Origin of the sequence: Flavivirga aquatica (assembly GCF_001747085.1) — a bacterium.
Classification (GTDB): domain Bacteria; phylum Bacteroidota; class Bacteroidia; order Flavobacteriales; family Flavobacteriaceae; genus Algibacter_C; species Algibacter_C aquatica.
The window spans coordinates 634,387-1,095,759 of sequence record NZ_MDJD01000054.1; the positions used below are offsets into that span (position 1 = coordinate 634,387).

Below are 461,373 nucleotides of genomic sequence, written 5' to 3' on the forward strand. Positions count from 1 at the left end.
GCCTCTCCCCTAATATTATTACGATTTGTTGCAAATGAATTGGTTTCAAAAGTATCAAATGTTGTACCTCCTTCTCTTATTGGAAAATTATTATGACTACTTAAGCCTTGTAGATTAGCTACCGTAAAGTTAATCCCCGATCGATATATCCAGGAAGCAGAATATGTCACTTTATTAGAAGGCTTATAAAAGCCCACTAATGAAATATTGTGACGTTGGTCATATCTAGAAAAGTATTTTCTTCCTTCATTAATCTCATCAAATTGCCGTTGAGACCAGGATAACGTATAACCAAACCATCCTTGTAAAGCCCCTCTTTGTTTTTTTAAAAGGCACTCTGCTCCGTATGCCCAACCTATGCCATAGGTAATATTATCTTCCCAATTTATATTTTGTCCAGTTTGTAAGTCTTGAATATTTATAAATGAAGCGCCTTCTTTATAAGTAATTATATTATTCATTCTTTTATAATACCCTTCAATTTCTAGGGAATATCCAGTATTATCAAAATCTTTTGCAAGCCCCAATGCATATTGCTGAGAGCGCTGCGGCAATACATTTTTAGTGCTACTTACCCACAAATCTGTAGATAAACCTGTTCCTGTATTTGACAATAAATGTACATACTGATTCATTTTTGAATAAGATGCCTTCAACGCATATTGATTTAAAAACTGATAAGCTATAGATAATCTAGGCTCAAGAGATAATTCTTTAAATCCTTTTATTTTATAATAATTAGCTCGAAAACCAATAGTTGTTTTTATTTTTTCTGTAAATGAAATAACATCTTCTAAAAAAGCAGAAGATTCTATAGAGTTTAGCTCTTCCTTATTTTTTCCATTAATTTCATTTTCTTGCGAAAGATGCTTTTGTTCTGGAACAAAATAATGCAAAGTTGCTGCTCCTCCAAATGCAAGATTATGTTTTAGATTCAGGTGATAATCAAAATCTGTTTTCAAACTAAAGTCATCAATTCCAGAATGGGCATTAAAAATAGTACGTTGGTTATTTGAAAGCCTTTCATAACCTGCATCTAGATTATAACGACTATAAATTAAGGATATATTAGAAAATAGTGCATTATTATATTCATGATTCCATCTGGCAGTTGCAGTTATATTTCCCCAATTAAGCTTTTCTTTAATATTATTAGTATCATTCAATTCTGCTTTAAATGAATCTTGCCCAAAATAACTACTCAAATACAAATTATTTTTTTCATTAAGTATATGATGCAATTTTACATTCATATCATAGAAATATAAATTAGTTTTATTTGTATTATTTTGCTGAAAAGAACTCGCAATTAAATCTGCAAAACTGCGCCTTCCACTTATTAAAAAAGAGGTGTGTTTTTGTTTTAAAGGTCCTTGTAACGTAAAAGATGATGATAATATTCCTAAATTTATATTTCCAGAAAACTTTTCTTTATTACCATCTTTCATAGTTATATTAGTAATTCCTGATAACCGCCCTCCATAACTTGCAGGAAAAGCTCCTTTATATGTTTTTATAGACTGTATAGCATCTACATTATAAACAGATAAAAACCCAAATAAATGATTCGAATTATAAACAGTAGCTTCATCCAAAACAATTAAATTTTGATCTGGCGAGCCTCCACGAATATAAACCTGAGCACTACCTTCTGTACCAGATTGAATCCCTGGCAGAAGTTGCATCGTTTTTAAAACATCATTTTCACCCAATAAAGCAGGAGTATCTTTTATTTGCGAACTAGTAACCTGAATTGTTGACATTTGTGAATATTTACTTACTTTAAGTAAAGTGTTATTTGCGGTTATAGTTACATCATCCAAACTTTCATAAGCTGGAGGTAACTCGAAAACTAAAGTTTTATTTTTTGAAATTACAACCTCCTTATTTACAGACTGATATCCTAAATAAGAAATAGTCATTTTATAAGTCCCTTTTTTTACCTTTATAGAAAAAAAACCGTAATCATTAGTAATGGTTCCTCTTTTTAATTCATCAATATAAATAGTAGCATATGGCAATACCTCAAGAGTTCCTTTTTCTCTAACATAACCACTTAAAATACAATCTTTAAATTCTATGTTTTGATAAATAACAATTTGATTACCTAGGTTTTTAAAATGGTACTGTGTATTTGTAAAAAGTGTTCTTAAAATTTCGGAAAGTGGTTTTAAAGTTAAATTCAAAGAAACTTTTCTCTCTAAATTAATAGAGGTTTCTGAATAAGCAAATGTTACTCCAGAAAGTTTTTCTAATTTAATTAATATATTTTTTACGCTCTCTTCTTGGGTTTTTAAAGATAGTCTTAAAGAAAGTATATCTTCGTTAATACCCTGTGCTATAATGGCATGAGACAAACCAAATACTAATAAAATATAAACAAGTATGTTTTTTAAATACCTCAATAAGTTATTGCAAACAATTCCCTCCTTTTAACAAAACAAAATCACGTTCTCTCTTAACAGATATTTTAAATAAAAGCTCTAAAGTTTCTAAAACTTCTTTTACGCTTGCTTGGTCAAATTTTGTAGTAAGCGTACAATTTTTTAATTTACTATTTTCTAATTCTATAGTTAAATTATAAGTACTACTTAAATCCGTTATAACCTTAGACAAAGGGGTTTGGTTAAAAATTAATTTTTTAGTTTTCCAAGAATCAAAATTCTCATTTTTAGTTTTAGTTTTACTCATAGTTCCAGTATCCGTAGCTATTACAGATTCTCCTGGCAGCACAACAAGCTTATTGTTTTTATTAGCAAATGTTACACGACCTTCTACTAAAACTAAAGATGTTACTTTACCATGATGTCTACTCTGTAAATTAAACTGAGTCCCTAAAACTGTAGTTTTAGTATTATTTAACGCAACAATAAATGGTTTGTTTTTATTTTTTTTAACATTAAAAAAACCTTCACCAATTAATTCAATTTCGCGATTATTATCATTAAAATTGTTATCATAAATAAGCTTACTTCCTTTTTTTAACCATACAGAAGTGCCGTCTGGTAAAGTAAATTCAGTTGTATCATGAGCTATAATAACTTTGCTATCATTCCATAATGCTGGTACTGCTATAGCTAGTAAAAGCAATAGAATTGCAGCGACTTTCCATAATACAGCAATTTTTTCTCGAAATTTAACACTTTCTTTAGGGCTAATTTTATTTTTAACCTCTTCCCAACTAATATCCACATTAATATTTTCAAAATCTTTAGCTATTATAGCCGTTTCCCATATTTGCTTTGTTTCATTAAAATAAGTTAGATTATCACTTTTTAAAGTAATCCATTTCTCAACTAGAACAGTTTCTTGGACAGATGCTTTGTTTTCTAAATATTTTAGAATTAGTGTATCGTCTACTATGTTTTTATTTTCATCCATAAGGTACTTATCTATAAGACAACATTAAAATTAAAAACACGTAAAACGTACAAAAAAAATTAAAAAAAATTAAAAATACATTTACCAATTCTGTTCTTAACCTTTTAAGTGCATTACTTATATGTGTTTCTACAGTACGCTTGGTTAAACCCAACTCTTCTGCTATTTCTTCATTTGTATAACCTCTATAACGACTCATTGTAAATATCTCTTGATTTTGTTTTGGCAACTTTTTTATTGCCAAATGAAGTTTCTCTGCCATCTCTACAGTACTTACCTTAGTAGCATCCTCTATATCTGTAATTCTTTCAACCTCTGTATCTGGTACATCTACCATTTTTTGTTCTCGTTTTATATAATTAAGACATGCATTACGAACCGATGTATATAATAATGCTTTAAAAGAAGTATGTATTTCCAGAATAGTACGTTTTTCAAAAAGCTTAATAAATGTATCTTGAGTAAGGTCTTCGGCTGTTTGTAAATCTTTTACGAATAACTTAGCATAAACCACTAATGCTTTATAATACTTTTTATATAGAATTCCATAGGCTTTAACATTACCTGTTTTAAACTGATTTATAAGTAAAGATTCTTCCATATTTTTTTATACTCTACAAAGGTAATTTTATTTCCTTCTAAAAAACACCTCATTAAGCACTAAAAAGCAACAACTTAAAAAATAATTTATTTTTTTCATTTTAAATTACGTGTTTTAAAAATATTCTTGTCTTAAGTAAAACGAAAAAATTATTTACTTATGAAAAAACTTTTAAATACTTTAAAACCATTAATACTATTAATAGTTTTTACAGCATGTTCTTCTGATGATGATTTAATAGAAAAAAAAATTAACTATGTATCTTTTGTTGGTCAACTAGAATCTGGAAATAAGTTATTATCTACATATGAAGTATCGGGTTTTACTTATGAAGATTATAAAACTGCCAATGTTAAAACTAAATGGTGGAAGGCCGATGATATAAATGGAACAAATGCAGTAATGATAGATGGTGCAACAGAGTTAAACTACATGCTTACAGACAACGATATTTCTAAGTTTATAGCCGTAGAATTAGCCATAGAAAACACTATTAACACGACCCTACGATCACCTTTTAAAGGCCCTGTTGATGGCACTATAGTAAATACTGAAATAGTTGCTAATGCTATAGATACTCAGCTTTTTAATCAAATTAATACTGTTAATAAAACATTAGTCAACGAGAATATCTGGAAAGGTTTTTCTTTAACAGATACTCCTATGTATTTAATTCATAAAAATGCTAATGGTGATGCAGACAGAGGTTTTATAATAAATCCACAATCTACAATAACAAATGCTATTAATGTCCCAAACACAGAAAATGGAGGTTTAAATGTAGTACGCTATGATACTCAAGTTCAAGAAGCATTAAGTGTTATTAATAGCGAAAACGGTTTATATGATTTTGATTTTAATATAAATGGCAATAGTGTTTATTACATTCAAGTGTATACAGATATAGAAGTAGAAGCTGGATCACAACTAGCAACATATCCAGGTGGCTTTTTCGATATCAATACAATTACCGTTGCTAGTATAGACTTTATTATACACGAACCTTTCCATTCTTATCAAGACACCTGGACTTTTTCTAGTGGTGCCAACCCTACTTTAAACCAAGAAATTTTAGAATTAAGAGCGCTTGCTCACCAAATTTTTAAAAATTTTCCAAATGGCAATTTAGATACTAACACATTAGAAACTAAGCTAAAACAATATGTAGCTATTATAGCTGCAGAAACAGTAATAACTGGTGACGATAGTTTTATATCAGGGGAAAAACTAGAAGGCACACCTCGCTATGTTGAAAAAATGGCTCTACGTAAATCTTTTGCTAAACGTGCAGATGAACCTTTTATAACAGGAAGTATTACAGATAATGATTATGGTATTGTAGACCAAGCAACTTTATACGGTGTAATTGACGCGTTACAATACGAAATTGGTGCTTCTGCTTACTTTGCACTTAAATCCATTAATAATAATGCTTTAGAAGAAATTGAAGCAGGAAAATCACAATATCAATCTGCCAAAGATTTCTTTAAAATGTCACAATCTGAGCTTGACCAACAGCTTCAAAATGCAAAAAATTCTGTAGACTTTTCAAAAATACAAATGAAAGTTACAGAATGGTTACCACTATTATAGAACTTTTTAATAAAAAAGAAGTTTTTACAAATACATGTATATTAGAAAAATTTAAAAAACATCTATCAAAAAAGGGTGCTTTTCAACTTATTTTAAGTTAAAAGCGCCCTTTTTCTTAAATTAAGAAATATTATTTAATCCTTACTATGCATAATAAATCTTGAAAATACACTAGTATTGCTTTCAATACTATTTTGATCAAGAATTTGAGTGATTTCTTTACAAAAATCATCAACAATACAGAAAATCTCAGTAATTTTATCTTTAGAAATCATAAGCAGAAATTTGTTTATTCAGACAACTAAACATACAAACCTTCTACTTTATTCGCTAATAAAAAAGCTTATTTTTAAATCGAACTCACGTTAAAATTATAACTTTAAACAGAAAAAATAACTTCCAAAGTTTATGCAAATAAAAAAGAGTTACAGTGATTTATTTCTGTAACTCTTTAATTATCAAGTGACCTCGACAGGATTCAAACCTGTAACCTCTTGAGCCGTAATCAAGTGCGCTATTCAGTTGCGCCACGAGGCCGTTTTTGTGGGTGCAAATATAGTATTTTTATTAAAACATCACCAAGTTTTTATAAAAAAATTTAAATGATTATTTTTGAACATGGCTAACGTACTTTTATTAGAAAAATTTAATCATATTTTAGACGAAAACATTATCAACGAAATTAATCACGTTGGTATAGTAAAACAATTTCAAAAAAACGATATTATTATAGATATAAATCAACCCATGAATTATATCCCTCTTCTCTTAAGTGGAAATATAAAAATACTACGAGAAGATAATCTAGGTGACGATTTATTAATCTATTTTCTAGAAGCAGGAGAAACCTGTACCATGTCCTTAACATGTGTCATGGGAAGTTCTAAAAGTAAAATTAGAGCCGTTGCCGAAAAAGACTCAAGCATTATACTCATACCCGTTAACCATATTCAAAAATGGTTTCACGAAAATCACAGCTGGCGCAATTTCATTCTAGAAAGCTACCAATCCCGTTTTAACGAAATGCTTGAAACTATAGACACTATAGCCTTTCTTAAAATGGACGAACGACTATTTAAGTACTTAATAAATAAAACAAAGCTTCACGACTCAAATATACTAACCATCAAGCACCAAGATATTGCAGAAGATCTACACACCTCAAGAGTCGTTATATCTAGAATATTAAAACAACTAGAAAACGAAAATAAAATCAAACTTAGTAGAAATAAAATTGAAGTTCTATAAACATTAATCATTATCTATAATTATAGCTTTTTAGGCGTTACCACAAGGGTCGGGCTTTACGCTACAATCTTCTTGCTCGTACCTCACAAAAGGATTTTCACTACAATCCCTAACGCAGCTACAGTACTAAGTAACATTTATTACAAAAGTAAAAACAACTTCACAGTACATTTGGCTTAAAACATTTTAAAATGGAATCTATTTTAAACCCATGGTCTTGGTATGTATCAGGCCCTCTTATAACCTTAGTCATGGTACTACTCCTTTATTTTGGAAAAACCTTTGGTATGTCTTCCAATTTAAGAACTATGTGTAGCATTGCTGGAGCTGGAAAATTTGCAGATTTCTTCAAATTTAAATGGAAAGATCAATTATGGAATTTAACAGTAGTTGCAGGCGCTATTATTGGCGGATTTATAGCAACACAATACCTATCAAACGATAACGGAACAAATTTAAATCCACAAACAGTAGTAGAACTACAAAATATGGGATTTAAAAATTCTGGCGAAACATTAGTTCCAGACGAAATATTTAGCATAGAAGCCCTAAAAACACCAAAAGCATTAATACTATTAATTATAGGAGGCTTGCTTGTTGGTTTTGGCACACGCTACGCTGGAGGTTGTACTTCAGGACATGCTATAACAGGATTAAGTAGCCTACAAAAACCCTCTTTAATAGCAGTAATAGGATTTTTTATTGGCGGATTAATTATGGCCAATTTCATTTTACCCTTAATATTTTAGATATGAAATTTTTAAAATTCTTATTAGTTGGTATATTCTTCGGTATTGTATTAGTAAAATCCGAAGCCGTTTCATGGTATCGTATCTATGAAATGTTTAGATTTCAATCCTTTCACATGTATGGCATTATAGGTACAGCAATAGCTTCAGGAATTCTCTTTTTACAAATTTCAAAAAAAGGCTATATAAAAAACATTAAAAGCGCAAATATTTTTGTTCCAAAAAAAGAAAACGGACTTATTAGATATATCATAGGAGGCATCATTTTTGGCTTAGGCTGGGCACTCATTGGTGCATGCCCAGGCCCAATGTATATTCTCTTAGGAACAGGCACATACAGTATGATTATTGTAATTCTAGCAGCCATTTTAGGTACATTTATCTATGGTATTTTAAAAAACAAACTGCCACACTAAATGGATGGAACCCAAATCTTAGGATATATTGGAGCGCTAATTGTAGGCTTAGTTTTAGGACTTATTGGAGGAGGAGGTTCTATATTAACTGTTCCCCTATTAGTATACCTTTTAGGCTATAATCCTATTGTAGCTACAGCCTATTCCTTATTCGTTGTAGGCACAACATCAATGGTTGGTACCTATCAAAAATTCAGGAAGGGCTTAGTCGATTTTAAAACAGGACTAGCTTTTTGTTTTCCTTCTTTTATTGCTGTGTACCTATCACGCAGATATTTAGTGCCAAATATTCCAAATACGCTTTTTACTTTTGGAGATTACCCCCTCACAAAAGAAATGGGTATCATGATATTTTTTGCAATTATCATGCTTCTTGCATCAATATCTATGATAAAAAAAGGAAAAGATAAAAATGCCATTTCAAAAAAGCAACCCTATTATAAAACATTTATTCAGGGACTAATTATAGGCACAATTACAGGAATAATTGGAGCCGGTGGCGGGTTTTTATATGTTCCAGCCTTAGTTATTTGGGCAAGTATCCCAATGAAAAAAGCTGTTGGTACTTCATTAATCATCGTTACTATTAATTCCCTAATTGGATTTACTGGAGACATGCAAACCTTAAACATTGACTGGTTTTTTCTGCTTTCATTCACAGGCATCTCTATTATAGGTATCCTTATAGGCGTATTTTTATCAAAATTTATAAGTAGTGAAAAACTAAAAAAAAGCTTTGGCTACTTTGTATTAATCATGGCAGTATACATTATGTATAAAGAGTTAAATAGTTAAGTGACATAAGTCACAAAGAGAACTTTAGAGTTTTGTACTTTTGAATAGTTTTCTTAAACAAATTTCCGTTTTCATGGAAATGAAAAAGAAGTAGATTATGAAAATAGAACAAATATACACAGGTTGTTTAGCACAAGGTGCTTACTATATAGAATCTAATGGTGAAGTTGCCATAATAGATCCTTTAAGAGAAACACAACAATATGTTGACAAAGCAAATAATGAAAATGCAAAAATTAAATATATTTTTGAAACCCATTTTCATGCAGATTTTGTTTCTGGCCATGTTGATTTAGCTAAAAAAACAGGTGCAACCATTGTTTATGGACCTGGTGCTGAAACTAACTATGATATCCATGCAGCAAAAGATAATGAAGAATTTAAATTAGGCAATCTTACCATAAAAGTATTACATACCCCAGGGCACACATTAGAATCTTCAACCTTTTTATTAATTGACGAAAATAATAACAACCATGCCATTTTTTCTGGAGACACCTTATTTTTAGGAGATGTTGGTAGACCTGATTTAGCAATAAAATCAGACCTAACAAAAGAAGATTTAGCTGGTATGCTTTTTGACTCTCTACGCAATAAAATAATGCCACTAGCAGATAACATTATTGTATATCCAGCCCATGGTGCTGGCTCTGCATGTGGTAAAAATTTAAGCAAAGAAACCGTTGGTGTTTTAGGCGATCAAAAAAAAACAAATTATGCATTAAGAGCAGACATGACGAAAGAAGAATTTGTTAAAGAAGTTCTTGATGGTATAGCACCACCACCACAGTATTTCGCAAAAAATGCTATGATGAATAAATTTGGTTACGACACTTTTGAAACCGTTCTAAAAAAAGGCAATACACCATTAACCCCAGAAGCATTTGAAGCTATTGCTAATCAAGAAGATGCTTTAGTTTTAGATGTTAGAACAGAAAAAGACTTTGTAAAAAGTCACATCCCAAATTCAATTTTTATTGGTCTAAATGGAGGTTTTGCTCCATGGGTTGGCGCTTTAGTTACCGACTTAAAACAACCTATTTTATTAATAACTCCAGAAGGTAAAGAACAAGAAACAGTAACAAGATTATCTCGTGTTGGATATGATAACACTCTAGGATACTTAAAAGGAGGTATAAATACTTGGAAGGATTCTGGAAGAGACATTGAAACCCTAAAATCCATTTCTGTCGACGAATTCTCTAACCAATTCAAAAAAGAAACGATCAACGTTCTAGATGTTAGAAAAGACGGAGAATACAAATCTATGCACTTAGAAGGAAATAATGTGCAACACTTTGCTCTAGATTATATTAATGATAATATGAATGCTATCGATAAAAATAAAATGTATTACATACATTGTGCAGGTGGGTATCGCTCGGTTATTGCCGCTTCTATTTTAAAAGCACGTGGGTTTAATAATTTAATTGATATCGCTGGTGGGTTTGGAGCTATTAAAAATACAGATTTACCAATCACAGATTTTATTTGTCCAACAACATTGTAAACTTTTAATAATACTATTTTAATAAGGTTTTCCCTTTTCATAAAAAGTTAAGTTAAATAACATAAACTTATGTAATCTAACTAGACTTTATACGTCTAAAAAATTAATAATCAATATATTAGTGTTAATTATAGTTGATTAATAGCTAGAAAACCCCGAAATACATATATTTCGGGGTTTTCGTTTATTTTTAGGTTATAAAAAAACTAACACCATTTAATAATAGCACTGGCCCAAGTAAAACCACTACCAAAAGCCGCTAATACAACATTATCCCCTACTTTAATCTTTCCTTCTTCCCAAGCTTCAGTAAGCGCTATAATTACAGATGCAGCTGTAGTATTACCATACTTTGTTATATTATTAAATACCTGATCATCACTTAACCCAAACTTTTTTTGTATAAATTGAGCAATACGTAAATTAGCTTGATGAGGAATAAGCATATCTATATCCTCCTTCTGCAAACCATTTTTCATCAAACCTTCTATAATCACTTCACTAAAACGCACAACAGCATTTTTAAATACAAATTGACCATCCATATGCGGGTAATAAGATAAGTCTTCTTCTTCAGATCCTATAATTTCTGGTACCCAATGAGATATACTTGGTGAAGCAACAATCAATTTATCCGCGTGCTTCCCTTCACTATGCAAATGCGTAGATAAAACACCTTTAATATTATCTTTTTCTCTTGAAAGGACACATGCTCCAGCCCCATCACCAAAAATAACAGACACACCTCTACCCCTAGTAGTTTTATCTAAGCCATTACTATGATATTCTGCCCCTATAATAAGAATATTTTTATACATTCCAGTTTTAATAAATTGGTCTGCGACAGATATCGCATAAACAAAACCAGAACATTGATTCCTTACATCTAAAGCCCCTATGGTTGGCATATCAAGCATGTCTTGAATTTGCACACCACATCCTGGGAAATAATAATCTGGACTTAAAGTAGCAAACACTATAAAATCAATATCATCTTTAGTCAAACCTGAACGCCCTATAGCAATTCTTGCTGCTTTAGCGCCCATAACTGCAGAAGTATCATCTGTCCCTTCCTTAATCCACCTTCTTTCTTTTATACCTGTACGCTCTTGAATCCATGCATCATTAGTATCCATAATCTTAGATAAATCGTCATTAGTTACTACATTTTCAGGAACATATTTACCTAAACCTATTATTTTTGAATTGTACATATTATGGTTGCATATTAGAGCAAGCAAATTACAAAATTAAATGCTGGAAATTACAATTAGATAAAATACAAAAAATACTATTAAGAAATTTTAGAATTTAGAATTTGAAAATTTCAACATTGGTAATCATTTTTTCAAAGAAAAAACCGTGTCAGTTTGTCATATTTTATGAATTGGCATTTTTGTTGAATACCAGTTTAAAGCAAATTAAAACTAAAGTATAAACAATTTTTCCACCTTCGTGGAAAAGATAAATAATCAGATTTCCTTCTAGGAAATGAATAATTAAAATAATTATATTATGGCAAAAGGAAGTATTAATGTTTCGGTAGAAAATATTTTTCCACTCATTAAAAAATTCTTGTATAGTGACCACGAAATATTTTTACGTGAGTTAATAAGTAATGGTACAGATGCTACTTTAAAATTAAAGCACCTTACAAGTATTGGAGAGTCTAAATCTGAATATGGTAACCCACAAATTGAGGTTAAAATTGATAAAGAAGGTAAAAAACTTCATATTATTGACCAAGGTTTAGGTATGACAGCAGAAGAGGTTGAAAAATACATCAACCAAGTTGCCTTTTCTGGTGCAGAAGAGTTTTTAGATAAATATAAAGATTCTGCTAAAGACTCAGGAATTATTGGACATTTTGGTCTTGGTTTCTATTCTGCATTTATGGTTGCAGAAAAAGTAGAACTTATTACTAAATCTCATAAAGATGAACCTGCTGCACATTGGACTTGCGATGGTTCTCCAGAATTCACATTAGAAGCTTCAGATAAAACAGATAGAGGTACAGAAATTATACTTCACATAGCAGAAGATTCTACAGAATTTCTTGAAGAGTCAAGGATTAGCACACTATTATCAAAGTATAATAAGTTTATGCCTATTCCAATTAAATTTGGAACAAAAGAAGTGAACGATCCAGATTTCACTCCAAAAACAACTACAGATAAAGATGGTAAAGAAACTACAGAGCCACACAAAAAAATTACTGTAGATAACATTATTAATAACCCTAACCCTGCCTGGACTAAACAACCTGCAGATTTAGAAGATCAAAACTATAAAGATTTTTACAGAGAATTGTATCCAATGCAATTTGAAGAACCTTTATTCAATATTCATTTAAATGTAGATTATCCATTTAACTTAACAGGGATTTTATACTTTCCAAAAATGTCTAACGACATGCAAATTCAGAAAGATAAAATTCAATTATACCAAAACCAAGTATTTGTAACAGATAATGTTGAAGGTATTGTTCCTGAATTCTTAACCATGCTTCGTGGTGTTATTGATTCTCCAGACATTCCATTAAACGTATCACGTTCTTACTTACAAGCAGATGGAGCTGTTAAAAAGATTTCATCTTACATTACGCGTAAAGTAGCAGATAAATTAAAATCATTATTTAATAATAATCGTGAAGATTTTGAAGCTAAATGGAACGATATTAAAATTGTTATTGAATACGGTATGCTTTCAGAAGAAAAATTCTTCGAAAAAGCAGATGCTTTTGCTTTATATCCAACTGTAGATGGTACACATTATACATACGAGGAGCTATTCAATAAAATTAAAGCTAATCAAACAGATAAAGATGGTAAACTAGTTATTCTTTATGCTTCTAACAAAGATGAACAACACAGTTATATTGAAGCTGCCAAAGAAAAAGGTTATGAAGTTTTATTATTAGATTCTCCAATAATTTCACACTTAATACAAAAATTAGAAAGCTCTAAAGAGAATATTACTTTCGCCCGTGTAGATGGAGATCATGTTAATAATTTAATTAAGAAAGATGAAACAACTATTTCTAAATTAAACGAAGATCAAACTAAGGCTTTAGATGAATTATTAAAAGACGTTATTCCTTCTGATAAATTTACAGTTCAGTTAGAATCTATGGAAAGTGATGCTTCTCCATTTATTATTACACAACCAGAATTTATGCGCCGTATGAAAGAAATGCAAGCTACTGGTGGTGGCGGTATGAATATGTTTGGAAACATGCCTGAAATGTATAACCTTGTTGTTAATACAAACTCTGAATTAGTTGGTAAAATTTTAGACACTGAAACTAAAGATGCGCAAGCAAGTTTAATAACGCAAAGCTTAGATTTAGCACGTTTATCTCAAGGCCTATTAAAAGGTGAAGAACTAACAAACTTTATTAAACGTAGTTACGAACTTATTAAGTAACAAAGACTTGTATTAGTCGAAATCTTTTTTCGCTTTCGCGGAAAATTATAAAATTCGAAACCACTTTGTAAAAACAAGGTGGTTTTTTTATTTTCACTACTATATCTTCTTAAAAAATGTAAAATTTATAAACTTAAACTAGGAAATTCACGTTATAAGATGTTATATAGTAAATTGACTAAACATTTATGAGAATTACTTTTACTGAAACACTACTCCTAAAACTTTTTTTATTATGTTTTATCTGTAATAGTATAGCACAAACACCAAATTCCACAGATAAACAAGACTATTTATTAGATAAAGTAAAACCTAATGTAATAGGAATAAACATAAAACACGCTTGGAATAATAACATCTATGGACAAGGTATCAAAGTAGCTGTCGTTTCACATAATTGGAACTTAAACCATAAAGATTTATCATCTCCTCGTTTAGTTAGGTTAAGCCCCATAGTATCCAAAACCATTAACTCTACTAAAAAAATTAATCATGATACAACTACATTAAAAATGTTATTTGGACAAAATGACTTTGATTTTACTGGAGCTGTACATAAAGTAGATAGCGTATATTGTTCAACTACAGAAAGAGAAATTACTTTTTCTGGGCTTAGTTCTTTAATTACTAGGTTAGATTTAGCTATTTCAAAAGCAATTAATAAATTAGATAAAGGAGATGTTTTAATTTTAGAAGAACAAACACTTGATCCAAGCGGAAAACTTGCCCCTATTGATTATAATATTATAGTATGGGATTTAATAAAAAAAGCTACAGACTCAGGAATTATAGTCGTTGCAACAGCAGGTAATGGTAGTGAAAATTTAGACGCACCAGAATTCGAAGAATATAGAAATAGAGGAGATAACGGCATTATATTAGTTGGTAGCGGTACACGCAAAGGCAGATACCGTACCTCTACTTCTAATTACGGAAGTCCAATTCATTTACAAGCTTGGGGAGACAATTCTGCTTTTTCATTGGGCTATGGAGAGACATATGCCAATGGAGATAATGCCACTCAATTTTCAAAAACCTCATTTGCAACTCCTATCGTAGCATCTGCTGTAATTGCATTACAATCTTATGCTAAAGAAGTACATGGAATTATATTACCTCCAAAACAGATTAGAAACATACTAATAGAAACAGGAACAAAATCGAATGCTACAGAGCATATTGGCCCACTACCCAATGTAAAACGAGCTTTCGAAAAACTAGATGAGCTTAAAACGTCTTCTCCTTTTACAATAGAATTTTTAGATCATGATGGTACAATGTTAAAATCACTTACCGCTACTTATGGAGAAAGCATACTTCCACCTAATCCACCAATACGCTCGGGTTATCAATTTTTTAAATGGAGCAAAACTACAGATTGGATTTCTAAAAACACCTCTGTTATAGCTCAATATGTACCAGCAGGAACAAATTATAAAGTAACTTTTGTTGATAGAGACAATAACATACTAAAAGAAGAAATAATTAATCATGGAACTTCTGCAACAGCTCCTATACCCCCTAAACAACAAGGTGCCTCTGTTTTTTCAGGATGGAATAAACTTTTCTTTAATATAACTAGTGATTTACAAGTAACAGCTCTTTACGATATAGCCGAAACAACTTATACAATTACCTTTAAAGATTTTAATGGAACACTTTTAAAAGAAGATTTAGTTGGAAAAGGAAATATAGTTACTGCACCTGTGGCACCATTAAGAACCGGTTATAAATTTACAGGATGGGACATTAATTTATCTAATATTGTTTCAAACTTAACTGTTACAGCTCAATACGAATCTTTGTTATCTATACCAAATTCAGAAAAAGACATTTTAAAAATATATCCTAATCCTGTAAAAAATAAAATTAATATTGAGGTAAACGAAGTAACACAAATATTAAATTATCAAATATTAAATTTATCTGGAAAAATAATTAAATCTGGGACGACAGAAAAAATCATTGAAGTTTCATCTTTAACCGAAGGTATATATATTTTAAAAATATTATTTGATAATAAAGTAATAAGTAAAAAATTTATAAGACTTAATTAACGTAAAAAACATTTAAGCACACAATTTTAAAGAATTGAAATATCTAAAAAACACTTTGTGAAAACGAGGTGTTTTTTTTGTAACTAAAATAGATTACAATCGTCATATTAAAATAATCAACCAAAAGCTAAAACAAAAAAAATCATATTCACCTAGTTATCAACTACTTTTACAAAAAAAAAAAAAAAAAACGAACACCACTTATAAAAATGTATTAAATCACACATCAATCAATATAGACTTAATCATTAAACTATGAAACATCTAAAAAAACATTTTCTATTACTCATTTTATTCTCATTTTTTCACTTTACCTCTTCGGCACAACAAAAAGGCACACTACTTTTAGAACAACCTAACATGAGTAAAACACATATTACATTTGTTCATGGAGGCGATATATGGATCACACCTATAGGCGAAAAACAAGCCTTACGAATTACCAGTACAGTTGCAGTAGAAAGCGACCCTCATATTTCTCCAGACGGAAAATTAATAGCTTTTACATCTAATAGAACAGGAGATGCAAGTGTATATGTTGTAAGTATAGAAGGTGGCAACCCTACGCGTTTAACATATCACCCATCTGCCGCTTTTGTTAGGGGCTGGTCTAATGACGGTTCATATATATATTATGCTTCATCCCGAGATACTGCCCCAGCTCGTTATCATCGATTATGGAAAGTAACTAAAGATGGCGGACCAGAATTACAGTTAACTTCTCAATGGGCTACAGATGCCAACTACTCGCCAGATGGAAAATCAATGGTGATAGATAGAGTGAGGCGCTGGGATAAAGAATGGCGCGCATACAGAGGAGGACAAAACACCCCACTGTCTATTCTCAACATGAAAAATATGAACGAGGTATTATTACCTAATAATAAAAGTACCGATATCTACCCTATTTGGTTAAAAGATAAAATCTATTTTCTTTCAGACAGAGATTTAACCATGAATATTTGGTGTTATTCAACAACATCTTCGACACTAAAACAAATTACTACTTTTAAAGGAGCCGACATAAAATCACTTACAGGTAAGGAAAACCAGTTAATATATGAGCGAAACGGAGCATTACATCTGTTTGACCTCAACACTAAAAAATCACAGCAATTACATATTAAAGTAAATGGTGATTTTCCTTGGGCTCAAAAAAAATGGAAAGATGTGAGTAAATCTGCTAGAAGTGTGTCTTTATCACCTTCAGGAAAAAGAGTAATTATGCAATCTAGAGGAGAAATTTTCACTGTACCAGCAGAATATGGTGATTCAAGAAACATTACCAATACTTCTGATGCCGCAGACCGTAAACCAATTTGGTCTCCTCTTGGAGATAAAATCGCATGGTTTACAGATAATAATAAAAAAGAATATGTCCTTAGAGTTACCTCCCAAGATGGCATGTCTAAAATAAAAGATTATTCAATTGGCGAGTCAAAATTAGGATGGGAACCAATATGGTCTCCAGATGGAAAATATATTGCATTTAATGATGACGATGTTAGAATAAGATTACTTAATCTTGAAACAGAAAAAATAGCTACAATTGATATTGGTGGCATAAACTTAGAACGTGGAAACTTAGGTTTAACTTGGTCTCCAGATTCCAAATGGTTGGCTTATTCCAAAACCTCTCCAAATAATTTTAAACGCATCTATGTCTGGTCTCTTGAATCTAATAAAACCCAAGCCATAACCAATGAGCTAGCACATAGTATCTCACCTACTTGGGATCTTGATGGTAAACATATGTACTTTATTTCAAGTACCGATCTTGCTTTAAGATCTGGTTGGGCTAATACAAGTTCCATGATGGCAAACCCTAAATTTACATGCTATGTTGTAAACCTTCGTAATAATGATCCTTCCCCTTTTGAATTAAGAAGTGATGAAGAAAAGGAGAAAAAAGACAAAAAAGATAAGGACAACAAGAAAAGTGAAGGGAAAGACAAAAAAACAGACAAAGATTCAGCAAAAAAAACTATTGTTAAAATAGATTTTGATAATATAGAACAACGTACTATAGCTCTTCCTATGCCTACTAGGAATTATAGATATGTTACCTCTGGAGCTAAAGGTTCTGTTTTTATATCAGAAAGATTGCCAAATACACTAGCAAACACTATTCATAAGTTTACTTTAAAAGATAGAAAATCAAAAGTATTCCTTGAAAAAGCTAATCAATTTTCTGTTTCGGCAAACGGAAAAAAAGCTATTGCTAAAACAGGACCTAGTTGGAAAATATTTAACACATCAGCAGCTAAAGGAAAAGGAAAAGCGGTACAGGTAAAACTAAAAATGCATTTAGATGTTCAAGCAGAATGGAAACAGATATTTGAAGAAGCATGGAGGTACCAACGCGACTATTTTTACGATCCCAATATGCATGGCAGAAATTGGCAAAAAGTATATAAACGCTATGCCCCTTTATTACCTCATGTAAAACACAGGTCTTCATTAAACTATATTCTCGATCAAATGAATGGTGAACTTTCTGTGGGACATAGTTTTGTTAGTGGTGGCGATTACCCAGAAACAGAAAAATATCCTACGGGGTTATTAGGTGCCGATTTTGTTTCTGAAAAAGGCCATTGGAAAATTGATAGAATTTATACTACCGAAACTTGGAACCCTAATTTATCTAGTCCTTTAAGTAAACCTGGAATGAAAGCACAAACAGGCAATTATATTGTTGGTATTAATGGAAAAGAAATTAAAGCCAAAGACAATATTTTTAAAGCCTTACAAGGTACACGTGGTGTACAAACTGTAATCCATATTAACACTTCTCCTGAATTTAAAGGTGCTTGGACAGAAACTGTAAAACCATTACGAAATGAAAATGCACTTAGGCAAAGAGCATGGATTGAAGACAATAAAAGAAAAGTAGATAAACTCTCCAATGGGAAATTGGCCTATGTTTGGGTTCCAAATACTGGTGGTTCCGGTGTAAATTACTTTAACCGTTATTTATTTGCTCAACAAGATAAATTAGGCGCTGTAATTGATGAGCGATTTAATGGCGGTGGGCTTTTAGATGATTATATGGTCGATCTTTTAACAAGAAAATTAAGAGCAGCCATAACCAATGAAGTCCCTAATGGAAAAGCTTTTAAACTACCAGCTGGAATTCATGGTCCAAAAGTACTCCTTATTAATGAACTCGCTGGATCTGGAGGAGACTATTTCCCTTGGATATTCAGGCATCAAAATGCTGGAAAACTTATAGGGCAAACAACTTGGGGAGGACTTGTAAAATCGTCAACACATTATTCATTTATTGATGGCGGACGAATGACTGCTCCAGATAATGCTGTATTCGACCCCATAAAAAAAGAATGGATTGGAGAAAACAAAGGTATTGCTCCAGACATAAGTATTAGACAAGATGCAAAATCTATAAGCGAAGGAAAAGACCCTCAATTAGAACGTGCCGTTGAAGAATTATTAAAACAATTAAAAAGCACAAAAGAGATAGACATGATACCTCCTACTTTTTCTAAACCTGCCAAACAAAAATAAGCTTATTATTACGCTATAGGTTCTAAAAAATCTAAACCACTTTGCAAAAGCAAGGTGGTTTTTTTGTAACTAAAATTAATATCAAGCGTCATACAACAAATAGAATAATTTAAACCAATTATACAATTTAATCATGACACCAATCACTTCTTTTAAAGCGCTACTATTTATAACTATAAGTCTTCTTTCTATAAATCAAATAGATGCTCAGAATCTAGAAGAAAACATAGATGCTTTAATACGTTCTACATACAAGACTAACGAACCTGGTGCATCTATTTTAATTGCAAAAAATGGCAAAACCATCTATAAAAAAGCCTTTGGTCTAGCTAATTTAGAATTGAATGTTCCTATGACATCCGATCATGTTTTCGAAATTGGATCCATTACCAAACAGTTTACAGCAGTTTCTATTTTAATGTTGGAAGAACAAGGCAAACTAAACTTAACCGACAATATCACTAAGTTTATTCCAGATTACCCAACTCAAGGAAAAACCATTACAATTCATCATTTATTAAATCATACATCTGGTATTAAAAGTTATACAAGCATGCTTCAATTTAAAGCACTAGCCCGAAAAGATATGATGCCAACTCAAATTATTGATGTCTTTAAAAATGAGCCTATGGATTTTGATCCTGGTGAAAAATTTCTATATAATAATTCGGGTTATATCCTATTAGGGTATATCATAGAAGTTGTTTCTAAACAAACCTACGAAGAATTTATTGAAACCCATATATTTAAAAAACTAGGTATGGCATCATCATTTTACGGAAATAAAACAGAGCTAATTAACAACCGTGCTTCTGGTTATAGTAAACCTGGAAAAACTTATGTAAATGCAGATTATTTAAGTTTAACGCTTCCTTATGCTGCTGGAGCTATTATGTCTACTGTAGATGATTTACTAATTTGGCAAAATGCTATCGTTAAAAATAAATTAATCAAAAAAGCAAGTTTAGAAAAAGCGATTAATGGTTCTCAATTAAATAATGGAAAACAAATCCCTTATGGATATGGTTGGGTAAAAAATACGATAAATGGTTCTCTTTCTTATCAACATGGAGGTGGTATTTTTGGATTTACAACTATGGGTGTTTATTTACCAGAAGAAGACGTATTCGTCTCTGGGTTAACAAATTGCAACTGCAAAAACATTAATACTCTTGTTACAAAAATAGCTGCAATAGCTATTAATAAACCCTACCCTACTAAAAAGGACGTTATAAAACTTTCAAACGAAGAAAAGAAAAAATGGGTAGGTTCTTACGAGTTAGACAATGGCCTTTTTGTTTATATAACGTTAAAAAACGGACAACTTTACAGACATAAAGACGGTGATAAAGAAAAAAAGATCTTCCCTATTTCATCTGAAAAATTCATTCTTAATGGAGGGTTAGTTTCATATAGTTTTTTTAAAAAAGATGGTAAAAAACATGTTAAATTTAAAGGTCGCTCCAATGAACTTTTAGGTGTAGAGGTAGACAAACCTGCCCCTAAAGCAAAAAAAGAAATAACTTTACCTAGTAATATCTTAAAACAATATGTTGGTAAATACGAATTACATCCAAGTTTTATTATTGAAATAACCTTAAATAATAACAAACTCTTTGGTCAAGCTACAGGACAACCTAAATTTGAAATGTTTGCTGAAAATGAAAGCACCTTTTTTCTAAAAGTAGTACCTGCAATTATTAATTTCAACAAAAAAGATGATGGAAGTATAAAAAGCTTAATACTTCATCAAAACGGAAAAGACATTGAAGGCAAAAAATTTGAATAAAACAATTAAGTAAAACTAATACCAAATTTTAAAAATAAGAAAAATGAAACCAAACAATCTTGACACATTCAAAACTCTATTTTTAGTAAAAGGTATACTCACTTTAGCCTTTTCATTATTCTTTATTTTTTATGCGGGTATGGGTTTATTTTTTAGCACTATTATTGAAGCTTCAGATAAATTAAATGATGCTCCATTTAACCTAGGAATTATTTTTGTTATTATTGGTGTTATTGGAATTATTATATGTGTTACCCTAGGTGTACTAACTTTAATAGCTTCTAAATACATTAAGCATCGTAAAAATTACACCTTTATTTTTGTAATATCTATTATAAACTGCCTAACAGGTATTTTAGGAATTCTTTTAGGTGTTTTTTCCTTGATTGAATTGACTAAACCTGAAATTAAAGAGTTATTTAATAAAGCGTAATTTTTGTTTTACACTTAACAAGTTTAAATTATTAGTTTACTTTTTGATTAATAAGAAGTTACAACCCTCTAAATTATAGTCAACTTTTTAAACTATATTAAGGCGTTACAAAAACTTAAATGTATTAATTTAAGAAAACTAATATTATTCTTATTCTAAAACAGTACTCATTACTAACCATTTAGATAAACAACAAAACTGTTTCAAAATCTGCCCCCTTTAAATTAGGGTTAAAACACCTTTTACTATTAAGCTTTTTTCCTACACAAAAACATAAAATATATCATAAAATTTGTCCTGTTTAAGATTAGTATCAATCCTAAATAAAACTTATAAGTAAATACCTTTTGATAGATATTAAATCTGCATTAAAGTTTGCGAGAATTATCAATAATTCTTAGCGAGAAGAGCATTTTATAATTAAACTTAAAATTTTATGAAAAATTTATATAGACTTATTTACTTTATCATATTCAATGGAATATACGGAATTGGTTTTAGTCAAACACAAAACGACATAGAAATAATTAAATCACAATCTAACCTTGAAATACTAAATACATTAAGTAAAAAATACGAGAAAGACAGTAAAGCGAATAAACAAAGAGCATTATCTCTTGCAAAGGAAAATGGTTGGGAACCCTTTTTTCTCAATAAAAATGGCTCAATGAGTCAATTAATAGGTGTTTCGGTCGATGGAAAAAGCCCTGTCTATTACACCACAGACAATACCAATGCAGCCACTTCAACCCGAACTAATTTTTTAAATTCTGGAGGAGGTCTCGGGCTAAACCTAAATGGACAAAATATGACTGCTTATGTATGGGATGGAGGTCCTACGTTACCCACACACAATGAGTTTGGATCAAGAGTATCTATTTCTGATGGAAATACGGTAATAAATCCAAGCAGTAACAATAGCCAACATGCCAATCATGTCACTGGCACTATAGTAGCAGCAGGTATAGTTTCATCTTCAAAAGGCATGGCACCTCAAGCTAATGCAAGAACCAACGATTGGAACAGTGATCTATCTGAAGCAAGTTCAGCAGCAGCTTCACAAGGCATGCTACTTTCTAACCATTCTTATGGTTGGAGGTTAAGAAATAATTTTGGCAATGTAATTATGGCTTCATGGCGTTTTGGTGCTTATGAAACAACAGCTCGTAACTGGGATAATATCATGTATAACGCACCTTATTATCTTCAAGTTAAAGCTGCTGGAAACGATGGATTAGATAATACTGCAAACTCCAATCCTTTAGGTGGTTTTAACAGTTATGATAAATTAACTGGAATTGCAACTTGTAAAAACAATTTAGTTGTGGCTAATGCTCAAGATGCAAACATAAGTGCTACAGGTCAGATTAACAGTGTTTTTATTAATAACTCTAGTAGTCAAGGTCCCACAGACGATTTAAGGATAAAACCAGATATTACAGGAAATGGAACGAGTTTATATTCTACAGCTACCCTTACCAATCCTATAACACCGTTAACAAACTCTAGTTACGGTAATGCTACAGGAACATCAATGGCTTCTCCTAATGTAACTGGAACTTTACTGTTACTACAGGAACACTTTAAAAATACAACTGGTAACTTTATGAGAGCAGCAACTTTAAAAGGACTAGCTCTACATACAGCTGATGATACTGGAGCTACAGGTCCAGATGCCATCTTTGGATGGGGATTATTAAATGCCAAATTTGCTGCAGAAACAATTACAAAAAATGGCACACAATCAATCATTCAAGAGCATACGCTTACCAATGGAGATAGTTATAGTTTTAATGTTACATCAGATGGTGTTAACCCTTTAATGGCATCTATATCGTGGACAGATCCCGCAGGAACAGCCTACACTGGAAGCACTCCCAATATAGGTAATGCAACTTTGGTAAACGACTTAGATATTAGAGTTACAAATGGAGCTGGAACTAACTTTCCATATAAATTAACATCTGCTACAACTAACGGTTTAGGAGATAATACTAAAGATCCTTACGAAAAAATAAATATTTCTGGTGCTGCTGGAACATATACTATTACGATTACTCACAAAGGAAACTTAGTAAATGCTATTCAAAAATATGCCGTAATTGTAACAGGCATTAGTGTGCCTACTACAGATTTGTATACCAAAGATAGACCTTATGATACAGGTATAGAACCTAACCCTGATAATGGTCCTATGTGGATAAGTGACGATATTTGGGTAAGACAGAACATAGATGGAGGCCTTACACATGAAAACCCTGAATACAAAACACTATCTCCAAATGGTGTATATATAAGAGTTCATAACAAAAGTGGAAACACAAGTAGCTCTGCTAAAGTGAAATTATACTATGCTAAAGCGTCTTCTGGTTTAATATGGCCTACAAATTTTGTAAATTATAATATAGGAACAATTAACCATGGTGATGAAATTGGAGAAGTAAGCATTCCTCCTATAGCACCAGGAGGTAGCACAATAGTTGTTATTCCTTGGTTTCCACCAAATCCAGCAGATTATACTTACGACGTACACCATTTTTGTTTGGCTGCTCGAATAGAAGCTCCTAACGACCCTATGTTTAATGAAGTCAATGGAGTGAATATAGGTACAAACGCAAGAAACAATAACAACATTGCTTGGAAAAATGTTAGCGTTTACAACTTAAATACAACAGATTTTATTGAACCTACAGCTATTTTCGTTCGAGGCATGAGATCTAAATATATTAATATTAGATTTTTAGATAGAGGGTTTAATGAAGAACTTAAAAATAACTTCTTTGAAATGGGAGGCGAAATAGAAATTACACTAGATGAAGAATTATTTGAAAGAGCTATAAAATATGGCAGCTTAGAGGGTATTAAAATTATCGATAAAAATAAAATCTTAATTCGTTCCAGAGATTCGAAAATAGCTAATTTATTTATTGAAAAAGGAGAAGTTTTTGGAATGACATTTAATTTTAAATTAGATAAAGACCTCAACTCTAGAGAGCAAATCATTTTAGACGTTGTACAAGAAGATGCGGAAAAAAAACAACTTGAAGGCGGCGAACGTTTTGTTTTAATGAAAAGCAAAGACATTAAAGAAGAAAGTCCTATTTACATATCTCACGAACCAAAAATTATGACTATTTCTCCAAATCCAAACGAAGGATTCTTTAAAGTATACCTAAAAAATAAGGATGAGGGTAGAATAATTATCACAAATTTAATGGGGCGTATTATTTTTGAAGAAAAAACAGATAGCAGAAAAGAAATAGAGGTAAATATTTCCAATGTAAAAACAGGATTCTATGTTGTTAAATTTATTTCAGATCAAAACAAAATAATACATGAAAAAATAATTAAAAAATAGCTCTTTTAATTATAAAACAAAGTAACACTTTAAAAGTTGGGAAAGTTAATTTTTAATTTTCTCAGCTTTATTTTTTTAATCTTACCCCTACTCTTCTCTTGCTAATTAATTGATTAAAAAAGAAGTAAAAACACTCCTTTTTACAAACTCCAAAAATAAGCTTCGTAAAAAAATAAATAAAAAAAACACCCCTGACATATTACGACACAAAGCAGTCTAAATTTGTACTAAGTTTAATCATTAAAATCAATCAAAAAATGAAAAATGCAGTTAGCTGGTTTGAAATTCCAGTAAAAAATTATGAAAGAGCAAAAAAATTTTACACTACCGTTATGGATGCTGAAATTATAGACCACCACATGCCAGAACAGAATGTAAAATATGGTATGTTTCCTCATGATAAAGATAATAATGGTGTTGGAGGTGGTCTTATAGAAGGTGAAGGACAAACTCCTACTGTTAATGGTCCTACTATTTACTTAAACGCTGGTGATGATTTAAGTTTAGCTTTAAGTAAAGTTGAGCCTTCCGGAGGCAAAATAATAATGCCAAAAACCAATATTGGAGAAAATGGTTTTATGGCTCAGTTCACCGATACTGAAGGCAATAGAATTGCATTACATTCCTGGATGTAATAAAACACAAAAATCATCAATCAAAAAACGACATGATAGCGAATTGTAATAAGGTTCGCTATCTTTGTTATTATGTCTCAACTATCAAGACTTATAGCCATTCTAACTCTGTTAAAATCCAAACGTCTTTTAACAGCCAATGAACTTGCACAAAAGTTTGATGTAAGTATTAGAACCATTTATCGAGACATAAGAAAACTAGAAGAAGCAGGTGTACCAGTTACTACTATTGAAGGCAGAGGTTATTCATTAATGGAGGGTTATCAAGTAGCTCCAGTTCAATTTACAGAAAAACAGGCTAATGCTTTAATTACCGCACAACATTTAGTAAATCAAACCAAAGACATTTCTTTTGTTGAAGATTTCAAGGAAGCATTAACAAAAATTAAATCCGTTTTTAGATCTTCCATTCAAGAAAAAAGTGAGTTACTTGATAGTAAAATTCATATTTTCAATAATAATTATGAAAATATTTCTAGTAATGCACTTTCAGAAATACAACTGGCTATCACCAATTTTAACTATGTTGAAATTAACTATTGTAAAGCTAATGATACTAATATTTCCTTCAGAAAAATAGAACCCTACGCCTTCTATTCTACTAATCATAAATGGATATTGATTGCATGGTGCCATTTGCGCGATGAATATCGTGCTTTTAGAATTGATCGAATACAACACTTCAAAATATTGAACAATACATTTGAAGATCGAAAATTTAATTTACAAACCTATTTTCAATCTTGTCCTTACAACGGTAAATAATTTAATTAAAAGCAATTATATTTGTTACTAAAAATTTTTCTATGAAAAACATATTAATTGTTCTTGCCTTAACGCTTTTTATATCTTGTTCTAAAGATGATGAGCCCATAGATTTTATTACTCAAAACGACCAAGAAATCATGGACTATATAACTACGAATAATTTAAACGCTCTTAAAAGTGCTTCTGGATTATATTATGTTATAGACAATCCTGGATCTGGAAAACACCCAACAACGACAGATAACGTAAAAGTAACTTATAAAGGATATTATACTAACGGATCTGTTTTTGATGAAAACACTAATGGTATTGAGTTTAACTTGCAACAAGTAATTAAAGGATGGACAGAAGGTATCACTTATTTTAAAGAAGGTGGTAGTGGTATACTACTAATTCCTGCTCACCTAGGCTACGGAAATAGTGGTAGAGGAAATATCCCTGGTGGTTCTGTCCTTATTTTTGATATTAACCTTATTTCTATCAATTAAAATCTAAATTATAACGATATCAAATGAAGAATCTTTTAATAGTTCCTTTACTCTTTTCTGTATTCACTATTGGTTGTAACTCTAAATCAAAAAAGAATGAAGAAAAAGAACTAAAAAAAGAGAAAGAAGTTAGTAATCAAGTTGAAGCAGAAAAAAACAGCCAAAATTATTTACTATTGAATAATGCTGCAGGAAAATTTAAAATTGGAAGTCCAATTCCTTTTCCTAAAACTTCTAATCATTATAAAGTAAGAAAAGAAACACAAACAATAATAGAAGAAGGTGTTTCCGTAGAAGAAACAGTCTATATAGTTAGTAAAGGTGAAAAGAATATATTACACTTAAAACAAGGATATAATTCTCAAAATATAAACGAGATTACGGTACTATCCTCTCTCTTCGCAACATCTAAAGGGATTGGAATCAATTCAACAATTGAAGATTTTATAACGCAATATCCAAACTATAAAATATGGTATACATATGTTAGCGGAGTATACGTTATTGAAACTAAAGAAATAAATGCTCAGTTTCTTCTGAATGCTAAGAACTTTATTGGTAATCCAAAAATCACAAGCGATATAACCGTACTAAAAAAAGAAGATTTTAAACCTGGAACGAAAATCATAAAAATTAGAATGATATAAATTCAAAGCGAATAAAAAACGATAATAAGCTATTACACTTATCGCAAACCACTCACCTTAAGACCTTAAATCAAACATGAAAATAATCTCAACCAATATTGCGAAACCTACCACAATCGTTTGGAATAATAAAGAAGTAACAACTGGTATCTATAAAAAGCCTACAGACAAGCCTATTTATCTAACAAAAAATGATGTTGTAAACGATGAGGTTTCAGACCGTTTACATCATGGAGGTTTTTATAAAGCTTGTTATTTATTTTCTGCAGAACAATATCCATACTGGAAAAACCTATATCCTAACTTAGATTGGTCTTGGGGTATGTTTGGAGAAAATTTAACTATTTCTAATTTTGATGAAACAAAAGTGTATTTAGGAGATATTTATAAAGTTGGAGAGGCTTTAGTTCAAATCTCTCAACATAGAGAACCTTGCTATAAATTTGGATATAAATTTGGAACACAAAAAGTACTTAAACAATTTATAGAACATGGTTTCGGTGGTACTTATATAAGTATTATTGAAGAAGGCTATGTAAATATAGGTGACACTTTCACTCTAATTAAACGTCCAGAAAATAGTTTAACTGTGAATCAATTGTTTCATTTGTTTTATGCTAAAAATAAAGATCAAAACTTACTAAAAACGGCTTCGAATAGTCAAGCAATTCCACAAAAAAAGCGATTGTTTTTTAAAAAGTATATCACTGAAGATTGAAATGGTTTAAGTTATCTTTGCATTAAACAAATATTATATGTCATTCAAAGACTTAAAATTAAACAGACCTATATTAAGAGCTATTGCTGAAGCTGGGTATGACAACCCTACATTAGTTCAAGAAAAAGCTATTCCTTTAGTTTTAAATAAAAAGGATATTATCGTTTCTGCGCAAACTGGCACAGGGAAAACGGCTGCTTTTGCACTTCCAATTTTACAGCTCCTATTTGATAAACAAGATGCCCCAAAAAAAGGTAAAAAAATAAAAGCTTTAATAATAAGTCCTACCAGAGAATTGGCAATTCAAATTGAAGAAAACTTTAAGACATATAGTATACATACCAATCTTAGAACAACAGTTGTTTACGGTGGTGCCTCAATAGAACCTCAAAAAGACATACTAAAAAAAGGAGTAGATATTTTAATTGCAACACCTGGACGCTTACTTGATTTACATAAACAAGACATTATTAATTTAGATTATATTGAAACTTTTGTATTAGACGAAGCAGATTTAATGTTAGATATGGGATTTATTGACGATGTAAAAAAAATTGAACGCTTATGCTCCAAAGAAAAACAGGTACTATTATTTTCGGCAACCATCCCTTATAAAGTCGAACAGTTAGCTAATACTATTTTAAATAACCCTGAACGTGTAGAAGTAACTACCAATTCATCAACATCCAAAAACATTAACCAGCTACTTTATTACGTACCTAAACCTAATAAAATAGAATTGTGTTTACACTTATTAAGAAATACTATTAAAGGAAGTATCCTTATTTTTAGACGTACCAAGTTTGGTGTTGAAAAACTAGAGCAAACGCTACTCAAGAACGGTTATAAAGCTGATAGCATACATGGAGACAAAAGCCAAAATTTAAGACAAGAAGCTTTAAACAATTTCAAGACTAATCAAATAAATATTTTAATTGCTACAGATGTTGCCGCTCGTGGTATTGACATTGACAAATTAGATGCTGTTATTAATTTTGATTTACCTAATATACCAGAAACTTATGTTCATAGAATAGGTAGAACTGCTAGAGCTGGACATTCAGGAATAGCTCATTCTTTTTGTTCTGCAGACGAAAAAAACTATGTTCAATCCATTCAACAACTTATTCAAATTCAAATAGACGTAATTGACGACCATCCTTATCCCTTAGATCCTAAAACAAAACCTATTGTTCATAAATCTAAAAAAATAGGAAGCAAACATAAAAAAGGACGTAAAAGTGAAGCTTCTAAAAAGAAAAAGAAACGATGGTATTAATGGAGTACTGAAAATATATAATATAACTTCTACCTTTTAAACTTGAAATCTTTTATTAAAATACTGCTTTAATAGAAGCACTTGAAATACAGTCATAATTCCAAGAAATACAATTGCATACACAAATTTTTTCGACACTTTAAACCCTGTCAACATATTAGATATCTTGTTATTTAATAATATACTAAAATTAATTTTATTTAACCAACCAGTACTTTCGGTTTGAGTACCAAATACAATATATAGTATTAAAATAAAAAAGCTAGCTAAAATTAAACTCCAAATAGTTTTTGATATTAAAGGCTTATAAATGATTATATGCTTCTTATCTAATAGTTCTATTTGAGACATGATATCATCTGTAAAATTAAAAGACGGACACTCAAGAGAACCTTCTTGAATAACTTTTTTTGTTAAGTTATTTAAATATTTATTTTCTTTCTCTTTCATAATACTCAATTATTTCTGGTTCTAACCTCTTCCTTAAAATAGTCGCTAACTTTTTTCTACTTCTAAACAATTTAACTTTCACATTATTGGAAGTCGATTTAACTATTTCTGCAATCTCTTCTAACGATTGCTCTTCGAAATAATATAATGTTAGTAAAAAACTATCATTACTTGGCAACAAATCTATACAATCTTGAATAGCTTGTGTTCGCTCATCTTTTTCTAAATTATCAAAAGCATCATCAATTGTTTTTAACTGAGACTCTGTAAACTCATCTATAGCCACATCATTAAGATGTTTTTTAGTTTTCTTTAATCTATCTAAACAAGTGTTATACGCTATTCTATAAATCCAAGTTGAAAATTTAGAGTCTCCTTTAAATTTATTTAGTGATTTATATACTTTTATAAAAGTGTCTTGAGACACTTCTTCTGCCTCTTCCCTATTTTTAAGCATTCTAATAGTTAAAGTAAAAACCAAACCTTTATAGCGTTCCAATAAAACAGCAAAGGCATTAGTATTTCCTTTTATAATTAAATTGATATAATATTGATCGGTTCTAGTCATTTTAAAAGATAAGACGACCATATTCACTTTTGGGTTACATTAAAATAAAAAAATATAGAAAAGATGTAACCAAAACAAAAAACGTATCGTCATAAACTATGAACACATTAAATTTAATCAATTAAAACGAATAATTATGGAAGCAATATTAATTCCTATCAGCCTTTTTACAGCTATTTTTGGTATGGTTTATCTTTATCTATCTACAAGAAACAAAGAACGTTTAGCCCTTATAGAAAAAGGTATAGATGCTAGTATATTTCTAAAAGGTAAAAAACATACAGCTCCTATCTGGAAAGTTTTCATTTTAAACCTATCCTTATTATTAATAGGTATTGGTTTAGGTGTATTTATCGCTATGATAATTCAAGCATACACAACATTTGATGAAGAAGCTCTATATCCAGCTATCATATTTCTTATGTCGGGTATAAGTTTATTCATTGGATTTAAAATGACTAAAAATTTAGATCAAGAATAATATTTAACAATCAATCAAATTATTAAAACTGTTTTCTTAAGAGAGCAGTTTTTTTATTTTACTAAAAAATCGAAATAAGTATTAGGAAATGGTTCTCCTCTAAGTGTAAAATGCCACCATTCTTTTGGGTAATTCCTAAAACCGTGTTTAAGCATAATAGACTGAAGTAATTGTCTATTCGCTTTTTGCTTACCTGTAATATTCTCGTAATTAACCCAAGATGATTGTCCAAAAAAATCGTATGGACTACCCATATTTAAAGGCTTTCCTGTATTTCCATCAATAATTGTTAAATCTACAGTACTACCTCTACTATGTCCAGATCTAGAGGCTATATAACCTTCTTTAAATAAATTTTTCTTCTTAACATTAGGATAGAATACTTGTTTATTAATAGTATCGTTTAAATTTCTAGCCCATTTTATAAAATGATTTACAGCTTGCTGTGGTCTATAACCATCATATACTTTTAAACATAAATTTTGCTGTTGTAGCTCTTCATGTACTTGTTTTAAAGCTTTTACGGTTTTAACAGTTAATATAAGTTTATTTGATTGATAACCATCAGCAGGTTTACCTATAAAATTATTTGATGTATAATAACGTAACTCTACATTCAAATCTGGAATAAAATCTTTTACATATACAAAACCTGTTGGCGGTTGCGCAAAAGAAAATGTGCAAAAAAATAACACAATATATTTAAATAATTGTTTCATTTAAGTAAGTTATAGGCTAATGTAAATAAAATAATCTAAAAAATTGGTCATAAAAAAACCGAGTTCCCTCAAACTCGGTTTTTCTTCAATTTGCTTTTTTATTATGAAACTAAACTTAGGATTACTATATCTAGTACATAATGCAAATATTAATTAATTAATCCATTGAACTAAAAAGTGTGTTATTTAGTACACTTCAAATATATAATTAAGGAATGAAAACGAACGACTAAATACATTTAAATTCGATGAAATACATTTAATTTTAACATTTAACGACAAAACAACAATAATTGTCGGTGAAAAACAATTTTTCATATCCTCGTATTTTTTATTCAAAAACAAAAGAAATAAAAAAAGCATCTTAAAAATAAGATGCTTTTTTACTAACTAACCAACCAAAAATATGAATTACTATTTCTTAATTTAAAGTAACCACTCTTTAAACTTTTATTTGAAAGTAATTACTATTATAATAACAATATTCATGCCAAAGTCTGTTAATGTTTTTTTTATGAATTTTATTTAGAATTACAGAATATTAACTTCTAGCTCATCTTGACTTTTTATTTTTAACCGAAAATGAGTCAAAATTTGTTTAGATAAAGTTATTTTTAAAAGGTATAGCATCGCTACACATGAGAATATAACTGAAATATGAGCGAATTTTGTACATTTTTTAGGAAATATAAAAAGTCAAGATGAGTTCTTTATAAAATATTATAGCCTGTTAGCTTTTAATATTTAATTATAGGATATTTGCTTATTCAAAATAACAAACCATCTCATGAAAAAAATTTCATTTTTGTTTTTCGCCTTTTTAATAATTGCATGTAGTGAAAAACAACACGACCTAGTTGTAAAAACAAGCATAAAAGGATTAAAAAAAGGAACTGTTTATCTAAAAAAAATAGAAGATACAACTCTTATAACAGTAGATTCATTAGTTATAAATGGTAATTCTAAATTTGAACTGTATAGTGATTTAGAATCTCCTCAAATTTTCTTTTTATATTTAGATAAACATAGCGCAGAAAAAGATAGAATTACATTTTTTGCAGATAAAGGTATTACAGAAATTACTACAACCCTTAAAAACTTTGTTTTTGATGCAAAAATTAATGGTTCTACACAACAAAAAAAATTAGAAGAGTATTTACATGTTATTTCAAGAATAAATAACAGAAGTTTAGATTTAATTAAAGAAAATTTTGAGGCTCTAAAAAATAAAGATACAGTTAAAATGAATGCTATTAAAAAAGAAGCTGATAATACTACTAAACGGAAGTATTTATACACTGCAAATTTCGCCTTAAATAATAAAGATAGTGAAGTTGCTCCATACTTAGCCTTATCAGAAATATATAACGCTAGAATTCATTTACTAGATACCATAAACAATTCATTAACACCAAAAGTTAAAGCTTCTAAATATGGTAAAGAATTAGAGCTATACATTGCTAAAAGAAAAGAAAGCAGTAATGAGTAATTAATTTTTACTCTTCTCTAAAATAAAAAAAGCCCTTTATAAAACAACTTTTAGCTCGAAGTAGATACTATACTCTATAAAAAGACTAACAAATGGACGGATAATCAATCTGAAAGAGCAAAAAATACTCTTTTGAGCACTATCTTGCATATTCAAAAAATATACAAAATTTGCCAAAACCTCTCTTGGATTTTTAACCAACAAAAGACAAAACTGCCGCTCTGATAAGAATTCAAAAGCTTTAATATTATAGCCAGAATGTCAATTCATTATAAAAACATCTTAAACTATTTTGATAACAGAAGTACAAATGATTTAGCGGAAGCTTTCAATGCTAAAATTAAAGCCTATATAGCACAATTTATAGACGTAACAAACGTAGAATTCTTTCCTATTTAGACTAAACCAATATTTTTGCCTAACCACCTAATCCCACAAATTGTTTGACTTGGTCCCCTTTTTTATTTTTCCTATTAAATCACTTCAATATAGAAACTATAAATGAGATTAATTTCCATAAAAAAACCTCACTAAAAAGTGAGGTTTAAAAGAGCCGATGGAGGGACTCGAACCCACGACCTGCTGATTACAAATCAGCTGCTCTAGCCAGCTGAGCTACATCGGCGTTTTAACGGGTGCAAATATAGTATCTAATTTGATAAAAACAAGCACTCAGTCAAAAAATTTTATCCAAGTTTATTAATTTTTTCAATTAACACTCTTCCTTTGGCTTCCAATTCACTGTTAATTGACTTAAAATGAGCTTTTACGTTCTCAACATTCTTTGCATTAACTTTTGCGATTAATTCATCGAAAATTAAAATAGCTTCATCTATAATTGCTTCACTGTTTTCTGTGTCTTTATCTGTATTCGAATATTCCCAAATATAAACTGCTTCTATAATATCTCCTAAAACGTAATTAATATCTTTTTTTAAATCTCTAACATTTGCCATTTTTGTATCTTTTATTAAATTTTCAACAAAAATAAGTAATTAATTAATATAAAGATTCCCGATTTACTCATATAATTTCTATAGTCGGATACAAAATTTATTCTTCTATATATAATTTAGTGAGAAGATTTTTTATACTTGAATAATCTCACATATTTACTTACTATTTTTAGCTAAACATAGACTTCTAATAAAGTCGCTTTTTCAGAATTAATTTCATATTGCTTAATTCCAGCAGGCAGTAATATTGTTTCTCCAGTTTTTAAATATTCTGATATTCCATTTGCTATAATTTCAGCTTCTCCATCAACACATATGTAAATTAAAAAAGAATCTTGACTATTTTCCTTTTTGATATTTTCTGTTATCTCTAAATAACTTGTTGTAAAATAAGGACAGCTTATCATATCATTAGATTGATTTTTAACCTTAGAATAATTTACTTTAAAATCATCTGGCATATTAAAATCTATGGCGTCTATAGCTAAATCATTATGCAATTCTCTTTCATTGCCAGCATCGTCTACTCTATCCCAATCATAAACTCTGTAAGTTACATCACTAGTTTGCTGTATTTCGGCAAGCATAACACCTGCTCCAATAGCATGTACGCGTCCTACTCCAATAAAATATGTGTCACCAGCATTGACCTTATCAAAATTTAAAATTTCTGTAAGCGTCTTTTCTTCTAAATGTTTTAAATATAAGTCAGTAGTTACTTCTTGATTAAACCCTACTATTAAATTAGAATTCTGATCTGCTTGCATAACATACCACATTTCTGTTTTCCCAAAAGAATTATGCCTTTTAGCAGCCAATTTATCATTAGGGTGCAACTGTATAGACAAATCTTTCTTAGCATCAATAAATTTGATTAAAAGAGGGAATTTATCACCAAATATTTTATAATTTTTATATCCTATTAAATCATCCTTTAAATTTTCTAAAAGATATTTTAATGATTGCCCTTTTAAACTTCCATTAGAAACTATTGAAGTATCTCCTTCTACATCACTAATTTCCCAACTTTCTCCAATATTGGGTAAATCACTTTCTTTATTTAAAAGATTATTTAATTTTCGTCCGCCCCAAATTTTATCTTTTAAAATAGGTTTGAATTTTATTGGATATAGAGTATTATTCATTATTTGTTATTTTCCTGAATAGCTTACAAAATTACGTGGTGTCTCATAAAGCGTTATCTCTAACTCTAATGATGGTTTTAATTTGGGTTTAATTTTGTTATAAATTACAACAGCAATATTTTCTGCAGTTGGATTTAAATTTTTAAATTCTAAAACTTCTACATTTAAATTTTTATGATCAAATGCATCTTCAACTTCATTTTTAATAAGATTCCTTAAAATCTTTATATCAATAACATAACCTGTTTCTTCATCGATATCTCCAGTAACACTTACTATAAGTTCATAATTATGTCCATGGAAATTAGGATTATTACACTTCCCAAAAATTTCTTCATTTTTTTCAAAACTCCAATCAGGTCTATGTAACCTATGAGCTGCATTAAAATGCGCTTTTCTACTAACCGTGACCTTCATTAGAATGTAATATTAATATGTTCATAAAATTTATCAAAAATAACTTTAAACCATTCTGTATATAACTCCGGACGTAACGAAATATCATTTTTAATATCTTCTATACGCATCCATTTCCAATTTGCAACTTCTTCTACATTAATAATAGGCTCTTTATTATATTTTCCTAGCAAAACATGATCATATTCATGTTCTGTTAAACCATTATCAAAAGGAGCTTTATAAATAAAAGAAATAGACTCTTCTAAATCTACAGTAAACCCCATTTCTTCCTGTAAACGTCTCTTTCCAGCTTCAACATTAGTTTCTCCATTTCTTTGATGACTACAACATGTATTAGTCCAAAGTCCTGGTGAATGATATTTATCAAGAGCTCTTTGTTGGAGCATTAAATCATTTTTATCATTAAAAATAAAAACTGAAAATGCGCGATGTAATAATGCCTTTTCATGAGCTTCCATTTTAGGCATTAAACCTATTTGTTCGTCCTTTTCATTAACAAGGATTACTTTTTCTTCTTCCATAGTATAACAAAAATACAAACAAAATATAACTTGTTAATCTTCTAATTCAATCGTCTTTAAAATAAACTCTATATTTATTATACATGAAATTAACATTTTAAAGCAACTTATATAGTCTCACCTACATATAAAGTAGCTTTTTCTCTTGCAATATAAAGTCTTATTAAATAAAACAGAAAAATATATCTAACTAAACCAGCATAAGATATAGTTCTTAATAAGAAAAACTCTTAATTTTTCTCATTTTTAATAAATTAAAAAGACTAAAAACCAATTAAAAGAGACAGATGATATAATTTAGATTGTTATACTTTCTTCACCTAATAAATACTATAAAAAGGTTTATTTTAGCCAAAAATTTGGAGATGACCTTTAAAGACGAAATAGAAAGAAGAAGAACATTTGGTATTATATCGCATCCAGATGCTGGAAAAACCACTTTAACCGAAAAATTATTATTATTTGGTGGTGCTATTCAAGAAGCAGGAGCTGTAAAAAGTAATAAAATAAAAAAAGGAGCTACAAGTGATTTTATGGAAATTGAACGCCAACGTGGTATTTCAGTAGCTACTTCTGTTTTAGCTTTCGAATATAATGGTATTAAAATTAATATTCTTGATACTCCTGGTCATAAAGATTTTGCAGAAGATACTTTTAGGACACTTACTGCTGTAGATAGTGTTATTGTTGTTATTGATGTCGCAAAAGGTGTTGAAGAGCAAACAGAAAAGTTAGTTAAAGTTTGCCGTATGCGAAATATTCCTATGATTGTATTCATTAATAAAATGGATAGAGAAGGAAAAGATGCATTTGATTTACTTGACGAAGTTGAGCAAAAACTTGGACTTAAAGTAACCCCTTTAAGTTTCCCAATTGGTATGGGTTATGATTTTAAAGGCATTTATAATATTTGGGAGAAAAACATTAATCTCTTTAGTAGTGATAACAGAAAAGATATAGAAGAAACTATCGAGGTTTCAGACTTAGCATCACCGGAATTAGATAATTTAATTGGTGATGCTGCTGCTAATACTTTAAGAGAAGAAATAGAACTAGTTGATGGTATTTATCCTGAGTTTAATAAAGAAGCTTATCTAAATGGTGATTTGCAACCTGTATTTTTTGGTTCTGCTTTAAATAATTTTGGTGTTAGAGAATTATTAGATTGTTTTGTTGATATTGCTCCTAAGCCTAGACCAAAACAAAGTGAAGAACGAATGGTAAACCCAGATGAAGATAAATTTAGTGGGTTTGTATTTAAAATACACGCAAATATGGATCCTAATCATAGAAACCGTTTAGCGTTTATTAAAATTGTTTCTGGAGAGTTTAAACGTAATGCTCCTTATTTACATGTAAGACATAATAAAAAAGTGAAGTTTTCTAGTCCTAATGCTTTCTTTGCTGAAAAAAAAGAAATTGTAGACATTTCATATCCTGGCGATATTGTTGGTTTACAAGATACGGGAACCTTTAAGATTGGTGATACATTAACTGAAGGTGAAGTATTGAATTATAAAGGGGTTCCTAGCTTTTCTCCAGAGCATTTTAGATATATTAATAATGCAGATCCCTTAAAATCTAAACAATTATTTAAAGGAATAGATCAACTTATGGATGAAGGTGTTGCCCAATTATTTACTTTGGAACTTAATGGCAGAAAAGTAATTGGTACAGTAGGCGCACTGCAATATGAGGTTATACAATACAGATTAGAACATGAGTATGGCGCTAAGTGTACTTATGAAAACCTTAATGTTCATAAAGCTTGTTGGGTAGACCCTGATGATGAAAAAAATGAAGAGTATAAAGAATTTTTAAGAGTAAAACAGCGTTTTCTTGCTAAAGACAAACGAAACCAATTAGTGTTTTTAGCTGATTCTGCATTTTCTTTACAAATGACTCAGCAAAAATACCCTAGTGTTAAGTTTCATTATGTTTCAGAATTTGAATAATAAAAAAGTACTTTAATAATAGTAATCAAATTTTGAAAAATAGTTTGATGTGAGTTTATAAAACTACAGATAAAATAAAAACCTTTGATTCAAAAAATAAGAATCAAAGGTTTTTTTTATGCTTGTCCAGTTGGACCAAAATTTAAAGGCATAGGAGGTTGTTCATAATCTTTTATTTCTCCATGAGCTTGTTCAAATCTATATACATTATCACCTAAGGCTTTAAGTAAGCGCTTTGCATGTTGAGGTGTTAATATAATCCTAGATTTCACTTTACTTTTTGGAACTCCAGGCATGATCTTAACAAAATCGACCACAAACTCTGAAACAGAATGATTAATAATAGCCAAGTTAGAATATATCCCTTCGGCCACATTTTCATCTAATTCAATATTAATTTGTCCTTGTTTTTGATTTTCTTTTTCGTTTGCCATAATAATTAATATATTTTTATTAATAAAAAAATCCTGCTAGTATTGAGCAGGATTTTTCTCTTTATGAGATTCCCACCTACGTGGGAATAATTTGAGATTATCCAACTCCCTTATATAAAGAAGTTGGAATCTCTTTAATTGTAATTTAATTCTTGCTTCACTTGCATCATTTCATCAAACTCTTCTTTTGAGCCAACAATAATATCTGTATAGCTACGCATACCTGTACCTGCTGGAATTCTATGTCCAACAATTACATTTTCTTTTAAGCCCTCTAAAGAATCAACTTTACCAGCTACAGCTGCCTCATTAAGTACTTTAGTTGTCTCTTGGAACGATGCTGCAGAAATAAATGATTTTGTTTGAAGTGACGCTCTTGTAATACCTTGCAGTATTGGTGTAGCCGTTGCTGGCTGTGCATCTCTAGCTACTACAAGTTGCTTATCTTCTCGTCGTAAAATAGAATTTTCATCTCTTAACTCACGAGGCGTTATAATTTGACCTGCTTTAAGGTTTATAGAATCTCCAGCATCCTCAATCACTTTCATTCCAAAGATATCATCATTTTCCTTAATGAAATCTGCTTTATGAGCTAATTGATCTTCTAAGAAAATCGTATCACCAGAATCAATAATACGTACTTTACGCATCATTTGTCTAACAACAACCTCAAAGTGCTTATCATTAATTTTCACACCTTGTAAACGATATACTTCTTGTACTTCATTCACTAAGTATTGTTGTACTGCCGAAGGACCTTTAATATTCAAAATATCGTTTGGTGTTATTGAACCATCAGATAAAGGCATACCAGCTTTTACATAATCATTTTCTTGTACAAGGATTTGATTAGATAATTTAACTAAGTATTTCTTAATATCACCTAATTTAGATTCTACAATAATCTCACGGTTACCTCTCTTAATCTTACCAAAAGAAACAACACCATCAATAGCACTTACAACTGCTGGATTTGAAGGATTACGAGCTTCAAATAACTCTGTTACACGTGGTAAACCTCCTGTAATATCACCTGCTTTTGCAGATTTACGAGGTATTTTAACTAAAATCTTACCAACATTAATTTTCTCTCCATCGTTAATCATAAGGTGAGCTCCTACTGGTAAATTATATGAACGTATCGTTTCACCATCAGCTCCTTCAATATGAAGTGTAGGAATAAGTTTTTTGTTTCTAGATTCAGAAATTACTTTTTCTTGGAAACCTGTTTGCTCATCTATCTCAACTTGGTATGTAATACCTTGTTCAATGTTTTCATATTTTACTTTACCAGCAAATTCTGAAATAATTACACCATTATATGGATCCCATGTACAAACTACATCTCCCTTAGTTAATTGATCCCCATTTTTAACAAAAATAGTTGAACCATAAGGAATGTTATTAGTACTTAATACTATACCTGTTTTCTTATCTATTAATTTAAGTTCAGATGTACGAGATATTACAATATCAATATTGTTTCCTTCATTATCTTTACCTTTAACAGTTTTTAAATCTTCTATCTCAGCAATACCATCAAACTTAACAGCTAATTTGTTATCTTCCGAAATATTACCTGCAATACCTCCTACGTGGAATGTACGTAATGTTAACTGTGTACCTGGTTCTCCAATTGATTGAGCTGCTACAACTCCAACCGCTTCACCTCGTTGTACCATTTTACCTGTTGCCAAGTTACGCCCGTAACATTTAGCACAAATACCTTGTAATGCTTCACAAGTTAAAGCAGAACGTACTTCTAAGCTTTCAATTGGTGATGCTTGAATTACTTTTGCTATATCATCTCCAATTAATTGACCTGATGATACTAATAACTCATCAGTTAATGGATTGTGAACATCATTTAATGATACACGACCTACTATTCTTTCTTCTAAAGTCTCAACGACTTCATCATTTTTCTTTAATGGCTCAACTTCAACACCTCTTAATGTACCACAATCTTCTGTATTGATAATAACATCTTGAGATACATCTACTAAACGACGTGTTAAGTAACCTGCATCGGCCGTTTTAAGAGCCGTATCTGCTAAACCTTTACGAGCACCGTGAGTAGAAATAAAGTATTCTAAAATTGAAAGTCCTTCTTTAAAGTTAGAAAGAATTGGGTTTTCTATAATTTCACCTCCACCTGCATTCGATTTTTTAGGTTTAGCCATTAATCCACGCATACCTGTTAACTGACGAATCTGTTCTTTAGATCCACGAGCTCCAGAATCAAGCATCATAAACACTGAGTTAAATCCTTGTTGGTCTTCACGAATACGTTTCATCGATAATTCAGTCAGTTCAGCATTGGTAGATGTCCAAATATCAATAACTTGGTTATAACGTTCATTGTTTGTTATAAGTCCCATGTTATAGTTCCCCATAATACCATCGACTAAACCATTAGCTTTATCAATCATTCCTTGCTTTTCTGGTGGAATTATAATATCACCTAAACTAAATGATAAACCACCTTGGAATGCAAATTGGAATCCTAAAGTTCTAATTGAATCTAAGAAATCTGCTGTTTCTGGTACTGATGTAGATTTTAATATATCACCAATAATATCTCTTAAAGATTTCTTTGTAAGTACTTGGTTGATATATCCAGCTGCTTGAGGTACGTGTTGATTAAATAATACACGACCTACAGTTGTTTCTATAATTGTTGGTGCAAGTTTTCCATCTTCATTAATATCGATCGTTCTTACTTTTATACCTGCATTTAAATCTACACGTTCTTCGTTAAAGGCAATTTGTACTTCCTCTGGCGAATAGAATGTTAATCCTTCTCCTTTAATTGGCACTTCAAGTGTAGAGGTACGTAGCTTAGTCATATAATAAAGACCAAGTACCATATCCTGAGAAGGTACCGTTACAGGAGACCCATTTGCTGGATTTAAGATATTATGAGATGCCAACATTAATAACTGACATTCTAAAATAGCTTCTGGTCCAAGTGGCAAGTGTACTGCCATTTGATCTCCATCAAAATCGGCATTAAATGCTGTACATACCAATGGATGTAATTGGATTGCTTTCCCTTCTATCAATTTTGGTTGGAATGCTTGTATACCCAATCTGTGCAATGTAGGCGCACGGTTTAATAATACTGGATGTCCTTTAAGAACATTTTCCAAGATATCCCAAACCACTGGTTCTCTCTTATCTATAATTTTCTTTGCAGATTTTACAGTTTTCACTATACCTCTTTCAATTAATTTTCTAATTACAAAAGGTTTGTAAAGTTCTGCTGCCATATTTTTTGGCAATCCACATTCGAACAATTTTAATTCTGGTCCAACAACAATAACAGAACGTGCAGAATAATCAACACGCTTACCAAGTAAGTTTTGACGAAAACGCCCTTGCTTACCTTTTAATGAATCCGATAATGATTTTAACGGTCTGTTAGAATCTGTTTTTACTGCTGAAGATTTACGTGTATTATCAAATAATGAATCTACAGACTCTTGAAGCATACGTTTTTCATTACGTAAAATTACTTCTGGAGCTTTAATTTCAACCAATCTTTTAAGACGATTGTTACGTATAATTACACGACGATATAAATCATTTAAATCTGATGTCGCGAAACGACCACCATCTAACGGTACTAAAGGACGTAATTCTGGCGGAATAATTGGAATTACTTTCATAATCATCCATTCTGGACGATTCTCTCTATTATTATTAGATTCACGCAAAGATCCAACAACTTGTAAACGTTTTAAAGCTTCAGTTTTACGTTGTTTAGACGTTTCTGTATTTGCTTTATGACGTAACTCGTATGATAATGTCTCTAAATCAATTCTAGCTAATAACTCAATTAGACATTCTGCTCCCATTTTAGCAAGAAACTTATTTGGGTCTGAATCGTCTAAATATTGATTATCTTGAGGAAGCTCTTCTAGTATATTTAAATACTCCTCTTCTGTTAAGAAGTCCATTTTTTGTAATGGTTCTCCTTCCTCATTTTTAGCATTACCTGGTTGAATTACTACATAACGTTCGTAGTAAATAATCATATCTAATTTCTTAGATGGTAAACCTAATAAATAACCTATTTTATTTGGTAGAGAACGGAAATACCAGATATGTGCTACAGGAACTACTAAATTAATATGTCCTACTCTATCACGACGTACTTTCTTTTCTGTTACTTCTACACCACAACGGTCACAAACAATACCTTTGTAACGAATTCTTTTATATTTACCACAAGCACATTCATAATCCTTAACAGGACCAAAAATACGCTCACAGAACAAACCATCACGTTCTGGTTTGTGAGTTCTATAATTGATAGTTTCTGGTTTTAAAACCTCACCTTTAGACTCTGCTAATATAGACTCTGGTGACGCTAAACCAATTGAGATTTTATTAAATCTCTTTACTGTATTCTTATCTTGTTTTCTTGCCATAATGCTGAATACTTTTATTGTTTTATAATTGAAGTTTTCACTTCAATTTAAAAGATTCCCGCTTACGCGGGAATGCATATTATTCCTCTAATCTAATGTCTAATCCTAATCCTTTCAATTCGTGCATAAGTACGTTGAAAGATTCTGGTAATCCTGGATCTGGCATTGGCTCACCTTTTACAATACTTTCGTATGTTTTTGCTCTACCAATTACATCATCAGATTTTACTGTTAAGATTTCACGTAAAGTACTTGATGCTCCATATGCCTCAAGTGCCCAAACTTCCATCTCACCAAAACGTTGACCACCAAATTGCGCTTTACCACCTAATGGTTGTTGGGTAATTAACGAGTATGGTCCTATAGAACGTGCGTGCATCTTATCGTCTACCATGTGTCCTAGTTTTAGCATGTAAATCACACCAACTGTTGCTGGTTGATCGAAACGCTTCCCTGTTCCACCATCATATAAATAAGTATGCCCATATCTTGGAATTCCAGCTTCGTCTGTAAATCCGTTGATTTGCTCTATAGTAGCTCCATCAAAAATAGGTGTCGCATATTTACGATCTAATTTTTGACCTGCCCAACCTAATACAGTTTCATAAATCTGCCCAATGTTCATACGAGATGGTACACCAAGTGGATTTAACACAATATCAACAGGCGTTCCATCTTCTAAGAATGGCATATCTTCTTGACGAACAATACGTGCAACAATACCTTTGTTACCGTGACGTCCTGCCATTTTATCTCCTACTTTTAATTTACGTTTCTTAGCAATATATACTTTTGCTAGTTTGATGATACCTGATGGTAACTCATCTCCCACAGAAATTGTAAATTTTTCACGTCTTAAAGAACCCTGTAAATCGTTTTCTTTAATTTTATAGTTGTGAATTAAATCTGCTACTAATTGGTTTGTATGATCATCTGTTGTCCATTTACCAGACACTAAATGCGCATAATCATCTACAGCATTTAACATTTTTAGTGTGAATTTTTTACCTTTTGGCAATACTTCTTCCCCTAAATCGTTAAATATACCTTGAGCTGTTTTTCCATTTACAATAGTGAATAATTTTTCGATTAAAATTTCTTTTAAATCATCGAATTTTCTATCGTATTGTGCTTCTAAAGCTAAGATATCATCTTTATCTTGAGCTCTTTTCCGTTTATCTTTTACTGCTCTAGCAAATAATTTCTTTTCGATTACTACACCATGTAATGATGGGGATGCTTTTAATGATGCATCTTTTACATCACCTGCTTTATCACCAAAAATAGCACGTAATAATTTTTCTTCCGGAGTTGGATCACTTTCTCCTTTAGGTGTAATTTTACCTATAAGTATATCACCAGGTTTCACCTCGGCACCTACACGAATCATTCCGTTTTCATCTAAATCTTTAGTCGCCTCTTCTGAAACGTTAGGAATGTCGTTAGTAAGCTCTTCATTACCTAATTTAGTATCTCTTACTTCTAAAGAATACTCATCGATATGTATAGATGTGAATATATCTTCACGCACTACTTTTTCTGAAATTACAATCGCATCCTCAAAGTTATATCCTTTCCATGGCATAAAGGCTACTTTCATATTTCTACCAAGTGCTAATTCTCCTTTTTGAGTTGCATAACCTTCGCATAAAACCTGACCTTTAGAAACTTTATCTCCCGTAACAACAATTGGTTTTAAGTTAATTGAAGTTCCTTGGTTTGTTTTTCTGAATTTCACTAATTTGTATATTTTAATATCACTATCAAAACTTACTTTAGCTTCATCTTCTGTACGATCGTATCTAATTTTAATTTCATTGGCATCTACGTAAAGTACTTCTCCGCTTCCTTCTGCATTAATTAATACACGAGAATCTGATGCTACTTGACGTTCTAAACCTGTTCCTACAATTGGCGATTGTGGTAATAATAATGGTACTGCTTGACGCATCATGTTAGACCCCATCAAGGCTCTATTCGCATCATCATGCTCTAAAAATGGAATTAAAGATGCTGATATAGATGATATTTGATTTGGTGCTACATCTGTATAATGAAGATCATTTGGATCTATTACAGGGAAGTCACCTTCCATTCTAGCAATTACCTTTTCATGTAATATTTTTCCACTTTCGTCAACTTTAACAGTAGCTTGAGCTATTAATTTTTCTTCTTCTTCTTCTGCACTTAAATATGTAGGCACATTTTGAATATCTACAACACCTTCTGTCACTTTCCTATATGGTGTTTCAATGAATCCCATTGAATTCACTTTCGCGTATACAGACAAAGAAGATATTAAACCAATATTCGGTCCCTCTGGTGTTTCAATAGGACATAAACGTCCGTAGTGCGTATAGTGTACATCACGAACCTCGAAACCTGCTCTTTCACGAGATAAACCTCCTGGTCCAAGAGCTGATAAACGACGTTTATGCGTGATTTCAGCTAATGGATTGGTTTGATCCATAAATTGAGATAACTGATTTGTTCCAAAAAATGAATTAATTACAGATGATAATGTCTTTGCATTAATTAAATCTATTGGTGTAAACACTTCATTATCACGAACGTTCATACGCTCACGAATAGTACGTGCCATACGTGCTAAACCAACACCAAACTGTTGAGATAATTGCTCTCCTACTGTACGTACACGACGGTTAGATAAGTGGTCAATATCATCAATTTCTGCTTTAGAGTTGATAAGCTCAATTAAATACTTTATAATAGTAATGATATCCTCTTTGGTAAGCACTTGCTTATCCATTCCGATATCCAATTGTAATTTTTTGTTCATTCTATAACGTCCAACTTCTCCTAAAGAGTAACGTTGGTCACTAAAGAATAATTTATCTATAATACCACGCGCTGTTTCCTCATCTGGCGGCTCAGCATTACGTAATTGTCTATATATATGTTCAACAGCCTCTTTTTCTGAGTTTGTTGGATCTTTTTGAAGCGTGTTATGGATGATAGCATAATCACCTTGTTCTGCTGTTTCTTTATGTAAAAGAATTGTTTTTACATCGGCTTCAATAATTTCTTCAATATTTTCTTTATCTAAAATAGTATCACGATCAAGCACAATCTCATTACGCTCAATAGACACTACTTCTCCTGTATCTTCATCTACAAAATCCTCATGCCATGTATTTAATACACGCGCTGCTAATTTTCTTCCTAAATATTTTTTTAATCCAGATTTTGATACTTTAACTTCTTCTGCAAGATCAAAAATCTCTAATATATCTTTATCACGCTCGAATCCAATGGCACGGAAAAGCGTAGTAACTGGTAACTTTTTCTTTCTATCAATATAGGCATACATTACCTGATTGATATCTGTAGCAAACTCAATCCAAGATCCTTTAAATGGAATAACTCTTGCTGAATATAATTTTGTTCCATTAGCATGGAAAGACTGACCAAAGAAAACTCCTGGTGAACGGTGTAATTGAGATACTACTACACGCTCTGCTCCATTGATACAGAATGTACCGCTTGGCGTCATATAAGGTATAGTTCCTAAGTACACATCTTGAACAATGGTCTCGAAATCCTCATGTTCAGGGTCTGTACAATATAACTTTAACCTTGCTTTAAGTGGAACGCTATAAGTTAGTCCTCTTTCAATACACTCTTCAATGGCATATCTTGGTGGATCCACAAAGTAATCTAAAAATTCTAAAACAAATTGATTACGTGAATCTGTAATTGGGAAGTTTTCCATGAAGGTGTTATATAAACCTTCATCTCCTCTTTCTTCAGATTTAGTTTCTAGTTGGAAAAAATCCTGAAAGGATTTTATCTGAATATCCAAAAAATCTGGATATTCTGTTCTATTTACAATAGACGAGAAATTTAATCTTTCAGCTTGTGTTGATAACATCAATGGACGGAATTTTGATTAAAAAAAATAGTTATAACGTATGTAAATATTATATACGCAAAATGGTTTAGGTCTTGGAGATTATTCTCCAGACCTAAACCTTTATGTTTTTGAGTTGTTAAGCTTATTTAAGCTCAACCTCTGCTCCAGCTTCTTCTAAAGATGCTTTTAAAGCTTCAGCTTCATCTTTAGTTATAGCTTCTTTGATAGCGCTAGGTGCATCATCAACTAAACCTTTAGCTTCTTTTAATCCTAAACCAGTTAATTCTTTAACTAATTTTACAACAGCTAATTTAGAACCACCAGCCGCTTTTAAGATAACATCAAATTCAGTTTGAGCTTCTTCTTCACCACCTCCAGCAGCAGGACCAGCAACAGCAACTGCAGCAGCAGCAGCAGGCTCGATACCGTACTCATCTTTTAATATAGTTGCTAACTCATTTACTTCTTTTACAGTAAGGTTAACTAATTGTTCTGCGAAATCTTTTAAATCTGCCATTTTCTATCGTTTTAATAATTTTGTAATAATATAATTGTAATAAAGTGCGTACTATTTATGACTATCCTTCTTTTTCAGATAGTGTTTTAATAATTCCAGCTATTTTCCCTCCACTTGATTTAAGTGCAGAAACAACATTCTTAGCAGGCGATTGTAATAATCCAACAATCTCTCCTATCAATTCTTCTTTAGATTTGATATCTACTAACATATCTAATTGGCTATCACCAATGTAAACTGACTCCTCAATAAAAGCGCCTTTTAATAAAGGTTTCTCTGATTTCTTACGGAAAGTTTTTATTAATTTAGCTGGTACATTACCAGTTTCTGAATACATTACAGATGTATTCCCTTTTAAAACTGATGGAAGGTCTCCGAAATCTCTATCTGAAGCTTCCATTGCTTTTTCAAGTAATGTATTTTTAACAACTGCTAATTTTACGTTTGCTTTAAAACAAGCGCGACGTAAGTTCGAAGTAGTTACTGCATTCATTCCTGAAATATCTGTTAAATAGATATTTGCATTGTTAGCTAATTCTGCAGTTAACTCTTCAATTACTTGTGATTTATCTTCTCTTGTCATAATAAAAGTTTTAACTTATTAACCAATTTTAGGATCAACAGCAATACTAGGACTCATAGTAGAAGACATAAATATGCTTTTTACATATGTACCTTTTGAAGCAGTTGGCTTTAATTTCATTAATGTTTGTAATAATTCGTTTGCATTACCTGCAATTTTATCAGCACTAAAAGATGCTTTCCCTATAGCTGCATGAACGATACCAGTTTTATCAACTTTAAAGTCAATTTTACCAGCTTTTACTTCTGTTACAGCTTTAGCAACATCCATAGTTACTGTTCCTGTTTTTGGGTTAGGCATTAAACCACGAGGACCTAATACACGACCTAAAGGTCCTAATTTACCCATTACACTAGGCATAGTAATAATCACGTCTACGTCTGTCCATCCGCTCTTGATTTTATCAAGATATTCATCTAAACCTACGTAATCTGCTCCAGCTGCTTTAGCTTCGGCTTCCTTATCTGGTGTTACTAATGCTAATACTTTAACATCTTTACCTGTACCATGCGGAAGTGATACCACTCCTCTAACCATTTGATTAGCTTTACGTGGATCTACTCCTAAACGTACAGCTAAATCAATAGATGCATCAAATTTTGTATTGGTAATTTCTTTTACTAATTCAGATGCTTCATCAACAGAATAAATTCTTCCTTTTTCTATTTTCGCTGCAGCTTCTTTTTGCTTTTTTGTTAATCTTGCCATTTTAAATGTCTATTATAGATTAATTAGGGAATTGCCCTGTTACGGTTATACCCATTGATCTTGCAGTACCAGCGACCATTTTCATTGCAGATTGGATAGTAAACGCATTTAAATCTACCATTTTATCTTCTGCGATAGTCTTAACCTGATCCCACGAAACTTTAGCTACTTTTTTTCGGTTTGGCTCTCCAGAACCTTTCTTCACCTTAGCTGCCTCTAATAATTGAACTGCTGCTGGTGGAGTCTTGATTACAAAGTCAAATGATTTGTCTTTGTAAACAGAAATAACAACTGGTAATACTTTACCAGCTTTATCTTGGGTTCTAGCATTGAATTGCTTACAGAACTCCATGATGTTAACACCTGCAGCTCCTAAAGCGGGTCCAACCGGTGGCGACGGATTCGCAGCACCTCCCCGAACTTGTAACTTAACTACTTTACCTAATTCTTTTGCCATTTTTAATAATTTAATTAGATACGATTCTTAAATTGGAAGCAAAAGAACGTATCATTTATATAGTGTAACAATTGTTATTATACTTTTTCTACTTGCATATAACTTAACTCTAATGGTGTTTTTCTTCCAAAAATCTTAACCATTACTTCAAGCTTACGCTTTTCTTCATTTATTTTCTCTATAGTGCCATCGAATCCATTAAATGGTCCATCAATAACCTTAACAGTTTCTCCTTTTGTATAAGGTATTGCTACATTAGCAGTCTCTTCTACAGATAGTTCATCAACTTTACCTAACATTCTATTGACTTCAGACTGTCTTAATGGTACAGGATCTCCTCCTTTTGTTTCACCTAAAAAACCGATGACATTAGTAACCGATCTTATAATATGTGGAACTTCACCTGTTAAATTGGCTTGAACCATAATATATCCAGGAAAAAAAACTTTTTCTTTATGTATTTTTTTTCCGTTTCTTATTTGTATAACACGTTCTGTTGGCACTAATACTTGGTCAACATAATCTTGTAAACCTAAACGAGCTATTTCATTCTCAATATAAGTTTTGATTTTGTTTTCTTGCCCACTTACAGCACGAACAACATACCATTTTTTTTCACTTACTTCAGACATAAAATCTTATTTAACCGTTAATCATTTTAAAGTAAGCCGTTATTATTTTACTAAAACCAGTATCAATACCCCAAATTGCTAGAGAAAATATAATTGAAAATACAGCAACTAAAATAGTTAAACTTTGAGCTTCAGCCCAAGTAGGCCAAGTCACATTATTTTTTAGTTCTCCAAATGATTCTTTTATATAATTTACAATTCCAGCCATTTTTTATGTTCTTTTTTAATATGAATTGAAAAACTTTAATTCAAATCTATTTATAAAATAACAGGCTCTTAACCTGTTATCATTTATTAGCACGGGTTGAGAGACTCGAACTCCCGACACCTGGTTTTGGAGACCAGTGCTCTACCAACTGAGCTAAACCCGTAAAGATAAAGGTATTTCGATAAAACGAAACACCTTTATTATATTCATTCGACTAGGATTAGTCTAAAATTTCAGTTACTTGACCTGCTCCTACTGTTCTACCACCTTCACGAATTGCAAAACGTAAACCTACATTCATTGCAATTGGTTGAATTAAATCAACAGTAATAGTTAAGTTATCTCCAGGCATTACCATTTCAACTCCATCAGGAAGCGCAATGTTTCCAGTTACATCAGTTGTACGTACATAAAACTGAGGACGGTAGTTATTATGGAATGGAGTGTGACGTCCACCTTCTTCTTTTTTAAGGATATAAACCTCTGCTTTAAACTTAGAGTGAGGTGTTACAGAACCTGGCTTAGTAATAACCATACCTCTTGAAATTTGAGATTTCTCAATACCTCTTAATAAGATACCTGCGTTATCTCCAGCTTCTCCTCTATCTAATATTTGACGGAACATTTCAATACCTGTTATTGTAGATGTTAACTTCTCAGCTCCCATACCAATAATTTCTACAGGATCTCCTGTATTAGCAATACCAGTTTCAATACGACCAGTTGCAACAGTACCACGACCTGTAATAGAGAATACATCCTCTATTGGCATTAAGAAATCTTTATCAACCTCTCTTAATGGCTCTTCGATCCAATCATCACAAGCTTGCATTAATTCTAATACTGTATCTACCCATTTTTGCTCACCATTAAGCGCACCTAAAGCAGAACCAGAAATAACAGGACCATTATCTCCATCATACTCATAGAAAGATAATAAATCTCTAACTTCCATATCAACTAACTCTAAAAGCTCTTCATCATCAACCATATCAACTTTGTTTAAGAAAACAACGATACGAGGAATACCTACCTGACGACCTAATAAGATATGCTCACGAGTTTGTGGCATAGGACCATCTGTTGCAGCAACTACTAATATAGCTCCATCCATTTGAGCAGCACCAGTTACCATGTTCTTTACGTAATCGGCGTGACCTGGACAATCTACGTGTGCATAGTGACGGTTAGCTGTTTGGTATTCTACGTGAGATGTATTAATTGTAATACCTCTTTCTTTTTCTTCTGGAGCATTATCAATAGTATCGAAATCTCTCGCTTCTGATAAACCTGCATCAGCTAATACTTTAGTAATAGCAGCAGTTAAAGTTGTTTTACCGTGATCTACGTGTCCAATTGTACCAATATTTAAGTGTGGTTTTGAACGATCGAAAGTTGCCTTTGCCATGTTTTTAAAATAATTTAATCTTTGTTATATAATATATTAGTGTATTCTAATTCTCTTTATTAATCTTTAATTATAGAGCCAATGACGGGAATTGAACCCGTGACCTCTTCCTTACCAAGGAAACGCTCTACCCCTGAGCTACACCGGCTTAAATATTAGAGCGAGAGACCGGGTTCGAACCGGCGACATTCAGCTTGGAAGGCTGACGCTCTACCAACTGAGCTACTCTCGCAATTATTTAATAATTCTAAGTTTAAAATATCTTTTCCAGTATGGTTATAAAAAAAGTGGGGAGAGCAGGATTCGAACCTGCGAAGACGTAGTCAGCAGATTTACAGTCTGCCCTCGTTGGCCGCTTGAGTATCTCCCCAATTAAACTTAATTCACTCTTTTAAAGAACTTTTATATTTTGGTTTTCAACATATTTAAAAACCAAAATATTTTATTTTTATTTGAGCCGATGGAGGGACTCGAACCCACGACCTGCTGATTACAAATCAGCTGCTCTAGCCAGCTGAGCTACATCGGCGTTTCTTACACTTTTTAAGCATAAAAAAGTCCGCTATTTCTAACGGACTGCAAATGTATAGATTTATTTGTTTAATCAAAACATTTTTTAAAAAAATTTACTATAAATGTGCTCTTAATTTTTCTTTTCGCTTTTTTAACTGTCTTTCTAGCGATGCAATAGCCATATCTGCGCCTTCTTCAAAGCTCTTACATTGTTTTTTTACAATTAAACTATCTCCAGGAACACTTACTCTTGCTTCAAATATTTTATTTTCTTTATCGCTTGTGTTTTCTAATTTTAAAAAAACATCTGATTTAATCACTTTATCATAAAACAAATCTAATTTATCCATACGTTTCTGAATGAAACTTATCAACTTCTGGTCTGCATTAAAATTAACTGATTGTGTGTTTACTTTCATACTACTATTTTTTTTGGGTTAGACAATACCTATACCTCTAATTATAATTAATTTAAATCAATAATAATTATTCATTGTTCCTTCTTTATATTTAAAATAGAAAAGAAGACACTTATATCTTTATCTGTACTTATACTTTTATTTAAAAAGCCATATGCTTTCTTTTACAATAAATTTAAACAATTGAGATATTCATAAATACTATTTTTTACTTCTTGGATGTGCATTTATATGTACTTTTTTTAATTCTGCTATACTATTATGTGTATAAACTTGTGTTGCTGCCAAGCTTGAATGTCCAAGAAGTTCTTTAACAGCATTTAAATCGGCACCTTCGTTTAACAAATGTGTTGCAAAAGAATGCCTTAATATATGCGGACTCTTTTTTACTTTTGAAGATGCTATACTAAAATAATCATTTATTACTCTGTAAACAAGTGTTTCGTATATTTTAATCCCTTTTTTAGTTAAAAATAAACTATCTCTATCAGAAATACTTTGCAACTCACTCCTTAAACCTAAATACTTAACGGTAGTTTTCACTACTGATTCTAACAACGGAACCATGCGCTCTTTATTTCTTTTACCTAATACTTTTAACACTTTATTATGTATATCGATATTTACCAGATTTAATTCAACAAGTTCTATCCTCCTAATACCTGTTGAATAGAACAACTCAATAATGAGCTTATTTCGAATACTTTCAAAATCATCATCAAAATTTAAATCATCAAGAACTGTTTTAATTTCTGCTTCTGAAAAAGGAATTTGTATTTTTTTACTTGTTTTTAGAGCCTTATGTTTTAATAAAGGATTTAAATTAATATCTCCTACTTTTAAAAGAAACTTATAATAAGTATTTAAACCCGATATTTTCCTATTAATACTCCTATTTGACAAACCTTGCTCGACGAGAAAAACTATCCATGTTCTTATTTGAGCATAATTAACAGTATTAATAGAACTTTCTTGATATTCTTTATCTATAAACTCTAAAAAATCTCTTAAACCACTTTCATATGCATTTACAGTTAATTCTGAGTAGTTTTTTTCTAACAATAAATAATCTGTAAATGATTTGAAAGGCATATGTAAATTAATAAGTTTTTAAAAAATCTTGCTAAACAATATATAATTGAATATACAACGATTTTATTTAATGTTAAAACAAAAAAATTCCCGCATTAGCGGGAATTTAAATATATTTCTGATTTAGAAGCTATTAAACTTCTTCTGCATCTCTTAATCTTTGAATATATTGAGCTTTTTGTATTTGAACTCTACGTAAAACTGAAGGTTTATTAAACTGCTTGCGTGTTTGTAATTGACGCTTGGCTCCAGTTTTATCAAACTTTCTTTTAAAACGCTTTAGCGCTCTATCTATATTTTCTCCTTCTTTAATCGGTATTATTAACATAGTGTCTTAACCTCCTCTCTTTTAGATTTTCGGCTGCAAATATATAAATAATTCTGAATTCAAAAATTAGTAATTAAAATTATTTTACGTTGCTGGTTTATATTCTTTTTTATCTATTATAATCTTAGACAAAATTTCTCTAAGTATTTCTGAGGTACCACCTCCTATAGTTCCTAGTCTACTATCTCTTAATAGTCTGGCCATTGGATAATCTTCCATATAACCGTAACCTCCTAAAAATTGTAAACATTGATAAATAACCTCATCTGCCATTTTTGTCGCTTTAAGTTTAGACATAGTGGCCTCCTTTACAACATATTCCCCTTTATTTAACCTATAAGTCACAGAGTAATTAAACTCTTTGCAGATTTCCATATCTGTATATAAATCTGCTACATTATGCCTTAAAGCTTGAAATTTATCGATTGTTTTATTAAATGCTTGACGTTCTGACATATATTTCAATGCATATTCTAAAGCAAATTCTGCTCTTGCATGTGCATTAACTCCCATTATTAAGCGTTCTAATGAAAAGTGTTGCACAATATAAGAGAAGCCTTTACCTTCTTTCCCCATTAAATTACTTGCCGGTACTTTAACATTATCAAAAGCTATTTCACCTGTATCCGAAGCACGCCACCCCAACTTATCTAATTTAGTTGCCGATATACCATCCACATCTCTATCTACAACAAATATACTTATGCCTTTATTTCCTAATTCTGGATTCGTTTTTGCAGCAATCACTAAATAATCACTATACACTCCATTAGTTATAAAGGTTTTTGATCCATTAAGAACATAATGATCTCCTTCTTTAACTGCTGTTGTACGCATGCCTGCTACATCACTTCCTCCAAAAGGTTCTGTAATACACAGACATCCTATTTTATCTCCTGTTATACTAGGCGCTAGGTATTTTTGTTTAATAGTATGATCTCCTTCTGCATTTAAATGGGTCATTGCTAAATAGGCATGTGCCCATATTGCTGCGGCAAAACCTCCTGAATTTATCTTTTGAAGTTCTTCTAGAAGAATAACTGTATAAAATAAATCTAAATTTAATCCGCCATAAGCCTCTGGGTAATTAATACCAAAAAAACCCATATCTCCAAATTTCTTCCAAATAGATCTATCTATGCTACCTGTTTTTTCCCAAGTTTCAATATTTGGAACAACTTCTTTTTGTAAAAAATCTTGAAGGCTTTTCCTAAAAAGATTATGCTCTTCTGTGAAGTACATATTATTCATTTATTATCTTTTTCAATCTAACGACAAATATAATTTAATTATGTCGATTTTATTTAGTGGAAAGCCCTTTACTTTTGCTAATTCATCTAATGATTTATAGCCTTCTCTTAGCTGACGTTGCTCTACGATATAATGTGCCAAATCATAGTCTATATGCTGAATAGTCACCAATTCATCTACTCCTGATGTATTTATGTTAATTTTCTTAATCTTTCTTGGTGTTTGTACGGTAAATTGACTAATAATTTTCTTAATTAATTCTGGTGTTAGCCCATAAACATCTTGAAGCTGAATATCTGCTATAAAACCTTCCTTAAATTTATTTCTGAATTTTATTATTCGGCTAGAAAGCACCTTGCCTATTCCACTTATTTTTTGAAGCTCTTGAGCTGTAACTTTATTTAAGTCTTGCTTTTCTGAAAAGGCCTTGGAGGCTTTATAATTTTGAATTATTTTAGTTTTGGAATTGTTAATCCATTTTGGAAATTTAAAATACGGAGAGATAGCTTTCAATAAAGAATCTGACACTTTAGTTACTTCTTGAAATTGTTTTGTAGAATTAATCCATTTGTCTTGCTTTCTGTAAGCTAGTAACCTATCAATCTCATGATTGGTCATTCCTAATGTTGATCCTTTAAAATCTGTAATATAGTTTGGGTTAAAAGGGTAGATTTTTGGTTTACGTGATTCTAACTCTACTAATTTAAGTGAATCTATTTCTTTTATAAACACAACTAGTTCTTCTTTATTTACTGAAATGTCTTCTCTAAAAAAATCTACAAAAAAGTATATACACTGAAATATAACAATAAGTATTATCAATAAAAAAATCCCATTTCTTTGTTGCTTAGTGAACTCAAAATGGGGTTTAATATTTTGCATTATTATTTATTTATGATTTCGCTGCTTTTATAGCGTCAAGATATCTTTTCAATTGCTTTTTAACTACTGGGAATAAGAAAAACAACCCAACCATATTAGGAAACACCATTGCAAAAATCATAGCGTCAGAGAAATCCCAAATAGATTTCATACTTGCTGCAGCTCCAATTATTATAAATAATAAGAATAATAACTTATATATTAAATCAGCTGTTTTTCCTCTACCGAATAAAAACTTCCAAGATTGTAATCCATAATAAGACCAAGAGATCATAGTTGACACTGCAAATAACACTACTGCTATTGTTAAGAACACATTAGAGTAAGGAATATATTGAGCAAAAGCCATTGACGTAATTCCTGCACCTTCATATGATATGCCATCTATCATTACCGATCCTTCTCCTCCATATTCAAAGTATCCACCAAAATTAAAAATAATGATCACAAGAGCTGTCATTGTACAAATAACAACTGTGTCAATAAATGGCTCTAATAAAGCTACCAAACCTTCTGAAGCAGAATATTTAGTTTTTACCGCAGAATGCGCTATAGATGCAGAACCTGCCCCTGCTTCATTTGAAAAAGCTGCACGCTTAAACCCTACTAACAAAACACCTATTACGCTACCTACTCCAATTGCTGTAGGATTGAAGGCTTCTTTCATTATTAAAGCTACAGCATCATCTATTAAAGAAAAGTTACTTAGTATAATATATAAACAAGCAACTAAGTACATAACCGCCATAAAAGGTACTACTTTCTCCGTTACCTGAGCTATTCTTTTTATTCCGCCTATAATAATAATGCCTACTAAAAGAGCTAGTATCACACCTATTATTGCTCCTGCGCTTGTACTTTCTAATCCCATTAGTTCTTTTAAAACTATTGTTGCTTGATTAGATTGAGCTGCATTACCACCTCCAAAGGAACCTCCAATACAAAAGATAGCAAAAAATACTGCTGCTATTTTCCCAAGCATAGTAAATCCTTTTTCCTTTAAACCTTTACTAATGTAATACATTGGACCTCCATATACTGTTCCATCTTCTCCAACATCTCTATACTGAACTCCTAGCGTACATTCTACAAATTTTGAAGACATTCCTAACAACCCACAAATAATCATCCAAAATGTTGCTCCTGGTCCTCCAAGCGCTATAGCTAATGCTACACCTGCTATATTTCCATTTCCAACTGTTCCAGAAACAGCTGTTGCTAATGCTTGGAAATGCGTTACTTCTCCTTCTTGACTTTCATCTCTAATAGTTTCTATTGCATCTCCACCTGGAGTTGAATCTCCATACATTTCTTCTAAAACAGGTCTATCTATATCATCGTATTTACCTCTAACGACATTAATAGCCGTTGGAAATCTTCTAATATTTACAAAACCAAAATATATTGTAAAAAATAAAGCACTTCCTACTAATAAAATTAAAACAAAAGGAATTCCTCCTATTTGAAAAAAAATAACGCTACTAAAAAAATCTGAAACAGGCTTAAACGCTTGATCAATTTGTTGGTCTATTCCTACTTCTGTAGTCTCTTGTGCAGTTGTTAAAAATGGTAGTATTAAGGTAAAAATTGAAAGAAGATATTTCTTCATAGGAGTGAATATTAATTTATTTTATTGAAAAATTCTTATTAAAAGCCAGCAAGATGCTAAAAAAAAATGGGTTTTTAAAACATAGACAGTTAAAAAAGCAAAAACATTATGTAATATTATACTCAGAATTTAAAGCATTTATTTGTTCTGGTCTTCCTAAAACAATTATTTTAGAGTCTGGCTCTAATTCTAATTCGGCTTCTGGATTTACTACATATTCTCCCTTTTCATCTTTATAACCAATTACAGTACAGCCCGTTTTTTTACGAAGGTCTAGATCTTTAATAGTCCTAACTTCATTTGTATTGTATAATTTTTTAACAGCTACTTCTTCTATATTTATATTAGATTTACCAACAATAGATAAATTATCAATAAATTCCATTAAGCCTGGAACGACAACTAAAGAAGCCATATGATCACCTCCAATTTTATCTGGCAAAATAACATTATTAGCGCCTGCAAATTTTAGTTTATCGTATGATGATTCTAACGATGCCCTACTAATAATGTTTATAGTTTTATTTATTTGTCTTGTCGATAACACCACAAATAAATTATCGGCATCATTGGGTAATGCAGAAATTAAACAAGAAGCACGATCTACACCTGCTTGAATCAAAGTTTCATCTTCATTGGCATTACCTATAACGTATTGTACACCATCAAATCGAAGGTTTTCCTCTAATTCTTTATTTTTTTCAACAACTACAAAAGGGCGATTATGTGTTAATAATTTACGAGCTGCTTGCTTACCATTTCTTCCATAACCACAAATAATAACATGCTTTTTAAAATTATCTATTTTCTTTTGCATCTTTTTATGTATTAATTCTTCAACATCATTTTTACTTAAAATATATTCTGTAATTATTGAGAGTGCATAACCTACTATTACGACACTTGCTAAAATTAAAAATATGGTAAAAATTTTGGATTGATTATCTAACGGAACAACTTCACCAAAACCAACAGTAGTCATGGTTATAACTGTCATATATAAAGCATCAACCCAAGAGTAATCTGAAATTATTTTATAACCAGAAACCCCAATTAGCAAAATAACAACTAACAAAAATAAAGCTGTATATATTTTAGTTCTAAAAAATTTTATTAGTGGATTCATCTACTAATGAAATTTTTTAATAGTACAGATATAATTCATATAATTATACTTAAATTAATATGATGGTTAATTTTACTTATTTCATCTATTATAAATCAAAAACAGACGAACGTTTTGTATAGATCAAATCTTTAATTCGCATCCAAAATGCTAAAAATAAGTACAACGTAAAACCAAAACCCACTGTAACAAAAGTTATATACATAAAAGAAGTTCTAACAACTTTTGCCCTAATACCTAGTCTATCTGCTATACGCTGACAAACATAATATCCGTGTTTTTGAAAAAACAATAACGGTTTGTAAATATTGTTCATGCTGCAATTTAACACTAAGTTTATTTGTTTAAAAGTTTATTTGTTTAAAAATGAATTTCCTATTGCACATTTCAAACATTTATTTTTGTCACAATACGCTGTCTTAAGCTGAATGAGCGCTTGCGAATCTAATGCTGAACTCGAGCACTTTTTTAAATTATTAAAGGCTTTTATTATGTTATTTTTTTCTGAATCTATTATTGACGCTATCTTAATAATATTATCATCTATAATTTCGCCTTTTTGTTTAGCATAACAAAATTTAATTGGTAAAATAGTATTTATTAAAATTAATTCTACAAAGGGTTTAGTAAGTGTTTTATTTAATGCTTTTGATTCTTTTTGAAATGTATAATGTGTTTCCCAAAACTTAGAGGTTGATACTTTAAAGAGATCGTAAAAACCTTTTAATTCGTTTATCTCTATAACTTTTGAAAATAAATTTTGATATTTATGGTATAAACTTGCCAGTTGAGACAATCGAATTGTTGGAAAATTAGGTGGCCGAAGTCTAAAAAACTGTACTGGTGCTACCTGATTATTTTCTAAATTGAATTTTTGCTTTAAAAACTTATAGTCTTTAACAAGATTTAAATAATATGGTGTTTGCAAATCATCTTCTAATTGACCTGCTTGTCCTAATAACAATGCTTCTAAAGTTTGTTGATTGGGTTGTGTTTTTCTTATAATTGAAAAATCTAAAGATTGTGCTATACTAAAAAACGATTCTCCATTTACTTTTAGTCCAAAATTTTTAGCTAGCATTTTAAACAATACAGCCTCCCAATCATTTTTTGATTCTTTTAATAAAGCCTCGATGGTTTTCGATTTTCTCTCTAAGCGTTCAAAGTATAAACGTTCTTTCCAATTATTTAGAACAAAATTATCTATTGACGCAAAATTATTTTCACAATTAATCCACTTACTTTGTTTAGAAAATAGTTTTTCATAATTATTTATAACAGATATATCTATAAAATCTTTTAACTGTAAGGTAGGTATAGACGTATTATCTTTTCTAAAAACATCTGTATCATGTTCCCAAACAACATGTAGAATAACATTGTCATATGCCCTATCCTGTTCATGGTTATGCAAAAACCAATCTGATGATTTTATATGAATCTCTACATTACCTGCCCATAACTGTTCTCCCAATCTAAGTTTAGCATTGAAAAAATCTGGCCCCGAATTTAGGTTATGTTGACCTCCATTGGTAATTATAATAGATTTTCCTAAAACCGTTTTTAAATTATTTATTTGAAACTTTTTATGTTTCCATATATAGTGTAGAAAATCTTCTTGCATACTTTTAAATATGTACTACATTTTATATTAATAGTTGTAATCATAAATAACGCTTAGCTAATTTTTAAATTGCAGGGTTAATTATTTTAGTTTAGCTTACACTATAAATACTCGTATATTCTATGATAAGATCACTTTTGTTAAAACTTATTTATTGAAATCTAATAGCTTTTACTGGAGAGATTTTTGTAATAATATATGATGGCACTAAAAGCATAAGCAAACATAATATTAGTGTTCCTACGTTTAGGGCTACTATATAACCCAAACTAATAAAAACAGGTGCTTCCGACACATAATATACAGTAGGGTCTAAAGGGAATAGTTTAAAATATTTTTGAGCTAATAAAATCCCTAAACCTAAAATATTCCCCCAAAACAGCCCTAAAAGAATAAGATAAGATGCATTATATAAAAAGAGTTTACGTATACTCCAATTATTACTTCCTAAAGCCTTCAAAATACCTATCATTTGAGTACGTTCAAGAATTAAAACCAATAATGCTGTAATCATATTAATACCTGCTACCAATATCATGATAGCTATAATTCCATAAATATTTTTATCAAATATTTTTATCCAATCAAAAATGGTTGGATATTTAGTTGTTATCGTATTAGAATCTATTAATGTTGGCATTTCTGCATGAATCTCAGCTCCTTTTTGCTCTAGTTCATCATAATCATCTATAAAGACTTCAAAACTCCCTATTTCATCCGACTTCCATTTATTAATGCGTTGAATATGACGTATATCTCCTATAAGATATTGTGCATCAAAATCTTGAAATCCTGAATTATACACACCAACAATATTATAAGTAATTATATTAGGCAACTTTTCTGGATCGTCTTTAGAAAAGACCATTTGAAACTTATCCCCTACCTTAAAATATAATCGTTTAGCTAAATATTCTGAGATTAAAACTTCCTCATTTCTTTTTTTTGTATAGTCTGGAAGACGTCCTTCAACTAAAAATTCTTGATAATACTCCCAATTATAATCTCCTCCAACACCTTTTAAGTAAGCGCCTTCAAAATCCGTTTCGGTACGTATAACACCAAATTTTGCAGCTATTGCCTGAATGTGCTTAACACCTGTAACTGACTTAAATTCAGGATAAAAATCTTGTTTTTTAGATATTGGATAAACGCTTTCATGAGAATTATTGCTATCATAATTACTAATAGTAACATGCCCATTAAACGCCACTACTTTGTCCCGTATTTTTTGCTGCAAGCCTATTCCCGTTGCAATAGCAATCATCATAACAACAATACCTATAGCAATAGCTGCAATACCAATTTTTATTATTGGCGCCGATATGCTACTTTTATACGCTTTACTACCAATAATGCGTTTAGCTAAAAAAAACTCGTAACTCAAAATTTACTATGCGGTTTAATATTTTCAAAAATACTGTTTTATTATTTGTTCTGGTAATGATTTCTTGTGCAAACTTGTCTAAACCTAAAGACCAAAATAAAAAAACGAAAGAAATCCAAAATAAAAAAACATTAACAAAAAAGCTTACTCCTATTGTTGGAGCGAATCAATTTAAACATTATTTACCATTATTAAAAGAGAAACGTGTTGGAATAGTTGCAAATCAAACTTCTGTAGTCTTTAAAGGTGAAAATAATTTTACTCACCTAGTAGATTCTTTATTGGCTTTAAATATTAATGTGAAAAAAGTATTTGCGCCTGAACATGGTTTTAGAGGTTCTGCAGATGCAGGAGAAGTTGTTAAAGATGGTATTGATACTAAAACTAATCTACCTATCGTATCTCTTTACGGAAAAAACAAAAAACCTTCAAAAGAACAGCTTCAAGGTTTAGACATTGTTATTTTTGATATCCAAGATGTAGGTGCTCGTTTTTATACTTATATATCTTCTCTACATTACGTTATGGAAGCTTGTGCAGAACAAGGCATTCCTGTTATAATTTTAGACAGACCTAATCCTAATGGTCATTATATTGATGGTCCTATTTTAGAAAAAGAACATAAAAGCTTTGTAGGCATGCATCCTATTCCCATAGCTCATGGTATGACTATTGGGGAATATGCAAAAATGATAAATGGTGAAAAATGGTTAGCAAATAATGTACAATGTAAACTAACGATTATTCCTATTAAAAACTATAATCATAAATTAAATTATAGTTTACCTATAAAACCAAGTCCTAATTTGCCTAATGATAAATCTATTAATCTTTACCCTAGTTTATGCTTTTTTGAAGGCACAAACGTGAGTATTGGAAGAGGTACAAACAAGCAATTTCAAGTGATTGGATCTCCTTTTTTCTTTTTAAAAGGACATCATTATGAATTCATTCCAAAGCCTAATTATGGAGCAAAATACCCTAAACATGAAAATAAAATATGTCATGGGTATGATTTATCAAATTATAACGACTTAGAGGGTATTAATTTAAAATGGTTGATTGAATTTTATAATGCCAATAAACAATATGCTCCAAAAGAAACATTCTTTAGTAATTTCTTTACAAAATTAGCTGGTACCAAAAAATTACAGCAGCAAATTGAAGTTGGTATGACAGAAAAAGCTATTAAAAAAACTTGGATATCTGGATTAGAGAAATTTAAAAAAACCCGTGAAAACTATTTAATTTACCCCTAAAAACTGAATAAATTGAAACGTATTATAGCATCTTTAATCCTATTATTGACTTCAATAGGCTTTAGTCAAAATATTGATAACTCTATTGATTCAAAAATTAAAACTGCTAGAAAACAAGCTAAAAAGTTTTTACGTAAACAAAGGGTTCCAGGTATGTCCATCTCTATTTCTCAAAAAGATGAACTCATTTGGTCTGAAGGTTTTGGTCATGCTAAACGAAAACCTAAAGTAAAAATCAATCCTAATAAAACTCTTTTTAGAATAGCTAGCATATCAAAATCTATCACAGCGGTTACTCTAGCCAAATTATTAGATGACAATATTATTAATTTAGATGAAAGCATTTACACATATCTTCCCGATTTTCCTAAAAAGACATATGATTTCACTGTTAGAGAATTAGGTGGCCATTTAGCAGGAGTTAGACACTATAAAGGCAGTGAATATTCTCTTAATAAAAAAATGCAAATTACTGAAGGTTTAGATTTATTTAAAAATGATCCTCTTTTATTTGAACCTTCAACTCAGTTTTTTTATAATTCATTTGGATATGTTTTATTAAGTGCTATTATGCAAAAAGCTTCAAAAATAGGTTTTAACACATTGGTTAACAATTCTATTCTAAAGCCTTTACAAATGACTAATACTTTATTGGACGCATCAGACATTAATATTCCAAATAAAACTCATTTTTACAGAGGAAAACATATTCTATCTAATTCAGTAGCTAATGAATATAAGGTTGCTGCTGGTGGTTTTTTATCAACTTCAGAAGATTTAATAAAAATAGGACAAGAAATTATTTCACCTCAATTTATTTCAAAAGCATCATTGTCTCAACTTATAACATCTCAAAAATTAAAATCAGGTAACAACACAGGTTACGGTATTGGTTTTTCAGTTGAATACACTAAAAACAATACTCCTAAATACTATCATACTGGCGGAGGTGTAGGTGCCTCAACTATTCTTTTAATTTATCCAAAAGAAGCTATTGTTATTTGTATATTAACTAATAAATCTGGTGTTGAAACACATAAAATTGGAAAAACATTAGAGTCAATTTTTGTAGAATAAAATGTTTTAAAAAAAAACTAAACTATCTTTCTTATTTATATGTTTTATTATACAGTTTTATAAACGACTATTGCTGCTAAAAACTAAACCTTAATTCGTTTTTTCATCTCTTCAACAATATTAAATGCAGCAGGACAAATGGCTACATTTTTTAATGTTAGGTTTGATATTTGTTGAAATTTTTTTCGATCCGTATGTGGGAACTCTCGGCATGCTTTTGGTCTTACATCATAAATTGAACAATAATTATCTGTTCCTAAAAATGTACATGGTACACTTTGCAATACATAATCATTATCTTCATCAACTCGTAAATATTGATTAATAAATTGCTGCGCTTTCATTCTAAAATGTTTTGCTATACGGTTTACGTCCTTATCGGTAAATAAAGGCCCCGTAGTTTTACAGCAGTTCGCACATTTTAAACAATCAGTTTTTTTAAATTCTTCATCATGTAAATCCTCCATCAAATAATCTAATTTTTTAGGTGGTTTATTTTTTAGCTTCGTGAAGAATTTTTTGTTTTCGTTATGTTTATCTTTGGCGAGCTTTGGAAGATTGTTTATAATGTCTTGCATGGTACAAAAATAATATTTTACGTCATTACGAAAGAATAATGGTTAAAGTAATCTTTAAAAAGATTACAATACCTCAACTCTGTTCTATACAGACTTTTTAGGACATCTTAATGACAAACAAGTTTCCGACTTTACGGAAGTAAAAAACTATTAAATGAAAGATCTTTTTGGAAAAGCTTTATTAGATTATCAAAATGGGAATTACACTGAAGATATTATTACTTCTACAAGTATTTCTGATGATGACGTTTTACCTCTTCCTTATTTGTTTAGAGATTTTAAAGACATGCCTAAGCTTGAACAAAAAGCTTTAAAATTAACAAAAGGTTCTGTGCTAGACGTTGGTTGTGGTTCTGGAGTCCATAGTTTTTACTTACAACAAAAAGGTTTTTCTGTTAAAGCTATTGACATTTCAAATGGAGCTATTAACGTTGCTAAACAACGTGGTGTTATAAACGCAGAAATAAAAGATATTTTAGATGAAACTCAAACATTTGATACAATTTTATTATTAATGAATGGGACTGGTGTTTTTCAAGAACTATCACAAGTATCTAAATACTTATCTCATTTAAAAAGCTTATTAAACCCAAATGGACAAATTTTGATTGATTCTTCTGATATTAAATACATGTATGAGGATGAAGATGGTGGTTTTTGGATAGATACTAATACCTCTTTTTATGGTGAACTCGACTATTTTTTATCTTATAAAGGAGAAGAGGAATTACCTATGAAATGGTTATATCTAGGATTTGACACTTTAAAACTCGCTTGTGAAGCTGTTGGGCTAAATTGTGAATTAGTTATAGAAGGTAATCATTTTGATTATTTAGCGAGGTTAACTCCTGCACAGGTCTAATATATTTTAATTTATTCTCGCGTAAATATTCGCAAAGTTTCACTAAAAAAATGAGCAAAGAATATTTAACTACCATAACTTCTATGCTTAAAATTTAATTCAAACATAGAAGTCTCATATTTTTTATATTTCGAAACAAAACTTCAATAAAGTTTTCTTTCTTTTTCTTAGAAAATAGAATATATAAACGTTAGAAATCGAACTTATAAGTAGCTCCTGCTATAAGTTGAAAACTTTGTACTTGAAAATTTTGCCAACGCTGATAACCTTGACTAGCAATGTTATTTGCTTTTGCAAATACCGAAAACTCATCATTTATATGATAACCCAAATGTGCATTAGCATCAAAATAACTATCTAAATCTACAACCATAGAAGTAGCTCCAAAAATATTATCATCGACACTTAATAAATCTTTACGTCCTCCTACAAGAAATAAATTCGCTCCTGCAAACCAATGGTCATTAATTTGATAATCTAAAAACACAGATCCTTTAATATCTGGTAAATTCCACGCTTCCGCTTCGTCATCTGTAGAATAACCAAAGTATTCTGCTTTCATACCTAATTTAAAGTTTCTATTTAAATCTACCGTAATTTCTCCTGAAAAACTAAATGTATCTACATTATCGTATACTATTCCAAAAGAATTTCCATATTTATAATCTTCGACATCGACCACAGCTAAAGACGTAAAATTATTTCTAAAAAGAGCCTTATTTCTATCTGATATATAATGTCCACTAACATTATAGCTTGTATTACTAGACAACTTTCCTTTTAAACCAACATAGGCATTGTATAATTGATCTGTTGGAGATATAAATAAAGTTGGAGATACAAACGGGTTTTCTCCAGCAAAACCATAATATGAATTCTGAATTAAATCTCCTTCAATCCCTCCATAAGCAATCAAAACATCTTCAACCATTCTATATGTAGCGGTAACATTTGGATAGATATATAGTTTACTCTCACTAGCTTCTGTATCACTTAAATAATAAGTAGAAACTCCAATATTTACAGTTAAATCGTCTTGTTTCATTTGGTAAGTTGGAGAAATTCCAATTTGAAAATTACCATATTTTAACTCTTCATCTGTAAAATAATCTTTATCAAAATCTCCTGCTATATAATCAATTTTAACACCTGTAGAAATTTCTATATCTCTAATTGGAACATCTACTTTTCCTTTAATTATTAATCTATTTTCTCCAGAACCTTGGTTATCTCCAAAACGTCTAAAAAAGAAACTTCCTGAATTAATATAGGTATCTTCAAAAGCAACATCTGCTCCAAAATGCGCATCTAAAAATGAATGTCCTACATCTAATCCATAAGTAAATATCTTATCGTTAGCATAGTTTTCTGGTAGTCCGTACCAATTATAGATTTGATATTGGAAACCTGCCTCTACATTCCATGATAAATCTCTTAATCTTGTTCCGTAATTCAATTCTATTTTTGTATCTGAAAACCGACTATCAACTAATACATCTTCAATATCTCCTAATGATGAATGGTTACTTATATACCCTCCAATATTTTCATTTCTACTTATAGGGTGATTAAAATACACTTCTCCTAAAAGTGTCTTATAAGATCCTACACCTAAAGTTGCATAGTTATTATACAAATTAGGTAATGGTTTTTTTTCAATTACTTCAGCTTTCCCTTTTGCTGGAGTAAAGGTGGATGCTACTGGAAATGAAAAAATATTATATTTAACTTCCTTTTTCACCTGAGTAGTTTCATCGTTTAAATGTGGAACTTCTTTTACCTTAAAGGCATCAGAGACTGTTGGAGCATAAGGTTTCACTACATCAATAACTCCTGTATTTAAGGTGTCATTTTCTTTTCTTTGAGAAAACCCTATAGTTACACTGAGTAAAAGGATAACTATAAATATATTTTTTATGTGCTTTCGCATACTAATTATTTTTTATTTACGATTGACGATTTTCTTTTTTATAAACTAGGCCTTTATTACTTTAGACCTGACAAAACTATTACAATTAATCCTCTGGTCTAACAGATGAATTTGTTTTAGCTTCTTCTATTTTAATTTTCCTTAATTCATCTTGCGCTTGAGCAGCTACATCATTAAACTCAGGGAAGTTTTGAATAACACTTTCTAAAATATAAGTAGCTTGAAATGCATCATTTAATGCATAAAAATTCTTAGCCATAATTACTAAGCCTTTTGCACTATAATATTTATACCCTGAATAGTTTTTTGCTAGTTTTTGAACCGTTTTATTAGATTCTTCATGCTCACCTTCCTTATTTTTAAAATAAGCGTTATAATACAATGCCTCTGCTGCAGTTTCTCCTGTTGCTATTTTTTCAACTTGAGCATATGCTATTTTAGCCTTAGCATGATCTCTTGTTTTCATTGCAGATCGTGCAATTATAATACGTGCATCACTTTTTATTTTATTATCTAATTTTGAACTAACTAGTACCTTTTCTGCATAAGACACTGCTCCTTCATAATTCCCTAATTGATAATTAGCCTTCATTAAATTTGATTGAGCAAATATTACATTCTGCGGAAAACTAGCTTCTGTTTCTAGTCTTGATAGTAAAGGAATAGCATTATTCCAGCTTTTATTAACTAAATAAAATTGTGACAAACGTTGCAACGCTTCTTCTGTATATTCATTTTGTGATTTCTCAACTATATACTTGTAATGTGGTACTGCATTCTCTAATAAATCTTTTTTAATATATAATTGTGAGACATAAAAATGTGCTTGTAATGCATATAATCCTTTAGGAAATTCATTTAAATATCCATTGAATTGCTTAATAGCTTTACCTGTATTACCATCTAAATATTGCTTTTCGGCAGCTTCATAAGTTGCATTATCCAGATCTGCATTAGTAACCTCTACATAATCTAACGTTTTTACCCATGATGCATAATCATCTACTCGTCCTAAATCAATATAAATTAAACGAACTGTAGATACAGCTTGAACTGCTTCTGGAGATCCTGGGTAATCTCCTGCTACTTTTTTAAATTTAGTTAAAGCTTTCTCATTTTTACTATCATTGTAATAAACCAGCCCTTGTCGTAATAATGCTTTTGGTACAAATGTACTCACATTATATTCTGCACTCAAACGATCGTAAACAGTCATGGCTTTATCTACTTTATTTGCTTTTACATATGAATTACCTAATTCGTACATAGCATCATCACGTAATTTTGACTTAGGATATTTAGATATAAATTTTTCTAATTCTGCTATTTTTTCTGAAGATTCACCACTATAGCCTACACTTAAAGCTTTTTGGAAAAATGGGTAATCTGAATCTATTTCATTTAATTTAATAGCTTTTTCGTAAGCTGTTATGGCTTTAGAATACTGACTAGAAACAAAATACCCGTCTCCTAATCGTAAATAAGCATCATTTAATCTCACCTTATCTTCTTTTTTATTTGAAATAAATTGATTGAAATATTGGATAGATTGCTCGTAATTTTTCAACTTTAAATAAGCATAAGCTATGTTATAATCTATGGTTTCATTTTCTGGTGTCTCTGAAGAAGATACTTCTTGTTGAAACTGTTTAAACCCAACTAAAGCATCGTCATAACTATTTAAATTATAATCTACTTCTGCTTTCCAAAAGGTTGCTCTTGCTGTATAGTTAGGGTCTCTTGGTTCTTTTAATGAAGCATCAAAAAGCGATTCTGCCTCTAAATAATTCCCTTCATTATAAAGTTCTAATCCTCTATAAAAAGCTACTTTTTGATAAGCTACTTTATCATCAAAACTCTTTTTACCTCCTAATAATTTAAGTGCTTCTTTATAATTCTTTGAAGTAATATAAGAATCTATTAAAAGCGTTTCTATTTCTTCTTTATAACTTGTATTTGGATATTTATCTAAATAACTTGTTAAAACTTGAGGTGCTGATTGATATGGATTACCTATTTCATAACTAATTTTCGCATAATTTAACCATGCATCTTCTTGAATTTTTAAATCAAAACTCATCTCTGAAGCATTTCTAAACGCATTTAAAGCTTCTTGTTTTTTGTCTAGACTTACATAACTTTCTCCTAAATGATAATAGGCATTTTGTGATATACCATCTTTTCCCCCTATTATTTTACTAAACTCTGAAACAGCGTTTTCATAATCGCTCTGTTTGTAATAAGCATATCCTAATTGATAAAAATCTATGTTATTCCATTTTCCATTTTTTCCTTCATACTCTGTTAAAAAAGGAATCGCTTCCTCGTATTTTTTTAAATTAAAATAACTTTCTCCTATAATTTTTGAAAGTTCTGAAACTTCTGATTGATCACTTGTTGCTAACCTAGCTTCAGCAAGTTTAATAGCTTTTTCAAATTTTCCTAGTTTAAAATTTAAATCGGCTTGGTAATAAGAGAGCTTTTCTTTGTAACGTTCTTGATCACTTACTTGATCGAAATAAGTGTTTGCTTTATCATAATCATCTCCTTGATACGCCATAAAACCAATATAATATTTAGCTTGAGAGCCATATTCTTGAGAGTTTTCAACTTTACTTAAATATTTCTTAGCGTTTTTAAATTGCTTTGATATAAATGCTGTATAACCATTATTGAAATAAAACCTTTCCCTGTCTTTTCCTCCCAAAGCATCTTCGTTAACTTTTTCATACCATTTTCTTGCATGTGCATATTTTCCGTTAACAAAATAATAATCTGCAACATCTGCAAAGGCCGTATTTCTTTTTGTGCTCGTGGGGTATTCTTCTACAAAATTTTCAACTAATTGATCTGCTTTATGCTGATTTAATCTTATCGCACAATTTGCAATATAATACGTACAATCTGATTGTAGAATATTTTCTTTAGTTGTTTTTTTAACATCTCTAAATATAGATTGTGCTGCTTGGTATTGTTGATTATTATAAAGTGATAAAGCTTTTTGATAATCGGCTAAGTTACTTGTATAAACGGCAGATTTCTGTGCTATAACTTGAAAACTAAAACTTATAGCCACTAAAAGTGAAACAATATTTTTTTTAGTCATTAAATGATTTGGTTTTTAATTTAAAATCAAAGATAAATAAAGAATTCTATTTTTTGATTTCAATAATTGTAAAACAAAATTCTTTTTCATTATTAATAATATACAACGTAACTATTATATTATAATTATGAATTGATTTATGAAATATTAAAATGGTTAGAGATAAATAAAAAGGATGATTATATACTTTTAGAATTTCAAGGTTTGGAATTTGACATTTTTACAATACTTTTACGGGGCTTTAAAACGTTACTAGTTTATGTCTAAACCTATTTTACAATTAAAAGATGCTTCTATTTTTCAAGGTGACAGCCTTGTCCTTTCCAATGTAAACGTTAAAATTAACAAAGGAGATTTTGTATACTTAATTGGAAAAACGGGTACAGGAAAAAGTAGTTTTATGAAAACACTTTATGGTGACTTACCATTAATTAAAGGAGAAGGGCATATTGTTGACTTCGATTTAAAAAACCTTAAAGAAAAGGATATTCCGTTTTTAAGACGAAAACTAGGAGTTGTTTTTCAAGATTTTAAGTTGCTTACAGACAGAACAATTAACGATAATTTACTATTTGTTTTAAAGGCAACAGGCTGGAAAGATAAAAAAGAAATGAGTACGCGAGTTGAAGAAGTACTTACTAAAGTAGATATGAAAACTAAGGGGTTTAAATACCCCCATGAGCTTTCTGGTGGTGAACAACAACGTATTGCTATTGCCAGAGCTTTACTTAACAACCCTGAGCTTATTCTTGCTGATGAACCTACTGGTAATCTTGACCCCCAAACGAGCGTTGAAGTTATGGAGGTTTTACAGGATATTAATAAAAATGGAAATACCATACTTATGGCTACCCACGATTATGCTTTATTACTTAAATACCCTAGTAAAACATTAAAGTGTGATGAGAATGAGGTTTATGAGGTGGTGCAACGGAAAGGGTAAAAACTGCCTGATTGCTCAGACAGTTTTTAAAGTTATTTTTTGATCATTTTTTGGGTGTGAATCGCTCCAGTCTTCATTTTAATTTCAACAAAATACATTCCTGAATTAAATTTAGACATATTTATTTTCAATTCTTTAGCATTTACTTCTTTAACTGAGTAAACTGTTTTACCAGTAATATCTGAAATAGAAATCGCATTTAAATCTTCTTTATTGGTTATATTTAAAATCCCAGTTGTTGGATTTGGAAATATTGATAAACCATAATTACCTACTAGGTTTTTTCCTTGAGATTCATTAATCTTCGTTTTTACTTTTCTAGAAGTATTAGCAGAATTAATTGGCGGAGGTGGACAATCTAATGCTAAAGTCTCATCAATACTTAAATCGATATAACCTCCAGATTCTGGGTAATAATCTCCACTTAAAATTTCAATATTATTTCTTGCTTTAAATTTTAGTTTTGAACCACCAGTCACATCATTATTTGTCATTTTAATCTTATAGGGAGCTGTTACTAGTTTATAAAACCATGGACGGTATAAGACTCTATCTTTAACCTCTACTGTTCCAAAATCGTCCGCCATATCTTTTGCCATTTTTACGGCTTCGTAGGCGTCTAGCACTCCCGAACCAATTTTGCCATAAAATGCTTGATTAACTGTTAAATTATCGACCTTTCTAGATGAAAGTTTAATAATTGTCTCTACTTCTTTTTGAGTTAAACAATAATTAACATCGAACATCAGCCCTATAGTTCCTGTTACAATTGGAGCAGCATAGGAAGTACCTCCACTGTAACCATAATTACCTGTAGACTGTCCAACTACCTGAGTTAACACATGTCTACCCGGTGCTGCAACATCAACACTATCATTATATGTTGTAAATGGATAAACATTCCCTACAGCTTCAAATCTATCCTTTTGATTATTATGCAAAGGATTAGAATCATTTAATTCATACAAATGTCCAACAACAGTTACAGCAATTACTTTATCATTTGCTGCAGGGTAATGGTATGCTTCGGCTCCTAAATTACAACTAAAAGCTCCATTACCAGCTGCAGCTACTAAAACGGCTCCATTACTATAAGCTTCATTCATTGCCGCTTCATAAATTTGCGTCGCATTTTGAGACAAAGTGCAAAATCCCCAACTCATATTAATAACTTTTACTCCATTTTGAGCAAGTTGAATAACAGCACTAGCCCCACCTGACTTTCCTCTAATAAAATTATTAAAACCAATAGATGATATTCCTACATTATTATCTGTCTTTCCTCCAGCAAATAAAGATACACTTGTTCCATGCCCATTTGAAGAAGAACTATTTCCGTTGAGTATATCTGATTGTCCTATTAAATCTTCATGATTAGTATTTACACTTTCTGAAATACCCAAAACGACATTAGAATTACCAGTACTTATATCCCAAGCTTCTGGAGCTCTAATATAATTTAGTTCTTCTTGCTCTTGTAATTCCCCCCACTTGTACCAAAATCATTAGGCAAATAAAGTAATTGAATTTCTGGTACTTTTTCAATATTTAGAAATAGATTAGAAGCATTATTCTTTAACTCTTCAATCATGTTTTTATCTTCTACTTCAATTTCAAAAATTGTTTGAAGTAAAGGTGTTTTCGATGTTGGAAATGACTTTTTAATTTTTTTCGTATTATACTTTTTAAAAATACTATTAAGTATCTTGTCATTAAAAGAAAAATCACTTCCCCCTCTATTAGCTATAGGTCTCTTCGAAGTATTCGGAATACTAAACCAATATATATTAGCCTTTTGAGAATATCCAAAAGTGGTCGTTATGCAGAATAAAATAATTAATATATTATTTTTCATAACTATTCAATCTTTGTTTTCAATAAATCTAATTCTTTTTTAAGCTCAATTGTATAAAGTGTAAGTTCTTCTATTTTCTGTAAAAGTAATTTATTCATTTCACCAAGTTCAATACCATTTGCTTCAACTTCTTTAGCACTCGGTATACCTTTTAAATGTCCATTTTTATTAATATAATTTTCTACTTCATTTAATGTTTGCAATTTATAATCTGCTTCAAAAACATAATCTGCCCAATCTGTATAGACTTTTACTGCATGCGCTCTTACTTTTCCTTCTACAGATAGTCTATAAGTATCTGAACCATCAATAAAAGAATTAGTTCCAATACCTAAATTAGAATTGGTTAATATATTCCCCTCTACCATAGCGCTGCCACTTTTAACTACAAACTTGTGCTCAGGTAAATAATTTCCATAACCAGCGATTACCATTCTACTATTTGTTTTTGGCATATGAATAAAGACATTATCACTACCGTCTTCATTTAATTTAAATATTTCTGATTGATTTTTATTTAGGATGACTAATTCACCTTTACCTCCTGCTTCTGCAAAAAACCTATATCTCCCCATATTATTCCTATCCTCAAGTCCCATCCAAATCATTGATTTAGAAGATAAATTTGATTGAGGAAAGTCATAAATCTGAAATGCAGCTCCACTAAATCCAACAGAATTTGGAGTAAATTGTGTCCCTGCAGCTAATACTCTACTGGCCTTACTTACGTCTTGAAAATTATTAAAAATAGTACCATCAGGAACAGAATTAGTAAACTCTCCTATTGTTGCTTTTAAAGTTCCGTTTACTTCAAGCTTATAAAGAGATGATGAAGAAGGCGTAATACCTATTCCTATATTTCCTGTTAAATTTGTACTTCCAGAACCATTTGCAGAAGTTCCGTTTTCATCAGTTACTTGTGCGTAAGAAAGTGTTGTTGTTAAAACGCTAAATAAAAATAGTTTTTTCATAATAAATATTTAAAAAAGTTAATAATATAAAAAATTAAGTATTATTTTTTTGTTATAAAACAAGACTTAACTTACTTCAAATGTACTGTTTTCTTAAAAGATACTAGGATAGGAAAGCCTTAATTCTTTTAAGGGAAAACCTTTTTTAAACTAATCTATTTTATCTAAATTTTAAACTATAATACTCCCGTTTTTAGGACAGCAAATTAAATTAACAAAGTATTAAAGTGTAATGGATAGAAATGAAACCTATTAAGTGATTCAGAGAAAACCTAGATTACATACTTTTAATTTTTCTTACTTACTATTTCATCTTTTCTTAAAATGTTTTACATTAATATTCTTTCCTTATATAAGACCTGAAAGTGTATTCTTAACACGAAAGTATATACCAAGTCTTTTATATCTATCGTTACAAAAGTAAATGAAACTATTATTTTTATTATATTGATTTTTTCATTATTTAGTACCTTATCCCGTGATATTATAAAGCTTTTGAATATCCGTAATTACTAATAATTGATTAAAAATGCTTATTTTGTTAAAAAAACAAGTCATGAATATTTTTAGTTTTACCGCCCATTTTGATAGTGAAGAAGCTTGTCGTACTCATTTTAAGCAAGAAAGAGATAAGATAGGAGTTAAATGCCAGCGTTGTGGTCATACTCATCACTATTGGATAAAGGCTGTTTGGAGCTATGAGTGCAAATCTTGTAGAGCCCGTACATCTTTGAGAAGTGGTACTATTATGCAAAATTCTAATCTATCTTTTATGATATGGTATAAGACAATGTTTTTGATGACTACTACCAAGAAAGGATTTTCTTCTAAAGAAATCCAGAAACAGCTTGGTTTAAAAAGGTATGAACCTGTCTGGGCGATGGTTCATAAACTTCGTAAAGCAATGGGTAACAGAGATGCCCGCTATACTTTAGAAGGTATGATTGAAATGGATGAAGGTTATTTTACGGTCGAATCTTCTGAAATAGAGCAACAAAAAGGAAAAAGAGGTCGTGGTGCAGTAGGAAAGCAAAACGTAATGATAATGGCAGAATCCACTCCCTTAGAAGACCCGAAAACCAACAAGAAGGATCGCCAATGTCGCTACTTTAAAGCCAAAGTGCTGACAGATCATAAGGCTGATGGTGTAAATGATACTGTTAAAGAGTCTTTAGACGAACAAAGCATTGTTTTTACTGATAAAAGTACTTCATATGTTGATATTGCTGATTTTGTAGAACTACATATTAGTGAAAAATCAGATAAACAAACTACTAAAGAGACCTTGAAATGGGTACATATTACCATAAGCAATGCCAAACGAAACTTACTTGGAAATTATCACAAAATTAAAGGCAAATACCTACAACTCTACCTAAACGAATTTGTTTACAAACTCAATCGAAGATATTTTGAGGAAAAACTATTCGATAGACTAGTAATAGCTGGAATTACTGGATTATGAGTAAAAACGGATATTCAATTAAAGCTTTTTATTTAACCCCTTATTTTAAAAATTTATAATGTATTTTTAAACACATTTTAAGCTTTCTTATTACGTAAACACAAACTATGAAAATTATATGCATTGGTACTTTAGATAAGTTTTCACGCTTTTATTTAAAAATAAAAGAAAACTTAAAAACTGATAATAAAAACCACTTATTTCATATTTACAGTATTCATTTTAGTGGTTTTATGTATACTCTACTCAGGTTTAAGTTTAGTTCATGGCTACCTGCTAAAGGTTGGTTTAATGCATTAATAAATAAGAAAAAGTATTTACGAATAATAGAGAATAAGAATCAATATAAAAACATAAATTATAAAAATTTTATCACATTTCATTTAAAATTAAATCCATCTCTTTCAAAAATTAGTTTATTAATACAAGCTTTATCTTATATTGATATTTTAGATGATATTTTAAAGAAGAAACGACCAGATGCTATTATTTTATTAGGTGATTCAAGACTTAGTATTGAGATATGTATAGCTCTAGCAAAAGTTTATAATATCAAAGTATACTTTATAGAACAAGGCCCTTTTAATACCACTTTTTTTGACCCCCAAGGTGTTAACGCTAATGCCTCTATTAACAATATTAATTTAAAAAACGCTTCTCTTCCTACTAAAGAGCAAATTGAACTAGTAGATTATTTAATTAATAAGCCTAAGCAAAAAAAGTACAAAAGATCTCCAATATACAGAGGCATAGACTACAGTTTAGCTTATTTTTTTGAAAAAAGCTATCTATTCCCTCCTGATTTAAAATATACAGATACATTTCCAAAATTTTATAAATTCAAACAACAAGTTGTTTCTCCATTATCAATTAAACCTAAAGGAGAAATAAAACTTTACTTATTAATATTACAAGTCCCTTTGGATGTTAACATGATCTATCATAGTCCAAATTTCAAAAATCATTTTGAAATTGTTAAGGCCATTCATAAAAACTTACCAAAAAACTCAAAACTTATTCTAAGGGAACACCCTATTTATAAAGACAAATACGATAAAGAATTATATGATTATGTAATAAAACATAATCTTTCTTTTGATAATCATATCTCGTTAAAAGATTCTCTTAAACAAGCTGATGTTATTGTTGTTAATAATTCTACTGTAGGCATTGAAGCCATTTCGTTAAAAAAAACTGTGGTAGTGCTAGCAAATGCATATTACCGCCATCCCGAAATATGTATTAAGTATACTAAAAACGATAATTTAAATAGCATACTTACTAAAGCTCTTAATTTTAAACCTAAAGAACAATTTATTTATCATTTCTTATACAATTTCCTAACACAACACCTAATTGAAGGGTTTATAACCGATGAAAATTTAAATGCTCCTAAAAGTATCGCAAAAAAAATAAATAAAAGCTATACCTAAGTTTGAGTAAAACAATCTATTTTTACTAAAAATTCAATATCAACTATGCCTTTTTTCTCTGTTATCATACCTTTATACAATAAAGAATCACATATTAAGGACACTCTAAATAGCATCATAAAACAGAATTTTAAAGATTTTGAAATTATTATAATAAATGATGGAAGTACAGATGGAAGTCTTGAAGCAGCCAAATTAGTTTCTGACAATAGAATTAAAATATATAGTCAAAATAATTCTGGTGCTTCTAGCGCTAGAAACTTAGGAATAAAAAAAGCTATTGGTAATTATATTGCATTAATGGATGGAGATGATATTTGGTACCCTAATCATCTTCAAGAATTTCATAATAGTATCTCTAAATTCCCTGATGCAGGTTTATTCTGTAATGCATATGATATAAAATTATCAAAATCTCAAATAGTAAAAGCTAGTTACAGTATTCGAAAAAGAGAAATCCCTCATATTATCGATGATTATTTTTTAGCAAGTACAATTCGTTCTTTAGGCTGGACATCTGCTATTGCTTTTAGTAAAAATGATTTTTATAATATTGGAGAATTTAAACCTAAAATTACTTCTGGACAAGATCTTGATTTCTTAATTCGATTTGCTCTAAAAAAAACTGTCATTTTTAATCCAAAAACAACATGTTATTATGATAAAACAGTAGCAAATAGCTTATCTAAAGAAAATCATCAAGAGAGTAAACGTATTTTATTCAACAGTTTTCAACAAGAAGAAAAATTAAACAAATCTTTAAATATTTACTTAAATCTTAATCGTTATTCTTTAGCCATTCAATGCAAGCTTGCTAAAAACAAAACTACTTTTGCTAAATTGTATCCAGAAATTGACAAGAAACTACTCAATTTCAAACAAAAAATATTACTTGAAATGCCAAGTAATATACTAATGCTCACAAAGAAGTTTCACTTATTTTTAATAACTAAGGGTATATATATATCTTCTTTTAAATAAAGACAATTCATTTGTTTTAATTAAGGCTTTATATACTAATTGAATATTTATAAATTTCACTTTTAATGATTTTCGGAAACAGAAAATTATAAATAAAAGAAATTTAATTACTATCATCTTTCAAACCTAAAATACTAAAAAAGAAGCTAAATAAAATTAATTGAATTCCAAGTACCATAACTATTGTTACCGGTACAATAGTTTTTAATGTTTGATTTATATCTATACCTTCTTTAAACCCTAAGTAATACAAAACAAATCCTATAATAGTAAAAAACAGCCCAACTAATAAACCTCTTTCTAAAGTAAAATATAGAAATAGCTTATTATAACCTTTCTTTCTTGGTATTAACCCATGATTTGTTGCGTAAATCTTAGTTAGCGCGTAAAAAACAACAAATTGAAAACTAATTAAAAACAAACCAGCGAACAATGGTATCCATCTTGCTGCCTCATTGTTATTGTTTAACATGGTAACAAATGTTCCTATTATACCTATTAACATAAATAATATACCAGGTATTAAGAATAACCATTTTGGGCTATATAAAAGTAAAAATCTTAAATGTCTCCAACCGTCTGGAAATGTTCTTAAATGAGCCTCTCTACTTCTTCCCGCAGGAAATACTGTTGTTGGCACTTCTGTTATATTAAGATCCAACATAGATGCTTTTACAACAATTTCTGAAGCAAACTCCATACCAGTGGTAGATAACTCCATTTTATTATATGCCTCTCTTGTAAAACCTCTTAACCCACAGTGAAAGTCTCCAATATTAGTTTTAAAAAACAAATTACCAACGAAAGTTAATACGGGATTACCAACATAACGATGTAAAAAAGGCATGGAGTCTTTATTCGTTACACCTTTAAAACGATTTCCCATAACGAGATCAAATCCTTCTCTTAATTTTTCTATAAAGAGGTTAAGATTAAGAATATCATGGCTATCATCAGTATCAGCAGTAATAATATACTTTCCTTTGGAACCTTCAATAGCTCCTCTAGAAGCATTTCCATAACCCTTTTTTTCAACATTTATAACAATAGCCCCTAATTTTTCTGCTATTTCTTGTGAACCATCGGTACTCCCATTATCTCCAATGACAACTTCTCCTTTAATATTGTTTTTTTGCATAAAAGCCTTAGCCTTTTCTACACATATAGCAATAGTTTCTGCTTCATTTAAGCATGGCATTACAATAGATAATTCAAGACTCATTTAACTCTTTGTTTTTCAAAAATTCATTTAACAATATTATTATTATCGCAAAAATAAGCCAATCAAAATAGAAAACATAGCGTTTAATAGGATGAACAACCAATGCTATAAGCGTATTATTTGCAAACATAAATAGAGTTCCTAATAGGATGAATTTATATATAGCACTTCTATTAAATTTTGAAAAATAAAACATACTATACGCTAACAACATAAGGAATAAAAGCATTTGTTTAAATGATCCAAACGAATTTTTTAGATTTTTAAAAAAAAGTGTGATCCAACTTTTAAAATTTTTATTAACCAAGGGGAAGATTATTTTAGAACACAATCTATTTAAAGCTATATTTTGACTATTAAAGTCAAGTCCTTTATCCTTATAAAAATTCAGTCCCAATTTATAAATTCTTTTATTACATATCTTAGTAAAATTATCTCGATAAAAATAAGCATCATCATTACCATTATTTAAGCTTTGATTGCGTGTTAACTGGGCTTCTTTTAAGCTTTTATGGACCATTTTAAAATACACCCTTTCTTCTTTTTCTGTAAACAAATCTATATCACTTTCATTAGAAATATAAAATGGTGAGCTTATCAAATGCACATAATTCATTGCATTATTTACAAAATGACCAAATACAATTTTATTATAAATTCTTTCTGATAAACTAGTTATAAAAGGAAGTGTTATTAAAATGATTAAAAATTTAAAATTTTTAATCAAGGATTTACTTTTAAATATTAAATATGCTACAATTATTAATAATACTGGTATTAAAACTATAAACTGCCCTCTCGTTAAAATAATAACAATTAGTAATAAACTAATTTTATAAATATACTTTAGATCCTCTTCAATAAACATTTTTAATGCATAACTAAAAATGATTAAAAAAAATGGATAAGTTAAAGCTTCAGATAAAATGGTATTTCCTAAAAAATGTAAATAAACACAAGGTGCTAAGCATATTAATTGCAAAAAAATAAAGCCCAAAAAAGCTATATTAAAAATATTTTTTAATGTTTTTATCAAAAAACTAACACCATAAGCAATAATTGAATACTGGACTAATTTTAATGGGAATGCAAAATTGCTATCAAAAATACTTGTAAAAATCTTAAGAAAGATACAATAAACAGGACTATGATTAAAAGCCATATACAAAAAAGTATAGCTATCTGGATAATAAACAATTTCTTTATTAATTACTAGAACACCTATAATAACATATATTGAAATATAAATTAAGTCATAGATATTAATACTTTTATTAAAAACTTTCAATTTTATTTATTCTTTTTATGTTTTTTAAATGCCTACAACTTAGTACAAGCTATTGTTTTCTTTCGTCAAATCTATAAAATGCATACTATAATCCATAATAATATATCAAATCATTTGTCTATCAATTAACTTAAAATTATAACTCTTTCTATCTTAACAAATATTATTAATTAAAAAAAGTATCGTAATTTACTGTATCTTTTACCACCCGCTTTCGTTCTTTAAAATGTTCATTAAAAATACTTCGAGTGTATTCCACTTCATTTGCCTTAATATCTAATAAATCTGCTATAGAATGAAATAAATCATCAATCATATATTTTCTATCTTCAACAAATGGTATTTTTTTTTCTTTTTTATATTTTTTAGATTGCCAAACAAAAAATGGAATTTCAAACATTTTTTGAGAATAAATATCTTCATTATGTCCTGCCATATTTATATCATCAAACATTTCTTCTCCATGATCTGAAAAATAAAGTGCAAAACTCTTTGTATTTAAGCTATCTAATTTCTTAATAACACTAGATACTAAGAAATCGTTATATAAAATCGCATTATCGTAATGATTTATCTTAGTAAAGTTTTCTTCCGATCTAAAATCCGTAACTGGTTCTTCATGAAACTGATTAAACTCTTCTGGATATCTATTTTTATAATGATGATGCGTTCCCATTAAATGAATAAAAATCACTTTTTTCTTTACATCATTATTTATAACTTCATTAAATTCATTTAAGAGTTCTCCGTCTAAAACCTTACTATTACCTGCTATAGTAGTTGTTAAAAACTTATAATTCTTCGCGGACAAGCTAATTTTTGTTATCATACTCTCGTAAGGTCCTATAGGTCTTTGGTTTGACAACCAATATGTTTCATACCCTACACTATTAATCAACTGAATAATGGAACCCTCTGATATTTTCTCTGGGTTTTCATAATTTCCCAAAGTTAATATTTTAGTAAGTGCCCCAACAGTAAAAGCATGTGGACTAATAACATCTTTGTAAATTAATAGCTCTTCTTTTCGTTTTATAAGTTCTGGCGTTGTTTCTCTATAATAATTATAAAGTCCCAGATGAGTTCGAGATGTAGATTCTCCAACTATTATAACAAAAACTTCTTGTTCTTCTTTAGATGGCCTTTTATAAATATTATGAAAATCTCCATTTTTATTTTCTTTATAATCTCCTAATTTTTTAGACTCTATATAATATTCTATATTTGATTTTACCATCAAATATGGTACATTAAATACAATTAATTTAGAAAACTTTAAAAAGATAAGGATACCAATCAATAAACCCATTACTTTAAAACGATTAATGTTCTTAACAACTGTATTTATTAGGCTTATTTTATTTATTCGAAAAATAACAATGCTAGTAATAACGAATATTAAAAAAGTAAAAAGACTTATAGGTATATCTACATAAAAATCGATAAATTCTTTCGTTTCTTCCAAATTAGAATCTAAGGCTACAAAAATAGCTGAAGCACTAAAAGGAGTCTTAAAAAGGTAATAATAAACAGTTTCAAAATAAATACTTATTGAAAAAATTAAAAAGGAAAAGGCAAAATAATATATACTGAATCTTTTATTATTATTATTAGTAAAAAGATACAATGGACAAATAAGTGTTATAGCAAAAAAAATATTTTCAATTAAATTATAAATAATATTTAAAGCTATTTGATTAAATATGCATTCGAATATGAATGCAACTATTATAAGTATAAGATACCTTAAAAACACTTTATCTATTCGCATATCGCCCTTTTAATTCCTTATATTCATCAATTCCCTTAACTCCAACAGTATACTTATATAGTATATCCTTAAAAAAAATTCTTCTTTTTCTTAAAAGAAAAAAAATAAGTTTTAACAAAAATAAATAACTAAAGATTTTATAATCGATAAAATATAAAGCAGCCTGTGTTTTTATAAAATCGTCACTTCTAACATTACTTGTAGAGCGTTCTATAGAGTGCCTAACTATAACTCGATTTTCAAAATAAATTCTTAAATTTTTATTTAAAACTTCTTTTAAAAACAAATATTCTTCTCCAGAAGGGAAGAAACTACCTAAACCAAAAAAAGAATTAAATGCAATATTATTTTTTATAATATCTTCTCTTTTAAAAGCTATTTCAATTGATGACACCCCTCTTATATATCTCTTCTTAGAAAGTTTTCTTGATTTTTTTGAATAGTTTTTATAATTTTCCCCTGTAAATGTATCAATTTTAAACTCAACTATTGAAACATCTTTTAAACGACAAAAAGTATCAATAATTATTTCTTGAAAATTTTCAACATATTCAACATCATCATCTGCTATTAAACATATACTTCCTGTTGCATTCTTAATGGCTAAATTTCTACTTTTCGAGAGTCCTTTATCATAAGAATTTATGACTCTTATATTTTTAAACTCTGAAATTAACTCGCGCCCTTTTTCTGTTTGATTTATAATAAGAATATTTAAATCTTCTATTTTATTATAAAGAAACATGTCCTCTAAGAAAGACAATGAAACCCGGTTCATTGTGGAGATTAATATTTCTAGCGTTAAATTATTAGCTTGAGATTCTGTCATCGATACACATATTAATACTCTTTATAAACTTCTATTCTCTCCTATAAAACTATGTCTTAAAATATAACCTACAACCATAAAATATAAAACATAGCGAACAAAGTGAGCAATAACAATGCCCTCAGTACCGTAAATATCTATAAAATAAACTGAAAAACAATAAAAGAGTAAAACTGATAATATTTCAGTAAAAACAAAATAAGTCATTTGTTTTTTTGCTAAAAACTGATAAGATAAAACTATAGAAATAAACTTTATTAAATCACCTATTAATTGCCATTTAAATAAACTAGTCATATCTAAAAATTGGTCTGTAAAAAGGCCTTTAATTATTAAATCCCTAAAAAGGTAGATAAATACCATTCCCATAATAATTAAAGGTAATAACAATTTATAGATTTTTTTAACCTCTTTTCTAAAGTCAAAGGTTGTATTAATCTTAGCGTATTGAGGCAATATGTATAAAGGAAATATTGCTGCTAAAAATTGCATGTAAGTTTTAGAAATAGATGTCATTGCCGTCCAATAACCAGCTTCTCGCATACTAATTCTATTTTCTATTAAGTTTCTTATAGCTATATCTGTTATATTAATAAATAATATAACAACAACTGACATAACACTATAAGACAATAATTGTTTTTTAAAACTCAAATTGAATGAGAACAGCTCTTTTAAATTAATATACGCTTTATGCCTTTTTGAGAAGAAACTAAGGTAGCTTATAAACTGTATTAAAGGAATTACACTAATAGCTAACAAACTACCCTTCAATCCTTTATTGAAGGTTAAAAGCACAATTAAAAATGTACTTACTATAATTGTACTTAATACCGTTTTTGAGTATAACTTATAAGCAGAAATACCGTTTAATAAAGAACTTAAAATAGCATTGACTGCCATAAAAGGGATTATGAACGATAAGATTTTAAATATATAAGCATAGTTTTTATCTGTGCCAAAAATGATATCATTAAAAGTATCCGATAAAAAGAATAAAATTACAAACGAAACTAAAGCCGCAAAAATACTAAAAACAAACACAGTTGAAAATAAATTATTAAGCTGTTTTTTATCATCTCTATTTTCAGAAATATATTTCACTAGCCCATTAGAAGTTCCTAAAATAGAAAACTGTCCAAAAAAAGCAATTACATTTTTTAAATTACCTACTAGTGCAATTCCTTCTGCTCCAATTAAAATAGCTAAAGCTTTTTGAGAAATCAAAGCAAATCCCATTCTGACTAAAACCAATAATGTATTAGCTGAAGTCACTTTTAATAACAAATTATTCTTTATGAAACTTGGTATATTCAATAATTCAGCTGGGTAAGTAAATTAATTAAAAGTAATTTAGTCCTTTTCGCTTTCTAAACAAAAAAGAGAACTCCCAAAAATAAGTAAAATTATACCATAATACATTATATAACTCACAAAATGAGCAATAACAGCACCTTTAACATTATCAAACAGATTGATAAAATAAATGCTTGTTGTGTATAAAATTATAACTAAAAAAGCCTCAGTTAAAATATAATGCCAAAACATTTTTTTAGCTAAAAATTGGTATGCAATAACAATTGATAAAATCTTAACAAAATCGCCTAATAATTGCCATACGAACAAGTCTTCCACTGGTAAAAATTCATTAGTAAATATGACTAATATGATATACTTTCTTAATAAATATATTATAAATAAAGCTACCACTAAAATGGGAATTATAGTTTTATAAAAGCTAAATACTTCTTTTTTAAATTCCTTAGTATCAGTAATCTCAGAAAAACGCGGTAAAATATACAACGCTATTAAAGAACTAATTAACATTAAATAGTATTTAGATATTCTAGTCATAGCTACCCAAAAACCTGCATCTTTATAACCTATATTTTCCATAATATAAGATCTAATCGCAATAACAACAAATGGTAATAAGACAGCTGTAAAGAGCGCCATTAATGAATAGGCGCTTATTTTTTTTAAAAAACCCAAGCTAACACTATTAACCTTTATAAGGGGCACTAAACTACGTCTATTAATAATGCCAACCAATGTAATCAGAAATATTAATGATTCTGCTATAACAGCAGATATTAATGCTCCATCTAACTTATCTTGGTAAATTAAAAGCAAAGCTATTGAGACACTTAATATTTGCCCAATAATATTAATAATGATAAGTATTTTATACTTTGAAAAACCATTCATTATTGAAAATGAAAACATATTTAAAGAATAAAAAGGAAGTACTATGGCAAAAATTTGGATGACATAAGCATAATCATTATAAGTAGGAAATATTATATTATTTATGAGTTCTGCATTGAAATAACAAAGAAATGATATACTTATAGTAGAGATGAATCCAGTATAAAAAACCGTAGATAGTGTTTTACTTAATTGTACAGTGTCTTCTTTAAATATTGAAACATATTTTACAACACCTTTATAAAAACCATGTGTAGCTATAGTTTGGAAAGAATTCACGAAATTACGCAAATTCGCTATTAAAGCTAATCCTTCCGCTCCAATAAATACTGCAATAGCTTTTGAAGTCAATAATCCTGCAATTATTCTAGTTAATACAGAAGCTGTTTGTAACGAAGCTATTTTAGCTAAAACCTTACTATTTATATAATCTATTAATTTTTTCAATTAATATGAATTTTCTTTACCAACTCGGCCTATTTTTTAAAATTGTAATGTGCATACCATAAACGCTGAAAAGAATATATTATTCTTTCATTTTTCATCTAAAAGAAACCAAATATACAAAATCATTTAGTGCTAGTTTATTATCTTAAAAAACGTAAGACTAGACATACAGATACAGAGGAGATCAAGATTTCTTTTTAAGGAGGTAATATAAATTAATACTAAATATAGTTATGTTAGTAATAATTATGGGTTTTGAAATTGGTTGAAAAAGAAAGCCATAAAACACGAATAGTAAACAACCTAAATTGTTTACTATTCGTAATTTAATAACCGATTTCATTAAAAATGATAATAGTACAGTAGCCATCGCTAAATACCCTACCCATTCTATCCATGAAATCCCAAAGAATTCCATCTTTGTTATATTGACTTGTTTCGTTTACGTTCTACTTCAGTTAAATAAATTTTACGTAATCTTAAATGATTTGGAGTAACCTCTACATATTCATCTTTTTGAATATATTCTAAAGCTTCCTCTAAAGAAAATTTAATAGCAGGTACTATTTTAGCTTTATCATCTGCTCCTGATGAACGTACGTTACTTAATTTTTTAGTTTTAGTTACATTAACAGACATATCATCTCCACGAGAATTTTCTCCAATAACCTGTCCTTCATAAATATCTTCTCCTGGATCAACGAAAAACTTACCTCTATCTTGTAATTTATCAATAGAATAAGGAATAGCTTGTCCTTTTTCCATAGACACTAAACTACCATTTTGACGTTCTGGAATACCTCCTTTTAACGGTTGGTATTCTTTAAAACGGTGTGCCATAATAGCCTCGCCAGCTGTAGCTGTAAGTAACTGATTTCTTAAACCTATAATTCCTCTAGACGGAATTATAAACTCACAAACCATACGCTCACCTTTTGCTTCCATACTAAGCATTTCTCCTTTTCGCATCGTTACCATTTCTATAGCTTTACCTGATACTGTTTCTGGTAAATCTATAGTCATTTCTTCAACAGGTTCACATTTTATACCGTCAACTTCTTTTATAATTACCTGAGGTTGTCCTATTTGAAGCTCATAACCTTCACGACGCATCGTTTCTATTAAAACCGATAAGTGTAATACACCACGTCCAAAAACCATAAACTTATCTGCACTATCAGTTTCGTTTACTCTAAGCGCTAAATTTTTCTCTAGCTCCTTGGTTAAACGCTCTTTAATATGTCGAGATGTTACAAATTTTCCATCTTTACCAAAGAAAGGTGAATCGTTAATAGTAAACAGCATACTCATAGTAGGCTCATCAATAGCAATAGTTTTTAATCCTTCAGGATTTTCCCAATCGGCAACAGTATCACCAATTTCAAAACCTTCTAAACCAACAATTGCACAAATATCTCCAGTTTGAACTTCTTCTACTTTCTTACGTCCTAAACCTTCAAAAACATGAAGCTCTTTTATTTTAGATTTTACGATACTACCATCTCTTTTAACTAAAGAAATATTCTGACCAACTTTAAGTTCACCTCTAGTTAAACGCCCAATAGCTATTCTTCCTGTAAAAGAAGAAAAATCTAATGATGTTATTAACATTTGTGTTGTTCCTTCTTCAATTTTTGGTTCAGGAATATGATCTATAACCATATTTAACAATGGTTCTATGTTTTCTGTTTCATTTTTCCAATCATCGCTCATCCAATTATTTTTGGCTGAACCATAAACTGTTGGAAAATCTAGCTGCCACTCTTCTGCACCTAATTCAAACATTAAATCGAAAACTTTTTCATGTACTTCGTCTGGAGTACAGTTTTCTTTATCTACTTTATTTACAACCACACATGGTTTTAAACCTAAATCGATTGCTTTTTGAAGTACAAAACGCGTTTGCGGCATAGGTCCTTCAAAAGCATCTACTAATAATAAAACACCATCAGCCATGTTAAGTACACGCTCTACTTCTCCACCAAAATCGGCGTGACCAGGTGTATCTATAATATTAATTTTTGTATCTTTATATATTACAGAAACATTTTTTGAGGTAATAGTAATTCCTCTTTCTCTTTCTAAATCGTTGTTATCTAGTATTAAATCACCAGTATTCTCGTTTTCACGAAATAACTGACAATGATACATAATCTTATCAACCAAAGTAGTTTTACCATGATCTACGTGTGCAATAATTGCAATGTTTTTAATATTAGCCATAATAGTGCCTTATTTTAAGCGTGCAAAGGTAAGTGTTATTTTATAATTTAGTTAAAAATTTACTATAATAAAAATCAATTATAGTTTTTATACATAAATATTGTTAGTTTTAGTATAAAAAAACAACTAATACTTTAATCTATCAACTATCAAAAAAGGTATTAACTATGACTTTATTTCAAAGATACGCAAAGTTTACTCCGTACTTATATTTTATAGCTATTACTGGATATTGGTTTATCGTAGTAAACAAAAACGAAGGAATTACTGCTTACCCTATTTTATTATTTGCAGTTCCCTTTTTATGGCAACTTTTTAAACCTAATAAAAAATTAAATTTTGTTTTAGGTATTACCTTTGTGTGTTTATCATCATATATTATATTAGCTTATCTATCAGATATTTTTAATATTATATCATTATCAATCCAGATTAAACAGTTTATGTTTTGTGGAGGAATTTTTGTTATTGTAAACTTTGTAATGGCATTATGGATGATAAGAAATAGTTTGAAAGAAAATATTTAACATCTTTTCATGTTCTGCTTTTCCTTTACCTAAAAATATTTTTTTCATCTTCTTTTTAAAAACCTACCTGTTCACATAATACCTGCTTGTTTTAAGTTTCTAAAAAACGACTACAACCTTAAACTGTCTAGTAATCTTAATGTTTTTTGTTATGTAGATTTATTGAAATATTCTAAATAAAAAACGTAGGCTATGTATTTATCATCATGCTGCAAAAGCAAAACATCCTGAGAGAATTCTACTTGATTAAAACCTAATAGTCTTTTTTCGTACTTAAACCGTAAATATATTCATAACTATTAATTACCCCCTAAAACCTACAATTTTGAAAACCTCAACTATCTTTATCTTAATGTCTTTTATGCTGTTTGCTTTAAAAAATAATGCTCAAACTAAAGCACAAGCACAAGAAATGCTTCAATTAGTTAATAATTTAAGAGCCAAAAATAATCGTACACCTGTTTACTTAAATAATAAGCTTAATCTATCTGCAAAAAATCATTCTAAAGATATGGCAGACAATAATTATTTTGATCATGATGGCTTAAATGGCTCATCTTTTTCTGATCGTATTTTTAAAACAGGTTATTCTGGAAGTCCTAGAGGTGAAAACATTGCAGCAGGTAATAGTTCTGTTAAAAATACCTTTGACCAATGGGTAAATAGCGCTGGACATCTCGACAACATACTTAATCCAAATATAAACGAAATGGGTATTGGATACGGTTTTAATAGTAATGCTAATTATCGTCATTATTGGACTCAAGTATTTGCCTTAAACAACTCATTATCAAATGAAAAAATTGTTGCATCTAATTTCACAACCTACCCTAACCCTGTGAATGATGTTCTTTTTATAAAAACCTCACTCGATTCTAGTAACTTAAATTATACATTAATCTCTTCTACAGGACAATTAATTATAACTGGAACAACTTCAGGAAACAATGGTACATTTAAAATAGCTGTTAATAATCTGTCAAAAGGTGTTTATTTTTTAACTCTAAATAAAAATACAGTACGAAAACTAATTAAGCTCTAAATAATAAGGGATCTTTGTATTACGTCTATTTTTAAGAAATACTATAATTACTTTTGCTATTAGAAACATTTAAGGCATATAATTTTTTAAAATGATTACATTTGCAGCTTAAATTTTAAAGCATATGAACCTTAACGAAGTTCCCAAAATAAAACACACCAATTCAAACAACTTTTTTCTACTATGTGGTCCCTGTGCTATTGAAAGCGAAGACATGGCATTACGTATTGCTGAACAAGTAGTTACGATTACAAACAAATTAGAAATTCCTTATGTTTTTAAAGGAAGTTTTAAAAAAGCAAATAGAAGTAGAATCGATAGTTTTACTGGAATTGGTAATGAAAAAGCTTTAAAAATTCTAAAAAAAGTATCTGAAACTTTTGATATCCCTACTGTAACTGATATTCATGAAGTTAGTGATGCTGTACTAGCAGCTCAGTATGTTGATGTTCTGCAAATTCCTGCTTTTCTAGTAAGACAAACAGATTTAGTTGTTGCTGCTGCAGAAACAGGTAAAGTGGTAAATTTAAAAAAAGGACAATTTATGAGCCCAGAAGCCATGAAACATGCTGTACAAAAGGTTAAAGATTCTGGTAATAATAAAGCTTGGATAACAGATAGAGGTACTATGTTTGGTTACCAAGATATGATTGTTGATTTTCGAGGAATTCCTACTATGCGTGAATATGCTCCTACTGTTTTAGATGTTACTCATTCACTACAACAACCTAACCAAACTATTGGTGTTACTGGAGGTAGGCCCGATATGATAGAAACTGTTGCCAGAGCAGGAGTTGTTAATAATGTAGATGGACTATTTATAGAAACTCATTTCGACCCTGCAAATGCAAAAAGTGATGGAGCTAATATGCTTCATTTAGATAATTTAGAATCTCTCTTATCTAATTTAGTTACAATTAGAAAAGCAATAAATACTCTTTAAGCACCCTTAATTTTTTCACCTTAAATGAAATACTTTACTATTAAACCTATACTATTAGGTATAACTCTCTCTTTACTTTCTTTTAACTCAATAGCCCAAGATATAAATTCTAAAAAATACACTTCATCTAACAAAGGTAAATTCTTTATAAGTTGGGGTGGAAATAGAGAAGCATATTCAAAATCTAATATAAGGTTTAAAGGAAAAGATTATGATTTTACAATAAAAGATGCTTCTGCTAGAGACAAACCTAAGGGATGGCATGTAGATTATATAAATCCAACAAGAATAACGATACCTCAAACTAATGTTAAAGTAGGTTATTTTATTTCGGATAATTACACCATATCACTAGGCATAGATCATATGAAATATGTTATGAATAGAAACAGGTTTAAAACTGTTGATGGTTTTATTAATTTACCAAACACTGAAGAAGGCTCAATATACAATGGTACTTATAATAATGAAAACTTTTTTGTGTCAGAAGATTTTTTAAAATTTGAACATACTAATGGTTTAAACTATGTCTATACCGAATTTTCTAGATATGATGATATTTCTAAACTATTCAGTATTCAAAATACAGATAAATTTCAAGTAAATATGACTGAAGGTTTAGCTGGTGGATTTTTGTTACCAAAATCGAATACAACGCTATTACAAAAAGACAGATATGATGAGTTTCACTTATCTGGTTATGGTATTTCTGCTCATGCAGGCCTTAACCTAACATTTTTTAAACACTTTTTTATGCAACTAGATTTAAAAGGAGGTTATATAAATATGCCAGATATAAGAACTACTAGCAATACAGCCGAAAGTGCTTCACAACATTTCTTTTATTTACAACGTGTTGTATCTTTTGGAGGTATTTTTAAAATTTAAGTATACCTACTTACCAAATAACACACCCTAACTTTATTTCCTATTATTTTTTCTTATGATAGGAAAACATCTATTCTACTAACCAAGATAAAGATGATAACCAAAAACACCAGAACTATACATAAAAGAAATTAATGATAAATTAGACGACGACACTTATATAGTAGTCGCAGTAATATCTTACAATAATACAGATACAGTTTACATAGAACAAAGTAACTTACCAAAAATTTAACACTTCTTCAAGAATGATATAAGTTTACTATTTTGTGCTCAATTTTTATAATACACTTTCTCTTCTTTTCTTATGTTCTAAAAGAACATTTTCACACGTTTATAATTATTCTCTCCTACAATACTTCAAAATCTACTATTTCTCTAGAAAGAAAACTTATTATTCTTAAAAATCCTCCTCAAAACTCAAACTTTTTAAAAAGTATAAAACAATCAATATAAGGTTCTTACATACTATTATTCGTATACCTATTTATAAAAAATATTACAAAATGTTAGATGTAAAACATTTTCAAAAAAAAAACGAGATTAATTTCGCACAAATAATAAATATTTTAAATCTTATTATTAATTAATAACTTACAAAATTATGTCAAAAAAGTATAAAAAAATTATAGCCAAAGTTTTTTTTCTAGTATCAGCTATTGTTTATTCTCAATCACCAGTTAGTGGATTTTATGCAAAAAAAAATGAGTTATCAATAGCATCTGGCTATTCATTTAAAAGTTACAACAAATTTTACAGAGGTACTACATTAAGTGATAACACTCCCGCTAATTTAGGAAAAATAACCTCATCAATTGTTAATTTATATGGTGAATATGGTATTTCGGATTGGCTCTCTACAGTAGCAAGTGTTCCTTATATTTCTATTAAAAGCGAAACTGGAGTAGATCCCATACAAAATAAAAATTTAGTAGAAGGTGTTCAAGATTTAGGAGTAACACTTAAGGCTAAAGCCTATGAAAAAACTTTAAAAGGCGCTTCTAAATTAACATTAGGTGCTTCTGCTGGTATCAACATCCCTATTAGTGATTATGAAGCTAGTGGAGTATTATCTATAGGTAATAGAGCAACAACTATAGATTTTATTGCTATAGCTCATTACACAAGTCCTTTTAATGTATTTGCAGAACTACAAACAGGTTATAGTGATAGAAATAGTAGTGATTTTGAAATACCAAATGCGGCATTACATATCGTAAAAATTGGGTATTTTAATGATTGGATATATGTACATACTAAATTGGGAATTCAGAATTCATTATCTGGCTTAGACATAGGTACTCCAGAATTTGCCAAAGCAGGTGGTCCTAATGCTTTACCAGAAACAGAAGTAGATTATACTTCATTATCCTTTGATCTATACACCCCTGTTTACAAAAAAACTATTGGTCTTTCTCTAGGGTTTGCTACAACATTAAATGGACGTAATTTTAATGCTGAATCTGGTTTTTCTCTATCCTTAGTTTACAAATCATAAATAAAACTACTATAAAGAAGCAAATATTTTGAGGGTATTATAATTAATTACAATCAAAATAGATTACCCCATTTTATGCATTCTAATTTTCAATATACTACTACTTTTTTATTATCAAACATCTCAATATTATTTATAGCGACAAAATTGTATTGATATCAGTCAAAAGTATATGGGTTAAATGCATAAAATGGGTTAAATAAGCCAAGCTTTTTTACTTTTACTCAATAACTCTGAAGCAGCATGTAAAAGCTTGACAAAATTTTCATGATCTAAATCTTCTAAAGTTTTTAATTGAATAGAACGTACTTGTTTTCGTTTATTATCATTTTTTAAGACAGGAAAATCTTTTTCTAAAAGAATGCCTTGTACAAAAGCGACATCAACATAATCCTTTCCTTTTAAAACATTTAAGTAAATCATTGGTTTTTTTTCAATGTTATAAAACGGGATTCTATAACTATACTTCTCCTCTACTTCTGGTAACGTATCTAGAATAATACTTCGTATATAAAGCATTATAGATTGATAAGGTTCTTTTTGATTTATAAAATATTCGTCTACTGGCTTCACTGTTTTCAATAGATTTAATAAACTCGTTTAAATAAGTTCAATTATAAAATTCAAACTTAACAAAAATTTATGATGTCGATTTAAAAAATATTCATTTACTTTGTATTTCAAAGTACTTTTACATGGAGCCAAAAGATTATTTAAAAGATATTAATGAAATTAAAGACATGATGAATAAATCATCCCGATTTATATCATTAAGTGGTTTATCTGGAATACTTGCTGGGGTTTATGCCTTAATTGGAAGTGCAGTTGCATACTGGTTAGTTAGAACATCTGCAAGAGGATATCTAATTCTAGATGGTACAATTTTCAAACTGTGTTTATTAATTCTCTTTTTAGTTGCCTTATTTAGTATTACTACTGGTATTATTTTAACCACTATAAAAGCAAAAAAACACGGAGCCAAAATTTGGGACAGTACATCAAAACGTTTAGTTTTCAATTTTCTAATTCCTTTAATAGCAGGAGGACTTTATATTTTAATCATTTTAATTCAAGGTAAATACGGTCAAACAGGAGCTTTAATGCTAATTTTTTACGGCTTAGCTCTGGTAAATGCATCAAAATATAGTATTGGATATATTCGCTATTTAGGGTTTATTCAAATTATACTTGGTTTAATTGCTACCTTGTTTCCTGGATATGGTTTTTGGCTATGGGTTATAGGCTTTGGAGTCATGCATATTATATATGGGGGATGGATGCATTTTAAATATGATAGAAAATAATTAACTGTATTAAGTATACTTTGAATTTAAAATTTTAAAACTTAGAATTATCTATAGTGAGTATTATAACCAATATAAATAAAGTATTCGATCACCGAATTAGATTAGGTATCATGTCTATTCTAATGGTGAATGAATATGCAGATTTTAATATGCTTAAAGAACTTCTAGGTGCTACAGACGGTAATCTTGCTAGTCACACTAAAGCCTTAGAAAAAGCAGAATATATTAAAGTTGAGAAGCAATTTATAGGAAGAAAACCCAATACCCGCTACTCTGCTACCAATATAGGAAAAGCGGAATTTAAAAAACACATTAATGCACTCGAAAAATTAATTAACAAACAATAGATATTTTTTTATTTATCTACTTTGAAAAACAAAGTACTTTAAAATGGATTATAGGAAACAAATTATTAAATGGTTTTTTGATAAATCTCAAAAGATTTATGGAATCATGCTTAGAAAGTATATACCATGGGAAATTAAAAAAACAGAATTACTTACTTACCCAAAGGATTCGTTTGGAAAACACTTAGGGATATTCTTAAACAACAATAATTTTGAACTAATCCCTAAAGGAGAAAGACACGATGCATATCATATAATAACAGGATATGGAACTAAAGTTGAAGATGAAATTGCCTTACAATTCCTTTGCTTTGGCAATGGAAAAAGAAGCCTATACATATTCGGTCCTATTATTCTAGGAAGCATTATACTCCCTGAATACTTTAAATATTACTACAAATCATATCGTATTGGAAAAAACGCAAACATATTTCATCACTACGATTATAAAAAACTTTTAAAAATATCAATAGAAGATTTTAGACAAGCCATATTTTCAAAAGCTCAAATTGAAATAATCAAACTACAATACAAATAGATATAAAAAACAAGCATTATGAAAAACATCCCCCTTATTATTTCTGCTATTTTATTTAGCACCCTTTTTTACAAACAAGACACAGGCTTAAACTTAAGTATATTCAGTTTTATTACAATTATCATCCTAATTATATATAATAAATTAGCGTTTAAACAAAAGAGTACCATAGTTTTTAGTCTTATATATTTAATAACTGCAATAACGGTATTCGTCTATAATTCCAACTTATCAATAATATCAAATACCGTTGCGTTTTTCACATTAATAGGTAATGTTTGTGAGCAAAATTCATCCATTTACATAAATTGGATAAATGGACTCTACTCATTTATAGCTGGTTTTTTTCATCGAAAACTTAATGTTACTAACAAAGATGAAAAAATATCTAAACAAGAACTTGATTATCTGCATTTAGCAAAAATAATTGGCATTCCATTAATAGTCATTATCGTTTTCATCAGCTTATATAAAAATGGAAATCCTATATTTAGTAATCTTATTTCTAAAATTGACTTTAGCTTTATAAACTTACAATGGATCTTATTATCTGTTTTGGGTTATTATTTATTCAGTAACATTTCGAAACCAGTAGAAGTAGATCCAGCTACATCTTACGATTTAAGTACAGGAAACATATTAACTAAAAAAAGAGAGTTGATTATAGAAAATCTAAAAAAAGAAAATCAATTTGGTCTTATTCTTATAGTTTTACTAAATGTATTAATCGCCTTTTTTCTTATTACCGATATTACGTATTTAATATCTACTACAGATTTTAGAGCGCCCACTTTTTCAAATCAAGTACATAGTGGTATTAATGCATTGATTGCTTCTATAGTAATAGCCATAATAATTATACTATACTTTTTTAGAGGAAATTTAAACTTTTATAAAGCTAATAAAAACCTAAAAACAGTAACGTATACTTGGATCGCACTCAATATTATGTTAGTCATTAATATTGTAATTAAAGATTGTCAATATATCTATTATTTTGGTTTTACCTATAAACGTATTGGCGTTTTAATTTACTTACTACTTACAATAATAGGTTTATTTACAACGGCTATTAAAGTAAAACATATAAAAAACTTTTGGTATTTATTTAGAATAAACACTTTAACTGCTTTTACCATATTAATGATTTCTAGTACGATTAATTGGGATAGTTATATAACACATTACAATCTTAACTATGCCAAGTCTATGGATTTTAAATATTTGATAGACCTATCAAATAACAATACGTTCTTTCTTAAAAACTATGCCGAAAAAAATGATTTAAGTAATGAAAGAAAAGCGGATGTTGAAAAAAAGTACCAAAACTATTTAAGCAAATTGAAAGATAACAAATGGCAAGAAGTACAATACGATAACTTTAAAATTCAATAAAACTTATGAACCTTTCTCTTACTATTTTAAAATCAATAGTACTTGCAACATCCATTTTTTGGTTGGTTATTATTTCTGAAGACTTTGAAGCCTCCATGTTTTATCTTATACTTTTATCAATAATTCCAATTTCATTATGCTGTACCATAGTAATACTATCTACTATTGCTCCCTTTTTTTGGTTCAAAAAAAATAGTAGAACTAATAAAGACATCTTTAAAAAGTACTTCCCTTTCTATGCTATAGTAAGTTTTGGTTTGTGTAGTTATGGTATTTACGAATCTAAATTTGGGGCTTACCTTATAAGCTTTTTTGCTTCAGCATTTTTTACAACGTTGCAAACATGGGTTTTATTAGTAAATCATAATAAACAGAAAAGACATATTACAACCAGTACAAAGTACATTCAAACTACAAAACCTGAAGATAACATATGAAATATTTAAAAAAGACCGTTTTATTTGGTGTTATAGCATTAATAATTGTCCTATTTATAGATTATTCAGTATCTCATAAAGCAAAAGACTTTATTTATGATGACATCTCAACAATAAGTAAAAACAAGGTTGGTCTCATTCTAGGAGCCAGTAAATTAACAACTAGCGGCAATATTAACTTGTACTACAAGTATAGATTAGAAGCAGCTATATCATTATACAAAGCTGGAAAAATAGAACTCATATTAATTAGCGGAGATAACGGAAGAAAAGGTTATGATGAACCTACCGATTTTAAAAACGATTTAATTAAAAACGGGATTCCAGAAAATAAAATATTTCTCGACTATGCTGGTTTTAGAACTCTGGATTCTATAGTAAGAGCCAAAGAAGTATTTGGACTTACTGAGTATACTATTATTTCTCAAAAATTCCATAATGAACGTGCTATTTATCTAGCAAGACATTTTAATATTAACGCTATTGCTTTTAATGCTAAAGACACTCCTACTCGCTATATCTTTAAAACTAAATTACGAGAATATCTAGCAAGAACTAAGGCTTCAATAGATATGTTATTTAATGTAAGCCCTAAATTTTTAGGAGATAAAATAGAGATAAAATAAACCAGAAACACACAACACCTATAAATTTCATAATCAAAACAATAGTATGAATAAATCAATAACTACAAGTAAAACTATAGCTATTTTAAGCTTTGCTATTGGACCATTCTTTTCATACTTGAATTAAGCTTTAGTATAAGTATAGGGTTTATATATCTAGGATTGATATTCGTAATACTAGCTGCCTGTATAAATATGATTTCATTAATCATTTTAATTTTTTTTCTACTAGACCCAAATAATCAAAAATCTGAGCTTATAAAGACTTGTTTCATTGTTTTATCAAACATCCCTATAGTCATTTTATATTTCACTATTCTTAATTCACAACTAATTTATTAAAACATAAAACCATGACTTTTAAATTCAATAAAACATATTTAATACTAACAATAACACTCTTTATAACAGAAGTTTTAATAGCATTATATTTAACAAGTGGCTTTATTCGTTACACTGTTGGAGATTTTCTAGTTGTCATACTTTTGTATTGTTTCTTTAAAAGTTTTATCCTCGAAAATTATTTAAAAATTGCTCTTTCAGTCTTACTATTTTCTTTTTTCGTTGAGTTTATGCAATTAATCAACATCCTTAACATATTGAATATACAAGACAATCAATTGCTTAGAACATAATTAAGAAGTACCTTTCAAGTTTAAGATTTAATTACTTATACATTAGGCACAATAATTGTTATGATTTTTGAATACAAACTAAAAAACCATGGATAACATCAAACAATTTCTATGCAACAGATACAAAATTGTATTTGCTCTATTAATTACTGCAGTTTTTAGCATGATATTATTAATGGTTAGAATGAAAATTACAAATTCTTATTTTTATTTATTCTTAGTTTGGAATTTATTTTTAGCTGTTATTCCCTTTAGTATTACAAGCTATTTACTAAGTTTTTCTATACCTAACAAAGTAGTCCTTATATTTTGTTCTGTATATGGTTACTCTTTCTTCCTAATGCACCATATATTATTATCGATTTTCTGCATTTAAAAGTAAGCCCTAATCAGTTACTCTGGTTAGATGTTTTAGTCCTATCTTCTTTTGCTATAACAGGATTAATTCTTTTCTTCTTTTCGTTATTAGATATGAGAATAGTTTTAAAACAATTTATAAAAAGCAAATTTGAATATCCGTAATTACTAATAATTGATTAAAAATGCTTATTTTGTTAAAAAAACAAGTCATGAATATTTTTAGTTTTACCGCCCATTTTGATAGTGAAGAAGCTTGTCGTACTCATTTTAAGCAAGAAAGAGATAAGATAGGAGTTAAATGCCAGCGTTGTGGTCATACTCATCACTATTGGATAAAGGCTGTTTGGAGCTATGAGTGCAAATCTTGTAGAGCCCGTACATCTTTGAGAAGTGGTACTATTATGCAAAATTCTAATCTATCTTTTATGATATGGTATAAGACAATGTTTTTGATGACTACTACCAAGAAAGGATTTTCTTCTAAAGAAATCCAGAAACAGCTTGGTTTAAAAAGGTATGAACCTGTCTGGGCGATGGTTCATAAACTTCGTAAAGCAATGGGTAACAGAGATGCCCGCTATACTTTAGAAGGTATGATTGAAATGGATGAAGGTTATTTTACGGTCGAATCTTCTGAAATAGAGCAACAAAAAGGAAAAAGAGGTCGTGGTGCAGTAGGAAAGCAAAACGTAATGATAATGGCAGAATCCACTCCCTTAGAAGACCCGAAAACCAACAAGAAGGATCGCCAATGTCGCTACTTTAAAGCCAAAGTGCTGACAGATCATAAGGCTGATGGTGTAAATGATACTGTTAAAGAGTCTTTAGACGAACAAAGCATTGTTTTTACTGATAAAAGTACTTCATATGTTGATATTGCTGATTTTGTAGAACTACATATTAGTGAAAAATCAGATAAACAAACTACTAAAGAGACCTTGAAATGGGTACATATTACCATAAGCAATGCCAAACGAAACTTACTTGGAAATTATCACAAAATTAAAGGCAAATACCTACAACTCTACCTAAACGAATTTGTTTACAAACTCAATCGAAGATATTTTGAGGAAAAACTATTCGATAGACTAGTAATAGCTGGAATTACTGGATTATGAGTAAAAACGGATATTCAATAAAGCAAAATTGAAAAATACTTAATAACATTTATAATCTTACTTACTGCATTTGGTATTTATTTAGGGAGATTTTTACGCTATAATTCATGGGAGGTTATTCAAAATCCATCGAATTTATTTAACGATATTTTAAGTATTATAATCCACCCAAATAAACACTACGAGGCTTGGTTATTTACCATATTATTTGGTATATCTTTAAATATTGGTTTTTGGGTATTTAATGTTTTTGTTAATTCTAAAACAGTTTACAATGACTAAAAACAGTTAAAGTAAAATAGATACTTAATTTTAATTATGCTTTAACAGGTTGGTTAACATTTGGAATTTCTCTATTTTTTTCCTGAATTTTTCGCACTACCGAAGTTGCTCTTTTTCTAGTTAAAAGACGTGGTAAGCCTGATAAAAACTTATTAAAAATTCCTGGTACTGCAACCTCTTTTCCTTTAATCATTGCTTTATAACCATAAGCTGCCACTTTATCTGCACAAGCCATATTAAAGGTTATTTTATTTTTAGAACATTCTCCAGAAACAACCTCTTGAAAAGATGTTTTAGTAGGTCCTGGACATAATACTGTTGCTGTAACACCTGTTCCTTTTAACTCATTAGATATAGCTTGAGAAAACGATAACATATAAGCTTTTGAAGCATAATAAATAGACATTAAAGGCCCTGGCTGAAAACCTGCTAAAGATGATACATTTAAAATTTTCCCAGAATTACGTTCTAGCATACCTGTTAATACTAACTTAGTTAAGTGTGTACTAGTTATAACATGTAGCTGTAACATGTCCATTTCTCTCCTCCACTCCGTATCTGCAAACTTACCAAACAAACCAAAACCTGCATTATTAACTAAAACATCAATAGGCATACCTTTAATTTCATTAAAAATAACTTCTGAAACACCAGGATCGCAAAGGTTTTTTACTATTGAAATTATTTCTATATCATTTATTTTTAGAATCTCTGACTTTGCATTTTCTAAATTAGTAGCATCTATATCAATTAAAACAAGGTTATAATTATCCTTAGCTAATAAAAGGGATAGTTCTAACCCTAATCCAGATGCCGCTCCAGTTACTAAAGCTGTTTTAGACATTATGTATTATTTATTATTCTTAAAATTTATTTTAAATTATTTATTTGCTTATCCGTCAATATAATCTTGTAAATAAGCAAAGTGTTCTGTCAATTTTCCGTTCTCAGTAATTTTTGAACGTTTTAGAATTCCATCTTTATCTCCATTAAAAAATGCAGGAATAACATGTTGCAAAAACATATCACCAAAACCTTCACTAGCATCTTTTGGAAGCTCACAAGGTAAATTATCTACTGCCATAACAACAATAGCTTTATCATCTTTATAATCTACTTCTCTTTCAGTTTCTGGATCATAACCATAAATAGGTTCTGCTATAGTAGACGCACGAAGTGTTGTGGCTACAGGTCCATCAACATCACAACTAATATCTGCTACTACTTTAATATTAAAATCTGAAGACTTCACATCATCTCTCGTATATAAATATGGAGCTCTGTCTCCATAAAAATGTCCTGCAATATAATAATCTGTTACTTTAGCAAAACGCATAAAATCCGATTCATATGCTTCGGGATTATTAAAGAAATCTATATTATCTAGTATAGTACCGTCCTTACGCTTGTTATAAGCTAAAACATCTATTTTGCAATATACTGGCTCATTAAAAGTATTATTTAGATACTCATTAACTGAAATACTTTTTATCCTCATAGCATCTAACATCTCTTGAACTCCATTAGATACCTTTCCACTCCCCGTTAATAATATTTTAATATTAGGTAATCTTATACTATTTAATTCTTTTATTAAAGCGTCTTGATTTGGTAAAGTACCTGCTTTTGGTAAATTAAATGAATTATACTTTAAGCCCCAAGCTCTAAACCCATTATAGCTGCCTACTATACCTGCATAACGTCCAAAACCTATTAAACGAAAACCTTTATCATTAACTATGGTTTCATGATCGAAAAGTTCTATGTTTTTTTCTAAAATAGTTTTTAAAAGTTTTCTATTATAAGGCTGTTTTTTAATAGTATGCGAAAAGAAAAAGTATTTTTTATTAGGTATAAGCGTATCTATTGGCACTTCTTTTACCCCTATCATAACATCGCAATCATTAATATTTTCTACAACTTCTAATCCCTTTCTTTTATATTGCTCATCTGAAAATGCACGAATATCTGAAGATTCCACTTTAAAAGTAGCTTCTGGAAATAGTTTCTGCGCTTCTTCTAATTTTGAAGGTGAAAATACAACACGACGGTCTGGTGGACTTTTACGTTCTTTTATAATGACAAACTTAAGACTCATATTAATTTAATTAGTAGTTAATTCTTTCATGAGAGTAAAAAAGTGATACAAATTTTGAACGAAAGTAACAGGATTTGAAAGCTTATACAAACTTTTTCGATAACTTTGCATTCTGCGTTAAGGATTGAGGCGGCATCCTTTTGCTTTTTCTGCAAAAGATATAGCCGAAAGCCTGCCCCCTTTTGGGAGCGCTAAAATGATTATCATTTTTCAATTAGTAAAATTACTGCTTAGGCAGAAAAACGGGGTCGACTGGTTTTGACAGCGAGATTAATTGAACGGTAAGCACGTCGTGTAATGACATTGAAACACGTTAAAGGCTAGATCAAATTTTAAACGGCGAGAATAACTACGCTTTAGCTGCATAATCTGAATTATAGTAAGATTAGCCTAGGTACACAAGGTGTACAAGCTTTATGTCTCCGGAAAGCCTTGGTTAACGGCGTTCCATTTTGAGGCATCGTAAATGTTAACATAGATTGAGTAGCGCTTTGATGCTCTTTTGAAACTAAAGAAGATAAGTTATAAGTAGGTTTTCTTTAACCAGCTTATAATCGAAAACCCAAGAAAAGAATAAACGTGTAGAAAGCCCTTTGGTTACTTGTTTGGACGAGGGTTCGACTCCCTCCGACTCCACAAAAACCCCTTATTTATAAGGGGTTTTCAGTTTACAGGGGAAAGATTAGGGGAAGAAAGTGAATTTTTATTTCAATCTAAACGATAGACATAACCGAGCTCCAAATATTTCCAAAAAAAAACTAGAAGGTTTTTATAATAATTTTTTTAAAGCTCGTGCAATCATTTTTTTTCTTCCCAAATAAACGCATTAATTTCTTTTTTGTCATCCATATTGAATAACCTTGAGTTCTTTTAGATTTATTAGGAACTCCACAAAACTCTCATAATAATTTAATTATATGAGAGTTTTATTTTTTAATTGACATATCAGATTAAAAAACTACATTAGATTAAACTTAAACCATGACCATTCAAGATTTAGTTGGTAAATACACTATAATAGGAAGCAATCAAGATTTAGAAGAAAACGAGTATAGAGGTACACTAAGTTTAAAACTTGATGCTAACCAAAGAATTAAAGCCAAATGGCTTATAAACAACAATCAAAGTCAAATAGGTACTGGTTTTTTTAAAAATAATATTCTTGTTATTAATTTTAAATACAAAGACGATAACGAAAATATATATAAAGGAGTTGTTGTTTATAAATGTATTTCTAAAGATATCTTAGATGGTTTTTGGTCTGAAAAACATGGAAACCCATTATATCTTGGAGAAGAACGTTGCTTTAGGGTTGGCATACAGAAAGAACTTTTAAATTAGTTCTATCAAACTATACGCATAAAAATTACAATAATATACTGGTTTTAATTTAACTAAAAACAGTACTATTCTTCATATCCTATTAACATCTTCAATTAAAACTCATATAATCTAACATTTGTTTTGTTATATAACCCATTTATGGTATTAGTTTATTTTATATAAACATATTTTTGAATGTTATAAAACAATGTATTAATCAATTCTTAAACAGTTTTAATCTATGATTAGTAATATTGATGAAAACTATAGTAAAATAGTCTCACATTTAAAGTAAATCATTTTTCTATAAATGCAACCCCTTAACTTGTAATTACCTCCTTTTATAAATTATTTAATAATAGATATTATAATGAAAAAACTCATAATCCTTACTTTACTTATTACCCTAACAGCTTGCAATAAAAAAACTAAAGAAGAAAAAAAAGAAGCTCCCAATGTGGTATTCATTTTTGCTGATGACATGAGCTATAGTACTATTAACGCCCTAGGAAATACAGGAATTGAAACCCCTAATTTAAATCGATTAGTAAACAATGGCACCACATTTACTAATACCTATAATATGGGAGGTTGGAACGGCGCCATATGCACAGCTTCCAGATCTATGATAATTTCTGGACGTAGCCTTTGGGATATTAACCAATTTAGAACCAATTGGTTAAAAAACAAGAAACTTGACAAAACATGGGGGAAACTTATGGAAGCTAATGGCTACGATACTTACATGACAGGAAAATGGCATATCGATGCAAAAGCTAGTAAGGTGTTTCAAAATGTTGTACATATAAGACCTGGAATGCCTGGAGATTCTTGGGAACATGAAGAAATGATTGCCAAATTCAAAGCTATTAAAGATACTAAGATAAACCCCGCTAGTGTTATGCCTATTGGATATAATAGACCCTTAAATGAACAAGATACTTCTTGGTTCCCTACAGACACAAAGTTTGGTGGTTTTTGGGAAGGTGGTAAACACTGGAGTGAAGTTTTAAAAGATGACGCCTTTACTTTTATTGAAAAAGCCGAAAAAAGTGAGAATCCTTTCTTTATGTATCTATCTTTTAATGCTCCTCATGACCCTAGGCAAGCACCACAAGAATTTTTAAACAAATACCCTTTAGACAAAATTAGTCTTCCAAAAAGTTGGTTACCAGAATACCCTTTTAAAAACGGTATGGGCTGTGGTCCAGATTTAAGAGACGAAGCTTTAGCTCCTTTTCCTAGAACAGAATATGCTACTAAAAAACACATTCAAGAGTATTACGCTTTAATTACACATTTAGATGTACAAATTGGAAAAATTATAAAGCGATTAGAAGCTAGTGGTAAAATGGATAATACCTATATTATTTTTACAGCAGATCATGGATTAGCCATAGGTAAACATGGACTAATTGGAAAACAATCACAATTTGATCACAGTATTAGAGCACCATTTATAATTTCTGGTCCAGACATACCTAAAAACAAAAAAGTAACGCACGATATTTATTTACAAGATGCTATGGCAACTACTCTAGAAATTGCTAATATAAAGAAGCCAAACTATGTGTTTTTTAATAGTGTATTAGATTTAGCTAAAGGCAAACAAACTAAAAGTCATTACGAAGCTATTTATAATGGCTATGTAGATTTACAACGTATGATTAGAAAAAATGGTTATAAACTTATTGTATATCCAAAAATTGAAAAAACCTTATTATTTGATTTAAATAATGATCCAGAAGAGATACAAAATATTGCTTCTCTCGCAAAAAATAAGACTAAAGTAAAAACCCTTTTTAAAGACCTCATGCTTTTACAAAAAGATATGAAAGACACTTTAAATTTAAATAAGATATACGATAAACTGTAATTACAACTCCATGTTTAAACTATCAAACATAAATTTATTAATAATATTTTTTATCATATTTAGTTTCCTCTCTTGTAATAAAAAACAAGAAAGCAAGTCTCAAAAACCAAATATTATTTATATCATGTCTGACGACCATACCTCTCAGGCATTTGGTATTTATGGAAGTCGATTAGCAAAATTAAACCCTACACCTACATTAGATAAGATTGCTAACGAAGGACTTATTTTTGATAATTGTTTTGTAAATAATGCTATTTGTATACCAAGTAGAGCTGCAATTATCACAGGACAACGCGCACAAACAAATGGTGTTTTAGACTTAGATGGACAAATAACTCCGGAACAACAATATCTGCCTATAGAAATGAAAAACTTAGGTTACCAAACTGCTATTGTTGGAAAATGGCATTTACATAATGAGCCTTCTGCTTTCGATTTTTATCAAGTACTACCAGGACAAGGTAAATATTTCGATCCTACTTTTAGAGTTCGAGGAGAAAAACCATGGACAAAAAACACTATAAAAACTAAAGGACATTCATCAGACAATATTATGGATATAACTTTAGATTGGTTAAAAAGCAAAAGAGACCCTAACAAGCCTTTCTTTTTAATGCATCATTTTAAAGCACCTCACGATGATTTTGAAAATGCACCTAGATATAACAACTATTTAAAAGATACATTTATTCCAGAACCAGAGAACTTATATGATAATAAAAATAATGGCTCTGTTGCAACACGAGGTATTAACGATTCGCTTACGCGGATAATTGGCTCCTCTGTTTCACGAAGAAACATAGTACGTAATCAAGCTATGAATCTATACATAGATAGCACCCTTTATAGAAATTACAGAAATGCACAAGAAGTAAAACCTAGTGAGCTGGTTAAATATATACGTAATGATGAAGAGGATAAAAATACAAGTATTGTTTATCAAGAATATTTAAAAAGATACTTAAGATGTGTAAAAGGTGTTGATGATAATGTAAAAAGATTAATGGACTATTTAAAAGCTGAAGGGCTTCTTGAAAACACGATTATTGTATACACAGGAGATCAAGGATTTATGCTAGGAGAACACGATTATATTGATAAACGTTGGATGTACGACGAATCTATGCGTATGCCTTTTTTTGTAAGATATCCCAAAACAGTAAAAGCAGGAACTAGAACAGATGCGATTATTAACAATACCGATTTCGCACCTACGTTAATAGAAATGGCAGGAGGTAATACTCCTAATTATATGCAAGGAAAAAGTTTTAAAACCATATTAGAAACAGGTAAAGAACCAAAAGGTTGGCAACAAGCTACCTATTATCGTTATTGGATGCATTTAGCGCATAGACATGCAAACCCTGCACATTTTGGTATTAGAACAAAAAACCACAAGCTTATATTCTATTATGGGAAATATTGGATAGATACTGATAACCCCGAAATTAATTATAATAATAAAAGTTGGGGTAACAATTTTACCAGACATACGCCTGTTGCTTGGGAATTCTATGATTTAAAAAAAGATCCTAAAGAAATGAATAACGCCTATAGTAATCCTGAATATAAAGACATTATTACTAATCTAAAATCACAACTTATTAAACTTAGAAAAGATTTAAATGAAACAGATATTAAATATCCGCACATACAGGAAATAATTAATGCGCATTGGGATTAATATACACTAACAATAAATAAAAAAGAGGCTATCTAAAAATATTTTTAGATAGCCTCTTGCAATTTATACTAATCCATAAAATTTGTGTTAACCGCTTTTTTAAAGCAAACAATTAATACACCCACGTACAAGTATCTTTTAATAAAGCTCCTTTAAAATCTGCAGAAACCTCAACCTTATTTTCTCCTTTCTTAAGGTTTAAATCTTCCCATACAAAAGCACCATTTTCTTGAGTTGGTTTCTTATTAATTTTTTCTCCATTTAAAGTAAGCTCTACATTTTTAGCATTTGAATATACCTTAACCTTTGTTGTTGGATTATCTCTGTAAATATGTCTTTTACTTGTAATATAAAGAACAGGCATTTTAGACCAATTAGCTTTATAGAAATAAAAAACATCTTTTTTAACCTCTCTATCGTAAGTTATCATGCCTTTATGATTTAACAGTTCGGCATCTCCACGGTCGACGATAGGCCAACTAAAATCAAACATATTCCATATGTATTTACCCCATATATATTTACGTTTATTAATTACCTTATAATTTTTTTCATGTACATAACACTGGTATTGCTCTGTATAAAATTGTCCTACCGTAGGGTCTGGAGGCGTTAGTTCTTGTCTTTGATGTGCAATAGAACCTCCAGCTCCATATTCTGAAACAGCAATTTTTAAATTAGGCTTCTTTTCATGTACACCATCCATAAAAGCTCCTATACCGTCATGAGGGTTATTATACCAACCAAAATACTTATTCCAAGCAATTAAATCTGTTACTTCATGTCGATCCATTAACTTTTTATTAGAAGCTGCCGTAGTAAGACGTGTAGGGTCTTCAGTTTTCATAAGCTTCTGAAATTCTTGCGCATGCTCTATAGGAATATGAACTTCGTTATACATGCCCCAAAGAAGAATTGAGGGATGATTATAATTTTGTCTAATAAGCTCAATGATTTGTTGGCGGCAATTTTCTTTATATTTTTTGTTATTTTTCTTATATGGTGGTGTAATAGGAACTTCCGCCCAAACTACTATACCATTTTTATCCGTAATATCATACATAAGATCTGCTTGTTGATAGTGCGCAAACCTAATTGTGTTTACACCCATTTCTTCCATCAATGCCATATCACGCTCATGCTGATCATTAGTTAAAGCAGAACCAGATTGCTCCCACTCTTGATGTCTGGAAACTCCTCGAAGATTAATATATTCATCATTTAAAAAGAATCCTTCATTAGCATCTACGTGAAAATATCTAAGCCCTAGTGGTTGCTGTACAACATCTATTTCTTTTCCTTTTTTTATAATGGCTATTCGAGCTGAGTACAAGTAAGGATCTTTTTTTCCATGCCATAAATGCGGGTTTTTAATAATAGCTTTTTGACTCACATCTTGAAGTCCATTTTTTAGTATTGGCTTTGTAACTTGTTTCCAAATAATTTTTCCAGAGGCATCACTAATAGAAGTTTCAACTAATACATTCTGTGCCTCTTTATACCCATTATCCAGTTTTGTTACAATTTCGACCTCAGCCTTTTTTTTAGTAACATTTTGTTGCTTTAGGTAAACTCCTGGAGAAGCATAATCAATTGGTGAGATACAAACTTGGTCTGTATATATAAGCTCTACAGGTCTGTAAATACCTCCAAAACGTGTAAATAAATAATCGCTTGTGGGTACTATTTCAGCATTATCGGCATTACTAACCATGACCGCCAATTGATTATCTGAATTAAATTTAATTAAATCAGTAATTTCAAAAGCAAAAGCAGCATATCCGCCATCATGAGCTCCTACTTCTTTTCCATTTAAATAAACTTTTGTTCTCGCTAGAGCGCCTTCAAATCTAATAAAAACACGCTTTGCGTTTAATTTTGAAGCGGCATGAAAAGTCTTTCTGTACCAAGCATGTCCTTTATAATATCCCGTTTTCTTAATAATATCTGTATTCCAGGTATGAGGCACACTTACCCATTGCCAACGACTACTATCAAAATTTTCTTTGGAAGCATGTCTGTGAGGTCCTTGAAAAAACTTCCATGCCCCATTTAATGATTGGGTTATTCTTGGTGAATCAACATTAATAGGTATTTCAAGCTTATTATCAGGCAAAGAAAATACAGTCACTGAATTTAAACAACTTAGTAGTACTAAGTAAAAAAATAATGTAAAAGGATTTAGTCTATTCATTTAATCAAACTATTTTTATAATTATCTTGGTATTAAAGAAGATTATTCTTAATTAATTTATAAAATTAAAAATACTAAGTAGTTTTGGTGTGACTGTAAGTATTTCAAATGTACTTTAGAGTTCATTTCTAAACCATAAACTATACAGATACCTTATTTTCAATATTTAACAATTTAATTTTTGGATAGAAGAATTTTACAAGAACAACAATCATACTTATTATTTAAATAATTTTTTATAATCTTCGGGTGTATCAATATCTCTAAAAATTTGAAACGATTCTAACTCAAGTGTAATAATATTATATTCTGAATTGTTTAAAAATGATTTCGCGCCTTTATCCCCTTCAAGCTTTAAAAGCTTATCAATAATAGTTATAGGAAAAATTGCAGGAACACCTTTTTTATTCTCGTAAGCAGATGCTATGATTTCACCTTGATTATCTTGATATAGATTAATTAATGAATCAATATAAGCTGAATCTACATGAGGCTGATCTGCTAATGTTATTAAAACAGCATCAGAATGTTCTTTTAAAGTTTGTAAATGTTTAATTCCAGAAACAATACTTGAACTTAAACCGGATTTCCAATTAGGATTATTAATAAAAGTGACCTCTGGCTCTTTTATTTCTTTTTTAATAAGCCCTGAATTTGCACCTAACACACAATAAACGTTGTTTGCTTTAGATGCTAATGCATTATGTATTGTAACTTCCAAAAGTGTGGATTTTTCATAAGGTAACAACTGCTTAATACGTCCCATTCTGGAAGATTGACCTGCTGCTAGTATGATAATCGATATATTCATTCTTTAATTTTGAGAATGAATTTTACCCGTAATTGTTTTTAAATAAATAGGTTCTTTATTTCTCGTAACTGCTAAAACTTCAGATAAAATGGACAAAGCAATTTCTTCTGGTGTTATAGCACCTATATTTAATCCTGCAGGACTATGTATACGTTCTAAAAACGATTCTTCTAATTCTGTTGTATAATCAAATAATTCATTTTGAAGTTGTTCTCTCCTTTTTGCAGATCCTAATATGCCAATATACAACTGTTTACAATCTTTTAATTTCAAAAGATATCTAAGATCTTGAGCATAATTATGAGTCATTAAAATAACTGCACTTTGTGCATCTATACCATCAACAACAAAAGTTTCTGGCGTATCTGAAATCACAGATTTTGCTCCAGGAAAATCTTGAAGTTCTTTTGGGTCTCTTATAGATGTAACCACATCGACTTCCCAACCTAAAAGCGATGCCATTTTACAAAGCTTTACAGCATCATGTTCTCCTCCTATAATAAGTAACTTAAAACACGGAAGTAGTTTTTGTGAAAATATTTTCACATCTTCATTTTGCGAAATTTGATTTTTATGTTGTTTTGAAAAAGTAAAATTTTCCTTTTCTCCAAAGGAAATTATAGAATAGAAATCTCCTACGCACTCATCCTCTTTTTTATAAAATGATTGAATAGTAAATGTTATTCTTTCTTCTAATTTCTGAAAAAATAGGTTTTTAAATTCATTAGAAATATCAAGAGGTTCTAACAAAATATACAATATGCCTTCACATCCTAAACGATAACGACCATCGTATGTCATTATTTTAGATTTCCCTGTTTCAAAAACAGATTGCGCTCTTCTTAATACCTCTTTTTCTACACAGCCTCCACTTACAGCACCAACCATAGTACCGTTACTAGATAGTAACATGCGTACTCCTGGACGCCTATAAGAAGAACCATCCAAATCAACCACCGTGGCAAGAACATTCTTTACCTCAGACGCTTGATTAAGGATGGCTGCTTGTATTATTTGCTTAAGTTCGTGTGTCATGGACTCAATATAGCAAAAACATTCTTAATATCAATTCGAATATAATATTACTTAATTATAAAGGTTTCTTTAAATTTAGCCATTTCTTTTTCTTTCCATGCTTTACTCAAATTTTCTGGATCAAACCAACGAGGTTCTGTGTGTGTTTTACTCCATAATTCGGCTGCTGAAACCATCTTTTTAAGTTGCTCTGGATGTTTTGCACTTAAATCATTTTCTTCACTAATATCTTCGTCTATATTGTATAATTTCCATCCATTTTTATACGCTTTAGTTGCTTTCCACTCATCTTGTCTAACTCCAACATCTGAAAAACCACTACGGTGTCGCATTGCAAAAATCATTTCTCCTTTACGAGGGCTTTTGTCTTTCTTAAAGGCTTTCCAAATATCTTTACCATGAAGATTATTATCTTTTGGAAGTTTTTTACCTGCTAAACCAGCAAAGGTTGGGAAAAAATCCAATGCAGAAACAGGATAATCGTAACGTTTTCCTTCTGCAACATTTTTAGGCCAATGGAAAAACATTGGTACACGATAACCACCTTCATAAGTATCTCCTTTTTCTCCTTTAAGCGGGTCGTTATTTGCTGCTTGTCTTAAACTACCTCCATTATCACTCAAGAAGACAATTAGTGTATTGTCATATTCTCCTGATTTTTTTAATGCATCCACTAACTTTCCAACACCTCTATCTACCGCATACACCATACCTGCATAAGTACGTCTTCTTTTATCTTCAATATTTTCAAATACTTTCATATCCTCTTCTTTAGCTTGAAGTGGACTATGTGGTGCATTGTAAGCTAAATAAAGAAAGAATGGTTTATCTTTTTTAGATGCATCATTTACAAAACGTATAGCCTCTCTAGACAAAGCATCTGTTATATACTCTGTTTCCTTAACTTCTTTTCCGTTATGTTCTAAAGGTGTTAAATAATCAAAAATATTCTTATTACCCGAAGCAAGTTGCTTCTCATATTTTGGTCTATATTCACTAGGAAAATAGTTATGTCCGCCACCAAGAAAACCATAAAAGTCATCAAAACCTCTATCATTTGGGTGATAACCTGGAACAGCACCTAAATGCCATTTACCAATAGCTCCAGTATAATAACCCGATTCTTGCAGCATTTTACCCATAAATTTTTCACTTAATGGAATTCCTTCTCCAACAGTTACTGCGCTATTACGAGGTAAATTAAATTGAGATCCAAAAACATGCGGATATCTTCCTGTTAACAACCCTGCTCTACTTGGACCACAAAATGGATGTATTACATAAGCCGAAGTAAAAATAGTTCCTCCTTTTGCCAACTTATCAAGCTCTGGGGTAATAATGTCTTTAGAGCCATTAAACCCTACATCTCCATATCCAAGATCATCACACAAAACAAAAACTATATTGGGTCTTTCCTTTTTTATTTCTGCAGCAACTGAATTTACCTCGCCAAGTTTAACAGGTTCCTTTTTTTTCCCTGAGCAAGCCAAAAAAATTATTCCAGCAAATAATAGTAATGCTTTATTGATATTTAATTTAGTCATAATTTAATTTTTAAATATGTTTTTAAACATTAATTTAACAAATAAGTTAAATCAATGCCTATATAAACAAAATTAAGGTTTTAGTTTTAACCCATAAAAATATTTATTATCAGCTAAGATTAACTATCACTTTTTATCAAAAACAAATACTAGATTACCTCAATAAAATCTATTTTTTTAATATTATTTATTTAATCAAGCATTATCCTTTAACGCTTTTGATAATAAAAACCAAGTAGAAAGTGCAATTGATACGATAATTCCAACAATGCATGAAAATTTATATTCTAAATTGAAACCTTCTGGAGCAACTAAAATATAAGTCGTTACAACAGCTGTCATAAATGCAGAAGGTATTAATATAAACCAAATACTTTTATTATGTTTTTTCATATAAACCGCAATAGCCCATAAAACTACAGTAGCAAGCATTTGGTTAGACCAACCAAAATATCTCCATATAATAGCAAAATTAATTTTAGTTAATGCTAATGCAATAAGAAAAATAGGTACTGTAACCATTAAACGTTTAACTAATTTAGATTGATTAATGTTTAACGAATCTGCAATAGTTAGTCTTGCACTTCTAAAAGCTGTGTCTCCAGATGTTATTGGAGCTGCTACTACACCAAAAACGGCTAGAATACCTCCTACTCTCCCTAATGTTGTATTACATATAATATTAACTACCCAAGCTGCATTGTGACCTTCTTGAGCCATAGTCTCTCCTAATTCTCTAACGCCTCCAAAAAACGACATTGCAATTGCTGCCCATACTAATGCCACAATACCTTCTGTTATCATCGCTCCAAAAAACACTTTTTTACCATGTACTTCATTAGTAAGACAGCGTGCCATTAATGGTGATTGTGTAGAATGAAAACCAGATATAGCGCCACAAGCAATCGTTACAAAAAGTAATGGAAAAACTGGATACTTTTCTGGATTTGAATGCATATTAGTTATATTTTGAAAAGTCAATTCTGGAATTGAATAATCTTGAAATATCAAAGCAAAAAATAACCCAACAGCCATAATTAAAAGAGACAGACCAAATATTGGATATACTTTACCAATTAATTTATCAATTGGAATCATTGTCGCTAGTAAGTAATAAATAAATATAATACCTACTAATAATGATACATTTAAACCTGTTAGCTCTTGTAGTATAGTTGCAGGTCCTTTTACAAAAACGACTCCAACCAATATTAGAAGCACCACAGAAAATATACGCATAAAATATTTAACTCCTGTTCCCAAATACTTACCAACAATTTCTGGAATACTATCTCCATCATGTCTTACAGATAACATTCCTGAAAAATAATCGTGTACTGCCCCAGCAAATATAGATCCAAAAACAATCCATAAAAATGCAACTGGCCCCCACAACGCACCTGCTATAGCACCAAAAATTGGACCTAACCCTGCTATGTTTAAAAATTGGATTAGAAAAATTTTGCCCAAACTAAGCGGTACAAAATCTACTCCATCCTCCTTATAAATAGCAGGAGTCGGCCTCTTGGTATCAACACCAAATTTTTTTTCAATATAATTGCCATAAACAAAATAACCTAATACTAAAATTAGTATACTTATTAAAAAACTTATCATTCTTATTATATTTTAAATTTATACTCTTTTTCTAATAATAAAATATGTAATTGCTGCTATTGAGAATAAAATTGAAGAAAATATCAAAAGAATTTTCATTTCATTAGTATTAACAAAGGCTAATATGACCATTCCTAAACCTATAACAACTAGGGTATACATTACCATTTTTGCAGGTAACAATGAAGGTAGAGCTATCTCTATTTCTTGAAAAGTCTGTTTTGAATTTTGTATTTTCTTCCAATTAGGATGCTCTGTTTTTATGAATAGTTCTATCACAGTTAAAACAATTAATGGTATAATTATTCCTGTAATTAAATCTGCAAGACGCATGTTTGCTATAACCCAATTTGATAAGGGGTCTAAAATATCCAATCCTGTTAAAAACCCATCTTTTGTAAGTCCAAATTTAACAATTAAAGCGGCTATAAAGCCCATCAAAGTTGTTCCCCAAACTGTTTTAATTCCAATCTTCTTTGAAAACAAGCCCCAAATGGTAGGTAATACCAAAGGGCCTGTTAGTAAAGTGGTTAAATCTATTATAAATTTGGTATACCCATACCTTGGTATAAGCAAAGATCCTGCGATAACCACACTACCTAAGATTACAGTAAAAATACGACCAGCAAACATAAGTTGTTTCTCATTGGCATTTTTATTAAAAATCCGTTGATAAACTTCGGTTGTAAACGCTCCTGCAAATACATTAATCTGTGATGTAGCAGCACTTGCTGTTGCTGAAGCCATAGCTGCTACCATAAGCCCCATCATTCCGGCAGGAAGCACGAGATTACAAGCCAGAATATAGGCCTGTTCTACATCTTGACCAGATTTAATAACACGATAAACTAATGCTGGTAACATCCAAAAAATAGGACTTATTAAATACATCACCCCAAAAATAAATGCTGCTTTTTTTGCATCTTTTGAACTAGGTACACAGGTATAACGTTGAACAAACGCCCACTCTCCTCCTATTTTAAAAAAATGAATAATTATCCAACCTACAAGAAACCACCAGGTAAAATCATCTACTACTGGAGATAAAAACCCTTCAGGAGCTTTTTTTAAAAAGGCATCCCAGCCTCCAGCTTTGTTTAAAATTAATGGAACTACAAAAATTACGGAGATTACTAAGATTACAAATTGTAAAACATCGGTTACCAATACAGCCCATAAACCTCCAGAAAATGTAATAACAATAACAATTAAACATAATATTACCGAGGTAAAAGGAACCGATAGCATTCCTGTGCTAGCATCTGCTAATAAATGACCTTCTGGTAAAGGCATTAAAGCACAAACAATCTTAGATAATGCATAAATGGCTCCACCAACCGCAAATATTCCAAAAGTACCCTGAAACCATGTGTAAAATTGGACTATAGAGCTTCCAAAACGTAACTGCAAAAATTCTGAAGCAGAATTAACGCCTAATTTTCGCCAATAGCCTGCAAGAAACCAGCCTACAAGCATTGCCGATACTCCATAACACATATTTATGGCTACGGCTACAAATCCATATCGGTAAGCAATACCTCCCCAAACAACAAATGTACCGGCAGAAAAAATAGTCATAAAGCCTGACAACCCAGATACCCACCAGGGAGACTGCCCTCCTGCTGCAAACATATCTTTAGAGTTTTTCATTTTTCCTGCAAGTATTAAACCTGCAGCAACAACACCTATCATGTATAATAGAATAACTATATAATCTGCTTTTGTCATTGTAATTTACAATATCATGATTTATTATTTGTAACAACGAACTTCAAATAGTTTAACATTTTCTGAACCATAAGTTTCATACATCTTAATCCTAAATCCTGAAATTTTGATAGTATCAAAATTAAATTTTATTAGTCGTCTTTGATTATCATCCTTAGTTTCATAGTTTTTCCATTCTCCATCAACTAACAATTCTAAACTCAACGACTTAAGAAGTTCTGGAGGTATTATTGTTGTATACGCTTCGTTTTCACGCGTATTTTTCAACATCATAATATTCTTCTTAACATTGGTGTCACATTTTATCTCTATACTAGAAAGCATTATTGGGTCATTCCATTCAAAAGTTAATTCTGAATCTAAACCTTCCGATTTCCAGTGATGAATTTCTCCATTTTCATCTCTTGATACACCATCTAAAAGTAACTTCACATCACCAGAAAGGGTTGAAGAAGCATATATTTTATCAGCAGTATTTGCTATGTTTTGTGTATCGTTAGCGGGTCTTTGTGGAATAAAAGCATCATCTCTTAACAATTGCTCTTGTAATTCGGTAATGTGATTTTGTGTTAATTCTCTTGGAGTTATTTCTTTTTTAACACACAATGCTGCTGCAGTACCTACGGCTTGCCCCATAGTAGCACAGGTTCCCATAACACGAGATGAAGATAACGAAACATGAGTTTGGCTAATGTTTCTTCCTGCAAACAACAAGTTTGAAATATTTTTAGAATATAATGATCTAAACGGAATCTGGTATATTTTATCGAAATGCTCATGCCAAAAACTAGGTGGCTGACTTAAGTTTTCGATACCTCCTGGATTGTGCTCGTCTAAAGGCCATCCTCCAAATGCTACGGCATCTTCAAAATCTTTAAAACTTAATTGATCTGGTTCAGAAAGAATATAATCTCCTATAAATCGACGTGACTCTCTTCTTCCTGGTAATGATCCTACCCAATCTAAGGCAAAATTATCGGCTTCTGGAAAATCACCTGAATTTTTCACATAATCCCATACACCATATGCATAACCCATTAATCTATGTCTGTCAATTTCAGCATCTCCAATAATATCACCCTTACTACCTATCTCAACCCACCAAAACCCTTCTACAAAAGGTATTATTCTGCGATCTGGATGTGTTTTTTCGGCATCAAATTTTATGGTAAAAGGAGGAGCTTTAAATGGCATAGGTTTCCCCATATCTTTAGATGATAATAAAATAGTAGCGCCCATTTGCCATCCATCTGGTTCGTCTGGAGCATATTTTTCATTAAATTCGGCTTTACCTTCACGACCTGTTCTATATAAGGCTCCTGATGTTGCTCCCATTAACCCATCTCCAGAACAATCTATAAACTGTTCTGCTAAAAGAGTGATAAGCGTTTCTGTACTTAATTGCCAACATAAAACAGATTCTATTTTTGAATCTTTTGTATTTGACCGAACAGCTTGTGTATTCATCATTAAAGTAATATTTGACTCTCTTGTAACAAAATCATATAACACATGATCCCAAACCGTAAAAGAGTGTTGCTCATTACAAAAACGATTTAATAAAAGAATTTCTTCTAAGATACCTGTTTCGCGTTCTGGCAATCCACTTTTTAATTTAGTCACACCATGTACAATAACACGTATTTCGCTTGATGCATTGCCGCCAAGAACAGCACGATCTTGAACCAAAACTACTTTTATTCCGTTTCTGGCAGCAGACACTGCGGCACAAATACCAGCCATTCCTCCTCCAACAACTACAACATCTGAACTTATTTTTTTTTCTCTAATTAGAGTTGGTTTTTCTGTAGATCCCATTTGCACCCATTGATCAGAGGAGCGATCTGTTAAGTCAATTAGTTTTTTCATTAAATACTATTTTTGGTTTTAGTTATCTACAATTTGTCTTTATGTTTTTTATAAAAACATTTTATTTCTCTTTCTTGTTTTGTTGTAAGTGTTTCATTATTTAAAAACCAGTACGCTCGTCTTGCTATTATAAAGTCTCCACTTAATAATGGTAAAACATTTTCAATAACAACTTTTGAATTAGGATTTTTATCTTGCATCAATTCTAATAAAAGTGATACTTCTTGATAATCGAGCTTACTAAATTGTGTGCTAAAATTATTTAAATACCCTTTAGAAACCTTATAATCTGTATTTATAAGAGACCTAGTAGTTGTTAATTTTTGTTCCCTAGATCCTTTAAAAAATAATGTTTCGGCAGCATATAAATAGTTTTCAACTGAAGCTCCTTTTAAATAATTGAACGCTGTTCTTAACAGGAAATCATCTTTTAACCCTCTTTTAATTATTGTATCTATAAATTCTTTACTATAATTTTTACGTTTTTGTAACTCTGCTATAGCTATATAAAAATAGGTTTCATTTTCATCTACTAAAAATTGTTGAAGTTGCTTATTTGATACCGATTCTCCTGTTTTATTTTTAATTATCGAAACTATATCTCCATTAACCCAGTGCCACAAAGTAAAACATGTTAAAGCAGCTCCAGGAACCGTATCTTTTTCATCTAATTCTAAAGCTGTAGCTCCAGAAACAGCATCTATATCTTCTGTATGTTCATCAACAACTGTTAAGATTTCATCAAGATAGACTTCTTTATATGGGGAGTCTATATTGGCTAGAATGGTATGTAGTTTTTTGTAATCTTCAGGATCAAATAAATCATCTTCATATTTTTCTAAAGTTGCTCCGTTTTCTAATTCATATTTTTGATAAACACCAATGTTATTCCAATATATTCTTACTGATACTATTTTGCATACTTGTTCTAGACATATTACAGATTCTACATCTGTAAAATAGGCTATAGGTAGTCCATCACTATCCTGTACTTCCACAAGAGTTACTTCTACAGGTATATCTTCTCCAGGGTGTTTCAAAACAATCTTATGGTTAATATTTTTAACAGCCATAGATTTTGTTTGGAAACTTATTAGGAACCAAAGAGGAAGCAATAAACTTAAAGTTATTTTGAGACTATTAATCATTATAACAACGTATTTCAAATAATTTGACAGTTTTAACTCCATAGGTATCAAACATGTTGATTCTTATTGCTGTAGCCTCAATTTGATCAAACTTAAACTTTATTAATCGTGTAATATTTTTTTCTTGACTACATACTTTAACCCAATTACCTTGCACTCTGGCTTCCACATCTAACCTCTTTAACAACTCTGGCGGAATTGTTGTTATATGATTTTTACGTGAAGGTTGTTTAAGCATCATAATGTTCTTCTTTAGATTAGAATCACATTTTATTTCTATTTTAGAAATAGAAACAGGAGCCTCCCATTCTAATTGTACTTTTGCAGGCAAATCTTCTTCCGATTGCCAATGGTTTATTTTCCCATCAATATCTCTTGAAATACCATTGATCAGGTTTTTAACATCTCCAGAGCGTGTTGATGATCCAAAAATGGTGCTAGCTTTTTTAGCTAAATCTTTAGGATCATTAGCAGCTACTTTTGGGATGTAAACATCATCTCTCATTAATTGTTCTTGTAATTCTTTTATATGAGTTTGAACAATATCTCTTGGCAATACATTTTTTTCAACACATATTGCAGCAGCTGTACCCACTGCTTGTCCCATTAAAGCACAAGTTCCCTGTATTCTTGTTGATGATAATGCAATATGTGTTTGACTCACATTACGCCCTGCAAACATTAAATTTTCTATGTTAACAGAATATAAAGTCCTAAAGGGTACTTGATAAATTTCTTTAAATTTATAATGAAAAAAACTTGGTGGATCATTTAGATTTTCAATTCCTCCAGGATTATGTTCATCTAACGACCACCCACCAAAACCTATGGCATCTTCAAAATGTTTATGCTCTACCAAATCCCTTTCTGATAATATATAATCGCCTATAAAACGACGTGATTCTCTTCGTCCTGGTAATGAACCTACCCAATCTAGAGCATAATTAGCAGATTCAGGATATTTTCCTGAATTTTTTACATGGTCCCAAACGCCATGTAAATAGCCCATAAGCTTATGTCTATTTTCTTCTTGGACATCTACAATATCAAAATCATCACCTAATTCTACCCACCAAAATCCATCAATAAATTGTTTTATTTTTCTTTTGGTTGATTTTTCTTCATCGTATTTAATTACAAAGGATGGCGGTTCATAAGGCATAGGTCTGCCCATATCTTTAGCCTGCATTAAAATAGAAGCTCCCATTTGCCATCCATCGGGTTTGTCTGGAGCATAGGTTTCATTAAATTCAGCTTTACCTTCACGTCCTGTTCTATATAATGCACCTGCTTTTGCAGCCATAAGTCCATCCCCAGAACAGTCAATAAAAATAGGGGCTTTTATGATAAACTCAGTTTCTGTAGTAAGTTGCCAGCAACACGCAGAAACGATTTTATTTCCATTCATTTCCGCATCGATAGCTTGCGTATTTAGCATCACCGTTAAGTTGGGTTCCCGTGTTACAAAATCATATAAAACATGATCCCAAACGGGGTAAGATTCTTGCTGATTTTTTGCTCTATTTTCTAATAAGAATTCTTCTATAATTCCAGTCTCTCTTTCGGGAAGATTATTTGGTTTTAGGTGTGCCACTCCATTTACGGTTACACGTATTTCGCTTGAAGCATTTCCTCCCAAACATGGACGGTCATTAATTAAAACCGTTTTAGCACCATTTCTGGCTGAAGCAACTGCGGCAGGTATACCAGCCATTCCAGCGCCTATAACAACAACATCGTACGATTTTGTTTTTTTTCGTAATGGATTTTTTACTTTTTTTCCTGTGCCTAATTGGTGCCATTGCTCGTCCTCAATAAGATCATTACTAACATTAATTTCAGTAACATTACCATTTATAGACTTACATGATGCCAGAGGCAAAAGACTTGTCGTAATTGCAGTACCAGCTATATTCCTTATAAACTTCCTTCTTTCCATACCCCTTTAATTTAGCCTATAATTATATTTTTAAGATTTAATTCTATAGATTCTATATATTGAACTCATCTTGACTTTTTCTATTTCCTAAAAAACGTCTAAAATTCGCTCATATTTCATTACTTTTTTACACATAGCGATGCTATGTCTTGCAAAAAGTGCTTAATCTGAATAAATTTCAACTCATTTTCGGTTAAAAACAAAAAGTTAAGATGAGTGCTTTATTAAAAACCAATTAAGCATAACAGCGTACCTCAAATAATTTCACATTTTCGGCACCATAAGTTTCAGTCATTTTAATTCTAACGGCTGTTGTTTTTATAGTATCGAATTTAAATTTAATTAATCGCGTTCTGTTTTCTTCAATGACTCCTAGTTTTATCCATTTACCATTTACACGTGCTTCTAAACTCAAAGATTTAAGTAGCTCATTAGGAATACCGTTAAAATAAAGTTCATCATTTCTACTATCCTTACGCATCATAATATTACGTTGAAGGTTGGTATCACATTTTAACTCTACATAAGATAATGATATTGATGATTCCCATTCTAACTGAAGATCAGCAGATAAACCATCTGATTGCCAATGATTATTTTTACCATCAATATCTCTAGAAAAACCATTAATTAGTTTTTTTGCATCTCCAGACGATGTTGTTGAACCAAATATCAAGCTTGCTTTTCTAGCTAAATCATTAGGATCATTTGCTGGACGTTTTGGTATAAACGCATCATCTCTTAACATTTGTTCTTGTAAATTCTTAATATATTTTTGTCCTACTTCTCTAGGTAATACATTTTTCTTATTACAAATAGCTGCAGCTGTACCTACTGCTTGCCCCATCAATGCACAAGTTCCCATAATTCTACTCGAAGAAAGTGCTATGTGTGTTTGACTTACATTACGACCTGCAAACATTAAATTAGATACATTTTTAGAATATAAACTTCTAAAAGGAAATTGATACACCTCTTCAAAATGATAATGGAAATAACTTGGTGGTTCCGAAATATTTTCAATACCTCCTGGATTGTGCTCATCTAAAGACCAACCTCCAAAGGCTACAGCATCATCAAAATGTTTGTGTTCTGTCATGTCTTTTTCAGAAACGATATAATCTCCTATAAAACGACGTGATTCTCTCCTCCCTGGTAATGATCCTACCCAGTCCAAGGCTAAGTTTTCTGCTTCTGGGAATTTACCAGAGTTTTTAATATAATCCCATACTCCATGTAGGTATCCCATTAATTTATGTCTGTTTTCTTCAAAGTCTGCAATAATATCATCATCACTACCAACTTCTATCCACCAAATACCTTCATGAAAACCAGCAAATTTTCTTCTTTTATGTCCTCCTTCATGTGTGTATTTTATAGCATATGATGGTGGTGAATATTTCATTGGTTTCCCCATATCTTTTGAAGACATTAATAAGGTAGCCCCCATTTGCCATCCATCTGGCTCGTCTGGAGCAAATTTTTCATTAAATTCTGCTTTACCTTCTCGTCCTGTTCTATATTCGGCACCAGAAGTTGCCGCTAATAAACCATCTCCAGAACAATCAATATATACAGGCGCATTAATGGTAAACAGAATCTCTGTAGTAGCTTGCCAGCACAATGCAGATTTAATTTTGTCGCCGTCCATAACTGCTTCTATGGCTTGGGTGTTTAACATTAGAGTAAGATTAGGTTCTCTTACAACAAAATCGTAAAGGACATGATCCCAAACAGGAAAAGATTCTTGCTCGTTTTCAAATCTATTATGTAATAATATTTCTTCAATAATTCCTGTTTCGCGCTCTGCTTTCCCTTTTATGTTATTCACTCCATTTAAGTGTACACGCATTTCACTAGAGGCATTCCCTCCTAAAACAGGTCTATCTTGAATTAAAACTGTTTTAGATCCATTTCTGGCAGCCGCTACTGCTGCACAAATACCTGCTGCTCCACCGCCAATTACTGCCACATCATAGGCTACGGTTTTCTTTCTAGAATTTGAACCTGTTTTTCCAGTTCCTAAATCAAACCATTTATCCTGCTTTCTATCATAAACCATGTCTTTTGCACCTACACATGACGCTGTTACTAATGGAATAACTCCTGCTGCAACTGCAGCTGTAGTGCCTTTTTTAAAAAACTCTCTTCTTTTCATTTTCTATCTAGTTTAGTAATACTGTCTTTTATATTTTTTTAATTATTTAATATTAGGAAGGTTACTTTTCCACCCTTTATTAAATTGTTCTGTAAGTTTTTTTACCAATTCTGGATTTGCCTCAGCAATATTTACCGTTTCTAATGGATCTGTTTTATGATCGTATAATTCTATAAAAACTGGTTCTTTTTCTGGGTTCGATCTATCTTTCCAAATAATAAAACGATGTTGCTCTGTTCGCATAGCATATCCCATTAAATTATTTTCAAAAAGGTCTCTATCCCATTTCTCTTTTTGTTGTTTTTGGATACGTTCTTCTACCTCTTCAATTAATGGTCCAAAATAAGTTTCTCGCATTGCTGGTCTTAAAGGGTATGCTCCCCACTCACGTAATGCTGGTGAAGGGAACTGGCTAATTGCTGCTGTTTTCCATGGGGTATCTGGCTTTTCTAATAATGTTTTAAAACTATAACCTTCTACATGTTCTGGAGTTTCTATTCCTGCCAAATCACATAAGGTTGGGTACATATCTACTAATTCTACTAAAGCTTCTGTAGTTTTACCACGACTTTCTTTTGGCATATCTGGTGTCCAAATCATCATGGGTACACGTGTTGCTATTTCGTAGTTTGTTGCTTTTCCCCAAATACCCATGTCTCCTAAATGCCATCCATGGTCACTCCAAACTATAATAATAGTATTATCACGTACTCCCGCTTCTTCTAAAGCCTCAATCATTTTACCTATTTGCGCATCTACATAACTTACACATGCTAAATAGGCATGCTTTAATGTTTTTGCTAATTCATGATCTATAGCTCCTTTTTTAGGAATACCGCTTCTTACACGAAGTTCAAATGATGGATGAAGTCCCATTTGCGCTCCATTCTCAGGACTACGATCTTGGTCTGTTAAAGTAATGTCTTCTCTATTATACAAATCCCAATATTTTTTAGGTGACACCCAATTAAGGTGCGGTTTATTAAAACCTAAACCTAAGAAAAAAGGTTTGTCTTCTCTTTTGGCCAACATTTCTTTCATCGTGGCAATGGCAAGTTCTGTATTATAACCGTCAGAGAAAGTATTGTCTGGAACATCTGCAGATTCGTAAGCAGCTCCTGATGCTAAACCAAAACGTGCTACTTTACCATATTTGGCTACCATTTCTTTACGTGTTTGTGCACGTTCTTTTATGTTCTTTTCCAAGGCAAAAGCAACAGGTTTCTTTATTCCTTTTGTTATCATGCTATCTATAGCTGGAGTTCTACTCCATGATAATTCATCATCTAAATCTCCATGATGAAATATCTTTCCCGCGTATACAGTTTCATATCCATTTTGCATGAAATGCTGAGGTAATGTGACCACATTTGGATTGCTTTCTCTAAATTTTATATAATTATGATAAACTCCACTAGTCTCTGGACGAATACCTGTTAAAAGACTCGCTCTTGACGGCCCACAAATAGCTTGTTGGCAATAGGCTTTATTAAATAGCAAACCTTGACTTGCTAGTTTATCTAAATTTGGACTTACTGCTACATTAGAACCATAACAGCCTAATTCTGGTCGCAAATCGTCAATACCAATAAATAAAATATTTGGTTGTTTTTTAGTACTTATTTTTTTTTCACCCTGAGAATTTCCACAATTTGTAAATAAAAAAAGCAGTATTAAATAGGATATGTATTTCATAGTAGTCATTTATTCTTCAGTTAAACTAACATATTAATGACTAAATTATATATAATTCTACCTAAAAAAGCAATAATTAGCATTACAAAAACTTAACATTGCTTATTTTAAGCTTATATTTGATTCATTATAACAAATAAACCAACCCTCTAAAAAACAAACTTAAAATACTGATTATGAGATCAAAAAATTATTTTTATTCATTTAAAATATTGATATTCATAATTATTTCGCATTTAACCATGAGCTTACATGGACAACAATTTAAAACATATCAAAAAGAAGGTACTATCTTAATAAAAACAAGTTCAGATTCTGTTTTAAAGCATTTAAAAAACGAATACAAAAAGACTTTAAGACAAAAAGACACTTCTCAAATAATAAAAAACCTTATTTCTTTAAGTGCTTTTGAACGTATACATTTAAATTATAGTTCTGCGTTTAACAATTCTGGTAAAGCTCTATTTTTGGCTGAAGAGTTTAATGATTCTTTATTAATAGCAAAAGCTCAAGAAGAATTAGGTGTTTTAACTTATTTATTTAAACAAGATGATGAGGCTGGATCTAATTTTAAGAAAGCGCATTTATATTATAAAGCATTATATAAAAATAAGAAAATTCAGTTATCCGATTTATATCAATCACATTATAATCTTGTGTTGTATTACCAAAGAATTGTTGATAAAAAATCACTAAAAGCTCACATAGATTCCTGCTACACAATAGCTAATAAAGGCAAACATAAATTAATTTATCAGGTTTATTTAAATGAAAAAAAATCTAGTTTAAAAGAATGGGAAAACAAACCTCAAGAAGCACTTAAACTCTTAAATGATTCTGCTACTACTCTTGAGAATTTAGATAACCAATTCGAAGTGACTAATATTCACAAAAGCTTTCTTATTATTATTTATGGAAGAATTGGTAATATTTATATGAATTTTGGACGCTTAGATTTAGCAAAAAATTATTTTAATAAATCGATAAACATTGAAGATATTAATAGCGAACATACATTTTATAAATCTTTTATACATGCGCGTTATGCTACATTATTATTTAATGAAGGTGATTATGAAAATGCCTATTTAAATCAACAGAAATCTAATACAATAAATAACACCTACTTAAACCTTAGGAATGATAAAAACCGTGGTTTTCTAACTATAAAAAACCATTATAAGGATGAATTAGATAAAAAGAATGTATTATTAAACAAACAAAACTTCGACTTAAATGAACGTAATCAAAAAATTCTACGCTTTAGAATATTCTTTTTTATAGCGTTCTTTCTTTTTATTATAACCGCTTTAATTGTAAGATCTAAAATAAAATTCTTAAAGTATCAAAAAAAAGAGCAAAACTCAAAAGAGTTATTAGATATTAAAAATAGCGAGCTAACAATTAGCACACTTCAGCTAATAGAAAAAGAAGAAGTTATAAAATCGTTAAGTGATCATATAAAAAAATATAATGCAGATAACGGCTCAAAATTATTATTAAAGTCTATCGAAAATCGTTCTGTAAGTTTGTGGGACGCCTTCAATAATCGATTTATTTCACAAAACGATGGTTTTTATGAACGCTTAAAAGAAAAAGTTCCTAATTTAAGTTCTGCCGATTTAAAAATTTGTGCTTTAATAAAACTGAATTTTTCTGGAAAAGAAATGGCTTATTTATTAGGTATATCTTTAGGTAGCGTACATGTCGCTAGACATCGGTTACGTAAAAAAATAGGGCTTGAACGAGATATAAACCTGACTAATTATATTAATTCAATTTAAATTATTTTACTTATTGAATTAATAACTGTTTCAGTTGTCTTTTTAAGTATTTTTTAATTTTTAAGTATTCTTTCTTATAGGCTAAGTTATTCCATTCATACTGGTCTTTAGAATGATCGTAAAGTTCTTCCTTTCCATTTGCATATAGAATATATCTGTATCTTTTTGAACGCACTGAATAACTTTGATCTTCTACAGATTTACTTTTAAAATCACCTCTAACAACTGTTAATGCTATATTTGGCCCATTCCATAGTTTTTTTTCTGGATTTACTAAAAACGGTTTCATACTATGACCACTTAATCGTTTTCCTTTTTCGTTTTTCATGTTGCTCGCTTTAATTCCACATAAATCGGCAATTGTTGGATATATATCAATTAAAGATACTGGATTATCAATGCGCTTCCCTATACTTTTTAACATTTTTGGAACTCTAATAATCATAGGGATTCGAGTACTTTCTTCCCAAAGATTATTTTTATATAAAAAATCCTTTTCTCCATGGTTATACCCATGATCACTCACTAAGACAACAATAGTGTTTTTATTAAAACTACTAGTCTTTAGAGCCTTTATAACTTTACCTACCTGATCATCTACAAAACTAATACAAGCCAAATATGCTTGAAGATACTTTCGTAATCCTTCATCAATATTTTTATACGATGCTTCTAGTTCATCATAATGTTTTGCCCAAGGTGGCATCCATTTAAATGTTGTTCTGTAAAATGTATCCTCAGTATCATTTTCTTTTATTATTGGTAATTTCAATGTTTCTAAAGGATACATATCAAAATATTTTTGAGGCGCAATTAATGGTGTGTGCGGCCTCACAAAACCAACTGCCATAAAAAAAGGTTTATCACTCCCTTTTTTATCTAAACTATTAATTTTTTCTACTGCCCAATTAGCACTTTCTTCATCATTTAACAAATCTCGATCATCATCATTAATATACCTAAATGGTTTCCTTTTTTTATTGTGATACCAACCTTTGTATCCTGGAACCTTTTTGTTTCCGGGAACCATAGGAATATCTGCTAAAGACGTAAACAAACCGTCATTTTTATCATTGGAATAGGCTTTTGGCATTGATGGGTGTTTTGCAACTCTTTTTCCGTTAAAAGCATAAGGACCAAAATAATTTTCTACACCATATTCTGTCCATTCAGATTTCACTCTATGATGCATCAATTTACCTGTTGCATAAGTACTGTATCCATTATCGCTCATAAATTGGGCTAAGGATTTACAATTTTTTAAAACCTCATTTTCTGTCCATTTTGAAAACCAAAAATTACTAGATTCATGTGGATAAATACCTGTTAGCATACTTGCTCGAGATGGTGCACAAATTGGTGCATTTGTATGGGCATTTGTAAAAACAGTCCCTTCTTTTGCTAATGCATCCATGTTTGGCGTTTTAACTTGCGGGTTCCCATCTAAAAAACCCGTATAGTCATTTAAATCGTCTAACATTACAAGTAAAACATTAGGACGATTATTATTTTGAGAAAAAACAGCGTTTCCACAAGGTAAGTTCAGTCCTAAAACTAAACATAATAAAAACATGTCTTTTTTTATTAACATGGTACATTTTTTTAATTATTTTTCAGATAAAACTATCACATCAATACTAAGAGTTTCATATAAAAACCAACTTTATCTTCAGTAAAAACATAAAAAACTCTAAAAACTTAAGTCCTTAGAGTTTTAATTAAATTCTGTATATACAAACTATCATTTTGAGACAGACGTAATACTAATGAACCTTTATTTTTTTTTTACCTATCAATACTTTTTTTATTCCTGGATTTACTGTTTTCTCTATAATATATCCATTAGTATATTTCACTTTAACTTTTATTGGTTCCCCACAATTAGCTATACCAAAATGAACAAAATTATTGAAACTTAGTGAATATTGTGCTCCTGTTGCTCCAATACGACGAACTTGTTTATTCCCACATGAGCTAATTGTAACTAATGCTCCTAAAGCGGTTACATTTCTTTTTGTTGAATCATAAACCTCAACTGTTAAATAACTATTTGTTTTAGCATCTACTAAATCATTTTTAAATAGATGCCATTTTCCTCTTTCGTTGCCCACAACAACATCCACTCTTCCATCTTTATTATAATCTATATTTTCTACAGCCATACCTATAGCCCCTAATTCTGTAGAGATTATATTATGATTTTTTAATTGTTTAAATCCAGATGTTCCTTTATTTAAATAAACTAATGATTCATTTTCATGAATTAAATCCCCTCTTTTAATCACTAACAAATCTTGAAAACCATTATTATCAAAATCTGCTACAGTAGTAGCAACCGTATGTGCTTCATTATAAAGGTTGAATTTTTTAGTAGCGTCTTTAAATTTCTTCCCTGTATTTTCTAATAAAATATCATTAAGTCCTTTTGGATGGTTTTCGGCTGGATAATTCTTAACACCACGAACGATTCCTGTCGATGGTGCAAAAAGGTATCCTGCTAATCTCCATTTATTGTTTCCTACATATCCAATATAATATCCTCTTTTAGCGTTATAATCTGCATTATCAGGAAAACCAAGTGCGTTACTATTTACTAAACGAATATTCTTTCCCGAATGTGTTTCGCCTTTAAACTCATAATCGTAAGACGCCTCTCCAATATAATACGTGTCGTTATTTGGCCATTGAGACTGAAAATTTTCTATATTTAAAATATCTCCTGTTTCTAAATCATCGAATTGAAATTGGCCTCGTTTTGTAAAAAAGCCCCAAACATTGGTTTGCTTATCAAAAAATGATTCTCCTTTTTTAAATTCTAATCCTCTATTAAAAAACAAATCCAAATCGCCATCATTATCAACGTCTATTTCTACTATACCATTTACATGGTCAATATCATACGGAAGTACTTTTTTAGAAACATCATTAAAAGTAAAATCTCCATTACCCTTATAAAGCTTTACATTTCCATCTCCATACATTACAATATCAAAAATAGCATCTCCATTAAAATCTGTTACCAAAGATTTTTGCCCATTTGTTTTAGAGGCTGGTAAGGTTGAATTGAGTACTAGTTCTCCCTTTCCATCATTTTCATATACATAATTTTCACTTGCACCTTTCTTTTCTTTACCTGGAAATGCAAAATTTAAAAGATCTAAATGTCCATCATTATTCATATCTATAAACTGAACTGTTCGTCCTCGCATTAATGCTAATGGCGTGCTAAAATCTGGTAGCCCTATAAATTCACGACCTTTAGTTACTCTATACATTTTAGAGTTTCGAGCATTACTTCCCGAACCTCCTCCACGAGACATAATAACTTCTATGTTTCCATCTTGGTCAAAATCTCCAGCAGAAAGGCCATGCAAGTCTCCCATAATAATATCGTGAGGCTTGGCAAACTTACCTTTGTTATTCCAGCATACTTGAATACCGTAGCCATGATCGTTAATTAACAAGTCTAAATACCCGTCTTGATCTAAATCGGCTACTACTGGGGCATCCCATTTTCTTAAATTTTTCTCTTGCCTTGGAAAGTCTTTTTTTACTTCAATAAATTGTCCAAAACTATAAATAGATACAAGACAACATGCAGTTGTTATTAAAGATAATACTGTGTTTTTAAGTTTCTTTTTTAAATTCATATTATTTTACTACTTAATCTTAACTGTTAATTTTCTTTTATTCTTTTTTCTGCCGCTACATCAAAATATTTCAAAAAGCGTATTTCCTTCCACAATTTCTAATGACTGCTAATACTTTATTTCTTCCAGTTTGCTGCCAACCATTGGTATCAAAATCGGCTATAATTTCTCTATCATGCTTACCTGTATAATTATTTACTATAGTGGACAATGTTTGAGATAATACTGTTTTCATTTCAGTATTTTCCCAATCTGTAGTCCTGTCTTCTATTCTAAAAAGTGAGGTATACCCAGGGTATCTAATTGGCGCTGTAACTTTTTCAATCCATTTACCATTTTCTTCAATTTCTAAAACCGCTTCAAAAAGTTCAAAGTTTTTAATGGGATAAAACTGTGCCGTTAGTTTTACTATATTTTCATGCACTGTGTAGATAGCAAAACAAATTCTGTCTTCTGGTTTTAAGTTTTTTGGTAAGGATAATAAGTCTTCCGCATTAATTGACAAGGATGTAAAAATTAGTATAATTACTAATAATTTATTTTTCATTTTTAGTTTGTATAGTTTTCTTTAGATGCTATCTAACTTAGACTATAAGCCTAAGAAAAAGTTTAAATATAACTTTAGATTATGTGAAAAAATCTTAATCCCAAATTACTGGTATAAAAACGCTCATTTCACTTACTCCTCTATTCGCCCACGAAAAATAAGGTACTAATTGAATGTTTACATTTTCCCATGTTGGTTTAGTAATTTCATTATACATGCTTTGTTTATTACTCTTTCGTAGTTTTAAATCGCCGCTAATTGTGGTTATCCCTCCTAAAAAATCAGGTTTATAAGTTGCTTTTAAATTTGATTTTAAAGGTAAATACACATCTAAAACATCTGTTCCTTTAGGTAAATCTGGTGTTTCCACACAATATACAACTGGACCTCTTTTAACTGCTGCTTGATTTCTAACTTCTTCTATAAGTGCATGGCCTTCTAATAATTTAATATCCATAGGCATATTTAATGAGATTACATCACCTTTTTTCCATTTACGATTTAAGGTTGTAAAAGTTCCTGCCTTTATATTATCTCCTGCTTCTTTTCCATTTACTAAAATGGTTGAACCATGAGCCCAATCTGGAATTCTTATTAAGACATCAAAAGATTCTTTTTTACAGCTTTTTACTGTAATATCTACTTTTCCTTCCCATGGATACTGCGTTACTTGTTCTAGTTCTATTTTCGAACCGTCAAATAATTTAGTAGATAATTTATTTCCTCCATAAAGATTTACTGCAATGCCATTTTCTGTTAAGCTATATGCCCAACCAGAAACTTTTGCTATAGTACGTACTAAATTTGGCGGGCAACAAAAACATGGAATATATGGTTGACGAACATCAAACTCGGTATCATTACCAGGATCATAACCATCATGACTCACACGTAGTGGGTTAGCATAAAAATAGTCTTTCCCTTCTACACTAATTCCAGATAATGCACTATTAAAAAGCACTAATTCCATAATATCTGCATACTTAGATTCACCATGTAATCCTAACATTCTATAACTAAACATAGAGTTACAAATATTGGCACAGGTTTCATTATATGCTGTTAAATTTGGCATCATATACTCGGTTGTAAAACCTTCATGAATCATATCTTTATGCCTAGAAACTCCATGATGTGTTTGTCCTACCGCACCCGTTACGTACATTTTTTTATCTACAACATCATTCCAAAGCCTATCTAAAGCAACAATTAAAGCTTGTTCTCCTGTTTCTGCATAAACATCTGCTGCTCCAGCATAAAAATATAAAGCAAGTACAGCATGTCCTTCTGCTGTTTCTGCTTTTCTTAAAGGTGTTCGTTCTTGAACCATATCTCCAATGTTTTTAAAACCAGTAGTTTTATCAGCTATTACCTTAGACTTCCCTCTCATGTTAATAAATAACTCTGCTAGTTCTAAATACTTCTTTTTCTTAGTTGTTCGGTATAACTCAACTAAGCCCATAATTTGTGTTTGATTAAAACCAAAACGTGCTAAGGCTTTAGGTTGAGGCATAAATACTTTATACAAAAAGTCTGCATGTTTTAATGCTACATCTAAAAAATTTGTCTTCCCTGTAATACGGTTATGTATACAAGCACTTGTAAATAAATGCCCTGCATTATACATCTCATGGCGCTGTCTGTGGCTAAAGCGCTTTATATTGGTTATTTGAACTTGAGTTTGCAAATAACCATCTTCTGCTTGGGCTTTAGCTATTATAGTTATGTAATTATCTAGTTCTTTTAAGATTTTTTCATCTTTGTTTTGTGCATATAAATACATGCAAGCTTCCATGTATTTATAGAAATCTCCATCATGCCAATCTGTACCTTTATGTTCTCCTTCTTTAAGGCCAGCAGCAATTTTAAAATTGTTTAAGGCATGGCCAACATCTCCTGTTAATAGCTCTCCCATGTATGGTATCATTATTCTTTCGACAGTCTTAAATTTATCTGCCCAAAAACCGTTTGTCCATTGACAATCCTCAATATTGATACTTTTAAATTTTACATGTTTGCTATTTGCATTATTGATTATGCCTTGTGTTTGAGAAAAAGAAACAAACGTTAAAAACACAAATGCAATAAATATTATCCTTTTTTTTATCATTTTTTTTACAAAAAACACTTTTACTAAATTACTTTCGAAAATATTATCTTTCATATGACTCTATGTATTTGTACATCATTTTGATGTACTTCTCCGTTTTTATTAAAAACAAAGTTGTTGTTATTGAACTCATCTTTACTTTTTCTATTTCCTAAAAATGTCCAAAATCCTCCCATATTTCAGTTATTTCCTCATTTGTAGAGATACTATGCCTTTTAAAAATAACTTTATCTGAACAAATTTTGACTTATTTTCGGTTAAAAATAAAAAGTCAAGATGAGTTCAATATGATTTAAAAAACATATACCATAAAAAACTGATATACAAACTAAATACTACCTCTCTTTTTATTTGTTTTTTATACTAAATTCTATTCGGAAATATTATAAAAATAAGAAAACTTATTAATAACATCATAGAATACGAGTTTAACATAACTAAATATAACACTTATTTTCAGCTATTTAGACACTGTACCAAAATCATAAATAACAACCTCTTCATATTTTTCTCCTGGATTTAATAAAGTAGACGGAAAATTAGGTTGATTAGGGGCATCTGGATAGTCCTGCGTTTCTATACAAAAAGCAGCATGAGGTCGATATTTAATTCTATATTTACCAACAACAGTATCACTTAAAACATTACTAGCGTAAAAAACAATACCTGGCTGTGTTGTTGACACTTTTAATGTTCTTCCATACTTTGGTTCTAAGGCTTCTGCAACTATGCGTAATGAATCTTTTGGCTTATTTAACACATAACAATGATGATATCCATTTAAGTGAATGTTATGTATTTGATCTCCTAATCTAGTCTTGCAGCTCAAATCCCATGATTTACCTTTAAGAGGTAAAGTGCGACCTGTTGCGTTTACATCTTCATCAAACTCTAGATAATTATCTGCCTCTATTTTTACTAGGTGATCATAAATAAGTTCTTTTCCTCCTGCAAGGTTAAAATAGCTATGCTGAGTAAAATTAACATGTGTAGCTTTATCTGTTGTAGCTTCAAAGCTTACATGAATAGCATTTTCTTCGGTAAGTGTATATGTTACATAAACATCTAGATTACCAGGAAACCCCATTTGGCCATCTTTAGATAAATAATGTAATTGTATTCCGTTTCCTAGTTTGGTTTTTATAATTTCACTATCCCAAACCGTTTTTTCAAATTCAAAACCACCATGTAATGTATGCGCTCCATTGTTTAATGGTAACTGATACGAAATACCATCAATAACAAACCTACCATTCTTAATTCTATTAGCAAATCGTCCAATAGTAGCCCCCATGCTTCCATTAGGGCTTGTTATATATTGTTGAAGATTATCGAACCCTAAAACAACATCATCAAATTTACCATTCTTGTCTGAAGTAAAAATGGAAGTGATAATCCCACCATAATTGGTGAGTTTCACTTCCATTCCTTTTGAGTTTGTTAACGAATAAAGATAAACTTCTTTACCTTCTACTTCTCCCCAAACTTTCTTATTTACTTCACTCTTATGTTCTTTACATCCCATAAATTGGATAATAAAAATTAATATTATATAAGAGCTAAGTTTATGCACTATTATATCTTAGCTAGATTTCCTTTCCATCCTTTATTGAACTGAGCAACTAACTCTTTAACAATTTCAGGGTTTTCATCTGCAACATTTTTAGTTTCTGTAGGATCATTAACATGATCGTACAATTCTACAAATAAAGGTTCTGCTTCTGGGTTTGTATAATCTTTCCAAATTATTACACGGTATTTATCTGTTCTCATACCATAGCCCATAAGCTTATTTTCAAACAAATCTCTATCCCACTTATCTCCTTGTTGTTTTATAATTTTTTCTTCAACCTCTTCTATTAATGGCCCAAAATATGTCTCTCTCATACCTGTTGATAATGGATTTGCAGCCCATTCTCTTAAAGCAGGTGTTGGAAATTGACTAAATACAGCAGATTTCCATGCTTTATTTGGATTATCTAATAGCGGCACAAAACTTTGTCCTTCTAAATGACTTGGCAATTCTATGTCTGCTAATTCACATAATGTTGGGTACATATCTACCAATTCTACTAAAGCATTAGATTTTTTACCTCTAGTTTCTTTTGCCATATCTGGAGTCCAAATCATTAAAGGTACACGTGTTCCTATCTCATAATTAGTAGCTTTACCCCAAATACCCATATCTCCTAAATGCCAACCATGATCACTCCAAACGATTATAATGGTATTATCTCTTACTCCAGCATCATCTATAGCTTGAATCATCTTTCCTACCTGCGCATCAATATAACTAACACAAGCTAAATAAGCATGCTTAAGTGTTCTTGCCATCTCATCGTCAATCGCTCCTTTTTTAGGAATACCATATCTAGCTCGTAATTCAAATGAAGGATGTAATCCCATTGCAGCCCCATTCTCTGGACCTTCTGTTTGCGAAGCTAATTTTATTTTAGAAGGATCGTACATATCCCAATATTTCTTTGGTGCTAACCAATTTAAATGGGGTTTTTTCATTCCCATACCCAAAAAGAAAGGCTTGTCTGGATTTTTTTCAAGCATATCTTTAAGTGTAGCGATAGCCAATTCTGCATTATATCCATCTTCATAGAAATGATCTGGCACATCTGCTTTTTCATAAGCTGGCCCTTTTCCTAAACCATTTCTTGGAGCATTTTTCCCATATTTAGCAATAACTTCTTGTGTTGCTTTTTTAGAAAACGCTTGATTTTCTGGAAGTGCATACCCTCCAGGTGTATTACTTTTTTCTATTGTCATTTTATCATAAGCAGGCTTTCTACTCCATGAAATATTTAAATCTGCAAATCCTGGTTTGTGATAAATTTTACCAGTATGCGTTGTTTCATAACCATTATTCTTAAAATGCTGTGGTAGTGTAATAATATCTGGGTTAGCATCTCTAAAATAAGTAAAGTTCTCTATAACATTAATAGTTTCTGGTCTTGCTCCCGTCATTAAACTAGCTCTTGAAGGACTACAAATTGGTTCCTGGCAATATGCTCTATTAAAAAGTAAGCCACTACTAGCTAACTTATCTAAATTAGGTGTAATAGCTAGATCCGAACCATAAGCTCCTATTTCTGGACGTAAATCATCGATAGCTAGAAATAAAATATTGGGTTTTTTCTTCGGTTCTTCCACTTTCTGTTCTTCTTTCTGCTTACAACTCATTGCCATAACAAGCAGACAAACAACACCAATTAGTTTTCTCATTTGTTTTAAATTATTATTCATTTTAATAGTTAAGTTACTTTTAAACCTTATTATTTAATTAATCTTTCTACATCTACAAAAAGAGGACCAAAAGCCAATCTTTCAATTTTTATAAAAGCGTGAAAGTTACCTGTTCCTGAAGGAATTTCAAAATTATTGAAGACTACTTTTTTTTGTCCTTTTTTAATAGGAACAGAAACATGCTTATTTTTATATTTTAAATGAGCAACACCGTCTGCTTTTATTTCAGGTAAATCATAAGAAACGTTATAAATTCCTTTTTCAGTTTCTACTCGCCAATACCCTAATTGGTTGTCTTCAATAACACGAGGTCCACCATAATCAAAACGAGAAATAACACGAGGTCCTCCCCAATCAAATTTTGAAAGTGTTAATTTTAATTGTTTATCACTTCCTAAATGTATTCTTTGTATTCCTTTTTCATCACGCTCTTCATTTACTTCATCAAACCAACTTTCATAACGAGCTAACATCTCATCAACAATCTCTGGATGATCTTTAGCTATATTAATACGTTCACTTGGATCCTTTTCTACATCATAAAGTTCAAGGTTTTTCAAAACATGTTTCAATACATGATCTGTTGGTTGGTGAACAATACCATGAGGAAAATCATGCGGACTTACTAATTTATACTTTGGAGTTCTAACTGTAAAATGCATATACTTAAATGGCGTTGGTCCATAATGCATTTGTACAAAGAAATCGCGTTCTTTTAAATTATCTGCTTTATTTTTTGTCCAAAGTGGTAATAATGATTGCCCATCAATATGAACACCTTTAGGTGATTTCACTTTTGCAGCATCAAGTAAAGTTGGAAATAAATCGATTATAGCCCCCATATCTGTTGCTTGTTTTTGTGGCTTTATTTTATCTGGCCATTTCACAAAAAATGGTACACGTATACCTGCATCATAAACACTTGTTTTCGTTCCTCTTAAATTTGCTACCCATCTTCCTGGGTAACTATCGTTTTTTGTTCTTCTATGTCTTGGTCCATTATCTGAAAGAAAGATAACAATCGTATTATCTGCTATTCCTAAATCTTTTAATTTATCAAGTACTCGTCCTACATTATAGTCGATATTATCAATCATACCATAGGTTAACGCATTATCTTCATGTAATCCCATTTTTCTAAAAGGTTCTGCTCTTTTATCTGGAACTTGAAGCGGGAAATGAGGTAAGTTGGTTGCTAAGTAAGTAAAAAATGGTTTTCCATCTTTTTTACTCATAAAATCTAATGCGGCATCGGTAAAAATATCATCACAATATCCATCATACTTTTTAGAAACATTGTTATGCTCTAAAACAGGATCAAAATATGTGTTTCCTGCTGGTCCTGCAGCTTGTCCTATTCCTCCTCCTTTATGAATTAGTGCTTCTTGAAAACCTTGATCTGTTGGACGCATAGGTATATTATCCCCTAAATGCCACTTTCCAAATATTCCTGTTCGATATCCATTATCTGCTAATACTTCCGCAATAGTGGTTTCAGATGCATTCATAAAATGATCTACTTGTGTTACCGCAGTAACTCCTGCACGATAAGGGTAACGCCCTGTTAATAATGCCGCTCTAGAAGCTGAACAATTAGGATATGTAAAAAAGTGAGTCATTTCTATTCCTTGCTCACCAATGGATTCCATATGCGGTGTTTTTAAATATGGATTTCCATGTGAACCTATATCACCATAGCCTTGATCATCGGACATCATAATAATAATGTTCGGCCTATCTTGAGCAATTAAAGATTGAAAATTATATATAAAAACCATTAAAAATAATAACACCCTTGTTTTTCTATTACTTGTACTGTATAAATAAGTTTGTTTTTTCATTGTTGTGTGATTCAATTAATTTTTTTTAAATATTTACCAGTTTGTAAACGAACCGTCTTTTCTTACTAAACGCGGCGTTTCAACAGGTTTAAATCCTTCTTTAAGAGCTAGTTCTTCATTAAATTCTATTCCTAAACCTGGTTGGTCTGACACTTTATATCTATTCCCCTCCAACTTAGGTTGTACTGGATAATAATTAATATCGTCTAATCCCGGATTTTCTACAGGTGTATTCATTTCTTCTAACCATGTAAAATTAGGACTCGCTGCTGCTAAATGAATTGTTGCAGCCGTACAAATGGGACCTATTGGGTTATGCGGCAATAAATCAATGTAATGAGCTTCTGCCATATTCGCTACTTTTATAGCTTCGGTTATACCTCCCACATTACAAACATCTATTCTAGCATATTGTGTAATGTTTTTTTCTATGTATGGTAAATATTGCCACTTACTTGCAAATTCTTCTCCTATAGCAAACGGTACGTCCACCATTTTTCTTAACTCTTGATAAACTTCGGGAGATTCATCTCGAATAGGTTCTTCTATAAAATCAAGTGTACCTACTGGCATACGCTGTAAAAAAGAAACAGTTTCTGGAACAGATAAACGATGATGATAATCTATACCTATAGTAGGTTTAAAACCTACTTCTTTACGTAAATCTGTTAACCATTCTGCTATAATGGCTATAGACTCTCTTGGCTCGAAAATTGAATTATATTTACCTTCTTCATATTCGGCAGGAGCTAAACGTAGCATTTGCCAACCTTCTTTTATTAAAATTTTAGCACGCTCAATTAATTCTTCTTTACTACTAAACCTTAGTGAGGCAAAACACTCTACATAATCTCTTTGTTTTCCGCCAAGTAATTCATAAACAGGCACCCCTAAGGCTTTTCCTTTAACATCATGCAAAGCTATATCTATTGCTGAAATCGCAGCAGTTAGCACACGGCCACCTTCAAAATATTGACCTCTGTATAAATCTTGCCAAATAGCACCTATTTGGCGTGGATCTTTACCTATTAATAAAGGGCGATAATGATCTATAGCTCCTATAACAGCTAACTCACGTCCTGTAATTCCAGAAGCTCCCCAACCATAAATACCATTATCTGTTTCTATTTTAACATTAAGTTGACTTCTACCTGCAATATTTACTGGAAATACTTTTATATCTTTTATTTTCATTATTCGATGTCTTTAGTTTTCTTTTTCTTCTTTCAATTCTATTCTTTTAACTTTACCAACCACAAACAAAAACGAAAGAAACCCGATAACAGTAAGCGCTCCTATAAAAAATAATGCCGAACTAAAATCTTTGTCTTCCCCTTGGTCATCTACTAAAACACCAATTACAAAAGGAACAATTACAGCTGATAAACCTCCTATTAAATTAAATACACCACCTACAAGTCCTATAATGCGTTTAGGTGCAATTAACGATACAAAAACCCAAGTAATAGATGCTAATCCATTGCCAAAAAAGGCTATAGTTAAAAAAAGAATAATTAAAAATGTACTGTCTGTAAAATTAGCACCAATTATCATTGTAGATAAAGCCAATCCTATTAACACAGGTGTTTTTCTTGCAAACTCTGGTGTACGCCCTTTTTTTACTAAATAATCTGAAGAAAAGCCCGCTAAAAGAACACCGCAGAACGCTGCCAGAAATGGAATAGATGCTAAGAATCCTGATTTTATAAAATCAAGTCCACGGTATTCTACTAAATATGTTGGAAACCATGTTAAAAAAAATATAGACATAGATCCCATACAAAATTGACCTAAGTATATGCCCCATAATTTTTTATGTTTGAAGGCTTCAAAGAAATCATCCCAATTAAATTTTTCTTTTTCATTTGATTTTTCAGTTTTTTTTGCAAATCCACCACCATCTTTAATCAATTTAAGTTCCTCGTCACTAACAGTTTTATGCTGATCTGGATCACGATAAAATATATACCAAACACCAGCCCAAACAATACCTATTATACCTGATATTATAAGTAGACCTCTCCAGCCTACTTTATCTTGAATTAAAGTTAAAACTGGAAATAAAAATGCTAAACCAATAAATTGTCCTGAAGTATAAATAGCAATAGCTGAAGCACGTTCATGCTCAGGAAACCATTTGGTAACTATGGCATTATTAGCTGGGTATGAAGGCGCTTCGAACATCCCTATACTTGCTCTAAGACCTAATAATAGCTTAAAAGAATTAACAAACCCTTGAAACAATGTTGCTATAGACCACATAAGTAACATAAACGCATATAAAAAACGTAATCGCACCTTATCAACTATAATCCCTCCAGGTATTTGTAAAGCTGCATAAGCAATTCCAAAAACTGAAAAAATAGCTCCCATTTGAATTGAACTTAAGTCTAAGGATTCACTTATTGCTGATGCTGCTACAGATATATTTGTTCTATCTAAGTAATTTATAACAACAGTACCAAAAATCAAGGCTAGTATGTTATATCGTTTTTTTGTTGTAGTTGATTTTAATGCCAATTTAGTTTTAGTTTTAGTTTAATTTAGTTTTAGTGTTAGATTTTATTAGCTTATACAACTAAGATAAAGCATTTAAGCCTTTGTTCTTTATGCAAAAAAGCTACTTCTACAAATTAAACAAATTCTTGTTATTTTATATAAATGAAATTTACCTAAGCATAACTTTATTTTACCCCATATAGATAATCAAATTCTCTTTTTCAATATTTCACACCACATTAACACTTTTTTAACTATAATGGTAAAATTTGATAAGTTATAGGTAAGACATCTATATCTCTAACAGATTAATTTTGGTTCATTTGTTAAATTATGACAAAATCTTGCAAAATATGGTCAATAATTCAAGTTAATTCATTTAAAAATCAATTAATCATAAAATTTATAATTACCCACTTAAGCTTGTCTTAAAAAAATAATCTGGAAAGGGTATTACAAAGTGCAAATGTAAAGCTTGGCACCCATCTCAATAACCTACTCTAAAAATATAGAAAATTACAAGAAACCATATGTCACAAGAAATAACTTAATAAAAATACAATAACAACTAATACTTACTTTAAACTTAAAACAATATTATTTAAGTTATTAAGTAAAAGAAATTATAAAGCTTGACTAATAATATCATAAATAACAATGATTTATTTTTCAACTTGAATATTCTTAATTTAACAGAAATAATTTAAATTATGATTACACTTAAAATTAATGGAAAAGAACACACTGTAGACACAGATCCTACAATGCCCCTATTATGGGTAATACGAGATATTATTGGATTTACAGGAACTAAATACGGTTGCGGTAAAGGCTTATGTGGCGCATGTATGGTATTAATGGATGGCAATGCTATTAACTCTTGCCAAATGCCGGTTTCGGTAGTACAAGGAAAAGAATTAATTACTATTGAAGGTGAAACCGAAAACCTCCAACTTTTACAAAAATCTTGGGCTGAATTAAATGTTCCACAATGTGGGTTTTGTCAATCTGGACAATTAATTACAGCTACGGCTTTATTAAATAATAATCCTAACCCTAGCGAAACGGACATAGATAACAATATGATTCGTAATATTTGTAGATGTGGTACATACCCTCGTATTAAAAGTGCCATTAATCATTCTGTTGAACTAAAAAATAAAGGTTAAAAATGGGATCAATAAAAAATATAAGCAGAAGAGGTTTTATTAAAGGTATTGGTTTAGCCTCTGGTGGACTAGTTATAGCATCTTCAACAAGCCTATTATCTAGTTTTACAACTACAGATATTGAGGTTTTAGAATTTAACCCAAACTTGTTTGTTCAATTAAACTCTGATGGCAGTTTAATTTTAGTGGCTTCGCGATCTGAAATGGGACAAGGTATTAGAACATCATTAACCTCTGTAATTGCAGATGAAATGGAAGCAAACTGGGATAAAGTAATCATAAAACAAGCTACCGGAGATACCAAATATGGTAATCAAAATACAGATGGCTCTAGAAGTATAAGAACCTTATACCAGAAAATGCGTCAAATGGGGGCTACTGTTAAATCTGTCCTTATAACTGCAGCTGCTAAATCATGGAATGTACCAGAATCTGAATGTAAAGCGGAAAATCATTTTATACTACACAGTAGCGGAAAAAAAATAGCTTTCGGTGATTTAGTAGAAATTGCAAAAGGCTTAGAAGTTCCTAAAAAAGTTAAATTAAAATCCCCTAAAGATTTTAAATATATAGGAAAGACATTACCGAGTAAAGATGTTGAAAACTTATCTAATGGTAGTGCCATTTTTGGTTTAGACAAACGTCTACCTAACATGAAATTTGCAGCTATTAAACGTTGCCCTGTAGCATTAGGAGCTGTAAAGTCTTTTGATAAAACAGAAATTTTAAAAATTAATGGTGTTATAGATGTTATTGAAGTTCCTTCAATAATAAGACCTTTTGGTTCTTTAGGAGGTGTCGCGGTTATTGCAACAAATACTTGGGCCGCTTTTAAAGGGAGAGACGCCCTAAAAGTTGAATGGGATTATGGAAAAAACAAAAGCTATAATTCTGAAAATTTCATGAATAACATTACGGAAAACATTCATAAAACAGGTCATGTTGAAAAAAGCATAGGTAGTGTTGATGATGCCTTCAAAAAAACCAATAAAGCTATAGAGGCCACTTATCAATTGCCACATTTAGCTCACACGCCCATGGAAGTCCCTAACGCTGTTGCATATGCAAAAGGAGACACTTGCGAGATATGGGCTCCAATACAAGCACCACAAGCTGCACGAAGAGAGGTTGCAAAACTCTTAAATACAGATCAAGCCAATGTTACCATTAATGTTACTTTTTTAGGTGGTGGTTTTGGCAGAAAATCTAAGCCAGATTATATTGTTGAAGCTGCCGCAGTATCTAAAGCAATCAACGGTCCAGTTCAAGTTGTTTGGTCTCGTGAAGACGATATACAACATAGTTATTATCATACTGTTTCTGCGCAATATATGAAAGGTGGGCTAGATAAAAATGGTAACGTTAATAGTTGGTTACACCGTTTCGCTTTACCTACTATTGGGTCTACATTTAAACCAGGTTCAAATTTACCGCAACCGTGGGAAGCAAAAAGTGCTACTGACTTGCCTTATGACATCCCAAATATGCAAGTCGAAACATGTAAAGCGGATGCTCATGTTAGAATAGGATGGCTACGTTCGGTTATAAATATCCCTCATTCTTTTGCTATAAATTCTTTTGCAGATGAATTGGCTCATGAAGCAGGTATGGATGCTTTAGAATTTAGATTAAACTTAATTGGAGATGATCGTATTCAACAAACAAAAGACAAATATAAATACGATACTGCTAAATTAAAAAATGTACTAAAAACTGCTGCTAAAAATGCTGGATGGGGCAAAAAACTACCTAAAGGGCATGCTATTGGATTAGCTGTACATTATAGTTTTTATTCTCATGTAGCTGCAGCTGTAGAGGTTTCTATTATAGATGGTAAAGTAAAAGTACATCATGTGCATATGGCTATAGATTGCGGAACTACAATTAATAAAGATACTGTAATTGCTCAAATGCAAGGTTCTGTTATATTTGGAATGTCACTAGCTTTCTACGGAAAAATCACAGCTAAAGATGGAGCTATTGAACAAAGCAATTTCCACGATTATCAAATGATTAGAATGCCAAATGCTCCTGAGATTCATGTAGATATTATCAAAAGTAATAACAAACCAACTGGCGTAGGAGAGCCTGGTGTTCCTGTGATAGCTCCTGCTCTAGTTAATGCTATTTTCAAAGCTACAGGTAAACGCTATAGAAGCTTACCTTTATCAGATCATGGACTCGTTTAAATTATATAAACCATTTTAAATATTATGAATTTTATGCCATTAGCTCGTTCTAAATATCAAATATGTTTTTTGAGTTTAACCATGCTATTTCAGGTTTCTTGCAAGACATCTGGAGGCATACATAATATACCAAAAATACTCCCCCAACAGATTATAACAGCTATTCCAGGACAAAACCCTGAAGGTATCGAATATAACAAAAATAAAAATGTTTTTTATTTAAGCGCCATAAACAAAACACCCTCAATAGCTTCTGTTAATTTTGAAGGGCAAGCAAAAACTTTCTCTAATGATAGTGAGTTAAAATCAAAAGCTAGCTTTGGTTTACAAATAGATTATAACAACAATAGGCTCTTAGCATGTACGAATAAAGGTAAGTCTGGCAATGTTCATATTTACAGTCTATCAACAGGAAAGTTAGAACACACTATTAATGTATCTTCTTTATCTCCTAAAAGTAAAAAACATCAAGCTAATGATCTAGTAGTTAGCCCTAAAAACATCATTTTTGTTACTGGGCGATTGGAGAATATTATTTATAAAATCAACAAACAATTAAAGCCTTCTGTTTTCTTTAAGAAGGAAGGTTTTAATAAACCTAATGGTATTGTTTATCATCCCGACGGATACTTATTAGTAACCTTTACTAATAAGAATTCTAAGCTAGTTAAAATACCCGTTAATAATCCTAATGACTTTAAAATAATAGACATTAAGAATTTCGATTTTAATGGTTGTGATGGTATGATTTTAAACGAAAAAGGACATATTGTTGCCGTAGGTTTAACACCTGAAGGAAAAACAACTTTAGCATTAGAGTTAGCTAGTAACGATCAATGGGAAACAGCAACAGTAATAAATAAAAAGACGATTAAACGTAGTACTACAATTACACAAGTTAGACAAGGTACTTATTACGTTATTAATCAAGATTGGAAAAATAGAAATGCGGAAAAGTGGATTCTTGAAAAAGTAGAATTCTAAATATAATTTACACTAATTAATATAAATAAGGTAAATGTTTAGATTTTAAAGTAACGAATCGACACAAAGTATACTCCAAATATTTAATAAAATTAAAAGAGGTTGAATTACAATAATTCAACCTCTTTTTTAATAATTGAGTGACTAATTCAAAAATTATTATCTTCTATTTTTTTCTTACTTCCTTTATTGTTTTAACCTCAATAAGCCCTCCTTTATTACCCCAACTATTTCTAATATAATTTAACACATCTGCTACTTCTTGATCACTTAAAGCTCCATAAGCAACCATAGCTCCATAATAAGAAACTCCATTTACTTTCATTTCACCAGAAACACCTTCTATAATATTTTTGGCTGCGCGTTTTGTATTTTCCATTAAATAATCAGACTTTGCTAATGGAGGAAAAGCACCTGTGATGCCTTCTCCGTTAGCCATATGGCAAGCAACACAATTTGTTGTATAAATACTTTCACCACGTTTTTTGCTCTCTTCAAGACTGCCTTGCGCAATGGTGTTAACAGATATAAACATTACTACTATAATTAAAAGTGTATTAATTTTGTTTTTCTTTATCATATATTTAAAATTGTAATTGTAAATTTTTATTCCCAAACAATAGGCATCCAAACCGTCATTTCACTCCTACCTCTATTTGACCATGCAAAATAAGGAACAAAAGAAGTTTCTGTCTTTTTCCAATTAGGTTCTTGTAGTTTACGATACATACCTGTTGCTAAATCTGGACGTAATAATACTTCACCGTCAATTGTTGAAACTCCTCCTAAAAAATCTGGACGATGATTAGCTTTTAACTCAGCTTTTTTTGAGACATAAACATCTAAAATTTTAGTATTTTCTGGAAGGTCTGGAGACTCAATACAATACACTAAAGGACCGCGTTTAATAGCTACTTGATTTCTAACCTCCTCAATAAGAGGGTGTCCTTCAATAAAATCTATATCCATTGGTATGTCTAAAGTAATAATATCTTCTGCTTTCCATAAACGTTCTATTTTCGCGAATGTTCCTGGCACAATTTTATTATCAACTTCTGTGCCATTAATCATTATTTTAGTCCCCTCAGCCCATTCAGGAATTCTAAATAATATTTCAAATTTCTCTTTTTTAGCTTCTTTAATAGTTACTGTCACATCACCATCCCAAGGATAGTTTGTTTCTTGTTTAAGTTTAAGTTTCGAACCGTCTAATAATACTGTTTCAAGGACATTCCCTCCGTAAAGATTTACTGCAATTCCATTTTTAGATTTACTATAAGCCCAACCTGATAATTTAGCAATCGTCCTTGCTAAATTTGGTGGACAACAAAATACAGGTATATATGGAACACGTTCTGCACGCTCTGTTGTTGCAGATTCATAATTTCTTTCTCCATCTCCTTTATTCATTCTAAGTGGATTGGCATAAAAATAATCCTTACCCTCAACACTAATTCCTACTAAAGCACTATTATACATCACCAACTCCATAATATCTCCATATTTAGCATCCCCTTTTACTGAAAGCAGGCGGTAATTAAACATTGCATTAGAAATATTAGCACAAGTTTCATTATATGCTGTACTATTTGGCATTAAATAATCTTCTTGAAAAGCTTCATGTACCATATCAAACCTTCCACTAGCACCATGATGCGTTTGCCCCTGGGCTCCTGTTAAATACATCTTTTTTTCTACTGCGCTAGACCAAATTCTTTCAAGCGCATCAATAATAGCTTGTTCTCCTGTTTCAGCATAAACATCTGCTGCTCCTGCCCATAAGTAATTCGCTAAAACAGCATGACCTACTGCTTCTTTTGCTTCTCTAAGCGGTGTACGCATTTGATTATGGTCTCCAATAAACATATATGGAACTGTACTATGTTCTGTAGCTTCTACAGATCCTCTCATATTAACAAAAATTTCAGCTAACTCAAGATATTTTTTATCTTTTGTTGTACGATACAATTCAACTAATCCCATTATTTGTGAAGGGTTAAACCCGAAACGTGCCATTTCGGGTTTTTGAGGTTGAAAAACAGAATAGATATAATTTGCATTTTTAATAGCAATATCTAAAAAATTAGTTTTCCCGGTTACTCTATAATGAATTGATGCACTAGTATATAAATGTCCGCAATTATATAGTTCATGCTGAAGTATATTATCCCACCTTTTAGCTTTTTTTATTTGAACATGAGTAGATAGATATCCATCTTCTTCTTGTGCTTTTCCAATGATTTCAATGATTTCATCTAAATCATCCATTAGCTTTTCATCTCCATTCTGGGCATATAAATACATATTTGCCTCCATCCATTTATAAAAATCTCCATCATGCCACCATTTCCCTCCAGCTTCACCTTCTTTTAGTCCTGCTGCCTTTTTAAAATTATCATAAGCAAAGCCTATATCTCCTTTAAAAAGAGTTCCCATGTGAGGAATCATTATCTCTTCGGCCATTTTAAACTTATCGGCCCAAAATCCTTCTGTCCATTTACAATCTCCTATTTCAATACTCTTTAATTTTATATGAGGGCTACTATTATGGTTTACTATTCCACCACTTCTATCGTAATTTACAGCTAATTTTTTAGTCGTAGTATCCTCTTTTTTTTGGTCTGTACATGAAAAAATTAACACCAATGCACTAAAAGTAATAATTCTTAATTTTATCATAATTATAAAACTCAGCTATAAATTTTAATCAACACACCCACTTAAACTAAACATTTCTTATTTTTTTAACACAATAAACAAGGAAAGCATAAAACATATACTTACAAATTTAATATCATATTATAACTAAACACTTGTTATAATTACCCTGTAGATAACGTATTTTATCTTTTTAGAATACAAATATTTGAGAAAGAAAGTTTTATACTATTTTATTTTTGAAATTTCTTATAGCAGTTGTTTTCTTTAATTTACACAAAAATTCTACTTATTTTTTGAACAATTCTAAAAATAAAATAATAAATAAAAAATAGCTTAATACTACATGAACAATTTACATGTAATATTAAGCTATTGTAAAAATATATACTAAATAACTTATTTTACCAAACTACTGGCATAAATACGGTCATTTCTGCTTGTCCTCTATTACTCCAAGCAAAATAAGGTACTAATTGTGTTTTGTATGGCTTTAAAACTGGTTTTGTAACTACCGAATACATTTCATCTCCTTTACCTTCTCGTAATTGCAACTCTGTATTAATTACAGTAACTCCGCCTAAGAAATCTGCTTTATGCTCTGCTTCTAGTTTTGCATCTGCATTAATATATACATCCAGAATAGAAATGTCTTTTGGTAAATCTGGAGTTTCAATACAATATACAATTGGACCTCTTTTAATAGCAATTTGGTTTCTTACCTCTTCTATTCTGTTATGTCCTTCCATACGTACAGACTCCATTGGCATATCCAATACGATAGTATCTCCAACTTTCCAAGTACGATCAATAACTGCAAACTCTCCTGGAGTTACAGCTACACCTGCATCTTCTCCGTTTACTTTCAAAGTACTACCTACTGCCCATTTTGGAATTCTTACCTTAATATCAAAAGCTGTACTCTTACATGCATCTACAGTTATTTTTACTAATCCTTTCCAAGGATATTCTGTATCTTGAGATAATTTCAATTCAGAACCATCTAACATTGTAGTATCTAAATTATTTCCTCCAAATAATACTACCGCTACTCCATTTTCCGATAGGTTATAAGCCCAACCAGAACTCTTACAAATCGTTCTTACCAAGTTAGGAGGACAACAGAAACACTCTAAATAAGGTTGTCTTACAGGACTTTCTGTTACATCGGCATGAGAATCGTAATTTCTAGAGTTATTTACCATTCTTAATGGGTTAGAATAAAAGTAATCTTTACCTTCTATACTAATTCCTGATAATCCACTATTATATAATACTAATTCTATAATATCTGCATATCTAGACTCTTCTTTAATACCCATCATTCTACTACTAAACATGGCATTACAAAGATTTGCACATGTTTCGTTATAGGCAGTCATATTAGGCATCATATAAGCATCTATAAAACCTTCTTCGATCATATCTAAGCTTGTAGAAGCTCCGTAATGCGCTTGTCCTACAGCTCCTGTAACGTACATTTTTTTATCCGTTACATTTCCCCATAATTTATCTAAGGTATCTATTAATGCTTTTTCTCCTGTTTCTGCGTAAACATCAGCAGCTCCTGCATAGTAATATAATGCTAATACTGCATGTCCTACAGCTTCTTCAGACTCGCGAAAAGGTGTACGCTCTTGTACCATATCTCCAATAGGATATCCTTCTGTAGTTGAATGATGCTCAATTTTAAAAGTACCTCTACGGTTAATAAATTTTTCTGCAAGTTCTAAGTATTTTTTATCTTTTACCGTTCTATACAATTCTACCAATCCCATGATTTGAGTTTGATTGAAACCAAAACGCTGATAATGCGTTGTATCTGGCATAAAGTAAACATGTAATAAATCTGCTTGCTTAATAGCAATATCTAAAAAATTACGTTTTCCTGTTAAACGGAAATGTACACTAGCTGCTATAAATAAATGCCCGTAGTTATACATCTCATGATATTTTCTATTCGAAAATCTTTCTGCTCCTTCAGTAATTTGGATGTGTGTATGAATGTAACCGTCTTCTTCTTGAGCTTTACCAATCCACTCAATATATTCGTCTAATTCCTTTAATAGATTTTCATCTTTAGTTAAAGCATAGATGTACATTTTGGCTTCCATAAATTTATAAAAATCACCATCGTGCCAATAAAAACCTTTATGTTCACCTTCTTTTTCTCCTGCGGCAATCTTAAAGTTATTTAACCCATGACCTACATCTCCACATAAAACGTCTCCCATATAAGGTAACATTCTCTCTGCTGCTGCCTTTTCTTTTTCTGCCCAAAATCCCGAATTCCACTTACAGTCTCCGAAATTAATACTCTTTAATTTTACAAAAGGACTATCTGAAGTATTAGTAATTGCTTCAGTATGTTTTTTAACTGTGCTCATTTTTATTTATTCTATTTTTTAGATACTTTTCTATTTTTTACAAAGAAATTATTTTACCGCTTTAATTACAATATCATCTATAAATAATTTCGCTGCTCTTGTTTTTGGTAAATCAGCTTTATTAATTTCAATAGCAATCGCATCTTTTTTACCTGACGCAACCTTTCTTGAAATTTTAGTTTCTACAGTTATCCATTCTCTTCTTGGAAGCTTTCTAAGATCTGTAAAAGACACTTCTAATTCTGGGTCTTGTAAAACAATACTAATTTTATCTGCTATAACACCTTGGTCTAACCAAACTTTAGCAGATATTGTATATTCTCCTGCTTCAAGTTTTAAAGAACCTTCTGGAGCCATTGCCACTGCTTTTGGTACTTCTAAACTTTCTGTTTTACTAAAACCAGCAAATTTTAAACTATTTACACCTTTGTGATAATCTCCATATGCTATTGATAAATATTTTGCTGAACCTTCATCTATATTCCAAAATTTCTGATAATCATCTGGCACAGAGCTCTCTGGTAATAAGGTTAATGGTCTTCCGTTTTCTTCAAATAAAATTGGCCCTTCAAAACCATAAAAAGCAGCATCTTCTGCTAACAAATTATCTGTTGGCTTTTGCCAAACTCTCATGTATTCTATTTCGAAATCTACTGGTAATTCTTCTTTATGAGGTAAGCCTAACCAGAAAAATATTTCTGAATCTAACCAAATTTCCATAGGGTTATTTAATACAAACGAAGTACCCAATTGGTCTTGTGTAAAATGACGAATCATTTTACCATCAATAAATAATTTTAAATAATCTACACCCCACTCTGCTCCGTATACATGAAAATCATCAGCAGTTCTAAAATCTAAATTTTCTACGTGATTGAATATTTTTGTAGGTCTTTGAGCTGGTGGACTCCAATCGTGAGCTGTTGCTAAATAAGAATCTTCTCTAATGTTTCCTTTTTTGTTTTTAGGGTTCCCCATTAACTCATAAACATCTAATTCTTGTTCATGACCAATTGCCCAAAATGCCCCTGTAATTGCAGCATTTCCAACTTTAGATTTCACTTCCATATATCCATATAAAAAGCGTTTGTGAGTTAACACTCCTGCTGTTGTAACAGGCATTGCGCTCCCATCTTTATAAACACCATATCTTGAAGACCCCATATTACCATCTCCGTAAGATTCATTTACAAATTTATAGTCTGGCTCCCAAGCTGTTCTTAATTTTAAATTACCATCTTCTACAATAACATTGTGAGGAACAAATTGAGAAGGCGCGCGCCCTTTCCAGATATAATATTTATCATTTAAACCTTCTACAAACCATCTTGTTGTGTCTATCTCAGTTCCTTCAAATTCATCACTCAATTCTTCATTCAGCACCCAACCCCCTTCATTTTGCAAATCACTAAAAGGCATTGGCCCTGTTACCTTTGTAATAGTGCTAGTAACAACCTTATTTTCACTCTTTTTCTCTTGACAACTTATATTTACAAATACAAATAATCCAAATAAAGTGATTAATATGTAATTTTTGAATGTTTTTATTTTCATTCTTTTAATTTTTTATTTTGTTTTAATTATGGCTATATCATCTATATAGAATTTGGCCGCTTTTGTTTCAGGTAAATCTTCTTTATGAATTCCTATTTCTATGCCATCATTTTTACTAGATGCTTCAGTTCTTGAAAACTCTGTCTCTACTGTTACCCATTCTAGCCTAGGCAGTTCTTTTAATCCTGTAAATAATAATTCTGATTTAGGATTCATTAATGTAACGTGAATAGTATCTGTAATTCGACCTTGATCTAACCAAATTTTAGCTGAAAGTTTATAATTTCCTACTGGAATGTTTAGAGATCCTTCTGGTGTTTTAGCAACAACCTTAGGTACATTAAGAGAATCATTTTTTCCATATCCAAAAAACTGAAGTGCTTCAACACCACTTGCATAGTGACCTTCTGTAATTTTTAAATATTTTTCTGAACCTTCGCTAAACAACCAAAATTTTTGATAATCGTTTGCATTAGAATCTTCTGGAACCATATCTAATGGTCTTGGATTTTCTTCGAATAAAATTGGACCTTCAAAACTGTAAAAAGCTCTATCTTTTGCTAATAAATTATCTGATGGTTTTTGCCAAACTCTCACATATTCTACTTCAAAAGTTGCTGGCAACTCTTCCTTATGTGGTACACCTAACCATTTAAAAATTTCTGAATCTACCCAAATTTCCATAGGGTTGTTTAGTACCCAATCTGTACCTAATTCATCTTGTGTAAATCCGTGAATAAACTTACCATCTCTATAAATTTTAAGATAATCTTCTCCCCATTCAACTCCATAAACGTGAAAATCATCAGAAGTGACATAAGGTAAATCTTCATCATAGCCAAATGCTTTTGTTGGTCTAACAGCTGGTGGACTCCAATCGTGAATAGCAGTTCTATTAGTATTGCTACTTATTGAGCCTTCTTTAGCAATTTTTGGAACTGCTAATTGCTCGTACATATCTAATTCTTGCTCATAACCAATAGCCCAAAATGCCGCAGTCATTGCTGCATGTGGTGCTTTCGATTTTATCTCCATGTAACCATTTAAAAACCTTTTTTTGCTTACTATAGCCGCTGTTGTTACTGGCAGTGGCTTACCTTCATGAATACCATAGGTATCTTTATGAGCACCATCTGCATAACTTTCTTTTGCAAAATTATAATCTGGTTCCCATTGTGTTTTTAAAATTAAATTCCCATTTTCAACTATAACATTGTGAGGTGCATATTGAGAAGGAGCTCTACCTTTCCAAATATAGTAGTCACCATTTTGTCCTTCAACAAACCACTTAGTAGTATCAATAGTTGTTCCTTCAAATTCATCACTAATCTCTTCATTAAGTACCCAACCTCCTGTGTTTTCAAGATCGGAATATGGATAAAATTTAGATTCCTTAACTGATGGTTTTTCAGCTATCTCTTCTTTTTGAATTGATTCACCTTCCTTTTTTTGATCACAACTTATATTTATAAGTGCGAATAAAGCTAATAAGGCAAACATGTAATTTCTAATATGCTTCATCATTATCTATTTATTTAGTTTTATTTACTTTTTTGAAGTTTTGCTTGAATCTCTTCAATAGACATATTTTTTGTTTCTGGTAAAAATTTATAGAGTATTAATACTCATATAAACAAGGTGCTAGCATAGAATAAAAAGATGGTAACAGCTCCCATTGTTTCTAACTTTCCAAAGAAAAAATTTATATACCAAACAACTTACTCTTTAAGGTGGTTGTTTTTCTTTCCATATTTATTGCTTTCAAATGTTAACAAAGTTAAAGCTATAAAAACTCCAATCATTGGAGCTGATCCAACTGTTCTTACTTCAAAATCTGATAACCCAAATTCTACCATTATAAAATTTAATTTACTGTGCCAGAAATTAAAGCTATATCTAAACTAAAGAAGAATACTCCCATAACAACGATGGTAATATAAATAAAAGCATTCTTCTTGCAAGAATTCATTGTTAATTATTTTTATCTTGTAAGCTTAGCCTGAATTTCTTCTAAAGAAAGGCCTTTAGTTTCTACAAGATATTTGTACAGTATAGCTAAACCAACAACTACAATACCTGCGTATATTATAAAAGTTGTAGCTGCTCCAAAGTTTTCCATTTCTAATGGGAATAAGTATTGAACCAAAGCACTAACAGTACTAGAAATTAACGCAAATAAAGGGATAGCAACTCCTCTGTTTGAGATAGGAAAAATTTCTGAGAGTAATACCCACATAATTGGTCCTATAGAAAAATTGAATGCAGCAATAAAAGTTAAAATACTTAATAGTATTAATAATGAATTCATATGTGCTGTTTCTTTAAAAATAACACCTGAATTATCACGAACTGATTCTACTCCTAAAATTTCAGTTAACGATTTTTTGAATTTAATGTCACTATCAAACTCTTTTCCAACGATGGTATTTAATTTTTCTATTTCAGGAATATCTTTCATTTTAACAATAGCATTTTCAGTAACCGTATATGTAGCTTGCTTAAATCCAAACGACACCATTGAAATACTTAAAACTATTAAAGCCAAACCACCAATAACTAAAGGTCTACGACCAAATTTATCAATTAATGATAATGAAAGTAACGTTGATACTAAACCAATTACACCAATCCAAATAGTACTAGAAAATGCTGCATCTGTTCCTAATCCTAATTGCTCAAACATAGTTGGAGCATAAATCATTACTGCATTCATACCTGTAAATTGTTGAACAACTGCTAGAGTAAAAGCCAATATTAAAACGACTCTCATCTTCTTACTAAAAATCTCTTTTAATTGCCCCGCTGTAGAACCACTACTCTCCGACTCTTCAACACTCTTTACCATTCGTTGAATCTGTGTGTCAACTTCATTTTCTGGATATACTTTAGATAACGATTTTTTCGCCTCATCAGTTCTACCTTTATAAATTAACCAAGCTGGACTTTTAGGAATAATCATTAATAGTAAAAACCATAACATTGCAGGAATAATTTCAATACCCAGCATCCAACGCCAACCTGTATTTGCTAGATTATAGTCTTGCACCCACTGCGCATCGGATCCCATTTTTTGTAAAATCCAATAATTAATTAAATAGGCAGCAGTAAAACCAATTCCCATATTTATTTGTAATGTAGATACCAGTTTACCTCTTTGTTTTACCGGAGCTATTTCTCCAATATACATAGAGGCTATAGTTACAGAACTAAACGCTAGTCCTCCTAAAAATCTAAACCAAAACAAGGAAAGAAACGAAGCTGCAAAAGCGGAACCAACGGCTGAAACTATATAAAAAACAGCTATAATTTGAAGCGTTAACTTTCTTCCTAATTTATCACTTGAAAATGCTGTTAAAGGTAATGCTATTAACACTCCTATACCTGGAGCAGAACCGATGAGACCTACTTGCGAAGGTGTTAAATTAAACTCTTGAGTGATAAATTTAAATCCTCCTGAAATTAATACCGCATCCAAACCAAAGACAAACGATCCTAAGGCTACAATGACGGCATAAATAAATGCATTTTTTTTATATGATCCCATGTTATTTAATTAGTTAAATAGCAGTATTAAAAGAATTAACACTGCTATTTATTTATTATTGATTTTTATTTGATAGACTAGTTACTTTTTTAATTCGCTAGTTATATCCTTAAATGTATTCATTATTAAACCTACATCTACTGCATAAGAAATATATTGTACTCCAATATCTTTCCACATTTTAGCTTTTTCTGGAGATTCTGTAAACGTACCAACTGCTTTCCCATATTTTTTAGCTGTTTCAACAGCACCTTTCATAGCATCTACTACTTTTGGATCGTTTACTTGACCAGGAACACCACAAGATTGCGATAAATCATAAGGACCCAAAAAGATTACATCAATACCATCTACTTTTACAATTTCTTCTAAATTATTTATCCCCTCCATTCCTTCAATATGAATAATAGTGGTTACACTATCATTTGCTTTTCCAAAATGATCTGCAGAAGTAATATTTGTGTATTCAGCGGCTCTAACATAGCGACACATACCTCGTTCTCCTTTAGGATAGAACTTAGTTGCTTTAACTAATTTATCTGCATCTGCTTTAGTACATATTTGCGGAACTTGAATGCATTTTGCTCCTATATCTAAAGTTCTTAAAATTAAAGTTTCTGAATTCTCTGTAACTCTAACTACTGGTGTAATACCTCTAGCTTCAGCTGCTCTAATCATATTTTGGGCAGACTCAATGCTATAAGGTCCGTGCTCCATATCTATAATTACAAAATCGAAACCACTTAAGGCTGCTATTTCAACAATAGCAGGGTCTTGCATTTTACAAAAAGGACCAAATACTGTTTTGCCTTCATTAAGGCTATCTTTTAATATGTTTTTACTCATAATTATATTGCTGTAGATACACGTTTTTTAACTAAGTAATCGTCTAATGCTAAATGAGAACAATCATGTCCTATTCCACTATTTTTGAATCCTCCATGAGGTAAGTAGATTGCGTATTTAACACCATTAATTTGAATTTCTCCAAATTCTAATTCTTCAGTAAATCTTTCAATTCTTTTGTGATCGTTTGTAAAAATATATGATGCTAATCCAAATTCTGTATCATTAGCTAGTTCTAAAACTTCATCATCTGTTTCAAAAGACATTACACCAGCTACTGGACCAAATGTTTCTTCTTTAAAAACCTTCATATCTGCAGTTGCTCCAGACACAATTGTTGGTTCTATCCAGTTTCCTCCTTCTGGTAAGCCTTCTGGTATTTTTCCTCCAAATTCTAATTTAGCTCCTTTACTAACGGCATCTTCAACAATTTCGAACATTCTATCTCTAGCTTCTCTGGAAGCTAAAGGTCCCATAAAGACATCTTCATTCTCTTTGATTCCAAAACCAACTTTAATTTCTGAGGCTCTTTTTACGTATTCTTTTAAGAACTTATCGTATATACTCTTATGTACAAAAATTCTATTAGCTGCTACGCAAATTTGACCTGTATTACCAAACTTTAATCCAATTGCTAAATCTAACGCTTTGTCCAAATCTGCATCATCAAATACAATAAAAGGTGCATTACCTCCTAATTCCATTCCTAACTTTTTAATAGATGTTGTACTATCTGCTATTACTCGTTGTCCTGTTTGTGTAGAGCCTATCATTGTTAAAACTGCTGGAATTTTACTAGTAGTCATAGGTGTTGCCACTTCTCTACTTGATCCGGCTAAAATATTAACTACGCCAGCAGGAAAGTTTATACTGTGCAAAATTTCGCCCACCATATAGGTTGATAATGGTGATAGTGTTGATGGCTTAATAATTAATGAACAACCTGAAGCTAGTGCTGGACCAATTTTATAGCCTACATTTAATAAAGGAAAATTCCAAGCCAAATAAGCTACTGCAACACCTGCTGGTTTAGAAATCATTTTGTGGGTATGCGTGTTGTCGTGATCTGGAATTTGTTCTTCTCTTAAATTCTGCATTGCATTAGGATACCACTCTAAAGCCTCTGTTAGCCTATCAATATCCTCTTGAGATCCCGCATAAGTTTTACCCATTTCGTGTACCATTGCTGTTCTTAATTCATGCTCTTTTTCCAATATAGCATCTTTAAGTTTAAGCATCCACGTCGTTCTATCTGCTAAAGATAATTTTGACCAATATTTAAATCCTTTTTGAGCCGATTGTAATGCTTTTTCTGCATCTTCCTTTCCTGCCTTTGCTACTTGCGCAATAACTTCTCCTGTTGCTGGACAAATCACATCTTCTCTTTTACCACTTACTGCATCGACTAATTGACCGTCAATGTATAATTTTTTATATCCGAAATTCTCTGTTTTCATTTGTGTTTTTTCTTTTTACAATTACATGTAACTTTTGACGTCTAAATTAATGATTCCTTATAGAATTTTAAAGATTATTTTAGACTTATTTAGTTTCATTCTACTTTAAAATTTTCTGCATGACACTATCATTATCAACAGCATTACTAATTGTATACTCTCTTAAGACATCTTCGTCTACATCTATACCTAAACCTGGCCTGTTTGGTACTTCTATATATCCATCTTTCATTTCAATTGAAGGGAATGTTAGCTTCTCACGAAGTCCATTTTCTGTTTGATCATACTCTATTAAGAAATCTGGCTGATACATTCTTCCTGGAACAGACTCTATGTTTGCAATAAAGTGTAATGCAACATGAATACCTATAGAGGTTCCCCAAGTATGAGGTATTAAGTCTACTCCATTCGCACTCGCTAGAGCTCCAATTCGTTTTGCTTCCGTTAAACCTCCACTTGCACAAATATCTGGTTGGATTATATCTACAGATTTATTTTTTATTAACTGTTGGAATCCAAATCTTAAATATTCACATTCACCTCCAGCAATAGGAATGGTTGTTTTTTGCCTCAGCTCATTGTATTGATCATAAAACTCAGGAGATAACGGCTCTTCAAACCAACCTATATTGTACTTTTCTATTTCTCTTGCAAGTTGAGTTGCTTCTCTCAGCGTATAGGCATGGTTAGAATCTACCATTAATTCTATATCATCTCCAATGATTTCACGTATCATTTTCACATGCTCTACATCCTTTTTAATCCCTAATCCAACTTTCATCTTAATTGCTTTGAAACCTTGAGAAACATATAGCTTAGCTTCTTCTTCAAAATTTTTAGAAGGGTTGTCATGATCTGTAAAGTACAAACCAGTTGCATATGGTTTTATTTTAGTTCGATGAGCTCCTCCCAATAATGTTGATACTGGTTGATTAAGGATTTTACCTTTTAAATCCCATATAGCAATATCAATAGCACTCATAGACGCTGCTAAAACACCTCTTCTAGCAAAATCCAACGTCTTTCTATACATAGTATTCCAAACAACCTCATTTTCTAATGCGTTTTGTCCAATTACAAAAGGTTCTAACAATTTAATTCCTGCTTCCAAAACAGTTGCTGGCCCATAACCTTCTCCCCATCCATATTGTCCATTCGTTGCAGTTACCTTCACAACACATATACATCTCTCAGAATACTCCCATTGAGAAAAGAAAAAGCTATTAGACAGCTTATCCTTAAGTATAAATGTTTCTATTTTTTCAATTATCATATTTCATATTTTGTTTATAAAAATCTCCTAGTTAATCATATAAAAACCAAGTGTTTATATTTAAAAAACACATCAATCTTAATCGCCTACTAAATTAAGTGATATCCTATTTTTTTTACATATATAAATTACCCTAGAGATAATCTATTTTACCTAATTACAAGGAAGACAATCCTAGCATTCATGAGTATTAAACTCATTAAAAATAACAAACTTGAAATACCATTATTAATAAACTCAATTCAAATATCTTTTTTGTAAGGTGAGAAATCCTTCGAAGAAGTAATTTTATTTTTGCTTAAATTTCACATTACTTAATGAAATTATTAAATAAAGTCATAAACATCTTTTATAATTATACATCAGTGCAATAAATCTAATTTCTATATTTATTACACTCCACCAACATAAATCACCAATATCCAACACCCTAAATCATTTCAACAATACTATATGAGTTTATATAAAATCTAACTTTTTGGCTCAACTTTAAATAAAAAAAGGAGGCTATCATTTAAGACAACCCCCTTTTCCTTAATTAAATAACTCTTTAGTAATTAATAACCAAAATTCTGATCAAAAACATCAACTCCTACTCTATCTATTTCAGCTTGAGGGATAGGTAAATAGTAATGTCTCTCAAAAAATGGACGGGTTGGGTTATTAGGATCTGCATCAACTATTTCAAACGTTAAAGATCCATCAACTTGTTTAGTCCATTGTAAACCTTTTTCATCATAACCACCTAAGTGCGCCTCATTCATCCATCGTCTTTCATCAAAGAAATTATGTCTTTCAAAACACAATTCGATTCTTCTTTCTCTTTTAATGGCTTCCAAAAGCTCAGCACCTGATTTTGTAATTTCTGGTTGCATTGCTCTAGTAGACACTTTATTTAGGAATGTTCTTGCTTCAACTTCATCTCCTACATGATACATAGCTTCAGCATAATTCAAATAAATTTCAGCTAATCGGTAAATAATAAAAGGTCTATCTGGAGATATGTCGGCAACACCTACACTTTCATCTTGAAACTTTCTAATATTATATGCTGTTTTAGAAAAATGTCTAAAATTACCTGGCTTACTTGTATCATCAGTATCTAAACCATTATTTCCTGAATCTCCATCAATTGTAGATTTAAAATATTCAATATTTCTACCTCTAAATGGTGCTCCATTGTAAAGAATATCTGCGTAATATCTCAATTCTCTGTTATCATTAGGCACAGAAGGATCATAACTAGTTCCCGCTTCACTAGTAGTAGTACCATCAGCCATATTGAACAATTGCACAAAATTATGAGTAGGTGTAGATAAACCCCATCCTTCGTCTCCCTTAGGACCTAAAGCTTGATTGGGTAAAGTAGCAGCAAGTGCACTATTATCATAAAGTACATTACCAAAAGCTCTAGCAAATAATATATCAGGATTACTTTCTGTTAAAAATAAATCTTGATAATCTTTTGCAGTGCTTACAGGTGTTAAATCTCTGGCGTTAACAGCATCAATTAAATCCTTTGCTGCATCAGCTGCATCTTGCCACTTTGTTCCCTTTGTATAATCGTAAAGCGGACCACTTGGCGTTGTGCTTGGATCATGTAATCTACTTGCAGCATATAATAGTACACGTGATTTAGCAGCCATTGCAGAAAGCTTGGTAGCTCTACCAAATTCTTCATTTGGTCTTGCTTCTGGTAGTGCAGCTATAGCTGCATCTAAATTAGCTACGATGAAATCAACACAATCCTCATAAGAATCTCTACTGCGTACAAAATCGCCTTCTAAAAACGCTATAGGCTCATCTAAAATCGGAACTCCTCCAAAATAATTAATTAATTGAAAGTAAGTATTCCCCATTAGAAATTGCATTTCCCCTTTCAAAATTGCAGCCTCTTCAGGATTAGATTGCATAACCGAACTATCATCTATTTGTGACAAAAAACCACCAATATCTCGTACATAAGCAAAATAATCTCTCCAAGTTCCAAAAAAGTCTCCAACATTATTAGAATTCCAACCTGCTTTTATTCTAAATCTATCCAAATTTCTAAAATTAAACCTCGCTTCAAAAGAAATCTGTTCAAGATTTACATATCTAGGCCAGAATCTTCTTCTAGTTAACCCCCAAGATCCTGTACTGTTATATGCTGATGCTACTACAAGATCAGCTAGTTCTATATTATTGAAGACAGCAACGCCAGTAAAACCAGATCTGTCATCAGGCTCCAATACTTCTTCACAATTTAAAAATGCCACAGACACAAATAGTAGTGTTGTAAAAAGTATACTAATATTTTTTATTCTTTTCATTGTAATTAATTATTTTGTTAAAAACTAATGTTAGCACCTATAGTGTAGGTCTTTAATGTTCCGTAATTAGTACCTGCAAAACCATTATAACTCGTAACCTCAGGATCTAAACCTAAATCAGCTATATCAGAGAAAAAGGTAAATAGATTAAACCCTCTTGCAAAAATCCTGATATCTGCTCCTAATTTAGTATTTTCATTTTTAAGTGTATAAGACAGCTCTAATTCTTTTAACCTTACAAAAGAAGAATCCATAAGCCAAGTCTCAGCAAAATTTTGACCTCCAGTAGTATCACCTAAACTTGTATTAATATCACTACTTTGTTGGTCGATATCTCCAAATGCTCTAGGAAACTGTGCACCTCTGTTATTTGGTGTCCACCTTCCATCAAAAAGGTGTTTAGGTTTAACAACACTATTAAAGTACACTAGGGTTTTAGCTCTAGCTTGTCCTTGGAATAAGAAATTTAAACCAAAGTTATTCCATTGCACGCCTCCTGCTATACCAAACTGTATTTCAGGTACATTTGAAAAATTAGCTCTTACTCTATCATCATTATTAAGTACTCCATCGTCATTAGTGTCAACATAACGAATATCACCCTCTCGAGAAACAAATGCTGGAGGACCAGTAGGAGTATTATCTGCAATCAACTGATTTTGAGCATCTACTTGTCCTTGAGATATCAATAAACCATTTGTAGGGAAAAACAATGGTGCAAACAAAGGGTTGCCTTCTTGCTTAAGCGACTCGAGTAATCCAGGTGGATCGATACCCTCAATAACTTTACTTCTTGCGAACGTCAAATTACCTCCTATATTATAGTTTACACTACCTATTTGATCATTCCATGATAATTGAAAATCAAATCCTTTGTTTTCAACGACACCAATATTTTGATTTGGAAGATCATTACCTCCAGCAGATAACCCTAAGTAAAGCGGAGTATCCCCAGTAGCTGGAACTAAAATATCATCTCTAGTTTCAGTAAAGTAATTTACTTCAGCAGATAATCTTCTATCAAATAAAGTAAAATTTAAGCCTATATTTAGCATTTCTGAATTTTCCCAGGTAACAGCAGGATTTGGCTCTGTACCTTGTGTTAGACCAAAAATCAAATTACCATCAGTTCCTTGAATAAAAGTATTAGGAATAGGTTCATTAAAATTAAGCGTACCATTATTAAGAGATGGTCCTAACCTATAACGTTCTGTAAACTGGAATCTAGGTATTCTATCATTACCTAACCTAGCCCAAGATCCACTTAATTTTAACTCATCTAACCAATTAACATTTTCTAAAAACTTTTCCTTACTTAAAACCCATGATCCAGAAATACTAGGAAACGTACCAAACTGATTTCCAGATCCAAAAATATCTGAACCATCACTTCGTAATGTAAGATCTAAGAAATACTTCTTCTTATAATCGTATGATAAAGACCCAAAAGCACTAATTCTATTAGCCACACCAGATGCACCAGTTGCACTTACTCCATCGTTACTACCTGAAAACAATTCTGGTAAGCTAGCTGATGGAAATCCACCAACTTTTCTAGCTTCGAAATTATTATTTTCGTCTTTTTGACGTTCAACTCCAATAAAAGCATTAATAGAATGATTATCTTTAAATTTTGTATTATAACGTAATGTTGCGTTTAGTAGCAAGTTATCATTTTGCTGAAGTCTCTCTGTTAAAGTTCTTTCTGGACCTTCTCTACCTCTACCTGTTTGAGGTATAAAATCGTTATTAACTTCATCATAAAGATAATATGTCCAAGGAGTATACCAGTCTTTAGTATGCGTATTTATCTTACGCAAACCTGCATAAGCGTTAATACTTAATCCTTTAACTAACCTATCTAATTTCCAATCAAAAGAGAATCTCCCTCTTAAGTTTGATCCATCTTGGTTAATAAAGCCAGTTTTGTTACTAGATAAAAGTACAGGGTTTTGTCCGAATTCTAAAGTACCAGGTCCTGGTAAACCATTTGGAAAAACAGCTACATCTGTTGGGAGACTCTGATAAATACTTTGAAAAATAAGGTTTGTTGGAATACCAGGGGTATTTCTATCTGAAAATTGACCTGAAACATCTACACCTACTTTAATATCATCCGTTATTTTAATATCAAAATTGGTTCTGAACTGGTCTTGTTTAAAATTCACATCCCCAGATTTAAATAAACTTTCTTGATTATAGCTATCTACACTTACATGGTACTTTATATATTCACTACCACCAGAAACACTAATTCTATGTCTTGTTTCAGGAGAACTATTTGCTATAGTTTCATCAAACCAATCTGTGTCAGGAGATGTAAAAGGATTTGTTCCTATGGCATCTATTTGCGCTTGAGTAAACTCTGGAGTTCCTCCAGTTCTAGCAATGATTTCGTTTTGATAAGTAGCATACTCTCTTCCATTAATAAGACGAACTGGAGCTGCTAAAGAAGATGTATTATACTCAGTAGTTATACTAACTTTAGGTTTACCTGTTCTACCTCTTTTAGTGGTAACTAATATTACTCCATTTGCTGCTCTAGCTCCATATATAGCAGCTGTACCATCCTTTAATACTGATAAAGAAGCGATATCATCTGGCGACAATCTACTTAACTCAGCTTCTCCAGACACAATACCATCTATAAGTATTAGTGCTGAATTGTTACCAGTAGTAGATCTACCTCTAACAAAAATCTGTCTTGCATCATTTCCATTTCCTCCTGGGAAACCACCTCTATCTACAACTACCAAACCAGGCGCTCTACCTGCTAAAGATTTGGTAATATCTTTACTTGAACCTTGCTGAATATCCTTACCTCCTATTGTGGCAACCGCTCCTGTTAGTTCTCCTCTTGTTTTTGTGGTATAACCAACTACAACAACCTCATCAAGACCTGCTATATCTTGCTCTAAAACAACATCTACAATTCCTGCACTTGACACAGCAACTTCTTTTGTTTTATAGCCCACATAAGAAAACACAAGTGTTGCACTACTATTACTTAAAGAAATTGAATACTTACCATCAAAATCTGTCTGGGCTCCAGAAGCTGTTCCTTTCACAGATATATTAACTCCTGGTAATGGACCATCTACATCTGAAACTGTTCCTGAAACTACAGTTTGCTGATTTGCTAATGTAATTTCATCATTTGTCAAAATCTCCGTACTCGTTTTAAGCTTATCGTCAGATTTTTTGCTGGAATCTGCATTCACCTGAGTAAAGCTAACAGAAAAACAGAAAACCGCTAATAACGCTTTCTTAATTAACTTGTTAAACGCAAAACCCGCCAGCTTAAAGCTGCCGTTTTGCCTTTCAAGTTTTTTTAATTCTTTCATAAAATTTAGTTTAAGTTTGAATTAGTTAATTGATAAATATTTGATATGTTAAAAAACATAACCGTAGTTTAACACGAAATTAACAGAATAGCACTCTTCTAAGTTAATAAAAATTACCCTAGATCTTCATAATTTTACCCCGTTTTTAGTCAAATCATTAAAAATCTCACATAAAAATAAAGAAATATATTTTTTTGGATTTTTTTTCTTACACAATATATAAATAAATCTGTATATTTTTTTAATATTTTATTAACATTTTTATTAATATGAAACATTACTCTGAAATAGAATTAAATAACAACTACTAGCTTTGCTAAATTCCTTTGAAGTTTTATATTGAAATTTCAAAAAAAAAGAGTAGCTACTAAAATTCAGCAACTACTCCTCCCAGTATATAGAACCTACTTTTAGTAAGCATTTATCATAAACTCAAAACTATATTGCCCTGGATTAATAAGATAATGTGGTAAAGTCTCGGACAACGTCCCTCCAATCCCCATCTGTAATAAATCTAAATTTAATGTATAATACCCTTGCTTCCTCAAATCATAAGGATGTTTAGCTTTTTCTATGTTAGCAGCTGAATATGGCCATATTGAAAAACCAAATTCAGGGATACCATATATTTTAATTCCAGATTTACCTTTATTAGAAGCTAGATTTAACCATCTAGCATCACTACGATTTGAGTTTTCTTGCGGCTTAATATAATTGTAAAAAAGATTATCCGTCTTAAAACTATACTCACCTACTTCTGCCCCTCTTTTTCTATCGAGATAATTTTCCCATGGCCCTTTCCCATAAAAAGTTGTTTTTTTATATAAATCAGGCACACCCAGAGTTACACCATAACGAATAAGGCATGGTAACGATTTATCTACATCAATACTCATTTTCACTTGAATCTTACCATCATTTAAAAATAAATATTTGATTTCTAGTTTAACTTTATTATCAAAATTTTGCTTTACAAGAACCTGAACAGAACTATTTACATTAGAAACACTTACATCTGTATTTTTCACTAAGTTTTTACCCATATTCTTCCAAACTTTACTTGAAGCCATAAATAATTTACGACTTGCTCCTCTTATATCATTATCTATTGGTGGGCGATAAAAATTAGGACATAAAGGTGATATTAATTGCTCTTTTCCATTCACAATATAAGAAACTAACTGTCCATTGTTTTTTAAAACTTTAGCTGAAAAATGTTTCCCTTTAATTACTACGTCATTGTCCCCATCGTCAACTATTAGAATTTCTTTTGACTTTGATACATATATATTATCTAACTTTCTAGGCTTTAACAATATTTGATCTTTAGCAATTTCATATCCTTTTTTAGCCCACAAACGATCCTCTTTTTCATGTACACTCAACCTTAACCAGTATTCTGAATTTTCTTTAAAAGCAATCTTTTTAAAGGGCACATAAATAACTCCTACTTTACCTGCTTCTACTAATTGGGATTTAAGTATCCCTGACTGTAAATCTTTACCATTTTCTGAAAGCTTCCATCTTACTTCATAATTTGATAAATTTGAAAAACTAAAACGATTAACAACTCTAATCTCTCCATTTTTAACATCTTTATCTTCAAAAGAAAAAGGCTGAAAAATATATTTACACTCCCAAGCATGTGGGTTTGGTTTTCTATCTGGAGAAAAGACCCCATTAATACAAAAGTTTTCATCATTAGGTTCGTCTCCAAAATCACCTCCATAAGCATAAAACTTCTCTCCATTTTTATTGGTTCTTTCAAGTCCCTGATCTATCATATCCCAAATAAAACCTCCAATTAAATTTGGATTAGCTCTAATATAATCCCAGTAATCTCCTAAGCTACCAATAGAATTACCCATAGCATGCGCATATTCACACATTATAATAGGGCGATCTATATGTTTACTATTTACCATACTTTTTAATTGATAAAGTTCTGGATACATTCTACTTAGAACATCTACATAATCTGGATCATCAGGATTTGCATGAGCTACCCCTCTAAAGACTCTTTGACCTTCATCTCCCTCTTTATAAGCAGGATCTGTTGGATCTCCCTGAGCCCCTTCGTAATGAATAAAACGTGATGGGTCAAAATCTTTAATCCAACCAGCTGCTGCTGCAAATGCAGGTCCCGTACCTGCTTCATTACCCATAGACCAAGAAATAATAGATGGATGATTTTTATCACGCTCTACCATACGTATTACTCTACTTAAAATTGGCGCCGTCCAATTTGGTTGTTGCGGTATATAACTTCCTAAATGATGACATTCTATATTAGCCTCATCCATAACATATATACCGTATTCATTACACAATTGATAAAAATAAGGGTCATTTGGATAATGCGAGGTTCTTACCGCATTAAAATTAAATAACTTTAACAGCTCTACATCTTTACGTAAGTCTTCTCGTGATAAAACTTTACCTTTTATTGGATGGTGATCATGACGATTAACCCCAATTATTTTAACTACCTCTCCGTTAATTAAAAGCTCATTATTATTACTAAACTCTACATGTCTAAACCCTATACTATGTGATCTAGCCTCTACAACTTCTCCTTTTGGATTTTCAACTGTAAAAACCAATTTATATAAATAAGGATCTTCTGCAGACCATTTTCTAGGTTGCTTTATTGTTGCTTCTAAAAAAGCAAACTTAGTTATATCTCGTTGTGCCCATCTCTCATTGTAAATAGCATCTATTGACGCAGACAAAGGCAGATTTAAAACTTCTTTTTTATTTGCATCATATAACTGCGCTTTAATTTTCCATCCTTTAAGATCATGAGGAGAATAATCTTGAACCCACATTTCTGGGCGTATTTCTAATTTAGCATTTTGTAATTGCGAATCAAACTTTGTCCTAATAAAAAAATCATTTAAAGCTATCTTAGGTTGTGCCATTAACATAACTTCACGATGAATACCGCTTAAACGCCACATGTCTTGATCTTCTAGATAACTACCATCACTCCACCTAAAAACTTGTATTGCAACACGGTTTTTGCCTGGTTTCACATAATTTGTTATATCAAATTCTGCTGCGAGCCTACTTCCTTGACTATAACCAACTTTCTCTCCATTGACCCAAATATAAAATGCTGATGAAACCCCTCCAAAATGCATAATAATAGACTGATCTTTCCATTCTAAAGGTACTTCAAAATCTCTAAAATAACTTCCCACAGGATTATCTCTATAAATTTTTGGAGGTCTAGGGGGTAATGGCCCCATATAAGTTTGTTGACTTTTTGGTATGTTTAATATGTTTGGCGTAAATGGATAAATAATGTTTGAATAAATAGGTTGACCAAAACCTTCCAATTCCCAATTAGAAGGCACAGGTATATTACTCCAGCCTTTCCCTTCAAAATCTCTAGATATAAAATCGACTGGCCTATCTTCAGATTTAGCTACATACTTAAATTTCCAATTACCATTTAGCGATTGTATTCTAGCCTTATTTCTATTTCCAATTAAAGCATCTTCTGCTTTTTCGAATGAATAACTTGCAACTCTAGCATACATTTTATTCTTCTCAAACACTGATTCATTCTCCCAATCGTTTTGGGCCGAAATAAATTGTGTAATAATCAATAAGACCAATCCTAAAACTATAAGTTTTTTATTCATTATACTACTTTTATATGTTTTTAAATTCAAAATACAATATCAAATTTTCTTAATACAAATCCGAAAATTAGGGTTCTTAATTTAATCTCATCACTTCGATAACTTAAACATAGGTTTTCAAGTCCCACTCTTAAACTTTGTCCTTTCTACAAAAATAGATTAATGAAGCACCTATTTTTTATCTTATCTAAAAGAAGAGTATCCAATCGATTGGATATTACACTATAAATATAGCTCAAAATTTAACAAAAAAAATACCAGATAATAATTTTATATAATATCTGGTGTTTTATATTTAAAAACCTATTAAGGTTTAATACTCTTAAGTAAACTTAACTAATACAATCTAGTATTTATTAAGGTTATTTTTGTGAAAATTAATTATATTTTACTTATCTCTTTACGCATTCTAACAAGAAATGGTTCAAGCTCTCTTTGAAGCACACCTGTTATTTTAGTAAATGATTCGTTAAACCCTCTATTTACTGCTTGGATTTTGGCTTTTTTTTGATCTTTAGATAAACCTCCATTTTTAAAGTCCTTGGTAGTGTTCATATAGTCTTTTATATATTTACGACGAGCCCTCAATAACTTTTTATATTGATTTAAATTTAATGTATATTCTTTGACCGCACTTTTTACAAAATAATAAATTTTCTCCTCACTATTATTTGGTTTTTGACCATAAATATTTGAAAATGAAACCACTAAAAACAGTAACACAAGAATTTTCTTCATAGTATAAAATTTAATGTTAATAATATTTAATTTACTTGTTTAATTTATTTGCTAAATGTAATTATTTCTTTTGCCAAACACGCACATATTCTATCTCAAAATCAACAATTCCATCATCTTTTTTACCTTCTGGACTATTTAACTCTAAATCTTCTTTACTATCTGGGACACCATGCCAGGGAAATGTTTCTTGGTCTAACCAAATATGAATAGGACCTTTCATAACCCAACCATTAGGTAAATTTTCACCTTTAGCATAAGCATTAACCTGTTCTTTAGTCGCTTGAGTTTTTAATTTACCATCAACATAAAGTTTAAGTCCATTTTCATCCCATTCTATACCATATACATGAAAGTCATCTGCTACTCTAAAACCATAATCTAAATGCTCAGTATAAACAGTCTTGCCTTTTCCTTCTTTACTCCAATCATGTATGGACCACCAAAGCTCATTATCTTTATCTAATTTATCTGGTTGCCTATGATCACCAAACTGTTCAAAAATATCTAATTCTGTTTGACTACCCGTAGCCCAAAACGCACTAGTAACCTCTGCATCTGCAGCTTTACTTTTTATTTCCATATAGCCATATTTAAACTCCCTTCGACCTATAAAACAAGCTGTAGTAATATTTTCAAATTTTTCAATTTTCTTGTCTGGTCCCCATGTTTGCTTATTATCATCTGCAAAAGGAAAATCTGGCTCCCAACGTGTTTCAAGTATTAACTTACCATTCTCTAACCTGTAGTTTCTACCTGAAAATTGAGATGGAGCACGACCTTTCCAAACCTTTTTACCTGGTTTATCTGGATGTTTATAAATAGGTTTTCCTCTTTTAAATTTCCCAACTATATACCATTTATTCTCATCAATAGTCTCATCATCAAACTCATCACTTACATTTGTATTAAGCTCCCAATTACCAGTGTTGTTTGGATCTGAAAACGGATACACTGCTACAGTATATACTTCCTTTTTAGATTTCTCCGAAATATCTTGACTTCGACAGTTAAAAAAAGTAACCAGTATAGTTAATACAGATAAAAAAGCAGACATCTTTTTCATTAAAATCATTTTATATAATTATTTCACTTTTATTTATTTTTACAAATATTTCTATATCTATTTTTTTTGCCAAACTCTTAAATATTCAATTTCAAAATCTACACTTCCATCTCCGCCTACTTCTTGCATAGAGTCTGGTACACCATGCCATGGAAATGTTTCTTGATCAAACCAAATTTTTATTGCTTTTGTAATTACAAAATTTTCCTTTGCTCCATTACCTCCTTCTTTTGTATCATCATAAGCATTAATTTCTGCTCTAGTCACATTCTTAAATAACTTACCATCTATATATATTATAACCCCATCTGCACTCCACTCATACCCATAAACATGAAAGTCATCAGCAACTCTAAACCCTAAATCATGATGCTCTGTATAAGTTGTATTATTTTTTTCTGAACTAGACCAATCATGAATAGACCACCAAAGTTCTCTATCTTTATCTAATTTATTTGTTTGCTTATGATCACCAAACATTTCAAAAAAATCGAACTCTGTATTATTTCCTGTAGCCCAAAAAGAACTCGTAATCTCTGCGTCTGCAGCTTTAGACTTTACCTCCATGTAACCATAAGTAAACTCCTTTTTTGTAATCACTGCTGCTGTTGTAATATTCTCATATTTCGTACCATCTTTAGCTACCTTTGGAGAAAAATTATAATTTGGTTCCCATCTAGTTTCTAACTTTAGTTTACCATCTTCTAAACGCACATTATCTGTTGAAAACTGAGAAGGAGCTCTTCCTACAAAATTAGATTGGAACTCTCCATTTCTTCCTTGTATAAGCCATTTAGTTTCATCTAGTGTGGCACCCTCAAATTCATCACTAACCTCCGTATTTAAAACCCAATTTCCTGAATTTTCTTGATCTGATAATGGATAATCTGGGTTTGATGTATTATCATCTGGTTTTGGATCTTCATTAATTATTTCCTTTTCCTCCTCTGCTGGAGAATCAGAATCCTCACTAGAACAAGAAAAAAATGTAATCATTAATACTATACATAAAACCCACTTCAATATTTTCTTTAATTCAATCATATAATTATTTTAAATTTTTAATCATAATTAAGTTTTTATTTCAAACTCCTACTTATTACTTTTTTTATTTTACAAGCATTATTCTTGATATCAAATAATTATTGTTTTTAAAAGGCAGTTCTAAGGCTAATTACTTCTAAGCATTTTCAAATTCACTTTTTTATAACCTAAAAATTTAAATATTCATCATCTACAAATGCTTAAAAACAACCACCACATATAAAACTAAAAACTCATTTTAAGCTGCTCTTTTATAAGAAAACGAATAAAATTATGTTAATTTTTAGAATATAATTAAGCAAAATAAGAATAAAATTGCCGTTTTTAACTTAAAGAAATTACCCAAGTTATACATTATTTTACCTCGACAACACATATTTCTTAAATATGAAAGAAAAATATACATGAATCTACACTTTATATAGACTTAAAAAAAACGGAATGGTTTAAAACCCCAAAAGGTTTAACAGAAAAACCCCTAATAAACCAGAAACCCCCATAACAAGTGATTGTACTGTAAACGTTTTATAGAGTGTTCTAGGAGGTACTTCATGCAATCGATTTAATAGCCAAAAAAAACTTGAATTAGCATGAAATACACAAAATGAACCACAGCCAATTAAAGCAGCTACCATTTCTGGAGAAACTGGTAAACTACTAACCATAGGAGCTAACATAGAAGCACTCCCTACTAATGAAACTGTTATTGACCCTGTGGAAATTGTAAGAATTGAAGCTACTGCAAAAGGGAGTAAAATACCTAGAAACGGGAAATTAGCAAACACACTTACTATCTCATTTTGAATACCTGTTTCTTTAATTACATAACCTAATGCTCCCCCTGCTCCAGTTATCATAATAACCAATGCCGATTTTAAAATAGCTTGCTCAACCAAAGTATTTAACTTCGTTGATTTGTCAGTTTTTTTTAATTGGAATATAGCTATAAAAGCTCCTACCATTACAGCTATTAATGGTAATGTTAAGAAATTAAATATAGTAGTAAAAATGTTTGATGATTCTAGTTTTATAAATGACCCAGTAGCTATTAACATTATAGGAACTATTATTGGCAAAAGGTCAAATAAAACATTCCCTGAATTTGATTTACCTAAAGAGAGTTCATCAGTTTCTTTTAATGAATCTTTAAGTTTCTCATCATAATTGAGCCATGAGTTTTTTAAAAAGAATATCACCCAAAAAACACCTCCCATCATAGCAAAAACAGCTACAATTATATTAATAAGTAACATTCTTCCAATATCAAGATTTAATAATTCTGCTACTGCTAATGGTCCTGGAGTTGGAGGTATTAAAGTATGAGAAACCGTTAAACCTGCAGCTAAAGCCAATCCTATATATAATACTGGCTTTTTGCTTTTAACTGCTAAAGACTCTGTAACAGGTTGCAATAAAATATACGCAACATCAATAAAAACAGGAATAGACACTATATAGCCTGTTAGCCCCATAGCCCAAGGAAGCTTTTTTTTACCCACTCCCTTTACAATGCTATTAGATATACGAAAGGCTCCTCCTGTATCTTGCAAAACTTCACCTATAAAGGCTCCTATTATAATAATTATAGCAATACCTTTCAAGGTACCACTAAAACCTTTCAATACAACATCTACAGTTTCCTTTCCTCCAAAGCCAAATGACAAACCTAAAGCTATAGCTATTAGAATTAAAGCTATAAATGGATGTACTTTCCATTTAGATATTGCAAAAATTAAAAACAAAAGGAAGAATAATAAAATCGAAAGGCTTAGAAACATACTTAAAATATTATTTTCCTGTTTAGTTTTTAAAAAGATATTTATCTATATTTATCCATACGATCTATATCAAACTTCTCAAACTTCTTTTTAAGTTGCCACAAAGGTCGCTCTAAAGTTAATTCCCATTCAAAAATCTGCTTATACATTTCTTTAACTTTTTCTGGATATTTATTAGCCAAATTATTGTGTTCAGAAATGTCTTCTTCAATGTTGTAAAGTTCTGCAGGTCTATCTGGAAAACGAATTAATTTCCAATCTCCTTTTCTTAAAGCCGCACGTGCATCTTTCTTCCAATATAGTGATTCATGAGGTCTATTCTTATTAACACCACTAATATAAGGAAACAAATCTACTCCATCAATATTTTTTAAATCGCTAACTTTTCCTCCCCCTGCAACATATAGAGTTGGCAATAAATCAAGTGTAGAAATAGGGTAGTTATATTTACTGCTTTCTTTTATTTTATTTGGCCATTTCATTAAAAATGGCACTCTAATTCCTCCTTCTAAGTGATTAGATTTTGTGCCACTTAAAGGTTTATTTACTGATGCATTTTTATCTGTTGGCCCTCCATTATCATTTGTAAAAACAATAATAGTATTTTCATCCAACTTCAAGGCTTTTAATTTATCTAATATATTCCCACACGCACGGTCTAATGCCAATGTCATAGCAGCTACAGTTTTCCTTTTTCCTGTTAAATTAGGAAATTGTTTCAAATCTTTCTCATCTCCATCCATTGGTGTATGTACAGCATTAAAAGACATTACTATAAAGAATGGGTCGTTTTTATTTTTATCAATAAAAGATATAGCATTTTCTGCTAAAACATCTGTCAAGTATCCCTCATGTTCTTCAAAATTACCAAAACCACGCTCCATTTTATCTAAATGACTTGCAGGCAAATTCTCGTAAGGAAAGTAACTACGAGCTCCTCCTCGGAATCCATAAAACTCATCAAAACCTCTTTTTAATGGGTGAAATCTATCTGCCCCTCCTAAATGCCATTTGCCATAAAAAGCTGTCTTATAATCTAATTTTTTCATGTAATCAGCAATGGTTACTTCTTCTAATGGCACTCCCATATCATCTCCTGTTAAACCTGACTTACTCATATATCCTGGCACATTATTTTCTTCAAAACCAAACTTTTGTTGATATCTCCCAGTAATCAAACCAGCTCTTGAGGGACCACATGTTGGATCGGACACATAACCTTGAGTAAACATTACGCTTTCTTTTGCCAATTTATCCAAACGTGGCGTTTTCATGATTTTACTTCCTTGAAATCCAAAATCCGCATAACCTGCATCATCAGACACTATTAATATAATATTTGGTTTATTTTGTCCGTATATAGTAATACTCCATTGAAACACTATTGTGAATAAAATAAAATGTTTTATAACTCTCATAAATCTATTAATGGATTAAATAATCTATTATTCAAATTGATTGAAAGCAAATTTAAATAAATTACTATTTCTCTAGTAATAAAAGTTATCCTTTAATTACATTCTTTTACCCTTAATACTATAAAATAGATTTTTAATTTAATGAAATATTACAGTTTATACCTATAACTTTTTGGAGTACTACCTATAATTTGTTTAAACTGCTTGTTAAAATTAGGAATAGACTTATAACCAACCATGTAGCAAATTTCTGAAATTGGTAGGTTTTCTTGAACTAACATACGCGCTGCATTTCTAATACGTACTTCATTTAAAAATTCTGTAAAAGATTTATTTGTCATTTTTTTAAAAAATCGACAAAAAGAATTTGTTGTCATACAAGCTATATTTGCCACATCTCCCAAACTAATTTCACTTTTGTAATTGTCCGATATGTATTTAATCACAGTATCTAAACGATCAGGGTTTTCAGTTGAAAATTGACGCATATCTGTAGATGATAATATTTTTTTATCCTCCTCTTTACATAATGACAGCCTAAACAAAATACTAAGTAGACTTATTGATTGCTCTCCTTTAGATAAATCCAAAATTGCAATAAGTTCATCATGCATTTCCCTACTTATTTTTTTCCGAAAGGATACGCCAAATTTCGATTGCTCAAGTAGTTTATCTATTTCTGCAAATTCAGGATTCCCAAATGTACCTTCTCCCATGAAATTTTTAGTAAACTTCATAACTATAGTTTTCACCATTAAACTCCCATCCTTTTTATAATAGGATTCATCATTCCTCCAAAGATGAGGCAAATAAGGACCTACTAAAACCAATTCTCCTGGAAAAAAATGTGATACATTATCCCCAACAAATCTAATACCACTACTTTTTGAAATATACAAAAGCTCGTATTGAGAATGATAATGCCATGATGAATCTAAACAAGGAACTTCCTTTTTTAAGATGTTAACTCTTTTGTTTACAAAATTTTCGGTGTTCTTTAATACTAATTTCATAAAATACAGATATTGAGAGAATTAGAGAGATTTTGCAGAATGTGATTTCTACATAACATATAATATTTTCTGTCACTTTATTTAATATGAGGGCTAGCTAAACAGAATACGAAGATAGCAATTTTATAACATAATTTTAATTAATTTAACATTTTAACAACCAAAATCTTATTAAAAAGGCATTTTATTAACACGAAAACATATATAAACAACTGAAAAACAAAAAGATACAACAAAACTAACTTAAAAACCACTTATGGATAAAATGACTATGAAACTACATCTATTTACCCTCAATAACTAGTTATCTGTTAGAAAAATTTCATGAACAAAAACTATTTATACATATATTATATTAATCAAATCTATAAAACAGACTACTTAAAGAGAATACTTTTAATAAAAAAACTTATAATTCTATATCAATATAAGACAGCTTTAGTAAATAATTCTCGAAGCAAGAGTACCGAGGTATTATTAAAAAAGGTTCAACTGGTCAGTTTTATGTAATACTTAATATTTACCTTAGTTTTTTGACATACTGAGCTATTATATTCTCATTACTATGATATCCAAACTTATTAATGTAAAGTCCACCTAGAATAAAAAAAGCTGCAAACTTTAAAAGTTTGCAGCTTTTTTTACTAATAGAATATAGACCTAAGGTCTCATCTCATTAATAATTAATTTTAAATTATCAATATAAAATGTTTGGTATCCTGCTGGAACAGTTCCATTATCTCCATTTCGTATAACAAAATTTAAATTTCCTCCAACATTATCTGTAAATACTCTTTCTGTTTCTACTGTTACCCACTCACCTTTAGTAACACCTGTTAAATCTACAACTGTATTATCTGAATTTGCAAAAGCAACAAATACTCCATTAATTGTTGATGTTTCTTCAATAAATACATCAAAAGTAAAAGTATACGATCCTGCTGGAGCATTAGATGAACCTAGTATCGTATTTGTTAAACCAGGACCACCTGCAAGCGGAAATAAAGCATGAACCTTAACTGATGCTCCGCCATCACTTGATCTTTCTGTTGATCTAGAGTAAATATAAGTATTATCAGGGTTTTGTCTTCCACCAAAAGTTCTGTGTCCAAAAAGCAAGGCTATTATTGGATTAGAACTAGCTGTCTCAAAACTTGGATTTGAAGCACTTTGAAGGAAATTTTTCCTTAAAGGATCTACAATAACATTATCAAATGTATTAAGCTCTCTTGTATCTATAGAAGTTATTGTTGTCCCATTATATGAAAGTGTAACTGTATCTGTGTTATATATAGGTTCTTCTAAAATTAACTCTACAACTGTCGCATCTTTTCTACTCACTTTTGCAGATACTACTGCTAAATTAGCATTAAAACCAGTATTCGTAACATTAACTATAAATTCATCTTCAGCACCAACAAAAGGTTCAAGTTCACCATTTATACTAAAATTAATAATATTTGTTCCTAAAACAGGGCTATCATCTGTAGCTACAGCATTTCCTGAAATAATAAGAGGTTGTGTAGAAGGAATTACTTTAATTAAAAGAGGTATAGTTTTTGTTTGTTCTGCAGCACGCAAAGAACCAGCTTGTCTATCTCTAGTAGTAGTAATATCAACAGTATAATCACCTAACCTGTTAAAAGACACAATTTCCACATCATTAGCACTTGTAGCAGGATTTCCTCCTTCAAAATTCCAAACTCTACCTGTTGGCTGACCAACAGTTGATAAGTCTGTAAAGGTTAAACTAGTACCTGCTTCAATAGTTATTGTTTCGAAACTAGAAGAATTAGCTTTATCTGGGTTTTGACTAGCCGTCAATTTACCTAACTCAACACTTCCATCTGCATTAGAAATAGAAGCCTCAGCGTTTAAATCTTCAAAAACATTATAAGTAAATATGTTTTCTAAAACCCATAAATCACCTTCTTGAACAGCATCCTTACCCAAGAAATTTACTGGTGAATTAAAACTCTGCTTTAATGTTATTTCTTTAACACCAGGAGTTGTAAATAATGCGTGAATAGTTTGAGCTGAATTAGCTCTTCCTAAATTTTTATCTATAAAAGGTGCTAGATTTAAACTATCTTCTCTTTTAAATTCTGAATCAAGATAAAAAACACCTTCATCAATAGTCCATGTTCTAGAAACTAATCCTTGTGAAACATCAGAAATTGAACTAAAATCATTAATTGCAATAGGAATTTCATTTGTTATTGAAGTTTCATTCAGTTCATTAATACTAGGCGTAAATAATTGTGGCTTTGAAAAATCTGATATTTTTTCAAAATCATCCTTTTCACAACTTAATATTGTGAATAAGGCTAATAAAATTAAACTATATTTTTTCATAATCCTTTTTTTTAAATACCGTTATTGTTCAACACTTCATCTGCAGGAATAGGAAGATACCCATTATTTCTATTAAAATTAGCAGAAGAACCTTCAAACTCTTTAAATAATATATCAAGATTCCCTGGAGGATTCGCTGAGTCATATAACTTTATAGTACCATTAGCTCTACTCGTCTGTCCTCCTCTAGCTAAATCAGCATTAGGAGCCTCATATTGTATAGGCTGATATGTTCTACTAGCTAAATCATTAAATCTAGTTTGTGCTACATTCCATCTTCTTAAATCAATTGTTCTAATTGCATGGCCTTCCGCAGAAAGCTCCAAAGGTTTCTCTATAAACATTAAATGTTGCATTAATGTTGTTTGATCATAAGCTATTCCATCAAAACTAGCTGAAGGATTACCAGTTCCTAACTTTATAAGCCCCCAACGACTACGAACTATATTTAACATACTTAAAGCATCATCAACTTTATTTTGACGAATATAACATTCAGCTAAATTAATATATGCTTCAGACAATCGATTTACAATAACATTTTTCCCTGATTTATTACGGTCTTTTGAAGGCGTTAACGTCTCATTTGTTGCAATATCATGATTAGAATATTTCTTAAACATAGATATTACAAAATTTCCATTTCCTCCCCCTAAGTTACCTGCTTGCAAAGTGTTTGGGCTTAGATAAAGTGGTGTATCTAAATCATCATTTAAAGCTACCATTGCCGAAGCTCGCATTGAAACACGTCTTGTAACTAAAGAACCATTCCCTCCAGTAATCGTATTCCTTGAATCAGTAGGGTCTAATTCTTCATTAAGATATTCTAGAATTAACCATGATGCAGGTAAAAATCTCTGTTGCCCTCCAAAAGCAAAAGGAACACTTCTAGCAGCAAGTCTATTATGTAAACTGTTTTCATCAAAAGCATTATCACCAAGGTTAATTTCAGTTGTATAAGGAATTTCAAATATAGATTCACTATTAAATTCACCATCAGTTGTAAACATTTTACTCATATCTGTCTCCAACAAGTACCCAAAATCATTAATTATTTCCTCGTAAAGTGTTGCCGCATTAGCAATAGCTCCATCCGTACCCTCATACAAATAACTATTAGCCAAAATCATAGTAGCCGTACCTTTAGTTATTCGTCCTCTTTCAGTAATCTCTGAAGGAGAAGGTAAATATACTAGCGCTTCTTCTAAATCTTTTCTAAAAAAAGCTCTAACTTCTTCTGAAGGTGAAACATCTACATTACGTTTACTAAGATCGTCTTCGTAACCATCTCTAATTATTACATTTCCATTATTAAAAGTAGAATGTAAATAAAAGTGATACAAACCTCTAAAAAACTTAGCTTCAGCTGCCTGCTTATTCCACTCATCAATTTCTTCATCTGTAATCAATGAAGATTTTATCTTATCTAAACCGAATAAAGCTTGATTAGCAAAGAAAATTCCACGGTATAAAGCAGCCCATTTTCTCGTAATTTCTCTAGTACTAGAATTAAATTCATTTCTGTACCAAATTAATCTATCCAATGGGTTATTTCCCCCATTACTTCTATTCCCTACTGAACCTTGATCTGATCTTAAAGCCTCTTCTTCAATACTCAATAAATAATGATTATATAATGTATTGTAGACTCCGTTTACAAGCTTATTTGTATCCTCTAATGACTGAATAGCATCTGGAAACACTGGCGAGTTTGGGTTTGGTTCTTCTAAATATTCTTCACATGAGAATACGAGTATACTACAAAAAATTGTAAATATTAATTTTATTTTTTTCATTTTCTTAGAAATTTAATCTTAAACCTAAATTATAACTAGCAGTAATTGGAAGTACACCACTATCTAATCCTTTTCTTTGAATATTATTTCCTCCAACTTCCGGATCTAATCCAGTATAATCTGTAATAGTTAGTACGTTTTGACCATTAGCATAAAAATTAATTCTACTAAACCCTAACTTTTCTGAAACGTCTTTAGGTAGTGTATAAGCAACAACTACATTACGTAATCTAACAAAGGATCCATCCTCTATAAATAAATCTGTATCTGGTCTAAAATTATTATGTAATGGAGTACGCCCTCTATAAGTCGGTATATTTGTATCCTCATTAACCCCAGGTATAAATTGATAAATAAGATCTTTAGATCGTCTATCATTAATCGCATTAGCCCTAGTTGCATTGTAAACTTCATTTCCTACTGACGCAAACCAATTAGTAGCAAAATAAAAGTTTTTATAAGTAGCACTAAGGTTTAAGCCTACTTCAAAATCTGGTAAGCCACTACCTTTATACACTCGATCTCCTTCATTACGTATTACTCCATCTCCATCTGTATCAACATATTTTAAATCACCAACTTCTGCATTAGTTCCAAATTGAGCATTATATGCATTTACCTCTGTTTCTGTTTTTAATAAACCATCTGTTGGGAATAATAAAAACGATCCTGCTTCTCTACCAACTTTTAATCCATTAGCTATTGAAACACCGTCTCCAAACACTGGGAAAATATTATTAAATAATAATTGATCTACGTTTCCGTCAATATTTTTAACCTCATTTTTATTAGTAGTAAAAGTTCCTAGAATATTCCATCTTACGTTACCTGTCTTTGGACGGTATCTAATTGAAGTTTCAAAACCTTGATTTGTTAAATCACCAATATTAAACGTTGTATTACGTTGTCCTGCCTGAATATCACCAGGAGGCACTGCACCAAAACTAGAATTAATAGGCACTCCTACTAACAAATCTTTTTTCTCACTATTATAATAATCAGCAGTTACAACCAATTTGTTTTTCCAAAAACTTAGGTCTAATCCAATATTTCTTTGAGTAGTTACCTCCCACTTTAAATCTGGATTAGCAAATCGAGATTGCCCCACTCCTGGATTTAAAATACTTGAATTATCTTCTTGGTTTTGAAATGCAACATCAAAACCTGTTATAACTACACTTTTAAAAGAGTTAGTAGCGAATCTATCATTTCCAGTCGTACCAATACTAGCTCTTAATTTCAAACTACTTATTAAAGGTTTTATGTTTTCCCAGAACTTTTCTTCTGATACATTCCATCCTAATGAAGCAGAAGGGAAAAATGCAAATCTATTATCTGTTGAGAATTGGTTAGATCCATCTAATCTACCACTAACACTTAACAAGTATTTACCATCATAATCATAAAGAACTCTACCTATGGTACCTATTCTTTTCGTTCTAAAATCTGGAGATATAATAGGAGTTCCTCTATTTAATAATCCATTTGAAGTTGCATTAGCATCAACTGCACCTAATGATAAATTTCTTGGATTATTAAAAGTTAAACCTTGAACAAAAGCACCAATAGAAGTGAAATTATCTTCTTCAATAGACGCTAAAGCTAAACCCGTAAAATTATGCTTACCGAATTGCTGATTATAGTTAATACTACCATTCCAGTTAATAAGTATTCTTCTGCTTCTAGATTCATAAACAAAATTATCAAACTCACTACGTGTAGGGTTTCCTTCTTGATCAAAAACCTGAAAAGCTGGTTGTACCTGTTTTTCAAATTCATTAGTAACTACTCCACTAATCAATGTTTTTAATTCCAAATGATCGTTAATTTTATACCCTATATTCGAACTTGCTTCAAATCTATATCTACCTAATTCACGTGTTCTTGTTAACGCTCCAAGTATCCCATTTAAGTTAGATAAACGTTCATTATCTCCACTATCATCTATAATGTTATTAGAATTCTCATCAACTTTATCTAAATAAGGAAAAGCCCTTTGACTTAGTAATAATAAATTAAAGTTAGGTCTTTCCCTATCATCAATAGTGAATCCAAAACCGTTATTAATAGTCCATTTATTTTTTGATACTTGAACATTAGATCTTAAGTTATAACGTTGCAATCTAGAATTAAGTACACTTCCTTCTTGATCAAAATATCCTAATACAAAACTATAATTTGAATCTTTTGTTCCTCCTGTAATACTAAGATTATATCTTGAAATAGTAGCAAAATTGTTTTGAACTAAATCCCTAGCATCATTATCATTTAATAAACTAAATCTATCAAAACGAGCTGGAGAAAGGGCTGTTCCTCTACTTTGGTCATTCGAATCAAAAAATATTTGTTCTTCGGTATTCATTAAAGGGGTTTCTCTAGTTATTCTTTGGATACCGCTATTAATGTTTAAATCAATTTTTGTATTACCTTCTTGACCTCTTTTTGTTGTAATTAAAATAACTCCACCTGCAGCCCTAGTACCATAAATAGAAGCAGAAGCTGCATCTTTTAAAATATCTATCGTTTCAATTTCATTAGGATTTAAACCTGGATCTCCTGCTTGTGGCACACCATCTACAACAAATAACGGACTATTAGATCCAGTTAGAGATGATATACCTCTAATTAAGATTCCGGACCCTTCCCCTGGCTCTCCTCCATTAGCTGTTACACTTACCCCAGCTACTTGACCTTGTAGTGCACTACTAATATCACCAGTGATTACATTCTCTATTTCTGAAGCTTTTACTTGAGCAACTGCACCTATTATTTCTTTCTTTTTAACAGCACCGAAACCAATTACAACAACAGTATCTAATTCGTCAATATCTTCTCGTAAAACGACATTTAGCTGAGCTCCCTCTATTTTCACTTTTTGAGAAATCATACCTAAATAAGTAAACATTAGAATATCTCCAACGTTAGCCTCAATAGAATATGCACCATCAAAATCTGAAATAGCACCAGTTTGTTTACCATTTTTTTCTAAAAGAATAGAAACTCCAGGAATAGGCAAGCTATTTTCTCCTGTAACAATTCCTCTTACGATTAACTTATCGGTTTGTGCAGATAAGCCACAATGCAAAGCTAAAAACATAATGAGCATGTATTTACCCAAAATAGTTTTAGTAATTAATCCATTTTTAAATTTCATTTGTTTAAATTTAATTAACTTAGTTTATTATCATCAATAATATCAAAATATATTTACAAAGACAAAAACTGTACTTAGAAAGACAAATTTTCAACTTTAAATACATAAAACATTAATGCTAATTGGTAAAAATAATGGTTATTAGGAAAAAGAAAACACTGATATTTACCCTTAACATATCAAAAATTACCTATGCAAATAAAGCAATATTTAATTAATCTTGATGTTGTAATTCATTAAATAAATACAATAGATAACCAAAAAAGCCATATAAATTTCTTTATATGGCTTTTTTAATTTATTTAGTTTTTAATTATAATTTAATAATCTTCTCAAATGCAGAATTACCATCTGCTTTAACTCTTAATATATACATCCCATGAGGCAAACCAGAAGCATCTATTCTTGGCTTATCTGCATTAGTACCAATTACTTTTTTAACAGACTTGCCATCCATTGTTAATATTTCTAGTTCCAATTTATTAATTGGCTCGTTAAAATTTAAATTAAAATAATTAGAAGAAGGATTTGGAGAAACACTAAATTCAGAACTAAAAGCATCTTCAACACCCAAAGCTAATTCTGAGCTACCAAACAATCTATCATATCCGGGTAATGCTTCAGTATCAAACCAATGAACTCTATGAGGGTGCCCACCATTACGTTCATTATCAAACCAAGCTGGCTTCTGATCTTTAAATTCCTTAACCCATTCTACAGCTTTTTCTAATATATTATCTATAATTTCTTGAGCATTTGGCAAGACTCCAGCAAGGTTATTAGCTTCTTCTATATCATTTGTCAAATCAAATAAATTCCAATCACCACCATCTCCTTTTTTAACAATTTTATATTTTCCACAATTTATAGAAGCGTTATGAAAACCGTTTTGAGGTCTCATTACATATATACAATCATCTACTCTAGCATCTTCTCCTGCTATTATTTTATCCATCACGCTTTTACCATCTATAATCTTACCAGCAGGAATTGTACCTCCAGCCAAATCAACAAAAGTTGGATATAAATCTAAAGCACTTAAAAGGTGGCTATATGTTTGCCCTCCTGAAATTTTATTGGGCCAGTGAAAAAACATAGGTACACGATGTCCTCCTTCATTTACACTACCTTTCCATTGTGCTAATGGATGATTTACAGCACCCGAAGTGAATACCTTACCTCCATTATCGCTTAAAAATACAATTAACGTATTATTAAATACATTAATATCTTTTTTAAGTTCATCTACAACTCTACCAATATTAGTATCCATATTAGTTACCATCGTAGCATAATTTATACGTGCCTCAACTATCTCCTCTATTTTTGCAGGTTGATCAGCAACAGGTAATTTAGTAACAGGTGTAGAGTTTGTTACATAAGTACTATTTCTTACTAAATCTTCAAAATCAGGATTATCTATTTTAAATTGAGCTATTTCTGCATCTGGAGCCTGTAATGGTGTATGAGGTGCATTATAAGCTAAATACATAAAAAACGGATTAGGATCAGCAGTGTATTCACTTATATACTTAATAGCCTCATCTGTAAGAACATCTGTTAAATAATCCTCATTAGGAGCATTACTAAACTCTGCTCTATCTACATAGCTTCTATCTCTTTGTAACGGATCTTGATATTCATTAATTACAGGATTAGTACCACCTTGCCTTCTATAAAAAGAATCCTCATATCTCTCTTCAAAGTAATTTTTCCCACCACCTAGGAAACCAAAAAAATCATCAAAACCTCTATCAAGAGGCTGGTAACTATCTTCTTTAAAACCTAAATGCCATTTTCCTACCGCTGCTGTATTATAGTTGTTATCCTGAAGTACTTTAGAAAAAAACACCTCTGATGTTGGAATACCTAACTCTGAAGTTATATCATTAGGTAAATTATACTGCGCACCAATTCTATGAGGGTAGATACCTGTTAGTAATGCAGCTCTACTTGGTCCACAAAATGGATGAACAACATGACCATCAGTACAGATTATTCCGTTTGTTGCCAACGCATCCAAATTGGGTGTTGGTATTACCCCTTTATCTGCAGGAAAACCAGAACCTCTATTAAATCCCACATCAGCATACCCTAAATCATCTGCCAAAATTAAAATTATATTGGGTTTTGTTCCTTGGGTTTGCGCTACCCCTCCTATTGTAACTCCTAAACAAGCCAAGGTTAACAATCGCATTTTAAGACTTTTAAATGTATTTTTTCTTTTCATCTATTTATTATTAACAATTTATTTAATATTTTACTAAGTATCTATGTTAGACAATATCTTTTTTACAAACCCTTACCTAAAGATTACCTTAATTAACCTTATTTTTTACAAAAACATGCCAAATTCTAAGTATTTAACATTTATTTCACTAAATAAGTTAAGCTTCTCATTCTAACAAATTAAAGAGCAATCATAAAAAAAACACTAAAACAATAATTAAATATAATTTAATTCGTACAATTTATTTTTATACAAATATAACATTAACTCTAACTTAAATAATTCAAAACTTACCCATAGATTATTTGTTTTTATCCTAAAAAATAGAAAACATCGACCAAGTGATGTTTTCTTTAACATAACGAAAGAAAAAACCTACTATTTAAATTTTAAAAAAATCGTTGGAAACCCATAAGAATTAAAAATTAAGTATAAAAAAACCCATATAAATTAAATTTACATGGGTTTTTTTATACTTAATTACAAAGCTTAACTAACTTCTAACTTATCTTTCATTTTTTTCAATAAAACTAGCTCTCTTTGTATTTCTTCTTTTCTTTTATTAAACTTCATAAGTTTTTTATCACGTATTTTTTGATTTTCATCACGTCGCTTTAACCTTTCCTCCTTTTTCTTCAATTCTTTATTCATCTTACTTGTTTGCCTTGCTTTTTCCATAGCAACCGAAAAATAAGAATATCCATACATGCTTAAAAATAATAATGCAATTATTCCCAATATCAAATAACCATTTTCCATATCTTTTTCTAAATAAGTGATCAACAAAAACTAAAGCGCTTAATTATTTAATAATCAAAACGTTTTCACTTAAATATAAAAAAAATCATCTTTTTATTAAAAATAAAAAGATGAAGTGCATAAAAAACAGATGAACGTACTAAAATTCGACAAAAAATACATTTACCATTTGATTACCAACAATATAAGCTTAATCAAGATCAACTAATTCACCTTCCCACTCTAAAATACCTCCTTCTAAATTATAAGCATTTTCGAAACCTAATTCTTCCATAATATTACAAGCTTGTCCGCTTCTATTTCCAGAACGACAATACACATAATAACTCTTACTTTTATCTAACTCTTCTATCTCATTTATAAAATCTTGACCTTTGTATATATCAATATGAATTGCATTTTTAATAACCCCTTCAGCAACTTCAGCATCAGTTCTTACATCTAATACAATCGCATTATCATCTTTAGCTAATTGAGATACCCATTCTTCTTGTGTTAAATCTTCCATTAATTATAAATATTTATATATCAGACAAATTTAACACATCTTATCAAATTATAGACAAAAAAATCCGAAGTATCACACCCCAGATTTTATCCATTACAATAACAACTCGCTATACCTTAATAGAACACCCAATAGCCTTAGTCTCCTTTTGCTTCACTTCTCTTCCTACGAGCAAAGCATCTACAGCATGCTCTACATATTTAGTTTTTACAGCAGAAGCGTCTTTATAATTATCGTCAATTGCTCCAATATACTTAACTACATTCCCTTTGTTTGTTTTCTTAAGAATATATACATGCGGTGTTTTAGTAGCTCCAAATTTAGGATATACATTTTGACCTTCGTCCATTAAGTATGGAAAATCAAAACCTTTATCTTCTGCCCTTTTCTTCATCGCCTGCATATTATCTCCAGGTTTCACATTAATGTTATTAGGCATAATTGCAATTACAGGATATCCCTTTGATGCATATTTTTTATTTAATGCTATAATTCTATCCTCATACATAACAGCATACGGACATGTATTACAAGTAAACACCACAATAAAGCCTTTAGCATCTTTATACCCTGCTAAAGACACCATTTTTCCATCTACGTTTTTAAGTGTAAAATCCTCAGCTACATCTCCTATTTTATAACCTTTTCCTAACAACGTATCCGTCTCTACAAACGAACTTACAAAAAACACAATGAGTGCTCCTAAAACTAATTGAATTGATTTTTTCATTTTTTCTATATTAATTAATAAAACGCATTACTTCCAACTCTAATTCTTCATACGTAAATGATCGTTCAAAGAATTTCTTATTATCATTCCTATATATAATAGTAGCTGGAATAGATCCAGACCATTTATCATCCACTTTAGGTATCCAAGTATTCATATCAACATCATCCAAAGCGATTACTTTCGATATCAATTTTCTTTCCTTAATAAATGGCTTCAATTTAGAATCGTATAAATGAGGAAAATCTAAACTCACCAAAATAACCTCCACATTTTTATCATTATATAATTCATTTAATTTTTCAAAATAAGGCAACTCTTTAACACAAGGCGCACACCAAGTTGCCCAAAAATTAATAACATACACCTTATCATCTTTTAAGTTTAAAAATTTTTCGAACGCTTTAAAATTGTAAACTTCTAATTTAACATTACTGGAATTAACAATAAGATTCAATTTTTTATTCTCATCTTCTTTAATTTCAACAGTTTCCTGATCAACATGCTTACAACTTGCAATTATCAATATTGCAATAAATAACGCTTTTAATTTCATACCGCTAAATTTAATCAATAATCGAATAGATATATTATAGTTTAACAAACTTTTACACAAAAAATGCTTTAAACTTTTTGTATAATTATATTTTCATCTTTATATTTGAACACATAATTAAAGAAATGAAATTAAATTTAAATAATACTTGGTGGTGGTGCTTTTCAAACTTAACTTTTGTGAAGTAGAAACCTAGTATATTTAAAACTCAAATATCATAAGGCTTGTCATTCACGACAAGCCTTTTTTTTAATAAAAAATTGAAATACTGAAAATAAATTCAGCATAAATGAAAACATATAATTTATTTACCCATTACAAAAGAATTTTAACTGATACCATTACCCCAGTAACGGTATACTATAAAATACGCGATAAATATCCCAACAGTATTCTTTTAGAAAGTGGCGATTATCATAGAAATCACAAGAATTTCTCGTACATCTGCTTTAACCCAATCGCATCCATTAAAGTAGAAAACGAAACAATTTCTCAAACTTTTCCAGATGGGAGTTCAACTAATATAGAAATCACTGGAGATGTTAATGTAGCAGCAGAAATTAATAAATTCACAAAACGATTTGACGTCACTTCCGAAGAAAACTTCAAATTTATAAACAACGGTATTTTTGGCTATACCGCATACGATGCCGTACGCTATTTTGAAGATGTAGAAATCACCAAAAAAGAAGATTCCCTTACCATTCCAGATGCATATTATGCTGTTTATCAAAACATCATAGCCATCAATCATTTTAAAAATGAAGCCTATATTTTTGCGCACTGTTACGATACAGAAAATAATATAGATGCTATAGATGAGCTTATAAACGTTCAAAATTTCTCATCATACAACTTTAATTCAAAAGGAGAGATAACATCAAACCTTACCGATAACGAGTTTAAAGAACACGTAGAATTAGCAAAAAAACACTGCGCTCGCGGAGACGTTTTTCAACTCGTACTCTCAAAAAGTTTTGCACAAGAATTTACAGGAGACGATTTTAATGTATACAGAGCCTTAAGAAGTATAAACCCATCACCATACTTGTTCTATTTCGATTATGGCGATTTCAAAATTTTTGGAAGCTCACCAGAAGCCCAACTTATTGTAACCGATGGATTAGCAGAAATCCACCCCATAGCCGGAACATTTAAACGCACAGGAGACGAAGAAAAAGATGAAGCATTGGCCGAAGCCCTAAAATTAGACGACAAAGAAAATGCCGAACACGTCATGCTAGTCGATTTAGCACGAAACGATTTAAGCAGACACGGCAGTCAAGTAAACGTAGAAACCTATCGCGAAGTCCAGTTTTTCTCACACGTTATTCACCTAGTAAGTAAAGTAACTGGGCAAAAACACGAAGACACATCTACCATGCAAGTTGTAGCAGATACATTCCCCGCAGGAACATTAAGTGGCGCACCAAAACACAGAGCCATGCAACTTATAGAACAATACGAAAAAACAAGTCGCTCATTTTACGGCGGAGCTATTGGGTTTATGGATTTCAATGGTAATTTTAACCATGCCATCATGATTAGAACCTTTTTAAGTAAAGACCATAAATTAAATTGGCAAGCCGGAGCCGGGTTAGTCTCAAAATCTAATCCAGATAGCGAATTACAAGAAGTATATAACAAATTAGGCGCATTAACCAAAGCTATTAAATTAGCCGAAGACATATAAAATAAGGGCGTTACCACAAGGGTCGGGCTTTCGCAAGTCGCTCTCTGCGAGGAGCTCCAACAATTGCTCAATCCCTAACGCAACGCCATCAGCAGTTTTTAAGAAACCGTTGATACAACTAATAAAAAACAAGTCCAGAAAACACTCGTGAATTCGTGGCAAAATAAAAATGAAAAAAATATTAGTTATAGACAATTACGACAGTTTTACATACAATCTAGTACATTACTTAGAAGACCTAAACTGTGATGTCACCGTAGTAAGAAACGATAAACTAACACTAGAAGACGTTCAACCCTTCGATAAAATAGTATTATCCCCAGGACCAGGAATTCCAGACGAAGCAGGTCTACTAAAACCTATCATAAAAAAATACGCACCAACAAAAAGTATTTTAGGCGTGTGTTTAGGGCAACAAGCCATAGGAGAGGTATTTGGAGGCTCACTAGTAAATTTAGACGAAGTATACCACGGCGTAGCTACCAAAGTAGAAATATGCGTTGATGACGAAACGCTATTTACTGGCTTAGATAAAAATATCGAAGTAGGGCGCTACCACTCATGGGTAGTAAACGCAAATCTTCCAGAAAGTTTAGAAGCCACATCTTTAGATGAAAACGGACAAATCATGTCATTAAGACATAAAGAATACGATGTAAAAGGCGTACAATACCACCCAGAATCTGTATTGACACCACACGGAAAACAAATTTTAGAAAATTGGATTAATAATTAATACCATTAACCCAAACACAAGTCAAACTAAATACATTCCTCCTAAAAAAGGAATAAAAAGCATGAAAGACGTACTAAACAGACTAATAAATCACGAAACCCTCTCAAGCGAGGAGGCAAAACAGGTTATATTTAACATATCCAATGACATATATAACCCTAGTCAAATAACATGCTTCCTATCTGTTTTTATGATGCGAAGTATTACAGTAAAAGAATTAAAAGGATTTAGAGATGCTCTTTTAGAACTTTGTATACCTATAGACTTGAGCAATTTTAACGCTATAGACATTGTTGGTACAGGAGGTGATGGCAAAAACACATTCAATATCTCTACCTTATCATCCTTTATAACCGCAGGCGCAGGAGTTAATGTTTCCAAGCATGGTAATTATGGCGTATCATCAACTTCTGGCTCTTCAAATGTTATGGAACATTTAGGTGTAAAATTCTCCAATAATCAAGATTTTTTAAAACGCTGTTTAGACAATGCTGGAATATGTATATTACATGCTCCATTATTTCATCCAGCTATGAAAAACGTGGCACCTATAAGAAAAGAACTAGGTATAAAAACCTTTTTTAATATATTAGGACCTTTGGTTAACCCTTCATTTCCAAAAAATCAACTGTTAGGTGTTTTTAGTTTAGAACTTTTACGCCTGTATAGTTTTTTATATCAAAACACAGATAAGAACTATAATATTGTTTATGCTTTAGATGGTTACGATGAAATTTCATTAACAGGAAAAGCAAAAATTATTTCTAATCATTCAGAAAAACTTTTTTCTCCAGAAGACTTAGGAGTAACTAAAATTAAGCAAGAGTCTATTTTTGGAGGAAACACCATTAAAGATGCAGCAAAAATATTTGTAGACATTATTAGCGGTAAAGGCACAGAAGCTCAAAACAATGTTGTTTGCGCTAATGCAGGTTTAGCCATTGCTACAACAAAACAAATAAACCACAAACAAGGATTCGAAATAGCAAAAGAATCTTTACTATCAGGAAAAGCAAAAACCAGTTTAGATAAATTAATTGAATTAAGTAAATAGAATTACTAGTTACAACATTCCATTAATAGTGATTATTGAAATAAAAATGAACATACTAGATAAAATAGTAATAGATAAAAGAAAAGAAGTTACACTTCGTAAAAACCTCATTCCTATAAAACAATTAGAACAATCTGTTTTATTCGAAAGAGAAACCGTTTCATTAGCAAATAATTTAAGAAACAGTAAATCTGGAATTATAGCAGAACACAAACGTAGGTCACCCTCAAAATCTGTTATCAATAACACATTAAACGTCCAAGATGTAGCAAGCGGTTACGAAAATGCAGGCGTATGCGGCATGTCTGTACTAACCGATGGAAAATACTTTGGAGGCTCGTTAGACGATTTATTAACAGCCAGAGCAAGTTGTAACCTACCTTTATTACGTAAAGAGTTTATTATAGATCAATATCAGCTTTTAGAAGCTAAAGCCTACGGAGCAGACGTTATCTTATTAATAGCAGCTATTCTAACCAAAGCAGAGATAAAACAATTTTCGGAATTTGCAAAAAATCTAAAATTAGATGTTTTATTAGAAGTACATAACGAAGAAGAATTGCATAAATCTATTATGCCAAGTTTAGATATGTTAGGCGTTAATAATAGAAACTTAAAAACCTTCGATGTTAGCTTAGAAACCAGCAAAACATTAAGTCAACTTATCCCAGACGATTTTGTAAAAGTATCAGAAAGCGGCATTAGCAACATAGAAGCCATAAAAGAACTACAACCCTACGGATATCAAGGTTTTTTAATAGGTGAAAACTTTATGAAAACAGATAACCCAGGACAAAGCGCTACCCAATTCATTAAAAATTTAGAACCATGAAACTCAAGGTTTGCGGTATGAAATATCAAGATAACATGGCTCAGGTTGCAGCATTGCAACCAGACTATCTTGGCTTTATTTTTTATAAAAAATCATCCAGACATTTTGATACAATTATTCCCAAAATACCAGAAACTATAAAAAAGACAGGCGTTTTTGTAAATGAAGACTTAAATACTGTTTTAGAAAAAATAAATACGCATCATTTACAAGCTGTTCAATTACATGGAGAAGAAACTCCAGAATATTGCAAAGATTTACACAAAGCATATCAATCTGAGCACAACCAAAAGCTAGAAATTATAAAAGTATTTTCAATAAAAGACGAATTTAATTTTGAGGTTTTAAAACCTTATGAAAATGTGTGCGATTATTACTTATTTGACACAAAAGGAATGCTACCAGGAGGAAACGGTTACACCTTCGACTGGAATGTACTAAACAAGTACCCTTCAACCAAACCCTTCTTTTTAAGTGGCGGCATAGGTATTAACCAAATAGAAGATATAAAAAAATTTCAGCAAAGCAAAGCTTCAAAATACTGTTATGCTTTAGATGTAAATAGTAAGTTTGAAATTGAACCAGGATTAAAAAATATAGACGAATTACAAAAGTTTAAAGAAACTTTGTCATTCCGTATTTAATACGGAATCCATTATAAATTATAACTAAAATAAAACAGATTCCTGCCTTTGCAGGAATGACAAAAAACATGGAAAATTATAACGTAAACGAAAAAGGCTACTACGGCGAATTTGGAGGAGCTTATATTCCAGAAATGCTTTATCCAAACGTAGAAGAGTTACGCCAAAACTATTTAAAAATTATGGCAGAACCAGGCTTTCAAAAAGAGTTTAACCAATTATTAAAAGATTATGTAGGTCGCCCTTCTCCCCTTTATTTTGCTAAGCGTCTTTCAGAAAAATATAATACCAAAATCTATTTAAAACGCGAAGATTTAAATCATACAGGCGCACATAAAATAAACAATACCATAGGACAAATACTTATGGCTAAACGTTTAGGTAAACACCGCATTATTGCCGAAACAGGTGCAGGACAACACGGTGTTGCCACAGCAACTGTTTGTGCTTTAATGGGGCTTGAATGTATTGTTTATATGGGTGAAATAGACATTACAAGGCAAGCACCAAACGTAGCCAGAATGAAAATGTTAGGAGCCAAAGTTGTTCCAGCATTATCTGGTAGTAGAACATTAAAAGACGCCACTAACGAAGCTATTAGAGATTGGATTAACAATCCCGTAAATACACACTATATTATAGGTTCTGCCATAGGGCCTCATCCTTATCCAGATATGGTAACCAAATTTCAATCCGTAATATCTGCAGAAATAAAATGGCAATTAAAAGAACATGAAGGACGAGAAAATCCAGATTACGTTGTTGCTTGTATAGGCGGTGGCAGTAATGCTGCTGGTACTTATTACCACTATTTACATGAAGAAGAAGTAGGTATTATTGCAGTAGAAGCTGCTGGTTTAGGTGTAAATTCTGGAGAAAGCGCAGCAACATCTGTTCTTGGAAAAGAAGGTGTTATTCACGGGTGTAAAACACTATTAATGCAAACTCAAGACGGGCAAATAACAGAACCTTATTCTATTTCTGCAGGTTTAGATTATCCTGGAGTTGGTCCTATGCATGCACATTTATGTAAAACAGGGCGCGCAGAATTCATTTCAATAAAAGATGATGAAGCTATGACTGCTGGTTTAGACCTTTGTAAATTAGAAGGTATTATTCCAGCTATAGAAAGTTCTCATGCTCTTGCCATTTTCGAACAAAGAGCCTTTAAACCAGAAGACGTTGTTGTAGTAAGTTTATCTGGTCGTGGCGATAAAGATTTGCAAAATTATATTGAATATTTCAAAATTTAATTCCATTTTTTTCATTTCCGCGAAAGCGAAAAATAGAATTATGAATAAAAAGAAATCTTTTTCGAAATATACTTAACAATAAAAAATTCTCTCTTTAGAGGGGATGAAAAATTTATTTTTCAAAATGAACAGAATACATCAAAAATTACAAGAAAATAAAAAGTTACTTTCCATATACTTCACAGCAGGCTATCCTACTATTAACGACACCGTTTCAATTATTCAAGATTTAGAAAAAAACGGAGTAGATATGATAGAAATAGGCTTACCTTTTAGTGATCCATTAGCAGATGGTCCAACTATACAAGCCAGCTCAACACAAGCCTTAAAAAATGGTATGACTACAGAGGTACTTTTTGACCAACTTAAAGACATTAGAAAATCTGTAAACATCCCTTTAATTATTATGGGATATTTTAACCCTATGTTACAATATGGTGTTGAAGCTTTTTGTAAAAAATGCCAAGAAATAGGTATAGATGGATTAATAATACCTGATTTACCTGTAGATGAATATCATGATGAGTATAAAGCTATTTTTGACAAATATGGCCTTATAAACGTTTTCTTAATAACACCTCAAACCTCTGTAGAACGTATTAATTTTATAGATTCTATATCTAACGGATTTATTTATATGGTTAGTAGTGCCAGTGTAACAGGAAGTCAGTCTGGTTTTGGCGATGAGCAAACCAACTACTTTAAACGTATTGCCGACATGAACCTTAAAAATCCGCAAGTAATTGGTTTTGGTATTTCAGATAATAAAACATTTACGCAAGCTACAAATTATGCTAAAGGTGCTATTATTGGTAGTGCTTTTATTAAGCATGTAACTAATGAGGGGATAAATACTATTAATACATTTGTAAAATCTATTTTAGAATAAGTTTTATGAAATGGTTTTTAAAGGTTTTAATAGATAATTATGCTAACTTCTCTGGTAGAGCTAGACGTAAAGAGTATTGGATGTTTGCTTTATTTCAAATTATAATATTCATTATCATTATCTTTTTAGGTAATTTCATTAACGATCTTTTTGACATTGAGATATTTAATATATCTTTTCTCATATATTTTTTAGCAACACTTATTCCTTGGTTTGCCGTTAATGTAAGGCGACTGCATGACACTGGTAAAAGCGGTGGTTATCTATTTATCAATTTTATTCCTTTGGTTGGTAGAATATGGTATATTGTATTAATGGCTAGTGAAGGCGGTATTGAGGCAAATAAATACGGATTAAACCCTAAAGCTCCAAATTTTAGCGAAATAGAAGAAATAGGAAAAGACCTATAAAACAAGTAATTAGACGTAATAAACTTTTGAATGCTCGATAATTTAGATATATTTGACTTCACAAATCAATAATTAACTAACCAAAATTTAATATTATGAAATGGTATTTAAAAGTAGTACGCGATAATTACGCAAATTTTAAAGGTAGAGCTAGACGAAAAGAATATTGGATGTTCTTTTTATTTCATTTAATTTTTATCTATGGAGGTATGTTTGCTCTTGGAGCTCTTGCCTTTGCTATTGAAAGTCCTGCCATTTTATTTGTAATTTATATTTACATATTCGCTACAATGATTCCATCTCTGGCGGTTGGAGTGAGAAGAATGCATGATGTGGGTAAAAGCGGATGGTACCTTTTAATTCCTATTTACAGTTTAATACTTGCTGTTACAGAAGGAGAAAGTGGATCGAACCAATATGGTGCAGACCCTAAAGGAGCAAATAATGAAGAAATTAGCGAGATTGGAAAACCTCAAATAGAAGCATAAAACAATTACTAAATAACAATAAAGCCTATTCTTTTTGAATAGGTTTTATTTGTTTATAAAATAGCCTTAATACAAAATTATGCCTTTAAACATTGTTCTTATAGAACCAGAAATTCCAAACAATACGGGTAATATTGGCCGTTTAGCTTTGGCATCTGGTTCGCATTTACACCTTGTAAAACCATTTGGTTTTAAGATTGATGATAGCCGTTTAAAACGAGCTGGTTTAGATTATTGGCAACACTTATCTGTTACATATTATGAGAATATAGAGGAGTTTTTTGAGATAAATAAAAATCAAAATATGGTATTTATGTCTAGTCATGGCACAAAAAATCATTGGAATATACCTTTTAAAGACAATATGTTCTTTATATTTGGAAAAGAATCTGTGGGATTGCCCAAACAAATTATTGAAAAATACGCAGATCAACTTTATAAAATCCCTCTTTATAGTAAACATGTTAGAAGCCTAAATCTAGCCAATGCTGTTAGTATTGTTGTTTATGAAGGCTTAAAAACAATCAAATAAATTTTTAATCTTAAAAAAAATAGATTAAGAATTAGTATTATTACCTTAAATTAAAAAAACGAGAAAAAATGGAATTAAAAGCCCTAAAACTGAGTCTATTAGCATTTGGATTATTTGCTTTCTCACAACCTACATCTGCTCAAGAAAGCAAGAAACCTAGTTACGACAAGATTTTTAAAAGTTATGACACCAATAAAGATGGGTCTATTAGCTTTGATGAATATAAAAAAGATAACGATATTGACACTGTTGAAGAAATAAAGAAAATGTTTGATAGAATAGATAGCGACTCTAATAATACTATTTCGTTAGAAGAACTTAATTATTGGTATTCTTTAAAGAGATAATAATATGCATATATTTCAAACAAAAAAGAGCTAATTAAAATTAGCTCTTTTTTGTTTGAGTATTGTCATCTACTGAAATAAGTAACATAAAACCAAGTTATCTATTAAATTATTTTCTATTTCTATTATCCAGCATACGTAAATACATTATTTCTACTTTAGCTCTAGCCCAAGGTGTCCTTCTTAAAAACTTTAAACTAGATTTCACAGATGGGTTATCAGTAAAACATTTTATTTTTATATTGTATCCCATATATTCCCAACCATAATAATCTAACAAATCATTAATAATTTGCTCCAGCTTAATACCATGTAAAGGATTATTAGGTTGTGTTTCCATATACAATTTTAGGTTTTTATTTAAAAAGAAGCTATCTATCAGAACAAATCTTAAGGTTTTATCTCTCTAAAACAATTACAATACAACAAATAACAACCACTTACTTTAATTTAAGTACGATTGTTATTACTACTTCTTCTATTATTCCTCTTGGGTTTTCTTGAATTATTTCTAGATGCTATATTTTCGCCTTTTGACTTATTTCTATTTTGTCCATTCCTACTCTGGCGTTGTTGCCTCTTTTCTGGTAATGTAGAAGCATTTGGGTCTGGTTCAAAACCTTCTATAACTTCACTAGGTATTTTCATACCAACTAGCTTTTCAATATCACGTAAATATGTCGTTTCATCTGCACTTACTAAAGACAAAGCTTCTCCACTTGCCCCTGCCCTTCCTGTTCTTCCTATTCTATGGACATAATCTTCAGAAATATTAGGTAATTCAAAATTCACAACATGAGGTAATAATGGAATATCTAACCCTCGGGCTGCAATATCTGTAGCAACCAATACATTAACACTTCCGTTTTTAAAACCAGATAATGCTTTTGTTCTGGCTCCTTGACTTTTATTCCCATGGATAGCCGCAGCAGTTATGCCCGAGTTTATCATTTTTTTACAAAGTTTATTAGCTCCGTGTTTAGTGCGTGTAAAAACAAGAACTTGCTTCCATTTCCCTTCAGAAATTAACTTAATTATTAAGCCTGTTTTTAATCCCTTTGCCACTCTATATACCTTCTGAGTAATAGCTTCAACAGTAGAGTTTTCTGGCTCTGCTTCAACTTGAACAGGATGATTTAAAATACCATGAGCTAGTTTCTTTATATCTTTCGAAAATGTAGCTGAAAACATTAAATTTTGTCTTTTGTCTGGCATTAATTTAATAGTACGCTCTATATCACGTAAAAACCCCATATCTAACATACGGTCGGCTTCATCTAAAACAAAAATCTCAATACGCTTAAGAGACAATACGCCTTGATTTTGTAAATCTAATAACCGTCCTGGTGTCGCAACCAATACATCAATACCTTGGCGAAGCGTTGCTATTTGCGGTTTTTGATTTACTCCTCCAAAAATTACCGCACTCCTTAACTTTAAGAATTCACTATACTCTTTTACATTAGCATAAACCTGTGCTGCCAATTCGCGAGTTGGTGTTAAAATTAAAGCGCGTATAGGTCTATATTTTTCTTTGGGATTTTCAGAAAGTATGTGCAATAGGGGTAATGTAAATCCTGCTGTTTTTCCTGTTCCTGTTTGTGCCGAGGCTAAAACATCTTTTCCTTCTAATACAGGGGGAATCGCTTTTTGTTGTATAGGTGATGGTGTTGTATAACCTTTCTTACTAATAGCTTTTAGTAAGGCTTCAGATAAGCCCAATGATTGAAATGACATAAGTTATGTTTATGAAGTAAACACTATTTATTAGGTCACTCCTTTAATTTTAGCAAATGTACAGTTATTTATTTGATATTATATTTATCTCTGTATTTTGATAAAATATTAAAGCTAAAAATAAAAAAATATTATTCACAACTATATTTTCATCAGAAATCGAACACACTCTCAAAATGTATTCAATTTAGTATTTTAGGTTTTAATAATAAAATATTCATACATTTGTACTGTAATATTATTTAATACATTACAAAATTGATCAAAAGTAAATTTTCTATATCCCTACATATAATGACTTTACTTGCGGTACATAAAGATGACTGGCTAACATCTACTCTTATTGCTAGTAGTTTAAATATTAACCCTGTTTTAGTTAGAAAAGAAATTTCTAACCTAAAAAAAGGAGACTTAATTGAAAGTAAGGAAGGTAAAAATGGAGGTATTCGCTTATTAAAAGATCCAAATATTATTTATTTATCTGATATTTTTATTTTAGCGAAAGGTAATGATCATGTATTATCCTTATCTAATAATACTCCAAACCCCAAGTGTAGAGTTGGAAAAAAAATTAATGATAGATTGAAAGTTGTATTAAAAAACATAGACCAATCTATTAATGAATCACTAAAAAAACAAACATTAGAATCATTTAAAAATCAATTTTGATTTTTTTTAACAAAAACTGTAATATTTTTAATTATAGATTAAACGATAAAATAATAATAATTATGAAAATCACAATTATAGGAGCTGGAGGAAACATTGGCAAAAGAATAGTAAAAGAGGCTGCCGCTAGAAACCATGAATTAAACCTTATCACTTCAAAATCATTATAATATTTTAAATTTGATAACCCGAACAATGTTAAAATACAATTAGCAGATATTTTTAATACAGAAGCTTTAGCCAATCTATTTAAAGGTAGTGATGTTGTTATTAGTGCTTACGCTCCCCCTCAAGACAATAATAATATTCTTATTGATGCTAGTAAATCATTAGTTGATGCTGCTAAAAAAGCAAAAGTTAGACTGATTGCAATTGGTGGTGCTGGAAGTCTAAAAGTAACTGAAGATTTATTATTAATTGATGCACCTGCTTTTCCTAAAGAATACAAAAATATTGCAAAAGCACATCTTGAAACACTAGTTGGTATTTTAAACGAAGTAAATGATGCTAAATTTATAAAAAAACGTTTTACAATAGGATATTAGTTCTTGTTTTAATAAAGGCTTTTTCTAAACTCATTAAATTTAGAAAAAGCCTTTTTATTTATACTCTATATTATAATTACAAGGAGTTATATATCAAATTAAGAATTTTACAGTATATCTAAAGATTTTGTTATAACTATACTGTTTATGAATAAAAGTATTTTTTATACATAATTATCTCCTCACTCAAAAAATTATTAAATATTTTTCAATACAAATAATTCTTTTATCTTTTTAATGTAAAATGAGATTTAAATTGCTCTCTCTTTGAATCTAATGAGTACTCAACAACAAACCAATAATCACTTGATGGCATGTTTTTTCCTTTGTATGTTCCATCCCACCCTAAATTCATCGACGTTATTTCTTTTAATAATTTCCCATAGCGATTATATATATAAATACGAGTATCTGGTTGATTAGCTAAACTATTAATATTCCAATTATCGTTAATACCATCTGCGTTCGGTGTAAAAAACTTTGGATAATCTAATATTAGAACCTCTTTGCTTATAGCTTCTGAACATCCGTTAGCATCACTTACAGTTATAGTATGTCTTCCAGAAGATACATTTTCAAAAACATTACTTAATTGCGGTGTCTCTGTGTCTAATTGATATTCATAATTACTTACACCAGAAGTATTAACAATTATTCTTCGATCTCCAGAAAAAGCTTCACCTATATCGATAGAAAAATCTACAATTGTTGGTTGATTTACCGTAATTGTGATGGTTTGAGGTACAACACATACACTGGTATTTGGGGTAAAAATATAATCACCACTACTCATATTATCTACTACAGAAGGACTCCATGAACCTGTAATACCATTTAGAGATGTTACATTTAATACTGGAGCAGTGTCTCCAGCACATATAGAGGATAATATATTAAATTCAGGCACAACAGGTCTGTTTACAATAATTCCAAGGCTTGCTATGTCGCTACATTGCCCAGCATCTGGTGTAAAAGTATACAATGTAGTAGCTCTGTTATCTAATGCTGGTGACCATGTGCCCGTTATACCTTCTAATGAACTATTTGGTAATGGTGTTAACATATCTCCTGAGCAGATATCGGTAATAGGTGTAAATGTAGGCGTTATTAAAGAATTTACAGTTATGGTTAACTGTGTTAATGCTGCTGAAGTACATTGACCAACATCTGGTGTAAACGTATATGTTGTTGTAACTGTATTATCTAATTCTGGGAACCATGTTCCAGTAACCCCTTCTATAGACCTGACTGGTAAAGGATCCAATGGATCTCCTGAACATATCGGGTTAATGCTTTTAAATGTAGGTGTTATAGTTCCAGATGTAACAGTTATGGTTAAATCTGTTAAAATAGAAGATGCACATTGGCCAATATCTGGGGTAAAAGTATAAGTTGTAGTAACCATATTATTTAATACCGGAGACCATGTACCTGTTATACCTTCTAACGATGTGGTTGGTAAAGGTGCTAATGAATCTCCTGAGCATATTGGAGTAATTGGAGCAAACGTAGCTGTCGTACTTGGATTGACTGTTATAGTCATATCTACAGTATTTGCACATTGAATACCTAATGCAGTTAAACTAATATCATCTATTCCAAAGTCATTACCAAAAGAATCTGTATTTCTATCGAAAATACATATCTCTGCAGAGGTAGCTGCTCCAGAATTCCATGGAATTGAATTTTGAACCCAATTACACGTTGAAAAATCTAAGTCATTGGTGCCTATAGAAATACCATTTATTTCAACTTCAAATCTAGCAGGGCTACCTGAGGACACTGATTGTGTATAATAACTAAATACAAAATTTTCTCCTGGAGTAACTGGTATGGTTTGGCACCATACTTTATCATTACCTCCATTAGTAGTCGAAGCATCTACAACCATAAAATTACCAGTTCCACTATTATCTAGACAAGAGGATAATGAGCTAAACCATAAACTAGAGTTTGTTGTAATACCATAAACACCTTGTCTAGTACCATTTGAATTCGAAATATTTGTATAATCTGTAGTAAATCCAACATTTCCTTTAGAAAAATCACCATTAAATACTAAATTAGGATTTGCACTCGAATCTGGAGTAAATGTATAAGTTTTTGTAGTCGTGTTATCTAATACAGGAGACCAAGTACCTACGACTCCATTATTTGATATTATAGGCAAAGGATTTAAAACCTCACCTACACATATAGGGTTTACCTGAGTAAACAATGGTATTACAGTAGGTTTTATAACAACTGCAACTGACTTTGTATCACTACATGTAGCTCCTGAAGAGCTTTTAATATAATATGTTCCACTTATACTTATTGATGCCGGATTAGTTAAAGGCAGTGTCGCTAAAGCATCTGTCCAATATGTTAATGTACCCCCTCCTATACTTCCTGCTGTTACAGCTGGTAAAGTAATATCAACTGTGTTGGGTTCACATACTGGGTCTGGGTTATTTATTGATAAAATAGTAGGTGTACAAAGCTGTAAAGAAACCTCTAAATCATCAAGAATAAAATCATTTCCTCCTGAATTTAAGTTAATATTTACTAAATTTATATTTACACAAGGTCCTGTGGGAACAAACCTATAGATAACTTGCTGCCAGTCTTCTGAAGGTAAACCAATAGTTGGGTTTCCTAAAATAATAGTACCTGTGGCATTGGTAAAGTTAGGAACAATATTAGGCTGCGTTGTAGCGTCAACTGTAGTTGAAGAAACTGTACGCACCCAATAACTAAACGTATAAGATGAGCCTACTGTAAGCCCGCAAAGCCCCGTAGCATTATTTCCAGCACTCCAAAATGAAGCATTTGCATTGGTACTTCCATCAATAACCATCATAGTATTTCCTGACCCCGGTGAATGGTCCATAATTGAAGGAATAAAATATCGATTTAATGCCGATGGATTACTACTTATAGCATAACTACCTGGATAGGTATCCCCTGTTGTCGAAGTATATAGTGTATAATTAGGCACAGTAAAGCCTGTTCCTGCTCCTCCTGCTTCAAAATCACCATTTATTAAAAGATTTTGTCCAATGGCATGTACTGTAAATAATAAATTAATAAGGATAAAAAGTTTACTAATACTTTTCATAAATGTTTTAGTTTGTATATTTAGAGTTAATAGAAATACATAATCACAATGTATTTTGTAACCATATACGACATTATGACAAGAAAAGACTATGGGAATATTAAGAAATAACTTGGATTGTTTTTTAATAATGAACTCATCTTGACTTTTGTTTTTAATCGAAAATGAGTTGAAATTTGTTCAGATTAAGCACTTTTTGAAAGATATAGGTGTAAAAAAGTAATGAAATATAAGCGAATTTCAGACATTTTTTAGGAAATAGAAAAAGTCAAGATGAGTTCAATATATTAATTAGGTTTAATTCATTAAAAGATTGATTTTCTTCAATATGAAATTATAAATATTTTACTTTCAATACATTAAGTGTTTTTCTTTTTTTTTAAATCACTACAATACAAATCGAAAATTAATGTAACAAATCTTGATATTAATATATCTATACGCTTAGAACTAAAAAAACTCACGATACTGCATTACCCTAAAATCGAACGTATTGAATTTTGGGTTCTTAGATTTTAGTTGTTTATATAGCTCCGTTTTACTTATAGAAATATTGGCAGCTCCTGAACCTGATGTTAAGGAAACCGTTTTTATTATTCTTAATTTTTGATTTTCTGAATCTAATTTAAATTGATGTATTCTAGGAGTTTCATTTGAAACTAATTCTAATTTAATATTATAGTCTCTAATGTGTTTCCTAAAAAAATATTCTGGTCCATTTTTACTATTCCCACCAGTAAACAATAATGTATTAATACTTGGGTATTGTTTTAAATAGCCTATAACATCACGAAGTCTAATTTTTTTCATACCCAAATCTGAAGCATCAATTTTATCGCGTTCTGCACTTTCAACTATATCGCAAATACCTATTTTATGTTCTATTAAAAACTGTTTACGTTCTTCTATAGCTTCCTTAGAATTATCGTATCTTAAATTTAAATTATGAATTTTATCAATAAACAACCATAAAGAATTATAATAACTACCATAACAAAAATTAACATCTTTCTCTAATAAATCCCCTGTTGAAAACCTTGGAGGCGGCAATGTACCAACTATTAATTTTGTAGTATCTTTTTTTATAAATGGTTGGTATGGATGCTTATGAAGAAACATTAAAAACTTTTTAGCAATTTTTCAACTTTTAATATTGTTATTCTAAAAAGCCTTTTGTTAAGTTTTGTCATATGTTGAGATTCTGTATATATCTCCTCTAGTATATTTTTGGTTTCTGCTTTTTTACTTCTTCTCAATAAAAATTCAGCGTATATTAACCGCTCTTCATAAAAAGAGTAACGGATATCTATTTGCTTTAAATTATGTTCTGCTTCGTCTAACTTCTCTTCTTTTTCTAAAGCTAGTCCATACAAAAACTGTGTTCTTGATTTTATAAACTCTTTATATCCTTTTATTTGTTCGGCATATAGAATATTATCTTCTAAATAAAAATAAGCTTCAATTAATTGAGTAATTAGATAAAAGTTATTTTGAGAACCATCCTCCAGGGCTTCTAAATAATGAGAAATAGCATTATTATAATCTTTTATTTCTAAATACGCATCTGCTAAATTTACTCTATTTTGATAAGATTCTGAAAATTGTAATTTTTTTTCTAAATCCTTAATTTTTTTTGTTGGGTTTATAAGATGTGTAATTTCACTGGTTATTTTTTCTGCATCTCGTTTATTAAAAACATGAGTTATTAGGTAAATAACCCCACCAACTGGAATAAAAAATATTAAAAAAAACCAATAATAAGGTTTTCTATGTTTATACAAATGATATATACAAAATACTTGTAGTGCTACTATTAAATAATAATGCATTTAAGGTTTATTTTTTATACAAAATCCTAGCTAGTTATGTACTACACAACTATCTTATAAAGGTTAATTCATCTTTATAAGACATGGATTCGCTAAAATTATATCCTCCGTAATTAAACCCCTTTAAATCGTCAATAGTTTTAGCATCTTTATCAATAACATATCGAGCCATTAAACCTCGTGCTTCTTTAGCAAAGAATGAAATAATTTTATATTCACCATTCTTTAAATCTTTAAAATTAGCTGTCACTACAGGTACTTTCAAAGCTTTAACATCAACAGCTTTGAAATACTCATTACTCGCTAAGTTTAAAAACAATTCATCATCTTCCAATTCTTCGTTTAAAGCGTTTGTAATTTTTTGCTTCCAAAATTCATATAAATTTTTGTTCACACCAACGGGTAATTTCGTTCCCATTTCTAAACGATAAGGTTGAATTAAATCTATAGGTTTTAATAAACCATATAAACCAGAAAGAATACGTACTGTATTTTGAAGGATCTCTATTTTTTCTTCTGGTATACTATATGCATCTAAACCTCTATAAACATCGCCACTAAAACTATAAACTGCAGGTCTTGCATTTTCTCTTGAAAAAGGTAACTCCCACTGTAGATTACGCTCATAATTTAACTGTCCTAGGGCATCAGAAATATTCATAAGTTTAGATAAACTTTTAGCCGATTTCTTTTTAAGTAATTTATTTAAACGTTCTGATTGTTTTAAAAACTGAGCTTTTGTATTTAATTCCGTAGGTAACTCGCTTTCAAAATCTAATGATTTTGCTGGTGATATAACTAATTTCATAAATAGTTTGTATTTATTATTATCCGTATTTAACTTATATTCTCAATAAACTTTAACGGAAATATCTTCTTTTTTTACTTCAAATTTACAATTCCTAATTTAGTATTAAAATCTTACTAAATATTTTTTTACAATAGAATCATTAATTCCATTGATACTTATTTTAATACTTAATGAACTCATCTTTTCTTTTTAAAAATTAAGAAAGAAAGCTAATTTAGTTTTTGTGTAATTTACTAAAATGAAGAGATCTTATCTATAAAGGTATAATTTTAAACAAAAAACGAATCATACCTATTACCTCCTATTCAATAACACTAATTATTATAAATCTTGATGCTTTGTATAAGTCTTCCATTTTTCAATACATAGCTGCATATCATCTGGAATTGCAGTATTAAACTGCATAAATTCACCAGTCTTTGGATGTGTAAACCCTAATGTTTTTGCATGTAATGCTTGACGGGGTAAAACTTTAAAACAGTTCTCTACAAATTGTTTGTACTTCGTAAATGTTGTTCCTTTTAATATTTTTTCGCCACCATAACGCTCATCATTAAACAGCGTATGTCCAATATGCTTCATATGAACACGTATCTGGTGTGTACGTCCTGTTTCTAACTTACAGGATACTAAAGTAACGTAACCTAAACGTTCTAAAACTTTATAATGAGTTACAGCTGGCTTACCATTATCTGCTTCATCATCTAGAAAAACAGTATTCTGTAATCGATTTTTAGGATGACGTCCTATATTACCTTCTATAGTACCTTCTTCTTCTTTTATATTTCCCCAAACAATAGCAATATATTCGCGTTTACTCGTTTTTTCAGCAAATTGTAATGATAAATGTGCCATAGCTTGCTCTGTTTTGGCAACAACTAATAGACCACTTGTGTCTTTATCTATTCTATGCACCAAACCTGGGCGCTCACTAGAGTTATTAGGTAGATTATCGAGTCTATAAATTAAAGCATTTATTAAAGTCCCCGAATAGTTCCCATGCCCAGGATGTACCACCATACCTGCTGGTTTATTAACTACTAAGAGCTCATCATCTTCATAAATCACATCAATATCAATATCCTCACCTACCAATAAATTCTCAAAAGGTGGATGTGCAAATAATACTCGGATAGCATCAAAAGGTTTTACTTTGTAATTAGATTTAACAGCAACATTATTAACAAAAACACTTCCATTTTTTGCTGCTGCTTGTATTTTGTTACGAGTAGCATTCTCGACAAAATTCATCAAGTATTTATCTATTCTAAGAGGAGCTTGTCCTTTATCTACTGTAAATGCATGATGCTCATAAAGATCATCATCTTTATCTGGTAATTGAGGTGTATAATCTTCCATATTTTATGGTCTCTTTCCATTACCTAATACCAAATCTATTACAGAAGTTTTGGCTAATTTGGCTCCTGGTTGAATGGTTTTTCCTTTATGTTTTAATTTTAAAACCATATCTTTTCCTATGTTATCTACATAAGTTTTTTTTCCTATTTTAAAACCTAAAGCTTCCAATGTTGGCTTTACTTGTCTAAAAGTTTTATCTATTAACCCCTCTGGAATATTAACTTTTCTATAACCTGAAGGATTTAACGTTATGTATATTTTTCTAGACTTTTTAACTTTGGTTCCTGCCAAAGGCTCTTGCTCTATAACAGAAAACTTAGGGTAATTAGGGTTATAATTTGCTGAGTCTTGAATTTTCATAACCAACTTATTCTCCTCTAATTCTAATTGCGCAACATTTATAGACTTACCTTTTAAATCTGGAACTGTTTCAAAATTACCATGGTTAGTTGTTACATTTAGCCATTTTAACAAAGCAAAACATAAAACAACTAAAGCGACAACTGCCAATAAAATTTGTTTAAAAAAGATTTTACTGGTAAAGAATTTTATGATACTCATTTGTAGATTTTTCTATTAGGCAAATATATAAAAAACAGAACTGTTTTTTCTTTTGCAATATATATGATATTTTAGCTTATCTAATAAGAAATACGTTTTATTATTAGTTTTAGGCTGACAATTATAATTAAAAAGCTTTCCGTTTTACGGAAAAAAATAAATATGCTTACAAAAAAAAATATTGCCATTATTATGGGAGGGTATTCTAACGAATATAAAATCTCATTAAAAAGCGGAAATGTTGTTTATGAAACACTTAATTCCTCAAAATACGATGCTTATAGAATTCATGTATTTAAAGATAAGTGGGTTTATGTTGACACTAATAATGCTGAGTTCCCTATTAACAAAAATGATTTTTCAGTTAATATAGAGAACCAAATTATTAAGTTTGACTGCGTTTTTAATGCTATACATGGATCTCCTGGTGAAGATGGTTATATGCAAGGGTATTTTGACCTACTCAATATTCCTCATACAAGTTGTGACATGTATCAGGCTGGTTTAACTTTTAATAAGCGGGACTGTTTAAGTGTATTAAAACCGTATGGAATATTAACTGCTGAATCTTTTTACTTAAACCAAGGAGATATTATTAATAATGACGATATTATTAATAAGGTAGGTTTGCCTTGTTTTGTCAAGGCAAATAAAGCAGGTAGCAGTTTTGGAATTACTAAAGTTTTTAAAAAAGAAGATTTACAACACGCTATTAATATTGCGTTTAAGGAAGATGACGAAATTATAATTGAATCTTTTTTAGATGGTACCGAAGTATCTGTAGGCGTTATTACATATAAAGGAGAAACCAAGGTATTACCTATTACAGAAATAGTAAGCGAAAATGATTTTTTTGATTATGAAGCAAAATACTCAGGAAAATCTCAAGAAATTACTCCTGCTCGTTTAACTAAAATACAAGAAGAAAAAATAAATACTTTAGCTAAAAAGATTTATGAGATTTTAAAAATGAAAGGCTTCTCGAGAAGTGAATTCATTTTTAAGGATAATGAACCTCACCTATTAGAAATAAATACGGTTCCTGGATTAACTAAAGAAAGTATATTACCGCAACAAGCTGCTGTAGCAAATATTTCTTTGGAAGATTTATTTGACAATGCTATTCAAGAGGCTTTGAAAAAATAAATATTTATATTTGATTATTAATTAATCCTATTCATTTTTTGAGCTATAGCTTAAAAACAGAAATAACAAATCTTTATATGAAACGCGCCATATTCCCAGGATCTTTTGACCCTTTAACATTAGGACATTACGATATTATTAAGCGAGGAGTAACTCTTTTTGATGAGATTATAGTTGCTATAGGTGTAAATGGCTCTAAAAAGTATATGTTCTCTCTTGAAGAGCGAAAAACATTTATTGAAGATGCTTTTAAAGATGAACCTAAAATAAAAGTTGTTACTTATGAAGGTTTAACTGTAGATTTTTGTAAAAAAAATGGAGTTGAATTTATTTTACGTGGATTAAGAAACCCTGCCGATTTTGAATTTGAAAAAGCTATTGCTCATACTAATAGAGATCTTGCTCCAATAGAAACAGTTTTCCTTTTAACAGCAGCAAGCACGTCTTATATCGCTTCTTCTATTGTACGTGATGTAATTAGAAATAACGGAGATTATACTAAACTAGTTCCGGATAGTGTTAGGGTAAACTAATTACACTTATTTAAGCCACAATTATAAAATTAGCGACAACTTGATTTTAATATAAAAAACAGGCTACCTCATTAAGTGAAGTAGCCTATTTTTTTAATTATTTTTACTATAAAAATTACGATTGTATTTTTACAGTAAAAGTAATTCTTCCTGTAGATCCATCACCAGGAACAATATTTGTTATTTTCATTAAGCCTTTTTTTCCATATTTAGTAACAACTTCTACAATATCACCTGCTTTTAAACCATTAACTCTTTGTTTTGTAGGCGATGTTATTACATTTAATTCAGAACTACTTTTGATAGCATCAAAAGATCTTTCTGTAAACGATGTTGATAATGCAAAGTATGTTGCATTTAATTCTTCATCTGCAACTTTAGAAACTTCAGGTACATTTATAACATTATTAGGGTAATCTTTTGTTGAAGCGAAAGAAGCCTTTAAAGATGCCCCATAAAAATACCCTAAATCCCATAAAGCTGCGGTTTCTTCCCCTTCGCTAATCATGTATTTTTCACCATCAAATAAAGACATAAATGTATTAGACCTTTCATCTGCCAATGGAGCCGCTAACATTATTGCTATATATTCTCTAAGATCCGACTCTGTATTAGAACCTCCTCCATTTACAGTAATAGTACCTATAGCATTTGCATCTATAGCATTTCTTTTAGAAATATCTCTAAAATCTCCACGTCCAGTAGTTGCCCAGAAAGTATAAACGATACTTCCTTCATTCATAGCTGGTGCAGGTAAATCTATTTGAAATTCGAAGTCTTTTTTATCTCCTGACCCTAAATCTAATGAGCCATCTGCTTTTTCATCAACTTCTTGATTAGTAAACACAAAAGGAACTGCTGCTGCTCCATTAACTTCTTGTGTTATATACAGTCTACGCATTGGGTCTGTAGTTGTAGAAAATTTAACTTTAGATTTAATCGATGTTCCTGTATTAACATTTACAGATGTTGTTACATTTCTCATATCATTTCCTGCCTCCGATACAAAAAGTTCTGCATCAAAAGATGAACCATCTGGTATCTCTAAATCTGTATTATCATCTGAACTACAATTAAAAGCCATTAAGGCTAGTGAAAATGCTACTAAAATCGATTTGGATTTAAAAAAATTACTCATAATAAAATTTAAATTATTTTGCGGCAAATGTATATAGATTACCTGGACTATTTTTGTTTTTATATCCTTTTTTAAACAATTATTTTCTAAAATCTTATAAAAACCACTTTGTAATTTCGATATTGTAACAATATATATTTACACACTTATAGATATACATTTACAATAAACATTATGCTCTATAAAATCGAATACTTTCTTTTTAAATTAAAACTCATTTAACCTTCCAGAAGTACTATCTTATTCTGGGTTCAAACTAATGAAATTGAAAAACTAGAGTATGCTTTAAAACATGTAAACTATAAAACACGTAAACTTTCGGCTGAAGCTTTAGAACAAATAGCTAAACCTCCTTCAATTCCTGTGCTTCTTCAAGCTATTAATGATAAGGTTCAAAAGTCTCTATCGCTGCTTTAAATGCTTTAGATAAAATATGTCATTCAGATGATCTCACTAAAATAATAATAAAGAAACGCTTTATATATTTAAAAGAAAAGCGTGAAAAAGACATTATATTTGAAGCTAATAAAGGAAAAAAGTATCGCATAATTCACTAAAAACATTCAATTTAAAAATAATTTAACCGAGTAAAAGAGCAATTAAAAAAGCCTATGAGGTAAACTTTTAATTGCTTTTATAAATTTTAAGTACTACACAACAGACTCATTAACTTTTTGCATAACCTTGTTTATAATCTCTACAAATTCGGCATTAATAAATGGTTTTAGTATATAACCATCCATATCACAACCATGTATTTTTGCTTCTACTTCTTCTGAAGATGCTGCAGTTAGTGCTATAATTGGAATATTAGTATTAAATTCTCTAATACGTTTTGTTGTTTCATAACCATCTATCTCAGGCATATGCAAATCCATTAAAATACAGTCAAAGTGCTCTCTTTTTACAGCTTCTATTGCTTTTATTCCACAGTCTACTGTTTTAGACTTTATATCTAATTGGTCTAATACTTTTCGAGTAACTAATTGATTAATTTTATTATCGTCTACAATTAAAATTGTACAGTCTTGGATATATTGTAATTGATTTTCATAAACTTCAATTTCTAAATTAGCTTTATTACTTTTTTGAAAAACGAGTTCAAATAAAAACGTAGATCCTTCATCTTCTTTACTTATCACATTTATATCACTATTCATCGCAACAAGCATTCTTTTAACTATAGACAACCCTAATCCTGTTCCTTTATAAGATTTTGAATTTTTAGCATGCTCTTGATAAAAATCCTCGAATATTTGGGTTTGTTTTTCTGTTGAAATTCCTAGTCCATTATCTGAAACTTTAAAATACACCTTTACATCTTCATCAAGCTCTTCTACCTTATTTATAATAACATCTACATGACCGTCATTAGTGAATTTTATAGCATTTGAGATTAGGTTAATTAATACTTGTGATAGCTTTAACGAATCTCCCACCAATAAATTTGGAATACTATTATCATACTTTAGACTTATAGTATTATTACTATCCCTTAATGCATACTCTAAGCTATCAATAATATTAGAAATAAGATTTTTTAAATCGAAATCTAATAACTGGAGTTTCATTTTTCCAGATTCAACTCTATTCAATTCAAGTACATTATTTATTAATGACATTAAATGATTACCAGAAAATTTAAGAGACTCTAAATATTCTTTATGTTTTGCATTTACATTTTCTTTTAACAACAATCCAGATAACTCTATTACAGCATATAGTGGAGTACGAAGCTCATGACTAATTTCTGAATAAAAATCACTTTTAACTTTAGATAAATTTTCGGCTTTATCTTTAGCTAGCTTTAACTGCTGATTTTTTTTATGTATCCAAAAAGCAAATAATAACAGCATTACTATAAATAGTACTAGAGCTATATTAAATATCCTAGATTTAGCTATTATAGAATCTTGAATTGCTTTTTCTTTTTCAATAAGCTTTAACTTTATCTCATTTTCTCTTAAAAAATTGTCTGCTTCAATCTGTTTAGCTGCCTCATATTCTTGAAGTGAATAAAGAGAATCATATGTGTCTATATATTTTTCTAAAGTACGATACGCATTTTCAAAGTCATTTTTCTCTTCATTTATATAAGCCCTTGCATAGTGTGCTTCTGCTAAAACATCTAAATAATTATGTTTTTTAGTAAACTCAACCGTTTTATTGTAATAGGCTATAGACTCTTCCTGATAACCTAACTTATTATAAACAAAACTTAAGGCTTCAAATACTTCTCCAACAATACTTTCTCTTATCTTAAATTTTTCGGCGATCTCTTCTCCCCTTTTAAGGTATTCTAAACTTTTAACATAGTCATTATCTTTATCACGAAAATGATACATTAAGTTTAAACCAATATTAAAAAGAGGATATATTAACTCCTTACGAGGACTAGTGCTTTCTGCTAATTCTAAAGATTTTTTAAAAAATAGATCTGACTCTTTAACACTATCTACTGCTCTATAATTTTCTCCAATATTATTGTAGACAACAATTATTTTAGCTGTATCCTTTATTTTAACAAATAAATCTTTAGCTTTAAATAAGTAATCAAAACTCAATGAATTGTTATTAGCATAAAAATGAGCATTACCTAAAACATTATAGGCTTTGGCTTTTAAATAATCATCATCTATTCTATTTGAATATTCTAAAACTTTCGTACCGACCTCAATAGCCTCACCATATTTATTTATTTGATTAAGGTTAAATGCCCTATCAATTTCCAAATAAATAGAATCTAAAGAAATATTAGGTTTTTGCTGACAATATGTAGGGAAAGCAAACCCTAATATAGCAATTAAGCTATAATAGAAGAACTTCATTATAAGTAGGTTTTTGTTATTGCAATTTAACAAAAAAACTAACAAATATGCGTTTCATCGTTAAAAAATACAGTTTTATCGAATATTATAAAGTTCTATTCTAGAATTAATACTATAATTTATATTCTGATAATGATTTAGTGAATTTCTCTGGATTGGCAGCTAAATGATATCTAGGATCATCAATATCTTCAATAATGAACTCTCTGAATTTTGGGCTAGATTTATACAATATAATCTTACAATCTTCACTTAAATGTTTCAATTTAATCTGCTTACCTGCTGCTTCATATTTATTAACTAAATTAAAAATTGCTTCTATAGCAGAATGATCGCTAATCCTAGATTCAACAAAATCTATTTCTATTTTATCTGGATCGTTCTTTATATCAAACTTATCATTAAATGCTAATATAGAACCAAAAAATAGAGGTCCCCATATTTCATATACCTTCGTACCATCTTCACGGATACGTTTTCTAGCTCTAATACGTTTTGCGTTTTCCCAAGAAAAAACTAAGGCACTAATTATAACTCCAGAAATTACAGCTATTGCTAAATCAAAAATAACAGTTAAAGCAGATACTGCTATTAAAACAATAACATCACTTAACGGTATTTTATTTAGAATTCTAAAACTACTCCACGCAAACGTACCAATAACGACCATAAACATAACTCCCACTAGAGCAGCAATAGGCACCTGCTCTATAAGTCCAGATGCAAAAAGAATAAATATTAATAATAAAACAGCAGCTACAATTCCAGATAACCTTGTTCTCCCTCCTGATTTTATATTAATTAAAGACTGTCCAATCATAGCACAACCTCCCATACCACCAAAAAAACCAGTAATTATATTAGCTCCACCTTGCGCTATACACTCTCTATTAGTATCCCCTCTCGTTTCCGTTAATTCATCCACTAAGTTCAAGGTCATTAAAGATTCTATTAAACCAATTGCTGCAAGAATTAAAGCATAAGGACCAATAAACCATAAGGTTTGTAAATTAAAAGGTACTTTATTGAAAATATCTGTTTGAAATTGAGGTAAACCTCCTTTTAAACCTTCTCCGCCTCCTTCTTTTATAAAACTACCTACTGTAGCTACATCTAAATTTCCAAAAATCACAATAGCCGACACTACTAAAATGGCAACTAAAGCTTCTGGTAATTTTTTGGTGAGCTTAGGTAATCCAAACATGATAGCCATTGTAAGTCCTACTAGTCCTAACATTGTCCAGAAACTACCGTTAGTGAATAAACTGTTAAATAATTCGCTAAACCAAGCATCCATATTTCCCCAAAAAGTAATTTCTTCAGGAATTAAATTTGGAAACATCCCTAATTGCGATAAAAATATCACAATAGCAAGTCCATTTACAAATCCCATCATAACTGGGTGTGGAATCAATCTTACAAATTTACCTAGTTTAAAAACACCAGCTAGCATTTGTATTATTCCCATTAAAATCACTGTAGCAAATAAATAATAAAGACCAAGACTTTCTGTTTCTGCTCCCATAGCATTTCCTTCTGCTACTAAACTTACCATAACTACAGCTAAAGCACCTGTAGCTCCGCTAATCATACCTGGACGACCACCAAAAACAGATGTTATTAAACCAATCATGAACGCAGCATATAAACCTACCAATGGATCTACACCTGCAACAAAAGCAAATGCTACCGCTTCGGGAACCAAAGCAAGTGCTACAGTTACACCACTTAAAATATCATTTTTTGCATTGGCTGCTCGTTTTCTAATAAATTCAGTCATGAGTTATTTTTTGGAAGTGCAAATTTACAGTTAATATAAAGATGAGCAAGAAGTAATCTTTAATTTGACAAACATTCCACACTAAAACGTTTGAATACATTACTTAACAAAAAATCATCACTCTATTAGTTAAGTTAAAACAACTTGTCTTGATACAGATAATTTTATATTTCAACCTTCATTTTATTAACATGTATTAAGGTTTCTGTAGATATTAACCTTGCTTTTAAAGTTATAACTACTTTTGCAATTTTATTTCTAATATCAAAAATAGCCCTAAATGACAGTTAATAACTTTTCATGATGCTATAATTTTGATTGAATCAATTAAAACTACCTCTACCTATTTTAACAACAAGAGTTCCTCATAAAGCTATAGCATTATTAAAAAAACTAAATTAAAAAGTGAGTTTGAACACCCTAAAAATATTCAACATTATTTTGTAATAATTGATATGCCCAATTAATTTAGATACATAAACAAACTAAAAACAACAACAATTATTAAATAAGTGCTTTAATATTGGCATAAGAATTATCAAGTGCTTTAGCAACTTCTTCGCTATTTAACCATTCTACTTTAGTAATACCTTCCTCTTCTTGAGCATGCAAATCACCTTTAAAACTAGTTTTCATTTCAAACCAATAGGTGATTTTTATTTTATAGCGACCATTACGCTTAAAGATATGATATGTAGTCTCTAAAGGTTTAGTTATCTGCAACCCAGTAACTCCTGTTTCTTCAGTAACCTCTCTAATAGCAGTTTCTTCAATAGTCTCCTTTCTTTCTGTTTTCCCCTTTGGCAAATCCCATTTATCATTTCTATATATAAATAAAATATCACCATTATCATTATAAACTTTCCCACCTCCTGCTACAACATTAGGAAGCTTTTTCAAAAACTTTTTTATAAGTTTTTCTTCCTTTTTATGAATTAAACGTACTTCAGCTAAAGACGTTTTTGTATTAAGCTTCCTTATAACCTTTTTAATATTTACTGTTTTAAGTAAATAGTTTTTAAAGTTAGATTCTTTCTCTACTACTGTAGTCAAAATTATTGGCTTATCTCCAACAAAAACTTTATACATATATCTATTCTAATTAACAATTTTGATATCGTAAAAATATCATTTTTAGTAACAACCTAAGCATTCTTGAAAAAAATAATAAACTAAAACAGATAAAATTAAATTTATATGTAATTTTACCGCATGATTTTTAATAAACATACTGCCAAAAAAACTGCTGAAGTTTTATTGCAAATTAACGCTATAAAACTTAGCCCTCAAGATCCTTTTACTTGGGCTTCAGGATGGAAATCTCCAATTTATTGTGATAATCGTATCATATTATCATTTCCTCCCATTCGAAATTATATTCGTGAAACCATGGGAAAACATATTGAAGAACAATATGGTAAACCAGATGTTATTGCAGGCGTAGCTACAGGCGCTATTGGTATAGGTATACTAGTAGCAGAATATTTAGGTCTTCCTTTTATTTATGTAAGACCAGATGCAAAAGGACACGGACGCAAAAATCAAATTGAAGGATTTGTTGAAAGCGGACAAAATGTTGTTGTTGTTGAAGATTTAATTAGTACTGGTAAAAGTAGCTTAAATGCTGTAAAAGCTTTAAAAGAAGCAGGTATTAATGTAAAAGGTATGGTTGCTATTTTTACATATGGATTTGATGTTTCTGCTAAAAACTTCGAAAAAGAAAATATTATTTTACAAACCTTAAGTAACTACGAAAATCTATTAGAAGAAGCTTTAGAAACTAATTATATTTCAGAAAAAGAATTAAAAACATTATCTGAATGGAATACCAATCCTAGTGAATGGAATGCTAATTGATATAAATAATAAGGTATATTGTTTAGCTGTAGAGCAATCTACAATTGAAAACCATAACAAATAATACACTCAATAAATATTATGAATTTAGAATCCCCAAAAATTAGTGTTAGCAAACCATCAAAAGATGTATTTAGTTTTTTAACTAATGTTAAAAACTTTAAATCTTTAATGCCTGAAAATATTAGCAAATTTGAAGTTTTAAATGAAGATGAATTTCTTTTTGCATTAAAAGGCATGCCAGAGATTGTTCTTAAAAAAAAAGAAGCAATAGCTTCAAGTAAAATTGTTTTAGGAGCTGCTGGGGGAAAGTTAGATTTTTCACTTTCAGGAGATATTATTGAAACATCTCATAGCTCATGTGAAGTACAATTAAAGTTTTCTGGTGATTTCAATCCTATGATGGCCATGATGATAAAAGGTCCTATTAGCAAGTTTATTGAAACTTTAGCTACAAATATCCCTAAATCTGTTTAATACAAAAGTGTTATTTCTTTTAAATCAAATTCTCTTATAATATTATCTTCTAACAAAACCTGAAGATTTCCAAAATCGGAAATACTTTTTATAAAACCTGAAAAAACAAAACCTTTGGCATCTTTAAATGTTGAAGGTTTATTTTTTCTAAAAAGGAATTTTTCGTATTCAAACTTCAAAACATCATAATGCCCTTCTTTTAACAACAAAAAATAAGTTTCTAAGTTTTTAATAAAAACATGTAGTATTTCATCTAAATCATAAATCCTTCCTGATATAATTTTTAATGATGACGCTTGTGGTAAACCTTCAAATTCTGTTTGATTTACATTTAATCCAATTCCAATAACAGAAGCATTAATCTGATTTTTTTTTATGACATTTTCAATTAAAATACCGCAAATCTTCTTATTCTCTGACAAAATGTCGTTAGGCCATTTTATACTTAATTTAGAAATTGAGAAAAATTGAAGCGTCTTTAATAAGGCTAAAGATGTCACAATACTAATGTAAAAAGGATATTCTAAATACAACTTAGATACATCTTTAAAAACGCTAAAGGTTAGGTTTTTAGACGATCGAGAAGCCCAAACCGTTCCCATCTGCCCTCTTCCTTTTGTTTGTTCATTTGCAACCACCGTAGTATAATCATCCATATTTTCTACAGCAATAAGTTTTCGCAAATAGCTATTTGTAGAATCGATGGCATCAAGTTTGATTATACGCATATTTATGTTATTATGGTAATATAAAATCTTATGATTATTTTAAAGCATAAAGAACTAAAAAAATAATAACTTTGCACAAATATTAAATAAAATTAATGGCGAAAGAAAATATAAGCGCAGACCAATTAATTTCTGTAGTAATTAATGGCATTGAAGATGTCAAAGGGAAAGAAATAAAGATTCTAGATTTAAGAGATATTGAAAACACGGTTTGTGATTACTTTATTATTTGTGAAGGAACTTCAAACACGCAGGTAAACGCCATTGTTAATTCTATACAAAAAAAGGTTAGCAAAGAACTTAAGGACAATCCTTGGCATACTGAAGGTATCGATAATGCTGAATGGGTGTTAATAGATTATGTAAATGTTGTTGTACACGTATTTCAAAAACATATTAGAGAGTATTATGATATAGAGAGTCTTTGGGGTGATGCAAAAACAACTGTTATAGAAACTAGCTACTAAAAAAATCAAATGGCAAACGATAAAAAAAATACAAAAGACAAGAAACCTAAATTTAGTCCTTATTGGATTTACGGTATAATTATAGCCCTTTTTGTAGGCTTTCATTTATTCAATAATAATACTTACCAAGAAGGCAACAAGACTACGCCTTCAGACTTTTTTAAATTTTTAGAAGCTGGTGATGTTGAAAAAGTTGATATTGTAAAAAATACTAGAGTTGCAAGAGTTTATTTAACAAAAGAAGCTCAAGAAAAAGAGGTTCATAAAAACTCTAAGCCTACAGCTTTTTTAACTTCTACAAAATTACCAAACTATAAATTTGAGTTTGGAGATCTTCAAAATTTCGAAAATCAATTAAATGAAATTAATAAAGACCTAAATACTAAACCTATTATTAGTTTTGATACTGAAACTAACGATTGGGGCAACTTATTAATGGGAATTTTACCATTTATCTTATTAATTGGTGTCTGGATTTTTATTATGCGCCGTATGTCTGGAGGTGCTGGCGGAGGTGCTGGTGGTCAGATTTTTAATATAGGTAAATCTAAAGCTAAACTTTTTGATCAAAACACAGATGTTAAAATATCATTCAAAGATGTAGCAGGTTTAGAAGGCGCTAAAGAAGAAGTTCAAGAAATTGTAGATTTTCTTAAATTTCCAGAAAAATACACTACACTTGGCGGAAAAATTCCAAAAGGTGCATTATTAGTGGGACCTCCTGGAACAGGAAAAACTTTATTAGCTAAAGCAGTTGCTGGTGAAGCCAAAGTGCCATTTTTCTCTTTATCTGGTTCAGATTTTGTTGAAATGTTTGTTGGTGTAGGTGCATCACGTGTTCGTGATTTATTTAAACAAGCTAAAGAAAAATCACCTTCTATTATTTTTATAGATGAAATTGATGCTATTGGTCGTGCTAGAGGAAAAAACGCTATGTCTGGGAGTAATGATGAGCGTGAAAATACATTAAACCAACTGCTAACAGAAATGGATGGTTTTGGCACAAATACAAATGTTATTGTAATTGCTGCAACCAATAGAGCTGATATTTTAGACAAAGCCTTAATGCGTGCTGGTCGTTTTGATAGACAAATTTTTGTTGATTTACCTAACTTAACAGAGCGAAAAGCTATTTTTGAAGTACACCTTAGACCTTTAAAAAAAGCAAAAGGGCTAGATATAGATTTTTTATCAAAACAAACCCCTGGTTTTTCCGGAGCAGATATTGCAAATCTTTGTAATGAGGCTGCATTAATTGCGGCAAGAACAAATAAAAAAGCCGTTGAAAAACAAGACTTTTTAGATGCTGTAGACAGAATTGTAGGTGGTTTAGAAAAGAGAAGTAACTTATTTTCTGTTGAAGAAAAAAAGACGATTGCTTATCATGAAGCTGGACATGCTGTTGTAAGTTGGTTTTTAGAACATGCAGATCCTTTAGTAAAAGTTACCATCGTACCCAGAGGAAGATCATTAGGAGCTGCTTGGTATTTACCTCAAGAAGCATATATAACAAGAACCAATAAATTTCTTGACGAAATATGTGTAACCATGGGTGGTAGAGCTGCAGAACAAATAATTTTTAATGAAATATCTACTGGAGCATTAGGTGACTTAGAAAGTGTTACTAAAAAAGCTAAGGCTATGGTAATGATATATGGTTTAAATGATAAAGTAGGTAATATAACTTATTATGACCCTGCTGGTGAAAATGGATTTGTTAAACCATATAGCGAAAAAACTGCAGAAATAATAGATAATGAAATTAAAAACATCATTGAAACTCAATTTCAAAGAGCTTTAGAGTTGCTAACAACGAAAAAGGATTTATTGGATAAATTAGCCAATAGATTAATTGAAAGAGAAGTTATCTTTAAAGATGATTTAGAAGAACTTTTAGGTATATCACCTTTCAAAAAAAGTTCAACTATAGTCCTTGAAGAAGAATAATAAATTTTTTATCATTTAATAAAACATTTTTATACAAAATCTTAAATTAATCGCATGGTTAATTTAAGATTTTTTATATTTGGTAAATCTCAAAAGAATTTTATTAATAGTAATAAACTGGATGAGTCTTTTTAGAAAAATCTTTGGTTCCAAATCTGAACGACCAAGAGAAGAATTAAAATCTGATAACCGCGGCAAATATATGCCCGAAATTAAGCTGCCTATAGATGAAAGGTTTACTATAAACTTTAAAGCTAATGGTGGTAAGTTCTTATATTGTGAAAACCTTAATGAAATATTCAAAAACCTAAACCACATTATTGAAGAAAATAATTGGGGAGATAAAAAAGTTTTACTTCTTGATAATAATTTAGAAAACAAGTTTAAAAATTCAAACTTAAAGTCTACAAAAAAGATAAGTGAATCAGCTTTTCTTTTAACAACTTGCGAAAATTTAATTGCTAATGATGGTTCTCTTCTTATTTCTTCAAAACAAATCTTTGAAAAGAAACTTCCTGAATTACCTACAAACTTTATAGTCTTTGCTACAACAAGTCAAATTGTTGATAACATAGGAGAAGGTTTACGTGGCATAAAATCTAAAAACAAGCAAAAAATTCCAACCAATATTACAACCATTAAACATTTTAAATCTGGTGACGAAAAAGATTTTTTAAGTTATGGCAGTAGTGCTAAAAACCTCTATCTACTCCTTTTAGAAGATTTATAGAATGAAAGAAATTCTTACCCGGTCATTTTCCGGTTTACTTTATGTTGCTTTATTAATTATCAGTTTAAAGTTTGAACAGGCATTAATAGCTCTTTTTTTCATATTCGGCTTAATTAGTTTAGGAGAGTTTAAAAAACTCATTCAACTTAAAAGCTATATTCCTTATTTCATTTTTATAGTATTGTATTCTATTTTCGGGTATTGGCAAACTGTTTTAAATACAGATACTGGTCTAGATGAAGCTACGCAAATACTAATGGTACTTACTATTTTTGTTGAATTGTTTTTAATAAAAGACCTGTTTTCAGAAAAAAAAATCCCCCTATTTGTTACAAAACGTTTTATACTTACAACATTCTATTTATCTAGTTCTTTTGTTTTTCTAATTTTAATCACCAATTATCACAAAAATTATAACCCTAATATATTACTAGGATCTTTTATTTTAATATGGGTAAATGATACTTTTGCATATTTAGTAGGTAAAAATTTTGGTAAACAAAAACTTTTCGAAAAAATTTCACCTAAAAAAACTGTAGAAGGATTCTTAGGAGGTTTATTTTTTTCATGCGTAGCAAGCTATTTTATTGCTACCTTTACAGAGACTTTAAACTTTACAAGTTGGCTAATTTTAAGTATTATAATTAGTGTATTTGGTACATTAGGCGATTTAATAGAGTCAAAGTTTAAAAGACAAGCAAGCGTTAAAGACAGTGGCGTAATAATGCCTGGTCATGGAGGACTGTTAGATCGATTAGATAGCATTATTTTTGCTGCCCCATTTATATATTTATTTTTAAGAATTTTATATTATGTTTCATAAAGAAGGTCATAAAATTATACTTATAACACTTGTTATTGTTATAGGGTGTTTTTTATTAGTTGATAATTTTATAACCATTGCATGGTTAAGAACAATTGTTATGACTGTTCTGTTAATATTTTTAATACTTATTCTTCAGTTTTTTAGAAATCCTAAACGGAATACGTCTATAAATGACAAACAAGTAGTATCTCCTGTCGACGGAAAAGTTGTTGTAATTGAAGAAGTCTTTGAAAAAGAATATTTTAAAGAAAAACGTTTACAAGTTAGTGTTTTTATGTCTCCTATAAACGTTCATGTTACACGCTACCCTATAGCAGGACATGTTATTTTTAGTAAATACCACCCTGGCAAGTATTTAGTAGCATGGCACCCTAAAGCTAGCGAAGAAAATGAACGTACTACTGTCGTTGTAGAAAATGAAACTTATGGAAAAGTATTATATAGACAAATTGCTGGTGCACTTGCTAAGCGTATTGTAAACTATGCAAAACTTAATGATAAAACAACTCAAGGTGGTGAATCTGGATTTATAAAATTTGGATCAAGAGTTGATTTATTTCTACCACTAGATACAAATATAAAAGTTGAATTAAATCAAAAAGTTCGCGGAGGCGAAAGCATTATTGCAGAAGTTAATGATTAATGACAAACTAAATATAGAATTTGAACGAGCCGTCGATAGGGTAAATGACCACACAGAACCATTCCCTGCAGACACGCTTTTAAAACTATATGCCTACTATAAAAAAGCTACTAATGATTATGGCAAACCTAAAAGCAAAAAGCCTATTATTAATGCTTTTAAGACTAATGCTCTATTTCAAGCCAAAAATATTAGCGAAGATGAGGCTAAACGTATGTATATTGATTTGGTAGACAATTACTTTTTATATAGAGAATAAAAATTCATAGAAAATATAGACCTCAAAAGAAATAAAAGAAAATGAACACTTACTCATATAAATTTCTTCTATTTTTAATGGTTTGTTTATTTAATCAAATACTACCTGCCCAAGAATACAAACTTTCGTTAGAAGAAAGACCTCTCTATAAAGCCAAAAAGACAAATACTAAAATAGTTATTGATGGCAAAATGGATGAAGAAGTATGGGAGAAAAGTGAAGCAAGAACTTTAGATTATCACTACTTAACTCAAACACCAACAGATAAACAGAAAACAGCATCTAGAATGTTGTGGGACAATAAAACGATATATCTATTTTACAAAAGCGAGTATAAATATCTTACTGCCAATGAAAAAAACAGAGATAGTAAACCTTACTTAGATGATTGTGCTGAAATATTCTTTATTCCCGTACCTAATAGTTTAAACATGCACTTTTGCTTTGAAATTAATCTGTACAAAGCAAAAAATGATCTCGTTTTTATTAATAATTATTACGATAATAAAAATGCCACTATTAAAGCTTATAATCCTGACTATAAAGTAGAAAACGCTTTTAAAGGTTCCACTAATTTATACCCTATAAAGAAAGGTACAAAATAGGCCTTTTTAGCATTAAGGCAAAGCAGAAACGAACTCAAAATAGGTAGAAGGTGTATGTCTAGCATCTTTCCTATTGATAATATTGAGGAAGGCGTACATCAACCCAACATGTTTGGTTTGGTTGAGTTTACTGAATAGATTTATTTAAACAAGACTATGCTAATTCAGGTTTTATAATAAATAAAATTAAATATCAAATCTCCCCTCATGATTAAACCAATCTATTTTATTTAAGTCTAACTTTAAAACATTTTAATCCTATAACAATAAATTAGTAATTATATTTTTAAACTCTCAAATCAATTATCTTAAAAATGATCAAAAAACTTATTCTGTTTATTATATTTATTACATTTTTATCTTTTTCTGCCTTTAACAACTTTAGAGAGTTAGTACTCGAAAAACTTGAAGTTCATAGTAAAAATTTTCCTGAAAAAGTATACGTACAAACAGACAAACCTTATTATACAACGGGTGAAGATATTTGGTATACAGCCTATCTAGTGAATGGAACCACTCATAAAAGATCTACTAAAAGTCGTGTTATTTATGTTGAATTGATTAACGAAATAGATAGTATCATTTTAAAAAAACAACTTTATACTAATGATCTTAGTGCTTCTGGAGATTTTAAGATAAGAAAAGGATTAGCGCCAGGTAATTATATGCTTAGAGCATATACTAATTACATGCGAAATGAAAATCCAGATTACTTTTTTCAAAAACAAATTCCTATATGGAACATAAGCAAAAATGACAGCTTAAACTTTGCTACAACAAATACAAACAAAACACTAATTAAAAAAACAGAATTAACAACTACACCTGAAATAAATTTTTACCCAGAAAGTGGTTATTTAGTTAATGGAATTACCTCTAAAATAGGTATAAAAGTTAAAGACAAATACCATAGAGATATTATTGTAAAAGGAAATATTAAAGACTCTGATGATAATATTATAAGCAAATTTGAAACTTTAAAATTTGGTTTAGCCCTTATTACATTATTACCTGAAGCTAATAAAACATATTATGCTAGCATAATTGTTAATAATAAAGAATTAAAATATCCGCTACCTAAAGCCCTACCTAATGGCTATAATTTAAATATTGTTAATTATGGAAATCAAATTATTTTAAAAGCATCATCAAATAATGCTATTGGTTTAAAAAACACATTCTTAGTCGCACACCAAAGAGGTGCTTTAATTTATGAAAAATTAGAAACTGAAAGCACAAATTCGTATTCAATAAAACTAAAAACCAATACATTACCAGACGGAGTTACAAATTTCACATTATTTGACAATAATGGCAAACCTGTTTGTGAAAGATTAATTTACATTGATAACCCTGACAATGAAGTGATTGTAAATCTTAACATAGATAAAAAAAATCCTAAAACCAGAGATAAAGTATCAATGAAATTAGGTTTAAAAGATAAATTTGGAAACAATACCTCTGGAAACCTATCAATGTCAATAACAGATATTGATGCTATTGGGCATAGCACAAAAAATGAAAACATAAAAACACATCTTTTACTAAATTCAGATTTAAGAGGACATATTGATAACCCTGGTTATTTCTTTGAAAAGGAGAACGACCCCAAAAGACGTTATATATTAGATCTATTAATGATGACTCATGGTTGGAGACGTTTTACTTGGAATGACATTTTATATAATAATTCTAAAAAAACTAATAAATTCGCTCCAGAAAAAGGTATTTATATTACAGGACACACAAATGCCTTAAAAAAAGATAAACAGAAAATATCTGCAGCTACCAGACTTACTTTTATGGGGACTAGTCCTTATCAAGAAAAAAAGCAATCGGATAAAAATGGGACATTCAAATACGGTCCTTACGTTTTTAATGACACCATAAGCACACTTATTGAAGCAAGAGTTAAAGACTTTAAATCTGATGAGGACAGAAAAAACAGATTCGTCTCAATTTATTTAAATGACAATTTTTATGACAGCCCAGAAGTTACCCGAAATACAGTTTTAAAACCTAATACAAGTGACAGTATTAAAATAACAAACTTTATAAAACAAGCTGAGCGTATTTCTAAAATTGACACAGAATTTGAAGGATCTACTAGGGTTCTTGATGAAGTTATTATTACTGCTCAATTAAAATCTGAAGCAGATAAAAGGAGAGACTCATTAAATAGTAGAACGGACTATGGTCATCCAACCAATAGAATAGACATGAAAGATTTTGAAGACTTAGAATCTTTAACAATTTTCGATTTACTTAGTACACTTCCTGGGGTTAGTGTAGCAAACGACTCTATTTCTATACGAAACCAAGGTACTCCTAGTATATTTCTAGATGGTGTTAGAGTACAATTAGATGAGATTACCCATATAACAGGTGCCGATGTTGAATTTATTGATGTTTTAAAAGGTAATGATGCTGCTTTTTATAGCAATAGCAGTAACGGCGTTATTGCTATTTATTCTAGAACTGGCGCTAATATTAGATCTAGAAATATAAAACGCAAACCAGGAATTATAGACTTTACAGCCATTGGCTTTTATACGGCTAGGGAGTTTTATGCTCCAGACCATATTAATGGTTTTGACGAAGTCTTAAAACGAGATATTCGAACCACATTACATTGGGAACCCAAAATAATGCTTACAGACAAATCACATGATGCTGAGATTTCATTTTTTACAAGTGACTCTAGAAGTAATTATGCTATTAAAATAGAAGGTATAACAGATACAGGTGTCCCTATATATCATATATCTACACTTGAAGTAGATTAATTACTTATTGTCAAATAAAAAGCCTTATAAACTATACATTTATAAGGCTTTTATTTATAAACTCATTTTAAAATAAGTATTTTCAATCTTCTTTTTAACATAATCTTTAATTGAAATCTCATTAATTATCACATCCTCCAAGACAGCTTCTCCGTTTTTCACATAAACTAAAGCATATGTATTATTTGGTAAAGAATCTTGTTGTGCTTTTCTAACTGCTACCTCTGCATCATAAGCCTTACTTTCTTCCATATAGTAACGATTAAAAGGCAAGCTTATATTCAATTCACCTGAATAAGTATTATACCAATTCACTTTAGTTTTAATAAAGTCTTTATCCTTTATATTCTAACACAGCAAAAAAGGACGTTACATGAAAGCTAAGCGACAAAGTACTGTAGAGCCTGTTTTTGGTACACTCACTCAATTTTTAGGGATGAGAAAAGTGAATAACCTTGGGTTTAAAACAAGCCAATAAGTGCATGCAGCTTTCTGCTGTAGCTTATAATTTAAAGAAATACTTAAAATTTATAAAAAACAGTCCTAAAAGTGTTGCTGGAGTTCTCAATGCCATTCAAAGTAGTCTAAATCTCCATATGAGGCCTCATATACTTGATTTTAATAACTCTTAATTATAGGTGAATTATAAATTCACAAAAAAAAGGCCTTAAAATCAAGTAAATATCAGTTTTGGTGAGTTTTTTTAGAGGGGTGTGCAACGGTTACCATTGTTAGGCAACGTTATACTGTCTATCGGGTTTAAGAAGATTGTATCTAAATCAATTTTCTCATTCTTTCTAATGTCTACAAACCGGTATTCATCTTTATACCCTTCTTTTTTAAAAATGATAGCAAAATTATTATCTCCTTTCATTTCCATTCTTTTTATTTCAAACTCAAATTCCCCATTTTTTTTTAAAACCAAATCTGTTCTTTTAGCATACTTAGAATGCATTGGAGAGTATAATATTTTTGAACCAATTTCTATATTTGAAGCAGGAATATTTTTATTAGTATAAATAAAACCACTTATTTTTGTCTCTATCTTATTTTTACAGCTAAAAAAAGAAATAAGAACGAATATTATAAAATATTTCATTTTAATTCTATTTTAGTTAACCAAAGTAAACTTAAAACATCTTTTTCTGAAGAAATCACTCTATTATAGTCATATCTTGTTGGGGAATTATTATAATATTTCATTAAATCAATTTCTCCTGAAAAAGGATAATTTTCACCCGAAGTTTCTTCCATGAAATCTCTATTTATATATTCCTCTTTAAAAGATTCTTTACCAAGAGGCTTAGTATCTTGGGGTAAATAATAAGAACTACCTTTGTGTTGCCAAGAATAAATTGTTCCTCCAAAGGATTGTAATATTTCGTGACCTATTTCGTGTGCTGAGGTGAATTTAAATTCTTTTTGCTCATCACTTTCATTATAGTATTGCCAACCCTCTAGTTTATATAACCAGTGTGTTTCATCTAAATCTTCCCAATTAGAATATTGAATATATCCAACATTGTAAGAAATACGCTGTACAACACCATCTGGTAGTAATCTAGCCAATTCATCCATTTTATTGCCATCACCTAAGGTACTTGTTCCAGGGTTTCCACTTCGAGACCAAGGATTGTTTGTATTATAAATCAATGGAATATCGTTTAAGCTAATTTCTGAATTAACTTCGTTTATTGCATTTACAAAGACTTCGTATAGTTCTCCATCTATATCTACGCCTTCGCCTATATTTCCTTTATGTCTACTCCAATACTTATTTATACCATCTAAGGTTAATTGTTTTAAATCTTCAAATGTTTTAGTCCTTGTTGATTTTATAGGTGTTTTTTTATAAAAAGAGAAAGCTTCCTTTGGTATTTTATCCCAAGGGCAAATTTTTACAATTGGGGCATTACGAGATTTACCTAATTCATAACATTCTTTTTCAGTTCCTTGTTCTCCTCCATCTTTTAAGTTTACACGAAGAGTAATATCAATACGTTTGGCATTTTTGTCAATTATTGTGTCAACCCAATTTACTTCTTTATATTCAAAAGAAAACTCATCAGTTTTTCGCTCATTTATTTTTCCGCCTAATGTTCCTGTAACTTTTGCTCTTAATTTTCCTGTTGTAAAAACAGTACTGTCGTAAATACCGTTATCATCAAATCCGTTCCAACCAAAATAATGTTTCCCAATGGCGTGTTCTTCTTTGCAGTCTAAACTTCTTATTATTTTTCCATTATGAAATATTTCAAGCTTTATTCCTTCAATTGGGCTTTTAAGAACTTCTACTTCAAATTTTATGATTTGGTTTTCCTCTTTACCTTTAAACAAAGGAATACCTAAAGGAACAAAAGTTTTACCACCAACGAGTTTAATATTTATTTTAAATTCTAATGATTTAAAAAGTTTTGGTTCTTTTGATTCGTATTCTCCAAAGACAATATCTTTTTTTGCCGAATATTTGACTGATTTAGCTGAATTGAAAGTAATATCACCATTATGAGCATTTAATGTAATACGTTCAGCTGTTTCTGTAATTCTTTTTGCTATTTTCAGTATTCTTCCTCCCATAATGTTGAGTTTTAATGTTGCCTAACGTGTTTGTGTATGATTAATGGCGTGTTTAAGCACCTAATTTAGTAAACCAAAAACCGAATAGAAAATCCACGAGGATTTTCGTAAATAGGCGAGAATCAGCCATTAATTATACACGGTGTGCCTGTTGCACAACGCCTTTCGAAATATAGCGAAATTTCGTATATTAATACATGCAAGAAAGTAAAATATATCAAGAAAAATTATTCAACAGTTTTCAGTTGAGCAATCGTGTTCCAAAAGACAATTTTTACAGGAGACTATCAGAGGTTTTAGATTTAGAATTTTTGCATAAAAAAACGAAAGTTTATTATGGCTCCTGTGGACAAAAAAGTATAAATCCCGTGGTGTTTTTTAAATTCTGTCTGGTAGGTTATTTAGAAAATATTATAAGTGATCGTAAACTGATATCACATTGTAGTATGCGTATGGATCTTCTCTATTTTTTAGGTTATGATATCGATGAAGAATTACCATGGCACTCTACAATAAGCAGGACGCGTCAACTCTATCCAGAATCTGTTTTTGAGAGTCTCTTTAGTCATGTCTTTAAAATGTGTGTTACCAATCGTATGGTTAGTGGTCATACTCAGGCTATAGACTCCGCACCAGTAAAGATCAATACCTCTATGGATAGCTTAGAGCTAAAAGTACCAGAGGAAGATTTATCAGCCCACTTATTAAAACTACGTCATATTAGCGATAGAGATAAACCAGAAGTCATTCGCCGTGCCAAGACCAATAAAGCAGCTAAATCTCAACAAATTCTATCTGCTAATACTCATGAATTACAAGCTATAAAAAGTAGAAACAAAAAATGGTCAACAGATCAAAACCACCGTCCTAGAGCAGGTAATAAAGGAAGTCGTTATACTAGTAATAAGACACATTATAGTCCTACCGATCCCGATGCTCGCATTAGTGTAAAACCAGGCAAGGCAAGAAAGTTAAATTACCAAAGCCAGCTCACGGTAGATATAGCACACCATGTTATAAGTGATATCAAGGCCTATCATGCAGATGCAAAAGATAATCAACAATTATCAGACATCATACTTAGAGTTCAAAGGCGTTTATGAGAATCTGAACTAAAAATAGACATTTGTATAGCAGATACAGGTTATAGTAGCGGTGAGAACTATGCTTTTTTAGAGCAGCAAAATATTGAAAGTTATATTCCGCCACATGGCACCTACAAGGGCGGGCCAGATGGTTTTATTTATCAGGAACAAGAGGATTGTTATATCTGTCCGCAGGGAAAAGTTATTCCTTTTACCAAGGTATTTTATGAGAAGAAGAACAATACAAAAAAGAAGGAATACCGGGCTTAAAAAAAGGTTTGTATAGCTTGTCCAATACGTAGTAAGTGTTTAGAGGAATCTGCATAAGAGAAGAAGTTTAATATCACCTATTATCGTCCCGAGTACGAGCGTAATATAGCTAGAGTAAACAGTAAAAAAGGACGTTACATGAAAGCTAAGCGACAAAGTACTGTAGAGCCTGTTTTGGTACATTCACTCAATTTTTAGGGATGAGAAAAGTGAATACCTTGGGTTTAAAACAAGCCAATAAGTGCATGCAGCTTTCTGCTGTAGCTTATAATTTAAAGAAATACTTGAAATTTATAAAAAACAGTCCTAAAAGTGTTGCTGGAGTTCTCAATGCCATTCAAAGTAGTCTAAATCTCCATATGAGGCCTCATATACTTGATTTTAATAACTCTTAATTATAGGTGAATTTATAAATTCACACTCACCTGCATTGCATCGTGCCCAAAGGAGGTGTTACTAAATCAGGGTATTGGAAAAAGGCAAAAGGCAAAGACCATTTTCTTTTTAGTGTGAAGGCTTTAAGTAAAAAGTTCAGAGGCCTTTTTGTCTCTAAACTAAGAAAGCAACTCCCTGGAATTCCGCAGGCATTGTATGATAAATTATTTTCTAAGAAATGGGTGGTTTATGCCAAAGCCCCTTTTGGTAAACCTGAACATGTTATTGAATATTTAGGACGCTACACACATAAAATAGCGATTAGTAATCATAGAATATTAAACATAGATACCACTAATAGAACCGTAACATTTAGTTTAAAAAATTACCGTAATCAAGGTGAGAAAACAACACAAACCTTATCTACACAGAACTTTATTAAACGTTTTCAAAATCATATTCTACCTAAAGGATTTACAAGAATTCGGCATTACGGATTTTTAAGTAGCAGCTGGAAAAAGGAAAAATTACCAAGACTACAACTCCAATTATTAGATAAAGATCTAGAAACGACAGCTGTATTAACTCATCAAGAGACCTCGTTACATCGACGTTGTAGACATTGTAAAAAAGGGATTTTAATCACCTTACTAACTTTTGATAGTCGTGGACCGCCATTTGATTACAAAAAAATAGCAACACGTAAAATACAGAAATATAAAAATTAAGGCTATGACCATGTGCTCATACAGGATAACTATGGACTAAATTCAAATAATTAGACTAAAATACTGACTTAAAGAATATTGTGAATGAAAATAGTTTATAAAATACACGTTTTAATGTCTTAACTAAGTTGCTCTTAGTACTCCTTATGTGATTTCTGCTTTAATAAATACTTTCAAGAAAACGTTTTCCTCCTTATTTAAGTAACGGATCAGTCAACAAGACATATAGCATTGGCCTATCGGCACGCCATATGCTTAGTTATTACAAAACGTTATTTTTTTAATACTCTGTGAATAAGGAAACCTATTCCTCCTCCTATTAAAGCTCCTATAAGTCCCATTAATGTTATATTCATTATATCTGATGAAGTTGTGTTTTTCCAAAAATTAACAGGGCAATCTTGACAAGCTCCACGAATTTCGGATAATTCCCAAAGAATACTGAACACAGGTAGAAATAATCCTATTAACATGCCTATAATACCTAACGTTATTATTGATATTTTCATAATTATTCTTTTACAACAATTGTAGGGTAATAATTTAAAGATTCATCTCGATAGTCTAAAAGAATTAGCATTTTTTTATTCTTACGCCATAATTTTATTATTTTATCTGCCGTATTTTTCCAAGCCTTGTTTGTCGTTTCATCGTCATAATCATCATCGTCTGATGCTTTGATAGCAAATTCAGGTGTGGCATATATATCTTGTTTTTGAATATAACCAAAACAACCATAAGAGCCTCCTATAGATGAAACCCCATTAGCCTCATATGTCCCGCCTACATGTATCATAACATCTGTGGCTAAATTTTCAACACTTCTAGCTGAAGTAATAGATGTACCATCTAGTTTTTTTTGAGTTTTTAATGGTTTGGCGGGGATTTTTCGTTTTCCAAAACGTGTAAAAATAAAAGCGTCTAATCCACTTGGTAAATATGTTGTTGATATTGGATTTGGATAACTAGGCATCCACTCTGCACCATATAAGTTTTGTTCATAATTCTCAGGAACAAATGCTCTATTGAGTAATTTGTGTTCATCTTTTTCATTTTTACCTAAACTATACCAAGCATCTCTTGTTAAGTCAAATGAAAATTGTAATTCTTCCTCTTCTTCTCCTTTAGCTAGGACTACATTTGCTTTGTAAGTAGGTACGACTACAGCAGGAGTATATATAGCAAGTTTAGATGTTCCTAAGCCTTTTAATTCTCGAATTGTATAACCAGTAATTTCATTAGTAATGATAACTTTAGGAATTATAAGAGTGATTTCAATACAGGCTTCTTTATCAGGATTCCACACATATGCATAAATTTTAGTATTAGTATATTTTTTATAGGTGTATTTATAACATACATTTTTGTCCTCATCTAAATATGGGTTTTCTCCTTTTTTGTATTCGAGGTCTATATTTCTCCATTATCTATTTGTTCAGCAAACCAAATATGTTTTATTGGTGTAAAAGTTGATTCTTTAAATTTGGTGGCTTTGAAAACATATGTTTTATCAACTTCCATTTCATCTACAAGTTCATTATTCTCATCGAAAGGCCCTTCTATGTTTTCTACTAATGGTTTTGCAAACTTTAATTCAGCAGGTTTTTGAGCAGCAGGAGCTATTTTCCAATTTGCGTTAGGGTCAGATGGGCGAACAGTAATTCTCAATACGCTAAATTCTTCTTTAATACGTGGAGGGTCTTTCTTTTCTGTTATTTTTATTGTGTTATCAGCCATTTTTGAGTGTGCTGAGTAATGTTTTGTAACAAAAATATATAGTGATTAACTAATATAGTAAATCTTTTAGATTTTTAAACTTTTTATAAAAAAGAGGATTATAATTCTATTAAACTAAATTATTTCATAAAAAAAGACATCAACTGCATACCATTTTACTGATTGTACAACTGATGTCTTTTATGTGAACTGATTAATAGCATTTTAAAGCTACAACTATTTAGTCTTAGAATAAATAAATTTTCGATTAACTGTTATTAAAAAAGATTAAGCACCAAAAATTTAATTATTAAACTTAATTCATTTAATTTCTCACTTAAAATACAATATTTGGGAATTGTAATTCAATATTTTTTATTTTATCCTGTAAATTTTGAAGAAATTTTTGATGTGCCTGAGATTTTGGATTAAATGGTTTATGCTTAAGCCCTTTTTGAATAGTATTAATATCCTCCATTGTTTTTGAAACGCTTTCTAAAATCCAAACATTTTTAAAAGCTTCCCAAATATAATTTATAGCAGTTTGATTTGGATGGATCATGTCTTCTTTATAAAAACGATAATCTCTAAGCTCATCCATCATAATCTCATAGGAAGGAAAATAAAATAATTCTCCATCGACAATTGATGTTTCTTGATTTAAATACCTGTGTATAGCCGTTATTAAATGTGCTTTGCTTTTCGTATTTTCTATAAAACCATCTTTTAAATGGCGTACAGGGGATACTGTAAATATAATAGAAACCTTATCGTTTACTTTTCTAACTAAATCTGTTATATTATTTAATGATTCACAAATAGCATCAACAGATAACAGTGTTTTATTAAATTGTTTTTGCGGTACTTTATGGCAATTAGCTACTACTTTACCTGTCTCAACAAAACGATATACCCAAGCTGTACCTATAGTGATAATAATATGCGTTGATTCTTTTATTTGCTTATGTGTTAATCTTACATTTTTATTTAAATCGATTAACAAGTCTTCTTTATATGAATGACTTAACTTTGAATGGGCATTAAAACAATGCCACTGTTCATTATGATAAAAGACATCACTTTCTGAATATTCTTTATCTTTTACAGCATCACTTATTAATGCTTCTATAGCTTTAGGATGGAATAATATCCCGAATGGATTTTGAACATTCTTAAACTTATAGTATGTTAATTTTTTACCAATATTTTCTGAGAAACAAGATCCCAACAATAACACATTAGATTTGTAATCTATTAATTTTTTAGGTGTTTTTTCTAATGGTATTTTGGTTTGAAGGTTCATTGTTATTTATTTCGTAATTAGACCTCATAAAGGAACAAAATTCTTCTTATTCCAAATTTTTATAAGTGGGCTATTAAAATTAATTAACAGCCCATATTTTAAAACCATCGGGGTTAAATAAGTTAACAACTATGCTTATTTACGCACTACTATTTCAAGTAATCTTTAGCCACTTTCAATGCCTCATCAATCCCCTTAGGTTTCTTACCTCCTGCTGTTGCAAAAAACGGCTGTCCGCCGCCGCCGCCTTGAATGTATTTACCAAGTTCACGTACTACTTGACCAGCATTTAAACCTTTTTCTGCTACTATTTCTTTTGAGATGTAACAAGATAATAAGGCTTTTCCTTTTTGCTCTGTTGCAAATAATAAGAATAAATTATTAAACTGACTTCCCAACTCAAAAGCCACATCTTTTATCCCACCTGCATCTAAATCTAATTTCTTTGCTAAAAACTGAATACCATTTACATCTTCTAATTCTGCTTTAAGCTCTACTTTTATATTTTTAGCTTTATCTTTTAATAAAGTTTCTATCTGTTTCTTTAAACTTGTATTCTCATCTTGTAAGTTTTGAAGTGCTTTTACAGGCTCTTTAGCATTATTAAGTAAATCTTTCATTTCAAAATAAGCTCTGTTATTTTCAAAATAAAAATCTTTTACCGCATCATTAGTAATCGCTTCAATACGTCTAATTCCAGATGCCACTGCGCCTTCAGAAACAATTTTAAAATGCCAAATATCGCTGGTATTTTTAACATGAGTTCCTCCACATAATTCTATAGATTGCCCAAAACGTATAGCACGAACGGTATCTCCATATTTTTCTCCAAATAAACTCATAGCTCCATCTGCTATAGCTTCTTCTTTAGGAATATTTCGTTTTTCAATTAAAGGTAGTTTACCTTCTATTCGGGCATTTACAAAATTTTCTACATCGCGCAATTCTTCAACAGTCATTTTAGAAAAGTGTGAAAAATCAAATCGTAAATATTTAGAATGTACTGCACTACCCTTCTGCTCTACATGTGTTCCTAAAACTTCTCTTAATGCTTGATGTAATAAATGGGTTGCCGTATGATTACACTCTGTTCTGTAACGTTGTTTTTCATCTACAACAGCCTTAAAACTTTCATTAATATGCTTTGGTAAATTCTTAGCAAAATGGATAATAACATTATTTTCCTTTTTGGTATCTAGAATGTATACAACGTCTCCATGGGCATCTTCTAAATAACCTTTATCTCCTACTTGCCCTCCTCCTTCTGCATAAAAAGGTGTTAAATTAAATACCATTTGATACATTTCACCATCTTTTTTAGAGGTCACTTTTCTGTATCTAGTTAATTTTACTTGAGCTTCTAATGTATCGTAGCCTACAAATTCTTCATCTGTATCATTTACTAAAACAATCCAATCATCCGTAGACATTTCACTAGCTGCTCTCGAACGATTTTTTTGCTTTTGTAATTCTGTCTCAAACCCTTCTTCATCAAGCTTTAATCCCTTTTCAAAAAGAATTAGAGCTGTTAAATCTTTTGGGAAACCATACGTATCATATAATTCGAATGCTTTTTCTCCAGAGACAATATCGTCTTTTGTTTCTTCTACGATTCTATTTAATAAAATTAACCCTTGGTCTAATGTTCTTAAAAATGATTGTTCTTCTTCTTTAATAACATTTTCAATAAGTTGCTTTTGAGCTTTCAATTCGGGGAATGCATCTCCCATTTTATTACTTAATACCTCAACCAACCTGTAAATAAAAGGTTCTTTCTTATCTAAAAAAGTAAATCCATAACGTACAGCTCGACGCAAGATTCTCCTAATTACGTAACCAGCTCCCGTATTACTTGGCAACTGCCCATCTGCTATTGAAAATGCAACAGCACGAACATGATCTGAAATAACACGAATAGCTATATCTATCTTTTCATCTTTACCATAACTTTTATTCGTTATGGTTTCAATTTCTCTAATTATAGGTGTAAACACATCAGTATCATAATTAGATTGCACACCTTGTAATACCATACACAAACGCTCAAAGCCCATTCCTGTATCTATATGCTTATTTGGCAATGGCTCTAAACTCTTATTTGCTTTACGGTTATATTGCATGAATACCAAGTTCCATATCTCAACCACTTGAGGATGATCCATGTTTACTAAATCTTTACCAGACACTTTAGCTTTTTCTTCGACAGAACGAATATCAACATGTATCTCACTACAAGGTCCACAAGGTCCTTGCTCTCCCATTTCCCAGAAATTATCTTTTTTATTTCCTTTTAAAATACGGTCTTCAGAAATAAACTGCTTCCATAAATCATAAGCCTCTGTATCCATATCAAGGTTATCTACATCATCACTCCCCTCGAAAACAGTTACATAAAGAATATCTTTATCAATATTAAAAACTTCGGTAAGTAATTCCCAAGCCCAAGCTATAGCCTCCTTTTTAAAGTAATCTCCAAAACTCCAGTTACCTAACATTTCAAATAAAGTATGATGATAGGTATCATACCCCACTTCTTCTAAGTCATTATGCTTACCTGAAACACGTAAACATTTTTGAGAGTCTGCTATACGGTTATTTTTAGGTTGCGCATTTCCTAAAAAGTATTCTTTAAAAGGAGCCATACCTGAGTTTACAAACATTAAGGTAGGGTCATTTTTTAAAACCATAGGAGCAGAAGGCACTATACTATGCTTCTTTTCTTCAAAAAAACTTAAAAACTTCGATCTTATGTCTTGTGATTTCATTTGGTAATTCTTATTGTTTTTCAGTAATTAAATATAACACCTAATTAAAGAGTTCTTTTTCTATTGAACTCTATTAATAAATGTTACATCTATTCTATCTAAATATCTTGTTCCCAATTATATTATTTTTAATAAGAAACATTTTATATATTGTACTTACAAATCTATCTTAAACTTAGGCTATATTTTAACCTATAAAGCGAGCATATGCTACACTAATTATAATAATTTTTTGTAGGTTTGCCCGTTTCTTTACAAAGAGCAGTTGCTAATGCTGCCAAAATTTAATTGCAAAAATAGTATAATTTAAGACATGAGTAAGGTAAAATATTATTATGATGCAGATACGCTTTCATATAGAAAAATAGAGCGTAAAAAAAGAACAACTTTTAAGTATGCATCTTTGTTTTTTTTAGCAACAGCATTTTTTGCTTTTATTTTAGTTTTTATAGCTAGTCAATACGTGGAATCTCCTAAAGAAAGAGCTTTAAAAAGAGAATTGCATAACACGCAATTACAATTTGAATTGCTTAATAAAAAAATGGCTCATGCTGAGACTGTTTTAAACAATATTGCTGATAGAGATAATAATATTTACCGCGTTTATTTTGAAGCAAATCCTATACCAGACGAACAACGTAAGGCTGGGTTTGGTGGTATTAATAGATATAAGGATTTAGAAGGTTTTGACAATTCTAAATTAATTATAGAAAGTAGTAAACGCTTAGATATTTTGCAAAAGCAAATTGTAGTGCAATCTAAATCACTTGACGAAATTGCAAAACTTGCAGAAGAAAAAGAAAAGCTACTAGCTGCTATACCTGCTATACAGCCAGTTAGCAATGAAGATTTAACACGTATGGCTTCTGGATACGGTATGCGATCTGATCCGTTTACTAAAATTAGAAAAATGCATTGGGGTATGGATTTCACAGCACATAGAGGCACTCCTGTTTACGCTAGTGGTGATGGGGTTATTGCACGTGCCGATAGTAACTCATCTGGTTATGGAAAGCATATAAGAATAAACCATGGTTATGGTTATACTAGTTTATATGCACATTTATACAAATATAATGTTAGAAAAAACCAAAAGGTTAAACGCGGTGATTTAATAGGATTTGTTGGTAGTACGGGGCGTTCTCAAGGGCCTCATTTACATTATGAAATATTTAAAGACGGCCAACGCATTAACCCAATAAACTTTTACTATGGTAGTTTAACTGCTGAAGAATTTAATAAACTCTTGGAGCATGCTACTTTAGAAAACCAATCTTTAGACTAATGCATATTGATTTACCTGAAAAACGATATTACTCTATTGGTGAAGTTGCCAAAGCCTTTGACGTAAACACGTCTTTAATACGTTTTTGGGAAAAAGAGTTTGATGTGCTTAAACCTAAAAAAAATGCGAAAGGTAACAGAAAATTCACCCCTGAAGATATAAAAAACCTTAAATTTATATATCATTTAGTAAAAGAACGTGGTTTCACACTAGAAGGAGCCAAAACACATTTAAAAGAAGAAAAAAAGGAAACGCTTTCTAATTTTGAAATTATCAGTAAATTAGAAAACATTAAAAATCAACTTATTAAAATAAAACAACACCTTTAAAAACTTAATATTATGAAAAAATGGTTACCATTAATTGTTATAGGTATTCTTGCAATTGGTTTATACTCTTGGGGAAAAGGATTTAATAATACAGCTGTAGAATATGAAGCTGATGCTAAAACAGCTTGGTCTAATGTTGAAAGTGCTTATCAACGTCGTGCAGATTTAATCCCTAATCTAGTATCCACTGTAAAAGGCTATGCTGCTCATGAAAAAGAAACTTTAGAGGGCGTTATTAAAGCCCGTTCTGAAGCTACAAAAACCAATATTAATGTTGGTGACTTAACCCCTGAAAAAATGGCTCAATTTCAGCAAGCTCAACAAGGTTTAAGTGGTGCTTTATCAAAATTATTAGTAACGGTTGAGCGTTATCCTGAGTTAAAAGCCGATAGAGGCTTTTTAGAATTACAATCGCAACTTGAAGGTACCGAAAATAGAATTAATGTAACAAGAGATCGATTTAATAAATCGGTTAATATTTACGATAAGTTCACAAAAAAATTCCCAGGAAAACTATTAGCTAGTTTATTTGGTTTTGAAGAAATGGCTAGATTTAAAAGTTCTGCTGGTAGTGAGAACGCTCCTAAAGTAGAATTTTAATGTCAAAAATTGAAGCCTTTCTTACTGCAACCGAAGAACAAGAAGTTGTTGAAGCTATTAGATTAGCAGAGTTAAATACATCTGGAGAAATACGTGTTCATATAGAAAAAACTTCTAATGGCAACCCTACAAAACGTGCTTTGGAACTGTTTTATGCTTTAAAAATGGACAATACAAAACTTCAAAATGCAGTACTTATTTATGTCGCTGTTAATGAAAAATCTTTTTCCATATATGGAGACAAAGGCATTAACGATGTTGTAACGAACAATTTCTGGGATAGCACTAAAGATATTATGCAAACTTATTTTAAGTCTGGAAATTTTAAACAAGGTTTAATTGAAGGTATTTTAAAATCTGGTGAGCAACTCAAACAGTATTTTCCGTATACAGACTCAGATACTAATGAGCTCTCAAACGAAATTTCTAAAGGATAGACTTTAAAAGTATGCAGTATTTGGTAAGTAGTAAACAGTATTCAACAGGTAGTGTTCTTGATGCAATGAGTAGTGAGCAGTTATTATATGGCATAAAAAATAAGTTTCATGACCTTGCTTTATTAATAATGCTTTTTGTTTTTGGGTTTTCTTATGCACAGTTTGATATTCCTGAAAAGCCTAAATCCCAAACCAGTGTTTACGACTATGTTAATTTACTTTCTGTATCTCAAAGATATAGCTTAGAGCAAAAACTCATTAAATATTCAGACTCTACTTCTACTCAAATAGTTGTAGCTATTATTAATTCTACCGAAGGGGAAAACATTAATTTTCTAGGTGCCCAATGGGGACAAAAATGGGGTATTGGTCAAGCTAAAAAAGATAATGGTATTTTAATCTTACTCGCTAAAAATGACAGACGGATAGCCATTAATACTGGATACGGAATAGAACATCTTTTAACTGATGCCTTATCAAAACGTATTATTGAAAGGGATATTATTCCTTTTTTTAAGCAAAATAACTATTACGGCGGTTTAAATAAAGGTTGTGATACTATTTTTCAAGTTCTTAATGGAGAATATAAAGGTACTCGAAAATCGTCAAACAGTGAGCTCCCTATTGGCTTTATATTCTTTCTCATCATTGTATTCATAATCATTCTTATTTCTATCTCTAAAAACAGACGTGGCGGAGGAGGTAATAACAGAGGTAACAGATCTGGAGGTCTTTTTGAAGCGATTATACTTAGTAATATGGGGCGTGGAAACTATAACCGAGGCTCATCTGGTGGTTTTGGTGGCGGCTTTGGAGGAAGTTCTGGCGGAGGTGGTTTTGGCGGCGGCTTTGGAGGCGGCGGCTTTGGAGGTGGCGGCGCTTCTGGCGGATGGTAATCTTTAAAGCCTATACTCATTTTTATAAAAACAAACACCAACCCTTCTCATTAGACCTTAAAAGCACCTCATTTCAAATAAATTTCAAAATGATTGAAGTAAATTTGAATTATTTTTTGTTCAAATAAAATAAAAAATCTAAGTAAAAAGAAACTAATTGAACTGGCTATTTTGAAATTTACTTACTGTAAAAGCATTCTCTGATTCAATTATAAAATTAGAAAGAAAAAAGATATTCTATTCTAAGAATTTCAATATGAAAATGGAACTTAAACCATATTAACACTTAAAATACGCTATTTACACAAACAAACAACTCATCCTATTAACCATGATAATATCTATTATTTCTATTAGAATTACCCGATCCTTTGTTTAACTTCCAACTAAAATTTAACATAAAGTAACGCTTTAATATATTCGTTTGAGAATCCTCAATATAATTGGCGCTTGCTACACGTCTAGCATTAGTATTTTGATTAAGTAAATCGTAAACTTTTAGTGTTAACGTACCTTTATCCTCAAACATGGAATAAGAAAGTGTTGAATTCCAAAACCATGAGCTTTTTTGAAAACCATCAGCTACATTGGGATTATAATTATAACTTATATTATTTCTCCAATCTAATCGTTTTGATGCTAGTGTAGCCGTTCGAAGCCCCAAACTATGTCTTAAAAATTCTTGATCTTCAAACTGATCTATATCAAAACTGGTATTGGTATATGATAAATTATAATTAGGTGTTAATTCAAAAAGATCATTTAATGTAAATGTAATTCGAATATTTGGTGATAATTCTGTGTTTTTAGAAGCGTATTTTACATCATTGTTAAAATTAATATTTTTATTTGTACTAAATCTAAATCCAACACCATAACGAATACTTCCAATGGTATCTATTTTTATAGTCTTTCTAAGACCAGTATTTATGCCTAAATTATAATTCCCATTAACATTTGCATAAGTTGTATTTCTTGAAAAATTTTCGTCTACTGTTGTTTTTGACACTATTTGATTACTCACAACAGTTCCGTTTGCAAATGCATAAAAACTTGTTTTCTTTCGAAAATTAAAATTACGATACCCTAAATTTAACCTATGATTATTTGTTGGTGCTAATTCTGGATTACCAACTATTGTATTTAATGGGTTTGAAACATCTTTAAATGTTTGTAATTGACTTAATTGAGGAGATCTATTATCTAAACCATAATTAGCATTTAGAGATGCACTTTTACTTATCTTATATCTAAAGCTAACACCTGTCTGTATAGCGTTAAAACGCTTACCTAAACTACGTTCAGATATTAATGCGTCTTTATTATCTAAAACCCTTGATATGTAGTTTACAGAAGCTGTTGTAGACAACTTCTTTTTTTTATACACTAATTCAACTCCTGCTTGATTTGACTCATCTGTATACTTAAAATCTGAACTTAAATCTGTATTTATAAAATCATTATAGAGACTCGTAACTTCATCAAAATCATAAGTATTTCGTTTATTTTCTTGCTTGTTGTTATTATAAATATAAGATGCATCTAAAAACATGGCATTAGCAATTAAAGGAAACCTGTAAGTTACCCCTAAACGTAAATTTTCATCTGTATTTTTACTATCAGCTATTTGATTTCTTATGATGCTATCTTGTAACGTATTTACATTTGTTAAGAGATCGTAATCATAAAACTTAGTCTTAGACTCCAACTCACTATCTTCTTCATCTTCATTATAAGATGTAGATACGTCAAACTTTAAAAAAGATCCTTTTTTACCAAATAACTTGGTAACATCTATGCTATTTTGAAAACTTTTATTGTTGCTTTTAGAAAAAGAAAAAGCATTCGATGTATTTGTTAAAATTCTATCTTCGTTTAAGGTTTCTTCATCATCTTGAGAACCATCTTTAGAATTTGAAAAATTAAAACTAGGCGTTATATTTATAAGTAAAGTAGCCCCTAATTCTATCTCTAGATCAAAAGTTGCATTATGATTATTGATTTCTGAAAATGAATTCGATTCTGAGTTAGAAAAATATCTAGAATCTGGTAATATATTTTCTCTTTGAGAAGATCTCTTACTATCTAAATCACTTCCCGAATAAAAATAATCTGCATTAACTCCTATAGTTTCAATAATCTGATTCCCATAAGTAAAACCTCCGTTTTTAGATGTTGTTATACCTTGAGATAAACCGCCTCCAAATCCCCCTCTTCCCCTTCTTCTTCCTGTCGAAATATTATCAATACCTCCAAAACTAAAACCTGTCGAGTTAATATTATTCCCGCCAGCTAATACACTAAGGTGTCTGTCATTATTAAATGAATTTAGCATTCCTGAAAACTCATACCTATCGTCTGTTCCAACTCCAGCAGCTACAGTTCCAAAACTTCCTTTGTTATTTTCTTCCTTTATAGTAAAATTTATTGTTTTATTAGATTGACTTCCCTCTTCTCCCGAAAAAGCTTCTGCTTTTGTTTTTGTGTCTGTAATTTGGATTTTTTCTATAATGTCTTTTGTTAAGTTTCTTGTAGTTATAGTTGGGTCGTTTCCAAAAAAGGTCTTACCGTTAACTAATACTTTATTAACATCTTTACCATTTACCATAATTTTACCTTGAGCATCAACTTCTACTCCTGGAAGTTTTTTTAGTAAATCTTCAATTTTTGCATTCTTTTTTGTTTTAAAAGAACTTACATTAAATTCAAGAGTATCTTTTTTAACTGTTATAGGTGCTGTACTTGTTATTACAACTTCAGCTAAAGCATTGCTATCGGTTTTAAGCATGATTTCACCTAAATCAATATCTTTTTTACTTATATCTATAACTTTCTTAAGTGTTTCGTAGCCCACATATGATATAAACAAATTTAAAGAGGCATCACTTGTTTTATCCTCTAATACAAATTCTCCATTTTTATCTGCAATAGTATATGTCACCAATGAGGCATCCTTAACACGCTCTAAATGTATGGTCGCAGATTCTAGAGGAAGTTTTTCTTCTTCAGAAATTAAAGTCCCAGTTACAACAAAAGATTTTGATTGAGAAAAAGCTAAAACACTACAAAAAAAGGCTATAGTAAAAAATATTTGTTTCATTGAATTAGGGTTGATTGAAGTTGATAACTTCATTAATTCAGCGAAAGTAGTACAGTTTACCTATGCCTCTTCTTAAAAAAAGTATAAATTATATATAATGATATGTTATTTTTATTAAAACAAGTTTAAAAAAAACACTATCAAGCTTATAATAGCGCAATTATTTTTTACGCATATACACACTAATAGGTACACCTTTAAAATCAAAATGCTCGCGCAATTTGTTTTCTAAAAAACGTTTATACCCATCTTTTACATATTGCGGTAAGTTACAGAAAAACGCAAATTGAGGTTGTGGTGTTGGCAATTGCATGATGTATTTAATTTTTACATACTTTGCTTTATACGCTGGCGGCGGATAATTTTCTATTATTGGCAATAGAATTTCATTAAGCTTACTTGTTTTTATTTTTTTCGATCTGTTTTTATAGACCTCTACAGCTGTTTCAATAGCTTTAAAAATACGTTGTTTTGTCAATACCGAGATAAACACGACAGGCACATCTGTAAAGGGCTCCATTTGTTTTCTTATAGCCTTTTCATACTCCTTCATAGATTTATGATCCTTCTCTACCAAGTCCCATTTATTTACCAAAACAACCATACCTTTTCGGTTACGTTCTGCAAGCCAAAAAATGTTTTGCACTTGTCCATCAAAACCTCTAGTAGCATCTAATACTAACAAGCAAACATCACTATGTTCAATAGCTCGAACACTTCGCATTACAGAATAAAATTCTAAATCTTCTTTTACCTTAGCTTTTCTACGAATTCCAGCAGTATCTACTAAATTAAATTCAAAGCCAAAACGATTATATTTTGTATCTATTGAATCTCTTGTTGTTCCTGCTATATCTGTAACAATATATCGATCTTCACCTATCAATGCATTTATAAATGATGATTTCCCTGCATTAGGGCGACCCACTACTGCAAAACGAGGCAATTCTTCTTCAACAACTTCTTCTTTTTCTGGCAAAGCCTCAACTAGTGCATCTAGCAATTCTCCTGTACCACTACCATTAATACTTGCTACGGTATAATAATCTCCAAGACCTAATGAGTAAAACTCTACAGCATCTTTAGAGCGTTTAGCATTATCAACTTTATTTACAACTAGAAACACTGGCTTACTAACTTTACGAAGTAATTTCGCAACATCTTCATCCATGCCTGTTACACCGTTTTCAACATCAACCATAAAAATAATAGCATCTGCTTCATCAATCGCTAATTCTACCTGTTTATCTATTTCTGCCTCAAAAACATCATCACTTCCTAATACATAACCACCTGTATCTATTAAAGAAAATTCTTTTCCATTCCAATCACTCTTCCCATAATGACGGTCTCTAGTAACCCCACTTACTGCATCAACAATAGCTTCTCTGCGTTGAATTAAACGATTGAAAAACGTTGATTTACCTACATTTGGTCTTCCTACTATAGCTACTATATTACTCATAATCTTTAAATTGTCTACAACAGTCTAAGTCTGATTTCTTTATCTTTCTTTGTCTCTTGAATATTTTGCAAAAATAGGAAATATACTCTATGCAAAACCTTTTTTTAGTAAAGATTGAAACTATTTATATTTTAAATTAAAAATAGTAATTTAATATCCTAAAATTAAACCTAATGCCGTTATCTAATGATATTGTTTTAAGACCTAGATTTAAAATAGAAATACCTAGAAATAACAAATCTGTTTTAAGTGATTTTGAAAACACTAAAATTACACAATCTAAATTTATTGTAAGCAGAGTCGATGATCATGTATTTATAAGATTTCCAAAACATAAACAGCGTTTTTGGTCTCCTCAATTACATCTACAAATTAATGAGATAAATAAGGAGTCATGTATGCTTCGTGGTTTATTTGGGCCAAACCCAACAGTTTGGACACTTTTTATATTTCTACATTTCATGATTGCTGTATTATTTATTGCCTTCGGAATATGGACATATACTAAATGGTCTTTAAATCAAAATTTTGTACTTCAAATTAGTTTAACCATTTTAATGATAACTATTTGGATTGCTTTATACTTTGCTGGTAGTATTGGAAAAGCCTCTAGCACCAGTGAAATGCGTTTATTAAATAATTTCATGTATCAAGTTTTAGAAAAGGAAAAACGCCTTAATAACTAAACTAAAGCGCTTTTAACCAATTATCGATCAAATAAAATTAATAACTATTGAACATTTTCATAAAAACTAATAGTACCACTGTCTTCATTAGATACTACTAGCAAATCTTTTCCATTTGGACTATCTTCAGCATTTATAACTAATAAACCTTCTGGAGCCTCATCTCCTGTATGCGATAATATGTCTAAAAATATAGGAGCTATTGGGTTTGTAACATCATACATTAACACTTGGTCATTTCTTTCTAAACCAACAAATAAAATATATCGTTCGTTCCCTATATTTAAAACTTCAACTGCTTCTGGTTCTGCTCCTTTATCATCACTTCTTTTATCATTATCATTGAAACGAGCAGGTGTAGCTTTTAAAGTTTCGACAGCAATACTATTTCCACTATCGTAAAGCAAATTTCCATTAGCAGACCAAACACTAAATGAACGCGCTCCATAGCTATATATTTGGTCTATATCACCATCGTTATCTATATCTCCTAATGTAGTTGTTGTTTTTAGCCTTCCTAGGTTAGCTTCATTTTGAAAATCGCTAGACACAGGGTAAATTGTTTCGTCAAGCGTTAAATCGTCGACACGTTCTTCTTCGCTAAATCCATCATAATCTCTTGAATCTCCTTCATTAGCCGAAAAAACGTATTCTACCCCATTAATACTTGCAGAAGTAATTGCATCTGGTTGATATATTCCTAAAACAGGCCAATTTTTAAGTTCTGTAACATTATCTTTATCACTTGCATCAATATTGTTACCTGTAGCATTATAGTCTTTATAACCTAAAGGATAAATAGCTTCTATAATTTTTGAAGTTAAATTAACCTTAGCTATTCCATTATTTTCTTGTAATGACACCCAAGCTGTATTAGAATCTTCTGAAACAGTTATATATTCTGGCTCTATATCTTGAGCTAAAGTAGCCCCTGGACCAAATACTCTAAAACCCTGTGCTTCTAATGATGCTTTTTGAGAATTAAATGATGTAAAATCTAAAGTTTTCACAGAATCATCTAATAAATCTATAATACTAATTGTTCCCATTGGATCAATCGTATAATCTTTATTTGGCTCCCCTTCATTGGCAGAAATAATTAAATTCCCATTCTTAGAAAATGTTACCATATCTGGTAAAGCTCCAACTGTAAATTGTTTTAGCAATGAATTATCTGCAGTATTGTATACTAATATTTTCCCTGGATTTTGCTTTGGATCTGCTTCAACAGCAACTGCTAATTTGCCATCGTACACGGCAACACTATTAGGCGAGCCAAAAGAAGAAACATCTATTGGTGTTTCTTTTACTGGCGCATTTATATTCGAAATATTATTAACAGAAATTTGAGTAGACTCTACATTAACTGTAAATAGTTTTTTTGAAACTGCATCATAAGCTGAAATCTCTGAAGCTCCTTCTCCTCCTACATTAATTGTTGTTTTATATTGAAAGTTTACAGTTGTATCAACTGGCTCACTTTTTGAATTATCATCGTCATTTTTACATCCAAAAACTGCGACAATACTAACCGCATAAATAAGTGATTTTTTAAGTTTCATAGTCTGATTAATTAATTTCGACAAATATGAAACCTAAACTTTATGTTAATGTTACCTAATCAAAAAACTATCATTAGCTTTTACTAATTATTATAACCAAAACGCTTTAACTGATTTTGATTACTTCGCCAGTTTTTATTCACTTTAACATATAATTCTAAATGAATTTGCTTGCCAAAAAAAGCCTCTAAATCTTTTCTAGCTTCTATACCTACGCGTTTTAATGCATTTCCTTTATGACCAATTATAATACCTTTTTGAGTTTCTCGCTCTACCATAATAACCGAGCGTATTCTAATAATTTTTTCTTCCTCAAAAAACTCTTCTGTTTCTATCTCTACAGCATATGGTATTTCTTTTTTATAATGAAGAAGAATTTTTTCTCGTATGGTTTCATTTATAAAAAAGCGTTCTGGCTTGTCTGTTAATTGATCTTTTGGATAAAAAGGAGGTGACTCTGGCAGCAATTCAATAATTCTATCAAATACTTCCTTTACTTGAAAGCCTTGTAAAGCCGAAATTGGAATAATTTCTGCCTCTGGTACTTTTTGTGCCCACAATTGTACCTGATTTTCCAACTGCTCTTGGTCTGATATATCTATTTTATTTAATAATAATAAAACGGGAATCTTTGAATTTGTAATTTTTTTAAAGAAAGTCTCATCTTTTAATGCTTGCTCTCCTATTTCGACCATATAAATCAAAACATCTGCATCTTCAAAAGCAGATTTAACAAAGCCCATCATAGACTCTTGTAACTGATAAGCTGGTTTTATAATTCCCGGAGTATCACTTAAAACAACTTGAAAATTATCACCATTTACTATTCCTAGAATACGATGTCTTGTTGTTTGGGCTTTTGAAGTTATAATAGATAATTTCTCTCCTACAAAGGCATTCATTAATGTAGATTTCCCTACATTAGGATTTCCTATAATATTTACAAAACCTGCTTTATGGTTCATTTTCTTTTTATTTAAGATATTGCAAAGTTACAATCTTGAATTGTTAATACCACTAATCGATTAAATTTACTGTAATAAAAAATATCATATACAAAAAAACAGGAAGCTAAGCTTCCTGTTTTAAATATTTTAAAGTAAATAAAACTTATATTACTTTACTATTTCAATTAATTCTACATCAAAAATTAATGCTGCGTAAGGCTTAATTGCTCCTCCTGGTCTAGGGTTAGCGCCATATGCTAATTCTTGAGGAATAAAGAATTTATATTTTGAACCTACAGACATTAATTGTAAACCTTCTGTCCATCCTTTTATAACTTGAGTAACACCAAATTCAGCTGGAGTACCTCTATCTACAGAACTATCAAATACAGTTCCATCAATTAATGTACCATGGTAGTGTACTTTTACTTTAGACTCTGTTGTTGGTTTCTCTCCATTTCCTTCATTAAGAACTATATATTGTAAACCACTTTCTGTTGTTTTAACACCAGCTTTAGTTTTATTTTCTTCTAAAAACTTAACACCTACTTCTTGGTTTTTCTTCCCTTCTTCTTCAAGCTTAGCAGCTTCTTCTTGTTGTTTTTTCTGGAAGTAAGCTCTAACTATTGCTTGAGCTTTTGCTTCTTCTAATAAAATATTAGTAGAATCTGAAACATTAGAATACCCTTGAACGAAAAAATCATTATCAAATTCAGTAAAAGTAGCTTTTACATTTTTTGCCACATCCATCCCTATAGCATAACTAACAGAGTCTAACTGAGTTTTTAATGGCTTATTTGTAACGCCACCTTCTTTATTACAAGATGCTGCTAGCATAGTTATTGTTGCTAGACTTAAAAATTTCATTATTTTCATTTTTAGTTTATTTTTATTTAATTCTTTTTTTATTACGATGCCAAAAGTAACAAATTTATAGTCAGTAAAAAAGAAAAAAAAAGACTACTAAACTTAGTTCCATTTTATATCGAACTACTATAGCTCATTTCTCATTAAAACCATGTAAATCAATATGTAAAAATAAAAAGAGCCACATAACTGTAGCTCTTAATTTAATCTTAGCTTTGTTAATAAGCTAATTATTTTCTAACCGATTTTACTATGGCTAATGCTTTTTTAACATCCTCCTCTAACTTAGCATAATCTTGATTAGCTATAATTTCTTTTGAAATTAATTTAGATCCCATACCAACACAAGTAACGCCTGCATCAAACCATCCTTTTAAATTCTCTTCTGTTGGCGAAACACCTCCTGTAGGCATAACGCTTGTCCATGGTTGTGGTCCTTTAATTCCCTTTACAAATTGTGGCCCATAGATATCCCCTGGGAATAATTTTACTATCTCACAACCTAATTCCTCAGCTCTTGTTATTTCTGTTAAGGTTCCACATCCTGGAGACCAAAGTACTTTTTTACGGTTACAAGCAATAGCAATGTCTTCTCTTAATACTGGAGTTACTATAAAGTTGGCTCCTAAAGCCATATATAATGAAGCTGCTGCACCATCGGTTACAGAACCAACGCCCATAATCATTCCTGGTAATTCAGCAATTGCGTATTTTGTTAATTCTCCAAAAACTTCATGAGCAAAGTCTCCACGGGCTGTAAACTCCATTAAACGTGCACCACCATCATAACATGCTTTTAATACCTTTTTACTTAGCTCTAAATCATTATTAAAAAACAAAGGAATCATCCCTGTATCTTTCATTGCTTGAGCAACTTCTAATCTTGTAAATTGTGCCATTTTATTAAATGTTTAATTGTTGATTCGTGTAGTTGTTGAACTGTTAAACCTATTAAATGACTCAACAGATCAACAATTAAACACTTATATTATCTAGCTACACGACCTGATGCGTCGCCACCCATTAATTTTTGAACTTCTTCTACTGTTACTAAGTTAGCATCACCTTTTATAGTGTGTTTTAAACATGATGCAGCTACAGCAAAATCTAAAGCGTTTTGATCATCTTCTGGGTATTTTAATAATCCGTAGATTAAACCTCCCATAAAAGAATCTCCTCCACCTACTCTATCTACGATATCTGTAATTTGGTATTGGCGTGTTTCATACATTTTTTTACCATCATATAAAACTCCAGCCCATGTATTATGAGATGCAGAAATAGATCCTCTTAAAGTTGTGATTACCTTTTTAGCTTTTGGAAATTTATCCATCATTTGCTTACAAACAGATAGGAAAGCTTCTGCTTTTACATCATGCCCTTGAGTTGTAATATCTAAACCTTCTGGTTTAATGTTAAAGTGTTTCTCAGCATCTTCTTCATTTCCTAAAACAACATCACAATAAGATGTTAAATCTGTCATTACAGATTCTCTGTGTGCATCGCCACAATAGTTCCATAATTTAGCACGATAGTTTAAATCTGTAGAAATTGTAATTCCTTTTTCACTAGCGGCTTTTACAGCTTCTAAGCAAACATCTGCAGCTCCTTGAGAAATTGCTGGAGTAATACCTGTCCAGTGAAACCACTCAACACCATCAAAAACAGCATCCCAATCAATCATTCCTGATTCAATCTCAGCAATAGCAGAATGTGCTCTATCATAAACAACTTTACTACCTCTTGAAACTGCTCCAGTTTCTAAAAAATAAATACCTAAACGGTCACCTCCATAAACAATCTTGTCTACACCAACACCTCTTTTACGCATTTCCATCATAGCACATTCTCCAATATCATTCTTTGGTAAACGCGTTACAAAATCTACAGGAACACCATAATTAGCTAGTGATACTGCTACGTTTGACTCTCCTCCTCCATAAACTACATCAAAATTGTTAGCTTGAGAAAATCTTAAAAATCCTTGAGGTGCTAAGCGTAGCATAATTTCCCCAAAAGTGACTACTTTTTTCATTTTTAAATTATTAATTAGTTTTAATACCTATTTGCTTAAACGTTTAAGCATATTGCTTTAAATAAAATCAAAACAGTTAAAGAGTTAGCTATTTTGATTATAAAAACTAAGATGTTATATTTGCTTAAACGTTTAAGCACAAATATATAAAAATTTGACTAATAAAAAAAAAGCGACTATAAAAGATATTGCTAACGTCTTAAACATATCTCCGGCGGCTGTATCAAAAGCGCTTCATGACGACTCTCGAATAAGCACAAAAACAAAAGAGGCCGTTAAAAAAGTGGCTAAAGATTTAAATTATCAACCCAATCACCTAGCTAGTGCATTACGAAAAGGGAAGAGTCATTTAGTTGGTGTTATTGTTCCCAGAACTAATAGTAACTTCTTTTCTTCTGTAATTCAAAACATTGAAGAAGTTTTAAATAAGGAAGGTTATAATATCATTATAACACAATCCAATGAATCTTATAAAAAAGAGTGCAATAATATTGATACTTTATTATTTACTCAAGTTGATGGTATTATAGCTTCAATGGCTAATGAAACTATTGATTTAGAGTATTATAAAAAAGTAAAATCGAAAGGTATTCCTTTAATTTTATTTGACCGTGGTGAAAACGATTTAAATGTCGATTATATTGGTATTAATGATTATGATAGTAGCCATATGATTGTTGAACATCTGGTGAAACAAGGTTGTAAACGTATTGCTCATATTGGTGGCTACAAACATACCCGTATTTTTAATAATAGAATTAGAGGCTATGTTGATGCCTTAAAAAAATACGACTTACCTCTTGACAATGAACTTCTTATAGAGAGTAGTTTGACTATTAAAGATGGAAGAGAAAAAATGTTGCAACTACTAAGCCTTAAAAATAGACCTGATGCTGTTTATGTTGCTGGAGATTATGCAGCACTAGGTGCTCTTCAAATATTAAACGAACAACATATTAATATGCCCAAAGATATGGCCTTAGTTGGTTTTGGAAATGAACCTTTTACTTCAATGGTTACTCCTACAATTTCTAGTATTAATCAACATAGTGCTGAAATAGGAAAACTAGCTGCTAAAACATTTTTAGAACACGCAAAAAAGGCAACTATAAAACAATCTTTAAATAAAATAATTTTAGATGCTGAATTGATTGTTAGGGATTCTTCTAGTATTATTAAAAAGTAGTAATTCTCAAAGTAATTATCTGTTCCTGAATTTATTTAAGAAATACCTACTTATATAAAGTTCCTTTTCTGTAACTTTTAGGAGAAACCCCTACATATCTTTTAAAAAACTTAACAAAATAAGATGCGTCTTCAAAACCTACTTTAAACGCTATTTCACCTATCTGTAAAGAAGTAAATCGAAGTAATCGCTTTGCTTCTAGAATAATTCTTTCTGATATTAACTTAGATGCAGATTTACCTGTTACGGCATTAGTAATGGTTGTAAGTGTCTTTGATGAAATACTAAGCAGTTTAGCATAATCATTTACAGAAACCCCTTTATTATAGTTTTCTTCTATAAGCTCTTTATACTTGGCAAATTGAAGTTCGTAATGATTATTAAATTGAAGATGAATATTCTCATCATTTCTATGTATGCGCTCTAGACTTATAAGTAATGATTTTAATGAAAAGCGTATAACCTCTTCATACCCAAAAGCGCCTTTACTAGAAAGTTCTTTTCTAATTAGATTAATATAAGATGTTGCTGTTATTACTGTTTCTTTATCAATTACATAGCAAGGGTTTTCTCGTGAGTTGAATACATTATATTTTAAAAAGACATCGACATCATTATGCATAAAAAAACTCTCATTAAAATGAATAAGCCACCCTTGCACATCTAGATTACTATCAAAAGCGTGAATATGATCTTTAGAAATGAATAGAATTGTATTTTTTTTAATCTTATAGGTTTTAAAATCTACAATATGTTCGCCTCCATCTTCAAAAAACCAAATGATTTGATAATAACTATGTGAATGAGCTATAGTTGCTTTTTCACCATGCTTCTTGAGATACCCATTTAAATTATATACTTCAAACTGAAGTTTTTCTGGGTGCTTTCTATGAAGATGATATTTTTCTATCTTAGTATTAAGATTTTTCACTTGGCTTCTTATAATTAATTTTTTTAAAAATAAGGAATCTCTAGGCTTCACACCTTAAAACATATCAAATATTTAAAGCGTTATTTTTATTAAGATTTACTTAATAGGTTTTTAGCTGCTTTAACACCACTATATACAGCTCCATCCATATAACCGCCATATACAGAAGAAGTTTCCGTTCCTGAAAAAAGTACTTTTCCATTCAAATAAAAACTTTCAAATTTTGAATTTCCATAACGGGGACTCATATAAATAGATTTGATTGTTTCACATGAAGTATTTCTATCTTTCGACCAATCTTTTTCTTTATATGTTATATAATCAAGAACTTCTTCTCCTAAATGTTTTTGTAAATAGTTTAAAACTTTTGTTTTGCGCTCAACTTTAGAGACATCTCTTAATCCTTCATTTATAAAACCCATTAATGCGTGCGTTTTTTCATTTACATCACTATGATCATATAATTCTGTAACGGCTCCTGTTTGACCAATAATCATTCCTGACATATATTTATGTCTCCAAAATGGTGACCTAAAGGTAAGACCTACTTTTATAGCATTACTCATCCAAGTATGAGTATTGTTTATTGTCTTAATTAACGACTCTGGTAATTCTGGATTAAATAAAATACGTGGTGCAATACGTGGTGGTATGGTAATTATTATTTTTTCTGCTTTATACCGCCCTTTATTAGTTGTAAGTAGTACGCCATCTTTTTCCTCTTTAATTTCTAAAACCGTAGTAGCTGTTTTTATTTTAGTCTCAATACCCGAAGCAAGGGCATTAATCATTGCCATAGAACCACCAACTACTCTAAAAGCTGATGGAGTATTGGAATCTTTCTCAAAATAATGTGCTGGCCCCATAGTATTATATACTAAAACACTTTTTCCTTTACTGTATTGGTGAAACTTATCAATATTTAAATTATTAATTAGATCTATTACATTTTCATGATCGTTTTGAAACCAAGTAGCACCAAAATCAATCTCGTTTTCTGTTAAGATACGTCCTCCAATACGATCTCTAGATTCTAAAACAAAAAAATCAGTTTCACCTTGCCTATTTAGTACATAAGCAGAAGTGAGTCCTGAGAGACCTGCTCCAACTATAATATATTTAGCCTTATTATTTGTCATTAATTTCTTTTTAAACACCTACACTAAAAGCTACTACGTTTTTAAACTATATAAATATACTACAATAATATTTAGTTTCTCCCAGACATTACACCTCCATCTGTATCCCATATAGCTCCAGTTACCCATCCCGCTTTATCAGAAAGTAAATAAGAAATTGTATCTGCGACATCTTGTGCTTTTCCATTGCGACCTATTGGATGAAATCCATGAAAGTTTTGTAATGCATCTTGAGTTTCTTGTTTTCCGCCAAAAACACTTTCGTAAACTGGGGTTTCTACAACTGCTGGAGACACTGCATTAACTCTAATTTTATGATCTGCTAATTCCATTGCAAGGTGTTGTGTTAATGAATGTAAACCTGCTTTTTGCATAGAATATGCAGACGATGGTGTTGCTTTCACGGCTTGTTTAGCCCACATAGATCCTACATTAACGATAACACCTCCACCTGTCGCGCTCATTTTTTTAGCTGCAGATTGTGTAATAAAAAAGAACCCCCTATTTAAATCTTGATATGAATCGTAATCTGCTACAGTATGGTCTAAAAACGATTTTGGAGCAAAAATCCCTGATGCATTTACTAGATAATCTAAATTATCAAATTCATTAATTCTTTCATTTAAAGTTGCTACTTCTGCTGTATTTGTAATATTTACTTTATGCGTAATTAAATCTCCTACAGCCTCGTTTTTAAACACTTGTAATTTAGTCTCATTTGTACCTATTACATGTACTTTAACTCCTTGTTCCAATAAATTTTTCGCTGTTGCTTTTCCTATACCACTACTTCCTCCTATAATTAATGCTCTTTTACTCATAATATATATTTAAATAATTGTCACCTTAACAAAGGTATATATCTAATATATTGGCAAATAGTAATAAAAAGAGAATAAATGGTAATTTTAAGAAACCTGTATTAAATACTAAAATCATATAATCAACTAATTGATTTTGAAGCATAAAAAAGACATCCTTTTAAAAGCAGTCTCTTCCGTTCTTTTAATTTTTGAATATACTCTATTCTGTAGGTGTAAAACTAATATCTTTACTTAAAATAAATTTATCTAACTCAAAACCATCTTCAGGCATAGAAAAAGTTATTTTACTAAATCTACCTGTTAGGCATTAAATTTTACAACACAAAAAAGAAAAAAAACCATAAAATGTTATTTAGATTATACGCTTTGTAATTCTGTTTCATAAAAATAGGTTAATTAAAATTGGGATTATATAACCTAATATAAAATCATCTTGACTTTTTATTTTTAACCAAAAATCAGTGAGAATTTGTTCAGATAAAGTTATTTTTGCTACCACTTGAATACTGCAATATCTAATTTCATCCCCTTTAAAAGCTACCATAAACACATTATTTATAGCTACATGATGAATTTAAACATAAAACAATTACTTAGAGTTATTTATTTTACCTACAGCACAATTAACGTAAGACTTTGCCCTACTAACAATAGTATTAGGATCTCCTGTTATTGGATATCCCATATCTGCCAGTTCCATACGTAATCCCTCCATAGCGTTATGAGTTGCATAATCAAAACTCACATGACTCGTAGTAATATCTACCTCAACATTAGAGATACCTTCTACTTTATTTAATTTAATTATTACTGCATTTTTACAACCATCGCATTTCATATTCTGTATGCTTACTGTGGTTCTCATTATTATCTTATTTAGATCGTAAACTTAAGAGGTATACCAACTATAAAAAATGATTTATATCAGTTTTACAAAAAAACAGAATGACTTTTATCATCTTTTCCATAGAAGAAAGCTGGTACTTTTGTCCTATAAACCCAATAAACCTATACCTATGAAAACTATAATTGTACCTATAGACTTCTCAAAATATTCTGAAAACGCATTAAAAGTAGCTGCTCAACTTGCTAAAGAACAAAATGCAGAAATTGTGGCTGTACACATGATGGGCTTAAGTGATGCCAATTTTATAAAAGGAGACAATGCTATGGAGGAGGGCATGTTTTTTATTAAACTTACACAAAAACGTTTTAACAAATTTCTAGATAAAGAATATTTAGAAGGTATTACTATTCATCAAACAGTAAAAAATTACAAGATTTTTAGCGAATTAGATGATATTTCAAAAGAGTACAAAGGAGACCTTATAGTAATGGGATCTCATGGTAGTAGTGGACTTCAAGAAGTATTTGTTGGCTCCAACACAGAAAAAGTAGTCCGTAGCGCAAGTGTTCCTGTACTCGTTATTAAAGAAGATGATGATTTCACCGTTACTAAGTCTGTTCTTGCTTGCAATTTTAAATTAGAAAGTATTGAGGTTTTTAAGAAAGCTATTAACCTTTTTAAACTCTTAAATATTGAAATAAAACTGCTCTATGTAAACCTTCCTGGAGAAAACTATAAGAGTACATCACAAATTGAAGAGCAAATTTTAGATTTTATAACTCACTTAGATAAGGCATATAAAATCTCACTAAAAGACGTTACGGTTTTTAATGATTTTTCTGTTGAACTTGGTGTTTTTAACTATGCAGAAAAAGTAAATGCAAATATCATTGCTATTCCTACACATGGACGCCAAGGACTAGCTCATTTCTTTTCGGGGAGTATTAGTGAAGATATTGTAAATCATTCCAAAATACCTGTTGTAACATTTAAAATTTAAAAAATCTATATTGAATTTATCTTGACTTTTTATTTTTAACCTAAAATGAGTAAAAATTTGTTCCGATAAAGTTATTTTAAAAGGCATAGTATCTCTACGCATGAGAAAACAACTAAAATATTGGCGAATTTTGAACATTTTTTAGAAAATAGAAAAAGTCAAGATAAGTTCATTAATAAAACCTCAATACATAAACTTAATAAACTAATTTTTGATAACAATGGGACCAAATAAAAACATAGAAGCCGATTACAACCCAATGCAACAATTTCAAAAATGGTTTTATGAAGCAGATAATTTGTATCATGAGCGCGAGCCAAATGCTATGTCTATAACCACAATAGGTATCGATAATTACCCTAAAAGTAGAATGGTACTATTAAAAAAGTACACATGGGAAGGTTTTGTTTTTTATACCAATTACAAAAGTGATAAAGCAATTGCTATTAATATAAACCCAAAAGTTAATATATTATTTAATTGGGGAAATTCTGGTAGAATGATACAAGTCTATGGAATTGCTTCAAAAATTACTAGAACAGAATCTGAGAATTATTTTGACCTGAGACCTAGAGGTAGTAAAATAAGTGCTTGGGCATCTCAACAAAGTAAACCTGTTGCATCAAGAATTGTTTTAGAAAAACAATTAGAAACCTATGAAAGACAATTTAAAAATAAAGAAATACCTAAACCAGAATATTGGGGTGGTTTCATAGTAAAACCTAAAGAGTTTCACTTTTTTGAAGCTAATTTTGGAGGTATTCGCTTGCATGAAAGCTATAGATTACAAGAAGATTATTCTTGGTCTAAAAACACAGAACTTAATTTAACTATTCATTAATACTATATAGGCAGGTATAAATAATAATAATAGATAAATAAAAGTAATAGATCCATCTGATTTTGAGAAAACTAAAAACCTTCTATTAATCTATATAAAGCTTTATCATCTTCTATTTTAATACGCTTTCCGTCTGTAATAATCCAACCTTCTTTTTTAAAACTTGTTAGCGTACGAATACATGCTTCTTTAGCAGCACCTACAACATTAGCAATATCTTCACGACTAAGTGTCATAGCAATATAACCTTCTTCGTCTGTTTTAAAATTCTTTTCTAGATACCTTAAGGTTTCGGCTATACGTTGTTTTACACTTTTTTGAGCCATATTAACAATAACATCATCTGCAAATTTAAGATCCTCTGCCATTTGAACCAGAATAGCTTTTGTAAAAGCTACATTATTGCTAATATTATCCGTAAGATGATTTTTAGAGATATAACAAACTTCCATATCATTAAGAGCCACAGCACTTAAGTTTGTTTTTTCTTCAGCAATTACAGAACGTTGACCAAGAACTTCACCTTTAGTAGCTATTTTAACTATTTGGTCTTTACCATTGTCACTCATCTTAGATAACTTGGAAACACCATTTCGCACACAAAAAACACCATTAAGTTTTTCTCCCTCTTCAAAAATAACATCTCCTTTCTTTATAGACTTTGTCACTTTAGTATCCGAGATTAGTTTAAGCTCTTCTTTACTTAATGCTTTGAGTGAATTTAATTGTCTTATAATACAATTTTCACATCGCCCTTCTTGGTGATCTTCCATAGATTTAAACTAATATAATTATACAAATGTAGTAGAAGTAAAATTAGTACCAAAACATTTAAACCTCAATAGAACACTAATAACTAACAATCAAATAGTTATATATAAATAAATAATATAAATATTACAATAAAAAACACTTTCATTAAAAAAACTTTCTTAAAATAAGATTTAACCTTCAATTGTTTTTAATTATAATTTAAAAATTTTTAGGGTGACAAAAGTCATCTTTTAAGGGTAGATATTTATTCAATTTTGCTTTAGGTATAATAGACTTTATAAGTCTGAGCAAATTAAATAACTATGGAAAATTGTTTCCATTGTGGTGACGAGTGCAGGAATACTGTAATCTCACATCATGGCAAATCATTTTGTTGTCATGGCTGCAAAACTGTTTTTGATATTCTTAACGATAATAACCTCTCATATTATTACGACCTTGAGCGTGCACCAGGTATGTCTCCTATTGAACAAGAGGGGAAGTTTGAGTTTCTAAAAAACGAGGAAATAGTCACCAAACTTCTGGAGTTTAATGAACAAGGCACGCAAGTCGTTTCATTATTAATCCCCTCAATTCACTGCAGCTCTTGCATTTGGGTTCTCGAAAATTTAAATAAGCTTAATTCAGCAATTAAAACTGCACAAGTTAATTTCCCAAAAAAGACAGTTAGAATCACCTTTTCTTCAAAATCATTAACACTTCAAAATCTAGCTATTCTACTTTCAAGAATAGGCTACGAACCCTATATATCATTAGATGATATAACCGAAAATAAATCACACATAGACCGAAGTTTAATTTATAAACTAGGTGTTGCTGGTTTTGCTTTTGGTAATATTATGTTCCTCTCATTCCCAGAGTATTTTGAAGTTAATGAATTTTGGTTAGAAAAGTTTAAACACATTTTCCGTTGGTTAATATTTGCTTTTGCTGTTCCTGTTGCAGTTTACTCAGGTCGAGATTATTTTATATCTGCGTATAAAGGTTTACGTTCAAAAATATTAAACATTGATGTTCCTATAGCTATTGGTATTTCGGTATTATTTATTCGTTCTACTATTGAGATTGTAATGAATTGGGGTACTGGTTTTTTTGATAGTATGGTTGGACTTGTATTTTTCCTTTTACTTGGTAAGTTCTTTCAGCAAAAAACCTATGCCTTCCTCTCATTTGAACGTGACTACAAGTCTTATTTCCCTATAGCCGTTACTCGATTAACACGAAATAAAGACAAATCTACTTTAGAAACATCAAAAACCGAAGAACAAGTACAAGTATACAAACTTGTAAAAGGAGATAGAATTTTAATTAGAAATTCAGAATTATTACCTGTAGACTCCATTCTTATTAAAGGAACTGCTTTAATAGATTATAGTTTTGTAACAGGTGAAGCAGAACCTGTTACAAAAAAATCTGGTGATCAATTATTTGCTGGAGGTCACCAACAAGCTGGCTCTATAGAAGTTGAAGTTTTAAAACCTATAGAACAAAGTTATTTAACACAATTATGGTCTAACGAGATCTTTAGTAAAAATAAACAAAGTGTATTTGAGTCTTTAACAGATAATATTAGTAAGCGTTTTACAATTAGTCTATTATCTATTGCAATTATAGCAACCACTATTTGGTTATTTATTGATATACCTATTGCATTAAATGTATTTACAGCCGTACTTATTGTTGCTTGCCCATGTGCCATTGCACTAGCCGCTCCTTTTACTTTAGGGAATTTACTACGCATTTTTGGTCGTTATAAACTTTATATAAAAGACAGTTCAATTATTGAGCAATTAACACATATTGATACGGTCGTTTTTGATAAAACAGGAACACTTACTACCAATACTAAAAATACAATTACTTACGAAGGCATCTCTTTAAACAAAGAAGAACAATCTTTATTAACAAGTACACTTCGTGCTTCAAACCATCCCCTAAGTCGCTCTTTATATGATATTTTAGACAAAAACAACATCCAAACACTTGACGATTTTAAAGAAGACATTGGTCAAGGTATTACAGGTGTAATTAATAATCGTAGTATTAAAGTTGGAGCTTACGGATTTGTTGATTCTAAACAAGAAAAAACAAATAAACAAACCCACAAAAGAACAGCTGTCCATATTAGCACAAATAACAAATACAAAGGGTGTTACGTATTTTACAACGAATACAGAAATGGAGTAAAAACCGTATTTGACCAATTGAAGACTTCTAAAAAAATAGTCATTCTCTCTGGTGATAATGATGGAGAAAAAGAACACCTCTCCAAATTACTTCCCAAAAATACCACGCTACTTTTCAACCAAAAGCCAGAAGACAAACTCAACTACATTAAGCAACAACAAAAAAAAGGAAGAAATGTACTTATGATAGGAGATGGTCTTAACGATGCAGGAGCACTTGCGCAAAGTAATGTAGGCATTTCTATCTCAGAAAACATTAATGTATTCTCACCTGCTTGCGATGGAATTTTAGATGCTTCAAAATTTCAAGATATTCCAAAATTTTTATCGCTTTCACAAAAAGGAACACAAATCATTAAATACGCATTTATCTTTTCGTTATTCTATAATTTAATTGGTTTAGCATTTGCTCTCACTGGAAATCTAGCTCCTGTAATAGCTGCCATTCTAATGCCTTTAAGCTCTATAAGTATTGTTGTATTTACTACAATAGCCACTTATCTTTCAGGAAAACAACTCCATAAACCAACCTATAAATAATCAGTACCATGAATACAGTTATAAACCATTTTACAAATCAAAATAATCTTGCTGGTTTTGTTTTTGCTTCAGAACAACTCACTATTCAAGAAATGGTTTTAAAATTCTATGAACAAGTTTCAAACAAAGGAGAAAAGACATGTTCGTTTGTAAAAAACTTTAAAAAACAACTAAAACACATTAAGCAAAATATGTACGAACACCTTTTTTCAAATTGCGAAACTATCATATTACAATTACGTAAAATAACAGTAAAAATAGTAGAAGCTATAATGGAATGTGAGCGCCTTTTTAAAACTAAAAAAGAAACTATAAAAACATCAAAAAACAAAATGCTTGAAGACTTACAACAACTACGTCTGGATGTTTCCATGATCCGATTATACCTTGAAGTCTAATTATATCCTCCTTGTAATTTACAATATAACAATAGCCCTAAAATATAACTAAAACATATAAGTATAATGCAAAAACATTCATTTCACATACCAGTAATGGGCATTGGCTTTACAGCAGATACACCTGCAAAAGTTGCTCATTTAGGAATTGATTCTGTGATTTCTTTAGTAGATGATGAATTACTAGAAAAATTAAGAAAAGTATATTCCGAAAATTTAAAACTTCCATTTACAGAAATTAAAAGCTCTTTTGAAGATTTTAGAGCTAAGCGTATTACATCGTATTTAAATTTAATTCAAACCATTGCTGAAGAAAAATTTAATACCATAAAAAACATAAATGAAGACTATAGTAAAGACCTAAAACAATACTTGTCTTTATTACCTAATAGCGCACAATTAAAAGCAAAGTTTAAAAAGTTTTATGAAAGCACATCAAATAAAGATGCTATTAAAAAATGGTTAGATGATACACTTTCTATGGGTAGCATTGATGTTAACATCATGACCAAAGTAGATAAAGAAAATTATCAAGATGGCGAAAAACTAGACAATACTTATAATGATGCTCATGCTGCCTTAAGAGGTTTTGCTAAAAGTAACTTAAACTCATCACTAGTGTTATCGGCAGGTATGAACCCCCGTTTATATGGTTATATTGAAACTTTTGAAGATTTTTATCCTGATGAAAACGGTGTAATAAAAAAGAAAATTGTTCTTAAAGTAAGTGATTACCGCTCTGCTTTAATTCAAGGAAAATTTTTAGCCAAAAAAGGTATTTGGGTTTCAGAATTTCGTATTGAATCAGGGTTAAATTGTGGTGGTCATGCTTTTGCTACAGATGGGTATTTAATGGGTCCCATTTTAGCTCAATTTAGAGACTCCAAACAAGAATTAACTAAAACTTTATATGATATTTTAAAAAAGGCTTTAATCCAAAAAGGAAAACCCGAACCAAATACCATATTACCAATTAAAATTAGTGCTCAAGGAGGTGTAGGCACCACAGAAGAGCATCAATTTTTACAGGAACACTATAATGTAGATTCTGTAGGCTGGGGAAGCCCATTTTTATTAGTACCAGAAGCAACCTTAGTGGATACTCCTACTCGTGAAAAACTAGAAAAAGCTCAAGAAAAAGATATTTACCTAAGCGATATCTCCCCTTTAGGCATTCCTTTTAATAATTTAAGAGGCAACACTAAGGATGCAGAAAAAGAAGCATACATTAACAAAGGGAGACCTGGTAGTTCTTGTCCTAAAAAGTTTGTGAGTTTAAACAAAGAATTTGACGAAAAAGGACTATGTACAGCTTCACGCCAATATCAATTTTTAAAATTGAAAGCATTAGATGAAAAAGGGCTTCCTAAAAAAGAATACGAAAAACAATTTAATAAAATCACAGAAAAATCATGTACTTGTGTTGGTTTAGGAACAGCCGCTTTATTAGTAAATAATATAGACACTAAGGTAGAAGGCTCTGGTGTATCTATTTGTCCAGGACCAAACCTAGCCTATTTTTCAAAGACCATGAAACTTAAAGAAATGGTAGATCACATTTACCATAAAAATAATGTTATAGATCGTAAAGACCGTCCTAACATATTCATTAAAGAATTAAGTATTTACATGGAATATTTAAAAAAACAAATAGATGAACATAAAGAAAACCTTAATATAAAACAGCATAAATATTTATCTGTTTTTATAAAAAACATGATAGAAGGCGTGTCTTATTACCAACAACTTTTCTCTCAAGAAATTAATGTTTTTAAAACATTAAAATCGGTAATTTTTAATGTTTTAGAAAAAGAAAAAAACACCCTTCTAATTTATCAAAATCAAATTAATTATTTAAACCCTAAAAAACAACTTTAAATGAGTTGTTTTAATATGATTTTCAACAACTAACAAACCCCTCTAAAGTTGATAAAAATCATCTTTTTTTAAAATCATCAACAGTAATTTTGCTATATAATCCAGGTAGGTATGAGTATTATTTATATGCTTTTGGCAATTAGTGTCATTGTAGCACTTATCTTTTTTGCTGCTTTTATTTTTTCAGTAAAAAAGGGACAGTACGATGACACCTATACACCATCAATTAGAATGCTCTTTGAAGATGAAATTGTCAAAGAACACACAACTCCTACCCAACCAAAAACAACAAAAAATAATCATTCTTAAATGATTTACTAATTAACTATGGAAGTACAACAATTTTATTACGACAACAAAATCGTACGTAAATTCATCGTCGCTACTATGTTCTGGGGCATTATAGGGATGAGTGTAGGCTTACTATTAGCCTTTATGTTTTTATTCCCCAACCTCACAGACGGCATATCTTGGCTAAGCTTTGGGCGTCTACGTCCTTTACATACCAACGCCGTTATTTTTGCTTTTGTAGGCAATGCTATTTTTGCTGGTGTATATTACTCTACACAACGCCTTCTTAAAGCACGTATGTGGAAAGACTGGCTTAGCAACCTAAATTTTTGGGGATGGCAAGCCATTATTATTGGAGCCGCAATTACCTTACCATTAGGCTATACAACATCAAAAGAATATGCCGAATTAGAATGGCCTTTTGATATTGCTATTGCTTTAATCTGGGTAGCCTTTGGCGCCAACTTAATTGGTACTATTTTAAAAAGGAGACAACGCCACCTATATGTTGCTATTTGGTTTTATTTAGGAACCTTTGTAACCGTAGCTGTGCTCCATATTGTAAATAGTATGGAATTACCTATTAGTGCATTAAAAAGTTATTCCATGTATGCAGGTGTACAAGATGCCTTAGTACAATGGTGGTACGGTCATAACGCAGTAGCATTTTTCTTGACGACACCTTTCTTAGGGCTCATGTATTATTTTGTTCCTAAAGCAGCAAACAGACCTGTATATTCATATAGACTTTCTATTGTACACTTTTGGTCATTAATTTTTATATACATCTGGGCAGGACCTCATCACTTATTATATTCAGCACTACCAGATTGGGCACAAAACTTAGGAGTAGCCTTCTCAATAATGTTAATTGCACCTTCTTGGGGAGGTATGATTAATGGACTTTTAACCCTACGTGGAGCTTGGGATAAAGTACGTACAGATCCTGTTTTAAAATTTATGGTTGTCGCTATTACTGGTTATGGTATGGCTACTTTTGAAGGCCCAATGTTATCACTTAAAAACGTTAATGCCATTGCACACTTTAGCGACTGGGTAATTGCCCACGTTCATGTAGGCGCATTAGCCTGGAATGGATTTCTAACTTTTGGTATGGTATATTGGATGGTTCCTAAATTATTCAAAACAACACTTTGGTCTAATAAATTAGCAAATGCTCATTTCTGGATAGGCACACTAGGTATTATATTATACGCATTGCCTATGTATGTTGCTGGATTTGTACAAGCTTCTATGTGGAAACAATTCAATCCAGATGGCACATTAACTTACGGTAATTTCTTAGAAACTGTTAGTGAAATTATTCCAATGTACTGGATGCGCGCTATAGGAGGAACCATGTTTATAGTTGGTGCTTTAATAGGTGTGTATAACATTATTATGACTGCTCGCTCTGGACAAAAAGTAACTGATGAATTAGCTGAGGCTACACCACTTCAAAAAGTAACTAAACAACGTACTAGTAAAGAAGGGTATCATACTTGGTTAGAAAGACGACCAGTAAAATTAACCATTTTCGCTACCATTGCTATCTTAATTGGAGGCATGGTACAGATTATTCCATCATTAATAGTAGATGATTATGTGCCTGTTATTTCAAGCGTAAAACCATACTCCCCTTTAGAATTAGAAGGTCGTGATATCTACATAAGAGAAAGTTGTGTCTCTTGTCACTCACAAATGGTTCGTCCATTTAGAAGTGAAGTTGAACGTTATGGCGAATACTCTAAAGCTGGTGAGTATGTATATGACCACCCATTCTTATGGGGAAGTAAACGTACTGGGCCAGACCTTATGCGTATAGGAGGAAAATATAGTGACAATTGGCACTTAAATCACTTCTACGATCCTCAAAGTACTTCATCTGGCTCTATAATGCCTTCATACAAATGGTTAATTAAAAATAAACTAGACAAAGGTAGTACAGAAACTAAGATGAAAGCCATGGTAACATTAGGAGTACCTTACACAGATGACGATATTGCACGTGCTCAAGAATGGATGACAGCTCAAGGAACCGAAATTGAGAAAAACCTATATAACGATCCAGACTTCGCTAAAACTTATGAGGCAGATAAAAAATATGCTAAAGATAATGGTGAAGAATTCATAGAAATGCGTAATCGAGAAGTCGTAGCATTAATTGCCTACATACAACGCCTAGGAACAGATATTAAAATTAAAAACGCAAAAGATACTGCGTCTAACGTAAACGAATAAGGCCATGCTAAAATTTATAAAAGGAAACTTAGAAAACATAGATAGAGTTGAAATTTATCCTATTATCTCGCTATTAATATTCTTCATCTTTTTTGCAGCACTATTCTGGTGGGTATTCACTGCTAAAAAAGCACACATACAATCGGTAAGTAACATCCCGTTAGATGATGCTACTATAACTTTAAACGACTCAAAATTATGAGAACAATAGCATCTTATTTAAGAGTACTAGGTTTTTCGGTTTTAGGATACCTCTTTCTTGATTTTATAGGTTCGACAGGAGAAACTTCTATCTTCATAGAGCAACCTTGGGTATGGGTAGTTTTAGGAGTATTAATCCTTTTTCATATCGCAGGAGAAATCTGCGCAGCTGCTTTAAAAAGCATTTTGTATAGAGCTTTAAATCCCGAAGCAAAAATAAAGTACGATAAAAAAATTGCTTTCGAGAAAGCAAATAAATTTAAGTGGTTTCGAGAAACGTACAAGAAAATGCTAGGTAGTAAAGCTATTGAAGAAGAAGATGAAATTATACTCGATCATAACTATGATGGTATTAAAGAACTGGATAATAACCTCCCGCCTTGGTGGGTATACAGCTTCTATGCAACTATCATTTTTGCCATAATTTATATGGTTCGTTTTGAAGTTTTTAATGATTACAATCAAGATGAAGAATATGAAATTGAAGTAACAGAAGCTAAAAGACAGATAGAGGAATGGAAAAAAACAGCTAAAGATTTAGTTGATGTAAATACTGTAATATTACTTACTGATGCTTCAGATTTAAAAGCAGGACAAACTATTTTCAACAATAACTGTGTTGCTTGTCATAAAACTGACGGAGGTGGTGGAATTGGCCCTAATTTAACTGATGAATACTGGATTCTAGGAGGTGGTATTAAAAATGTATTTAATACTATTTCTGAAGGTGGTCGCGATGGTAAAGGTATGATTGCATGGAAAACAGACCTCAAACCTGCCGAAATAGCCCAAGTTGCCAGTTATGTACTAAGTTTTCAAGGCACTACTCCTGCCGAACCTAAAGAAGCTCAAGGAGAAATCTGGGTAAATCCAGAAGCACCTGACGAAACAAAAGAAACAATACCTGTTATTACAAATGACTCTACAGCAATTCAAGTTACATCAAATCAATAATTAGCAAAAAACAGATCCTACTCATTCATTATGGCAGAACAAGGGCAAGATAATTTTAGAGATACTATAGGCACGCTTAGCGAAGATGGGAAGCGTGCTTGGGTATTCCCTAAAAAACCTGATGGAAAATGGTATGAGTACCGTAAATATGTAAGTTACGCACTATTAGTTTTTTTGTTTTCTGCTCCATTTATTAAAATTAGCGGTAACCAATTCTTGATGTTTAATGTATTAGAACGTCGTTTTAATATTTTTGGTTTTCCTTTCTGGCCACAGGACTTTCACTTATTCGTAATTATGATACTAGTGGGAGTCGTTTTTATTATTCTATTTACTGTTGCCTTTGGTCGTCTATTTTGTGGATGGATATGCCCACAAACCATTTTTATGGAAATGGTTTTTCGTCGTATTGAATACTGGATTGATGGGGACAGAGGCAAACAAATTCGATTAAAAAAAATGCCATGGAATGCCGAAAAGATAAAAAAGAGAACTTTTAAATGGAGTATTTTCTTTATCATTTCATTCCTTATTGCGAATGTATTCCTAGCCTATCTTATTGGTAGCGATCAATTGATTCGTTACATCACAGATGGGCCTCTAAAACACATTAGTACATTAATATCTCTTTTAATTTTTACAAGTGTCTTTTACTTTGTATTTGCATGGTTTAGAGAGCAAGTATGCATTATTGCTTGTCCTTACGGAAGGTTGCAAGGTGTACTATTAGATAATAAATCCATTGTAGTTGCTTACGACCATAAACGTGGTGAAAAAGAAAAAGGAAGAGCTAAATTCAAAAAAAATGAAGATAGAGATTCTACTGGCAAAGGAGATTGCATTGATTGTTTTCAATGTGTTAACGTGTGTCCTACGGGTATTGACATTAGAAATGGTACACAATTAGAATGTGTTAATTGCACTGCTTGTATCGATGTTTGCGACCACATGATGGAAAGTGTCAATCTACAAAAAGGATTGATACGTTATACCAGCGAAAACAACATTGAAAAGAAAGAAAAATTCAAGTTTACACCACGATTAAAAGGGTATATGGTAGTACTTGGAATGCTTACTACTATACTCATTGGAATGCTCTTTTTACGAAATGATATTGAAGCTCATATTTTAAGATTACCAGGACAATTATACGAACGTAAGGCAGATAATATTATTAGTAATGTATACACCTTTAAATTAGTCAACAAAACAATAGACGACATTGAAAATGTGCATTTTAAACTTTTGTCTCACAAAGGCATTATCAAACTTGTATCTCACAATAATTTTAAAGTTGATGGACAAGGTCTTGCAGAAGGCACCTTATTTATTGAAGTAAATGCAAGTGCACTTAAAGGAGATAAAGATAGATTAGAAATAGGTGTATACAGTGGGAATCATTTAATAGAAACCACTACTACAGCCTTTTTAGGGCCAAGGAATTATAAATAAAAAATATCTATATCATTAATTTGAAAATATAAAACCAAAAAATTGAATACAACTAAAAAGAAAAAATGTTGCGAAGGATGTAAAAAAGGGCAACTAGGACAAAATCCAACCTGTAAAACGAAATTAATGATAGAGAAACTAGAACAGAACAGAGAAACCATTAATAACAAGTGAGTTATCAAAAATAATATATATAAATAGTTTCTTTTTTAGTTTATCAAGTCAATTTATTAATCAACCATTTTGAAATACATTTGGTATAAAACGGAATAGTTATGAAATGGAATTGGGGAAAAAGTCTTGTTGTTGGAATGCTCGCTTTTATGAGCTTTATTATGTACTTCGTAATAACAATGAGTACAGACAAAAAATACAAACACGACTTAGTAACTGAAGAGTATTACGCCAAAGAAATGGCATATCAAACAGAAATTGATGCAGAAACTAACACATATAATCTAAAAGAAAGAATAGAAAACAGAAAAACTCAAGAAGGCTGGTTAATAACTTTTCCTAAAGAGTTAGAAACTTCAAAAATTAAAGGAAGAGTGTTCCTATATAGACCGTCTAACCAGAAACTGGATTTTGACTTACCTATAGTCCTTTCCGGGTCTAATTTGCTCGTACCTGACAACAAGATGGTTGGCGGTCGTTGGAACATTACTATTGAATTTAAATACAACGAAGAAAATTACTTGTACAAAAAATCTATTATTTATTAATCATGCTATACTCTGCCCTCATATTTGGTTTATTAGGTAGTTTTCACTGCGTGGGAATGTGCGGACCTATTGCTTTTTTATTACCGGTAGATCGTAAAAACCCTAAAAAACGATTTTTTCAATTATTAAGTTATCATATTGGTCGGGTTTTTATGTATGCCATATTAGGTTTAATTTTTGGTCTAGTAGGCAAAAGTTTAAACTTGTTTGGGGTACAACAGCAATTATCTATTGGCATAGGCATACTTATGATTACCATTATCTTAATCCCATCAAAATTGTTTAATCGTTATAATTTCTCTAAACCTATCTATAAAGTTGTTAGTAAAATAAAAAACGGAATTGGTAATAAACTTAAAAATAAAAACTCTAGAACCTTTTTTACTATAGGTTACCTTAACGGACTACTACCTTGCGGTTTAGTATACATGGCAATTTTTGGGGCTATTGCCACAGGTAATGCTTTGCAAGGTAGTTTATATATGTTAATTTTTGGATCAGGCACTATACCTCTTATGACTACAGCTATTTATTTAGGTAATTTTTTAACAGGAAAAGTTAAACAACGTATTTTAAAAATAATACCTGTTTTTGTATTTATTGTAGGCTTACTATTTATTTTAAGAGGTTTAGGATTAGGTATCCCTTATGTTTCACCTTCTAAAATGGTAACCATTGAACAGGTATCTCCTAAACACCATTGTCATTAATAATTATTAAACTCTAAAATATGAAAAATCTAATAATACCTTTAGTTAACTGGGGCATAGGAACCATTTTTATTGGCGTATTTGCTTTGGTTTGTGTTGTACTAGCTCTTGTTGTATACAATATGGCTAATAGCGATAAAAAAAATAACGATTCTAATGATCTTGATATATAAATTTTAAACTTAATTAAAAACAAAAAAAGGAAAGCTTTTACACTTTCCTTTTCCCCATCTATTAACTATTTAATTAACCTAAACTGTCATTGAAAAAAGTTTTGTTTCTGGCTTTTTACGTTGTAAACGCATATCAAAAGGCAAACACACATTCCTTACAAAAGGACGCCCTTTTTCAGTTACAGTTATCTTTTTAGAGTCGACCTCTATAAGCTCGTCTCTCTCTAGCTCTTTTAGTTTTATTAATACATCTGAAAGTTCTGGAAACCATAATGAAGGGTCTTCCCATGAGGTTTCAAATGTACACATCAAATTGAGGATATGTTTACGTATAATTAAATCTTCTGAAGTGAGAATATGTCCCCTAAAAACAGGCAGTATATTATCCTCTATTAAATTTTGATATTCTTCTATATTCTTTACATTTTGGGCAAAACTATACCAACTATCACTTATTGCAGAAACCCCTAACCCAATCATAACTTGTGTTTTACTTGAGTTATACCCCATAAAATTACGGTGTATTTCACCACTTTCTTGAGCAATGTATAATGTATCTGTTTTTAAAGCAAAGTGATCCATTCCTATTTCTACATAACCCGCTTCTATAAGCATCTTTTTACCTAACTCATACTGCACTCGCTTTAAATCTGCACTAGGTAAATCTTCTTCTTTAAATCCTCTTTGTCCATTGCCTTTCATCCATGGTACATGCGCATAACTATAAAATGCAATTCGGTCTGGACGTAACGTGATAGTCTTATTTATAGTATTAATCACATCGTCTTGTGTTTGAAATGGTAACCCATAAATAATATCGTGCCCTACCGAATTATAGCCTTCTTCTCTAGCCTCTTTAGTGGCTCTTAATACGTTTTCATAGGGTTGTATTCTATTTATTGCTTTTTGTACTGTTAAATTATAATCCTGTACACCATAACACACTCGATTAAAGCCTTTTTTTGCTAATGTTTTTAAGTGCTCTTTTGTGGTATTATTTGGATGACCTTCAAAACTTAATTCACAATTTTCAGCCTTACTACCTATTGTAAAAATGCCATGAAGTAACCTGTTTAAATGTTCTGGCGAAAAAAATGTAGGTGTTCCTCCTCCTAAATGTAATTGTTTAATTTTTGGTTTTTCATTAAACAGCTCATAATACATTATAAATTCCTTAATAACAGATTTTATATAGGGAACTTCTACATCATGATTTTTTGTGATGCGCTTATTGCATCCACAAAACGTACACATACTTTCGCAATATGGTAAATGAATATATAAACTAATCCCCTCTTTAGTATTACTCTCTAAAAAACTTGCTTGTAATGTTTCTTTCCAAGCATGTAATGAAAAAGTTTCTTCATTCCAATAGGGAACCGTAGGGTAACTTGTATATCTAGGTCCAGCCACATTATATTTTGAAATAAGTGTACTCATAAACTTTTTACTTTAAAGAATAACCTTGTGAATATTACGATTTAGTGTTTCTTTTATATTTTCAAAAGTATATGGTAGTAAGTAAATAAAAGCTGATTTTTATCAGCTTTAGTAAAATATCTATGTATTATAGAGAGGTATTATTTTTAGATACTTAAGTTAAAATAATTTATTTTTTACTACCCAAAAGCCATACTTAACAAAAATTAAATATTATAAAATCATAAAAATCAAATAGTTAAAAACACCGCTTCTTAAAAGTTCAACCATAAATAAATACAAACCTATTTTTAAAGATTGTATCTTTATACAAAACACCTACATTAAAGAAAAAACAACTCTAAATAACGATTTATCCTATTTTAAGTATATTAGTAGTCTGTTTATCTTTATTCCATTGTTCTATAAAATAGCATCATACAAATATTGCTTTTGTTCCGTACATTATAAAATGAGGAACAATATTAGGTATTTACAAGTTTACATACTCCTTTTTACAACACTTTTAACTAACACTATATCTTGGAGTCAACAAGATTCACTTTCTAATATAGAATCAGGTTATACTTATCATTCTAGTATCGATATAACGGAAGTTTCTGGAAACACATTATCTGTTAATTATAAAACCCTTCCTGCAAATCAGGCTGGTAAACTCCAAAATAAATTATGGATATGGAGAGCTTCCGAAGTTCCTTGGCAATACCCACCCATGAAAGAACAACTCTTACAAGAAGATGCTACTCAAAGTGGATCTTATGTTTTAGAGAATTTAAAAATTGCTATATCTACAGAATATATTGTGTGCTATTCGGTGGGGCCAGAAGTTACACAAATTTGTACTTGCGCTACTCTAAGTGTAAATAAAGACACTATAAATAAACAATGGGTTGAAATTTCGCTACTTAATATTAGTAGGAACTCCATTAGCTTCAGTTACAAAACGCTAAAAGGCTACCTTCCAAAAACGTATCAAAATTGGTTTGGATTATGGGAAGGACAAGCATCCCCTTATAACTTAGATATTCCAATAGCCAAAGATAATGTTTCTAGTGACTCCAATATATCCAGTGGTGGACTCAATAATTTATCACTAGATATTGGTCAAATCTACACCCTTATCTATTTCACAGGCAGCCAAGAAGCAAATGCAGCTGCCATGATACGATTTAAAGTATATTAAACACATCAGGTATTAACACCTGATTATTCAGGTATTAATACCTGATTATTAGATGTATTGACTTACAAATTATTGCTTTTTCATATCTTGTCTATCCCAAAAGAAGATATCACTTACGTTTAAAAATATTAATTCATTTAAATCTAAAAATTATGTCTACAAAAACAGAAAACGCTACGGCTGTACAAAATCCAACAACCGAAATAAAAGTCTCGGCGATAGTTGGAAATCAACTTCAAGTTCAATATACGGGATTACCTGGTAACCGACCAAACACTTACGGAAACTATCTTGTAGTTTGGAGAAATCAAAATTCTATTCCTTATAACGATCCTAATCCAGATGGTTACGTTGAGATTACTGGAGATTCATCTCAAGGTTCACAAGTATTTGAAGAAGTTAAAATACAAGTAGGCGTTACTTATGTAGTTGGATACGCTGTAGGACCTAAATTATCTTCTGGACAAGATTGGGGTAACGTTTGTACAACCTGTTTTATAGATACGTCACAGCAATCTAGTTATATAGAACCAGAAATTACAGATTTGGTTGCATCAACAGATTCAGTTACCATGAATTATAAATTACCAAACGGGGCAAGTCCACAAGAAAATGGAGCTTGGGTAGGTATTTGGCAAACAGGAAACGCTTCTTACGACACACCTCCTATTGCAGTTAATTCTATAAATAATCCAAGTAGTATTGGTGGAGCTGCAATTAATGGAGTTACAATTTTAATTGGCCAAATATACACAGTTGCATTATTTACTAGTGGTTGGAAAGCAGGACCTGGAGGAACTAATGTACAAACAGCAATGGCTTGTACTGCTACAATTACAACTTAAGCTAATGTTTAAGTATTCTACATATACTATATAAATATAAAAAGGTGTTGGGATTTAACCAACACCTTTTTGTGCTCAATATACTGTCTATGAACAATGCTACTTTTCAACCTGAAAAGCTCATTATTTACTGTTCATTGATCTGCTTGTAATAAGTTTATTCATAATAGTTCCATTATCACCTGTAAGACACTAATAATATGTCCTTTTTTAATGTTTCCTTAAATAATCAACTTTATGTTACCCCAACAACTGGTAAAGATCAAGGTTTTTCCGCATTCCTACTCCCCAAACCTCCTTCTAGTCCAGAATCAGGATATGATATTTCTCAAGCTTTAACAGATACTACTTTAAACGGAAGTTTTATCTTATCTGCCTACACTCCTAATCTGGAAACGCAAAACAGCACAGATTTATTTGTAAAACAAGCCTTAGCGCTTTTAGGAACAGGACGATATATTATTTGGATATTGGATATCAATGATTTTAGCGCTACTAAAAATACCATATTTATGACCATTGCAGGAAATGGATCATCAAGCATTCAAGGCGTTACAATCCCTATGGTTTCAGGTATTTCACTACAAATACAAAGTGGTATAAAACTAACAGCTACAGATAATTCTATCGACTTAGGCAGCACAAGTGGCAACAACTCTAAACTTATATTTACTGGACCAGATGCTCCCGATTCTAATAGTACTTATGCCACATCGGGAAGTATCCCTCTTAGCGGAATCTATCGTGGCAGTGTTAATTTTTCTGCTTTTATAGAACGAAACTCATTATCAAGTGGTTTTAACTGGGGTTTCCAAATGCTCATTCCTTTAGAAGACAACCCTAATCAAACTGCTAGATCAGAATATTTCCCTTTAGCCAGTGGTCAATATCCATCGCCCACTGATGCTATAGGCTTCAATATTTTTATTGACCCTACAGACATCTTTAATCAAGCTTTTAATTGTTCTAACTCATGCTCTATTACAGATCAATACAATTCTAGAAGAACCGTATTTAATTTCACCGGATCCAATAAAGATCAAAGCGAATCTGTACTTAACGCCTATTATTTTACTGTTTGGGGAAGCAACATTAAATTAATACCTGTAGGTAATAACAACAATAATGAATTACAAGCGCGACTCACCTTTAATAATGGTGAATTATATAGCGCCAATGCGCATCAAAAACATTTTGCTCCAGAAGGCGATTTTATAATAGAAATAAACGGTGTGACTTCCAATGAAAGTATACCGCTTCAATGCGGCTTACAAGGTACCGAGTTTTTTAATGTTCAACCTCGCGTTAATGGTAATCCAGGTGATAGATTACGTTTTATCACCAACCAACCTGCCTACGCTCCTGTATACCCATTACCTGTATCATCACCAGTCACAGCACCAGTTAATCCAAATGCATCTCTATTAGATATTACTTACCAAACATCTTGGTGTACTTTAGTTATTGGAGAAAATAGTATTATCCCTTCATATGTTGCTCAACCAAAAGGATCTGCTTTATTTAGTAACTCGACAGTTGTTGGGTCTACAATTCTAGAGCATTCAACTCCAAATTTTACATTTACACCAAACAATACAGTACTATTTCCAATGCTTCCTTATGCAGATGTTAAACCAAATTTAAATACAGAAGGATTCAATAAAGAAGAAATAGAAGATTTTGAAAAATTATTTATATCACAAATTAGAAAACAAAACATCAATTCTATATTAATTAATGCTCAAACTAAAGCAAAAGAATCTTACTTAAAATCTACAAATAAAGTTACCGATGCTGGAACGAATGTAACAACTCCCTCGGGACTCATTGCTAACTTATTAGGATCAAACAACAACCCTGTATGGAATGCTATTTATCTTGCTCAAAACCAAACAACTTCTCAAAGCTCGTTTGAAAAAATGTATTTTGAAGATCCTAGCGAGGATCTCATCCAAGCCTTTCAAACAAGTGATTTGTTTTTAGTTATAGCTAATAATGAAAAACTTGGTTCTACAGATCCAACAGCATCTGGAGCAAAATTCCTCAATAAAATGTTTATTGGAGACTGGACAATGGAAGCCAATACAGGAACCCAAAGTAAATACAATGATTATAATAATATCATTATTGTAAAAGGAAAAAAAGGAAAGCTATACGATCCTGATAATTCTGATAATAGTTTAATTTCCAACTGGCAAAAATGGACAGCCAAAGACACCTTTGCTGCACCATCAATATTAAATAACAACAATGATTTACTTCCTCCAGATAACTCCCAATTAGTAATCCTTTCTCAATGGATGCAATCGTATTTTGAGGATGCTAAAAATCAAACTGACACTGCTTATTTTGGAAATTTTAATGCTTTAGTACAAGACGAAAATTGGACAGGTATTCTTATTCTTCGTATGGATATTTCAGGCTTACCAGATAACCTTACTGGAATATTATCTGGTGTTAGAGATCCTGCTGGGTTTAGAGCACATCATTTTGGAATTAACATTACTCCTGTAGAAAAAGGAAGTAACGGCCCAGAAATTAATAATCCAAGTTCTATGTTTGGGCTTATCTATTATAATGATCCCGATTTTATACAACAAGAACCTCCTCAACCTATTCAGCCCGACTTATCCGAAACTTACGATTTTGTCCTGCTAAACTTAAAAGTTCTATTTGAAAATACAGCTGTAAAAAGCTTTCAAAGTTATGCTCAACTCACTACGAATAATTACTTTGGTTCACCCGTAGATCATATGGGAGATGGTGGAAATAAATTCAATACCATGATCCTTAAAGGTGCACTTCAATTTAAAGGAAACGAAGCGCTTTATAGTTTAAGTACAGATGGAGTTAACGCATTCTATTTTAATAATCCAGCGGTAAACAAAATCGAAATATCCAATGTTAATTTCAGTACTGCCCAAAGTGATCCTAATGGCAATATTGTAAGTAACTTTTCTATTAATGGATATTGGGACTTCAAGGAGTTAATGATTCCTGCAGATGAAAATGACCCTGCTGTAGATTTTGATATATTATCTTTTGGAAATACCGATGGTACAGATGCATCCAATAAAGGGTTAATTTTCAACAATCTACTCATAAACATGGTATCTCCCCCTTATACGCCTGGACAAACAGAACAATTACCTAAAACGATGACGTTTGTGACTTCTCAAATAACCTTTGATCAAGCAAGAAGCACACCACGTCCAAATAGTATGTATGTTAACTTTGCTCTTAATTTACAAGGCTTAACTCAAGGAAGCTCCGACTCTCCTCCCTCACAAAATGGATACCTTACTGTAATAACAGACTTAAAGGTTAGTCCTATAGATGGATCGTCGTGGGTAGGCTTAATATATAAATTAAACATGGGGACTCCAGGAGAATTGGCTGGTAATATAGGGTTAACCTCTACATTATTAACCGCTTGGAATCCTACAGCTACAGATGATGGTTCTGCTCCTGCTGTACTCGTTGGAATTACGCTTCCTGGAACTGGTGGTGGTGCTAAACTAATTAGTCTACAGACGGTATTAAAATTGTCCATCGGACAAATACGTTTAGCATATGACTCAGATAAGTCCTCTTTCTTATTGATGTTTACCGAAATTGCGCTGAAATTTTTTGGTTTACTAAAAATTCCACCAAACGGATCGTCATTATTCTATCTCTTCGGAAATCCAAAATCGAACGATAAAGCATCTGGTTTAGGCTGGTATGCTATGTATAATAAGGAAAACTCTAAGTAAGATAAAATTGATTATACCAATATAACGCAACAAAATATGAACTTTTCAAGTATATTTCAAGCCATAGTAGACTATTTTACCACAACCAAACAAGAAGGTCAATTATCTGATTCTTTAGCTTTATTTACAGAATATCTTAACGGACCAGACAATAGCACTATTCGTATGTGGGTTTCTGATGCTCCTGGTTATGGCCATCAAACCAATACTACAAATCTATTATATCAATTAACCAACAGTAATTCAAAAAATGGTTTCGAATATAAAGGTGCTATTGAAGTCTATTATCTTGAAGATAAAGATAAGATCATATTAACAAAATTATATCAGTTACTTCCAGAACTAAATAATAAACCAGAAGGAGAAATCAATGGAGCTAATGTCAAACTCATTGAATGGAAATCTGGAGAAACACCTCCTAATCCTGTAGTTAACTTAGGGTTCACTGGTGCCGAAGACCAAATTGATAATAACGGTTCCATCACTTCTCCACAACTAGCAAAACGATTAAATACTAATTATTTTTTAAGGTTAGAACCTTATTTATGGACAACACCAGAAGAAATTCAGTTCTTAAATTCTTCAAGAAAATCCATTTCATTAACAAAACAAAAGTTATTAGACTATGGCGCTTTTAAACAACGTGCCTATTGGGAAGAAATACCTGTACCAGTACCAGACTGGAATTACTATAAAGATAATGGATACGCAAATCAAGTCGCTATTTTACAAAGTTTACTCGCAAAAATAGATAGCTACGATTTAGGCGTTGCATACAGCATTCGTACCTCTGGAAATTACGAATTAGCACCTCCTCCAGAAGAACGTATGTTTGAAGTTATTACAGGTTATATGGCTTCACAAATGAGCGGAAACAATATTCGATCTGGAGCTAAACCCATTGTGGTTTTATCTATGGATAATTTCTCTAACAGAACTAGTGGTGCAGAAACACCTATATCTCAATTAATAGAAGGCGGCATGTCTGCCCAAGAATCAAGTTGGGAAACAACCTTAAAAGTTGGAGGAAATGGAATCGATCAATATAGCCAACGCAAACTAGATCAAATACGTCAATATTTAAAACCTAGTAGCTACAGAAAAAGTTATCTTGAAAGTGTAGATGCTCCTTCCCGAATAGAATACGAATGGACTCCAACACAATCTAACGTTGAAAGTAAATACAACTGGTTAAACCAAGCCAAAAATAGAGTTTTATTTATTCAATTAGGAAGAGTCCCTGCTCCTATATTCAACTATTTAATGTACAAATCTGCTATGCCTCCCGTTTTTGAAGGTCAAAATACAGGAAATCTAGCATTACAATTTGGTCAACCTTATTTTCATGTAGCTCGTCCTAATTCAGGTAATGTACAATACCCTACGACACTTTTAGGCTATACAGATTTTAATGCATACGAAGACTATACAAATATTTACATGCCTGTAGTATATGTGCCTACTATTGTATATAAAATGCAGCAAATTGCAAATAAAATTAACTTCCCTATATACCAATGGCCTAGTAAAATTAATGAAAATCCATCTGAAATTATAGGCTCTTTTATTAGAGAGTATAAAGAATCATCTGTAGGAGATTATCAAACTTATTACAATACAATTAAAAGCTTCTATCAAAATCCAGCCAATGATAAATTTAGAATAGCCACTAGCTATCTTGGATATATATTACAAGCAGATGGTATTATAAAAGCTTCTAATAAAATTATGGCCACATCATACGCAACAGCAGATGTGGGAGTTTTAGATGCAGAACCTTATTATGGTGATACTATTATTGATACTAATGATGGAGATGACGCTACGCCATTGGAATCTCTATTAGCTAAATTGTATGATAATTTAAATGCAGACAACATTCTAAATTTATTCCCTGGTGTATACAGCGCTGGACCTATTTTCGATTTTATATCTGGATTATTAGGTGTAAAGCTAACCTTAACAAATACAACCATATCTCCCGCAAAGGGCACTGCAAATCCCGAAAAAATTGTAGTAACAGGTAATAGCAGTGCACTTCAAGATACGCCTTTAAAATTCACCATTACGTTTACTGCTCCAGACGGTAGTATTGTATCCGATTGGAAAATGACATACACAGGAGATTGGTTAACAGAACAATTACCTTGGTTGCAATTTGAAAATCCATATATATCTTTACAAGTAGCCGATTCCTTTGTACCTGCTCAAGGTAGTGTTGGTGGTACTTTGCAAGGCTTAGAATTAGACTTAGATATTACTTTACCTATAAATGAAGGTTTATGGCAACTAACGGGACATTTTGCAGAACCTGCAAGTATTTCAAAATTCTATCAATTAGCAGGAGGTGTTAATCTAGTTCAAGCATTACCAAGCCCATTCAATGCCTTTACAGCCATAGGTGTAACAGATTTGCAATTGGCATACAGCACTAAAGAAAACAATATCCAATACCTAAGTTTTGTAATGTCTACCAATGAAAAGGTAACCCTTATGACAGGTTTAGACATGGATAGTGTCACGCTAAACGTATTAATTCAAGATCCAGGATCACTAGCCAAACGTAGTACAAGTTGGAGTGCTAAAGGTAAATTCACGATAGGTACTGGAGATAATGCAGGTGTGATTATTACGAGTATGAATTACCCAGAAACGGTTATTCAAGGTCAATTGGCAAGTGGTGTAATTCGTGTAACAGACTTATTTAACCTTTTCCTTCCAGGAACCGTTTTTAATCCACAAGGATACAGTCCAGAAATTACAGAATTTAATGCATCTTTTGCAGGAACAACAGGTAATTACAGCGTAAGCGCTAATTTAAATTTCGACTGGACTTTTCAAATTATATCAGGAGCACCATCAATTACAATTAATAATGTTGGTGTACGCGTACAAAGTGAAAATAAAGAATTACAAGGAGGGCTTTCTGGTGGGTTTACTTTTGGTGAAGGAATTACTAAATTCTCAATTTCATTATCTGCAGATTATAGTACTACTGGTGGTTGGGTTTTTAAAGGAGAACAAAATACAGAAACTCCACTACAATTAACAGCTTTAGCAAATCAATTACTGCCTTCAAATTGGCAAATTCCAAGTGAATATAATTATTCTTTAGTTGGTTTAAATTTCTCATTTACTGAAAACAAAAAATATTATGAAATTGGTGGTGCAACAGAAGGTTACTGGAAAATACCATTTATTAACTTAAACGTTAAAGCCGATCTTAAGTTTGGTTATGGCACATATACCAATCAATCATCAAGTACCAAGCAATTAACCACTTCTACAAAAGCTTTAACTGTTAGTACCGATGACAAAGTGGGGTATTACTGTACCTTAAATGCAGATATCGAATGGATTGGTATTAAAATGAAACTGTTCTACAATTACAATCCAGATGTACAAACGTTTAGTTTTACTTGGAACTTCCTTACAGGTACTATAGTTGAAAAAGAAGTAGAAAAAGGGCAACCTAAACATTGGATTGGAACACTTAAATTTACAGAATCTACGAGCTTAGGATCTATTATTGAAGATGCTATAAGCTGGGCTACTGGCTATAAATTTGGCTTAGGCGCACCTTGGAGCTTACTCAATAGTTTATCATTAGATAAACTGGAACTGGAATATGATTTCACATCAAAAACAGTAGCTTTTAATGTCAATATTGGTGAAATTAACTTAGGATTCTGCAAAATCACATCCATTGGATTAAATTATCAATCTGGACAACCAAAAGCAGAAGATAATGGTGTATTCATGACACTTAACGGTAGTTTCTTCTGGATTACCGATGATAATAAAGATAATGGTCTTTCTTCAGATCAAATTAAATGGGATGCCACTAAACCAGAAAACACACCTTCACCTTCGGGACAAGGAAACAAATACCTCGACTTGCGATTATTGGCAATGGGACAGCATGTTACAATTCCAGGTATCACCGCTGTAAATAGTGTTCAAGATGCTATTAAATTAATGGCCGATCTACCTAATACAGATCCAGGAGAAATTCCTAATATTACATTCGACCCTAATAGTTCTTGGTTAGTAGGCATGGACTTTGGAATATTAAAACTACAAGAAGACGATAAAAAGAGTTCTAGTACAGAAGTTGCTACAACAGACAGTGGAGATTCTGGTTATTTTATAGACATGCAAATTGTCTTTAACGACCCCAATTTATATGGATTACGCATAGCATTAAATGGTGGTCCGGCACGTATTTTTAAAGGGTTAGATTTTCAAATACTTTATAGAAAAATAAGTGACTCGGTAGGTGTGTATCAAGCACAAATTACCTTACCAGATGCCATGCGAAAAATACAATTGGGACAGGTAAACATTACCTTACCTGTTTTTGGTATTGAAATATACACCAACGGCGATTTCCTTATTGATCTTGGATTTCCATACAATTCAGACTTTACCAGATCCTTTACGCTACAAACCATTATTTACGTTCCATTCCCAATTCCTGTAATGGGATCTGCAGGGTTATACTTTGGTAAAAAATCTAGTGCAACCTCTACAGAAGTACCACAAATTACTAACGGTACTTTTAACCCTGTTATTCTATTAGGTGTTGGTATTCAATTTGGATTAGGATACGATTTTAATGCTGGTATTTTGTCTGCTGGATTTAGTTTAACAATAGTTACTATTATTGAAGGTATACTTGCTAAATTTAATCCATACCAGCCAGAAAACACAGAAAATGGTAATCAAGCAGATATTGCTCCTTCTTATTATTATAGTATAAAAGGAGTTGTTGGAATACAAGGAAAACTATATGGTTATGTTGACTTTAAAATCATTAAAGCCGAAGTTAATGTATTACTAAGTATTCTTGCTGATATTACAATTACTGCTTACGAGCCAATACTGTTAGGTATTACGGCTAGAGTAAGCGTAGAGGTTTCAGTGAAAATTAATTTAGGATTGTTCAAAATTAAGATTAGCTTCAGCTTCGATCTTACTCTAAGAGAATCTTTCGAAATAAAAGTTGGAGGCGGTTCATCTCCATGGCAAATTGCCGAAAGTACAGAAGAAAGTATGACTATGCTAAGATCTGCTTCTCCTAGACGCATGGCAAGAATGCATGCAGATAGCTTCTTATTAGCAGTTACAGATAATTTTAACGATCAACCAGATTGGAGTAATTTAACAGCTCCATCAAACAAACAATCTTTAACAGGTTATATTGGATTTGGACTTAGTATTGCGGGAGATCTAGCTCAAAAACCAACAGACCAAATGGCTGTTTATTCTGCTATGTTATTTTTAGAATCGACTGCTTCTACCAAAGATGATCCAAATTCTGCAAAACTAAAAGCGCAAGGAGCTACAACCGATACATCTTTTGAATATCTAGGAAAATTAGTATTCCGTTGGGTAATTGCTGCCTTCCATAATGGAAGCATTAGTGCCGATGAAATAGATCAATTACCTATTAGTGAAACGCGTCTTCAAGAAATTTACGAATACCTAAACGACGCTAATAATACATCTCCAATACCTATTGATGCTATTGATAGCTTATTAAATACTCAAGTTAGTATGACGGTATCACACCCTTCAGATCAAGATTCTGAATCTGATGCTGCTTACTTCCCAATGATACCTCAACTATCTATTACTTTACCAGCCTTTGAGGGTCAAAAGGCTTTAGAATACGCCTTCTCAGATTATAATAGTTTGAGTGACACATACATTGATGAACTCCGTGTTTATTTTGATGATTTAGCTGTTCAATTACAACAACAAAATGGTGATGCATATACTCAAAACAGTGTTCAGATTACCAATGATACCGAATCAATGGCTTCGTTTATTTATTCTGATTATTTCCTATTACTAGCGAAACAAATGGTAGATAACGCGCAGAATGCGTTAAAAGCTTTTCAATATCAAATTCAAGATGCACAAACTGTAGCAGATATTCTCACATGGGTTAACAATCACGGGCAGTTTACTGGTAATTATACTTATACTATTGACTACTTATTTGAAAGTAATAAATCGCATATTTTAAATTCTAATAAATCTGTAGAAGTTGACTCTGCAATTTACAACACTATAGCTAACGATACTTTTGATAGTATTAGTAAAAAATCTATTTATAACAATCAAATTACCGCAAATGATTTAGCAACATTTAATGCCAACGACACCACCATATTACAAGGAGGTATTGTTATAGATTATTCTGGAAAAACATCTATAGTTATTCAGTCTGGAAATTCATTAAACACCTTAGCTACAGACTTTGAAGTATCATTAAATGATTTATTAACAAATACAGATATATTAACAAAAGAAGGACTAATTATGCCTTCATCTAAATTAAACCTACCAAACTTTAAAGCTTTAACCCAAGAAGGCGATACTTTAATTACATTCTCTGCGAGATACGGAGTAAGTATTTCTACCCTTTCGATAACAACCAATGAAAGTATTAGTGGTTTATTTAGCAGTAGCGATAATAATGGACAGTTAGTATTAAATGATCTTCCACAATTTGAAGTTGGAGAATTAATAACAGAAATTCAAGCCGATAGCGGGTTACAACAATTGTCTGGTATGGCATCCCGTTATTATTTATCAGGATTACGATTACCAACTTCTGGCATTACTCCAAATTATCAAGGCATGTGGTTAGATGATAAGTTAACTTACCAACAAACTACAGCTGGATTATTTGCTTTAACTGGACAACAATTCCCTTTACCAACCTTACAGAGTAAAGCATCTTACGATATTACGTTTAAAATCCCAACCGATGTGACTTGGTTAGATTTCGAAACAACAGGTAAAACTATGACCATTGAAATCGCTGATGATTCTTCATCTTATGAGCAAATTAATACGGTTAGAAGTTATGCTACTCAAAACTATTTAGATTTAGATATTAAACATTTAGGTTTAGGTGATATGTTTAGTAATAATTGTGAACATTATACCTTTAGTACAGTAAGTCTCTGGAAAGCAGGTTCGGCAATTGTATTGCCATATGCAGGAACAACTAACGAATCTCAAACTTTAAATATCTGGACTTTACCAGCAAATTTAATGGAAATGGCTAACCCTATTGGTAGAGCTGTACAACCCAGATTTTCTGTAGTTACTGGTGCTGTAGATCCAACAACAAACGCAATGAAATCAACCCCAGTATCTAATTATAGTTGGGGTACTCAAGTAACATTTACCATTAAAAAAGTGCCACCTGTTGCAGATAGTCCTGCTTCGTTAACCACATACGAAATAAGCGGTGCAGATGGTAACAATGCCTTATTGTTAGAACAAATGGTTACCTATTTGCAAAATAACGACGATTTAATTAATCAACTCGCTTTTGGTTATTTACCAAACCAATCTAATGGAGATAATCCTGGAATACAAACAGATCCTATTGGAAATTTAACCATAGGAATTGCTCAAGCCAATCTTTCTACATTCACAAGACCAGATGGTATTATGATGGATACATTTACCAGAACATTACAAACAGAAAGCGAAGCCAGTAACCTATTAAATAAACCAACAGATTTAATTACTCTACTATGGCAAGCTAGTATTACCAGAGATGGTGGCTATTATTTATACTATTATAATAGTGAAAACGGAGAAGGTTTACCAGATCATATCTTTAATGACAAAGGAGAAGCGAACCTATCATTAATGGTTTTATATACTGCTTCTACAATTAGCGATGAGCAAAACTTATTACAACCATACATGAATGCCTTTGTAACAGGCGAAGCTATTAATGTAAATAATAGTTCTGTATACGCTAAAGCTAATCCGGTAACCAAAACTGTAACATTTAACACAGGAGATACACTTAGTAATATTGCTTATCAATATTTCACCAATATAGCAAATGTTGTAGAAGATAACCCTGATGCTACATTAACATCTGGATTATCTATAGATGTTGCCGAAGGCACCTATCAAGTTGGTCAAGATGGTAGCGGACAAGGTGAATCATTACAAGCCATTGCTACTAAATTTGGAACCACAATAGATGCCATTAAAGCTGTCAACCCGTTAGTAACTACATGGCCTGACGTTTTACCTCTATATTTTGGTTTAAGGCTGCCAGTTTTAACAGTTACCTCGGGAGGAACAAATAGTAAAACGCTAACCGCTATAGCCACTTATTATGGTATGGATTTAGCGGCGTTAGCACATTACAATAGTCAATTAGAGAACTTATTTACTAACGGTACACAATTAACCATGATTGGCGGTCCAATAACACGTATCGCTTCTGTACCTGCTGGAGTTGTATCCTTAGAAGGTATTCGTACTGAACCCGCTCCTGTTCCAGATAAATATAGCGATACCGATTATGCTAAAATATTCCTGCAAAATGATTTCTCTATATTAAGTTTCTATTTAACAGGAAATTATTGGTTTAATGCCAGTAAACCTAGTTTACCAACAGGGCCAACTAAACCAACATCTAGCGATAATGATACCTGCGGAACTCCAATTGATACTAATGGAAAATGGATGTTTCAACAATCGGTACCATATAGCAAATTTGCAAATACACCACAAAGTAAATCCACCAACGGTTTACCCGATGTATCAACCAGCCCATATAAAGGTATAGGTTACCTTGTACAACCAGATTTTATGTGGATGGATATCTATGGAAATACAACATTAACCACAATTTCTCAACCACCAAGTACTCCTGACGATATTATTAATGAAACACCAATATTAACAGGTTATACAGATCCTATTTTAGGACTAAACCAATGGCCTTCTGTTTCTTCTGAATGGATCACAACTAAGGAGACTTCAACAGAAATTCAAATTTCATTAACATTTGATGTTTCGGCTTATAGTGGATTATTAACAACTAAAGCTAGTGATAGTAAAACCATATTATTAACTTTTACAGAAACCTTAGATACTAGCACAGCCGAATCGTTAAGTAATTATGAAATTAGCCCAACACTTACAATTACCAATGCAAGTGTAGGTACAGATGATAAAACTGTAACACTTACTGTTAATGAAATGTCTGAAGGCGTTGTATACACTTTGGGTATTGGTAACATTCAAAACAAAGCAAAAGATACCACATTTAACGGTCAGGCAACATATAGTTATCCAGATGTAGCAGAAAATGATTCCTCATCCTTATTACAACAAGCTAACAGCGATTTCGGCACTTATGAAAGACTATGGTATCAACTTACAGATCCTAATGGTATAGCAATGACAATGCAAACCAGTTTATTTAACACAACTTTTAATGTCGATGCTAGCACCTTTACAGATTTAATAGATAATTGGATCACATCAATTTACAATTTCCTTCAAGACAGATCGCAAGGTGGTACTTCTGTAGCAGCACCTGCTTCTATATTTACGTTTAAATTTGAAATTGATCCTACAAAAGTAGTTAGTGACCAAATTGTTGAGCTAACACTTAACATGACCATTACCAGAACAGGTGGAGCGGTTATGGGTGAATTTGAAACCACAGGAGGTATTAAAAAGGTTACTACTGAAATTTCACCGTCTACAGATAATAGTGAAGACAATTCTAGAGCTTTAAATAATTTTGCTGAAGCCTTTGAATCTGTAATGTCTGTCGATAATCAATATTACTTAAAAATTGCTACAGGAGCCAATCGAGAAAATAACGATCAACAACCAGATCGCACTATTTGGGCAGTACACTTAGGAGTTAATGACTCTACTCCTATTTCATATAAAGTAAATACACCTGGAACTCCACAATTGTTCGCTCCACGACCAGTATCTAATAAACTAGAAAGCAGAAACGGCGTAGATATCTATAATTATACTACAGGAACAGGAATTAGTACCCAACCAGATTATCAAAAAGACTTTACCGAAATAGATATGGACCATTGGGTAGCACAGTTATTTACTGCTATTGATGGTATTTTAACCCCTGAATTCACGAGTTCAATACAATTAATTGATAAAAAATTAAGCGCAACTAATCTGGATAGAATTCAAGAATCAAAGGAGTCGTTAGCTGAGACTACTAAAACATTAATGGTGCATGTTTTTGAAAATGAAAATGGTAGCGCAACTAGCATACAAGAAGCCTTTAAACAATCCTTATTATCACAATTATCGAACTTGTATAATACGAGTTCTGGAATCCAATTTGATGTAAGTATTAAAGCAGATCCGTCGCAAGGTACACCTCCTAACCTATTTGGTAATGTTATCCAGAACACCATATTTGAAGGCGCTATTTCTACCGAAGAAAAATTAACAACAGTAAACCTCTTTTTTAGTGGTCCTTTAGATAAAACAAGTGCAGAAAGCACTAGTAACTATAGCTTAACAGATCCGTTAACTGTAAAATCTGCTGTATTGTCTGAAGATTCAAAAAGTGTCCTATTAAGTACTTCGGGTAACATTACACTCAATAGTACTACAGTCACTATTGGTAGTGATTTAAAAGATGCTAACCTTAGAGCTATTCAAGGAAATAAAACCTATACGATAACTACCAATTTTGTGAGTTATGCCAAACCAGACCAGTTAACCATTACTTCTGCTAAAATCCAACTAGACGAAAGCAAAGAGCAATCGTTAGCTTTCCTAATAAATACTCCAGAAATTGTTCGTAGTGCAGATGGTGAAGTATTATCTAAAATAGACTTAAATCTGAATTATAAGGGAACCAATATTGAACATCAAATTGCAGAACCTATTAATGGGTTTACGCCTTCTACATGGTTAAATTTTGTTATTCCAGACAAAGACATGCCTTTAGAAGATGAATTAGGAGGATTTGAAGTACCAATGATTTTAAGAGCCTTCCCTCAAAATCCATCTTTAGTCAATCAAACTGGTGAAGCCTCTTCTCCAGAAACAAGTGACATTAGTAAATTACTGGAATGGAATTATGGTTTTGAATATTCCCAAGCTTTCCATTATCCACAGGATACACTTTATTTCAATGTAGAATTTAATATTGAAGTTAATAATATCACGGCCATGTTTAAGGAAATAGACATCTTTAATGCTATAGCTGAATTTATTACTGTTTACCCTAATGTTGATAAAGATTTAAAAGCCTATGTAACCAAAATAGACGCCGAAGTATATAACGAAGATAGTTCTAGTGCTACAGAACTCTTTAAAAATGCAGGGGTGGCAGTTAGCTCATTTGCTCAATTAATAGAAACTGTTGCCAATTCTGCTAGTCAAGCAGGTGGATTATTTGTTAATAACACCAATAATATCTATGCTGCAAGTAATGTAGATCTTTCATATAATTTCGAAATTAGAGAAGGCGGTCAAAGTTTAACCGTTGGGACAGATGTAGAACAGGTACAAGTAATTACCGTTTACGGAACACCTCCTAGTGGTGTGAGCATTCCCGAAGTTCATATTAAAGGATATACTATGAATGTATGGACACAAGGTAACTGTGATGGTGTAGCTTGTTACTATTATACTAACACTTCTACTGGAGAACCATTACTAAGTGATATAGCACAAAGTATACAGGCTCGTACAATCATTTTACCAAAATTAAATATCTTACAACGTCAAGATGCCATGACTTCGGTACACTTAACTCGTAATGAAGGGTTGATACCTGGTAAAACTATAAATTCACAGTTTGTATACAGTACAGGAGAATTATCCTTCTCTAACCCGTTATTACCAACAATAACAAATACACAAACTATAGAAATTGCTAATTTACCTAATAATCAAGGGTCTCCAACTGTTAGATCTCTATTTGAACAATTGCAAGTTTTAATGCAAACGTTATTAAAGGAAAATACAGAACCAACGTTGCGCTTCCAAATGACGTGTAATTATGATTATCAAATTAATAGTGGTTTGAGTCCTATTAGTTTACCTGTATTAATGCAATCGCTACTTAGTGTTGATCTTGCTAGTGGATTAGATCCTATGTTACAAAGTTGGGCTAATGCGATTAACGATTGGTTTATCAACAATAAACCTAGTAAGGTTAGTGGTATTTTAAATTTTGATTTGGTAATTTTCTCCAATCTTACTCAACAACCATATCCGTTATTACAGTTAACTAATTTAACATTAAACTTAAATTATATTAAACCAGCATTGGGATAACATGAGTTATAATGTTAATACATAATTTAGTAAGATTAAAAAAAGAAGTTTAAGTTTATAATTATGCAATATTGTAGGTAAAAACCATTATTATTAACTACCATATGCTCCCTACATTAAGTAGGGCTAACTAACTTTAAACAACATTACACTTGAAAAAACAAAAACTAAAAAATTACTTAAAATTAGCAATTCTAATCTTTGGACTTTTTTTACTTACTACAAATTGCCAAAATGAAGACGATTCTATTATTGAAAAAGGTACCACGAACAAGGCTTTTCTTGATAAAGTAAAACAAAAGAATATTGCTTTTGATAATTTAAAGACCGACCCTAAACTTTATCAGATTTTTGAACAGACTCTGGATAAATCAAAACATACAACTATTAGAAAAATTTCTACCAAAAGTAAAAAACAAACAGAAGTTTTCAATTTGATTCTAACATAAAAAAATACACTTTAGACAATTATACATCATATACTATTGCTGTTAAAAACACTACTGGAGATGTATCTAGTTTTCAAAACATTGTAATAGAGACAGATGATGCTAGAGAAGCTAGTTATTTAATAACCTATTATCCTGACGAAACTTACCAAGAATTTATAAGGCTAGGATATATTCGTGATGGAGCAGATATTGATTTTTCTGGAAACAGCAAAATTGACGTACTCTATTATAAAGGCAAGTTACCCCCTACAACCAAAGTCTCGTCGACCAATAAATATAATGAAAAGTCTTCGCATTTGAATCAAAAAAGTAATACTGAAATAACTTGTCTTTGGTCTTGTGGTACAGTACATACACCTCCTAGAAATTGTACAGCAGGAGGAAATCATTCGCCAGAAGAGATAAATGAATGTGAAGGAAGTCCTGGACAATTACCAAGTGCTGGAGAAATACAAGCTTACTGTTTTGAATATGGTTGTACAACAGAAGGTGGAGGTTCTAATGAGAACACCAATACGTCTTCTCCCCAAGGATCAACAACAGGTTCTTCTCCTTTTACACCAGTACCAACACCTAAAGGTTGGACACCAGAGTATGTTTGTGTAAAAACAGACCCTATTAATGGAAGTTGCGTAGAAACAGTACCTTATACCCCTATTATTTCTAGCCCTGTTATACCTAATGATTTAGGTATTAAATTATATGAGGCATTAAATATTGAAGTATCTAGTAATGAATACGATTGGTTAGAAGCTCATCATTTTGAACGTAGAAGAGTCAGTGAGTTTTTAATAGATAACGGGTTTTCTAGTGAAGCTGTAACTGAAGTTAGTATGCGTATCAAAACTGAAATGGTAAATGATGCAGATCCAACTACACCTCAATGGAATTTTTCAAAAAAAGGTACATATTTAAATAGAGAAGCTTTAAAGTATAAAGCAACCTCAGATGTTTTAGGGACTTTTGGCACAGAAAAAATGTATCTGCTTGAAAATGGCTTAGTTTTATACGTTGCCAACGGGAAAAAGAGAATTAATAAAGCATCTGTTAGCTTACCTTCTTCTGAAGTTAGTAATGAAGGTTATCATTATATATACAGCTTTGATACCAAGAAATATTATGAATACAGATTACCTCCTACTTCATACCAAAATGCAGATATAAATTTTTTACTAGACGCCTTTTGGGCTGGTACAAAAACAGTAGCCAAATATGCAACTCCTCTGGAAGACGCTATTATATTATTAGATGGTAAAGATTTTGATGGTGTTGCACAAAGTAAAGTACAAACTGCAGGATTTATGCTTGTTGGGTTTATTCCTGGTGGAAAAATTTTAAAACCTGTTAGTAAAATTGTTAAAAATAGCAATGCCGCATTAGCAGGCTGGAAAATAATTACGAAAATAGGTGATGATACTGTTTCTCTTTCTTTTAAAGTTATTAATGGTGTAGTAGAATTTGGTAACCGAAGTAAACTAACAAAAATAATAAAAACGACGTCCTTAGAGGAAGCTCACCATATAATCCCTTGGAATAAATTAGATAATGAAGTTATTCAAGAAGCAGCTTATGCTGGCTTTCATATGAATGCTAAAATTAACGGCAGAGCATTGCAGAAGTTTTCTTCTTTGACAGGAGATGGACTTCATGGGAATCACCCAGCTTATGATAAGTATGTTCAAAAAAGACTAAACGACTTTATTTGGAAAACTTCCAAAGAAGCAAGAAATTTTTTAGAAGAGATATTAATTCCAGAACTGAATGAACATATTGATGATGCTGTTGATTCTACTATGAATTTAAATGCATATTTTAGAGACGTTATTAACCCTGCAAATGGTATTGATTAAATGAAATATTATTCAATAGGAATATCCGATGACCCTAAGGTAATCGGATATTATCCTCAATTAAAATTCAAAAAAGATTACAATCCAAGCCTTTCGGACGGATATTACAATGTTTCAAACAATAAATTTCCAGATTTTGTTCCTAATTATGAATTAGAGCTACACAGTAAAGCAAATTTAGTAAACCTTTTACCATTGTACCCTGAAGGCAAGGGGTTATTAGTAGATGAAAAGGTTAGGCAAATATTGAAAAAACATTGCTTACCATCTCATGCTTTTTACCCTATGAAGTTACATCATAAAGGAAATATACTAGATTATTATTGGTTTCATTATATCCCAAATGATTTCTGGAATTTAATCGATTCTGATAATTCATATGCAGAAGTGGTAAAGATAGAAAAGGGACAAGTTTCTGTTATTAAAAAGATTAAAATAAGGTCTTTAGATCAAATCAACCAAGAAAAAAATATATATACAGGGCGTACCCCAATAAGGTTAGGGCAATTAAAAATGTTTACTGAATTTTGTCAATATGACTTCTATAAAACAGGAGCTTTTAATCATATTATCATTAGTGAGAAGCTAAAAAATGCATTAGAACATAATGATGTCACTGGTTATAAAGTTAAATTATTCGAGAAGATAACTATTAATAAATTAGATTCAAAATGAATAATAAGTGTTATAAAATTTTACCGTTAAATATACCAACTCAAAATGAATTGAGACAAAACTAAAATCAAATGCGTTTAAAACAAGTTTTTATTACAATTGCAACCATTTTTATAACTACAAATGGCATAGCTCAATCAAAAGAAGATATTAATTTACCAGAAGGAGGAGATGACTTATCTTTTTATGGAACAATTGAAGTTTTTATAACTAAAAATCAAGAAGTTTTTAATAAAGAAAAAAAGTTTAATTTTTATGATGATATATCTAATTTTATACTGAATAAGTCCAAACTTCCAATGCTAGAAAGAAGAGTCTTACTATATGCAGATAATAAAGTAAAATATTCTTTTATAGATAAAATAAAACAAGAAATAGCGCTAGTGGAAAAAATGTTGTTTTTAATGACAGATACAATTGAGAAGCCAAAAAAGGGATACTCGATTTATTTAAATAGTTATTTGAATAGAGGCAAGGAACAGACTTCTATATTAACACTAGAACAAGATCTGAAAAATGAAGCTTTCAACTCTATGGTTCCTCCACCACCACTTCCGCCTCCAAGTATGTGGTATCATGAATTTGAAGATATATTATACTCAGGTAAAAAAGAAATTATTGAAGATGTTTTAAAAAAACATTCTTACAAAACGTTAAACGTAACATCAAATAAAGTACTCAAATATAAGCAGGAAATAATTAATAATAATGATCTTACAAAAGTTTTGAAAGAGAATGATATAGTTCTTTTAAAATTTGATAAAGACATTTATTATGAAGATTATATTTATGCTATTCAAGAAATTAAAAAACTAAAAAGTCTAGAGAAATCAAGAACTTACATTGTTGAAATATCCTATGAATTAGAAAACTTATTAAATAAAATAAATGTGAGTATAGATTGATTTTTGTATAATATTTACATAAGAAGTTATGCGAAATCTAAGAGTTCAATACCGCATCCAGTGCATCATCTTGATCTTTATGAATGAAATTGGTCTGATAATTAATCGTGGATTTTAGACCTAAATTAGGGATAGAACTTCTATAATAACAAGATAAGAGAAATTTTATCTCCTACTACATTACCAAATGTGTGACGTTCAATTTGATTCAACAGGTTCTTTTCTATGTCACATTTTTTGCAGTTTCCTTAAGATGTGTATTGAAAAGGTCATTGAAATTAAGGTTTTTAACAAATACATCATACGGATTATTCGGGTTCGATTCTTGCAAAAACGGAAACACGAAATCCGTATTGGTTGTTTTGTACTTTTTATAGAAAGTTAAAATATTCTTTGCTTTGTCTGGGATTTTGAGGCTAATGAGCTTTTCATTTTTATTCATTTAATAGAATAGCCAGTCGCCGACAAAATCAGCCCATTTCATTTCTACTACATTGAATATGCAAATCCTTATTTTATAAACCTTAACCAAAGCATGATAAATAAGTGAAAAAATGAAGAGAATTTTAAAAAAACTTATTTACCCAAACATCCTTTTTATTCAAAAAAAGTTTATCATAATAACCAACCTATTAAAATATTATTGGATTCAAAAGAATCTTAATTTGGAAATTGTTATAACTACAGTTATTGTTCAAAATACCGTTCCTATTTCATCTCACAATCAAATTATTAAAGAAAAAGGAAACTATAATTCCCTAATATAATTTAAGAATTGAAGAGATTAAAATAAAAAAAGAGTTTCCTATTAGTTTCCTATTAGTATGATTTTTATGAATTAGGATGTTTTAGTTAGACTCTATTTCCTGTATTTTAGCAATTATTTTCAATTAGATATGGCAAAAACATTACGTCCTATTATGTTTGTAGGCACAGGTTCAGATGTTGGTAAAAGTATTATTACTACAGGAATATGTCGCGTTTTAAAACAATTAGGATATCATCCAGCTCCATTTAAAGCGCAAAACATGTCTTTAAATAGTTTTGTTACTAAAGATGGCTTAGAAATAGGAAGAGCTCAAGCTGTTCAAGCCGAAGCTGCTGGAATTGATTGCTCTACCGAAATGAATCCTGTGCTATTAAAACCTTCTGGACAGCATAAATCTCAAGTCGTTTTACATGGCAAACCTATTGGAGATCAAACTGCTCGTTCTTACTTTTTAGGAGATAATAAACAACATCTTTTTGAAGAAGCTAAAAAGGCTTTTAAAAAATTACAATCAAAATATAACCCTATAGTTCTGGAAGGTGCAGGTAGCATTAGCGAGCTTAATTTAAAACATCAAGATATTGTAAATATGCGCATGGCGCAAGCTGTAAATGCCGATGTTTATTTAGTTGCAGATATTGATAGAGGTGGCGTTTTTGCAAGTGTTTATGGAAGCATTGCTTTACTGGACGAAACTGAAAAAAAATTAATAAAAGGAATTATTATAAATAAATTTAGAGGTGATATTTCCTTATTTGAAGACGGGAAAAAAATATTAGAGTCACTCACTAATGTTCCTGTTTTAGGTATTGTTCCTTTTGCTAAAGATATTTATATTGAAGAAGAAGACTCATTAGGCCTTGCTAATAAACATAAAATAGCTTCCCAAAATAAAATTAATATTGCAGTAATCTTACTGCCATACATTTCAAATTTCACCGATTTTAATAGACTCGAAAAAGATTCTAGAGTACATTTATTTTACACTAGAAACCCCGAAGATATTAAAACAGCCGATGTTATTATTATCCCAGGTAGTAAAAACACAATTGCAGATATGCAGTTTTTAAGAACATCTCAACTGGCTCAAGAAATCTTAAAGGCGCATGAAAACAACAGTTTTGTTATTGGGATATGTGGCGGATTTCAAATGCTAGGAAAGTCTATTTCAGATCCTCATCATGTTGAAAATGATATCCACTCCATTCCTGGTTTAGGTATTATTCCTACGCATACAACATTAGCTTCCGAAAAAACAACAAAGCAATGCGCTTTTCAATTTAAAGACAAAGAAGCCTATTGTACTGGTTATGAAATACATATGGGAATTACTACTTTCGAAAAACAGCAACCACTTAATATAATTAACGCACATGAAGAAGGTTACTTAGCAAAAAACTGTTGGGGAACTTATATTCATGGTCTTTTTGATAACACTATTATTATTGACGATTTATTATCACATTTTAATATTAATCACACTTCTAATACTATAGATTACCAAGCTTATAAAGAAGAAAATTATAATAAATTGGCAACACATTTAAAAACACATATAAACATAGATACTATTTTAAAAAATATGACAGTATCTCATTTAGAAAAATAGTTTAAATACACCTATGGATTACGGACACGGAGACGACCTTTACAAATATGAAGCTGTTAATTTCAAAGCTAATTTCAGCTCTAATGTATGGCATCAAGGAGCTGCAAAACCATTAGTAAGCTTTCTTAAAGAACAGCTTAATACCATAGAGAATTATCCAGCACCTAGTGCCGAAAGTCTTACAAAATCTATAGAAAAACATCATCATTTACCCAATCAATCTACATTGGTTACAAATGGAGCTACAGAAGCTTTCTACCTTATCACTAACACATTCCATAGCGATTCAGTTACTATATGTACACCCTCTTTTTCTGAATATGAACAAGCTTCAAAAGCAAATCATTTAAAGTTACATTTTATAGATAGAGCCTCTATATTACAACATCAATTCAACACAACATTAGCATTTATATGCAACCCTAATAACCCTGATGGTTTTGAAAACAGTATCGAAGACATAGAGCAACTTGCTAAGAGTTTCCCTAATACTTATTTTATTATTGACGAAGCTTACACAGAATTTACAAACTCTAATATTTCCTGTATATCGCTGGTAAATTTATACCCAAATATTGTTCTCATAAAATCACTAACAAAACTATTTTGTATTCCAGGATTACGGTTAGGTTATATTATTAGTAATCCCAATTTCATTTCAAAATTAATGCAACATAAAATGCCTTGGAATGTTAATAGTTTAGCGTTGCATGCGGGTGAATTTATTTTTAAAAATTACGATGCATTAGCTCCTAATTTCAATACCTGTTTTAAAAATCTTGCTATTCTAAAAAAAGAAATAAATGAGTTGGATGGTTTTGAAGTTATTCCATCAAATACAAGTTATTTTTTAATACGTATGAATCAACCAAAAGCTACCGAATTAAAAAAACACCTTATACATAAACATCAATTATTAATAAGAGATGCATCTAATTTTAGAACTTTAGATCCGCATTATATTCGTATCGCAAGTCAAAGCTTAAAACAAAACAAATTATTAATCAATGCATTAAAACAATGGAACAACTAACCAGTATTCTTCCGTTATTTCTAGCTTATTTTATTGATTTGCTTTTAGGAGATCCGCGTTGGTTACCACACCCTATTCGTTTGTTTGGAAATTTAATTGCTTATGGAGAAAAACTTTTAAATAAAAATAATTTAAGATTTTTTAAAGGCTTAATACTCGTTCTTATTTTAACAACAAGTACTTTTATGTTCTTTTACTATATAGAACAAGCTTTAAAACCTTACTTATGGGCAACTATTATTTTTAAAACGCTTTTTTTATTTTATGCTATTGCTAATAAAAGTTTAGTTAGTGAAGGTAAAGCCGTTTTTAAAGCTCTAAAAGAAGGCATTAAACAAGGGCGATCAAGACTTTCTTGGATTGTTGGTCGAGATACATCTCAACTTAACGAACAGGAAATAAAAACAGCTGTGTTTGAAACGTTATCAGAAAATTTGAGCGATGGTGTTATCGCTCCTCTTTTCTTCTTTGCTATTTTAGGCATACCGGGAGCTATGCTCTACAAAATGGTAAATACCTTAGATTCTATGATAGGTTACAAAAATGAACGCTATTATCATTTTGGCAAATTTGCTGCAAAACTAGATGATGTTTTCAATTATATCCCTTCTAGACTAACAGCTTTATATATGTTATTAATTAACTTTAAATTAAATAAAACGCTGTTTGTTTTTAAACATGGAAAAAAACATTCTAGCCCTAATGCTGGCTACCCAGAAGCTGCTTTAGCTATCATATTAAACTGTCGTTTTGGAGGCTCTAATTATTATCATGGTGTTTTAGTAGACAAACCTTATATAGGTACTAACCATAGAATAATAAAAAATTCTGAATTTAAACGTGTTGCTAAAATTAATCATGCTACTACAGCTCTTTTTGTAATTAGTATAACTTTATGTTTTTATTTTTTTCTCTAAATGAAACGATACATTATAACTGGTGCACCAGGAACAGGTAAAACAACATTAATTAATGCTTTACGCAAAAAAGGTTTTACTTGTTTTGAAGAAGTTTCTAGACGCATTATAAAACAACAACAAGCTATTAACGGAACAAAAACACCTTGGCAAGATGTTAACGGTTTTACCCAATTAGTATACAATACAACCACTAAAGAACTTAACACCTCAACCAACACGATTACATTTGTAGACAGAAGTTTAGCAGATAATATTGCATATTTACAACTAAAAAACTGTGCTATAAATGAGGAGTTAGCAACGTTTAATTACCATAAACATTACCATAACATTGTTTTCTTTCTTCCTATTTGGAAAGCTATATATGTACAAGACAATCAAAGAATCCAATCCTTTGAAGACGCCAAGAAATTAGACCTCCTTTTATATAAAACCTACCAAGAATTAGGCTTTAAAATAATTGTTTTAGACAAAGATACAGTCTCTAATAGAGAACTTCAAATTACAAATCTTGTCAAATAAAAAACCTATATTCGCATCACTTTTAATGGTTTTTTAAATTACACTAAAAATTAAAAGGGAATTTGGTGAAACTCCAAAACTGTTCCCGCAACTGTAAAATTTATAAAAACAGCATTTAAAATACCACTGTAACTAAAGTTATGGGAAGGTTAATGCTTGTTGAATTAAGTCAGGAGACCTGCCATTTAAAGCTAAATATTTATTAACTCTCGGGTAAAGAGTTAGAAAATTGTATTTTAAAACATTTTCTTTCCTTACCTGCATAATATCTTTTTTTAAATGTTAAAAAAAATGATTTTTTGCAGTGTTTGTGTGGTATTACTATCATTAACCATACACGCTCAAAACAATACTCCCTTAAAAGGTAGAGTAACAGATGCCGATACTAATATTGGTATAAGTAATGTAGCTATAAAACTATTAGCTACTGCCAATGGAACCTTAACTAATAATGATGGAAGTTACAGCATTACCTTAGCAAGTATTCCTGCTAAACTAGAGTTTTCAATTTTAGGCTATCAACCTAAAACCGTTATTGTAAAGGAACAATTAGAAAACTTAAACATATCTATAAAAAAAACAGCTACCGAATTATCCGAAATAGTTATTAGCTCTTCCGCAGAAAAAATTTTAGGAACGCATAAGACATCAAAAATTTCCTTACAATTAATGCCTATAAGTAGTGCTCAAGATTTATTAAAAACCATACCCGGATTATTTATTGCCCAACATGCTGGAGGAGGAAAAGCTGAACAAATATTTTTACGTGGTTTTGATAATGACCACGGAACCGACTTCGCTGTAATGGTAGACGATATTCCTGCTAATCTATCGTCTCATGCTCACGGACAAGGATATGCAGACTTACACTTTTTAATACCAGAAACAATTAAAGATGCTGATTATTACAAAGGCCCTCATGAAAGCTCTTTAGGTAATTTTGCTGTTTCGGGAGCAGCTAAATTTAGCTCAAAAAACAGGTTACATCGTAACCTTCTAAAAATAGAATATGGGCAATATGATTTTATAAGAGCTTTAGCAATGGTTTCTCTTATAAATGAAAAAAACGTTCTAACTAAAAATAATGAAAGCGCATACATAGCTATAGAAGGCACTTATAATAAAAGCTTCTTTAATAGCCCTCAAAATTTAAGACGATTAAACACCTTTACAAAATACAATGTAGACTTATCTAACACCAGTACTTTATCAACATCTATCTCTACATTTCATAGCGACTGGAATGCTTCTGGGCAAATACCTTTAAGAGCCGTAGAATTAGGACTTATTAATCGTTTTGATGCTATAGATAACCAAGAAGGAGGTGATACAAAAAGGATACATATAAACACGCAATTAGATACTAAAATATCAGAAAACATACGTTTAAAAAATCAAATGTATTATGTTTCTAATCGTTATAATTTATTTTCTAATTTTTCATTCTACCAAAACAATCCAATAGATGGAGATATGATTCATCAGGAAGAGAATCGTCATATATATGCCTATCAAGGAAGCATAACTACCAAAAAACTTTTTCAAATAAATAAGAGTAATACAACCTTAGGGTGGCAAGTGCAGCATAACAATAACAAAATAGGATTAAATAACACTATTGGCAGAACATTTAGAGATATTGTTAATCATTCTAAAATAAAGGAAACCAACTATGCGCTTTATTTAAAAGAACGTTTACAAGCAACATCCAGACTTACTGTTTTAGCTGGTTTAAGAGCAGATTATTTTCGTTTTAATTTAGCAGAAATTGTTCCTACCCCTCAAAAAGGAGACAATACTGCTTTTAGATGGAGTCCTAAACTTAGTTTATTCTATGATTTTACTAAAAACTTTCAACTATACGCCAAAGCCAGTTCTGGATTTCATTCTAATTATACAAACGCCGCTGTAAAAAATAAAACTGTACATGCATTACCAAAAGCTATTGGGTACGATTTAGGAACAGAATTTAAAATTGGTAATAATCTAATAGGTAACCTTGCTACTTGGTATTTAGAAAGTGATGCTGAATTTGTATTCGTTGCAGATAGTTTTGAATTTGAAAACAAAGGACGCTCTAAACGCATAGGAGGTGAAGCTTCTTTTAGATACCAACCTTTTTCTTATTTCTGGTTAGATACAGATTTAAACTATAGTTACGGCACATTATTGGATACTCCTAAAGCTGAAAATAAAATTCCTAGCGCTCCTCGATTTTCCTCTACTGGTGGAGCAACTTTACAATTACAAAACAGATTAAAAGGATCTTTACGTTATCGTTATTTAGGAGAACGTCCTTTAATAGAAGATGAGTCTGTTATTGCTCAAGATTATTTTATTTTAGATGCTGCAATTAATTATACCAAACCTTCATACGAAATAGGTTTATCTATAGAAAATGTATTTAATCAAAAATGGAGAGAAGCCATTTTTTATGATTCTTCTCAATTACAAACAGAAGCAAATCCTGTAGACGATATTCATTTTACACCAGGAACTCCTTTTTTAGCAAAACTTAGCTTAACTTACTTCTTTTAAATTATGGGAAAAGATATCACTAAAATAACAACCACTTTCGAATTTTGTGATGGTGGATCATGTCAAAAAGCAAAAAGCGAACTTGCTGTTCGAGAAGCTAGAGCCTATTTAAGAAATGAAAAACTTTGGGATACCACACACACTATACGTACCAGATGTAATGGTCGTTGTGAAGATGCTCCAACTTGGATTGTACAACCCGGTAATTATTGGTATAAAAACCTTACTCCAGAAAAAGCGGTTACCATTGTTAAGTCTCATATAGAAAAACAAGAACCTATTAAAGACTTTTTACTATACAAAGCAGGAGATACTGTTTTAAATACTGAAAATGAAAAAACAGTAAAACCTATTGTATTCAAAGAGAAAACCGACACAGATTATGGAGACGCCTTAGTTGCTAGAGCATTTGCTTCAGATCAATATATTTACCCCCTATTTCAAAAACTTTTTAACACAGAAAACAATCTTGAAATAATTTTTTCTGGTGAAAAACACTTTATAGACATACCTTTAACTGTTAATTACACAGATGATTTCGACATCACTATAAAAGGACATAATATTAATTTCAAACTAGCCATTGGAGCCATTACAAAAGCCATGGAAGAAAAAATCGCTCCAGAAATCTTAGAGCGAAAGCTTGGTGTTTCTGAAGTTATTTGGTTAAAAAATAATCCTACTTTAATAGGAGCTATTCGTTTAAAAAACAGAAAAGGAAAACATTTATTGACTATAAATATCCCTAAAGAAAACACATCCATTTGGAATTACATTTTAGAAATTTATTTATCAATGGATCTTCAAAATCCGAGAATAATTAGTAACCTCAGCACTCATGAATCTTAAACAAATTAGCATTATAGGCTCTGGTTGGTTAGGCACACCTTTAGCTGTTAAACTACTATCTCAAGGTTATACCGTTAAAAGTTCGACAACCTCTAGCAACAAAACAGCAGAGTTAAAAAAACAAGGTTTAACTCCATACGTATTTACTTTAGGTAATCCCGATAAAGATGAAGTTATTCCAGATTTCTTAAACTCTAGCGATATTATAATTATCAACTTCCCGCCTAAAAGAATACCTAATATAGAGACGGTTTACGTAAATCAAGTTAGCGCTATTCTTCCCTATTTAAATCCTAAACAAAACGTACTTTTTATTAGTTCTACCTCGGTTTACCAAAACAATAATAATTGGGTAAAAGAAGATATGGTCGTTGCACCAGAAAAAAAATCTGGAGAAGCGGTATATGCCGTAGAAAAGTTATTAAGAGATACTTTAAAAGAACGCTTAACAATTTTACGTTTCTCTGGTTTAATTGGGTATGATAGGTTACCTGGTCGATTTTTAGCAAATAAAACCAATATAGCTAATGGAAAAGCACCTATTAATGTAATACATAGAGACGATTGCATTGGACTAATTAATGCTATTATTAAACAAAATTGTTGGGGAGAAGTTATTAATGGAAGCACAGATGAACACCCTTTAAGAGAAGATTTTTATACCTTAGCAGCAGAAAAAATTGGACTAACACCTCCTACTTTTTTAAAACAAGAAAACATACTATTTAAAAAGGTTTGTAATACTAAAAGTAAAACACTCCTAAATTATAAATATCAACACCCAGATCCTTTAAAATTAATTGCGTAGTATTTTTATTCTTGGAATTAAACCTTTAATTAAATTACAATGAAAGAAGGCATATTACTTTGCGGCCATGGTACTAGAAGACAAGCTGGAGTTAATTCGTTTAAAGAATTAGTTCGTGTATTACGAGAACGTTATGAAGATAAATATGAAGTTGATTATGGCTTTTTAGAATTCAATCACCCAACTTATGAAGCTGCTGTTGAGCGTATGTACTTAAATGGAGTGCGTAAAATATATGCGCTTCCTGTTATTCTTTTTGCTGGTTCGCATGCCAAAAATGATATTCCTTTTGAATTAAATACGCTTCAAGGCTATCATGATGATTTAACCATTTCTATGGGAAAACATATTGGTGTGAGTTCTTTTTTACTAGACTTGGCTGTAAAACGTATCGAAGAAACCGAAAATAAATTCCCGAAAATAGACAGAAAAGATACGTGTTTAGTTGTTGTTGGTAGAGGCACCACAGATCCAGATGCTAATAGTGATGTTGCTAAACTAACTAGTATGCTTTGGGATGGTATGGGCTTTGGCTTTGCAACAACCGCTTACAGTGGCACTGCATATCCTAAAATTGACGAAGGCTTAAACATGGTTAATAAACTAGGGTTTAAACGCACTATCGTTATTCCATTTTTCTTTTTTACAGGTGTTTTGTTAGAACGCATTTATAAGCATGTATCCGAAATGAATGCGGCATCCAATCTTGAGTATATTTATACAGATCCTTTTGGTGCAGACGAACTTATTCTAAAAGCTTTTGATGAGCGTTTAGATGAAGCAAAAAATGGCATAGCTAATATGAATTGTCAACTATGTAAATACCGAAAACAAGTTGTTGGTTTCGAAGAAGACCTAGGAAAAGAGCAGGTAGGTCATCACTTAAACGTAAAAGGTATTTTGTTTGAAGAAGATGAAAAACCTGGTGCTAAAAAGAACACTCTAGGCTCTAAGATTAAGAAAATATTAGGGATTTAATCTTCAAAAACTTTTATTCCACTATACTTTCCCCTTCCATGTATAAATCTTCTAACTGTTGCTTTATCTCATCTGAAGGATTTTGCCACATACCACGTTGAATAGCTTCTAATAATCGCTCACTCATATCTTTTAATGCCCAAGGATTATTTTGCTTTATAAAGGCTTTATTTTCTGGATTTAATAAATAACTTTCTGTAACACCTTCGTACATAAAATCATCAATTAAATTCGTAGTAGCATCATAAGCAAATAAATAATCTAAGGTAGCGGCCATTTCAAATGCGCCTTTATAACCATGACGTTGCACGCCTGCTATCCATTTCGGATTAATAACTCGGGATCGATATACTTTTAACAGTTCTTCTTTTAGGCTTTTTACCTTCGGGTTTTCTGGACGCGAATGGTCTCCAAAATAAATATCGGCTTCACTCCCTTTTACCGTTTTTACAGCATTAGCTAAACCACCTTGAAACTGATAATAATCGTCACTATCTAAAATATCATGCTCTCTATTATCTTGATTTTGCATAACTATTTGCATAGCTTGCAAACGGTGCTGAAACGATTCGTGTGCAGACACACCTTTTTTAGCATTTCCATAAGCATAACCACTCCAATTAATATACACTTTAGCTAAATCGTCTTGAGTTTCCCAATTTTTCTCATCAATTACGGCTTGTAAACCTGCTCCATATGCTCCGGGCTTAGACCCAAAAACTCTATATAAAGAGCGGTTATTAGCTTCTGCTTTATCTAATCCTTGAGATTGCCAATGGGTACTTTCTTCTAAATATCTTTTACGAATAGGGTTATCTTCTTCGGGTTCTTCTAACTGGGCTACTCGCGTAACTGCTGCATTAAATAAATTAATAACATCTGGAAAAGCATCTCTAAAAAAACCTGAAATACGTAATGTAACGTCTATTCTTGGTCTTCCTAATTTCACCAAAGGAATAACTTCAAAATCACTCACTCTACGATTTGCATTTCTCCATATAGGCTTTACTCCCATTAATGCAAAAGCTTGAGCAATATCATCGCCTCCTGTTCGCATCGTTGATGTTCCCCAAACGGAAATACCAATCGTTTCTGGGTACTCACCATGCTCTTGCAGATATCTATCTATAATTAACTGCGCACTTTTTTCTCCTAATTTAAATGCTGTTTCGGTAGGAATGGTTCGTACATCTACCGAATAAAAATTCCTTCCTGTAGGTAATAAATCTAAACGTCCACGAGTTGGTGCTCCCGAAGGTCCAGATGGCACATATGCACCATTTAATCCTGCTATTAAATTGGTAATTTCTTCTGTAGTATTATTTACAGCTACTAACGTTTTTGCTTTTAAAATCTTTAAAATGGCATTCGTTTTAGCATATTCATTATTTAATACTTCTGTATCTAAATATGTTATGAGTAACTCTTTTGCTAATAATTCTAACTGTTCTACAACTTGACCTACAGTTTTACAAACTACAGTGTTTATAGTAGCTTCTAACTTATCTGAATATTCTAGAGATAAAATATTTTTAGTAATACCAAAATCTTCTGCCAAGGCTTGTGTAATGCCTTGTTGCTGATAAGTTGGCACTCTATGTAAAGCTATTAGCAAATCTATTAATTGTTCGTTAATTGGTGCTTTTCCAAAAATATGGAGTCCGTCTCTTATTTGTGCTTCTTTCAATTCACACAAATAACCATCTAACTTCACTAATAGTTCATCTAAATCATTAGAAACTATACCTAAATCTACATTTAACTTGGTTTCTGTAACTAAATTAGCTATTTCCTTTTCTAATACTTTTGATCTTTTTGGATCAAGGTTTGAAGCCTCATAATACTCGTCTACCAAATGTTCCAACTTCATTAAACTTCCATAGCTTTCGGCTCTAGTCATTGGAGGTATTAAGTGATCTATAATTACGGCTTGATTTCTTCTTTTGGCTTGTGTTCCTTCCCCTGGATCATTAATTATAAATGGATAAAAATGAGGTAAAGCATCAAATAATGCTGCGGGAAAACAAGTTTCTGGATCAAGAGATACACTTTTTCCTGGCAACCATTCTAAATTTCCGTGCTTTCCTAAATGAATAACCGCATCGGCTTTATAAGTATCTTGCAACCAGAAATAATAGGCTAAATATTGATATGTTGGTGGTAAATCTGGTGAATGATAAATGGCTTGCGGATCTTGATTATATCCTCTTGATGGTTGGATACTCACAAAAACATTTCCTAATAAAAAACCTGCTATTATAAATCCTTTTTCTGTAAAATACGGGTCGTTATCTGGTGTTCCCCATTGCGTAATTATCTTCTCTTGTAATATGGGTGATAATACTGCAAATCGTTTTTCAAAAGCCTTAATATCATAACATATAGCATGAGGTCTTGTAATGGTTGTACTCACATCATTAGTGGTTACTTGCGTAACCCAATGCATTAATGCTGTTCCGCTTTCTGGCAATTGTTCGCCTAGTGTGTATCCTTGCTTTTGCAATTCGTGTAATAGAACAATACAACTTTCTGGAGTATCTAGTCCTACCCCATTTGCTAAACGACTATCCTTATTTGGGTAGTTTGGTAATATTACTGCTACTTTTTTATCTTCATTTTTTTTATGCTGAAGGTTAATCCAGTTTTTAGCTAAGCGTACCATAAACTCACATGCTGGAATATGTGCTTCGTATTTTATAATAGAACTGTCGGTTAATGGATCTTTAGCAACTTCTTTTTTAAAGGAAACCGCTCTTCCTATAATACGGCCATCTATTTCTGGTAAAGCGATATTCATAGCAATATCTGTTGGTGGTAATCCAAAAAGCCCTTCTTCCCAAACGGTTTTATTACTTGTTGAAAAAATAGCCTGTAATACTGGGACTTTTAATCTTTCAAAAATAAAATCACTATCATCGGAAGATTTTATAGTGAATCCTGTTGTATTTAAAATAGCATGAATGTCTCGGCTATGAGAATTTGTTATGAGATTTTCTAAATTAACTAACACATTAGCATCTCTTAAATTGTTCGCAAAAACAATTATAGGGTTCATCCCTTCTTCTATTAAAGCTTTACTCAAAGCTTTTAAAGGCTCCATATTGCCTGCCAAATAATGCGTTCTATATGCCAACAAAACAACATTTGGTTGTTTCGTGTTTAAAGCGCTTTCTAGTATTTCTTGTGTTACTATTCCTTTTTCAACAGTATATAAAAAGAGTTCTTCTATTGCTTTAGGAGCTGTTACTTCTACTTCAATATTAAAAAAACGATGTTGTAAATAATTTAATAAGGCAATTGAATTTTCTTTTCCGCCTTCTTGTAAATATTGTCTACAATGATGTACTTGTTCTAAGGGTACAGATGATAATTTCATCAATTCGTAATCTGGCTCGTGAGCAGGAATAAAAATTAATGTATTATTTACTTTCTCTTGTAATTCTACTAAAGATTCTACTAAGTATTTATAATAGCTTATTCCCCCCAATAAACTACAAACAATAACTTTAGCTTTTTCAAGAACATCTTCTACATAATTATCTATAGTCAACTCTTGTTTAAGATAAACTAAATTCGTCATCCGTAAACTTGGTAGCTCACCATCTTTTTGGTTATAAAGCGCTTTATAAGCTTCATTCATTGTATGAATTTCGGTATCACCAGCGCTTAAAAAAACGATATCTCCAGGTTCTTGTTCTATATAAAAAATACCATCATCGTCGGGATTCCACCCTCCTGGTATTGTAGCTATTAAATGCATAGTTAGTTTAGTATTCAATGGGGTTAACCCCATTGGCAAACGCAGGATTCGATTAACTGAGTAGTTTCCTCACCCCAACGTTCTTGGTGTTTGTAATGATTGTTTCTAATATAATGGGTTACTCTATCTATAGAACCATCAGTTTTTGAGATTTTTTTTCTATTGAATTTCTGAACCCAAACATGCTGCGCTCCTTTTTCCCATTCCTTATAGCGTTGATACTTAAACGAAGTAAACCCTTTTAATTTCTGAATTTGTAAGTTTAAATCTTTTTCATCTTTTGCTTTCAACATAACATGAATATGGTCTGGTAATATATTAAAACACAGCACTTCCATTTCATACTTTTTAAAAGCTTCTTGAAATAGATTAAACATTTTTTTTAAATCTTCCCCTTGAAAAGTTAAAGCATCCAAATTCTTGATAAATTCTCTGGAGTTGTACTTTACCATTCTATCTGAAATTCTAGATTTCGCGGTAGCAAAGGTTACGAAGTAGATCTCTTCTCTAGTTCCAATGGGTTGAAACCCATTGGCAATCTTAGCAAGATTGGTAACAACATCATTAGACAACCATTTAAAATTACCTGCTCCCCAATACAAATGAATGTAACTTGCTAATACATTTTTGTATTGGTATAATTTGGTGTCTATTTCTTTATTTCTAGCTGTAAAAACTTCAGCTTTGGAAATCTCCTTTGTGTCATTTATTATTTTTGAATAATGAAATTCATGTCCCCATAATTCATCATCTTTAAACACGACTCTACGATAGCCTAATCGTAGTTTTTTATGTTCCATTGTTGTGCTAAAATCAAAAACATTTGCCATCGGATATTCAATACCTTCAGCCGTAAAAATGCTTTTTCCCAAATACATCATTCCTCCACATTCTGCTAAAATTTTTATTCCAGCATTTGCCGCTTTTTTAATTGCAGCTTTCATAATTATGTTTGCGGATAGCTTTTCTAAATATAACTCTGGATAACCCCCTGCTAAATATATAATATCTGCTTCTGGTAGTTCTTTATCATGAATAGGACTAAAAAAGGTAACTTCTCCTAATTCTTTTAAATAGTTTAGGTTTTCTACGTAAGTAAAAGTGAACGCTTCGTCTTTTGCTACTGCGATTTTTTTAACTACTCCATGGGAATTACCACTCTTCGTCAACTCTTTTTCAAGGGAATTAATCCCCTTGTCGTCATCTAAGTTAATGGATTTAGCGCAACTCAATAACTCTTTTAAATCAATATGTTTACTAATATGACTGGCAGCATTTTCTATTAAGGACTCAAAAGAATCATCTATATGTAATCCTAAATGCCTTGATGGAATAGCTATATCTTCATTAGGAGGTATATATCCTAAAGATTTTAATCCTACGGTTTCACAGGCTTCTTTTAAAAAAGCGTAATGAGATTCGGTTTTTACAAAATTGAAAATAACACCTGCAATTTGTACTTCGGGATCGAATGTTTTTAAGCCGTGTAAAATGGGAGCTACGGTATACGCCATAGCTTTGGCATTGACTACTAAAATGACAGGTATGTTTAGCTTTTTAGCTATTTCTGCTGAGCTTCCTTTATCTTTTACAGAGCCATCAAAAAGGCCCATAACGCCTTCTACAATGTTAATGTCTGCTTTTTTACTATGCTTAGTAAAAACATCATGTAAATGCGCATCTGGCATCATAACGGTATCTAAATTGATACTTGATGTTCTTGCTGCTGTGGTATGATGTATGGTATCTATATAATCTGGCCCGCATTTAAAAGGTTGCGTAGCAAACCCTTGATTACTAAAATATCTAGCTAAACCCAATGTTATAGTTGTTTTACCAGAATTACTCCAAGGTGCAGCTATTAAAAAGGCTTTAGAAGTTTGCATAGCTTATAAGGATGAAAGTGGTATATAACGCACTTGTAATCTTTGCGCTAATTGCTCAGCTTTTTTCAATTTCACAAAACTATTTTCTGTATCTATAATTGTGGTGTTTGATAGTTTAGATAAATATGTTTTATAAGTGTTTATTGCATATTCAAGCGGATTATCTGTTCCTGCATTTGCTTTCCCGTCTGTAAGAACAAATAATTGCACTGTTTTTTTGGGGATTGATTTTAGCAATTCGAATACTTTAAAAAATGCACTTCCTAAGTTTGTTTTACCTCCTGCCGAAAGTTTATAATTCTCATCGGTTATTATAGATGTATTGCTGGTAAAGTGTTGTACAATCTTTGCTGATTTATTTTCTAAACCTACAATCGCATATTGTACTTTTTGCATAGGATGTTTTTCTATTGTTTTTTGAATAACACCTTTTATATACCCCAATTGTTTATCCAAAGCCATAGAAGCACTAGTATCAACTAAAAAAACAATTCTTGCAACTGCTTTTTTTATTTTATTTTGATAAATGGGTTTAAAATTCTGATTTAAAACATAGTGTTTTATTGTTTTTACAAGTGCTATTGATTCTTGCTTGTCACTTGTAAAAGGAACACTTTGTAGAGCTTCTAAGTTTTCTAATTTAACGTCTTTTTTTTTACTGTTTCCTTCTATTGAAAAATGCAAGGTTTTGTTTATCGACTCTGGCAATTGAAAATAACTTTGCGATGCTCCTGCTTTACTTTCTTGCTCTTTCTTTTCTTCTCTTTCTGTATTAGAATGAGAATTATCGTCTTCATTCTTAGTATTGTTGGGTGGTGTATAGTCTTTACTTCTATGTTGCAATACAAAAGGCTCTATTTTGTGTAACATATCCAAAGTAATTTTTGTTTCACCTAGATACGCTGCATAAGCTCTTACTGTTTTTAATAGTAAAATATCTGCACGCATACCTTCAACATTATTGTTTAATGTAAGTTGCGCTGCTTGCTCTTGAATATTTTCAGGTATTTCAATGGTATTTAATGCTTTTCTAGCTTGTATTATATTACTTTTTATAGCTGCTTCTGTGGTATTATATGCTTTATAAAAAGCTTCAGGGTTAGAATCAAAAGTTAAACGTTGTAAAGCAATTTGTTTACGGATCTTTATATCTTTTGGAGTTATAATATTAACACTTAATCCAAATCGATCTATTAATTGAGGTCTTAATTCGCCTTCTTCAGGATTCATAGTTCCTACCAAACAGAAACGACTATCTAACCATTGAGAAATACCTTCTCGCTCTAGATGATATCCTCCAGAGGAAGCTGCATCTAGTAACACATCCATTAAATAATCATTTAATAAATTAACCTCATCTATATACAAAAAACCTTGATGCGCTTTGGCTAATAAACCTTTGTCTACAATGGTTTTCTTTTGATTAATTAGTGCTTCTAAATTAACACTTCCTAAAACCCTATCTTCTGTTGCTCCTATTGGTAAATTTATAAAAGGAAAATCTTCTCCCATTAATTGACTAAGTGCTCTTACTGCTGTTGTTTTCCCTGTGCCTTTATCTCCTGTTGCTAAAACTCCACCAATACTTGGGTCTATTAACATTAATTGTAAACATAGTTTAAAATCGTCTTGACCAATGATGGCTGAAAACGGAAAGTTGTATTTAGATTTCATAAGCATGATTTTAAACGCTATTTAATTATTCGAAAACTACGCTTTGTAATAATAACAGACCTACTACAATAGATATTACGCCAACAATACCATTCATCCATTTAAAAATAGACATATTACGTTCTATAAAACGGCTCATGGTATGTATTAAAACATAGCTGTAAATAGCCATAGATAAAATAATTCCTATAGATTCTATAATTAATATTAAAACAGCTTCTGAAATGGTACTTGCACTTATAATTAATGCTGAAGTTAAAGCGCCTCCTGTTCCTGCTAAGCCATGTAACATACCAATCCAAAAAGATTTATTTATGGGGTTCATTGCTATTTCTTCACCCCTTTTGCCATGTAAATGTATCGGGTTACTTGCTGCATGCTCATGCTCCTCTATCTTTTTATGGTCTGCCATCATATCATTTATTTTATGATTTCTTCTTATGGCAACTACGCCCAACCAAACCATAATTGGACCAACACTGGCTTCTGCCCAAAATGAAATATTTTCTATAAATGCTAATAAAGCCGATCTAAAAAATAATGCGATACCTCCAAATAATAACAATGTTACAGAATGCCCCAATGCCCATTGCGATGCTGTAAATACTGTTTTAAAAGTTACTTTCTTTTTTTGTATTGCATTTTCTGCTGCTAATACGGAAACTGCAGACATATGGTCTGCTTCAAAAGAATGTAATATACCAGCAATTAGTGGTCTGGTTAAATTCATTAAGTTCATAATGTATATTTAATATGTTCGCCGTTATTATTAATTAAAAATAGGTTTAAGCTAATATTGGGGGCTATTTTTTTACAGTGGGAATAGCATTTTTGTAATAATAATTGATAGAATTTTTCTTGTTGTGCAAAAATAAATATTTCTCGTAAGCGGCCTGCCATATTTAGCGTTAAAATACTCTCGGTTATTTTGTTAGAATAACCTGCTTCTTTAGCTAATTCTGATATAAAATGTTTGTCCCAAGTTGTTTTTCCGCTATGTGTATTCATATCTCCTTTTGCTAACTTTGCTGCTTTACCTAGCATAATACCCATATTAACTTCTGTTATTTCTGGAATACTATTTATTTTCTCAAAAGTTTCTTGAATCCAATTTCCATAATGTATACATGCTGTTTCTGGTGTATTAGGAAATAGTTTTCGTATTATTTTTTCGCTTCTAGCTCCCGAATTAATTAGTAATGTTGTTGTTTTATTTGCTATAGCTACATCAATACCTTGTTTTATACTTGCTATATACGATGCTGCCGAAAAAGGGGTTACTATACCTGAGGTTCCTAATATTGAAATCCCATATAAAATACCTAATCTACTATTTAGTGTTTTTTTTGCTATACGTTCACCTTCTTTTACCGAAATTATAATGGTTACTCCATGTGTTTCTAAGTTATAATCTGATAAAATCTTTTTACACACTGTTGCCATCATTTTTCTTGGCACTGGATTTATAGCGGGTTCTCCAACTGCTATTTCTAATCCTGGAAGTGTTACTAAACCGACGCCTTCTCCTCTTTTAAAAATAATTTCTTTTGTATTATTTAATACTACTGTAGCTGTTATTTCGGCTAAGTGTGTTACATCTGGATCGTCTCCAGCATCTTTAATTGTAGTACAAGTACATTGGTTTTCACTTATAAAAAAATCTTTTAATTGAAAATTTACGGTTTCTCCAATAGGCAATGTTACTGCTACTTCCTTGTTAATCTCTTGAGTAACTAAACCTAACAACGCTCCTTTTACACAGGCTGTTGCACAAGCACCTGTTGTATATCCTCTACGTAATGGTTTATCTGGTATGTCTTGTAATTCACTCAAGGATAGCTTCTTTCAAAATAGTTATTAATTGCGTTTCATTGTTTACACAAATATACTTTTTTGATAGCAATGGCTTATTAATAATTACAATTGATGTATTTGTTGTTATTGCTGCTGTTATTTTTTGTTCTAATTTTCCATTTGTGCCACTTTCTTTTGTTAAAATAACATCTGGATTTAGCTCCTTATATAATAAAACTTCTTCATGACTAGATTGAGGGTAACCAAATAATAAGTTCTCACTAGGAAAACCTGATTTTTGAGCTATAGCTCTAGAGCTTTCTCTGTCTAAAATACGAAACCACGTTTTATTTTGTTTCCAAAAACTAGTGAGTTTTTGAATGGTTTGTACTCCAGATAAGGCTAATAATTTTTTATACTTATTGTTTTTTAAAAGCTGAATAGCTTCCTTAAAACCATCTACATAATGTACAAGTTCATGATTTGTCTTTTCAGGAAAAAATCGTTCGAATCTAATTAATGGAATACTCAAACTATTATTTGCAATAGTTTTATGAAGTTCTTCTGCAAAAGGATGCGACGCGTTTATAATATGGCTCACTTTATTTTCTATACAGAAACGCTCAATATCTAGAACATCCATTGCTCCAGATATAGGCTTTCCCATACCATTAAAATCAATCTTAGTTTTTGTAGAATAATAATATGGCAACTGTAAATCGTCTAAAATTGACGCTACTTGTTTGCCTTCTGTTGTTCCTCCAAAAACTAAAATCATTTTACTGTTTTTTTCCAAGGGGTTTAAACCCCTTGCTTTTTTTTCTAAAAATATGTTGCCATTTATCATCGTATAACCACGATCTATTTTTACGAGCTCCAACAGCTTCTCCAACTACAATTAACACGGTACGTGTTAATTTATTTTCTTTAATAATGGAGGTTAATTCTTTTAAAGTACCTGTCCAAACCTGTTCGTCTTCCCAACTTACTCGATATAAAACTGCCAAAGGCGTATCTTCTGGATAATGTTCTAATAATTCTGCTTGCGTTTTTTTAGCAATTCCTGCACTCAAGAAAATACACATTGTGGCTCTTAATTTTGCCATATCTGCTATATTCTCGTGCTTAGGTGTTGGTGTATTTCCTTCGCCTCTTGTTAAAATAATAGTTTGTGCTACTTCTGGAATTGTAAATTCCGATTTTAAATAGGCTGCTGCTGCTTGAAACGATGAAATTCCTGGTACAATATAATAATCGTATCCTTTTGCATCGAAAATTGTCATTTGCTCTTGTATAGCTCCATAAATTGATGGATCTCCAGAGTGTAAACGTACTATACTTTTTCCTTGTGCATAATATGTATCTATAATAGACATCTGCTCTTCTAACGTCATTGATGCCGAATTACGAACCAATGCGCCTTCTTTTGCCATATGGGTTAAGGCTTCTGGAACCAAACTACCCGCGTACAAGATACAATCTGCTTTTTCTAAAATAGTTTGTCCTTTTAGAGTTAATAATTCTGGATCTCCCGAACCTGCTCCAACAATAGCTATAATAGCTTTTCGTTTATAGCCTGACGATATCGATAAAGCATAAGTGAATTTCTTACCAGACAGTGTTATTACTTTTGTTTTTTCGACCAACCATTCTTGAATGCCACTTATTAAAACAGCTGAAGCTTCGGAAACACCATAAACACCAACTTTAGCTTTTACAATTTCTGATGGATTTGCTACTTCTACAGTATTTAACTCTTCTCCATTATAAGTTATAAATGGTATTTCATATTTTAAAGCAAAATCTAAATAGGCTTGTTCGTTAGCTTTAATATCTGCCGAACCTATAGCGTAAACACTTTCTATTGCTATGCCTTGTTTTATTAATTCTTCCTGAAGCCCCATTTCTAATAATGGAGGTTCAATAGCTTTAGCACAACCGCTTCCTAATGCTATACAAGGTGCATAAAAGGCTAAAGAAACTATGTTTACTTCTATATTCTCATAACCTACATATAGCAATAACTCATATTTACTCGTATCTACATCTTCTACTTTATAATAAATAGTAACAAAGTCTGGAACTGTTTTTTCTAAGATTTCCGTGCCTTTATCTGCTACTTTTAACACTAATGCTGTTGGCTTTCTATTTACAAATAGTGAAATCGCTTCATTAAAATTAGCATCCTTTTTTGTTTTCCAATTATATTGTTCTGCTAACGTATCTAAACTCCATATGTTTTGCAAATCACTAGAGGTAGAAATAACGGCTTGTGCTTGTAATATTCTACTAATTTGATTTGTTAAGTTATTTGCTTTACCAATATGTCCACTAAGTACAGATTGTACAAATTGTCCTTGATCGTCTATATTAATTACTGCTGGATCTGTTTTTTTGTCTTCAATATAGGTTGCTATACTGCGCACACAAATACCTAAAGCGCCTACAAAAAACCAAGCGTCATATTTTTGAAAAGAGAGTTTCATTAATTCATCTACAGAATCAATTTTCTTTCGATCTTTAGTTTCTTCTACTATTCGTGTTGTAAATAGTTTACTCCTATAAAATTCATTTTGTAACGTTTTAGCTATTTCTAACCCTTGATCTGTAAAACTAATTATCGCTACTTTTAACACGCGCTCTGCCATACTATCTACTTCTTAATTTTTTACTGCTTTTAATAACCGTATTGGGTTATGCAAATCTAAGCTTATATTTAAATCTTGTGTAATGGACCATCCCATGTTTTTACAACTTTCTATAAAAACGGTCTTACTTTTTTCTTGTACTGCGTTAATAACAATACGTGTTCCTAATGCTATTTGGTTATCTAATAATTGTAATAGTTCTTTTAATCGTCCTCCATGGCCGCCAATAAAAACAGCTTCTGGTTTTGTGTATTTTATAATGTCTTGTTCAAAAAAATCTCCAATAACCATTTCTATTCCTGGAACTCCAAACTGTTGTTGATTTTTTAATAGAATTGTTTCGCAAACTTCTCGCTTTTCAAACGCTATTATTTCTAAATCGGGATTTTTAAGCTTTGCTTCTATGCTTATTGATCCTGTACAAAACCCAATATCCCATAGTGTTTTTATTTGTAAAACATCTAATAAATGTAAGGTTGTTAACCTAATAGGCATTTTGGTTATCATATTTGGCCGCCCTTCCAGACCTATAAAGTCTGTATCTTTTATACCAAATTGTTGTTTACTGTCTGTTACTTTATGTAGCAAAATACAGTTTAAAGTATGGTACTTTTTTGTTACTGCTTCTTTTAAAGAGATTGTTTGGATAAGCTCATTTTTTCCTTCTAAATCTTCACCTATAGTTATCTTATAGTTATCGCAACCATAGCGCAATAATCGCTCTGCTATTGTTTTAGGGTTTTTTAAGCCATCTGTTAAAACGCCTATTAAAGGCAATTGTTTAATTAAAGCTGAATCTAAAGCTTTCCATGGTCGACCATGTACACTAACGGTTACAAGTTCGTTACTATTTGTATTTGTTTTATTAGTAAGTAATTGTATTGAACTAAAATAGGGTGCTGTATAAATTATTGCTTTCGGATATTTATTCTTTAACGTATTCGAAAAACCATAAAACAAGGGGTTTCCTGAAGCAAAAATAATTACAGGAACCTCAATTTTTTCATATGCATCGAAAACAGATTGCATAGGACTTGCAATAGGAATCCATTTAAAGTCTTTTGGCAAAAAAGGTTTAACCCATGTTAAATGTCGTTTTCCTCCACTAAAGTACTTGGTTTCCCGTATTAATTCTTGTTGAATTACGGTAAACTTAGGTGCTTTATTACCTATACCTATTACATAAAAAGTCATTTTTAGTATTTTTCTTGTATTACTACATCTTCTTGTAGCTTTTTATAATCCCATTTCTTGATTTCAAGCTCGGGTTTATTATAAAACATGTCTGTATACCCAAAACACAAATAGCCTATTAATTCATTTTCTTTTGGGGCATTTAGTATAGACTTAACTTTATTGGGATCTAAAATACTTACCCAACCCATTCCTACATTAAGAGATCTTGCCATTAACCACATATTTTGTATGGCACACACCACACTGTACTTACCCATATTAGGCATACTTGTTTGCCCTAAAACTGGTGTGTTTTTAGGTTTATAAAAAACCGCCATATTTAATGGTGATTCTGTTATGCCTTCTAATTTTAATTTTATGTATTCTTTTTGCTTTTCATTAGAGAATTGCTTTACTGCTTTTTCTGTTTCTTCAGCAAATGTTTCTTTAATAGCTTGTTTTGTTACTTCATCTTTAATTAAAACAAATTCCCATGGCTGCGAAAAACCTACAGATGGTGCCGTTAATCCTGCTTGAATAATTTTATTTATTACTCCCTTGGGTATAGCTTCTTTTTTAAAATGATTACCACGAACATCTCTTCTATGCAACAGTACTTCTTCTAATAGTTGTTGTTCTTCTTCATAAAAAAAGCGTTGTTGGCTATGTGTCATTAATTTGTTAATTCTAATTTTTCTACTTCATCTAATGTAAATGCGGCATTAACTATTGCTGCTGCAAAATTACTCCCGCCTCTTTTTTCTTTTATAAGTGCATATGGTGTGTTGCTAAGCATTTTTAATCGCTCTTTAGACTCTATAACATTTATAAAACCAACAGGTGCGCCAATAACACCAGTTGGTTGTAATGTACCTTCATGAATTTGATCTACAATTTCTATCAAAGCTGTTGGTGCATTGCCTACTACAAATAAGGCTTCTGGATGTTTTTTTGCTGCCAACTTTATTCCTACTTGAGATCGTGTTAATCCTTCTTTTGTTGCTATTTCTAAGGCTTCTGGATCGTTTAATAAACATACTATTTGATTATTATACTTACCTGTAAATGCTTTTGTAATTCCTGCTTGTACCATGGTAACGTCTGTAACAATGGTTCCTCCTTTTTTTAAATAATCATGCCATTTTAATATGGCATTTTTTGAGGTTTCTAAATACTTAATATATTCGAAATCTCCCGATGTATGTATGCAACGTATTGCTGCCCATAAATGATCTTTATCTAAATTGTTTGGAGGTAAATTATTTGTTATTTCCTTAAAACTGGCTACTTGTATTTCTTGTCCTGTTACAGGTTTTCTGTCTAAATAACCTCTTGGTGTTATTAAGTTTTTTTTATATTTAAATGTTTGACTGTTTCCAATCATTACTACACTAAACATATCTACATCTTCTACATTTAAATCGCCTAATGTTATTATGGTTATTTGCTCTTCTTCTCTCCCTAATTGTTTACATATAGCTACTGGTGTATTGGCTGCTCTATGTTGTAAATAAATATCTTTTAATGCTTTTAATTGCCAATAGCGTTTTTTACTTCTTGGGTTATATAAACCGGTAACAAAATCGCCTATTGCTGCGGCTTTAATTCTTTTTTCTATGGTTGTCCAAGGTGTCATTAAATCAGACAACGAAATACAGCAAAAATCGTGTCCTAAAATAGCTCCTAATTTGCTTCCTGCTGTAATAAATGCAGAAATTCCTGGTACGGTTTCTACTTCTACATCCAGTTTATCTTCTGCTACTTTTTGGTATACTAAAGATGCCATGGCATAAATACTAGCGTCTCCAGAGCCTATTACTACTACATTTTCACCTTTTAAAGCGTATTCTACTGCTATTTCGGCTCTTTTTTCTTCTTCACTCAATTCTTTACCTATACATACGGCATTAGGATTGATAATATGCTGAATAAATTGAAAGTAATAATGGTATCCTATAATTACAGTAGCTTCTGCTACTGCTAATGAAGCCATGGGTATTATATATTTTTGATGTCCTGGACCTAAGCCTACAACTTTAATCATCTTTACGATTCTTTTTAATAATTAATAGCGAAAAATATGGTATTTCTCTTTTTGAAACTTCTTGTAAGTCTGTGGTTATAAATTCTTGGTCTGTACCTAAACGTTCACAATAATAACAGGTTAAGTTTTGCTGTATTAGTGCTTTTTCAAAATGTTGCCATCCAGATCGTATTTTCATTAATACCAAAGTATCAAAGTTTTTAAAATAGGTATTAATTTCTTCCATAGTATTTACTCTAGGAATAATTGCTATTTTATCGTTTAATAAGCTTAATGGTACTTGATGTTTTGCTGCACCTAGTGTAAACGAATTAATACCTGGAATTAAATTAACGGGTAAATTTAAGGTTTGTAATTCGTTTAGTATATACGAAAATGAAGCGTATAAACTTATATCGCCTTCGCAAACTACACATACTTTTTTTCCTTGGGCATATACTTTCTCTATCTGTTTTACTGTATTGGAATAGACTTCTTTGGCAGAAGTTCTATTATCAGACATTTCTAAATAAAAGCCAACAAGTTCTTTGTTTTCTAAATTATGGTATGCTAATAAAGGATATACGAAGCTTTTCTTTTTACCTTGATGCAATGAGCCTGGGTAAAAAATAACATCTGCTTCCTTTAATAAACGTAATCCTTTTAATGTTAGTAACTCTGGATCTCCTGGCCCTAGAGCTACACCGTGTATTGTTTGCAAAATACTTAACTCTTTTTCTTCTTCTTTTTATATAAGAATAATTGCCATTTTTCTTCGGGAACTCCTGTTTTATCCATTTCTGAACGAGACATTGTAAAGAATAAATCTGACATTCTATTAATGTATGCCATAATATATTCTTCTACACATTCTGGATCTTCCTGCATTAAAGTAACCAATGTACGTTCGCCTCTTCTTATTTGTGTTCTACACACATGACATAAGGCTGAAATTTCATTCCCTCCTGGTAAAATAAAGTAATCTGAAGGGGAACTTATATTTGCCTCCAACTCATCTAACCATTCCTCACAAAACGTAGCACCGTCTACAGGTTTTGGGTTTGGATTTTCTTTTTTAGAGTCTGATGGTCTTGCCAAATGCGACATCATATCCATCATATCTTTTTGTATACGATGTAAATTGGCTTGCCATTGGTGCTCATTTCCTAATTTAGCTCTTAACAAACCTATGGTAGAGTTTACCTCATCTAGAGTACCAATACATTCTATTCTTGCAGAGTTTTTATATTCTCGCTTACCTCCAAAAACACCAGTTTTACCTGTATCTCCTTTACGTGTGTATATTTTCATGAGCTTTAATTAAACAGAAACAGTTAATTTATTTTCTAACGCGTTAAGAATTTTACTTTCTTCTAATTCTTCTCCTATTATTACTAACCTTGTTGCTTTTAATTCGTTTTCGTTCCATTTTCTATCGAAATAATTTTCGAAACGACTGGCAACACCTTGCACTATCATACGCATTGGTTTTCCTGGTACATGTATGATACCTTTAACTCTATATATTTCGAATTCTGAAACTAGGGCTTCTAAAGCTTTTATCAATTCCTTTGGTGTATGTGGTGTTTCTACTGTTATAACAATAGAGTTTATAGTATCGTCATGATCGTGATCGTGATGATGATGATCTCCATCATGATCATGATGGTGGTGGTGATGTTCTTCATGGTGTGAATGTTTACTATCTACATAATCCTCTGATTTTGCATCGATACCTAGTAACACATCTACAGGAATATTTCCTTTTACGGCAGATACCATTTTAATTTGATTTCCTACTTTATTTTGAATAATAGTACTTACTTCATTAAATGATTTCTCGTCAATTAAATCGGCTTTTGTCATTATAATTAAATCGGCACATGATAATTGATCTTCAAATAATTCTTCTATAGAGGATTCATGATCTAAACTATCGTCTTCCAAACGTTGGTTTTGTACTTTTTCTCTATCGCAAATCTCTCCTGTTGCTTGTCCTACAGCATCTACTACTGTAATAACAGCATCTACAGTAATTTGTGGTTTTAAATCTGGCCAATTAAATGCTTTTATTAATGGTTTTGGTAAGGCTAAACCAGAGGTTTCTATAATAATATGGTCTATATCTTCCTTACGTTCCATAAGTTGTAACATGGTTGGTAAAAATTCTTCTTGAACCGTACAACATAAACACCCATTACTTAATTCTAAAATATTTTCTTCTTCACAACCACAATCGTTTCCTTTTAATATTTCACCATCCATTCCTAACTCTCCAAACTCGTTTACTATAATTGCTAAACGTCTTCCATTTGCATTTTTTGCTATTTGGTGTATTAATGTTGTTTTTCCAGATCCTAAAAAACCAGTGATTATAGTTACGGGTATCTTTTGTGTATGAATTGCCATTCTCTTTTAATTTTTAATCAAAAATAGGGTTTTTATATCTTTATTATGGACACAAAAAAACATTTAGTACAGAAAGCAGATTGTAGTTTTTTATTGTTTGTTTTATGCTTGTTTTAGGAAAGGAATAATACAAGTAACTGATTACTGGACTTGCAATAAAAAACTGACAACTAATTGCGAGATTTAAGTTGCTACATTTCGGTTATATATTTCAGTTTCAATTTATACCCTAAAGTAGAGTGTATTTTTCTTTTATTGCACCAAGCTTTAATCCAACTAAAGGTTTGCAATTCAGATTTTTATCTGTAATTGTATTTGTGTTTATACACCCATTCTGTTTTTAAGCTTTTAAAGAAGGATTCTGCTACAGCATTATCCCAACAGTTAAATTATCTGATGTTTTTAATGATTTTTCTAAGCTTTATTGTCTGTCTAGTTTGATATTATGCCCATATTCCAAATCTATAAATAACAACTAGATCGGGTTTTTTCTATATCAAAAATATGGGATTAAGTGAAGAGTTCTTTGAAGATTTCATTAAAAACATCAGGTAATTTTTATAATTCAAGTCTGGAAGAAAGGCGTAAAATGGTTTGCGATGAACTTCCTTTAATAGGTTATACAGAATTGAATGAAGAAAGTACTGCAATTGCTTTAAAGACTAAAATAACGCCAGATATGTGCATGAAATATACTTGGACAAAAGATAATGTGTATCCAAACGAACGGTTTAACAAGCTGTGGAAAGCTTATCAGGAAAAAGTCTCAGAACTTGCTAAAAAAATCATCACTTTGATTCGATTTGTATTAAATGAGGAAAAATCATTTCCAAGGATTAGTTGAAAAAGATAGTGATATCAGTTTCACCGATTTTCTTCGAAATATGTCTGTCATGTATTGCAACAAAAATTAGGTATTCAATTCTTGATCTTATTATTTAACCCGCAAACCTATAATATGAAAGAAATTTTCCTAAGTGAATTACTCTTTAATCGAAATTTAAAAAAAAGGAGTTGGCTCTTCTACCAATGAATTTGAATTTAATGGTAATAGCGTTGACCTTTCCCAGAAACTTGATAAAATGCATTATGAATCATGGGTTAATCTAAAAAATGTTGCCGAAATAAAGAGAAAGTGTACTCAAATTGATATTCAAAAATTGGTTGATTACAACACTGTCACGCATTCTCAATATATCGATTTAAATACAACTTTAAATGTTACTGATTTAGGTAAGGGTTACGTTAAATTTAATAATACCTATCAACAGTTGGTATTGGAAGCCAATCAACTGGGGTATTACGCAAACAATATGTCTACCATGCGTGTTTATCATATTTTTCCTGACATTGTAGAACAGGTTTTGAACCGAGAAACTTCAACTATTTGGTATTGGCAAAATTTAAAATCGAAAGAGTCAATGAATTTTTTGCAAAGCGTGTAGCCTTCACTTTATTTTCAACTGAGCACTAATCATTAAATATTGTAATTATTGAAGGAGTATATCTGGTGCCTAGAGTAACTACTTTAGTTTGTACATTTTTTAGAACCTATATAATTATTGATTTAGTAGATAGAAAATTAGCTGAACAGTCATTAAGTAAAGATATAACTGCAGAAAAACATTGGATTGTCCTTCTTTAGGTTAATCCAATGTTTTACGTAAACAATCTATTTGAAGGTTCTTAGAGTACAATTTAGAAAGATACTTTTAAAGATAAACATGAGTTTTTTTTTATTCGTGTGTATAAAACATTTCATAACAATTAAAATGCTAAGATTCTTTGTTCTTTAAAAAGTCTTTTAATAGGCCTCTTATATATCAACTTATCCTCCTCGATATTTCGAATCAATTTGTTTGTTTCATCAGATGCAAAGGAAGCATAATTAATTTCAATTAGTCACAGATTATTATTTTATATAACACTCTTTTTAAGCCGATTATAGCGTTTTATTTGAAAAATACGTGCTTACTCTTTATCATTTACCCCTTCGATAGCTTTTCTTTTTCTAAAAAACTCAATAACTAATTTCAGGTCTTCATAATAGGCATCAAAAGGGAGTTTTGTTCTTCCTTTTCCTCATTTGTATAGGTTTTCTACTAAGGTACGAACGTATGCTTTCGAGAGGCTTTAGCTCTAATAATTCATCACATAAATTCACCAAGTAAAACTCGTCGCTATTTTGAATATTAAGGAGACCTTATTCCTTTTCTATCAAACATATTAATATCGTGCATTAGCTTTTCAAGAATTCCTACAAACTTCCATCCGTGGTCGGTTGGGTAATAGTAATGTGGACTAATAAAACAGAGGCATATTAACTACAGAACTAATTAAATCAATTACAAGGTATCAATTATATATAAATCTATTTTATGAAAATTTTTAAAGTTAAAAGGGTATAATTGATCCTGTGAAAATTGCATTTAACAATAGTAATAGTGTACAACAAACTCAAAATGAATTATCTCATACACCTAAGAAAATAACAATTTTAATCTCAAAAGAATTTGATTTTTTATTTGAAGTTTCAAGATCTGTCTCAGTTGAAAAAGTTTCTTTACAATTAAGCTGAAGAGAATGGTCAATATATATAATCTTGATAAAATATACCCTACAGGTCGTGATTCTCATTTTAAAATCTTAATCAAAAACTTAGATTTTTAGAAGATTGAAAAAAATAAATATTTTTTCATCAATAAAGGGTAGGGTAAAGTGAAAGTGAAACGTTTTAGATAAGTAAACTCTTAAAAACTTTAAAATAAAAACTTTACAAAATGAAAAAATTAAATTTATTATTCAGTACGCTTATCGCTTTATTAGTATTTACCGCTTGTGAAAAGGACAATGAAGCATTGTCTGATACTTCATCTAATATAGATAAAATTGATAATTCAGCATCTATATCTTCCAGTAAGTCATCAGGTTTTATTACAAATGAAAACGCATCATCAATTATTGATTTGTTAACAAGTAATAATGGAGCTGCTTGGAACATTGTGTCGTTTAACGGTGACACTACGCTTTTAGAAGGAACAAGTCTTTCTTTTGAATTATCTCAATTTTCTGCAACCGGTTTAGATGTAGATGTAACTCTAACTAATGATAATGGAACAGTTAATGGAGGAAGAATGAATATTCCAGCTTTTTTCTCTGATATTAACAGTCCTGCTCAATTAATCTCTTTCATTCAGGTAGCTGAAGTTTCACCTTATTTATCTGGTCTTTTTAATGTTTCTTCTCAATCTAATGAGTCTAAACTTATTCTTAGCGGGATTTTCGGAGGACAAGAAATAATTTTAGAAAGATCTTAGTTTAGGTCTTTTCTTTTAGAAAAAGATTTGCTCTATAAATTGGCATTTAAAAATCTTGATTAAATAGAGATAAATTAATAATTAATAACAAAAAAAAAGAGTCTACTAAAAAAGAGGCTGTCTAAAAAAAATACTTAGGCAGTCTTTTTTATTGGTTTTAAAATTAGTTAAAACTATACGCTTTAGTGGATTTTGCTTTTAGCGTTTAAAAATATTATCTTCATAGTATGCCCCATGATCAGTGCTCAAATAATCATAAGATAAGTTGGTTAATCGTTCATATTGTTTTGGAGTATAGAATATAGATATTCAGTACTTATACTACAAGTGATATTAAACATTTTTGTCACAAAATTTTCAAACAAGTTTGTAAAGCAGAAGACACTTATTTCTAAAAGAAGTAACTTGAGTGAATCATATGCATATTGAATATAGTCCCTGATCGAGTATAATTGATATTGTAAAGAAGCTAAAAGGCAAAAATTCTAAAATTCAACAAGACCATTTTAGAGCTAAACAAAAAGTACTGGAGAAGTCATTTTTCAGCTATTAATTATGGATGCTGGAGTATAGGAAATATCACCAATGAATAGTATAAGAGTATTTGGAACATCATAGAAAAGAAGATGATGACAAAAGTAATTTTATATTAGAATGACTTTTAGTCATTAAAAAACTATGAGCTTCCAAGTATGGGCTGGCTTAGTTTAAATCAATAAAACCCCATGATTCACAATTAACTTGTTTTCAGAATAGTACCTTACAAGGAACGTTTTTTTTATAAAATAACGTAGAAATTGCACAGGATTTCGCATGAGTTTATGAATAATAATTAGACTTAAAATAGCCACTCGAAAGTAAAATTTTTGTTTTTTTTTGAACTAGTTCAATGTTTTTGATTAGTTATTGCTAGAATTTTGTATCAACAAAAAACATTTAAAATGAAAAATTTAAAATCACTAATTATTTTAACTAGTATTGTATTCGGATTGGTGTCATGTAATAATGGTGATGACGTACCTAACAATAATAAAGAAGAAATTAACAAGCGTATCGTTTTAGAAGCTATTAAAAAAGTTTTTGACGGACAAAATCTTACGCTTGTAAATAAGTATTATGCTAATGGATATATACAGCACAATCCAACAATTGCAGATGGAAAGGCTGGATTAGTTGCTACTCTACAGAACTTCATAAATAATGGTATTAGTATTGAACGTGATCTTTCTCGCGTAGTAGCACAAGGGGATCGTGTTTTTATTCATTCAAGAGTTAAGTTTATCCAGAATGAAGCTATAATTAATGCCGTCATTATTGGAGACATTTTTAGAATTGAAAACGAAAAAATTAAAGAACATTGGGATGTTATCCAACAAGAACCCAACCCATCAGTTTCAGCAGCGAATGGAAACACTATGATAGATGGAGCAGGAAACCCAGATTATAATATTTCTGAAACAGATTTAAATAGAAATATAAATACTGCTTCTAGTATAATGAACAAAGTTTTAGGAGATGGACAATTAAATTTGGTTCCTACACTTTTCCAAGAGCCTTATATACAACATAACCCAAATATACCTAATGGCACAGATGCACTAGTAAATTTCTTAACTAATAATGGCCCTTTAAATCTAGAAACAAAACAAATAATTGCAGAAGGAGATTTAGTGGTAACATTTAATCATATTATGTCTTTTAACAATGCCAATATAGATATGTTTCGCCTTAATGAAGAAGGAAAAGCCAATGAACACTGGGATATCATTCAATCTATTCCATCAGAAGATGATTTTGCTCACGACAACGGTTTTTTTTAAGAGTACAAATTTATTAAACAAATTATATATTATAAATGCAAATACTTTTGCCATAGTATCAAAACAAAAATCATGAAAGCAATACAACATTTAACAATAATTTCTATCACATTAATCGCAACAATTATGAACTCACAAGAATTAAATCTTAAAATATTTAGAGCAGAAGCTGATAGTTTTCATGTAGCTTCTGTAATCATAGAAGGTGAAAAAGAAGCTGTTTTAATTGACGCTCAGTTTACTTTAGCTAATGCCTATAGAGTTCTGGCTAATTTAAAAGAAGGTGGTAAATCACTCAAAACCATATACATTAGTCATGGTGATCCAGATTATTATTTTGGATTGGAAGTAATAACTCAAGCTTTTCCAGATGCTATAGTTTATGCAACAGAACAAACAGTTAAACATATCAAACATACCTATCAAAAAAAGTTAAGTGTATGGGGACCAAAACTTGGCAGTAATGGAACCAAAAATGTTACCATTCCTAGAATTATTGAAGGAAGCTCTATTGAATTAGAAGGAAAGAAAATAGAAATAAGAGGGCTTGAAGGTAAGTCTGCTAAACGTTCATATTTATGGATTCCCTCTTTAAAAGCAATAGTCGGCGGTGTAAATGTTTATAATAATTTACATTTATGGATAGCCGATGCAGGTTCAACTCAAGAAAGAAATGATTGGATTAATATTCTAACGGAAATGGAAAAATTACAACCTAAAACTGTAATTCCTGCGCACGCACTTACAGATGAAAACAATACCATAGAAGCCATCACATTTTCTAAAAAGTATTTACAAGCGTATCAAGCAACAGATGCTAAAACAAAAAATTCTGAAGAATTAATAGACTCTATGAAAGCATTATACCCAAATGCACAACTAGACATAGCGTTACAATTAGGAGCAAAAGTAGCAAAAGGGGAAATGAAATGGTAATCAAAAAAGTAATTGCAATACTCAGCTTGTCTACAATCATATTAATGAGTTGTTTAAGCACTGATACGCAAATGATCAATTTAGAAAAAGTAAAGAGTACGCACAAAGAGAAAAATTCAGTTGAGAATAGTGAAAATCTAAAAAAGTTTGTCGATAGCAAGCCTGTTATTGATGCTATGAAAATGAATAAAATGAAAAAGTTAATTTATGTAATGGATCCACACTGTGGATGGTGCTACGGAAATAGTAAAAATATAGAAACGGTAGCAGAGCAATTTAAAGATAAGCTAAACATACAGTTGATGGTTGGTGGAATGTGGTTAGAAGGAAATGCCCCTAATGGAGGAGAGGAGTTTAGTCGTTTTATTGCAAAACATTCTCCTCAAATGGAAGCTACTACTGGTGCGTTTGTAAGCTCAATTTTTTTTGAATTAACAAAGGATAGCACTTATACCTTTAGTAGTCTAGAACCTTGCTGTGCTATAAATTTGGTAAAGGAGCTTAAACCAAATATGGCAATTACTTTTGCCAAAGAAGTTCAAAAAGCCATTTTCGCAGAAGGTAAGCGATTAGATAATATAGAAACTTATCTACCTATCATTAAAGGTCTAAATATTAATGCAAAACAATTTCAATTGCGCTGGATGAAAGACGACAATCTTTCTAAAACAAAGGAAGAATTTGATTATACGAAACAATTAGTCAATGGATTTCCTACGCTTTTATTGTATGATGAAAATCAAATTCAAATTATCGCTTCAGGCTATTTTAACACTAAACAAATTATAGAGAAAATAAAAAATTTAACAACTATAAAAAACTAGAAATATGAACAAAAATAACGATTTAGGATTATTGATTATTCGCCTTTCAATTGGTATACTCATGTTATTACATGGTATAGCTAAACTAAAAGGCGTATCATTTATTGAGGGTATGCTATCAGATAAAGGACTACCATCATTTTTAGCATATGGAGTTTATGTTACAGAGATTATTGCGCCTATATCAATAATTGTAGGTTACAGAACTCGCTTAGCAGGATTTTTATTAGCTTTTGGAGTATTATTCGCAATGTTATTAGTACACTCATCTGATATAGTGTCTTTAAACCAGCATGGAGGTTGGGGTGTAGAACTTTTAGGCTTATACTTGTTTGGAGTTGTTGCGTTATTTTTTACTGGCTCTGGGAAATATGCTATTTCTTCAACTCATAAGTGGGATTAATTAACTTTATCGAATATCCATCCCTTATCTGAACTTGAATAAGAAATGGTTTTATAGGCATAGAGGGTTCTTCAACTTAGTATTTCATCTGAAGAATTATGTGTTTAAACAAAAAAACGGCGTTCCCATCCTACGGGAATCGCCGTTCTATCCTACACCATATGTCATAATCAAGAGAATTTTACTGACAAAGGTATTTAAAGTCGTTAATATCTTTAAACTAAGTGTATTTAGGTTTTCATTCATACTGAAATTATGTAGGCTCGCTCCTCTTGGGCTTTTCAATAAAACTTTGTCTTTTAACAGTTCTTTGAATCGATCTAAAACTCTATCTGTACTAGGGAACCTTTAGAAAACAATTAACTTTTAAATGGTGATGAAAATTCCCTTCTAAACCTTCTATGCAATCACCTCAATTATTTGATGGGATTCCAATTGTCTGTTAATCTCTTTAAATAACGGCTTATAAGAATTCGCATTAGTCATGATACTTCTAAAGCGACTTAGGGTACTATAGTCTGCTGCCACCTGATCAATATGTAATCTACAAAAGTAACTAAAGGAAATACTGTCGTTTACCCGATCCTCTACTTCATAATAACTTAAACCATACCAAGTTTGTAATAAACTCATTTTTAAAAGTAATAATCCACTATAACTAAGCTGACCTTGCAGTTTCACCTTATGTCTAATGTTTTTTAAAAACCGATATAATGGGATTCCAATCTATTAAGGTGTTAATTTGAGTAAAAAAAGTACACTTTATTATGCGGGAACGTATATCGCATATGCTATCTGTTAAAGTCAGATGTTTTTGTAATTCCATAATAGTAAGCTACGAAATTTTTAGATATTCCCCCACCTCTTTTCCCACTAATTGTTTTATACGAGTTAAAAGGATTAATTTTTATCAAATTCTTAACAACTATCGCATCACTGTTTTCTTTTTTTAATAAATAATTCACTAAGTATTTCATTTAGTGAAGTAAAACGATTTTCTATACTGAAATAAAACCAAAACAATTATAAATCATCATTAAACAGAAAATATCGAAAAAAAGTCTTGATGGAGTAGGGTAATATTTTTCTGAATCGTTATACTATAAAATACCTATGAATTATATTTAAGTATATGAGTGTTTTTATTATGTCTATCCCCCAAAAAGCAAAAAAGGATAATTACAGTTTAAACATTTTTTCTTATCCCAAATTCACTTGAAACGAATTAATTTTATCTTAAATTCCTAAAAATCATGAAACTATCATTAATTAACTATTTCTACAAACAATTCCTAAGGACTAATTTGTTTATTGATTTAACTAAAGGTCTATTAAAACATAAACAAATATTAGGGTTATTTCTTATTTGTTTTTTTATTCAACCATTTGTATACGGACAAACTAAACCTGTTAATAACATGCCTATAGGGCATCAATTATATAAAAGTTTAAAACTAAAAAGTAAACAAAACCAAAAAAACGATAAAACAGCATCTCAGATTGATAAATTTTCACAAAGATTATTTTATGAGTTTGATCACACTTGTAACCCTATAACCCGTGAAGTTCCTAAAGATATTCATAAAAAGGAAGAGAAATTTGTTCAGAGCAAAAAATCTATGACATACTCTGGTCTTACTAACAAAAAAGCTATATCCAAATGGACAAATAGAGGACCATATAATATTGGAGGGCGTACTCGCGCATTAGCAATAGATATATCAAATGAAAACATCATACTTGCCGGTGGAGTATCTGGGGGTTTATGGCGCACGGAAGATGGTGGTAAAAATTGGAATAGAGTAACTCGAAAATTTCAAAACCCAAGTATTACTGCTATTGTTCAAGATTCTAGACCAGGTTATCAACATATTTGGTATTATGGAGGAGGAGAAAAATCTGGAAATTCAGCATCAGTAGATCCTTTAAACTTTCAGGGTATTTATACAGGGGCTGGAATATATAAATCACAAGATAATGGGCGCACATGGGAATTACTACCTTCAACAGTTGATAATTTAGTTGGTACCATTTCCACTTTTGACATAGTAAATAGCATGGTTGTAAATCCAATAAATGGAGATCTATATGTGGCGACCTTCAATAGTATTCAACGATCTCAAGATGGTGGTAAAACTTTTCAAGAAGTATTCTCAGATGGAATTGATTACAGCACTGAAATCGCTGTAACGTCTAAAGGGAAATTTTATATATCCTCTGCAAAAAGAATAAATTCGTTTCTTTATACAAACATGGTATATACATCTGATAATGGCACTAATTGGTCTCCAATAACTGAAAATTTACCATTAATTAATAATGCAATTAGAACAATTTTCGCTATAAACCCATCAAATGAAGATGAAGTTTATTTTTTCTCAGCTGGTACATTTTTTAATTCTTTATATAGATACAATGCATTCGATCAAACTTTTGTTGATCTTACTGACAAGACACCTATTTCTTTTTCTTATGGATCCATTGACGGGTTAATTACGCAAGGTGGCTATAATATGGTAATAGCTGTACATCCTAAAAATCCTGATTTTATTATTATAGGAGGGACTAATCTATTTAGAACCATAGACGGTTTTAAAACGAATCTAATGAATACCCCAAACCATTGGATAGGAGGATATTCTCCGCTTAATGATGTTTCTATTTATCCAAATAACCATCCAGATAATCACTCTATTAAGTTTTTTCCTTCTAACCCCAATAAAGTACTAAATGCTAATGATGGAGGCGTTTTTATTACTGAAGATATTACATCTAGTAATTCTTTTGAAGAACCTGTAAAGTGGGGTTCTTTAAATAATGGATATATTACAACCCAACCATATGCTATATCCTTTGATCCGACATCCAAAAATGAAGATTTACTCGCAGGTTTTCAAGATAATGGGTCTTGGTTTACAGATCAATCAAATATTGATGCAGTCTGGAAAGAACAATTTAGTGGAGATGGTTCTTATTCTGCTTTTGCAGATAATGGACGAACCCGTTATATCTCATCACAATTTGGGAATATCTTACGTTTTAATCTTGATGATAACGGTAATACTGAATCAATAGCTTTTGTACAACCAGCAGGTCTGGGCCCGCGCTCTTTTAGCTTTATCAATCCTTTTGTTCTGGATCCTAATAATGATAACGTAATCTATTTGCCTGCCAAACGTAAATTATTTAGAAATAGTAATCTTGATGAATTACCAACAGCTAGTGAGATTTATGACCTAAAACCTTCTGAGATTAATTGGTCGCAAATAGCCGAAGTTGAAGAATCTATAACAGATCAGTTTGGAAGAGAACTTAATGTAATTACTGCAATTGATGTTGCTACCTTTCCAGAAGCAAACAAAGTGTATTATGGTACTGGTCAAGGCCAAGTTTTTAGATTGGATTTCGCAGATTTAACATCCAGTAAACCTGTTGATATTTTTACAGGGAAAGGCTTACCTGAAAAGAGTTACCTGAGCAGTATACATGTAGATCCAAATGATTCAGACAGGGTAGTGATTTCTTTCTCTAATTACAATATCCCTAGTATTTTTTATACAAAAGATGCTGGAGAAACTTGGATCGATATTAGTGGTAATTTAGAAGAAAAGAGAGATGGAACTGGTAATGGCCCTTCCGTTCGATGGGTTTCTTTTTTAGGAAACAAAGATGGAATTTTAGCAGGTACTAGTTCAGGCTTGTATTATAGTGATAGAATTAATGAAAAAAATACTGTTTGGAGATTAGAAAACAACCAGATAGGAAATGGTGTGGTAGTTCAGGTAAGAACTAGACAAGATGGGTTTGCAGCAGTTGCTGTTCACGGAAATGGAGTGTTTAGTAAAAAATTTGATGTCACACCTCCTTCAGGCAAAAACACTCTATTTGTTAATAAAAAACCAGAAAACATAGAATTGCCTACACAAGAAACACCAGAATTTATAACTTTAGACCTTAGTGAAGTCTTTAAAGAAGAGCAAGGTAATAATATTGATATTACAATTGAAAACTTAGATAAAAATGGTGACTTTATCAGACATGAATTTTTCAATAATCAATTAGATATTTATTTCCCAAAGGCAAATAGTGATATTCCAAATATAGATAAAGAAGGAGAGAGTATTATAAGATTAATAGCTACTTCTGGTATTCAGAAAGTAGCTACAGAAATTAAAATAAAGGTATTTTATAAACCTTTATTAGATCGATTCGATCCAGATAAAAGAACTATTAATTTAGCACGACCTTCTACACAAGCAGAAGCTACGAGTTTTACTAATTCAGAACCTATATCTGTAGAAGTTGCAGATATATTTAATGTTCCTAAAGGAGAATCTTGGTCTATAGAAAGAATGAAAATAATAGGAAAAACTACATCATTTTCTAGCTTCTCTACTCCTGGAAATCGTGCCAGAGTAAGAATATATAAAGACGATAATGGTCGTCCAGGAGAACAAATTGCTGACATATTGGATGTATTGATTAAAAACCCTTTGATTTTTTCTTTAGATACATCAGAATTAGATTTTTTCTTCCCAAGTATAGTCGAATTAAAAGAAGGAAAATATTGGATTTCTTTTGCCAGATTAGATGAGATATATAATCGTAATAATGTTTCTTGGCAATTACAGATTAGATTAGCAGAAAATCCAGAATTTGTTAATGAGATAGAAGCTGATTTTGAAAACAAACCCAATCCACATGTTCGAGTAGTAGAAGGAAAACTTTCGTCATTTACTGGGATAACTAAAGAGTGGAAGGCTTTTGAAAATGTACCAAATTCTAATTTCTTCCCTAATGATGGAAAGTCATATAAAGCACAATTAGTATTTTCTTTATTTGGAGAAGTAAAAGACTTAAATAGTGTTGAAAAACCAGTGGATAGAAAAGTTTCTATTATACCAAATCCTACAAATGGGAGATTTAAACTTGATTTTGATCACAAGTTAAACGAGAATGTTTTGATTAGAATAATTAACATGACAGACAACGAGGTTTTTAGAAAGAAATTTGATAGTAAAGAACGTAATTACGAAATTGATTGTTCTAGTTTAGAACCTGGAATTTATGTGGTGGTTGTAAAAGGAAAAACAATAGAAAAGAGAATGAAAATGGTTTATTACTAAAACCATTTAAATTTAAAATCTTATACAATGACTAAATATTGTAAAACAGATAAACAAAGTTAAAGGTAATGTTGGCAGATATATATTAGAAGTCTCTCACTCTTTGAAGAATGATGCTCCACGAATATCCCAAACTTCCTAAGAATAAAAAATTATAACAAAAAAGGCCGCCTGAAAAGTATTAGGCTGTCTTTTTTGTTTTGATATATGTTCTGTTTTTTAGATTTTAAAATGAGAAAATTATTGACTCTTAGCTCGTTAATTAGACATTCCTTAAAATTACACTATTTATCATCTAATCCCACAACTTTTTGACTTGATCCATTATAGCAAGGGATTTAAGAGGTGATAAAAGAAAAAAGTCAGAAAAAATGCTGACTTTTCTTCTTTAGTAGCGGGAACTGGACTCGAACCAGTGACCTTCGAGTCACAAGAATAATCACTCAAAATTATATTTTAAAGCATTGATGATTAATTTTTATACCTAAGAAATTAGGGACTCCTTATCCTAAGTTAAAAAATATCGCGTTTTATAGTTTATAATAATCATAAATAACTATTTCCGTGCTCAAAAAAAACATGTTATAAAAAAAATTTACACTATATTTTTGTCAATTTTTTTATACCAACTCAGTTTTTCTCAAATTACACATGTATTAAATATTAATGACGGTGCATCAAGTTCAAATCCCTCGTCGATGATTATTTTTAACGGAAAAACTTATTTCGGAGCAGATGATGGAAGTGGTGTTAATTCTGGTGGAACAGATTTTGGAAAAGAATTATGAACCTCAGATGAAACTGTATCAGGAACAGTAAAATAGATCTTTTTCCTAGGATTGGAGAAGCCGTACAATGCCACTATTGGGAATGAATTATATGAATATAATCCAGCAACAGATTTTTTTTCGTTGGTAAAAGATATTGATTTAGGTGCTGGAGATTCTAGTATTAGTTGGTTAACCACTCTAGGTACAAAATAGTACAGATTTAAAATGTAGTTTTCCAGCAATTGAAACAGAATCCTCTGTACTATGTTCTCTATTTTTAAACATATTTATAGTATGTATTTTTAATATACTATCATTAATAATAATTCCACTCATAACTAATCCCTACTATAATAAGTTCAGAATTAATAGATTCAATTTCAAATCGAGAGTCTGATAATTTAAGATTAAATATTTTATTATCTATAAACCTTTCAAACAACTCATTAAAATTTGTACCTGTATTTTTTAAATAGAATTTTAGATATTCCCCCACTTCTTTTCCCACTAATTGTTTTATACGAGTTAAAAGGATTAATTTTTATCAAATTCTTAACAACTATCGCATCACTGTTTTCTTTTTTTAATAAATAATTCACTAAGTATTTCATTTAGTGAAGTAAAACGATTTTCTATACTGAAATAAAACCAAAACAATTATAAATCACCATTAAACAGAAAATATCGAAAAAAAGTCTTGATGGAGTAGGGTAATATTTTTCTGAATCGTTATACTATAAAATACCTATGAATTATATTTAAGTATATGAGTGTTTTTATTATGTCTATCCCCCAAAAAGCAAAAAAGGATAATTACAGTTTAAACATTTTTTCTTATCCCAAATTCACTTGAAACGAATTAATTTTATCTTAAATTCCTAAAAATCATGAAACTATCATTAATTAACTATTTCTACAAACAATTCCTAAGGACTAATTTGTTTATTGATTTAACTAAAGGTCTATTAAAACATAAACAAATATTAGGGTTATTTCTTATTTGTTTTTTTATTCAACCATTTGTATACGCACAAACTAAACCTGTTAATAACATGCCTATAGGGCATCAATTATATAAAAGTTTAAAACTAAAAAGTAAACAAAACCAAAAAAACGATAAAACAGCATCTCAGATTGATAAATTTTCACAAAGATTATTTTATGAGTTTGATCACACTTGTAACCCTATAACCCGTGAAGTTCCTAAAGATATTCATAAAAAGGAAGAGAAATTTGTTCAGAGCAAAAAATCTATGACATACTCTGGTCTTACTAACAAAAAAGCTATATCCAAATGGACAAATAGAGGACCATATAATATTGGAGGGCGTACTCGCGCATTAGCAATAGATATATCAAATGAAAACATCATACTTGCCGGTGGAGTATCTGGGGGTTTATGGCGCACGGAAAATGGTGGTAAAAATTGGAATAGAGTAACTCGAAAATTTCAAAACCCAAGTATTACTGCTATTGTTCAAGATTCTAGACCAGGTTATCAACATATTTGGTATTATGGAGGAGGAGAAAAATCTGGAAATTCAGCATCAGTAGATCCTTTAAACTTTCAGGGTATTTATACAGGGGCTGGAATATATAAATCACAAGATAATGGGCGCACATGGGAATTACTACCTTCAACAGTTGATAATTTAGTTGGTACCATTTCCACTTTTGACATAGTAAATAGCATGGTTGTAAATCCAATAAATGGAGATCTATATGTGGCGACCTTCAATAGTATTCAACGATCTCAAGATGGTGGTAAAACTTTTCAAGAAGTATTCTCAGATGGAATTGATTACAGCACTGAAATCGCTGTAACGTCTAAAGGGAAATTTTATATATCCTCTGCAAAAAGAATAAATCCGTCTTTTTCTACAAACATGGTATATACATCTGATAATGGTACTAATTGGTCTCCAATAGCTGAAAATTTACCATTAATTAATAATGCAATTAGAACAATTTTCGCTATAAACCCATCAAATGAAGATGAAGTTTATTTTTTCTCAGCAGGTGTATCATTCAACTCTTTATATAAATACAATGCATTCGATCAAACTTTTGTTGATCTTACTGACAAGATACCTCCTGCTTTTTCTCTTATAAGATTCATTGACGGGTTAATTACGCAAAGGGGTTATAATATGGTAATAGCTGTACATCCTAAAAATCCTGATTTTATTATTATAGGAGGGACTAATCTATTTAGAACCATAGACGGTTTTAAAACGAATCTAACGAATACCCCAAACCATTGGATAGGAGGATATTCTCCGCTTAATGATGTTTCTATTTATCCAAATAACCATCCAGATAATCACTCTATTAAGTTTTTTCCTTCTAACCCCAATAAAGTACTAAATGCTAATGATGGAGGCGTTTTTATTACTGAAGATATTACATCTAGTAATTCTTTTGAAGAGCCTGTAAAGTGGGGTTCTTTAAATAATGGATATATTACAACCCAACCATATGCTATATCCTTTGATCCGACATCCAAAAATGAAGATTTACTCGCAGGTTTTCAAGATAATGGGTCTTGGTTTACAGATCAATCAAATATTGATGCAGTCTGGAAAGAACAATTTAGTGGAGATGGTTCTTATTCTGCTTTTGCAGATAATGGACGAACCCGTTATATCTCATCACAATTTGGGAATATCTTCCGTTTTAATCTTGATGATAATGGTAATATTGAATCAGCAGCATCTGCAACACCGGCAGGTCTGCGTCCGAGATCTTTTAGCTTTATCAATCCTTTTGTTCTGGATCCTAATAATGATAACGTAATCTATTTGCCTGCCAAACGTAAATTATTTAGAAATAGTAATCTTGATGAATTACCAACAACTAGTAATGCTGTTGACGTAAAACCTTCTGAGATTAATTGGTCGCAAATAGCCGAAGTTGAAGAATCTATAATAGATCAGTTTGGAAGAGAACTTAATGTAATTACTGCAATTGATGTTGCTACCTTTCCAGAAGCAAACAAAGTGTATTATGGTACTGGTCAAGGCCAAGTTTTTAGATTGGATTTCGCAGATTTAACATCCAGTAAACCTGTTGATATTTTTACAGGGAAAGGCTTACCTGAAAAGAGTTACCTGAGCAGTATACATGTAGATCCAAATGATTCAGACAGGGTAGTGATTTCTTTCTCTAATTACAATATCCCTAGTATTTTTTATACAAAAGATGCTGGAGAAACTTGGATCGATATTAGTGGTAATTTAGAAGAAAAGAGAGATGGAACTGGTAATGGCCCTTCCGTTCGATGGGTTTCTTTTTTAGGAAACAAAGATGGAATTTTAGCAGGTACTAGTTCAGGCTTGTATTATAGTGATAGAATTAATGAAAAAAATACTGTTTGGAGATTAGAAAACAACCAGATAGGAAATGGTGTGGTAGTTCAGGTAAGAACTAGACAAGATGGGTTTGCAGCAGTTGCTGTTCACGGAAATGGAGTGTTTAGTAAAAAATTTGATGTCACACCTCCTTCAGGCAAAAACACTCTATTTGTTAATAAAAAACCAGAAAACATAGAATTGCCTACACAAGAAACACCAGAATTTATAACTTTAGACCTTAGTGAAGTCTTTAAAGAAGAGCAAGGTAATAATATTGATATTACAATTGAAAACTTAGATAAAAATGGTGACTTTATCAGACATGAATTTTTCAATAATCAATTAGATATTTATTTCCCAAAGGCAAATAGTGATATTCCAAATATAGATAAAGAAGGAGAGAGTATTATAAGATTAATAGCTACTTCTGGTATTCAGAAAGTAGCTACAGAAATTAAAATAAAGGTATTTTATAAACCTTTATTAGATCGATTCGATCCAGATAAAAGAACTATTAATTTAGAACGACCTTCTACACAAGCAGAAGCTACGAGTTTTATTAATCCAGCACCTTTATCTGTAGAAGTTGCAGATATATTTAATGTTCCTAAAGGAGAATCTTGGTCTATAGAAAGAATGAAAATAATAGGAAAAACTACACCATTTTCTAGCTTCTCTACTCCTGGAAATCGTGCCAGAGTAAGAATATATAAAGACGATAATGGTCGCCCAGGAGAACAAATTGCTGACATATTGGATGTATTGATTAAAAACCCTTTGATTTTTTCTTTAGATACATCAGAATTAGATTTTTTCTTCCCAAGTATAGTCGAATTAAAAGAAGGAAAATATTGGATTTCTTTTGCCAGATTAGATGAAATATATAATCGTAATAATGTTTCTTGGCAATTACAGATTAGATTAGCCCAAAATCCAGAATTTGTTAATGCAATAGGATCTAATTTCGAAAACAAACCCAATCCACATGTTCGAGTAGTAGAAGGAAAAATTCCGTTTATCACAGAGGTTACTAAAGAGTGGAAGGCTTTTGAAAATATAACAAAGCCTGATTTCTTCCCTAATGATGGAAAGTCATATAAAGCACAATTAGTATTTTCTTTATTTGGAGAAGTAAAAGACTTAAATAGTGTTGAAAAACCAGTGGATAGAAAAGTTTCTATTATACCAAATCCTACAAATGGGAGATTTAAACTTGATTTTGATAACAAGTTAAACGAGAATGTTTTGATTAGAATAATTAACATGACAGACAACGAGGTTTTTAGAAAGAAATTTGATAGTAAAGAACGTAATTACGAAATTGATTGTTCTAGTTTAGAACCTGGAATTTATGTGGTGGTTGTAAAAGGAAAAACAATAGAAAAGAGAATGAAAATGGTTTATTACTAAAACCATTTAAATTTAAAATCTTATACAATGACTAAATATTGTAAAACAGATAAACAAAGTTAAAGGTAATGTTGGCAGATATATATTAGAAGTCTCTCACTCTTTGAAGAATGATGCTCCACGAATATCCCAAACTTCCTAAGAATAAAAAATTATAACAAAAAAGGCCGCCTGAAAAGTATTAGGCTGTCTTTTTTGTTTTGATATATGTTCTGTTTTTTAGATTTTAAAATGAGAAAATTATTGACTCTTAGCTCGTTAATTAGACATTCCTTAAAATTACACTATTTATCATCTAATCCCAAAACTTTTTGACTTGATCCCTTACCGGAATATTTGCATAAACATAACAATTGGGCTTGATCCGTCAAATACTATTATGAATAAGATAAATAGCTAAATTCTGTACTATGTGAAATAAAAAAGCCTTTCAATTTCTTGAAAGGCTTAGTTTTACTAGTAGCGGGAACTGGACTCGAACCAGTGACCTTCGGGTTATGAGCTTAAAGGTAGCAAGACACTAAACACCTCATTTCCTAGCAAAATCCATGTTATTCAGTACTTTACATTTTAAACGATAGCATTTAAATACAATTAAAATCAAATCATTCTGTACTTATTCTGTACTGACTATTTTAAAATTGATTATCTTTATATTCTAAGTTAAGTGATTATGGCGATTATTAAAATAGTACTTCGGAAAAATATGATTCGCAAAGATAAAACTATCCCACTTGCAATTCGTATTAGTGAAAATTACAAGACAAATTATAAATGGCTTGGACAGTATGTGCTAGAAAAAGATTGGGATAAAGATGCAGGAAGAGTAAAAAAAACACATCCAAACGCTAAAAAACTTAATAATTTTCTTTTAAAAAAACTTACTGAAGCTAATGATGTTTACTTTGATTCTAAAGACAAAATCACACCAAAGCAGGTCAAGTTAAAATTGAAAGGTGCTGGTGGTTCTAAATCATTTTTCAATGTTGCCTCAGACAGAATTAAAAGCAAATATGAACGTGATGTGTTTTCAGTTGCAAAATCTGAATTATCAATTTTATACAACTTAGAAGAATTTTTAAACCATAATAACTCACAAGAAAAAAATGTAGTTATTAACGGAATTAAAGAACGTAGAAAGACACGAGTTAGTAAAGGAAGAAAAGGTGAGCATACTTTTATGGATTCTGTTGAACACTTTAAAAAGAATAAGTCATTAAAGTTTCAAGATATTAATGAATCTTTCTTGGATAGGTATAAAGATTTTTGTGCAGTCTATCTTGAACAAAAAACACGCACCATCACTAATCAACTCATATTTATACGGACTCTTTTTAACAAGGCTATTAAAAATGGAATAGTTGATTCCAAATTCTATCCGTTTGGTGGTGAAAAAGAAAAGATTCGGATTGGCTCTAGTCATAAGATAGGTTTGATTGTAAATGAGGTAGAGCAGATTGAACTTTTAGAATTAGAACCTGACACCTCAATATGGCACACTAAAAACGTATGGCTATTTGCTTTTTACTTTGCTGGAATAAGAATTTCGGATGCGATAAAACTAAAATGGTCAGATTTCAAAGATGGTCGTTTGTTCTACGTAATGAATAAAAATGAGAAACCACTAAGCCTTAAAGTATCTGAGAAAGCAGAAGTAATACTCGAATATTACAAACAAGAGAAAGATGATAATAATGGATTTATCTTTCCTTTTCTGAAAGATGTGGATGAATCTGATACTGAAGATATTTTTAGAAAAACTAGGAACGCAACTAAATTGCTTAACAAATATTTGAAGCGAATTGGCGATATGTGTGAGATTGACAAAAACTTGTCTAACCATATTGCTCGACACAGTTTTGGAAATATCGCTGGCAATAAGATTCATCCTAGAATGCTTCAAAAACTATACAGACACAGCGATTTAAAAACGACTTTAATATATCAAGCTAATTTTATCCATGAAGAAGCTGATGATGCCTTAGAAGAAGTAATCAACTTTTAAGTTATTTTGAAAGCTCTTCGGAATAATAAAAATTTGCCGGTAAGCCACCTGTATGCCAAAAGAGCACATTAGAGTTTTTTTCTATCTTATTATTTTTAAGATGATCTATCATCCCGTAAAAAGCTCTACCAGAATAAACAGGGTCTAACAATATACCCTCACTTTGAGCCAATTGCTTTATGGCCATCTTTTCGTTTTCAGTAATTACTCCATAACCAGGTTTATCATAATCTCTAATAAGTGTTGCATCTTTAATTGAGTACGTTTTTTGAATACTCAATTCTTTTTGACCTTGATGCAGTATCTCTAAAACAGCATCGTCTAGTGTTTTATCTCCTAAACCAATTTTATCTATACTAATTGGCATTAGTTTTATATCAAGATCGTATAAATCTATACCAAGTTTAAGCCCAGCTTGTGTTCCGCCAGAACTTGATGCAAAGAAAATGTAATCGATTTTCAAGTTATTTTCTAAAAGTTGTTCCTTCAATTCTTTAACAGCATCTACAAAGCCGTAAGCTCCAAGTAAATTAGATCCACCATAAGGAATTTCGTAAACATTTCTTTTCTGTATTTCTAAATCTTGCTTTAATTTAATTATATCTTCCCCTTTTCTATTATCTCCAGTAAAATGAATTTTAGCTCCTAATAAATGAGAAAGCAATAAATTACCATTGTAATTTTTAGGCTTCTTACCACCTAACAGTAGATGGCATTCTAGTCCTGCTTTAGCACAAGCTGCTGCTGTTTGTCGGCAATGATTAGATTGTTGGGCTCCAGCTGTAATAATCGTATCACATCCTTTACTTAAAGCTTCATAAATAAAAAACTGAAGCTTTCTTACTTTGTTTCCGCCAGATGCTAAACCTGAGTTATCATCTCTTTTGATATACAAATTATAGTTTGGATAGACTTTGGATAAGTTATCCATTCTCTCCAAAGCCGTAGGGAAAAGACCTAGTTTATACTTGTTATTCAGCATTTTACGCTTTATAATTTTTGATTCACACTAAGATAAGTTATATTTAGTACTCTCGGAATTTTAAGTTAAAATATTGTTGTACATGTGGTTATATGTTTTACTTAATTCAAAAATATCGATTTGTCCCAGAATACACCTACGCTTCTTCTATGCATTGGGTGGTGCTTTTCTTGTGCATAGTTATTAGCATAATCATAATTTTTCAACTTTTTAATATTGGATTTGGTAAGCGTCAAAACATTAAATCTAAGTATCGATATCTAATTTTAGCTATTATTTTTCTACTATATAATCTTTTGAATGGTTTACTACCAGACGATAACTTTCCTGGTCCTAGATTCCTTCAATACATAATAACTTATTCAATTTCAATTGTAATGTGCATCTATCTAGTTTGGTATTTATATAAAGAATTTAATATTAAAACACCAAATACATTTTTCAAAATAAAGAACTTAATTATCATTCTTTCCCTTTGTTTTACATTACTTTTTATAATCCCCTATTACTATACAGGCTCTCTAGATTTCGCTAGAAGTCTATTTCTAATTTTCCCTACTATACTTTCCATAGTTTTTATTGTATATTTCTTTCTAGTGATTAAAAAGAAAACTAAAAGAGACCGCTATTTTAAAATTCAAACGAATCTAGGTTTAAGTTCAATTTTCTCTTTAGTTATGCTTCCTGCATTAACTTATTTCGGCGATTTTCAGCCCATAACGCATTCCATAATGACGTCATCATTTTTTTTCGTTACTATAATGGAAGTAAATAGCTATTTATATCGATTAAAGAACACCTACAAATTAGATCAAGATATTGCAGACCTATACGGTCTTACAAATAGAGAAAATGAAATTGTACTTCAGATAATAGAAGGCTACAGTTATAAAAAAATAGCTGAAAATATGTTTATATCCTATGGTACAGTTAGAAAGCACGCTTCTAACATCTTTAACAAATCAAACTGTTCGAGCAGACAAGAACTTATTGATAAAGTGAATTAATAAACTAATCTCAATAGCATTTATGAATTGTGTATAAAATTCACATAGCAAATACGCAAAATTTACACAGTTTATTGTCCTTCATTTATGTATTTCTAACCATCTTTATTAAACTAACCTAAAATCTACCAAATACTATTAAAAGTCAATAGATAATCTATTGGGCACCGCGTGTATAACTAAACTTTTGTGATGGATTTTACTTTACGCAATACTATCTACACTAAGGAACTTGAAAAAATCGAACAAAGTTCTTTATCCATCCTTGACACGTCCAGACAAATCATAATTCTATCTCGCAACACTTTAAATGATTTTAAAAAAGCTATTATTAAAATGGATTTTGTTTCAGTTCCAAAGGAAGTAGAATTCTTCAAACATCAAAAACAAACCTCTTTAATTCAACTTATCTATTATACCGAAATACGTTCTTTTGAACTTCAGTTTCCAAAATCAAATGTTCAAGACCAAGAAAAAGCTTTAAAGAAAAAACTTCGAAAGCTTAATCGGTTCTATTTATACAATATTGATTTCAACCAATATGTTGAAGATAAACTCTATCACTTTGATAAGCAATATTATACCAGAGGTCATTTAGACAGTTTCTCGATCTCATCATCAAAATTCTATTTTCAAGATCCTGATTTTAGTACTCCTCGTGATATGCTTTTAGGTAAGATTAAAGCCTACAAGCTTTTTATGAATTACCTAAAATTAAGGCTTGATAAAATCAAAAATAGAAATTCAACCAATTACGTAAATAATACAAATCTAAAATGGACATCTTCTAAATCTGCACTAACAGAATTAATCTATGCACTTTATTTTAATCGTGTAATAAATAATGGAAACGTCGATATAAAAGAAATAGCAATTGCATTACAAAAAGTATTACAATTTGACCTTGGGGATTTCTACAAAATATTCTCTGAAATTAAATCTCGAAAAATAAGCAGAACTAAATTTTTGGATGATTTATCCAATGGTTTGCTTCTACAAATGGATAGCGCAGAAGAATAAAATATCTTCTTTTTTTAAACCACATACGGTTGACCTCCTGCTTTTATAACTTTGTTATAATTATCTTCTTTTTTAAATCTAAAATTCACTTATTACAACCCCAAAACGCACCAAATAGCATCAAATTTAATAATGTTAAAATTTGACCGTACTCTGGTCGTACTTGTGATTAAAATCCATCAATACTATTCAAATTTGTAGAACGAAAGTCAAATCAGGTCAAGGGCTATCATTTTAGTCGAAAGCAAAATGGTAGTTCTTTTCTAAAAATAGTTCTACTATGCCAGCAACAATTATTACTACAGATGATCTTAGGGATTTTAAACTTGAATTGCTCGATGACATCAAAAAACTTTTAAGCAAACAAGCGCAAGGTAAACTAAAGAAATATCTAAAATCTTCAGAACTCATGGACTTACTGCAAATTAGCCCTGGCACTCTACAGAATCTTCGAATTAAAGGCACACTACCCTATACAAAGGTTGGTGGAATTATTTTTTATGATTCCGAAGAAATCCAAAAGGTTATGGACAACAACCGTGTGCATCATAAAACGGTATAAATATGTATGAATTATATAAAACATCTCAATGCTGTATTTCAAAAATTCTATGCAGACAAAAGGCTAAACACAACTCATGTCAGCTTGTATATGGCTTTGTTTCAGTTTTGGAATTTAAACCGATTTCGAGAAGAATTTTACATAGACAGGCAAGAAGTTATGGAACTCTCAAAAATTGGTTCGACAGCAACCTATCATCGCTGTTTAAAACAGATGGATTCATGGAATTATCTAAAATATTTCCCTTCACACAATCCATATAAAGGCAGTAAAATCAAGTTGTTCAATTTCGGTACAACCTCTGAACAAGCTGTGAATGAGTTTGAAACAACTACTGAACAAGCATTGATACATAATACAAACAGTAATAAACAAATAGAAAACATAAATAAAACTAAGCTACCAAAAAATGAATTTGAAGTGATTGATTTTTTTAAAAAGAAAAGATGGCCTGCTAATGAAGCCCAGAAATTCTACAACCACTATCAAGGCATCGGATGGAAAATTGGTGGCAAAATAAAAATTGAAGATTGGCATGCTACAGCGAATAATTGGATGCTAAAAGCCAACGAATTTGAAACTACAGATGCTGTTCAAAAAAAAACGGACAACCTGAGAACCAATAAAAACAAAGATTATGGTCAACCCTTGTAAAATAGTCGAAGAACACAAAACGTATGACATTGGCACGTTTGATGGCAAAGAAGTGATATACGATTTTGAAAAAATCTTAATCTACCTCGATGTTAAAGGAAAAATACTCTTTGGTAACCAATTTAAAATCTACGAAGAAGACCGACCAATCATCTTAAAACTCTGCCATTATTTCATAAAAGACAAAGAAAATTGCGAGAAAAATGAGATTGACCCAAATAAAGGCATTTTACTTTCTGGACCTGTTGGATGTGGCAAAACAAGCTTAATGATTCTACTAAAAAACATTGTTCCATTGCAAAAACCATACATCTTAATTCCTTCCAGAAATATCGTATTTGGTTTCAATCACATTGGCTACAAAACGATTGAAGATTATGGTTGTAGGCAGTTTTTCTGTTTTGATGATTTAGGCGTTGAACCTATTGGAAGACACTACGGAAAGGACTGTAACGTCATGGGCGAAATCTTACTCTCACGTCATGAACTTTTTATAAATCATCATATAAAAACCCATGGAACTACAAACCTAAATGCTGAAGAATTGGAAGATTTATATGGCAATAGAGTCCGAAGCAGAATGCGAGAATTATTTAACCTCGTAGCATTCGATCAAGATACCAGCGATAAACGAAAATAAAAATTTAGAAATTATGAAAATAGCAACTTTTAATGTTCAGAACTTATTTCACAGGGACAGAAGCCTGTTAGAAAAATTAACCAAAAATTTAACTGTCGATTGGACAATAGAGCTTGACAAACTCATGGTCGAACCTTCTAAATCATTAACCCAACAAGATCGGATTAGAGAACTCTCATTTTTAATAGGTTTTGAAAAATCAAGTCCACGACCTTATGCCATTTTAAGACGAAAAGCAGGTTTTCTATTTATGAAAGGTCTTAGCCGTTCTATTGACAATAAAGCTGGTAATCTCACAGATTGGAATGGATGGATAAAACTTCAAACCGTTCCTATACATCCAAAGTCCACACAACATAAAGCCCAGGTTATCGCCAATGTAAATCCAGATATTTTACTGCTACAAGAAATTGAGGACAGAGCATCGTTTGAGGATTTTAACCAGCTCATTCTGCCAGAATTCGACTGCAAACCTTTTAATAACTCTTTTGTGATTCAAGGCAATGATATGGATAGTTTAGAAATGGGAATAGCATTGCGCCAAGGCTATAATCTCGATGCAGTTAGAACTCACAATATCAATGCAGCAACTAATGACGACTATAAAAATTTGATTGAATATGAAATTAGCACACCATCAAAAGAAACCATTTGGTTATTAAATGCTTATCTAAAAAAGCCAACAAAAGACAGGAAGCTATCCGATAAGATTAGAAAAAAACAAGTTTATAAGATTGCTGAAGTTTATAAAAAGCTAATAGCTGAAGGTAAAACCAATGTCGTCATCGCAGGTACATTTAACGCGCCATCTTATTGTAATTCTTTATCGCCTTTAATTCAAGACACAGACTTAAAAGATATTACAAAACATCTCTCTTTTGAAGTGGATATTGATAAGGGAAATGATGGCACTTATTTTCGATTAGGTGCTTACAGAATGGGTGTTAATATTAAGCAGAAAGATTACATGTTGTTCTCTCCAACTTTATTTAATAAGATGAAAGATAGTGGCTTAAATCGTAAAGCGATGTGGCCAGAAAAACATCCGCAATGGTCTATCTACAAATCCGTTTCTAAAAGAAATGTTGCTGCTAGTGAGCATCCTTTGGTTTGGGGGAAATTAGATAGTGTATAAAATTTTCGTTTAGTTCTGTTCCAAGTCAGCAGCAGTATTTTCATCATCATTATATGGGTGGAAATCTTTTAATTTACCATTAGGCTCAATCTCAATTCTATAATAATGTCCATCAACATAGATGCTTCTTCTTCCCATTCTTCTGAAGGATCTATTTGGTGTTTGCTTAAAATGTTCTTGAATCTCATCATTTACAGACTCAACCACCATTTTTATAACTCTAATTATATCATCGAATTTATATTGGAATACAGATTTATCATTTACAAACTTCTCTCCAATTTGGGTCTCTGCGACATGTCTAGCATAAATGTGAACAAATCTTTCGAACTCTAAAAACACCGTTTTCTCTCCAAAAGCAATTACTTTTTCATCAAATCCTCTGCAAATCTTCTTTAAGTTTTCTAGAGCACTACCGTAAGTATCTGAAATTTCATTAATCCTCTCTGTTGAATGTGCTATTTCCTTTTCTATAATCTCATTTTTGTAAATTATTTCTTTAACAACAAGTTTTGCGAATTCTTCTATTTCTTCTTCAACTATAGTTAATTCTTGATATTTCGCTCGAAGTTCTTCTAATCTTATTTTTTCTTTAAGCGCTTCGTCTCCATTTTCAAAAACTTCCTTAAAATCATCCTTATCAATATTGATATTAAAGTGTTTTCTAAAAGCCCAATATTGAACTAATTCTTGTGGCGATAAGTTTTGACCTTTAGAGTAACGAGAATTCAAAAAACCAAATCTAACTCTGTTCAATTCTTCCCAACCACTAAACTCAGGTGCTTTTATATGCATTACATTCTGAATTTCCTTTTTACCTAATTCCCTAAATCTATTTTGTTTAGGTAAATCTAAAGTTGAAACTGTATGAATGCTGCTTACTAAAATACCATCCCTATCTAAATCTGTTTTTTGGTCATTAGTTAATTCTTCAAGTTCCGAAGGGGAAAATTTAATTTTTCTATCAGTTCTTTGAATTTCATCTTTTTGTAAAATTTTCTCCAGTTCCACTCTATCGTCCAAATCAAATAGAAAAGTTCCCATGAGTCTGAACCCAAATTTCTCATATTCGTCACTATTGTATTCAAATTCAAGAGTTACGAATTTATCATACTGTCCATACATTGAATAAATTTCTTCTAGCGAAAAGTTCATCTTGTTTTAGTCTTAATGATATGGTATAATTATAGTTCTACTTTTGATTACCTCATTTATCAGGCACCAAACAAAAAAACTATTAGTCGATTTCTGAAATTTCCAAATCTGTAATTTCAAAATCAGAATAAACTTCATCTCTTTCCATGTCAAAGTTGAAGTAAATCTTAAATATGACATTTTTCTCTGCGACACTTGTATGTCTATCTTCTCCAGGGTCTCTAACAGAATTATACTCAAGTATCTCCACTTCACAAGAAGCATATACTATTCCAGAAATAAGTGCGGTTTCTGATATTATTTCATGTTCAATTTCGTCACAATCTAGTATTTCACAACCATAACTTATTAGTTGCCCATCAAAGAAATAATCCGCAGAAATTAAATCCGAAGGGTTTAGGTTATCAATTTTAAGATGCATTTTATCTTCGATAATTTTTTCAAAATTATTTCTAATTATATCTAGTACAAAATTTTGCGATATATCAATTTGATTAACATATGCTTGAAATTTATGTTCAGGACTTTCAAGAACACTTGCGTAGTTTTTTATAAATTCAAATGATTTATTTACAACAGAAAATTTATTAGTATCAGTAATTAATTCTGCATGAATTTTAGATTTATCTTTTTTTTCGCAAAAATCAGAAGTGTTATTTGTTAATAGAATACAATCCGTAGAATTATTAGTTTCAACATACTCTGAATAAGTTTTCCAGATAATTGCATCTTTTAATTCTGATTTTTCTTCAGTAAAAGGTTTTCTTCGGTTAATAGCTCTGTCAACAATATCAGGTAAAAAATCGTTTTTGTATTTCAATATGCAAAAATTGTCATACATCTTAAGCTTGTTATAAAATTTATCAAATTTTGTAAATTGTTTACTTATTGAAATTTCACTAATCTCGCTCTCTAATTTTAGTCTTTTGGAACCCTTAATTATCTTTTTTATTATTCTATTTTTTTCTTCAATCTCTTTTTGAAATTGTCTTCTCAACTCTAATCTTACTATCTCAGACATAAATAGATTTATTAGTCCTTCGTCACAATATTCGAGTAATTTTTTATTTGATTTATTTTCAAAAAAGTAATCTTGATATAAGATATTTGAGTCTATGAATATATTCATTCTGTTATTAAATCTAACTAATGTGTAAAGATGCAATTTACATAATTGTTTATTCAAAATAAAATCAAGTAGTTCAAAAAACCTAAGAAATTTAACAAGGTTTGTTATCTCTATTTTTATTTAAAATATTTTTATATATAGCTATCAATATTTCCTTAATATTCTTTACAAACTCTAAATACAACTCACTCATAGCCCTAAAAATTTAATAATCGATTGAAGTATAACCAAAGCAACAGCACTTTGAGACTCTTCTTTAGATAAATATATCGCCTCATCAGTTTGAGATAAAAATCCAAGTTCTAAAAGAACCGTTGCATTACTATTGTCGTTATCTCGTAACACCTGAAAATTTCCATATTTTAATCCTCTGTTTTTAATGCCAAGTATATCTGCCAATCCTTTTTGTATCATAAATCCTAAATAGGCAGATTCTTCGGCTTGCACTTCGCTTTTAGGATGAATGAAAACTTCTGTTCCTGATGCTGTTCTGTTTATGGCTTGATTACAATGTAACGAAATAAATATATCAGCTTTTAGTTTTTTGGATAGTTCTGTTCTATCGCCTAGAGATATTAATGTGTCTTTATATCTAGTGAGATATAACATTAAAAGGTTTTCAAATAAGGTATTATTGAGTACCACTATTTTAGAAGCAACATCCAAAGTAATATCTTTTTCCTTTATACCATTTCTGCTCGTTGCACCAGCATCTTTTCCACCATGACCAGGATCTATTATTACAATAGGATTCCTTGCTTGGTCTTTAACATTTTGTGCATAAGTAAGATTTAAAAAAACTGTACAGAATAGTAAGAGTGTAATTTGATTTAATGTGTTCATAATAATCGTTTTAGATTACACAATATTCAAGAAATCAATCACTTCCTTAATAATCTTCAAAAGTTTAACACCATCTAGCGTTAAAATTTAGAGATTTTCTTCCTTCATCTTCATTTCATAATAGATTTCACAAAATAAAATTAGAAACTGCCTCTACAGGCTAAACCAAATAATTATGAAAAAATCAATTTTTATCTTACTCACATTCTTGATGACATCAGCATCAAGCTTTGCACAAATTGGTGGTATTGAAGATTCTGTAAACGATGTTTCAGATACCATTAGAACCATTTTCCCAATCATTCTAGGTGTCATCTTTCTTGTTGGATTCCTATTTAATGCTGGTCATTTCTTTGGCGAGAACGCAGACCTTAAAAAAGGTATTACTCGTGTTTTAGTATTTGTTCTCATCGCTGGTGCCGTGGTAGGCATCTTCACTTACTTAATAACTATCGTAGTTTAATGAAGCGATACGAAGTCTATAAAAATATTAGGAAACGGGCAGTCATTTTTGGATTGCCCATTTCCCTGTTTGCCTTAATGATGGTTTCAATTCTTGCCTCATTATTAATCATCATTTTCTCTTTCAGTTTTGGGTTGATAATTGGCATTCTGATTTTCAATTCAGCCTTATATGTTGCCTTGACTCGCATAACCAACAATCCACAACTTTTTCAGATGGCAAAAGCCTTTCCAAAAATTATAAGCAACAAAAGAAATTCCGGCTTCGATTATGAACAAGATTAATATTTCAACATATCAACCCATTTTAGATATTCAAGACAATATCGTATTTGCCAACAATGGCAATGTGATTCTATGTTATGAAGGGAATCTACCAGAAATCTATTCCTTGTCCGAAAAGGATTTTGAGGATATGCATGGTGCATGGTTTCAAGCTTTGAAATCGTTACCTATTGGAACTGTTGTCCATAAACAAGACATCTACCTTAAGAAATCTTATTCTTCAGAAAAACTTCCAAACACCACCTTTTTAGAAAAAGCAACACACGAGTATTTTAGAGGTCGTGGACACATAGAACATAAATGTTATTTGTTCTTTATTTTAACTAAGAACAAAGCACTCAACAATCCGAAATACGTCAATCCCTTCAGAAAAATTTCAAAGGGAATTGTACAAGAATTGGATGATAACATTAAGAGCTTCGCTAATTCTGTAAACGATTCGGTTTCCTTTATAAATAATAGTAGAAAAATAGAATTTCTTCCGCTAAATGCAGAAGATATTCAGCAATTAACAAGTAGTTATTTTAATGGTTTCAATGAAGGATTTGATACCGATATTTTATTGGAAAAGAAAAGCGTCAATATTGGCGAAAACCACTTTGATGCGCTCGCCATCAACAGCGAATTATGCTTTGGCGAAAATGTTCAAAGTAGCAAAACCAATGAGAAATTCACTTCGGACGATTTTGTATTTCATCAAGGGTTTATTGATGGCTTAGGACTTACACTTAATGAAAACCATATTGTTAACCAAATTCTTTATTTGGATGACAAACAAAAGTGGCGCAAGCTATTGGATAAGAAAATAGAAGAACTTAATAAAAGTTCCAATTTTGGTTCACAGAACAAAGTGGTTCTTACAAAAATTCAACACATTCTAGATCAAATCAATGCAGATGACAATTCACGTATTATACGTGGTCATCTCAATATTGTCTATTGGTCGAAAGATGTCAAAAAACTAGACAAAATCACTTCTAAAATAAAAACCGAATTCAAGGAATTAGATATCATTCCTTATTATCCAAGAGGCGAAGAACGCAAAAATTATATCCTAAATAGTTACTGTTGCTTCTCTTCCAATTTTTCAAACAATGATTTATACGTAACCGATTTAAAACATGCACTTTGTCTCTTCATAAATAACACCAATTACAAATCGGATAAAACAGGCATTATCTTTAATGATAGAGAACATAACATTCCGGTATTAAAAGATGTTTGGGATGAAAAAAAGAAGCGAATCAAAGCTAGAAATTTTGCCATTTTTGCGCCTACTGGCGAAGGAAAATCCTTTTTGGCGAATAACATTCTACGCCAATATTTTGAAAGTGGTGTAAGATTGGTCATCATAGATTTGGGTGGCTCATACACCAAATTTGCCAAGCTCTATCCTGAAAAATATACGGTATTAAGATACGAAAGCGGAAAAAACTTAGGTATCAATCCCTTTTATATTAGTGACATAAAGGATTTAACACCTGAGCGACTTGAAGATTTATCGGTATTTCTTTTTGAATTGTTTGCTTCAGATTTAAAAGTAACCAAGGCGCAATCGGTTTCCGTTAAAAAGATTCTGCGTCATTATTACAATAGCACTTCAGAAAATCATTCTTTGGAAGGCTATTACAACTTTATAGAAAGGAATCAGGAAGATCTTCTGAGTACCTTAAAAATCCATCCTGACTACTTTAATGTTACGAGCTTCTTGCATGTGATGTCTGAGTACGTTGGCGATGGTCTATATAGCTTTCTATTTGAAGTTAGCGAAGACCAAACTTATAAAATAGAAGACAAACGATTGATTGTTTTTGAACTCGACGAAGTAAAGGACAATAAGGAAATTTTGTCCGTAATGTTGAAGCTGATTAAATCAGCCATCCAGAGAACCATTTGGAAGAATCGAGCAGAAAAAGGCATCATCTTATTTGATGAGTTTGCCAAACAACTGAAGTTTGAAAATGTTCTTGAAAGTGTAGAGTTCTACTATCAAGCTATCCGAAAACAAAATGGCGCTATTGGTATTATTCTGCAATCCATTAATCAGTTGCCTAACAATTCCACATCTGCAAGCATATTAGAAAACACGCAAGTTATCTACAGTCTGAATAATGAAAAAGGCTATGACGAACTGGTTAAAAGACTCAATCTATCTAGCCATGATCTGAACCAATTAAAATCTATAAAAAACAATCTTTCTGGTCCAAGGAAGTACACCGAAATGTTCATCAAAATCGGAAAAGAAAGCAACATTTTTAGGCTCGAAGTTCCAAAAGAAGTGTATGCAGCCTATTTAACCGATGGACGAGAAAATGAGGACATCATGAAGCTCTACGAAGCCCATCACGATATGCAAAAAGCAATAATTCAATTCACATCTAAAAATTAAAAGCTATGAAAACAAAAATCAAAACAGTAGTAATCGGGTTAATCTTTAGTATTGCCTTTTTATTGCCTGGCGCTGCTACCGCCCAAGGTATGCCCACTTATGACAATACCAATTTTATCAGTTTGGTAAAACAACTTGTAGAATCAGGTAAACAGACCGCTCAAATGATAAAGTCTGTGAAATTTCTAAAAGACGCCAAAGAAGCCATAGAAAAAGTGTCGAGTGTGGTACAACAACTTAGAGCAGTTGAGGAAATTGCGCAAAACAACCAGCGACTTATTCAGGTTATGCAAAACGATTTGCAAGACATTTTGAACTCGCCTTATATAAAACCAGAGGAAGTTACACGAATTGCAGAATCATTCGATGCGATAGTCCAAAACTCATTGGACACCGTTGAATTTATGGGCGAAATTTTATCCAGCGACAATCTTAAAATGACCGATGCCGAACGTGCAGAAGTTCTTAAAAAGAAGGAACAGGAATCCAAAGAGATGGTTTCAAATATCACTACAAAAACGAAACGATATAGAGATATTATTTCCTTCAGAAAAATGCAAGATAAAGTTAATAATCGCGAAACAAATTATTAGAAATGACCGCAACCATCATTTTAGGAATTGGTCTAGAGTATATCGATACGGTATTTCAAACCATACAGAACAGCAGTTTTTCGCAATATACCATTGCAGGAATGAAAACGCTTGCTGTACTTTTTTTTCTGGTCAATATCCTAAAAAAATACAATGAAGGTATTGCGGATAAAGATGGCTATTCTTGGGGATTGAGTCCAGGCGAACTCGCAAAGAATTTTGCTGTGGTAATCTTGGTTATTTTTTCAACGCAGGTGTTAGGGTTTTTCGATGGAATTTTAGTTGCCATTGAAGGACAATATCGAGGGACTGCACCTGCGTTACTACCATTACAATTACAGGATTTACCGCTTGAAGAAGAAGTCGGTTTATTAGATGCTGCAAGTATGGCAATGACTTTACTTTATGAAGCTTTAGTCACACCTCTTTATGGATTCAAGATATTAGCTTTTATGCTGAGTACCATTTTATGGATTCTTGACCTGTTTATCTACCCTCTATTTTTAGCAGAACGCTTCTTTCTTTTAGGCATTATGCAAGCATTTTTCCCATTGGTTATAAGTTTAGCTGTATTTGAAAAATTCCGCTCTCTTGCCTACACATTTTTCAAACTCTATGCAGCAGTTTATATGTTAGTGCCAGCATTTTTTCTGGTCAATGTATTTGTCAATGCTATCTATACTGAAATAAACACCAACTTCTGGACCAACTTGTTTGGTACCGATTTTGGCCAGGGCTTTTTTGCACCTGTTGTTCAATTAGGCTCGGTAGGCTTTATCGTATTCCTGAAGTTCAAGTTATATAAACGCGCTACATCTTTCACTCTTAGATTGTTTACCAGCTAATTCAACTCACAATGAAAACACCTTACAAAAACATATACAACGTTCTAAAATTGAATCGATTTATCGTTTTGGCAGTAGTCGTTTGCGCATTGCTATCTAGTACTTTTTCGGTTTGGATGGCATTTAATACAAATAAAAATGCGATGAATAGTGCTTTTGCCATTAATACAGATGGCAGTATCATTCCGCTGAAACTCGTCAACCAAAAAGAAAATTTTAAGGTTGAAGCTTTGGCACATTTAGAACTGTTTCACAATTACTTCTATAATATTGATGCAAGCAATTATGAAAAAAATCTTAAAAAGGCACTTTGGCTTGGTAATAGTTCAGTCGATAACTTATATCGTCAGAAAAAAGCGGATGGTGTCTATAATCGATTATTGCAATATTCATTAGTTCAAAAAGTACTGAGCATCGAGTCACAGATAACAGAAAATAATGGCTCGTATGGTTTTACTACAACAACCATTTTTGAAATCAACAGAGGTTCAATAATCGACACATATGAATTGGTTTCCACCGGAAACCTAATTATGGTTGACCGCAACTTCCCAAACAATCCGCACGGATTGTTAATTACAAATTATTTCGAAAACACTTTAAAAAAAATGAACAATGAAAACCCATAATGGGCATTTAAATACCACTCTTATGAAAGTACAAAAGAACAAAATAGTATTTGCAGCTGTATTAGCCATTGTCTTTATATTCATTATTTCCTATTCCGTGATGGTAATGGGCGATGACGAAAGCGAGAATGACAACCTTGAACAAACCTTGATACCTGATTTAGAAGAAAATCAAAAAGAGTATGATTCTAAGTTAGATGCTCTTAATGATTTAAAGGAAGTGCGTGAAAACAATGCACCCAGCATCTATGATGAAAAATTAATTGATTCTTTAGGCTATTACGATCCAGATCTTCCAGAACGTGAAAGAAAACGTATTGTAGATAGTATTTATGATGCAGGTAAAATTCAATACTCAGATAAAAAATATCAAAACTTCGGACAGAAGAAAGTCGAAAAGAAGCAACCTATAGAAATTGATTCTTCAGAAATACTTAGAGAACTTAAAATTCAAGCTAAAGAATTAGGCTTGGAGCATCAACTGTTTTTTGCAGCTGCACCAAAACCCAATGAACTTTCTATTATTGGCAATACGGATGCTACCATTTACGTGGTTGTTGATGGCGACCAAATTGTAAAGGCAAACACCAGATTGAGAATGCGACTTACCAAAGCTGCAACAATCAACAGTAAACTAATGCCCAAGAACACACTTGTATTTGGTTTCATCAGCTTTCAACCCAATCGTGCTTTAATTGAAATTGAGAATATCAATCATCATCCCACAAAACTCAAAGCTTTCGATTTACAAGATGGTAGTGAAGGTATTTATGTGGAAAATAACTTTAGAGCTGAAGCGACAGGTGAAGTTCTGGATGATGTTATTGGCGATATCAATATTCCAACTGTTCCGCAAGTAGGCGGTATCACTAAAGTCCTTAGACGTAGTAATCGAAATGTGAAGGTTACTGTACTGAACAATTATAAACTTATTCTAAAACCAAAATTATGAGACCAATACTATTAATATTAGCTATGATAATTTCCACTTTCATGGAAGCACAAACAAGAATACTTGACACCATTTATGCTAATGACACCAAAAATGTGGCACTCTTTTTTCCTGAGCCTATACGTCAAGGTATAACTGGCTCAGAAAATTTTGTATTCACTTACAATCGTGAAAAAGAACAATATTTTGGTTTACTACAAGCTAAACAAGGAAAAGAAAGTAATCTACTGGTAATCAATAGAAATGGTTCGATTTTTTCGTATATTGTAAGGTATAAAGCGCAGCTTTCAAAGCTCAATTATTTCATCCCGATGACAAGTAGTATTGGGAATGAAAAACCAAAAGTAAAAGACTCAATTCAGACTGAGACTTTTGAAAAAAAGATTGATAACAGTACGTATTATTATCAAAAATTCTGCTCTTATCTTCTCGATAGAAGACAATATCTAGGAAGATATACAAGGCGAAATAGCGGTGTTATCATGAGGCTTGAAAATATTGTTTTTGATAAAGAAGAGCTCTACTTCGTTATTCAAATTAGGAATAATTCTACTTTGGATTATGATTTGAATTTCCTTAACCTTTCCGTTGAAACACGACAAAAAGGAAAAAAGAAATCTTTACAACGTTTGTACATAGAGCCTATTTTTAAACATCATCTGCCTTCTAAAATTGTGGTAAATGAAACGGTAAGATTTATATATGTTATGCCTAAATTTTCACTATCCAATGACAGAAGGATAATTTTAGAATTAAATGAGAAAGATGGTGAACGAAATATTGAAATGAAAGTGTCGCATAAATATATCAATAACCCAAATTAATAATATCATGAAAAAAAATGCCATTTACTCGCTTCTAGCCTTATTTATTTCTTGTGCTGGAACAACGAATTCAGATCCTGCATCCGTTGCAGAAATCGTTGCAGAAAGCTTTTATCAAGGAAAAGAAGCCATGCTTAAAAAGCACACAACACCAGAAGGTTTTGCCACATTTTCCAACCTTCAAAAAATGTTTGCTAAACCTAAAGGTTCAGAATCTAATTTTAAAATTATCGATGAAGTTACTGAAGGCGATGTCGCTTGGGTAAAATACTCGACCTCTTATGATAAAACACCAGGCATTTTTAAATTGGTAAAGCAAGATGGTGTATGGAAAGTAACGGTTAGAGATCCTAAGGAAAAAGCGCCTTTTTAGATAAAATAACTGTATTCTTTAAGTAATTAGTCGTTAAAGAAATTTAATTTACGGTGTTTACTTATTTATTCTAGTTGTTTAAATCAATTACATCACTTCGTTTTTTATTTAATTCTTTGACTATATGCTTCATTGAATAAACATCATCTTTAATATATTTAAAAATATCTTCCGGTAGGTTGTCTCCAGTTCTTTGGCAACTAATATATTGTCCAGCAACAAACATTCCACTAGAATATTTTGACTTAAAATCATATCCAAGATATGAACTTACCTCTTTTAATCCATAACCTTTAGTTGGAAAAACATAACTAGCTTTTAAAAGATTGCATAAGTCCAAATGAATTAAATTCTTGAAGTAAGATGGATTCAAATTATATCGCTCTAATGAATTATAAACTACATTTTCATCAAATCTATTACCTGAGTAGCTCATTAGTATTGGATTACTAATTTTTCTTAAGTAAAGAATAAACTCTTTCAATATCCTTCTCTCTTCGTTCCAGTTTTCGGCATAAAACACTTTATATTCTCTATTAAATAATAAAGCAATTGACCACACTTTTTTTTCTTTTATTGAAGAGTTTAGATCAGTTTCTATATCATAGTAGATAAGGTTACCTTTCGGGATTTCTAATAATTTCTTTTTATAAATCTTATTTTCCATTTGTGATAGTGCAAAGGTTTTAAGATTTAAAATTGACTCAGAAGAAATACCAACATTTTTTAATTTTACTGAAGTATCAAAATTCAATAGATTATCAATATTAGTAATATCTAAATTTTCAAGAATTTTAAGTGTATTTGAACCAACTCTATAAAGAGAATTAAGTGAGATTTTTATATTTTCATAATTGACGCCATGAGATATATATTTACTTATGCCTTTATTTCCTGATTTTTTATATTTAGTGTTGACAGTATCATCATCTGTCTTATAAAACATTGTAGATGTTACACCTATTAGACGCAACTCTTTTTCCACCCTCATCACATCATCCACATCAAGCCAATTATATGTATAAACACAAATAACTTTTTCATTTTTGGATGTCTCATTTGGATTAGATTTAGCTGTAGCTGATTTTGCTCCAGTTCCTAAATTACCTTTTTCTGTCGCCTCTTTAATTATTACCCAAATTTTGTCTAATTCATTAATATTCACGAAAAACAACCATTTACCTCTTTTTAATCGATTGTATTTTCTAGGATGCTCTTTTTTTATAGTAGCACGATTATGAACCCAAAACTCGCTTGTAATTTTTGATGGATTATCGCTAAAAATATTATCAGAGTCTTTTTTCAGGGTTTTAATTTATTAATGTAGTTAATGTTTTGTTGCACTTCTTACTTATATTTCCATTAAGTTTTTCCTATCTTTCAAATAATAATATTTTTCCTTTCCAGAACTAAAGTACATATTCCGAGTGGCTTTAAATTCCATTTTCTTTAAGTCTATATTCATTGTTAAAGCTCTTATTTCTCCACCATCTTTGTGTTGAATAATAAATGTTGAAATTGTAAATCCGTGTTCGGACAATCCTGTAAAATATTTAATATCAATTATTTTTGAGCCAGGTTCAAAACCTTTCTTTATCATTTCTCTTGTGATATGGTCTTTACCATAATCAAATATGACTTGAATATCGTTTAAACGTTCTTTCCTTTCAGCCTCAGATAGTTTTGTCCACATTCGATAATCATCCATAAACATAAACTTCGTTTTCCGAATTAAATCTGAAGCTTCAAATTTAGATTCATCTTTTGATTTGTTTTGGACATTAATTTTATTTCCTTTTTTCTTTTTTGAAATCAGCTTATAAATCCAATAGAATGGAAGTCCGAGAAAGAATAATATTAATAAAATAAGTAGAATTCCTGTCATTGGTTATTTACTCATATTAATTTCCCAATAACCTCTAGTACCATCTTTTCGTTCTAAATAGCCTTTTTCTTTAATAGCATTTATATGTTTACCAACAGCAGATTCATTGATACCTAAAACTTCAGCTATTTCATTATAAGTTATGGTTTTATTTTCAGCAATTAGTTTAAGTACTTCTTTTTGCCTTTTAGTCAATTTAGAATTATCGTCTATTTCACTACCTATTACACCACCTATTACACCACCTATTGCACCACCTTCTCCATTATCTTCTTTATCATCTACTTTAGTAGTAAGTTCTTTAGTAACAAAAGCCATTCTAAGAAAGTTTTCAGAAAAATTAAAACTCTCTTTACCATAATGATCTAAAATACGTGGAATACCAGAACCCAATTGCTCTACTAACTCCAGGTCTTTAAATATGCGCATCAGTTCTTTGTTACGAGGGACTGAAAACCCTTCAAAAAATTCTTGCTGACTCAATCCTTCAGGTAAACCTCCAGCAGATGTAATTTCAATTCTATCTGAAAAAATCTCAAACTTGGGCGGTACTTCATTGGTATAATCATTATGTACAAAAGCATTAATAATGGCTTCACGTAATGCAATAGGATTCCATAGGTGACTTTGTTCTCTCTCCTTTGAAGTGATTTTTGTAGCTATTCTATTTTCTACAGCAATTTTATCTATGACTTGTTTAGTTGCCTTTGCTAAACACTCATTGCCATACTCATTACTTTCTATTAAATCTGTTCGATTTGTACCAGAATATTTAGCAACTTTAATAGACGTATTATTCTTATCTGCCAAAAGATAAGCTGCATAATTATATGCGCCATCTTCAGTAAGTAGTTCTAAATTTTTAGCAAATGCGTTGCCTAGTTTATAGCCTGATTCTTCATAATATATTTTCAGTTGGCTAAAAGTCAAGTCTTGTGTCGTTGCTTTGATTTTACTTATGGAATTTCGAGTACGTTTAGAAAAAAGCGTATCAATCATTTTTTGAGGCATTGGTTCTGCAGCAGTTCCAATTCGTATAAAGCACCCCTTTTCACTCATACCATATTTTCTTAAATGATATGGTTTTTCTGGTCCACTTGCTACAATAATTTTTATGATATCCTTACCCTCACGTTCTTCACTAACAATATCAAATAAGCCTAATGCAGATGGTTTAATATTGTGTTTCAACCGATCCTTTATCTTTAATTGGTCACTATCTGAATCTGCCAAACCATAAGTTTTTCCTGTTTTATCAATACCTATATAGATAATGCCACCTTCGCGATAGTTCAGAAAAGCAATGACTTCTTTTTCTAATCCTTCAGTAAGCTCTTGTTTGTATTCTATACGATTGGTCTCGGTCATGAAAATTGAAATGGTCTAACTAATTACGCTATAAAGATACTGATATTAATTTTTGAAAATCGATCTAACTTCTTTATAAACTCTATCAAAATTAGCTTGTAAATCAGCATCAGAATAGTTCCGCTGCTTTGTTGGTAGTCGCTTTTCAATTTTAGGCAATTTAAATTGAACTTTTCTGTCCTTTCCATCTGCAAACGTGATAAACTCGCCTTCTTTTAGTCTGAAAAACACATCAGCTCTAATTTTTGCAACCTCACGCTCTCCTGTTGTAATTCGTGTGTCAAAATTAAGATTATGACCTCTGTTTACGCTTGTGGTTTCTTTCTTTACAATTTCAAAAAAGCGTTCGTAATATTTAGCTGTGTCTGGATCGTTTACCTTTCCGAAGAATTGATATGATAAATTACTTAAAATTGCTTTACTTGCTTTGTCGCCATACATCATATCATTCTGTATTTTGTCTTGCATTACATAAATCGTGGCAATATCATAACTTCGCAATGTCGCTGGGATTCTGTGCATATTTAATAATCTGATTGTTGGTGCTTCTTCCATTAATAAAAATGAGGCATTTGAATTTCGTACACTCATTTGCTTTGTAATGGTATGAATGATAGTTGCGATAATTGGCGAATAGGCTGTTTCATATTTCGGATTATTGACTACTGAAATCGCTAAAGGTTTGTCCTGGCTATTTATGTCGAGCGGAACATCATCTGCGGATAAAGCCATAAAAATACGTTGTGTACTTATTTTTTTGAGCGCGTTGGCCAAAGTGCTTTTTACACCAGCGGTTTGTCTGTCGGAATCCTTACCACTAATAAAAGCGTCAGCCATCGCTCTCGATGTTGTATTCTTACTTAAAAATGCAATTAGACTTGAAGTGTTGAGATATTGGTAAACAGCTATTAAGTGAGGTAATGTACAATATTGTGGATGCGAGGTTCTTAACTTCCAAATCAATCCACTAATTAAGCCTTCAGCTGCATCATTAAAAAATTTTGTTGTTCCTATACTTCCGGATTCTCTTTGTTCTAATAGGTTTTCTATAAGCACTCTAGCGACCTCATTTACGCTTTCTTCATTGGTCATATATCTTGGTGCTATTGGATTCACTCGGTCATGAATGTTATCGAATGAAATTACTTTAAAATCAATCTCATTTTTTTCAAATAAAGGAAATGCCATTTCTGTGATTTCAAAGTTTTTATAATCGTGAATTACACCAGAAAATTTATGTTTGCTGAAATGCTGAAGGAAATTAAAAACCACGCTTTCAGTTTTTCCACTTCCTGCAGAACCAATAATTGAAGCGCCTCGTTTGATGTTATTAATTTTGAAACTCCCTCGTTTTACTTTGAAATGAACTTGGTGCTTATCATTAGAATCCAAAATGTCATTCTCCTTGTGAAGAAACACATATAATACTGTATTGATGAGCAAAAGCGGACAACCGATATATAGAATCTGGATAACCCAATGCATTAAATACGGACTCAATTTAAAAAGCAATCCTAAACAAACTATTGTCAAAATTATGTTTATAAAAAAAGCATATCTTGTTATTTTGAAAAGACTTGAAAACACCAAGCTCATTCCAAACAGTAATCCAATAGTAAATGTGATTCCTTGTATTTCCATGTTATATACCTATTGAACCCGATTTAATTGCCACATCCAGACCTCGTTTTAAATACTTTATGGTTTTAAGTGCCAACTGCACTTGACTGGTTGGAATACTCGCCATAGGGACTCCAGATTTTGCAAGCATTTTAAAAGCTACTGCTTTTTCACTTGCTGGCAATCCCAATAAAGTTGTGAAGTACAGTTTTGGATTTTTAATGAAATCTTTTTTCGATTTATAGGATTCTGCATAGTTGCGTTTGTAACCAAAAGTTTTATCAAAAGTGCTTTCGGCTTTTGTGAAAAACGCATCCCTATCAAAACCACGTTTTACAATTTTACCATGCATCTCAACTTCCGAACCTTTGTATTTAGATCCTGGCGATAAACTCACAGAATTTGAGGCATCTTTTCGGCTCACGATAATATGAATATGACTTTGATTACCTGCTTTTTTCATTCCTTGAACAATCCGTTTACCATTTTGTTGATGTGGTGCTTCGGCTTCGAGTTTGCTAATTTGAGATTTCATTTTCTTTATATTCCCATCTAATTGACCTTGTTCAATTTTCCGAATATCAGTTTTTAGCTGAAGTATTTTAGTGGCAAAAGGTTGGTTCTCTTTTACCTGTTTATCTGTGCCTTTGAATGTTCTTTGATGCTCAATTTTTGCAAAATATTTTATGTCGTCAACAGTTATTGGTTTACCATTAATTTCTCGATTAAAGGACGTTGCATAATCGTTCATTATGGCTCTGGTATATTTCTTTAAATCTTCAGAATTATTCTGTAATTTTCTCAATTCATATTTACTTGGACTAACTGTAATGGAATAAAATTTTGGTTCTTTCTTTTTGAGTTTAGCCGTATTGCCATCGATTTCTTTTACCACATCTTTGGCTTCAATTTCGTCTCCATATTGATTAAAAAAATGCTCCACATCTTCTTGTTCCAAACCTTGATTTTCTTTCTCCAGATACTCAACAAAATCCACAGAACTTTGTGAATAATCTCCTCCTAATTTTTGAGCTGTGATTGTGATATACATAATACTATAATTGATTACTTGAATCATTTTTTTCTACAATTAACACTTCCTTCTCTTCAACTTCTTTTTCTAAAATCAACTTTTCTTGCTTTGGTTCAAACTCCATAAACAAAGATTGTAACATCGCAGTTGTGGGTTTATCATGGTTCTTTTCTATGTCTTTTATAATGGCAATTACCGCATTGATTCGCTTCTTAATTTCACTTTCCAATGTTTGCATATTTGGCCCCAAAGTTTCATTTGGGGAAATGCCATTGTCCTCGAAAAAGTCCAGCATCAGAAGCAAAGTCATCGATTGTGATTTAGATAATTTTTTACAAAACACTCGAAAACGCTCTGCTACTGAGGTTTTAATACCGAGCTTCTCAAATCGCTCTTTTTCATATCCTTTATCCATTTTTTCTGAAAAAATTTGTTGTTTTTATTGGGCTGCGAGGATTTTTTCTGAAAAAACGTTGTCCTAAATTCAAAAATCAAAACAATCAATCGCCGAAAGGTGTTGATTTTATTAGGGTTTTGAAAAAACTGAAAATCGAAACATCGCGCTAGCGTGTTACCCTCTTGCTATTCCTTTTCGTCCAGCTCGCTGGACAAAAAAATACCATTACATCCAAAAATGTAATGGCTTTTTCTGTAATACGAATTGAAATTAGATTTTTTAAGAGTGTTTCAATTGAAGTTTAAAAGTATCTTTAACAAACCACTCTTTTTGTTGCAGAATATAAAATATGGGCATAAAAAAAGACCTCTGAAATTTTCAAAGGTCTTACAATTTTTAAGAACGTTTATATATTAAACACGTATGTGTAACTATATAAATTTCTTATTGCTTCTTCGTCTAGCATCTTGTCCAAATTTTGATTATTAGCAGATGCATATTCGATAATGTCCTTTCCATATTTATGCTTAACATCTTCTTTAGAATTGTTAAGCAAACGCTCTTGCGCTTCTTCACTCAAATCGGTAAAATTTATATAAATCATAGCTTTTCGTTTTATAAAATTCCGTTATCTGAAAAACTATAATAATCTCCATCAGGTGCAAAAATCAAATGGTCGAGAAGCTTAATGTCAAATAATTTTGCAGCGTTCTTAATCTTCTTCGTAAGGCTTTTATCAGCTTCACTAGGTATCAATTTTCCACTTGGATGATTGTGGGTTAAAATAATGGCTACCGATAGCGATTTTAAAATGACTGCAAATAAAATTCTCAAATCAACTAACGTTCCGACAATTCCACCTTGCGAAATTTGATACACACCTTTTACCTTATTGCTATTATTTAAAAGCACAACTTTAAAGACCTCTTGTAATGCAATGGTATCTTTATCCCAATCCTCAAACAACAATTCGGCTGCATCTTGAGAACTGTTTATTTTTTGCCACATAGATGATTTTAAACCGCCTTTGTAGCTAATTTTTATTTCATTAACTTTGTTCTTCATTGTTTCTATTATTAGTTATAGTGAGAATGAAAAAGAGGGCGCATCTTTCCACAGGAACGCCCTCTTTTAATTTCAATTATTCAGTAGCGTTATCCTCGCCTTTAATTCCCAAAAGCAGAATTTCATCAATTACCACTTCGGTAACATATCTTTTTTCTCCCTCTTTGGTTTCATAAGAGCGTGAGGTCAATTTACCCTCTAGTGCTACTTCTTTTCCTTTGCCTACATATTTTTCTACGATTTCGGCAATCTTTCCCCATGCTACAATATTGTGCCATTGGGTATTTGTCACTTTTTCTCCCTTAGAATCTTTGTAAGATTCATTGGTTGCGATTGAAAATTTTGCAACTTTCTTTCCGCTTTCAAGGTTTGTGATTTCTGGCTCGTTTCCTACGTTACCAATTAACTGTACTTTGTTTCTTAGAGTACTCATAATTAAAAAATTTAAAGATTAATATTGACCTATCTGAACCATTCAGAAAGGCTTTGTTATTGATTTACTTATTATATCCAGAGCGTTTTCCTTTTTTTGTTTTTTTAACTTTTGTTCCGCTTCCTTTTTATTGATTTTGTAAGATTTCATAAGATTCATTTTAGATTTACTTCCCATAGAGCCGACGCTGTTACCTTCTTTTTGTTGCTTGGTGCTGTCCAATATTCAGCTTTGTTTAGACATATAAAAAGTGCGAGGCACGAGCCTGGTTATGCTGTCGTTCAAAGCTGAATGTTGTTATTTTGCTGTCAAAAAAAGGTATGACGGTGTTGGATTACGGAAGTGAACCTAAATTCTTTGTGAAATACAAAATCATAGGAATTGGAACAAAATGCAAATAATTTTTTCCTATTTAGCGGACTTAATTCGCACTTTTTACTTGAAAATGAAGTGTGCCTTTCCAGAGCAACGGAAAGGGTTAACGGAATGAAAAGTCAAAAGTGTGGATTATGTCCAAGACTTATTATAATGAAGCTCTTTTTCTGGAATGAAGTTTTTACGGAATGAAAGGAAATGTGCTGAATGACTTAGGTAAATAAAATGTTGTCAAATATTACTGTACTTTCTAGGTAAGAGTAATCTTTATTTTTAAATTAGGTGATTCACTTAAATTCAATTAAAATCGAGTCCGAAATATTAGACATAAATCAATTGTATGACCATCTTGTTCTTACTAAAGAAGAAGGTATGGTAATCTATATCTTAGATTCAAGGATTAAAGCAGGTAAAGTTTCTAAATACTTTACTTATCGTGATATTGAGAAGTGCATTAATGAAAGTGCTAAAATAGAAGTTGGCTCTATACCACAAACAGAAAAAATTGTTAGAAACTTACTTCATTTTTATATTGAAAGACCACCAAATGAAGAGTTGAAATTTGCGCTTACCAACTATGCGAAAAAATTTATCGATTTAATCCATAAAAAACTTCATAGTCCACTTAAACATTTTCCACTTAAGAAAACGTTTCAGAAATATGCAGATTTTAAATCTTCGGAAATTGAAACTATAGCTGATTTTGAATTATGGTACGATTTACAATTTCACAATAACAGTAAACAAACCATTATTGACCACCTTGAAGCTTTAAAGGATGTTGTCAATTCATCCATAAGCCGACTTAATGATTTATTGAAAAATGAATCAGAAGACCTTTTGACCATTACAAAAGAATTTACATTAATCTTTGATGAAATTGGGCTAAAGTCCGAGGAAATAAAATATACTCTTCGTTTAGGAAACACTCTAAATATTGAAATTGAAAAAGTCGTTGATTTTTTCTATAAACAAATAGATGAGTTTAAGCATCCTGAAAATAGTACTGAACGAGAAAAATTTGAAAAACTAAACGATGACTACAAAAAGGCTTTGCATATAAAAACAGAAGTAACTGATTTTTTCTATGATGTAGATTATCGATTAAAGCAATTGATGGATAAGTCATTATATGCTAATAACCAATTAACAAATCTTCAAAATAGCTTTAGAAACCAATCAAGGATAAGAATAAATTTAAAGAAATTATTGAAATTCACATTAGAGCAAGCTTCGTATTCCAATAAACACATTATCACTTTACCTAAATCCTTTCCAATAAAATCAATACCTATTGAGAGATTTAAATTTATAGAAGTACCTTATTACCACACGTATGGAATTCAGAGAAACGAAATACTACCAGCTCATTACGACAATGAATATGCAAGGTCTGAAAGAGAAAAGGTAGAAAAAGACCTTTTTAGGCAAGAGAGTGCTGCAAAATTACTTAGAGAGTATAAAAGTATTCTCGAAGAGAAAAAAGAACTGAATTTCACAGAGCATTTCTATAAAATTCTAGAACGTGAAAATGATAGTGAAATAGCTTTAAGCGTTGGTTTTGACCTTTTCCAATTTGCAAACAGCAATCCCAGATATCAAATAGAAATTACAAAGGATTTGCCAGAGGCATATTCCGAACAAAAAATATTAGTATGGAACATGAAAATAAACCAAATTCTTTAGAACATCCTTTTAAGTTTTTAGAAAATAATGATGTTAAAGAAAAATTTGCAAACCTTAACATAGAACTTTTAAGTGGCAGACACATTCAAAAGGACTCAAATTATTACCTCTACCAGTTACTAAAAAAATATTTTGAAGAACTAAAGTTCTACTATGCCAACTTCTATGGTTTAGAGTTAGAAAGAGACTATAAAGATGACATCACATTTTATTTTCTTGATTTTACAGAAGATTCAAAGGGTGCTTTAAGCTCAACGAGAAGACATAAAGAATTATCCAGCTTACAGACCGTAATGGGCATAATGCTATTAAATATGTATTATGACAGGTACTTTGAAAATATTAAGGAAATAACATTTCCAGATATTAAAAAGGAAATTTTATCTGGTGAAAACAGTAAGCATTTCAAAAAATTATGGTTTAAAGAAATAAGAGATGAATATTCGCCCAACGAATGGAAGCGTGTGATTACCAATATTAAAAATACTATACGAGATTTTGAAAAATTAGGATGGGTAGAATCTATGGCTAAAGACGAGGGTGAAGACATCCACTTTAAGCTAAAAGAACCTATTTATCGTTTTCAAAAATTATATGAAAAAGAAATAACCCACATTGATGAATTTATAGAGAACTACTTATTACAGACAAATGATTAAATACCCACGAATATATTCTTTTTCTACAGTTGGAATCATAATGCATTTTAACCAAGATTATTTATTACACCCTATTAGGACAGATTTCACAGGAAAGAACGGAATAGGGAAATCACTTATTGCCGACCTTTTTCAAATTCTTTTTATCTCAGATAAGCAAAAAATAGCGTTTGGTACTGAAAGCTTCAAGAACAATACGCGATTACTTCACACACTTCCTTATAAAACTTCAGACGCTTATATTTTTATTAATATTGAAGTAGAAAAAGATAGCTTTATCACTTTAGGCGTTAACATACCCAATAAAAAAAGCAGACCACTCAAATCATTTTGGATTCTTAATAAAGCTCATGGTATAAATGATAATAATGAATTAAGTGATTTAAGCATTGCTAAAAACAACATACCATTTTTTAAAGATTTTATTCATGATAATAGTATCCCACCAATAGAGAAACTTGCCATTAAACTAAGGGATGAAAAACAAATATATCTTAGAAGCTTTTCAGATAAGAATCAAAAAAATGAACTTTACACTTTCCTATTTGAAAATAGAGTATTACCAATCGACCTTTCTATAGAATCAAATCTTGATGCTTTCGCAAAAGTCATACAGTCATTCTCGAAAGCAAAAACTCTAGACACGGATAGTGACGATAGCTTAAAAAACTTTCTTTTTGAAGATAAAACAGATAGCCTTCAATCTGAATATGAAAAACATAAAACAGACCTAGAGAAACTAATTAATGATTACAAAGACCTTGAAGAATTAATTACCGACATTGAGAACAAACAAGAACGTCTTACTAATTTAAGTTCTTTAAACAGCCTCTATCTCAATTCATTTAAAGAACATCTTTTAGTAGATTTTACATATACTGAAGACGAAATTTCAAAAAAGAATCAGTCATTAAAGGATATTAATACTCAAGTATTTGAAGAAAATAAACAGATTAAGTCATTACAAAAAAACAATCCAAAAATTCAAAAATCGGCTCAAAAAGCAAAAAAAGATTATGACAATCTTGATAAGACCATTAAACACCTAAAAGAATACAGCGAAATTTATAATAAAGTAGAAGCATTAAAATCTCAGATAAATGAATTAGAAAATATCAAGTTACCAGCAATTGAAAATGAGGCAATCGTCACTATTGAAAATATCGAAGCTTACGAAATTGCTGAAATAAAACGTAGAATATCACATTTTACAAGTGTTTTTGAAAATTATGGTTCTCTTGAAAGCATCGAGCAAACGATTGAATTACAAAAAGACGCACTTGATAACCGTAAGAGTTCACTTAAATCAAAAAAAGCGGACATTCGCGAATTACTGAATCTGCTTTCTAAAAACAAGAAAAATTCTCTATTTGCTCAACTTTTATCTCAACAAAAAACATTGACTGAAAGTCAAGAGGCCATCCTATTTGCAATTTTAAAAAATATTCATTGGAAGAAGCCAAAAGACGTAACTGCTGGTATTAAATATGTTGAAAGTTTAGAATTTATGAATGAAAAATTCATTGAAAATGATTCTGCAAATAATGGGTATTGGTTTAATTTGGGCGGTCTAAAAGAGTTTGTACCATCAACCAAAGAAAAACAGCTATTTAAAGATAAAGATAAACTTGAGAAAGCACTTTCAAATCAAACAACAAAGCTGAACAACGAAATTAGTAGTATTGACAAAGAACTTTCACAGATTGAAGCTTTTATTAGAGGCGAAAAATTTGAACAAAAATCAATACACATTGACCAAAAGTTAGACCAAAGGCTTAATGATTTTTCTAAGTTGAAAGATTTAAAACTGTCATTAGGATTGATTCAAAACCTGGAAGTTAAAAAACAGGGTTTAAACACTCAAATTTCTAAAGAAGAAAAAGAAATAAAAAAAGTCGAACTAAAAATTAGTGTTCCAATTGAAAAAAAGAACCTTTCTAATCAATTGGAAAAACTTCAAGAAGAGTTAGAATCTATTGATAAAAATGAACGTGAATTAACTGCTCAATATAATACAGACAAAAGCAAATTGGAAGAAAAATTAAAGTTCTTACCTAGGCTTAAAAATCAACCGTCGGAATTAGAAAAATCCCTTACAGATTTAAATAATCAAAAGAATAAGATAGTTGCTGATTTTTCTTCATATTTTCCAGATTTAGAAATCGAAAATATAGATAAAACTGAATACAAAAGCATTGAAAGAAATCCTTTATTTACAGAATTTCAATCAAATAAAACCAATTATATAGGCGACTACAAAGCAATTATAAGTTCATTTGAACAAATAAAAAACGACCCAGAAATTAACGAACAAATTGCAAAAGGAACGTATAATTTTGAAATTCTTGAGCGTGTTCTTTTAGGACCTAAAATAAAACACTCAGCTAATATTTCAGAAGAACTCAAACAACTCAATAGCAGTAGATTTAGAATGTTTGGTGCCATACACGAAACAATGCTCAGTATTTTTAAGCAAACCAAAGGAAAGTTTGATGAATACCACGAGACCATAAAAGCTTTAAATAAATTTTTTAAAGGAAAGAAAATTAGTGGTAAATATTATTTTCAATTGGAATTTAATCAGCCATCAGATTTTGATATTAACTGGATTAATGATTTACAAGCCACTTCCCAACAAGTGTATAGTGCAGGCGAACTTCCTCTGGGTGAATCTGTAGAAAGTTTTGTCGAGAATTTTTTCATGAAAACAACAAGTTTTAATCAAAAAATTAAATTTTCCAATTTACTAGACCCGAAAACGTATTTTGAGTTAAGAACAAAATTCACGGATGAGTTTGACAATGAAAAAGCTGGTGGTAGCACAGGCGAAAGTTATGCAGCTATTGTACTGCTAGGAATTGGTAGATTATCAGTAGTTTTAAACGCAGATTTACCAGGACTTCGATTCCTTATTTTGGAAGAAGTTTCAAATTTAGACAACTTGAATTTTAGTACTTTCCCAAATATTGCTGAAGAATTTGGCTATCAAATCCTTACAATGACACCACGACCATTCGGCTCAGATACCGAACAAGGTTGGTATTTACATCATTTAATAGAGGGTGCTGGCGATAAAAATATTAATTACCCAATTCCAAATAGTTACTTTAAAACAAATGAAGGTAGACAAGATTTAGAAACCTATCTAAAAGCACAATCAAATTAAAAATGAATTGGACTGTCCTTAAATCATTACACCAACTCTATATAGAGCGAAAGACTAAAATCAAACCTTCACTAACGGAAGATTCTTCCATTCAATTATTGATATCAAATAAAGAAATCATTGAGGTAGGCAAATATTATCTTCCAGGAACACATTACGATTCATATTATACTAAACATCGTTTAAATCTATTCCCAATTTATTTTGACTTTTTAGAAGTTAATAACCTTTTAACCAAACGATTTGAAGAAGAGGATATAAAAACTCTAATTGAATTACAATCAAAAAAACAAAATGATAATCTAATACCTACTAGAGAACAACTAATTGAAGCACAAGAAACCGTTAGAGGATTCTCAACAATGTTTTTTAAAAATGACAAATATTTAGATAATAAAGACTCGTTAATTAAAGCCATTAATCAAATACTTGATATTACACTTGTAGAGAACAAAGACCAACAGTATCTATACATACTTCAATGTGAAAAACCAGAATTAATTGTTCTTTGCGAAAATTTAGACTTTTTAAGAAAAGACAAAATGCCTCGTGAGAATAATTATGAACTTTGGTACGCAGGTGGAAAAAATGTTCCCAAATTAAAATACGCAGATACGAGAGGACTTCCCATTTTTTATTCAGCGGATTGGGATGCAGATGGTTTAGAAATTTATGAGTTAGCCAAAGAAAAAATTCCGGAACTTCAACTTTTATTCCCAACGGCCATATCAAAAAGTATTGTTGATACTGAACATAGTAGTCATTGGAAAAATCAAGATAAACCAGAAGCACTTTCAAATTTAAGTTCTCATTTGTATTCAGAGAAGTACAAAGCAAAGATTAAAAAACTTATAGAGACGAATCATTGGATTATTGAGGAATCTAACGACTTAAAAAAAATGATTCAAAACAGTTTCTCTTGAATATCTAAAATACCATCGTCTTTTGACACTTTATTCTTTTTCAAAATTCCCTTAAGCGCTTTTCTTCGCTTATCATAAATCCATAATCTCAGATTTTTTAAGAGTCCTTTTTCATAATCCGACAGTTCTTTTGGTGCTATTTCAATCATAGCTTCTAATTGGTCTTTACTTTTGGTCTGTATTGCATATTGAAGTCCTAGCCATGTATAAATATTTACCCATTCTGTTTGCATGGGTGCTTCAAAAGTTCTTGGCATCATGTAGGCTAAAGTCTCTGTAAGCGATGCCATTTTATCTCCTGTCATTGAGCACATTATTCTTGATAATTTTATTTTACCTAGAATGTCTTTTGGTATGGTGTCTTGCCATGCGCATTTAAAAACTATTATTGGACTCGCAAGGCAATCCATAAAATCGAAAACGAAATCGCTCTTTTCCTTTTTAGTTGGTTTTACTACCTTTTCCTTTATTATAATCGGCTTACATTCAAAACCGAAATCGAACTGAACTACTTTTAAATTTTCCATGATGTGAGATTTTAGGTTAAACAATTAGTTAATAATACCTGGTAATTTTCAGGATGCTTTTCCCTGTAATAAGCCAAATGACTTTCTCCACTATCGACATCGTAATTTTCACTACTTACTCGATAATGTTCTTCTGCTTCTTGTAATGAGATGCTGGGTTTTTCAGATACTTGTTTCATAATTCTAAGATTTTTTGATTAAACAATATTTGAGCAGTACCTAAACGGAAGCTAAAATCACAGCTCAAAAGGAAACGGAATAAATAAGCGTTGGATGATGCGTAGGCTTTATGCTGTAGTCTTTTGATGGGTGTATTTTACGAGTTTAACTTTGCGCTGATATTGATTGAATAGGTTCTACTTTCCCTTTTTTATGAAGAACTATATAAAAAAATAAGAGCCAGCACGAATGCTGACCCTTACTTCCAACAACAAAAGCTAATCGTTTAATTCCTGAATTTTCTTTTCAAGTTTCTCTATGCGCTCTTTCAAACGTGCTTCACGCTTGTTTCTCTCTTCTGCATATTCCTTTTCAATATTGGCAATTTTAGTTTTATAATACCCTTGCATCGCATTGTAGAATGAAATGTTCGTTAAGTTATTAACGTGATTGCTTTCGCCAAAATGTACTTGCTTGGTAAGGATATACCGAATCAACTTATAAAAGGTTTCCTTTTTGAAATTCTTTTTGAAGTTCTCGACAGTTTCCACATCAGTCTTTTTAGATGTGTTACCCAATAATTTTGAAAAGTGTTTTTGCCGACCTACATAATCCACATTGTTTTCATATAGGGTTAATGAGAAAGCTACCATTTCATCTACCGAAAGTGATTTCTTATTTTCGATATAATCGGTTTGACGAATCATCTGAACTATGTCTTCAAATTGCTTGTTGTGCTCAATATGTCGCTTTCTGATTTCTCTTTCGTTGATTTTAACGATTTGCTCTTCAGGCGAACACTCTGCCATTTTTCTATTTGCTAACGGTTCAGAGTATGTAGAATTTACAGTTTTTGAATCTTCTATTACCTTCACAAAGATTGCTTTGTGAACATACGTTTTTGGATGAAACATAATACCTTTTACGAATCCATTTTCTTTTGCGGAATTATACACTTCCAATTCTTCCTTGTAATTATCAACCGCTTCTTCAAGTTCAGCTTTCAGCTCATCTTCAGAATAGTCGTAATGTTGGTATTCTGTCTTAATTGCTTCCATTGTAGGTTCAATAGGTTCCTCGATTATTTCAACATCGTCCAGAAGATAGACTTTCAATCCATTTTTTTCCAATTGCGAAATAATGAGCTGGTTATTCTCGTCATCTGCCCAGTATTTGCGAATTTCAGGAATCAACAGCATATTCTCTTTCTTCGATTTTTCTATCAGGTTCAAAAATGACTTGCTTTTCTTCGTTTCATAACAAGCTGATTTTGTACACACCATTTTATCATCGCCGAATAAATTGCCTTGATTTGCTGCGTTGAACGGACATGTTGTACAGGCACCAGCTTTTGTTATTAATTTTTCATCGACCACATCGAAAGGTGCATTCTCCAAATCATAAGTCTGGTTTTTAATCATCTGATTAATTTGATGGGCATTAAAATCCTCTCCCATTGTTTCCAGCATCATTTGCTGTTCCTCTGGCTCGAAAAGCGCCACACCTACACCTAACGAAATCGTCATTTCGCCATTACGAACAAAGACTTTAAAACCTTCAATTAGACCTGCTAATTTTAAACGTTGCCTTACAAAGTTTTCTGTTCTTCCTAACCGTTTTGAAATCTCCGTTGGCGCATATTTTTCGCTCAGGAATGCTACAGCTTCGGCTTCTTCAGTAGGTTCAACATCTTGTCTTTGCAGATTTTCGATAATTTGAATTTCCAGAACATCATTATTATCGAATGCTCTAACGATGCTCGGAATGGTTTTCTTTTTCGCCAATTTGCTTGCGCGATATCGACGTTCGCCCATGACGATGATGTAATCTTTTCCAGATTTTCGGACCGTAATAGGTTGTAGGACACCGTGTTCTTCGATGCTTTCAGCCAGTTGTTTTAGAGCTTCCTCGTTAAAGGTTTTTCTTGGTTGCATTGGGTCAGGAATAATCCTTCCGATAGGTAGTTCTTGAACTTGAAGTCCAATGGCGCCTTGTGTCAATTTCTTCTTGACTTCATTTTTCATGGTGGCTGTTGCCTTTCCGTTTTTGCTTGTAGTACTTGCTTTTGTTGTCATAATACTTAAATTTTAGATTAAACAATATTTTTGCAGAACCCAAACAGAAGACAAAATTTCTGCTCAAAAGGAAACGGAATAAATGAGTTGTGGGCGAAGCGTTGGCTTTATGCCGTAGTCTTTTGATGATAATATTTTGCGAGTTTATCTTTGTACCAATATTGATATAGATATCTCTCCCCTTTTTTAACAGAAATAAAGTATGAATCTAAAAAATGCTCTAGTTTTAAGGTACTAGAGCAACCTTTAATTATTGGATATTAAACCATTTCATATATTTCATTGAATAGTTTTTTATCCCACTTTTCTTGTTGTGAAAATGTCTTCTTCAATGTATTGTGTAACATGGAATTGAAGGCATTGTAGCCTAACCATAAATTCGGTTCCTCGTTTAGCAGTAGTGCTTCGTAGTTCAAGGTTTCAATAACTTCACGGGATTTCTTTGAAGGCTCTTCGTTTTTATCACTACATTCATATTTGAACAGCTTAGTTTTATCCAAAATTGCTTTTACAAATTCTTTTGTGTCGATGATTTTAAAGTCTTTCATCTTTTCAAATTTCTTGACGATGGTATAAAACTCATTGTTCAGGAACTTATCGAATAAGCCATTCATTCTTGGCATAATCAATTCTGTATTATTTTTGCTATGCTTTATGGAAAACTCAATTTCTGCTTGCGAAACGTGCAGTCCATTTGAGCATACTTTTCTGTAAAAACCAAAATGTCCGGAAGTCTTCTCACTACCATCATAAGAATTTTTAAATCGTAGCATGGGTAGTATTAAATCTTCCTTGTTTTTCAATTTAAACTGATTGCTATCTTCAATGATAAAATCTATTATGAAAGACCTATCATTTCTATTAACGCTTCGTTTGTGATAGTTTAGTCCAGCATCCAAAAGCATCTGTTCCGCTTTTTTGAAGAATAATTGATTGGGAATATGGCCATAACTGTTTGATACCACATTAACGATTTTACCATTTGAGATAATGGCATTTTCAAGTCCTCTACGAGATTCCATCTGCGTGAGGCTTTTTAAGGATTTCATTTCTGAAGAAACAAAAATCTCATCTTGTTGTAAATTACTTAAATACATAATATTTGATTTTAGATTAAACAATATTTAAGCTAGAACCAAACGGAAGCTGAAATCACAGCTCAAAAGGAAACGGAATAAATAAGCGTTGGATATTGCAATGGCTTTATGCCGTAGTCTTTTGATGGGTGTATTTTACGAGTTTAACTTGCTTCACATATTGTATGAATAACTCTTTTTTTTAATAACGCTCTTGTTACTAAATATAGATTAATAAAATAAAAATCAGGTATAATTTAAAAACTAAAAACCCTCACAATTGTGAGGGTTTTTAGTTTACAAAAATACGCTTCAATAAGCTTTAATCAACCCATTTCATGCGCTGTAATCTAACAGCATTCAATATTGCTAACAATGCAACACCAACATCTGCAAAAACCGCTTCCCACATAGTTGCTAAACCACCTGCACCTAATATTAGAACAATTACTTTTACACCGAATGCTAATATGATATTTTGCCATACAATTTTGCGAGTGGAACGACTAATTTTAATAGCCCTAACTACTTTTGAAGGTTGGTCTGTTTGAATAATAACATCTGCGGTTTCTATTGCGACATCACTTCCCAATCCACCCATTGCAATTCCTACATCACTTGCTGCTAAAACTGGTGCATCATTAATGCCATCGCCTATAAAAGCAATCTTATTATTAGGGTTTTGTTTTAAAATTTCAACTTCATTTAGCTTATCTTCTGGTAACAAACCGCCTTTAGCGATTTCGATATTTAACTCGGAAGCTACTTTTTGAGTAATGGAATCCTTATCGCCAGAGAGCATCATTATATTTTTGACACCTACTTTATGTAATGCTGTAATCGTTTCTTTTGCATCCTCTTTTAATTCATCTGCAATAACCACATAGCCTGCAAATGTATTGTCTATAGATACCAAAACAATCGATTCTACAATAGTTTCTGTTTCTTCTAAAACATTAATATTATTGGCTGTCATTAGGGCTTTGTTACCAACTAAAACAGTCTTACCGTTTACGATACCTTTTAGGCCTTTACCTGCTATTTCAGATACTTCTGAAGCTTCATAATCTGTACCTTCATCTTTATATTCTAAAATGGCTTTTGCGATTGGATGTGTGGATTGTTCTTCCATCGCCATCAGGTATTTCATAAACTCTTTCTCATCCCAATTGATAGCTTCAATCTTTTTAATTTTAAAGACGCCTTTCGTAACCGTCCCTGTCTTATCCATTACCAATGTATTTATCTTGGTCATGGCATCTAAAAATGAAGCGCCTTTAAACAAAATTCCGTTTTTTGAAGCTGCTCCCAATCCCCCGAAATAACCCAACGGAATGGATATAACCAAAGCACAAGGACAAGAAATTACCAAGAAAATTAAGGCTCTGTATAACCAATCTCTAAACACATAATCATCTACAAAAAAGTATGGTAAAAATGTAACTGCAATAGCTAGAAACACAACTATTGGCGTATAAATTCGAGCAAATTGTCTAATGAATAATTCTGTTTTCGATTTACGAGCTGTTGCATTCTGCACCATATCGAGGATACGTGCAATGGAACTATCCTTAAATTCTTTGGTGGTTTCTATTTCAATAACTCCATCCATATTAATACTTCCTGCAAATACTTTTTCGCCTTTTGCAATCGTATCAGGTTTGCTTTCGCCTGTCAATGCCGCTGTATTAAATGAGCCTTTTTCGGAAAGCAGAATACCATCTAAAGGGATTTTTTCTCCAACACGGACTTGAACTTTTTCTCCAATTTCAACCGTTTCTGGGCTTACAGAAATGTAATCATTATTGCGATATACCAAAGCTTCATTAGGACGAACATCGAGCAAAGCTTTAATATTACCCTTTGCTTTATTTACTGCTGCACTCTGAAATAATTCTCCAACCGCATAGAATAACATTACTGCTACTCCTTCAGGGTATTCGCCAATCACGAATGCACCTATGGTTGCTATAGACATTAAGAAAAACTCTGTAAAAACATCTCCTTTTTTAATGCTTTTCCACCCTTCCTTTATAACAGGAAAACCTACGGGAATATATGCCATAACATACCAAAGTATGCGAATCCATCCTTTAAAATATGGGAACATATCGAAATAGTCGATTGCAATACCAATCATTAACATTACAAAACTGAAAATTGCCGGCAAATAAATATTAAACTTCCCTATGTTCTCTGAACTACTATGATTGTGACCATCGTTTTGATTGTGATCTATTTCAGAATTTGGTTTTATATCTCGTAAATTGACTTTCTTTTTTTTCATTTGGTTTCCTTACTTATTGAAATTATTTTGTTAGCAGCAGCAGTTTTTTCCTTTTTGAATTGGCGGACATGGAACCGTTCCAAAAGAACAATACACACAACAATCTCCTTCATTCGGTTTCAAAACCGTTTTACATTTCTCGCATTCGTAGAAAAACTGACAAGCGTTTGTTGGCATCTCTTCAACCTTTTTATGTTTGCAATTTGGACAAGTAATTTCTGATTTTAATATGACTTCCATTAATTCTGTTTTTTGTTAATTACTTTATAACCTGTTGCGTTAATTGCAATTTCAACTTCAGTTTCATTGGTTTTAGTTCTGTCGAACTCAACAACTGCATTTCCATTTTCGTAGGACGCTTTTGAGCTTAGAATTCCATTAAGTTTATTTACTTCGTGATTTACATGCTCTTCACAACTCGTACAAGTCATTCCGCTAATTTGAAATTTAGTTGTTTTAATGTCCGATTTGTCAACTACGACTATTTGCTTCTCTGTATTTGAGTAAAAAAATTTTGAATAAAATGGAAAAGCCAACATCACAATTGCAAAAACAGTTACTATTCCTAAAAACGCTTTTGACTGTATAAATTTCGAGTTTTCTTCAGTATCACATTCGCAGTCAATTTTCTTTTGAGGTCTTAGTTTTTGATACCAAGCAAAACCAAGAATTAAAATTGTTAACCCTATTAGATAAGGTCTAAAAGGTTCTATCCAAGAAAACATTGAAGCAATCCCGCTTGTACCTGCAATCATTGCTAAAAAAGGTGTTATACAACACAATGAAGCTGCGATTGCTGAAATTAAACTCGTCCCTATTAATTTACTTTTCATCATTATTGTACTTAATTAAAACAAAGATGAGTTAAAATACAATGCAACGGAAGTGCATTTATAATCCACTACATTTATCACAAACACCTTTTACAACCAAGTTTATGTCTTCGGAAATAAAGCCATTTGGCACTTTTATTTGTGGAATTTTATGCTCGGTAAGACAAACCGTTTCGTTGCAGTTATTACAATGAAAATGTAAGTGTAAATCGGTTTCAATATCACAGTTACAGCCTTTTTCACAAAGCGCATATTTAGTAATGCCTGTGCCATCATCTATTTGATGTACAATCGTACTTTCTTCAAATGTTTTTACTGTTCTATACAATGTAGTTCTATCTGCTTTATCAAAAGCATTTTCGATATCACTTAATGTTACTGCTACTTGTTTCTCAGCAAGAAATTTATAAATTAATAAACGCATTGCCGTAACACGTATATTTTTTGACTCTAATAATTGTTCTATGGTTTGCATAATTAATGTTCGTGTTCTGCTTCTCCTTTTTTCATTTCAGCAATTAAATAATACGCATTATTATAAGCGAATTTTGTGGCTTTATCTTGTTCTTCAGCAAATTTAACCGCTATCCAATTACCATCTTTTTCTCCTAAAAGCACTTCAACTGGCTTAAAACTCCAATCGTCATTTTCTTTTTCTACTGAAAAGACATAAAATCTATCGCCTTCTTTTATAATTGCGCTTTCTGGCAATGCATGAGTTTCTGCGTTCTCAACTTGAATTTTACCTTTAATATACATTCCTGGAATTAGATTCCCTTTTTTGTTTTCAATTTCAGCATGGACGTGTAGTGCTTTAGGATTATCTTCAAAAGTTTTGCTTACCGAATAGATTTCTGCTGTAAGATCTTCGTCTGTATTAGATTGTAAATTGAAAATCACTTTTTGACCTTTCTTTACTTTATAAACGTCTTTTTCGAACACCATTAAATCTGCATGAACGTGATGCGTGTTTACGATTTCAAAAAGTTCGGTTTGCGGTTCTACATATTGTCCTGTTTTTACTTCAACTTTTTGGACAAAGCCTTCTATTGGACTACGTAATGATATACTTTGAGCAATGGTTCCATTTCGTACTGATGACGTGTTTATGTTTAATAGTCTCAATTGAGCTTCCAATCCATTTACCATAGCTTTAGAGGCATCATATTCTGCTTCGGCTTTTTGAAAACTTGCACCAGAGCCAACTCCTGCATCATATAATTTTTGCTGACGTTCATAGTTCTTCTTTAAAAAATTACTGTTGCTAAAAGCATTTAAATAATCGGTCTGCATTTTTATAATATTAGGATGAGATAAATATGCAACCACTTGACCTTTATTAACTTTATCGCCTTCAATAACTTTTATTGATACCACATTTGCACCAACTACAGAAGTTATTGCTGCTTCGTTTTGTGGTGGTACTTCTAATGTGCCATTGGCTTCTACATAACCGCTCATATTACGCAATGCTAGGGTGTCTGTTTTCATTTTTAAGGCATCAAACTGTTGTTGTGATAGCATCACTTCTTCTTCATCACTATGAGCTTCTTCGGCTTCTGGCTTTACATCTTCATTGTGTGCATGACCATCGCCTTCTTTATGGCTTTCTTTATTTCCACAGGCAACTACTAAAAGTGAAACTGTTAGTAATGTTAAGATTATATATCGTGTGTTTTTCATTTTCTTATTTATTAAAATATTGTAGTTGAAATGTGCTTTCTAAATAATTTATTAATGCTTCTTGAGCTTGTAATTCAGATTGAATAGCTTCTTTTATGAGTTGTGTAAACCCTGTATAATCTATCTCTCCTTCTTTATAGGCAAATAAAGCCCCCAATTTTTGTTCTTTCACAAGTGGTAACACCTCATTTTTATAGAAAAACCAAGACGTTTTCCATTTTTGATAATTCTCTTTTGATTGTACAAACTTGGATTGTACTTCTTGTTTTTTGAACTGAATGTTCGTATCAGCAATTTCCTTATCGATTTTTGCGGTTTTAACCTTTGCTTTATTTGTACCAGACAAAAAAGGAATGGAAACACCTGCTTGATAGGTATAAAACCCTGAATTACCATTTAAGTTTTGTAAACCACCTTGAAAATTTAACTTGGGTAAATTATCTGCTTTGGCAGCTTTATATGTGGCTTCTGCTTCTGTTACCTGTAATTGTGCTATACCATATAAGGGATGTTCTTCTAAGTTAAAAGTATCAACATCAATTTCACTAGTGATTTCAAAATCATTGGGAACGGTATAGAATGTATCAGAAACCAACCATAGGTTTAACTGTTGTAATGCAATACTATATTCACTTTTTGATTGCATAAATTTATTTTGAATCTGTAAAGCTTGATTTTTAGCTGCTGAATATTCTAACCTTGAAATCGCTTCTACTTCATAATTTAATGCTACTGCTTTTTCAAAATTGGTATAAATTGAATCTAACTCTCTGTATAAATTATAATTCCTTTTACTCTGCAAGGCATTTGCCCAGGCTTTTTTCACTTCCAATTCTAAATCTAATTCTGAAAGTTGAAACGCTTTTTGAGCTAGTTGAATGCGTTGTTCTTGCAATCGTTTTTTTGCAGAAATACCAAACACATCAATGTTGCTTTGACCAATTCCTATAGTTGTATAAATACCATTTCTGTTATTAATTTCCTCGCCTCCAGTAAAAATTTGAGTCGTTCCAAAATCATAAGCTGTACTTTTTAACTGCTCTTGTTTGCTGATTTCTAATTGCTTTTGTTTTAAAAGTGGAAAATTTTCTTTTGATAATTTAACCGCTTCATTCATCGAAATGATTGGCAACGTATCGTTAACTTCTTGGGCGTTTCCTGTTATTGGTAACAAAAACATAAAAGCTACCATAGCAGTAACTGTAATCACTTTTTTGTCTGCTCTAAACTTGAATGATTTGTTTTCTACCCAATGATATAATATAGGTAAAACGAACAATGTTAATAGTGTAGATGTTAATAAACCACCAATTACAACCGTTGCTAAAGGCCGTTGTACTTCTGCACCAGCTGATGCCGAAATTGCCATAGGTAAAAAGCCTAAAACATCTGTAAAAGCGGTTAGCATAATTGGTCTAATTCTTCGTTTTGTTCCCTCTATAATTCTATCTTTAAGATTGGTAACACCTTCATCTTTCAACTCATTCAAATCACTAATCATTACTAATCCATTTAAAACCGCAACACCAAATAAAACGATAAAACCGACTCCTGCCGAAATACTAAATGGCATATCTCGTAACCACAACGCTACGACACCACCAATGGTTGCCATAGGAATTGCGATATAAATCATTAAGGTTTGTGGCAATGATTTTAAAGCAAAATAAATAAGTACAAAAATGAGCAATAACGCAATTGGTACAACTGTTTGCAGTCTATTACTAGCACGTTCTAAATTTTCAAAAGCACCACCATAACGAATAAAATAACCTGATGGCAACTCTAGTTTAGCATCTAACTTGGATTTTATTTCTGTTACCAATGATTTTACATCACGTCCCCTTACATTAATACCAACATAGGTTCTTCTGTTTGTATTATCCCTACTTATTTGCATTGGACCGGCTTTGTAGCTTATATCTGCAACTTCCCGAAGTGGAATTTGAGTACCAGACGGTAAGTTGATGTACAAATTTTGAACATCTGAAATATCCTTTCGATTTTGGGAATTTAATCTTACTACTAAATCGAATCGTTTTTCGCCTTCAAAAATAATTCCTGCTGTACCACCTGCAAAAGCCGATTGCACAATTTGATTTAAGGTGTTTATTTGCAGTCCGTATTGGGCTAATTTATTTCTATTGTAAGTAATAGTCATTTGTGGCAACCCTGTTGTGGCTTCGGCTTTCATATCTCCAATACCTTCAGTTCCTGCAATGATTTTGGATATTTCTTCTGCTTTTTGAGACAGGACATTTATATCTTCTCCATAAAGTTTTATGGCAATGTCTTCTCTAACACCTTCCAGCAATTCATTAAAACGCATTTCGATAGGTTGTGTAAATTCATAGTTAACACCTGGAACCATTTCTACCGCTTCTTTCATCTTCTCTATTAATTCATCTTTTGTAGTGGCTGTTGTCCATTCGCTTTTTGGTTTTAAAATCACAAAAACATCGGCTAAATCCATTGGCATTGGGTCTGTTGGGATTTCTGCAACACCAATTCGACTTACAATTTTTTCGACTTCTGGAAACTTTGCTTTTACAATTTGTTCAATTTTTGTGGTCGTTTCAATCGTTTCTGTAAGCGAGCTTCCAGGTTTTAAAATGGCGTGAAATGCAATATCTCCTTCATCGAGTTGTGGGATGAATTCGCCTCCCATTCGACTAAACATAAAAACTGTTAGTCCGAATAGCACGACTGCAATGCCTATAATCCATTTTCCTTTTTGTATCGCTTTAACTAATAAAGGTTGGTATTTTTCTTCTACCCAATGCACAAATTTATCGCCATAAGATTCTTTGTCTGACTTTGGTGCTCTTAAAACCAAGGCAGACATCATTGGCACATACGTCAAACAAAGTACCATTGCACCAATCATTGCAAAAATGAAAGTCAATGCCATCGGTTTGAACATTTTTCCTTCAATCCCTTCTAATGCCAAAATAGGCAGAAAGACAATTAGAATAATTAGCTGACCAAAAAAGGCTGCATTCATCATTTTTTTTGAAGCATTAGAAGCCACTTTATCTCTTTCTTTTGCAGTAAGTTTCTTCTTTTTTAGCACTTGTGATGCAATAAGAAAAACGGTACTTTCTACTATAATTACTGCACCATCGACAATAATACCGAAATCTATTGCTCCTAAGCTCATTAAATTAGCCCAAACATCAAACACATTCATAAGGATAAATGCAAACAACAACGATAACGGAATAGTGGATGCCACTATTAAACCACCTCTCCAATTTCCTAATAAAAAGATGAGTACAAATATTACTATTAATGCACCTTCAATAAGGTTTGTTGCTACAGTTGATGTAGTTTCTGCTATTAACTTACTTCGGTCTAATAAAGGTTCAATAATCACACCTTCTGGTAATGACTTTTCTATTAGAGCCATGCGTTCTTTTACATTCTCGATAACATCGTTTGAGTTTGCGCCTTTAAGCATCATTACCAAACCACCTACAACTTCTCCTTCTCCATCTTGTGTTAATGCGCCATAACGAATAGCAGACCCAAATTGTACTTTGGCAATGTCGCCAATAGTTATAGGAATATTATTGGTGTTTTTTACTGTGATTTTTTTAATATCATCCAAACTACGCACTAAGCCTTCGCCACGAATAAAATTAGCTTGATGATTTTTTTCAATATATGCACCACCTGTATTTTGATTATTGTTTTCCAACGCTTCAAAGATATCGGTAATTGTTAATCCGATTGCTCGCAACTCATTTGGATCAACAGCGACTTCATATTGCTTAATTTTTCCGCCAATAGCATTAACTTCAACAACACCTTCTACCATTGCCATTTGACGTTGTACAATCCAATCTTGCATGGTGCGCAAATCAGTAACTGAATATTTCTCTTTGTATTCTGGTTTGACTTTAAGTGTGTATTGATATATTTCTCCTAGACCAGATGAAATAGGACCCATTGAAGGTTCTCCAAATCCCTCGGGAATTTGTTCTTTGATGTCGTTGAGTTTTTCAGCGACTAATTGACGTGGCAGATACGTTCCCATATCATCGTCAAAAACAATGGTAACAACTGATAAGCCAAAACGAGAAATTGAACGAATTTCTTGGACATTAGGTAGATTGCTCATTGCTACCTCTACTGGATAGGTTATGATTTGCTCAATATCCTCTGTTCCTAAATTTGGTGCTTGCGTAATGACTTGTACTTGGTTGTTGGTAATATCTGGTACCGCATCTATAGGTACTTGAGTCATACTCCAAATACCAGCTCCAACAATGGTAAGCGTTAGCAAACCAATAATGAATTTGTTATTGATTGAAAAATCAATGATTTTATTAATCATAGAATTATAGTTATAATGAATTTATAAATAAAGAATAGTTACCAAAGAGTATCGATGGTAGCATAGATTTATAATACACCTGCGAAGCAGGTGCTCATTACACTTGTGGTGGTTGTAAAACGGAATTCGTGAAGTCTTTTTCTGAACCGCTTAGGTATAAAACATCTTTTGTGGAAATAAAAGATAATTCTAATTTTAAATCCGGTATATCAAAATGCACAGCACTTACATGGCAGCATTGACAAATACAAAAAGGCGAACATAAATCTGAATCTTGATGTTGATGGTCATTGTCCATTCCTTGTGAAATTTCTGTTTGAACCTCATTATCAAGCGTAACATTATCTTCGCAGGGTGCTAAATTAAGCGCGAAAATATAAATTGATAATATAAAAGCTAAAAATTTCATCGTAGCAAAGATATAAATTATTTAATGCAATGGTATTGCAAATAACGTTAGTATGATTTTTTTATAATAGAAGAGCCTTAAATAACAAGGCTCTTCTAAATTTATTATTAATGGTCATGGTCTGAATGATCCTCTTCCTTTATCTCCTTATTGATTCATCATCATTTCGTGGTCGTATTGACAACATTCTGGTAGGTTACTGTAAGCATCTTCATCTCCTGAAACTTTTTCTGTATCGTAACCTGATGCTGCTATTGCTTTGTGAATTGCCATTGCATCTGTTTTAGCATCATCAAAAGACACATCTATTTTCTTTTTATCGACATCCCATGTTGCATTAGCAACACCTTCAACTTTGTTAGCAGCTTTTTCGATAGTTTTTTTACACATTCCGCAATTACCTCTAACACCAAAAGATATGTCTACCATAGCCATGTCTTTAGATACTTCCGTTTTTGTTTCTGTTGTTTCTTGCTTGGTTTCGTTTTTGCAACTCGTTAAACCTATAGCCATAATTACAGCTACACTTAAAATTACTTTTTTCATTGTTAAAAAATTTAATTGTTATTATTTGATTTTTATTATTCTATGACTTGTTTTACTTCTCCACAGGTTAGCATTGCACCACCAAAATATGGATTGATTACTTTTTCTTCCCTGCTCAACCAGTACGCACCAATATTATCGTCTACCATCGGACAAAACTCAACAAAGACTTTTTCATTGATACCAAATGTCTGAATCGTGCTAATTAAATGTGATGAAAGATGCTTAAAATGATTTCGTTGTGATTCAATATTTGATGCATTTGAAATTGATGTGGCAGATGCTTTTATTTCTTTTTCTAATGACATCCAATGACCATGAGCCTCTTTATCTTTTAATAGCTTCATATCAACTTTAGATAAATTACCCAGTAGTCTTTTCGATTCAGTTATTACATTATTAGATTCATCTTTAAGTAAAGCATCTTTTAATTTGATATAATCATTAAAAACGACTTTCAATTGATTCTGAAAACCCTTGGACACTTTTACCCTCTCATTCATATTAGAATGATTCGCGTTATTTGCTGAAGGATTATTTTCCATTCCAAGATGTCCTTCATGACCAGTCATAACTTTACCACCTTCTTTATTCATCATTGATTTTTTGCCTTGTAATTGCGCTGCTGCATCAACGGTAAATGTTCCATTTGTTACTATCTCATCGTCAATTTTCAAACCATCTAACACTTCATAATTGTCGCCAATTTGATTCCCTAATGTAATTTTTCGCATTTCAAAAACAGGTTGAGCAGGGTCTGTTTTTATATAAACAACTGAACGTTCTCCAGTCCATAAAACGGCTGTGGATGGAATGGTTAATGCTTGTTCTTTACTTGAAGTCACTCCTTTAATTTTCCCTTCAACAAACATTCCTGGCTTAAAAACGTTCTGTTTATTATTAAGTACCGCTCTTAATTTCACAGTTCTTGTTCTTGTATCTAAAACAGGGTCAATAAAATCTACTTTAGCTTTAAATTCTTTATTAGCATAAGTATTGGTAGTGACTGAAATCTCTTGTCCTTTTTTAAATAAATCGATTTGATTTTCATACACATCAAAATTTGCCCAAACCGTGTTTAGATTAGCTATTTTAAGTAAAGGTTGACCTTGTTTGATATAATCGCCCTGTTCGACTAATTTCTCAGAAACCGTACCTGAAACCGTTGCATATACCGGAAAATTTTCTTTAACCTTACCAGAAGTTTCAATTTGATTAATTTGATTTTCTGAGAGCTTCCACAATTTTAATTTGTTGCGCACAGCTTTGTATAATGCAGGTTGTGATTCTTTTAATGAAGCTGCTGTAATAAGTTCTTGTTGTGCTGCATATAATTCAGGCGAATAGATAGTTGCCAATAACTGCCCTTTTCTAACTTCCTCGCCTGTAAAACTCACATTTAGACGTTCTATTCTTCCTGAAAAATAACTGACTTGAACGGCATTCGCTTCTTCATTCTCTACAATTTTTCCAGATAATTTAACTGTACTATCTTCTGTTTTACCATTGCCTACAATTGACGTTTGAATATTTGCCAAAGCCATTGCGTTTTCTGTTAGCTTGAATTGGTCTGCCATTAAACCATCTGCACTACTTTCGGCAGGTATTAAATCCATACCACAAATAGGACAATCCCCTGGTTCTGGTTGCATAATCTGTGGATGCATAGAACACGTCCACATTTGATTGGTTTCTGCAACCGCATCGTGATTATGCTCTGTCTCTTTTTTTGATGAGCCACCAAAAATCAACCATCCCAATAACAATCCAACTATCAATATTCCGAAGTAAATTATATATTTTTTCATTTTATTATATTTTAATATTTCTTAATCGTAATGCATTTACTATTACTGAAACAGAGCTAAAACTCATTGCTAAAGCTGCTATCATTGGCGACAATAAAATGCCAAAAAACGGGAATAATACGCCCGCTGCAATAGGTACTCCTAACGTGTTGTAGATAAGAGCAAAAAATAAATTTTGCTTTATGTTTCTCATTACAGAATGACTTAAATTTTTAGCCTTTACAATACCGTGTAAATCACCTTTTACCAAGGTTATCATTGCACTTTCGATAGCTACAGATGTTCCTGTACCCATTGCAATGCCGACGTCACTTTTTGCCAATGCTGGTGCATCATTAATACCATCACCTGCCATAGCAACTACTTTGCCTTTTTCTTGCAGTTTCTCTACTTCTTTGAGTTTATCTTCTGGTAGCATACTGGCTTTAAAATCTGCAAGATTTAATTCAGAAGCTACTGCCTGTGCTGTATCGTGATTATCGCCTGTAAGCATTACAACATCAATGCCTTTATCTTGTAGTGTTTTAATTGCTTTGGCACTTGTTTCTTTTATTTTATCTCCAATAACTACATAGCCAACAACGGTTTTATCTATCGACAAATAAGAAACTGTCTTACCTTGTTTTTGGTAAGATTTAGCTTCGTCTTTCATTTTAGAAGTAATGTCTGCTTTGGCATATTCCATCATTTTAGGATTTCCTAATGCTACTTTTTTATCGTTTATTATAGCTTCAACACCTTTTCCTGTGATAGCACTAAAGTTTTCAGATTTTATTATTTCAGCGTTATGTTCCTTTCCATATTTAACAGTAGCTTCTGCTAATGGGTGTTCACTATTCGTATTTAATGAAACGATATATTGTAGTAGCTCTTTTTCTTTTAGAGTATCACTAAAAACACCTACTGTTTCTACTGTTGGTTTTCCTTCTGTAATTGTTCCTGTTTTATCAACTATAAGTGTATTTACCTTATCCATTTTTTCAAGTGCTTCAGCATTTTTAATCAATACACCATTTTGAGCACCTTTACCAACACCAACCATTACTGACATAGGTGTTGCCAATCCCAATGCACAAGGACAAGCTATTATCAAAACAGCAATAGCATTCACAAACGCAAACACATAAACGGGTTCTGGTCCCCAAATTGCCCAAACCGCAAAAGTTAGTAATGAGATAATGACCACAACAGGCACAAAATAACCTGATACTTTATCGGCTAAATTTTGAATTGGCGCACGACTTCTACTGGCATTATTAACCATGTGGATGATTTGAGAGAGTAGTGTATCGCTCCCCACTTTTTCAGCTTGCATTAAAAAAGATTGGTTGCCGTTTATTGTTCCGCTACTTACTTTATCATTTACTGTTTTATTAACAGGAATTGGCTCTCCTGTAATCATAGATTCGTCAATGGTTGTATCTCCTTCTGTTATCGAGCCATCCACAGGAATCTTATCGCCTGGTTTTACTTTTAGAATATCATTTAATTCAATAGCATCGATGGTTACTTCAACATCTTCGCCATCTACTATTTTTATAGCTTTATTGGGTGCTAACTTTAATAATTCTTTTACTGCTGAATTGGTTTTACTATGCGCACGAGCTTCTAAAAGTTGACCTAAAAGCACCAATGTTAGAATGACGGTTGCTGCTTCAAAATAGACATGTACTGCTCCAGATTCTGTTTTAAACTGACTTGGAAAAATATCTGGAAAAAACATACCAAAAACACTAAATAACCAAGCGATGCCTGCACCTATTCCTATGAGTGTAAACATATTAAGATTCCATGTTTTTATGCTTTTATAGGCACGCTCAAAAAACATCCACGTCGCATAAAACACAACTGGAATTGATAGGACAAACTGAATCCAATTCCAATATTTTTGTTCCATTATATCGTATAATGGATTGTTGGAAAACATTTCACTCATTACGATTAAGAATATTGGCAATGTGAACACTACAGCAATCTTAAACTTCTTTAATAATTTTTTATAGGTTTTCTCTTCTGCTGAACTATCTGCTTCCATTGGTACTAAATCCATTCCGCATTTAGGACAAGAACCTGCTTCATCTTTAATTATTTCTGGATGCATGGGGCACGTCCATTGTTCTGATGAAGATGTGGACAAATTTTGTTCTTCAACTAAATCCATTCCGCAGACAGGACAATCGCCTGGTTTATCATAGTTTTTATCGCCTTCGCAATGCATAGGACAATAAAAAGTACCTGTTCCTGCTTTTGGTGGCTGTTTTTCCTTTTCTACTTTGTTATGGTGGTGTTCTCCTAATTTATGAATACTATAATTTCCGCTATCCTTCTCTAAAGCTTCTTGAAGTCTTTCTATGGGAATATGAGATTCCATTTCGATTGTTGCTTCTGCTCTTTCTAAATCAACTGAAGCCTTTGAAACACCTTCCACTTTTGAAAGTTTTTCTTCTACGTGACTGCGACAACCGTTGCAAGTCATTCCGTGTATGTGATATGTATGTTTCATTATTGCTGTGTTAAATAATTAATAATTGTGGTTTGCACATAGTAAGTTTTAACAGACTCAATTTGATTCATTTGAAACTTCAATTGCAATTCTTGTATGTCCAAAACGTCATTAAAATCAATCGTTCCTGTTTCGTAATTTTTAATAAGAATCTCTTCAGCATCTTTAGCTTGCTTTAAGTTCTTCGTTTGGGTTGCATAACTTATTCTTGCTGAAATCTTATCGTTTACTGCTTTATCCAATAGTATTTCTAATGCATTTGTGCGCTCTTGTTTTTGTGCCAAAATCTCTTGCTGTTGCAACTCATTTTGTTTGGTTTGGGATTTGTACTTATTATTAAATATGGGAATTGATACTGATACCATTGGCATAATTATATCTTTTCCATTGTCACTAAAATCCATGTTAGGACGTTCATCAACATTGATATAATCTAAACCGAAACCAATCATTGGACTACTTTCTTTTTGATTCAATAATTCAGATTGCTCTACCGACTGATAGAGTTTATCGAATTTTAGTAATTCAGGATGTAGAGATAAATTCCCAGAATTGATTTCAAAATCTTCTGAAGGAATTATTAACTCATTAATAACAGAAACTTGTACATCCTTATTACGATTTAAAAGCTTATTAAAAGTAGTTTGTTCTGCTAAAAATTGTTGAACCAAAACATCTAACAATTGCTGCATTTCATTTTGACGTATTTGCAATCGTAATACATCTACAGCTGAAGCTTTGCCAACTTCAACCGATGTTAAAGCCAATGTTTCATAGGTTTTAAGTAGTTTAATATTCTCACTTAAAACTTCTTGTTTTGCTTTATTAGCGTAAAGATTATAATAGGATTGCGATACCGAAGCCATCAGTTTTCTTTTGGCAATAACAATGTCTTCATATTTAGCATCTGCCAAAGCACTCACATAGTTTTCTCTTGCGGTTATGTTCCCAAACCAAGGCAACATTTGTTTTGCTGATACTTTGAAGCGTTGCGCTCCTGTTCGGGTTTCTGGTTCGCTTACGAAGTAACCCACACCAAATTCGGTATTAGGTAATGTATTTACTTCATTCACTTTTTCGGAAGCAATACTATACTGTAATTCAAACTTTTGAATTTCAGGATTGTTATTTAATGCTTCATTAATAAGCGTTTCTAATTCTTGTGCATTAGAAACACTAAAAGCTAATAAACCTATGAGTGTATAAATTATTCTTTTCATTTGTTTGCTCTTTTCAATTTAAACTCTTCTCTCCAGCTATATAATACCGGTACAATAAAATAAGAGGTAATATCTATAACCATTCCGCCAAATATTGGAATTGCCATAGGTATCATAATATCACTTCCTTTTCCTGTGGATGTCAATACTGGTAACAGCGCTAAAATGGTAGTTACAGTAGTCATCAAACACGGACGAATACGTTTTTCGGCTGCTTGTAAAGCGGAAGCTCTAATGCTCTTTTTATCAGAAGGTTTTTCACGCTCAAAAGTTTGCGTGAGGTATGTTGCCATAACGACACCATCATCTGTAGCAATACCAAATAATGCTATAAAACCTACCCAAACCGCAACACTTAAATTGATAGTTTTCATATTGAAAAGGTCTCGCATATTCTCTCCAAACAAACTAAAATTGAAAAACCAATCTTGACCGTAAAGCCATATCATTATAAAACCACCCGCAAAAGCAACTGTTATTCCTGTAAAAACCATGAGTGACGTAGTAACAGATTTGAATTGGAAATATAGAATCAAGAAAATAATAGCAAGTGCTAATGGAACGACAACAGAAAGCGTTTTTTCTGCTCGTAACTGATTTTCATAAGTGCCTGTAAATTTATAGCTGATGCCCTTTGGAACAGTTAATTCTCCTGAATCTATTTTCTGTTGAAATAAAGCTTGCGCATTTTCAACAACATCAACTTCTGCAAACCCATCTAATTTATCAAACAACACATAGCCAACTAAAAAGGTATCTTCACTTTTTATGACTTGTGGACCTTGCTCATACCGAATCGTCGCTAATTCACTTAATGGAATAGGACTTCCTTTTTCAACAGGAATATAGATGCCTTTTATATCTTCAGGATTACCTCGTAGCTCTCTAGGGTATCGCACTCTAACAGCATAGCGTTCTCTTCCTTCTACAGTTTGAGTAATAGCCATACCGCCAATTGCTACTTTCAGCACACTTTGTACATCTTCTATAGATACACCATAACGTGCTATTTTTTCTCTATCAATATCAATAAGTAAATAAGGTTTCCCTACAATTCTATCTGCAAAAACAGCTTGCTCTTTTACACCTTCTGCTTGTTTAAGAATGGTTTCTAACTGCAATCCAAACGCTTCAATTTGTTTTAAATCTTGTCCTTTTACTTTTATTCCCATCGGTGCACGCATTCCTGTTTGAAGCATTACCAATCTGGTTTCTATCGGTTGTAATTTTGGTGCAGAAGTAACTCCTGGTAATTTGGTAACTCTAACTATTTCATTCCAAATATCATCAGGACTATTAATTTCTGGTCGCCAATTACGATAGAATTCGCCATCATTATCTTCGATAAGTTGAGCATGTATAACTTTTGTAAAAACAACATTTTCGGAATTATTAGGATTGGCGATAAATGTTCCATCTTTCAATTCAAAAGCACCATCATCGTTTACTTTGTAACGTTGTCTTTTTCCTTTTGAGTTACGCATGTATTCAGACTTATACTGAATCATGTTTTCGTACATAGATAAAGGCGCAGGATCTAATGCAGATTCTGTTCTACCAGACTTTCCTACTACGGTTTCAATTTCTGGAATAGTGGCTACAGCCATATCCAATTGCTGAAGCACACGTTTATTTTCCTCAACACCTGAGTGTGGTAATGAGGTTGGCATTAATAGAAAAGAACCTTCGTTTAGAGATGGCATAAATTCTTTTCCTGTATTGTTCATAATCCATCCTCCAGAAACAAGCACAGTTGCCGGAATAATTAAAAACAATAACTTGTTTGCTAAAGCCCAATTTAAAATTTGACCATAATACTTTCTGAAAATTGAAAATATTCCTAAAATTCCGAAGCAAATAATAGCTACAAAAATAAGATTGACTAAAATACTTCTGTCAAAGCCTAGTGGTCTCCAATATTCGGCAAGTAAAAAAATAATGGCAGTACACGAAATAATAATATTTACAAGATTGCTGTTTTTCTTATTTAGTTTACCCAAGACTCCAAGTAAACTAGTAATACCAAAAGCAATTAAAATAATCCCTAACCAATATCCAGTAACCATAATTGCTATTCCAGCAATTATTAAAGCACCATTTATGATGTATTTAAATGACTTTTTAAATGATGTTTTTCTGAATAAATAAGCTGCTAATGGTGGGATTAGAAATAAGGCAATAACCAAAGATGCTGATAACGCCATCGTTTTGGTAAATGCTAATGGTCTAAACAATTTTCCTTCTGCACCAATCATTGTAAATACAGGAACGAAGCTGATAATTGTAGTTAATACCGCAGTTAAAATCGCTCCAGAAACTTCGGCAGTCGCATTATAAACTACTTCATTCGTAGTTAACTCTGTACCATCTTCTCGTAATCGTAATTTGTCATCATCGAGATGGCGAATCATATTTTCTGCGAGAATGACGCCTACATCTACCATAGTTCCAATTGCAATAGCAATACCAGAAAGTGCTACAATATTGGCATCTACGTTAAACAGTTTCATGGTAACAAATACCATTAATACGGCGACAGGCAACAATCCAGAAATTAAAATAGAAGCTCTTAAATTGAAAACCATAACAATAATAACCAAAATGGTAATTAATATTTCTAGTGTCAACGCTTCATTAAGCGTGTCTAATGTTTCTTCAATAAGCTCGGTACGATCATAGAAAGGAACAACTGTTAATTGAGATGTTCGTCCATCTGCCAATACCTTTGAAGGTAATCCGCCTTTCAGCTCCTCAATTTGCGCCTTTACATTATTAATGACTTCCATTGGATTTGCACCATATCGTGCCACTACAACACCACCAACGACTTCCGCACCTTCTTTATCCAATAAACCTCTTCGTGTTGCTGGACCTAATGATACTTTACCAATGTCTTTAATCTTAATTGAAGTAAAATCCTCTGAAGTAACTACAGCATTTTCAATATCTTCAACAGATTTCACATAACCCAAACCACGTACTAAATATTCAGCTTGATTAATTTCTATAGTCTGCGCACCAATATCTTGATTACTACTTTTAACCGCTTTTACAATCTGGTTTAAACTAATGTTATATTGACGCATCAGCTCTGGATTGACATCCACCTGATACTCCTGTACATAACCACCAATGGAAGCGACTTCAGAAACACCGCTTGCAGTAGATAAAGCATATTTCACATAGTAATCTTGAATGCTACGCAGTTCGTGTAAATCCCAACCACCAGTAACATTTCCATTTTCATCTCTACCTTCAAGAGTGTACCAAAATATTTGTCCCAAACCTGTGGCATCTGGTCCCAATGCAGGATTAACACCTTCTGGTAATAATCCACTTGGTAATGAATTGAGTTTTTCTAGAATACGACTGCGACTCCAATAGAATTCTATATCTTCTTCAAAAATGATATAGATACTTGAAAACCCAAACATAGAAGAACTACGAATGGTTTTTACTCCTGGAATACCGAGTAAAGAAGTCGTTAATGGATAAGTGATTTGGTCTTCTATATCTTGTGGCGAACGACCATCCCACTTTGTGAATACAATTTGTTGGTTTTCTCCAATATCTGGAATGGCGTCAACCGCTACAGGGTTGCTTGGCAAAAATCCTGTATCCCAATTAAAAGGTGCGTTTACAGTTCCCCATCCTACAAAAAGGACGAGTAACAGAACTGCTACGAGTTTATTTTCTATTAAAAATTTGATGCTTTTATTTAGCATTGGCTTTGATTATTAAACAGTTAGACATTGGCGTTAGAAAAACACCGAATACAGCAAATTATCCTTATGACATAAAGTCATAGGATAAATCAGTCTATTGTTTAAAAATCAAATTAAATACGTCTCGTCAATTTTGTAGAGTTGCCTTATGACGAGTGGCGGTTTGTATTCTTCAAAAGAAGATACATTGTTATCTAAACCTTCAAAAAGGTTAATATAAGTATAAACAAATGAAGCGATGAATACTTGTTGTTCAAAAGAAATTTTGTCAACTTGTAATTGTAGTTCGTCTTGACCATCAACTACCAATTGTTCATCATTACAACAATTCTTTTTTGTAATAGAACAACCTTCAGTTGAAGAATTATCCATTTCCATTCCGCATCCTTCAGCTTTATGGAACATAGCAGTTTCTACCAAAGTATCTCCACAATAATGCATACTGAGCGTAAATGACATTGTAGAGAGTAACACTACAAAAGCCATTGCCAAAGACATTGCTTTATGGAATACTTGTTTCATATTGAGTACAAAGGTATAAAATTTTAACAACTCCTAAATTTTGTTTAACAGAAGTTTAGATATAAAACTGCAAAAAACAAATAACCAATTTACCACTTACCCATTTTTGATAGCACCTTTTTGTACTTCAACATTTGGATATCGTCTTTACAATATGGATGTTCTAAAAGTTCTTTAAGTTTACCTATAAACTCTTTTGAAACAAACCCTTTTTTCTTTAAAACATCAAATAAAACGAGGGCTTGCTCTGCCCTGTATTTAGCTTTTTTCAAAAACTCTTCTCCATTTTCTGGGTTTTCATAATGGTTTTGAATATCAAAATGTTTATCAATATCTCCTTTGTATGCTACTAATAAGTTTTCAGCATTCTGTTGTGTAACTCCATTTGTTGTAAATACATAGTCTCTGTCTTGAGTAAGTCTATTAATTCTCGTTTGTCCATCTGCGTAATCATTAGGATGAATCTCTAAATAATGTGAACGATCCAAGGGTAAAGTAATAACTGCTTTGGGATCATATAAACCTTGAAATTTATTAGTTTCAAAATACCTAATTGAAACTGGATTATCGCAAGTAATTATTGGCGCATTTGAATCTTCTATTTTAATTACATTTATTGTACAATCGTATTTGTATTTAACAAAGTTTCCCCATTGTTCAAGATGGTTAACTAAAAAGGCAGTTCTTGAACGTTCATCGTACTGTTTTTTAACCTCCTCTATTTCATCAATATGAAATTCCATTTTCTCTCCAAATAAATTCATTTTTATCAAACCATGTTCATTTGCTGTATGAGCTGCCCTATCAAAGATTTGTTTATTCATACCTTTTTGAAGATTTAAAATTCTTGGTGTACGAAAATATAATGATAGACATACATATAGTATTTGAATTTTTTGCTCTTGACTAACTGTCAATACCTTTTCATCAACAAGTAATTTATATATTTTTGGAAACTCGCTATCAACATTTTCAGCATAATGTTTTTCTAAGGCGTATTTTACTTCATCTGATTCAGCAGGAATTGTATAAATGTTTTTTTCAAAACAAATATCTTTTGTGCTTATTTGCTCTAAAAGCATACCATTGTCCATTTTATAAACATCGACAAAATAATTTCTTTTTCTTCCTTCAACTGAAAAGTTCTTTAAATATGAACGTGGTATATAATGTTGCTTTATTGGATTTGACATTATTCTATTCTTTTGTTGAGACTTCTTGTTTCATTAAAACTCGCCACGTTAAAGGAAAAGGTTGGCTTTTGTAGTGCCTACTTGCAACGTGAGCAACAATATCGAAACTATGTTTAAAAATTTTAAAGTCCTTTTCTGGTCCGAAGAGTTCCATTTCTGATACCATTTCTTTTTTGTACTCTTCTACATTCTCGTATAGTGTTACAGAATGTTTTAGTGTTCCTTCGCCACGACTATAATCCTGAACACATATTTTATTTTCCATTTCTTCAAGTGGAAACCATATTTGTAAGTTCAAATCTGGAAAAAGTTCAGTAGGGATCTTGCGAACAAACTGATATAGGTCTTCATCCTTTAAAACTAAAGTGTATTCTGCCAATATAAGAACTATCATTGAAGACTGAATTTCACATTCTTCATCTCCATTATGAATATCCACCAGCTTATCATAACTTTTTCTAAACAATGGGAAAAACTTATTTATTTTATATCTGTTATTAAAACCTAAAGTCATTTCAGAAATCCATTTTTTGGCTGGGTTAAAGTTTCTTGTAAAATTCATTAAGTTAAGTGCTAAAGCTATTTCAATACTATGCACATCGTATTCTGGATATTTTGAAGGTGGATTGTTTTTTATAAACAAACATAATCCATTGCTAATTGAAAGAGCACTTTGGTAATATGTTTGAGCATCCTCTTCATTACCTTCTCTATAATGGATTCTAAACTCTTGTATTTCCGTTAACCCTATTATTGCTATAATTCCTATTTCTTCCCAAACATTAAGACTGTACTCTAGACTATTTCTGCTGTATTTATATATACTGTGCTCTGTTTTGTAATGTTTAGCAACTTTGTTAAAATAATAGACACCTATATTTCTTTTTAAAGAATGGGTTTTGTAAAATTCCTGTCTTACAAAATTTTTCTTCAAATGATTACCTTCTTGCATAAAGTGCCAGCTTAGTAACAAACATCGTTCACTTGCATAAATTGAAGGTTTCAAATTATTATTGTCTTGAGACCATTTATATATAATGTTAAGGCATAATCGTACCAGTCTTAACTTTTTTAATATTTGTCTTTTTTGTTTGGGTTGTTTGTCTAAAATTTTTTGAATCAGCGTATAGAAATGTGATAAATCATAATCAGGTAAATCTAAAAATGCCAAAGACTTTCTTAATAATGATTGATATTCTTGTGGAAATAGTTTTTCACTAACAAGATAGTCGTCAAGCATTGCAGTTATTTCCCCTGTACCCCAAAAATCATATTCAACAGCATCTGTAGTATTCTGGTCGATATATTGTGTCCAATCAACTAAAACATTTTGATTTATAACACCATTAGTACAAACTATTATTTTTTTAGGAAGTTTTTTTAAACGATTTGTAAGTGATGTTGGAATAAACGTGTCTTTAATTTGGTTTAGAGTTGAGCGTATGGCGTTGACATCTCCATCCCATGTGGTTCTTGTTAGATTACCTTGTTTTACAGCGAACAAAAACACCTTCTTAATACCATCTTCTGGATCTATACCTACAGCTGAAATATCTACACCAAATTGACGACCTTTCATTGGCTTTGATATAGTTGTGAATTTCATTCCAACTAGCAAATCAGTCAACAATGCATCAAGCTCTTTATCCTCTTTTAAAAGATTAATATATTCACTCAGTAAAAATCTCATTGTCTTCTTTTAAAATTTTGCCATAGTAACCGTTCTGTAGCTTGACCTATGGGGTCTATAAATTCTCCTCTTGGCATTTCGCCACTATGCGAAATAAGTGCTGGTGTCATCTTTTCGGTGTATTTGCCTTGGTATTTTGAAAATGTAGACTTTCCCGTTCTGTAATTGATATTCGTAATCATACTTAAAAATGATGAACTTTCTGACTCACTATCTTTATAGGATTTATTAAATTTTCTATTCTGTATTTTATTATAATATATCATTCTTCTCTCTGAAGGCGCAAATTCTTTTAGGTTTTCTAGATCTGAGTACGCCTTGTATTTATCTTCCCCTTCATCAACAATATCTTTTATTATTTTTTTAAGTTTTCTATTGGCAGTCTTCTTTTTTAAATTTAAAAACTCAATAGTTGAATAATAATTAAAAATTAAGTGGTTAATAAATAAATCAGCTAAGAAAATTACAACCTCTTTATTGTCTACTTTTTGTTCGAGTATGGAATATATCAAAGATAAAGAGGTGTCTTTATCATAAACATAGGCAAGTATTTTGTACGTGATATATTCAATATCGTAATCTGAAAAGTCCTTTATTAGAACTTCTGAAACCGTCAATCCTGATAAATCTCTCATATATCTAGCACTATTCATTTCAAAAATGGCAATATGAAAATTTGGATTGTCTTTATTTAACCAATTTGTATATAGCTTTTGGAAATCTGAATAAAAATCATCGCAAAGTGTATTCAGCAATTGGCTGAAATATTCTATTTTTCTAGCATTTTTTGGACTTATCCCTACCCAATCTGTAATAAAACCAACTACCAAATCTAAATTGGTTTTAGCCACATTTTCCAATCGATAAGCCAATTGATTATACGCTCCTGCATGTTCAAGGTCAATATGAAGTAGTAACGGAAGATATTTTTCAAATAGTTTCATTTCCTTTTCTAAATCTAGATTGTGATCTAAAAAGTAAATTAGTTCTAATTGAATGCTGATAGTTTTTATACTTGACAGTTTATCAATAATAGCTTCAGCATTTTTCAGTACATTTCTTTTAATTCTTACTGTAAAGAAAATTGATGGCCATAACTCGGCTAGTGTTTCATTATTCGCAATATCATTTAATCGTTTATTAATCCAGCCGATAAAGGCTTTTGGCGTTCCTTTATCTAACAAATCTATCTTGGCTATAGATTGTATGCCAATTCTGCTTAGACTTAACTCAACATCGCTAATTAAGCTTTTGATTATAGTTATTGTAAACTTTTGGTCCGATTTATACAAACCACAGATAATATCTGTTAGAGAATCATATAAATACGGATTCTGAACCTCCAATATATTTGCATAAATTTCTTTGCCAAAGGAACTATCCTCTTTTGATTGAATTTCTAGCGCTACTCTAAGGTCTCTATGTGCATAGTTGTTTTCTAGCTTTTTCAATAAAGCTGGTAATGCTTCAATAAATAGGCTTCTATCAACTTTACTAATGTCCTTACAAAAATCTCTATATTCCTTCCACCAATTATCTGGCTCTTTGTTATTTAATAAGTCTTGTAGAAATTGCAAATGAAAAGAATTAAATTTTTGACTAAAGTTAAAAAAGTATAGAAGCCAATGAGAAAAATTGCAAGGTATTTTTAATATTAATTCTCTATTCTTCAATTTTCACAGAAAAATATAGTTTGAATTTTATTTCACATACTAAATAAAATCAAATTAAGTCAAATACTATTATGAAGAAGATAAATAGCTAAATTCTGTACTTATTCTGTACTATGTGAAATAAAAAAGCCTTTCAAGAAATTGAAAGGCTTGATTTTGCTAGTAGCGGGAACTGGACTCGAACCAGTGACCTTCGGGTTATGAGCCCGACGAGCTACCTACTGCTCTATCCCGCGATATAATTTAAAAATAATTTACTTAGCTTTTAACTTTCGGTTCATAATGCCGACCAAATCATTTCCGAATGCAAATATACAACCCTTTTTAGGTTTCTACAAGCATAAAATTAAAAAAAATGTCTATTCGATGCTATCTACTTGAAAACCTAGTAATTCGGAATCAAAAAAATGTAAAGAAATTTGAATAGAATTACAACAAAACTCACAATCTTCTATATAAGACTGTTCATTAATCGAATTATCTAACAGCATAGATATATTTCCCAACAATAAGGACAAGTAAAATAATGTTCTAGCATAAAATACTATTAAAACGGAAAACAGCTACCAGTTAATAACTGATAGCTGTTTTCCGTTTTAATGAAAATTTATATAATTATCATTTTCAATATCTCTTTGTTACTTTTATTTTATTATAATATGTAAATTAAAGTATCATTTTTAGGTTTTTACAAAGCTTACGTAATTATTGGCAATTATATAAACTTTTTAAATGTTATAAAATGTAGATTTTTAATTTAACAAACTTCATTTGGAGTCTTTCTTATTAAAAAATTACTTTTTAATAAAAGTTCTCTTAAATCTGCTAATCTTATTAACGATTCTCTTGTATTCTTAATAAGTCTATTGTTATTATTAATTCTTATGTATTTCAAATTTTTTAATTCGCCTAGTTCAGAAGGTATGTGTCCGTTAAAAGCATTTATAAACAATTCTAAAGATATTAATTCTTTTAAATTCTTTAGAGATGGAGGAATTTTTCCTGATAGTTTATTGAAACCTAAATTAATTTTCCTTAAATGAATTAAATTACCTATTTCTTTAGGTAATTGACCATTAAGGTTATTAAACTGAAGGTTAATTTCAACTATTCTATCATTTTCTACCGTAACACCATGCCAAGTATCTATAGGTGTATTAAAATCCCAAGTAGAATTCCATTTATCTCCATTAGTTGCATTATGCAATGCTATTAAAGCACTCTTTTCTTCTAAAGAAATGTTAGCAAATGAATAAGATGTTACAAAAAAGCAAATTATTAGTAGTTTTAAAGTCTTCATTTTTTTGGTTAGATGGAGGGCGGTTGATTCGTTATCAAAAATAGACTATAATCGGATTAAAAACTATTTTAATCGATAAAATACATTAAATTTTAACATTTAAAGCTGTTAAAATTTTTCTATTTCTAGTTGAATGACTTCCCATTTTTCCATATACCCCTGTAAATCTATCTTCTTTTTTTGATAATTATCAAAAAAATCGGGTTTCGAGGTTACTTCTTCATAATTAACTTCAAGCTCCAAGTCTATAGCCTTAATATCGCGCTCTAATTGGTTAATTTTTGCTTCAACATTACTTAACTTATTATTTAAAGACTTTATTTTTTTTTGATCTTCATAAGATTGTTGCTTCTTTTCTTTCGGGGTTTCTTTTATAACTGTTCTTTTTTCAACCTCACGTAAACTTTCAACCTTTCTCTGCTCTAAATAATAATCAATATCACCTAGATACTCTTTTAATTTATGGTCTTTAAACTCATATACTTTATTTGTTAATCCTTGTAAAAAATCTCTATCATGCGATACTAATATTAAAGTCCCTTCAAATCGTTTTAAAGCCTCTTTTAATACATTCTTAGATTTTATATCTAAGTGATTAGTAGGCTCATCCATTATTAATACGTTAAATGGCTGTAGCATTAATTTAGCTAATGCTAAACGATTACGTTCTCCTCCAGATAGTACTCTTACATATTTATCGGCTTCATCCCCTCTAAACAAAAAAGATCCTAAAATATCACGAACTTTACTTCTATTGGTTTCATTAGCTGCATCTACCATGGTATTATATACGGTTTTATTTCCATCTAAATACTCTGCTTGATTTTGAGCAAAATATCCTATTTGAACATTATGCCCTAATTTCAATCCTCCATCATATTTTATATCTCCAACTATAATTTTTGCTAATGTAGATTTACCTTGACCATTTTGCCCAACAAATGCTGTTTTACTTTCTCTTTCAATAAGTAAGTCTATTTGCTTTAAAACCTGATTATCTCCATAGTTTTTTGAAATTTTATCTGTTTCTACAACTACTTTTCCTGGTGTTATTGATACAGGAAAATTAAGGGTCATTACACTATTATCATCTTCATCAACCTCTATTCTATCTATCTTATCTAGCTTTTTAATTAATGATTGTGCCATAGTTGCTTTAGAAGCTTTGGCACGAAATTTTTCTATTAACTTTTCAGTTTGTTCTATTTGCTTTTGTTGATTTTTTTGCGAGGCTAATTGTTGAGTTCTTAATTCTTCACGTAAAACCAAATATTTAGAATAAGGCTTAGGATAATCATAAATTCTTCCTAAAGAAATTTCAATGGTTCTATTTGTTACATTATCCAAAAACATTTTATCATGAGATACTATTGCTACTGCCCCTGCATACCTCTTTAAAAAATCCTCTAACCAAATAATAGATTCAATATCCAAGTGATTTGTTGGCTCATCCAATAATAGTATATCATTGTTTTGAAGTAATAATTTAGCTAATTCAATTCGCATACGCCAACCTCCTGAAAAGGTATCTGTTAACTTATTAAAATCTGGGCGTTTAAACCCTAATCCTTGAAGAATTTTTTCAGTATTACCTTGATAATTGTAACCTCCTAAAATTTCGTATTGGTGTTGATGCTCATTAATGTCAATCATTAATTGGTTATAGCCCTCGCTTTCATAATCGGTACGTTCTGCTAACTGCATATTAATAGCTTCCATTTTCACTTCTAGCTCCTTAATTTCTGTAAAGGCTTCATAAGCTTCTTCAAGTACAGTTCTACCCAAAACAAAATCAATATCTTGCTTTAAAAAACCAATTTTAAGTTCTTTATCTGCTGCAATTTGCCCCGTATCTGGTTCCATTTCTTTAGATAAAATTTTAAGCATAGTAGATTTACCTGCTCCGTTTTTGCCAATAAGCCCTACTCTATCTCCATTTCCTAATTTAAAAGTAATGTCTTCAAACAGATATTCTCCTTGAAATGAAATCGATAAATTGTGAATGTTCATCATAGAAATGTAACTTATATTACTGAGTGTTTATTATTAAACGCTTATTTTTGTTTTAGATTTTCGACTTTACTGAAACCAATTCAGTACAAATACGGAATAGCAATTAAAAAAGACGTCTAGACTTCTAGGTCTAAATAACTTTTCTCAATGCGCTTGCAAAAATACATTAAATTATATGTTTAAAAAAGGAACAAAATTATATAGTATTTTAACTGGCTCTTGCCCAAAATGTCATGAGGAATCTATGTTTAAAAATAAAAACCCTTACATACTCTCAAAAGCTTTAAGCATGCATGAAAATTGCAGCAATTGTAATACGAAATACAAAATAGAGCCTTCTTTTTTTTACGGCTCTATGTATGTAAGTTACCCAGTTGGGATTGCCTTTGCTACTACTGCTTTTTTTATTTCTTTTTTTATTTTTAATGCAAGCATACATGTGATTTTTATATCAATAATATTGACATTAATTGTTTTTATGCCAATTATTTTAAGGCTTTCAAGAAATATTTGGATTAATTTTTTTATGAGTTATGACAAATCACTTGCTAAAAAATAATTTATCTTTTTAATTTACAACGAGTACTTTGCGTATCAATTTCGTTGATCTATTTTTTTCTACAACTCTTAACACAAATTAAAGATTAGAAACTTTTAAAATTTAAAACGAATAATATCAATTTCTTTATCTAAAGGCATGTTGTTTTCAATAAAATTAAATAATTGATTTGCGACATAAGGTCCTATCATGACACCCCGAGTACCTAAACCATTAAGCACATACATATTTTTACACGTACTATGCTGACCTACCAAAGGTCTTCTGTCTTTAACCGTGGGTCTAACTCCTGCTACTTGATTAACGACTTTAAAAGGGCTTTTAATAAACTTTTCTAGTTTCTTTAAAAGCTCATCTTTTGCTTTTACTGTAATTTTATTACTTAAATCTTTCCATTCATAAGTAGCTCCAACGATATATAAGTCATTATCCAAAGGAATTAAAAAAACACCTGCTTTTAGGACATAGTAAATCTTTAAGTCTGGTGCATGTATAGTTACTAATTCTCCTTTTGCTGGTATTAGAGGTAAGTAATTAAAATAAGGGTTATCCTTAATTCCGTAACCTTCAGCAAAAATTATATTTGTACTAATTATATTTTTATAATGAATACTCTTAGCTTCAGTTTTTAATTTATCGTAATCAAAAGGTTCTTCAAATAATAACTCTTTTTCAAGTAAATCTGCTTTGTAAGCATCAATCATGGTTTTCACATCTATTCTTCCTGTATGCATAACCTTACCGAATCCAAAAGAAGCATCAATAGCATTATTATTATTCTTAATAATATCTGTTGAAAGGTAATCTGAAAGTAACGATTTATCTGATGCCATAAACCAATCATTTTGTTCTTCTAGTGAAGCAAACTTTCTATATACTGGAATTTTATAGTCCAATTTAACATTAAGAGCCTTTTCTAGCTTTTTATATAGAGGCAAGGCTATCTCTAACTGCTCTTTACTTTTCCATACAGATGTAAAGCGTTTTAAAACTACTGGGTTATATAATCCACCTGCTACTGTTGATGATTTCTGAGACTTATCGTCAAATACCACAAATGTTTTATTATTAGCCTTTAATTGCTCACAAAAACTAATTCCTCCTATACCAATCCCTACAACTATATAATCTACTTTCATATTGGCACGAAGATACTGAGAAAATGAATTTTTATTAAAAAAAAAGAGATTGTCTTTCTTGAAAACAATCTCTTTTTAAACTTATTATTTGATTTAACTTAATATGTCCACATATCAAGTTCGAAATCTCTAATTTTATCTTTAATCCTTTCAGATTCCAATAATTGCATTAAAGCATTTTCTGAAACATATTCCTTAATTTCTCTATCTCCATGCACATTCTCTTCTTTATAGATATATCCATGAAAACGTCTTGAATTTAAAACATGATCAAAAGAAAAAGGAATAGAACTATTTTCATTATTGAACGATTTAGCTTCGTGCAAAACTGTTCTTGCATCTGGAAAAAATATCCAAAACAAAGGTACTAAATCTGGCTCTGCATCATCAATAAAGTTAACATCTGGAGCAACAGGAGCAATACCTAACAACCTATATTTCATTTCAGCTTGACGCTTATCGAAATACCAAAGTCCTTTTATATGATATTCTTTAATATCTGCTGCTGTAATATCTCTTCTATTAATATATTCTGGAGATATTGGTTCTCCAGCATTCCATTGCTCAATACCAAATTCTGTGGTATCAATCCTAACTAAAGCCGCTTCAATATCTTTTAAAGTTCTTTTTGTTGTAAAATAAGAATCGTCATATATATTTTCTATCTTTCCTTTTTTAATACTTTTCATAAGTACATCATATAATGATCTTCTATCATTACCAATGTTATTAGTATCTGTAGGGTAGTATAACGGAAAATTCGAACGTTCATCAAGAACAATTTTTTCCCATGTCATTTTAGAAAACAAAATATCTCTATCATCAACATAACCATATTCCAAAGGTTTGTCGTTATCTACAGCTTTTTGTTCTTCTGTTCTTACTCCAATTTCTTCTGGACTTTTGGCATTCAATATATTTGCTTGAGCATATATACTTGATACTGCAAAAACAGTAGTTACTGTTAATAAAAAACTTCTTAAATTCATGTTCTTATTTTTATTGTTTCTTTCTCAATGTTCAATTTTCAATGTAACATCCATATTTTTTTAACTAATCTTAGCTTCAAAGCCATATGGATGTTTCATTCTTAATTTTATCTTATTAGGTATGTATTATTTATTAGAACTCCTTCTTTACCTAATGTTATTTTAATTTGTTATCTCAACAAAAACTGGAGATACTTTTTTAAGCTTTACACTAACTCCAGTAGCTCTCGCTACAATATCAAATATTTGAACACCAGATCCACGCTTAGCTTTTCGTAATGCACCTTTAGCTCTGCTATCTAACTTATTTCCTTTAACACTTATTGTAGGCTGACCAGGAACTTTAAATTTAAATGACGTCACTCTTAATGGTAATTCAAAATCAAAATCATCAAATTTAGCACCTATAGTAGATATTTGAAGACTTGTACGTTGCATTTTTAATGCACCGTCTTCACCTCTTAAAGTACCTGTTGGTTTTGGTAAATCTTTAATTCTAAACTTAGCTCTATCACTAACTTTTTGTCCATCAGGTAAAGTTCCAGAAACATTTATAGTTACTTCTCTACCTTTTATTCTTGTAGCATCCATAATGTATTTGCTACCAGACTTTCTTGATAAACCTTGAGCACTAGCAGAAACTTTGTTATCTGGCACACCAGCAAATGATATAGTCATTGGGTTTTTAACACCACGATAAACAACATTCATTTTATCTGCAGAAATAGTTGCAGCATTTGGTTTAGATACGGTTGCAAATGATGAGTTTACTGCTACTTCAATTTCTTCACCATCTTCACCAAAAATTAAATTACCAGTTATTTTATGTTCACCTGGTCTTCCTGTACCTATGTTTAATTTTACTTTACCATCTTCTATAGTATATTGATCTTCTTTAAGATCTCTACCATCTAATTGTAATTCTACTCTTTTAGGTTTTGTAGAAGCATCTTTACGACCTAAAACGATCTGTCCATCAAACTTCTCTCCATTAAAATAAGCAGATTTAGTTGTTTCCATTAAAGTTGTATAATTAGTCATAGAAACCTCACTTGAAAGTGTTCCTTGTAACATATTAGACAACACTTCAGATTCTGTAGTTTTAATATCAGCTTGAAGTTGGGTCATTTTAGTTAAAGAAGCTACTAATGGAAATCCTTTATAGTTATAATCTAACCAATCAATTTTTATTCCATCTCTATTAGTTTCTTCTTCTGTACTAAATTTCTCTTTAACATCTTTTACGATGTCTTCCATACCTTTTTGGTCTTGTAATAACGTAACAACACCTTCTCTAAAAGAATTTACTTTACTTAAAAATTCTTCTCCTGCTGGTTTTAGTTTGTCTCCTTTAAAGAAATTTTGGTCAAGGTAATCTCCTTTATCCATAATTTCATAATCTGTGGGATCATCAACAGTTGAAGTCATTTTACCTTTTAAATCTTCAAGATAAGTATTAAAATCAGAAGCTAATTTATCCAATTGATGTGCTTTATCTTTTAGAGGTTCATACTTCTCTGGTTGATCCGTTGCTTTTTGGTCTAAACCAGCTACGAAACTTTCATTACGAACAGTTGCTGCTTCATTAGATTCTGTAAGCTTTTGGTTCATTAATCCGAATGCTGAAAGTACTTCTTTTGACATATTTAAAGCTAACATTGCTATAAATATCAAATACATCAGATTAATCATTTTCTGTCTAGGTGATAAATTTCCTCCTGCCATAGTTAATTAGGGTTTTTGGTTAATTGATAGTGTATTTAGGATTAACCCCTAATTAGTTCTTGTTCATTGCAGATAACATACCTCCATATACACCATTTAATGATGATAAGTTAGACGCTAAAGATTGCATTTGCTCTTTTAATTTTGCAGCATTTTCTACAGACTCCTGATTTATAGTAGCTTGTTTGTTTACACTTTCTAACTGTACTTTATATAATCCATTTAAAGATTCCATTTGAGCTGCAGCTAATGATAATTCTTCACCATATTTTTTAGTTGCTTCTATAGAGTTTACAGTTGGTGACATATTTTTAGCAGCACCTTCAAAGTTTTTAATACTTTCTCCTAAGCTAGAAATTAACTCTCCATCTATTTTAGCTTCTTTTAATAAATCATCTAATTTTTTAGATAATAATCCTTGAGCATCTTGTTTTTCTTCTTTAGAGTTAGCTTGTCCTCCTGCTAATTCTGGATAAACTAAAGACCAATCTAATTCATTATCAACTGGTTCGAATGCTGATAATGCAAAAATGATTGCTTCTGTTACTAGACCAATAGTTAACATTACGTTACCTGTTAAAGGTCCTATTTCAAAGTGAATAATTTTAAATAAAGCTCCAACAATTACAATTGCTGCTCCTAAGCCGTAGGCCATATTCATGAATCTTTTACTTGCTTTTGACTGTGCCATAGTTTTTGGTTTTTAATTTAAGTATAAATACTTAAGTAGGTTAATTAAGGTTATTTATTATTGATTTGATTTTAAAATTTTATTTATCTCCCCCGTTTTTTGTAACTTGTGTCCCCATGTAATCTTGAACGGTTCTGAAACCAATATAACTTCTTGCTGAATCTGCATATTCATAATCTCTTGAACTTACTTGTAAAAAGTATGCTACATCTTTCCAAGAACCACCTCTTACAATTTTACGTGTATTCTCTTCATCGTTAACATTTGGATTAATTGTAGATGTATATTGATATGATGAAGGGTCATAAGATGCATTTACCCATTCACTAACATTACCTGCCATATTGTATAAATTATAATCATTAGGATCATAAGATTTAGCTTCAACAGTATATAATGCTTGATCTGCAGCATAATCACCTCTTACAGGTTTGAAGTTAGCCATAAAGCATCCTCTATCACTTTTTGTATAAGGTCCACCCCATGGGTAAGTTGCTGCTTGAAGACCTCCTCTAGCGGCATATTCCCATTCTGCTTCAGATGGTAATCTGAATGTATTAACCATTGCAGAACCTCTTTTAGACTTCTGATAAGTGTTTTTATTTATTGTTCTCCACTCACAAAATGCTTTGGCTTGTTTCCAAGTTACTCCAACAACAGGGTAATCTCCATAAGCATCGTGCCAAAAATAATCATTATGCATTGGTTCATTATAAGAGTATGAGAAATCTCTTATCCACACTGTAGTGTCTGGATAAATTTCTACTTCTTCTTTAATAATAACGTCTTTACGTTTTACACCTCTGTTTCTTGCTGCTTCTTGTATATCCATATAGTTATACTGAAACTTAAACTTTTTTACATCCCATGTACGTTTACCATTATATGATTCTTCTAAAGGCAAATACATCGTATCCATAACTTCAGTATAATATTCATCTGGATATTCTGCTGTATCATAAACTAAATCAACATCTTTATTTAATTTTCGTCCTTCATATCCTGTTTCTCCTAGACCAGTATAATTTTCAAACATATACTTTTCGTAAACAGACATATTTGCTGTATCTGCATCTTTAAATGCATACTCTCCAATACCTCCATCTTCTGGAACTTTACCAACTTCGTCTGCTAAAATAGCAAGCTTAGTTCTAAGTATTGAATCTCTAACCCAATTAACAAATTGGCGATACTCGCTATTTGTTATTTCTGTTGCGTCCATATAAAAGGCTCTAACTGTAACTGTTTTTGCGGGGGCATCATGGACACCAGCTAGATCATCATCTGCTTTACCCATAATAAATGCACCACCAGGAATTAGCTCCATACCATAAGGCTTTTCTGGATGCCATTTTTTTCCTTTAACGCCAACCAGCTCACCTCTATCTTTAGAGCCACAACTGGCTAGTATTGCTAATACTGCGGTTAATAACATAAACTTCTTCATATACATAGAAAACTCGAGGTTAATTATTTAGCTTCATTTTTGAGAGCGTAAACATATTTATATATTTTTTAATAAACAACTTTTTTGTGAAAAAAATTACATTTCATCGTTAAAAAATAGCGCTTCACCGATGAAATTGACATTTTTAACTATTCATTAACACTAAACTGAATTCTTTTGGAACGCTTTGTACCATCTATCCGGTACCTTATTATTACAAGCGTCTAAATAATCTTGATGCATGCAAGGTAATAACGTATGTCTTTTCAATTTATTATTGACTTCTGCTAAAAAAGGTATTTCAATCCACCATCGCCCAGTTTTAGTACTCTTATAAAACACCAATTCCTGAGACTCAACTAATGTTATAAACTTTTGATAGCTTCTTTCATCAGAAAAATCATCGTCTTTAATTCTAAAATTGACTCCTTCTATAAAATACCATAGTATTTGAGAAATTAACATAGAAGTAATTTCATCATCTTTTGATGACTTATATTCATAAATACCAAAAGAACTTACTTTGTTACTAATACCTGCATAACGCGCAATAGCACAAATTTCTTTTCCATCCAAACCATTTGGAGAGTACTTCTGTCTTAAACTAACTTCAGCTCCTTTTACAGAAGTTAAATCTACACTAACAATATTAGCATCTCTTAATGCTGGCTCCACTATTGATATATCGTTAGAGACATGCCCTAACCTATAAGATTCAAAATAAAGTCCATCCATTAAATCTTTTTCTTCTTGCGAATTAAAATAGGTTTGATACCCTATAGTTGCATAATTAAAAAGATTATATGGTTCTTCTATAATTATTTTTCCAACAAAACTATTATTCTTAATTGGTTTTGTAGAATCTCCTAAATCAAACTTAGCATCTATATTTACTATATTCACCATAGGAATTAAATCATCATAAGCTCTATAATTAGCATATGTAAGATCCTGAGTTCCTCCCAATATTACAGGGATGATATTCTTTTTAATTAGAATACGAACTGTTTCCTTTAAAGCAAAATAAGTATCCTCAACTCTTTCTCCTTTATTGATATCCCCTAAATCTGCTATGGTAGTATTCCATATTCCTGGAAAAAGACCGTAAAAAGATTTACGTATTTCATCTAAACCAAACTCTTCTCCTATATAATCAACATCATTCCTATTTTCTAAAACACCAAAAATAGCAATAGTAACATTTTCTAAATCTGGAACACCATTTTGTATAGAATGAATTTTAATCTTTCTTCCTAATGCTTGAGGCGAAAGTAACTCATTATGCGCCATCACTAAATCTGAAACAGGAGAAAGGAAATTAAGATCCATAAAGTAATTCGTATTGTTATTTTATTATTTAAGCAAAAACTCACTTTGTAGCTCTACATTCAATTACAGAACTACCATTTATACTATTTCTTTTTTGCTGCTGTTTTTTTAGCAGGAGCCTTTTTCTTAGCTGGGGCTTTTTTCTTAACAGCCTTTTTCTTTGGCGTATTAGCCTCTATAATTCCTTTAGCTTCTTCCAAAGTCATTTCTGAAACATCTACAGTTTTAGGTAATTCAACTTTTACTTTACCTTTTAAAACATTATGTCTACCCCAACGTGCTTTTTCAACACGAATTCCTTCTTCTTCCCAATTATGAATAACCTTATCTATCTCTTTTTGAATTTTAGTTTCAATTAATTCAATAACATCTTGATCTGATAGGTTATCCCAATCGTATTTTTTATTTACATTTATAAACATATTGTTCCATTTTATAAATGGTCCAAAACGCCCTTTACCTTTTTGTACTGGTAAATCTTTATACATATATATAGGAGCATCTGCTTTTTGCTTTTCTTTAATTAAAACAATAGCATCGTCCAGTTCTACACTTAATGGATCGACTCCTTTTGGAAGTGAAACATACGCTGCACCAAACTTTACATAAGGCCCAAAACGTCCATTATTTACTACAACTTCTTCTTCTTCATATACTCCAAGATTTTTAGGTAGTTGAAACAAATCTATGGCCTCTTCATAAGTAATAGTATTTAGCTGTTGGTCTGGACTTAAACTAGCAAACTGTGGTTTCTCCTCATCATCAACCGTTCCTATTTGCACCATTGGTCCAAACTTACCTAAACGCACACTTACTTGTTTTCCCGTTTTAGGGTCTGTTCCTAAAATACGCTCTCCAGATTCTCTTTCCGCATTTTCCTTCACATCTTCAACTACTGGGTGAAAATCTTTATAAAATGATTTCATCACCTTGGTCCAGTCTTCATTCCCTTCTGCTATTTCATCAAAATCTGCTTCTACTTTAGCTGTGAAGTTATAATCTAAAATAGTTTCAAAATGATTTACCAAAAAGTCTGTTACAATCATTCCTATATCTGTAGGAACTAATTTTCCTTTATCTGAACCTACTTTTTCACTTAACGTCTTATCTTTTACTACGCCTTCTTTTAATCTAAGCTGTACATATTTGCGTTCTACACCATCAACAGCTCCTTTTTCTACATAATTTCTATTTTGTATAGTTGAAATCGTTGGTGCGTATGTTGACGGGCGCCCAATTCCTAACTCTTCTAATTTCTTAACTAGTGATGCTTCTGTATATCTTGACGGTGGTCTTGTATAACGCTCTGTAGCTGTAATATAATTATTAAGTAACGCCTCATTTGTTCGCATTGCTGGTAACATACCTTCTTGCTCTACATCCTCATCATCAGTTCCTTCTAAATAGACTTTTAAAAATCCATCAAAAGTTATAACCTCTCCGTTAGCCGTAAAGGTTTCGTTATGTGTTGACGCTTTTATTTTTACATTGGTACGCTCCAACTCTGCTTCACTCATTTGCGATGATATGGCACGTTTCCAAATTAAATCATATAAGCGTGCTTGATCTCTATCTATATCTACTGAATGTCTGGAAAAATCTGTTGGACGAATAGCCTCATGCGCTTCTTGTGCTCCTTTGGCTTTCCCTTTATAGTTTCTAGGTTTACTATATTGTGAACCATAAGCATTTTCTATTTCTGCCTGTGCTCCTTGCCTAGCTTCATCAGATAAATTTACACTATCTGTTCTCATATAAGTAATCAAACCTGCTTCATAAAGGCGTTGCGCCATAGTCATGGTTTTGCTTACTGAGAAATATAACTTTCTTGATGCTTCTTGTTGTAGTGTAGATGTTGTAAATGGTGCTGCTGGCGATTTTTTTGCTGGTTTCTTTTGTAAATCTGAAACTTTAAAATCTGCCGTAGCATTTTGTTCTAAAAATTTTTGTGCTTCTTCTTTAGTTGAAAAATTCTTAGGTAGTTTTGCTTTAAATGTTTGTCCTTTTTCATTTGAAAACTCTGCATCAACCCTATAAGATCCCACAGGACTAAACCCTTGAATATCTCTTTCTTTTTCTACAATTAAACGCACGGAAACAGATTGTACTCTTCCTGCAGAAAGACCACCTTTCACTTTTCTCCAAAGTACTGGTGACAACTCGTACCCTACAATTCTATCTAATACACGACGTGCTTGTTGTGCATCTACTAAATCATAATCGATACCTCTTGGATTCTCTATAGCTTTTTTAATAGCAGCTTTAGTGATTTCGTGAAAAACAATACGCTTCGTTCTATCTTTATCTAGTTTTAGTGCTTCTGCTAAGTGCCATGCAATAGCTTCTCCTTCTCGATCCTCATCACTTGCTAACCAAACCATTTCCGCTTTTTTAGCTAAATCCTTCAGTTTTTTTACTACTGCTTTTTTATCTTTAGAAACTTCATATTTTGGTTTAAAATCACCTTCAACATCAACCCCTAATTCTTTGGAAGGTAAATCGGAAATATGTCCGAAACTAGATTCAACTTTAAAATCTTTTCCTAGAAATTTTTCAATGGTTTTTGCCTTTGCAGGGGACTCTACTATCACTAAATTCTTCGCCATACTTCAATTTTTAAGTCTACAAATGTATATGAAAAAAAGTTTATCTACCGCATTTTCCAGATTATCTGTTTATTTTTTAAATAAAAAGAACTGTTTTTAATACACTAAAAAAACAGTCTAAGCTATTAAAATTTCAAATTAATAATCTGAATTATCTCTAATTCCAATTTTCTCTATTTCACTATTATTATTAAAACCAACAACTTGTTTATATATAAAAAACACAGGTAAATAAACTATTGATATGGTAAACAAAAGCCCTATCCCACAGGCTACTATACCAAGCATTCCTAAAAGCCCAGCAACAAACATAGTTCCGAAAGTAATAAACCACTTTTTGTTACCTAATTTGAAACTTGCTTTAACTATTTCTACTTCACTTAAATCTGGGTTACTAGAAAAAATTATTGCAAAATAAGCTAATGGAATATACACATAAATATATGGAATAAACAACATAAGTTGAGCAATTGCTGCTATTCCTGAATAAATAATGCCTAACATTAATATTTTAGAAAAATATATTTTTTTAAAAAAATATAAGTAATCATCGGTCGCATTTTCTCCTAAATCCACACTTTTACATATCCTATAAAAAGCAGCAACAAAAGCTAAGTTTACAGTACTTATAAGAATAGTTTGAGGTATACTATACAATATGTTCGTGTAATAAAAACTGGTATAGGTGTCTAAATTAAAACCATCGTTAAACATATAATTTGCTTTAGAAGAAAGTCCTATTAACTCAAACAAAAAAGCTATTCCAATAGCAGATACCATAACAAATAGAATAACTAAAAACCCTTTTAGCCAAACCTTTTTATACATCTCTAGAACACTATCAAATATATTTCCAAAATCTAATTGCTTTGCTCGTTCTATTTTATCTAATAAGTTAAGAAATGTATTCATTCGTTACTACGTGTTTTCTGATTAATAATTTAGCCTCAAATATAAGTTCATTTTAATTAAAATTAAAACATAATTAAACAACACTATTTTTCATTAGAAATTACGACTAAACACCAATGTACCATACGAATGACTTGTAGATGTTGGAGTCTCTTTAGTATTAAAATTATAAATAAATTTAATGATTGTACGTTTAGCTTTTAACACACCTCCTATTTTAAGTTTAAAAAGGTGTGGAGACATTGTAGTAGTAAACAACACATCATTATAATCTAGACTTCCTTGAATTAAAGTATTATGAGCAACATATTTATAACCTAAATAAATAAAACCAAAAAGCTCATTTTTAAGAGTTTTATCAATAGTTTCAATTCTTGAAGAATTTCTTAAATCATTAAATTTCCCAAAATAATAACCTAATCCATTTTCTATAAAAACATCTTTTGTTCCTAATGAAGGCTCTAACACATAATGCAAAGCATGATGTTTACTAATAAGCTTACTAATTATATATCTAGCTTTTAAGTTTACTAAAAATTTAAATTCAATTTCTTGAACCCAAGTTGGATTATCATTTCCAAAAATCTCATGTGCTTTAGTTTGTATTTTCCCCGCTAAAGATTCCTCTCCAGTAATTCCCATTTCTAAAGCTAACAACAAAGCATTAGCACCTTTTATCTTGCCTATTTCTGTTTTTAGAAAAAACCAACCCGCATAAGGTCTATCAAAATCAATAGGATTAATCGATGCTAAATTTGTTGGCGTATAAGTTTCATTGCCCAAAGCCACATTTAACTGCAAAACATTATTACCTTCTTTTTTAAATATAAAATTGTTTCGTAAAATTTTTCTATAAGTTAAAAACAAACCACTAGTATAGTATTTATCAACCATAACCAGTTTGTCATTTTCGATTTTAACTTCAATTTCCTGATTATTTTTTTGAGAAAACATATCAGTATAAGCACATATTAAAAACAAAAAAATGGTTAGTTTTCGCAAAATCAATTAGCTTATTAGTTCATATTAGCAAGTAAGTAATAAAAAGTACTTTATATTTTATAAAAAAACAAACTTAACATTTAGTGCTGGTAATTTGTATTAAATTACCAGCACTAAATGTTAAGCACGCATGTTTCTAAACAAAAGTTACTCAAAATAATGCAACCTTTAATTTATTTTGTCGTTACAAAAGTTAATACATAACTTTCTAACACATTTTAACATAAGAAACTCCTATTCAAACAATGCTTTAATTAAAAATATCATAGCTTGTAAGAACTAATTGGTTTAACTTCATTTGCAACATATTCATATTGATAGAGAATGTTATCACCTATCATTAATAATGTATTTTCTAAGGGAATTACATCTTTAGAATTAACATTTTTAAATGATTTTATTAAACTAATATCTAACGGATCCTCTTTATTAAATAGTTTTAATCCAGATGTACCATCACATACAAATAAAGTATTCCCTTTAACACCTAATCCATAAGGATTATCTAACTCATAACGTTTTTTCAAAATCGGATTTGATTTATCTCTTATATCAATAACCTCCAAGATACTTTCTAATTGTCCACAAGCATTACCTCCTCTTAATGTTAAATACGCATAATCCCCATCAACAACTACAGGATCACAACCTTCCCAATGCGCAAATTCTGAAACAAATTCTGGCAATGACGGATTAACTAAATTATAAATATACATACCGTTAGTACTTCCTAAATACAAATAATTATCCGCTTGAAACATCGTTTCTATATTCCACCCTGCATATTGAGTGTTCGCTAATACTGGCTCTTTTAAGTTTTGAATGTTAAAAATGGACATTTGATAACTTCCTACAGTATATAAATAATTATCAACTATTTGAAAACGCGCTAAAGAACCGCCAACCCCTGTTATTGATTCATTAGAATTTGATGAAACATTATCAACAGCAAAAATATCAACGAATCTTTCATCTATTTTTTTTCGTCTTTCTGTAACTACTGTCCATCCTACAATAATTTCTTCCTCAAAATCCACTTTATTATAATCAATAGCTTCTGCTTCGACAGGAATATTATAATTATAAACTGTAAACACGTCTTCCAATCGTTCCACTAAAGACACTGTGCTAATATCTGAAATATCAAAAACTAATAAATCTGTTGCGCTATCGACATATAAGAAATCATCTTTCACAGAAACATCTTCATTACCCAGAATTTCAATATATTTAATAGCTTTTGGCAATCTCGGGTTTGAATTATCTATAATGTGAACACCTTTATTTATATCGCTCACAAAAATATAATCTTTGTAAACATATATCTTACCAGCTTTTTCTATGTTTCTAGGCTCTTTAATATTAACAGAACTCCTAAAAGCATCTTTACTCATTATTTGTGGGGTTGCTACTTGAACCCATTCATAATCGGCATTATCATTATTATCACAGGACACAGTAAATATTAAAACTAAGAACAAGAAAAGGTATTTAAATTTCATAACATTGATTGTTTTTATTCAAGATGAAGAAATAAAAGAAAGGTTGCGTAAACTAGAATAAACATTTAAAAAAATAGATATAAATTTAAACTGCCACTTTGTCACTTAATACAAATAAATTGTATCTTTGCACACTTATTGACTGCTATCGGTTTCAGTATACTATGGAAAAAATTATAGACGAAAATAAACAAGGTGAATCCTTGGTTTTAGAGCAAAAAAAAGACAATAAACGCAAACTTTTTATTGAAAGTTATGGATGTGCTATGAATTTTAGCGACAGTGAAATTGTTGCTTCCATTATGGCAAATCAAGGTTTTAACACGACTCAAAACTTAGAAGATGCTGATTTAGTTCTAGTTAACACCTGCTCCATTCGTGATAAAGCAGAGCAAACAATACGTAAACGTTTAGAAAAATATAATGCTGTAAAGCGAGACCATAATCCTAAAATGAAAGTTGGGGTTTTGGGTTGTATGGCCGAGCGTTTAAAAACTAAATTTCTTGAAGAAGAAAAAATTGTTGATTTGGTTGTTGGACCAGATGCTTATAAAGATTTACCTAATCTTTTAGCTGAAGTTGATGAAGGCAGAGATGCTATTAATGTGATTCTCTCCAAAGAAGAAACTTATGGAGACATTTCCCCTGTTCGTTTAAACACCAATGGTGTTAATGCTTTTGTATCTATTACGCGTGGTTGTGACAATATGTGTACCTTCTGTGTTGTTCCTTTTACAAGAGGTCGTGAACGCAGTAGAGACCCTCAAAGTATTCTTGAAGAAGTTAATGATTTATGGCAAAGAGGCTATAAAGAAATTACTTTACTAGGGCAAAATGTAGATAGCTACCTTTGGTATGGTGGCGGTCTTAAAAAAGATTTTGAAAAAGCTAATGATATGCAAAAAGCGACTTCTATAGATTTTTCTAAATTATTGGATCTTTGTGCAAAAGCTCAACCTAAAATGCGTATTCGCTTTTCAACATCTAACCCACAAGATTTAACTTTAGATGTTATAAAAACAATGGCAAAGCATCAAAATATTTGCAATCATATACATTTACCTGTACAAAGTGGAAGTAATCGTATTTTAAAAGAAATGAATCGTCTGCATACACGTGAAGAGTATATGACGTTGATAGACAATATTCGAGATATTATTCCAAATTGTGCTATTAGTCAAGATATGATTGTCGGGTTTCCTACAGAAACTGAAGCAGATTTCCAAGATACCTTTTCACTTATGGAATATGTAAAATATAACTTTGGATATATGTTTACTTATTCTGAACGTCCAGGCACTATGGCTGAGCGCAAAATGGATGATGATGTTCCTGAGAAAACAAAAAAACGAAGGCTTCAAGATATTGTAGACTTACAAAGGGTACATAGTGAAATTAGAACTAAAGAACACTTAAACACTATTGTGGAAGTTTTAATTGAAAAAGAATCTAAAAAATCTAACACACAGTGGTCTGGACGTACGCAACAGAATATAGTAGCTGTATTTCCTAAAGGTGATTATAAAATTGGTGATTTTGTAAATGTAAAAATTACTGGCTGTACAAGTGCAACACTTATAGGTGAAGCTGTAGAATATTCTAAAAACAATGAAAATTTATAAATTAAATTAACAATCAAAACAATGAAAAACTTATTTATTCTATTAAGCCTTGGCTTCTTCTTAAATTCTTGCTCTTCAGACGATAGTAACAGTAACGATAGCAGTTCAGGAGAAGAATTAGACTTAACGCATTACATTTTAAAGTACCCTTCTGGTAACGTTACTCAGCATAATTTTGATGGGTCTAAAGGCATTAATGCAGAAAGGAATGGTAAGGAAATTGTAAGTTTTGAATATAATACTAACAATAAAATATCAAAATATATCAAATATGACTCTAATGGTGACATTGAAGAATCTTATACTTTTAATTATGATAGCTCAGGAAAAATGATTTCTGTTGACGAATTTCATGACAATCCATTCCTTATTCCTGAAAATTTCACACGTACTCTAACTTACGAAGGCAATTCAATAAAAACCACTTTCCCTAAAGACGATACAGTTAACTACAACGAAGAATTTATTTTAAATGACGAAGGGTTAATTAAAGAATATATTAAATTGGATTTCGATAATACTTTTGAATCTAAATTGGCTTTTGAATATGATAATAATAAAAACTGTACTACAGTTAGCGCAACTAACTTAACATTTTCTAATGAGCAATTTACATCAGTATACAAATACGTTTACGATAATAACCCAAATCCTTTATATCTACATTTTAAAGATAATTATATAGCAAGTTTAATTATTCATACACGCTCATTATTCTTAGATATTCAATTACGTAATCTTATAAGAACGTTTGGAAAAAATAATCATATTCAAACTATTTTTCCTGATGGTACCCCCGAAAATGGTAAATTTTCCTATGAATATAAATACAATAGTGCTAAATATCCAGAAAAAGTCACTACTAAAAACATTGGTATAGGCGCAACAACTGTAGAGACAGAATTTTTCTATAAATAATAAAATTAATGTCAGAATTCAACTTTAACAACAAAACATTTTCTTTAATAGAAAATTCTGAAAATGGGAAAGTAGATTCTGAAACTATATTTAAATATAAACAAGAAGGCCATTTAGTTACAGCAGATTATTACGGAGGCACTATTAAATATGGTAAAATAATCGCGCATTTAAGTAACAATACGCTTAATATGTTATACCAATGTATAACAACAGAAAATGAATTAAAAGCCGGAAAAGCTATTGCTCAAATAAGTTTAACTAAGGACAATAAAATGAAATTAAAACTTAATTGGGAATGGTTAGGAGAAAAACATGAAAGTGGAATTTCTGAATATATTGAGAATTAAAAATAAAAATCAATGGAATCCATTCAAGCTATAAAACAACGTTTTGGTATTATTGGTAATACCCCTTCATTAAATCGTGCTATTGAAAAAGCGATTCAAGTAGCACCTACAGATATTTCGGTATTAGTAACAGGTGAAAGTGGTGTTGGTAAAGAAAGTATTCCAAAAATAATACATCAATTATCACACAGAAAACACAATAAATATATTGCGGTAAACTGTGGAGCTATACCTGAAGGCACAATAGATAGTGAGCTTTTTGGTCATGAAAAAGGTGCTTTTACAGGTGCAACACAAACTCGCGAAGGCTATTTTGAAGTTGCAGATGGTGGTACTATTTTTCTAGATGAAGTTGGTGAACTACCACTCACCACTCAAGTACGTTTATTACGTGTTTTAGAAAATGGCGAATTTTTAAAAGTAGGTTCAAGTAAAGTACAAAAAACCAATGTCCGTATTGTAGCAGCAACAAACGTTAACATGTTTGAAGCTATACAAAAAGAAAAATTCCGTGAAGATTTATATTATAGATTAAGTACGGTAGACATTAACTTACCTCCACTACGTGAGCGCCAAGAAGACATTCATTTGTTATTTAGAAAGTTTGCTAGTGATTTTGCTCTTAAATATAAAATGCCAACCGTAAAGTTAACAGATAACGCTGTTCAAACACTTATAAAACACCGTTGGGGAGGGAATATTCGTCAATTACGAAATATTGCTGAGCAAGTATCTGTTCTAGAACAAAACAGAACAATTACTGCAGATACTTTAAAAAGTTACTTACCTACTTATGGAACCAATTTACCTGCTGTTATTAAAACATCAAAGGAGGAAAGTGATTTTAGTAATGAACGTGAAATTTTATATAAAGTCCTTTTCGATATGAAAAGCGACTTAAATGATCTAAAGAAACTTACTTTAGAACTCATGAAAAATGACAACACTAAAGATGTTGAGAAAGATAATGAAAGTCTCATTCAAAAAATCTATGGCAGTTCTGATGAGAAAGATATTTCCTTTGAATCTCCTTCTGAAAACAATGACATTCTTGCTATTTCCGAACATGCTACAGATAATGAAGAGATCATAACTGTTCAAGACAAATATCATTTTGCTGAAGAAATTGAAGAAGAAGAAACCTTATCACTTCATGATAAAGAATTAGAATTGATAAAAAAATCCCTTGAACGCCACCATGGAAAACGTAAATTAGCTGCTAACGAGCTCGGTATTAGTGAACGTACATTATACCGAAAGATTAAACAATACGATTTATAAGTAATCGTTATAAAAATACTTGTTATCAATATAAAAAATACAAACAAAAACAAATGAGATACATAACATACGTTTTTTTATTTTTGATTACCATAACTCTAACAAATTGCGGTATATACTCTTTTACAGGAGCATCTATCCCACCTGGTACAGAGACCTATCAAGTAAATCGTTTTGAGAACACATCCATATTAGTAGAACCTGGAATAGAACGGGACTTTAAATTAGCTCTTGAAGATTTAATACAAAACCAAACTAACTTAAACCTTGTTCCTTCAAATGGTGATTTAACTTACGAAGGCGAGATAACAGAATATAGAATTTCGCCAACAACAGCTACATCTCAAAATACTGCCGCACAAAACAGACTAACAATTAGTGTGAAACTTCGATTCTTTAATAGAAAAAAAGCTGAAGATGATTTAGAAAAATCATTTTCGTTTTTCTTTGATTTTGAAGGAAGCTCCCTGTTAACTGGTGCAAAAAAAGCTGAGGCACATGAAGCCATATTTGAACGTATCACACAAGATATTTTTAATGCTACATTAGCCAAATGGTAATTTATTTATAGTTTTTAGTAACAAATATTAAAAGACAAAAGAAACCAATGAATCTAACAGATTTCACACACATACTTCAACACCCTCAAGTTATAACACATGAGCAAACTGAAGCTGTAAAATCTATCATTGAAGAGTTTCCTTATTTTCAACCTGCACGAGCTATTTATCTCAAAGGTTTAAAAGACCTAAATAGTTTTAAATACAATCAAGAACTAAAAACAACTGCAGCTTATACTACGGATAGAAGTATTTTATTCGAATTTATTACTTCAGATGCATTTGTTCAAAATGAAATATCTCAATTCATTAAACAAAATGACACTTCTTTAAAAGATATAGAGGTTGACATTGAAGATATTTCAGTTCAAAAAAATGTAACTATTGATGACATATTAAAACAACAAATAAAAGATACAGATGGTGTTTTAGATCCTACATTGTTTCAACCCAAAGAGGAACGTCCAAAAAAAACTATTAGTAATATCCCTTTAGACAAACCTAAAAATATTATTAATAGTACTAATGAAGAAACTAAATCTCAAGAAAAAAGACAAGAGATACCTGCGAATGATGTATTAAATCTTGGCAAGCCTTTCGAATTTAATAAAAAAGAAACTCACTCTTTTAACGAATGGCTTAAACTAACTCACTTTTCTCCTATTGAAAGACCAGAAGATGAAGAAAAAGAAGACAACAAGGAAAAGGAAGAAATCAAAAATGATAACAAAATAATTGAAAAAGAAGTTACTAAGAAAAAAACTACAGACACTTTAGATAAAGAAAAAAAGTTTCAACTTATTGATCAATTTATTATTAAGAACCCAAAAATACGACCTATAAAACCTATTACCCAAAAAGGTAATTTAGCAAAAGCACAAATGATACAACCAGAGTCGCTAATGACAGAGACTCTAGCACGTATTTATGTAGAACAAAAAAACTATAAAAAAGCAATTCAATCTTATAAAGTTTTAAGTTTGAAATATCCAGAAAAAAGTGGTTTATTTGCAAACCAGATCAAAGCAATAGAACAATTACAAGAACAAAACAATAAAGAATAATGAGTACGTTTACAATATTTTTAGTCCTGATAGTAGTCGTAGCATTTTTACTAATCGTAGTAATTATGGTACAAAACCCTAAAGGTGGAGGTTTATCATCGTCTTTTGGCGGTGGTGGCACACAACAATTGGGTGGTGTAAAAAAGACAACCGATTTTTTAGATAAAAGCACATGGACATTAGCAACGGTATTATTAGTATTAATATTAGTATCTAATGTAGCTATTAACAGAGGTCCAGGAGGAGTAGAATCTAAAGCATTAGATCCTGATGCAACAACAACAGCTCCAGCTTTACCAACAGCTCCAGCGCAAACAACTAACGATGCTGCAACTGCAACACCAAAAGATTCTTTATAAGAATTTATTATTATGATAAATAAACAAAAAATGCCAACTTTTTAAGTTGGCATTTTTTGTTGCTGCCTGTCTAAATAGGAAGGTCTGAAAGTTTGTCAGTTCAAAGTAATTGGCACATTTTTAGTACAACGCATAAGCGTTAAGATTAATTTAAAAATACAAAATACACACATGGCATTAAACATTAAACCATTAGCAGATCGTGTTCTTATAGAACCAGCTGCTGCTGAAACTAAAACAGCTTCAGGAATTATTATCCCTGATAACGCTAAAGAAAAACCACAAAAAGGGACTGTTGTTGCTGCTGGTAAAGGTACCAAAGACGAGCCTATTACTGTACAAGTTGGTGATACTGTTTTATATGGAAAATATGCAGGAACAGAACTTAAGCTAGAAGGAAAAGATTATTTAATCATGCGTGAGAGTGACATATTAGCAATTATCTAATTGTAAATTCTAATAAATAAAATAAATTCCAAATAACTTTCAAATATCAACTTATCCTAAATTTGGGTTTTGTTTTTAAAATTGAAAGTTCAAACTAAATTTTTCAAAAATGGCAAAAGATATAAAATTTGATATTGAAGCACGTGATGGATTAAAACGTGGTGTAGATGCATTAGCCAATGCAGTAAAAGTAACATTAGGCCCTAAAGGACGTAACGTAATTATCAGTAAATCATTTGGTGCGCCACAAGTCACTAAAGATGGTGTTTCTGTTGCTAAAGAAATTGAGTTAGAAAACCCACACGAAAATATGGGTGCTCAAATGGTAAAAGAAGTTGCTTCTAAAACTAACGATTTAGCTGGTGATGGTACTACAACAGCTACTGTATTAGCTCAAGCTATTGTTAAAGAAGGTTTAAAAAATGTTGCTGCGGGAGCAAATCCTATGGATTTAAAACGCGGTATTGATAAAGCAGTTGTTGCTATTACTGAAGATTTAGAAAAACAAGCTAAGCAAGTTGGTAATTCTTCTGAAAAAATAAAACAAGTTGCTGCTATTTCTGCTAACAATGATGATACTATTGGTGAGTTAATATCAAAAGCTTTCGAAAAAGTTGGTAAAGAAGGTGTTATCACTGTTGAAGAAGCTAAAGGTATGGAAACATACGTTGATGTTGTTGAAGGTATGCAATTCGACAGAGGATACTTATCACCTTACTTCGTTACAGATTCTGATAAAATGATTGCAGATTTAGAAAATCCATACATTTTATTGTTTGATAAAAAGATATCTAACTTACAAGAAATCCTTCCAATATTAGAGCCTGTAGCTCAATCTGGACGTCCATTGTTAATTATAGCAGAAGACGTTGATGGACAAGCATTAGCAACTTTAGTAGTTAATAAATTACGTGGTGGATTAAAAATAGCTGCTGTTAAAGCTCCTGGATTTGGTGACAGACGTAAAGCAATGCTTGAAGATATTGCTATTTTAACAGGTGGTACTGTAATTTCTGAAGAAAGAGGATTTACTCTTGAAAATGCAGATTTAAGCATGTTAGGTACTGCTGAAACAGTAACTGTTGATAAGGACAATACTACTATCGTAAATGGCGAAGGTAAAGCTGATGATATTAAAGCTAGAGTAAACCAAATAAAAGCTCAAATTGAAACAACAACTTCAGATTACGATAAAGAAAAACTTCAAGAACGTTTAGCTAAATTAGCTGGAGGTGTTGCTGTACTTTATGTAGGAGCTGCTAGTGAAGTTGAAATGAAAGAAAAGAAAGATCGTGTTGACGATGCCTTACATGCAACTCGTGCAGCTGTAGAAGAAGGTATTGTAGCTGGTGGTGGTGTAGCTTTAGTGAGAGCTAAATCGGTGCTAGAAGCAATTACTACTGAAAACCTTGACGAAGTTACTGGTATTCAAATTGTAGCTCGTGCTATCGAAGCTCCTTTACGTACTATTGTTGAAAATGCAGGTGGAGAAGGTAGTGTTGTAATTTCTAAAGTATTAGAAGGTAACAAAGATTTTGGTTACGATGCTAAATCTGAAGCCTATGTAGATATGCTTAAGGCAGGTATTATTGATCCTAAAAAAGTAACACGTATCGCTTTAGAAAATGCTGCATCTGTTGCAGGTATGATCTTAACTACAGAATGTGCTTTAATTGATATTAAAGAAGCCGATGCTGGACATGCTCACCCTCCAATGGGTGGAGGTATGCCAGGAATGATGTAATTTAAACTCGAAAACCTCAGCATACAAATTATATGAAAACGCTTTTCTTATTAAAAAGAAAAGCGTTTTTTATTTTTAATAAATTTTCTTTTTTATCTTTATCTTAAGTTCATCGTTCTAAATTAAACGATTTCTAAAATTTATAGTTTTATCTCCTTTTTAAATACTTAGTTACACCTATTATATAACCACTTTTCACATAGCTTTACCCTTCCTTTTTAATACAGTAATTATCTAAAAAGTTCTTATTTATGATATAGGCATATCATACAACTTCATTTGTTAATAATTTCAACTATTTTCCAACACGTATAAATACTTCTTTTGTGAAACAAGTGTTTTTACGTGTTTTATCATCACTACTGATATCTAAATTAGCAGAAAAGTATTACAATAAATAACAACCTCTTCTCTAAGAACTTTAAAATATATAGTTATGGAATCAACTACATTGAATTACGTTAGGCATTTAAATATTACAGAAAATGAATGGTTAAAAAAAAATAAAACCCAATCTATATGGAGGCAACAACATCAATTAAACTTTGGATCCGTATTTAACTTAAAAAATATTTCATACACTGCCCAAAGATATTTAATAGAAAATGATGTTCTTATTGAAAAGAAAAGTTGGATGAAAAGGTTTAGTATCAGACTAAATGATATAAACATTAAAGCTAATAAAAAAGGTCATATTGATATAGAAATAGAAATTCAAGGAAGCTTTATGGAATTCAATATTCCAGCTAATACCATTTTAAGAGGTAGTATTAATCCTAAAATGCTAAAATTAGTAGAAAAAGAAGATAAAGCTCATAAAATTATTGATATCATAATCAATTTAAATAAAGTAGATTGGATAGATATAGAAATCACAGAGCATGATGCCATATCCTCTAATCTTCTTATTAAAATAATGACCATTTTTACTGGTAAATACTTTTTACTAAATTCAATGGTATTTCCAACAACAATTTCAAACATTAAAATACCAAGTCCTTCATTATCCGATATTGTTATTTATATAAACCATAAATACAATACATTATGTATTGGATTCATTGATAGAAGTTTTAAACCAACAGATGGTAATCAAGAATATCAATACATTCTAAATAACTTATCCAAAGAAATTTTAAAAGACAAAAGTCTTATTACTATAACTAAAATAAGTAATTATTACTTGATTAATGAGTTGATAAATTTTTCAAATCAGATTCTAAAAAAATATATAGAAGAAAAATCATCTGCACTATACCTCAACAATTTTAATACATATTTTATAAATGGGGTTGATGCTCATCAAAGTATGCTTAAAAAGTATGGGAAAGCCCCTATTAACACTATAATATCGGACAAATTAGTTTCAATTAATAATATTATTGTTTCAATTGGATTTGATAACTCTGAGGAATTATATGTTCGGTTTTTGGTAGAAGTTGATAGTAAAGTAATTGGACTTAATGTAGATTCGGTTAAAGGCGGAGCTACAGCTAAAATTAAAATGGATTATAACACCTCCAAACACTGTCCTAGTTTTGATATAAATATCGATTTCATTCACACTAGTATTAAAAATTGGTTTGAAACACTACTTGAAGGTTATTTTTCTTTTTTCATTAAACTTTTGACGTCTAAAATAACATTTCAAATTAATGAAAAAATCAATCATGCTATTTCCGAAAATTTAATTATTCCTAATTCTTTTTTAAAACATGCCAAAATAAAACATTTTACTAGCAACTCTATAACTCGCGATATTTGGACTCAAATAGACATCCAAATGGATTAATTAGCACTTATAACATCCAAATTATTACACTTATTTTATAAAAACTAGACTAATACATAGGCATTATATTGATTAGAGTACTCCATTGAATTGAAGCAAAGCGCCCAAATTAATTAATTTGAGCGCTTTTTTTACATATTATTTACTCTTATTTTTCTTACTTATGATCCTCTTGCACTACTTGATCTCGATATTTACAACAAGGATGTACTTTTGCATAAGCTTCATCTGTCGCTTTTATATTTTTGGTATCATGACCTACTGCTAGTATTTTAGATTGAATCGTTTTTAAATCTGTTTTGCGTTCATCATAAATCAATTTCAACTCATGTGTTTTCACATTCCACACAGCAGACTTAACCCCTTTTGTATTTAAACTTGCTTTTTCAATTCTAGTTTTACACATTAAACAAACCCCATCAACTTCCATAGAGGCCTTTGCATTCTTGTTTTGTGCAAATGCTACTGTTGTTACAAATAACACAATAATAATTATTAATTTTTTCATAGTTTTATTTTATTTTAAATCTTAATCCTGCATAATACAAACTTCCAAATATAGGCCCATATACAAAAGTACTATCAAAATTTGATCCAAAAGGGTTATCAGCTCCTAATATAGGATTATTCTGCCTTATATTGGTAATATTTTCACCTCCTAAATATATTTCAAATTTAGGAGAAAACACTCTTGTTACTTGTACATTTAAAGTTCCTAGCGTTGGGGTATATTTTGGCAATTGATATTGAACAGGGCTACTTATTGTAGATGAAAATCGTTGTTTACTTAACCAATTATATGTAACATCAAATTTCCATTGTTTAATGCTATCTGCATGCATGTGCGTTTCATAAGAAGCGTTTGCAAATAAACGATGTTTAGGAGTTAAAGGTTTCGATAATTTCCCAGAATTATAATCTGTTTTCACATCATAATATTTATAAGCTAGTCTTAAATTAAAATGCTCAAAAACATTATAATTAATTTCCGTTTGAAAACTATTCGCAAAACTATCGCCTTCTAAATTATAAAAATTAACTTCTTGAGGATTTTCATAATCGACTACTACTTGATTTTTAAAATCAGTTTTATAATAATCTAACATAATATCTGCTTTTCGTCCAAAAAGATTAAATCCTTGTAAATAAGAAACACCATAATTCCATGCTATTTCTGGGTCTAAACCATAAATCTTCCCTGTCCCATTTATAATATTAATCGTTCTTGAGGTAGAAAACATTTGTTGGTTTTCTGCAAAAATATTAGCACTACGTTTACCTCGACCAAAAGAAGCTCTTAAGGCTGACTTTTCCCAAGGTGTGTAGCGTATATGCAACCTAGGAGTGACAAAGTTCCCTAATAAATTATGATTGTCAATCCGTATTCCTGCAGTTAAGTTCAATTTATCCAAATTATCCAAATTGTATTCAAAAAAAGCACCAACAGATTCTTCTGTCCTTTCATAATCTGTATTATTTACGAACTCATCATAATTATCATAAGTATAACTCACTCCTGTTTTAATTTTATGCCTAGAATCGCTAATTATAGAATTATAAATAGCATTTGTATAAAAACTATTATGCTTAATATCATATTGATTTAAACCAAAATACGATTCCTGTTTATGATTACTAAATGCTGTTTGAATCCCTAAACTTTGATATGGAATTTCAGGATTCACATAACCTAATTTGGCAGAAATTTCATAACGTCTTGTATCTATCTCACTTCCCCAAGCATTTGTTGTTAACTTATCTCTATCTGAATCAAAATCTAACGCTCCAGTTTCTTTTTCATCATTTAAAAATTTCAAATTAATAAAGCTCACAAATCCTTTTTCGGCATTGGTATATTGCCAGCGATTCATCATATTAATTTGATTGTACTTGGGCATATCTAAAAAGCCATCACTATTCACATCATGTTCATTATTATGAATGTTTCCATGCAAATACAACCCTGTATCCCATTTGTTACTCACTTTTGTATTTATATGAGTATTTAGCTCAAATCGCTCACTAGAAGCTCCATATAGATTAACAAATAGCTTATCGTCTGTTGATGGCTTAACCAATTCGGCATTAATTTGACCCGCAATACTCTCGTAACCATTAACTACACTACCTGCTCCTTTTGTTATTTGAATACTCTCTACCCAAGTACCTGGAATAAAACTTAATCCATAAGCTTGAGAAGCGCCTCGAATAGACGGAATATTCTCTGTAGCAATTAAAATATATGGACTTGTAAGCCCTAACATTCTAATTTGACGTGTTCCTGTAACAGCATCTGCAAAATTAACATCAATAGAAGGGTTTGTTTCAAAACTTTCAGATAGGTTACAACATGCTGCTTTTAATAACTCATCACTACTTACCGTAACCACATTTGTAGCTTGCAAATATGATTTTGTGGTAGTTTGCTTTCTTGATGTAACTGTAATAGCTTCTAAATCATCCATAGATTGTAACCAATGGCGTACTTCTTTAGGTTCTGTAATAGTTAATGTATCTGTTTTAAAACCAATATAACTAACTACTAATTTTTTATATTCCTTTTTATATGAAAGTTCAAAACTCCCATCAATATCTGTTACAACTCCAACAGTAGTGTTGAGCCAATATACATTAGCTCCAACTAAACCAATGGTTTTATTTTTTTCATTAGCTTCCATTATTATTCCTGTAATTTTTTCTTGTGAAAATAGAAAAGTGGGAAGTAATAATATTATGTATAGTAGGTATTTCATTTTTTATATTCGCTAATATGCGTTTATGTATTTTTTTAGGTTTAAGTTTTTCGAATTCTTGTTAATTCAAGAATAACAGTATTATTTAATTAACATCATAATTGCCATAATAATCATAATACTATTTTCAATAAATGTTGCTTGTGTCATGGGTAATTTTAAAGCCGTACCTAAACAGGCACATTGGATAGATTTCTTATCTAACAATGTTTTGATGACACCTATAGTAGTGATTCCTAAAATGATTAGCGTAACCATCAATGCTATTGAAATTTCAATACGCATTAAAAAAAGCACACCTAAAACTACCTCTATAAATGGATAAATCCAACCATAAAAAGGTATTGCTCTTGCTAATGGATCGTACATTCTAAACGACTCTGGAAATCCTTTTAAATCTAATAACTTGAAAAAACTAAATACAATATAAAATAAGCCCATAAAATCCAGCATAAACCCATTAATCTCCCAAGGCTTGATGTTGAGTAAAATAGATGTTATTGTTATATAACCAAATATTAAAAACAATGGGAATAGCTGTTGCAACTCACTTTTTTCTATAATTTTAGAATCTAAGCTAGAAATGGTTTTTTCTGAAATAGAATATTTACTAGGTAAAACGTCTTGCAATATTTTTGCTGAAAAGGGTTGAGATATTTCTACAATTGCTTCAGAAGTTTCTAAATTAACAAAAGCTTTTTCAACTTCTGGAATTTCATTTAGAGTATCTTCAACAAAAGTTCTACAACCATTACAGGTCATTCCTGTAATTGTATACGTATGTTTCATTTTTGAAAATAATTTGAATTATAAATAATTTATATACTCTCTTTCTTAAAGAGAATAGCAAAAAAATCTATTTATCAAATAATAAAGACTTGGTCTAAAACTTGGATATTTGTAACCAAATTAGGGGGAGAATAATCTTTATGAGGAATAATTTCCTTTTGTAGGTATTCTAAGAGGTTAGTATATGAGTAAGTATATACTATAATAAATCGTTGTTGCTCTAAATCTAAATCATCAAACGAGGACATTTTTAATTCGTCTTGTCCTTTTACAACATCTATTTTATCTTTACAACAGGGTATTTTTGTGATTTTTTCTAAAGCTATTTCATAAGCTTCCATAGCACATTTCTCTACTTCAGTAAAAATAGATACATCTACTAATACATCGCCACAAAAATGTTTTTCAATAGTGAAAGACACTGTTGAAAACAAAACAAGTAATGCTAAAATAGCAGAAAAGCCTTTATGTAATAATACTTTAATCACAAAACAAAAATACTAAAAATTAAAATCTAAACAGTTTTTTTTATAAATGATTAACACTTATTTGTGAAGTTTATGATAGTAAAAAGCAGGTAATAATAAAATTAAAATAATGGGTTGAATTAAAAACCTACGTACATTAAAAAACATATAATAATCTTCTTGCCTTGGGTTAATTACAAAATACATATATACTATTAAAAGTAAAGCAAATGCAATAGTATATATAATTACAGAGAACTTAATAATACTTTTATCTTTAAATACAATATATAAGATAGCTAATGAAGTTATTGTATTTAATACATAACGCAACATTGTATTGCTTACCAGTTTTATTAACTCTCGTCTGGGACTATCCATGTAGAGATAATCATTTTCAAAAAAAGTTAAATACGGATCGTAAAATAAATCATTTTCAAAAAACCGGATTAAAACCAATAGTCCGAATAAAATAAAAAGCAATATGTATTTAATCACTTTATGCATTTTTCTTATTCAATTTTGAAAACCTATTCACCCAAAAAAACCATAGGAAAAAGACCATACCATAAATAACTATAGGGAAAACAACATTGTGTAATATACTTTCATATTTTGGATAATGATACATTCCCATTGTTAAAACTACGATACGTAACACATTACCTATATAAATTAAAATACTACCTAAAATAAGATAAATCAAAGTAGCTCTTGCCTTTCCCGAAAAAGCAAGAATAAAGGAAATAAACAGGATAATGACACTAAATGCATTACAACCTTCTATAACTCGAACTAAATACCTATTATTAACAATCACTTTTATTGAAGGTTCATCTGGATGTGGTAAAACCTCTGCTCTATAACCAATAATATTAAGCAAAGCTTCTACCTGTTTAGAAACCATATGTGTTACATAATCGGGATAAAATTTAACTCCATTAGAGTATTGCAAATACAACTTATATAAAATTGATAATATTATGTACACTAATAAAAACGTAAGTATAAATTTTATTACCGACTTGTATTTTATAAAGAGTTCTTTCAATTATTTTACAAATATTTTTTGTTTCCTAAAAAAGGAAATCTGTTAAAATTATTAAAACCGAATATCGAAATTACACCTTTTTAAATACTTTTACCAAAACTTTTAAATTTATGATTTTCGAGGAACTAAAACCCCAAATAGAAACTATTGTTCTTAATACTAAAAAAACAGTTAACGAACGCCTTTTAAACATTTGTGAATTATTAGAAACAAATATAAAGTATTATAATTGGGTTGGTTTTTATTTTAGAAATGGAAACAAAGAAGAATTACTCTTAGGACCATATGTTGGAGCGCCAACCGACCACACAGTGATTCCTTTTGGAAAAGGTATTTGCGGACAGGTGGCTGTAAATAATGAAAACTTCATTGTACCTGATGTCACTGCTCAAGATAACTATATAGCTTGTAGCATTACTGTTAAAGCTGAAATTGTGGTGCCCATTTTTGTTAATGGCAAAAATATTGGACAAATTGATATCGACTCTAATACTCCAAATCCTTTTAGTAAAGCAGATGAACATTTTTTAGAATTTATATGTAAAAAAATAGCAGAGATATTATAAAGTATCTTAAATCATTTTAAACAAAAAAACCTTTGTAGAAATACAAAGGTTTTTTTGTTTAAAAGAAGTATTAATTATTTTAATTTGTTAATCTAATCTACTAGCAATTTAGATTGAACTGTAGCTTTACCTTCTCCAGAAATTGAAACTAAATATAATCCAGAAGCAAAATGTGTTAATTCAATTGAAATTTCATCATTTGCTACTTGTTTATGAAACAATGTTTTACCTGTAAGGTTACTAATTCTAATAACATCTCCAGTTGTTAAACCTTCTATATTCACCTTATCTCTTGATGGATTAGGGAACAATAAAATAGAATTTTCTTGTTCATTAATCTCATCAACAGATAATCTTGCAGTATTATCAACCAAAACTATTTTCCATTTCTGATTTACATTACTCTTATGATAAGTGTGAGTAATCACATTTGTATTTAATTGCCCAAAATTACGATCTAGACCTTGCCCTAAACAATGAGCAGGTTTTAAACCATAGATAGCGTTCCCATTTTTAACAACTTTCCATTTTTGATGATCTCCACGTACTTCGTCATATGTAGACACCTGCTCTCCATCTTTACACGCTGCAAAAGGAACTTCTAAAAATCTTTGAGTTCGTTTATTTTTAATTGTATAAATATTATCTCCCAAGTGCTTAAAAATCCATTGTTGCTCATTTTTTCCACTTGGGTTAACCATATATGCATCATGATTATTCTTATTTTCAACCGATCTTAATCGTTGGTTAGAGGTCGTTGATGTTAAAAAATACAAATCATTATCAATCAATTGATCTGTTGGTGTTGGATCTGGATCTGGAGTTCCTCCTTGCCCTTTTAATAATGCTAACGAAGTATATGGCTGCAACGTAACACTTCCTGTATAAGAGACATTTTTAGCATCTACATAATTAGTACTCCCTAAATTTATCTGTTTTACACTACCCGTATTATTAACCTCAAACCTAATAATAGAGTTTGGGTTTACCGAAGCGTTAAACTTAACAGGCGCATTAACACCTTTCTTCTCATAATTTGGATATGTAGATTTAAACTCCGATAAAACATATGAGTTTTCACGTCTACCTACTCGAATACTTATTTCTTTACCACCATTAAAAGGTTGGCAGTAATAATTATTATTTACTTCACCTAAAAAAGTATTAAATCCAGATTCGGTAATTTGATTGGTATACCTAGCACAAACTTGAGATGATTTTCTATTAAAGAAAATATTTCTTAAAACTTTATTATCAGTTGCTTTTGCTGTATTTCCTCCTGCTGCAAAACTATTTGGATATGTAGATAGAACTAAGCCAATACTACAGTTATAAACGGTATTATCTCTAATAGTGCTTTTGCTAGATAGGTTAGCCATTAAGCCCCAACCTACAACATTATAAACTGTGTTTTTGTAAATCAATTGGTTTTGCGAATCGTTATCAATATAAATACCAGCAGTTTTAACACCTCTACCAGCAGGAATCCCTCTTATTGCTCCAGGAGAATCATGAACAATATTTCCATGAATTCTATTATTAGCATCATGAGTTCCAACAGTATAAATACCTCCTCCATCATCTTTTGTATAACAGTAATCCTGAATATCGTTATATCTTATTTTGAAATTTCCTCCACTAAAATTTAAAGCGTGATACCCTATTTTATTTAATGTGTTTTTTTCTATAATATTTTCCGATGCTCCAGAACGGCTAATAAATCGAACACCAGTATATCCAATAAAACTTCGTGCCCCCATTCCTGAACGCATTCCTATATTTGTTATTTTGTTATTAGAGAAATTAAGGCCACTACATCCCTCTAACCTCATACCAACATTATTACTTTCATTTATCGTGTTATTTGTAAATGTTATATTAGTTAAGGTGAAACCTAAAATCAAATAATTATTACCATTGTAAAAATAGCACCCAGAAACATTTACATTTTGTGCACCACTTAACGCAAAAGTACTAGATAAACTACCTTCAAATCTTAAATCTTCTATATTAATATACTTCGCATTATTAATAGCAATTGTATTTTCACTGTTTGGCACCTCAACACTTAAACCATTAGGATTTGTATTACTGTATAAGTATAATACTCCAGTATTAATATCATGAGCCCATTCACCATTAAGATCCAATGCTTTAACATGGTTCTGAAAAAAATAACCAAAATTATCTTCAATTTTATTTTCAAAATTATCACCAGGCTTCTCTAAACTAAAATTCACCGTATTTCCTGAGTGTGATATTATGGTTTCAACCTTTACATTATCATCTGTAGTTCTAATAACTATTTCTCCACCTTTAAATCTATTCGCTGCATAAGGTAAACCTGAAGATTCAGAAATTGATCTGTTGTTTTGCGCATGACTATTTATAGTTCTATACCCTCCGTTTGCTGCCGATGTATTTGGCTCTCGACCAATTTGTTGAGCTTTATTATTTAAAAATAATGAAGGCGTTCTACTATTATTAATCTTGGGTAAATTTGCTTTCCAAATATTTCCACTATGCAACCTCCAATTATTTATTTTTCGAGAAGCCCTAATTACTGGTCGATCTCCAGAACCATATGATTTTAAAACAATAGGCTGAGCTGCTGTACCGCTTTTCCCTTTAAAATCAAGAGTACCATAAAAAATATCTCCACGTTTAAAATTAATAATATCTCCAGCTTGAAAAGATCTTTTATTACTATTTACTTTCGTTAACGTTTTCCACGCAGTAGCAGGTGAGGTTCCATTATTTGAATCGTTACCAGATGAGCTCACGTAATATTTTTTTTGCGAGTAGCCTGAGCCGGTAAAAAAGACTACTAACAAGAGTGATAAAATTGTTTTAAATAATTTTTTTTTCATAGTTAATGATTTTTGTTATTAAAAATTTTGGGTTTTAGTTCATCTATTTATATAACCATTTTATTTTCAAACGATTATCTTTATGATTAAAGAAATAACTTACTTATTTATTTATACGAATAAATACGCAAAATAGATCTTTTGTATTAAATAATTATGTGAATAAATTTCATATTAATTTAAAATATTAAAACTTAGCATAAAGAAGTCTTAAAGCTTTTAAAGTTAACACTTAGTAAAGCTATTCAATTAAGTTAAAATCTTATGAATAAATTTAAAAGTTACACTCTCTTTTTTAATCAAAATAGCTACTTTTGCATTTTATAAAAATCACGTATTTAATTTTAACTTAAAATAACATGAAACCCTCATTTTCAAAACAATGGGAGTTTCAATAACTGAACATCAATGAGCAACGAAAAAACCATTAAATCGGCATTAATATCTGTATTTAGTAAAGACGGCTTAGAACCTATTGTAAAAAAACTAAACGAACAAGGAGTTACTATTTACTCTACTGGAGGTACTGAAAAATTTATAAATGATTTAGGTATTGATGTTGTTCCTGTTGAAGATGTTACTTCATACCCTTCAATTCTTGGTGGTCGTGTAAAAACGTTACACCCTAAAGTATTTGGTGGAATTTTAAACAGACAAAACCATTCTGGTGATGTTGCTGAATTAGCTGAATATAATATTCCACAAATAGATGTGGTTATTGTTGATTTATATCCTTTTGAAAAAACAGTAGCATCTGGTGCTAGCACTCAAGATATTATTGAAAAAATTGATATTGGTGGTATTTCTTTAATTCGTGCAGCTGCAAAAAATTATGCAGATGTTATTTGTGTGTCTTCAGTCAATGATTATGCTGAATTTTTAGATGTTATTTCTGAAAATAACGGTAGCATATCTGAAGAAAATAGAAAACGTTTTGCTGGAAAAGCTTTTAATGTATCCTCACATTACGATACAGCTATTTTTAATTACTTTAATCAAAATCATGATGAAACTGTATTAAAAATTAGTGAAACTAATGGTAAAGTATTACGTTACGGCGAAAACCCACACCAAAAAGGTTTTTTCTTTGGAAACTTTGATGAATTGTTCACAAAACTTCATGGAAAAGAATTAAGTTACAACAATCTACTTGATGTTGATGCTGCGGTTAACTTAATGAATGAGTTTAAAAACGATGCTCCTACATTTGCTATTCTTAAACACAATAATGCTTGTGGATTAGCACAACGCGACAATTTACACCAAGCCTATGTGGATGCTTTAGCTGGTGATCCTGTTTCTGCTTTTGGTGGCGTATTAATTAGCAATAAAGAAATCGACCTAGCAACTGCAGAAGAAATTCATAAACTTTTCTGTGAAGTAGTAATTGCTCCTTCGTTTGCTCCAGAAGCATTAGAATTATTGAAAGGAAAAAAGAACAGGATTTTATTAGTAATTCATGATATTGAATTACCAAAAATGAATGTTAGAAGTTGTTTAAATGGTGTTTTACTTCAAGATAGAAATAATATTACAGATACTGCTGAAGGACTAAAGAATGTTACAAATACTGCTCCAACAACAAGCGAAATAGAAGATTTAATTTTTGCTTCAAAAATTTGTAAACACACAAAATCCAACACTATTGTTTTAACCAAAAACAAACAGTTATGTGCTAGCGGGACAGGACAAACAAGTCGTGTAGATGCCTTACAACAAGCAATACATAAAGCAGAATCTTTTAATTTCGATTTAAATGGTGCTGCTATGGCAAGTGATGCTTTTTTCCCATTTCCTGACTGTGTAGAAATAGCTAATAAAGCTGGTATTAAAGCTGTTATTCAACCAGGTGGATCTATAAAAGATCAATTAAGTATTGATTATTGTAATGAAAATAATGTTGCTATGGTAATGACAGGAACGCGTCATTTCAAACATTAAAACAACAAAAACATATTTTAAAAAAGAGCACTGTAACGGTGCTCTTTTCTTTTAAAATAAATTTATATGGTTAACCAACTCCCTAGCTAGTTATAATATCAAATTTTATATCAAACTAAAACCTCTTATAACAACCTAGTTCGATACCTATGTTTCTACAACTAAAGAGGTCTCCCTTTTAAAATGGTTCATTAAAAAACTGATTTACTTTTTTCGATTCACCTATACTTTAAATCTATTCAAAGCTCAACTTTTATCATTTTAAAACTCTTTATTATATAGAAACTAACTGAACCAAACGATATATTAAGAGTATTAATTGAAGTACAACAGCTAATATAATCAAGCACATAAAGTACTCTGTTACAGTTTTTCGGGTTTTGATTATGGACATTTTAAATTTATCTTTTGGTTTGTTTTTGTTAGTAAAGTTTTTTTCAGAATACATTTTTACATTATTAAAGCGTTCTGTATTATTCTTATCTTATTTCTGAATAAATCTACTAATAACCAACCTGTTATTTAAAAAAATGAGCATAAGGCAGGTATTCTTAGTCACAAGAGAGGTAAAATAAAACACATAAACACATCCTTGATCTATTTCCTACAAAAACTCCAACATAAAAACCTATTAAATAGATAGATAACATCAATTTTTAACATAAAAATATAAGCCAAGAATCTACCAAGAAAACCACAAAATCAGCTTTATTTATAACCTCTTTTATTCTGAAAAAAGAACGCTTATTACAAAAACTTAACCCTACATTTATTTTAAAGTGCGTATCTTTTTTAAGATATCTTTATAAGTATCACTTAATGTTGCCTTGTAGTTTCCAGATAAGATAATGAGATTATCTGCTGGAATAATTTCTATGATTTTTTCTGTATTTACAATATAATTTCTATGCGTTCTACAGAACATAGCATCGTCTAACAATTTCAAGATTTTTGTCAACGATATAAGGATCACAAATTTTTCTTTTTCTGTTATTATATTACAGTATTTCTCTTCTACTTCTATATATATAATATCTGTAATTAGAACCTTTTTTAAAGATTTTCCTTTTTTTATAAATAAGTATTCTGCACTAATAATAGTATCTTCTTCTTCACTTAAAAACACATTGGGTTGTGCATAAAATTTTTCCACAGCCATTTCTAAAGCATAAAGAATTTCTAATTCATTAAAAGGCTTCATTAAATAACTAAAAGGCTGTGTTACTTTAGCTCTTTCAAATATTTGTCGATCTGTAGAACTGGTTAAAAACACAAATGGCTTTGATGGATTTGGACTAACACTTATTGTTTCTGCAAAAGAGATACCATCTGGGTTACCATTTAAAAAAATATCAATGATGGTAATATCAACTGCATTATGATAAAATAACTCTAATGCTTCTTTAAAACTAGTAGCAACTCCAACAACATTGTAATTATTAGTTTGAAGTACTTTTATTAGGGCATCACTTTCAGAAGGTGTATCTTCAATAATAAGTACATTTACTTTATCCATTTAATACTATTTTAGGTAAATATACAATCATTTTTGTACCTCAGCAATTGTAAAGATTATGTCGTCCAATGTTTTTACGTCACTACGAAGTGGTATAACTTGGCAATTTGTTTACTTATAGTTACTTCTCATGAGATTAATTCAGTCGTTATTACCTCGTAATGACCTAAGCCTTCTTAAGTAAAGACACAATCATTTTCGTTCCTTTCCCTAATTCACTTTCTATAGAGAATTTTCCTTTGTTTTTTTGAATCATAGATTTACACAACTGTAAACCTAATCCAGTCCCAATACTATTTTCATTTTCTTTTTTAGAAAGCAACTCAGATTCTTTAAGAAGCCCTGCCCGAGTCGTTTCGTTCATACCAATTCCAGAATCTTCAATAACTAAATCGCAGTAAGCTTCATCTGTCTGTTGCGTATAGATTTTAATAGATCCATTAACTTCAGAAAACTTAATAGCATTATCTAGTAAGTTTCTTAATATTATTTTTAAAGATTCTTGGTCTGCAAAAACGAGATCGCTCTTTAAAACAGTACTTTCAAAAGCGATGTTTTTATCCAACATAAGCGGTTTATAGTTATAAATCACTTGTTCTACTATAAAAAACAAACGCAAAGATGTTATTTCAAAATACGATTGCTTGGTTTGCAACAACGCCCAATGCAGTAAATTATCCAATAAATTATACGCACCATTTACAATAGCACTATTATTATGAAGCAAACCATCTAATACCTCTAAATTCTTAGCCTCCAAATTATCTAATAATTTGGTATTACTTGTTTTTAAGGCATTAACAGAAGACCGTAAATCATGACTTACAATAGAGAAGAGCTTATCTTTAGTAGCATTTAAATCATCTAACCCTTCTTTTTGAGCCACTATAATTTTGTTTGTTTTTATTTTTTCTTTGTAGAAATAAATGGTTGTTCCTAATAAAAATAACAGAATTAATGCCGAATAAAACAAACCATTTCGTTCTACTATCTTAGCTTTGTTTTCAGTTTGCAATAAGCTTACCTCTTTTTGTTTTTCTTTTACTGCAAATTGTTTTTCAAGTTGAGCAACTTCCCATATTTTATTTTGATCGTTTAAAGAATCTTTCCATTTTTCGTATTCTTTTCTGTATACTAATGCCTTTTTAAAGTCTTTACGATTTTCTTCTACTATAGCCATATTAAGAGCTGTATTTTGCTTAGACTTATAATCTTTTGTTCTTTTAGAAAGTTGATAAGCTTTTTCAAAATAAGGAATGGCTAAATCATCTTTATATTGCTCATAGTATAAATTAGCAATATCTCCATATGCCCATATAGTTTCTAAAGTATCTTTTTGTTGTTCTTGTAATCTTACACTTTTAACCAAATAGGGTTCTGCCTCTTTAAATTGATTTAAATGTAGGTGACATAGTCCCAAATTATGAAGTACATTTCTTTTTTTTAAATAAAAATAGTGTTTATCAGATAATTTTGTTAATTCTTCGAAATAGGAAATAGCTTTTTTAAACTGACCCTGTTCCAAAGCAATTTCACCTAAACATTTCTTAACAAGGAAATAAAAATCAAATTCAGGAGATATTAAATCAAATTCTTTTTGAGCTTCTTTTAATAACTTTTTTTGGTCAAAACTATAACCCCTATAATAATGAGAATAATCTGCTAAATCTCTATTTTTTTTTGATACGTTAAGCTGTTTCATAGAGTGTACCAAAGTAGAATCCCAGTTTTTCTCTATAAAATATAAAGTAGCGCTATAAAAAAAAGTGTTGTTTTTATACTCATATGCTTTTTTTTTAATTTCTAGGTGAAATGATTCGCTTTTAAATTGATCTTGAGAAAAAAGAGAATATCCCGAAAACATTAAAATTAATAACCATTTAATTTTAATCATTGTATCCTTAAAAATTTTCATGAATACAAATATATCTAAAAAAATCCATGAGCTTTTATACTTATGGATTTTCTCTAAAACAAATGTTTTTTAATCTTTTCTTACAGTAGTTACTGTCCCTCTAGAAGTCACAGGATCCTCATCCCAAAGGTAAGTTTCTATTTGCGCTAAATCTTCAGGAGGATTTTCGATAACAAAATCAACACGGTAAGCATTAAATGTTTGATAGCTTACTTCTGGAGCGTCGTATATTATAAAAAAATCTAATTGCGTTTCTCCAGCGTCAGAAATAACAGATTCTTGATTAACAGAAGATATCTCAGCTCTTTCTATTGAAGACGCAATAAAAACAACAGCACTAATTTGTAGTTTTCTATCTGGACTAAAACTTACTTGAACAAGCGGTTGTAAAGGTTTTATAGTTGTTGAATTATAGCTAAAACTAATTTGAGAATCTAATGGTGTAACAGTTACATTTTTTGAGTTAATAGGTCTTCCGGGTGGTTTTTTAATACTCGCATCTTGAGTGCTCATTGTAATTCGGTTTTAAATTAATATTTTAGGTTTGTTTATATTTATTTTTATAGATCATACTTATTAAAACAATTCCTTTCTTTAAAATAAGAATAACTCTACAAAACTTCTATCAAATAAACAATAAAATATTTAAGAAAAAAAGAATGAAACAAGAAATTACTAGCTCAAAATCATCAAAACATATCATGAAATGAAAATTTCATATTAACATTTACAGGTGTTACTAAAACAATTATTACTAGGTTAATTTTTATAAAAAGCACATTTTATGTCATTACATCAAAAATTTCTAAAAAATATATTAAAAAAAGCACGCCCATTTTAATCTTTTTAAAATCTATAATTCTTTCATTCTTAACATCACCCTGCACTACTACACTTTTATTTAAAACCATAAAAAACAACTAGTTAAACAAAACCCTTACTTACTAATAAAAATAAAAACAAAAAAATATCTCTCTTTTTCAAATTTTTATATTTTTTATATTGCATCAAAACATATTTTTTAATTTAAGAATGCTCTCACACTAAGAAAATTAATTACATAACAAACAACAATAAACTCCTTTTTTTTCGTTAGTTTTATTACTTTTACATCAACTCAATATTAACTTCATAAATTACTACTTAATACATGGGATTTTTTGATTTCTTAACAGAAGAAATTGCAATAGATTTAGGTACTGCAAATACACTTATTATTCACAATGACAAGGTTGTTGTTGATGCTCCATCTATTGTTGCACGAGATAGAGTCACAGGTAAAATAACCCATGTTGGTCAACAAGCCAGTTTAATGCAAGGAAAAACCCATGAGAATATTAAAACTATTCGTCCGTTAAAAGATGGGGTTATTGCAGATTTTGATGCTTCCGAGCAAATGATAAGTATGTTTATAAGAAACATACCTGCTTTAAAAAAGAAGTTTTTCACACCTGCTTTAAGAATGGTTATTTGTATTCCATCAGGAATTACAGAAGTAGAGATGCGAGCTGTTAAAGAAAGTGCAGAACGTGTTAATGGTAAAGAAGTCTATTTAATTCATGAACCTATGGCTGCGGCTATTGGTATTGGAGTAGATATTATGCAACCTAAAGGAAATATGGTGGTTGATATAGGTGGCGGAACTACTGAAATTGCTGTTATTGCATTAGGTGGTATTGTTTGTGATAAATCTGTTAAAATTGCTGGGGATGTTTTCACTAACGATATTGTTTATTACATGCGTACACAACATAATTTATATGTCGGCGAACGTACTGCTGAAAAAATAAAGATTCAAATTGGTGCTGCTACCGAAGATTTAGAACTTCCTCCTGAAGACATGAGTGTTCAAGGTCGTGATTTATTAACAGGAAAACCAAAGCAAGTATCCATCTCGTATAGAGAAATAGCAAAAGCTTTAGATAAATCTATATTACGTATTGAAGATGCTGTTATGGAAACCTTATCGCAAACCCCTCCAGAATTAGCGGCAGATATTTATAATACTGGGATATATTTAGCTGGTGGTGGTTCTATGCTGCGTGGTTTAGACAAGCGTTTATCTCAAAAAACAGATTTGCCGGTTTACATTGCAGAAGACCCGTTACGTGCTGTTGTTAGAGGTACTGGTATTACACTTAAAAATCTACCTAAGTATAAAAGTGTATTAATAGGCAAGTAATAAGTCATGCAACAAATAGTAAACTTTATAATAAAGAACAAAAATTTTTTGTTGTTCTTTTTCTTGTTTTCTATATCTATCTTGTTCACGATTCAGTCGCATTCTTACCATAAAAGTAAGTTTATTAATTCTGCTAATTTTTTAACTGGCGGCATATATAATTCGGTAAATAACATTAGTGTTTATCTTAATTTAAAGTCTCAAAACCAGCTATTAGTAGAAGAAAATAACAGATTGAGATCTTTGGTACTTAATTCTGGAATAGAAATAGATTCGACCTATATAGACAGTACATCTTTTAATAATATATATAACGTTTATAATGCCAATATTATAAAGAACAACTATTCGTTAACAGATAACATACTAACAATTAACAAAGGAAATAACGATAGTATTAAACAAGATTTTGGTGTTATTTCATCAAAAGGTATTATAGGCATAATAGATAGAACAAGCAATAATTATGCTACTGTAATATCAATTTTAAATACAACTAGTAAAATTAGTGCGCAGTTAAAAAAAACCAATCACTTTGGAACTTTAATTTGGAATGCTAAATCTCCCGAATTCGTTCAATTAATAGATATTCCCAAAATAGCTCCCGTTAAAACTGGAGACACCATAATTACTTCTGGTCGTTCTTCTATTTTCCCTAAAGGAATTCCAGTTGGGGTTATTTCTAATTTTCAACTTGACACCTCCGAAAATTATTACGAAATTAATATCCAACTGTTTAATGACATGACTAACCTTGAGCATACATATATTATAAAAAACAAAAACGCTAAGGAAATTAATAAATTGCAAAAAGAAAACTAAATGAACAGTATTAGATCTATACATACCATTCGTTTTTTTTTACTTATATTGGTACAGGTATTAATATTAAATCACATTGATTTTTTAGGATATATAAACCCTTATATCTACATCTTATTTATTGCTTTATTTCCTGTTAAAAAAAACCGAACAACTGTCATTTTTTTAGGTTTTTTAACAGGTCTTACTATTGATTTATTTCAAGATACAGGAGGTATTCATGCTGCTGCATGTGTTTTAATAGCCTATTTAAGACCTATAGCTCTAAAATTTTCATTTGGTACTATTTATGAACACCAAACTATAAAATTTAATACTGTAGATTTTGGATCTAAACTTATATACATTACATTATTAGTTATTATACATCATCTCATTTTATTTCTGTTAGAAATATTTAGCCTGTCCAAAATAATTTTAGTGCTACAAAAAACGTTATTTTCTAGTATATTTACTATTGTACTAAGCATCATTATAATTATTATTTTTAGTAAAAAAACTAAATGAGACAATTTTTACTTTTCGCTTCTATAATTCTTGTTGGGCTTTTATTTATTTCTAGGCTTTTTTACCTACAGATATATAACTCAAGCGCACACAACTTATTCGATGATAATGCTATTAGAAAAGTGTACGATTACCCTAAACGCGGTTTTGTTTACGACAGAAATGGTGAACTTTTAGTAGCTAATCAACCATCTTATGATGTCATGGTTATTCCTCGCGAGGTAGAACCTTTAGATACCATTGAATTTTGTTCGTTACTAAAAATAAATAAAGAACAATTTATTAAAAAATATAATAGGGCTTATAGATATTCTCCAAGGTTACGATCTGTTTTTGTTTCACATCTATCAAAAGAAGATCATGCAGTTTTACAAGAAAAAATGAGAAAATATAGCGGGTTCTATATTCAAAAACGTTCGTTAAGACTTTATCAGACCAGCATTGGCGCCAATGTTCTAGGAGATATTGGAGAAGTTAACAATTCTAATATTAGAAAAGATGCTTATTATAAAATGGGCGATTTAATAGGCAAACAAGGTGTAGAAGCTTCTTATGAATCGACATTACGTGGTGTAAAAGGTATTAAATTTATTCAAAAAGATAGATTTAATAGAAATATTGGACCTTATAAAGATGGTAAATTTGATACTATTCCGAAACCAGGAAAAGACATTACCATAACTATTGATTCAAAATTACAAGCTTATGGTGAATTGCTTATGCAAAATAAACGAGGTGGTATTATAGCTATAGAACCTAGTAGTGGGGAAATACTTGCTATGGTTGCTGCTCCAACCTACGACCCTAATATTTTAGTAGGAAGGAAACGTTCTAAAAACTTTACTAAACTTCATAACGACTCTATAGCAAAACCACTATTTAACAGAAGTTTAAAAGGTGTTTACGAACCTGGTTCTCCTTTTAAATTAATGAATGCCTTAATTGCTCTTCAAGAAAACGTAATTTCTCCTACCGAAAGAGTAACCTGCTATAAAGGTTATAAATACGGTAATCGCTTTATGAAATGTCATTGTAATTATGGCACTAAGAATGATATGATTAGTGGTATACAAAGATCTTGTAATGCTTATTTCTCAAATGCTTATAGAAAAATTTTAGATAAAGACGGTAATGCTTCTAAAGGCATTGATAATTGGAGTAACCATGCTAAAAGTTTTGGTTTAGGTAAATATTTAAATAACGATTTATATGTAGGTGCTAAAGGAAGAATACCTAATAGAGAGTACTATAAATATGCATACCCAAAAACGTTTTATTCTACCTATACCATATCGAATGCTATTGGGCAAGGAGAAGTGGCGACTACTCCTATACAATTAGCTAATATGGTTGCAGCTATAGCAAATAGAGGTCATTATTACACACCTCACATTATAAAATCTATAGAAGACGAAAAACTTCCTGAACAATTCACAAAACCAAAACATACAACTATAAACAAAGAACATTTTGAACCTGTAATAGAAGGTATGCTACAAGTATATAAAAAAGGGACAGCAGCTACTTTACAAGTAAAAGATATTGACATTTGTGGAAAAACAGGAACTGTAGAAAACTTTGCTATTATAGATAGTTTAAAAACACAACTTACAGATCATTCTATTTTTGTTGCTTTTGCACCAAAAGACAACCCTAAAATTGCACTTGCAGTATTTGTTGAAAACGGCTATTGGGGAAGTCGTTTTGCTGGTAGAATTGCCAGTTTACTCATAGAAAAACATATTAAAGGCTACATTACAAGAAAAGATTTAGAAGAATGGATTTTAAAGCATAGTTTGGAAAATGAATATGCTAAACCATATTCTGGAGAACCTTTTTTAATTAATGGTAGAACAACTTTACAAACCATTGAAGACTCAGAATACCAACAACTTCAAGAACATTTAAAAAAATTACAAAACCCATAAATTAATGGTTAGGGAAACTAACAGAAATTTTAAATTTGATTGGATTACAATCATTCTCTTTTTTTTACTAGTCGCTTTTGGTTGGTTAAATATATTATCTGCTTCACACACAGGAGACCTTATAAACTATTTAGATATTTCTCACCCTTACGGAAAGCAAACTGTTTTTATTTTTTTAACCTTCGGACTTATTATTGTATTACTAGCCATTGATGCTAAATTTTACGAACGCTTTTCCAGTATCATATACTTAGTCTCCATGGTATCCCTCGTTGGACTTTTTATATTTGGAAAAAATGTAAATGGAGCCACTTCTTGGTATGCTATAGGAGGCATGACCTTACAACCAAGTGAGTTTGCTAAAACAGCAACAGCTCTAGCTGTGGCTAAATATATTAGTGATTTAAACACTAACATTAAGAATCTTAAAGACCAAATACAAACCTTTGTTATTATCTCTATACCTGCCCTTTTAGTACTACTTCAAAATGATACAGGTAGTACTATTGTTTATGGCGCCTTCTTTTTTGTATTATATAGAGAAGGCTTACCTAAATATTATTTAACAATAGCTATATCTGCCATTCTTTTATCTATTCTAGCTTTAAAATTTGGTGCTATTATAACATCTGTAATTGCAGCAATTTTCATTTTTGGTTATCATTTTTTTAACAAGAAGAAATTACGTTTTGCGCAAACCATATTCATTTTTATTGCTGCTTTATGTATTTCATTTGGTGTAAAATATTTTTATCAAAGTATTTTAAAGCCTCATCAACAAGATCGAATAAGTTTATGGTTACGCTTAGAAAAAGATCCAGTAAAGCTTGAGAAAATGAAAAAAACGTTTGCCTATAATTTAAATGAATCTGAAAAAGCTATTGGTTCTGGTGGATTCTCAGGCAAAGGTTTTATGGAGGGCACCAGAACAACAGGAAAGTTTGTTCCAGAACAACATACAGATTATATTTTTAGCACCGTTGGCGAAGAATGGGGCTTTTTAGGCTGCTCCTTTGTGGTTATTGTATTCGTTTTGCTTTTACTACGTATTCTCCATCTAGCTGAATTACAAAAATCTCAATTTAGTAGAGTTTATGGCTATGGTGTAGCTTCCATTATTTTTATACATTTCCTTATTAATATTGGTATGGTTATGGGCTTAATACCAACTATTGGTATTCCATTACCCCTATTTAGTTATGGTGGTTCTGGACTCTGGGCTTTTACTATTTTAATTTTTATCTTTATTAAATTAGATTCTAATAGAATAAACGAATGGTAGCCAATAATTAAATTGGTTTTTAATTATTTCATATGCTTATGAAAAACTTTGCTTTTTTAATTCTTATACTGCTTTTAATTTCAGCTTGTTCAAGCTCGAAAAGTGCCTTTAAAAACACTTTTTCTCCCAAAGAAATTCATTTAATTTCTAATGGTGATAACTTAAAACCTATGCGAATTTATAAAATAACGAATAAGAAAGACTCTCTTTTACTTAGAACAAAAAGTACTTATATAAAACCTAACCTCAATAACCCAATTTTAAAAAACTTTGTAAAAAGGCTTTACGCCACAGTTAGGGATAGTATGTCTATGGGGATTGGTATAGCTGCTCCTCAAGTTGGTATTTTAAAAAATATTATTTGGGTACAACGTTTTGATAAAAAAAATTTTCCGTTTGAAGTGTACTTAAACCCAAAAATTATCAAATATTCAGAAAAAAAACAAACATATAGAGAAGGCTGTTTATCTATCCCCAACAGAACAGATACTTTGAATAATAGATCTCATAGTATTTCAATAGAATATGATACCATGAATAGTATACATAAAACAGAAACAATCGAAGGCTTTACAGCTATTATCTTCCAGCATGAAATAGATCACTTAAATGGTATTTTGTATTTAGACCATTTAGAGAAAGACATTAGAGACTCTAAATAAGAAAGAAAATATATTTTTCTTATAAAACATATTAATTATACTACATATAAATCGAGCTAGCCTAAGAGCAGCTCGATAATTAATTAAGGGAAATATTGGCATTATCTCATAAACTGTGTAAGTTTTAAAAACTCAGATAAATAATTTAGCTGAGATTTTTTTATTGATTAATTTTAAATTTTACACAGAAATGAAACCAGAAGATTTATTAAACGACGATTTTTTAAAACAATTTAAAAACGGACCAGAACTAACCAGCTTTTTAGAAGAGCTTCACAAACGCGGTGTAGAAAAGATTTTAGAAGGAGAACTTGATGCGCATTTAGACTATGCAAAGCATCAAAAAAGTAAATCTATTAATCTTAGAAATGGTTATTCTAAAAAGAAACTAAAAACTACTTTAGGCGAAACAGAAATACAAGTACCTCGTGATCGTGATAGCTCTTTTAACCCAATGATAGTAAAGAAAAGAGAAAGTACATCCCAAGGCATTGAAAACATTATTATATCTCTTTATGCCAAGGGTATGAGCAATAGTGATATTGAAGAGCAAATACGAGAACTTTACGATTTTAACATCTCCACAAGTACTATCTCTAGAATCACAGATAGTATAACTAATGACATTATTTCTTGGAAAAACAGACCCTTAGAAGCTACCTATTTAATTGTTTGGATGGACGGTATTGTTTTTAAAGTTAGAGAAAACTCTAAAGTAATAAATAAGACCATTTACATTGCAGTTGGACTTAGAACAGATGGTAAAAAAGAAGTATTAGGCCTATGGTTAGGAAAAAACGAATCCTCCGCCTTTTGGATGAGTGTTTTAACCGATATAAAAGCTAGAGGTACACAAGATATATTAATAACAGCAACCGATAATCTAAACGGATTTACAGATACCATAAAAACCATTTTCCCAAACTCTGTAACTCAAATATGTGTAGTACACCAAATTAGAAACTCCTGTCGTTACGTAGTCTGGAAAGATAAAAAAGAATTTACCAGAGACATGAAACAAATCTATACAGCTCCAACAAAAGAAGCTGCAAAAGCAGCATTAGAAGATTTTAAAAATAAATGGAACTCTAAATATTCTTATGCTATTAGAAGTTGGCAAAACAACTGGGATGAACTTAATGTATTCTTCGACTTTCCGATAGAAATAAGAACTATTATTTGGAGTTCCTAGTAAATTTGGTAGTATTTTTTAAGCGACTTTTTTATATTTTTTCATTCTGATTTTGAGTTCCATTTCTGCCGGTGTTAAATAGCCAATACTAGAATGTAACCTTTCATAATTGTACCAATTTATATAATTTTCGATAATTTTATGAGCGAATAATCTACTTTTGAATACATATCTATTAGTGCATTCATATTTAAGTGTTTTAAAAAAAGATTCCGCCACGGCATTATCCCAACAATTTCCTTTTCTACTCATAGATTGAGTAATTTTGAGATTACTTGTAAACAGATTTTTCATTTTGTTAGAAGCATATTGTACACCTCGGTCAGAGTGAAAAACGTGATTTAAGGTTATTTGTCTGATTTGTATTGCTTTTAACCAAGTTTTGTAAACCGTATTTTCAGTGGTCATGTCATCACTTAATGTCCATGCAACGATTTTTCTATCAGCTAAATCTAATATTGTCGTAACATAATTCCATTTCCCAGCTATTTGAATATAGGTAATATCGGATACCCATTTTTCACCTAATTCTGTACTGTCAAAATTTCTATTTAATATATTTTTAGTAATGGGAAAATGATGATTAGAATCAGTAGTATTTACTCTAAATTTTTTAGGGTGTATACTTTTAATTTTCAATTGTTTCATCAGATAAGCAACATAAGAGCGATGTAAAATAACTCCCTCTCTTTCCTGTTGCTTTTGAATACGAATTGAACCGTAGGTTTTTCTACTAGCTTCCCAAACTTGTTGAATTCGTTTTTTATAAAAACTTGTTTTTGATTTCGGTTTAAGCTTATCCTTAGTTCTTAACCAGTTATAGTAAGAATTAACACTTACTTCCATACATTTACACATCTTCTCAACAACATAGGTTTTTGAGTTTCGTTTTATAAACTCATATCTTATTTGTCTCTCACGGAGAAGATGCTTACTGCCTTTTTTAAGATATCTCGCTCTTCTTGAGCATCTTTTAATTGCTTTTTAAGCGCTTTGATCTCTTTTTCGTAAGCAAGGATAGATTCATCTTTAAAAGCGCCAGTCTCTGTTTTAAATTCTTTGAGCCACCTGTAAACGGTCGCTTTTTTTAAATTGTATTCTTCGCATATTTCTTCTACGCTTTTAGGTTCGTCGAGCGATAGTAAATCTACAATCGTTTGTTTAAATTCTTTGTCGTAATTAGATCATAAGTAAGTAAATTTAAGATTTATTCGCTTAAATAATCCTACCAGCTAAACTAGACATTCCAATTTATACAACTAATCTTATTGAAAATCTCAATGGCAAGATTAGAAAATACACTAAAAATAAACTCTCATTCCCAACGGATGAAGCTGTAATGAAATCAGTTTATTTAGCATTAAGAGAAAGTACTAAAAAATGGACTATGCCTATTAGAAATTGGGGCATTATTCTAAATCAATTTTTAGCTATATTTGAAAACAGGATTAAATTATAAATAATCTAATCCTGAGTTTTTTTAACTTACACAGATTTTAGGATAGTGTCGAAATATTAAATACTTAATAAATAGTTTATTATTCGTTCTCAAACACAACTTCATTCAAAAAAAGGATAGTCAGTATAACCTCTATGATCTCCTCCATAAAACATTTTCATATCCCAACACATTCTATTAGGTGTATTTTGCTTAAAACACTCTGGTAAATCAGGATTAGCGATAAAGAAACCTCTAATTTAATAGTAGAACAAATTACATACGCTCAGGAACTTGAATACCTAGTAAACTAAAACCGTTTTTTATAGTATTAGCTACTGTAGTAGAAAGCTGAACTCTAAACGTCTTTTCATTATCATTATCTGCTCCAAGAATAGATACATTTTGATAAAAAGAGTTAAATTCTTTTACTAAATCGTAAGTGTAATTAGCTATTAAAGCAGGACTGTGGTTTTCGGCTGCATTTTGAACAACCTCTGGAAATAATTGAATTTGTTTGATAAGCTCTCTTTCCTTATCATGAAGTAAAGAATCTGTTGCATTTAAAACAATATTAGAATCTACATCTGCTTTTCTTAAAATAGACTGAATTCTAGCATAGGTATACTGTATAAATGGCCCAGTATTCCCTTGAAAATCAATAGACTCTTTAGGATCGAATAAAATACGTTTTTTAGGATCTACTTTTAGTATGTAATATTTTAGAGCTCCTAAACCTATAGTCTTATAAAGTTCTTCTTTTTCTTCACCTGAATAGCCATCAAGTTTCCCTAATTCTTCAGAAATCTCTCCTGCTGTTTTTGCCATATCAGCTATTAAATCATCAGCATCAACAACAGTTCCTTCTCTACTTTTCATTTTTCCACTAGGCAAATCCACCATACCATAACTTAAATGATATAAGTTTTTAGCCCAATCGAATCCTAATTTCTTCAGAATTAAAAACAATACTTGAAAATGATAATCTTGCTCATTTCCAACGGTATAAACCATACCTCCTACATCTGGAAAATCTTTTATACGTTGTATAGCCGTACCAATATCTTGGGTCATATAAACCGATGTCCCATCTGCACGTTGTACTATTTTTTTATCTAATCCATCTTCCGTTAAATCACACCAAACAGAACCATCCTCTTCTTTATGAAAAACACCCGATTTTAACCCTTCCGTTACAAGCTCTTTTCCTAATAAATAAGTATCACTTTCATAATGCAAAATGTCGAAATCAACCCCTAAATTTTTATAACTTTCATCAAAACCTTTATACACCCATCCATTCATCATTTTCCATAAAGCAACAGTTTCTTCATCACCTGCTTCCCATTTTAAAAGCATTTTTTGAGCTTGTAGTAAAATTGAAGCATTCTTTTTGGCTTCCGCTTCTGTACTACCTTCCTCAATTAAACTTTGAATTTCTTTCTTATATTCTTGATCAAACTTTACATAGTAATTGCCTACCAATTTATCTCCCTTCAAACCTGTGTTTTCTGGAGTTTCATTATTACCAAACAATTTCCATGCTAACATACTTTTACATATATGTATACCTCTATCGTTTATAATTTGAGTTTTATAAACTTTTTTACCTGATGCTTTTATTATTTCGGCAACACTATACCCTAAAAGGTTATTTCTTATATGCCCTAAATGCAGTGGTTTATTAGTGTTTGGTGAAGAATACTCTACCATAACGGCCTTCTCTTCTGTATTTGGAGATATAAATCCATAAGTCTCTTTATCTTTAATACTGTTAAAAAAGTTTATATAATAAGAATCATTTATTTCTACATTTAAAAAACCTTTTACAACATTAAATGCTTTTACATCATCTACCTTTTCTACTAAATAGTTCCCAATAGTTTCTCCAATTTGTACTGGATTTCCTTTAATAAAACGTAGCATTGGAAAAATAACAACCGTAATATCTCCTGCAAACTCTTTTCTAGTTGCCTGAAATTCTACTGTTTCTAATTCTATACTAAAATTTTCTTTTACTGCTTTCTTAACGTAATTTGATAAGGTATCCTGAAGATTCATTTTTTGTCTTGGTATTATAAGCTGACAAAGATAGAACTTTTATTAATTTTTTAAATAAAATAGACAAGACTTAATTGCTCTATTCTGAATATCAAATAAAATTTAAAATTTAAAAAAGAAGCTTTCTTTTTTCTCATAAAGAGGTTCTTTTTCTATGATTTTTGCCGTTAATCTATTAATCGATTTTTACTGTATTTTTCTTACAACATTTCAACTAATTTATTGGTATTAAAACGCAGAAATTAGATTTTGGCTAGTCTTTTTCCAACTTTTGTTTATGTAAAAGCTATTAATCCACTCATTTGGATAGACTTAAAAACTAACAAATGGTTATTACTTGATAAAAACAGTCTTATTTCTCTCAACTTAAGACAACTCTCAAACTAATGTTTTATCACGTATTATAACCTACGTGTTGTATGAGGAAAGTAATAACATTAATTGTATATTTATTTATATCAATTAGTTTTTCGCAAACTAATGATATAGACAGTCTTTCTATACAATTAGCTTACCAAAATCAAGATTCTTTAAAAGTAGATACATCTTTAAAGCTTATAAAATCACTTTATAAAATTAATGATTATGATAGAGCTCTAAAGTATATCATTGAAAGTGAAAAACTTTCTCTTAACCTAAATTATAAAAAAGGTATTGCAGAAATCACCTATTACAAGGCTTTAATTTATGCTCAAAAAAACGATTATATAAACGCTACTAGTGGATACACCAAATCGAAAGCCCTTTATACTGCTTTAAAAGATACACTAGGGATAGCAAAAGTTAATAATGGAATAGGTTTAATTGAAATAAAGAGAGGTAATTATGCCAAAGGTTTACAATTTTCTCTTGCTGCTATTAACGAATTAGAAAAACGACACCTTATAAGTGATCTTAATTTAGCTTATAGTAACTTAGCTAAGGCTTATTACAATGTTAACGCTTATGAAAAAGCTTTAGAAAATTATTTAAAAGCTTTAGAAAATCAAGAACAATTAAATGATGAAATAGGTATTAATGAATCTCATAGTAAATTAGCAGAACTTTACTCATTAAAAAATGAGCATAGAAAAGCTATAGAATATTATGAAAAAATTATAGATAGAAATACATCCAATAAAGATTCTATTAATGGTTCTGTATTTCCTAAATTAGGTGGGGAATATTTAAAATTCAATGATTATAACAACGCTACCAAATACCTTGTTAAAGGTTTAAATATTAACAGACGTAGAAATAGCAAAAAGGATTTATTAATAGCCTTAAATAATTTAGGAGACCTTAACTTACAACAGGATCGATTAGTTGTAGCCGAAAAACAACTTCTTGAAGCTGGTGATATAGCTAAAAGCATTGACAATAAAACAGAATTACTTAAGCATTACAAGTTAATGAAATCTCTGGATTCCACAAAGGAGCGATTTGATAAAGCTTTTCTATGGCAACGCGAATATTACGACCTCAAGAGTAAACTTAATAGAATTGAGAAAAGCACACAAAAACCTATAGAACTAGAGTTAAATCCTGATTTTGATAAAACAACTACTAATATAAATGACGTACCTATTAGTAGATCGCAACCAGAAGAAAATCCCAATAAATTTAATTTAATTTTTTATGGATTACTAGCTGCCTTAACTATTGTGTCTACCTTTTTAATTTTAATTTACTTAAAAAGAAATAACAATATTAAATATACTCAAGAACTTGAAGAAAAGAATATTAAAATTGAATTACAAAACGAAGCTTTTTCTGAACAAACAAAACATCTTGAGAATGTTAACAATGTAAAGGATAAATTATTTTCTATTGTATCGCATGATTTAAAAGATTCTCTTTCTTCAATTAATGGTTTTATAGATTTACTAAAAGATGGCTCTTTATCTAGAGAAGAATTTGATAATTTAATTCCTGAATTAAGTGAAAATGCAAATAATGCATCATTACTTTTATTTAATTTACTAAACTGGTCTAAATCGCAAATGCAATCTTTAGAGCCCAAACCTAGCCTATTTGATATTCAAGAAGTTTTTGAAAATAAGGTGAAACTTATTGAACAACGTATAGAAAATAAAGGCATCTCATTAATAGACCATTCTTTACGTGATTTTGCTTATGCAGATAGGAGTATGTTTGAAATTGTTGTTCAAAATTTACTAGCAAATGCCTTAAAGTTTTGTAAAAATGGAGATACCATTACGATTTCAAATCATATTAGCAATGGAAGTTGCATTATAAGCGTTGCAGATACTGGTATTGGCATTTCTAAAGATAATATAGAAAAGCTATTTCAGAACAGCTCATATACAACTGTAGGCACTAACAATGAAAAAGGCACTGGTTTAGGACTTTCTATTTGTAAAGAATTAGTAGAATTAAATAATGGTAAAATCTGGGTAGAAAGCAAAAAAGATGTGGGTAGTACGTTTTATGTACAACTACCCAAATCTAAACCATCTTAAATAATTAAAATTAAGTATTTTTTGGTAAAAATACTTCTGCCATCATACAACGAGCGCTACCTCCTCCACATGCTTCAATAGTATCTAAAGAGCTCGATAATATTTTTGTATGCATTTCAAGCGAATTAATTTGCGACTTTGTTAAAGCATTATATGCGGCTTGACTCATAATTAAATGAGGCGTATCATTTGTTCCTTTTACTTGTAACATGTTACCAGCAAAATTATTCACCTGTTCTTCCGTAATATCTATAATTTCTTTTTCGTCTTCTTTTAAATGATTGATAATATTCTTGCGCTCTTTTTTATCATCAATACTACTTAAACAAATCACAGCAAAAGTCTCTCCCAAACACATCATAACATTTGTATGGTAAATTGCTTTACGCTCTCCATTAGTGGTTTGATTTGCTGTAAAAACAACTGGAGTATATTCAAAATCTTCGCAAAATTCTATAAATAAATCTTCTTCTGCTCGTGGTGATAAAGCACAATAAGCTTTACGATTTACACGATCTAATATAAGACTCCCTGTTCCTTCTAGAAAAACATGTTCTGCTTCAGCATTGGTATAATCTATTATATTATTTATAGTAAAACCTTTTGTTTCTATAGTTTCTAAAATATCTTCTCGACGCTCTAAACGCCTATTTTCTGCAAACATAGGATACAACCCCACATTTCCATTTTCATGAAAAGACACCCAATTATTAGGGAAAATAGAATCTGGTGTATCTGTTTCTAAAGTATCATCTACCACAATAACATTCACTCCTATACTTCTAAGTTTTTCTACATACGCATCAAACTCCTGTTGTGCTTTAGCGTTTACAGTTTCTGGTAATACATTATCTAACACTTTTTGATAATAATTATTCACTGCTGTTTGCTCATTCATCCTAAAATTTACTGGACGAATCATTAAAATAGTATTTGTAATTTGCTGCATTGTGTTCAAAATTATATATAAATTAATCTCTTATCAAAGGCATCGTAGTGCAACGTAATAAACCTTCTTGTTTAGATATTTCTGCATAAGGAACTTCTTCAACTGTAAAACCCTGCTCTCGTAACCATGTATTTAGCCTTGTAAAATTCTTTTCTGAAATTATAACTTCTTCAGATATTGAAAATATGTTACTATTCATATTATACATCTCATCTTTAGTAATTTCAAATATATTTTCCTTTCCAAAAAAATCAACTAACCATTCATATTCACTTTCAACTAAAAACCCATTTTTATGTATAATTGCTTTATCTTTTCCTACAGGTTGAAAACAACAATCTAAATGCAATGCATTCTCTTTAGCATTTGTATTTGATTTTCTAAGTTCAAATGATTTCACCGTTTTCTCAGGAAAAAGTTCTTGAATAGCTATCACTGCGTCCATGTTCGTTCTAGCAGTTATATAGTCTGGATAATCTTCACCAGAATAAGTACCAATAAAAATATAATCATTCCAAGGCATAACATCTCCCCCTTCTACATGACACTCTTCTGGTAAAACAATTCTATTTTCATCTTTTATTTGATTCCAAACTGACTCAATAGCCTCAATTTCTTTTTCTCTGTCTGGTAAAATATTAGCCCTAATAATTTTCTCTTCTATCACAAAAGCAATATCTCTTGAAAATATTTGATTGCAATCTTCAATAATTTTGGGTCTAAAAACAGTTACGTCATATTTTTTAAAAACTTCAGCTACCGCTTCCATTTCCAAAATCATATCCAATTCCTTAGGGTATGTTCCTGCTAAAACATGTTCAACACTCTTCGGGTCATAACAATCTTCAACTTTCGGTGTTGGACCGTTACTTTTTGCTGTTCCAAGAACCACTGCACGCAATCTAGATGTTTCGTTTTTGATATTTAATTCTAACATACCTAATATCTAAAAAATGTTTAATTATTAATGAGCCAAAACTAATAATAATTAAACAATTTTTACATTATTCTAAAAAATATTGCTTTATAAAAAAGAAAAGTTTCATGAATAAACATGAAACTTAACAATATTATAAAATTATGTTAAATTTTATCTTTCTTCAATTGACACAAAAGCTCTTTCTGTTTCTCCTGTATAAATCTGTCTTGGTCTTCCAATTGGCTCTTTACGTAAACGCATTTCTCTCCACTGTGCAATCCAACCTGGTAAACGACCTAGAGCAAACATTACTGTAAACATATCTGTAGATATGCCCATGCCTCTATATATGATTCCTGAATAAAAATCTACATTAGGATACAATTTTCTGTCTACAAAATATTGATCCTCTAATGCCTCTTTTTCAAGACCTTTAGCTATATCCAAAATAGGATCTTCAATACCTAAATTTCCTAACACTTCATCTGCTGCTTTTTTAATAATCTTAGCACGCGGATCAAAGTTTTTATATACACGATGTCCAAAGCCCATTAAACGGAATGGATCATTTTTATCCTTAGCCTTAGCCATATACTTCTTAGTATCCCCACCATCTTCTTTAATAGCTTCTAACATTTCTAACACAGCTTGGTTAGCTCCACCATGTAATGGCCCCCAAAGTGCAGAAATTCCAGCCGAAATTGAAGCAAATAATCCAGCATGTGATGAACCTACTATTCTTACTGTAGAAGTCGAACAGTTTTGCTCATGATCTGCATGCAAAATTAAAAGCTTATCTAAAGCATCTACTAAAATTTTACTTTGAGTATAATCTCCATTAGGCTTTTTAAACATCATCTTTAAAATATTCTCAACATACCCTAAAGAATTATCTCCATAATCAAGTGGTAAACCTTGTTTTTTACGAAGTGTCCATGCTACTAACACAGGAAACTTTCCTAAGATTCTTACTACTGATTTGTACATTTCTTCCTCAGAATCTACATTAACCGAAGATGGATTAAATGCAGTTAACGCACTTGTCAAAGACGATATAACACCCATTGGATGTGCCGATTTAGGAAAAGCATCTAATATCTTTTTTATATCCTCGTCTACGATAGACTGTGCTTTTATATCTGAATGAAATTTTTCGTTTTGTTCTTTTGTTGGAAGCTCTCCAAAAATCAAAAGGTAAGCTACTTCTAAAAAATCAGCTTTTTCTGCTAATTCTTCTATAGAATAACCCCTATATCTCAAAATACCTTTTTCACCATCTAAAAAAGTAACGGCGCTTTGGCAAGAGCCTGTATTTTTATAACCTGGATCTATAGTAATTACGCCACCTGTAGCTCCCCTAAGCTTGGTAATATCTATTGCAACTTCATTTTCTGTTCCTTCTACTAAAGGGAATTCATTTTTTTGACCGTTTATTTCTAAGGTAGCAGTATTCGCCATATGTTTGAGAAATTTATTTATTTTTATTGGATTGCTAATTTACGAAATCTCTTAGTATTTATAAAGGCTTATAACAAAGATTTAATCAATTAGTATATTGTTAAAATTAATGATAAAAAAAAGCGATTATTAAAATTAATAATCGCTTTTTTTATAAAAATTCAATCGAACTTTTTATTTTATTTTAAATGCATTCTCCTGTGGAAAATAAGCAACTTCACCTAATTCTTCTTCAATACGAAGTAATTGATTGTATTTAGCCATACGATCACTACGAGAAGCAGAACCCGTTTTTATTTGTCCGCAATTTAATGCTACAGCTAAATCTGCAATAGTATTATCCTCAGTTTCACCAGATCGGTGAGACATTACAGATGTATAACCTGCATTATGAGCCATGTTTACAGCTGCAATAGTTTCAGTTAATGTTCCAATCTGGTTTACTTTAATTAATATTGAATTTGCAATACCTTCTTTAATACCGCGAGATAAACGCTCTACGTTAGTAACAAATAAATCATCACCGACTAATTGTACTTTATCACCAATTTTTTCAGTTAAATATTTCCAACCAGCCCAATCATTTTCATCCATACCATCTTCAATAGAAATGATTGGATATTTAGCAGCTAATTCAGCTAAATAATCTGCTTGCTCTTCACTTGTTCTAATAACTCCAGAATCACCTTCAAATTTCTTGTAATCATATTTTCCATCTACAAAAAATTCAGCAGCAGCACAATCTAAAGCAATCTTGATATCATCACCAAAAGTGTAACCTGCATTAGTTACAGCAAGTTTAATAGAATCTAAAGCATCTTCTGTACCTCCTTCTAAGTTTGGAGCAAATCCTCCTTCATCACCAACAGCTGTACTTAAACCACGGTCATGTAATACTTTTTTAAGATTATGGAAAATTTCTGTCCCCATTTGCATAGCATGAGTAAAGTTTTTAGCCTTAACAGGCATAACCATAAATTCTTGAAATGCAATAGGTGCATCACTATGAGAACCTCCGTTAATGATATTCATCATTGGAACAGGTAATGTATTAGCAGAAACTCCGCCAACGTAACGATATAATGGTAAACCTAACTCTCCTGCTGCTGCTTTAGCTACAGCTAAAGAAACGCCTAAAATAGCGTTAGCTCCTAATTTTGATTTATTTGGAGTTCCATCTAAATCAATCATTATTTTATCAATTAGGTTTTGTTCGAATACAGAAACACCTAATAATTCTTGAGCAATTATAGAATTTACATTATCAACGGCTTTCGAAACGCCTTTACCCATATATGCATCACCACCATCACGTAACTCTACCGCTTCATGTTCTCCTGTTGATGCTCCTGATGGTACAGCAGCTCTACCTAATATATCATTTTCAGTTACAACATCTACTTCTACAGTAGGGTTTCCTCTTGAATCTAGAATTTGTCTTGCGTGGATATTAATTATAACACTCATAGTCTGGTTTATTTTAAACTTTTTAATATGTCAAATTTACGGCTAAATCTTATTTGTTTTTAGATGTTCTTTAAGAAATAAACAAAAAAACATCTATAACGTTTTAGTTAACCTAAACCTCAAGAATAGACTAGTATCCTTAAGGTTTATATATAATTTTATTTTTTGATATTTTGAATAAATTGATCAAATAAATATGATGAATCATGCGGTCCTGGACTTGCTTCTGGATGGTATTGCACCGAAAAACAATTTTTATTTTTCATCGCCAAACCTGCAACTGTATTATCATTTAAATGTACATGTGTAATCTCTAAATCTGGATGCGATTCTGCTTCTTCTCTATTAACTGCAAATCCATGGTTTTGAGATGTTATTTCACCTTTGCCTGTAATAAGATTTTTAACAGGGTGATTAATTCCTCTATGCCCATTATGCATCTTATATGTAGAAATTCCATTCGCTATTGCAATAACCTGATGCCCCAGACAAATACCAAATAATGGTAAATCTCTCTTTATAATCTCTTTAGCTACTTCTTGAGCACTTACTAAAGGTTCTGGATCCCCTGGTCCATTTGATAAGAAATAACCATCTGGTTTAAATGCTTCTAAATCCTCAAACTTTGCATCATAAGGAAACACTTTTATATAAGCATCTCTTTCTGCTATGTTTCTAAGAATGTTCTTTTTAATTCCAATATCCAAAGCTGCAACTCTATATGTGGCATTTTCATTTCCAAAAAAATAAGGTTCTTTAGTAGATACTTGAGATGCCAGTTCTAAACCTTCCATCTTAGGCACTTCAGCCAATTGTTTTTTTAACCCTTCGATATTATCAACTTCTGTAGAAATAACAGCATTCATAGCTCCGTTATCTCTAATGTAGCTTACCAAAGCTCTGGTATCTACATCAGATATCGCTAATAAGTTATTTTTATCCAGAAAATCTTCTAACGAACTATCCGCTATATCTCTAGAATATTCATAACTAAAATTTTTAACTATAAGCCCAGCAATTTTAATTGAATCTGACTCAATCTCATCTACATTTGTTCCGTAATTACCAATATGTGCATTAGTAGCTACCATTAATTGTCCAAAATAAGAAGGGTCTGTAAAAATCTCTTGATATCCAGTCATACCAGTGTTAAAACAGACTTCTCCAAAAGAAGTTCCTTGCTTATTACCTACTGCTTTACCGTAAAAAACGGTACCATCTGCTAGAAGTACGATGGCTTTTTGTCTTTTTTGATATTTCATCTATGTGCTAATATTTTTTTCAATATTATATGAGTATTCTGTAATCTTTTCTATACAGTAAAACTTATAGCTGTGAATCTTTCATATTAATTTGAAAAGTTTAACAAAATTGCATAAAAAAAAGGATAAACTAAAATAGTTTATCCT

At 31.0% G+C, this 461,373-nt stretch carries 371 protein-coding genes, 8 tRNA genes, 1 other RNA gene, 6 pseudogenes and 1 riboswitch (1 of these 387 only partly in view); of the genes and pseudogenes, 170 read left to right on the plus strand and 216 right to left on the minus strand.

The window, feature by feature from the left end; all coding sequences use genetic code 11:
• The 3 genes in view from A8C32_RS17040 to A8C32_RS17050 are tightly spaced (at most 7 nt apart) and all read right to left on the minus strand, a layout consistent with a single transcriptional unit that may run on beyond the window.
• On the minus strand, window positions 1–2,405 hold the 5' portion of the coding sequence (locus A8C32_RS17040) for a TonB-dependent receptor (protein WP_083253403.1). It extends 247 nt beyond the left edge of the window; only the first 2,405 of its 2,652 coding nucleotides appear in the window; it begins with the start codon at window positions 2,403–2,405; the stop codon falls past the left edge of the window.
• Window positions 2,406–2,409: 4 nt separating this feature from the next.
• Window positions 2,410–3,381, minus strand: a complete 972-nt coding sequence (locus A8C32_RS17045; RefSeq protein ID WP_069831603.1) for a FecR family protein — start codon at window positions 3,379–3,381, stop codon at window positions 2,410–2,412.
• Between the two features lie 7 nt (window positions 3,382–3,388).
• Window positions 3,389–3,982, minus strand: a complete 594-nt coding sequence (locus tag A8C32_RS17050) for an RNA polymerase sigma-70 factor (protein ID WP_069831604.1) — start codon at window positions 3,980–3,982, stop codon at window positions 3,389–3,391.
• Between the two features lie 159 nt (window positions 3,983–4,141).
• Here A8C32_RS17050 and A8C32_RS17055 point away from each other — a divergent pair, with 159 nt between their 5' ends.
• The gene (locus A8C32_RS17055; RefSeq protein WP_069831605.1) at window positions 4,142–5,575 is read left to right on the plus strand and encodes a hypothetical protein; all 1,434 of its coding nucleotides are present in this window, start codon (window positions 4,142–4,144) and stop codon (window positions 5,573–5,575) included.
• 173 nt (window positions 5,576–5,748) lie between these two features.
• Here A8C32_RS17055 and A8C32_RS21530 read toward each other — a convergent pair.
• Together A8C32_RS21530 and A8C32_RS17060 are read right to left on the minus strand one after the other, a co-directional pair.
• Window positions 5,749–5,850, minus strand: a pseudogene (locus A8C32_RS21530) (IS982 family transposase); the annotation flags it as partial.
• Window positions 5,851–6,038: 188 nt separating this feature from the next.
• Window positions 6,039–6,112: transfer RNA gene (locus A8C32_RS17060), tRNA-Arg, on the minus strand.
• An 81-nt stretch (window positions 6,113–6,193) separates the two neighbouring features.
• Between A8C32_RS17060 and A8C32_RS17065 the strand changes: the two genes are divergently transcribed.
• From A8C32_RS17065 to A8C32_RS17085, 5 genes are all read left to right on the plus strand, one after another.
• Window positions 6,194–6,823, plus strand: coding sequence for a Crp/Fnr family transcriptional regulator (locus tag A8C32_RS17065; RefSeq protein ID WP_069831606.1), 630 nt, complete (start codon window positions 6,194–6,196; stop codon window positions 6,821–6,823).
• A 191-nt stretch (window positions 6,824–7,014) separates the two neighbouring features.
• Window positions 7,015–7,572 (plus strand): YeeE/YedE family protein, encoded by a 558-nt coding sequence (locus A8C32_RS17070; protein ID WP_069831607.1) that lies wholly within the window; start codon window positions 7,015–7,017, stop codon window positions 7,570–7,572.
• Window positions 7,573–7,574: 2 nt separating this feature from the next.
• Window positions 7,575–7,988 carry a DUF6691 family protein gene (locus A8C32_RS17075; protein WP_069831608.1) on the plus strand — a complete coding sequence of 138 codons (414 nt, stop codon included), beginning with the start codon at window positions 7,575–7,577 and terminating at the stop codon, window positions 7,986–7,988.
• Entirely contained in the window at window positions 7,989–8,783 is a 795-nt protein-coding gene (locus tag A8C32_RS17080) for a sulfite exporter TauE/SafE family protein (protein WP_069831609.1), read from the plus strand.
• A 97-nt stretch (window positions 8,784–8,880) separates the two neighbouring features.
• Complete coding sequence (locus tag A8C32_RS17085) at window positions 8,881–10,293, plus strand: MBL fold metallo-hydrolase (RefSeq protein ID WP_069831610.1); 1,413 nt, start codon at window positions 8,881–8,883, stop codon at window positions 10,291–10,293.
• 206 nt (window positions 10,294–10,499) lie between these two features.
• Here A8C32_RS17085 and A8C32_RS17090 read toward each other — a convergent pair whose 3' ends face one another.
• On the minus strand, window positions 10,500–11,507 hold the full coding sequence (locus A8C32_RS17090; protein ID WP_069831611.1) for a 3-oxoacyl-ACP synthase III family protein: 1,008 nt from the start codon (window positions 11,505–11,507) through the stop codon (window positions 10,500–10,502).
• A 301-nt stretch (window positions 11,508–11,808) separates the two neighbouring features.
• Between A8C32_RS17090 and htpG the strand changes: the two genes are divergently transcribed.
• The 12 genes from htpG (at window position 11,809) to A8C32_RS17150 (ending at window position 29,416) form a co-directional block, all read left to right on the plus strand.
• The gene (gene htpG / locus A8C32_RS17095) at window positions 11,809–13,719 is read left to right on the plus strand and encodes a molecular chaperone HtpG (RefSeq protein WP_069831612.1); all 1,911 of its coding nucleotides are present in this window, start codon (window positions 11,809–11,811) and stop codon (window positions 13,717–13,719) included.
• A 188-nt stretch (window positions 13,720–13,907) separates the two neighbouring features.
• On the plus strand, window positions 13,908–15,776 hold the full coding sequence (locus A8C32_RS17100; protein WP_069831613.1) for an InlB B-repeat-containing protein: 1,869 nt from the start codon (window positions 13,908–13,910) through the stop codon (window positions 15,774–15,776).
• Between the two features lie 255 nt (window positions 15,777–16,031).
• Entirely contained in the window at window positions 16,032–19,301 is a 3,270-nt protein-coding gene (locus A8C32_RS17105; RefSeq protein WP_069831614.1) for a S41 family peptidase, read from the plus strand.
• A gap of 133 nt (window positions 19,302–19,434) precedes the next feature.
• On the plus strand, window positions 19,435–21,090 hold the full coding sequence (locus A8C32_RS17110) for a serine hydrolase (RefSeq protein WP_069831615.1): 1,656 nt from the start codon (window positions 19,435–19,437) through the stop codon (window positions 21,088–21,090).
• 43 nt (window positions 21,091–21,133) lie between these two features.
• A complete protein-coding gene (locus A8C32_RS17115) occupies window positions 21,134–21,523 on the plus strand; it encodes a hypothetical protein (protein WP_069831616.1) in 390 nt (129 codons plus the stop codon).
• A 436-nt stretch (window positions 21,524–21,959) separates the two neighbouring features.
• Window positions 21,960–24,881 carry a S8 family serine peptidase gene (locus tag A8C32_RS17120; protein ID WP_069831617.1) on the plus strand — a complete coding sequence of 974 codons (2,922 nt, stop codon included), beginning with the start codon at window positions 21,960–21,962 and terminating at the stop codon, window positions 24,879–24,881.
• 257 nt (window positions 24,882–25,138) lie between these two features.
• Entirely contained in the window at window positions 25,139–25,516 is a 378-nt protein-coding gene (locus A8C32_RS17125; protein WP_069831618.1) for a VOC family protein, read from the plus strand.
• Window positions 25,517–25,588: 72 nt separating this feature from the next.
• Window positions 25,589–26,281: a helix-turn-helix transcriptional regulator gene (locus tag A8C32_RS17130; protein WP_069831619.1), complete on the plus strand. Its 693-nt coding sequence runs from the start codon at window positions 25,589–25,591 to the stop codon at window positions 26,279–26,281.
• A 41-nt stretch (window positions 26,282–26,322) separates the two neighbouring features.
• Window positions 26,323–26,772 carry an FKBP-type peptidyl-prolyl cis-trans isomerase gene (locus tag A8C32_RS17135; protein ID WP_069831620.1) on the plus strand — a complete coding sequence of 150 codons (450 nt, stop codon included), beginning with the start codon at window positions 26,323–26,325 and terminating at the stop codon, window positions 26,770–26,772.
• A gap of 23 nt (window positions 26,773–26,795) precedes the next feature.
• Entirely contained in the window at window positions 26,796–27,419 is a 624-nt protein-coding gene (locus A8C32_RS17140; protein WP_069831621.1) for a hypothetical protein, read from the plus strand.
• A gap of 76 nt (window positions 27,420–27,495) precedes the next feature.
• Complete coding sequence (locus tag A8C32_RS17145; protein ID WP_069831622.1) at window positions 27,496–28,137, plus strand: MOSC domain-containing protein; 642 nt, start codon at window positions 27,496–27,498, stop codon at window positions 28,135–28,137.
• A gap of 37 nt (window positions 28,138–28,174) precedes the next feature.
• Window positions 28,175–29,416: a DEAD/DEAH box helicase gene (locus A8C32_RS17150; RefSeq protein ID WP_069831623.1), complete on the plus strand. Its 1,242-nt coding sequence runs from the start codon at window positions 28,175–28,177 to the stop codon at window positions 29,414–29,416.
• A gap of 36 nt (window positions 29,417–29,452) precedes the next feature.
• Here A8C32_RS17150 and A8C32_RS17155 read toward each other — a convergent pair whose 3' ends face one another.
• Both A8C32_RS17155 and A8C32_RS17160 read right to left on the minus strand, forming a co-directional pair.
• Window positions 29,453–29,866 carry a hypothetical protein gene (locus tag A8C32_RS17155; protein WP_069831624.1) on the minus strand — a complete coding sequence of 138 codons (414 nt, stop codon included), beginning with the start codon at window positions 29,864–29,866 and terminating at the stop codon, window positions 29,453–29,455.
• Window positions 29,847–30,434, minus strand: coding sequence for an RNA polymerase sigma factor (locus tag A8C32_RS17160; RefSeq protein ID WP_069831625.1), 588 nt, complete (start codon window positions 30,432–30,434; stop codon window positions 29,847–29,849). Before A8C32_RS17160 ends, A8C32_RS17155 begins: the two co-directional genes overlap by 20 nt.
• A 136-nt stretch (window positions 30,435–30,570) precedes the next feature.
• Here A8C32_RS17160 and A8C32_RS17165 point away from each other — a divergent pair, with 136 nt between their 5' ends.
• Window positions 30,571–30,915 carry a DUF6249 domain-containing protein gene (locus A8C32_RS17165; RefSeq protein WP_069831626.1) on the plus strand — a complete coding sequence of 115 codons (345 nt, stop codon included), beginning with the start codon at window positions 30,571–30,573 and terminating at the stop codon, window positions 30,913–30,915.
• Between the two features lie 53 nt (window positions 30,916–30,968).
• On the opposite strand, the gene A8C32_RS17170 is transcribed toward A8C32_RS17165, so the two are convergent.
• Window positions 30,969–31,634, minus strand: coding sequence for a M15 family metallopeptidase (locus tag A8C32_RS17170; RefSeq protein ID WP_083253404.1), 666 nt, complete (start codon window positions 31,632–31,634; stop codon window positions 30,969–30,971).
• A gap of 787 nt (window positions 31,635–32,421) precedes the next feature.
• Here A8C32_RS17170 and A8C32_RS17175 point away from each other — a divergent pair.
• On the plus strand, window positions 32,422–33,123 hold the full coding sequence (locus A8C32_RS17175; RefSeq protein ID WP_069831627.1) for a DUF4369 domain-containing protein: 702 nt from the start codon (window positions 32,422–32,424) through the stop codon (window positions 33,121–33,123).
• Window positions 33,124–33,381: 258 nt separating this feature from the next.
• Complete coding sequence (locus tag A8C32_RS20425) at window positions 33,382–33,522, plus strand: transposase (protein WP_123803466.1); 141 nt, start codon at window positions 33,382–33,384, stop codon at window positions 33,520–33,522.
• Between the two features lie 152 nt (window positions 33,523–33,674).
• Here A8C32_RS20425 and A8C32_RS17180 read toward each other — a convergent pair.
• From A8C32_RS17180 to idi, 5 genes are all read right to left on the minus strand, one after another.
• Window positions 33,675–33,748, minus strand: a tRNA-Thr gene (locus tag A8C32_RS17180).
• Window positions 33,749–33,809: 61 nt separating this feature from the next.
• Window positions 33,810–34,079, minus strand: coding sequence for a hypothetical protein (locus A8C32_RS17185; RefSeq protein WP_069831628.1), 270 nt, complete (start codon window positions 34,077–34,079; stop codon window positions 33,810–33,812).
• 173 nt (window positions 34,080–34,252) lie between these two features.
• On the minus strand, window positions 34,253–35,224 hold the full coding sequence (locus tag A8C32_RS17190; RefSeq protein ID WP_069831629.1) for a type I phosphomannose isomerase catalytic subunit: 972 nt from the start codon (window positions 35,222–35,224) through the stop codon (window positions 34,253–34,255).
• A gap of 6 nt (window positions 35,225–35,230) precedes the next feature.
• Entirely contained in the window at window positions 35,231–35,641 is a 411-nt protein-coding gene (locus tag A8C32_RS17195) for a 6-pyruvoyl trahydropterin synthase family protein (protein WP_069831630.1), read from the minus strand.
• Entirely contained in the window at window positions 35,641–36,165 is a 525-nt protein-coding gene (idi, locus tag A8C32_RS17200; protein WP_069831631.1) for an isopentenyl-diphosphate Delta-isomerase, read from the minus strand. The genes A8C32_RS17195 and idi overlap by 1 nt, the downstream gene beginning before the upstream one ends.
• 365 nt (window positions 36,166–36,530) lie before the next feature.
• Here idi and A8C32_RS17205 point away from each other — a divergent pair, with 365 nt between their 5' ends.
• Window positions 36,531–38,120, plus strand: coding sequence for a peptide chain release factor 3 (locus tag A8C32_RS17205; RefSeq protein WP_069831632.1), 1,590 nt, complete (start codon window positions 36,531–36,533; stop codon window positions 38,118–38,120).
• 116 nt (window positions 38,121–38,236) lie between these two features.
• Here the strand turns inward: A8C32_RS17205 and A8C32_RS17210 are convergent, their stop codons facing one another.
• The 25 genes from A8C32_RS17210 to A8C32_RS17330 form a co-directional block, all read right to left on the minus strand.
• The gene (locus tag A8C32_RS17210; protein ID WP_069831633.1) at window positions 38,237–38,554 is read right to left on the minus strand and encodes a DUF3467 domain-containing protein; all 318 of its coding nucleotides are present in this window, start codon (window positions 38,552–38,554) and stop codon (window positions 38,237–38,239) included.
• Between the two features lie 134 nt (window positions 38,555–38,688).
• Window positions 38,689–42,990: a DNA-directed RNA polymerase subunit beta' gene (rpoC, locus tag A8C32_RS17215; protein ID WP_069831634.1), complete on the minus strand. Its 4,302-nt coding sequence runs from the start codon at window positions 42,988–42,990 to the stop codon at window positions 38,689–38,691.
• Window positions 42,991–43,069: 79 nt separating this feature from the next.
• A complete protein-coding gene (gene rpoB, locus A8C32_RS17220; protein WP_069831635.1) occupies window positions 43,070–46,882 on the minus strand; it encodes a DNA-directed RNA polymerase subunit beta in 3,813 nt (1,270 codons plus the stop codon).
• A gap of 124 nt (window positions 46,883–47,006) precedes the next feature.
• Window positions 47,007–47,381: a 50S ribosomal protein L7/L12 gene (gene rplL, locus A8C32_RS17225; protein WP_069831636.1), complete on the minus strand. Its 375-nt coding sequence runs from the start codon at window positions 47,379–47,381 to the stop codon at window positions 47,007–47,009.
• Window positions 47,382–47,442: 61 nt separating this feature from the next.
• Window positions 47,443–47,964: a 50S ribosomal protein L10 gene (gene rplJ, locus A8C32_RS17230; RefSeq protein WP_069831637.1), complete on the minus strand. Its 522-nt coding sequence runs from the start codon at window positions 47,962–47,964 to the stop codon at window positions 47,443–47,445.
• 18 nt (window positions 47,965–47,982) lie between these two features.
• Window positions 47,983–48,672, minus strand: a complete 690-nt coding sequence (gene rplA, locus A8C32_RS17235; RefSeq protein WP_069831638.1) for a 50S ribosomal protein L1 — start codon at window positions 48,670–48,672, stop codon at window positions 47,983–47,985.
• Between the two features lie 19 nt (window positions 48,673–48,691).
• Window positions 48,692–49,129: a 50S ribosomal protein L11 gene (gene rplK, locus A8C32_RS17240; protein WP_069831639.1), complete on the minus strand. Its 438-nt coding sequence runs from the start codon at window positions 49,127–49,129 to the stop codon at window positions 48,692–48,694.
• A 77-nt stretch (window positions 49,130–49,206) separates the two neighbouring features.
• Entirely contained in the window at window positions 49,207–49,761 is a 555-nt protein-coding gene (gene nusG / locus A8C32_RS17245; protein WP_069831640.1) for a transcription termination/antitermination protein NusG, read from the minus strand.
• A 10-nt stretch (window positions 49,762–49,771) separates the two neighbouring features.
• Window positions 49,772–49,969, minus strand: coding sequence for a preprotein translocase subunit SecE (secE, locus tag A8C32_RS17250; protein WP_069831641.1), 198 nt, complete (start codon window positions 49,967–49,969; stop codon window positions 49,772–49,774).
• 90 nt (window positions 49,970–50,059) lie between these two features.
• Window positions 50,060–50,132: transfer RNA gene (locus A8C32_RS17255), tRNA-Trp, on the minus strand.
• A gap of 57 nt (window positions 50,133–50,189) precedes the next feature.
• On the minus strand, window positions 50,190–51,377 hold the full coding sequence (gene tuf / locus A8C32_RS17260; protein WP_069831642.1) for an elongation factor Tu: 1,188 nt from the start codon (window positions 51,375–51,377) through the stop codon (window positions 50,190–50,192).
• A 76-nt stretch (window positions 51,378–51,453) separates the two neighbouring features.
• A tRNA-Thr gene (locus A8C32_RS17265) sits at window positions 51,454–51,525 on the minus strand.
• An 11-nt stretch (window positions 51,526–51,536) separates the two neighbouring features.
• A tRNA-Gly gene (locus A8C32_RS17270) sits at window positions 51,537–51,609 on the minus strand.
• 56 nt (window positions 51,610–51,665) lie between these two features.
• Window positions 51,666–51,747: transfer RNA gene (locus tag A8C32_RS17275), tRNA-Tyr, on the minus strand.
• An 85-nt stretch (window positions 51,748–51,832) separates the two neighbouring features.
• A tRNA-Thr gene (locus A8C32_RS17280) sits at window positions 51,833–51,906 on the minus strand.
• Between the two features lie 100 nt (window positions 51,907–52,006).
• Window positions 52,007–52,309 carry a ribosome hibernation-promoting factor, HPF/YfiA family gene (hpf, locus tag A8C32_RS17285; RefSeq protein ID WP_069831643.1) on the minus strand — a complete coding sequence of 101 codons (303 nt, stop codon included), beginning with the start codon at window positions 52,307–52,309 and terminating at the stop codon, window positions 52,007–52,009.
• Between the two features lie 201 nt (window positions 52,310–52,510).
• Window positions 52,511–53,401 carry a tyrosine-type recombinase/integrase gene (locus A8C32_RS17290; protein ID WP_069831644.1) on the minus strand — a complete coding sequence of 297 codons (891 nt, stop codon included), beginning with the start codon at window positions 53,399–53,401 and terminating at the stop codon, window positions 52,511–52,513.
• Between the two features lie 133 nt (window positions 53,402–53,534).
• Entirely contained in the window at window positions 53,535–53,729 is a 195-nt protein-coding gene (gene rpsU / locus A8C32_RS17295; protein ID WP_069831645.1) for a 30S ribosomal protein S21, read from the minus strand.
• Between the two features lie 84 nt (window positions 53,730–53,813).
• The gene (locus tag A8C32_RS17300; protein WP_069831646.1) at window positions 53,814–54,980 is read right to left on the minus strand and encodes an acyl-CoA dehydrogenase family protein; all 1,167 of its coding nucleotides are present in this window, start codon (window positions 54,978–54,980) and stop codon (window positions 53,814–53,816) included.
• Between the two features lie 12 nt (window positions 54,981–54,992).
• Window positions 54,993–55,862 (minus strand): ComEA family DNA-binding protein, encoded by an 870-nt coding sequence (locus tag A8C32_RS17305; RefSeq protein ID WP_069831647.1) that lies wholly within the window; start codon window positions 55,860–55,862, stop codon window positions 54,993–54,995.
• 10 nt (window positions 55,863–55,872) lie between these two features.
• Entirely contained in the window at window positions 55,873–57,471 is a 1,599-nt protein-coding gene (locus A8C32_RS17310; protein WP_069831648.1) for an alanine/glycine:cation symporter family protein, read from the minus strand.
• Window positions 57,472–57,577: 106 nt separating this feature from the next.
• Window positions 57,578–58,597: a potassium channel family protein gene (locus A8C32_RS17315; RefSeq protein WP_069831649.1), complete on the minus strand. Its 1,020-nt coding sequence runs from the start codon at window positions 58,595–58,597 to the stop codon at window positions 57,578–57,580.
• Window positions 58,598–58,685: 88 nt separating this feature from the next.
• Window positions 58,686–58,913, minus strand: coding sequence for a PspC domain-containing protein (locus tag A8C32_RS17320; protein ID WP_069831650.1), 228 nt, complete (start codon window positions 58,911–58,913; stop codon window positions 58,686–58,688).
• Between the two features lie 36 nt (window positions 58,914–58,949).
• On the minus strand, window positions 58,950–60,221 hold the full coding sequence (locus tag A8C32_RS17325; RefSeq protein ID WP_069831651.1) for a DUF2851 family protein: 1,272 nt from the start codon (window positions 60,219–60,221) through the stop codon (window positions 58,950–58,952).
• Window positions 60,222–60,372: 151 nt separating this feature from the next.
• On the minus strand, window positions 60,373–61,608 hold the full coding sequence (locus A8C32_RS17330) for an ABC transporter permease (RefSeq protein WP_069831652.1): 1,236 nt from the start codon (window positions 61,606–61,608) through the stop codon (window positions 60,373–60,375).
• An 8-nt stretch (window positions 61,609–61,616) separates the two neighbouring features.
• Between A8C32_RS17330 and A8C32_RS17335 the strand changes: the two genes are divergently transcribed.
• Entirely contained in the window at window positions 61,617–62,867 is a 1,251-nt protein-coding gene (locus A8C32_RS17335) for an exo-beta-N-acetylmuramidase NamZ family protein (protein WP_069831653.1), read from the plus strand.
• Between the two features lie 12 nt (window positions 62,868–62,879).
• On the plus strand, window positions 62,880–63,944 hold the full coding sequence (locus tag A8C32_RS17340) for a serine hydrolase domain-containing protein (RefSeq protein WP_083253405.1): 1,065 nt from the start codon (window positions 62,880–62,882) through the stop codon (window positions 63,942–63,944).
• Window positions 63,945–64,027: 83 nt separating this feature from the next.
• Here the strand turns inward: A8C32_RS17340 and A8C32_RS17345 are convergent, their stop codons facing one another.
• Window positions 64,028–64,522, minus strand: coding sequence for a YkgJ family cysteine cluster protein (locus A8C32_RS17345; RefSeq protein WP_069831654.1), 495 nt, complete (start codon window positions 64,520–64,522; stop codon window positions 64,028–64,030).
• Window positions 64,523–64,676: 154 nt separating this feature from the next.
• Here A8C32_RS17345 and A8C32_RS17350 point away from each other — a divergent pair, with 154 nt between their 5' ends.
• On the plus strand, window positions 64,677–65,384 hold the full coding sequence (locus A8C32_RS17350) for a class I SAM-dependent methyltransferase (protein WP_069831655.1): 708 nt from the start codon (window positions 64,677–64,679) through the stop codon (window positions 65,382–65,384).
• Between the two features lie 190 nt (window positions 65,385–65,574).
• Here A8C32_RS17350 and A8C32_RS17355 read toward each other — a convergent pair whose 3' ends face one another.
• The gene (locus A8C32_RS17355; protein ID WP_069831656.1) at window positions 65,575–67,314 is read right to left on the minus strand and encodes a TonB-dependent receptor; all 1,740 of its coding nucleotides are present in this window, start codon (window positions 67,312–67,314) and stop codon (window positions 65,575–65,577) included.
• A gap of 85 nt (window positions 67,315–67,399) precedes the next feature.
• Window positions 67,400–70,420 carry a tetratricopeptide repeat protein gene (locus tag A8C32_RS17360; protein ID WP_069831657.1) on the minus strand — a complete coding sequence of 1,007 codons (3,021 nt, stop codon included), beginning with the start codon at window positions 70,418–70,420 and terminating at the stop codon, window positions 67,400–67,402.
• 259 nt (window positions 70,421–70,679) lie between these two features.
• On the opposite strand from A8C32_RS17360, the gene A8C32_RS17365 reads away from it, so the two are divergent.
• Window positions 70,680–71,363, plus strand: coding sequence for a cell division ATP-binding protein FtsE (locus tag A8C32_RS17365; protein ID WP_069831658.1), 684 nt, complete (start codon window positions 70,680–70,682; stop codon window positions 71,361–71,363).
• A gap of 32 nt (window positions 71,364–71,395) precedes the next feature.
• Here the strand turns inward: A8C32_RS17365 and A8C32_RS17370 are convergent, their stop codons facing one another.
• From A8C32_RS17370 to A8C32_RS17380, 3 genes are read right to left on the minus strand one after another with little or no spacing between them, the layout of a single operon-like run.
• Window positions 71,396–72,766, minus strand: coding sequence for a S8 family peptidase (locus A8C32_RS17370; RefSeq protein WP_069831659.1), 1,371 nt, complete (start codon window positions 72,764–72,766; stop codon window positions 71,396–71,398).
• A gap of 56 nt (window positions 72,767–72,822) precedes the next feature.
• Complete coding sequence (locus tag A8C32_RS17375) at window positions 72,823–73,218, minus strand: hypothetical protein (protein WP_069831660.1); 396 nt, start codon at window positions 73,216–73,218, stop codon at window positions 72,823–72,825.
• Window positions 73,219–73,220: 2 nt separating this feature from the next.
• On the minus strand, window positions 73,221–74,189 hold the full coding sequence (locus A8C32_RS17380) for a hypothetical protein (RefSeq protein ID WP_069831661.1): 969 nt from the start codon (window positions 74,187–74,189) through the stop codon (window positions 73,221–73,223).
• A gap of 556 nt (window positions 74,190–74,745) precedes the next feature.
• Here A8C32_RS17380 and A8C32_RS17385 point away from each other — a divergent pair.
• From A8C32_RS17385 to A8C32_RS17395, 3 genes are all read left to right on the plus strand, one after another.
• Window positions 74,746–75,654, plus strand: coding sequence for an IS1595-like element ISAlg2 family transposase (locus A8C32_RS17385; RefSeq protein ID WP_069828596.1), 909 nt, complete (start codon window positions 74,746–74,748; stop codon window positions 75,652–75,654).
• 107 nt (window positions 75,655–75,761) lie between these two features.
• The gene (locus A8C32_RS17390) at window positions 75,762–77,087 is read left to right on the plus strand and encodes a capsular polysaccharide export protein, LipB/KpsS family (protein ID WP_069831662.1); all 1,326 of its coding nucleotides are present in this window, start codon (window positions 75,762–75,764) and stop codon (window positions 77,085–77,087) included.
• Window positions 77,088–77,132: 45 nt separating this feature from the next.
• Entirely contained in the window at window positions 77,133–78,068 is a 936-nt protein-coding gene (locus tag A8C32_RS17395) for a glycosyltransferase family 2 protein (protein WP_069831663.1), read from the plus strand.
• A gap of 103 nt (window positions 78,069–78,171) precedes the next feature.
• Here A8C32_RS17395 and A8C32_RS17400 read toward each other — a convergent pair whose 3' ends face one another.
• The 7 genes from A8C32_RS17400 to typA form a co-directional block, all read right to left on the minus strand.
• Window positions 78,172–79,290, minus strand: coding sequence for a glycosyltransferase family 2 protein (locus tag A8C32_RS17400; protein WP_069831664.1), 1,119 nt, complete (start codon window positions 79,288–79,290; stop codon window positions 78,172–78,174).
• Window positions 79,280–80,578, minus strand: coding sequence for a hypothetical protein (locus A8C32_RS17405; RefSeq protein ID WP_069831665.1), 1,299 nt, complete (start codon window positions 80,576–80,578; stop codon window positions 79,280–79,282). Before A8C32_RS17405 ends, A8C32_RS17400 begins: the two co-directional genes overlap by 11 nt.
• A gap of 166 nt (window positions 80,579–80,744) precedes the next feature.
• Complete coding sequence (locus A8C32_RS17410) at window positions 80,745–82,349, minus strand: phosphoethanolamine transferase (protein ID WP_069831666.1); 1,605 nt, start codon at window positions 82,347–82,349, stop codon at window positions 80,745–80,747.
• Complete coding sequence (locus A8C32_RS17415; RefSeq protein ID WP_069831667.1) at window positions 82,336–83,178, minus strand: glycosyltransferase family A protein; 843 nt, start codon at window positions 83,176–83,178, stop codon at window positions 82,336–82,338. The genes A8C32_RS17410 and A8C32_RS17415 overlap by 14 nt, the downstream gene beginning before the upstream one ends.
• A gap of 21 nt (window positions 83,179–83,199) precedes the next feature.
• Entirely contained in the window at window positions 83,200–84,453 is a 1,254-nt protein-coding gene (locus A8C32_RS17420; protein ID WP_123803468.1) for an O-antigen translocase, read from the minus strand.
• A 78-nt stretch (window positions 84,454–84,531) separates the two neighbouring features.
• A complete protein-coding gene (locus A8C32_RS17425; RefSeq protein ID WP_069831669.1) occupies window positions 84,532–85,833 on the minus strand; it encodes an O-antigen translocase in 1,302 nt (433 codons plus the stop codon).
• A gap of 423 nt (window positions 85,834–86,256) precedes the next feature.
• Window positions 86,257–88,056: a translational GTPase TypA gene (gene typA, locus A8C32_RS17430; RefSeq protein ID WP_069831670.1), complete on the minus strand. Its 1,800-nt coding sequence runs from the start codon at window positions 88,054–88,056 to the stop codon at window positions 86,257–86,259.
• Between the two features lie 167 nt (window positions 88,057–88,223).
• Here typA and A8C32_RS17435 point away from each other — a divergent pair, with 167 nt between their 5' ends.
• The 5 genes from A8C32_RS17435 to A8C32_RS17455 all read left to right on the plus strand — a co-directional run bounded on the left by A8C32_RS17435 (window position 88,224) and on the right by A8C32_RS17455 (window position 92,954).
• The gene (locus A8C32_RS17435; RefSeq protein WP_069831671.1) at window positions 88,224–88,583 is read left to right on the plus strand and encodes a hypothetical protein; all 360 of its coding nucleotides are present in this window, start codon (window positions 88,224–88,226) and stop codon (window positions 88,581–88,583) included.
• 325 nt (window positions 88,584–88,908) lie between these two features.
• A complete protein-coding gene (locus tag A8C32_RS17440) occupies window positions 88,909–89,625 on the plus strand; it encodes a CAP domain-containing protein (protein WP_123803470.1) in 717 nt (238 codons plus the stop codon).
• Window positions 89,626–89,749: 124 nt separating this feature from the next.
• Window positions 89,750–90,568, plus strand: a complete 819-nt coding sequence (kdsA, locus tag A8C32_RS17445; protein ID WP_069831673.1) for a 3-deoxy-8-phosphooctulonate synthase — start codon at window positions 89,750–89,752, stop codon at window positions 90,566–90,568.
• Between the two features lie 24 nt (window positions 90,569–90,592).
• A complete protein-coding gene (locus A8C32_RS17450; protein WP_069831674.1) occupies window positions 90,593–91,456 on the plus strand; it encodes a hypothetical protein in 864 nt (287 codons plus the stop codon).
• A 604-nt stretch (window positions 91,457–92,060) separates the two neighbouring features.
• Window positions 92,061–92,954 (plus strand): transporter, encoded by an 894-nt coding sequence (locus A8C32_RS17455; protein WP_069831675.1) that lies wholly within the window; start codon window positions 92,061–92,063, stop codon window positions 92,952–92,954.
• 195 nt (window positions 92,955–93,149) lie between these two features.
• Here the strand turns inward: A8C32_RS17455 and A8C32_RS17460 are convergent, their stop codons facing one another.
• On the minus strand, window positions 93,150–93,527 hold the full coding sequence (locus tag A8C32_RS17460; RefSeq protein ID WP_069832087.1) for a DUF1801 domain-containing protein: 378 nt from the start codon (window positions 93,525–93,527) through the stop codon (window positions 93,150–93,152).
• Between the two features lie 122 nt (window positions 93,528–93,649).
• Here A8C32_RS17460 and A8C32_RS17465 point away from each other — a divergent pair, with 122 nt between their 5' ends.
• The 10 genes from A8C32_RS17465 (at window position 93,650) to A8C32_RS21545 (ending at window position 99,999) form a co-directional block, all read left to right on the plus strand.
• Window positions 93,650–94,258 carry a hypothetical protein gene (locus A8C32_RS17465; RefSeq protein ID WP_069831676.1) on the plus strand — a complete coding sequence of 203 codons (609 nt, stop codon included), beginning with the start codon at window positions 93,650–93,652 and terminating at the stop codon, window positions 94,256–94,258.
• 56 nt (window positions 94,259–94,314) lie between these two features.
• Entirely contained in the window at window positions 94,315–94,608 is a 294-nt protein-coding gene (locus tag A8C32_RS17470; RefSeq protein ID WP_069831677.1) for a winged helix-turn-helix domain-containing protein, read from the plus strand.
• 43 nt (window positions 94,609–94,651) lie between these two features.
• Window positions 94,652–95,146: a Coq4 family protein gene (locus tag A8C32_RS17475; RefSeq protein ID WP_069831678.1), complete on the plus strand. Its 495-nt coding sequence runs from the start codon at window positions 94,652–94,654 to the stop codon at window positions 95,144–95,146.
• Window positions 95,147–95,164: 18 nt separating this feature from the next.
• On the plus strand, window positions 95,165–96,541 hold the full coding sequence (locus A8C32_RS17480; protein WP_069831679.1) for a DUF4153 domain-containing protein: 1,377 nt from the start codon (window positions 95,165–95,167) through the stop codon (window positions 96,539–96,541).
• 5 nt (window positions 96,542–96,546) lie between these two features.
• Window positions 96,547–96,978 (plus strand): hypothetical protein, encoded by a 432-nt coding sequence (locus tag A8C32_RS17485; protein WP_123803472.1) that lies wholly within the window; start codon window positions 96,547–96,549, stop codon window positions 96,976–96,978.
• A complete protein-coding gene (locus tag A8C32_RS17490) occupies window positions 96,975–97,604 on the plus strand; it encodes a SanA/YdcF family protein (RefSeq protein ID WP_069831681.1) in 630 nt (209 codons plus the stop codon). Before A8C32_RS17485 ends, A8C32_RS17490 begins: the two co-directional genes overlap by 4 nt.
• Window positions 97,605–97,957: 353 nt before the next feature.
• Window positions 97,958–98,239, plus strand: coding sequence for a DUF2809 domain-containing protein (locus A8C32_RS21535; RefSeq protein WP_083253409.1), 282 nt, complete (start codon window positions 97,958–97,960; stop codon window positions 98,237–98,239).
• 309 nt (window positions 98,240–98,548) lie between these two features.
• Window positions 98,549–98,761 (plus strand): DUF1361 domain-containing protein, encoded by a 213-nt coding sequence (locus A8C32_RS21540; protein WP_165605861.1) that lies wholly within the window; start codon window positions 98,549–98,551, stop codon window positions 98,759–98,761.
• Window positions 98,762–98,808: 47 nt separating this feature from the next.
• Window positions 98,809–99,717 (plus strand): IS1595-like element ISAlg2 family transposase, encoded by a 909-nt coding sequence (locus A8C32_RS17495; protein ID WP_069828596.1) that lies wholly within the window; start codon window positions 98,809–98,811, stop codon window positions 99,715–99,717.
• 42 nt (window positions 99,718–99,759) lie between these two features.
• On the plus strand, window positions 99,760–99,999 hold the full coding sequence (locus A8C32_RS21545) for a DUF1361 domain-containing protein (RefSeq protein WP_432416500.1): 240 nt from the start codon (window positions 99,760–99,762) through the stop codon (window positions 99,997–99,999).
• A 34-nt stretch (window positions 100,000–100,033) separates the two neighbouring features.
• Here the strand turns inward: A8C32_RS21545 and A8C32_RS17500 are convergent, their stop codons facing one another.
• Entirely contained in the window at window positions 100,034–100,843 is an 810-nt protein-coding gene (locus A8C32_RS17500) for an SDR family NAD(P)-dependent oxidoreductase (protein ID WP_069831682.1), read from the minus strand.
• Window positions 100,844–100,891: 48 nt separating this feature from the next.
• Complete coding sequence (locus A8C32_RS17505; RefSeq protein WP_069831683.1) at window positions 100,892–102,097, minus strand: NAD(P)-dependent oxidoreductase; 1,206 nt, start codon at window positions 102,095–102,097, stop codon at window positions 100,892–100,894.
• A 244-nt stretch (window positions 102,098–102,341) separates the two neighbouring features.
• On the opposite strand from A8C32_RS17505, the gene ssrA reads away from it, so the two are divergent.
• The 4 genes from ssrA (at window position 102,342) to A8C32_RS17525 (ending at window position 106,983) form a co-directional block, all read left to right on the plus strand.
• Window positions 102,342–102,736, plus strand: a transfer-messenger RNA (tmRNA) gene (ssrA, locus tag A8C32_RS17510).
• 342 nt (window positions 102,737–103,078) lie between these two features.
• Window positions 103,079–103,438 carry a hypothetical protein gene (locus tag A8C32_RS17515; protein ID WP_069831684.1) on the plus strand — a complete coding sequence of 120 codons (360 nt, stop codon included), beginning with the start codon at window positions 103,079–103,081 and terminating at the stop codon, window positions 103,436–103,438.
• A gap of 352 nt (window positions 103,439–103,790) precedes the next feature.
• A complete protein-coding gene (locus tag A8C32_RS17520) occupies window positions 103,791–105,296 on the plus strand; it encodes a sulfatase family protein (RefSeq protein WP_069831685.1) in 1,506 nt (501 codons plus the stop codon).
• Window positions 105,297–105,306: 10 nt separating this feature from the next.
• Window positions 105,307–106,983, plus strand: a complete 1,677-nt coding sequence (locus A8C32_RS17525) for a sulfatase family protein (RefSeq protein WP_069831686.1) — start codon at window positions 105,307–105,309, stop codon at window positions 106,981–106,983.
• 112 nt (window positions 106,984–107,095) lie between these two features.
• Here the strand turns inward: A8C32_RS17525 and A8C32_RS17530 are convergent, their stop codons facing one another.
• The 11 genes from A8C32_RS17530 to A8C32_RS17580 all read right to left on the minus strand — a co-directional run bounded on the left by A8C32_RS17530 (window position 107,096) and on the right by A8C32_RS17580 (window position 124,721).
• A complete protein-coding gene (locus A8C32_RS17530; protein ID WP_069831687.1) occupies window positions 107,096–109,177 on the minus strand; it encodes a glycoside hydrolase family 2 protein in 2,082 nt (693 codons plus the stop codon).
• A 220-nt stretch (window positions 109,178–109,397) separates the two neighbouring features.
• Window positions 109,398–109,988 carry a nucleotidyltransferase family protein gene (locus A8C32_RS17535; RefSeq protein ID WP_069831688.1) on the minus strand — a complete coding sequence of 197 codons (591 nt, stop codon included), beginning with the start codon at window positions 109,986–109,988 and terminating at the stop codon, window positions 109,398–109,400.
• A 3-nt stretch (window positions 109,989–109,991) separates the two neighbouring features.
• Complete coding sequence (locus A8C32_RS17540; RefSeq protein WP_069831689.1) at window positions 109,992–111,023, minus strand: XdhC family protein; 1,032 nt, start codon at window positions 111,021–111,023, stop codon at window positions 109,992–109,994.
• 47 nt (window positions 111,024–111,070) lie between these two features.
• A complete protein-coding gene (locus A8C32_RS17545) occupies window positions 111,071–112,567 on the minus strand; it encodes a sulfatase family protein (protein ID WP_069831690.1) in 1,497 nt (498 codons plus the stop codon).
• A gap of 195 nt (window positions 112,568–112,762) precedes the next feature.
• Window positions 112,763–114,184, minus strand: a complete 1,422-nt coding sequence (locus A8C32_RS17550) for a carbon starvation CstA family protein (protein WP_069831691.1) — start codon at window positions 114,182–114,184, stop codon at window positions 112,763–112,765.
• An 18-nt stretch (window positions 114,185–114,202) separates the two neighbouring features.
• Window positions 114,203–115,912 (minus strand): sodium:solute symporter family transporter, encoded by a 1,710-nt coding sequence (locus tag A8C32_RS17555; protein ID WP_069831692.1) that lies wholly within the window; start codon window positions 115,910–115,912, stop codon window positions 114,203–114,205.
• A 24-nt stretch (window positions 115,913–115,936) separates the two neighbouring features.
• The gene (locus A8C32_RS17560; protein ID WP_083253411.1) at window positions 115,937–117,781 is read right to left on the minus strand and encodes an FAD-dependent oxidoreductase; all 1,845 of its coding nucleotides are present in this window, start codon (window positions 117,779–117,781) and stop codon (window positions 115,937–115,939) included.
• Window positions 117,782–117,807: 26 nt separating this feature from the next.
• Window positions 117,808–118,854 carry a hypothetical protein gene (locus A8C32_RS17565; protein ID WP_123803473.1) on the minus strand — a complete coding sequence of 349 codons (1,047 nt, stop codon included), beginning with the start codon at window positions 118,852–118,854 and terminating at the stop codon, window positions 117,808–117,810.
• 67 nt (window positions 118,855–118,921) lie between these two features.
• On the minus strand, window positions 118,922–120,868 hold the full coding sequence (locus tag A8C32_RS17570; protein ID WP_069831694.1) for an FAD-dependent oxidoreductase: 1,947 nt from the start codon (window positions 120,866–120,868) through the stop codon (window positions 118,922–118,924).
• Between the two features lie 235 nt (window positions 120,869–121,103).
• The gene (locus A8C32_RS17575; RefSeq protein ID WP_069831695.1) at window positions 121,104–123,026 is read right to left on the minus strand and encodes an FAD-dependent oxidoreductase; all 1,923 of its coding nucleotides are present in this window, start codon (window positions 123,024–123,026) and stop codon (window positions 121,104–121,106) included.
• 42 nt (window positions 123,027–123,068) lie between these two features.
• Window positions 123,069–124,721, minus strand: a complete 1,653-nt coding sequence (locus A8C32_RS17580; protein WP_069832089.1) for a sulfatase — start codon at window positions 124,719–124,721, stop codon at window positions 123,069–123,071.
• Between the two features lie 242 nt (window positions 124,722–124,963).
• On the opposite strand from A8C32_RS17580, the gene A8C32_RS17585 reads away from it, so the two are divergent.
• Entirely contained in the window at window positions 124,964–126,505 is a 1,542-nt protein-coding gene (locus tag A8C32_RS17585) for a helix-turn-helix transcriptional regulator (protein ID WP_069831696.1), read from the plus strand.
• A gap of 10 nt (window positions 126,506–126,515) precedes the next feature.
• On the opposite strand, the gene A8C32_RS17590 is transcribed toward A8C32_RS17585, so the two are convergent.
• From A8C32_RS17590 to A8C32_RS17630, 10 genes are all read right to left on the minus strand, one after another.
• On the minus strand, window positions 126,516–128,096 hold the full coding sequence (locus tag A8C32_RS17590) for a sulfatase (RefSeq protein WP_069831697.1): 1,581 nt from the start codon (window positions 128,094–128,096) through the stop codon (window positions 126,516–126,518).
• Between the two features lie 172 nt (window positions 128,097–128,268).
• Complete coding sequence (locus tag A8C32_RS17595) at window positions 128,269–130,155, minus strand: FG-GAP repeat domain-containing protein (protein WP_069831698.1); 1,887 nt, start codon at window positions 130,153–130,155, stop codon at window positions 128,269–128,271.
• Window positions 130,156–130,225: 70 nt separating this feature from the next.
• Window positions 130,226–130,702 (minus strand): hypothetical protein, encoded by a 477-nt coding sequence (locus A8C32_RS17600; RefSeq protein ID WP_069831699.1) that lies wholly within the window; start codon window positions 130,700–130,702, stop codon window positions 130,226–130,228.
• A gap of 94 nt (window positions 130,703–130,796) precedes the next feature.
• Window positions 130,797–132,812: a glycoside hydrolase family 127 protein gene (locus tag A8C32_RS17605; protein ID WP_069832090.1), complete on the minus strand. Its 2,016-nt coding sequence runs from the start codon at window positions 132,810–132,812 to the stop codon at window positions 130,797–130,799.
• Between the two features lie 50 nt (window positions 132,813–132,862).
• Window positions 132,863–132,988 carry a hypothetical protein gene (locus tag A8C32_RS21295; RefSeq protein ID WP_276205032.1) on the minus strand — a complete coding sequence of 42 codons (126 nt, stop codon included), beginning with the start codon at window positions 132,986–132,988 and terminating at the stop codon, window positions 132,863–132,865.
• Window positions 132,989–133,272: 284 nt separating this feature from the next.
• Entirely contained in the window at window positions 133,273–134,337 is a 1,065-nt protein-coding gene (locus A8C32_RS17610; RefSeq protein ID WP_069831700.1) for an aldose epimerase family protein, read from the minus strand.
• Window positions 134,338–134,387: 50 nt separating this feature from the next.
• On the minus strand, window positions 134,388–136,046 hold the full coding sequence (locus tag A8C32_RS17615) for a sulfatase (RefSeq protein WP_069832091.1): 1,659 nt from the start codon (window positions 136,044–136,046) through the stop codon (window positions 134,388–134,390).
• Between the two features lie 50 nt (window positions 136,047–136,096).
• Window positions 136,097–137,908: an arylsulfatase gene (locus A8C32_RS17620; protein WP_069831701.1), complete on the minus strand. Its 1,812-nt coding sequence runs from the start codon at window positions 137,906–137,908 to the stop codon at window positions 136,097–136,099.
• A 33-nt stretch (window positions 137,909–137,941) separates the two neighbouring features.
• Window positions 137,942–139,102 carry a mandelate racemase/muconate lactonizing enzyme family protein gene (locus tag A8C32_RS17625; protein WP_069831702.1) on the minus strand — a complete coding sequence of 387 codons (1,161 nt, stop codon included), beginning with the start codon at window positions 139,100–139,102 and terminating at the stop codon, window positions 137,942–137,944.
• 12 nt (window positions 139,103–139,114) lie between these two features.
• The gene (locus A8C32_RS17630; protein ID WP_069831703.1) at window positions 139,115–140,428 is read right to left on the minus strand and encodes an MFS transporter; all 1,314 of its coding nucleotides are present in this window, start codon (window positions 140,426–140,428) and stop codon (window positions 139,115–139,117) included.
• 689 nt (window positions 140,429–141,117) lie between these two features.
• On the opposite strand from A8C32_RS17630, the gene A8C32_RS17635 reads away from it, so the two are divergent.
• The 3 genes from A8C32_RS17635 to A8C32_RS17645 are packed head-to-tail and all read left to right on the plus strand — an operon-like array spanning window position 141,118 to window position 144,749.
• Window positions 141,118–141,576 (plus strand): (2Fe-2S)-binding protein, encoded by a 459-nt coding sequence (locus A8C32_RS17635; RefSeq protein WP_205635410.1) that lies wholly within the window; start codon window positions 141,118–141,120, stop codon window positions 141,574–141,576.
• 2 nt (window positions 141,577–141,578) lie between these two features.
• Entirely contained in the window at window positions 141,579–143,765 is a 2,187-nt protein-coding gene (locus A8C32_RS17640) for a xanthine dehydrogenase family protein molybdopterin-binding subunit (protein ID WP_069831705.1), read from the plus strand.
• 24 nt (window positions 143,766–143,789) lie between these two features.
• Window positions 143,790–144,749 carry an SMP-30/gluconolactonase/LRE family protein gene (locus tag A8C32_RS17645; RefSeq protein ID WP_069831706.1) on the plus strand — a complete coding sequence of 320 codons (960 nt, stop codon included), beginning with the start codon at window positions 143,790–143,792 and terminating at the stop codon, window positions 144,747–144,749.
• 166 nt (window positions 144,750–144,915) lie between these two features.
• Here the strand turns inward: A8C32_RS17645 and A8C32_RS17650 are convergent, their stop codons facing one another.
• The 27 genes from A8C32_RS17650 to A8C32_RS17775 form a co-directional block, all read right to left on the minus strand.
• Window positions 144,916–145,329: a c-type cytochrome gene (locus tag A8C32_RS17650; protein WP_069831707.1), complete on the minus strand. Its 414-nt coding sequence runs from the start codon at window positions 145,327–145,329 to the stop codon at window positions 144,916–144,918.
• Window positions 145,330–145,355: 26 nt separating this feature from the next.
• Window positions 145,356–147,428: a glycoside hydrolase family 127 protein gene (locus A8C32_RS17655; protein ID WP_083253414.1), complete on the minus strand. Its 2,073-nt coding sequence runs from the start codon at window positions 147,426–147,428 to the stop codon at window positions 145,356–145,358.
• Between the two features lie 383 nt (window positions 147,429–147,811).
• On the minus strand, window positions 147,812–149,794 hold the full coding sequence (locus A8C32_RS17660; RefSeq protein ID WP_069831708.1) for a glycoside hydrolase family 127 protein: 1,983 nt from the start codon (window positions 149,792–149,794) through the stop codon (window positions 147,812–147,814).
• A gap of 48 nt (window positions 149,795–149,842) precedes the next feature.
• The gene (locus tag A8C32_RS17665; protein WP_069831709.1) at window positions 149,843–151,348 is read right to left on the minus strand and encodes a family 16 glycosylhydrolase; all 1,506 of its coding nucleotides are present in this window, start codon (window positions 151,346–151,348) and stop codon (window positions 149,843–149,845) included.
• Window positions 151,349–151,360: 12 nt separating this feature from the next.
• Window positions 151,361–152,872, minus strand: a complete 1,512-nt coding sequence (locus tag A8C32_RS17670; RefSeq protein WP_069831710.1) for a family 16 glycosylhydrolase — start codon at window positions 152,870–152,872, stop codon at window positions 151,361–151,363.
• 194 nt (window positions 152,873–153,066) lie between these two features.
• Window positions 153,067–153,204, minus strand: coding sequence for a hypothetical protein (locus tag A8C32_RS20795; protein ID WP_165605862.1), 138 nt, complete (start codon window positions 153,202–153,204; stop codon window positions 153,067–153,069).
• Between the two features lie 125 nt (window positions 153,205–153,329).
• The gene (locus A8C32_RS17675; protein WP_069831711.1) at window positions 153,330–154,892 is read right to left on the minus strand and encodes an MFS transporter; all 1,563 of its coding nucleotides are present in this window, start codon (window positions 154,890–154,892) and stop codon (window positions 153,330–153,332) included.
• Between the two features lie 81 nt (window positions 154,893–154,973).
• Window positions 154,974–155,738, minus strand: coding sequence for an HpcH/HpaI aldolase family protein (locus tag A8C32_RS17680; RefSeq protein WP_069831712.1), 765 nt, complete (start codon window positions 155,736–155,738; stop codon window positions 154,974–154,976).
• Window positions 155,739–155,740: 2 nt separating this feature from the next.
• Window positions 155,741–157,195 (minus strand): aldehyde dehydrogenase family protein, encoded by a 1,455-nt coding sequence (locus A8C32_RS17685; RefSeq protein WP_069831713.1) that lies wholly within the window; start codon window positions 157,193–157,195, stop codon window positions 155,741–155,743.
• A 100-nt stretch (window positions 157,196–157,295) separates the two neighbouring features.
• Window positions 157,296–158,468 carry a mandelate racemase/muconate lactonizing enzyme family protein gene (locus A8C32_RS17690; RefSeq protein WP_069831714.1) on the minus strand — a complete coding sequence of 391 codons (1,173 nt, stop codon included), beginning with the start codon at window positions 158,466–158,468 and terminating at the stop codon, window positions 157,296–157,298.
• Between the two features lie 557 nt (window positions 158,469–159,025).
• A complete protein-coding gene (locus A8C32_RS17695; RefSeq protein WP_069831715.1) occupies window positions 159,026–160,780 on the minus strand; it encodes a RagB/SusD family nutrient uptake outer membrane protein in 1,755 nt (584 codons plus the stop codon).
• A gap of 17 nt (window positions 160,781–160,797) precedes the next feature.
• The gene (locus A8C32_RS17700; protein ID WP_069831716.1) at window positions 160,798–164,124 is read right to left on the minus strand and encodes a SusC/RagA family TonB-linked outer membrane protein; all 3,327 of its coding nucleotides are present in this window, start codon (window positions 164,122–164,124) and stop codon (window positions 160,798–160,800) included.
• A 410-nt stretch (window positions 164,125–164,534) separates the two neighbouring features.
• Complete coding sequence (locus tag A8C32_RS17705) at window positions 164,535–167,774, minus strand: glycoside hydrolase family 2 TIM barrel-domain containing protein (RefSeq protein WP_069831717.1); 3,240 nt, start codon at window positions 167,772–167,774, stop codon at window positions 164,535–164,537.
• A gap of 381 nt (window positions 167,775–168,155) precedes the next feature.
• A complete protein-coding gene (locus A8C32_RS17710) occupies window positions 168,156–168,512 on the minus strand; it encodes a hypothetical protein (protein ID WP_069831718.1) in 357 nt (118 codons plus the stop codon).
• Window positions 168,513–168,573: 61 nt separating this feature from the next.
• Window positions 168,574–169,578 (minus strand): family 16 glycosylhydrolase, encoded by a 1,005-nt coding sequence (locus tag A8C32_RS17715; RefSeq protein WP_240491776.1) that lies wholly within the window; start codon window positions 169,576–169,578, stop codon window positions 168,574–168,576.
• A 57-nt stretch (window positions 169,579–169,635) separates the two neighbouring features.
• Window positions 169,636–170,622, minus strand: coding sequence for a family 16 glycosylhydrolase (locus A8C32_RS17720; RefSeq protein WP_069831720.1), 987 nt, complete (start codon window positions 170,620–170,622; stop codon window positions 169,636–169,638).
• Between the two features lie 446 nt (window positions 170,623–171,068).
• Complete coding sequence (locus tag A8C32_RS17725; RefSeq protein WP_069831721.1) at window positions 171,069–172,400, minus strand: GntP family permease; 1,332 nt, start codon at window positions 172,398–172,400, stop codon at window positions 171,069–171,071.
• A 41-nt stretch (window positions 172,401–172,441) separates the two neighbouring features.
• The gene (locus tag A8C32_RS17730) at window positions 172,442–173,818 is read right to left on the minus strand and encodes a sulfatase-like hydrolase/transferase (protein WP_069831722.1); all 1,377 of its coding nucleotides are present in this window, start codon (window positions 173,816–173,818) and stop codon (window positions 172,442–172,444) included.
• Window positions 173,819–173,967: 149 nt separating this feature from the next.
• On the minus strand, window positions 173,968–174,831 hold the full coding sequence (locus A8C32_RS17735; protein WP_069831723.1) for an AraC family transcriptional regulator: 864 nt from the start codon (window positions 174,829–174,831) through the stop codon (window positions 173,968–173,970).
• A 660-nt stretch (window positions 174,832–175,491) separates the two neighbouring features.
• The gene (locus tag A8C32_RS17740; protein WP_069831724.1) at window positions 175,492–177,186 is read right to left on the minus strand and encodes a hypothetical protein; all 1,695 of its coding nucleotides are present in this window, start codon (window positions 177,184–177,186) and stop codon (window positions 175,492–175,494) included.
• Between the two features lie 11 nt (window positions 177,187–177,197).
• Window positions 177,198–178,982 (minus strand): RagB/SusD family nutrient uptake outer membrane protein, encoded by a 1,785-nt coding sequence (locus A8C32_RS17745; RefSeq protein WP_069831725.1) that lies wholly within the window; start codon window positions 178,980–178,982, stop codon window positions 177,198–177,200.
• A 4-nt stretch (window positions 178,983–178,986) separates the two neighbouring features.
• Window positions 178,987–182,136 (minus strand): SusC/RagA family TonB-linked outer membrane protein, encoded by a 3,150-nt coding sequence (locus A8C32_RS17750; protein WP_069831726.1) that lies wholly within the window; start codon window positions 182,134–182,136, stop codon window positions 178,987–178,989.
• 313 nt (window positions 182,137–182,449) lie between these two features.
• Window positions 182,450–184,366: a sulfatase-like hydrolase/transferase gene (locus A8C32_RS17755; RefSeq protein ID WP_069831727.1), complete on the minus strand. Its 1,917-nt coding sequence runs from the start codon at window positions 184,364–184,366 to the stop codon at window positions 182,450–182,452.
• A 489-nt stretch (window positions 184,367–184,855) separates the two neighbouring features.
• On the minus strand, window positions 184,856–185,125 hold the full coding sequence (locus A8C32_RS17760) for a hypothetical protein (RefSeq protein WP_069831728.1): 270 nt from the start codon (window positions 185,123–185,125) through the stop codon (window positions 184,856–184,858).
• A gap of 190 nt (window positions 185,126–185,315) precedes the next feature.
• Window positions 185,316–185,633 carry a rhodanese-like domain-containing protein gene (locus tag A8C32_RS17765; protein ID WP_069831729.1) on the minus strand — a complete coding sequence of 106 codons (318 nt, stop codon included), beginning with the start codon at window positions 185,631–185,633 and terminating at the stop codon, window positions 185,316–185,318.
• A gap of 109 nt (window positions 185,634–185,742) precedes the next feature.
• Window positions 185,743–186,363 carry a thioredoxin family protein gene (locus A8C32_RS17770; protein WP_069831730.1) on the minus strand — a complete coding sequence of 207 codons (621 nt, stop codon included), beginning with the start codon at window positions 186,361–186,363 and terminating at the stop codon, window positions 185,743–185,745.
• A gap of 10 nt (window positions 186,364–186,373) precedes the next feature.
• On the minus strand, window positions 186,374–186,919 hold the full coding sequence (locus tag A8C32_RS17775; protein ID WP_069831731.1) for a TlpA disulfide reductase family protein: 546 nt from the start codon (window positions 186,917–186,919) through the stop codon (window positions 186,374–186,376).
• A 289-nt stretch (window positions 186,920–187,208) separates the two neighbouring features.
• Here A8C32_RS17775 and A8C32_RS17780 point away from each other — a divergent pair, with 289 nt between their 5' ends.
• The 11 genes from A8C32_RS17780 (at window position 187,209) to A8C32_RS17830 (ending at window position 195,797) form a co-directional block, all read left to right on the plus strand.
• Window positions 187,209–188,612 carry an anthranilate synthase component I family protein gene (locus A8C32_RS17780; protein WP_069831732.1) on the plus strand — a complete coding sequence of 468 codons (1,404 nt, stop codon included), beginning with the start codon at window positions 187,209–187,211 and terminating at the stop codon, window positions 188,610–188,612.
• 169 nt (window positions 188,613–188,781) lie between these two features.
• Window positions 188,782–189,348 carry an anthranilate synthase component II gene (locus tag A8C32_RS17785; RefSeq protein ID WP_069831733.1) on the plus strand — a complete coding sequence of 189 codons (567 nt, stop codon included), beginning with the start codon at window positions 188,782–188,784 and terminating at the stop codon, window positions 189,346–189,348.
• A 61-nt stretch (window positions 189,349–189,409) separates the two neighbouring features.
• Entirely contained in the window at window positions 189,410–190,402 is a 993-nt protein-coding gene (gene trpD, locus A8C32_RS17790) for an anthranilate phosphoribosyltransferase (RefSeq protein WP_069831734.1), read from the plus strand.
• Window positions 190,403–190,448: 46 nt separating this feature from the next.
• A complete protein-coding gene (trpC, locus tag A8C32_RS17795; RefSeq protein WP_069831735.1) occupies window positions 190,449–191,234 on the plus strand; it encodes an indole-3-glycerol phosphate synthase TrpC in 786 nt (261 codons plus the stop codon).
• Window positions 191,231–191,878, plus strand: coding sequence for a phosphoribosylanthranilate isomerase (locus A8C32_RS17800; RefSeq protein ID WP_069831736.1), 648 nt, complete (start codon window positions 191,231–191,233; stop codon window positions 191,876–191,878). The genes trpC and A8C32_RS17800 overlap by 4 nt, the downstream gene beginning before the upstream one ends.
• Window positions 191,879–191,946: 68 nt before the next feature.
• Window positions 191,947–193,131 carry a tryptophan synthase subunit beta gene (gene trpB, locus A8C32_RS17805; RefSeq protein ID WP_069831737.1) on the plus strand — a complete coding sequence of 395 codons (1,185 nt, stop codon included), beginning with the start codon at window positions 191,947–191,949 and terminating at the stop codon, window positions 193,129–193,131.
• 124 nt (window positions 193,132–193,255) lie between these two features.
• Window positions 193,256–194,020, plus strand: a complete 765-nt coding sequence (trpA, locus tag A8C32_RS17810; protein WP_069831738.1) for a tryptophan synthase subunit alpha — start codon at window positions 193,256–193,258, stop codon at window positions 194,018–194,020.
• A 5-nt stretch (window positions 194,021–194,025) separates the two neighbouring features.
• Window positions 194,026–194,430 (plus strand): DUF805 domain-containing protein, encoded by a 405-nt coding sequence (locus tag A8C32_RS17815; protein ID WP_069831739.1) that lies wholly within the window; start codon window positions 194,026–194,028, stop codon window positions 194,428–194,430.
• Between the two features lie 95 nt (window positions 194,431–194,525).
• On the plus strand, window positions 194,526–194,918 hold the full coding sequence (locus A8C32_RS17820) for a DUF805 domain-containing protein (RefSeq protein WP_069831740.1): 393 nt from the start codon (window positions 194,526–194,528) through the stop codon (window positions 194,916–194,918).
• A 79-nt stretch (window positions 194,919–194,997) separates the two neighbouring features.
• Window positions 194,998–195,450, plus strand: a complete 453-nt coding sequence (locus A8C32_RS17825; protein ID WP_069831741.1) for a tRNA (cytidine(34)-2'-O)-methyltransferase — start codon at window positions 194,998–195,000, stop codon at window positions 195,448–195,450.
• Between the two features lie 68 nt (window positions 195,451–195,518).
• Entirely contained in the window at window positions 195,519–195,797 is a 279-nt protein-coding gene (locus A8C32_RS17830) for an EF-hand domain-containing protein (protein ID WP_069831742.1), read from the plus strand.
• A gap of 109 nt (window positions 195,798–195,906) precedes the next feature.
• On the opposite strand, the gene A8C32_RS17835 is transcribed toward A8C32_RS17830, so the two are convergent.
• Both A8C32_RS17835 and A8C32_RS17840 read right to left on the minus strand, forming a co-directional pair.
• On the minus strand, window positions 195,907–196,137 hold the full coding sequence (locus A8C32_RS17835) for a VF530 family protein (protein WP_069831743.1): 231 nt from the start codon (window positions 196,135–196,137) through the stop codon (window positions 195,907–195,909).
• A gap of 110 nt (window positions 196,138–196,247) precedes the next feature.
• Window positions 196,248–197,534, minus strand: coding sequence for a DEAD/DEAH box helicase (locus tag A8C32_RS17840; RefSeq protein ID WP_069831744.1), 1,287 nt, complete (start codon window positions 197,532–197,534; stop codon window positions 196,248–196,250).
• A 258-nt stretch (window positions 197,535–197,792) separates the two neighbouring features.
• On the opposite strand from A8C32_RS17840, the gene A8C32_RS17845 reads away from it, so the two are divergent.
• Both A8C32_RS17845 and A8C32_RS21550 read left to right on the plus strand, forming a co-directional pair.
• Window positions 197,793–198,203, plus strand: a complete 411-nt coding sequence (locus A8C32_RS17845; RefSeq protein WP_083253416.1) for an Rrf2 family transcriptional regulator — start codon at window positions 197,793–197,795, stop codon at window positions 198,201–198,203.
• Between the two features lie 218 nt (window positions 198,204–198,421).
• Window positions 198,422–198,748: an NAD(P)-dependent oxidoreductase gene (locus A8C32_RS21550; RefSeq protein WP_432416501.1), complete on the plus strand. Its 327-nt coding sequence runs from the start codon at window positions 198,422–198,424 to the stop codon at window positions 198,746–198,748.
• 226 nt (window positions 198,749–198,974) lie between these two features.
• Here A8C32_RS21550 and A8C32_RS17850 read toward each other — a convergent pair whose 3' ends face one another.
• The 6 genes from A8C32_RS17850 to A8C32_RS17875 form a co-directional block, all read right to left on the minus strand.
• On the minus strand, window positions 198,975–201,848 hold the full coding sequence (locus tag A8C32_RS17850) for a T9SS type B sorting domain-containing protein (protein ID WP_069831746.1): 2,874 nt from the start codon (window positions 201,846–201,848) through the stop codon (window positions 198,975–198,977).
• A 450-nt stretch (window positions 201,849–202,298) separates the two neighbouring features.
• Window positions 202,299–202,967, minus strand: coding sequence for a uracil-DNA glycosylase family protein (locus tag A8C32_RS17855; RefSeq protein WP_069831747.1), 669 nt, complete (start codon window positions 202,965–202,967; stop codon window positions 202,299–202,301).
• Window positions 202,967–203,677, minus strand: a complete 711-nt coding sequence (locus A8C32_RS17860; RefSeq protein ID WP_069831748.1) for a hypothetical protein — start codon at window positions 203,675–203,677, stop codon at window positions 202,967–202,969. Before A8C32_RS17860 ends, A8C32_RS17855 begins: the two co-directional genes overlap by 1 nt.
• 49 nt (window positions 203,678–203,726) lie before the next feature.
• Complete coding sequence (yaaA, locus tag A8C32_RS17865) at window positions 203,727–204,485, minus strand: peroxide stress protein YaaA (protein WP_069831749.1); 759 nt, start codon at window positions 204,483–204,485, stop codon at window positions 203,727–203,729.
• Window positions 204,486–204,809: 324 nt separating this feature from the next.
• Window positions 204,810–205,847: an RluA family pseudouridine synthase gene (locus tag A8C32_RS17870; RefSeq protein ID WP_069831750.1), complete on the minus strand. Its 1,038-nt coding sequence runs from the start codon at window positions 205,845–205,847 to the stop codon at window positions 204,810–204,812.
• 3 nt (window positions 205,848–205,850) lie between these two features.
• Window positions 205,851–206,408 (minus strand): PASTA domain-containing protein, encoded by a 558-nt coding sequence (locus tag A8C32_RS17875; protein WP_069831751.1) that lies wholly within the window; start codon window positions 206,406–206,408, stop codon window positions 205,851–205,853.
• 162 nt (window positions 206,409–206,570) lie between these two features.
• On the opposite strand from A8C32_RS17875, the gene A8C32_RS17880 reads away from it, so the two are divergent.
• Entirely contained in the window at window positions 206,571–207,554 is a 984-nt protein-coding gene (locus A8C32_RS17880) for a D-alanine--D-alanine ligase (RefSeq protein ID WP_083253417.1), read from the plus strand.
• Between the two features lie 77 nt (window positions 207,555–207,631).
• Complete coding sequence (gene coaD, locus A8C32_RS17885; RefSeq protein ID WP_069832094.1) at window positions 207,632–208,087, plus strand: pantetheine-phosphate adenylyltransferase; 456 nt, start codon at window positions 207,632–207,634, stop codon at window positions 208,085–208,087.
• Between the two features lie 115 nt (window positions 208,088–208,202).
• Here the strand turns inward: coaD and A8C32_RS17890 are convergent, their stop codons facing one another.
• From A8C32_RS17890 to A8C32_RS17905, 4 genes are all read right to left on the minus strand, one after another.
• Complete coding sequence (locus A8C32_RS17890) at window positions 208,203–209,225, minus strand: hypothetical protein (RefSeq protein ID WP_083253418.1); 1,023 nt, start codon at window positions 209,223–209,225, stop codon at window positions 208,203–208,205.
• Window positions 209,226–209,875: 650 nt separating this feature from the next.
• Window positions 209,876–212,053, minus strand: a complete 2,178-nt coding sequence (locus A8C32_RS17895) for a tetratricopeptide repeat-containing hybrid sensor histidine kinase/response regulator (protein WP_069831753.1) — start codon at window positions 212,051–212,053, stop codon at window positions 209,876–209,878.
• Window positions 212,054–212,165: 112 nt separating this feature from the next.
• On the minus strand, window positions 212,166–213,833 hold the full coding sequence (locus A8C32_RS17900) for a SulP family inorganic anion transporter (protein WP_069831754.1): 1,668 nt from the start codon (window positions 213,831–213,833) through the stop codon (window positions 212,166–212,168).
• A 504-nt stretch (window positions 213,834–214,337) separates the two neighbouring features.
• Window positions 214,338–214,922: an NUDIX hydrolase gene (locus A8C32_RS17905; RefSeq protein ID WP_069831755.1), complete on the minus strand. Its 585-nt coding sequence runs from the start codon at window positions 214,920–214,922 to the stop codon at window positions 214,338–214,340.
• Between the two features lie 123 nt (window positions 214,923–215,045).
• On the opposite strand from A8C32_RS17905, the gene pyrE reads away from it, so the two are divergent.
• Together pyrE and A8C32_RS17915 are read left to right on the plus strand one after the other, a co-directional pair.
• Entirely contained in the window at window positions 215,046–215,690 is a 645-nt protein-coding gene (gene pyrE, locus A8C32_RS17910) for an orotate phosphoribosyltransferase (RefSeq protein ID WP_069831756.1), read from the plus strand.
• 81 nt (window positions 215,691–215,771) lie between these two features.
• Entirely contained in the window at window positions 215,772–216,167 is a 396-nt protein-coding gene (locus A8C32_RS17915; RefSeq protein ID WP_069831757.1) for an orotate phosphoribosyltransferase, read from the plus strand.
• Here A8C32_RS17915 and A8C32_RS17920 read toward each other — a convergent pair.
• On the minus strand, window positions 216,164–216,895 hold the full coding sequence (locus A8C32_RS17920) for a biotin--[acetyl-CoA-carboxylase] ligase (protein WP_069831758.1): 732 nt from the start codon (window positions 216,893–216,895) through the stop codon (window positions 216,164–216,166). The genes A8C32_RS17915 and A8C32_RS17920 overlap by 4 nt on opposite strands.
• 95 nt (window positions 216,896–216,990) lie before the next feature.
• Here A8C32_RS17920 and rsfS point away from each other — a divergent pair, with 95 nt between their 5' ends.
• The 8 genes from rsfS to A8C32_RS17960 all read left to right on the plus strand — a co-directional run bounded on the left by rsfS (window position 216,991) and on the right by A8C32_RS17960 (window position 225,158).
• On the plus strand, window positions 216,991–217,362 hold the full coding sequence (gene rsfS, locus A8C32_RS17925; protein ID WP_069831759.1) for a ribosome silencing factor: 372 nt from the start codon (window positions 216,991–216,993) through the stop codon (window positions 217,360–217,362).
• Between the two features lie 9 nt (window positions 217,363–217,371).
• Window positions 217,372–219,309, plus strand: a complete 1,938-nt coding sequence (gene ftsH, locus A8C32_RS17930; RefSeq protein WP_069831760.1) for an ATP-dependent zinc metalloprotease FtsH — start codon at window positions 217,372–217,374, stop codon at window positions 219,307–219,309.
• Window positions 219,310–219,430: 121 nt separating this feature from the next.
• Complete coding sequence (locus A8C32_RS17935; protein ID WP_069831761.1) at window positions 219,431–220,039, plus strand: LUD domain-containing protein; 609 nt, start codon at window positions 219,431–219,433, stop codon at window positions 220,037–220,039.
• Window position 220,040: 1 nt separating this feature from the next.
• On the plus strand, window positions 220,041–220,862 hold the full coding sequence (locus tag A8C32_RS17940; protein ID WP_069831762.1) for a phosphatidate cytidylyltransferase: 822 nt from the start codon (window positions 220,041–220,043) through the stop codon (window positions 220,860–220,862).
• Complete coding sequence (locus tag A8C32_RS17945) at window positions 220,852–221,508, plus strand: phosphatidylserine decarboxylase family protein (RefSeq protein WP_069831763.1); 657 nt, start codon at window positions 220,852–220,854, stop codon at window positions 221,506–221,508. Before A8C32_RS17940 ends, A8C32_RS17945 begins: the two co-directional genes overlap by 11 nt.
• Window positions 221,501–221,767 (plus strand): acyl-CoA-binding protein, encoded by a 267-nt coding sequence (locus tag A8C32_RS17950; RefSeq protein ID WP_069831764.1) that lies wholly within the window; start codon window positions 221,501–221,503, stop codon window positions 221,765–221,767. Before A8C32_RS17945 ends, A8C32_RS17950 begins: the two co-directional genes overlap by 8 nt.
• A 41-nt stretch (window positions 221,768–221,808) precedes the next feature.
• Window positions 221,809–222,372: a carbohydrate-binding family 9-like protein gene (locus A8C32_RS17955; RefSeq protein ID WP_083253419.1), complete on the plus strand. Its 564-nt coding sequence runs from the start codon at window positions 221,809–221,811 to the stop codon at window positions 222,370–222,372.
• A 314-nt stretch (window positions 222,373–222,686) separates the two neighbouring features.
• Complete coding sequence (locus A8C32_RS17960) at window positions 222,687–225,158, plus strand: TonB-dependent receptor plug domain-containing protein (RefSeq protein ID WP_069831766.1); 2,472 nt, start codon at window positions 222,687–222,689, stop codon at window positions 225,156–225,158.
• Between the two features lie 54 nt (window positions 225,159–225,212).
• On the opposite strand, the gene A8C32_RS17965 is transcribed toward A8C32_RS17960, so the two are convergent.
• Window positions 225,213–225,473 (minus strand): hypothetical protein, encoded by a 261-nt coding sequence (locus A8C32_RS17965; RefSeq protein WP_123803475.1) that lies wholly within the window; start codon window positions 225,471–225,473, stop codon window positions 225,213–225,215.
• 37 nt (window positions 225,474–225,510) lie between these two features.
• Between A8C32_RS17965 and A8C32_RS21555 the strand changes: the two are divergent.
• Window positions 225,511–225,790: pseudogene (locus A8C32_RS21555) on the plus strand (transposase); the annotation flags it as partial.
• A 71-nt stretch (window positions 225,791–225,861) separates the two neighbouring features.
• Here the strand turns inward: A8C32_RS21555 and A8C32_RS17970 are convergent.
• Both A8C32_RS17970 and A8C32_RS17975 read right to left on the minus strand, forming a co-directional pair.
• Entirely contained in the window at window positions 225,862–226,257 is a 396-nt protein-coding gene (locus A8C32_RS17970; RefSeq protein WP_069831768.1) for a hypothetical protein, read from the minus strand.
• Window positions 226,254–227,735 (minus strand): hypothetical protein, encoded by a 1,482-nt coding sequence (locus tag A8C32_RS17975; RefSeq protein WP_069831769.1) that lies wholly within the window; start codon window positions 227,733–227,735, stop codon window positions 226,254–226,256. The genes A8C32_RS17970 and A8C32_RS17975 overlap by 4 nt, the downstream gene beginning before the upstream one ends.
• A 197-nt stretch (window positions 227,736–227,932) precedes the next feature.
• Here A8C32_RS17975 and A8C32_RS21560 point away from each other — a divergent pair.
• Together A8C32_RS21560 and A8C32_RS17985 are read left to right on the plus strand one after the other, a co-directional pair.
• Window positions 227,933–229,485, plus strand: a pseudogene (locus A8C32_RS21560) (IS1182 family transposase).
• Window positions 229,486–229,503: 18 nt separating this feature from the next.
• Window positions 229,504–230,193, plus strand: a pseudogene (locus tag A8C32_RS17985) (IS91 family transposase); the annotation flags it as partial.
• A gap of 272 nt (window positions 230,194–230,465) precedes the next feature.
• Here the strand turns inward: A8C32_RS17985 and A8C32_RS17990 are convergent.
• The 5 genes from A8C32_RS17990 to alaS form a co-directional block, all read right to left on the minus strand.
• Window positions 230,466–230,702 carry a hypothetical protein gene (locus A8C32_RS17990; RefSeq protein WP_069831771.1) on the minus strand — a complete coding sequence of 79 codons (237 nt, stop codon included), beginning with the start codon at window positions 230,700–230,702 and terminating at the stop codon, window positions 230,466–230,468.
• Window positions 230,703–230,704: 2 nt separating this feature from the next.
• Complete coding sequence (locus A8C32_RS17995) at window positions 230,705–231,499, minus strand: hypothetical protein (protein WP_069831772.1); 795 nt, start codon at window positions 231,497–231,499, stop codon at window positions 230,705–230,707.
• Between the two features lie 104 nt (window positions 231,500–231,603).
• Window positions 231,604–231,930, minus strand: a complete 327-nt coding sequence (locus tag A8C32_RS18000) for a hypothetical protein (RefSeq protein WP_069831773.1) — start codon at window positions 231,928–231,930, stop codon at window positions 231,604–231,606.
• A 316-nt stretch (window positions 231,931–232,246) separates the two neighbouring features.
• Complete coding sequence (locus A8C32_RS18005) at window positions 232,247–233,212, minus strand: GSCFA domain-containing protein (RefSeq protein ID WP_069831774.1); 966 nt, start codon at window positions 233,210–233,212, stop codon at window positions 232,247–232,249.
• Window positions 233,213–233,361: 149 nt separating this feature from the next.
• Entirely contained in the window at window positions 233,362–235,977 is a 2,616-nt protein-coding gene (gene alaS, locus A8C32_RS18010) for an alanine--tRNA ligase (RefSeq protein WP_069831775.1), read from the minus strand.
• 313 nt (window positions 235,978–236,290) lie between these two features.
• Between alaS and A8C32_RS18015 the strand changes: the two genes are divergently transcribed.
• The 5 genes from A8C32_RS18015 to A8C32_RS18035 all read left to right on the plus strand — a co-directional run bounded on the left by A8C32_RS18015 (window position 236,291) and on the right by A8C32_RS18035 (window position 239,524).
• Window positions 236,291–237,262, plus strand: coding sequence for a M23 family metallopeptidase (locus tag A8C32_RS18015; protein ID WP_069831776.1), 972 nt, complete (start codon window positions 236,291–236,293; stop codon window positions 237,260–237,262).
• The gene (locus A8C32_RS18020) at window positions 237,262–237,591 is read left to right on the plus strand and encodes a MerR family transcriptional regulator (RefSeq protein WP_069831777.1); all 330 of its coding nucleotides are present in this window, start codon (window positions 237,262–237,264) and stop codon (window positions 237,589–237,591) included. Before A8C32_RS18015 ends, A8C32_RS18020 begins: the two co-directional genes overlap by 1 nt.
• 12 nt (window positions 237,592–237,603) lie before the next feature.
• Window positions 237,604–238,191 (plus strand): LemA family protein, encoded by a 588-nt coding sequence (locus A8C32_RS18025; protein WP_069831778.1) that lies wholly within the window; start codon window positions 237,604–237,606, stop codon window positions 238,189–238,191.
• Complete coding sequence (locus tag A8C32_RS18030) at window positions 238,191–238,628, plus strand: TPM domain-containing protein (RefSeq protein ID WP_069831779.1); 438 nt, start codon at window positions 238,191–238,193, stop codon at window positions 238,626–238,628. Before A8C32_RS18025 ends, A8C32_RS18030 begins: the two co-directional genes overlap by 1 nt.
• 128 nt (window positions 238,629–238,756) lie before the next feature.
• A complete protein-coding gene (locus A8C32_RS18035) occupies window positions 238,757–239,524 on the plus strand; it encodes a TPM domain-containing protein (protein ID WP_131798812.1) in 768 nt (255 codons plus the stop codon).
• 325 nt (window positions 239,525–239,849) lie between these two features.
• On the opposite strand, the gene A8C32_RS18040 is transcribed toward A8C32_RS18035, so the two are convergent.
• Both A8C32_RS18040 and der read right to left on the minus strand, forming a co-directional pair.
• A complete protein-coding gene (locus A8C32_RS18040; RefSeq protein WP_069831780.1) occupies window positions 239,850–242,624 on the minus strand; it encodes an outer membrane beta-barrel protein in 2,775 nt (924 codons plus the stop codon).
• 160 nt (window positions 242,625–242,784) lie between these two features.
• A complete protein-coding gene (gene der, locus A8C32_RS18045) occupies window positions 242,785–244,089 on the minus strand; it encodes a ribosome biogenesis GTPase Der (RefSeq protein WP_069831781.1) in 1,305 nt (434 codons plus the stop codon).
• Between the two features lie 173 nt (window positions 244,090–244,262).
• On the opposite strand from der, the gene A8C32_RS18050 reads away from it, so the two are divergent.
• Window positions 244,263–244,775 (plus strand): GTP-binding protein, encoded by a 513-nt coding sequence (locus A8C32_RS18050; protein WP_069831782.1) that lies wholly within the window; start codon window positions 244,263–244,265, stop codon window positions 244,773–244,775.
• A 44-nt stretch (window positions 244,776–244,819) separates the two neighbouring features.
• On the opposite strand, the gene A8C32_RS18055 is transcribed toward A8C32_RS18050, so the two are convergent.
• The 5 genes from A8C32_RS18055 to A8C32_RS18075 form a co-directional block, all read right to left on the minus strand.
• Window positions 244,820–246,337, minus strand: coding sequence for a choice-of-anchor I family protein (locus A8C32_RS18055; protein ID WP_069831783.1), 1,518 nt, complete (start codon window positions 246,335–246,337; stop codon window positions 244,820–244,822).
• An 83-nt stretch (window positions 246,338–246,420) separates the two neighbouring features.
• Complete coding sequence (era, locus tag A8C32_RS18060; RefSeq protein ID WP_069831784.1) at window positions 246,421–247,302, minus strand: GTPase Era; 882 nt, start codon at window positions 247,300–247,302, stop codon at window positions 246,421–246,423.
• Window positions 247,303–247,452: 150 nt separating this feature from the next.
• The gene (gene bamJ, locus A8C32_RS18065; protein ID WP_276205033.1) at window positions 247,453–248,151 is read right to left on the minus strand and encodes a BamJ family beta-barrel-assembly machinery protein; all 699 of its coding nucleotides are present in this window, start codon (window positions 248,149–248,151) and stop codon (window positions 247,453–247,455) included.
• Window positions 248,152–248,381: 230 nt separating this feature from the next.
• Entirely contained in the window at window positions 248,382–249,050 is a 669-nt protein-coding gene (locus A8C32_RS18070; RefSeq protein ID WP_069831786.1) for a bifunctional 4-hydroxy-2-oxoglutarate aldolase/2-dehydro-3-deoxy-phosphogluconate aldolase, read from the minus strand.
• A gap of 89 nt (window positions 249,051–249,139) precedes the next feature.
• On the minus strand, window positions 249,140–250,186 hold the full coding sequence (locus A8C32_RS18075; protein ID WP_069831787.1) for a sugar kinase: 1,047 nt from the start codon (window positions 250,184–250,186) through the stop codon (window positions 249,140–249,142).
• Window positions 250,187–250,340: 154 nt separating this feature from the next.
• Here A8C32_RS18075 and A8C32_RS18080 point away from each other — a divergent pair, with 154 nt between their 5' ends.
• Window positions 250,341–251,372, plus strand: a complete 1,032-nt coding sequence (locus A8C32_RS18080) for a LacI family DNA-binding transcriptional regulator (protein WP_069831788.1) — start codon at window positions 250,341–250,343, stop codon at window positions 251,370–251,372.
• 46 nt (window positions 251,373–251,418) lie between these two features.
• On the opposite strand, the gene A8C32_RS18085 is transcribed toward A8C32_RS18080, so the two are convergent.
• From A8C32_RS18085 to A8C32_RS18100, 4 genes are all read right to left on the minus strand, one after another.
• Window positions 251,419–252,303, minus strand: a complete 885-nt coding sequence (locus A8C32_RS18085) for an AraC family transcriptional regulator (RefSeq protein WP_069832096.1) — start codon at window positions 252,301–252,303, stop codon at window positions 251,419–251,421.
• 89 nt (window positions 252,304–252,392) lie between these two features.
• Entirely contained in the window at window positions 252,393–253,442 is a 1,050-nt protein-coding gene (locus tag A8C32_RS18090; RefSeq protein WP_069831789.1) for a flavin monoamine oxidase family protein, read from the minus strand.
• Between the two features lie 71 nt (window positions 253,443–253,513).
• Window positions 253,514–254,263, minus strand: a complete 750-nt coding sequence (locus A8C32_RS18095; RefSeq protein WP_069831790.1) for an SDR family NAD(P)-dependent oxidoreductase — start codon at window positions 254,261–254,263, stop codon at window positions 253,514–253,516.
• A gap of 592 nt (window positions 254,264–254,855) precedes the next feature.
• The gene (locus tag A8C32_RS18100) at window positions 254,856–255,131 is read right to left on the minus strand and encodes a heavy-metal-associated domain-containing protein (protein WP_069831791.1); all 276 of its coding nucleotides are present in this window, start codon (window positions 255,129–255,131) and stop codon (window positions 254,856–254,858) included.
• 151 nt (window positions 255,132–255,282) lie between these two features.
• Here A8C32_RS18100 and A8C32_RS18105 point away from each other — a divergent pair, with 151 nt between their 5' ends.
• Both A8C32_RS18105 and pdxH read left to right on the plus strand, forming a co-directional pair.
• Window positions 255,283–256,113, plus strand: coding sequence for a universal stress protein (locus tag A8C32_RS18105; protein WP_069831792.1), 831 nt, complete (start codon window positions 255,283–255,285; stop codon window positions 256,111–256,113).
• A gap of 220 nt (window positions 256,114–256,333) precedes the next feature.
• The gene (gene pdxH, locus A8C32_RS18110) at window positions 256,334–256,954 is read left to right on the plus strand and encodes a pyridoxamine 5'-phosphate oxidase (protein ID WP_069831793.1); all 621 of its coding nucleotides are present in this window, start codon (window positions 256,334–256,336) and stop codon (window positions 256,952–256,954) included.
• Between the two features lie 71 nt (window positions 256,955–257,025).
• Here pdxH and A8C32_RS18115 read toward each other — a convergent pair whose 3' ends face one another.
• Window positions 257,026–257,727 carry a Crp/Fnr family transcriptional regulator gene (locus A8C32_RS18115; protein ID WP_069831794.1) on the minus strand — a complete coding sequence of 234 codons (702 nt, stop codon included), beginning with the start codon at window positions 257,725–257,727 and terminating at the stop codon, window positions 257,026–257,028.
• Between the two features lie 303 nt (window positions 257,728–258,030).
• On the opposite strand from A8C32_RS18115, the gene A8C32_RS18120 reads away from it, so the two are divergent.
• The 11 genes from A8C32_RS18120 to A8C32_RS20800 all read left to right on the plus strand — a co-directional run bounded on the left by A8C32_RS18120 (window position 258,031) and on the right by A8C32_RS20800 (window position 269,474).
• A complete protein-coding gene (locus tag A8C32_RS18120) occupies window positions 258,031–260,454 on the plus strand; it encodes a heavy metal translocating P-type ATPase (RefSeq protein ID WP_069831795.1) in 2,424 nt (807 codons plus the stop codon).
• An 8-nt stretch (window positions 260,455–260,462) separates the two neighbouring features.
• Window positions 260,463–260,852, plus strand: a complete 390-nt coding sequence (locus A8C32_RS18125; protein WP_069831796.1) for a hypothetical protein — start codon at window positions 260,463–260,465, stop codon at window positions 260,850–260,852.
• A gap of 66 nt (window positions 260,853–260,918) precedes the next feature.
• The gene (locus A8C32_RS18130; RefSeq protein WP_083253420.1) at window positions 260,919–262,730 is read left to right on the plus strand and encodes a hypothetical protein; all 1,812 of its coding nucleotides are present in this window, start codon (window positions 260,919–260,921) and stop codon (window positions 262,728–262,730) included.
• Between the two features lie 111 nt (window positions 262,731–262,841).
• Window positions 262,842–263,039 (plus strand): cbb3-type cytochrome oxidase assembly protein CcoS, encoded by a 198-nt coding sequence (gene ccoS / locus A8C32_RS18135; protein ID WP_069831798.1) that lies wholly within the window; start codon window positions 262,842–262,844, stop codon window positions 263,037–263,039.
• Between the two features lie 18 nt (window positions 263,040–263,057).
• Window positions 263,058–265,262, plus strand: a complete 2,205-nt coding sequence (gene ccoN, locus A8C32_RS18140) for a cytochrome-c oxidase, cbb3-type subunit I (RefSeq protein ID WP_069831799.1) — start codon at window positions 263,058–263,060, stop codon at window positions 265,260–265,262.
• 4 nt (window positions 265,263–265,266) lie between these two features.
• Complete coding sequence (locus A8C32_RS18145) at window positions 265,267–265,464, plus strand: CcoQ/FixQ family Cbb3-type cytochrome c oxidase assembly chaperone (RefSeq protein ID WP_069831800.1); 198 nt, start codon at window positions 265,267–265,269, stop codon at window positions 265,462–265,464.
• Complete coding sequence (locus A8C32_RS18150) at window positions 265,461–266,417, plus strand: cbb3-type cytochrome c oxidase N-terminal domain-containing protein (RefSeq protein WP_069831801.1); 957 nt, start codon at window positions 265,461–265,463, stop codon at window positions 266,415–266,417. Before A8C32_RS18145 ends, A8C32_RS18150 begins: the two co-directional genes overlap by 4 nt.
• A 30-nt stretch (window positions 266,418–266,447) precedes the next feature.
• Window positions 266,448–267,869, plus strand: coding sequence for a cytochrome c oxidase accessory protein CcoG (ccoG, locus tag A8C32_RS18155; RefSeq protein WP_069831802.1), 1,422 nt, complete (start codon window positions 266,448–266,450; stop codon window positions 267,867–267,869).
• Window positions 267,870–268,144: 275 nt separating this feature from the next.
• Entirely contained in the window at window positions 268,145–268,591 is a 447-nt protein-coding gene (locus A8C32_RS18160; RefSeq protein ID WP_069831803.1) for a FixH family protein, read from the plus strand.
• Window positions 268,592–268,593: 2 nt separating this feature from the next.
• Window positions 268,594–269,301 (plus strand): sulfite exporter TauE/SafE family protein, encoded by a 708-nt coding sequence (locus tag A8C32_RS18165; RefSeq protein WP_069831804.1) that lies wholly within the window; start codon window positions 268,594–268,596, stop codon window positions 269,299–269,301.
• Window positions 269,302–269,321: 20 nt separating this feature from the next.
• Window positions 269,322–269,474, plus strand: a complete 153-nt coding sequence (locus tag A8C32_RS20800; protein WP_165605863.1) for a hypothetical protein — start codon at window positions 269,322–269,324, stop codon at window positions 269,472–269,474.
• Between the two features lie 78 nt (window positions 269,475–269,552).
• Here A8C32_RS20800 and hemN read toward each other — a convergent pair whose 3' ends face one another.
• Window positions 269,553–270,914 (minus strand): oxygen-independent coproporphyrinogen III oxidase, encoded by a 1,362-nt coding sequence (gene hemN, locus A8C32_RS18170; protein WP_069831805.1) that lies wholly within the window; start codon window positions 270,912–270,914, stop codon window positions 269,553–269,555.
• A gap of 451 nt (window positions 270,915–271,365) precedes the next feature.
• On the opposite strand from hemN, the gene A8C32_RS18175 reads away from it, so the two are divergent.
• The 17 genes from A8C32_RS18175 to A8C32_RS18260 all read left to right on the plus strand — a co-directional run bounded on the left by A8C32_RS18175 (window position 271,366) and on the right by A8C32_RS18260 (window position 302,725).
• Window positions 271,366–272,097, plus strand: coding sequence for a hypothetical protein (locus A8C32_RS18175; protein WP_069831806.1), 732 nt, complete (start codon window positions 271,366–271,368; stop codon window positions 272,095–272,097).
• Window positions 272,098–272,249: 152 nt separating this feature from the next.
• Window positions 272,250–272,942 (plus strand): hypothetical protein, encoded by a 693-nt coding sequence (locus A8C32_RS18180; protein WP_069831807.1) that lies wholly within the window; start codon window positions 272,250–272,252, stop codon window positions 272,940–272,942.
• Between the two features lie 200 nt (window positions 272,943–273,142).
• On the plus strand, window positions 273,143–276,697 hold the full coding sequence (locus A8C32_RS18185) for a hypothetical protein (protein WP_069831808.1): 3,555 nt from the start codon (window positions 273,143–273,145) through the stop codon (window positions 276,695–276,697).
• Window positions 276,698–276,733: 36 nt separating this feature from the next.
• Window positions 276,734–288,817, plus strand: a complete 12,084-nt coding sequence (locus A8C32_RS18190; RefSeq protein ID WP_069831809.1) for a LysM peptidoglycan-binding domain-containing protein — start codon at window positions 276,734–276,736, stop codon at window positions 288,815–288,817.
• Between the two features lie 152 nt (window positions 288,818–288,969).
• The gene (locus A8C32_RS18195) at window positions 288,970–289,266 is read left to right on the plus strand and encodes a hypothetical protein (protein ID WP_069831810.1); all 297 of its coding nucleotides are present in this window, start codon (window positions 288,970–288,972) and stop codon (window positions 289,264–289,266) included.
• 299 nt (window positions 289,267–289,565) lie between these two features.
• Window positions 289,566–291,119: an AHH domain-containing protein gene (locus A8C32_RS18200; RefSeq protein WP_069831811.1), complete on the plus strand. Its 1,554-nt coding sequence runs from the start codon at window positions 289,566–289,568 to the stop codon at window positions 291,117–291,119.
• Window positions 291,120–291,794, plus strand: a complete 675-nt coding sequence (locus A8C32_RS18205) for a hypothetical protein (RefSeq protein WP_069831812.1) — start codon at window positions 291,120–291,122, stop codon at window positions 291,792–291,794. It begins immediately after the preceding gene.
• Between the two features lie 71 nt (window positions 291,795–291,865).
• Window positions 291,866–292,699 (plus strand): hypothetical protein, encoded by an 834-nt coding sequence (locus tag A8C32_RS18210; protein WP_069831813.1) that lies wholly within the window; start codon window positions 291,866–291,868, stop codon window positions 292,697–292,699.
• Window positions 292,700–293,253: 554 nt separating this feature from the next.
• Window positions 293,254–293,466, plus strand: a complete 213-nt coding sequence (locus A8C32_RS20805; protein WP_069831815.1) for a hypothetical protein — start codon at window positions 293,254–293,256, stop codon at window positions 293,464–293,466.
• 129 nt (window positions 293,467–293,595) lie between these two features.
• The gene (locus A8C32_RS18225; protein WP_069831816.1) at window positions 293,596–295,077 is read left to right on the plus strand and encodes a cobyric acid synthase; all 1,482 of its coding nucleotides are present in this window, start codon (window positions 293,596–293,598) and stop codon (window positions 295,075–295,077) included.
• 13 nt (window positions 295,078–295,090) lie between these two features.
• On the plus strand, window positions 295,091–296,110 hold the full coding sequence (locus A8C32_RS18230) for a pyridoxal phosphate-dependent aminotransferase (RefSeq protein WP_069831817.1): 1,020 nt from the start codon (window positions 295,091–295,093) through the stop codon (window positions 296,108–296,110).
• Window positions 296,098–297,027 (plus strand): adenosylcobinamide-phosphate synthase CbiB, encoded by a 930-nt coding sequence (gene cbiB / locus A8C32_RS18235; RefSeq protein ID WP_069831818.1) that lies wholly within the window; start codon window positions 296,098–296,100, stop codon window positions 297,025–297,027. The genes A8C32_RS18230 and cbiB overlap by 13 nt, the downstream gene beginning before the upstream one ends.
• On the plus strand, window positions 297,028–297,552 hold the full coding sequence (locus A8C32_RS18240) for an AAA family ATPase (protein ID WP_069831819.1): 525 nt from the start codon (window positions 297,028–297,030) through the stop codon (window positions 297,550–297,552).
• 9 nt (window positions 297,553–297,561) lie between these two features.
• A riboswitch (cobalamin riboswitch) is annotated at window positions 297,562–297,752 on the plus strand.
• 91 nt (window positions 297,753–297,843) lie between these two features.
• On the plus strand, window positions 297,844–300,090 hold the full coding sequence (locus A8C32_RS18245; protein ID WP_165605864.1) for a TonB-dependent receptor: 2,247 nt from the start codon (window positions 297,844–297,846) through the stop codon (window positions 300,088–300,090).
• A 3-nt stretch (window positions 300,091–300,093) separates the two neighbouring features.
• Window positions 300,094–300,939, plus strand: a complete 846-nt coding sequence (locus A8C32_RS18250; protein ID WP_069831821.1) for a (2Fe-2S) ferredoxin domain-containing protein — start codon at window positions 300,094–300,096, stop codon at window positions 300,937–300,939.
• Window positions 300,929–301,747, plus strand: coding sequence for an NAD(P)-binding domain-containing protein (locus A8C32_RS18255; protein WP_069831822.1), 819 nt, complete (start codon window positions 300,929–300,931; stop codon window positions 301,745–301,747). The genes A8C32_RS18250 and A8C32_RS18255 overlap by 11 nt, the downstream gene beginning before the upstream one ends.
• Window positions 301,748–301,786: 39 nt before the next feature.
• Window positions 301,787–302,725 (plus strand): sirohydrochlorin chelatase, encoded by a 939-nt coding sequence (locus tag A8C32_RS18260; protein WP_069831823.1) that lies wholly within the window; start codon window positions 301,787–301,789, stop codon window positions 302,723–302,725.
• A 13-nt stretch (window positions 302,726–302,738) separates the two neighbouring features.
• Here the strand turns inward: A8C32_RS18260 and cobN are convergent, their stop codons facing one another.
• From cobN to cobW, 13 genes are read right to left on the minus strand one after another with little or no spacing between them, the layout of a single operon-like run.
• Window positions 302,739–306,503: a cobaltochelatase subunit CobN gene (gene cobN, locus A8C32_RS18265; RefSeq protein ID WP_240491780.1), complete on the minus strand. Its 3,765-nt coding sequence runs from the start codon at window positions 306,501–306,503 to the stop codon at window positions 302,739–302,741.
• 5 nt (window positions 306,504–306,508) lie between these two features.
• Entirely contained in the window at window positions 306,509–308,371 is a 1,863-nt protein-coding gene (locus A8C32_RS18270; protein ID WP_069831824.1) for a cobyrinic acid a,c-diamide synthase CobB, read from the minus strand.
• 3 nt (window positions 308,372–308,374) lie between these two features.
• Entirely contained in the window at window positions 308,375–310,045 is a 1,671-nt protein-coding gene (locus A8C32_RS18275; protein ID WP_069831825.1) for an AAA family ATPase, read from the minus strand.
• Between the two features lie 25 nt (window positions 310,046–310,070).
• Window positions 310,071–310,784: a hypothetical protein gene (locus A8C32_RS18280; RefSeq protein ID WP_069831826.1), complete on the minus strand. Its 714-nt coding sequence runs from the start codon at window positions 310,782–310,784 to the stop codon at window positions 310,071–310,073.
• Window positions 310,781–311,878: a cobalt-precorrin-5B (C(1))-methyltransferase gene (locus A8C32_RS18285; RefSeq protein ID WP_069831827.1), complete on the minus strand. Its 1,098-nt coding sequence runs from the start codon at window positions 311,876–311,878 to the stop codon at window positions 310,781–310,783. Before A8C32_RS18285 ends, A8C32_RS18280 begins: the two co-directional genes overlap by 4 nt.
• The gene (locus A8C32_RS18290) at window positions 311,871–312,617 is read right to left on the minus strand and encodes a precorrin-6A/cobalt-precorrin-6A reductase (RefSeq protein ID WP_069832098.1); all 747 of its coding nucleotides are present in this window, start codon (window positions 312,615–312,617) and stop codon (window positions 311,871–311,873) included. The genes A8C32_RS18285 and A8C32_RS18290 overlap by 8 nt, the downstream gene beginning before the upstream one ends.
• 1 nt (window position 312,618) lies before the next feature.
• Window positions 312,619–314,487: a precorrin-4 C(11)-methyltransferase gene (gene cobM, locus A8C32_RS18295; protein WP_069831828.1), complete on the minus strand. Its 1,869-nt coding sequence runs from the start codon at window positions 314,485–314,487 to the stop codon at window positions 312,619–312,621.
• Window positions 314,488–314,499: 12 nt separating this feature from the next.
• Window positions 314,500–315,681 carry a bifunctional cobalt-precorrin-7 (C(5))-methyltransferase/cobalt-precorrin-6B (C(15))-methyltransferase gene (locus A8C32_RS18300; RefSeq protein ID WP_069831829.1) on the minus strand — a complete coding sequence of 394 codons (1,182 nt, stop codon included), beginning with the start codon at window positions 315,679–315,681 and terminating at the stop codon, window positions 314,500–314,502.
• A 2-nt stretch (window positions 315,682–315,683) separates the two neighbouring features.
• Entirely contained in the window at window positions 315,684–316,337 is a 654-nt protein-coding gene (gene bluB / locus A8C32_RS18305) for a 5,6-dimethylbenzimidazole synthase (protein WP_069831830.1), read from the minus strand.
• Window positions 316,337–317,707, minus strand: a complete 1,371-nt coding sequence (cobJ, locus tag A8C32_RS18310) for a precorrin-3B C(17)-methyltransferase (protein ID WP_069831831.1) — start codon at window positions 317,705–317,707, stop codon at window positions 316,337–316,339. The genes bluB and cobJ overlap by 1 nt, the downstream gene beginning before the upstream one ends.
• Window positions 317,700–318,407: a precorrin-2 C(20)-methyltransferase gene (cobI, locus tag A8C32_RS18315; RefSeq protein WP_165605865.1), complete on the minus strand. Its 708-nt coding sequence runs from the start codon at window positions 318,405–318,407 to the stop codon at window positions 317,700–317,702. The genes cobJ and cobI overlap by 8 nt, the downstream gene beginning before the upstream one ends.
• A gap of 5 nt (window positions 318,408–318,412) precedes the next feature.
• Window positions 318,413–318,997: a cob(I)yrinic acid a,c-diamide adenosyltransferase gene (locus tag A8C32_RS18320; protein ID WP_069831833.1), complete on the minus strand. Its 585-nt coding sequence runs from the start codon at window positions 318,995–318,997 to the stop codon at window positions 318,413–318,415.
• 9 nt (window positions 318,998–319,006) lie between these two features.
• Window positions 319,007–320,095 (minus strand): cobalamin biosynthesis protein CobW, encoded by a 1,089-nt coding sequence (gene cobW, locus A8C32_RS18325; protein ID WP_069831834.1) that lies wholly within the window; start codon window positions 320,093–320,095, stop codon window positions 319,007–319,009.
• 526 nt (window positions 320,096–320,621) lie between these two features.
• On the opposite strand from cobW, the gene A8C32_RS18330 reads away from it, so the two are divergent.
• From A8C32_RS18330 to A8C32_RS18360, 7 genes are all read left to right on the plus strand, one after another.
• Entirely contained in the window at window positions 320,622–320,939 is a 318-nt protein-coding gene (locus tag A8C32_RS18330) for a hypothetical protein (protein WP_123803477.1), read from the plus strand.
• Window positions 320,940–321,177: 238 nt separating this feature from the next.
• Entirely contained in the window at window positions 321,178–321,540 is a 363-nt protein-coding gene (locus A8C32_RS18335; RefSeq protein WP_069831836.1) for a hypothetical protein, read from the plus strand.
• Window positions 321,541–322,875: 1,335 nt separating this feature from the next.
• Window positions 322,876–323,412 (plus strand): hypothetical protein, encoded by a 537-nt coding sequence (locus tag A8C32_RS18340; RefSeq protein WP_069831837.1) that lies wholly within the window; start codon window positions 322,876–322,878, stop codon window positions 323,410–323,412.
• Window positions 323,413–324,353: 941 nt separating this feature from the next.
• Window positions 324,354–325,232, plus strand: coding sequence for a nuclear transport factor 2 family protein (locus A8C32_RS18345; RefSeq protein WP_069831838.1), 879 nt, complete (start codon window positions 324,354–324,356; stop codon window positions 325,230–325,232).
• A 72-nt stretch (window positions 325,233–325,304) separates the two neighbouring features.
• Window positions 325,305–326,168, plus strand: a complete 864-nt coding sequence (locus A8C32_RS18350; RefSeq protein WP_069831839.1) for an MBL fold metallo-hydrolase — start codon at window positions 325,305–325,307, stop codon at window positions 326,166–326,168.
• A gap of 44 nt (window positions 326,169–326,212) precedes the next feature.
• Window positions 326,213–326,992, plus strand: coding sequence for a DsbA family protein (locus tag A8C32_RS18355; RefSeq protein ID WP_123803479.1), 780 nt, complete (start codon window positions 326,213–326,215; stop codon window positions 326,990–326,992).
• A gap of 4 nt (window positions 326,993–326,996) precedes the next feature.
• Complete coding sequence (locus tag A8C32_RS18360; RefSeq protein WP_069831841.1) at window positions 326,997–327,395, plus strand: DoxX family protein; 399 nt, start codon at window positions 326,997–326,999, stop codon at window positions 327,393–327,395.
• 399 nt (window positions 327,396–327,794) lie between these two features.
• Here A8C32_RS18360 and A8C32_RS20100 read toward each other — a convergent pair whose 3' ends face one another.
• Window positions 327,795–328,076: a transposase gene (locus tag A8C32_RS20100; RefSeq protein WP_083253422.1), complete on the minus strand. Its 282-nt coding sequence runs from the start codon at window positions 328,074–328,076 to the stop codon at window positions 327,795–327,797.
• A gap of 572 nt (window positions 328,077–328,648) precedes the next feature.
• Between A8C32_RS20100 and A8C32_RS18370 the strand changes: the two genes are divergently transcribed.
• From A8C32_RS18370 to A8C32_RS20810, 3 genes are all read left to right on the plus strand, one after another.
• A complete protein-coding gene (locus A8C32_RS18370; RefSeq protein ID WP_069831843.1) occupies window positions 328,649–332,521 on the plus strand; it encodes a T9SS type A sorting domain-containing protein in 3,873 nt (1,290 codons plus the stop codon).
• A 608-nt stretch (window positions 332,522–333,129) separates the two neighbouring features.
• A complete protein-coding gene (locus A8C32_RS20435) occupies window positions 333,130–333,309 on the plus strand; it encodes a hypothetical protein (protein ID WP_123803481.1) in 180 nt (59 codons plus the stop codon).
• A gap of 51 nt (window positions 333,310–333,360) precedes the next feature.
• Complete coding sequence (locus tag A8C32_RS20810) at window positions 333,361–333,504, plus strand: hypothetical protein (RefSeq protein ID WP_165605866.1); 144 nt, start codon at window positions 333,361–333,363, stop codon at window positions 333,502–333,504.
• A gap of 103 nt (window positions 333,505–333,607) precedes the next feature.
• On the opposite strand, the gene A8C32_RS18375 is transcribed toward A8C32_RS20810, so the two are convergent.
• Window positions 333,608–333,799 carry a hypothetical protein gene (locus tag A8C32_RS18375; RefSeq protein WP_069831844.1) on the minus strand — a complete coding sequence of 64 codons (192 nt, stop codon included), beginning with the start codon at window positions 333,797–333,799 and terminating at the stop codon, window positions 333,608–333,610.
• Between the two features lie 379 nt (window positions 333,800–334,178).
• Here A8C32_RS18375 and A8C32_RS18380 point away from each other — a divergent pair, with 379 nt between their 5' ends.
• The gene (locus A8C32_RS18380) at window positions 334,179–338,054 is read left to right on the plus strand and encodes a T9SS type A sorting domain-containing protein (protein ID WP_069831845.1); all 3,876 of its coding nucleotides are present in this window, start codon (window positions 334,179–334,181) and stop codon (window positions 338,052–338,054) included.
• A 673-nt stretch (window positions 338,055–338,727) separates the two neighbouring features.
• Window positions 338,728–340,059 (plus strand): tyrosine-type recombinase/integrase, encoded by a 1,332-nt coding sequence (locus A8C32_RS18385; protein ID WP_069831846.1) that lies wholly within the window; start codon window positions 338,728–338,730, stop codon window positions 340,057–340,059.
• Window position 340,060: 1 nt separating this feature from the next.
• Here A8C32_RS18385 and A8C32_RS18390 read toward each other — a convergent pair whose 3' ends face one another.
• Window positions 340,061–341,041: a D-cysteine desulfhydrase family protein gene (locus tag A8C32_RS18390; protein ID WP_069831847.1), complete on the minus strand. Its 981-nt coding sequence runs from the start codon at window positions 341,039–341,041 to the stop codon at window positions 340,061–340,063.
• 731 nt (window positions 341,042–341,772) lie between these two features.
• Between A8C32_RS18390 and A8C32_RS20815 the strand changes: the two genes are divergently transcribed.
• The 6 genes from A8C32_RS20815 to A8C32_RS18420 all read left to right on the plus strand — a co-directional run bounded on the left by A8C32_RS20815 (window position 341,773) and on the right by A8C32_RS18420 (window position 346,059).
• A complete protein-coding gene (locus A8C32_RS20815; protein ID WP_198018212.1) occupies window positions 341,773–342,048 on the plus strand; it encodes a helix-turn-helix transcriptional regulator in 276 nt (91 codons plus the stop codon).
• 192 nt (window positions 342,049–342,240) lie between these two features.
• Window positions 342,241–343,068, plus strand: a complete 828-nt coding sequence (locus A8C32_RS18400; RefSeq protein ID WP_069831849.1) for an RteC domain-containing protein — start codon at window positions 342,241–342,243, stop codon at window positions 343,066–343,068.
• A 280-nt stretch (window positions 343,069–343,348) separates the two neighbouring features.
• Window positions 343,349–343,630, plus strand: coding sequence for a helix-turn-helix domain-containing protein (locus tag A8C32_RS18405; RefSeq protein WP_069831850.1), 282 nt, complete (start codon window positions 343,349–343,351; stop codon window positions 343,628–343,630).
• A 159-nt stretch (window positions 343,631–343,789) separates the two neighbouring features.
• The gene (locus A8C32_RS18410; RefSeq protein WP_349267256.1) at window positions 343,790–344,284 is read left to right on the plus strand and encodes a hypothetical protein; all 495 of its coding nucleotides are present in this window, start codon (window positions 343,790–343,792) and stop codon (window positions 344,282–344,284) included.
• Window positions 344,268–344,924, plus strand: a complete 657-nt coding sequence (locus A8C32_RS18415; RefSeq protein WP_069831852.1) for a P-loop NTPase family protein — start codon at window positions 344,268–344,270, stop codon at window positions 344,922–344,924. Before A8C32_RS18410 ends, A8C32_RS18415 begins: the two co-directional genes overlap by 17 nt.
• Window positions 344,925–345,048: 124 nt before the next feature.
• Window positions 345,049–346,059 carry an exonuclease/endonuclease/phosphatase family protein gene (locus A8C32_RS18420; RefSeq protein ID WP_123803483.1) on the plus strand — a complete coding sequence of 337 codons (1,011 nt, stop codon included), beginning with the start codon at window positions 345,049–345,051 and terminating at the stop codon, window positions 346,057–346,059.
• A gap of 9 nt (window positions 346,060–346,068) precedes the next feature.
• Here A8C32_RS18420 and A8C32_RS18425 read toward each other — a convergent pair whose 3' ends face one another.
• The 3 genes from A8C32_RS18425 to A8C32_RS18435 all read right to left on the minus strand — a co-directional run bounded on the left by A8C32_RS18425 (window position 346,069) and on the right by A8C32_RS18435 (window position 349,186).
• A complete protein-coding gene (locus A8C32_RS18425; RefSeq protein WP_123803485.1) occupies window positions 346,069–347,214 on the minus strand; it encodes a hypothetical protein in 1,146 nt (381 codons plus the stop codon).
• A gap of 82 nt (window positions 347,215–347,296) precedes the next feature.
• A complete protein-coding gene (locus tag A8C32_RS18430; RefSeq protein ID WP_069831855.1) occupies window positions 347,297–348,343 on the minus strand; it encodes a PIN domain-containing protein in 1,047 nt (348 codons plus the stop codon).
• Between the two features lie 189 nt (window positions 348,344–348,532).
• Window positions 348,533–349,186, minus strand: coding sequence for an N-acetylmuramoyl-L-alanine amidase family protein (locus tag A8C32_RS18435; RefSeq protein ID WP_083253424.1), 654 nt, complete (start codon window positions 349,184–349,186; stop codon window positions 348,533–348,535).
• Between the two features lie 175 nt (window positions 349,187–349,361).
• Between A8C32_RS18435 and A8C32_RS18440 the strand changes: the two genes are divergently transcribed.
• Genes A8C32_RS18440 through A8C32_RS18475 form a run of 9 tightly spaced genes read left to right on the plus strand, consistent with a single transcriptional unit; the run spans window position 349,362 to window position 356,538 of the window.
• Entirely contained in the window at window positions 349,362–349,649 is a 288-nt protein-coding gene (locus A8C32_RS18440; protein ID WP_069831856.1) for a hypothetical protein, read from the plus strand.
• Window positions 349,649–349,933: a hypothetical protein gene (locus A8C32_RS21215; RefSeq protein ID WP_083253425.1), complete on the plus strand. Its 285-nt coding sequence runs from the start codon at window positions 349,649–349,651 to the stop codon at window positions 349,931–349,933. Before A8C32_RS18440 ends, A8C32_RS21215 begins: the two co-directional genes overlap by 1 nt.
• Window positions 349,920–352,322 carry a TraG family conjugative transposon ATPase gene (locus tag A8C32_RS18445; RefSeq protein ID WP_069831857.1) on the plus strand — a complete coding sequence of 801 codons (2,403 nt, stop codon included), beginning with the start codon at window positions 349,920–349,922 and terminating at the stop codon, window positions 352,320–352,322. Before A8C32_RS21215 ends, A8C32_RS18445 begins: the two co-directional genes overlap by 14 nt.
• A gap of 5 nt (window positions 352,323–352,327) precedes the next feature.
• On the plus strand, window positions 352,328–352,915 hold the full coding sequence (locus A8C32_RS18450) for a conjugal transfer protein (RefSeq protein ID WP_205635411.1): 588 nt from the start codon (window positions 352,328–352,330) through the stop codon (window positions 352,913–352,915).
• A 2-nt stretch (window positions 352,916–352,917) separates the two neighbouring features.
• Complete coding sequence (locus A8C32_RS18455; RefSeq protein ID WP_069831858.1) at window positions 352,918–353,760, plus strand: hypothetical protein; 843 nt, start codon at window positions 352,918–352,920, stop codon at window positions 353,758–353,760.
• Between the two features lie 11 nt (window positions 353,761–353,771).
• Entirely contained in the window at window positions 353,772–354,389 is a 618-nt protein-coding gene (locus A8C32_RS18460; protein ID WP_069831859.1) for a conjugal transfer protein TraK, read from the plus strand.
• Window positions 354,390–354,411: 22 nt separating this feature from the next.
• The gene (gene traM, locus A8C32_RS18465; protein WP_069832101.1) at window positions 354,412–355,341 is read left to right on the plus strand and encodes a conjugative transposon protein TraM; all 930 of its coding nucleotides are present in this window, start codon (window positions 354,412–354,414) and stop codon (window positions 355,339–355,341) included.
• Window positions 355,338–356,165 carry a DUF4138 domain-containing protein gene (locus A8C32_RS18470; RefSeq protein ID WP_069831860.1) on the plus strand — a complete coding sequence of 276 codons (828 nt, stop codon included), beginning with the start codon at window positions 355,338–355,340 and terminating at the stop codon, window positions 356,163–356,165. The genes traM and A8C32_RS18470 overlap by 4 nt, the downstream gene beginning before the upstream one ends.
• 7 nt (window positions 356,166–356,172) lie before the next feature.
• Window positions 356,173–356,538 carry a hypothetical protein gene (locus A8C32_RS18475; RefSeq protein WP_069831861.1) on the plus strand — a complete coding sequence of 122 codons (366 nt, stop codon included), beginning with the start codon at window positions 356,173–356,175 and terminating at the stop codon, window positions 356,536–356,538.
• A 70-nt stretch (window positions 356,539–356,608) separates the two neighbouring features.
• Here A8C32_RS18475 and A8C32_RS18480 read toward each other — a convergent pair whose 3' ends face one another.
• The 9 genes from A8C32_RS18480 to A8C32_RS18520 all read right to left on the minus strand — a co-directional run bounded on the left by A8C32_RS18480 (window position 356,609) and on the right by A8C32_RS18520 (window position 364,339).
• Entirely contained in the window at window positions 356,609–357,853 is a 1,245-nt protein-coding gene (locus A8C32_RS18480) for a putative phosphothreonine lyase domain-containing protein (RefSeq protein ID WP_349267258.1), read from the minus strand.
• A 36-nt stretch (window positions 357,854–357,889) separates the two neighbouring features.
• On the minus strand, window positions 357,890–358,423 hold the full coding sequence (locus A8C32_RS18485; protein WP_069831863.1) for a hypothetical protein: 534 nt from the start codon (window positions 358,421–358,423) through the stop codon (window positions 357,890–357,892).
• A gap of 3 nt (window positions 358,424–358,426) precedes the next feature.
• Complete coding sequence (locus tag A8C32_RS18490) at window positions 358,427–359,791, minus strand: RNA-binding domain-containing protein (RefSeq protein WP_028283571.1); 1,365 nt, start codon at window positions 359,789–359,791, stop codon at window positions 358,427–358,429.
• Between the two features lie 45 nt (window positions 359,792–359,836).
• Window positions 359,837–361,432, minus strand: a complete 1,596-nt coding sequence (locus A8C32_RS18495; protein ID WP_069831864.1) for a type IV secretory system conjugative DNA transfer family protein — start codon at window positions 361,430–361,432, stop codon at window positions 359,837–359,839.
• A gap of 1 nt (window position 361,433) precedes the next feature.
• Window positions 361,434–362,462: a MobB family relaxase gene (mobB, locus tag A8C32_RS18500; RefSeq protein WP_069832102.1), complete on the minus strand. Its 1,029-nt coding sequence runs from the start codon at window positions 362,460–362,462 to the stop codon at window positions 361,434–361,436.
• Between the two features lie 4 nt (window positions 362,463–362,466).
• Window positions 362,467–362,859, minus strand: coding sequence for a BfmA/BtgA family mobilization protein (locus A8C32_RS18505; protein ID WP_069831865.1), 393 nt, complete (start codon window positions 362,857–362,859; stop codon window positions 362,467–362,469).
• 388 nt (window positions 362,860–363,247) lie between these two features.
• Entirely contained in the window at window positions 363,248–363,445 is a 198-nt protein-coding gene (locus A8C32_RS18510; RefSeq protein WP_069831866.1) for a hypothetical protein, read from the minus strand.
• A gap of 11 nt (window positions 363,446–363,456) precedes the next feature.
• Window positions 363,457–363,906, minus strand: coding sequence for a JAB domain-containing protein (locus A8C32_RS18515; RefSeq protein ID WP_069831867.1), 450 nt, complete (start codon window positions 363,904–363,906; stop codon window positions 363,457–363,459).
• 76 nt (window positions 363,907–363,982) lie between these two features.
• Window positions 363,983–364,339 (minus strand): single-stranded DNA-binding protein, encoded by a 357-nt coding sequence (locus tag A8C32_RS18520; protein WP_069831868.1) that lies wholly within the window; start codon window positions 364,337–364,339, stop codon window positions 363,983–363,985.
• Window positions 364,340–364,996: 657 nt separating this feature from the next.
• On the opposite strand from A8C32_RS18520, the gene A8C32_RS18530 reads away from it, so the two are divergent.
• Genes A8C32_RS18530 through A8C32_RS18545 form a run of 4 tightly spaced genes read left to right on the plus strand, consistent with a single transcriptional unit; the run spans window position 364,997 to window position 371,148 of the window.
• Window positions 364,997–366,400 (plus strand): hypothetical protein, encoded by a 1,404-nt coding sequence (locus A8C32_RS18530; protein WP_069831870.1) that lies wholly within the window; start codon window positions 364,997–364,999, stop codon window positions 366,398–366,400.
• Window positions 366,370–367,059, plus strand: coding sequence for a condensin complex protein MksE (locus A8C32_RS18535; RefSeq protein WP_069831871.1), 690 nt, complete (start codon window positions 366,370–366,372; stop codon window positions 367,057–367,059). The genes A8C32_RS18530 and A8C32_RS18535 overlap by 31 nt, the downstream gene beginning before the upstream one ends.
• Window positions 367,052–370,225 (plus strand): hypothetical protein, encoded by a 3,174-nt coding sequence (locus tag A8C32_RS18540; RefSeq protein WP_069831872.1) that lies wholly within the window; start codon window positions 367,052–367,054, stop codon window positions 370,223–370,225. Before A8C32_RS18535 ends, A8C32_RS18540 begins: the two co-directional genes overlap by 8 nt.
• A 2-nt stretch (window positions 370,226–370,227) precedes the next feature.
• The gene (locus A8C32_RS18545; protein WP_069831873.1) at window positions 370,228–371,148 is read left to right on the plus strand and encodes a hypothetical protein; all 921 of its coding nucleotides are present in this window, start codon (window positions 370,228–370,230) and stop codon (window positions 371,146–371,148) included.
• Here the strand turns inward: A8C32_RS18545 and A8C32_RS18550 are convergent.
• The 24 genes from A8C32_RS18550 to A8C32_RS18650 all read right to left on the minus strand — a co-directional run bounded on the left by A8C32_RS18550 (window position 371,130) and on the right by A8C32_RS18650 (window position 402,729).
• A complete protein-coding gene (locus A8C32_RS18550; protein ID WP_069831874.1) occupies window positions 371,130–371,675 on the minus strand; it encodes a hypothetical protein in 546 nt (181 codons plus the stop codon). The genes A8C32_RS18545 and A8C32_RS18550 overlap by 19 nt on opposite strands.
• Window positions 371,676–371,686: 11 nt before the next feature.
• Complete coding sequence (locus tag A8C32_RS20820; protein ID WP_165605868.1) at window positions 371,687–371,854, minus strand: hypothetical protein; 168 nt, start codon at window positions 371,852–371,854, stop codon at window positions 371,687–371,689.
• A gap of 258 nt (window positions 371,855–372,112) precedes the next feature.
• Window positions 372,113–373,909: a ParB/RepB/Spo0J family partition protein gene (locus A8C32_RS18555; RefSeq protein WP_069831875.1), complete on the minus strand. Its 1,797-nt coding sequence runs from the start codon at window positions 373,907–373,909 to the stop codon at window positions 372,113–372,115.
• 260 nt (window positions 373,910–374,169) lie between these two features.
• Window positions 374,170–375,006, minus strand: a complete 837-nt coding sequence (locus A8C32_RS18560; RefSeq protein WP_069831876.1) for a DUF932 domain-containing protein — start codon at window positions 375,004–375,006, stop codon at window positions 374,170–374,172.
• 301 nt (window positions 375,007–375,307) lie between these two features.
• Entirely contained in the window at window positions 375,308–377,272 is a 1,965-nt protein-coding gene (locus A8C32_RS18565) for a heavy metal translocating P-type ATPase (protein WP_069831877.1), read from the minus strand.
• A 30-nt stretch (window positions 377,273–377,302) separates the two neighbouring features.
• The gene (locus tag A8C32_RS21220) at window positions 377,303–377,512 is read right to left on the minus strand and encodes a GDCCVxC domain-containing (seleno)protein (RefSeq protein ID WP_083253427.1); all 210 of its coding nucleotides are present in this window, start codon (window positions 377,510–377,512) and stop codon (window positions 377,303–377,305) included.
• Window positions 377,512–378,105: a mercuric transport protein MerTP gene (gene merTP / locus A8C32_RS18570; protein WP_069832103.1), complete on the minus strand. Its 594-nt coding sequence runs from the start codon at window positions 378,103–378,105 to the stop codon at window positions 377,512–377,514. The genes A8C32_RS21220 and merTP overlap by 1 nt, the downstream gene beginning before the upstream one ends.
• Window positions 378,106–378,163: 58 nt before the next feature.
• A complete protein-coding gene (locus A8C32_RS18575; RefSeq protein ID WP_069831878.1) occupies window positions 378,164–378,580 on the minus strand; it encodes a Fur family transcriptional regulator in 417 nt (138 codons plus the stop codon).
• A gap of 2 nt (window positions 378,581–378,582) precedes the next feature.
• Window positions 378,583–379,788: an efflux RND transporter periplasmic adaptor subunit gene (locus A8C32_RS18580; RefSeq protein WP_069831879.1), complete on the minus strand. Its 1,206-nt coding sequence runs from the start codon at window positions 379,786–379,788 to the stop codon at window positions 378,583–378,585.
• A gap of 4 nt (window positions 379,789–379,792) precedes the next feature.
• Window positions 379,793–384,127, minus strand: a complete 4,335-nt coding sequence (locus A8C32_RS18585; protein WP_069831880.1) for a CusA/CzcA family heavy metal efflux RND transporter — start codon at window positions 384,125–384,127, stop codon at window positions 379,793–379,795.
• Between the two features lie 97 nt (window positions 384,128–384,224).
• Complete coding sequence (locus A8C32_RS18590; protein WP_069831881.1) at window positions 384,225–384,536, minus strand: DUF6660 family protein; 312 nt, start codon at window positions 384,534–384,536, stop codon at window positions 384,225–384,227.
• A 147-nt stretch (window positions 384,537–384,683) separates the two neighbouring features.
• Window positions 384,684–385,082, minus strand: coding sequence for a heavy-metal-associated domain-containing protein (locus A8C32_RS18595; RefSeq protein WP_069831882.1), 399 nt, complete (start codon window positions 385,080–385,082; stop codon window positions 384,684–384,686).
• 35 nt (window positions 385,083–385,117) lie between these two features.
• Entirely contained in the window at window positions 385,118–386,890 is a 1,773-nt protein-coding gene (locus A8C32_RS18600; protein WP_069831883.1) for an efflux RND transporter periplasmic adaptor subunit, read from the minus strand.
• A gap of 4 nt (window positions 386,891–386,894) precedes the next feature.
• Entirely contained in the window at window positions 386,895–389,393 is a 2,499-nt protein-coding gene (locus tag A8C32_RS18605) for a heavy metal translocating P-type ATPase (protein WP_069831884.1), read from the minus strand.
• Window positions 389,393–390,613 (minus strand): TolC family protein, encoded by a 1,221-nt coding sequence (locus A8C32_RS18610; protein ID WP_069831885.1) that lies wholly within the window; start codon window positions 390,611–390,613, stop codon window positions 389,393–389,395. Before A8C32_RS18610 ends, A8C32_RS18605 begins: the two co-directional genes overlap by 1 nt.
• Window positions 390,610–394,338, minus strand: a complete 3,729-nt coding sequence (locus A8C32_RS18615) for an efflux RND transporter permease subunit (RefSeq protein WP_069831886.1) — start codon at window positions 394,336–394,338, stop codon at window positions 390,610–390,612. Before A8C32_RS18615 ends, A8C32_RS18610 begins: the two co-directional genes overlap by 4 nt.
• 108 nt (window positions 394,339–394,446) lie before the next feature.
• The gene (locus A8C32_RS18620; RefSeq protein WP_069831887.1) at window positions 394,447–394,860 is read right to left on the minus strand and encodes an HYC_CC_PP family protein; all 414 of its coding nucleotides are present in this window, start codon (window positions 394,858–394,860) and stop codon (window positions 394,447–394,449) included.
• 89 nt (window positions 394,861–394,949) lie between these two features.
• Window positions 394,950–396,053 (minus strand): DUF4238 domain-containing protein, encoded by a 1,104-nt coding sequence (locus A8C32_RS18625; protein ID WP_069831888.1) that lies wholly within the window; start codon window positions 396,051–396,053, stop codon window positions 394,950–394,952.
• 4 nt (window positions 396,054–396,057) lie between these two features.
• On the minus strand, window positions 396,058–397,743 hold the full coding sequence (locus A8C32_RS18630; protein ID WP_069831889.1) for a hypothetical protein: 1,686 nt from the start codon (window positions 397,741–397,743) through the stop codon (window positions 396,058–396,060).
• Window positions 397,740–399,320: a hypothetical protein gene (locus A8C32_RS18635; protein ID WP_069831890.1), complete on the minus strand. Its 1,581-nt coding sequence runs from the start codon at window positions 399,318–399,320 to the stop codon at window positions 397,740–397,742. The genes A8C32_RS18630 and A8C32_RS18635 overlap by 4 nt, the downstream gene beginning before the upstream one ends.
• 259 nt (window positions 399,321–399,579) lie before the next feature.
• Window positions 399,580–399,652 (minus strand) — tRNA-Met (locus tag A8C32_RS18640).
• Window positions 399,653–399,775: 123 nt separating this feature from the next.
• Window positions 399,776–399,907 (minus strand): zinc ribbon domain-containing protein, encoded by a 132-nt coding sequence (locus tag A8C32_RS20115; RefSeq protein WP_083253428.1) that lies wholly within the window; start codon window positions 399,905–399,907, stop codon window positions 399,776–399,778.
• A gap of 266 nt (window positions 399,908–400,173) precedes the next feature.
• A complete protein-coding gene (locus A8C32_RS18645) occupies window positions 400,174–400,716 on the minus strand; it encodes a hypothetical protein (RefSeq protein WP_069831891.1) in 543 nt (180 codons plus the stop codon).
• Window positions 400,717–400,824: 108 nt separating this feature from the next.
• Window positions 400,825–402,729, minus strand: coding sequence for an ABC-F family ATP-binding cassette domain-containing protein (locus A8C32_RS18650; protein ID WP_069831892.1), 1,905 nt, complete (start codon window positions 402,727–402,729; stop codon window positions 400,825–400,827).
• 175 nt (window positions 402,730–402,904) lie between these two features.
• Between A8C32_RS18650 and A8C32_RS18655 the strand changes: the two genes are divergently transcribed.
• Window positions 402,905–403,288, plus strand: a complete 384-nt coding sequence (locus tag A8C32_RS18655) for a DUF983 domain-containing protein (RefSeq protein WP_069831893.1) — start codon at window positions 402,905–402,907, stop codon at window positions 403,286–403,288.
• A gap of 95 nt (window positions 403,289–403,383) precedes the next feature.
• Here A8C32_RS18655 and A8C32_RS18660 read toward each other — a convergent pair whose 3' ends face one another.
• The 10 genes from A8C32_RS18660 to A8C32_RS18705 form a co-directional block, all read right to left on the minus strand.
• A complete protein-coding gene (locus tag A8C32_RS18660; RefSeq protein ID WP_069831894.1) occupies window positions 403,384–404,427 on the minus strand; it encodes an NAD(P)/FAD-dependent oxidoreductase in 1,044 nt (347 codons plus the stop codon).
• A gap of 98 nt (window positions 404,428–404,525) precedes the next feature.
• On the minus strand, window positions 404,526–405,416 hold the full coding sequence (porN, locus tag A8C32_RS18665) for a type IX secretion system ring subunit PorN/GldN (RefSeq protein ID WP_069831895.1): 891 nt from the start codon (window positions 405,414–405,416) through the stop codon (window positions 404,526–404,528).
• 162 nt (window positions 405,417–405,578) lie between these two features.
• The gene (porM, locus tag A8C32_RS18670; RefSeq protein ID WP_069831896.1) at window positions 405,579–407,141 is read right to left on the minus strand and encodes a type IX secretion system motor protein PorM/GldM; all 1,563 of its coding nucleotides are present in this window, start codon (window positions 407,139–407,141) and stop codon (window positions 405,579–405,581) included.
• A 52-nt stretch (window positions 407,142–407,193) separates the two neighbouring features.
• On the minus strand, window positions 407,194–407,832 hold the full coding sequence (porL, locus tag A8C32_RS18675) for a type IX secretion system motor protein PorL/GldL (RefSeq protein WP_069831897.1): 639 nt from the start codon (window positions 407,830–407,832) through the stop codon (window positions 407,194–407,196).
• Between the two features lie 79 nt (window positions 407,833–407,911).
• The gene (gene porK / locus A8C32_RS18680; RefSeq protein WP_069831898.1) at window positions 407,912–409,279 is read right to left on the minus strand and encodes a T9SS ring complex lipoprotein PorK/GldK; all 1,368 of its coding nucleotides are present in this window, start codon (window positions 409,277–409,279) and stop codon (window positions 407,912–407,914) included.
• Window positions 409,280–409,441: 162 nt separating this feature from the next.
• Window positions 409,442–410,608, minus strand: a complete 1,167-nt coding sequence (locus A8C32_RS18685) for a formimidoylglutamase (RefSeq protein WP_069831899.1) — start codon at window positions 410,606–410,608, stop codon at window positions 409,442–409,444.
• An 83-nt stretch (window positions 410,609–410,691) separates the two neighbouring features.
• Window positions 410,692–413,214: a type I DNA topoisomerase gene (gene topA, locus A8C32_RS18690; RefSeq protein WP_069831900.1), complete on the minus strand. Its 2,523-nt coding sequence runs from the start codon at window positions 413,212–413,214 to the stop codon at window positions 410,692–410,694.
• A 138-nt stretch (window positions 413,215–413,352) separates the two neighbouring features.
• Window positions 413,353–414,126 (minus strand): hypothetical protein, encoded by a 774-nt coding sequence (locus A8C32_RS18695; RefSeq protein ID WP_069831901.1) that lies wholly within the window; start codon window positions 414,124–414,126, stop codon window positions 413,353–413,355.
• Window positions 414,127–414,219: 93 nt separating this feature from the next.
• Window positions 414,220–415,134: a lipid A-modifier LpxR family protein gene (locus A8C32_RS18700; RefSeq protein ID WP_349267257.1), complete on the minus strand. Its 915-nt coding sequence runs from the start codon at window positions 415,132–415,134 to the stop codon at window positions 414,220–414,222.
• A gap of 257 nt (window positions 415,135–415,391) precedes the next feature.
• Window positions 415,392–416,630 (minus strand): LVIVD repeat-containing protein, encoded by a 1,239-nt coding sequence (locus A8C32_RS18705; RefSeq protein ID WP_069831903.1) that lies wholly within the window; start codon window positions 416,628–416,630, stop codon window positions 415,392–415,394.
• A 164-nt stretch (window positions 416,631–416,794) separates the two neighbouring features.
• Between A8C32_RS18705 and miaB the strand changes: the two genes are divergently transcribed.
• From miaB to A8C32_RS18755, 10 genes are all read left to right on the plus strand, one after another.
• Window positions 416,795–418,252: a tRNA (N6-isopentenyl adenosine(37)-C2)-methylthiotransferase MiaB gene (gene miaB / locus A8C32_RS18710; protein WP_069831904.1), complete on the plus strand. Its 1,458-nt coding sequence runs from the start codon at window positions 416,795–416,797 to the stop codon at window positions 418,250–418,252.
• A 21-nt stretch (window positions 418,253–418,273) separates the two neighbouring features.
• Window positions 418,274–419,170, plus strand: coding sequence for a hypothetical protein (locus tag A8C32_RS18715; protein WP_069831905.1), 897 nt, complete (start codon window positions 418,274–418,276; stop codon window positions 419,168–419,170).
• An 8-nt stretch (window positions 419,171–419,178) separates the two neighbouring features.
• Entirely contained in the window at window positions 419,179–419,520 is a 342-nt protein-coding gene (locus tag A8C32_RS18720) for an avidin-fold protein (protein WP_069831906.1), read from the plus strand.
• A gap of 12 nt (window positions 419,521–419,532) precedes the next feature.
• Window positions 419,533–420,801, plus strand: a complete 1,269-nt coding sequence (locus tag A8C32_RS18725; RefSeq protein WP_069831907.1) for a sigma 54-interacting transcriptional regulator — start codon at window positions 419,533–419,535, stop codon at window positions 420,799–420,801.
• Window positions 420,802–420,854: 53 nt separating this feature from the next.
• Window positions 420,855–421,361 (plus strand): LPS assembly lipoprotein LptE, encoded by a 507-nt coding sequence (gene lptE / locus A8C32_RS18730; RefSeq protein WP_069831908.1) that lies wholly within the window; start codon window positions 420,855–420,857, stop codon window positions 421,359–421,361.
• Window positions 421,362–421,408: 47 nt separating this feature from the next.
• Window positions 421,409–422,425 (plus strand): DUF8458 domain-containing protein, encoded by a 1,017-nt coding sequence (locus tag A8C32_RS18735; RefSeq protein WP_069831909.1) that lies wholly within the window; start codon window positions 421,409–421,411, stop codon window positions 422,423–422,425.
• Window positions 422,425–422,784, plus strand: a complete 360-nt coding sequence (gene secG, locus A8C32_RS18740) for a preprotein translocase subunit SecG (protein WP_069831910.1) — start codon at window positions 422,425–422,427, stop codon at window positions 422,782–422,784. The genes A8C32_RS18735 and secG overlap by 1 nt, the downstream gene beginning before the upstream one ends.
• A gap of 171 nt (window positions 422,785–422,955) precedes the next feature.
• On the plus strand, window positions 422,956–423,231 hold the full coding sequence (locus A8C32_RS18745) for a co-chaperone GroES (RefSeq protein WP_069831911.1): 276 nt from the start codon (window positions 422,956–422,958) through the stop codon (window positions 423,229–423,231).
• A 109-nt stretch (window positions 423,232–423,340) separates the two neighbouring features.
• Complete coding sequence (groL, locus tag A8C32_RS18750; protein ID WP_069831912.1) at window positions 423,341–424,975, plus strand: chaperonin GroEL; 1,635 nt, start codon at window positions 423,341–423,343, stop codon at window positions 424,973–424,975.
• A gap of 436 nt (window positions 424,976–425,411) precedes the next feature.
• Complete coding sequence (locus tag A8C32_RS18755) at window positions 425,412–426,767, plus strand: hypothetical protein (RefSeq protein WP_069831913.1); 1,356 nt, start codon at window positions 425,412–425,414, stop codon at window positions 426,765–426,767.
• A 157-nt stretch (window positions 426,768–426,924) separates the two neighbouring features.
• Here A8C32_RS18755 and A8C32_RS18760 read toward each other — a convergent pair whose 3' ends face one another.
• The 6 genes from A8C32_RS18760 to xrtF form a co-directional block, all read right to left on the minus strand.
• Window positions 426,925–427,275: a heavy-metal-associated domain-containing protein gene (locus tag A8C32_RS18760; RefSeq protein WP_069831914.1), complete on the minus strand. Its 351-nt coding sequence runs from the start codon at window positions 427,273–427,275 to the stop codon at window positions 426,925–426,927.
• A gap of 4 nt (window positions 427,276–427,279) precedes the next feature.
• Entirely contained in the window at window positions 427,280–429,520 is a 2,241-nt protein-coding gene (locus A8C32_RS18765) for a TonB-dependent receptor (RefSeq protein WP_069831915.1), read from the minus strand.
• Between the two features lie 81 nt (window positions 429,521–429,601).
• Complete coding sequence (locus A8C32_RS18770) at window positions 429,602–430,309, minus strand: heavy-metal-associated domain-containing protein (RefSeq protein WP_069831916.1); 708 nt, start codon at window positions 430,307–430,309, stop codon at window positions 429,602–429,604.
• Window positions 430,310–430,383: 74 nt separating this feature from the next.
• Window positions 430,384–430,797 (minus strand): HYC_CC_PP family protein, encoded by a 414-nt coding sequence (locus tag A8C32_RS18775; protein ID WP_083253430.1) that lies wholly within the window; start codon window positions 430,795–430,797, stop codon window positions 430,384–430,386.
• 57 nt (window positions 430,798–430,854) lie between these two features.
• Complete coding sequence (locus tag A8C32_RS18780; RefSeq protein ID WP_069831917.1) at window positions 430,855–431,283, minus strand: exosortase F system-associated membrane protein; 429 nt, start codon at window positions 431,281–431,283, stop codon at window positions 430,855–430,857.
• Window positions 431,276–431,827 (minus strand): exosortase family protein XrtF, encoded by a 552-nt coding sequence (gene xrtF, locus A8C32_RS18785; RefSeq protein WP_069831918.1) that lies wholly within the window; start codon window positions 431,825–431,827, stop codon window positions 431,276–431,278. Before xrtF ends, A8C32_RS18780 begins: the two co-directional genes overlap by 8 nt.
• 110 nt (window positions 431,828–431,937) lie before the next feature.
• Here xrtF and A8C32_RS18790 point away from each other — a divergent pair, with 110 nt between their 5' ends.
• Complete coding sequence (locus A8C32_RS18790) at window positions 431,938–432,393, plus strand: GAF domain-containing protein (protein ID WP_069831919.1); 456 nt, start codon at window positions 431,938–431,940, stop codon at window positions 432,391–432,393.
• Window positions 432,394–432,485: 92 nt separating this feature from the next.
• Here A8C32_RS18790 and A8C32_RS18795 read toward each other — a convergent pair whose 3' ends face one another.
• On the minus strand, window positions 432,486–435,263 hold the full coding sequence (locus A8C32_RS18795; RefSeq protein WP_069831920.1) for an RICIN domain-containing protein: 2,778 nt from the start codon (window positions 435,261–435,263) through the stop codon (window positions 432,486–432,488).
• Window positions 435,264–435,671: 408 nt separating this feature from the next.
• Between A8C32_RS18795 and purH the strand changes: the two genes are divergently transcribed.
• Window positions 435,672–437,204, plus strand: a complete 1,533-nt coding sequence (gene purH, locus A8C32_RS18800; protein ID WP_069831921.1) for a bifunctional phosphoribosylaminoimidazolecarboxamide formyltransferase/IMP cyclohydrolase — start codon at window positions 435,672–435,674, stop codon at window positions 437,202–437,204.
• Window positions 437,205–437,973: 769 nt separating this feature from the next.
• Here purH and A8C32_RS18805 read toward each other — a convergent pair.
• The 3 genes from A8C32_RS18805 to A8C32_RS18815 form a co-directional block, all read right to left on the minus strand.
• Entirely contained in the window at window positions 437,974–438,720 is a 747-nt protein-coding gene (locus tag A8C32_RS18805) for a LytR/AlgR family response regulator transcription factor (protein WP_069831922.1), read from the minus strand.
• Window positions 438,721–438,886: 166 nt separating this feature from the next.
• Window positions 438,887–440,614, minus strand: a complete 1,728-nt coding sequence (locus tag A8C32_RS18810; protein WP_069832105.1) for a tetratricopeptide repeat-containing sensor histidine kinase — start codon at window positions 440,612–440,614, stop codon at window positions 438,887–438,889.
• A gap of 90 nt (window positions 440,615–440,704) precedes the next feature.
• Entirely contained in the window at window positions 440,705–441,148 is a 444-nt protein-coding gene (locus tag A8C32_RS18815) for a hypothetical protein (RefSeq protein ID WP_069831923.1), read from the minus strand.
• 637 nt (window positions 441,149–441,785) lie between these two features.
• Here A8C32_RS18815 and A8C32_RS18820 point away from each other — a divergent pair.
• The 7 genes and pseudogenes from A8C32_RS18820 to A8C32_RS18850 form a co-directional block, all read left to right on the plus strand.
• The gene (locus A8C32_RS18820) at window positions 441,786–442,817 is read left to right on the plus strand and encodes a rod shape-determining protein (RefSeq protein ID WP_069831924.1); all 1,032 of its coding nucleotides are present in this window, start codon (window positions 441,786–441,788) and stop codon (window positions 442,815–442,817) included.
• 6 nt (window positions 442,818–442,823) lie between these two features.
• Window positions 442,824–443,639, plus strand: a complete 816-nt coding sequence (gene mreC, locus A8C32_RS18825) for a rod shape-determining protein MreC (RefSeq protein WP_069831925.1) — start codon at window positions 442,824–442,826, stop codon at window positions 443,637–443,639.
• Window positions 443,640–444,146, plus strand: coding sequence for a rod shape-determining protein MreD (locus A8C32_RS18830; protein WP_069831926.1), 507 nt, complete (start codon window positions 443,640–443,642; stop codon window positions 444,144–444,146). It abuts the gene before it with no gap.
• Complete coding sequence (gene mrdA, locus A8C32_RS18835) at window positions 444,143–446,074, plus strand: penicillin-binding protein 2 (protein ID WP_069831927.1); 1,932 nt, start codon at window positions 444,143–444,145, stop codon at window positions 446,072–446,074. The genes A8C32_RS18830 and mrdA overlap by 4 nt, the downstream gene beginning before the upstream one ends.
• A gap of 4 nt (window positions 446,075–446,078) precedes the next feature.
• The gene (gene rodA / locus A8C32_RS18840; RefSeq protein ID WP_069831928.1) at window positions 446,079–447,356 is read left to right on the plus strand and encodes a rod shape-determining protein RodA; all 1,278 of its coding nucleotides are present in this window, start codon (window positions 446,079–446,081) and stop codon (window positions 447,354–447,356) included.
• A 38-nt stretch (window positions 447,357–447,394) separates the two neighbouring features.
• Window positions 447,395–448,018, plus strand: coding sequence for a peptide deformylase (gene def, locus A8C32_RS18845; protein ID WP_069831929.1), 624 nt, complete (start codon window positions 447,395–447,397; stop codon window positions 448,016–448,018).
• 190 nt (window positions 448,019–448,208) lie between these two features.
• Window positions 448,209–449,207, plus strand: a pseudogene (locus A8C32_RS18850) (IS256 family transposase); the annotation flags it as partial.
• A 21-nt stretch (window positions 449,208–449,228) separates the two neighbouring features.
• On the opposite strand, the gene A8C32_RS18855 reads toward A8C32_RS18850, so the two are convergent.
• A protein-coding gene (locus tag A8C32_RS18855) for an IS3 family transposase (RefSeq protein WP_240491787.1) occupies window positions 449,229–450,364 on the minus strand; the annotation gives its coding sequence in 2 pieces (ribosomal slippage) (window positions 449,229–450,160 and window positions 450,160–450,364; 1,137 coding nt in all).
• Between the two features lie 92 nt (window positions 450,365–450,456).
• On the opposite strand from A8C32_RS18855, the pseudogene A8C32_RS20120 reads away from it, so the two are divergent.
• A pseudogene (locus A8C32_RS20120) lies at window positions 450,457–450,669 on the plus strand (transposase); the annotation flags it as partial.
• A 255-nt stretch (window positions 450,670–450,924) separates the two neighbouring features.
• On the opposite strand, the gene argS reads toward A8C32_RS20120, so the two are convergent.
• The gene (gene argS, locus A8C32_RS18860; RefSeq protein ID WP_069831931.1) at window positions 450,925–452,709 is read right to left on the minus strand and encodes an arginine--tRNA ligase; all 1,785 of its coding nucleotides are present in this window, start codon (window positions 452,707–452,709) and stop codon (window positions 450,925–450,927) included.
• Window positions 452,710–453,128: 419 nt separating this feature from the next.
• On the opposite strand from argS, the gene A8C32_RS18865 reads away from it, so the two are divergent.
• A complete protein-coding gene (locus tag A8C32_RS18865) occupies window positions 453,129–455,171 on the plus strand; it encodes a tetratricopeptide repeat-containing sensor histidine kinase (protein ID WP_069831932.1) in 2,043 nt (680 codons plus the stop codon).
• Window positions 455,172–455,181: 10 nt separating this feature from the next.
• On the opposite strand, the gene ctlX is transcribed toward A8C32_RS18865, so the two are convergent.
• The 5 genes from ctlX to carA all read right to left on the minus strand — a co-directional run bounded on the left by ctlX (window position 455,182) and on the right by carA (window position 461,226).
• Window positions 455,182–456,120, minus strand: a complete 939-nt coding sequence (gene ctlX, locus A8C32_RS18870; RefSeq protein ID WP_069831933.1) for a citrulline utilization hydrolase CtlX — start codon at window positions 456,118–456,120, stop codon at window positions 455,182–455,184.
• 22 nt (window positions 456,121–456,142) lie between these two features.
• Window positions 456,143–457,057, minus strand: a complete 915-nt coding sequence (locus tag A8C32_RS18875; RefSeq protein ID WP_069831934.1) for a dimethylarginine dimethylaminohydrolase family protein — start codon at window positions 457,055–457,057, stop codon at window positions 456,143–456,145.
• Window positions 457,058–457,210: 153 nt separating this feature from the next.
• Complete coding sequence (locus tag A8C32_RS18880; protein ID WP_069831935.1) at window positions 457,211–458,497, minus strand: citrate synthase; 1,287 nt, start codon at window positions 458,495–458,497, stop codon at window positions 457,211–457,213.
• Window positions 458,498–458,671: 174 nt separating this feature from the next.
• A complete protein-coding gene (eno, locus tag A8C32_RS18885) occupies window positions 458,672–459,964 on the minus strand; it encodes a phosphopyruvate hydratase (protein WP_069831936.1) in 1,293 nt (430 codons plus the stop codon).
• A gap of 158 nt (window positions 459,965–460,122) precedes the next feature.
• Entirely contained in the window at window positions 460,123–461,226 is a 1,104-nt protein-coding gene (carA, locus tag A8C32_RS18890) for a glutamine-hydrolyzing carbamoyl-phosphate synthase small subunit (RefSeq protein WP_069831937.1), read from the minus strand.
• Between the last annotated feature and the right edge of the window lie 147 nt (window positions 461,227–461,373).

What these genes read in the sequence shown, in the direction of transcription:
- A8C32_RS18420 (WP_123803483.1), top strand. Translation starts at nt 345,049, where the DNA reads ATGGTCGAACCTTCTAAATCATTAACCCAACAAGATCGGATTAGAGAA.
- A8C32_RS17610 (WP_069831700.1), bottom strand. Translation starts at nt 134,337, where the DNA reads ATGGGATGTAAAGAACATAAGAGTGAAGTAAATAAGAAAGTTTGGGGA.
- typA (WP_069831670.1), bottom strand. Translation starts at nt 88,056, where the DNA reads ATGGCTAATATTAAAAACATTGCAATTATTGCACACGTAGATCATGGT.
- A8C32_RS17540 (WP_069831689.1), bottom strand. Translation starts at nt 111,023, where the DNA reads ATGACACACGAACTTAAGCAAATAATACAAGCAGCCATCCTTAATCAA.
- A8C32_RS18175 (WP_069831806.1), top strand. Translation starts at nt 271,366, where the DNA reads ATGAGGAACAATATTAGGTATTTACAAGTTTACATACTCCTTTTTACA.
- A8C32_RS18875 (WP_069831934.1), bottom strand. Translation starts at nt 457,057, where the DNA reads ATGTTAGAATTAAATATCAAAAACGAAACATCTAGATTGCGTGCAGTG.
- A8C32_RS18765 (WP_069831915.1), bottom strand. Translation starts at nt 429,520, where the DNA reads ATGAAATACCTACTATACATAATATTATTACTTCCCACTTTTCTATTT.
- A8C32_RS18205 (WP_069831812.1), top strand. Translation starts at nt 291,120, where the DNA reads ATGAAATATTATTCAATAGGAATATCCGATGACCCTAAGGTAATCGGA.
- A8C32_RS17775 (WP_069831731.1), bottom strand. Translation starts at nt 186,919, where the DNA reads ATGAAATTAAAAGCGTTATTTATTGCAATATTGATAATTGCAAGTTGT.
- A8C32_RS17935 (WP_069831761.1), top strand. Translation starts at nt 219,431, where the DNA reads ATGAGTCTTTTTAGAAAAATCTTTGGTTCCAAATCTGAACGACCAAGA.
- A8C32_RS17660 (WP_069831708.1), bottom strand. Translation starts at nt 149,794, where the DNA reads ATGAGCACAGTTAAAAAACATACTGAAGCAATTACTAATACTTCAGAT.
- A8C32_RS18560 (WP_069831876.1), bottom strand. Translation starts at nt 375,006, where the DNA reads ATGTATTTAAGTAATTTACAACAAGATGAGATTTTTGTTTCTTCAGAA.
- A8C32_RS18380 (WP_069831845.1), top strand. Translation starts at nt 334,179, where the DNA reads ATGAAACTATCATTAATTAACTATTTCTACAAACAATTCCTAAGGACT.
- A8C32_RS18280 (WP_069831826.1), bottom strand. Translation starts at nt 310,784, where the DNA reads ATGAACTTAATGAATTTAACCAGACCACTAATTGCTGGTATATTACAT.
- A8C32_RS17945 (WP_069831763.1), top strand. Translation starts at nt 220,852, where the DNA reads ATGTTTCATAAAGAAGGTCATAAAATTATACTTATAACACTTGTTATT.
- eno (WP_069831936.1), bottom strand. Translation starts at nt 459,964, where the DNA reads ATGAGTGTTATAATTAATATCCACGCAAGACAAATTCTAGATTCAAGA.
- A8C32_RS21220 (WP_083253427.1), bottom strand. Translation starts at nt 377,512, where the DNA reads ATGGAAGTCATATTAAAATCAGAAATTACTTGTCCAAATTGCAAACAT.
- hpf (WP_069831643.1), bottom strand. Translation starts at nt 52,309, where the DNA reads ATGAAAGTAAACACACAATCAGTTAATTTTAATGCAGACCAGAAGTTG.
- A8C32_RS20805 (WP_069831815.1), top strand. Translation starts at nt 293,254, where the DNA reads ATGAAGAGAATTTTAAAAAAACTTATTTACCCAAACATCCTTTTTATT.
- trpD (WP_069831734.1), top strand. Translation starts at nt 189,410, where the DNA reads ATGAAAGACGTACTAAACAGACTAATAAATCACGAAACCCTCTCAAGC.
- A8C32_RS17350 (WP_069831655.1), top strand. Translation starts at nt 64,677, where the DNA reads ATGAAAGATCTTTTTGGAAAAGCTTTATTAGATTATCAAAATGGGAAT.
- A8C32_RS18565 (WP_069831877.1), bottom strand. Translation starts at nt 377,272, where the DNA reads ATGAAAAAAAAGAAAGTCAATTTACGAGATATAAAACCAAATTCTGAA.
- topA (WP_069831900.1), bottom strand. Translation starts at nt 413,214, where the DNA reads ATGGCGAAGAATTTAGTGATAGTAGAGTCCCCTGCAAAGGCAAAAACC.
- A8C32_RS17435 (WP_069831671.1), top strand. Translation starts at nt 88,224, where the DNA reads ATGACTTTATTTCAAAGATACGCAAAGTTTACTCCGTACTTATATTTT.
- A8C32_RS18705 (WP_069831903.1), bottom strand. Translation starts at nt 416,630, where the DNA reads ATGAAATTTAAATACCTTTTCTTGTTCTTAGTTTTAATATTTACTGTG.
- rplK (WP_069831639.1), bottom strand. Translation starts at nt 49,129, where the DNA reads ATGGCAAAAGAATTAGGTAAAGTAGTTAAGTTACAAGTTCGGGGAGGT.
- A8C32_RS18095 (WP_069831790.1), bottom strand. Translation starts at nt 254,263, where the DNA reads ATGAGTAAAAGAGCATTAATTATAGGAGGAAGTAGTGGTATAGGAAAA.
- A8C32_RS17920 (WP_069831758.1), bottom strand. Translation starts at nt 216,895, where the DNA reads ATGCGTATAATCAAACTTGATGCCATCGATTCTACAAATAGCTATTTG.
- A8C32_RS18400 (WP_069831849.1), top strand. Translation starts at nt 342,241, where the DNA reads ATGGATTTTACTTTACGCAATACTATCTACACTAAGGAACTTGAAAAA.
- A8C32_RS17385 (WP_069828596.1), top strand. Translation starts at nt 74,746, where the DNA reads ATGAATATTTTTAGTTTTACCGCCCATTTTGATAGTGAAGAAGCTTGT.
- A8C32_RS17380 (WP_069831661.1), bottom strand. Translation starts at nt 74,189, where the DNA reads ATGAAAAAACTATTTTTATTTAGCGTTTTAACAACAACACTTTCTTAC.
- A8C32_RS18760 (WP_069831914.1), bottom strand. Translation starts at nt 427,275, where the DNA reads ATGAAAAAATTAATAATTATTATTGTGTTATTTGTAACAACAGTAGCA.
- A8C32_RS18520 (WP_069831868.1), bottom strand. Translation starts at nt 364,339, where the DNA reads ATGAGTACTCTAAGAAACAAAGTACAGTTAATTGGTAACGTAGGAAAC.
- A8C32_RS18810 (WP_069832105.1), bottom strand. Translation starts at nt 440,614, where the DNA reads ATGATTAAAATTAAATGGTTATTAATTTTAATGTTTTCGGGATATTCT.
- A8C32_RS17725 (WP_069831721.1), bottom strand. Translation starts at nt 172,400, where the DNA reads ATGTTTCTAAGCCTTTCGATTTTATTATTCTTCCTTTTGTTTTTAATT.
- A8C32_RS18300 (WP_069831829.1), bottom strand. Translation starts at nt 315,681, where the DNA reads ATGACTTTTTATGTAATAGGTATAGGTAATAAAGCACCTAAGTTTACC.
- cobM (WP_069831828.1), bottom strand. Translation starts at nt 314,487, where the DNA reads ATGGCAGAGCGCGTGTTAAAAGTAGCGATAATTAGTTTTACAGATCAA.
- A8C32_RS17870 (WP_069831750.1), bottom strand. Translation starts at nt 205,847, where the DNA reads ATGGAAGATTATACACCTCAATTACCAGATAAAGATGATGATCTTTAT.
- trpB (WP_069831737.1), top strand. Translation starts at nt 191,947, where the DNA reads ATGGAAAATTATAACGTAAACGAAAAAGGCTACTACGGCGAATTTGGA.
- A8C32_RS17780 (WP_069831732.1), top strand. Translation starts at nt 187,209, where the DNA reads ATGAAAACATATAATTTATTTACCCATTACAAAAGAATTTTAACTGAT.
- A8C32_RS20425 (WP_123803466.1), top strand. Translation starts at nt 33,382, where the DNA reads ATGTCAATTCATTATAAAAACATCTTAAACTATTTTGATAACAGAAGT.
- A8C32_RS17635 (WP_205635410.1), top strand. Translation starts at nt 141,118, where the DNA reads ATGATTACACTTAAAATTAATGGAAAAGAACACACTGTAGACACAGAT.
- A8C32_RS18090 (WP_069831789.1), bottom strand. Translation starts at nt 253,442, where the DNA reads ATGACAAATAATAAGGCTAAATATATTATAGTTGGAGCAGGTCTCTCA.
- A8C32_RS17125 (WP_069831618.1), top strand. Translation starts at nt 25,139, where the DNA reads ATGAAAAATGCAGTTAGCTGGTTTGAAATTCCAGTAAAAAATTATGAA.
- A8C32_RS18260 (WP_069831823.1), top strand. Translation starts at nt 301,787, where the DNA reads ATGAAAGAAGGCATATTACTTTGCGGCCATGGTACTAGAAGACAAGCT.
- htpG (WP_069831612.1), top strand. Translation starts at nt 11,809, where the DNA reads ATGGCAAAAGGAAGTATTAATGTTTCGGTAGAAAATATTTTTCCACTC.
- A8C32_RS18185 (WP_069831808.1), top strand. Translation starts at nt 273,143, where the DNA reads ATGTCCTTTTTTAATGTTTCCTTAAATAATCAACTTTATGTTACCCCA.
- A8C32_RS18370 (WP_069831843.1), top strand. Translation starts at nt 328,649, where the DNA reads ATGAAACTATCATTAATTAACTATTTCTACAAACAATTCCTAAGGACT.
- A8C32_RS18550 (WP_069831874.1), bottom strand. Translation starts at nt 371,675, where the DNA reads ATGGAAAATTTAAAAGTAGTTCAGTTCGATTTCGGTTTTGAATGTAAG.
- A8C32_RS18755 (WP_069831913.1), top strand. Translation starts at nt 425,412, where the DNA reads ATGGAATCAACTACATTGAATTACGTTAGGCATTTAAATATTACAGAA.
- A8C32_RS17645 (WP_069831706.1), top strand. Translation starts at nt 143,790, where the DNA reads ATGAATTTTATGCCATTAGCTCGTTCTAAATATCAAATATGTTTTTTG.
- A8C32_RS17825 (WP_069831741.1), top strand. Translation starts at nt 194,998, where the DNA reads ATGCCTTTAAACATTGTTCTTATAGAACCAGAAATTCCAAACAATACG.
- A8C32_RS18180 (WP_069831807.1), top strand. Translation starts at nt 272,250, where the DNA reads ATGTCTACAAAAACAGAAAACGCTACGGCTGTACAAAATCCAACAACC.
- A8C32_RS17195 (WP_069831630.1), bottom strand. Translation starts at nt 35,641, where the DNA reads ATGAAGGTCACGGTTAGTAGAAAAGCGCATTTTAATGCAGCTCATAGG.
- def (WP_069831929.1), top strand. Translation starts at nt 447,395, where the DNA reads ATGAAAAACTTTGCTTTTTTAATTCTTATACTGCTTTTAATTTCAGCT.
- rodA (WP_069831928.1), top strand. Translation starts at nt 446,079, where the DNA reads ATGGTTAGGGAAACTAACAGAAATTTTAAATTTGATTGGATTACAATC.
- A8C32_RS17365 (WP_069831658.1), top strand. Translation starts at nt 70,680, where the DNA reads ATGTCTAAACCTATTTTACAATTAAAAGATGCTTCTATTTTTCAAGGT.
- A8C32_RS17335 (WP_069831653.1), top strand. Translation starts at nt 61,617, where the DNA reads ATGCGGTTTAATATTTTCAAAAATACTGTTTTATTATTTGTTCTGGTA.
- A8C32_RS18340 (WP_069831837.1), top strand. Translation starts at nt 322,876, where the DNA reads ATGAAAAAATTAAATTTATTATTCAGTACGCTTATCGCTTTATTAGTA.
- A8C32_RS17700 (WP_069831716.1), bottom strand. Translation starts at nt 164,124, where the DNA reads ATGAAAGAATTAAAAAAACTTGAAAGGCAAAACGGCAGCTTTAAGCTG.
- A8C32_RS17045 (WP_069831603.1), bottom strand. Translation starts at nt 3,381, where the DNA reads ATGGATGAAAATAAAAACATAGTAGACGATACACTAATTCTAAAATAT.
- A8C32_RS17360 (WP_069831657.1), bottom strand. Translation starts at nt 70,420, where the DNA reads ATGACTAAAAAAAATATTGTTTCACTTTTAGTGGCTATAAGTTTTAGT.
- A8C32_RS18040 (WP_069831780.1), bottom strand. Translation starts at nt 242,624, where the DNA reads ATGAAACAAATATTTTTTACTATAGCCTTTTTTTGTAGTGTTTTAGCT.
- ftsH (WP_069831760.1), top strand. Translation starts at nt 217,372, where the DNA reads ATGGCAAACGATAAAAAAAATACAAAAGACAAGAAACCTAAATTTAGT.
- A8C32_RS17205 (WP_069831632.1), top strand. Translation starts at nt 36,531, where the DNA reads ATGACCTTTAAAGACGAAATAGAAAGAAGAAGAACATTTGGTATTATA.
- A8C32_RS18240 (WP_069831819.1), top strand. Translation starts at nt 297,028, where the DNA reads ATGAAACGATACATTATAACTGGTGCACCAGGAACAGGTAAAACAACA.
- A8C32_RS17705 (WP_069831717.1), bottom strand. Translation starts at nt 167,774, where the DNA reads ATGAATAAAAAACTTATAGTTTTAGGATTGGTCTTATTGATTATTACA.
- rplL (WP_069831636.1), bottom strand. Translation starts at nt 47,381, where the DNA reads ATGGCAGATTTAAAAGATTTCGCAGAACAATTAGTTAACCTTACTGTA.
- A8C32_RS18770 (WP_069831916.1), bottom strand. Translation starts at nt 430,309, where the DNA reads ATGAAACATACGTATACAATTACAGGAATGACCTGTAATGGTTGTAGA.
- A8C32_RS17650 (WP_069831707.1), bottom strand. Translation starts at nt 145,329, where the DNA reads ATGATAAAGAAAAACAAAATTAATACACTTTTAATTATAGTAGTAATG.
- A8C32_RS18385 (WP_069831846.1), top strand. Translation starts at nt 338,728, where the DNA reads ATGGCGATTATTAAAATAGTACTTCGGAAAAATATGATTCGCAAAGAT.
- yaaA (WP_069831749.1), bottom strand. Translation starts at nt 204,485, where the DNA reads ATGAAATTAGTTATATCACCAGCAAAATCATTAGATTTTGAAAGCGAG.
- A8C32_RS17065 (WP_069831606.1), top strand. Translation starts at nt 6,194, where the DNA reads ATGGCTAACGTACTTTTATTAGAAAAATTTAATCATATTTTAGACGAA.
- porN (WP_069831895.1), bottom strand. Translation starts at nt 405,416, where the DNA reads ATGAATTTAAGAAGTTTTTTATTAACAGTAACTACTGTTTTTGCAGTA.
- A8C32_RS17560 (WP_083253411.1), bottom strand. Translation starts at nt 117,781, where the DNA reads ATGAAAAAACTAATTGACTTAACAGATCGCTCCTCTGATCAATGGGTG.
- A8C32_RS17515 (WP_069831684.1), top strand. Translation starts at nt 103,079, where the DNA reads ATGACCATTCAAGATTTAGTTGGTAAATACACTATAATAGGAAGCAAT.
- A8C32_RS17080 (WP_069831609.1), top strand. Translation starts at nt 7,989, where the DNA reads ATGGATGGAACCCAAATCTTAGGATATATTGGAGCGCTAATTGTAGGC.
- A8C32_RS17100 (WP_069831613.1), top strand. Translation starts at nt 13,908, where the DNA reads ATGAGAATTACTTTTACTGAAACACTACTCCTAAAACTTTTTTTATTA.
- A8C32_RS17675 (WP_069831711.1), bottom strand. Translation starts at nt 154,892, where the DNA reads ATGGGATCATATAAAAAAAATGCATTTATTTATGCCGTCATTGTAGCC.
- A8C32_RS18650 (WP_069831892.1), bottom strand. Translation starts at nt 402,729, where the DNA reads ATGATGAACATTCACAATTTATCGATTTCATTTCAAGGAGAATATCTG.
- A8C32_RS18445 (WP_069831857.1), top strand. Translation starts at nt 349,920, where the DNA reads ATGAACAAGATTAATATTTCAACATATCAACCCATTTTAGATATTCAA.
- pyrE (WP_069831756.1), top strand. Translation starts at nt 215,046, where the DNA reads ATGATTTTTAATAAACATACTGCCAAAAAAACTGCTGAAGTTTTATTG.
- A8C32_RS17120 (WP_069831617.1), top strand. Translation starts at nt 21,960, where the DNA reads ATGAAAAATTTATATAGACTTATTTACTTTATCATATTCAATGGAATA.
- A8C32_RS17720 (WP_069831720.1), bottom strand. Translation starts at nt 170,622, where the DNA reads ATGATTGAATTAAAGAAAATATTGAAGTGGGTTTTATGTATAGTATTA.
- A8C32_RS17895 (WP_069831753.1), bottom strand. Translation starts at nt 212,053, where the DNA reads ATGAAGTTCTTCTATTATAGCTTAATTGCTATATTAGGGTTTGCTTTC.
- der (WP_069831781.1), bottom strand. Translation starts at nt 244,089, where the DNA reads ATGAGTAATATAGTAGCTATAGTAGGAAGACCAAATGTAGGTAAATCA.
- A8C32_RS17800 (WP_069831736.1), top strand. Translation starts at nt 191,231, where the DNA reads ATGAAACTCAAGGTTTGCGGTATGAAATATCAAGATAACATGGCTCAG.
- A8C32_RS17415 (WP_069831667.1), bottom strand. Translation starts at nt 83,178, where the DNA reads ATGACAGAATCTCAAGCTAATAATTTAACGCTAGAAATATTAATCTCC.
- A8C32_RS17070 (WP_069831607.1), top strand. Translation starts at nt 7,015, where the DNA reads ATGGAATCTATTTTAAACCCATGGTCTTGGTATGTATCAGGCCCTCTT.
- A8C32_RS17975 (WP_069831769.1), bottom strand. Translation starts at nt 227,735, where the DNA reads ATGGGAGGAAGAATACTGAAAATAGCAAAAAGAATTACAGAAACAGCT.
- A8C32_RS17535 (WP_069831688.1), bottom strand. Translation starts at nt 109,988, where the DNA reads ATGAATATATCGATTATCATACTAGCAGCAGGTCAATCTTCCAGAATG.
- A8C32_RS18485 (WP_069831863.1), bottom strand. Translation starts at nt 358,423, where the DNA reads ATGACAGGAATTCTACTTATTTTATTAATATTATTCTTTCTCGGACTT.
- A8C32_RS17745 (WP_069831725.1), bottom strand. Translation starts at nt 178,982, where the DNA reads ATGAAAAAAATAAAATTAATATTTACAATTTTTTGTAGTATACTCGTA.
- A8C32_RS18125 (WP_069831796.1), top strand. Translation starts at nt 260,463, where the DNA reads ATGAATACAGTTATAAACCATTTTACAAATCAAAATAATCTTGCTGGT.
- A8C32_RS17410 (WP_069831666.1), bottom strand. Translation starts at nt 82,349, where the DNA reads ATGCGAATAGATAAAGTGTTTTTAAGGTATCTTATACTTATAATAGTT.
- A8C32_RS18070 (WP_069831786.1), bottom strand. Translation starts at nt 249,050, where the DNA reads ATGGCACAATTTACAAGATTAGAAGTTGCTCAAGCAATGAAAGATACA.
- rsfS (WP_069831759.1), top strand. Translation starts at nt 216,991, where the DNA reads ATGGCGAAAGAAAATATAAGCGCAGACCAATTAATTTCTGTAGTAATT.
- nusG (WP_069831640.1), bottom strand. Translation starts at nt 49,761, where the DNA reads ATGTCTGAAGTAAGTGAAAAAAAATGGTATGTTGTTCGTGCTGTAAGT.
- A8C32_RS17740 (WP_069831724.1), bottom strand. Translation starts at nt 177,186, where the DNA reads ATGAAAAAATATAGTTTAATTTTATTAGCCTTATTCACAATATTAAGT.
- A8C32_RS18360 (WP_069831841.1), top strand. Translation starts at nt 326,997, where the DNA reads ATGAACAAAAATAACGATTTAGGATTATTGATTATTCGCCTTTCAATT.
- A8C32_RS18820 (WP_069831924.1), top strand. Translation starts at nt 441,786, where the DNA reads ATGGGATTTTTTGATTTCTTAACAGAAGAAATTGCAATAGATTTAGGT.
- A8C32_RS18355 (WP_123803479.1), top strand. Translation starts at nt 326,213, where the DNA reads ATGAGTTGTTTAAGCACTGATACGCAAATGATCAATTTAGAAAAAGTA.
- A8C32_RS18735 (WP_069831909.1), top strand. Translation starts at nt 421,409, where the DNA reads ATGAATCTAACAGATTTCACACACATACTTCAACACCCTCAAGTTATA.
- A8C32_RS17755 (WP_069831727.1), bottom strand. Translation starts at nt 184,366, where the DNA reads ATGAAAAGAAAAAATACATTTAAAAGTCTTAAAATGCGATTGTTAACC.
- A8C32_RS18145 (WP_069831800.1), top strand. Translation starts at nt 265,267, where the DNA reads ATGCTAAAATTTATAAAAGGAAACTTAGAAAACATAGATAGAGTTGAA.
- A8C32_RS18460 (WP_069831859.1), top strand. Translation starts at nt 353,772, where the DNA reads ATGAAAACACCTTACAAAAACATATACAACGTTCTAAAATTGAATCGA.
- A8C32_RS17545 (WP_069831690.1), bottom strand. Translation starts at nt 112,567, where the DNA reads ATGACTAAATTAAATATCAATAAAGCATTACTATTATTTGCTGGAATA.
- A8C32_RS18575 (WP_069831878.1), bottom strand. Translation starts at nt 378,580, where the DNA reads ATGCAAACCATAGAACAATTATTAGAGTCAAAAAATATACGTGTTACG.
- A8C32_RS17305 (WP_069831647.1), bottom strand. Translation starts at nt 55,862, where the DNA reads ATGCAAAATATTAAACCCCATTTTGAGTTCACTAAGCAACAAAGAAAT.
- hemN (WP_069831805.1), bottom strand. Translation starts at nt 270,914, where the DNA reads ATGAGTACACTTATTTCAAAATATAATGTGGCTGGACCTAGATATACA.
- A8C32_RS18745 (WP_069831911.1), top strand. Translation starts at nt 422,956, where the DNA reads ATGGCATTAAACATTAAACCATTAGCAGATCGTGTTCTTATAGAACCA.
- A8C32_RS18790 (WP_069831919.1), top strand. Translation starts at nt 431,938, where the DNA reads ATGATTTTCGAGGAACTAAAACCCCAAATAGAAACTATTGTTCTTAAT.
- A8C32_RS18780 (WP_069831917.1), bottom strand. Translation starts at nt 431,283, where the DNA reads ATGCATAAAGTGATTAAATACATATTGCTTTTTATTTTATTCGGACTA.
- trpA (WP_069831738.1), top strand. Translation starts at nt 193,256, where the DNA reads ATGAACAGAATACATCAAAAATTACAAGAAAATAAAAAGTTACTTTCC.
- mobB (WP_069832102.1), bottom strand. Translation starts at nt 362,462, where the DNA reads ATGTATATCACAATCACAGCTCAAAAATTAGGAGGAGATTATTCACAA.
- porL (WP_069831897.1), bottom strand. Translation starts at nt 407,832, where the DNA reads ATGGCACAGTCAAAAGCAAGTAAAAGATTCATGAATATGGCCTACGGC.
- A8C32_RS17735 (WP_069831723.1), bottom strand. Translation starts at nt 174,831, where the DNA reads ATGAAATTAGTATTAAAGAACACCGAAAATTTTGTAAACAAAAGAGTT.
- cobJ (WP_069831831.1), bottom strand. Translation starts at nt 317,707, where the DNA reads ATGATTAAAGTTGTAGGCTTAGGTCCAGGACATCAAAAATATATAATA.
- trpC (WP_069831735.1), top strand. Translation starts at nt 190,449, where the DNA reads ATGAACATACTAGATAAAATAGTAATAGATAAAAGAAAAGAAGTTACA.
- traM (WP_069832101.1), top strand. Translation starts at nt 354,412, where the DNA reads ATGAAAGTACAAAAGAACAAAATAGTATTTGCAGCTGTATTAGCCATT.
- A8C32_RS17665 (WP_069831709.1), bottom strand. Translation starts at nt 151,348, where the DNA reads ATGAAAATAAAAACATTCAAAAATTACATATTAATCACTTTATTTGGA.
- A8C32_RS17475 (WP_069831678.1), top strand. Translation starts at nt 94,652, where the DNA reads ATGGATTATAGGAAACAAATTATTAAATGGTTTTTTGATAAATCTCAA.
- A8C32_RS18035 (WP_131798812.1), top strand. Translation starts at nt 238,757, where the DNA reads ATGCTTTTTGTTTTTGGGTTTTCTTATGCACAGTTTGATATTCCTGAA.
- A8C32_RS17840 (WP_069831744.1), bottom strand. Translation starts at nt 197,534, where the DNA reads ATGTCATTTCAATCATTGGGCTTATCTGAAGCCTTACTAAAAGCTATT.
- A8C32_RS17505 (WP_069831683.1), bottom strand. Translation starts at nt 102,097, where the DNA reads ATGAGTCTTAAGTTTGTCATTATAAAAGAACGTAAAAGTCCACCAGAC.
- A8C32_RS18290 (WP_069832098.1), bottom strand. Translation starts at nt 312,617, where the DNA reads ATGATTTTAGTTTTTGGAGGAACAACAGAAGGCAAACAAGTAGCGTCA.
- A8C32_RS17175 (WP_069831627.1), top strand. Translation starts at nt 32,422, where the DNA reads ATGAAAAAAATTTCATTTTTGTTTTTCGCCTTTTTAATAATTGCATGT.
- A8C32_RS17050 (WP_069831604.1), bottom strand. Translation starts at nt 3,982, where the DNA reads ATGGAAGAATCTTTACTTATAAATCAGTTTAAAACAGGTAATGTTAAA.
- A8C32_RS18555 (WP_069831875.1), bottom strand. Translation starts at nt 373,909, where the DNA reads ATGACAACAAAAGCAAGTACTACAAGCAAAAACGGAAAGGCAACAGCC.
- bamJ (WP_276205033.1), bottom strand. Translation starts at nt 248,151, where the DNA reads ATGAAATTTTTAAGTCTAGCAACAATAACTATGCTAGCAGCATCTTGT.
- porK (WP_069831898.1), bottom strand. Translation starts at nt 409,279, where the DNA reads ATGAAGAAGTTTATGTTATTAACCGCAGTATTAGCAATACTAGCCAGT.
- A8C32_RS18440 (WP_069831856.1), top strand. Translation starts at nt 349,362, where the DNA reads ATGAAAAAATCAATTTTTATCTTACTCACATTCTTGATGACATCAGCA.
- era (WP_069831784.1), bottom strand. Translation starts at nt 247,302, where the DNA reads ATGAACCATAAAGCAGGTTTTGTAAATATTATAGGAAATCCTAATGTA.
- A8C32_RS17075 (WP_069831608.1), top strand. Translation starts at nt 7,575, where the DNA reads ATGAAATTTTTAAAATTCTTATTAGTTGGTATATTCTTCGGTATTGTA.
- A8C32_RS18025 (WP_069831778.1), top strand. Translation starts at nt 237,604, where the DNA reads ATGAAAAAATGGTTACCATTAATTGTTATAGGTATTCTTGCAATTGGT.
- A8C32_RS17765 (WP_069831729.1), bottom strand. Translation starts at nt 185,633, where the DNA reads ATGGAAGATTTAACACAAGAAGAATGGGTATCTCAATTAGCTAAAGAT.
- mrdA (WP_069831927.1), top strand. Translation starts at nt 444,143, where the DNA reads ATGAGACAATTTTTACTTTTCGCTTCTATAATTCTTGTTGGGCTTTTA.
- A8C32_RS17685 (WP_069831713.1), bottom strand. Translation starts at nt 157,195, where the DNA reads ATGAAAACAGAGAATTTCGGATATAAAAAATTATACATTGACGGTCAA.
- A8C32_RS17210 (WP_069831633.1), bottom strand. Translation starts at nt 38,554, where the DNA reads ATGGCAAACGAAAAAGAAAATCAAAAACAAGGACAAATTAATATTGAA.
- A8C32_RS17165 (WP_069831626.1), top strand. Translation starts at nt 30,571, where the DNA reads ATGGAAGCAATATTAATTCCTATCAGCCTTTTTACAGCTATTTTTGGT.
- A8C32_RS17315 (WP_069831649.1), bottom strand. Translation starts at nt 58,597, where the DNA reads ATGAATCCACTAATAAAATTTTTTAGAACTAAAATATATACAGCTTTA.
- A8C32_RS18020 (WP_069831777.1), top strand. Translation starts at nt 237,262, where the DNA reads ATGCATATTGATTTACCTGAAAAACGATATTACTCTATTGGTGAAGTT.
- A8C32_RS18725 (WP_069831907.1), top strand. Translation starts at nt 419,533, where the DNA reads ATGGAATCCATTCAAGCTATAAAACAACGTTTTGGTATTATTGGTAAT.
- A8C32_RS17710 (WP_069831718.1), bottom strand. Translation starts at nt 168,512, where the DNA reads ATGAAGAAAATTCTTGTGTTACTGTTTTTAGTGGTTTCATTTTCAAAT.
- A8C32_RS18545 (WP_069831873.1), top strand. Translation starts at nt 370,228, where the DNA reads ATGAATTGGACTGTCCTTAAATCATTACACCAACTCTATATAGAGCGA.
- idi (WP_069831631.1), bottom strand. Translation starts at nt 36,165, where the DNA reads ATGGAAGAAGAAAAAGTAATCCTTGTTAATGAAAAGGACGAACAAATA.
- A8C32_RS17320 (WP_069831650.1), bottom strand. Translation starts at nt 58,913, where the DNA reads ATGAACAATATTTACAAACCGTTATTGTTTTTTCAAAAACACGGATAT.
- A8C32_RS18000 (WP_069831773.1), bottom strand. Translation starts at nt 231,930, where the DNA reads ATGGCTGATAACACAATAAAAATAACAGAAAAGAAAGACCCTCCACGT.
- A8C32_RS17875 (WP_069831751.1), bottom strand. Translation starts at nt 206,408, where the DNA reads ATGAGTATCATAAAATTCTTTACCAGTAAAATCTTTTTTAAACAAATT.
- A8C32_RS17900 (WP_069831754.1), bottom strand. Translation starts at nt 213,833, where the DNA reads ATGACTGAATTTATTAGAAAACGAGCAGCCAATGCAAAAAATGATATT.
- A8C32_RS18540 (WP_069831872.1), top strand. Translation starts at nt 367,052, where the DNA reads ATGATTAAATACCCACGAATATATTCTTTTTCTACAGTTGGAATCATA.
- A8C32_RS18415 (WP_069831852.1), top strand. Translation starts at nt 344,268, where the DNA reads ATGGTCAACCCTTGTAAAATAGTCGAAGAACACAAAACGTATGACATT.
- A8C32_RS18015 (WP_069831776.1), top strand. Translation starts at nt 236,291, where the DNA reads ATGAGTAAGGTAAAATATTATTATGATGCAGATACGCTTTCATATAGA.
- A8C32_RS18130 (WP_083253420.1), top strand. Translation starts at nt 260,919, where the DNA reads ATGCAAAAACATTCATTTCACATACCAGTAATGGGCATTGGCTTTACA.
- cobW (WP_069831834.1), bottom strand. Translation starts at nt 320,095, where the DNA reads ATGGCAATTCATACACAAAAGATACCCGTAACTATAATCACTGGTTTT.
- A8C32_RS17465 (WP_069831676.1), top strand. Translation starts at nt 93,650, where the DNA reads ATGGAGCCAAAAGATTATTTAAAAGATATTAATGAAATTAAAGACATG.
- A8C32_RS18715 (WP_069831905.1), top strand. Translation starts at nt 418,274, where the DNA reads ATGAAAAACTTATTTATTCTATTAAGCCTTGGCTTCTTCTTAAATTCT.
- A8C32_RS17090 (WP_069831611.1), bottom strand. Translation starts at nt 11,507, where the DNA reads ATGTACAATTCAAAAATAATAGGTTTAGGTAAATATGTTCCTGAAAAT.
- A8C32_RS18435 (WP_083253424.1), bottom strand. Translation starts at nt 349,186, where the DNA reads ATGAACACATTAAATCAAATTACACTCTTACTATTCTGTACAGTTTTT.
- A8C32_RS18505 (WP_069831865.1), bottom strand. Translation starts at nt 362,859, where the DNA reads ATGGATAAAGGATATGAAAAAGAGCGATTTGAGAAGCTCGGTATTAAA.
- A8C32_RS17595 (WP_069831698.1), bottom strand. Translation starts at nt 130,155, where the DNA reads ATGAATTTAAAAAAGAAACTTAAAAACACAGTATTATCTTTAATAACA.
- A8C32_RS17695 (WP_069831715.1), bottom strand. Translation starts at nt 160,780, where the DNA reads ATGAAAAGAATAAAAAATATTAGTATACTTTTTACAACACTACTATTT.
- A8C32_RS17770 (WP_069831730.1), bottom strand. Translation starts at nt 186,363, where the DNA reads ATGAAAAAATCAATTCAATTAGTTTTAGGAGCACTCATTGTGTTTTTT.
- A8C32_RS17190 (WP_069831629.1), bottom strand. Translation starts at nt 35,224, where the DNA reads ATGAATAATACTCTATATCCAATAAAATTCAAACCTATTTTAAAAGAT.
- A8C32_RS17135 (WP_069831620.1), top strand. Translation starts at nt 26,323, where the DNA reads ATGAAAAACATATTAATTGTTCTTGCCTTAACGCTTTTTATATCTTGT.
- A8C32_RS18590 (WP_069831881.1), bottom strand. Translation starts at nt 384,536, where the DNA reads ATGAAATTTTTAGCTTTTATATTATCAATTTATATTTTCGCGCTTAAT.
- A8C32_RS18535 (WP_069831871.1), top strand. Translation starts at nt 366,370, where the DNA reads ATGGAACATGAAAATAAACCAAATTCTTTAGAACATCCTTTTAAGTTT.
- A8C32_RS18350 (WP_069831839.1), top strand. Translation starts at nt 325,305, where the DNA reads ATGAAAGCAATACAACATTTAACAATAATTTCTATCACATTAATCGCA.
- A8C32_RS18345 (WP_069831838.1), top strand. Translation starts at nt 324,354, where the DNA reads ATGAAAAATTTAAAATCACTAATTATTTTAACTAGTATTGTATTCGGA.
- rplJ (WP_069831637.1), bottom strand. Translation starts at nt 47,964, where the DNA reads ATGACAAGAGAAGATAAATCACAAGTAATTGAAGAGTTAACTGCAGAA.
- A8C32_RS17950 (WP_069831764.1), top strand. Translation starts at nt 221,501, where the DNA reads ATGATTAATGACAAACTAAATATAGAATTTGAACGAGCCGTCGATAGG.
- secE (WP_069831641.1), bottom strand. Translation starts at nt 49,969, where the DNA reads ATGGCTGGAATTGTAAATTATATAAAAGAATCATTTGGAGAACTAAAA.
- A8C32_RS17620 (WP_069831701.1), bottom strand. Translation starts at nt 137,908, where the DNA reads ATGAAAAAACAAACTTATTTATACAGTACAAGTAATAGAAAAACAAGG.
- A8C32_RS18230 (WP_069831817.1), top strand. Translation starts at nt 295,091, where the DNA reads ATGGATTACGGACACGGAGACGACCTTTACAAATATGAAGCTGTTAAT.
- lptE (WP_069831908.1), top strand. Translation starts at nt 420,855, where the DNA reads ATGAGATACATAACATACGTTTTTTTATTTTTGATTACCATAACTCTA.
- coaD (WP_069832094.1), top strand. Translation starts at nt 207,632, where the DNA reads ATGAAACGCGCCATATTCCCAGGATCTTTTGACCCTTTAACATTAGGA.
- A8C32_RS17160 (WP_069831625.1), bottom strand. Translation starts at nt 30,434, where the DNA reads ATGACTAGAACCGATCAATATTATATCAATTTAATTATAAAAGGAAAT.
- A8C32_RS17055 (WP_069831605.1), top strand. Translation starts at nt 4,142, where the DNA reads ATGAAAAAACTTTTAAATACTTTAAAACCATTAATACTATTAATAGTT.
- A8C32_RS18250 (WP_069831821.1), top strand. Translation starts at nt 300,094, where the DNA reads ATGGGAAAAGATATCACTAAAATAACAACCACTTTCGAATTTTGTGAT.
- A8C32_RS17520 (WP_069831685.1), top strand. Translation starts at nt 103,791, where the DNA reads ATGAAAAAACTCATAATCCTTACTTTACTTATTACCCTAACAGCTTGC.
- purH (WP_069831921.1), top strand. Translation starts at nt 435,672, where the DNA reads ATGAGCAACGAAAAAACCATTAAATCGGCATTAATATCTGTATTTAGT.
- A8C32_RS18865 (WP_069831932.1), top strand. Translation starts at nt 453,129, where the DNA reads ATGAGGAAAGTAATAACATTAATTGTATATTTATTTATATCAATTAGT.
- secG (WP_069831910.1), top strand. Translation starts at nt 422,425, where the DNA reads ATGAGTACGTTTACAATATTTTTAGTCCTGATAGTAGTCGTAGCATTT.
- A8C32_RS21215 (WP_083253425.1), top strand. Translation starts at nt 349,649, where the DNA reads ATGAAGCGATACGAAGTCTATAAAAATATTAGGAAACGGGCAGTCATT.
- A8C32_RS18115 (WP_069831794.1), bottom strand. Translation starts at nt 257,727, where the DNA reads ATGGAAGATCACCAAGAAGGGCGATGTGAAAATTGTATTATAAGACAA.
- A8C32_RS21295 (WP_276205032.1), bottom strand. Translation starts at nt 132,988, where the DNA reads ATGGGAGGATTTTGGACATTTTTAGGAAATAGAAAAAGTAAAGATGAG.
- A8C32_RS17455 (WP_069831675.1), top strand. Translation starts at nt 92,061, where the DNA reads ATGTCAAAAAAGTATAAAAAAATTATAGCCAAAGTTTTTTTTCTAGTA.
- A8C32_RS18030 (WP_069831779.1), top strand. Translation starts at nt 238,191, where the DNA reads ATGTCAAAAATTGAAGCCTTTCTTACTGCAACCGAAGAACAAGAAGTT.
- A8C32_RS18495 (WP_069831864.1), bottom strand. Translation starts at nt 361,432, where the DNA reads ATGGAAATACAAGGAATCACATTTACTATTGGATTACTGTTTGGAATG.
- miaB (WP_069831904.1), top strand. Translation starts at nt 416,795, where the DNA reads ATGGAAAAAATTATAGACGAAAATAAACAAGGTGAATCCTTGGTTTTA.
- A8C32_RS18695 (WP_069831901.1), bottom strand. Translation starts at nt 414,126, where the DNA reads ATGAATACATTTCTTAACTTATTAGATAAAATAGAACGAGCAAAGCAA.
- A8C32_RS17680 (WP_069831712.1), bottom strand. Translation starts at nt 155,738, where the DNA reads ATGAGTAAAAACATATTAAAAGATAGCCTTAATGAAGGCAAAACAGTA.
- A8C32_RS18410 (WP_349267256.1), top strand. Translation starts at nt 343,790, where the DNA reads ATGGAACTCTCAAAAATTGGTTCGACAGCAACCTATCATCGCTGTTTA.
- A8C32_RS20815 (WP_198018212.1), top strand. Translation starts at nt 341,773, where the DNA reads ATGACGTCATCATTTTTTTTCGTTACTATAATGGAAGTAAATAGCTAT.
- rpoB (WP_069831635.1), bottom strand. Translation starts at nt 46,882, where the DNA reads ATGTTATCAACACAAGCTGAAAGATTAAATTTCTCGTCTATTGTAAAT.
- A8C32_RS18160 (WP_069831803.1), top strand. Translation starts at nt 268,145, where the DNA reads ATGAAATGGAATTGGGGAAAAAGTCTTGTTGTTGGAATGCTCGCTTTT.
- A8C32_RS18190 (WP_069831809.1), top strand. Translation starts at nt 276,734, where the DNA reads ATGAACTTTTCAAGTATATTTCAAGCCATAGTAGACTATTTTACCACA.
- A8C32_RS20115 (WP_083253428.1), bottom strand. Translation starts at nt 399,907, where the DNA reads ATGCTGTTAGATAATTCGATTAATGAACAGTCTTATATAGAAGATTGT.
- A8C32_RS17400 (WP_069831664.1), bottom strand. Translation starts at nt 79,290, where the DNA reads ATGAGTCTTGAATTATCTATTGTAATGCCATGCTTAAATGAAGCAGAA.
- A8C32_RS17490 (WP_069831681.1), top strand. Translation starts at nt 96,975, where the DNA reads ATGAAATATTTAAAAAAGACCGTTTTATTTGGTGTTATAGCATTAATA.
- A8C32_RS18490 (WP_028283571.1), bottom strand. Translation starts at nt 359,791, where the DNA reads ATGACCGAGACCAATCGTATAGAATACAAACAAGAGCTTACTGAAGGA.
- A8C32_RS17880 (WP_083253417.1), top strand. Translation starts at nt 206,571, where the DNA reads ATGCTTACAAAAAAAAATATTGCCATTATTATGGGAGGGTATTCTAAC.
- alaS (WP_069831775.1), bottom strand. Translation starts at nt 235,977, where the DNA reads ATGAAATCACAAGACATAAGATCGAAGTTTTTAAGTTTTTTTGAAGAA.
- groL (WP_069831912.1), top strand. Translation starts at nt 423,341, where the DNA reads ATGGCAAAAGATATAAAATTTGATATTGAAGCACGTGATGGATTAAAA.
- A8C32_RS17860 (WP_069831748.1), bottom strand. Translation starts at nt 203,677, where the DNA reads ATGCATTATTATTTAATAGTAGCACTACAAGTATTTTGTATATATCAT.
- mreC (WP_069831925.1), top strand. Translation starts at nt 442,824, where the DNA reads ATGCAACAAATAGTAAACTTTATAATAAAGAACAAAAATTTTTTGTTG.
- A8C32_RS18795 (WP_069831920.1), bottom strand. Translation starts at nt 435,263, where the DNA reads ATGAAAAAAAAATTATTTAAAACAATTTTATCACTCTTGTTAGTAGTC.
- A8C32_RS18720 (WP_069831906.1), top strand. Translation starts at nt 419,179, where the DNA reads ATGTCAGAATTCAACTTTAACAACAAAACATTTTCTTTAATAGAAAAT.
- A8C32_RS17085 (WP_069831610.1), top strand. Translation starts at nt 8,881, where the DNA reads ATGAAAATAGAACAAATATACACAGGTTGTTTAGCACAAGGTGCTTAC.
- A8C32_RS17940 (WP_069831762.1), top strand. Translation starts at nt 220,041, where the DNA reads ATGAAAGAAATTCTTACCCGGTCATTTTCCGGTTTACTTTATGTTGCT.
- A8C32_RS21535 (WP_083253409.1), top strand. Translation starts at nt 97,958, where the DNA reads ATGACTTTTAAATTCAATAAAACATATTTAATACTAACAATAACACTC.
- A8C32_RS17715 (WP_240491776.1), bottom strand. Translation starts at nt 169,578, where the DNA reads ATGAAAAAGATGTCTGCTTTTTTATCTGTATTAACTATACTGGTTACT.
- porM (WP_069831896.1), bottom strand. Translation starts at nt 407,141, where the DNA reads ATGGCAGGAGGAAATTTATCACCTAGACAGAAAATGATTAATCTGATG.
- A8C32_RS18005 (WP_069831774.1), bottom strand. Translation starts at nt 233,212, where the DNA reads ATGAACCTTCAAACCAAAATACCATTAGAAAAAACACCTAAAAAATTA.
- A8C32_RS18685 (WP_069831899.1), bottom strand. Translation starts at nt 410,608, where the DNA reads ATGGATCTTAATTTCCTTTCTCCTGTTTCAGATTTAGTGATGGCGCAT.
- A8C32_RS17345 (WP_069831654.1), bottom strand. Translation starts at nt 64,522, where the DNA reads ATGCAAGACATTATAAACAATCTTCCAAAGCTCGCCAAAGATAAACAT.
- A8C32_RS17750 (WP_069831726.1), bottom strand. Translation starts at nt 182,136, where the DNA reads ATGAAATTTAAAAATGGATTAATTACTAAAACTATTTTGGGTAAATAC.
- A8C32_RS18270 (WP_069831824.1), bottom strand. Translation starts at nt 308,371, where the DNA reads ATGCAAACTTCTAAAGCCTTTTTAATAGCTGCACCTTGGAGTAATTCT.
- A8C32_RS17530 (WP_069831687.1), bottom strand. Translation starts at nt 109,177, where the DNA reads ATGAATAGACTAAATCCTTTTACATTATTTTTTTACTTAGTACTACTA.
- A8C32_RS17555 (WP_069831692.1), bottom strand. Translation starts at nt 115,912, where the DNA reads ATGACAAAAGCAGATTATATAGTTATTCTATTATACATGATAGGTGTT.
- A8C32_RS17130 (WP_069831619.1), top strand. Translation starts at nt 25,589, where the DNA reads ATGTCTCAACTATCAAGACTTATAGCCATTCTAACTCTGTTAAAATCC.
- A8C32_RS18630 (WP_069831889.1), bottom strand. Translation starts at nt 397,743, where the DNA reads ATGAGATTTTTACTGAGTGAATATATTAATCTTTTAAAAGAGGATAAA.
- A8C32_RS17615 (WP_069832091.1), bottom strand. Translation starts at nt 136,046, where the DNA reads ATGAGAAAACTAATTGGTGTTGTTTGTCTGCTTGTTATGGCAATGAGT.
- bluB (WP_069831830.1), bottom strand. Translation starts at nt 316,337, where the DNA reads ATGACACATAGCCAACAACGCTTTTTTTATGAAGAAGAACAACAACTA.
- A8C32_RS18600 (WP_069831883.1), bottom strand. Translation starts at nt 386,890, where the DNA reads ATGAAAAAATATATAATTTACTTCGGAATATTGATAGTTGGATTGTTA.
- A8C32_RS18405 (WP_069831850.1), top strand. Translation starts at nt 343,349, where the DNA reads ATGCCAGCAACAATTATTACTACAGATGATCTTAGGGATTTTAAACTT.
- A8C32_RS18225 (WP_069831816.1), top strand. Translation starts at nt 293,596, where the DNA reads ATGGCAAAAACATTACGTCCTATTATGTTTGTAGGCACAGGTTCAGAT.
- A8C32_RS18880 (WP_069831935.1), bottom strand. Translation starts at nt 458,497, where the DNA reads ATGGCGAATACTGCTACCTTAGAAATAAACGGTCAAAAAAATGAATTC.
- A8C32_RS17355 (WP_069831656.1), bottom strand. Translation starts at nt 67,314, where the DNA reads ATGCGAAAGCACATAAAAAATATATTTATAGTTATCCTTTTACTCAGT.
- A8C32_RS18620 (WP_069831887.1), bottom strand. Translation starts at nt 394,860, where the DNA reads ATGAAACAAGTATTCCATAAAGCAATGTCTTTGGCAATGGCTTTTGTA.
- A8C32_RS18585 (WP_069831880.1), bottom strand. Translation starts at nt 384,127, where the DNA reads ATGATTAATAAAATCATTGATTTTTCAATCAATAACAAATTCATTATT.
- A8C32_RS18100 (WP_069831791.1), bottom strand. Translation starts at nt 255,131, where the DNA reads ATGAGAACCACAGTAAGCATACAGAATATGAAATGCGATGGTTGTAAA.
- A8C32_RS17655 (WP_083253414.1), bottom strand. Translation starts at nt 147,428, where the DNA reads ATGATAAAATTAAGAATTATTACTTTTAGTGCATTGGTGTTAATTTTT.
- A8C32_RS17550 (WP_069831691.1), bottom strand. Translation starts at nt 114,184, where the DNA reads ATGATAAGTTTTTTAATAAGTATACTAATTTTAGTATTAGGTTATTTT.
- A8C32_RS17185 (WP_069831628.1), bottom strand. Translation starts at nt 34,079, where the DNA reads ATGGCAAATGTTAGAGATTTAAAAAAAGATATTAATTACGTTTTAGGA.
- A8C32_RS18055 (WP_069831783.1), bottom strand. Translation starts at nt 246,337, where the DNA reads ATGAAACTTAAAAAATCACTTATTTATGCGGTTAGTATTGTCGCAGTT.
- A8C32_RS18165 (WP_069831804.1), top strand. Translation starts at nt 268,594, where the DNA reads ATGCTATACTCTGCCCTCATATTTGGTTTATTAGGTAGTTTTCACTGC.
- A8C32_RS17115 (WP_069831616.1), top strand. Translation starts at nt 21,134, where the DNA reads ATGAAACCAAACAATCTTGACACATTCAAAACTCTATTTTTAGTAAAA.
- A8C32_RS17990 (WP_069831771.1), bottom strand. Translation starts at nt 230,702, where the DNA reads ATGAAAATATCAATAATAACGTTAGGTATTATAGGCATGTTAATAGGA.
- A8C32_RS18275 (WP_069831825.1), bottom strand. Translation starts at nt 310,045, where the DNA reads ATGAAATCTAAATACAACTTTCCGTTTTCAGCCATCATTGGTCAAGAC.
- A8C32_RS17580 (WP_069832089.1), bottom strand. Translation starts at nt 124,721, where the DNA reads ATGAAATACATATCCTATTTAATACTGCTTTTTTTATTTACAAATTGT.
- A8C32_RS17570 (WP_069831694.1), bottom strand. Translation starts at nt 120,868, where the DNA reads ATGGAAAGAAGGAAGTTTATAAGGAATATAGCTGGTACTGCAATTACG.
- A8C32_RS18150 (WP_069831801.1), top strand. Translation starts at nt 265,461, where the DNA reads ATGAGAACAATAGCATCTTATTTAAGAGTACTAGGTTTTTCGGTTTTA.
- A8C32_RS17760 (WP_069831728.1), bottom strand. Translation starts at nt 185,125, where the DNA reads ATGGAAAATGGTTATTTGATATTGGGAATAATTGCATTATTATTTTTA.
- A8C32_RS18595 (WP_069831882.1), bottom strand. Translation starts at nt 385,082, where the DNA reads ATGAAAAAAGTAATTTTAAGTGTAGCTGTAATTATGGCTATAGGTTTA.
- argS (WP_069831931.1), bottom strand. Translation starts at nt 452,709, where the DNA reads ATGAATCTTCAGGATACCTTATCAAATTACGTTAAGAAAGCAGTAAAA.
- A8C32_RS18510 (WP_069831866.1), bottom strand. Translation starts at nt 363,445, where the DNA reads ATGATTTATATAAATTTTACCGATTTGAGTGAAGAAGCGCAAGAGCGT.
- A8C32_RS17955 (WP_083253419.1), top strand. Translation starts at nt 221,809, where the DNA reads ATGAACACTTACTCATATAAATTTCTTCTATTTTTAATGGTTTGTTTA.
- A8C32_RS18120 (WP_069831795.1), top strand. Translation starts at nt 258,031, where the DNA reads ATGGAAAATTGTTTCCATTGTGGTGACGAGTGCAGGAATACTGTAATC.
- A8C32_RS17105 (WP_069831614.1), top strand. Translation starts at nt 16,032, where the DNA reads ATGAAACATCTAAAAAAACATTTTCTATTACTCATTTTATTCTCATTT.
- A8C32_RS18660 (WP_069831894.1), bottom strand. Translation starts at nt 404,427, where the DNA reads ATGAAAGTAGATTATATAGTTGTAGGGATTGGTATAGGAGGAATTAGT.
- A8C32_RS17525 (WP_069831686.1), top strand. Translation starts at nt 105,307, where the DNA reads ATGTTTAAACTATCAAACATAAATTTATTAATAATATTTTTTATCATA.
- A8C32_RS17820 (WP_069831740.1), top strand. Translation starts at nt 194,526, where the DNA reads ATGAAATGGTATTTAAAAGTAGTACGCGATAATTACGCAAATTTTAAA.
- A8C32_RS18105 (WP_069831792.1), top strand. Translation starts at nt 255,283, where the DNA reads ATGAAAACTATAATTGTACCTATAGACTTCTCAAAATATTCTGAAAAC.
- A8C32_RS18815 (WP_069831923.1), bottom strand. Translation starts at nt 441,148, where the DNA reads ATGAGCACTCAAGATGCGAGTATTAAAAAACCACCCGGAAGACCTATT.
- A8C32_RS18615 (WP_069831886.1), bottom strand. Translation starts at nt 394,338, where the DNA reads ATGCTAAATAAAAGCATCAAATTTTTAATAGAAAATAAACTCGTAGCA.
- A8C32_RS18655 (WP_069831893.1), top strand. Translation starts at nt 402,905, where the DNA reads ATGTTTAAAAAAGGAACAAAATTATATAGTATTTTAACTGGCTCTTGC.
- carA (WP_069831937.1), bottom strand. Translation starts at nt 461,226, where the DNA reads ATGAAATATCAAAAAAGACAAAAAGCCATCGTACTTCTAGCAGATGGT.
- A8C32_RS17970 (WP_069831768.1), bottom strand. Translation starts at nt 226,257, where the DNA reads ATGAAATATTTTATAATATTCGTTCTTATTTCTTTTTTTAGCTGTAAA.
- A8C32_RS17450 (WP_069831674.1), top strand. Translation starts at nt 90,593, where the DNA reads ATGAAATACTTTACTATTAAACCTATACTATTAGGTATAACTCTCTCT.
- A8C32_RS17155 (WP_069831624.1), bottom strand. Translation starts at nt 29,866, where the DNA reads ATGAAAGAGAAAGAAAATAAATATTTAAATAACTTAACAAAAAAAGTT.
- cbiB (WP_069831818.1), top strand. Translation starts at nt 296,098, where the DNA reads ATGGAACAACTAACCAGTATTCTTCCGTTATTTCTAGCTTATTTTATT.
- A8C32_RS18050 (WP_069831782.1), top strand. Translation starts at nt 244,263, where the DNA reads ATGCCGTTATCTAATGATATTGTTTTAAGACCTAGATTTAAAATAGAA.
- A8C32_RS18805 (WP_069831922.1), bottom strand. Translation starts at nt 438,720, where the DNA reads ATGGATAAAGTAAATGTACTTATTATTGAAGATACACCTTCTGAAAGT.
- A8C32_RS20795 (WP_165605862.1), bottom strand. Translation starts at nt 153,204, where the DNA reads ATGGTAGAATTTGGGTTATCAGATTTTGAAGTAAGAACAGTTGGATCA.
- A8C32_RS17605 (WP_069832090.1), bottom strand. Translation starts at nt 132,812, where the DNA reads ATGATAAAAAAAAGGATAATATTTATTGCATTTGTGTTTTTAACGTTT.
- A8C32_RS17690 (WP_069831714.1), bottom strand. Translation starts at nt 158,468, where the DNA reads ATGATAATTGAAAAAATAGAAACATTTATACTTAAGGATAAGCTGTCT.
- ctlX (WP_069831933.1), bottom strand. Translation starts at nt 456,120, where the DNA reads ATGCAGCAAATTACAAATACTATTTTAATGATTCGTCCAGTAAATTTT.
- A8C32_RS17815 (WP_069831739.1), top strand. Translation starts at nt 194,026, where the DNA reads ATGAAATGGTTTTTAAAGGTTTTAATAGATAATTATGCTAACTTCTCT.
- A8C32_RS17500 (WP_069831682.1), bottom strand. Translation starts at nt 100,843, where the DNA reads ATGTCTAAAACAGCTTTAGTAACTGGAGCGGCATCTGGATTAGGGTTA.
- merTP (WP_069832103.1), bottom strand. Translation starts at nt 378,105, where the DNA reads ATGAAAAGTAAATTAATAGGGACGAGTTTAATTTCAGCAATCGCAGCT.
- rplA (WP_069831638.1), bottom strand. Translation starts at nt 48,672, where the DNA reads ATGGCAAGATTAACAAAAAAGCAAAAAGAAGCTGCAGCGAAAATAGAA.
- A8C32_RS17565 (WP_123803473.1), bottom strand. Translation starts at nt 118,854, where the DNA reads ATGGCTGTTAAAAATATTAACCATAAGATTGTTTTGAAACACCCTGGA.
- rpoC (WP_069831634.1), bottom strand. Translation starts at nt 42,990, where the DNA reads ATGGCAAGAAAACAAGATAAGAATACAGTAAAGAGATTTAATAAAATC.
- A8C32_RS17855 (WP_069831747.1), bottom strand. Translation starts at nt 202,967, where the DNA reads ATGTTTCTTCATAAGCATCCATACCAACCATTTATAAAAAAAGATACT.
- A8C32_RS17110 (WP_069831615.1), top strand. Translation starts at nt 19,435, where the DNA reads ATGACACCAATCACTTCTTTTAAAGCGCTACTATTTATAACTATAAGT.
- A8C32_RS17835 (WP_069831743.1), bottom strand. Translation starts at nt 196,137, where the DNA reads ATGGAAACACAACCTAATAATCCTTTACATGGTATTAAGCTGGAGCAA.
- A8C32_RS17850 (WP_069831746.1), bottom strand. Translation starts at nt 201,848, where the DNA reads ATGAAAAGTATTAGTAAACTTTTTATCCTTATTAATTTATTATTTACA.
- A8C32_RS17480 (WP_069831679.1), top strand. Translation starts at nt 95,165, where the DNA reads ATGAAAAACATCCCCCTTATTATTTCTGCTATTTTATTTAGCACCCTT.
- rpsU (WP_069831645.1), bottom strand. Translation starts at nt 53,729, where the DNA reads ATGTTAATAATACCGATTAAAGAAGGAGAAAATATAGATAGAGCGCTA.
- ccoS (WP_069831798.1), top strand. Translation starts at nt 262,842, where the DNA reads ATGAGTATTATTTATATGCTTTTGGCAATTAGTGTCATTGTAGCACTT.
- A8C32_RS17640 (WP_069831705.1), top strand. Translation starts at nt 141,579, where the DNA reads ATGGGATCAATAAAAAATATAAGCAGAAGAGGTTTTATTAAAGGTATT.
- A8C32_RS17395 (WP_069831663.1), top strand. Translation starts at nt 77,133, where the DNA reads ATGCCTTTTTTCTCTGTTATCATACCTTTATACAATAAAGAATCACAT.
- A8C32_RS18425 (WP_123803485.1), bottom strand. Translation starts at nt 347,214, where the DNA reads ATGAACTTTTCGCTAGAAGAAATTTATTCAATGTATGGACAGTATGAT.
- A8C32_RS18390 (WP_069831847.1), bottom strand. Translation starts at nt 341,041, where the DNA reads ATGCTGAATAACAAGTATAAACTAGGTCTTTTCCCTACGGCTTTGGAG.
- A8C32_RS18255 (WP_069831822.1), top strand. Translation starts at nt 300,929, where the DNA reads ATGAATCTTAAACAAATTAGCATTATAGGCTCTGGTTGGTTAGGCACA.
- A8C32_RS17960 (WP_069831766.1), top strand. Translation starts at nt 222,687, where the DNA reads ATGATCAAAAAACTTATTCTGTTTATTATATTTATTACATTTTTATCT.
- A8C32_RS18455 (WP_069831858.1), top strand. Translation starts at nt 352,918, where the DNA reads ATGACCGCAACCATCATTTTAGGAATTGGTCTAGAGTATATCGATACG.
- A8C32_RS20800 (WP_165605863.1), top strand. Translation starts at nt 269,322, where the DNA reads ATGAAAAATCTAATAATACCTTTAGTTAACTGGGGCATAGGAACCATT.
- A8C32_RS17140 (WP_069831621.1), top strand. Translation starts at nt 26,796, where the DNA reads ATGAAGAATCTTTTAATAGTTCCTTTACTCTTTTCTGTATTCACTATT.
- A8C32_RS18830 (WP_069831926.1), top strand. Translation starts at nt 443,640, where the DNA reads ATGAACAGTATTAGATCTATACATACCATTCGTTTTTTTTTACTTATA.
- A8C32_RS18610 (WP_069831885.1), bottom strand. Translation starts at nt 390,613, where the DNA reads ATGAAAAGAATAATTTATACACTCATAGGTTTATTAGCTTTTAGTGTT.
- A8C32_RS20820 (WP_165605868.1), bottom strand. Translation starts at nt 371,854, where the DNA reads ATGAAACAAGTATCTGAAAAACCCAGCATCTCATTACAAGAAGCAGAA.
- A8C32_RS18625 (WP_069831888.1), bottom strand. Translation starts at nt 396,053, where the DNA reads ATGTCAAATCCAATAAAGCAACATTATATACCACGTTCATATTTAAAG.
- A8C32_RS17730 (WP_069831722.1), bottom strand. Translation starts at nt 173,818, where the DNA reads ATGAGAGTTATAAAACATTTTATTTTATTCACAATAGTGTTTCAATGG.
- A8C32_RS17310 (WP_069831648.1), bottom strand. Translation starts at nt 57,471, where the DNA reads ATGAAGAAATATCTTCTTTCAATTTTTACCTTAATACTACCATTTTTA.
- A8C32_RS18245 (WP_165605864.1), top strand. Translation starts at nt 297,844, where the DNA reads ATGATTTTTTGCAGTGTTTGTGTGGTATTACTATCATTAACCATACAC.
- A8C32_RS18450 (WP_205635411.1), top strand. Translation starts at nt 352,328, where the DNA reads ATGAAAACAAAAATCAAAACAGTAGTAATCGGGTTAATCTTTAGTATT.
- A8C32_RS18075 (WP_069831787.1), bottom strand. Translation starts at nt 250,186, where the DNA reads ATGAAAAAAGTAGTCACTTTTGGGGAAATTATGCTACGCTTAGCACCT.
- A8C32_RS17290 (WP_069831644.1), bottom strand. Translation starts at nt 53,401, where the DNA reads ATGCCTTTCAAATCATTTACAGATTATTTATTGTTAGAAAAAAACTAC.
- A8C32_RS18605 (WP_069831884.1), bottom strand. Translation starts at nt 389,393, where the DNA reads ATGAAACATACATATCACATACACGGAATGACTTGCAACGGTTGTCGC.
- tuf (WP_069831642.1), bottom strand. Translation starts at nt 51,377, where the DNA reads ATGGCAAAGGCAACTTTCGATCGTTCAAAACCACACTTAAATATTGGT.
- A8C32_RS18645 (WP_069831891.1), bottom strand. Translation starts at nt 400,716, where the DNA reads ATGAAGACTTTAAAACTACTAATAATTTGCTTTTTTGTAACATCTTAT.
- A8C32_RS17170 (WP_083253404.1), bottom strand. Translation starts at nt 31,634, where the DNA reads ATGAAACAATTATTTAAATATATTGTGTTATTTTTTTGCACATTTTCT.
- A8C32_RS17495 (WP_069828596.1), top strand. Translation starts at nt 98,809, where the DNA reads ATGAATATTTTTAGTTTTACCGCCCATTTTGATAGTGAAGAAGCTTGT.
- A8C32_RS17585 (WP_069831696.1), top strand. Translation starts at nt 124,964, where the DNA reads ATGAGCTTACATGGACAACAATTTAAAACATATCAAAAAGAAGGTACT.
- A8C32_RS17785 (WP_069831733.1), top strand. Translation starts at nt 188,782, where the DNA reads ATGAAAAAAATATTAGTTATAGACAATTACGACAGTTTTACATACAAT.
- A8C32_RS18470 (WP_069831860.1), top strand. Translation starts at nt 355,338, where the DNA reads ATGAGACCAATACTATTAATATTAGCTATGATAATTTCCACTTTCATG.
- A8C32_RS18320 (WP_069831833.1), bottom strand. Translation starts at nt 318,997, where the DNA reads ATGAAAATATACACACGTAAAGGAGATACAGGTAAAACTGGTGTTTTT.
- A8C32_RS17575 (WP_069831695.1), bottom strand. Translation starts at nt 123,026, where the DNA reads ATGAAAAGAAGAGAGTTTTTTAAAAAAGGCACTACAGCTGCAGTTGCA.
- A8C32_RS17375 (WP_069831660.1), bottom strand. Translation starts at nt 73,218, where the DNA reads ATGAAAAATAATATATTAATTATTTTATTCTGCATAACGACCACTTTT.
- A8C32_RS17390 (WP_069831662.1), top strand. Translation starts at nt 75,762, where the DNA reads ATGAAAATTATATGCATTGGTACTTTAGATAAGTTTTCACGCTTTTAT.
- A8C32_RS17590 (WP_069831697.1), bottom strand. Translation starts at nt 128,096, where the DNA reads ATGTTAATAAAAAAAGACATGTTTTTATTATGTTTAGTTTTAGGACTG.
- A8C32_RS17915 (WP_069831757.1), top strand. Translation starts at nt 215,772, where the DNA reads ATGAATTTAGAATCCCCAAAAATTAGTGTTAGCAAACCATCAAAAGAT.
- A8C32_RS17300 (WP_069831646.1), bottom strand. Translation starts at nt 54,980, where the DNA reads ATGAATAATATGTACTTCACAGAAGAGCATAATCTTTTTAGGAAAAGC.
- A8C32_RS17890 (WP_083253418.1), bottom strand. Translation starts at nt 209,225, where the DNA reads ATGAGTAATTTTTTTAAATCCAAATCGATTTTAGTAGCATTTTCACTA.
- A8C32_RS18515 (WP_069831867.1), bottom strand. Translation starts at nt 363,906, where the DNA reads ATGAAGAACAAAGTTAATGAAATAAAAATTAGCTACAAAGGCGGTTTA.
- A8C32_RS17600 (WP_069831699.1), bottom strand. Translation starts at nt 130,702, where the DNA reads ATGAAAAATAAATTATTAGTAATTATACTAATTTTTACATCCTTGTCA.
- A8C32_RS17485 (WP_123803472.1), top strand. Translation starts at nt 96,547, where the DNA reads ATGAACCTTTCTCTTACTATTTTAAAATCAATAGTACTTGCAACATCC.
- A8C32_RS18210 (WP_069831813.1), top strand. Translation starts at nt 291,866, where the DNA reads ATGCGTTTAAAACAAGTTTTTATTACAATTGCAACCATTTTTATAACT.
- A8C32_RS17670 (WP_069831710.1), bottom strand. Translation starts at nt 152,872, where the DNA reads ATGATGAAGCATATTAGAAATTACATGTTTGCCTTATTAGCTTTATTC.
- kdsA (WP_069831673.1), top strand. Translation starts at nt 89,750, where the DNA reads ATGAACCTTAACGAAGTTCCCAAAATAAAACACACCAATTCAAACAAC.
- A8C32_RS18580 (WP_069831879.1), bottom strand. Translation starts at nt 379,788, where the DNA reads ATGAAAAACACACGATATATAATCTTAACATTACTAACAGTTTCACTT.
- A8C32_RS18430 (WP_069831855.1), bottom strand. Translation starts at nt 348,343, where the DNA reads ATGAATATATTCATAGACTCAAATATCTTATATCAAGATTACTTTTTT.
- A8C32_RS17905 (WP_069831755.1), bottom strand. Translation starts at nt 214,922, where the DNA reads ATGTATAAAGTTTTTGTTGGAGATAAGCCAATAATTTTGACTACAGTA.
- A8C32_RS17145 (WP_069831622.1), top strand. Translation starts at nt 27,496, where the DNA reads ATGAAAATAATCTCAACCAATATTGCGAAACCTACCACAATCGTTTGG.
- ccoN (WP_069831799.1), top strand. Translation starts at nt 263,058, where the DNA reads ATGGAAGTACAACAATTTTATTACGACAACAAAATCGTACGTAAATTC.
- A8C32_RS17325 (WP_069831651.1), bottom strand. Translation starts at nt 60,221, where the DNA reads ATGCAAGAAGATTTTCTACACTATATATGGAAACATAAAAAGTTTCAA.
- A8C32_RS17150 (WP_069831623.1), top strand. Translation starts at nt 28,175, where the DNA reads ATGTCATTCAAAGACTTAAAATTAAACAGACCTATATTAAGAGCTATT.
- A8C32_RS17625 (WP_069831702.1), bottom strand. Translation starts at nt 139,102, where the DNA reads ATGAAAATAAAAGATATAAAAGTATTTCCAGTAAATATTGCAGGTAGA.
- A8C32_RS18475 (WP_069831861.1), top strand. Translation starts at nt 356,173, where the DNA reads ATGAAAAAAAATGCCATTTACTCGCTTCTAGCCTTATTTATTTCTTGT.
- A8C32_RS18335 (WP_069831836.1), top strand. Translation starts at nt 321,178, where the DNA reads ATGCATTATGAATCATGGGTTAATCTAAAAAATGTTGCCGAAATAAAG.
- ccoG (WP_069831802.1), top strand. Translation starts at nt 266,448, where the DNA reads ATGGCAGAACAAGGGCAAGATAATTTTAGAGATACTATAGGCACGCTT.
- A8C32_RS17830 (WP_069831742.1), top strand. Translation starts at nt 195,519, where the DNA reads ATGGAATTAAAAGCCCTAAAACTGAGTCTATTAGCATTTGGATTATTT.
- pdxH (WP_069831793.1), top strand. Translation starts at nt 256,334, where the DNA reads ATGGGACCAAATAAAAACATAGAAGCCGATTACAACCCAATGCAACAA.